The organism is Allosphingosinicella indica, from assembly GCF_900177405.1.
Lineage (GTDB): Bacteria > Pseudomonadota > Alphaproteobacteria > Sphingomonadales > Sphingomonadaceae > Allosphingosinicella > Allosphingosinicella indica.
The window spans coordinates 1,694,702-2,140,097 of record NZ_LT840185.1 but is presented as its reverse complement, the minus strand read 5'-3'; the positions used below and the strand labels follow the sequence as shown (position 1 = coordinate 2,140,097).

Here is a 445,396-nt window from a genome sequence, read left to right as displayed (position 1 = left end):
TCGGCTGTCGCGGCCTCCGCGGCGCGCACGGCAACATCCTCGTCGGGCCCGTAAAAGCGCGGCAGATAGAGCTTTACCGTCGTCCCGGAGCCGGGCTCTGAGTAAATCTTCACATGGCCGCCGGACTGGCGGACGAAGCCGAAGACCTGGCTCAGGCCAAGGCCTGTCCCCTTGCCGATGCCCTTGGTCGTGAAGAAAGGATCAAAGGCTTTTTCGATGACATCGGCCGTCATCCCTTCGCCTGTGTCGGTGACCGCGATCTGTACATATTGGCCAGGCTCAATCGCTGCATCGCGGGCGTAACTGTCGTCGACATGGACGTTGCACGTCTCGATCGTCAGCCTTCCGCCGTCGGGCATCGCGTCGCGAGCATTGACGCACAGGTTGAGAATCGCGCTCTCGGTCTGGCTCGGATCGGCATGCGCGCGCCACAGGCCCGCCGCAAGGACCGTCTCGACACGCGCCTGCTCGCCCAGGGTGCGGACCAATAGCTCGGTCATGTCGGCCACCAAGCGATTGGCATCGACGGGCTTGGGATCAAGCGGCTGCTGCCGCGAGAAGGCGAGCAGCCGTTGGGTCAGCGACGCGGCGCGCTCGGCGCCCTCCATCGCGCCATCGATATAGCGGTCGAGATCGGTCTCGCCGCGCGCCAGCCGTCGCTTCAAAAGGTTCAGTCCGCCGATAACGACGGCCAGCATATTGTTGAAATCATGTGCGATACCGCCGGTCAACTGACCGACCGCTTCCATCTTCTGAGCCTGCCGTAGCTGCTCTTCGGCGCGCAACAGCTCGGCGCTGCGTTCCGCAACCTGCGCCTCGAGCGACGCGGCGAGTGCGCGGAGGTCGCCTTCGGCGCGCCGCCGCTCGGACGCCGATCGGGTACGCTCCGCGAGATCGCGCATGAAGGCGATATCGGCGTCGCGCCACTGCCTGGCCTCTGCATGGTTGACGAACACCAGGGCGACAAACTCGCCTTGCTCGGTAACCGGCATGTTGATGAAGGAATGTGCGCTTATCGCCTTCAGGGCATCGGCCGTCGCACGGGTGCGGGAATCGGTGTCGGCATTCTCGCAGGCCACGGTCTCGCCGCGCTTCAGATCGTCGATATACGTCCCGTAATCGCGAAAATGCAGCGTTCCCGCGATCGACTTTACGCCAGGCGCGTTCCAGTCGCGCTCGATGGTGATCGTCTCGGCTTCTGGGTCGATCGTTCCATAGCCGGCGCGGCTGACCCCCAGGGTGCGGCCGAGGATTTCGGCGGACGTCTCGGCAATATCCACCGGATCGTCGAGGTCGCGCAGCCGCTCGTCGAGTTCGATCAGTGCGCGGCGGCGATCCTCCTCGCGGCGCCGTTCGCTGATATCGAGGACGATGCCGGGAAAGCGCAGCGTCCCGGTGGTGGCGTCGCGCTGGCAGCGCCCCGTCGCCAAGACCCAGGTGATTTCGCCATCGGCACCCACCAGCCGATATTCTTCGGCGAATTCGCTCGCCTCGGCTATCGTAGAGTTGATGGCCGAACTGACGCGATCTACGTCGTCAGGGTGAAAGCGGCCGACATAATCGGCGATCGGCGCGCCGTCTGCGGCGCGATCGGGATCCACGCCGTAAAGCTCCGCGAACCGGCGGTCTGCACGGACACGATCGGCACTCACGTCCCAGTCCCAGGTGCCAACCTTCGACGAGCCTAACGCACGCTGCAGCCGCTCCTCGCTGTCGCGCACTGCCCGTTCCGCGAGAACCGCGTCGGTGGTTTCATTGCCTTGATTGAGAATGCCCACCACCGCGCCGGATTCGTCGACGATCGGCGAGAAACTGTAGTTCCAATAGGTCTCGTGCGGCACGCCGCCGCGCTCCATCGGCAGCATCTGGTTGAACGTGACAAAACCCTCACCGGTCGCCATCACCGCCGCCAATTGCGGCTCGATGACCTCCCAGATGTCGGCCCATACTTCACGTGCCGGGCGGCCGAGCGCCCAAGGATGCCGCTCCGCCGGGATGGGCGCCCAAGCGTCATTGTAGAGAAGCACCAGGTCAGGGCCCCAATAAATGGCGCTCGGAAATTTCGAGTGGAGGCAAAGATCGAGCGCGATGCTTAGCGCGGCGGGCCATTCTTCAACCGAACCGAGAGATGACGCCGCCCAATCGTGATCGCGAATGCGTCCACCCATCTCGCCGCCACCGGCAAATCGCGGAGAGTTCGGACGCTCCTGCAGATTCAACGAAACCCCCGTTTGTTGCCCTGATGGAAGACTGCGCCGGCCGGACGACCCGGCGCTGCCCCCCTCAATTCGTATACACGGCGGGGGTTCCCGCGCACCTCTAGGAAATCGTCGCGGAAATCGCTATGTGGCGCGCCTTCCCATGGCTACCACCCTTCCCTCCCCGCCCAAGGTGGGCATGGTCTCGCTCGGCTGTCCCAAGGCGCTGGTCGATTCCGAACGCATCCTGACCAAGCTCAGGGGCGACGGCTATGCCATGTCGCCCGACTATGCGGGGGCGGATGTGGTGCTGGTCAACACCTGCGGCTTCCTCGACTCCGCCAAGGAGGAGAGCCTGGCCGCAATCGGCGAGGCGATCGCCGAGAACGGCCGTGTGATCGTCACCGGCTGCATGGGCAAAGAAGCCGAGGTGATCCGCGCCCGCTTCCCGGATGTGCTCGCGGTCACCGGGCCGCAGCAATATGAGCAGGTCGTCGGCGCCGTCCACGACGCCGCGCCAATGCCGGCCAACGCCTTCCTCAACCTCGTGCCCGAGGGCGGGCTGAAGCTCACGCCGCGGCACTACAGCTATCTGAAGATTTCGGAAGGCTGCAACCACCGCTGCGCCTTCTGCATCATACCTTCGCTGCGGGGCGATCTCGCCAGCCGCCGTCCCGACGCGATCCTGCGTGAAGCCGAGAAGCTGATCGCGGCGGGCACCAAGGAACTGCTGGTCATCAGCCAGGACACGTCGGCCTACGGGCTCGATCTGAAGCACGCGTCCTGGCCGTGGAAGGGCAGCGAGGTGCGTGCACATATGACCGATCTGGCGCGCGAGCTCGGCAAGCTCGGCGCCTGGGTGCGGCTCCATTACGTTTATCCCTATCCTTACGTGGACCGGATCATCCCGCTGATGGCCGAGGGCTTGATCCTCCCCTATCTCGACATCCCGTTCCAGCATGCGAGCCCGACCGTTCTAAAGGCGATGAAGCGTCCCGCGAACGAAGCGAAGGTGCTGGAGCGCATCCGTGGCTGGCGTGAGATCTGCCCGGACATCGCGATCCGCTCGACCTTCATCGTCGGCTTCCCCGGCGAGACCGATGCCGATTTCGAATATTTGCTTGAATGGCTAGAGGAAGCGCAGCTCGATCGCGTCGGTGCCTTCCGCTTCGAGCCTGTCGCGGGCGCGACCGCCAACGATCTGCCCGGCGCGGTGCCGGAAGAGGTCAAGGAAGAGCGCTACGCCCGATTCATGGAAAAGACCGCAGCGATCAGCGCTGCCAAGCTCGCCGCCAAGGTGGGACGTACGCTCGACGTGATCGTCGATCTTGTCGACCATGAAGGCGGCGCAACGGGCCGCTCGCAAGCCGATGCGCCGGAGATCGACGGCGAAGTCCATCTCCGCGACGCAGGTTGCCTCAAGCAGGGCGACATCGTTCCGGTGCTGATCGAAGACGCTGACGAACATGACCTGTTCGGAGTGCCCGCGACGGCATAAGAGAGCGTCCATGACCGATCTCGCTCCCCTGCTGCAGGCCGACAAGGGCCAGACCGCCACCGCCATCACGCTTGTCGACAAGTCGGGCTTCGACGCCTGGCTGAAAGCCCAGCCGGAGCGGGTGCGGAGCGCCGTGAACGGGCAGGCGTTCAAGGCCGAATGCCACCAGATCGCGATCCTGCCCGGCGACAAGGCGGACTGGTCAGTGGTGGCGGGCGTCGCCGATTGCGGCAAACGCACGCCCTGGTGCCTGGCGCGAGCGGCGGAAGTACTTCCCGAAGGCACATATCGCATCGCGGAAGCATCGCCCGGGCCGGCGGCGCTAGGATGGCTGCTCGGCCAATATGTATTCGACCGCTACAAGGAAAAGCCGTCCACCAAGGGGCCTCGTGTCCTCCTCTCCGACGATCCGGCTCGCATCGCGGAGATGGTGGCGATCGCCGAGGCCACGTTCCTGGTCCGCGATCTCGTCAACACGCCCGCCGGCGATCTCGGCCCTGTCGAGTTGGAAACTGCCGCCCGCGCTGTGGCCGATCGCAGCAAAGCGCAGATCACGGTCACAATGGGCGCTGAACTCGCCGAAGGCTATCCGATGATCGCCGCGGTCGGGGTGGCTGCGAGCGACGATCGCGCGCCGCGGCTGGTTGAAATCGAATGGGGCGATGCGAAGCATCCCCGCATCGCCATCGTCGGCAAGGGCATCACCTTCGACACAGGCGGACTCGATATCAAGGCGGCATCTGGCATGCGGCTTATGAAGAAGGACATGGGCGGCGCCGCGCATGCACTGGCGTTGGCCGATCTCATCATCCGGCAACGCCTGCCGGTTCGCCTCCATCTGCTGCTCGCCATCGCCGAAAATGCCATTTCGGGCGCTGCGCTGCGGCCGGGCGATGTATTGACCAGTCGCAAGGGCCTGACCGTAGAGATCGCCAACACCGACGCCGAAGGGCGCCTCGTCCTCGCCGACGCGCTCGACAAGGCCGCGGAGGGCGAGCCCGAAATGATCCTCGACTTCGCAACGCTCACCGGCGCGGCGCGCGTCGCGCTCGGTCCGGATCTGCCCGCGCTGTTCGCCAATGACGAGACGCTGGCAGCGGCGCTGCTCGACGCCTCCGAAGTCAGCGGCGATCCGGTCTGGCGGCTGCCGCTGTGGACGCCGTACAATGAGCTCTACGCGTCGGACACCGCCGATTTCGGGAATGCATCGGAGGGCGGTTTCGCGGGATCGATCCTCGCCGCTTTGTTCCTACAGCGGTTCGTGCCCGACACAACGCCCTGGGCGCATTTCGACACTTTCGCCTGGCGTCCGGTGGTGAAGCCGGGCCGCCCCCGCGGTGGCGAAGCGCTTGGCCTCCGCGCCGCCTGGGCGATGCTTTCAAAACGCTACGGGCAGAGCTGAAATCTCACTTTTTCGCCGTTTTTGCGTAACCTTAACGAAACGAAACCGGCGCTGGCTGGTTATAGCTCCGAAACGTCAATAGGCGCGAAAACGGAGAACATACGTGGCAGACCGCGCGCTCGTGAACTGGATGCAGACCTTGGTGGGCTATGTCCGCTCGGGTCAGCCCGATCTCACCAACCGGCAGATGGCGCTCATGCTGCTGGTGTACCTTACTCCCGGCCCGCATACCGTGCGCGGTCTCGCCAACATTCTCGGCGTGTCGAAGCCCGTTATCACGCGCGCCTTGAATACGTTGGGGACGCTCGGCTATCTGCGTCGGGTACGCGACGAGGCGGACCGCAGGAACGTGTTCGTCGCCAAAACCAACACCGGGCAGGAATTCCTTGAAGGATTCGAGCAGAATATCGAGCAGGAGGGACACTCCCGCCGCTCCGGCCGCGAGCGCGGGTTCATCCTCCAGCACGGCTGAGCGATTCTCGCTTTCCGGGCCATCGATCCCGCTCGATCCCAAGGTTCACGCTTATCGCAGCGATATCGCCGATATCGCGCTCGCCGGGCAGTTGATCGCGCCGCATTACGCCCGCCCCGTTTGGCGAAAGGCGGGAGCGGATGCGGTTTTGTGGGCTTCGGCGGGCGAGACCGACCGGATCGGCGATCTGGCGGACGGCGAGGAGTTCGCCGTTCTCGACGTTACCGGCCAATGGGCCTGGGGATATCGCCGGGCCGATCATCGCGTCGGCTACGTCGCCGCCGCCAAACTCAAGCCCTAGCTCACATTTCGCCGCGGGCGCGGCGGATGGCATACCATTTGGCGACATTGGCATTGTGCTCGGCGAGTGTGTCGGCGAACACATGCCCGCCGGTCCCGTCCGCGACGAAGAATAGCGCGCTTGTTATTTCCGGATTCAGCACCGCCGCAATCGATTCGCGGCCCGGATTGGCGATCGGCCCGGCTGGGAGGCCAGCGCGGGCGTAGGTGTTGTAGCCATTGTCCGCCTGAAGCTCGGATCGCAGGATGCGCCGTCCCAGCGGCCGCCCCTTCGTGATCGGATAGATCACCGTCGGATCGGCATCGAGCTTCATCCCCTGCTTGAGACGGTTGGTGTAGACGCCAGCGATCATCCGCCGCTCGGACGGCTTGGCGGTCTCCTTCTCCACCACTGCGGCCAGCGTCACCGCTTCCTGCTTGCTGGAAACCGCGATGTCTGGCTTCCGCGCAGCCCACAAGCGATCCAGCTCCTTGGTCATCGCCGTCTGCATCCGCGCCAGCACTGCAGCGCGGGTCTCGCCCCGCAAGTAGCTGTAGCTGTCGGGCAGGACCGATCCCTCTTCAGGCACCGCCGCCGGGCCGGTCAGATAGGGCGCCTTGGCGAGCCGCTCCTGCACCAGCACCGAGGGCAGGCCTTCCGGAATGACTACAAAGCGCTGGACCGTCTTTCCGCTCTGGAGCAGCGCGAGGATATCGGCGGCGCTGGCCCGCGCCGGAACCTCATATTCGCCTGCCTTGATCGATCCGCCGGCTGCTAGCAGTCGCGACTGGAGCCGGAACAGATCGGCGGAACGGAGCGCGCCTTCCTGCTCGAGCAGATCGGCAGCGCGCGTTAGGCTCGCGCCCTGCGGCACGACGACGACGACCGGCTTGTCCGCCGGCCCCGCCCCCGTCCAGCTCCACAGGAAAGCACCGCCCGCGGCAATGGCGGCCAAGACGAGAAGAAGGCCGAAGCCGGCCAGCCAACGCATGATGCGTCAGGCCGCCTTCATCACCAGCGAGGCGTTGGTGCCGCCGAAGCCGAAGCTGTTGTTGAGCACCGCCTTCACCGGTCGCTCCTTGGCCTTGTGCGGCACCAGATCGACGCCTGCGCAATTGTCGCTCGGATTGTCGAGGTTGAGCGTCGGCGGGACGATCTGGTCGCGCATCGCGAGGATGCAGAAAATGCTTTCCACCGCGCCCGCGCCGCCGAGAAGGTGGCCGATTGCCGATTTGGTCGATGACATCGAGAGATCGCCGATCGCATTGCCGAACAGCTTGCGGACCGCGCCCAGCTCCAGCTCGTCGCCGAGCGGGGTCGAGGTGCCGTGCGCATTGATATAGTCGATGTCGGAGAGCTGAAGGCCGGACTTGCGCATCGCCATTTCCATCGAACGATAGGCGCCAGATCCTTCGGGATGCGGCGCGGTGACATGATAGGCATCGCCCGAAAGCCCGTAGCCGATTACTTCCGCATAGATTTTGGCGCCGCGTTTCTTGGCGTGCTCATATTCCTCGAGCACCACCACGCCCGCGCCCTCGCCCATGACGAAACCGTCGCGATCCTTGTCATAGGGGCGGCTCGCCTTCTCGGGCGTGTCGTTAAAATTGGTCGAGAGCGCGCGCGCCTGCGCGAAGCCGGCGATGCCGATCGGGCAGATCGCGCCCTCCGCGCCGCCCGCGAGCATGACGTTGGCGTCGCCGTCGCGGATCATACGCGCCGCATCGCCGATTGAATGCGCGCCGGTCGAGCAGGCGGTGACGACAGCGTGGTTCGGCCCCATCAGGCCATATTTGATCGAGACCTGCCCCGAGATGAGGTTGATGAGGCGGCCGTGGACGAAGTGCGGCGAGACGCGGCGCGGGCCCTTTTCGGCCAGCACCAGCGATTCCTTCTCGATCCCCGGCAGGCCGCCGATGCCCGATCCGATCGAGCAGCCGGCCATCAGCCGCTCTTCCTCGCTCATGTCGGTGAGGCCGGCGTCTTCGAGCGCCTGCCCCGCAGCGTCGATGCCGTAGACGATGAACGGATCGACCTGCCGCTGTACCTTGTGGTCGACGCGCTTGTCGGGATCGAAGCCATATTCGTGATCGGCCGGCTTCACCTCGCAGGCGATCTTGCAGGCATAGTCGCTGGCATCGAACCGCGCGATCCGGGCCGCGCCGCTTTTCGAAGCGAGGATGTTGCGCCACGCGGTCTCCACGTCGGCGCCCAGCGGCGTGACCAGCCCCAATCCGGTGACGACTACGCGGCGCATATAGCTAAACTCCCGTGATACATGACAAAACGGCTCCCCGGCCTAGGACGGGGAGCCGTTTTCAGACAAGCGGCTCGATAACCGTCCCGGCGGCGCCCGTCGGCGCCGGCTGCGGGCCGTCGTATCGCCCGAATGCGTCAGGCCTTGTTGGTCTCGATGTAATCGATCGCGTCCTTCACGGTCGTGATCTTCTCGGCCGCATCGTCGGGGATCTCGACGCCGAATTCCTCTTCGAACGCCATCACCAACTCGACGATGTCGAGGCTGTCGGCACCCAGATCGTCGATGAAGCTCGCTTCCTCGGTGACCTTCTCGGCTTCGACGCCGAGATGCTCGACGACGATCTTCTTAACGCGCTCGGCGGTCTCGCTCATATGCTTCCCTTCCCGTTTTGGGTGTTTGACCGTTGCCCTAACCTTGCCGCTTGATGCTGGCAAGAGGGCGGCAAATGCCGTCAGATCATCGCCATGCCGCCGTTGACGTGGAGCGTCTGCCCGGTGACGTAACCGGCCTCGCGGCTGGCGAGATAGACGGCCGCCGCGCCGATATCCTCGCCCGCGCCGAGTTTGCCCGCCGGAATCTTCGTGAGCAGCGCCTCCTTCTGCGCATCGGGCAGCCCCTCGGTCATCGCCGAGGCGATGAAGCCGGGCGCGATGCAATTGACGGTGATACCGCGGCTCGCAAGCTCCTGCGCCAGCGCCTTGGACATGCCGACGAGCCCTGCCTTGGATGCGGCGTAATTCGCCTGCCCGGGATTGCCCGTGGTGCCGACCACTGAGGTGATCGAAACGATCCGGCCGAACCGTGCCTTCATCATCGGCCGGGTGGCAGCGCGCGCGAGCCGGAACGCAGCCTCCAGATTGACGCGGATCACTTGATCCCACTCCTCGTCCTTCATCCGCATGGCAAGATTGTCGCGCGTCACGCCGGCATTGTTGACGAGGATATCGAGCGTCCCCAGCGCCTCAACCGCCTGCGGCACCAGCGCATCCACCGCGGCACCGTCGGAGAGGTTGCAGGCGAGCGCGACATGATCGCGGCCGAGCTCGGCGCGGAACGCCTCCAGTTTGGCTCCATTGGAGCCGGACACAGCCAGCCGTGCCCCCTGCCCCGCCAACGCCTTCGCGATCGCCGAACCGATCCCGCCAGACGCACCGGTCACGAGGGCGGTCATTCCGCTAAGGTCGAACATTCTTCTCTCCCGTCATTCCAGCAAAGGCTGGGGTCCAAGCGGACTGCGCGCCGCTGATACGGCCGTCGTGACGGCTAGATTTCCTTCACCAGCGCTTCGATGTCGTCCATCGTGACGACGCTGGTGACGGTCGCGTCGGGGGCGATGCGTTTTACCATCGGGCCGAGCACCTTGCCGCCGAACTCGACGAAATCGGTAACGCCCGCATCCCACATCGCGGAAACGCTTTCGCGCCAGCGGACCATGCCGGTGACCTGATCGACCAGCAGGCCGCGGATTTCGGTTGGATCGCGGACCGGCGCGGCGGTGACGTTGGCGTAGAGCGGAACCGCAGGTGCCGCGATCCGAGCATCCGCCAAGGCCTGCGCCATGCGGTCCGCTGCGGGCTGCATCAGCGGGCAGTGGAACGGTGCTGAGACGGGCAGCAGCACGGCGCGCTTGGCGCCCATATCCTTGGCGAGCGCGACCGCGCGGTCGATCGCGCCCTTGTGGCCGGAGATGACGACCTGGCTCGGGTCGTTGTCGTTGGCGACGGTGCAGACCTCGCCCTCCGCCGCCGCATCGGCGATCTTTTGCGCGAGGCCAACGTCGGCGCCAAGCAACGCGGCCATCGCGCCCACGCCCACCGGCACCGCCGCCTGCATCGCCTGCCCACGCAGCTTGAGGAGCCATGCCGTGGTAGCGAGATCGAGCCCGCCCGCCGCGCAGAGCGCCGAATATTCGCCGAGGCTGTGGCCGGCGACGAAATCGGCCTTGGCGGCGAGGTCGATGCCCGAAGCGCGCAGCGTCGCAAGCGCATTGGCCATGATCGCCGGCTGCGCATTTTCGGTCAGCGTCAGTTCGTCCGCCGGGCCTTCCGCCATAAGCTGGGCGAGATGCTGGCCCAGCGCGTCGTCGACCTCGGCGAAAACGTCCCGCGCCGTGCCGCTCGCTTCGGCGAGCGCCTTGCCCATGCCGACCGCCTGGCTGCCCTGCCCCGGAAAGATGAATGCGCGCATCGGACGTCCTCCTGTTCGCGCGGGCTGGTAGGCCAGCGCCGCCCGGATAGGCAAGCCGGGCGGCCTCCGATCGGGCGAAAGGTCCCAATGCACTGACGCGCATGGTTTGCGGCCGTAGGGCGGGAGCAGACAAGCCTCACTGCAGCCGAGTCGCGCGCGAGCCTGACAGAGGCGATCCTACATGTATCCAACAATCCCGCGCGCTTGCGGATTGCGGCACCGGAAGGGTAGCGTCTGTGACGGGGAGAAGACGCGGTGCTCGAAGGATCATGCCTGTGCGGCGCGGTGACGTTCAGCGTCGCGGAGCCGCTGCACGCGCCGGACGGCTGCCATTGCACCGCCTGCCGTAAGCATTCGGGCCATTATTTCGTCTCCGCGGACGTGCCGAAGACGGCGCTGACGGTGCGGGGCGACGACAAGATCACCTGGTTCCAGTCATCGCCCAAGGTGCGACGCGGCTTCTGCGCGGTGTGCGGGTCGTCGCTCTTCTGGGACCCGATCGAGCGGGACTGGATCGGCGTTGCGATGGGCGCCTTCGATACGCCGACGGGCATCAAGATAGCGGTCCACGTCTATACGGACGAGAAAGCCGACTATTACGACATCGGCGACGACGCGCCCAAGTTCGAGACCGTGCCGCCGCGACCAGTGTGATGCCGTTTCGTCGATGACGAGCGGCGCCGAGAGACAGCGCTCTCGACTGCGCTAGGGCTGCGATCCGACAGCCTGAAGATAAGCGTGAACGGCATCGATCTCATCGTCGGTCAAATGATTGTAGCGCCCGCGCGCGACCTCGCTCATCAGCCCGACCTCTCGTCCGCCCGCTGCGACACCGGTGCGCAGCAGATGCCGGAAATCCTCACGTTCGTAGCCCGCAACCATGCGCAGATCGGGCCGCGCCGCCGCGCCGGGATGAGGCTCACCGCCACGCAGGTCCATGCCATGGCATTCGGCGCAGGTCGCTCGCACGATATGACGGCCGAGCGCATGACCTGCCCCGGCGTCTGGCGGGGATAGCGCGCCTTCCTCGCGGACCCGATCGCGCGAGGATTTCCACAGGCCGGCCGCGATTTCGCGGCGGGCGCCTTCATCGAGGCGCGGGGCTGGATGCGCGACACCAGTGGGTGGGCGGCTGCGCAGGAACAGGATCAGCGCGGCCATATCCTCAGGTGCCAACGCGGTGAACAGGTGCGAGGGCATTTCCCACAGCGGGGTGCCGTCCGGGTGCGCCCCGCTGGCGATGACTTTGGCAAGCTGATCGTCGGTATAGCGCGGCACGGCCCGCGTGAGATTCGCGGTCCACAATCGGGCGAAACCCGGCTCGCTCCAATCCTGCCCGGCGAGATCCTCGCCATGACAGCCGATGCAGCCGAGCACATAGGCCAGGCGTTCGCCGTGTTCGAGCGGGGAGGCCTCGGCCTGGGCGAATCGAACCGGCGCGGGTTTGGCAACGAACTGTTCGGCACTCTGCTCCCGGCATCCCGCCAGAAGCAGCGCAAAGACCATGAGATTGCAGATGCCTTTGGTCATTCGCGCCTCCCCAGCCGCGATCGCGCAACCTTACACGCGCCCACCACTTCCGGTGTCTCTCCGCCGCGGTGCCGCTCCGCCGCCCCGCCGAGCGAGCCATTTGTACAGCTTGAACCAAAGAAAACAGAGGCCGCCGAAGATCAGCGCGGCAATGGCGGTCACCGCCAAAGCACTGAAAGTGCGCTCGGCATCGGTGGGGCATGACGCGTTCGTTTCCGGAAAGCAGTCGCCCGCGATCTGCGCGAATGCGATAAACATCGCAAAGCCCAAGTAAGGGATTGCGGCGGCAGCGCCCGCAATGGTGAGGATCACGCGAAACACAATCATCGGCTTGTTAGGCACCTGACCGTGACGAGTGTCTCTGCCGGTGGACATCTTGACCTAACTCTCATGTCTACCCTCGGAACGAACAGTGCGATCAAACTTGACCGCCAGCATAGCGGCCAAAAGGCTGAACAGCATCACAGGCGCCCCGAAAATCACTGGCAGGAAGCCAACGCCCAACGCTGCGGCTGTCCATTTCTCTTCATTCATGGCCTCTTGCGCGCCCCAATATCCGACCGCGTAAAGGCCGGTGAGCGCAAGCATGGCCACAGCGAATATGGCTCTGGCTTGATGGCCCGATGTTATCTCGCCAGTCTTCGCGCAAATCAGAGAAATCGCGAGGAAGGGCGTGAACATATAGGCCATGCCAACCAGTTCGACCGGCTCCCATTCCGATAGCCGGCGCAGAGCTTCGGTCGGAGAATTGGCGCCGATCGCCAATCCAGCAAATGTTTCCGCGCCTATGGTAGCGACGAGAAATGCCAGTAGAGCGATAGCCAGATAGGTTCTCAGCCGCATAATGGCGCTCTAGCCGAAATCCGGGTGACAGCCACTTGCCCATTTCACGGCTGAGGCATCCCTTGCTGTTGCGTATGCGGCTGCTCGCGGGAGGAGGATCGTCAATGACCTTAAAGCCTATTTGAACCCTATTGTGCTGACCAATTTGTGCTCATCAAGCCGACCTTGGTAATTCGACTGCGAAGGTCGACTACCGCCACGAACGCTACATCCTCCACGCCCTCGATGTCGAAAGTCAGGTATCGGTTGCCCTCGCTGTCCGCCCACTCTTCGTAAAAGCTTAGCGAACGCGTCGAACCACTATGCGCGTAGCATTTATCGATTTCGGCGATCAGCCTCGTTTCCACTCGAGGAGCGGAGACCTCACGGAGGTCGGCAAAATGCGTCGACATACCTTTGCCAGCGTCGCTCCAAAAATCAGGACAATCTGAAGATTGAGGCGTGCAGGCCAGCGCGGCGCTGGCTAGCAAGATGACAGCCCAATTTTTTCACAGACCTCATTCAATAATTCACGCATAAAAACCCTCACGACGCAACGGTTTCGGGAATGAATGGGGCGCCGCGACGATATGCGCGGTCGTTGGCCCGGGATGGCTTGGCGGGCTAGCGCCCCTTGCTTTTCGCGCCTCTTTCCGTCAAAGGCACGCGCGTCCGGGGCGAAGGTTCATCCTTTGCGCCTCGGTTTAGCATTTGAGACGACAGCCGGAGGGGCGTTCGCATCGGGCGGCGTCAGCGATCGGCCAACATGAAGGACGCGAACATGCCGCTCTACGAGCATGTGTTTCTCGCGCGTCAGGATCTGGCACAAGCCCAGGTCGACGCGCTGGCGGAAACCGCCACCAAGATCGTCGAAGACCAGGGCGGCAAGGTCGTCCGCACCGAAACCTGGGGTCTTCGCAATCTCGCCTATCGCATCTCGAAGAATCGCAAGGCGCACTATGTCGCGCTCGATTTCGATGCGCCGGCGCCCGTCGTCGCGGAGCTAGAGCGCCAGACCCAGATCAACGAAGACGTCATCCGCTACATGACCATCCGCGTCGACGCCCACGAGCAGGGCCCGTCCGCGATGATGCGCCGTGGCGAACGCGACCGGGACCGTGGTGACCGCGGCGACCGTGGGGATCGCGGCGACCGCCGTGGCCCGCGCGGCGATCGCGGCCGTGACGAGAACGAAGGATAAGGACGAGACATGGCCCGCCCATTTTTCCGCCGCCGCAAGAGCTGCCCTTTCTCCGGCAAGGACGCTCCCCGCATCGACTATAAGGACGTGCGCCTCCTCCAGGGCTTCGTGTCCGAGCGCGGCAAGATCGTGCCGTCGCGCATCACCGCCGTATCGGCCAAGAAGCAGCGCGAGCTGGCGCAGGCGATCAAGCGCGCCCGCCACCTCGGCCTTCTCCCCTACGTCGTGAAGTAAGGAGCAGACGTCATGGAAATCATCCTGCTCGAAAGGATCGAGAAGCTCGGCCACATCGGCGACGTGGTGAAGGTGAAGAACGGCTATGCCCGCAACTTCCTCCTCCCCCGCGGCAAGGCGCTTCGCGCGAACGAATCGAACCGCAAGGTCTTCGAGGCGAATCGCGAGAAGATCGAATCGCAGAATGCCGAGCGCCGCAGCGAAGCCGAAAAGGACGCCAAGAAGGTCGACGGGCTGAAGATTCAGCTCATCCGCCAAGCGTCCAACACCGGCCAGCTCTACGGATCGGTCTCCGCCCGCGACCTCGCCGAGGCGCTGGAAGCCGACGGCCAGAAGATCGCCAAGAACCAGATCGTCCTCGACCGCCCGATCAAGGCGATCGGCGTCCATGACGTGAAGGTCTCGCTGCACCCCGAGGTGTCGGTGACGATCAGCGTCAACATCGCCCGCTCGCCCGAAGAGGCCGAGCTGCAGGCGCAGGGCAAGGACGTGATGGCCGAGATGTTCGAAAAGGACACCGCGAGCTTCACCGAAGACTATGACGCCAACGCCGAGCCCGGCACGATCGCCAGCGATGAGGCTCCGGCCGCCGACGCGGGCGAAGCCGGCGAAGGCGAAGAGGAGAAAGCGGAAGGCTGATCGCCCGACGCTCTTTCCAAGGCCAGAATCAGGCCGCCGGTTTGCGCCGGCGGCCTTTTTCTTGCGCGCACGCCTCGATGGCGCGGAGGATCGTGGCACGATCGGCCGCTTGGGGGCTCGTTGGCGCAAGAAAATGCTCGTCGTCCGAATTGCGCGGGCGAAAATCACCAAATATCGCCCCGCACCGCATCGGCCATTGATGCGGCAGGCCCTCGGCGTATGTCTTGCCCCCTTCGCGCGTCCATTTCCGCGCGCGTCCAACAGGGGATTTGATCGATGAAAACCGCAGCCACCGCCCTCGCCGGCGCCAGCCTTCTCCTCCTCGCCGCGTGCGGCGGCACCGAACCGGCGACCACCAACGAGCTCGATACGCTCAACGCCACCGACGAAGTGCTGGTGCCCGAGGACAATCTCACCGATCCGGCGCTGACCGATCCGGCGCTGACCGACGTCAACGCGACGGTGCCTGATCTCAATGCGGTCGATACCAATGCCGCCGCCGACGCGAACCTCAGCGCCGACGCCAATCTCACCAACTCGCAATAAGCGACCGGACACGCACCGCCTGGAAACTCCCTAGCTCCCTATGCGGTGACACTGAGCCTTGGCCCCCGGGCCAAGGTTCTTTTTCATATCAGCGGATCGCGGCGAGCTCGATCCCCTTGGTCTCTCGCGCCAGCAGAGCGGTGATCCCGCTGATCGCGCAGCTCACGCCGACATAGATGGCGACCGGCAGCGCCGACCCCGTCTCGCGATAGAGCCAGAGCGCGATAATCGGCGCCAGTGATCCGGCGAGGATCGAAGTGAGCTGATAGGCGATCGAGACGCCCGAATAGCGGATGCGCGTCGGAAACAGCTCGGCAATGAATGCCGCCTGCGGGCCGTACATTGCGCCGTGAAGCACCAGCCCGACGACGATGGCGAGGATGACGTAGCCGTCGTTCCCGCTCGCCAGCAGCGGGAAGAAGGCGAAGCTCCACGCGGCGAGACCGAGCCCGCCGAACGCATAGACCGGCTTGCGGCCGATCCTGTCCGACAATGCCGCGAAGGCGGGGATCGCGAAGAACTGCACCGCCGCGCCGATCAGCAGCGCATTGAGCGCCAGGCTTCGGCTCTCCGCCGCGACATCGACGAGGAAGGTCAGCGAGAAGACGGTGAGGATGTAATAGGAGATATTCTCGCCCCAGCGGATGCCGGCGCCGAACAGCACGGCGCGGGGCCGCTCGCGGATCACGTCCATCGCCGGGAGCTTGGGCGGCGCCTCCGCCTCGGCGAGCGCGTCCTCGAAGGTTGCGCTCTCGCTGACGCGGTTGCGGATATACCAGCCGACGACCACCAGCGCGGCCGACAACAGGAACGGTATGCGCCAGCCCCAGGCGAGGAAATCGGCCTCGTCCTGGATCGCCGCCATCAACGCGAGGATGCCGGCGGCGAGCAAGTTGCCCGCGGCGACGCCCGCCTGCGGCCAGCTCGCCCAGAAGCCGCGGCGCGCGGCATCGCCGTGTTCGGCGGCCATCAGCACCGCCCCGCCCCACTCGCCGCCGACCGCGAAGCCTTGGACGAGACGGAGGAGGATCAGCGCGAGGGGCGCCCAAATGCCGATCTGCGCATAGGTCGGCAGCAGGCCGATGAGCACGGTCGCGACGCCCATCAGCACGAGGCTCAGCATCAGCAGCCGCTTGCGGCCGATGCGATCGCCATAATGGCCGAAGACGATGCCGCCGACCGGCCGCGCGACGAAGCCCAGCGCATAAGTGGCGAAGGCGAGCAGAGTGCCGGTCAGCGGATCGTAATCGGGGAAGAACAGCCGGTTGAACACCAGCGCCGCGGCCGAGCCGTAGAGGAAGAAATCATACCATTCGATCGTCGTGCCGATGAGGCTGGCCCCAACCACGCGCGTGATCGGCGTCCGCTCGCCCGTCTTCGTCGCCATTTCCGTCCCCTCGACTCGCCGGCCGAAGACTAGAGCGGCGCGCGGCCCGCGCAAATCGGGATGAACGCGGCATGCGGCGCGACGAAGGCCGCAGCGCGTCGTGACAGCGCCGCCCCGGTCGCCGGCTTCATCGCCTCCGTCTCATCGCGGCTGCTTCCATGCGACGCGGAATTAGAGAGAGGATCACCGCGACGGACACGAAATCCGGCGCGACCCCCGCAAAGGCCGGACAGAAAATCCGGCCGGCGGACCCAAACAAAGGATTTCGAACGATGCGTGTCAGCGCAGCCAAACTTGCGGCCGGTGTCGCTTCCGCGGCTCTCAGCCTCCTCACCGTCGCCACCGTGGCGGCGCCCGTGCCCGCGATCGGCAGCACGCCTGCCGCCGCGATCGTCGAAACGCCGCGCACAAACACGCTCTGGTCGCCCGCAGCGATCGCCGATCTGCAGGCGGAGGCGCTCGCCTCGGCGCGTGAGGGTCTCGACCCCACTGCTTATGATCTTGCATCGCTCTCGATGGCTTCCGCGCGCGGCGACACGGCAGAGATCGACCGCGCCGCGACTGCGCTCGCGCTGACGCTGGCCGGCGACTATCTCCACGGCCGCATCGATGCGCGCGGACGGCAGGATTGGCATATCGAGCGCCCCGACGCCGATCCGGCGCTGCTCGCCAACGGCCTGCGCGCCGCGCTTGCCGCCGGACGCGTCCGCGGCTGGCTGCGCGACCAGCTCCCCACCGACGCGCGCTATGCCGCGCTCCGCGCCGCTTATGCGACGACGCCCGAGGGCGATACCGCGATGCGCGACCGGGTCCGCGTGAACATGGAGCGCTGGCGCTGGATGCCGCGCAACCTTGGCAGCGACCATATCTACGTCAACGTGCCGAGCTACACGCTCGCGGTGGTCGACGATGGGCGGCCGGTCTCCACCTATACGGTGGTGGTCGGTGCGCGATCGACGCCGACGCCGCAGATCGCCGTCGCCGCGCAATCGGTGGTGGTGAACCCGTGGTGGAACGTGCCGCAGAGCATCGCCAGGACGCTGACGCCGAGCGCGGCAAAGGGCTATGTCGTCTCCGGCAAGTCGATCCGCCAGAAGCCGGGGCCGTCCAACGCGCTCGGCAAGGTCAAGATCGACATGCCCAACCCGCACGCGATCTACCTGCATGACACGCCTGCGAAGGCGCTGTTCGCCAAGGAATCGCGCGCGCTCAGCCACGGCTGCATCCGTGTCAAGGATATCGACAAGCTGGCCGAGGAGCTGGTCGCGCTCGACAGTGGCGACGGCCGCGCGCTAGAAAGCGCGCTCGCGGGTGCCACGACGCGCACCGTGGCGCTGGGCCGCGCCCGCCCGGTCTATCTCGTTTATTTTACCGCAGAGGCGGGCGCCGACGGCAAGTTGGTCAGCTACGAAGACCCTTATGGCCGAGATGCCGGGCTGGCCAAGAAGCTCGGCCAGTCCGATCGGGTCGCTTCCCGGGATGTCGCAGCGCGACAGGGAGCGTGATCGCTGCGGGTGCCGGGACCATCACCAACGGCACCGATGCGGGGCCATCAGTAGCCCATCAGCGCCAGTACTTCGCGGCGGCTCCGCTCGTCCTCGCGGAAGACGCCCATCATCCGGCTGGTCGTCATCATCACGCCGGGGGTGCGGACGCCGCGCGCGGTCATGCAGGCGTGGCTCGCCTCGATCACCACCGCGACTCCCTGCGGCTGGAGATGCTCCCAGATGCAATCGGCGACCTGTGCGGTCAGACGCTCCTGCACCTGGAGGCGGCGGGCGAAGCCGTGGAGCACGCGCGCTAGCTTAGAGATGCCCACGACCCGATCGCCCGGCAGATAGGCAATCGCCGCCTTGCCGATGATCGGCGCCAGGTGATGCTCGCAATGTGACTGGAAGGGAATGTCCTTCAGCAGCACGATTTCGTCATAGCCGCCGACCTCGTCGAACGTGCGGCTGAGGTGGATCGCGGGATCCTCGCCATAGCCTTGCGCATATTCACGCCAGGCGCGGGCGACGCGATCGGGGGTATCGAGCAACCCCTCGCGCGCGGGATCGTCGCCCGCCCAACGGATCAGCGTCTGCACGGCCTCGCGGACATGCTCGGGCACCGGCGGCTTGCCGCCCGTCCCTTCGACCAGATCGCCGTCTTCGGGTGTGTCGCTCATATCGCTCCTCGCTCGCGCCCGCGATACACGCGGCGTTGCGTTTGGCGAAGGCCGAAACGAAAAAGGCCCCGGCGTCTCCGCCGGGGCCGATCCAAAATGCTTGTGCAGCCGTATTACGGGCTGGTCGGCAGATCGTCGTCGTTGTCGGCAATCTCGATGATGCCCCAGATCAGCAGGCCAAGCGCGATCGCGCCGACGATGTAGAGGCCGGTGCCTTCAAGATTGTTCTCGTCGCTCACGGTCGCGCCGGCGCGAGCCGACGGGCTCAGCGCCTGAGCGGCACTGGCGTGCGCAACAACCGGCGTGACGGCCATCGCCGCCGCAGTGGCCAGAACGGTCATATTCCGCAGCATATTATTGTCTCCCTTTGTCGCGCTGGGCTTTCGGATATCCAAAGCCGCAACGTCAAAGGCAACCGCATGTTCCACGAAAGGCGCGATTATTGCGGCGAATGTGCGGATTAGCCTGGTGTCGAGGCGCAGACGACACGCTTTATTTGGTGACCCCGACAGGATTCGAACCTGTGGCCTACTGATTAGGAATCAGTTGCTCTATCCTGCTGAGCTACGGGGCCGCCGAAGCGGGGTTACGGCGAGCGCGCGATGCGGTCAATTCTCGCTGCCGGGCGGCGGTACGGGAAAGGGCAGCGGCGCAACCCCGATGCCCTCGGCGCGCAGACTTTCCGCTTCGGCCCGCGTCGCCTGGCCGTGGATCGAGCGCGCCTCCGCGTCGCCCAAATGGATGGCGCGCGCCTCGTCGCTGAAACGGGGACCGACATATTCGGACTTGGCGAGCATCTCGCGCTGCGCGGTGGCAAGGGCCGCCATCAGCGCCTTGGCATCGACCGTATCGGCGCTGCCGCCGATGCGCGGCGCCATGACAGCTTTCTCCACCGTGGCGGAACCGCAAAGCGGGCAATCGACAAGGCCGCGGACACGCTGGCTCTCATAATCCGCGCTCGATCCGAACCACGCCTCGAAGACGTGCCCAGCCGGATCGCAGCGCAGATCGAAGACGATCATATATGGAGCGGCGCAGGGATCGCGCGACGGTGGCGGATCGCGGGGACGCGTGCACGCACTGCTTCGACCGCGGATGGATCCACATCGGCGAAACCGACGCCCGTGTCGTCGCCCATGTCGAGGATCACCTCGCCCCAAGGATCGACGACGAGCGAATGGCCGAAGGTCTCGCGCCCGTCCTCGTGCCGCCCCGACTGAGCGGCTGCTACGACGAACACCCCGGCCTCGATCGCACGTGCGCGGAGCAGGACGTGCCAATGCGCCTTGCCCGTCGGCACGGTGAAAGCCGCGGGTACGGACAGGATCGTCGCGCCGGCATCGGTGAGGGTGCGATAAAGGTCCGGAAAGCGCAGATCGTAGCAGATCGACAGGCCGAGCGGCCCGGCAGGCGTTTCGACCACGACCGGCCCCTCCCCACCCGCATAAACGGCAGATTCGCGCCAACTCTCGCCGGTCGCCAGATCGACGTCGAAGAGATGCATCTTGTCATAGCGTGCACGGATCGCGCCGCTGTCGTCGATCACGAAACCGCGGTTGACCAAACGCCCGTCATCGCGCTCGCCGGCGAGCGCCAGCGATCCAATGTGCACCCAGATCCCGGCATCGGCAGCGGCTTCGCGCACCGCTGCGAGGACCGGATCGTCGGCTTCTCTCCGAAGCTGCGGCGTCGCGCGCTGGCGGTCCTGATCCAGAATGCCGCTCATCTCCGGCGTGAACAGCATCTTGGCGCCACCCGCCGCAGCCTCGCGCACGGCCGCGACCAATGCGGCGGCGTTAGCCTCCGGATCGATGCCGGTGCGCGACTGGTGGATGGCGATGCGCATCAGGCGCCGAGCAATGGATCGAGCCCGCCCTCGCGGTCCAGCGCGGCGAGATCGTCGGATCCGCCGATGTGCCGATCCCCGATGAAAATCTGCGGCACGGTCGTCCGGCCACCGGCACGCTGGATCATCTCCTGGCGCTTCTCACCATCGCCGGTAATCTCATATTCCTCGAAAGCCACGTCCTTGCGGCTGAGCAGCTCCTTGGCCCGCGAGCAATAGGGGCAGAAGAATTTGGTGTAGATTTCGACCTTGGCCACGGATCGGCTCCCTTCCCCGCCGAGGTGATTGCTGGCGATGCCCTTGTCAACGCCGGGCTCAGACGACGCGCGCCCAGCACAGCACCGAGACATGCGCTGCGCCCGCGCGCTTCAACGCCTTGGCGCAGGCGCTCGCCGTCGCACCGGTCGTAGCAACATCGTCGATGAGCATGATCGCGCGGCCTTTGACATCGGCCTTGCGCGCGGGCGGCACGCGGAACACGCCGCGCACCGTATCGGCGCGCTGCCGTCGGCCCATGCCCTGCAGCGGCGGCGTCGCGCGAATGCGTTCGAGGAGGCAGTTGTCGTCATTGCGCCCGGTGCGCCGAGCGAGCGCCGCAGCGATCAGCGCCGACTGGTTGTAGCCGCGCCGCCAGATCCGCCAGCGGTGCAGCGGGACAGGCACGAGCAGCGCTTCCGGGTCCATCGCCGCCAGATGCCGCGCCATGAACTGCGCCATCGTCGCCGCGACGCCCGGACGTCGGCCATATTTCAACTTCAGCGCGACCGCGCGCGCGACATCGCCATAGGCGACGGCGGCGCGCAACCGGTCGAAGCGCGGCGGATGCGCCATGCAGCCCGCACATTCGCCGTCCGATGCATAAGCGAAGGGCAATGCACAGCGATCGCAGCACGGCTCGCCCAGCCATTCGAGCGATTGCCAGCAGCCGAGACAGAAACGGTGATCGTCCTCCACCACCGCGCCGCAGCCCGGGCAGCGTGGCAGCAACGCGAAATCGAGCATTCCGCGCGCAGTGATCCGGACAGGTGCGGCGAGCATGCGCATCCTGCTCTTGTCCGCCGGGCGGGGGATCGGCACAAGCCCCGCAATGTCCGCCGACACGCCTTTTGACCGCCATCTCCGCCGCCTACGCCGCGACCGGGCCGCGCCCTTGTTTGCCGGTGCCGACTATCTCCACCGGCTCGCTGGCGAGGAAATGCTCGGCCGGCTGGAGGACGTGAAGCGCGATTTCACCGACGCGCTGGTGCTGGGCGCCGATCCCCAACTCGTCGCGGCGCTGCGCGCGCAGGGCCTGGCGGTGACGGCCGCAGACCCCGGCTTCCGCTTCGCGAACACGGCGGGGGGCGTGCAGTGCGATGAAGACCGCCTGGCCGTCGCCGACGCCAGCTTCGATTTGGTGATCTCGACCGGGCTGCTCGACACCGTCAACGACCTTCCCGGCGCCCTGGTGCTGATCCGGCGCGCGCTGCGGCCCGGCGGTCTGTTTCTTGGCGCCTTCGCCGGCGCGGGCAGCCTGCCGCGCCTCAAGGCCGCAATGCTGGCGGGCGACGCCGTGATGGGCGGCGCTGTGCCGCGCATTCATCCACAGATCGACGTCCGCGCGGCGGGCGATCTTCTGGCGCGCGCCGGCTTCGTGCTCCCGGTCGCCGACGTGGGCGGCGTCGACGTGCGCTATCCCGGACTCGCGGCGCTCGTTGCGGACCTGCGCGCCATGGGCGGGACGAACCTGCTGCCTGCGGGAGCGCAACGCCCTGTCACCCGCGCGGACTATGCGGCGGCGAACGCCGCGTTCGCGGCCCACGCGGATGCCGACGGAAAGACCGCCGAACGGTTCGAGATCGTCTACCTCTCCGCTTGGTCGCGCGACGCCTGAAGCAAGGCGTCGAGCAAAGGGATGAGCGGGAGATCGGCCGGCGGCATGGCGAGCGCCTGCATTTCGCCGGGGCGCACCCAGTCGAGATCGCTCGCGTGCAGTGCTACGGGTTCGCCCCGCCATTCGCGCAGGATGTAAAGCAGCAGGATCATGTGGCGACCGCCGACGCGCGCGCTTGCGAAAGTGGCAGGTGACAATGCGGCAGGATCGACGGCGATCCCCAATTCCTCGTCGAGTTCGCGGGCTAGCGCGGCTTCCGGAAGCTCGCCCGGATCGACCTTGCCGCCGGGAAATTCCCAGAGCCCGGCCATGGGTTTTCCCTCGGGACGGCGCTGGAGCAGCACCCGATCTTCGGTATCCACCATCGCCGCCGCGACGATCAGCATCGTCGGAATATTTTCCACGTTAACCCCAGTGCGCAGCAAATCGTTAACCCGCCGCCGCTTATTCGAGCAGCGACCGGAAGAATAGCTTCCTTGGCACAGGGGCAGTGATGAAGCGCAGGCTGATCGATCTGATCCGTGACGAGGAAGCGGCCACGGCGATCGAATACGGCCTGATCGCAGCGCTCGTCGTGGTCGCGATGATCGCCGCGCTTCAGAACGTCGCCGACGTGACTACGGGCATGTGGAACAACGTTTCGAACAAGGTGAGCGCCTCTTCCGGAGGCACATGATCGAAGGTCGTTATGAATTTGGAAACTTCCGCCGTTTAACTTCGACGATGGCTCGCTCCAGGCGGAAACTACGGAGCGGCAGGGAAAGTGGACTGAAGACCTTTTTTGAAGGGGAGACCGGTAATGATTCGCAAGCTGTTCAAGAATGAAGAGGGCGCTACCGCCATCGAATACGGCCTGATCGCGGCCCTCATCGCGGTTGCCGCCATCACGGCGATGGGCAACCTCGGCAACACCCTGACCGGCACGTTCAACAACGTATCGAACAAGATGGAGCCGGGCACCGGCAACTAAGCCATCTGAAATGGCGTGGCTTCGGCCACGCCAGCGATCGGGCGGGGGAATTTCGGTTCCGCCGCCCGATTTGCGTTTGGGCTCACGGGAATCGTCGGACCGGTTTACAGTCCGCGCGCAGCGATCAGTGGATCGAAAGAAATTTCGTCCTGCGGTCCGCCTTGATCGCAGCAGGCGACAATGCGGTCAGCGTGTCGAGCTCCGCACCGACTGCCGCGCCGAGCGTCGCGATCGCCGTCGCCGGATCGCGATGCGCGCCGCCGAGCGGTTCTTCGACGATCCGATCGATCACGCCGAGATCCTTGAGATCGCCCGCCGTCACGCGCATTGCCTCCGCTGCGTCGGCCGCCTTTTCCGCGGTGCGCCACAGGATTGATGCGCAGCCTTCGGGTGAGATCACCGCATAGACGCTATGCTCGAGCATCAGCACCCGATTGGCGGCGGCGAGCGCGATCGCGCCGCCCGACCCCCCTTCCCCCACTACCGCTGCGATCAGCGGCACGGAGAGTGACAGGCAGGCCTCGGTAGAGCGCGCGATGGCTTCGGCCTGACCGCGCTCCTCGGCCTGCACGCCGGGGAATGCGCCGGGCGTATCGACCAGGGTCACCACCGGCAGCCCGAAGCGATCGGCCATCTCCATCAGGCGGATTGCCTTGCGATAGCCCTCAGGCTTGGCCATCCCGAAATTGTGCTTGAGGCGGCTCGCGGTGTCGTCGCCCTTCTCGTGGCCGATCAGCATGATGCGCCGCCCGCCGAGCTTGCCGAGACCGCCGACGATCGCATTGTCCTCGCCGAACGTGCGGTCGCCCGCGAGCGGCACGAATTCCTCGATCAGCGCGGCGACATAATCCTTGAAGTGCGGCCGCTCGGGATGACGCGCGACCTGCGTCTTCTGCCACGGCGTCAGCTTCTGGTATGTCTCGCGCAGCAGCTTCTCGGACTTGGCGCGCAGCTTGGCGATCTCGGAGTCGATATTGACCGCTCCGGCTTCCGCGGTGTCGCGCAATTCAGCAACGCGCGCGTCCAGCTCGGCGATCGGCTTTTCGAAATCGAGGAAGGTCGGCATGGCGCGCGGGGTTAGGACGGACGGCGGGGCGCGTCAACGAGCGGGTGGCGGCTGTTGACGAGCTCGACCAGCCGTTTGGTCTCTACATGGGTGTAGATCTGCGTCGTCGCGATGTCGGCGTGGCCGAGCAATGTCTGCACCGCGCGAAGGTCCGCGCCGCCTTCCAGCAGATGCGTCGCGAAGGCATGGCGAAGGACGTGGGGGCTGATCCGCTCCGGTGGGATGCCCGCGCCGGCGGCGAGCTCCTTGACGAGCTGGTACAGGCGGACGCGGCTGAGATGCTTCTTGCCCGACGGAAAGAGCCACAGCTGATCACGCGGCACCAGCGCAGACCATTCGGCGACCGCGGCACGCGCGCGGTCCGAGATAGGAACGAGCCGCTCGCGCCCGCCCTTACCCTTGAGGATCAGGAACGGGCGGTCCGGCGACACCGCATAACGCGGCAGCGAGACGAGCTCGGTCGCGCGTAGCCCCGATCCGTAGAGCAGCTCGATAAGCGCGGCGAGACGAAGCGGCGCCGACCCGCCGTCGTCGCGCTTGCGGCGGTCGATCTCGACGAAGAGCGCATCGACCGCCCGGTGATCAAGGATTTTGGGGAGTGACCGCTCGGCCGCCGGCCGTGGCAGTGCGGCGGACGGGTCGTCGCTGCGCAGGCCTTCGTCAGCGAGAAAGCCGAAGAAGCGGCGGAGCGCGGCGGCCTTGCGCGCCACGGTCGCGCGCTTGAGCGGCAACCAGGCGGCGCCGAGCCTTGCGAGATCGGGCTCCGCAGCCCCGGCGAGATCGCCGCCCAGCAATTCGGACGCGCCTTCGAGATCGCGGGCATAAGCGAGCAAAGTGTTCCGCGCCGCGCCCGCCTCCGCCGCCATCATCTCGAGAAAGGCGCCGATCAGCCGGCGATCCTCGCCCGCCGGACGGGTCACAGCCGCGCCAGCGCCTCGGCTGCGATCATCCGCGCATAGTAATCGAGGCCGACACGGCGGAGCGCGCTGGTGATGCGGAACATATGCTCGGGCGGAACGCCGCCCCAGCCACCGGTCTGCATGCCCACCGCGGCGAGCAGCGCGACGGTGCCCTGCTGGCGCCGCTCGACCGCACGGTCGAGCATCCGCGTCCAAAGATTGTCGCGGCCAAGCGCGATGCCGAGATCGGACGCGCGGCGGTTCGCCTCGCTCTCGTCGATGCGGCCCAGCCCGGCGAGCGCGGCGACCAGCATCTTGGTCGCCGTCTTGGCGTCGCTCTGGTCCGCATCGGCAAAGGCCTGGATCCGCGCGGCGTCGATCGTCCGCACATTCGGCGCCGACACCGCGAGCATGGCCATCGCCCGCGCCGCATCGCCGCCTTCCATCTCCGCGATGACGCCCGACCAGCGCGCCGCGCGCTCGTCGTAACCGGCGGTCAGCATCGAGGCGATCAGATCGTCGATGTCGGTGCCGACCTCAGGATCGGGCTTCAGGCGTGCCGCCGCCGTCGCGGTGAGCACCAGCCGGGCATGACGGGTCGTCGGCGTCGTTCCTTCCCGCCACAGACCCCGCATCGCTTCCATGCGCCGGGTGACGTTCGGCGCGACATAGGCCGTGCGCAGCCGCCCGCCCACGGTATTGCCCAATTCGGTGGGATCGGTGGTGTCGGCGATGAGGCTGTACATGCCGACCAGCGACTGGTTGGAAAAGACGCCGAGCGCAGCAGCCGTGTCCGCCGCGGCGACGCGCTGATCGACCGGCACCATCGGCGCGCGCGCCTGCCAGGCACGGACGTGCGGTCCGGCGGCGTTCATCAGCCTGTCCGGGACCGCGATGCCGGTCGCGCTCGCCATGCCGAAGCGCCAGCTATTGACCTGATCGACCCCGTCCCACTCGATCGTCACCGCGCGCCGCGTATCTGCGCCCGCGCCAACGACCTTCTCGGCAAGCGAGATGTCGAACGGCGTGGCGCCGCGCGCGCGGCGGGCGCGATCGATGAGGCTGCTGGCATTGCCCGCCTCGCCCGAGATCGCGGCGCACATCGCCTCAGCCAGCGGCCAGACAGGTTCGTCGGACAGGGCTTTGCCGCCCGGCACCAATGGGCAGAGCGCTGCCGGATCGGCGGTGGCAAGCGCGGTCTGCACGGCGATAGCGTACATCTTGGGCGTGAACTGGTCGACGTCGACCGCCTCGACGAGCATCCGCGCGCCGTCCGCCTCGCCCATGCGAAGCAACAGCCAGGCGCGTTCCGCCACCCAATCCACCGGATTCACCCGCGCCGGTGCCGGCGCGCCGGTGAGCAGCGCGCGGCGCAGCAGGATAGAGGCCCAGCGCGACGGCAGCGGCGCATTGAGCCGCCGCATCAGAGTCGAGAGATAGCGTCCGCTCGTGCCACTCCAGGCGTCCTGGCCGAGCCCCCAGTTCTGCGGGCCGAGCGGGCCGACGAAATCGCTGGGGCGTCGCGCGAAATCGGGGATTTCGATCGGCCGCGGCATCGCGGCGAGGATGGCGGCGATGTCGTCGTCGTTGAGCGCGGTGAGATCGACGCCTTCGGTGCCGGGCATGCTCGCCGCAGGCGGAGGCGGTGCAAGCGGCGCCGGCGCCGGCGCACCCGAAGCGGGCGGATTGCCTGGCGCTGCGGGCGCGGGCGTCGGAGCGGGCGCCGCCGGAGGCAGCGTCGCCGGATCGCCGAAGCCGGGCGGCAGCAGCGATTCGGGCGCGTCCTGTCCTGAGGCCGGGATCGCCAGCGCCAGCGCCGCGCCGCCGGCAAGAAGGAGAAGCGCCTTACCGCGCGCCGACGGCATTCGTCACGTCCTGCTCGATGCGGCCGGTCGGCACTTCGGTATCGAGCGTCGAAAGCCAGAATGCGCCGCCCACCAGGACGACGAGCAGGATGACCAGCACCATGGGCAAGGGCGAGCGGCGGCGCCGCGGGGAAGCGAAACTGTTTCTGCGCATGGCGCGCCTTTTGCCCTACGATGCGCCCCCCTGTATAGCCCCGCCGCGATGAACAGGCCCGCCTCCCGCCTCGGCTCCCCGCCCGATCGCCCGATCGTGCTCGTCGGGCTGATGGGCGCGGGCAAATCGACGGTCGGGCGGCGGCTCGCGGCGCGGCTGGGCCTGCCCTTCGTCGATTCGGACGAGGAGATCGAAAAGGCCGCGGCGAGCAGCATCACCGACATGTTCGACCGCTTCGGCGAGGACAGCTTCCGCGACGGCGAGCGGCGGGTGATCGCGCGGCTGATCGACGGGCCGCCCAAGGTGATCGCTACCGGCGGCGGCGCCTTCATGAACGACGAGACGCGGGCGCTGATCCTAGAACGCTGCATCGCCATCTGGCTCGACGCCGATATCGAGACATTGGCGATGCGTGTCTCTCGGCGCGACCACCGGCCGCTGCTACAGGGCCGCGATCCGCTGCCGCTGCTTCGCGAGATGGCGGTGCGGCGCAACCCCGTATACGCCGAAGCGCATCATCATATCCGCAGCCAGCCCGCGCCGCACGACCGGACGGTGGAGCGGATATTGGCGGTGCTGGCGGAGCGACCCGCCTAGGCGCTCAGCAAGCGCATTTCTTCTTCACGGGCTTGGGGGCGGTGGTCGCGAACTCGGCGCGGCTGAGCGAGCCCGAGAGATCGGCATCCGCGCCAGCGAATTTCTCCGACGTCTTCACTGCCCATTCCTCGAAGCTCAGCCGGCCGTCGCCGTTCGCGTCGAGCTTGGCAAAGGCCTTGCGCCGCGGCTCCATCAGTTCATCGCGGGTGATGCGGCCATCCTTATTCTTGTCGGCGCGGTCGAAGCGCTTCTCTTCGCGCGATTTGGCGGGGGCTTCCGGCGGCGCGGGCGGGGCCTGGACGCCGAGCGGAGACGGCGCGGCCTGCGCCGCCGGCGCTGGCGGGATCAGATCCTCCTCCGCCTGCCCCTGCCAAATGAAGAAGCCCGCCGCGACCAGCAACAAGGCCGACGCGACGCCCGCAAAGAAGCGCAACATGTTCCCCTCCCCCATGCTTATGAAGAGGTTACGCGATCTCCGCCGCGCCGCAACCCCTCAGCGGCCGGTGAGGCGATGCCGCATCATCCGCAGCATCCGGGCGGGTGTGCCCGGCGGCTCTAGTCGGTCGAGGCCGCGGGCCGCATCGCGCCGGGCCAGCGCATCGAGCATCCCGAGCGGGCGAAGGCGCGCAGGCCAGCGGGCGTCCGGGGTCCGCCGGCCAGCAAGCTTTAGGGCCATCGCCGCCTCCTCCCGTTTGCTGCTGTGGCGCGCGAGATCGGCGAGCGCCCAGGCCGCCCCTGCGCCGGGCGGCAGGCGGTTGTCGCCGATCAGCGTCGCCGCGAGCCAAAATAGCTGCGCGCCACGCTGGTCCGCGAAGGCCTGCAGGGTCGCCTCATCGAGCTGCGCGGGATCGGCGAGCAATGCCCAGCCCTCTGCCAGCGCGCCGAGTTTGGCGCCGGACAGGCCTTTTTCGACGAGTCCAGCAGCCGCCTGCAATTCCGGCTGCGGGGGCGGCGGACGCGTGTCCAACGCTTCCAGCGCATCGCGCCACCACGCCAGCTTGATCCGCGCGATCATCGGCTCACGCCCGCCGCCAAGTGCCGCCGCGAGCGCCGCGTCCAGCGCCCACAAGGCGCCAAGCGCCTCACGCACCGAAACGGATGCATACGTCAGCGCCAATCGCCGATCCTCGTCTAGTGCCGTCACCATCCTGCCGCAGCCATGAAGACCCCGTTAACCGTTCTTCTTCGGAGGCCATTAGGCGTGCGGGGCGCATTAACAGAGCAGCAGTGCGCGCTGATGTGCATGGATGAGGCGCCTCCATGATCTTCCGGTTCCGATCCAAGACCCGTGATACGGCCGTGCCACGCGACGGCAAGCCGCAGCATCGCGGCGTGCTGCGCAGGCTGCTCAAGGATCCGGCAGGCAACACCCTCGTCATCGTCGGCGCGGCGCTCGTACCGCTCACCGCGATGATCGGATCGGGCGTCGATCTCAGCCGCGCCTATATGGCGCGTACCCGCCTGCAGAGCGCCTGCGACGCCGCCAGTCTCGCCGCGCGGCGCGTGATGACCGCAGACACCATGTCTCAAGGCGTGCGCGACGAGGCCAACCGCTTCTTCAACTTCAACTTCCCGCAAGGCCTGTACGATACGGCACCGTTCACGCCCAACATCACCCGTCCCGATCAGGGCCGCATCCATGTAACCGCCGCCACGACGATCCCGACCGTCATCATGCGCATGTTCGGCTTCGAGACGCTGCCCCTGTCGGTGGAGTGCGAGGCCTCGCAGAATTTCGTCAACACCGACATCCTGCTGGTGCTCGACGTGACCGGATCGATGGACGAGACGCTGAGCGGCACGAAGAAGATCGTCTCTCTGCGCGACGCCGTGATGGCGCTCTACGACGAATTGCGGCCGGTGCAGACCGAGCTCGAACTCAATGGGATGCGGTTGCGCTACGGCATCGTGCCTTATTCTAGCGCCGTCAACGTCGGCCGCCTGATCCGCGACGCCAATTCGGGATATTTGGCTAACAGCGCACCTTATCAGTCGCGCACGCCGCTCTACGTGCAATCGACGAGCACGGAGAATGTCACCAACCAGACCAGCAACCAGTGCAACGCCCGCGCGGTGACGCCGTCGGGCAACAATGTAACCCTGCCGTTGACCGAAAAGTCGGTAAGCCGGTCGGGTACCACCTGCACGGTGACCACCCGCACACTCGGCCGTCCGATCACCAGCACCTTCTCGGGCTACTGGCTGCACGAGCAGCGCACGCTCGACGTGTCGTCCTTCAAGACGTTCAGCAACAGCGTGCCGCTGCCGACGCGGACGCCCAACACGACGCAGAATGCCACGGTGTGGAATGGCTGCATCGAGGAACGGCAGAGCGCGAACACGATTACCAGCGCATCGGGCTACGCCGTGCCGCCAAGCGCTTACGATCTCAACGTCGATTACATCCCGAATTCGGACGCGACACGCTGGAAGCCGCACTGGCCCGAGGTCGTCTATAACCGCTCTGCAGGCTCGACCGATTCGCTGAGCGGCACCGCGATCGTGTCCCGCGGCGAGCCTTATTATGCATGCCCCACCGAAGCGCGCAGGCTGCAAGCCTTCACGCGCGCGCAAATGCAGAGCTACGTCAATCTGCTGGCCCCGATCGGCGGCACCTATCATGACATCGGCATGATCTGGGGCGCGCGGCTGATCTCAGCAGGCGGCATATTCGCCGACAGCCCGAACACCTTCAATGGTATGCCGGTCGCCAAGCATCTCATCTTCATGACCGATGGCGCGTTGGCCCCGAATGCCGACACCTACACGTCCTATGGCGTCGAAAACCTCGACAACCGGGTCGGCAGCTATGCCTCGCCGGAGCAGAAGAACCGTCACAACCAGCGCTTCAAGATGATCTGCAACACTGCCAAGGGCATGAACGTGTCGATCTGGGTGATAGCCTTCGACGCGGCGGCCGATGCCAATCTCACCGAATGCGCGAGCGCGCCGAACCAGGTTTCGGTGTCGTCCAACCGCCAGCAGCTCATCGATCGCTTCACCGAGATCGGCAAGAACATCGGCGCGCTGAGGCTGACGCAATGATGCGGCGCCGCACCCTCCGCCGCGATCAGGACGGCGCCACGCTCGTCGAGTTCGGGTTCGTAGCGCCAATCCTGGCGTTCACGGTGATGGGCCTCTTCGACCTCGGCTATCAGATGTACGTAAGCTCCGTCGTCGAAGGCTCGGTCCATCAGGCGGCACGCACCGCGACGGTCGGCGGCGTCACCGGCGGCCAGATCGAGCAGCAAGTGCGCGACCAGCTTTTCGTGTTCTCGAAGAACGCGCAAATCGACGTCACTCAGAAGAGCTATCAGGAATTCACCGACGTCCGGAAGCCCGAAAAGATCGTCACCGACACCGCGCCCTTCGGCGAATATAATGTCGGCGATTGCTACGAGGATGCGAACGGCAACGGCCGCTACGATACTGATCGCGGCCGCGGGGGTTTCGGCAGCGCCGAGGACGTGGTCGATTACGAGGTCAGCATCCGCTACCCGCGGCTCTTCCCGATGGCCGGGCTGCTCGGCTGGTCGCAGGACGCCGAGATCAAGCGCTCGACTTTGCTCCGCAACCAGCCCTTCGCGGCGCGGACGACCGGGGTGGTGGTCAAATGCTGAGCGCGCTCCGCCGCCGCATCACGCCGCTCGGCCGCTGCGACAGCGGGCTCGCGATGGTCGAGTTCGCTATGGCGCTGCCGGCGGTGCTGACGCTCGGGCTGGTCGGTATGGAGACCGCCAATCTCATGCTGGCGCACCTCAAGGTCAGCAACATCGCCATGCTCGCCGCCGACAATGCGTCGCGTGCGCGCGATTCGATCGACGAGGCGGACATCAACGAGCTGTTCGCGGGCGCGCTGAAGGCGGGCGAGTCGATCGATTTCAAGGAAAACGGCCGGATCATCATCTACAGCGTCGAGCCGCACACCAACGGTACCAACCAGTGGATCCGCTGGCAGCGCTGCACGGGCGATCTGAGGGTCGCACCGAGCTACGGCCGGCCGATGGACCAGAACGGCAACATCATCACCAACGGCACCGAGCGGACGCGGCCGAGCAGCCAGGCGCGCTTCACCAGCGTCACCGGCTTCGGTCCGGCCGGGAACCGCATCGCGGCGCAAAGCGGAACGGCGGTGATGATCGCCGAGGTCGTGTACAATTATCAACCGCTGGTCGCCGGATCGACGCTGCTCGGGCAGCAGATCCGCTATACCAGCGCGTTCAATGTCCGGCAGCGCAACGATCAGGTGATCCGCAATGGCGCGACCGTGCCGGTCGCGGCCTGCGGGGGCTGATCACCCCTTGTAGCAGACCGTCTTCGCTGCCTTCACGACATCGGCGGCCTTGATCAGCGCAAGCTTCTCGAGATTCGCGGCATAGGGCAGCGGCACGTCGACATTGGTGACGCGCAGCACCGGCGCGTCGAGATCGTCGAACCCTTCTTCCATCGCGATTGCCATGATCTCCGAGGCGATCGAGCAGACCGGCCAGCCTTCCTCGACGACGACCATGCGGTTGGTCTTGGCGAGGCTCTTGAGGACCGTCTTGCGATCGAGCGGGCGGAGCGTGCGCAGATCGATCACTTCGGCCTCGATCCCCTCCTCCGCCAGCGTGTTGGCCGCATCGAGCGAGACGCCGACGCCGATCGAATAGCTGACGATCGTCACGTCCTTGCCCGCGCGTGCCACCCGCGCCTTGCCGATGGGAAGCACGTAATCGTCGAGCTTGGGGACCTCGAAGCTCTGGCCGTAGAGCAGTTCGTTCTCGAGGAAAACGACCGGATCCTCGCTTCGGATCGCGGCCTTGAGCAGCCCCTTGGCATCGGCCGCGCTGTAGGGCGCGATGACGATGAGGCCCGGCACGCTGGCATACCAGGGCCCGTAATTCTGGCTGTGCTGGGCGGCGACGCGGGCGGCGGCGCCATTGGGGCCGCGGAACACGATCGGGCAGCGCATCTGGCCACCGGACATGTAGTTGGTCTTGGCCGCCGAATTGATGATGTGATCGATCGCCTGCATCGCGAAATTGAAGGTCATGAACTCGATGATGGGCTTGAGGCCGCCCATCGCCGCGCCCGAGCCGACGCCGGCAAAGCCATATTCGGTGATCGGCGTATCGATGACACGGCGCGCGCCGAACTCGTCGAGCAGGCCTTGGGTCACCTTGTAGGCGCCCTGATATTCGGCGACTTCCTCACCCATCACGAAAACGCGGTCGTCGGCGCGCATTTCCTCCGCCATCGCGTCACGCAAAGCCTCGCGCACCGTGGTCTTCACCATCTCGGTGCCTTTGGGGACGTCGGGATCGGCGACTTCGGTCTTCTCGACCGACGCGACGAGATCGCGCGCGCCGGTTTCCATCCGATGCGGCTCGCCCGATTCCGGCGCAGGCGCCTTCGGCTTCTCTCCGTCGTCACGCTGCGCGCCCTCGGCAACCTTCGGCGCTTCTTCGGCCTTGCCCGCGGATGCGGCGCTGGCGTCTTCGCCTTCGGCGGCGAGGATCGCGATGACCTCGCCCACCTTCACTCCGTCACTGCCTTCGGGGATGAGGATCTTCGCGACGGTGCCTTCGTCGACCGCTTCGAACTCCATCGTCGCCTTGTCGGTCTCGATCTCGGCGATCACGTCGCCGGACGCGACGCTGTCGCCTTCCTTGACGAGCCATTTCGCGAGCGTGCCTTCCTCCATGGTCGGGGAAAGCGCGGGCATCTTGAGTTCGATCGGCATCAGTAGTCCTCGACCAGGACGTCGGTGTAGAGCTCGGACGCTTCCGGCTCGGGCGATTGCTCGGCGAAATCGGCAGCCTCGACGACGATGTCGCGGATCTGCTTGTCGAGCGCCTTCAGCGCGTCCTCGCCGACCCCTATCGCTTCCAGCTCGCGCTTGGCATGATCGATCGGATCGGACTTTTCGCGCACCGATTGCACTTCCTCGCGCGATCGGTATTTCGCCGGATCGGACATCGAATGGCCGCGGTAGCGATAGGTCTTGAGCTCGAGCAGCACCGGCCCCTTGCCTGATCGTACCCATTCGATCGCCGTCTCGGCGGCGCCGCGCACCGCGAGCACGTCCATCCCGTCGACCTGAATGCCGGGGATGCGGAAGCTCTCGCCGCGGCGGTAAAGCTGGTCTTCCGCCGACGAGCGGTTGACGCTCGTCCCCATCGCATATTGGTTGTTTTCGATGACGAAGATGATGGGGAGCTTCCACAGCTCCGCCATGTTGAAGCTCTCGTAGACCTGCCCCTGGTTCGCCGCGCCATCGCCGAAATAGGCCATGCAGACGCCACCGTCGCCGCTGTACTTGTGCTTGAAGGCAAGGCCGGTGCCGAGGCTGACCTGCGCACCGACGATGCCGTGGCCGCCGTAGAAACGATGCTCGACGCTGAACATGTGCATCGAGCCGCCCTTGCCCTTGGAGATCCCGGCCTCGCGCCCGGTCAGCTCCGCCATGATGACCTTGGGGTCGATGCCGTAGGCGAGCATGTGGCCGTGATCGCGGTAACCCGTGATGACGCTGTCCTTGCCGACTTCGAGCGCCGACTGGAGGCCGACGGCGACCGCTTCCTGACCGATGTAGAGGTGGCAGAAGCCGCCGATCAGGCCGAGGCCGTAGAGCTGGCCCGCGCGCTCCTCGAAGCGGCGGATGAGCAGCATCTGACGGTAGAATTCGAGCAGTTCGTCCTTCGACGCCTCGTAACGCTTGGGTTCGGGCGGACGTTCGCGATTGGGCTGGGCGGGCGGCGCGGCCGCGGCGGGCTTGGACGCCGGCTTTGCGGCGCGCTTGGCTGCTGGCTTGGCCACGGCGGGGCCTCTCCCTTGTCTGTTCTCAGGCTGCCGCGTCTATGGCGGCAAACGAAAGGAGTGGCAACCGCCGCGCCGTAGCGACGGGGTCAATCCTTGAGGGGGATGATCACTTCGTCGGGACGGACGAGGCCGAGCTGGGTGCGCACCATCTCGTCGGCAAGATCGGGATCGGCGCTCTTGGGATCGAGCAGCTCCGAGCGATGGTGAAGGCGCTTCTGTTCGGCCTGGAGCTGCGCGAGCTCGACCTTCTTCTGCTCTTTGGCGCGGCGATAATCGCCCCACGCCAGCACGCCGTTCGATCCGACCACCGCATAACCCAGGAAATTGGCGATGATCAGCACCGCCAGCGCGGGCAGCGCGGCGCGTTTGATGAGGCCAAGAGTGCGGGCGGCAACCATGAGCCGACAGAATCAGTTAACGCGTGCCGAATCAAGCTCTTTTGCGCCGAAATGCCGACCGTCCGGCATAAACTGCCGATGCGCCCAGCTCCTCCTCGATCCGGATGAGCTGATTGTACTTGGCGAGCCGGTCCGAGCGGGCGAGGCTGCCGGTCTTGATCTGCCCGCAGTTGGTCGCGACCGCGAGGTCCGCGATGGTCGTGTCCTCGGTCTCGCCCGAGCGGTGCGACATGACCGCAGTATAGCCAGCGCGCTGCGCGGTGGTCACCGCCTCCAGCGTCTCGGTGAGCGTGCCGATCTGGTTGACCTTGACGAGCAGCGAGTTGGCGAGGCCCTGCTCGATCCCCATGACGAGCCGCTTGGGGTTGGTGACGAAGAGATCGTCGCCGACGAGCTGGACCTGGTCGCCCACCGCATCGGTCAGCGCCTTCCAACCCTCGAAATCGTCCTCGCCCATGCCGTCCTCGATCGACACGATGGGATAGCGGCGGGTGAGATCGGCGAGATATTCTGCCATTTCGACGGGCGCGAGGGTCTTGCCCTCGCCCTCCATCCGGTAGGCGCCGTCCTTAAAGAACTCGGTCGCGGCGCAGTCGAGCGCGAGCAGCACGTCGTCGCCCGGCGTGTAGCCCGCTTTCTCGATCGACCGCATGATGAAATCGAGCGCATCGCTGGTCGATGCCAGCGCCGGTGCGAAGCCGCCTTCGTCGCCGACCGCGGTCGACAGGCCCGCCTCGCTCAGCCCCTTCTTGAGCGTATGGAAGATTTCCGCGCCGCAGCGCACTGCCTCGGCTATGCTCTCCGCGCCGACCGGCATCACCATGAATTCCTGGAAGTCGATCGGATTGTCGGCATGCTCGCCGCCGTTGATGATGTTCATCATCGGCACCGGCAGCACCTGCGCCGAGACGCCGCCGACATAGCGGTAGAGCGGCAGGCCGCGCGCGTCCGCCGCCGCCTTGGCGACCGCGAGGCTGACGCCGAGGATGGCGTTGGCGCCGAGCCGCGACTTGTTCTCGGTGCCGTCGAGCGCGATCATGTCGGCGTCGATCTCGGCCTGGTCCTCGGCTTCCATGCCGACGATGGCGTCGGCAATTTCGGCGCGGACCGCTTCCACCGCCTTCGACACGCCCTTGCCGAGATAGCGCGCCGTGTCGCCGTCGCGCTTTTCGACCGCTTCGTGCGCGCCGGTCGATGCGCCCGACGGGACTGCGGCGCGGCCGAAGCTGCCATCCTCAAGCAGCACATCGACCTCCACCGTTGGATTGCCGCGGCTATCGAGAATCTCGCGGGCGTGAATGTCGATGATCGCGGTCATTGTTACGGCCTCGTAGCGAATTATATGGGTGTCGTGCGGTCGCGCTTATCGGCGCGTCTTGTGCGGCGCAACTTTCGTCTCGGATCGCCGGAACGGATGCTGCCGGGCAGGTGTTGAACGCGACAAGGACACGAGAGACGGGAGAATACACATGCCCCCACGCAATTCCGAGCTGCCGGAAGGCACCGACCACATCGTGCAGGGCGCGGCGCGTACCCGCTCGACCGATACCGAGACCGGCTTTGTCGGCGGCGCGAGCCGCGGCGACGATACCGGCGGCGCCGCGTCCGGCGATTTCGGCGCGGCGACCCAGCGCCTCAAGGCGCAGGTGCGCGACAGTGCGCAGTTGCTGAAAGGTCAGGCTGGGGAGAAGGTCCGCGAATATGCCGTGGACGGTAAGGGCCGCGCGGTCGGCGCGCTCGATGAATTTTCGCGCGCGGTGAATGATGCCGCCGGTTCGATCGACGAGAAGCTGGGCGCGGAATATGGCAAATATGCCCGCAGCGCAGCCGATGCCGTCTCCGGCTTCGCCGATTCTTTGCGCAACAAGGACGTCGACGAACTCTACGACGATGCGCGCAATCTCGTCCGCAATAGCCCCGCGGTTGCCATCGGCATCGCAGCCGCGGTCGGCTTCGCCGTCGTGCGGCTGGTCAAGGCCGGGCTCGACGATGCCAAGCAGGACGAGGAAGGCGCCCCGCCGCGAGTGACCAGCGCCAAGCGCACCAAGACGCCCGAGGCCTGACGTTGGACCCAGCCGGCCCAAATCCCGACGAGCGCAGCGTAAGCGATCTTGTCGGCAAGCTGATCGACGACGGCAAGGCGGTGGCGCGCGGCGAAGTCGCCTTCTACCGCCAGCTTGCGGCCTATCGTGTTGCCCGCGCGCGGTCTGGCATGGCCGCGCTCGCGGTGGCTGTAGTGCTCGGCAATACGGCGCTGATCGCATTGGCGGTAGGGCTGGTGCTGGGTCTCGCGCCGCTGATCGGGCCGGTGCTGGCCGGTATCGCGCTGCTGGTCGTGCTGGGCGGTATCGCCTTGGCGCTGTTCCGCTTCGGGATGGGGCGCGTCGCGCTTCTGGCCGGTGATCCGGAAGAGCAGGCGCTCTTGGCCGAGGCGGAGCGGACGACATGACGCATGCGCAGGCGCTCGCCGCGGCAAAGGCCAACCAGATCCGCGCGCACCGGGAGCTCGCATCGACGATCGAGGCGCTGCAGGTGCGGCTGACGCCCGATTATATCGTCAGCCATGCGCTGCGCGGCGTCAAAGGCAAGAGTGCCGAGATCGCTGATGGTGCGATCCAGGCGGTCAAGGAGCGGCCTGCCGCCGTGTCGGGCGCCGCCGCCGCGGCGGCGCTGTTCCTGGCGCGCGGGCCGATCATGGCAGCGTTCAACAAATTCAGGAACCGCTCATCCGAAGATGAGCAAGACGCGGACACGGCGTCCGCAGAGCCGATAGCCCCTGCCCCCGGGGCCGAAAGCAAGGAGCAGCATGATGACGACCGAAACCGAAAACCGGCCCGAGGCGCAGGACGAAAGCCGCGCGGCGCACGCGCTGGAAAGCGTGAAGACGAACGCGAACGAGGTGTACGAATCAGCGCGGGAGAAGACCAGCGCAGCCTACCAGGCGGCGCGCCAGCGGGCGCATGAGGCCTATGACAGCACAAAGGAAGGCATCGACAGCAATCCCGGCGCCGCGCTTATCGGCGGTATCGCGGTCGGCGCGTTGATCGCCGCCTTGCTGCCGCGCACCCGCCAGGAGGACAAGACGCTCGGCGCGCTCGGCCAGCGCATCCGCGACACTGCGCGCGACGCGGCCAAGGCCGCCCGCACCGAGGGCACCCGCAAGCTCGACGAGCTCGGCCTCAACAAGGAGACCGCGCGTCAGAAGTTCACCGAACTCGCCGATGGTGCGCGCGCGGCGGCGAAATCCTCCGCCAAGGCCGCCCGCGGTACGGTCGGCGGCACGACTACCCATTGATCTCGACGCATTAATCATGAGGGGCCGCGAGCGTTTTCCGCGCTTGCGGCCCCTCTCTCATCCATCCGGAGTATGCTTGAAATGAACCGTGCTTCCCGTCTCCTCGCCGCTGCCGGCGTCGCCCTCGCGGGCATCGCCGCGCCTGCCGCTTTCGCGCCCGCCGCTGCGCAGGCGATCCCCAACACCGATCCCGGCAAGTTCGTCGATGCCATCGCCGATCGCGGCTTTGGCGCGCTCAAGGGCAACCGCCAGGCGGCGCGCGGCCAGTTCCGTGCCCTCCTCGCCCAGCATTTCGCGGTGGATGCGATCGGCGACCGGCTGATCCAGCAATGGCGCCCCAAGATCAGCCAGGCGCAATATGCTGCCTACAAGGCCGCCTTCCCCAATTTCATCATCGGCACCTATGCCGACCGGCTATACGATTATTCGGGAGCGGACCTGAAGGTGGTGCGTGTGCAGAACCAGGGCAACGGCGCCGCCGTGCTCAGCACAGTCACCAGGCCCGGAGCGCGCCCGGTGAACGTCATCTGGTCGCTCACCAAGGTCGGCAATGCCTATAAGGTCAACAATCTGACCGTGGGCGGCGTCAACCTGGCGATGTCGCAGGCGGCCGATTTCAACAGCTATGCGCAGCGCAACGGCTTCGATGCGCTCGTCGAATTCATGAAGAAGCGCGGCTAGCGGCCGCGGCGGGGTTGAACCGATCGGCGCCCGCGCCTAACCGGGCGCCGATCCTTCCCCCTTCAGCCAAGAAGATATTTTCCATGAGTAAGATGCACCTGGTGTTCGGCGGCCGCGTTCGCGATCCGCGCGGGCTCGATTTCGTCGACCTCGGGGCTCTCGATATCGTCGGCATGTATCCCGATTATGCGAGCGCGGTGGACGCTTGGCGCTCCGCGGCGCAGCGCACGGTCGACGATGCCGAGATGAAATATGTCGTTGTCCACCTCCACCGTCTGCTCGAGCCGGAGCTGGACGCAAAAGGGTAATTCCTTCCGTCATGCTGAACTTGTTTCAGCATCCATGCCGGTGAGGATCGCGACCGTCTCCTCAATGGACCCTGAAACAAGTTCAGGGTGACGAACGCGGGATTAAGCTCCGCGATAGCGCAGCAGGAGCAGCGGTTTCGCGAGCAGCAGGCCGGCAAGAAAGCCGCCGATATGCGCGGCGATGGCGATGCGGGCGCCGCTCGTCTCGAATGTCGCGCCGATGAGAAGCTGGAGCGCGACCCATGCGGCGGCGAGCCAGAGCGCGTTGAGCCAGAGCGCCGCCGTCGGGTTGGCGACCTTCACGCGATTGCGCCCGAACATGATCGCATAAGCGCCGATCACCGCGGAGATCGCGCCGCTGGCGCCGACCATCGGCACCGTCGAATGCGGATCGGAGGCGTAATGCGCCGCGGCGGCAGCATAGGCGCCGATCAGGTACAGCGCGGCATATTGGCGGCTGCCGATGATGCTTTCGACCGCACGGCCGCAGAACAGCAGGATGAGCAGGTTGAAACCCAGGTGGACGATGCCGCCGTGGACCAGCGTCGCGGTGAGCGGGGTCAGCGCCAAGGGTGCAAGCGGAAGTTCACTCGCCACGCCGTCGAACCGCGCCGGGATGAAACCACCCCACACCGCCGCCATCTGATCGAGGCCGAGCGCGGTCGCCAGGATCCACGCCGCCGCGCTCGCGCCGGCGAAGACCAGCGTCAGTCGTGCGTTCTGCCAGCTTTGCGGAGTGCGCACCGGGCCGGGATCAGATGAACTCGAGCTTCTCGATCTCGAAGTAACGATCGCCCGACGGCGCCGAGAATTCCACCTCGTCGCCGACGTTGCGGCCGATGAGCGCGCGGCCGAGCGGGGAATTGTAGGAGATGCGGCCGACCTTGGCGTCCGCCTCCGTCTCGCCGACGATCTGGTATTTCACCTTCTTGTCGTTCTCGTCGAGCAGGTGGACGGTCGCGCCGAACACGACCTTGTCGCCGCTGAGCGTCGTCGGATCGATCACCATCGCGCGGCTCAGCCGGTCGTCGATATCGGCGATCTGCGCCTCGATCTGGCCCTGCCGCTCCTTGGCGGCATGATATTCGGCATTCTCCGAAAGATCGCCGTGCGCGCGCGCTTCCTCGATCGCATCGATGATCGCGGGGCGCTCCACGGTCTTCAGATGGCGCACGTCGGCGTTCAGGCGTTCGTAGCCCTCGGCCAGCATCGGCATCTTTTCCACCGTCGCCATCACACAAGCCTTTCGTAAAAGAAATCCGCGAGGACCGTCCCTTAAAACGAGACGGCCCGATCCATTTTGATTGTGAGGATCTTACGCTCTGGAAGCGGAATAATAGTCCTGGAGGGAGCGGACTTCAAGATGTTCGTCCCGGAGAGCGGCAATCGCCCGCACCACGGCGGCGCTGGACGCGGCGGTGGTGAAGATCGGAACCTTGGCCATCAGCGCCGAGCGGCGGATCGAGGCGCTGTCCTTGTGGCTCTGCCAGCCCTCGGTGGTGTTGAAGACCAGATCAACCGCGCCGTCCTTGATCCGGTCGACGATATGCGGGCGGCCCTGCGCAACCTTGTTGACCCGCTCCACCGGAACATCGTGCGCGGCGAGATAATCAGCGGTGCCCCCCGTCGCGATGACCTTGAAGCCCAATTCGCTGATCGCGCGGATCGCGGGCAGGATCAGCACCTTATCGCTGTCCTTGACCGAGACGAAGACGGTGCCTTCGCGCGGCAGGTCGACATTGCCGCCGAGCTGCGACTTGAGGAAGGCGGGCGCGAAAGTGTCGGCAATCCCCATCACTTCGCCGGTGGACTTCATTTCGGGCGACAGCACGGGATCGACGCCGGGGAAGCGCGCGAAGGGGAAGACCGCCTCCTTCACCGCGATATGCTTGATGTCGCGGTGGATTGGGAGGAAGTGCATCAGCGGCTCGCCCGCCATCACCCGCGCCGCGATCTTGGCGATGGGCGTGCCGAGCGCCTTGGCGACAAACGGCACGGTGCGGCTCGCGCGCGGATTGACCTCGATCAGATAAACCTGGCCGTCTTTCACAGCGAACTGGACGTTCATCAGCCCGACGACGCCCAGCGCCAGCGCCAGCTCGCGCGTCTGGCGCTCGATCTCGGCGATGATCGCGGGTTCGAGGCTGTAGGGCGGCAACGAGCAGGCGCTGTCGCCCGAGTGGACGCCCGCCTCCTCGATATGCTGCATCACGCCCGCGACGGCGACGTCCTTACCGTCCGAAATGGCATCGACGTCGACCTCGATCGCATCGCGCAGATATTGGTCGATCAGCACCGGGCTCTCGCCCGATACCTGGACGGCGGTGTGGATATAATCGTCGAGCTGCGCCGGGCCGTCGACGATCTCCATAGCGCGGCCGCCGAGCACATAGGACGGGCGGGTCAGGACCGGATAGCCGATCCGCTCCGCCACCGCGATCGCCTCGTCGCGGCTGCGCGCAAGGCCGTTGGCGGGCTGCTTGAGGCCGAGCTTGTCGACCAGATTGGCGAAGCGCTCGCGGTCTTCGGCGAGGTCGATCGCGTCGGGCGAGGTGCCGAGGATGGGCACCCCCGCCTTCTCGAGCGCCGCGGCGAGCTTCAGCGGGGTCTGACCGCCGAACTGAACAATGACGCCGACGAGCTCGCCGTTCTGCTGCTCGGCGTGGATGATCTCCAGCACGTCCTCGGCCGTCAGCGGCTCGAAATAGAGACGGTCGGACGTGTCGTAATCGGTGCTCACCGTCTCCGGGTTGCAGTTGATCATGATCGTCTCGTAGCCGGCCTCGTCGAGCGCGAAACAGGCGTGGCAGCAGCAATAATCGAACTCGATCCCCTGCCCGATCCGGTTCGGGCCGCCGCCGAGGATGATGATCTTGCGGCGGTCGGTCGGCGCGCTCTCGTCCTCGGCCTCGCCGAAGCTCGGCGCCTCGTAGGTCGAATACATGTAGGGCGTCTTCGCCTCGAATTCGGCGGCGCAGGTATCGATGCGCTTGAAGACGGGGCGCACGCCGAGCTTGTGGCGGAGCGCGCGCACTTCGTCCTCGGTCGTCGCGCCGACCATCGCGCGCACCGCGTCGTGGAGCAGCCCCGACGAGCGCGTGCGCGTCTTCACCGCATCGCCGCGGACGTTGGCGGCCTTCAGCGCCAGCTCGGCGATGCGCCGGTCGGAAAAACCCATCGCCTTCAGCGCGCGGAGGCCTTCGGCATCCTGCGGCACGCCGTTCGAGCAGATGCTCTCTTCCGCCGCGACGATCTCGGCGAGGCGGTCGAGGAACCAGGGATCGTATTTGGCGACCGCGTGGATCTCGACGACGGTCAGCCCTTCGCGCAGCGCCTGCGCGGCGACCAGCAGCCGGTCCGGCGACGGCACCGCCAGCGCGGCGAGGATCTCGTCCTTGGGCGCGCCGTACAGCTCGCGCACGCCGTCGAGGCCGATCAGCCCCGTCTCCAGGCCCCTCAGCGCCTTCTGGAGGCTCTCGTGGAAGCTGCGGCCGATCGCCATCACCTCGCCCACCGATTTCATCGCGGTGGCGAGCGTCGCTTCGGAGCCCTTGAACTTCTCGAAGGCGAAGCGCGGGATCTTGGTGACGACATAGTCGATCGTCGGCTCGAAGCTCGCCGGCGTCGCGCCGGTGATCTCATTGTCGATCTCGTCGAGCGTATAGCCCACCGCCAGCTTCGCCGCGACCTTGGCGATCGGGAAGCCGGTAGCCTTGGAGGCAAGCGCGGACGAGCGCGACACGCGCGGGTTCATCTCGATGACGACGAGGCGGCCGTCCTTCGGATTGACCGCAAACTGCACGTTGGAACCGCCTGTTTCCACACCGATCTCGCGCAGCACCGCGATGCTGGCGTTGCGCATGATCTGATATTCCTTGTCGGTCAGCGTCAGCGCCGGCGCGACGGTGATCGAGTCCCCCGTGTGGATGCCCATCGGATCGACATTCTCGATCGAGCAGATGATGATGGCATTGCCCGCGCGGTCGCGGACCACCTCCATCTCATATTCCTTCCAGCCGAGCACCGATTCCTCGATCAGCACCTCGGTGGTAGGCGATGCTTCCAACCCGCCGGTGACGATCTGGACGAACTCGTCCTTGTTGTAGGCGATGCCGCCGCCGGTGCCGCCGAGCGTGAAGCTGGGGCGGATGATGGCGGGGAGGCCCACCTGATCGAGCGCGGAGAGCGCATCGTCGAGGCTGTGGGCGATCGCCGAGCGCGGCGATTCGAGCCCGATCCGGTCCATCGCCTCGCGAAACTTGAGGCGGTCCTCCGCCTTCTCGATCGCTTCGGCGTCGGCGCCGATGAGCTGGACGCCCAGCCGATCGAGCGTGCCGTCCTTGGCGAGCGCAAGCGCGGTGTTGAGCGCCGTCTGCCCGCCCATCGTCGGCAGCACCGCGTCCGGCCGCTCCTTCTCGATGATGCGGCGGACGAAATCGGGCGTGATCGGCTCGATATAGGTTGCGTCGGCGAACTCGGGGTCGGTCATGATCGACGCCGGATTGGAATTGACCAGGACGATGCGGAACCCCTCCGCCTTCAGCGCCTTGGCCGCCTGCGTCCCCGAATAATCGAACTCCGCCGCCTGCCCGATAACGATGGGGCCCGCGCCGATGATGAGGATGGAAGAGATGTCGGTGCGTTTAGGCATCAGAAATGGTTACGTCCAAGTGCTACCAGCTTTTCGAAAGCCGCTTTGTCGAGGCGGATGGTCTGCGAAAGTTTGCCAGGCCTTTCACGGGTATCACGTCCATAGGTGTCGATTTGAATGAACTTCTCCCGGCCGCAGTTCACTAGTCGAACGGTGGCTGAAGCTACCTCGTCATGAGGCGTCGCCTTGTCCAAATGCTCAACTTCGAACGTCCGGACAGTTGCCATCATTCCTCTCCGATCATTTCCACAAATTTTCCAAACAGATACACGCTGTCCTGCGGGCCGGGGCTCGCCTCGGGGTGATATTGGACGCTGAATGCGGGGCGGTCGGTGAGTTCGAGGCCGGCGAGGCTGCCATCAAACAACGACACGTGCGTCGGCCTGGCATTGGCGGGCAGGCTTTCCGCCTCCACCGCGAAGCCGTGGTTCATGCTGGTGATCTCGACGCGGCCGTCCGCCAGCCGCTTTACCGGATGGTTCGCGCCGCGGTGGCCCTGGTGCATCTTCACCGTCTTCGCGCCGACCGCAAGCCCGAGGAGCTGGTGGCCGAGGCAGATGCCGAACAGGGGCTTGCCGGTCTCCAGCATCTGCCGGATCACCGGCACCGCATAGGCGCCCGTGGCGGCGGGATCGCCGGGGCCGTTGGAGAGGAAGAAGCCGTCGGGCGCGTGCGTCATCACCTCGTCGAAGGTCGCGGTCGCCGGCAGCACCGTCACCCGCGCGCCGGCATCGGCGAGGTTGCGGAAGATGTTGCGCTTCGAGCCGTAGTCGATCGCGACGATGTGCGGGAGATCACCTCTCCTCCCGTTTGCGGGAGGGGCCGGGGGAGAGCTTGTGGAGGCGTCGGACAGGCCCTCCCCTAGCCCCTCCCGCTCGCGGGAGGGGAATTCCTCATAGCCCTCGCCAAGCTTCCACAGCCCGCCGCTCCAGCGGTACATCTGGCGGCACGACACCTCTTTGGCGAGGTCCATGCCCTCCAGCCCGGGCCAGCTCCGCGCTTTTTCCAGCAGCGCGTCGATGTCGAACTCGCCCCCCGCATTGTGCGCGATCACGCCGGTGGGGGCGCCCGCCAGCCGGATGCGGCGGGTCAGCGCGCGGGTGTCGACGCCGGCGAGGCCGATCCGCCCGTTGGAGCGCATCCATTCGACGAAACCGGTGGCGGCGCGGAAGTTGCTCGGCGCTGTGACGTCCTGCCGGACGATGCAGCCCAGCGCATGCGGATTGTCCGCCTCGACATCCTCATAGTTCGCGCCGACGTTGCCGATATGCGGGAAGGTGAAGGTGATGATCTGCGCCGCATAGGAGGGATCGGTCATCACCTCCTGATAGCCGGTCATCGCAGTGTTGAAGCACACCTCGCCCACCGCATCGCCCTCGGCGCCGAAGCCCTTGCCCCAGACGATTGTGCCGTCGGCCAATACCAATACGCCCGTCGCTCCGTTCGGCGCAGGCGTAGGCTTGGCGTCGGCCATGGTGGCGGGCACTCCTTGTCGGTTTGTCGGCGATGTCGCTAAGCGCCGTCCGCTAGAGACGATGAGGCGCAGCGTCAATCTGTCAAATCCGCTTGGGTCGGGCTATCGTGGCGCTTTCCCGATGAAATCCAGGGCACACAACGCATGATTCGCGACGATATCAAGGCGGCGCTGGTCTCCGCCATGAAGGGCGGCGACAAGAGCCGCACCGCCACCATCCGCCTCATCCAGTCCGCCATCAAGAACCGCGATATCGAGCTGCGCACCGCCTCCGCGAAGCCGGACGACGACGTGCTGGTGACCGAGGTGCTGCAGAAAATGGTCAAGCAGCGCCGCGAATCGATCGAGATGTACGACAAAGGCGGCCGCGCCGAGCTTGCCGAGGCCGAGAGGGCCGAAGTCGCGGTGATCGAGGATTTCCTGCCGCAACAGATGAGCGAGGACGAGGCGAAGGCCGCGATCGCCGCCATCGTCGCCGAGACCGGCGCCGCGTCCGTAAAGGACATGGGCCGCGTGATGGCGCTGGTGAAAGAGCGCCACGCCGGCAGCATGGACATGGGCAAGGCCAGCGGCCTGGTGAAAGCAGCGCTGTCTTGAATCAGACTCCCCTCCCGCTTGCGGGAGGGGTCGGGGGAGGGCGTGTTGGACAAGGGATACAAGCGCCCGACGGCCCGCTCCCGCGAATTGCGCGCCAACGCCACCGAAGCCGAGCGTCTGCTCTGGCGACATCTTTCCGCTCGCCGAATTGAAGGTGTCCGCTTCAATCGCCAGTTCCCGATCGGTCCATTCATTTGCGATTTCGTGTCTCGCTCCGCGCGATTGATTATCGAAGTCGATGGCGGGCAGCATGCGGAGCGATCGGAAGAAGACGCTCGCCGCGCCGCCTATCTCCGAAGCCAGGGCTATCGGGTCATCCGGTTCTGGAACAATGACGTGCTTGCGAATATCGATGGCGTTGTGGTGCGGATCGCAGAGATTTTGACGGACAGACCCTCCCCCAGCCCCTCCCGCGAGCGGGAGGGGAGCGCGATTGCGCGTCCGGCGCGACTGTGACCCTCTCACCCGCCTTTCTCGACGAACTTCGCGCGCGCACTCTGCTATCCGTATTGATCGGCCGGTCGGTGAAGCTCATCCGGGCGGGGCGCGAGTATAAGGCGTGCTGCCCGTTCCATAACGAGAAGACGCCGAGCTTCACGGTCAACGACGAGAAGGGTTTCTACCATTGCTTCGGGTGCGGCGCGCATGGCGATGCGATCCGCTGGATGACCGATCAGCGCGGTCTGCCCTTCATCGATGCGGTGAAGGAACTGGCGGACGCCGCCGGCATGGACGTCCCCGCCGCCGATCCCCGCGCGCAGGCCCGTGCCGAGCGCGCCTCGGGCCTCTATGGCGTGATGGAGGCCGCGGCCAACTGGTTCGAGGAGCAGTTGGGCGGGCTCGATGGTGCGGAAGCGCGGGCCTATCTGGAGCGGCGCGGGATAAGCGATGCGGCGCGGCGCGCCTTCGGCATCGGCTATGCCCCCGATTCGCGCGGGCGTCTCAAGAGCGCGCTACGGGATTTCGGCAATGAGGCGCTGATCGAGGCGGGGCTGCTGATCCAGCCCGACGACGATCGCGAGCCCTATGACCGGTTCCGCGGGCGGCTGATGATCCCGATCCGCGATCCGCGCGGGCGCGTGATCGCGTTCGGCGGGCGGATCCTCGGCGCCGGTGAGCCCAAATATCTCAACTCCCCCGACACGCCGCTCTTCGACAAGGGGCGGACGCTCTACAATCTCGACCGCGCCGCCGCCGCATCGCGCACTGCGGGGCGCGTGATCGTTGTCGAAGGCTATATGGACGTGATCGCGCTCGACCAGGCGGGGATCGGCGAGGCGGTGGCCCCGCTGGGCACCGCGCTGACCGAGGAACAACTCGCGCGGCTGTGGAAGCTCTCCCCTGCCCCTTTGCTCTGCTTCGACGGCGACGCCGCGGGGCAGAAGGCCGCGATCCGCGCCGCGCTTCGGGCGCTTCCGCACGTCGGGCCAGGACGGAGCCTCGCCTTCATCACCCTGCCCGCTGGCCAGGATCCCGACGATCTGGTGCGCGGCGGCGGACGCGACGCGCTGGAGACATTGCTCGCCGCGTCCGAGCATCTCGTCGACCGGCTCTGGCGGCACGAGCGCGACGCCGAGCCGCTCATCACACCCGAGCAGAAGGCGGGCCTTCGCCGCCGCCTGCTCGACCTCAGCGGCACGGTCGGCGACGGCGATGTCCGCGAACGCTACCGCGCCGAACTGCTCGGCCGCTACGACGCGCTGGTCCGCCCTCAGCGGCAATGGTCGCCGGGCGGCCCCGGACGTCGCTTTTCGGCAGGGCCGCGCACTGTCCGCGCCGTGCCGGGGGACTCGCTCGCCGGAGTGAGCGGCCGCGCCGCGCTGGCCGGACTGCTCCGTCATCCAGACCTGATTGCGGCGCACAGCGAAGCCATTGCGGCGCTGCCGCTCGCCGCTCGCGACGACATGCGGCTGCGCGATTCGCTGATCGATGCGGCGATGGCGAACAGCTATCTTGATAGCGAGGCGCTAAATACCATATTGGCGCAAGCTGGCGTGGGTGCTCTTGCGGAGGATCTGCGCCTCAGTGGACTGGCCTTTTCCTTCAACCGCCGAGATGCCGACCCGGAACGCGCGCGACGCGATCTCGTTCTGGTGATCGACAGTCTGGCGGCGCGGCCGGGGATCGACGCGGCGCTCGGTGCCGCCACGGCCCGGCTGAAGGAGACCGGTGAGGAAGCCGCGTTTCTGGAGCAGCAGCGGCTCCGCGCGGCGAAGGATGAGGCGGACAGGCAGCTCGCGACGCTGGTCGAAGGCGACGCGGGCTGAAAATGGATTAAGGCGTCTAGATGGCAAAGAACACCACGGTCGAAGCGAACGAGAAGCCCGAGAACGGCGATGCGCCGCTCATCGATCTCAACGAGGCTTCGATCAAGAAGCTGATCGCGCGCGCCAAGAAGCGCGGCGTGATCACCTATGACGAGCTCAACGACGTCGTCGGCGGGATGTCCACCGATCAGATCGAGGACATCACGTCCGCGCTCTCGGAGATGGGCGTCAACATCGTCGAGAATGAAGAGCAGGACGAGGAAGGCGAGGCCGAGCCCGCCGCCGACGAGACGCCCGAAGAGGGCGGCGACGGCATGTTCGTCGTCGAGAAGAAGAAGGAGACGGTCGATCGCACCGACGATCCCGTCCGCATGTATCTGCGCGAGATGGGCGCCGTCGAGCTGCTGAGCCGCGAGGGCGAGATCGCGATCGCCAAGCGCATCGAGGCTGGCCGCGACACCATGATCTGGGGGCTGTGCGAGAGCCCGATCACCTTCAACGCCATCATCCAATGGTCCGATGCGCTCAACGCGGGCGAGATGCAGCTCCGCGAGATCCTCGACCTGGAAGCCATGCTCTCCAAGGGCCCGACCCCCGAGCAGGTCGCGAGCGCCGAGGATGAGGAAGGCGCCGACATTTCGGAATCGACCGCCGGCCCCTCTTTCAAGGAAGAGGAGGACGTCGAGGAGACCGCCGAGGAGGAAGAGGACGAGGACGGCCTGATCGAGCGCCGCGCCAAGCGCCCCGTCGAGGAAGAGGAAGAGGACAACACGCTCTCCCTCGCGCAGATGGAAGAGACTCTGAAGCCCGCGGCGCTGGAGCGCTTCGCCCGGATCACCGGCCTCTACAAGAAATTCGCCAAGATCCAGGTCTCGCGGATGGTCGCGATGTCGGCGGGCGAGGCTTTCCCGAAGGGCGACGAAGGCAAATATCAGAAGCTGCGCGAAGAGCTCACCGCCGAGGTGGAGAGCATGCAGTTTCACAACGCCAAGATCGAATATCTCGTCGATCAGCTCTACAGCTACAATCGCCGCCTGACCGCGCTGGGCGGACAGATGCTGCGCCTCGCGGAGCGCCACAAGGTGCCGCGCAAGGCGTTTCTCGACGCCTATATGGGCCACGAGCTAGACGAAGGCTGGGTCGAGCGCGTTTGCGGCACCGATAAGAAGTGGGCGGCTTTTTGCGAGGCCGAAGCCGACACGATCGACCGCATTCGCGTCGAGATCAGCGAGATCGCGCTGGCGACGGGCATGAGCCTCGCCGAGTTCCGCCGCATCGTGAATCAGGTGCAGAAGGCCGAGCGCGAGGCGCGCATCGCCAAGAAGGAAATGGTCGAGGCGAACCTGCGCCTCGTCATCTCGATCGCCAAGAAATACACCAACCGCGGCCTGCAGTTCCTGGACCTCATCCAGGAAGGCAATATCGGGCTGATGAAGGCGGTCGATAAATTCGAATATCGCCGCGGTTACAAGTTCAGCACTTATGCAACTTGGTGGATCCGACAGGCGATCACCCGTTCGATCGCCGATCAGGCGCGCACCATCCGCATCCCGGTCCACATGATCGAGACGATCAACAAGCTGGTCCGCACCAGCCGCCAGATCCTCCACGAGATCGGCCGCGAGCCGACCCCGGAGGAACTGGCCGAGCGCCTCTCTATGCCGCTCGAGAAGGTCCGCAAGGTGATGAAGATCGCCAAGGAGCCGATCTCCCTCGAAACGCCGATCGGCGACGAGGAGGATTCGCACCTCGGCGATTTCATCGAGGACAAGAATGCGGTGATCCCGGTCGATGCCGCGATCCAGGCGAATCTCAAGGAGACGGTGACGCGCGTCCTCGCCTCACTGACGCCGCGCGAGGAGCGCGTGCTGCGCATGCGCTTCGGTATCGGCATGAACACCGATCACACGCTAGAGGAAGTCGGCCAGCAGTTCAGCGTCACCCGCGAACGCATCCGCCAGATCGAGGCCAAAGCGCTCCGCAAGCTGAAGCACCCGAGCCGCTCACGGAAGATGCGCAGCTTCCTGGATCAGTGATCGCGAGCCGCTATCGGGCAGGTCAAAGCCCGTTGGCGGACGTGCAATTCTGCTTAGGCGGATAGCCTTCGACCGACAGCACCGGCTTGAAAATCGACCCGCGGCCGCGGAAGGCGGCGGTGCGGGTGATCGTCGTCGGCACGTTGAAGAACTCCACGGCACCGATGTCGAAGATCGGCTCGTAGCGATACGTCACCTGCGCGTGGAACATCGCTTCGTTCAAGATCAGTGCTCTAGCGTGCTGAAGCGTCGCAGACGTCACCGCGGTGTGGCAGCCGAGAATGGGGACGGCGCCGACATATTTGCCGTCGAACCGCTGCCATTTGATGCGGTTGACGTCGACAGTTCCGTCCGCGTTGCTGTCCTCGCCCAGCACGGCGGTGACGATCACCCTTCCCCGCTCGCGCACGTCGAGCGGGTCCGCCGCAATATCGAGCGCCGACAGGACGTCGTAGAGCTGCATCTCCGATATCTGCTTTTCAGACGCGCCGCGCTGCGCGACCATGTCGGCGGTCATCGTCGCGAGACGCTGCACCTTCATGTTGGCGAGCAGCAGATTGGCCATCTCGAGCCCCGCCGCCATCGTTCCGATGAAGAGCGGAAGGATCAGAGCGAACTCCACGAACGAGATGCCCGCGTCGTTCTCCCGCAGGTTACGGCTTCGTTCAAACCTGCCCAGCGTGATGAAAGCGCGCATCAAAGTGTCGCCGCCTTGACGACCGGCTCGTTCCGGACGACGGCGCTCGCGCGGACGGTGAAGCCGCCATCCTTGCCGAATATGCCCGAAAGAAACCCGAAATAGACCCGGGCTGGGAATACGGCGGTGTAAGCCACGACGTCGCCGGGGCCGCCGAGCTTGCCCTCGACCGGCACGGCAAGATCGCGCGTCGCATTGCGGTTGCGATCGTCGAAAGGCTCGCCCGGGAAGCTTTCGGTCGGCGGATCATACTGCCCGTTGCCGTTCAAATCCTGATACGCCTCCGGATACGCGCTGCCGAAGGTGCGGAAGACCTTGGTTTCGATCTCGAGTTCGCCGCCTTCGACCATATTGTAGGGCGACATGCGCTTGCCGATGTAGGCGCGCATCGCGGTATCGCGATCATCGTCGGACAGCGCGAGGTCGGCGATCGCCGCCCTTGCGGCTTCGCCGACCGCGCCCTCCAGGGTGGTGCGGATCATCATGATCTGGCCGGCCTCGACCGTGCTCGCAATCAGCAACGCCATGACCGGCGCGAGGACGGCGAACTCTACTGCGGCGATGCCGTGCTTGTGGGCGAAGAGCCGGTGGAGGCGACGCATCGTCATTGCACCAGGTGGAGGTCGACGAGGTCGACCGCGATTTGCTGGAAGGCGTTCTTGATCGTCTCCGCGGAGTCCGTCTCGAGATAGTTGGAGCCGGCACAGCCGCGGAAATAATCGCGCGTCCCGCCCGGTGCCGGCAGCAGCGACACGATATAGACGGCGATGCCATCACGCTTCGCATTCTCGCAGACCTTTGCGAAGCGGCGCATGATCTGCGTCTTGAAGGTGTTCGCGTCCGTGCTGTTGGTGATGCGCTTCTCGCGGAGTGACCCGTAGGAGCCGTACCACATGGCATCACCATTGGCCTGGGTGTCGCCATCGGTCATGAACACAAGCGCGCGAAGTGGCCGCTCGGACGGCACCGGGTTGACGCGGGTGAAGCGATCGTCGCGCGTGAGCAGCCGGTAGCCCCAGAGCATGCCGATATGATGCAGCGTGCCGCTGGCCGGCATCAGCGGATAATTCTTGTCGCGAATGTAATTGGTATAGTCGGACTTCGGCCGGTTATACTGCACGTCCATCGACGGCTCCGGGCACTGCCAGTTGGGCGTCGTCATCTTGAGCGTGTAGCCGGTGGCGGTCGGATAGCCGTATTTCGGGTTGGCGAAGGACCAGTCGCGCGTGTCGGTTATATACGGGATGCGCGAATATTTTACCTTCCAGCCGGGGCCGGAGCCGGGCGCATAATAGCCGTCGGTCCCGTCATTCTTGACGATGACGTCGTCCGCCGGGTTCGACGCATTTGCGTTGAGCCCGATATACATGTCGTAGAAATGCTGCCGGTAGGCCGGCGCATTGGCGAGCGCCTCGCCCCCGGCCATGTTGCCCGCGGTGTGAAGATAATAGAGGTTGTTGCGGCGCCCGTCGCTTGTATCGGTGTTCGCATGGCTCGCCCGATAATCGGTCGCGACCTTCGCCGTGGTGACGAACGAGCCGTTCGAATTGGTGCTCGGCGGATAATGGTAGGGCCGCGCGTTGTCCCGCACGACGCCCTTCGCGTCAGTCTCGCCTGGAAGATATTTGTCGACGTCCCAAGCGCCGTCCTCGAACACCGTCGCGGTGTTGCCGACGTCGCGCACGGTCTTGTCATTCTCGACACAACCCTTCCAGCCCAGCGGATTGTCCGGGAAGCTGCTGACGCCTCCGGTATAGCTGCCGACGTTGATGAAACCGTCGCGATTTTCGATCGGCACCCCGGCGGACTTTAAAATGCCGCCGACATTGGTCGTCACCGTATAGGTCACCATGCCGAGCGCCAGTTCCTTGCGCTGTTCGGACCCCTGGTGGAGGATGTTGATGAAGTCGTACATCGCGTCCTGGAGCGCGGCCATGCGGCTTCTGCTGCCGAGCTTCGTCTGCATCGATCCGGTGTCGTCGAGGACGACCATGACCTCGAGCGGCTTGGGCTGGAGCTCCGCCACCGCCACCACGCTGATCTTCTTCGGCTTGACGCCGAAGATCTGCATGAAGACCATCTTCAAGTCGGTACTGGCATCGACCCGCGTGACGTTGATCCCGCGCACGGTGTTGAAGGTGGGCTTGGGCTTGATCTCCCCTGAACCCAGGAAATCGTCCGGGAAATTCTCCCGGAAATAGGCATTCACCTGCTGGTCGCGGGAATCGACGCGAGACGCGTCGGTCACGCCGAACGATCGCGCGCCGGCCAAAGCAGCGGCGTCGACGCCCGCCTGCATTTGACTGCGCACGAGAAAGACGCGCCCGAGATCGACCGCGGAGCCGACGGCAGCAATGGCCGGAAACAGGCCCGCGGTCATCATCGCGAGGGTGGTACCGCGCTGATCGCGCAGCAGGCGACGCAATAAGCCCGGCTTGTGCGCCCGAGCGTCGCGCTCGGCACATCCTATCCATCGCATGCTGAGCGCTCCCCCGGATGCCAAAGACACGGCCCGGGAATTTATATGCATTTCGGACGATTAAGATTGCGCTAAGCTGCTTTGAAGATGCCGTTTTAGCATGGGCCGGACATGCGCGGCGGCTATTTGGGCGGCAAAACCGTCGGCAGGGGCGTCGCCCGCTCACCCCGCTTTTTTCGGAGCCGATATCGACTCTGATATTCGCGGCGCTGCTTGGCGACTTCGTAAAGGACGATTCCCGAACTCGTACCGAGGTTGAGGCTTTCGATCATTCCGAACATCGGAATGCAGACGCACATCGCGCTGCGTTCCACCGCACGATCGCTGATGCCGACTGCTTCGCTGCCGAACCATACCGCAAGCTTGGTGTGGGCGGTGTAATCGCCTTCGTGGAGAAAGATGCTAGCCTTGCCTTTCACGTGCGGCGAAGTGACGATCGACGTGAAGCCATTTGTCTCGAGATGGTCGAAGCAATCGTCGGTACTGTCGAAACGCCGTACGAACGTCCATTTGACGGCCGAGACCGAGGTCTTCGATACCGCCCGCTGATCGCGCAATTCCTGCCAGTCGTCAGGTAAAGACCGGCGGGTATCGACGACATAGACCTTCTCGACGCCGAGCGCATTCACGTTGCGGATCACCGTACCGATATTCTTGATGTCGCTCGGATTTTCGATGACGGCGATCAGGTTCTTGCAGCGGAACGGCTTGATCTCGTCGGCGCGCAGCCGCGCAGAACTCTTCACGCTTTTTGCTTCGTCTTTCATGTCGGCTACCGGTTCCATCTTCACTGAATGCCTGCTCCTTGTGCAGTTCGCAACGGGTTCGCTCCGCAATGCGCACGAGCGCGAGGCGGTCAGTTGGCGTAGATTCCCAACATTCGGCCCTTTGTCCGCTATCGGACAGCAGTTCTTACATCTTGAGCGCGCTAACCCCTTGAAAACTTTAGGCCAGAAAAACTGGCACGGTCCGTGCTCAGTGGAGGGCATGAGGCGGTAGGGACCGCCGGTAGCGAAGGACCAGCACGATGCAGAACGAGCGGCGCAACCTTTTCACCCGGCAGGATACGTTGTTCGGCGTGTGCGAGGCGCTGGGGCAGGACTTCGGGTTCAACCCGATCTATCTTCGCATCGCGCTGCCGCTGCTGCTGTTCTTCCAGCCGGTGGCAACCATCGCGGGTTATTTCGGCGCGGGGCTGATCGTTCTCGCCTCCCGCCTGCTCGCGCCCGATCCGCGCCGGCCCGCCGTCGAGGCGGAGGTGGAGGCGGACGCCGCGGTCATCACGCAGCCTGTGGAGGCGCTGCCCCTCGCCGCCTGATCCCCACGGCGCGGGCGTGCCCCATCCGCCCGTGCCGCTTTGCCTTTTTGAGCCGGCCGTTCCTAAAAAAACGGCCGGCCTTCTTGTGCGCCGGGGACTGGGGTGACGGATGCCGCTGCCCGCGCTAGCCTCGCTTGCATAACAGGGAGGCAGCATGTTGAGATCGATTATCGCGCTTGCGCTCGCGGCGGCTTCGCCCGCGCTGGCCGCGGACTATGACATCATCATCCGCGGCGGCAGCGTCTATGACGGGACCGGCGCCGCGCCGGTCGCGGCGGACGTCGCAGTCGAAGGCGACCGGATCGCGGCGATCGGCGATCTCAAGGGCAAGACCGCCGATCGCCTCATCGACGCCAATGGCATGGCCGTCACCCCCGGCTTCATCAACATGCTGAGCTGGGCGAATGTCTCGCTGATCCAGGACGGCCGCTCGATGAGCGACATCAAGCAGGGCGTGACGCTCGAGGTGATGGGCGAAGGCTGGTCGATGGGGCCATGGAACGACGAGATGAAGGCGGTCGAAACCAAGGGCCAGGACGCGTTCAAGTTCGACATCGGCTGGACCAGCCTCGGCGATTATCTGACCTATATGGAGAAGCGCGGCATCTCCACCAACATCGCCTCGTTCGTCGGCGCCGCCACCGTGCGCATCCACGAGGTCGGCCGCGACAACAGGAAGGCGACGCCCGAACAGATGGTGGCGATGCAGGATCTCGTCCGCCAGGCGATGCGCGAGGGCGCAATGGGGGTCGGCTCCTCGCTGATCTACGCGCCGGGCAATTTCGCCGATACCGACGAGCTGGTCGCGCTCACCGCTGCCGCGCACGAGTTCGGAGGCGGCTATATCTCGCATCTCAGGAGCGAATCCGGGCGCTACGAGCAGGCGGTCGACGAACTGCTGGAAATCGGCCGCCGCACCGGCGCGCCCGTCCAGATTTATCATATGAAGCCGGGCGGGCAGGCGAACTGGCACAAGTCCGCGCCGATGCTCGCGAAGCTCAGCAAGGCGCGCGAGGACGGGATCGACGTCACCGCCAACATCTATCCATATATCGCCGGCGCGACCGGCCTTTACGCGACGATGCCCTTGTGGGTGCAGGAGGGCGGACACGACGCCTGGGTCGCGCGGCTCAAGGATCCCGCGACGCGCGCCAAGGTGATCGCCGAGATGCGCGCGGAGCCAGAGGGCTGGGAGAATCTGATGCGCGACGCGGGCGGGCCGGAAAAGGTGCTGCTGCTCGACTTCAAAAACCCGAAGCTGCAACCGCTGACCGGCAAGACGCTGGCCGCCGTCGCCAAGGAGCGGGGCACCAGCCCCGAGGACACGATCATCGACCTCATCATCGAGGACGACAGCCGGGTCGGCGCCGCCTTCTTCCACATGAGCGAGGAGAATATCCGCCGCAACATCGCTTGGCCGTGGACGATGGTGGGTTCGGACGCGGGAAGCGTGGCAACCGAGGGCCTCTTCCTCAACAGCAATCCGCACCCGCGCGCCTACGGCACCTTCGCGCGCTTCCTCGGCAAATATGTCCGCGACGAAAAGGTGATCCCGCTGCCCGAGGCGATCCGGCGGCTGACCGCGCTTCCGGCCGCGCAGCTCAAGATCAAGGAGCGCGGTCAGCTCAAGCCCGGTTTTTATGCCGACATCGTCGTGTTCGATCCGAAGGCGATCGCCGACAAGGCGACCTTCGAGAAGCCGCACCAATATGCGGTGGGCGTGAGGGACGTGCTGGTGAACGGCATCGCGGTGCTGAAGGACGGCGAGCATACCGGCGCCAAGCCCGGCCGCGCGGTTCGTGGACCGGGCTGGACGGGGAAGTGAGCAAGGCCGCGCGTAACTTCTAATTTGTCATTCCCGCGAAAGCGGGAACCCAGTCGTGCCGTGCTATGGATCCCCGCTTTCGCGGGGATGACATGAGACGCTAAACCGCCGCTTCCGCCCGCTCGCGGAGGCGCTCCACGGCGGCGCGGTGGATGCCGGGGGCGGCGACAAGCACGCCGAAGGCCTCGCCCGATGCGGTGTTGAAGGTCAGCGGCTGGCCGAGCGCACCGCTGACGGTGGCGCCCGCTTCACTGGCGATCAGTGCCGCGGCGGCGATGTCCCATTCGAAGCCCCAGCGCAGAGTCGCGACCAGATCGGCCTCGCCCGCGGCCACCATCCCGATGCGCAGCGCAATCGAATTGGGTTTGAACACCGCCTCCAGATCGCGATCGACTTGGGGTAGCGTGTCGGCGGGAACGCGCGCGCCGGGCAGCGCCACGCGATCGCTAGCGCGGAGCGGCACACCGTTCCGAAATGCCCCCTTCCCCCGCTCGGCCCACCAATGCTCGCCGCGCGCCGGCGCATCGAGCACGCCGATCAGCGGCACCCGATCCTCGACCAGCGCGACCGACACGCACCAGCCGGGGCGGCCGCGCAGATAGTCGCGGGTGCCGTCGATCGGATCGACGACCCATATCCGGCGGCGGCCGATGCGCGCATGGCTGTCGTCTAGCGTCTCTTCCGAAAGCCAGCCCGCTTCGGGATCAAGCGCGGACAATTTCTCGCGCAGGAAGGAATCGACTTCGAGATCGATGTCGCAGACCGGATGGCCTGGCACCTTCTCCCAGCGGCGAAACTCGCCGCCGCAGCGCGCCGCCGCCATCGCGCCCGCTTCCGCGGCGATATGAGAGACCGCCTCAAGCACCGGCGATCGTCATCCCGTCGATGCGGAGCGTCGGCACGTTAACCGCGCGGCGATGCTCAAGATCGTCGGCAGGGACGAGCGCGGCGAACATCTCGACGAGGTTGCCGGCGATCGTGATCTCCGCCACCGCAGGGCCGATCGCGCCGTCCTCGATGAGAAAGCCGGATGCGCCGCGGCTGTAATCACCGGTGACCGGATTGACGCCCTGCCCGATCAGTTCGGTGACGTAAATGCCGCGCTTGATATCGGCGAGCAGCGCGTCGCGACCGATGCGGCCAGGCAGCAGATCGACGTTGGTTGCGCTGACGCCCGGCGATCCGCCGACGCCGCGCGCGGCGTGACCGGTGGGCTCGCGGCCGAGCTGGCGCGCCGTGGCGCTGTCCATCAGCCAGCCGGTGAGGCGGCCGTCTGCGACGAGATCGCTGGCGCGGGTCGGCAGTCCCTCGCCATCGAACGGCTTGGAGCGCAGCCCGCGCGGCCGGTGCGGATCGTCGCGGATGGTAATGCCTTCCGCAAAGATGCGATCGCCTTCGCGGTCGAGGAGGAAGCTTGTTCGCCGCGCGATCGCCGCGCCGTTGATGGCGGAAATCAGATGCCCGACGAGCGACCCGCCGACGCGCGGATCGAACACCACCGGCATCGCGCCGCTGGGCACGCGGACGGGGTTGAGCCGTGCGACCGCACGCGTGCCCGCCAAGCGCCCCGTCTCCTCCGCTGGATCTAGGTCTTCCAAGTGTCGCGCGCTGTGCTGGGCATAATCGCGCTGCATCGCCCCGCCCGACCCTGCGACGACACTCGCGCCGCCGCTGTAACCGCTGGTCGAATAGCCACGCGCGAACCCGTCGCTGGTCGCCAGTGCGATGCTGCTCCGCCCCGCGCTCGCACCAGCGCCTTCGCTGTTGGTGATGCCGGCGACGGCGCGCGCCGCTTCCTCGGTCTCCAAAGCGCGCGTCTTGAGATCGGCGGGGGACGGGTCGGCGCCGTCATCACCGTCGACGTCGACGCCATGGCTCTGCATCAGCCGGTCGCGCGGGGCGAGTCCCGCATAGGGGTCCTCCGGCGCCTCGCGTGCCATCGCGACCGCGCGCTCGACCAGCGCGCCCAGGGCGGCGTCCGACAGGTCGGAAGAGGAAACGCTGGCCGATCGGCGGCCAACGAAGAGGCGGAGGCCGATCTCCTCGCCCTCAGACCGGTCGACGCTTTCCAGCGCGCCCAGGCGCACGTTCACACTGGTCGAGGCATCGCCGACGTAAAGCGCATCGGCGGCGTCGGCACCCGCCTGGACCGCGCGCTCGACCAGACCGGCGGCGCGCGCCTCGGCATCCTTCACACTAAGCATCGCGAGCGCTTAGGCCGCGCGCGGCGAAAAGGCAAAGGCGCGAGCCGGCAGGTTCAGCCGCTCGTCCCAACGACCAGGCAGCCGAGAAACACCAGCAGGCCCGCGAAGCGATTGGAGCGGAATTTGGCGAGCGCGTCGGCGCCATCATCGGGCTTCAGCGCGGCGACCTGCCAGAGAAGGTGCATCGCGACGGGCGCCAAAGCCAATTGCGCGAGCCAGTCGTCACGCACCGAGCCGATCGCGACCGACCAGAGCAGCAGCGCACCGGCATAGCAGATGCCAATGCCGAGCCGCGTATGTCGCCCAAGCGCGCGGGCGGAGGATTTGACGCCGACCAGCGCATCGTCCTCGCGGTCCTGCAAGGCGTAGATCGTATCGTAGCCGATCACCCACAGGATGGAGCCGGCGTAGAGCCACAGCGCCGGCGCCTCGATCCTGCCCGTCACCGCCGGCCAGCCGACCAGCGCCGCCCAGGAAAAGACCAGTCCGAGCCACGCCTGCGGCCACCAGGTGATCCGCTTCATAAAAGGATAAGCCGCGACTAGCGCGAGGCTGGCCAGCGCGACGATCCGCGCGGTGCGGTGAAGCTGGAGCAGTACGATCAGGCCGACGAGGCTAAGCCCGATCAGTAGCGCCCAGGCCCCTTTCAGCGACACCCGTCCGTTGGCGAGCGGCCGGAGCCGCGTGCGCTCCACCTTCGCGTCGAGTTCGCGGTCGACGATGTCGTTGTAGACGCAGCCCGCGCTCCGCATCGCGAAGGCGCCGAGCGCGAGCCAGAGGATGAGCGCGATGCCGTTGCCGCCGAGCCCCGCCAGCGCGACGCTCCAGGCTCCGGGCCAGAACAGCAGCCAGGCACCGATCGGGCGATCGAGCCGCATCAGCGAGGCATAGGGACGCAGCGGTGCCGGCAAGGCGCCGATCAATCCGCGCCGCTCGCTGTCAGGAACGATGTCGTCGCTATGGACCATGGCGACCTCTCTACTACGTTCGTCGTGGGCGAAGTCGAGGGCACTCTTACGTCGCGACCAACGCCCCTCGACTTCGCTCGGGACGAGCGGGTAGGTCAGCCGGATGCCCGCAACCCCCGCCTGGCCGCCGCACAGCCTGCCCCGCCTGTTCGTGCAGGATACGCTGGCCCAAGGCCTCTCGATCACGGTCGAAGGTTCCTATCTCGGCGCCGTGCTCCGGCTCGGGCCGGGCGACCAAGTCAAATTGTTCGACGACCGCACCGGCGAATGGCTCGCCGAGATCGTCGAGGTCGGGAAGCGGCGGGCGATTCTGACCGTCACACACAAGCTGCGCGACCGCGAGCCGGTGCCCGACCTGTGGCTGCTGTTCGCGCCGATCAAGCGCGGGCGGATCGACTGGATGATCGAGAAGGCGACCGAGATGGGCGTCGCGCGACTTATGCCGGTGACGACGCGGCGAACGATCGTCGACAAGCTCAACATGGAGCGGCTTGAGGCGCACGTTGTCGAGGCGGCCGAACAGTGTGAACGGACGGCGCTGCCCGAACTCGCACCGCTGCAACCGCTGGAAGCGGCGCTGAAGGGCTGGCCCGAGAATCGCGCGCTCTACTTCGCCGACGAGCGCGGCGGCGTGGCGTTTGCGCCATCCCCCGGCCCGGCAGCGATATTGATCGGTCCCGAAGGCGGCTTCACCGACGAGGAAGGCGCCGCGATCCGCGCGCATCCGGCGGCGCGTGCGGTGAGCCTTGGCCCACGCATCCTGCGCGCCGACACGGCCGCCATCGCTGCGATCGCGGTCTGGATGGCGGCGGCCGGGGACTGGAACGGGTAGCAATGCGAAACCGGCTGGCGCGGCTCAACGGGCGCGGCTAGAGCGCGGCGATGACGACGCGCACCGGCACCCACAGCTTCGATCCGATCATCGAAAGCCGCGACGATCTGCTCGCCGTCTTCGCCAAGGGCGAGAAGCCGCGCGACGCGTGGCGCATCGGCACCGAGCATGAGAAGTTCGTCTACCGCCGCGATGATCATCGTGCGCCCTCCTATGCCGAGCCGGGCGGCATCCGCGACCTCCTCATGGCGATGACCGAGTTCGGCTGGGTGCCGGTCGAGGAGAATGGCAACGTCATCGCGCTCTCGGGGCCTGACGGCACGATCAGCCTGGAGCCCGCGGGGCAGCTCGAACTCTCCGGCGCGCCGCTGCGCCACCTGCACGAGACCTGCGCCGAGGCCGGACGCCATCTGGAACAGGTCAAGGCGATCGGCGATCGGCTCGGCATCAGCTTCCTGGGGCTCGGCATGTGGCCGGACAAGACGCGCGCCGACCTCCCCGTGATGCCCAAGGGCCGCTACAGAATCATGCTCAACTACATGCCCAAGGTCGGCTCGCTCGGCCTCGATATGATGCTGCGCACCTGCACCATCCAGACCAACCTCGACTATGCGAGCGAGGCGGACATGGTGAAGAAGTTCCGCGTCGGCCTTGCGCTGCAGCCGCTCGCGACCGCGCTGTTCGCAAATTCTCCGTTCACCGAGGGCAAGCCCAACGGCTTCCTCTCCTTCCGCAGCCACATCTGGTCCGACACCGATCCCGACCGGACGGGCATGCTACCCTTCGTGTTCGAGGATGGCTTCGGCTACGAGCGCTACGCCGACTATATGCTCGACGTGCCGATGTATTTCGTGTTCCGCGACGGTCGCTACATCGATGTCGCGGGCCGCTCGTTCCGCGATTTCCTTGCAGGCAAGCTTCCGGAGCTCCCCGGCGAAAAGCCGCGCCGCTCCGACTGGCACGACCATCTTTCCACCGCCTTCCCCGAAGTACGGCTGAAGAGCTTTCTCGAGATGCGCGGAGCCGACGGCGGACGCTGGAGCCGGATTTGCGCGCTGCCCGCGCTCTGGGTCGGGCTGCTCTACGACGATGCCGCGCTCGACGCGGCGTGGGACGAAGTGAAGCACTGGACGATCGCCGAGCGCCAGACGCTACGTGATGCGGTGCCAGAGCAGGCGCTGAAGGCGGCGGTTCCGGGCGGCGGTAGGTTGCGGGAATTGGGCGGCCGCATCCTCGCCATCGCAGAGGCCGGACTCAATGCGCGCGCCAAAACCAATGCCGCAGGCGACAATGAAAGCGGCTTTCTCGATCCGCTGCGCGATGTGATCGCGACCGGGAAGACACCGGCGGAGCGGCTTCTCGACCGTTTCCACGGCGAATGGGGCGGCGATATCAGCCGCATCTACGCCGAGCAGAGCTTTTAGATCTCGTCCGACTGCAGAATTCGGCTCCGTTCGTCGCGCGTAACGAACGGAAAGGGTCGTCAGCCGCGCTCAGGCCGCAGTTCCCCGCACGAAGCAAGACAGCCCACATAGTCTCACCCATATTGGGGATCTCGGTACGCGATACCGTTTCGACTGAACTGAAGATCAAGAAACAAAGAGGTTAAAGACCGATGCGCAATATGAACCGGATGCTTTTCCTGACCGCTGCCGGCGCGACGGCTCTCGCCTTCGCTAGCCCGGGCATTTCCCAGGTAGCACCGGTACCGCAGCCGGGGCCGACCGAAGAGCCTGCCCCCACGCCCGATCCGGGGCCCGCCCCCGAGCCTGCTCCGCAGCCGGACCCCACGCCGTCGCCGACCCCGACGCCGGACGATCAGCCCGATCCGGGCATGCTCCGTTAAGCGGCACAACATCGCTGACAAGGGAAAGGCCGCGGTTTTCCGCGGTCTTTTCTATGCGGCAGGCGCCGATGCGCGGCGCGCGATCACACCGCGCAAGGCAGCGAAAGCGCGCGGCACCGGCCCGTGCCGATCCATCCAGCGCGCATAGGCGACATAATCGGGATCTGCGGAGAGGTGCTGCTCCTCGGTTCGCGCGCGCCAGTAGTAGACGCCGCTGACCAGCGCCAGCACCACGGTGTTGCGGATCATGTCGACCGGATTTCCGGATGTCGCGAGGAAGGGCAGCGTCGCCAGCCACCAGAAGATGTTCTTCGAAAGATAGGCAGGGTGCTTTGACCAGGCATAGGGGCCGTGGGTCAGGATGCCCCGATGCGTGAGGTTGGAGAAGCGGATGCCGAACGCCACCGTGGCCCAGGCATAGACCGCGGTGAGCGCCACCAGGACCGCGCCCATCGCCGCCGACGCGAGCGGCATGCCCTCCAGCCAGTGAATCCAGTCGGCGGTGCCGGGATGGTAATCGAGCGGCCCGCCGGGCGACATCATGATGAACGGCGGGTAGCAGATCAGCGCCGCCATCCACGCCGATGCGTAAGGATTGGCGGAGCGGATATGCGCATCGAGCGGCTTCATCGTCAGCGCGTAGCCGACCGTGGCGAAGGCGACGTCGATCAGGAACATCGCGCTGATCAGCCAGCGCGCGAGGCTGATCGGATCCGCGGCGATGTCCTCGCCCGTCGCGCGCACCAGATCGGCCCAGTTGCCGGGAACAATCGAGACCATGAAGGCGAGGAAGAAGGCCTTGATCGCCCAAGAACGGAGGAAATCGTAAACTGCCTCGCGATCCACTCCGTCGGGCCGGCCGATCACCAGCCGGCCGAAGTGCCAGGCGCCGTCGCGCGGTTCCCGCAGCCGCCGGTCGATCCACAGCACGTAAGGCACCGATAGAGCGAGCATCGGCACGGCCGAATAAGCGAACAACTCCATCGCATAGAGATAGGGCGGCGCCCAATACCAGCGCCCGATGCAATAGAGCGCGCCGATCGTCCCCCAGATCGTCCAGATGCCGGTGATCTTGACGAGGGTGACATCGATCGTCTCGCGGACAGCACGCGGTGGCGCGTCCCAGTCGATCCCCGTCGTCGGATTGCGATGAACACGATCGACAAGCAGCGACCAGAGGATCATCGGCACCGCACAAGCCAACAGCGCGACCAGCGACGCGTCTGGCCCCGAAAAGCCGTAAGCGCGCGACAACGCTGCCCACGCCACCAGGCCTGCCAGACCGACGAAGCCCACGGCGCCGCTGACCGCGGAGCGCGGACGCGCGTCGCTGACACCCTTGGCGGGCTCGATCCTGGACTGAACGTTCATCGCCGCCCGCTCTAGCGCGCAACTGGTAAGCAAGCCGTCAACACTCCCGGCGCTCGACCAATCGGCGCTCGACCGACACGCGGGTTGCCCGCGGCGCGCGCGTAAGAGGTTCTTAAAAGTTCTCGCCGCATACCGAACTCCAGGACGGAGTGTGGCCGCCGTACAAGACGAGGATCGGGATCGTGCTCAGCAGCAATGCGGTAGAGGAGACCACTTTCTCCTTCTCGCGGGAGGCACCGCAGCCGCCGGAGCGCCGCGGCGCACGCCGTCATATGACGATTCTGCGCGTCGGCAGCCTGATCATCGACGGCCGCCGTGAGCTTTGCCTGGTCCGCAACATTTCGGCCGGCGGGTTAATGGCGCATGTCTATTCGCTGTTCCACGAGGGCCAGGTGCTCGAGGTCGAGCTCAAGACCAACCAGCGCATTCCCGGCCGCGTGAGCTGGACGAGCGAGGCGAATATCGGCGTCGCCTTCGATACCCCCATCGACGTCGAGGATCTGCTCGCGGCACAAAGCACCGATGACGGCTGGCGCCCGCGTCTGCCGCGCGTCGAAGTCGACCGGCTGGCGACGCTCCGGGTCGGCGCGCGTGTCCTGGGCGTCTCGACCCGCGACATCTCGCAGGGCGGCGTCAAGGTCGAGACCGATCACCCGCTCGAGCCCGACGCACCGGTGGTGCTGACGCTCGACCGCTTCCGCCCGATCCACGGCACCGTCCGCTGGTACGCCGAAGGACTGTGCGGCATCTCGTTCAACGAGCTGGTGCCGTTCCGCGAACTGATGCGCTGGCTGCGCACCGAATAAGCCGCTGATTTCGCGCCAGGGTTCGGCGCGATCACGCCATCGCTGCTGGAACAATTTACCATCTTGCGCGCTAACGCGGCATGGCAAGTCGTGCTCTCATCCCGTTTCCCGAGGACATCCCCACGCTGGCGATGCTGCGGCTCCACGCCGTTGTCCCGGCGTCGTCGGCGAAACCAGCGAGCAGCTTCCGCCCCGGCATGCCGATCCGCATCATCGAGGATGACGGCGAGCAGCACACCTTCGGCCGCTGGCAGGACGTCACCAAGCACTGATCGCAAGTCGCCATGCTGAACTTGTTTCAGCATCCACTTCGATGACGATCACCACCCTCTTCAGCATGGACCCTGAAACGAGTTCAGGGTGACGAAAATGGTCGATGCATGCGGTTGACGGCTTTCCGCGGTCAGGGCAGAGATCGCCCTCGGCGCGGGTATAGCTCAATGGTAGAGCACTAGCCTTCCAAGCTTGTGATACGGGTTCGATCCCCGTTACCCGCTCCAGCCCGCTCCTGCTGGTTGCGCCACATCGCCCGTCCGCTCGATCGCGCCGCCGCCGAGCGCGACGTAGAGCGAGACCAGATTGTCGAGCTCTATCCGGCGGAGTGCGATGAGCGCCTGTTCCGCGGCGAACAGGTTGCGCTCGGCATCCAGCACTTCGAGATAGTTGGCGACACCCTCGCGATAACGAATGCGGGCGATGCGGGCGATCTCGCGCTGTGCCACGGTGGCGCGGGTCTGTGCGGCGACCTGTTCGGCCAGCCAGCGGCGGCCGGCGAGCGCGTCGGCGACTTCGCGGAATGCGCCTTGCACGGTGCGCTCATAGGTCGCGACCTGGATATTTTCGCGGGCTTGAGCGACGGTGAGGTTCGCGCGCGTCCGACCGCCGTCGAAAATCGGCAGGCCCAGGGTCGGGCCGATGCTCCAGTTGAAACTGTCACCATCGAACAGGTTGCCCAGCGCGGTGGACGCGAAGCCGAGCGCACCGGTGAGCGAGATCGTCGGGAAGAATGCCGCGCGGGCGGCGCCGATATTGGCGCGGGCGGCGCGGAGCCGCTCTTCGGCCGCGAGCACGTCCGGCCGTGCGACGAGAAGATCGGACGGCAGCCCTTCGGCGAGCGCCGGGCCGCTCTTCTGGTGCGCGAGCGGCAGCGCCGCCGGCAGAGCATCGGGCACCGTCCCGCCGACTAGCACGGAGAGCAGATTGTCCGACTGTGCCTTGGCAAGGCGGAGCCCGGCGAGATCGGTCTCGGCCTGCGTCAGCAGCGACTCGGCCTGGCGGAAGTCGAGCGCGGAGGTGACGCCCGCGTCGAGCCGCCGCTTGGCGACGCGCACGCCTTCCTGGCGGCTTTTCACCGTCGCTTCGGCGAGCGCGATCCGCTCCTCCGCCTCGCGGCCGGCGAAATAGGCCGAGGCGACGTCGCGGATGAGCGCGAGACGGAAGGCACGCTGCGCCTCGATCGTCGCGAGATATTCCGAGCGCGCAGCTTCGGCGAGATTGCGGACGCGGCCCCAGAAATCGAGTTCGAAGCTGGAGACCGCAACGCCCACCGAATAACGCGTGAAGGTGGTGGCGCCCGCCGTTGGAACCCCGGTGCCATCGACGCCGAAGCCGGAGGTGCGGCTGCGGATCACGTCGGCGCTGGCGCCCAGCGTCGGCAGCCGGTCGGCGGCCTGGATGCGGTAAAGCCCGCGGGCTTCTTCGATCTGCGCGACCGCTACAGCAAGGTCGCGGTTACGCTCCAGCGCGGCGGCGACCAGCTCGGCCAGCCGCGGATCGGCGAAGAAGTCGCGCCAGCCGATGTCCGTCGCACGCTGGCCGATAACCACCGTATCGCCATAGACCGGATAGGCTGGCGCCGTCGGCAGAGCCGGGCGGACGTGATCCGGCGCGAGCTGGCACCCGGCGACCAGCACCGAGAGACCGAGCGCGGCGAGGCTGCGGTTACGCATGGGGCGCCTCCGGGGCCGGCGTGTGCGGATGCGTGCCGTGGCGGATCTCCCCCGGCGCAGGCGGGCGGCGGCGGGTCAGCCAGCGCCGCACCGCGAGGTAGAAGACCGGGATGAAGAAGATACCGAGCAATGTGGCAGTGATCATGCCGCCCATCACGCCCGAACCCACCGCACGGCGGCTGGCGGCGCCGGCGCCGCTCGCGATGACCAACGGCACCATGCCGAGGATGAACGCCATCGAGGTCATGATGATCGGACGAAGGCGCAGCTTCACTGCTTCCATCGTCGCATCGAACGGCGACTTGCCTTCGGCTTCCGCCTCGATCGCGAATTCGACGATGAGGATCGCGTTCTTGGCGGAGAGGCCGATGATGGTGATGAGGCCGACGTTGAAATAGACGTCCGCCTCCAGCCCGCGCGCCATCGAGAACAGCACCGATCCGAGCACGCCGAGCGGCACGACGAGCAGCACCGCGAGCGGCACCGCCCAGCTTTCATAGAGCGCGGCGAGCAGCAGGAAGACGACGACCAGCGAGAGGCCGAGCAGCAGGCCAATCTGCCCCGCTGCCTGCTGTTCCTCATAGGAGACGCCGGTCCATTCGAAGCCGAAGCCCTGGGGAAGCGTCTGTGCGATGCGCTCCATCTCGGCCATCGCCTCGCCGGTCGAATAGCCGGGCGCGGGCGTGCCGGAGATCGTCATCGCCGGATAGCCGTTGTAGCGCTGGAGCTGCGGCGGGCCCGCCGTCCACGACGTGGTCGTGAACGCGCCGAATGGCACCATATCGCCATTCGCGCTGCGAACGCGGAGGTCGAGCACGTCCTGCGGCGTCATTCGATGCGGCGCATCGGCCTGGAGCAGGACGCGCAGGATGCGGCCGTCGCGGCTGAAGTCGTTGGCGTAGGCACTGCCGAAGGCGATCGCGAGCGTCGCGTTGACGTCGCCGATCGAAAGGCCGAGCGCGCGCGCCTTGATCCTGTCTATCTCGACGCGGAGTTGCGGCGCATCCTCCTGCGCCTCGGGGCGGACTCCGGCGAGGATCGGGCTCTGCATCGCCTGGCCAAGCACTTGGCCCTGCGCAGCGACCAGCGACTGATAGCCTTGGCCGGAACGGTCCTGCAGCTTGAACGTCCAGCCGCTGGCAACGCCAAGTTCCGGGATCGACGGCGGATTGAGGCTGAAGATGAAGGCTTCCTTCACTTGCATCAGCACGCCCATCGCCTTGCCGGCGATCGTGTCGGCGCTGTTTTCCTTGCCTTTGCGGTCCTCCCACGGCTTCAGCGAGACGAAGGCGATGGCGTTCGACTGGCCCTGACCGAAGAAGCTGAAGCCGCGGACCATGACGTAGGACGCGACCTGCGGCTGCGCCTTGTAGAATTCCTCGACCTTGGCGATCGCCTCGTTGGTCCGCTCGGTCGTCGAACCGGCCGGCGCCTGGACGACGGTGATGAGAAAGCCCTGATCCTCCTGCGGCAGGAAGCTCCCCGGCAGGCGGAAGAAGAGCAAAGCGGTGAGGCCCACGAGCAGCGCGAAGATGGCGAGGAAACGCAGCGGCACGCCGAGGATGCGGCCGACGACGCCTTGGTAGCGATCCGTGATGCGGCCGAACCAGGCGTTGAAGCGGTGGAAGAAGCGCCCGAGCCCCCGCGCTACGCGGTTATTGCCGGGCACATCGCCCTGCTCGTGCGGCTTCAGGAAGGTCGCGCAGAGCGCCGGCGTCAGTGTCAGCGCGAGCAGTGCCGAGAAGGCGATCGAAATGGCGAGCGTCACCGAGAACTGGCGGTAGATGCCGCCCGTGGTGCCCGGGAAGAAGGCCATCGGGATGAACACCGCGACGAGCACCAGCGTGATGCCGATGATCGCCGAGGTGATCTGCGTCATCGCCTTCACCGTGGCCTCGTAGGGCGGCAGCCCCTCGTCACGCATGATGCGCTCGACATTCTCGATCACGACGATCGCGTCGTCGACGAGGATGCCGATCGCCAGCACCATGCCGAACAGCGTCAGCGTGTTGATCGAGAAGCCGAGCATCCACAGGCCGAGGCACGCGCCCGCAAGCGCGATCGGCACGACGACGGTGGGGATGAGCGTCGCACGGAAATTCTGGAGGAAGAGGAACATCACCAGGAAGACGAGCGCCATCGCCTCGACCAGCGTAATCACCACTTCCTCGACCGAGGTCGAGATGAACGGCGTGGTGTTGAACGGGATCGACCAGGCGATGTCGGGCGGGAAGCCGCCTTCCAGCTCCTTCATCCGGTCTTCGATCGCGCCCGCTGCGGAGAGCGCGTTGGCACCCGGCTGGAGCTGGACGGCGATGCCCGCCATCTGCTTGCCCGAGAGGGTCGAGCTGAAGAGATAGCTCGCGGCGCCGACCTCGACCCGCGCGACATCGCCGAGCCGCACCGACGAGCCGTCGGGATTGGCGCGCAGGATGATCTGCGCGAACTGCTCGGGCGTCGTGAAGCGGCTCTGCGTCAGGATCGAGGCGTTGAGCTCGCTCCCCATCGCCACCGGCTGATCGCCGAGCGCGCCGCCGGGCGACTGGCTGTTCTGCTCCTGCACGGCGAGCAGCGCATCGGCCGGCGAGAGGTTGTAGCTCGCGAGCTTGTCCGGATCGAACCAGATGCGCATCGCATATTCGGGCGAGAAGGACTGGATGTTGCCGACGCCGGGCAGACGGCGCAGCTCGTCGATCACCCGCGTGGTGGCGAAATGGCCGAGATCGAGCGACGAGGTCTCGCCGCTCTTGGAGGTGAGCGCGACGATGAGCAGGAACGAGCTTTGCGCTTCGTCGACGAGGATGCCCTGGCGTCGCACTTCCTCTGGCAGGCGCTGCTCGACGCGGCGCAGGCGGTTCTGCACGTCGACCTTGGCGATATCGATGTTGGTGCCGGGATCGAAGGTGACGGTGATGCTCGCCGTGCCGTTCGCCTGGCTCGACGAATTCATGTAGAGGAAGCCGTCGACGCCGTTGAGCTCCTGCTCGATGACCTGCGTGACGTTCTCCGCCAGCACCTCCGCATCGGCGCCGGGGTAGGTGACGTTCACGGTAAGTGTCGGCGGCGCGACCGTCGGATACTGCTCCACCGGCAGTGCGCGCAGCGCGATGATCCCCGACAGGAGGATGCCGAGCGCAATGACCCAGGCGAAGACCGGGCGATCGATGAAGAAACGCGGCGCCATCGGCGATTATCCCTTGGGCGCCGGCTGGGCCGCGGGCTGGCCACCGGCTGGCGCGGGCGATGCGCCGGGCTTGGCGATCGATACCGGCTGGCCCGGCATCGCCTTCTGGAGGCCGTTGACGATGATCCGGTCGCCGGGCTTGAGACCCGAGCGCACAACCCAATTGCCGCCCATCAGCGGGCCGAGCTGGACGGGGCGCGCCGCGACGACGTTTTTCTCGCCCACCACCATCACGCTCGCGCCCTGCGCAGCCACCTTCACCGCGCGCTGCGGCACGAGAATGCCGTCGGGCCGCGTGCCGAGGAAGATGTGTGCGCGGACGAACTGTCCAGGCAGCAGCAGCTGGCCGGGATTAGGGAATTCGGCGCGGAGCGCGGCGGTGCCGGTCTCGGGATCAATGGCGAGATCGAGAAAGTCGATGCGGCCGACAACGCCATAGGTGCTGCCGTCCTCCAGCTCGAGCTTCACCTCGACATTGTTGATGTTGGGCAGGTTGAGCTTGCCGCTCGCCGCATCGCGGCGGATCTGCAGCAGATCGGAGCTCGACTGGCCGAAATTGACGTAGATGCGGTCGATCTGCTCGATCCGGGTCAGCAGGGTTCCGCTGCCGGCGCTGACCAGCGCCCCTTCGGTCACTTCGGCGCGGCTGGCGCGGCCCGAGATCGGCGCGGTGACGGTGGCATAGCTGAGGTTCAGACGCGCCGCCTCCACCTGCGCGCGGTTCTGCGCGACATCGGCATTGGCGGTACGCAGCCGCGCGACGGCGGCGTCATTCTCCTGCCGGCTGACCGCCTGGTCGGCGAGCAGCGGCTTGTAGCGGTTGACGTCCTGCTGGGCATTGGCGGCGGTAGCCTGCGCGCGCGATAGCGCGGCCTGCGCGCCGCTCAGCGCGGCGCGCAGTTCGCGCGGATCGATCTGGAACAGAGCCTGACCGGCGCGGACGTCCGAACCCTCGTCATAGAGGCGGCGCTGGACGATGCCGTCCACCCGCGCACGCACTTCGGCGGTGCGAATCGCCTGGATGCGGCCGGGCAGAACCACCTCGTTCGGTACCGTCTGGGTGCGGACGACGAAGACTTCCACCTCGGGCGGCGGCGGCGCGGGTGGAGCTTCCTGCGCGCACCCGGCAAGCAGCGCCGCGGCGGCCGCGGCCCCATTCAGCTTCCAGAACAGGCGCATAGAGTAGACTTCCCGAAAATTGCCCCCGCGGTTCGAACGGATCGAACCAAGTGCGGTGGTTGCGCCGATAGTGTAACGTCTATTACAGGTCAACACGGGTTGTCGATGAAAACGGATCAAATGATGGCGTCATGCTACGGCCGGGTGGTCGCCGCGGAGTCGGAAAGGCAGGCCGCACGGCGGCAAGCAATTCTGGACGCCGCGGAAAGTCTGTTCCTCGAACATGGCTTCACCGGCGTCTCCTTGCAGGCGATCGTCCGGCGCTCCGGCGGTTCGCTGGCTACTGTTTATGAGCTTTTCGGCAACAAGCAGGGCCTGCTCCGCGCGGTGGTGGACCGCCACCGGGACCGCGGTCTAGGCGATATTGAAGAGATCGCCTGTTCGGCTTCGCGTCCCGCCGACATCCTACTCACCGTGGCTGAACGCTATCATGGCTTCGCAGCCGACCCGCGCTCAGTGGACTTTCTGCGGCTGGTGATCGGCGAGAGCCTGCGCGATCCCGATTTCGGGCAGGCATTTCACCACGACATGCATGATTGCCATCTCCACGGCGTTGCCGAATGTTTCGAGCGCTGGAATGCGGAAGGCAAAGCCGAGATCGACGATCCGCTTGCCGCCGCCGAACTCTATTTCTCTACCGTCATGTGCGACGCGCCCATGCGCGCTATGCTCGGCGCGCCGCCCGAGCCGACCGAGCGCGCCAAGCTCGCCTGGCGGCTTCAGCCCTTCATCGATCGCTTCCGCATCGCCTGACCCGCAACCGCGCCCAGGCCGCTTCGTTGTCCTGCCGACAGCAGGAGACCTATCCCATGAAGCTCTACTACGCCCCCGGCGCGTGTAGCCTTGCCGACCATATTGCGCTGATCGAGACCGGCGAGCGGTTCGATGTCGAAAAGGTCGATCTCAAGGCCAAGCGCACCGAGAGCGGCGCCGATTTTACCGCGATAAACCCCAAAGGCTATGTCCCCGCGCTGGGGCTGGAGGACGGCACGGTACTGACCGAGAATATCGCGGTGCTGAGCTATCTCGCCGATCGCGCCGGAAGCCTGTTGCCCGACAACGGCATGCGGCGCTGGCGCGTGCTGGAGACGACGGCCTTCGTCTCGACCGAGGTGCACAAGAACTTCAAGCCGTTCTTCTCCCCCGATGCGGACGACAAGCGCAAGGCCGAGGCACGCGACATATTGGACAAGCGCTTCGCTTATCTCAACGAGCGGCTGGGCGACCGCGACTATATCGTCGAGGACGAAATGAGCATTGCCGACTGTTATCTGTTCGTCACTTTGCGCTGGGCGAAGGAGGTCGCCAAGATCTCCCTCCCCGCCCGGCTCGATGCTTATTACGCGCGGCTGAAGGAGCGGCCTTCGATCCGAAAGGCAATGGAAACCGAGGGGATCGCCTGAGGCTCAGCCGATTGCGGCGCGAACCTTGTCCTTCACCGCCGTGATCCGCGTCGCGGCTTCGGTGAAGGTCGCGACATCGGCGCGCGCGCCGTTCGCCCGCGCGTCCTTGGCTGCGTCGTTATAGCCCTCGAAGTCGGTCTCGAGCGCATCGACGATGATCTCGGCCTCATCCTCGCTCAGAACCAGCGTGATTGTCTTGCTCATCGTCGGGCTCCGTACCGGCTGTCTCCGGGCGAATATGGTGGACAGGGCTGGATTCGAACCAGCGTACGCTTGCGCGGGCAGATTTACAGTCTGCTGCCTTTAACCACTCGGCCACCTGTCCTTGGGGCCGCGCCGGGATCGGCGGGAGGCGGCTAAATGACGCTCGCACCCCGCGCTGTCAACAATTGCGCGGAGCGGCGAAGGATTGTCTGCGCACGATCCGATGGTAAGCCACCCACCACCGTCCGAATCCCCCCGGAGACACGTCGCATGCGCTTCCGCCTTGCTGCCGCCATCGCCGCCATCGCCCTCGCGGCGCCGGCAATCGCGCAAAAAGCCCCCGACACGCCGGTCCAGAACCGGATCATCGATCAGGCGCTCAACCACAGTGAAGTGATGCAGACCGCGGCGCATCTCACCGATTCCATCGGCGGCCGGATGACGAACAGCCCGCAGATGCGCGAGGCGGAGCGGTGGACGCAGCAACGATTCCGCGACTGGGGCCTTTCCAACGTCCGCGCCGATCCGTTCGAGTTCGGCCGCGGCTGGTCTATAGTGTCGTCGAGCGCCGTGATGACGGCGCCGCGGAGGATCAATCTGCGCGCCATCCCGGTCGCCTGGACGCCGCCGACCGACGGCACGGTCTCTGCCCAGATCGTCGTGGCGCCGATGAAGGAGGCCGAGGATTTCGCCCAATGGCGCGGCAAGCTCTCCGGCAAGATCGTGCTTGTGTCGCACCCCGGGGCAGGCTCGGAGCCCGAGCGGCCCGCCTTTCGCCGCCTGACCAGCGAAGACCTGGCCAAGCTCGGCGATTATGAGCAGCCTGCATTTTCCGAAACCGAGATCGCCAAGCAATTGAAGCAGGCGGCGTTCGAGGAGCAGCGCGACGCCTTTCTGAAGCAGGAGGGCGCGCTCGCCTGGGTGCGGATCTCTCCGCGCGACGGCGGACTGCTGCACGGCACCGGCTATAGCTATCAGGTTGGCCGTACCCCGGCGCTGTCCGGCATGGAGATGGCGGCGGAGGATTATCGGCGGCTGGCGCGTCTCGCGCTCACCGCGACCCCGCCCACGCTGGCGATCAGCAGCGACGTGCGGTTCCACGACGAAGACACCAAGGCCTACAATATCCTCGCCGATCTGCCGGGCAGCGATCCCCGTGCGGGCTATGTCATGGCCGGCGCGCACCTCGATTCCTGGGTCGCGGGCGACGGCGCGCAGGACAATGCGGCGGGCAGTGCCGTCGTGATGGAAGCCGCGCGCATCCTCGCGACGCTCGGCGTGCACCCCAAGCGCACGATCCGCTTCGCGCTCTGGAACGGCGAGGAGCAGGCGCTGCTCGGATCGATCGCCTATGTCGAAAAATATCTGGCGAGCCGGCCAGAGCTGACCGATCCGGCGCAGGCGGCGCTCAGTCCTTATTACACGTGGCGGCTGCGCTGGCCGGTCACACCGAAGCCGGGCCACCGTGACCTGACCGCTTATTTCAACATCGACAACGGCTCGGGCAAGCTGCGCGGCATCTATGCGGAGGGCAATGTCGCGGCGATGCCGACGCTGCGCGAATGGATTGCGCCCTTCGCGGGCATGGGCGTGACGACGGTCTCACCGCAGCCGACGGAAGGGACCGACCATCTCTTCATGTCGGCGGTCGGCATCCCGGCCTTCCAGTTCATCCAGGATCCGCTCGATTACGGCAGCCGCATCCACCACACCAATCTCGATACGTATGACCATTTGAAGGCCGAGGATCTGCGCCAGGCCGCGCTCGTACTCGCCTCGCTGCTTCTCAAGGCGGCGAACGCCGACGAACCGCTACCGCGGATGCCGGTCCCGGCGCGCCCTGCCCCGGCCGATCCCTTCGAATATGCGAAGCCGGGCGAATGAGGCGGCGTGGACCCAAGCCGCAGAAAGGCACCCCCGGCAAGCCGCGGCTGTGGGGGCGGCACGCCGTCTATGCCGCGCTCGACAATCCCGACCGGCGGCTGCTGCGCCTCTGGGCGACGCACGAGGCGGCATCGAAGATCGTCATCCCCGACGGATTGCAGGTCACCTATGCCGATGTCGCCGATCTCGGGCGGCTGGTGCCGCACGATGCGCCGCATCAGGGGCTGGTGCTCGAAGCCGATCCGCTAGAGGACATCCACCTCGCCGATCTGCTGGATCAGGCCGAAGACGGGCGCCCCTTGCTGGTGCTCGATCAGGTCACGGATCCGCACAATGTCGGCGCGATCCTGCGCTCGGCGGCAGCGTTCAACGCGCTCGGCATCGTCACGCAGGACCGGCACGCGCCGCCCGAATCCGGCGCGCTGGCACGGGCGGCGAGCGGCGCGCTCGAGTTGGTGCCGTGGGTACGCGTGGTGAACCTTGCCCGTGCGCTCGAAGACATCGCTGAGGCCGGTTTCTGGCGGATCGGGCTCGCCGGTGAGGCGGAGATGACGCTCGGCGAGGCCATCGGTCCGCCGCGCGTCGCCCTGGTGCTGGGCGCCGAGGGCGAAGGAATGCGTCAGAACACGGCGCAGCATTGCGACGCCCTGGCGAAGCTGCCGATCTCCGAGCGGATCGAGAGCCTCAATGTTTCCAACGCCGCCGCGATCGCGCTATATGCGGCGGTGACGGGAGCGCGCTGACCGGGGGGATCGGGCTATGCGAATGGGGCGAATGGGACGGTTCGTGCTGGCGCTGGTGGCACCGTGTCTGCTGGCCTCGTGCCTGCTGACACCGGGGCGCTTCACCTCCACGCTCGACATCCGCAAGGACCGCAGCTTCACCTTCACTTATGCCGGCGAGGCGATCCTGCTCGATCCGGCCGCCGAGATGAACTCCTCACCGTCCACCGAGGACGGCGACGCTCCCAAGGCTGCGCCGACGCCCAAGGTCGAGACCGGGGACGAGATCGCCAAGCGCCGCGCGATCGCCGAGGCGCTGGCCAAGGAGGTCGGCTACCGATCGGCCGAATATCTGGGCGGCGGCAAGTTCCGCGTCGATTATGCGCTGTCGGGCACGCTCGACCGCGGCTTCGTCTTTCCGTTCAATGGCGACGCCGGCGCGATCGTCCCCTGGGTGGCGGTCGAGGTGCGGCGCGACGGCACGGCGCGAGTGAAGGCGCCGGCATTCGGCAAGGAGACCAGCCCCAACGATATGGGCGTCTCCCCCGACAAGGACGGCATGAAGGAGCGCGCCGGCAGCTTCACCTTCACCACCGACGCAGAATTGCTGATGCAGAACAATGAATCCGGCACCGCGCCCGGGCCCGGAACCAAGGTCGTCTGGGAGGTGACGCCGACCAGCCAGACCGTTCCCACCGCCGTCGTTCGCTTCGCGAAGTAGCGGCGCTCAATCCTCCGGCGCGATGGTGACGCGAAGGCCGTCGAGGCCGTCGTCGAGTTCGATCTGGCAGGACAGGCGGCTCTCCTCGGTGCGGTGATCGGAAGCGTCGAGCAGATCGTCCTCGTCCTCACTCCGCGGCTTCAGGCGGCCGGTCCATTCGGGATCGACATGGACGTGGCAGGTCGCGCACGAGAGGCAGCCGCCGCACAGCGCCAGCAGTTCGTCGAACCCCGCGTCGCGGATCGCTTCCATCACGCTGTAGCCGGCGCGGGCGTCGATGACATGCTCGTCCCCGGCACGGGTGACGATGGTGAGGCGGGGCATGGCGATCCTTCGCAAGAAACGGGAGTGGGCGGGCGGCGCGGCTATGCTAGGCGGCATGCTCGGGATCAAGGGCAGGACGAAAATCGATGGGGCTGAGCCAGGAAGCGCTGAACGAGTCGCTGGACGCGCTGGCGAAGATCGAGCCGCGCTTCGCGGCGGCGCTGGAGCGCGTCGGCTATCCCGAACCGCGGGTGAGCGAGCGCGGTTATGTCACGTTGCTGCGAACGATCATCGGCCAGCAGGTGAGCGTCCATGCGGCACGGTCGATCTGGACGAAGCTGGAAGCGGCGGTGGGCGACATCGCCGATCCCGCGGCACTGGCGGCGGCGAGCGACGAAGCGTTGCGCGGCGCCGGCCTGTCGCGCCAGAAGATGAGCTATGCGCGCAGCCTAGCCGAGGAAATCGCGTCCGGCCGGCTCGATCTCGACAATCTAGCTGAAGCTGACGAAGCCGCCATCGCCCAGCTCGTCGTCATCCGCGGCATCGGCCGCTGGAGTGCCGAGATCTATCTCCTTTTTGCCGAAGGCAGAGGGGATATCTGGCCGGCCGGGGACCTTGCCGTCCAGCACGAGGTAGGTCGTCTGCTGGGCCTCCCCGAAAAGCCCAGCGAGCGGCGGGTGCGCGAGCTTGCCGAGGCCTGGCGCCCGCACCGGGGTGCTCTCGCGATCTTCACCTGGCATCACTACAAGACTCCCGTACTCTGACAGCCGCAGCGGACATCGGCTGCGATACCGTGGAAATAGCAGGGTGCCGCATAGCGGCGCATACCCTCTTTTGGGGATGTCCCACGATGGGAGCGCCGCGATGCAAAGCTGCAACAGCCTTATAGCGCAATCGGGGATCGGGCGCATCGCCTAAAGCGCATACAAAAGGCCCCGGCCTCCCCCGGCCGGGGCCGGGCGACACGCTGCGGGGTGGGCACCAGGTAGCGAGTCGCCAACGCTTGGTCGTCCTTATAGGGCATTTTGGCCCCGCCGACCATCCGACATGGGTGGCGGCCGGAGCACGAACGCCTCGGCCGCCGGTCATTTCAGCGCGCGTCGACCAGCACGATCTCGGCATCGTCGATCGCACGGATCGCGATCGCCGCCTCGCCGGTAACGGCAATGCCGTCGCGCGGCTCGGCCCGCTGGCCATTGACCTCCACCGCGCCGCCGACCGCAACGAGATAGGTGTGCCGCGCCGGATCGAGGCTGAGTTCGGCGCTCTCGCCTGCCTTCAGCGTCGCGCCCATAACGCGGGCGGCGGCGTTGATTTTGAGCGCATCGCCGTCCTCGTCGAAGCCGCTCGCCAGCGTCACGAAGCTGCCGGCGCGCTCGTCCTTCGGGAAGGGCTTGGCGCCCCAGCTCGGCTTTGCGCCGCGCTCGTCGGTCAGCACCCAGATCTGGAACAACGTCGTCGCCTCGTCCTCCAGATTGTACTCCGCATGGGTAACGCCGGTGCCGGCCGACATCACCTGCACGTCGCCCGCGCCGGTGCGGCCTTCATTGCCCATCGAGTCGCGGTGCGAGATCGCGCCCGAGCGGACATAGGTGATGATCTCCATGTCCGAGTGCGGGTGCGGCGGGAAACCGGACTTGGCGGCGATCGTATCGTCGTTCCAGACGCGGATCGCGCCCCAGCCCATGCGATCATTGTCGTGGTAGCTGGCGAACGAGAAATGATGCCGCGCGTCGAGCCAGCCATGATCGGCGTGGCCGAGCGAAGCGAAGGGGCGAATGTCGATCATGATATTCTCCTCTCTATCCTATTGGCCGCGTCAGGCGGCGAGTGCGAGCGGGGCGCGGACGGCGCGGCCGAGCGCATGCCCGGCATCAGCGATCGCGGTCTCCGCGACTTCGGGTCCGAACGCGAGCTTCTCGGCGCGCACCACCTCAACGTCCGTGATCCCCATGAAGCCGAGCAGGGTGCGCACGTGCGGTTCCTGCGAGTCCATCGCCGCGCCGTCGCCTTCGGCATAGCCGCCGGCGCGGGTGGAAACGATGATCGCGCGTTTGTTCTTGAGCAGGCCCTCTGCTCCGTTGGCGCCATATTGGAAGGTGACCTTGGCGCGCAGCACATGATCGAACCACGCCTTCAGCGTCGAGGGCATGCCGAAATTGTACATCGGCACCGCGACGACGATGACATCGGCATCGAACAATTCGGCGACCAGCGTGTCTGACAGCGCCAGCGCGGCGCGTGCTTCTGCGCTTTCCGCCTCGGCGCCGCGGATCGCGCCGACGGTCGCTTCGGTGAGGTGCGGGATCGGCGTGTGGCCGACATCGCGCCGCGTCACGACGGCACCCTCTTCGCCCGCAAGCGCGGAGACCAGGCCGTCGGTCAGCTTGCGCGACACCGATTGCGCGCCAGTGACCGCGCTGTCGATGACCAGAAACTTCTGCATATTCGCCTCCTGTCCTTGTGGAGAGCGAGATAGGCGGCTAGCAGTGTTGCCGATAGGCAAGCATCCGTCATCATGGTGTTGCATCTTATGGAACGGCAATCGATCGATCTCGTGGATGTGCTCGGCTTCGTCCGGGTCGTGGAAGCGGGCGGCTTCGCGCGGGCCGCGGAACGGATGGGCGTCTCCAAATCGATCCTCAGCCGCCGCGTCGCGCGGCTCGAGGAGCAGCTCGGCGCCCGGCTGCTGACGCGCAGTGCGCAGGGCGCGCAGCCCACCGACATCGGCCAATCCTATTACGAGCGCGCGTCCAACATCCTTGCCGATCTCGATGCGGCGCGCGAGGTGGTGGCCGATGCGGTGACGCAGATCGCGGGGCCGATCCGCATCGCCGCCCCCCTCTCCTTCGGCGTCGAGCATCTCGCCCCCGCGCTGGCCGAATTCGCCGCCGCGCACCCGCGGGTCGAGCTCGACATTTCGCTCGACGACCGCACCGTCGATCTGGTCGGCGGCGGCTTCGATCTCGCCGTGCGGATCGGATCGCTGCCCGATTCCGCGCTCATCGCCCGCAAGATCGCGCCGGTCCGTGCCGTCCTCCTCGCCAGCCCCGCCTATCTCGCGGCGCGCGGCACGCCGAAGCATCCGCGCGAACTCTCAGGCCACGATCTGCTCGTCTACGGCAACAGCGGCCGCGGCAACCAGTGGCGCTTCCGCATCGGCAATGCCTGGGAGACGGTGCGCGGCGCGACGCGGCTGCGCGCCGACAATGGCGAGTTGCTGCGCGAGGCGGCGGTCGCGGGGCTCGGCATCGTCATCCTGCCGACCTTCATCGCCGCCCCCGCCATCGAGGCCAAGACGCTCGTTCCGATCCTGCTCGATTATCCGCTCGAGGAAAACGGCCTCCACGTCGTGATGCCGCCCGGCCGCGCGACGACGGCGCGGGTCCGCGCCTTGGTCGAGTTCCTCGCCGCGCGCTTCGGCCCCGAGCCGTCTTGGGATCCGTGCTGGATGGAAGAGCATCGCGGCTGACGGTGGACGTGCGGGGGTGAGCCGCTACAAAGCCGTGGTCCGAAAAAGGGGAAGTCTCTTGAAGCAGCTTTCGATCGCCGCCCTCCTGCTCGCCACCACCGCCTGCGCGACCGCGCCGCAGGGCGCTTCGGTCGCCGGTGCGCCGCCGTCGGCCACAGCGACGCAGCCCGCCGCCGATCCGGCCGCCGAGGATGCGCGACTGCTCGCCTTCCTCGACAAGGGCTTCGACGAGATGGTCGCGCGCAGCCCGGAATCGCTGACCGCGCTGGGCAGCAAGGAGCGCTACGGCGAACTCGACGACTATACCGATGCCGAAGCGCAGCGGCAGCGGGCGATGGCGGACGCACAGCTCGCGGCGATGAAATCGCAATTCACGCTGGAGGGTCTCAGCCCGGCGGGCCAGCTCAGCTACCGGCTCTACGAGCAGCAGGTGACAAATGGCCGCGAGAATTTCGAGTGGCGGCGCTATGGCTTCCCCGTCTCCACCAACGGCAGCCCTGCGGGCGACATCCCCGTCCTACTCATCAACCAGCACCGCATCGACAGCGTCGCCGATGCCGAAGCCTATGTGTCGCGGCTGAAGGCGGTCGATCGGGTGATGCGCGAGGTGGCGGACGAGATGCGCGGCCAGGCGCGCATGGGGATCGTGCCGCCCAAGCTCAACTTCGCGCCGGTGCGCGCGGATGCGAAGAAGATCGTCACCGGCGCGCCGTTCGACAAAGGCGCGGACAGCGCCCTCTTCGCCGATTTCAAGACGAAGGTCGGCAAGCTCGACGCCCCCGCGGCGGAGAAGGAGCGGCTGATCGGCGAGGCACGCACCGCGCTCACTGGCCCGTTCCGCCAGGGCTACCAAACCTTCTTCTCCGTCCTCGACGAGATCGAGCCGCAGGCGAAAGGCAATGACGGCGTCTGGAGCCTGCCGCGCGGCGACGAATATTACGCCAATCGCCTGCGCATGTTCACCACCACCGACCTCACCGCCGACCAGATCCACCAGATCGGGCTGGACGAGGTGAAGCGCATCCAGGGCGAGATGGAGGCGATCAAGCAGCGGGTCGGCTTCAAGGGCACGCTCCAACAATTCTTCCAGCACATCAAGACCGGCAAGCAGTTCAAATATCCGAACAGTGAAGCGGGCCGGCAGCAATATCTGACCGACGCCAAGGCCTTCATCGCGCAGGTGATGGACAAGGCGCCGCAATGGTTCGAGCGGCTGCCCAAGGCACCGCTTGAGGTGCGCGCGGTGGAGAAGTTCCGCGAGGGCACGGCCTCCGTCGCCTTCTACAACCGCCCGGCGCCGGACGGGTCGCGGCCCGGCATCTATTACGTCAATCTCGCCGACATGACGCAGGTGCTGAAGCCCCAGATCGAGGGCATCAGCTATCATGAGGGTGCGCCCGGCCATCATTTCCAGCTCGCCCGCCAGATGGAACTGACCGGCATTCCCAAGTTCCGGCTGTTCGGCGGCTATGGCGCTTATGTCGAAGGCTGGGGTCTCTACGCCGAGCGGCTCGGCAAGGAGATGGGCTTCTATCAGAATCCTTATTCGGAGTTCGGCCACCTCAGCCTAGAGCTCTGGCGCGCGGTGCGGCTCGTCACCGATACCGGCCTCCACTCGAAGCGATGGAGCCGCGAGCGGGCGATCCAATATTTCCAGCAGAATTCGCTGCTCAGCGAAGCCGACATCGTCCGCGAGGTGGAGCGCTACATCAACTGGCCGGGCCAGGCGACGAGCTACAAGATCGGCCAGCTCAAGATCATCGAGCTGCGGCGGAAGGCCGAAGCGGCTTTGGGCGACCGGTTCGACATCCGCGCCTTCCACGAGGCAGTGCTCGGCCAGGGCGCGCTGCCGCTCGACGTGCTCGAGCAGGAAGTCGACGCCTATATCGCCCGCGCGAAGGGCTGAACCCGCCGCTTCCCTCTTCCGTCGGAACGTCGGGAGAGGGTAAGGGGCGGCGCAAGGGCGGCCGGGCCTGTGCTCGGCCGCCTCGCCTCTTCCGCGATCATCTCAGGAATCTTTCATGTCCGACACGCCTCCCGATCACCTCTCGCTCAATCCCTCGAGCCCGCATTTCGATGCCGAGACGCTTCAGCGCGGCGTCGGCATCCGCTTCCGCGGCGCCGAGCGGCAGGACGTCGAGGAATATTCGGTGAGCGAGGGCTGGATCCGCGTGCAGGTGGGCAAGACCGTCGATCGCAAGGGCCAGCCGCTGACGATCAAGCTCAAGGGCGAGGTCGAGCCTTATTTCACCGACGCAGACGCCAAGGACGCCGACGCGAAGGAAGACTGACGCCTTCGTCGGCTGGCGTGCGCGCTTCGTCGCGCGGACGGTAAACTAATCGCTAACGCGGGTGCGGCGGTCGCGCCGCCGCTGCGCGCTCGGACGCCCTTTCCTACTCCCCGATGACGAGGCCGCAGAGCCTTTTCGCCAAGGGAGTGGGAAACGTGACCGCCAACAGCTTTCGCCTGGTTTCGACCTGGATCGCCGGCGCCTATGTCACCGCCATGCTGATCATCGCCGCCGCCTCCGGCCCGGTGATGATCTGACGTGCTGACGATGCCGCGCGAGACTTCACGAAATCTTCCGAGCCCGCTGCCCGGCCGCGACCGGCCGGCCGCGGGCCTGTTCGGGGCGCCGGCCGAAGCGCGGCGCGAACCCTCAGTCGAAATGCAGCGCGGACTTGACGGTCGCGACGTAATTTGGACCGACCTGTACGTTCGCTCCATCGGCAAGCACTAAGGTCAGCGAGCGGTTCGCCCGCTTCACTTCGGTCACCTTCTCGGGGCGGACGAAGGCGGAGCGGTGGACGCGCAGCAGCGGGCTGCCCGCCAGTTTCTCTTCCAGCGCCGACATGGTGGTGCGCAGCAGATAGCTTCTGAGCTCAGTGTGTAGCAGCACATAGTCGCGCGCCGCCTCGATCCAGTCGATTGCGGAGATCGGCACGCGGCGCTGGCCATGGCGCTCGGGCACCCAGAAGCCGTCGTCGTCGCCGGCCTTGACGCTGCCGCCGGCGCGCAGCGCCTCGACTTCCTCTTCAAGCTGGCCGGCACGCGCCGCCTGATCGCGCATCGCGCGGCGGCGGCGGGCGCGATCGACCGCCTGGCGGAGCCGATCGACCCGCACCGGCTTCAGCAGATAATCCGCCGCGTCGACGTCGAAGGCATCGGGCGCATAATGTTCGTGCGCGGTGACGAAGACGAGCTCGGGCCGCGGCTCGGTCTGCAGCGCCGCAGCGGTGCGCAGGCCATTGCGGCCGGGCATCTGGATATCGAGGATGACGAGATCGGGCTTCAAGGCATCGATCTTTTCCAGCGCCTCGTCGCCATCTTGTGCCTGGCCGATGACTTCGGTGCCCTCGATATTCTCGAAGAAGGTCCGCAGCCGATCGAGCGCCAGGCTCTCATCGTCCACGAGCAGAACACGCATGTCGGAATCTCTCCTCCCCATCCGCGTCGAGACGTAACCCGGACGCGCTTTCAGGAAAAGACCCATCCGGACCAAAGCCGGACGAAGCCCTTGTCGTTCAGTGTCTTTGCTGGATTTCGGGAATGCAGATCGTCGCGCAGAAGCTGTCGGCCCGCCCTTCGATCTTGAGCGTGGCGGAATCGCCATAGACCGCCTGCAGCCGCTGGCGGACGTTGAGCAGGCCGACACCCGCCCGCGCACCCGGCGGCCGGGTGGTGTCGCGGACCCGGTCGTTCTCGACGGTGATGCACAGATCGCCGTGATCGACCGAAGCGCGGATATCGATATCGACCGTCCCTTTGGACCGCGACACGCCATGCTTGATCGCATTCTCGACGAGCGGCTGGACGAGGAAGCCCGGCACCAGCGCCTCGCTCGCATCGGGCTCGCACTCGACGGTGGCGTTGAGCCGGTCGCCGAAGCGCACCGCCTCGATGTCGAGATATTCCTCGATCAGCGACAGCTCCTCGGCGAGCGGCACGAGCGCAGCCGGATCCGTCGCGAGCGAGGAGCGCAGGAAGCTCGACAGCTTGTCGGTCATCTGCTCGGCGTCGTCGTTGCGCTTGGTGACGATCAGCGCCGAGATCGAGTTGAGCGCGTTGAACAGGAAGTGCGGATTGAGCTGATAGCGGAGCGCGGTGAGCTGCGCCTGCTGCGCCGTTGTATGCGCCTCGACGAGCTGGCGCTCGGTGCCGATCGTCCGGCGCATCGAGAAGGCGAGCTGGAACAGCGCCAGGTTGACGACGAACACCATCAGATAGCGGAAGGCGGATTCGTAGCCGCGGTTGAAGTCGAGCGCGAAGCTGGCGAACGTCTCGTCGAAGCTGTCGGCGACGATCGCGGTGTAGACGAGATCGAATATCGCATTGGCGATCGCGGCGGCGAGCGCGGACATCAGGAGGATCGCGACGCGGACGCGGTTGGGTCGATCGATGGTCGCGCGGAACGGGATGAAGAGCGCGATCCCGAGCAACATGGAATAGAAGATGGTTGCGCTGTCGAGCAGGATCGAGCCGAAGCCGCCGGCGTCGTGACGGCGCAGGATCGCGGGCATGAAGATGAGGAGCACGAAGCTCCACAAAGCGACGGTGAGGCGTATCGCCTCGCGCCAGCGGGCGTCCGCCTTGGCCGATGGCCGGGGGATGATCGTATCGGGCCGCATCGCTGCGCCCTTGTGCCGAAGAGCAGCGATACTGTCACCCAGCATAAGCATCAGCCTACGGCGCCCACGATTCCCGATGGATCGCGCCGCGGCTTCGGCCGGAACAGGGCCGCAAGACGAAAGTGCGGGAGCGTGCGACAAATCCGTCATCTTCGCGCCCCCTGGCTCCGTCTCATCCAAGAGTTGGAGGGCCACCCTCGGCGGGCGGCCCTCCGGCCGTCTCAGCGGGCAACCGGCGCGGCTGCGCTTGGGTTGGCGGGGAGACCGCCGAGCTGGCTGACCAATTGCTTATAGGCATCGAGATAGGCGAGCACGATCACCTGGCCGATGTCGGTGTTCTGATAGCCACCGCCGGCGATGCCGCCATAGCCGCCCCAGAAGCTGCCCGCCCCGGCGCCGCCGCCGAAGCTCCAGTCCGACTTGCGGGCATAGCCCTCGGTCAGACGCTCCTGCTCAGTAGTGCGCGAATTGACGAGCGTCAGCATGACGTTCGCTTCCTTCTTGCTGACCGAGATGCCGCCGGCGATCGCGCCGACCGTGCTGCTGCCGAGCAGGCCGCCGAGCGCCGCGCCGAAGCCGCCGCCGCCGCTGTTCGCGTTCTGGCTGACGATGTCGGGGACGATGAAATAGTCGGCGGCTTTCACCTGCGCGCGGCCGATGTTGGAGCCCTGCTGCAATTCGCCATTGTCGGCGAGCGCGCGCTCGATGTTGCGGCTGGCCAGACCCTTGTTGCGATCGACCAGGCCGAAGCAGCCGGACTTCATCACGAACATCTTGATGACCGCTTCGGGGCTACCGAGGCCGAGGCCCTGCCACCAATTGTTGTCGGGCTCGACGATCGCGATGGTGCCGAGCTTCTGGGTGCACACCGGAATTTCGGCGACGCCCCTTTCCTGCGCCTTGCGGCCCGACGACTTGCCTTGGGCGAGCGCCGGCACGGTGGCGGTGAGCATGGTCGCGGCGAGCGCGGCGAGCAAGGTGATCTTGCGCATTGGATAGTTCCCCACTTTGAAATCGGTCCGGGCGAAATGGGGAGGACGCTGCCGTGCGCCCTCCCCGCCCGATGAAGGCTTAGAAGTTCATGCCGACGCCCATCAGGAACTGATGGCGATCGACGCCCGCTTCGTAGTTGGAGTAGCGATACTCGCCCTTGGCGTAGAGATTGCCGCCGAAGCTGTGCTCGTAGCCGGCGCCGATACGGAAACCGTCCAGGTTCTCGCCGTCGCGGATGCGGACGCCGGCCGGGGTCGTGTAGCTCGAAACGAAGCGCGCGTTGGTGTAGCCGGCGAGCGCATAGAGCTTGCCGTTCTCGCTGACCTTCACGCCGCCGCGGATGCCCGCCGCCAGATCGCGGCCGGCGCGGACGCAGAGGCGATCGCCGGCGAGGAGGACGCTGCTGCCGCATTCGCGGGCGCTGCTGTCGTCGATGCTGAAGTCGGGGCCGATGAAGCCGGCCTTGCCGATGTCGAAATCATAGCCGAAGCCGACGCCGTACATGAAGCCGTCCGCATCGGTGTCGCCCGGGCCGTCGGCATTCGTGATGTCGTAGCCGCCGTGGATCTCGGCGCGGAAACCTTCGGCGGCAGCCGGCGAAGCGGCGGCGGCGAGAGCAAGCGAAGCAACAGACGCGACGATATACTTACGCATTTCAAAAATTCCCCTTGGATGTGAGCCGCCCCCCGGCGGCTTTTGATGTGAAGTCGAATGTCCGGTGCGCTTGCTGCGTCCGGTGCGAGGCGGCTGTTAAGCGGGGCGATTTCCGGAGGCGTGTGTCATGCGGCTAAGCCACCTGATCCCGCTACGAAAGCGTCTGCGGCGCGACGAATCCGCGCTTTCAGCCGACGAGCATGTCGCGGCAGCGGCGGAAAAGCGCGCCGAAATCCGTTCGTTACCGGCGTTAACTATTTCCCAACGTCTGAGCGTCAAATTCCCGACGCAACGGGGGTGGCTTTTCGACGCCGCCAAACGGATGGGGTTCAAGACGGCGATGACGATGATGACCGATATCAAGGCGGACGGCATGAGCGCGGACAGCCTGATCGTGGGCGAGAGCCGCGGCATGGACGAACTGCGCCGCCTGGTGCGCCACGTCGCGCCGACCAATGCTTCGGTGATCGTCACCGGCCCGTCGGGCGCCGGCAAGGAAGTGGTGGCTCGCGCCATCCACGCCGAAAGCGTCCGCGCCGCAAAATCCTATGTCGCGGTCAATTGCGGCGCGATCCCGCGCGATCTTCTGGAATCCGAGCTGTTCGGCCACGAAAAGGGCTCGTTTACCGGCGCGGTGACGCAGCGCCGCGGCCGCTTCGAGGATGCCCACGGCGGCACCCTCTTCCTCGACGAGATCGGCGACATGCCGGCCGACATGCAGGTGAAGCTGCTCCGCGTGCTCGAAGAGCGCTCGATCCAGCGCGTCGGCGGGCGCGGCCAGATCGCGGTCGACACGCGCATCGTCTCGGCGACGCACCGCGATCTCGATCAGGCGATCACCGATCAGCGCTTCCGCGAAGACCTCTTCTACCGGCTGTCGGTCTTTCCGATCGACCTGCCGCCGCTCAGTCACCGCCGCGAGGACGTGCCGTTGCTGGTCAAGCATTTCCTGCGCACCATCGCCGACAAGAAGCGCACCGTGCGCTTCACCCAGGCGGCGATGGATAAGCTGGTTGCGCACGACTGGCCGGGCAATGTGCGCGAACTGCGCAACGTCGTCGAGCGTGCGACGATCCTGTTTCCGGGCGACATGGTGGGCGCCGAGCAGATCGACCTCATCCTCCACCGCCGCGGCCGCACCACGGTCGCCGAGCGCGCGGCACTGTGGGAAGCAACCGAGCTTGCCGCGCCGATCATCCTGCCGACCCCCGCCAACGAGCCGCAGCCCGCGGCCGGCGGGGGCCCGCTGCTCGGCGACGGCCCGATCGACCTCAAGTCGATGGTCGCCGAGTTCGAGCGCGACTTCATCGGAGAGGCACTCCGCCTCAGCAGCGGCGTCGTCGCCGATGCCGCCCGCATGCTCACGCTTCAGCGCACCACGCTGATCGAAAAGATGCGGAAGTATGAGCTGAGCGCCAAGGCGGCCTGAGCGCGAATGTTCCCAATGTTCGCACTGACCATGGATTGAATCGAACCTCTATTTTTCAGTGCGATCCTGTGGTCAGCGTGAGCGGACGATAACAAAGAGCCGGACTGGCCGATCATCGCAGACGCTGGTGCTGTAGGACAGCGGCGCTCTCCTTAGCCTATCTGGTCCCAGGCGGTTGCGATCTCGGCAAGCATTTCGCGGGCGCGGACTAGGTGGGCCGGGTCGTTGTCACGGCCCGCTTCCAGCGCCAAGCGGCGCGTCTCGCGATAGATGGCTGCCAGATCGACCGCGATCTCACCGCCCTTTTCGAAATCGAGACTGCCTTCCAGTCCGTGCAGGATGTTGAGCGCGCGCGACTGGCGCACGCCGCGCTGGACATAATCGCCGCGCCGGCACGCCGCCGCCATCGCGTCGATCGACTTGATCAGCTCCTCGAACAGGATGCCGACCAGCCGGTGCGGCGAGGCGCCCTCGACGCGGCTCTGGAAATCGACATTCTGATACTGAGCCCGGGCCGCGCCCAGCCGCGCAGGCTGCATGTACATCTGCACCGTCATTCCTTCCCTTATGTTCTTGGGGCCGCGGCTTACTTGCCCGCGGTCCACATCTTGATCTGCTGCTCGAGATAGCTCTGCGTCGCCTTGAAGGCCGAAACGCGGCTTTCCATCGCGCCGAACTGCTTGACGAGCTGATTGTAATAAGCCTCCGAGCGCATCTCCATTTTCTCACGCGCATCGGCGATCGACTCGGCCTCGGCGTTGAGGCGCTCCTGGCTCGACGTGAACGGGCCGGTGCGCGAACGGAGCGAATCCCGCACCGCCTGCAAGGCGCCGCCGAGGCCGAAATCGACGTTGATCGTCGCGGTCGCGGGCGCGCCTTCGGCGAGCCGGACGGTGAGGCCGAGCGCGGGCGAACCCGCCGGCGCGACCAGGCTGGAGCCCGACCAGATCATCGCGACGCCGTTGACCTTGCCGCTGCCCGGCGTCGAGCCGTTGGGCGGAACGAGATCGGTGAGCTGGTAGGCGCCCGGCTTCACCTTGCCGACCTTGCTGACGATCGACACGAACGGGCTGCTGCTCGACTGGCCGGGGTTGAACAAAGCCTCGACGCCCTCGGCATTGGTCTCGAGCGCGGCCTTGAGGCGGAACGCATCGACGCGCAGCGTGCCGTCACGATTGGTGGCGACGCCGATGTCGGCGAGCGTGCGCGGCCCCTCGCCGCCGTTGTTGAGCACCTTCGAGGTGAGCTGCGAAAGCTGACGCTGCATCTCGCGCACCGAAAGATCGCCGCGCAGCACGCCGCCGTCGCCCTTGCCCGGCGTACCGATCCTGGTCGCCTCGGCGAGCATCGAGTGAAGCTCGTTATAGGCGGCGACGAAATCGTTGACGCCCTGCTCGATCGCGGCGGTCGGGCGGCTGACGCCGACGGTGACCGTCTTGCCGGGCTCGGCGCGCAGCAGGCTGAACTCGACGCCGTCGATGAGATCGTTGATCGTGTTGGACGGGCGCTTCACGTCGACGCCGTCGAGGCTGACAATCGCGTCCTGCGCCGCCTGGGTCAGCGCCATGCCGCCGGTGACCGACGGGCCATAGGCGAAGCGCTCGAGGCCCGAGTCGGTGCCATCGGGCACGGAGAGGGTGAAGGCCTGCGCCTCGCCGACGCCGCCGCGCAGCACCAGCCGCGCGCTGCCCGCCTCGGTGATGACCGAAGCGGTGACGCCCGACTTGGCGGCGTTGATCGCGCGGGCGAGGCCGTCGAGATTGTCGTTGCCGGCGCCGATGACGACGTCGAACGTCTTGGTGCCGACGCCGATGGTGAGCGTCCCCTGCCCCACCGCCGTGGTCGCCGAGGCGAGCGGGGTCGAGACCAGAGACTGCGCCTTGGCGAGCTGCTTGACCTCGACCTCGGCCGAGAGCCCGCCGAGACGCGCGCCGGCAAGCGACTTGGCGGTGAACATCGTCGGATCGGAAACCGCGGGCTGGCTGTAGAGCGTGCCGCCCGAGACGAGGCTCGAGAGCGCGGTGGCGAAGGAATCGATCGCACCGGCGACCTGGCTCAGCGTCGAGAGCTGCGCGGTGTTGCGCTCCTCGCGCTGCTTGATCAGCGCTTCCTTCGGGCCCTTCGCAGCGGCCGTCAGGTCGGCGATGAGCGACTTGGTGTCGATGCCCGATCCGATGCCCAGGCTATATCCGATCGACGAGGCCATGCGCGTTCCTTCCGTTCTCTTGAAAGAACGGCACGAAGCGGCGTTTCTTTAGGCGTTCAGCGGATCAAATTGCGGGCCGATACGGCATCGAGCTGGGCATGCGCGCCGAGCGATCGGCCGCGGTCCGCGAGCATGCGCTGCGCGATCACATCGACCATGTCATCGGGCACCATCGCGCTCCGCCCCGATTGCAGCTCGACCGCGACCGCCTCGAGCCAGGCTTCGAGATGAACGTTGGAGCCGGAATCGCCGGCCAGCGCCTCGCGCGCATTGGCCCGTCGCGCTTCGCCGCGCGCCGACAGCGCCGATCGAAGCGCCGCCTCGATCCGCTCGATCGCTCCGGAAAGCGGGGCCTTCACGTCGCCGTCCTCCTACGCCGGATGGACCGCCACGACATCGGCCGCCCATTCTTCCGGATACAGATAACGGCGGCGGAAACTGAATGTTTAGGCTTCGGGCATCCCGCGTTCGTCGAAACGCGCCCCCTTGGGCACGTTGACGGCCGGCTGCGGCGCTGCTGTCGCCCCCATCGTCGCATCGATATTGAAGACGAAGGCCAGCACGGTGGCGACCGCGAGGTAGAGATCCTCGCGGACCATCTGGCCGGTCTGCGCGGTGAAATAGATGGCGCGTGCGAGCTGCGGATAGCTGAGCAGCGGGACGCCATTCTCCTTTGCCAGCTCGCGGATCGCCTCGGCGGTCGCGCCGCGGCCGCGGGCGACGACGACGGGGGCGGCATCGCGATCGGTGTCGTAGCGCAGCGCCACCGCGAAATGGGTCGGGTTGGTGAGCACCACGGTCGCCTCCGCCACCGCGGCGCGGGCGCCGCCGCGCAGCACCTCCATCTGGCGGCGCTTGATCGCGCCCTTCATCTCGGGCGAGCCGTCGGTCTGCTTCGCCTCGTCTTTCACTTCCTGCTTGCTCATCTTGAGCCGACTGGTGCGCTGGTACATTTGCGCGGGCACGTCGATCAGCGCGATGAGCGCAAGGGCGAAGGCCATGACGATGACGGCGAGCAGGAAGGTGTCGCCGACATGGCCGATCGCGCGCTTCAGATCCTGCGACGTCAGCCCGATGAGCGAGCGCGCCTGGTCGAGCAGCAGCCAGATGCCGACCGAGCCGAGGAGGATGACCTTGGCGAGCGACTTCACCAGCTCGATCAGCCCGCGCACCGAGAAGATGCGCTTCATGCCGCTCAACGGGTTCATCTTCGCAGGCTTGAAGCCGATCGCCTCGCCGCGGAAGCCGAGCGAACCGAGCGCCGCGGGGGTGCCGATCGCCGCCGCCAAGGTCAGCCCGAACAGGATGATCAGCGGGATGGCAACAATGGCGAGCAATTTGCCGAAGGTGCCGAGCGGATCGAAATTGCGGATCGCATCGGCATCGATCGAGAGGCCGGTCTTGAGCATCGTTTCGAGCGCGCCGATCAGCATCGGCCCGGCGAGCGCGATCCACGCGGCACCGGCCATAATGATCATCGCAGTGCCGAGCTCGCGCGACTGGAGAACGTCACCCTTCCGAACCGCCTCGCTCTTGCGTTTCGGGGTGGGGTCTTCTGTTTTCTGGTCTTTCTCCGGTGCGTCCGACATCGGCTACCTCCCGAGCGCGACGTCGCGGGCCTGCTCGAGGCCCTGCTGGATGACGAACAGAATGGCTTCGCTCATCACGGGCGAGGCGATGGCGAGAAGGACGACGCCGGCGAGCGCGGCGGCGGGGAAACCGACCGCGAAGAGGTTGAGCTGCGGCGCAGAGCGCGCAAGCGTACCCATCACGATCTGGACGAGCAGGATCGCGAAGCCGATGGGGAGCGCGATGGACAGGCCCGCAGCGAACAGAACGGCGCCGAACAGCGCCAGGCCGCGGATGCTCTCGAAGCTCATCCACGCATCGCCGGGCGGCAGCGCGCGGTAGCTTTCCACAACCGTCGCGATCAGCGCGAGATGCGCGCCTGAAGCAAGGAACAGGAAGGTCGCGAGGATCGAGAGGAAGCGCGCAAGCGCCGGGGTCGACTGGCCGCTCTGCGGATCGATCATCGATGCAAAGCCGAGGCCCATCGCATTGCCGATCGTCTCGCCCGCGATCATCGCGGCCGAGAAGCCGATCTGCACCGCAAAGCCGATCGCGAGGCCGGCGAGGATTTCGCTCAGCACCAGGAAGAAGCCCGCCATCGAGACGATGCCCTCGGCGGGAAGCTGGAAATTGGTCGCCGCCATCGCGGGGATACCGACGGCGAGCGAGATGATGAGGCGGATCTGCACCGGCACGAACGCGGCGCCGAAGATCGGCGCGGCGATGAACGCGGCGCCCGGCCGGATCATCGCCACCAGCCAGATCCAGAGCTGCGCTTCCAGTCCGGCGAATCCCGCTGGCATCAGCGCGTGATCTCCGGGATGCGCGCGAAGATGTCCTGCGTGAAATCGACCATCAGCATCAGGATCGCGCTGCCGAAGAGCGCGAGACAGATCCCGACGACGATCAGCTTGGGGACGAAGGTGAGCGTCGCCTCGTTGATCGAGGTCGCCGCCTGCACCATGCCGATGACGATGCCGCAGAGCAGCGCCGGGATGAGCACCGGCGCGGCGGCCAGCGCGAGAATCCAGAGCGCCTGCTGCGCGACGCCGATGAAATAATCGGGACCGTCCATCGCTAGCCTCCGCTGAAGGAGGCGGCGAGCGAGCCCATCGTCAGCGCCCAGCCGTCGACCAGGACGAAGAGCAGCAGCTTGAAGGGCATCGACACGATCGTCGGCGAGAGCATCATCATGCCGAGCGCCATCAGCGTCGATGCGACGACGAGATCGATGACGAGGAACGGCAGGAAGATGAGGAAGCCGATCTGGAATGCGGTCTTCAGCTCCGAGGTGACGAAGGCCGGCATCAGGATCGAGAAGGGAATGTCGCGCGACGACGCGAAGGGCGGGGCTTCGGCGAGATCGGAGAAGAGTTTGAGATCCTGCTGCCGCGTCTGGCGGACCATGAAGCCGTGCAGTGCGTCGCCGGTGCGCGACACCGCTTCCTCGATGGTGATCTGGCCGTCGCCATACGGCGTGTAGGCGGTGGCGTTCACCTGCTCGATGACCGGCCGCATCACGAAGATCGACAGGAACAGCGCCAGGCCGACGAGAACCTGATTGGGCGGCGTCTGCTGGAGGCCGAGCGCCTGCCGCAGGATCGACAGCACGATGATGATGCGGGTGAAGCTGGTCATCATGAGGATCAGCGACGGCAGCACCGTCAAAAGGCTCATGAGGACGAGAATCTGGAGCGACAGCGACAGCGGGCGGCCATCGCCGGCGAGCGTGTTCACGGCGCGATCCAGCGCGCCGGGCTGGCCGCCCGCCGTCGGCGTGGCAGGTGTAGGCGCGGCTTGTGCAGTCGGCGCGGCGGGCGACGCCGTCTGCGCGGCGGCGGGCTCGACGAAGGCGAAGGCCAGCGCCGCGAGCATGAGCCCGATCAGCAGCGCCCACGCGAAGCGCAGCCGTGAAAGTGACGTCATGACGTCATTCATGAGCGTTCGCCTTGGCGAGCGCGGCGTTGAACGACGGGCGATTGCCGGCTTCCGCGACCAAGCTGATGCCCGCGCGCGAGACCGCGACGAGCAAGGTCTTGTCGGCGAACTCGACGACGGCGAGACGGCCGCCGGTGCCCATCGGCACCGCATCGACCACCTTCACCATCCGCTCGCGCTGGCCCATCGCCATGCCCGGCTGGGCGCGGCGCCACAGCCAGAGCGCAGCGAACGCCATGCCGCCGACCAGCGGCAGCAGGATCAGCAGCTTGAGAATGTAGGTCGTCATCAGTTGCGGCGCTCCAGCCCGGCTAGGCGCGCATCGGCGTTGACGATCTCGACCACCCGGATGCCGAAGCGGCCGTTGACCGTGACGACTTCGCCTTTGGCGACGAGGGTGCCGTTGACCATGATGTCGAGCAGTTCGTGCGCCTGGCGATCGAGCTCGACCACTCCGCCTTCGCTAAGCTCCATGAGCTCCGACAGGCGGAGCGCGGCGCTGCCGACCTCGACCGACAGCCGCAGCGGAATGTCAGCGAGCAGGCGGAAGTTGCGGCCGCCCTCGGCCACCGGCTCGGCGACCGCCGTTTCCGGGTTCGTGCTCATATATTACCCCCAGTGTGAAGCTTTTCGATGCGGAGCGCAGCGCGTCCGTCCTGATCGCCGATCTGGCCGCGCGCGATGACGCGCCCCTCGACGAGCAGGGGCACGCTGGCCGGCAGCGAAACGGGAATGACATCGCCCTCCGCGAGACGGACGAGTTCGGACACCGAAATCTCGGGCCGGGCGAGAACGCTGCGCGCCTGGACGCGGACGTCGCCGAGCGCGTCGGCAAGCTTGTGCCGCCATTCGCTGGCCGCGAGGCTGCCGTCGTCGGACGCCTTGTTCGAGAGCAGCCCTTCGACGGCGCGGAGCGCGGCGACGGGATAGAGAATGTCGATCGACGCCGGACGCGCGCCGCCGAGCGCGATGCCGAAGCGCACGATGGCGACTGCTTCGTCGCCGCGCACCAGCGGAGCGTAAGCGGTGTTGGTCTCTCGCGCGACGAGTTGCGGCTTGACCGGCAGGATCTCGTTCCACACCTCTGTGAGCGCGGCGACGAGACCTTCGTTGATGCGGACGATCAGCCGCTCTTCGGTCGGCGTGAATTCCTTGGCGCGCGAATCGCGCAGCGCGCCGGTGCCGCCGTAGAAGGCGTCGACCAGGCGACCGACGAGATCGGCGCCCATGGCGACCAGCACGCCGCCCTTCAGCGGCGCGAAGCGATAGAGGCTGAGGCTGATGAATTCCGGATGCTCCGCGCGCCAGCCATCGAAGCTCTGCACCGCGATCGCCTCGGCGTGGATACGCGGCTTCGATCGCGCCAGCGGCTCGACGATGCCGCGCAGACGCCGCTCGAGCCGCTCGTTCATGCGATCGAGCGCCGGCAGCGCCGCCATGGGGCGGACCGCTTCCTTGCCGAACGTGTAGGCGCGCAGCTCCGCGGACGGCTTGCCGGCGGCGGCATCCGCCTCGCCGAGACCGTCCATCAGCGCGCTGACCTCGTCGCCGGAAAGGTTGGCGGCGTCGCTCATTGCAGCACGAAGCTCGTGAAGTAGACGTCGTCGACGACGCCGGCATAGCCTTCCTTCTGCTTCAGCACGTCATTGACCGCGCTGGTCAAATGCTTCTGCAGTTCCGCCTTTCCGCCGGGGCTGGCGATGGCGAGCGGATCCTCGCCCGAGAGCGTCATCAGCACCGCCGAGCGGATCGCCATCTCGTGCCGCTCGACGGCCTGGATGACGCGCTCGTCATAGTAGGTCGAGACGCCGAGCCCGAGCTGGATGAAGGTGCCGCCGTCGTTGAGATTGGCGGTGAAACCGTCCTTGATCGGATAATAGGTCGCCTGGAAGAGTTGCGGATCGGCCTTGTTGGCGTGCGACGCCGCTGCGACCTTGCCCTTGTCGGCGCCTTCGCGCGCGACGAGCTTGGGCTTGTTCGGATCCTCGGCCGGGCCGCCGTGGCCGCCGATCATGCCGGACGCATAAAGCCCGCCGCCGACACCGCCGCCCCCGATCACGAGCGCGGCCACGACGAGCAGCAGGAGCTTCTTCTTGCCGCCCTTCTTTTTCTTAGGCTGCGGCTCGGTTTCCTGGTCGCTCATGTCTCAAAAGTCCTTCTAGGCGAAGCGATCCGCCGTCCTTGGCGTCATGGTTAACGCGGAATTGGTTACCGACTTCTTACCGCGCAGGACCGATTGTCCCGCGGGATGGCCGGGCTGATCCTGGCGGCGCTGGTCCGCCGCCTCCTGCTGCGGGCTGCGGCCGGAGCCGAGATCGACATGCGCCTCGGCGATGCGGACACCCTGCGCACGCGCCTCGGCGATCAGGCGCGGATGCGCATCGGCGAGAATCGCGCGCGCGGCCTCGGTCTCGGCGGTCAGGCGGATCGCGGCGCCCGCGGCCTGCTGCTTGAGTTCGACATGAAGGTTGCCGAGATGCTCGGGCGCCAGACGGAAGCGCATCGTGCCGTCCTTCGCGCCGGCACCGGCGATGTCGCGCGTGAGCCGATCGAGCCACTCGCTTTCATGCGCGAGATCGAGCTGCTGTTCGACAAGCTGCTCGAGCGGCTGCGGCTGGCTGGCCGGCGCCGCGGCGCGCACGTCGATCGCCTGCGGCTGCTGCACCGGCGCGACCATCATCTGGAGCGATTCGGGCAGCGGCTGCGCGACCGGAGCCGCGGTGCCAGGCGTGGTGGCTGCAATGGCGTCGATGGCCTTGGCGAGCTTCGGCGTTTCGGCCGCGCCGATGCGTGAGCCGCGTGCGTCCGGAGCGGCAGCGAGACCGGCCTGAGCGAGAATGGCCTGGAGCGCGGTCTGCGGCGCGTGTGCCGGATCGGGTGCCTGCTGCTGCGGCGGCGTCGCGGGCTGGGCTGCGGCGGGCTGCGCGCCGTCATGGGTGGGGCGCATCACCGGCGGCTCGGCGAGGATGCGCGTCTTGCCGATCGTCGGCGGCGCGACGGCGGTTTCGGTCGCAGCAGGCTTGGGCTGTTCGCCGGTGGGCTGCGGCGCCGCTTTCGGCGTGGCATCAGCGCCTTCGACGGGGCGCATGACCTGCGGGTCGGCAACAGGGCGCGTTCCCGGCGTCGGGGTCGCGCTCGAGTTCTGCGGCTGCGGCTGCGGCGCGATCATGGAAACAGGCGTTTCGACGGTCGGCTTGCCGGACGGCTTGGCAGGTCCGTCGTCGTCGACCGGCAGCGAAACCTGCGGGCCGATGAACGGACGCGTGCGCGACGGCGCCACCGCGGCGGGATCGGCCTCGTCCGTGGGCTTCGGATCGCCCGCTTCGATCTCCGCCGTCGGCTGGGCGATCTTCACCGGCGCGCGATCCGCGTCAGCAGATTGCGACGCCATCGCGGTCTTCGCGGGGGCACCCGGCTCGGCCGCGGACACCTTCGCCGACGCGACTGGGTGGTCGGCGGAAATGGTCGCCAGCGCGATGCCGATCAGCGGATCGACGGGCGCTTCGGTTTCGTCCGACGGGACGGTCTCCAGAGCGGGCTCGCCCTCACCCTCCGGCGCAGCGCCCTCCTCTTCCGGCAGCGTGGCGCCGGTGAGCAGTGCGGAAAACATGTCACCGAGCTCGGCGTCGCCGCTTTTGGCGGGCAGCGCCGCATCGCCCGTGCGGGCGGCAATGCGCGGATGGGTTTCGACTGCCATCACATCGGGTCTCCATTGATTCCAAATCGGTTGCGGCGCGGCGGCAGGCCGGCGATCCGGCGCTCGGCAGCGCGGGTTTCGGCGGCGAGTGCGCGGCCGTGCAGGCGCTCGGCGCCCTCCTGATCGCGGCGCGCGACGAGGCGGCTGCCTTCGCGTGCGTCGGCGGCCTGGCGGGCGAAGCCGATGCTGCGCTTCAGCCCCTCGCGCGCGTCGTCGAGACGCATCGCGAGTTCGCCGAGGCTGGCGATCCGCGCGCCGGGGTTGAGCCCGTCGGCGGGGCGCAGGCTGCTGTGGATGAGGCCGAGCCGCTCGGCGCTGTCCTCGAGCTCGCGCACGCGCGCGGCCGCCTGCGCGGCGGCGGTGGCGGCGATGCCATGCTGGAGCGTGCGGACGCGCGCGATGCGGGCTCTCTGAGCGGATTTGGTCATGATCCGAAATTCTCGATCAGCACGCCGCGGGCTTCGTCGAAGCCGATGCGCTCGCCGGGAGACTGGCGGAGAAAGTCGAGCACTTCGGGACGGCGCACGATCGCCGCGTCGATCGCGGGATCGCTGCCGGCGGCATAAGCGCCCATCAGGATGAGATCGCGATTCTCTTCGTAGGCCGACCACAAACGGCGCATCGCCGCGGCGGCGGCGAGATGTTCGGAATCGACGATGTCGGGCATCACGCGGCTCAAGGACTTGCCGATGTCGATCGCGGGATAGACCCCCTGCTCGCCCAAAGAGCGCGACAGGATGATATGCCCGTCGACGATCGCGCGGGTGGCATCGACGATCGGATCGTCGGTATCGTCGCCGTCGGCGAGCACGGTGTAGAGCGCGGTGATCGAGCCGCCGGACTTGGCGCAGGCGCCGGCGCGCTCGACGAGCCGCGGGATGAGGCCGAGGGCGGAAGGCGGATAGCCCTTCACGGTTGGCGGCTCGCCCAGCGACAGGCCGATCTCGCGCTGCGCGTGGGCGACGCGGGTGAGGCTGTCGAGAAGGAGGAGGACGCGCAGGCCGCGCGCGCGGAAATATTCGGCGATGGCAGTGGCGCGCATCGCGGCGCGAAGGCGCAGCAGCGGCGCATGATCGGCCGGAACCGCGACGACGACCGAACGATCGCGCACCTCGCCGTTGAGCTTGGTGGCGAGGAAGTCGCTGACCTCGCGGCTGCGCTCGCCGACCAGGCCGACGACGATCACGTCGGCGTCCGCGCCGGCGATCATCTGGCCCATCAGCACCGATTTGCCGACGCCCGAGCCCGCGATGATCGCGATGCGCTGCCCGATGCCGGCGGTGAGCATGGCGTTCACCGCACGCACGCCGATGTCGAAGCTTTCGGTCACACGGTCACGATCGAGCGGATTGCCGGGGCGGCCGGCGAGCGGCCAATGTTCGGCGGTCGCGATCGGGCCCTTGCCGTCGAGCGGATTGCCGAGCGCGTCGACGACGCGGCCAAGGAGCGCCGGGCCGACATCGGCCATGCCGCCGCCGTGGTCGGGCTCGACGCGCGACCCGTGGGCGTGCGCGGCTTCGCCGTCGAGCGCCATCAGCAAGGTACGATCGCCGCGGAAGCCGACGACCTCGGCGCGCGCGGCGTGGCCGTCGGCGGCGATGACGCGGGCGCCGGCGCCGATCGGCTGGCCAAAGCCAGTCGCCTCGAGCATCAGCCCGTCATAGGATGACAGCCGGCCGACGCGGCGCGGCCGGTTTTCGGAAACGTCGATGCCGGCGAGCAGCGCGGACGCGCGCGACGCGAGGCCGCTCATTCGCCTGCCCCCATCTTGCCCAGCGCGGTGCGCAGCCGGTCGAGGCGGATGGCGGGGCCATCCTCGATCCAACCGCTGCCCGTCTCCAGCCGCACGGTGCCGCGCGGCAGCGACGGATCGCCGACGATTTCCACCGGAATGGGCGCGCCTTCGAGCAGCGGAACATCGTCCGGATGCACCATCAGGCGCGATGCGTCATTATCCTCGCCGATCATCGCTGCGGCCATCTCGGCACGCTCGCGGAGCAGCGCGGCGTCGATCTCGACGGTGCCGACGATCTGGTGCACCAGCCGCTCGACCGCTTCGGCGAGCAGGGCCGCGAGCGCATCGGTCGGCTCGGGGCGGAGCGCCTCGACCGCCTCGAGCAGCTTCGCCAGCGCTTCCTTGTCGGCCGCGAGCGTCAGTTCGGCGGTGCGATGGCCGGCCTCATAGCCTTCGGCAAAGGCTTCGGCACGGATGGCTTCGACGTCGGTCGAGCGCGGACGCTCGCCCTGCGCGTCGTCGTCTCCGCTGCCTTGCCCCCAAGGCGTGAACATCGGCATGGCGCGATGCACCGCGAAGCTGCCCAGGCTTTCCGCCGAGCGGCTGAACTCGCCGGTCCACAGGTTAGACATAATCGTCGCTCCGACCGCCGAGCATGATGGTGCCGTCGTCGGCGAGGCGGCGCGCGATGGCGAGCATCGCCTTCTGCGCTTCCTGCACTTCGGTGAGGCGCATCGGTCCGCGCTCTTCCATCTCGTCGCGGATCGAGTCGGCGGCGCGCGCCGACATGCAGCCGAACATCTTGTCGCGGAGGCGCCCGTCCGCCCCCTTCAGCGCGACAACCAGCACGTCGTTCTCGACGTTGCGCAGCAGCACGCCGAGGTTCTTCTCGTCGATCTCGAGCAGATCGTCGAAAACGAACATCTCGTCCTCGATCACCTGCGCGATCTTCTTGTCGATCTTGGTGAGAGAGCGGATGATGCGCTGGTCGGTTCCGGGGCGCGTGTTGGTCATGATCTTGGCGGCTTCCGAAGCGCCGCCGCGCGCCGTCGCCGGCGTCGAATTGGTGGTCGCGACCTCGCGGACCAGGATCCGCTCCAGCTCTTCGATGGCTTCCGCGGAGACGGTGTCGAGCGTCGCGACGCGATAGATGACGTCGGGCTGCACGTCCGCCGGAAGGAGCTGCAGAACGTCCGCCGCGATCGGCGACTCGAGATGCGCGAGGACCAGCGCCGCAATCTGCGGATGCTCCTGCTCGATGAGACCGGCGATGGTCTTGGCGTCCATCCAGCGCAGCGAATCCATCGCATGGCTGCGGGTCGGCGGGGTGATGCGGGCGAGGACACCGTCCGCGCGCTCGGCGCCCAGAGCATGCTCCATCACCGCACGGATCCGCGGCGCGGCGCCGAAGCCGATGGTGGTGCGCGCCTTGGCGCGCGACATGAACAGATCGAACACGCCGTCGACCTGCGCCTCGCTGACATCGGCGACGTCGAACATCGCGCTGCCGAGACGCTCGACCTCGGCGGGATCGAGGCGGCTCAGCACTTCGGCGGCCTCCTCGTCACCCAATAGCATCAGCAGGATCGCGGCGGCCTCGCACCCGTCGGGCTGCGTGGCGGACGCTTCAGCGTCGAGCATCTGTTCAGTTTCCTTCCTTGGAGTCGGCGCGGATCAGATCGCGCACGACGAGTGCGGCGCGCGCCGGATCCTGGCGGACGAAATTGCGGACGAGCGCGGCGCGGGCTTCGTAACCGGGCGCCGCCTCGATCATTTCCAGCGTGATCCGCGTGGTGGGATCGGACTGCGCCTGATCGGCGATGGCGGCGGCGATCTGGCTGCCGACGTTGACCTTGCTGTGCTCGGCGCGCTTGGCGAGCGCGGCGGTGCCCTTCTTCATCAGAGGGCGGGCGATGCCGAAGATGACGAGCGCGGCGAGGCCCAGCGCGGTGATGTTGCGGACCAGCAGCGACACCCAGCCGGCTTCCCACCAGCTCGCCTCTTCGGTTTCGATCGGCGCGAAGCTGCGGGCGTTGATCGCCACCACGTCGCCGCGGTTCTGATCGAAGCCGACCGCACCCTTCACCAGCGCCTCGATCGCCGCGATCTCGTCCTTGCCGCGCGGCTTGCCGCCTTCGGGATTCTTGAGCGCGACGGCGACCGACAGACGCTTCACCGAACCGATCTGCTCCTTGGTGACCGACACTTCACGACCCACTGCGAACGTGCGGTTGTAATTCTCGGTGCGCTTGGCGGCCGCTTCGGCGGTCTCGCCCGAGGCACCGGGGACCGGCGGGGTCATCGCGCCGCCCGGAGCGGCAGCGACCTGCGCGGCAGGCGGCGGCTGGTTGGAGAGTGCGCCGGGAATGCCGCCCGCCTCGCCGCCAGCAGCACCGCCGTCGGTGGTGAAGGCGCCCTGCTCGTAGGTGAGCACGGTGGCGTCCTTGGGGAATTGCTCGCGGGTCGCCTGCGTCTCGGAGAAATCGACGTCGGCATGGACCTGCGCGGTGAAATTGTCGGCGCCGACGATCGGCGTCAGCATGCGAACCAGCGCGTCGCGATAGCGATCCTCGATCTTCGCCTGGATCGCGACCTGGCGGTCCGAAGCGCCGCTGCTGCCGTCGCTGTCGCTGGACAGCAGCCGGCCATTCTGATCGACGACCGAGACATTCTCGGGCGCGAGACCCGGAACCGACGAGGCGACGAGGTGGACGATCGCCTGCACCTGCGCATCGCCGAGCTGGCGGCCCGGCGCGAGCGTCAGCATGACGGACGCGGCGGCCTTGGAGCGATCGCGCAGGAACGCGCTCGGCTGCTCGACGGCAAGGTGGATGCGCGCGGACTGCACCGCATCGATCGCCTCGATGGTGCGGGCGAGATCCATCTCGCGCGCACCGCGCAGGCGCTCGCCTTCCACCGCGCGGCTGGCGCCGAGCGGCAGGCTGTCGAGAACCTGCGTCCCGTCTGGCGCGCCTTTGGGCAACCCCTGCGACGCAAGCAGCATCTTCGCCTGATAATAATCATCCTCGCCGACGGTCAGCGCGCCGGTCGAGCGATCGACGTTATATTTGATTCCCGCCGTGGTAAGCGCCGAAGCGACGGCGGCCTTGTCCTCGTCGGGAAGCCCGCGGAAGAGATCGCGGCCCGGCGCCTGGCTGGCATAGGACCAGACGAGCGCGGCGATGCCGATCAGCGCGAGGAACGCGATCGCCGGCAGCGACTTCGCGACCGCGGGCTGCGAAGTGAAGCCGCGCACATTGCTCATGACGCCTTCCAGCTTCATGTTCGAACCGGCGGGACGGGCCGCCGGCGCGCGCACCGGCGCGGCGACGATGTCGTTGGGGTTTGCTGCTATCTCGCTCATATCAGACCGGCATGCTCATGATGTCTTTGTAGGCGGAGAGGAGTTTGTTCCTGACCTGCAGGGTCGCCTCGAAACCGATCGACGCCTGCTGGCGCGCGAGCATCACCGCGGCGATGTCGCTGGTCTCGCCGCGCTCATAGGCCTCCGATGCGGCGGAGGACTGCGCCTGCGCTGCGTTGACGCTCGTGAGCGCGCTCTTGAAGGCGTCGCCGAAATCGCTCTTGGCGGAGTCGGTGCCGCCCATCTGGCCGGCGTTGCCGAGATCGGCATTGGCAGCGCGCTGGAGAGCGCTGTTCTGCTCCAGGATGGAAGCCCGCATGGCGAGCAACCGGTTGGCGTCTATGCTGGTCATCTTCCAGTTCCTCAGGCGGCTTCAGCCCGCATCCCGGCGAGCCGGTAGCGGAGCGTGCGTTCGGAGATGCCGAGACGTTCGGCGGCGCGGACACGGTGTCCGTTGGTGGCGGCAAGGGCTTCACGGATCATCCGCGCCTCGGCGGAGCGGCCCGCGTCGGCGAGACGCGGCGCGGTAAAGATCGTGGTCGCGGCGCCGTCGATCGAGAGATCCTCGGTCTCGATGCGATCACCCTGGCGAAGCATCAGCGCGCGCTGGAGGACGTTGTCCAGCTCGCGGCAGTTGCCGGGCCAGCGATGCGCCATCAGCCGGTCGAGCGCCTGCGCGGTCGGCCAGGGGAAAGCGGCGCCGGCCGGAACGTGGCGGAGCAGCAGCGCGGCGGCGATCGCGCGGATGTCGAGGCGGCGCGCGCCGAGCGGCTGGAGCTGGAGCGGAAGGACGTTGAGGCGCCAGTAAAGATCGGCGCGGAAACGGCCTGCATCGACTTCGGCGGCGAGATCGCGGTTGGCGCAGGCGATGATGCGGACGTCCACCGGCTCGGCCTTCACCGCACCGACCGGCAGCACTTCCTTTTCCTGGATCGCGCGGAGCAGCTTCGCCTGGAGCGCGAGCGGCAGTTCGGCGATTTCGTCGAGGAGCAAGGTGCCGCCGTCCGCGGCGCGGAAGAGCCCCTCCCCGTCCGCGCTGGCGCCGGTGAAGCTCCCGCGGCGGTGGCCGAACAGGATCGCCTCCAGCATCGTATCGGGAAGCGCGGCGCAATTGACCGCGACATAAGCGCCGTTCGCGCGCGGTGAGATCGAATGGATGTAGCGAGCGAGGCCTTCCTTGCCCGTGCCGGTTTCGCCCAGAATGAGGACGGTGGCATCGCTGCCCGCGATGCGATCGGCGAGCCCGAGTAGGCGCGCGCTTTCGGGTTCGCCGCAGGCGGGGCGGAATTCGGGACGGACGAGCTCCGCGACCAGCGCGAAGGCGAAGGCCATGTCGTCATAGCCGAAGCGCACGCACGCGGGGCGGGTGCCATCGGAGATCGTCAGGGACGGATTGCCGTCCACGGCCTCGACGACCACGTCATTGGCGCGCGCGGCACCGGCCTCGCTCGCATCGAGGATGCGCGGACCGTCGCTGCCGATCGTCACGGCAAGGCCTGCCCCACGCAGCCAGCGCGCAAGCGCCGGGTGGGCCGCCATCGCCGTTTCGCTCAGTCCGATCATTCACAAACCCCCATGCGGGCCGTCGCGGCCGCATCGCTCCGGGGTTATCGAAGCAAAGGGTGTGCCAATGGCGGATTTGCGCCATTTGGCGCGCGCCTTACGCGGGGGCGACGCGCGCGCGTCAATTCACCGTCGGGCGATCGGCGGATTTCCGACGCGCCGCGGCGGCGCCCGCCACCGCCTTTTCCGGTCTGGTTGAAATTGATGATTAAAGCCGGGCGGCGTGCGGCCGTTACTGGTCTCGAGGCAGCCGCGGGAACGCATCCGGGCCGCCGGGAATGAGCGGGAAAGGAAGACCCATGACTGTCATCAACACCAACACCTCTGCCCTCCGCGCGCAGAACGGCGGCCGTGTCGCCGAGCAGTCGCTGCGCGTTGCGATGGAGCGCCTGTCGACCGGCAAGCGCATCAACTCGTCGAAGGACGACGCCGCTGGCCTCGCGATCGCGAGCTCGATGACGTCGCAGATCCGCGGCATGAACCAGGCGATCCGTAACTCGAACGACGGCATCTCCCTGGCGCAGACCGCGGAAGGCGCGCTGAACGAAGTCACCAACATGCTGCAGCGCATCCGCGAGCTGGCCGTCCAGTCGGCTTCGGGCACCTACAGCGACGACGACCGCACCAACCTGCAGGAAGAAGTCAAGGCCCTGGGTGCGCAGATCAACGACATCGTTGCCAACACCAAGTTCAACGGCGTGACGCTGTTCGGCTCGGCCGATGGTTCGTTCGCGATCCAGACGGGTGCCAACTCGGGCGATCAGGTGACCATCTCGATCACCGGCCTCGATGTTTCCAGCGCTTCGGGTGCCGACATTTCGAGCGTCTCCGGCGCCGAATCTGCGCTCGACGACGTCGACACCGCGCTGAAGGATGTCGGCACCGTTCGCGCCGGCCTCGGTGCGGCGCAGAGCCGTCTCGAATCGACGGTGAACAACCTCACCAACAACGTGACCAACCTTGCGGATGCACGTTCGCGGATCGAGGACGCCGACTTCTCGGCGGAGACGACCAACCTCGCCAAGGCCCAGATCCTGAGCCAGGCGTCGACGGCGATGCTCGCCCAGGCGAACCAGAGCCAGCAGGGTGTGCTGAGCCTGCTTCGCTAATCGCGAAACAAGCCAGTCGAGGAGCCCCGCCGCGGAAACGCGGCGGGGCTTTTCGTTTGTGCCAAGCGGATGAAGCGGCGGCGCTATCTAATCAGGCGCGTCACCCCGACGGAGGCCGGGCTCCAGCCCTGCCAAAGAAGTCTGGATCCCGGCCTTCGCTGAGATGACGATAAGGTGGAAATGCAAAAGAGGGCGCCCGATGCCGGGCGCCCTCTCGTGTGTCGGTAGGAGGTGAATTGCCTCAGGCGGCCTGCTTCATCTCCGCCACTTCGCGCCAGACGAGCGGGCGGAAGACGATGGAGAGGAGATGCGGCTCGCTCACCTTGGCGGGCGGCGGAGTCAGCATCAATGCGCCGGCGTCGCAGCGGAACAGGCCGGACGCCTGCTCGTGCATGCCGTCGCGTACCACCTCGGCGGGGAGCATCGTCGCGCGCTCGCCTTCCTTCTGCGGGATGAATCCGTCGACCGGGTAGAAACCGACCTCGTCGATCTGCACCCATTCGCACAAAGCGCCGAGCTGGATGCCGACCGCGAAGCGGCCCGCACCGACCGGCACGGTGGCGAGATAATAGCCGTCGTGCGTCGGATGCGCGGAGACGCGGATCGTCGTCTGGCTCTTGTTGTCCGCGACGAAGGCCGGGAAGCTCACCTGCCCCACCTGGAAATCGCTGGTGCGAAGATCGATGCCGAAGCGCTGCACGCTGAACAGCGCCAGGTTGAGCGGCAGGCCGTGCGGCTGGAGCTCGCCCGGCAGATAGATGCGATAGGCATCGTTGAGATAGGACGGGCCACGGCGGCGCAGCCCGGATGTCGATGCGTCGATGTCGAGCATCTGAACGAGATCGCTCGTGCCGAGATTGACGTCGTGATGGAAGCGCTGGAACAGCTCGACCTCCGACGCCGTCGGCAGGAACAGCAGCCGTGCCAGGATTGCGCCGGCCATCGCGCGGCGGCATTCAGCATCGTCCGATTTCGGCGCGGTAAGGAAGCCGGCGCCGACTTCGCCCGCGAAGGCGACGCACGCCTCCTGGATGCGGTCGCGCGTGTCGTTCTGCCCGCCCTTGACGTCGGACGCCTTGCGGCGTGCTTCGCCGTCGGGGGCGTAATCGACGACCGAGCCCTGCTCGATCGTGCAGATCTGCTCGATCACCGCGATCGGCCCCGACAGCGCGTGGAGCACGCGATGATCATAGTGGCGCTGATCGAAGAAGCCCTTCTTGTCGAGACCGGAGAAGCTTTCTTCGCGCAGCAGCAGGTAGCGGCCGGCGACGGTGAGGTTCATGCGCTCTTCGAGCACCGGCTGGATCATGTTCTGGACGGTGCCGTTGTAGCCGAGATCGACAAGCATCACCGCATCGCCATCCTCGACACCGCCGACGTTGCGGACATGCGCGCAAAGGCGCTCCGCGAAAGCCGACGAACGCTCGACCACCTTGGCGACGTTGCGCGGGTGCAGCGCATTCTTGGCGAATAGCCGCTGCCCGGCCTTCCCGCCGCGATTGTCACACAGCTTCATGGCTTCGACATTGGACAGCAGCATCTGCCGGCCGAGGATGTCGAGACGGCCGTGATCGTTCTGGCCGGTCAGAAAATTGGTGATCGCTGCCGGTCCGTCGAAGCTCGCCTTGCGCGCGGTGAAGCGGCTGATCTCCACCGCCGCGCCGGCCGCGCCGAATGCGGCTTCGAACACGCGCTGGGGAAGGTAACCGTCGCGGAGCAGGAACAGCAGCTTCACCGGCTTGCCGGTCCGCTCCGCCATTTCGGCGGCCTCGTCCTTCACCCATGCGGCGAAGGCGTGCATCACCGGGCCGAGCACGTCGTGGCCGAGCGCCCAGACCGGATCGTCATTCTCGCGCAGCGCGATCTGTGCGCGGTGCGGCTGATAGGCCGGAGCGGTCGAGCGGATGCGATCGTCGATCAGCGACGCCGCCGCGGCTTCCATGCGGAGGCGCTGGACGCATTCGGCGTCGAACTGGACGAGGTGCGCGGTGTGGACGCCGAACGGCTCGGGGCCATCCTGGTCCGCCGCCTTGTTGTCGCCGACGTGGAGCACAGCTTCGCCAGGAACGCCGAGCGCGCCGAGGACATGCTCGAACAGGCCGTCATGCTTGTTCACGCCATATTCGCACGAACAGAAGATGCGATCGATCAGCCCGGCGACCTCGTCACCCGCGGCGCGCCCAATGAGGGTGCGGAGCTGCGGCTCGTTGAGATAGGTGTCGCTGACGACGACGATCTGCATGCCCTTCGCCTTGGCGGCGCGGATCAGATCGGCGGTGGGTGCGAAGCCGAAGCAGTGGCGCGCCTCGGCATCGAGTTCGGTATCGATCGCAGCAGTGATCGCCGCCTCATCGGCGGACGGCCACATCTGGCGATAGATATCCTCGATCGTGACCTCGCCCTGCGCGCTCACCCGCGACGCACGACGCGCGCGGTTCTCGGCGCGCATCCGCGGCCAGACGGCGCCGCCTTCCAGCTCGAGATCGGCGAACACGTCGTGCGGCGCATGGGTGTTGCGCCACAGCAAGGTGTCGAAACAGTCGAGCGAAAGCACGCGAACGCCCTCGGGGGCCTGATCGAGCAAGCCGGCGATCTGATGGGCGCGGACGGAGGTCTTCATGTCGTGGCGTCTCCGGTAGAAAATTGGATTGCGCGTCTGCGCTCAGGTCCAGTCGGCGAGATTGGCGCGCAGCTTGTCGAGCGCGGCCTTCTTGATCTGGCAGACGCGCGCGGCGCCGATGCCGAGCGTCTGGCCGATTTCCTCGAGGTTCATTTCCTCAACGAAATAGAGCTGGAGCACCATGCCGTCGCGCTCGGGGAGCGAGCGGATGCCCTCGGCAATCGCCTTGCGCAGCGCGCCCTGCTCCAATTGCTCGTCGGCACGATCCTCGACATCGGCGAACCACATCGAATGATCGGAATAGACTTCGTCGAGCGATTCCTGGTGGACCGACTGCGTTTCATCGACCATCTCGCGATAAGCGACGGCGTCGAGGTTCATCTCGGCCGCCATCTCCGCTTCATCGGGCGATCGGCCGAGCCGCGCTTCGAGGCGCTTGCGGGTCGCTTCCATCTCACGGCGGCGGACCATGGCCGAACGGCAGATCGTCGCCTGGCGGCGCAGATGATCGATCATCGCACCGCGGATGCGCATCGAGGCATAGGTTGCAAAGGCGTGGCCGCGATCATCGTAGCCGTTCGCCGCCTCGACCAGCGCGATCATGCCGATCTGGACGAGATCCTCGACCTCGATCGCGCTCGAAACGCGGCCGTGGACGTGCCAGGCGATCTTGCGGACGAGCGCCATGTGGCCGCGCACCAGGCTTTCCGGCGTCGGTTTGGACGGGCGGCGCTGATAGGTCGCGACCGGCTCGTAGCGGGATTCAGCAAGCGCCACTCAACGCCTCCTCCAGCCCGAAGAAACGATGACCGCCGATCGTCGGCGGCGTGACGCGATCGACGAACCGCCGCGCGAGCTTGTTGAAGGCGACGCTCGCGCGGGCGCCCGGAAAGGCTTCGACCAGGCAGCGTTTGCGGAACACCGCCTCGCGCACGTGATTGTCGCGCGGGACGGAGCCCAGGTGGACGAGATCGACGCGCAGGAAGCGGCGCACCACTTCCTTGAAATGGCGAAACAGCTCGCGCCCGCTATGATCGCTCGCGACCATGTTGGTGACGATCGCGATCTCGGCGCAGCCGTGATCGGAGGCGAGCACCTTCACCATCGCATAGGCGTCCATGAAGGCGGTCGGCTCGTCGTTGAGGACGAGGAGCACGGTATCGGAATCGGCGACCAGCTCGAGCGTCTCGGCATGTATGCCCGATGCGGTATCGACGACGATATGATCGAGCCGGTCGGCATAGGGCCGGAAGGCCTCGGCGAGCCGGCGGCGGTCCGACGCGGGCATCGCAAGGCTGACGCCGCTGCCGCTGTGGCCGGGAACGACGCACAGGCCCGACGGTCCTTCGATCACCACGTCCTTCATGCACGCATTGCGCGTGATGAGATCGGCGATCGTGGTCGGCGCATTGAGGCCGAGGAGGATGTTGGCATTGGCGAGGCCGACATCGCCATCGACCAGCATCGTCTTGCGGCCCATCGCGGCGAGCGCGGTCGCAAGATTGACGCTGACGTTGGTCTTGCCGACGCCTCCCTTGCCGCTCGTCACGCAAATCACGCGGGCATTCCGGTCACGACGAAAGTTCACGCAGTCGCCTCCATAGGCAGCAGGGCCTGGTTCGCATTGCCGCCGACGACGGCGACAACCTCGACGGGCTTGCCGTCGGGAATTTCGAGGAAGGAGAGCACCGGCACATCGGGGATGTGCGGGCCGAGCAGACGGGCGAGCGCGCGGCGCGCGACCGGCGAAGTGACCATCGCGAAGCGGCGCGCCTCGCCGAGCAACGGGCCGGCAGCTTCGCTGACCGCCTGGACGATCTTCTGCGCAAGCCCGGGCTCGATCGGGTGGACCGCGTCCTTGCCGGCGCGCACCGCCTGGTTGAGCAGGCTTTCGAGACCGGTGTCGAGCGTCAGCACGGGGAGCGGCATCTTCACAGGCACGATCGTCTGGATGATGAGCGCGCCGATCCGCTGGCGGACCGCCTCGACGAGCTGCACCGGATCGCTTTCGTCGCGGGCGGCATCGACCATCGCCTCGGCGATGCGGCGGAAATCCTTGAGGGGCACGCGCTCGGCGAGCAGCGAGCGGCAGAGCGCGGCGATCGACGCCAGCGGCAGCGGCTGCGGCGTGAGGCCGGCGACGAGCTGCGGCGAGACTTCCTTCAGCGCGTCGAGCAGTTTCTGCGCCTCGTCCATGCCGAACAGCTCGGCCGCGCAGCACTGGACGATGTGATTGAGATGGGTCGCGACCACGGTCGGCGGATCGACGACGGTGTAGCCCGCCACCACCGCATCGGCACGCTGCGCAGGTGCGATCCAGACGGCATCGAGGCCGAAGGTGGGATCGCGCGCGATACGGCCGTCGATCGTCGAGAGGAGATCGCCCGAATCCAGCGCGAGCAGATCCTCCGGCCAGATCTCGTCCTCGCCGCAGGCCACGCCGGCGACGCTGATGCGATAGCTGTTGGGGCCGAGCGCGAGATTGTCGCGCACGCGGACCATCGGCACCACGAAGCCGAGTTCGCGGCTGAGCTGGCGGCGGATGCCGGTGATGCGGGCCATCAACGGCGCGCCCTTGCGCTCGTCGACGAGGCTGACGAGGCCGTAGCCGAGTTCCAGGCTCAGCGCCGCGCCGTCGGAAACTTCCTCCCAGCCGATGACGCTGGGGTTGACCGCGGGGAGCGCAGGTTCCGCCTCGTCGGCCAAGGCTGCTTCGTCGGCTTTGCCCTTGAGCTTCCACGCGGCAAAGCCGGCGAGCGCCGCGGCGGGCAGGATCACGAAGTGCGGCATGCCTGGAAGCACGCCGAGGAAAGCGAGGATTGCGGCGACCGGGGTCCAGGCGCGCGCCGAGCCGAACTGGCTGGCGATCTGGCCCGAGAGATCGAGCGGCGAGGAGACGCGGGTGACGATCGAGGCGGCGGCGATCGAGAGCAGCAGCGCGGGAACGCAGGCGACCAGCGCATCGCCGATCGCGAGCAGCACATAGGTTTCGGCCGCCTGACCCAGCGACAGGCCGTGGCTGACGGTGCCCAGCACCAGGCCGCCAACGATATTGATCACGAGAATGAGCACGCCCGCGATGGCGTCGCCCTTCACGAACTTCGACGCACCGTCCATCGAGCCGTAGAAGTCCGCTTCGGTGGCGACCTCCTGGCGGCGGAGCTTGGCTTCGTCCGGAGTAAGCAGGCCGGCGTTGAGATCGGCGTCGATCGCCATCTGCTTGCCGGGCATCGCATCGAGGGTGAAGCGCGCGCTGACTTCCGAGACGCGGCCTGCGCCCTTGGTGATGACCACTAGGTTGATGATCATCAGGATCGCGAAGACGAAGATGCCGACGGCATAATCGCCGCCGATGAGGAAATTGCCGAACGCCGCGATCACCTGACCTGCAGCATCGTGGCCGGTGTGCCCGTCGACGAGCACCACGCGCGTCGAGGCGACGTTGAGGCCGAGGCGGAACAGGGTGGCGAACAGCAGCACCGTCGGGAAGGACGAGAAATCGAGCGGCTTGGCGGCGTTCAGCGCCACCATCAGCACCGCGAGGCTGATCATGATGTTGGCGACGAAGCCGACGTCCAGCAGGAACGCCGGGATCGGCACGACCATCAGAGTGATGAGCAGCAGCGCGGCGATGGGCAGGATGGCGCCCTTGGCGGCGCTCACCCAGATCGCACGGTTGACGGGAGCAGTGGCCATCTAGTTACGCTCCGAGCTGCGCGAGCATGAGATAAGCGAGCCGCGCATATTGCGGCGTCGGGGCGGTGCGCTGGCCGGCCATCGCGCCGGTCTCGAGCGCCGCCATGCGGACCTCGGCCGATTGTTCGAGCGCCGGCCCGCGCGAGGGCAGCGGACCGCCCTCCCCGCCCAGCTTGGCGGCGAAGCGATCGCGCACTTCGGCGAAGCTGCGCGCCGAGCCGTCACGGTTGAAAAAGACGCCGCGGTTGGTGCGCGCGGCGGCCGGGAAGATCGATGCGGCCGAGGCTTGCGGGTTGGCGTCATGCGCTTGAAGGAATTTCGCGGCGCCGCCGGCGCCCAGGAAATGGGCGAGATAGAGATCGACCGATTCCACCGGGCGGTCGAGGCGCCGTTCGAGATACTGCTGGTTGTCGGCGGCGAACTCACCCGCCATCGCCGAAGCGGCCTCGGGATCGCGGCGCAGATCGAGGATCGCGCTGCGCAGGCCGGGATCGGCGACGTGATAGCGGCCGTTCGATCCCTGACGGATGCCGTCCGCCGCCCAGCCGAGACCATGCTCCGATCCGTGCTTCTTGACGGTGGCGAGCCAGGTCTGGTCAATGAACTGGAAGAGGCCCGTCGCGCTCGACGTGCGGGCGCGCGCGTTCGGGTTGAGGCTGCTTTCGATCTTCGCTTGATGGAACAGGTAGGAGAAATCGACGCCGGTGCGCTCGGCGGCGCGCGCGATCGCCCCGCCGATGCGCCCATCGGCGCCGGCGAAAGTGTCGCGTGTCGTCGGAAAGCTGACGTAACCAGTGCTCATAAAAAGCGACGTTGCAACGGCCATGCCAAGTCAGCCGCGGCACCGAGACAGGCTCTACAACGCAAAACACCGGCGGGTGCCGGCGCGGATCGAACGCAGGGATTTGAGCCGCCGGAGCAGCGCGCGCGTCAGGCGGCGATGCGGCCTGCGGCAGTATAGGCCGGCACGCGATCGGTGCCGGTGGCGGCGGCAAGCGCCTGGATGCGCCGGGTGTTGCTGTCCGTCAGGAAATTGACGCGCATCGCGGCGGCTTCGATCAGTGCCATCACTGCCTGGGCGCGGTCGCGCACCTGCGGCTGGTCGCGCAGCGTCTCGTCGACGCGGATGTCGGAAAGAGCCGCGCGCGTCTCTTCGGCGGCCGCCTGCAGGGCAGTCAGATCAGAGGTATCGAGCGCGGCGATGAAGGCGTGCTGTGCCGCCTCCAGCCGCGCCAGCGCGTCGAGGATCATGCGCTGAAACGCTCCGGCAGATCGAGCGCGATCATGCGCTCGGCGATCCGGTCGGCATCGACCGGGTAGCGGCCCTCGGCGATCGCAGCGCGGATTGCCGCGACCTTCGCGGAGTCCACCGGCGGGCCCGACTGCGCGAGCGTCGCCGCCGCGGTCGCCGGTGCGCCCGAAGCGCCCTGCGCCAGCGCATCACCGGCCTTTGCCGAAGCCTGCGTCTTGTCGAGCGCAACGCGGGCGGGTTCGACCCGTCCGGCTCCGACCCTGCCCAATCCGTCGATCATCGTCCTGTCCTTCCCAACGCGGTATCCCGCGACTTGAATCCTTTAACGGCGCGTACGGAAATTACTTAAATCCCGGTAACGCGACGCGGCCGTCGGCCAAAACCTGGCCGGAAACGGCGGTCTTGCGATCGGTGCGCAGGCGAATGCGATCGCCCGGCGCGCCGTCCTGTTCGGCGGTGGCGAGCGTGCTGACCTGGAAGCTGCCGGCCAGCGCGACGAGCTCGACCTGATCGCCGCGACGGATGACCGGCTCGGTCTTCGCCGCCATGACGACTGCGGCCTGCGTGTCGCGCATCAGCGGCACGCGGATACGCCAGCCGAGCGCTTCGCAGCGCAAGGTCGCCGCACCGAGCTGCCCCGGATCGATCGATACCATGCCTGGGCAGGCGGCGAGCTTGAGGCGGCGGTCGATCGGGCGGGCGGGACCGCCCGGCTCGCCGATGCCGGCGCCCAGCGTCGCGACCGTCTGGATTTCGAGCGCGTCCAGATCCTGGAAGCCGCCTGCAGCCAGCGCGGGCGCGGCGAGCAGGATGGCGGCCAGCGGCGCGCGTCGGAAAACCGTCGTCATGATAATCTCCAATGGCTTCGCCGCCATTGAAGCAACAGCCGTGCCAGACGTCTTTAGTGCCGGATGGTCAGGCGCTGCCCCGTCTCCGGACCGCGCGAGGGCATAGCGATCTCGACGCGATCCTCGGCGAGACCGCCCGCCTGCAGGCCGCGCACGACGGCAGCAGCACGCGCTGCCGCCAGCTCCCACCCGTCGAAGCGGCGCGTGGTGGCGTCACGGCCGATGCTTTCGACGGTCAGCGTCCAGCCGGACGTGTGCGCCCGAGCGCCTATCGCGCGCAGACGCTCGCGCGCGGGAGCGACAAGGCGCGCCTCGCCCGGCTCGAACATGGCAGCCGCATCGCCGTCGAGAAGCGCCGCGGCCGATGCCTCGCCGCCGAAGGCTGCACGCGTGCTCGCCGCGACATCGCGCATGTTCGCCGTGCTCGCATAGAGCATAACGAAGAAGCAGAGCAGCAGAAGCATCAGATCGGCGAAGCTCAGCGCCCAGCGCGGCACCGCGCGGCCAGTCATCCCGCGACTCGCAGCAATCGGTGTGCGGGATGCGCCGGGTGAATCGCCAGTGCCTCGGCACGCGCAAGGGTGTCGAGCTTGTCGATCACAGCGCGCTGCCAGGCGAGCTCGGCCTCCGACAAACGCTCGAGCCGTGCCGCGATCGGCCCGGCGATCACCGCCGAGAACAGCAGCCCGTAGAGCGTGGTGAGCAAGGCGAGCGCCATCGGCGCGCCCATCCGCGCGGGATCCTCCATCGCCGCGAACATGCCGATGAGACCGATCACCGTGCCGATCATCCCCGCCGAGGGCGCGGCATCGGCGATCGCGCGCCAGAAGGACGCGGCGCCGGCGTGACGCGCGGCGCGGCGCGACAAATCATGATCCGCCCATTCGCGGAAATCATCCGGCGTGTGGGAATTGGCAAGCTGGATGGCGGCACGGCGCACGAAGGCGCCTGCTCCGCGCACGCGGTCTGCGCAGACCGTGCCTTTCAAATCGGCGATGTGGGCGATCTGCCGGACGGCGTGGCGCGCGGCATCGGCATCGCGTTCGGGGTCATCGCGGAACAGCGGCCGGAGGGCGCCGAACGCACGCCACAGATCGTGGCGGCTGTGGCGGACGATCGCGATCATCAGCGCACCGCCCGCGACGAGGAGGAAGGAGAGCGGATCGAACAAACGCACCGCCCACTGGATCACAGCGCTCTCCCTCCTCCCACGACCGGCAAGACCGGCAATTTCTTGCCGTCCATCCGGCAACGCTTTGCCGCCCGCCCGCCTGCGCTCTCTGCGGGGAGCGCGAACGGGCGTGGCCCCGCGCAATTGGCATGGCCATTGCATCGGGCTGCGGCATCACGCCTCACCGTGTCTGAATAACGACACATGAGGCTGGACTTTTAGGGGTTCGAACGATGGCAGACGGAAATTCCCTGTTCGGGGTTCACGGCGCGGCCTTGGCGGTGCGCTCGCAGCGCCTGTCGCTGCTCGCCTCGAACATCGCGAACGCGGCGACGCCCGGCTACAAAGCGCGCGACCTCGATTTCGAGACGGCGATGAAGCAGGTCTCGAACGGGATGGGCGCCAACCAGGCGGCCGAAAATTCCGTCGGCTACCGCATCCCGATCTCGCCTTCGCTCGACGGCAATACGGTCGAGCTGTCCACCGAGCAGACGCTCTTCGCCGAGAATGCCGTGCAGTACCGCACGTCGCTCGCCTTCCTCGAAGGCCGCATCTCGACGCTCAAGCGCGCGCTGAAGGGGGAGTGATCCGATGAAGCCGATGAACGTCTTCGATATCGCAGGCCGCGCGATGAGCGCGCAGCTCCTGCGTTTGAACACCACCGCGTCGAATCTCGCCAACGCCGGATCGATCGCGGGCAGCAAGGATGCCGCGTTCCGTTCACTGAAGCCGGTGTTCCAGTCGGTCACCGACCAGCCGGGCGTCGCCACCGTCAAGGTGGATCGCGTCGTCCAGGCGCAGGTCGAGCCGACGATGCGCCATTCGCCCGGCCACCCGCTCGCCGACAAAGACGGCAACGTGTGGGAAGCCGGCGTCGATACTGCCGCGGAGCTCGTCGAGATGGTCGAGGCCGCGCGCCAGTACCAGAACAATGTGCAGGTCCTCCAGACCGCCAAGTCCCTCACCCTCGATACGCTGAAGCTGGGCCAATGACCGATATCAACCTCCCGACGTCCTGGACGCAGACCGGCAATCCGTCTCCCGCCGTGGAGACGAAGAAGCCGGGCATGCTGGACCAGAACGATTTCCTGAAGCTGATGACGACGCAGCTCACCACCCAGGATCCGTTCAACCCGATCGACAACCAGCAGATGGTCGCCCAGATGGCGCAATTCTCCTCGGTCGCCGGCATCGCGGAAATGAACAAGAGCCTAGCGGCGATCGCCGAGCAGCTCTCGCCCACGCGCCTCACCGACGCGGCGAGCTGGATCGGCCGGTCGATGCTGGTCGATTCCGATACCGCTGCGCCGCTCAGCGACGGTTCCTACGCCGGCGAAATCGCGCTGCCCAAGGATGCCGATCAGGTGTCGGTCAGCTACGTCGACGCCAGCGGCGCCGTGGTCCACAGCCAGACGCTGGGGCCGCAGAAGGCGGGCGTCGTCCAGTTCAACTGGAACGGCAAGAACGCCGACGGCGAAACCGCCGCCGGCGGCCCGCTCAAGATCATGATCAACGCTGCAGGCGGCGGCAAGGCGATCACCGCCGGCACCGCCACCTGGACGCCGATCGGCGGCATCCAGTCCCCGGCCAACGGCGGCACGACGATGCTCGTCACCGGCCTCGGCATCCTTTCACCGGCGGAAGCCATCCGCCTCGCCTGACACCACCCTCTCCTTTCCTCACCAGGAGCTTGTTGCCATGTCCTTCTACACCTCGCTTTCGGGCCTCAAGGCCGCCCAGACCGACCTCGGCGTCGTGTCGAACAACGTCGCCAACGTCGGCTCGGTCGGCTTCAAGAAGAGCCGCGCCCAGTTCGGCGACATCATCGCCTCGTCCAAGACCACGCCGGGCAATGGCACGCGCTTGAAGGGCATCGAGCAGCAATTCAGCCAGGGCGGCTTCGAAACCTCCGCGCGCGAGCTCGATCTCGCGATCAGCGGCAACGGCTTCTTCGTCACCCGCGACGCGCTGACCGGCGGCAACACCAAGTTCACCCGCAACGGCGCCTTCAAGATCGACCAGGAGCGTTACCTGCGCGATTCCAACGCCGGCTACGTCCAGGTTCTGCCCGTCAACGCGCAGGGCAACGTCACCGCGACCGGGCTCAGCGCCGCGCGCAACCTGCAGCTTCCGCTCACCTCGGGCACGCCGCGCGCCACCACCTTGATGAATCTTTCGGTCGGCCTGCCGTCGAACGCCGACATCCCGGAAGACCGTGCGATGTATTCGGGCGGCTACACCTTCGACCGGCTCGATCCGAACAGCTACAACCAGTCGACCCAGACCACCGTCTACGACGCGGCGGGCAATGCGATCCCCGCGACGATCTATTTCGTCCGCACCGAATCGACCGCGGCCGGCGACGCGCAGAACAGCTGGGATGCCTATTTCTTCGTTGGTGATGAGCAGGCGAGTGCGGATTCCGGTTCCGCAACACCCACCCCGCTGCGTCTGGAATTTGACGCCAGCGGCGCGATCACCTCGCCGACCAGCGCGACCGCGTTCAGCACCGTCTCGCCGGCGGCTGCCTCGGCGCCGCTGACCATCTCGCTCGATTTCGGCTCGGCCTCGAACCAGTCGACCGGCACCTTCACGCTCGCCTCGATCGAGCAGGACGGGCTTTCGACCGGCAAGCTGGACGACATCTCGATCGGCGAGGACGGGCTCGTCACCGCCACCTTCTCGAACGGCGAGACGCAGGCGCTCGGCAAGCTGATCATGGCGAACTTCTCGAACCCCGCGGGGCTCAAGCAGCGCGGAGACGCGACCTGGTCGGTGACCGGCGACAGCGGCCCCGCGCAGATCGGCACCGCCGGCGAGGACGGCTTCGGCAAGATTCAGTCGGGCGCGCTGGAGCGTGCGAACGTCGACATCACCGAGGAACTCGTTTCGCTGATCTCGGCGCAGCGCAACTTCCAGGCGAACGCGAAGGCGATCGAAACCGCCAACGCGATGACCCAGGCCATCATGAACCTCAGGAACTGATCGGGACCTAGACGATGGACCGGCTCGCATACACCTCACTGTCCGCGCTTCGCGGCGCGATGGCGCGTCAGGCGACAACGGCGAACAACCTCGCCAACGCCAATACGACGGGCTTTCGCGCCGAGATGTCGGCCGTGCGCCCGCTCTGGCTTCAGGGCGGCGCCGCGCTGCAATCGCGCGCGCCGTCCACCGGAGAGGTGATGGCGGCGGACATGCGCGGCGGCGCGGTGAGCGAGACGGGCCGCGACCTCGACATCGCGCTGGAGGGCGACGCTCTCCTCGCGGTGCAGTCCAACGAAGGCGACGAGGCCTATACGCGCCGCGGCGACCTGCAGCTTTCCGACAGCGGCCTGCTGACGACCGGCGACGGATTTCCGGTGCTGGGCGAAGGCGGGCCGATCACCCTGCCCCCGGCCGATAAGGTGACCATCGACAAGGACGGCCGCATCCTGATCGTGCCCGAGGGCGGCGATCCGGCGCAGCCGCAGGAGATCGAGCGGCTGAAGGTCGTGTCGCCGACCGGCTCGAAGATCGTGAAGGCGCTGGACGGCCTGTTTCGCGTCGAGAATGGCGGCGCCTTGCCGCAGGATCCCGGCGCGCGCGTGATCTCCGGCAGCCTCGAAGGCTCGAACGTCGAAGCCACCAAGGCGCTGGTCGACATGATCGAAGCCAGCCGCGCCTGGGACACGCAGATGAAATTGATTTCCACCGCCCGCGAGATCGACGCTTCGGGCGCCGATCTCATGCGGATGCCTTGAGGCCGAAGGAGCCTGACTGATGACGAACGCCGCTCTCCACGTCGCCCGCACGGGGCTCGACGCGCAGTCGACCAAGATGCGCGTCATCGCCAACAATCTGGCGAACGTGAACACCATCGGATTCAAGCGCGAGCGCGCGCAGTTCGAGACGCTCGCCTATCAGACGATGACCGCGCCGGGCGCACCGTCGGCCGCCGAGAACCGCTACGCCACCGGGCTTTCGCTCGGCAGCGGCGTGCAGATGTCCGGCACCGCGCGGCTCAACACGCAAGGCGCGCTGCAGACCACCGAGAACCCGCTCGACATGGCAATCGAGGGTGACGGCTTCTTCCAGGTGACGCTGCCCGACGGCTCGGTCGGCTATACCCGCGACGGCAATTTCAACCGCTCGCCGGAAGGCCAGCTCGTGACCTCCGCGGGCATGCCGATCCAGCCGGCGATCCAGGTGCCGGAAGGCGCGACCAGCATCACGATCGGCGCCGACGGCACCGTATCAGCGACGTTGCCGGGCCAGACCGAGACCACCAACCTCGGCCAGATCGAGCTTGCGCGCTTCGTCAATCCGGCGGGCCTCGCGGCGATCGGCGACAATCTGCTGCGCGAGACGCAGGCCAGCGGCGCGCCGCAGGTCGGCGGCGCCGGCACCGACGGCCGCGGCACGATCCGTCAGGGCATGCTCGAGGGATCGAACGTCAATGTCGTCCAGGAACTGGTCGACATGATCGAAACGCAGCGCGCTTACGAAGTGAATTCCAAGATGATCTCCGCAACCGACGAGATGCTCCGCAATGCGAACCAGCAGCTTTAAGATGGCCGCGCTCGGCCCCATGCTCCTGCTCGCCGCCTGCATGGGCGGCCATGCCGGGCCGCCGTCGGCGGAATACCGGCCGAGCTTCGCGCCGCCGCCGCCCGTGGCGCCGGTGGTGTCGAACGGCGCCATCTTCCAGGCCTCGCACGGCTATTCGCCGCTCACCAGCGGTACGCGCGCCGCGCAGGTCGGGGACATCCTCACGATCGCGCTCGTCGAGCGGACGCAGGCGACCAAGACCAATTCGGCCAACACCGGCCGCAACGGCGAGATCGGCCTCTCCGCGCCGACGACCGGGCCGCTGTCGCTGTTCAACCCCACCGATGCCAGGATGGGCGGCGACCAGTCGTTCACCGGCAAGGGGTCCGCTGCGCAGGAGAACCGGCTGTCGGGGGAGATCAGCGTGACCGTCGCCCAGGTCTATCCCAACGGAACGATGCTGGTCCGCGGCGAGAAGCTGGTGACGCTCAACCGCGGCGACGAATATGTCCAGGTATCCGGTCTCGTCCGGCCCAACGACATCGGCCCCGACAACCGCATCGCCTCGACCCGCGTCGCCGACGCCAAGATCACCTATTCGGGTCGCGGCGAGATCGCCCGGGCCAGCAAGCAAGGCTGGCTGCAACGCTTCTTCTCCGTCGTGAGTCCGTTCTGATGCGCAACATTCTTCGCCTCATCGCCGCTGCCTTCGCCGGCATCGCGCTCGCCGCCTCCCCGGCCGGGGCCGCGCGGATCAAGGATCTGGGCACGTTCCAGGGCCTGCGCGCCAACCAGCTCACCGGCTACGGCATCGTCGTCGGTCTCGCGGGCACGGGCGACGACAGCCTGGATTACGCCACGCAGGGCATGAAGGGCGTCGCTTCGCGCTTCGGCCTGACGCTGCCGCCGGGCGTGAGCCCCGCGGTCAAGAATGCCGCGGCGGTGATGGTCACCGCCGAGCTTCCTGCCTTCGCCAAGCCCGGCCAGCGGCTCGACGTCACCGTCTCCGCGCTCGGCAAGGCGAAGTCGCTGCGCGGCGGCACGCTGCTGATGGCGCCGCTGCGCGGTGCTGACAATGAAATCTATGCGATGGCGCAGGGCAGCCTCGCCGTCGGCGGCCTCGGTGTTGAGGCGGCGGACGGATCGAAGCTCTCGGTCAACGTGCCGTCAGCGGGACGCATTCCGGGCGGCGCCTCGGTCGAGCGCGCGGTCGATGCGGGCTTCGCCACGGCGCCGAGCCTGATGTTCAACCTCGCCGAAGCGGATCTCACCACCGCCCAGCGCGTCGCGCAGGCGATCAACGGCAATCTCGGCGGCAGCCTCGCCCGCGCGATCGACGCAGTGTCGATCCAGATCGACGCGCCCCCGGGCGCAGAGAGCCGCACGCAGATGATGGCGCGGATCGAGAATCTCAACGTCGATCCGGCCGACGCGCCGGCGCGCGTGATCGTCAACGCCCGCACCGGCACCGTCGTGATCAACGGCGCCGTGCGCATCAGCCCCGCGGCGGTGAGCCACGGCAAGCTGACGGTGGCGGTGAAGGAAGAGCCGCGTGTCATCCAGCCGGCGCCGCTCTCGCGTGGCCGCACGGCGATCGAGGAATCGAGCCAGATCGAGGCCGTGGAAGAAACGCGGCCGATGTTCGCCTTCGCCCCCGGCGCTTCGCTGTCGGAGATCGTCCAGGCGGTGAACGCCATCGGCGCCGCACCGTCGGATCTCGTCGCGATCCTAGAAGCCTTGAAACAGGCAGGCGCGATGAAGGCGGAGCTCGTCGTCCTGTGATCGAGCGAGCCGCATCCCCCGCGAACAAGCCGGCCGCCGGTCCCGACATCGGGGCCGGCGACGCCGCGCGCGTGGCTTCGCTCAAGCAGGCCGCACAGGCCTTCGAGGCGGTGTTCCTGCGCCAGATGATCGGATCGATGCGGCAAGCGAAGCTCACCGAGGACGAGCTTTTCGGCAGCAGCTCTACCGAGCAGTTCCAGTCGATGGCGGACGCCAAGCTCGCCGACAATATGGCTGAGAAAAGCAATTTCGGGATCGCCGATCTGCTGTTGCGGCAGTTCGGCGCGAAGCTGGGCACGCCCCAGACTGCGGACGGGGGAAAGGCTGAATGAGCAGCGATCTTCTCAACATCGGCAAATCGGGGGTGTCGGCCTATCGAACGGCGCTCTCGATCATTGCAGAGAATGTCGCCAATTCGGAGACCAAGGGCTACGCGCGGCGCGAGGTCGTGCTGCGCGAGGCTGGCGTCCGCGGCGGCGCGAACAACCCGATCTATACCGAGATCTTCCGCTTCAACGGGGTGGAAGCCAATTCGGTCAACCGCGCGTGGGATATGTTCCGCGCCGCAGACGCACGCGCCGCCAATTCTTCCGAAGGCCGCGCCAACGCGCGCGCGACCTGGCTCACCGAGATCGAGACGAGCCTCGGCGATGGGCAGAGCTCGGTGGGTAGCCTGATCGGCGCCTTCTACAACACCGCCGTGTCGCTGTCGTCTACCCCCAAGGAACTGGTCGGCCGTCAGGCGATGCTCAACGCGCTCAACGAAGCCGCCGGCACGATCCGCAATACGGCGGCATCGCTTGAGCGGGTGTCACAAGGCATCAGCGCCGCCGCCGAGCTCGAAGCCAACGGTCTCAACGCCGATCTCGCCGCGCTGGCCGAGGTGAACGTCGCGCTGCGCCAGGCGGCGCCCGGCCGCAGCAGCTTCGCCTCGCTGGAGGACGAACGCGACCGGCTGATTGACTCGATATCCAAGCGGATCGACGTCGATGTCAGCATCGGCGACAAGGGCACCGCGACCCTCACGATCGCCGGCTCGGCGGGCCTGACCTTGCTCGACCCTGCCAGCAAGGTGCAGGTGAGCGTGGCCCAGGCCAGCGACGGACGCCTTTCGCTCCGCATGCTGGCCAATGGCGCGACGAGCATTTTGCCCGCCCGCAGCGGCACGCTGGCCGGGCTGGTCGACATGTCCGGCACGACCGCAGATCGCCGCCAGGCGCTTGAGGCGCTGACCACGGATTTCGCCACCGCGCTCAACGCCTGGTCCGCGGCCGGCACCGATCTCGACGGCAATGCCGGTGCGCCGATGCTCGACGCGAGCGGTGGCGCGCGCAACCTTGCCGTCGCCATCACCGATCCGCGCGCGGTCGCCGCGCAATCGGCGGACGGCACCGAGAACGGCAACCTTCTCGCGCTTGATGCACTGCGCGGCACGGGAGGCGCGGAGGCACGCTGGGCATCGATCGTCTCGGGCAATGCGCAGATGCTCGCCTCGGCGCGGTCCGAAGCGGCCGCGGCCGCGACCCGCCGCGACAATGCGCTGGCCGCGCATGACGAGATCATCGGCGTCGACCTCGATCGCGAGGCGGCGGATCTGCTGCGTTACCAGCAGGCCTATGGCGCCTCGGCGCGGATCATCCAGATCGCGCGCGAGACTATGCAGACCATCATCGACCTCTTCTAGGAATTGCAGCCATGATCAGCGGCACCCGCTATCGCCTCACGCTCGAGATCAACCGCCAGACGCGGCTGGCGCAGGAGATCGCACGCGCGCAGGCCGAGATTTCCAGCCAGAAGAAGATCCTCGCCCCCTCCGACGATCCAATCGGCGCCGCGCGCGTCTCGCAGATCGCGCAGGCGCAGGCGAACGAAGAGGCCTGGCTGCGCAATCTTTCGGTGGCCGAAGGGCTGGCCGCGCGCGGCAACAACAATCTGACCTCGATCGCGAGCGCGCTCGACCGCGCCAACGAGCTGATGCTCTCGGCGCGCAACGAAACCTATTCGGCCGCCGACCGTGCAGTCTTCGCGCAGGAGCTGCGGGGCATTGCCGACGACGTCGCCTCGCTGATGGCGGCGCGCGACGATCGCGGCGAGCCGCTCTTCCGGTCGAATGCCGAGCTGCAGATCCCGGTCAGCGCGGGGATCACGTTGTCGCCCGTCGCCGGCTACGCCGCGCTGTTCGAAGGAATTCCCGCCACTACGGGCCCGGCTGCGCTCGGCGATATCCTGCGCGATGCCGCCGATGCGGTGGAGATCGCCGATCCCGCCGCGCGCGCCGCTGCGATCACCGTCTCGCTCGACGATGTCCAGGCGGGGCAGACGCGCATCCGCGCCGCCCGCTCCGATCAGGGCGTCCGCGCCGCGCGCATCGACTCGATCGTCGATCGGCTCGAGGAATCGAAGATCACGCTTGCCGGGCAGCGTATCGACATCGAGGGCGTCGACATGCCCGAGGCGATCGCGCGCATGCAGTCACGCGATCTGTCGCTGAAGGCGGCGCAGGCGATCTTCGCCAATGTCAACCAGAGCACACTGTTCGATCTGCTCCGCTGACCAGGCTCGCGGCGGCTAAAAAACCGCCCGCGGCCTAAAAAAACCGCCTCCCGCGTCGTTATGACGGAAGGGAGCGGGGCCCAACCCGGATCCCCAATAAGCTTCGGGGTCATCCATGTTTGCAGCAGTCGGCGTCGTTGTTCTACTCGTCATGGTGTTTGGCGGGTTCGCGCTGACCGGCGGCGCGCTCGGCCCCGTCATGCATGCCGTCCCGCACGAAATGCTCATCATCGGCGGCGCCGCGGTCGGCGCGGTCATCGCGGGCAATTCGATGAAGGAGCTGAAGGCGCTGGGCAGCGGCTTCATGAAGATCTTCAAGGGTCCGCAATACGGCAAGCAGGATTATCTCGACACCATCTTCCTCGTCTCGAAGCTGATGAAGATGCTGCGCACCGACGGCCCCGTCGCCGTCGAGCCGCATATCGAGGATCCCAAGGCGAGCCCGATCTTCGCCGAATATCCCAAGCTCCTGAAGGACGACACGCTCGTCCACCTCATCGCCGATACGCTACGGCTGGTGGTCGTCTCCTCCGGCACGCTCGATCCGCACGCGGTGGAAGAGGTGATGGACAATGCGCTGAAGACGCACCACCACGACACGATCCGCCCGGCCGACACGCTGCAGGGCCTGGCGGACGCGCTCCCCGCGCTGGGCATCGTCGCGGCGGTGCTCGGCGTCGTGAAGACGATGGGCTCGATCGATCAGCCGCCCGCGATCCTCGGCGGCATGATCGGCTCGGCGCTCGTCGGTACCTTCCTCGGCGTGCTGCTCGCCTACGGCATCGTCGGCCCCTTCGCGCAGCGCGCCAAGCAGGTCATCGAGGGTGACGCGGCCATCTATCACGTCGTCAAGCAGATCATCGTCGCCTCGCTGCACGGCCATCCGCTGCCACTGGTGATCGAAGCCGCCCGCTCGGGTATTACCCATTCGAACCAGCCGGCCTTCGCCGACGTGTTCGACGGCATGCGCGGGCGCTGATACGATGGCGACCGCCGCGAAGAAGGGCCACAACCAGCCCGAAGTCCGCCCGATCATCGTCAAGAAGGTGATCGCGGACGGCCACGGCGGCCATCACGGCGGCGCGTGGAAGGTCGCCTATGCGGACTTCGTGACCGCGATGATGGCCTTCTTCCTGCTGCTCTGGATTCTCGGCGCGACCGATGAGGACAAAAGGCGCGGGATCGCCGATTTCTTCACGCCGACGCTGGTCGAGTTCAAGCAGAAGAGCGCCGGATCGAACGGCCCGCTCGGCGGCGACTCGATCATCGCGGACGACAATTATCCGCACAAGGCGTCGCAAACCGGCGAGCGCGGTATCACTATCCCCAAGTCTGCCGTCGGCGGGCCGCAGGCGGGCGATGCCGGCCGTGCCGAGGACAAGGCGCGCTTCGAGCGGCTGAAGCAGGCGCTGCTCCAGAAGATGGAGCAGAAGCCGGCGCTGCGGGCGCTCAAGAAGAACATCCGCTTCACCGATTCCACCGAGGGGCTGCGCATCGACCTGGTCGACGAGGCTGACTTCTCGATGTTCCGCCTGGCCACCGATCAGATGCTGCCGCAGGCGCGCGCGCTGATCGGCGAGGTCGCGGAGGTGATCGACGACGTGCCCAACCCGGTGATCGTCCGCGGCCACACCGACTCGCTGCCCTATGCGTCGGGCCAGACGATGAACAACTGGATGCTCTCCACCGCCCGCGCCGAGGCGACGCGTGCCGCGCTGTCGCAGGGCGGCGTCCAGGTCGATCGCTTCGTGCGCATCGAAGGCGTCGCCGATCGCGAGCCGTTCGTGGCGGCGGACCGCTACGATCCGCGTAACCGCCGCATGTCTATCACGCTCGCCTGGCGGACGCCGGCCGAGCGGAAGACCGCCGAAAGGGCTCAGCTGAAATGACGCTGCATCAGCATCCTCGCCCCGAGAGCGCCGCGCCCGTCCCGCAATTCGCGCCGACAGCGGACCCATTCCGCATCTTTCGCGAGATCGGCGGGTTCCTGCAGGAGCATCGGCTCGAGCCGACGCCGTCCAATTATCTGCTGGTCCACCAGCTCATCACCCGCACCAATGCCGCCGCCGCGGCGGCAGTCGCGGCGGCGACCGGAGACGGGCTGCGGCTCACTCAGGGCGATGCCGACCGGATCGTCGCCGAGACGGGCGGCGCGGCGCCGGCGGTGGACGACGAGAAACAGAAGGCGGAGCGCGAAGAGGCCGCACGGCAGATGGAAAGCTTCGCCGCGATCGTCGAGAAGACGCGCAGCGATGTCGAAGTCTATCGGCAGGATCTGGCGGAAAGCGCCGCGCAGCTCGAATCCGTCACGGATTCCGCAGTGCTCGACAAGCTGATCGCGATCACCTCGTCGATGATCGAGCGGACGCGTAAGGCCGAGCGCCAGCTCGACGAAGCGACCGAGGAAGCGAACGTGCTGCGCGGCAAATTGGCCTGCGCATCGCACGAGGCGCAGACCGATCCGCTGACGGGCCTCCCCAACCGCCGCGCGTTCGAGGCGCGCTACACCGAGCTGCGCGCGCAGGGGAAGGACGTCAGCCTCGCGCTCTGCGACGTCGATCGATTCAAGGGGATCAACGATGCGCACGGCCATGACGTCGGCGATCGCGTACTCAAGCTCTTCGCCAAGCTGCTCGCCGGCCAGTGTGACAAATATCTCGTCGCACGGTTCGGCGGCGAGGAATTTGTCATCCTGTTCCAGGACATGCTCGCGGCGGAGGCGATGCGCATCGTCGATCAGGCGCGCGAGTCGATCGCCAGCCGGAGTCTGCGCGTACGCGACACGCATGAGGTGATCGGCAACGTCACCTTCTCGGCCGGCGTGACCGAGGCGATGGTCGCCGAATCCGCGGCGCATGTGCTGAAGCGGGCCGACCGCCTCCTCTATCGCGCCAAGCAGCGCGGTCGCGGGCGGACCGAGATCGGCTGATCAGGCGCGCTGGGCGCGGGCGCGACGCTCCGCCATCCGGCGCGCGTTGGCTTTCAGCACACGATAGCCGATCCAGCTGCCGGCCGCGCAGGCGAGCGCGATCACGCCGGCGATGATCGCCCACCGCGCTCCCTCCGAAATACCTAATCCGGCGAGCGCCGTCGTGGTGAGGTAACCGGGCGCGAACAGGCCCGGCACCCAGACGACCGCCGATGCGACGTTCGCGGTCTGAAAGCGGCGCTGATCCATCCGCATCACGCCCGCGACCACCGGTATGGTCGCCCGGATCGGGCCGAGAAAGCGGCCGAAGAAAACCGACACGAGACCGAACCGCCGAAAGAACAACCGCGCGCGGGCGACGAGCTGGCGGTGGCCGGCGAGCGGCCAGCGATAATAGATGCCGGGGCCGATCCTCCGTCCGATCCAGTAGGATACCCAGTCGCCGAGCACCGATCCGAGAATGGCCGCGGCGATGACCGGGATGGGCTCGACGATCCCCGTCCCGATCAGCCCGCCGACGAACATCATCACCGCGATGGCAGGAATGAACAGCCCGATGACGGCGAGCGATTCCCCGAACGCGAGGCCGCCGACGATCAGCGGCGCCCATTGCGCATTGTCGCGGATCAGGACGGTCGCGGTTTGGACGAAGCTCATGGCCTCCTCTCAACGCCCGAAGGAGCCGCGGGATGCGCGGCTCAGCGCGCCGCGCCGGCCTCCGCCGCGCGCAGGATGCGCAGCACGTTGCCGCTCCACATCTTTTCGATATCCGCGTCCGAATAGCCGGCCGCCTTCAGCCGCTCAGTCACCTTGGGCAGCGCGCTGATATCCTCGATGCCCTTGATGCCGCCGCCGCCATCCCAATCGGCGCCGAAGCAGACGTGATCCGGCCCGGCGACCTTGATGACGTGGAGCACGCCCTGCATGAAGCGATCGAAATCGTCCGCCCACATGCTCTCGGTCTTGTCGAGCTCGCGCCAGCGGCGGGTGAGATCGGCCTGCTCCTCAGGGCTTAGCGTGCCGATCGCTTCCAGCTTCCCGAACAATTCGGCCCGCGCCGGGCTGAGGTTCATGTTGGAGAGAAACACGGTGGTGACGCAGATCGCCCCGCCCTTCTCGGCGAGCCTGCGGATCCGGGCGTCATCAAGGTTGCGCGGATTGTCGAAGAAGTCGCGCGAGCCCGAGTGCGAGAGGATCAGCGGCGTCGTCGAAAGCTCCAGCATCTGATCGAACGCCGCGTCGGACGAATGACTCGCGTCGATGACCATGCCGAGCCGGTTCATCTCCGCGACCCACTGGCGGCCGAGCGGACTGAGTCCGTTCCAGCGCGCCTTGTCGGTTGCGGAATCGGCGAGCTGGTTGTTCTTCGAATGGACCGGACCCGCCATCCGCACGCCGCGGCGCTGGAACTCGGCGAGCAGCCCGAGATCCTCGCCCAGCGCGTAGCTGTTCTCCATGCTCTTGAACGCGACGAGCTTGCCCTCGCCCGCGATGCGCACCGCATCCGCCGCGGTGCGTGCGGGGAGGATGCGATCGGGGAAGCGCGCGATCGTGGCGTCGATCAGGTCGGAGCGCTGGAAGGCGTAATCGCGCGCCGCGGCATAGCCTTCCGGCGTCAGCGGCCCTTGCGCGGTGTAGATCGCGAAGAAGCCGCCATCGAGATTGCCGTCGGCCATACGCGGAATGTCGACTTGGACGAGATCATTGGCGAGCGTGTGTCGATCGGCGAAGCTCCAGCCCGCGCGCGCGAAATGCATCGGCGTATCGAGATGGGTGTCGAGCGTAAGGATGCGCTTGTGGCGATCGGCTGGGGGCGCCGGCTCGGGGCTGGGGCCTTGCGCGGTGCAGCCGCCGGCGAGCAGCGCGGCGAGCAGAAGCTTCTTCAAGATAATGTCTCCACGGATGGACAGGGGTGGCGCAGCACGGCGCCCGCGCGCGCGCCGGTGTGGCGGCGCGCGTCGATGGTGAGCTTGCCATTGACGATCACGGTGTCGATGCCGGTTGCGGGCTCGGTGGGTTTCTCCCACGTCGCCGCATCCCGCACCTTCGGCAGATCGATCAGGATGATGTCGGCGCGCATCCCCTCGCGGATCAGTCCGCGATCGGAAAGGCCCATGCGCTGTGCCGGCCAGCCGCTCATCTTGCGCACCGCATCCTCCAGAGTAAGCACCTTGCGCTTGCCGACATATTCGGCGAGCACGCGCGGGAAGGTGCCGTAAGCGCGCGGATGGGGCAAGCCGAGCGCGTCGACGCCGCCAAGCTTGACCGCCGCAGAGGCATCGCTGCCGATGCTGACCCAGGGACGGCGCAGCGCCGCTGCGATATCCTCTTCGCTCATCATGAAGAACAGCGCCATCGCGCGCTTCTTCTGTGCCGCGGCGGCGAGCAAGATGTCCCACGACGCATCGGCCGGATCGCGGCCCAGCGCCTTGCCGATCGCGGCAAGGGTCTGGCCATTGAAGCGATCATATTCGGCGGAATTTGCATTAGCGAGGCGGACATTTTCCCAGCCGCCGGACGCATGGACCAGGTTCGTCCAATCGGGCAGCGGACCCGCCGCCAGTTCGCTCTTCATACGCTCGCGGACCGCTGGATCCTTGAGCCGCGCGAGACCCTTCTCCTCGCCATCGGCCCACAACCAGTTGGGCACGCTGACGTCGAGCCCGGTGCCGCCGGCGACATAGGGATAGACGTCGGCCGCGACATCGACGCCGCGATCGCGCGCCGCGTCGATCTTGGCCAGCGCGGCGGGCATCAGCTTGCCCCAGCCCGGTGCGAATGCCGCCTTCAGATGGAAGATCTCGACCTTGACGCCGCCGCCCTCGCCGATCGCGATCGCTTCCTCGACCGCCTCGACCAGCTTGCCGCTCTCGTCGCGCATGTGGCTGGAATAGAAGCCGCCGCACTTGCCCGCTTCCTTGGCGAGCGCGATGAGGTCCGACGTGCTCTGGAAGCTGCTCGGCGGATAGATGAGCGCGGACGATATGCCGAAGACGCCGGCGCGCATCGCCGTCGCCACCTCCTTGCGCATCGCTTCGAGCTGCGCAGGCGTCGGCGCACCCGCGCCGTCGCCCATCACCTTCACCCGCGCCTGATGCGAGGCGTAATAAGTGCCGAAGTTGACCGAGATGCCCAGCGTTTCGAGCTTGCCGAAATAGGCGGGAATGTCCGCCGCATCGCCGGGCGTGCCGCCCTCCCCAGCGATGACCGTCGTCACGCCCTGCAGGAGCTTGCTTTCGGCGAGGCCGTTTTCCAGCAGTGCCTCGGTCGACTGGTCCATCATGTCGATGAAGCCGGGCGCGACGTAGCGGTCCCCCGCCGCGATCTCGCGCGCCCCACGGCCCGGAACCTGGCCGACACGCACGATGCGGCCATCCTTCACCGCCACGTCCGCGCGCACCCACGGATTGCCCGCGCCGTCGAGAACGCGGCCACCGCGGATGACGAGATCATAATCGGGCGCCGGCGCCGCCGACGCGAGCAGCAGCGCGACCGGCGCGAGCGCCAGCCGCCTCATTTCCCCGCAGCCGCGGGCGTGAACAGCAGATCGTGATAATCGTAGCTGAAGTCCGCGAGCGGCGAGACGGCCTTCATCGTGATCCGGTCCACCTTGCCGTCGGCATCGAGCGCGAAGGTGACATAGGCAGGCTCGATCGTCTTGTCGTCGAAGCGGGTGACGAACGTGTCATATTGCCAATGTTCGAGCCGCCCGCCCATCCGCGGCGTCGATTTGAAATCGATCGCGAGCCCCTTCCCCGCCGGCTTGATCTCGATATTTCCGTACCAGGGATCGGTGAAAGTGCCGGCGTAGCGGCCGCGCGGAAGCGACGGGCCGACCTTGGCGGGCTTCGCCTGCTGCGCCTTCATCGCCGCGACGCCCGCGGCGACGCGCTTCTTGGCGAAGCCTGCCCATTTCTCCGGCCAGCCGTAATCGGGTGCGCCGAGATAATGATCGATCAGCTCGAACATCAGCCCGCGAATGAGATAGCCGTCCTCGGAATTGATGATGATCGAGAAGCCGACGTTCTTCTCGGGGATCAGCACCACGGCGGTCAGGAAGCCGAACACCGCGCCGCCGTGCCAGACGAGCTTCGCGCCGCGATAGTCGCGCACGTCCCAGCCGAGCGCATAGCCGTCGAACATCGGCTCGGCGGGCTTCAGCTCCTCCGGCATCGGGCTGATCGGCTGGAGCACCACCGGCGTCCACATCTCCTTCGCCTGCTCCTCGCTGAACAGGCGCCCGCCTTCCGGCAACGCGCCGTGCGCGAGCTGGATCTTGAGCCAGCGCGTCATGTCCTCCGCGCTGATCGCAAGGCCGCCGGCGGGCGCGGCGTTGCGTCCGAGTTCGTCGCGTTCGTCGAGCCGCTCCTGATCGCCCGCGCCGCGCAGCCCGCCGTTCATCCGCGCGTGCGGAAAGGCGCGGTTGGCGGTGGCGAAGCGCGCATCCTCGTCGGCGGTGGAGACGTTCATGCCCGCGCGCTTCAGCACATGCTCGGCGGTGAAGGCCTCCCAGGTCTGGCCGGTTACCTCCTCGATGAGCTGGCCGGCGACCATGTAGAGGATATTGTCATAGGCATAGCCGTAGCGGAAGCTGGTCGCCGGCTTGATATGGGCGAGGCGCTTGACGCTCTCGCGCCGGGAGAGATTGGTGCGCGGCACGAACAGCAGGTCGCCCGCGCCGAGGCCGAGGCCGCTACGGTGGACGAGCAGATCGCGCACCGTCATCTCGCGCGTGACGTAGGGATCATACATACGGAACCACGGCAGGTGATCGATCACCTTGTCGTCCCACTTGATCCGCCCCTGATCGACGAGGATGGCCAGTCCCGCGACGGTGAACGCCTTGCCGGTCGATCCGGTCGGCAGGATCGTTGCGCCGTCTACCGTCTCGGGTCGGCCGAGCTGCCGCACGCCGAAGCCGCGCGCCATCGTCGTCTGCCCGTTCTCGACGATCGCCAGCGAAAGGCCGGGCACGCCCGCCTGCTTGCGCAAAGCCTCGACGCGTGCCTCGAACCCTTCGGGCGGTGCCGCGTGAAGCGCGGGCGCGATACACAATAGCAGCGTTGCGAAAGCTGCCTTGCGGACGATCCTCATTGGCCTTCCCTTTCCAGTCGATCGGTGTTGGCGCGGACCAGCCGCAGCGTCCCGAGCACGAGCAGGGGCACGACGAACAGCGCCAGCATGATGTAGCCGAACGCGCCATAGCCGCTGGCGATGAGATCGATCAGGCCGATGCGCGCCGCAACGAAGGCCGATCCGAGCAGCAATGCGGCCGAAAGCGTGAGCCGCAGCGCCGGCGCGAAGCCGCCTTTGAGCGCCTCGTCCACGCGCTCGTTCACCGCATTGACGGCACCGACGCCGGTTTCCAGCAGCGCGCAGAAAATCATGAGCTGGAATATCAGATGCAGCCACGGCTGACCGATGCGGCGGAGCAGGAAGTCCGACGGCAAGGTTTCGCTGCCGATCGCAGGATACCAGGCGGTCATGCACAGGAAGAAGATGATCGCGGGCAGCGCTGCGAGCGGCCCGGCGAGCGCGCCCGCGACCAGTGCATCGCGCCGGCTGGTGAGGTGGCGGAGGAACGGCAGCACCGCGACGGCCGCCACCACATTGTAGCTCGCGTAGGTCATCCCGCCGATGACCCAGCCGTCGGTCGGCACGCCCGATGCGAGCGCGGGGCTGATACGGTCGCCGAAGCTGGCCAGCGCCAGGATCAGGAACAATGCATAGACCAGATAGATGAAGGTCGAGGCGTAACGGAACAGGTTCTCCGCGCCGCGATTGCCGAAGGCGGTGATCCCGGCGATCGCCGCGACCAGCGCGAGCGTGCCGGCGATCACCGGCAGGCCGAACAGCGCCCTTCCGATCTCCCCCGCCGCCGCCGCGACCACCGCGAGGATCAGCACCAGGAACAGAAGGTATGTGATCTCGAACGCGATCCAGATCGGACCGAGCAGCGCCTTGAAGAAGCTGCGATAGTCATAGGCCGAGACTAACCGCGCGAAGGCGAAGGCGACGGCGCACACCGCGCTCCAGATCAAGGTCGTCAGCAGCAGACCGAGCAGGCCGCCCGCCGGACCGCTCGGCAGGAAGAATTCGGCCAGCTCGCGGCCGGTGGCATAGCCGCCGCCGATCACTACCGCCTTGAACGCGAAACCGGGCAGCAGGAACCGCTGGAACCAGGTCGACTTCGTTCCGTCCGCCCCCGCGTGCATCAGCTCAGGCCAGACAATGATCGATCAGCGCATCGAAGGCCGCGCCGCCGCGGATCGGATCGGCCGCGGGCAGGCCGAGCCGCGCTTTATGCTCCGCGATCACCTCCGCCGCTTCGGCATCGCCGAGCGACGCGGTATTGAGCGCGATGCCGCCGCAGCGGATGGCCGGATTGGTCAGGCGGCCGAGGCGTGTCGTCATGTCGATCACCTCCTCGATCGAAGGCAGCGCGAAATCGGCGAGCCCCATGATGTGCGTCCGGCCAGGCCGGTGGCAGACCACGAACACGTCCGGCTGGCTGCCGTGGAGCAGGCCGAGCGACACCGCAGCATAAGCCGGGTGGAACAGCGAGCCCTGCCCTTCGACCACATCCCAATGATCGGGTGCGGCGTCCGGGCTGAGTGCCTCGGCGGCGCCCGCTTCGAAATCCGAGATCACCGCGTCCATCGGCATTCCGCCGCCGGCGATCATTATGCCGGTCTGTCCCGTCGCACGGAAATCGGTGTCGACACCGCGATCCGCGAACGCCTTGGCGATGGCCAGCGCCGTATATTTCTTGCCGAGCGCGCAATCGGTGCCGACGGTGAGCAGCCGCTTGCCGCTGCGCTTGCGGCCGGTGCCGACCGAAAGCCGCGCCGGCGGGGTCCGAACATCGATAAGCCGCCGGCCGTTGCGCGCCGCTGCTTCGCGCAGCGCGGGAATGTCGGCGAGCCGCGCGTGCATCCCGCTGACGATGTCTAGCCCCGCGTCGAGCGCTTCGACCAGCGAGGCCACCCAGTGATCGGCGATGATGCCGCCTTCATTGGCGACGCCGATCACCAGCGCGCGCGCGCCTTTCGCTCGCGCTTCCGCAGGAGACAGGCGCGGCAGGCCGGTCGTCACCGTCCGGTCGGAAAGCGCGAGTTCGCCGACGCACCGCTCCCCCGCCCAGTCGCGCAGCCCGAAGGCCGTCTTGGCATAGCTGGCCTCGGCGGTGTCGCCGAGGAACAGCAGGTAAGGCTGCGGCAGCGCCAGCGCGGCGCCCGCCGCGCCCGGATCGAAGGGAGCGTTCATCGAAGGCGCTTTTCCTCAGAAGGCATATTCGGCGGCGATGCCGATCGTCCGCGGCTGCAGCGGCGTTACCGAGAACTGATAGGGCTGGCCAAGGCCGTCGGTGGACAGATCCCGCGTCAAGGCCGCCCTGGTATCGGTCAGGTTGCGGGCATAGACGCGCAGCGTCCAGCGCTCGTCGAACGTCATCTGGGCGTTGACGTCGATCGCCGTATACGCCTTGGCGCGAACCGTGTCCGGATTGCTTTCGACCAGCGACAGCCGGCCGCCGGAGTGACGTATGCCCATGCCGATGCTGGCTTCGTTGCTGCCGACCGGGAAGGCATAATCGGCGGTGAACGAGCCGCTGAACCGGGGAATGCGCGGCAACCGGTCGCCGTCGGCGCCGCCAACGCTCGGCGGCGGCTCGGACGTGAGCTTGGCATCGACATACGCGCCGTTGACGCCGAGCCGTAGCCCCTCGACCGGTTGCCAGATGAGCGAGCCTTCGAGGCCCAGGCTGCGCGCCGAGCCTGCGTTGGAAAGTCCAGTGACTCCGTCGAAGTTCACGCTCAGCTGGATATCCTTCCAGTCGAGGTAGAATGCCGCCAGTTCGAGCGACACGCCGGACGCCGGCAGGTTCGACTTTACGCCGATTTCGTAGCTGGTGAGAGAATCCGAGCTGACCGTGGGCACGACTCCGGGGAAGGTGATGTTCGGCCCGCCGGGGCGATAGCCGCTGGCCACCCGGCCATAGATCATCGTGTCTTCGCTGACGTGGAACTGGGGGCTGATGCTGTACGTGAACACGCTTTCCGCCGAGCGGCCGGGATCGTCCGCCGTGGGTACGATGGCGCCGCTGCTGATCTGACGGAAACGCTGCTTGTTGCGCGCCCAGCGTGCGCCGGCCGTGATGTCGAATTGCTCGCTGAAGCTGTAGGTCGCATTACCGAACAGAGCATATTCGCGGTATTTGCTCGGCAGAGAAGCAATTGCCACCGGATCCAGGCCGACCAACGGGTTACCGTCGAAATCGAGCGCGCGGATCACCTGCAGATTGCCGCTCTTCTCATAGGTGTAAAAGCCGCCGACCATCCATTCGAAAGTGCCCCCGCCGGGGGATGTCAGACGCAGTTCCTGCGTGAATTTCTCCAGGTCGAGAGTGTTTGTGAAGGGCGCCAGCCCTGCATCGAACGCGCCGCCGGTCAACAGCGGATAGAGCGTTCCGAACACGCGGCTGGCATCCTGAACGACGACGGTCTTGGTATCGCTGTAACTCGTCGCGGAGGTCAGCGTTGCGGCGCCGAAATCATAGTCCATCACCGCGGAATAATATTCGAAGTCCTTTTCGAAGGGTTCGTCGATATAATTGTTGTTGGACCAGCGATCGCCAATCCGCCTCCCGGTCGCTAGATCCTGCACGACAGACGCGTTATTTTCGGCATCGATATTTTGCCAGATGCCTGACAACCTCATCGTGAAGGCCTCATCCGGCTGCCACAACAGGCTGACGCGGCCGCCGGTCTGATCATAATCGTTCTGATCTTTGGCGCCGGTCTGGACGTTGTCGATGTAGCCCGGAAATTTGCGGTACGCGAAGCTACCGCTGACGGCGAGTTTCCCGGGCACGAGTGGCACGCTGACGATGCCCTGCCCGGCAAAGCCGAGATCGCCGCCATGGGCGACGTCGAAGCCTTCGACCCCGACGCGTCCGGTGACATTGTTCAAGTCGGGCGAGACCGTGACGTATTTTAGCAGGCCACCAATGGAGCTGGCGCCATAGAGCGTGCCCTGCGGCCCGCGTAAAATCTCGATGCGCTGCACGTCATAGGGCAGAAGATCGAGGGAAAGGCCCACGGCACGCGCATAGAAGCTGGAGGAGCCTACTGGTGAATCGTCCAGATAAATGCCAACGGTCTGACTGGGACCGACTGGCGCGACACCGCGCACCGATATGGTCGACTGGCCCGGCGTGCCGGTGCTGTCGACCTGGAGGCCGGGCACATAGCCGCTGAGATCGACGAGCTGCGTCGCGCCCTGCTTCACGAGCTGGTCACCGCCGACGACGCTGATCGAGATCGGCACGTCCTGCAGGATCTGCTCGCGCTTCTGCGCGGTGACGACGATCGCCTCGCTGTCGAGCACGCCCGCCCCGCTGGCGGGCGCAGTATCCTGCGCGAAAGCGCCGGACGGCGCGAGCGACAGCGTGAGCGCGGTACAGCCGAAGAATGCCGATTTGATCATGAGAGCTCTCCCCAAAGCTTCGCGGCCCCTGTCCGCGGTCATTTCCAGGTGTCGCCGAGCAGACGGCGGAAATTGCCGCCGAGCACGGCCTTGATGTTGGCGTCGGAATATTTGCGGCGAATGAGTTCTTCCGTCAGGTCGAAGACCTTGCGGGGATGGTCGAAGCCGTCGATGTCGATCTTTTCGCGGAAGGCGTAGCTCGCCTTGTAGGCGGCCTTCAACATCTTGTACTGGTCCTCGCGCATGTCGTCATAGCCGTTCAAATCTGCGTCAGAGCCGATGCCGACATGCTCGATCCCCGTCAGCTTCACGACATGGTCGATATGATCGACCATATGGCCGACGTTGGTGGGATCGGTCTTGCTGACGAACATGCGGACGCCGGTGATGCCCATCACACCGCCCTTCTTTCCAAGCGCGACGATCGCCTCGTCGGTCTTGGTGCGCGGATGGCCGGCAATCGCGCGGCAGTTGGAGTGGGTATAGGCGATCGGCACCTTCGACAGCTCGACCGCGTCGAGCGTGGTGCGATCGCCGCTGTGCGACACGTCGACCAGCATCCCCGTCTTGTTCATCGCCTCGATGACCTCGACGCCATAATCGCTGACACCGCCGTCTATGCGGTCGGTGCTGCCTGATCCGATCATGTTCTGGCTGTTGTAGGTGAGCTGCGAGCAGCGCTGGCCGAGATCGTAGAAGGTCTGCACATCCTTGGCGGTGCGGAAATGCTCGGCATTCTGGACACCCATGATCACGCCGGCCTTGCCGTCCGCCTTGGCCTGATCGAGATCCTTGGCGCTGCCGATCAGCGAGAAGACGTGCGGGTTGCGGCCGCAATAGCCCTGCCACGCGGCCATATAGGCGAGCGTCTCGGCATAGACGTCCGGACCGCTCATCCCGAAGGCGCAGTGGAAGCCGGTGATGCCACTAACCTTGAACTCCTCAGCCGCCTTGGCGGTGAGCGGCTTGGCATGGGCGTTGGGATCGAGATCGAGGTTCAGCGGCGCGAGCATGTCGATAACCATCGCGTCGCGCACCAAATCGACCGCGCGGCGCGAATAAGCGCGCGGCGATTGCGCGCCGAGCTCGAAATAGCCGCGATTGACCATCGGCGCGCACACGGCCGCCCCTGCCGCGCCGCCCATGAAGGCGCGACGCGTCCACCGGGATGAAATGCTCACCCCACTCTCCCTGTCATTATTATGTCCTGTTTGGGATGTTATGATCCCGATTGGAAATATGTCAACGGGTCATTGCGGGCTGCGGATCGCCCCAGACACTTTCGGGGCACCACACGTCTCCGCCCCGATATTCGACCGCCGGATCACGGTCCTCCGCAAGGAAGGTGGGTCCGTCCAGATCGACGATGTCGCAGAGCTGGCCGAGCACGAAGGACGGCGCCATTGAGATGCTGGTGCCCATCATGTTGCCGACCATCACCGACAGGCCCATCGCCTTTGCCCGCGCAGCGATCGCGAGGCCTTCGGTCAGCCCCCCGCACTTGTCGAGCTTGATGTTCACGACATCGAAACGGCCGGCGATGCGGTCCATCTCCGCAAGCGAAACGCAGCTCTCGTCCGCCGCGAATGGCAGCGGGCGCGCGACGCCGTCGAGATCCGCTTCGCTGCCGCGCTTGATCGGCTGCTCGAGCAATTCGATGCGGTTGGCGACGAGATGCGCGGCAAGCGCCGGCACTGCCGATGCGTCGTATCCTTGGTTGGCGTCGACGCCGATCCAGCAATCCTCGCGGGCCGCGCGGACTGCCGAGACCCTCGCGGCATCGACGGCAGCCTCGCCGGTCAGCTTGAGCTTGATCGCGGTGACGTCGCCGAGCGCGATGGCCGCTGCCGCCATCTTCGCCGGATCATCGGCGCCCAAGGTGATCGTAGTGCGGAGCGGCCGCGGCTCGCGGACGCCGGCGAGCTGCCAGACCGGCTTTCCCTGCTGGCGCGCCTCCAGCTCCCAATAAGCGCAGTCGAGCGCATTGCGCGCGCCGCCGGGCGGCAGCAGCGCCTGGAGCGTCAGCCGCGTCGCGCCCGCTTCGATCGCCGGGCGGACCCGCTCGATCGCCGCCAGCATCGCGGGCACGTCGTCGCCCAGATAATAGACGCCCGCCGCCTCGCCCCGCCCGACATGCTCACCGTAGGAAAGCTCCACCACCACCAGCTCGGTCCGGTCGAACACATAGCCCGAAATCCGGAACGGCTGTTTGTAGGCGAAGCTCTCCGTACGAACGGTCAGGCGAAGCGGGCTGAGCGACACCGGCTACGGCTCAGTACAGGGTGCCAAAGCCGATCAGGTGGAAGGCCAAAGCCACCCACAGCACGATCACCGCGCCGATCAGCAGCAGCACGCTCCACGTCCTTGAGAACCAGCCGCGCTTGCCGGTCCAGGCGAGCCACAGGTTCCAAGCGGCGATGCCGACCATGCCGAAGAACACCACCGGCGACAGCGCCTGCAGGATGTAGAGAAGCCAGTCGAGCGATCCCGACAGCAGAGTGAAATCGGCCATCGCAACGCTCATGAAGGTCACCCAGCCGACGACCACCAGCACCGTCGCCCAGGCGAAGCCGCGGGTCAGGCGGAAGGCCTTGAGCGCCTGCCCTTCGAACGGCAGCGCGGCTTTGTAGCGGCGCCGTGCGATCCAGCCGGCGGGCCAGGTCAGCGCGGTCAGCAGGATGATGACCAGCGCCGCGAGGAAGGCCGGCATCAGCCACGCGCTGTTGGTGTACCAGGGCACGCGATCGAACATCATGAAGGGCGATACGGCGTCGAAGCTCCAGCGGACGACCTGGCCATTCTCGACCTTCGCGGCGATCCGCTCGCTGCCGTAAGCGTCGCGCCAGACGAACGGCGCGATCTCGACCCATTTGCGCGGCTGCGACGCACTGCCGGTCACCGCGGGCGCATTCAGCGTCCCGTCCGCGTTCACGCCGAGCTTCACCTGCCCCATCAGGTTGAGGAAGCTGAGGAAGCTCTTCTGATGGCCGCGGCTGTTGGTGTAGGTGCCGGCCATCATCTGGGCATGCTGTTTCGCGGTCTCGGCATCCACCTTCGCGGTGCTGAGCGGCGCCGGGAAGTAGCGGTCGGCGAACTGGGTGAAGAGCCCGTCGCGCAGCGGCCCGGTAGCGCCGTCCTTGCCGGCGCTGTTCACCGACATGTAAAGCCCGACATTGTCGTCCGGGAACAGCCACAGATAGGAGTGGAACCACTGCGTATCGCCGCCATGGCCGATGACGCGGTGGCCGTTGATATTCTGCTCGTAGAAGCCGAGCGCCATACGGTTGAGCGGCGGGACGATGTCGAGCGTGGTCTCGTGCATCTGCTTGGCCGTCTCCGGCCGCAACAGCCCCTGCCCCTGATTGAGATGCGCGAGCATGAACTTCGCCATGTCGTTGCCGGTCGCCGCGAGGCTGCCGGCCGGCGCCGGGCCGACCATCTCGAACGGCTTGGGATCGCCCGAACCGAGCGCATAACCCTGCGACATCAGCGGCTTCAAATTCGCCGGCAGCGGCTGGCGGAAGCTGGAGCGCGTCATGTTGAGCGGTCGAAGGATGTGCTGGTCGATATAATCGTCGAACGACTGACCGGAGGCGCGGGCGACGATATAGCCGGCGAGCGCGGTGGCGTAGTTTGAATAGGCCGGCGTCGTCCCTGGCGCGAAGATGCGCCGCGGCACCGTGTCGCGCATGAGCTCTTCGAGCGACATCGGCGGACCCTTGGGGTCGTTGCTCATGATGTAGCGCGCCGATTCCTCGAAGCCCGCGGTGTGCGTCATGATGTTGCGCAGCGTCACCGGCTTGCCGTCATAGGCGGGAATCTTGAAATCGAGATAGGTGTTCACGTCGCGGTCGAGATCGAGCTTCCCCTGCTCGACGAGCTGCATGACCGCCGTCCAGGTCAGCAGCTTGGAGACCGATCCGGGGCGGAACAGCGTCGCGTCCGCGGAGACCGGCTTGCGCTTGGCGACGTCGCTGTAGCCATAGCCCTTCTCGAACAGCACCTGGCCGTCCTTGACGACCACGACGACGCCGCCGGCGATGTCACCGCGCGCCATCGCGTACGGCATGAAGCCGTCGAGCCAGGCTTCGACATTGGCGCGATCGAGCGGAGCGCCGCCGGAGGGAACCGCCGGTGGGGCCGGTGGCACGCTTTCGGGCGCAACGGTGGGGGAAACGGGCGCGACCGGCGCCGGGCCCTGCGTCACGGCCGCCGGCCCCATCAGCACCGCCAGCGCGGCTGCCGCTATCAGCTTCCAAGATCGCATCGTTCCCCTCCTGCCCGCCGCTTTTCATCCGGCGATTGCGCCCCGACCCGCTTGGCCCTATCTTATTATGAGCACAGCAAGTCCTGAATGGGCCATAATGATCCTGAATAGAGAATTGTCAAACGAGTCGTTTCGGGGGTCCAGACCATGAAGGGCGAACGGCCTACGCTCGGTGCCGTGCTCCGCGATTTGCGGTCGCGTTTCGGCTGGACGCTTAAGGAGATGAGCGCAAAGAGCGGCATCCCCGTATCGACCCTGTCGAAGGTCGAGCATGACCGGCTGACGCTGACCTACGACAAGCTCCAGCAGTTAAGCCAGCGGCTCAACATCCGGATGTCCGACCTGTTCGCGGAAGCCGACGGCGACACCGAGCCGCAATTCACCGCGCGCCGCAGCATCGGCCGAATCGAGCAGGCGTTCCGCATCAACACGCCGAATTACGACTATTATTTCCTGTCGACCGAGCTCCGGCGGAAGCGGATGATCCCGATCATCACCCGCATCCGCGCCAAGACGCTGGCCGAATTCGGGGAACTCGTCCGTCACCAGGGCGAAGAGATCATCTACGTGATCCAGGGCCGTATCGAGGTGCACAGCGAATTCTACGATCCGGTGACGCTAGAGGAAGGCGAATCGATCTACATCGATTCCACCATGGGCCACGCCTACATCGCCGCCGAGGGCTGCGACGAGGCGGTGGTGCTGGGCGTCTGCTCCAGCGCCGACGAAGGCCTCATCGATTCGCTGATGAACCTCCACGGCGAGGCGGTGCTTTAGGCGGGCTCCGGGGCCGAGCTAAGAGACACCAAGGCAGCCGAATCGACGCCAACCACCCGTGGACGGAAAGCCGTGGCGAATTTTGCTGCCCATTCAGCAAGCCACTTGAATTCAGCTGCCTCGCCTGTCCCGTCACCAGCTTTCGTCTCGATGGCGATCATGCTGGATTTCTTGCCGTCCATTCGATCCCAACTGAGTATTGTCCCCAGTTCGCGTTCGATCTCGTTCTTGCTGATCGAGAGATGATCGAACATCGCTTTCGCGAACGGCCCCTGTACCCAAAGAACCACCCGGGCTTGAACGTCGTTGTTATGGAGCCAAGTCGCGACGCTAGCGTCGCCACTCCGCAATTGCTCAACGCGGCACCAGCCTTCCTTGGGAGGCACTCTCGCAGCGAGCTTTAACTCGCCGGCCTCGGGAGATTCGATAAAGCGCGTCCAATAATCCACCCATTCTTGCTTGGTCGCCGCAAGTGCGCCTCCCTCCTTTGTTCGTGCAACAAGCCGTTTGGACCAGCCATTCGGCTTGGCGACGACATCGAAGCGAGGCGCGAGCGGACTATCGCCGATGCGATACAGCTCCAGTTGAACGCCGAAGAAATTATATTCCTGCGATGAAACCTCGTTGAGGTAATCAACCGCTGCGCGATGCGGCTCTCGAAACTCCCGGGCTATCCAAACCACCGTTTTTGCGTTGAGGCCGGCAGCATAGGTCAGAATCTGGCCAAGGTGAGAATGGTTCGTTTGCTCGAGCTGATTCTCGATCAGAATCCAGCCGCCTTCGATCGTGTCGCGCGCCAAAATGTCCGCACTGAAGGAGTCGACGGCCTTCTCGACTGCCTCCAACTCCATTTCCAGGCCCAGCGTATCACCCAGCAATCTCAGATTTTCTTCCTGAGCAAGCCAGGGTGTGAAATTATGCGCTTCGTGAGGCCAAGCGTCTCTGAGATCCACCTTCTGTAACCGGCCTAGTTCGGTGATTGAGACCATAATCTGCTCCGCGATTAGGAGAGTTTAGTTAGAACGCCTCCACCGGCAGCGCCATCATGCTTTCCGCGCCGGTCTCGATCTTGCGGCGGAGCGCGCCGGCTTCGGGCATGATCCGCTCGGCGAAGAAGCGCGCGGTGATCTGCTTGGCTTCATGGAAGGCCTTGTCGCCCTCGCCCTGCGCCAGCGCCGCGCCGCTCGCCTTGGCCATGCGCAGCCACATGAGGCCGAGGCAGACGATGCCCATCAGGTGCATGTAGCTGAACGCCGCGGCGCCCGCGTTGTTGGGATTCGCCATCGCATTCTGCATCAGCCACATGGTCGCGGCCTGCAGCTCGCCATTCGCCTTTTCCAGCGCCGCGGCGATTTCCTTGGTGCCCTCGGCATCCTTCCCGGCGGCGGCTTCCTCGCCGACCAGCGCGAAGAAGGCGCGGATCGCGCGGCCGCCGTCCTTGGGCAGCTTGCGGCCGACGAGGTCCATCGCCTGGATGCCGTTGGTGCCCTCGTAAATCTGCGCGATGCGGGCGTCGCGGACATATTGCTCCATCCCCCATTCGCGGATGTAGCCGTGGCCGCCGAACACCTGCTGTGCGGTCACCGCGGTATCGAAGCCCTTGTCGGTGAGATAGCCCTTGATGACCGGGGTGAGCAGCGAGATGAGGTCGTCCGCCGCGAGCCGCTCCTCCTCGGTCTGCGCCTTGCGGCTGAGATCGACCTGCAGCGCGCCCCACAGGATGAAGGCGCGCGCGCCCTCGGTGAAGGCCTTGGCCTCCATCAGCATCCGGCGGACATCGGGGTGGACGAAGAGCGTGTCGGCCTTCTGATCCGGCTCGGCCGGGCCGGTCAGCGCGCGGCCCTGGCGGCGGTCCTTGGCATATTGGACGGCGTTCTGGCGCGCGATCTCGCCCTGCGCGAGACCTTGGAGACCGACGCCGAGCCGCGCCGCGTTCATCATGATGAACATCGCGGCGAGCCCCTTATTCTCCTCGCCGACCAGCCAGCCGGTCGCGCCGTCATAGTTCATGACGCAGGTCGAGTTGCCGTGGATGCCCATCTTCTCCTCGATCGACCCGCAGGTGACCGGATTGCGATCGCCGACCGAACCGTCGGCGTTCACGAGGAACTTCGGGACGACGAAGAGCGAGATGCCCTTCACATTGTCCGGGGCGCCGGTGACCTTGGCGAGGACGAGGTGGATGATGTTCTCGGCCAGATCATGCTCGCCCGAGGAGATGAAAATCTTGGTGCCGGTGATCTTGTAGCTGCCGTCGCCCTGCGGCTCCGCCTTGGTGCGGATGAGGCCGAGGTCCGTGCCGCAATGCGGCTCGGTAAGGTTCATGGTGCCGGTCCATTTGCCGGAGACCATGTTGGGGACGTAGGTCGCCTTGAGTTCGTCCGAGCCCTTGACCAGCAGCGCCGCGATCGCGCCCTGGGTCAGCCCGTTATACATCTCGAACGCGTGATTGGCCGAGCAGAGATATTCGCTGAGCGCGGTCGAGACGACGTGCGGCAGCCCCTGCCCGCCGAACTCTTCGGGCGCACTGAGCGTAGTCCAGCCGCCCGCAACGAACTGCTCCCACGCTTCCTTGAAGCCCTTGGGCGTCGTCACCGATCCGTCTGCGTTGCGGGTGCAGCCTTCCTCGTCGCCCGATCGGTTGAGCGGCAGCAGCACTTCCTCGCACAGCCGTGCGCCCTCGGTCAGCACCGCCTCGATCATGTCGGGCGTCGCATTCTCGAAGCCCGGCAGGTTCGAATAGCGCTCGAGCCCGAGCAGGTGATCGATCACGTAGCGCGTGTCGCGGACGGGTGCGGAATAGACGGGCATGGCTGGCTCCTAGATGCGCCCTTCGGTGTTCCCGTCATTGCGAGGAGCGAAGCGGCGAAGCAATCCAGTGCTGGGCGTGGGTCCTGGATTGCTTCGCTGCGCTCGCAATGACGCTTTAATCAGTTAGTCCGGTCGGGCTTCGGAACCGGGACGGTGGCGCTCGGGTCACCGATCTTGCCGACGAAGCTGCGCAATTCGGCGATCGTCTCGTCGATGTCGTGCTTCTGCTTTTCGAGCAGCGCGATCCGCTCCTCGCACTTGGCGATGGTCACGCGGCGCTGCTCCTCGCGGTTGTCGCCGCGGTCGTAGAGGTCGATCATCGCGCGGATTTCGGCCAGGCTGAACCCCACGCGCTTGCCGCGCAGGATCCAGGCGAGCCGCGCGCGATCGCGCCATGAATAGATGCGAGACAATCCGGCACGCTGCGGCGCGATCAGCCCCTCATCCTCGTAGAAGCGGAGGGCGCGCGCGGTGACGCCGAACTCGTCGCACAGATCGGTGATCGAATAGGTCTGCGTGCTGCTGTCGGACTGATGAAAGTCGCGATGGAGGGCGGTGTGCGGCATGGCCCGAGAACTAGTTTACGTTCACGTCAACGTCAATAGCCGACGCTAGGGCAGCCGCACCGCACGGCGCTCACATGCCCTGGCAGAGCGGATCGCCGACGAGGTCGGTGGCTTTCAGCGCATCGGCCTCGGCGTTGCCGACGCGTGTCAGGGTCGTGCCGTTCATCTTGGCGCGCGCGCCGCAATAATAAGCGCAGCCGTCGGGTATCGCGGCGGGGAAGGTCACCACGCCGTCGGCGAAGCTCGCGTCGATCGTGCATTCCGAATCGCCCGCCATCGCGAGCTTCAGGCCGGCATCGCTTTGCGTCGCGGTGCCCGTGCCGGAGCAGCTATGCGCGTTCGCGCCCCAGATGACGAAGCCGAACTGCGCCTCACCATCGCGCTCGATCACGCACATCTGGCTCTTCGCGGCGCCGGTCGCTGCCGCCTCGTAGAGGCCGGTCAGGCCGCGCCCGGCCACCGCCTTCGGCGCCTCGGCGGGCTGCTTGGCCGGCTCCCCCGCATCGGAACAGGCGGCGAGGAGTGTCAGCGGCAGGAGGGCGACGATCTTCATATAAGCTTCCTGTGCGGCTCGGACGGCTGAATCCTGCCAGCCGGCCGGCGCGGGCGCAACCGCCCTCCCCGCCGTGCGCGCCGCTCAAGATGACAAAAGGGAGACAAAGCGAGACTCGCTTCCTATATGGACGGCGCCGCGCCGAAGCGGCCCGCCAGGGACCGGACATCATGCTGACGACGAACCCCTTCGACCCCGCTTACGGGGACAAGCTGCGCGAGGAATGCGGCATTTTCGGCATCTGGGGCGCAGCCACGGCTTCCGCGCTGGTGGCGCTGGGCCTCCACGCATTGCAGCACCGCGGCCAGGAAGCCGCTGGCATCACGAGCTGGGATGGCAATTCCTTTCACAGCCATCGCGCGATGGGCCATGTCGCGGGCAATTTCGACCGCGACGACATCATCCGGCGCCTCGCCGGCGGCGCCGCGATCGGCCACGTGCGCTATTCGACAACCGGCGAAACGGCGCTGCGCAACGTCCAGCCGCTTTTTGCAGAGCTCGCCTCGGGCGGCTTCGCGGTGGCGCACAACGGCAATATCTCGAACGCGATGAAGCTCCGCCGCGAGCTCAACCGCCGCGGCTCGATCTTTCAGTCGACCAGCGACACCGAAGTCATCATCCACCTCGTCGCGACCTCCACCTACCGCACGCTGCTCGATCGCTTCATCGACGCGCTGAAGCAGGTCGAAGGCGCCTATTCGCTGGTTTGCCTGACGAGCGAGGGCGTTATCGCCTGCCGGGACCCGCTCGGCATCCGGCCGCTGGTGATGGGCCGCCTCGGCGATGCCTATATCTTTGCGTCGGAAACGGTGGCGCTCGACGTCGTCGGCGCGACCTACATCCGCTCGGTCGAGCCGGGCGAGCTGGTTGTCGTTTCGGAAAAAGGGGTCAAATCGCACCGCCCCTTCGCCTCGGTCCGCCCACGCCCCTGCATCTTCGAACATGTCTATTTCTCGCGCCCCGACAGCATCGTCGACGGATCTTCGGTCTATTCGGTCCGCAAGCAGATCGGCGCCGAGCTGGCGCGCGAGAATCCGGTCGATGCGGATTTCGTCGTTCCGGTCCCCGACAGCGGCGTCCCCGCGGCGATCGGCTATGCGCAGGAAAGCGGCATCCCGTTCGAGCTCGGCATCATCCGCTCGCATTATGTCGGCCGCACCTTCATCCAGCCGAGCGATCATGTCCGCCACCTGGGCGTGAAGCTCAAGCACAATGCCAATATCGCGCTGATCCAGGGCAAGAAGCTGGTGCTGATCGACGATTCGATCGTCCGCGGCACCACCAGCCTCAAGATCGTCCAGATGCTGCGAGAGGCCGGCGCACGCGAGGTGCATATGCGCATCGCCTCCCCGCCGACGCGGCATAGCTGCTTCTACGGCGTCGACACGCCCGAGCGCGCGGGCCTGCTCGCCGCGCAGATGAACGTCCCCGAGATGTCCGACTATATCAAGGCGGACAGCCTGGCCTTCCTGTCGATCGACGGCCTCTACCGCGCGCTCGGCGAGGATGCGCGCGACGAGGCGCAGCCGCAGCATTGCGATGCCTGCTTCACCGGCGATTATCCGACCCGGCTCACTGACCATGAAGAGCATGAGCCCGCCGACCAGCTCGCTCTGCTCGCCGAACGCTACGCCTGAACGCTGAAGACATGACGCAAGCATTCGCCAATCGTACGGCGCTCGTTACGGGCGCGAGCCGCGGTATCGGCGCCGCGATCGCCGAGGCGCTGGGCCGGGAAGGCGCGCACGTCGTCCTCACCGCGCGCACCGCCGAAGGTCTCGAGGCGGTGGAGGAGCGGATCCACGCGGCGGGCGGCAGCGCGACGATCGCGCCGCTCGACCTCACCGAGCGCGAGAGCATCGGCCGGCTCGGCATAGCCGTCTCGGAGCGGTGGAAATCGCTCGACATGCTGGTGCTCAACGCCGCGATGCTCGGCACGCTGACGCCGGTGGCGGCGATCGACGGTAAGGAATTCAACAAGGTGCTGACGCTAAACCTGCTCGCGCAGCAGGCGATGATCGCGACCTTCCATCCATTGCTCAAGCAAAGCGAGGCCGGGCGGCTCGTCGCCGTCACCTCCGGTGTCTCACAGCGCCCGCGCGCCTACTGGGGCGCCTATGCAGCGTCCAAGGCGGCGCTCGACGTGTTGGTGCAGAGCTACGCCGACGAGACGATGAACGTTTCGGCGATCAAGTGCCTGCTGCTCAATCCCGGCGCAACCGCGACGACGATGCGCACCCGCGCCTTCCCCGGTGAGGACCCGGCGACGATCAAGCAGCCCGCGGCGGTGGCCGATGCGTTGATCGAGGCGCTGAGGGGCGATTTCGCCAGTGGAACGCGGCTCGACCTCTAGGCCTTCGCCAGGGTCACCTGCGCCACGTCGATCCCGCCGCCGCGAAACCCGCCTTCGCAATACATGAGATAATAGCGCCACAGATCGTGGAAGCCGCGATCGAACTCGGCGAGCCGCCCCTCTCCGATTGCGGCGTCATAGGACGCGCGCCAGCGCTTCAGCGTCTTGGCATAATCGAGGCCGAAGCCGTGCCGGTCCTGCCAGTCGAGCCCATTGTCGCGCGCGATCGCGGCGAAGCGCCGTTCGCTGACCAGCATCCCCCCGGGAAAGACATAGGTCTGGATAAAATCCGCGCTCGCCGCATAGGATTCGAACAATTCCTCGCGGATCGAGATGAGCTGCAGCGCGGCACGGCCGCCGGGCTTCAGCACCTTCGCAATCGCGCCGAGATAGGCCGGCCAATATTCCTGGCCCACCGCCTCGACCATCTCGACGCTGGCGACGGCATCGAACCGCGCGTCGACCGCGCGATAATCGAGCAGGCGGATATCGACGCGATCGGCAAGGCCTGCCGCCGCGATCCGCGCATCCGCCCACGCCTTTTGCTCGGCCGAGAGGGTGAGGCCGGTGACATAGACGCCATAATCGCGCGCCGCGATCTCGGCGAGCGAGCCCCAGCCGCAGCCGATCTCGAGCAACCGCTGGCCAGGCTTAAGCGCCAGCCGGTCGAGCAAGACGCGAATCTTGCGCTCCTGCGCGGCCTCCAGCGGTTCGTCCGCCGCGCCGAACATCGCCGACGAATAGGTCATCCCCGCATCGAGCCAGGCAGCGTAGAAGTCGTTGCCGAGATCGTAGTGGAAGGCGATATTCTCGCGCGCCTTCGCCGGGCTGTTGCGGCGGATACGATGCGCGACGCGGTTGATCAGCCGCCACAACCCCTTCGCCCGCGCGGCATCCCCCAGGCTCGCGCCGTTGCGCATGAAGAGATCGAACAGCGGCACCGGATCGGGGCTCGACCATTCGCCGCGCGCCCACGCCTTGTACCAGCCGACCGAACCGGAAGTCGCGAGCCGCACCAGCGCGCGCCAGCTATGCAGCCGCACCACCGGCATCGGCCCCGGCGCGCGATTGCCGAGGATGCGGTGCGTGCCGTCGGGCAAGGTGGCATCGATGCCGCCTTCCGCCAGCCCCGCGTCGATCCGGTCGAGCAGCCGGTGGAACCCGCCGCCGATCAGCCGCGCGGCGACACCGCCACCGGTGGCAAATCCGCGATCGGCGGTGACGAGATGCTTGCCGCGGCTGGCCATGGGAGGCGCCTTATCGCGCCGATTTGATCTTCGCCACCGCGGAGAGCGCCCGGGCACGGGCTTCCTTGTGACCGATCAGCGGCTCGGGATAACCCTCGGGCGCCGCGCCCACGCCGTGCGGATCGTGGATCGCCGCGTCATCGACCTCGCCCAGCTCGGGCACCCACGCGCGGATGTAGTCGCCCGCATCGAACTTCTCCGATTGCGAGAGCGGCGCCATGATCCGGCCGAACGGGTTGGAATCGAACCCGGACCCCGCGACCCACTGCCAGTTGAGACTGTTGTTGCCCCAATCGGCATCGACCAGAGTGTCCCAGAACCAGGCCGCGCCATCGCGCCAGTCGATCAGCAGATGCTTGATGAGAAACGAAGCGGCGATCATCCGCACGCGGTTGTGCATCCAGCCGGTCGCCCAGAGCTGCCGCATCCCCGCATCGACGATCGGGTAGCCGGTCCGCCCCTGCTGCCATGCGCGAAGATCGCTCGCCGCCGCCTTGCCGCTGCGCCAGGGGAAGCGATCGAACGCCTCGCGTGCATTCGCCTCACCAAGCTCGGGCAGGATGAGCAACTCGTTCTGCGCGAAGTCGCGCCACGCAAGCTCGCGGAGGAACTCGGCGCCCTTCGCGCGCGACAGCCGATGCCACACGGTCGCCGGCGAAATCTCGCCGAAGTGCAGGTGCGGCGACAGCCGGCTCGTCCCCTCCTCCGCCGGCAGATCGCGCCGCGCCTTGTAGCGCGCGACCTCGGCTACGAAATCCTCGAGCCGCTCCGCCGCGCCCGCTTCTCCGGGCGTCCATTCCGTATCGAACGCCTCCGCCCAGTCAGGCTTTTCGGGAAGCAGCGCCCACTCCTCCAGCCGTTCGCTCTTCGGCCAGCGCGATGGCGCGGAGAGGCTCGGCACCTCGGCGGGTGCGGGCGGCGGCATATGTTCCTGCAGCGCGCGCCAGAAAGGCGTGAAAATCTTGAATATGCCGCCCGATCCCGTGCGCACCGCACCCGGCGGCGCGAGCTGGTTGCCGTCGTGGAGACAGAGATCGACCGCCTTGCCGAGCGCATCCTCGGCCTCGCGCCACCAGGGCTCGTAATGGCGGATCGCGTGGACTCGCGTCGCGCCCACCTCCTTCGCGACGGCCGCGACGACCTCCGCCGCTTTGCCGCTGCGCAGGATCAGCCGCGACCGATGCCGACCCAGCGACGCATCGAGCGCCTGCAAGCTGTGGTACAGCCACCAGCGCTGCGCGCCGCCGATCCGCCATTTGCCGGGCGTTTCGTCGTCCAGCACATAGAACGGGATAACCGGCCCTTCCGCCGCCGCGGCGGCGAGCGCGGCTTGGTCGGCAAGCCTCAGATCCTGCCGGAACCAGACGATGACGGGCGGCGCGGTCATTCCAGCGGCACGCTGAACGGATCATAGCCGAAGCGACGCCCGCGTCCGCCGCCGCTGAGGTCTGCGAAGCGCTGATCGGTCAGCACCGCAACGCCGCCGCGCTCCACCACCACCGGCATCCGCGCCCAGAAGAGCAGCGCCGCGACATCCGGCCGGTCGCGCACCCGCGCCAGCCGCGGATCGCCGAGGTTGGCGGGATGCGGCGCACCGCCGAGCGTGACGCCGTTCGCGAGGTCGAATGCGCCTTCGCCCCACAGGCGGCCCGCGCGCCATTCCATCCGCCGCGCCCAGAAGCGCAGCGGCACCGGATTGGCGACCACTAGCGAAGGGGTGAGCGCCAGATCGCGCTCCACCGCATGATGCGTCGTCGCCTCGGCGCGGCCGGTGATCAATCCATTGGCGAAGATGTAGGCGCAGATCGCCGCGAAACTGGCGATCGCAGGTGCGCGCCAGTTGCCGCCGCGCTTCTCGCGCCGGCGCGACAGCCACACTCCCGCGATCAGCGCCGCCCAGATCCAGATATCGATGATGAAGAGGGTATCGCCGTAGAACCAGCGGCTGCTGAACGGCTCGAGCAGACGGATGCCGTAGCTGTTGAGCCAATCGAGCGCCGGATGGCTGAGCGCGCCGACATAAGCGAGCAGCAATAGCGCGCGGGAATTGACCGGCTCCTTCGCCGGCCGCCACCGGTTCCAGGCGAGCATCAATCCGGTCAGCACCAGCGGCAGCAACAGAAGCGCGATCGGCCCGTGCGTGATCCCGCGGCGGATGGTGAGCGACTGCGTGCCGAGCACCGATGCGACCGCGTCGATATCGGGCAGGTTGGCGGCAATGATCAGCGTCGGCATCGCCCGGCCCGACAGCCGCTTCAGCCCCATCTGTCCCAGCACCGCACCCGCCAGGCTATGCGTCAGATTGTCCAAATTGCCTCCGCCGCTCGTCCCTCTCCCCTTGCGGGAGAGGGTTGCGAAGACTTGGCAGCGCGCTGCCTAGTCGTAGCTGGGTGAGGGGTGAGCGCTCGCAAGATGCGAGCGCGCGGCGCCGTGGCGCCGCCCGCCCTCATCCAACCTCCGCTACGGCGGCTTTGCCGCCAAGCTGTGGTATCCTTCTCCCCCGCCGGGGAGAAGGTGTCACTGGTCACGCGGTTCCTTTTCGACCTGCCAGCTCTGACCCTTGGCGACGAGCGCCTGGAGGTCGGCCTTCTTGCCGGCGGCGGCCTGTTCCTGCTGGGTGCGGACGGCGCTGTCGAAGGTCGGCGCAGGATCCTCGTAGATAACGCCGAGCGCCATCGGATAGGCGCCGAACGGCATGTCGATCAGCATGTGCGCCACCGCCTTGTTCGCCGGATCGTGGACGATCACGCCCGCGGCTTCCCAGTCGCCGTCCGCGACGTCGACGACCTTGAGGTTGAGCGCCTGGCGGTCGAGCGTCAGCCCCTTGGCGCCGCCCGCGAACAGGATCGGCTTGCCCGCCTCCAGCCAGAGCTGGTTGCCGGCATTCTCCTTGGCGGTGAAGGGCGCAAACACGTCGTCGTTGTAGACGATGCAATTCTGGAAGATCTCGACGAACGCCGCGCCGCGATGGCCGTGTGCGGCCTTCAGCACGTCGGGCAGATATTTGCTGACGTCGATCCCGCGCGCGACGAACCGCGCGCCCGATCCCAGCGCGAAGGCGCAGGGGCTGACCGGCCGGTCGACCGACCCGAACGGGGTGGACGGGCTGCGCGTGCCGACGCGCGAGGTCGGCGAATATTGGCCCTTGGTCAGCCCGTAGATTTCGTTGTTGAACAGCAGGATCTGGCAATCGAGGTTGCGGCGCAGGATGTGCATCGTGTGGTTGCCGCCGATCGACAGCGCATCGCCGTCGCCGGTGATGATCCACACGTCCAGCTCCGGATTGGCGAGCTTCACGCCCGTCGCCACCGCCGGCGCGCGGCCGTGGATGGTATGGAAGCCGTAGGTCTCCATATAATAAGGGAAGCGCGACGAGCAGCCGATGCCCGAGACGAACACCGTCTTCGAAGGATCGGCGCCGAGATCAGGCATCGTGCGCTGCACCGCCTTCAGCACCGCATAGTCGCCGCAACCCGGGCACCAGCGCACCTCTTGATCGGTGGCGAAATCCTTGGCGGTAAGTTTGGTCATTTCGTTCATCGAACTTGCTTTCCAGATTCCCAAACGCGGCGGGCCTCATTCAGAGACAGGTTATTGGCACCACCTGATAAATCGGCGTTCTGACCCTGAGTCGGATCATGTTCCCAGCCGCAAACGACGCAAATCTCATAACTGCCTTCGTCCGAAAATACGCTTTGCGCGCAAACGGGACAGGCATGATCCATCAGATCCAGCCCCAGAGATAAGCGATCAGCACGCACACCAGCGCGAGCATGACGATGAGCGGCAGCGGGCGCGGGTTCATCGTGCCAGCGCCTCCGCGATGGCCGCTTCGATCTCGGCGATCTTGAAGGGCTGACCGGAGACTTTGTTCACCGGCCGCGCGTCGATCAGATACTGATCGCGCAGCAGCGTCTTGAGCTGGCCCGTGTTCATCTCCGGCACGATCACGCGGTCATAGCTGCGCAGCAGATCGCCGAGGTTCTTGGGCAATGGCCAGATGTGGCGGATGTGGACGTGGCTGACGTCGGTGCCGCGCGCGCGCGCGCGGCGGACGGCCTGATGGATGGGCCCGAAGGTCGATCCCCAGCCGACCACCGCCAGCGCGCCGCCCTCGGTGCCGAGGCACACGTCCTGCGGCGCGATCGAATTGGCGATGCCAAGCACTTTGTCGGCGCGGATGTCGGTCATCGCCTGGTGGTTGGCGGGGGTATAGTCGATATGCCCAGACCCGACATTCTTCTCGATACCGCCGATGCGGTGCATCAGGCCGGGCGTGCCGGGCTTGATCCAGACGCGCTTCAGCTTTTCGTCGCGCGCATAGGGATTGACGCTTTCCCCGTCCGCCAGCGGCGCATCGTGGAACGCGGCGGGGAACGGCGCATAGGTTGCCATGTCCGGCACCTTCCACGGCTCGGCCGCATTGGCGATATAGCCGTCGGTCAGCAGCATCACCGGCGTCATATATTGGGTCGCGATGCGCACCGCTTCTATTGCGCAATCGAAGGCGTCGGCGGGCGAGCGCGCGGCGATCACCGGCAGCGGCGCATCGCCATTGCGGCCGTAGACCGCCTGATAGAGATCGGACTGCTCGGTCTTGGTGGGCAGCCCCGTCGACGGCCCGCCCCGCTGCGAATTGACGATCACCAGCGGCAGCTCGGTCATGATCGCGAGCCCGATCGCCTCGCCCTTCAGCGCGATGCCCGGCCCCGACGAGGAAGTGACGCCGAGCGATCCGGCGAAGCTCGCGCCGATCGCAGCCGCGACCGCCGCAATCTCGTCCTCCGCCTGGAAGGTGGTGACGCCATATTCCTTGAGCCGCGACAGATGATGCAGGATCGCCGACGCAGGCGTGATCGGATAGCCGCCGAAGAACATCGGCAGCTCGGCCAGCTGCGCACCCGCGACGAGGCCGACCGAGATCGCTTCGGCGCCGGTGACCGTGCGGTAGAGGCCGGGTTCGGCGGGTGCCGGATCGATATGGTGGCGGCCGATCTCGCCGCCGATCTCCGCCGTTTCGCCATAGGCATGGCCGGCGTTGAGCGCCGCGATATTGGCTTCGGCGAGCTCGGGCGCTTTGGCGAACTTGGTCTTGAGCCATTGCTCGATCGGCCCGCGATCGCGGTCGAACATCCAGAGCGCGAGCCCCAGCGTCCACATATTCTTGCAGCGCAGCGCCTCCTTGTTGCCGAGGCCGAAGGGCTTCACCGCATCGAGCGTGAGCTGCGAGATGTTGAACGCCATCACCCGCCAGTCGGCGAGGCTTTCGTCCTCGAGCGGGCTGACCTCGTAACCCGCCTTGGCGAGGTTACGCGCGCCGAACTCGCCGCTGTCCGCGATCACCAGCCCGCCACGCTTCAAATCGCCGACATTGGTCTTGAGCGCCGCCGGGTTCATCGCCACCAGCACGTCGGGCGCGTCGCCCGCGGTCTCGATCGCCGAGGAACCGAAATTGATCTGGAACGCGGAGACGCCGAAGGTCGTGCCCTGCGGCGCGCGGATCTCGGCCGGAAAATCGGGGAACGTCGCGAGATCGTTGCCGGCGAGTGCGGTCGAGAGCGTGAACTGCCCGCCGGTCAACTGCATCCCGTCGCCGGAATCGCCGGCGAAGCGGACGACGACGGATTCGAGCGGAGCGTCGGCCGCGGCTTCCTCAGGGGTCACGAAATGGGTGGCGGTCGCCATCTGGGCACTCTCTGCACTGTCGGGCTTTGCGCCGTCTCTACGCGCCGCGCCGCGCCAACCCAAGGGGCTATTTGCCGCAGCATCTGCCGCCTCACCCCTGCCCGAAGACGCTGGCAACGGTGAGGATGGAACGCACGTGCCGCCGCGCCGGCTCCATCAGATCGTCGCCATAGCCGCCGCCCAGCGTGGTCGCGAGCGCGATGCCCGAGCCGCGCGCCAGCCCCGCGACGAACCGGTCGCGCCCGTCGAGCCCCTCGCTGCTGAGCGCGAGGCGGCCGAGCCTGTCGTCGGCGTGCGGATCGACCCCGGCCTGATAGAGGATGATGTCGGGCGCGAGCTGCAGCACCATCGGCGCGAGCGTCGCCGCAAGCGCTTCCAGATAGGCGATGTCCCCCGTCCCGTCGGCGAGCGGCACGTCGAGGGTGGAACGCGCTTTGCGGGCGGGGAAGTTCTTCTCGGCGTGGATCGAATAGGTTGCGATGCCGGGCCGCCCGGCGAGCAGCGCCGCGGTGCCGTCGCCCTGGTGGACGTCGCAATCGACCACCAGCACGCTCTTCGCCCGGCCCTCCTCCACCAGACGGACGGCGGCGATCGCGAGATCGTTGAACACGCAATAGCCTGCGCCGGTATCGGCCAGCGCATGATGGCTGCCGCCCGCGCTGTTCGCCGCATGGCCGCGCTCCAGCGCGAGCAGCGACGCCGCATAGGTCCCGCCCGGCACGCGCTCGGACCGGCGCGCGACCGTCTCGCTGACCGCAAAGCCGATCCGCCGCTCCTTCTCGGTCGGCACCCGCGCTTCCACCACTTCGGCGACATAGGCAGGATCGTGTACTGCCTCCAGCCACGCGCGCGGCATCGGATCGGGCTCGATCCAGTCGATCGCGGCGCCGCTTTCCAGCAGGAGATCGCGCACCAGCCCGTTCTTGCCCCACCGATAGGCGCTGCCCGGCGGCGCGACGGCGACATAGTCGGCATGATGGACGATGGGGATCATCGCCCCTAGTTAGGCGCGATCCCGATGGCCGCCTAGCGATGGAGCCGATTCTGGCCGATCCTTTCGTCCGCCCCGATGTGCGGCGCTTCCTCGATTATCTCAACGCCCTGCCCGGCCCGCGCAATTATGAGGTCGGCGCAGTCGAGGCGCGCAACATGATGCGCACCGCGCGCGACGTGTCGGATGCGCCGGTCGGCGAGGTCGCCTTCGTCCGCGATGCGGTTGCCCCGGGCCCGGCCGGCGACATTCCGCTGCGCGTCTATGATGCCCGCGCGGACCGCGGGCCGGGGCCGGTGGTGCTGTTTCTCCACGGCGGCGGCTTCGTCTTCGGCGACATCTTCACCCACGAACCCTTCTGCGCCGAGATTGCGCGGCTGCTCGATCTGCCCGTCGTCTCGGTCGATTATCGCCTCGCGCCCGAAGCCCCCTGGCCCGCCGCGCCCGAGGATTGCATCGCCGCGGCACGCTTCGTCGCGGCGAACCCGGCAACGCTCGGCCGCGACGTCACGGGTCTGATTCCCGCCGGCGACAGCGCCGGCGGCAATCTCACGATCATCGTCAGCCTCGCATTGCGCGACGATCCCGCCAATGCGCCGGTGATCGCGCAATGGCCGATCTATCCCGCCGCCGATCCGACCAAGGGCTATCCCTCCTTCAGCGATTTCGGCGAAGGCTATCTGCTCAGCCGGGCGAGCATGAAATGGTTTGACGATTGCTACCGGCCCGACGGGAAGGATTGGCGCTACGCCCCCTTGCTCAAGAGCCAGAAGGGCATGCCGCCAACCCTTGTCGTTACCGCCGGTCTCGATCCGATCCGCGATCAGGGCCGCGCCTATGCCGCCGCCTGCATCGAGGCCGGCGTCTCCACCGTCTTTCGCGAGGCGGAGGGCAATATCCACGGTTTCATCAACCTGCGCCGCGCGATCCCGTCGTCGCAAGCGGATATCGAAGGCTGCACGACGGTGCTGAAACATATGATCGCCGAACACCTCCCCACCCACCGCCCGGGCTGAGCTTGTCGAAGCCCTGCCTTTGCTTATGCCCGGAAGAAGGACAGTCCTTCGACAAGCTCAGGACAAGCGGAAGAGCGAGATTATGACCCAAAACCTTCCCTATCGCCCGGCCGTCGGCGTGATGCTGCTGGATCGCGAAGGCCGCGTGTTCGTCGGGCAGCGGATGGATAGCACGCTCGAAGCCTGGCAGATGCCGCAGGGCGGCCTCGACGAGGGCGAGGATGCCGAGACGGGCGCGCTCCGCGAGCTGGAGGAGGAAACCGGCATCCCCGCCGCGCTGGTCGAGATCATTGCCCGCTCCGAGGGCGAGCTGCTCTACGATCTTCCCGAAGACCTGATCGGCAAGCTCTGGAAGGGCCGCTGGCGGGGACAGCGCCAGATCTGGTTCCTGATGCGCTTCACCGGCACCGACGCCGACGTGAAGCTCGACGCCCACGACCAGGAGTTCCGCGCCTGGAAGTGGGCTGAGCCCGCCGAACTCCCCGCGATGATCGTCCCGTTCAAGAAGCTGCTGTACGAGGAAGTGCTCACCACCTTCGCACGGTGGCTTTGAGGCATGGTTGCCAAAAATTGCCAATCGAGGTAATCTGACGACATGCCCACGATGAACATCTCGCTTCCCGATGTGCTCAAATCCTTCGTCGATCGGCAGGTCGAGGATCGCGGCTTCGGCACGAGCAGCGCGTATATGCAGGAACTCATCCGCCGGGAGCAGGAGCGGCAAGCGTTACGAGACGTGATGCTCGCGGGCGCATCGTCTCCGGCGACCGAAGCGATCGGTCCTGCCTATTTTCGCGAGTTGCGGGCCAAGGTCGGCAAAGGCGCTTGAGCGGAAAACCCGTCATTCCCCGCGCCATCGCGCGCGCCGACATTGACCAGACCATTGCCTTCTATACTGCCGACGCAGGCCCAGACGTGGCGCTTCGCTTCATCGATGCTTTGGAAAAGGGCCTCGATCGCATTTCGGCAGCGCCGGCGCAGGGCTCGCCCCACTATGGGCTGGCGCTGGATCTGCCGGGATTGCGAAGCCGCAAGCTGGCGCGCTTCCCCTATCTCTTATTCTATGTCGAGCGCGGCGATCACATCGATCTGTGGCGCGTGCTCCATGCAAGCCGCGACATTCCGGCTTGGCTTGCTGCCGAGTAAGCCTGTTCGGGCTACTGGCCTTGCCCCGCAATCCCGCATAGAGACGTGGCCATGCCGTCCTTGACCAGTTCCGAAGCCGCCGCCGTCGAGCGGGCGGGTGCCGAGCCGATGCTGGCTGAGGTCGAGGCATGGTCGGCGGTCAACAGCGGATCGCGCAATCTTGCGGGGCTCGAGACGGTCGCGGGCATGCTGGCCGACGCTTTCTCCGCGCTGCCCGGCGAGATCGCGCTGCGCGATCCGGCGCCGGTCGATGCGATGGCTGCGGACGGATCGCTCGTTCCGCTTCTCCATGGGCGCCACCTGCACCTGAAGGTGCGCGCCGACGCGCCGGTCCAGATTGTCCTCACCGGCCATATGGACACCGTCTACGGCGCCGATCACCCGTTCCAGGCGCTGCACTGGATCAAGCCCGGCGTGCTCGGCGGCCCCGGCGTCGCCGACATGAAGGGCGGGCTCGCGGTGATGCTCGCGGCGCTGAAGGGCGTCGAGGCCTCGCCCGTGGCGGCGCGCATCGGCTATGAGGTCGTCATCAACAGCGACGAGGAAGTGGGCTCGCCCGCCTCCGCCGCGTTGCTTGCCGAGGCCGCGCGCGGCAAGATCGCGGCGCTGACATACGAGCCCGCGGCACTACCCGACGGCACGCTCGCCGGCGCGCGGCCTGGCAGCGGCAATTTCTCGCTATTCGTGCAGGGGCGCAGCGCGCACGCGGGGCGCAACCCCGAGGACGGGCGCAACGCGGTGGTCGCCGCCGCCGATCTCGCGCTCCGGCTCGTCAAGGCGCGGGGGCCGCGACTCTCGGTCAATCCGGCCAAGATCGACGGCGGCGGGCCGAACAATGTCGTGCCCGACAGCGCGGTGCTGCGCGTCAACATGCGCCCCGCGACGATCGAGGACCAGGCGCGCGCGCAGGCGCATCTCGACGGCGCCGTCGCGATGGTCTCCGCCGAGCATGACGTGACGATCCACGTTCATGGCGGCTTCGCGCGTCCGCCCAAGCCGCTCGATCCGAAGGCGGAGGCGCTGTTCCGCCTCGTCCGCCGCTGCGGCGCCGATCTCGGCCAGAGCATCGACTGGCGCCCGAGCGGCGGGGTGTGCGACGGCAACAATATCGCCGCCTGCGGCGTCCCCGTCGTCGACACGATGGGGGTGCGCGGCGGCGCGATCCACAGCATGGACGAGTATATGATCGTCGACAGCCTTGCTGAGCGCGCGGGGCTATCGGCGCTCACCATCATGAGACTGGCGACGGGGGAGGAATTGTGAGCTTCAGGGTGCGGCCCGCGCGGATGGACGATCTGCAGGCGATCTACGAGATGGCGAAATTGACCGGCGGCGGGTTCACCAACCTGCCGCCCGAGCGCAAGGCGTTGCAGGCCAAGCTCGAACGCTCGCAGGCCGCGCTGTCCTCGTCCAGCGATGCACAGAGCGACGATCTGTTCGTGATGGTGCTGGAGAATGTCGACACCGGCCAGATCCGCGGCACCTGCCAGATTTTCGGCCAGGTCGGCGTGGAATGGCCCTTTTATTCCTATCGGATAAGCACGCTGACCCAGACGTCCAAAGCACTCGGCAAGACCTTCCGCGCCGAAATGCTGACCCTGGTTACCGATTTCGATGGCTGCTCGGAAGTCGGCGGGCTCTTCCTCCATCCCGGCGAACGCGCCGGCGGGCTCGGCCTCCTCATCGCGCGCAGCCGTTATCTCTTCATCAAGACGCACCGCCACCGCTTCGGCTCGCGCATCCTGGCCGAGCTGCGCGGCGTGATCGACGAAGCCGGCGGTTCGCCCTTCTGGGATGCCGTCGCCGGCCGCTTCTTCGGGATGAGCTTCCAGGAGGCCGATGAGTTCAACGGCGCGCACGGCAACCAGTTCATCGCCGATCTGATGCCCAAGACGCCGATCTACACCGCGATGCTGCCCGAGAGCGCACGCACCGTGATGGGCGTCCCCCACCCTTCCGGCCGCGCCGCGATGAAGATGCTGGAGCGCGAAGGCTTTAAGTTCGACGGCTATATCGACATCTTCGACGGCGGCCCCACCATGTCCGCCGAGGTCGACAATGTCCGCACCATCCGCGAATCCAACGAATATGTCGTCGCAGAGATCGCCGACGACATCGACGAGGAACGGATGCTGCTCGCCGCCGGCGGCCTCGGTGATTTCGCCGCCTGCTACGGCGAGGTCGGACTCCACGTGGACGGCAGCGCGATGTTGAGCGCCGCCGCGGCCGAACTGCTCGGCATCGGCGTCGGCGACAGGTTCGTCGCGATGGGGCGCTGAGCGTGACGCTTACCGAAATCAATTTCGACGGCATCATCGGGCCGAGCCACAATTATGCCGGGCTCAGCCTCGGCAATATCGCATCCGCCAGCCATGCCGGCCAGACATCGCGACCGCGCGAGGCGGCGCTGCAGGGCATCGCCAAGATGCGCCACAACCTCCGTATCGGCCTGCCGCAGGGCGCCTTCGCGCCGTTGCCGCGCCCCGACCGGCCGTGGCTCGCCGAGCTGGGCGTGGGCAGCAAGGACGCGGTGCCCGAATCGCTCCGCTACGCCGCCTTCTCCGCCTCGGCGATGTGGGCCGCGAATGCCGCCACCGTCTCGCCGGCGCCGGACACGGCCGACGGCCGCTGCCACCTCACCGTCGCCAATCTGAAGACGATGGCGCACCGCAGCCACGAATGGCCTGACACGCTGCGCCAGCTCCGCCTCGCTTTCTCGGACGAGCGGCACTTCCGCATCCACGATCCCGTCCCCCCGGCTTACGGCGACGAGGGCGCCGCCAACCACATGCGGCTCTGCCGCGCGCATGACGCGGCGGGCGTCGAGGTCTTCGTCTATGGCGTCTCGGGCGGGCCCTTTCCCGCCCGCCAGCATGTCGAGGCGAGCCGGGCGATCGCGCGGCTGCACGGGCTGGACGAGCGCCGGACGATCTTCGCCGCGCAGGCCGAGGAAGCGATCGCCGCTGGCGCCTTCCACAACGACGTCGTCGCGGTCGCCAACGAGAATGTGCTCTTCGCGCACGAACAGGCCTTTGCCGACAAGCAGGCGCTCTACGCCGATCTCCGCCGGATGCTGCCCGAGGTCGAGATCGTCGAAGTGCCTGCCGCGCGCGTCAGCCTCGCCGATGCGGTCGCCTCCTATCTCTTCAACGCGCAGCTCGTGACCTTGCCCGAAGGCGGCATGGGACTGGTGCTGCCCGAGGAGGCGCGCGGAACCCAGGCGGTGTGGACCTGGCTGCAGGAGATGGCGGCGGGAAACGGGCCGATCCGCAAGCTGTTCGTAGTCGATGTCCGCCAGTCGATGGCCAATGGTGGCGGCCCGGCGTGCCTCCGCCTCCGCGTCGTCGCCGATCCCGCGACGGTCGATCCGCGCGTCCTGATGGACGAGGCGAAGCTCGATCGCATCGCATCGGCCATCGAAGACCATTGGCCCGAGACGATCGCCCCCGGCGATCTCGCCGATCCCGCCCTCGTCGCCCGCATCGAATCCGCCCGCACCGCCCTGCTCGACGCGATGGACCTGCGCGAGCTGCTATAGCGGATAGCCCATCCGCCGGGCCCACGGCTCCAGCAGCGGCAGGACCGGCGCGAGCTGGTCGCGATAGCGCTCCCACCGCCCGGCCGCGCGGCGGTAGATCGGTTCAGTAACCTGCGCGTAGCTTGCCGAGCGGATATAGCCGCGCCCCTCGGCCGTGCGCTGATGATCGAGCACCGCATCGTCCCAGCCGAGCCCGAGGAAATCGAACAGCGGCCGCACTTCGGCCTCCATGTCCGCTACCAGCGCCTCATAGCGCACCGGCCGCTGGTCTAGCGCGAACACCGCCTTCGCCTGCTCCCAATAGCCGAGAACCGCATCGTAGAGCGCCGCCGCATCGCCGAGATCGAGGAAGTTCGCCATCGCATAGTTGAGGCGGAAATTGGTCATATAGCAGCTCAGCACGACGTCGCAGGGGTGCCGCTCGGCGAACAGCCAGCGCGCCTCCGGGAACAAGCGGTGCAACAGCGGCGCCTGGCGGATGTTGAGCGGCATCTTGTCGATCAGCAGCATGCCCGCCGCCTCCGGCGCGATCCGGTCTACTTCCGCGAAATAGAGCGATCGCAGATGCGCGATCTCGCCGGCCGGCAGAGTAGCCAGCTTCTCGTCGCCACCCAGCGCCGCGGTCACCGGATGGAGCACCGGCTGCTCCTCGAGCACATGCAAATGCGGATGCCCCATCAGCACGGTGTCGAGCAACGTCGTTCCGGAGCGCGGGAAGCCGACGAGAAACACCGGCGCGGGACGGACGCTCGGCGGCGCGGGCGGCGTCCAGCCGGCATACCAGTCGCTCGTGGTCAACGCCGCAACCGCAGCCACTTCGTCGCGGTAGATGCGTGCGCCCGCGCGCGGATCGGAAGGCTCGGCCGCCAGCCGGTCGTTCATTGCGCCGAAGGAGGCGAAGGCGCGCGCGCTGTCACCCATCCGGTCGGCGATCTCGCCGATCACCTGCGCCTTGCGCACCGGATCCTCCTCGTCCGGCGCGGCTTCGGCCAGCGCGAGCGCCTCCTCGAGCTTCCCCTCGCGACGCAACAATTGCGCTCTCAGCAACATCAACGGCGCGTCCGGAATGCCATTCGCCGCCGCATTGTCGAGCAAGGCTGCGAGATCGGAGAGGCGGTTCTCGCTCTCCAGGAAATTGCCATAGCGGGCGACGGCATCCGCATCGCCGGGCTCAAGCGCGAGCGCAGCGCGGAACGCCTCTCCCGCCCGCACTCGATCGCCGAGCAGCGCGGCGGTGACACCCGTCTGCACATGCAATTCGGCGCGGCGCGGATCTATGGCGAGCGCCCGGTCGAGCGCGTTCATCGCCTCGCGGCTGCGATCGAGGCGGTTGAGCACGCGGCTGAGTTCGAGCAGCGGCCCCGCATCGCCCGGCATCGCAGTCGCGGCGGCGTGCAGCGTCTCGCGCGCCGGCTCCAGATCGCCCGCCGCGGCCAGCGCGATGCCGAGGTTGAAGGTGATCGGCGGCATATCGGGCCGCAGCCCTCGCGCCTTCTGCAACGCAGCAACTGCACCGGCGGCATCACCGGCATCGCGGAGGGCATTGCCGAGATTGTTCCAGCCTTCGGCATCCTGCGGCACCAACGTCACGAGGCGGCGGTAAACCTCCGCCGCTTCCTGTGCGCGTCCCAGCCCGTGCAGCGCATAGCCGTGCATGCGCAGCAGGTCCGCCGAACCAGGCGCCGCGCTCGCAGCGCAGACGCCCTCCGCGCCCGCCAGATCGCCGACCATCAGGAGGGCCGAAGCCAGCTTCATTCGGAGATCTTCCCGGCCGGGCGCCGCCTCGAGCGCGGCGCGAAGATGCACCGCGCCCTCGCCCGCGCGACCGGTCCTGCAGAGAACGTCGCCCAGCATCTCGCGCGCTGCCGGATCGCCCGGCTGCGCCGCGACCGCGGCCTCCGCAGCCGCACGCGCACCCGCAAGGTCTCCCCGCCGCACCGCATCAGCGGCGCGCGCCATATGCTGCCCATTCGTCATCGCGCGGCGTCATGCCCGCAAAGCGGCGATCGGTGCAACGATGGAAGAGGATGCTGGCGCGCCCGGAAGGATTCGAACCTCCGGCCCCCAGATTCGTAGTCTGGTGCTCTATCCAGCTGAGCTACGGGCGCGCTGCGGGGCGGGACATAGGGGGAAGATTGGGGGGTGGCAACCCCGCAACGGCGGTTTCGAAGCATTCCGCAGCGTTCACCGGCGACGGCGCGTCGAGATCGATTTGCCGCGCCGCCGAAAGGCTCTAGGAGAGTGGCGATGCCGCTTCGCCCGATCCTCCTCGCCGCGCCGATCCTCCTTGCCGGCTGCACCTCGCAGGAGGGCTTCCCTTCGCTCGGGCCGCGGCCGATCGAATATCGGCTGGGCGACCTGCCTGCGCCTACGGGCGACTGCGCAGAATCGCCTGGCGCCTGCGTGTCGCCGCCGGCGAGTGAGCCGGCGCCCGCCCCGATCGCCGACGATCCCGCGCTCGCCGCGCGGATCAGCGCGCTGCTGGACGCCGCGCGCAAGGGCGGCGCCGATTTCGACGTGGAAGTGGGCGCCGCGCAGGCTGCCGCGGACCGCGCCGGTGCGCCGGAGAGCGAATCGTGGATCGTCGCGCAGCAGGCGCTGTCGCGGCTCGAGGCCGCGCGTGCGCCGACCGTGGATGCGATCGCGTCGCTCGACGCGCTGGCGCTGGAGCGCAGCCGCGTCGCGACTAGCGAGGGCGATGCCGAGCGGCTGCGCAGTGCCGAGGCCGAGGCGCAGAAGATCGCCGACGCGCAGCAGCAGGCATTGAACCGCATCCGCAGCCGCATCAACGGCGGCTGACCGCCTCCGCATGCTGCTTCGCCAGCGCGACATAATGCGCGACACCGGCGCGCATCCCGGCGATATCGTCCTCAGCAAGGTCGCGGATCGGCTTGGCGGGGCGCCCTGCCCATAATTGGCCGGCCGCCACGCGCTTGCCCGGCGTCAGCATCGCGCCCGCCGCCAGCATCGCGTCGCCCTCCACCACGCAGCCGTCCATGACGATCGATCCCAGCCCGACGAAGGCGCGATCGTGCAGGATGCAGCCGTGCACCATCGCCATGTGGCCGATCAGCACGTCCTCGCCGATGATCGTGGGAAAGCCCGCCTCATGCCCGGGCTTGGGCGGATCGCAGTGGATGACGGTGCCGTCCTGGATGTTGCTGCGCGCGCCGATGTGGACTTTGTTCACGTCCGCGCGGATCACGCAATTGTACCAAACGCTCGCCTCGGCGCCGATCTCGACGTCGCCGATCAGCCTGACGCCGGGCGCCACGAAGGCGGTGGGGTGGATGCGCGGGCTCCTGCCGCCGAAGGGGATCAGCTCCGCCATTGATCCCTCGTGATGTCCCAGGCGATCACCGGATTGTGCGCCGCTACCCAAGGCTGGGTGCTGTGGAAATCGAGCGCCTCGGCGCGGCGCATGCCGAGCCGCTCCATCAGCCCCCATGATCCCTCATTCTCGATCACCGTGAAGGCACACACCCGATCGGCGCCATAACGGTCGAAGGCGAGATCGAGCGAGGCGACCGCGCCGTCGCGGGCGTAGCCCTGCCCCCAGACATCCTCGCGCAGCCGCCAGCCGATCTCGAACGCGCCCGGATTGGTCGCATCGGGATCGTTGACGCGCTTGATGCCGCAGAAGCCGAGCAGCGCATCGTCCGCCTTGCGCTCGACCGCCCAGAAGCAATGGCCATGTTCGACGTGGCAGGCCATGATCCGCGCGATCACCGCTGCGGTCTGCTCACGGTCGATCGGCCCGCCGAGCCATTGCATCACCGCAGCGGAGGCGCACATTTCGGCGAACGTATCGACGTCATCGTCGCGCCATGTGCGCAGCCGCATCCGATCGTCCTCGAAGACTGTCTCTACCACGGTCTCACATCCTTCAGCAGCGGCAGGATCGATGCGAAATCGTCGCTCCAGCCGGTGAAGCCGGGGCGCCGTTCCAGTTCCCGCCAGTCGAACCGGTCATTGGGGTCATTACCATCGACGAGCGTTTCGGTAATCGCCGGATCGCGCGACAGCGCCACCCAGATCGAGGTGGTGAGATGATCGGTCTGTTCCGCAGGCGTCGGCGAGTTGTGGATCAGCCACGCGTCCCAGCCCTCCGCGTCCGCGGCCTGCGCCAGCACCGGCTCGAGATTGAGGTAGCGGTTGGAAATATGGATGAGCAGCAGCCCGTTGGGCGCCAGCGCGCGGCCGTAGCTGCGGATCGCCTCGCGGGTCAGCAAGTGCATCGGCACCGCATCGGACGAAAAGGCGTCGACCGCGAGCAGATCATAAGAGGCGGGCGGCGCACGCTCCAGCATCAGCCGCGCATCGCCCAGCTCGATACGCGCCTCGGGCGCGCAGCGGCGCAGGAAGGTGAAGCGCGCCGGGTCGGTCGCGATGCGCACCATCGCCGGGTCGATCTCGAAGAAGGTCCAGCGCTCGGCGGGCTGCGCGTAGCAGGCGAGCGTGCCGGTGCCGAGGCCGACGACGCCGATCCGCGCGCCGGGGCCGTACAGCGCGGGAGCCGCGAGCATCGCACGGCCGACGCCTGAATTGGGGCCGTAATAGCTCGTCGGGCTGCGCTCCTTGCCAGGCGCGAGATTTTGCACGCCGTGGAGCGTCGTGCCGTGCATCAGCGTGCGGATCGCCTCGTCGTGGCGCTCGATCACCTGGTAGATGCCGAAATAGCTGCGCGTGCGCGTGTCCTCGGCAGAGAGGCGCAGCGTCAGCCACCCGCCATAGCTCAGCATCAGCGCGCCGAGGCAGATGGCAAACACCGGCTTGCGACCGATCGAAACGACGCCGAGGATCGCGATGAGGATGCTGCCGCCGATCGCGACCCATTCGGGCAGCGGATAGATGATTGCGCCGTCGGCCAGCGCGGAGAGCGGAAGGACGATCACGGGGATCGCGATGGTCAGCGCGCGCCGCCAGAACGGATCGGACCAGAGCCTGCGGAGCGGTGGGATCAGCGGCCATTGCGGAAGCAGGAAGGCCGCGGCGACGATCAGCAGCGGATGCTCATACGCCCAATCGAACACCACCGGCGCAAGGATCGCGCAGAAGGCGCCGCCGATGACACCGCCCAGCGACATGGCGAGATAGAAAGCGGTGAGATGATCGGCTGCGGGGCGGCGGCGGTACATCTCGGCATGGAGCGTCACCGCGACGACGAAGAGCAAGCTCAGCCCAAGCGTCGCCGAGAAGACCGGGCTACGCGATCCCGAGGCGAAGGCGAGCCCGCCGGCGATCAGCATGAGCAGCGGTGCAAGCTGGGTGATGAAATCGGCGACGCCGCGGCGCGTGGCGAAGGCGACGACGAAGCTCAGCAGATAGAGGCCGAGCGGCAGCGCCCATAGCAGCGGCATCGCGACGATGTCGGTGGTGAGATGCGTGGTCGTCGAGAGCATCAGCCCCGACGGCACCGCGGCGAGCGCGACCCAGTAAGCGACCTCCTTCGGCCGCGGCCTGGGCGTTTCCGCTTCCGGCTTTGTCTCGACGAGATGCGACGGCGTGGTCAGCGCGCAGCCGACGACGAGCAGCACGAGGACGCCGTATCCCGCCGTCCACAACAGGCTCTGCTGGTCGAGCGTCAGGAAGGGCTCGACGAGCAAGGGATAGGAGAACAGCCCCGCGAAGCTCCCGAGGTTGGACGCGGCGTAGAGCGCGTAGGGCTCGCCGCGGCTGCTCTCCAGCGCATACCAGCGCTGCATCAGCGGCGCCTGCGCGGAGACGATGAAGAAGAGCGGGCCGATCGAGCTCAGCAGGAACCAGGGCACCCACAGAATTGGGTTGCCGTCGGCGGGCGGCAGCGCGCTGCTGATCCCGATCGGCAGCCACAGAGCGGCGAGCCCGAACAGCGCGAGGTGGAGCCCCGCCTGCCGCCGCGGTTTCAGCCGCGAAAGCCAGTGCGCATAAGCATAGCCCGCGAGCAGCAGCGCCTGATAGACCAGCATCGCGCTGTTCCAGACCGCGGGCGCGCCGCCGAGCCGGGGCAGCGCCATCCGCGCGATCATCGGCTGCATCAGGAACAGCAGGAACGACCCCGCAACGATGGTCGCGACGAACAAAGGCTTGGCGAGCCGCTCGCGGCGGTCGCTGCGGGGCAAGGCCTGTTCGATGTCGCTCATTCCAGTCCCAGTTCGCCGGCGGTGCGCGCCAGCACGTCTATCGTTTCGTCGATCGCATCGAGATGCGTACGGAACGAGAGGATCGCGCAGCGCAGCCACGGCGCGCCGCCGATCCGCGTGCCGCTGAGGAATATCCTTCCGTCCTGCTGGATGCGGCGGAGAAGATCGTCGTTGAAGCGATCGACATCTCCCGACGCCGGACGGGCGCGGAAGGCGACGACCGAGAGATCGGGCGCGCTCGCCACCTCCCAGCCTGGCATCTCGGACAGCCGCGCATGGAAATAGCGCGCGAGCTTGATCTTCTCCGACTGCGCCGCGCGGAAAGCGGCAACGCCGGCGATCTGCAGCGGCAGCCAGAGGCGGAGCGCGCGAAAATGGCGGGTCAGTTCGGGTGAGAGATCGCCGGGCGACGGGCCGACGCCGCTCTCGCCTAGTGGCTGGATATAATCGGCGCTGGCGCTGAACGCGTCGAACAGCATCTGCCCGTCGCGCGCGACGACCGCGCCGGTGCCGTAGGGCAGGAACAGGGTCTTGTGCGGATCGAGCGCGACGGTGTCGGCCCGCTCGATCCCGCCGAGCGCCGCGCGCCCTTCGTCGCACAGCATGAACAGCCCGCCATAGGCACCGTCGACATGGAACCAGGCGCCGTGGCGCTGGGCGAGATCGGCGATGTCGGCGAGCGGATCGACCGCGCCGGTATCGACCGTTCCGGCAGAGGCGATGACCAGCCAGGGGCGGATGCCGTCGGCGCGGTCGCGCTCCAGCGCCTCGGCGAGCGCATCGGCGCGCATCTGGTGGCGCGCATCGGTCGGGATCAGCCGCCGCGGTGCCTTGCCGCGGCCCGCGATCTTCAGCGCCTTGTCGATGCAGTGATGCGCCGTCGCGGACATATAGACCGCGCCGCCGCCGTCTTCGTCGCGCGCCTCGCGGGCGGTGACGATGGCGGTGAGATTGGCCATGCTGCCGCCCGAGGTGAGCGTGCCCGCCGCGCCCTCGGGAAAGCCGATGACCTTGGCGAGCCAGGCGGCGGTTGCATTCTCCAGCCGGACGGCGCCGGGCGCGGCGGAGGCGAAGCCCGCATATTTGTTGGCGGACGCCGCAAGAAAGTCCCCGACCGCGGAATGGAACAGCCCGCCGCCGGGGATATAGCCCATGAAGCGCGGTGATGCGGTGGTGATGCCGGGACGGTCGATCGCGCGGCCGATGTAGGCGAGCAGCTCCGCCGGATCGCGCCCGTCTTCCGCGAAATCGAGCGGATCGGCGAGCGCATCGTCCCAGCCGCGGTTGGCGGGACCGTCGGCGAGATCACCGAGGAAATCCTGCGCATGGGCGACGGCGAGGTCCATCAGCCGGGCGCGGGCATCGGCGTCGGGCTCGAGCGGCGCCGCCGCCTGCCGAAGTGCCACCAGTTCGGACCGCAGCGCTTCGATCATCCGTTCCCGAGCAGCCGCGCGGCGACCGGCGCGTGATAGGTGAGGACGCCCGCGCAGCCGGCGCGCTTGAACGCGGTCAGCGTCTCGAGCACCAGCGCGTCGCGATCCCCTGCCCCGGCCGTGGCCGCCGCCTCGATCATCGCATATTCGCCAGACACCGCGTAGGCGAAGACGGGCACTTCGAACCGCCGCTTCACCCGGGCGACGATGTCGAGATAGGGCAGCCCCGGTTTCACCATCACATGATCGGCGCCCTCGGCGAGATCGAGCGCGACTTCGCGGAGCGCCTCCTCGGCATTGGCCGGGTCCATCTGGTAGCTCTTCTTGTCGCCCTTCAAGAGGCCGCCCGAGCCGACCGCATCGCGGAACGGGCCGTAGAAGGCGGAGGCATATTTGGCGGCATAGGCCATGATCTGGACGTTGACGCGGCCCTCGCGCTCCAACGCGGTGCGGATCGCGCCGACGCGGCCGTCCATCATGTCCGACGGCGCGACGATGTCCGCCCCCGCCGCCGCCTGGACCAGCGCCTGATCGACGAGGATATTCGACGTCGCGTCGTTGAGCACATAGCCCGCGCCGTCGACGATGCCGTCATGGCCGTGCGCGGTATAGGGATCGAGCGCGACGTCGGTGAGGATGCCGACCTCGGGCGCGGCGTCCTTGGCGGCGCGGATCGCGCGGCACATGAGGTTGTCCGGATTGAGCGCCTCGCGGCCGTCCTCGGTCCTGAGATCCCTGGGCGTATTGGGGAAGAGCGCGACGCAGGGAATGCCGAGATCGCGCGCCTCGCGCACCCGGGCGGCGATGCCGTCCACCGACCAGCGCGACACGCCGGGGAGGCTGGCGATCGGCTCCTCGACGCCCTTCCCCTCGGTCACGAACAGCGGCCAGATGAGATCGGCGGGCGACACGCGCGTCTCCGAAACCAGCGCGCGGCTCCATGCGGCGGCGCGGGTGCGGCGCAGGCGGAGCGCGGGAAAAGCGGCGTGCGTCATGCGCCCCCGGCTTAGCGGCCCGCACATCTTTCGCAAGGCTTGGCACAAGCGCCGATCTCGGATGTTGTGCCGCCATGGAAACGAACCGCCCGCTGCCCAAGACGGCCGCGCTGATCGTCAACGCGCAGTCCCGCAAGGGGCAGGCGCTGTTCCGCGACGCGCGCGCCAAGCTGGAGGCGCGCGGCATCGAGCTGGTCGCCGCCCATGCGATCACCGACCCCAAGACATTGATCCCGACGATGCGCGAGACGGTGAAGAGCGGCGTGCCGATGATCATCGTCGGCGGCGGCGACGGATCGCTGTCCTGCACCGTCGACGAGGCGGTGAAGGAGCCGGTGGTGTTCGCTTTGCTGCCGCTCGGCACCGCCAACAGCTTCGCGCGGACGCTCGGCATCCCGCTCGACCTCGACGGGGCGATCGAGGTGATCGCGACGGGGCGGCGGCGGCGGATCGACCTCGGCATGATCGACGGCGACTATTTCGCCAATTGCGCTGCGCTCGGCCTGTCGCCCATGATCGGCGACAGCGTGCCGCACAAGCTGAAGCGCTACTTGGGCCGCGTCGGTTACCTGATTTGGGCGATCTGGTGCCTGATCCGCTTCCGCAGCTTTAAGGTGATCGTCACCGACGGCGAGACCGAGCACCGCGTCCGCGCGACCGAACTGCGCATCGCCAACGGCCGCTTCCACGGCGGCGTCGAGCTGATCGAGGAGGCCGGCGTCGACAGCGGCGAGATCGTCATCCAGGCGGTGACCGGCCATGCCAAGATGCGGCTCGTGTGGAACTGGTTCGCGAGCTATTTCCGCCTGCCCTCGCGCAGCGACAAGGTGGTGAGCTTCTCCGGGCGGCAGCTCGAGGTGCGGACGATCCCGCCGCTCAAGGTCTCGATCGACGGCGAGGTGCTGGCGCGCACGCCGGTGACCGCGCGGGTGGCCGAGCGCGCGATCGAAGTGGCGGTGCCGCGGGCGGGTGCGCTGCCGGCTTAGTTGAATTGGTCTTCAACTTGCCGAGTCGTGCGGGTGTTCGGCCGCTAGATTCCGACTTTTGCCGGAAAACAGGGCGAAAAACGCCTGTTATCCGCCGCGCCGAACCCCGCATTTCTGCGGGTTTGCGCGGGTTTGATTCCTTTGGTTCGCAGGGTCGTGCATTTCTCCCCTGCCTTTCAAAGAGCCCGGACCTGACGATCCGGACGCGAATCTAGCAGCGCGGCGACGTGTAGGACATCACCCTAGCCGCTTGAGCGCCGCCTCCAGACGCTCGGCCTCCGCGGCGCGCTCGGCATGATCCTCGCGCGCCTTGGCGACCGCCTCGGGCTTGGCGCGCTCGACGAAGCTGGCATTGCCGAGCCGGCCGGCGAGCGCATCGCGCTCCTTGGCGGCGGCCTCCAGCGCCTTGCCGAGCCGCGCTTTCTCCGCCGCGACGTCGATCACGCCTTCGAGCGGCAGCACGAAGGTCGCTTCGTCGACGACGATCTGCGCGGCGCCGCCATCGGGCGCTGGGGTATCGCTGATGGCCTCGATCCGCGCGAGACGGCGCAGCGCGGCGCCGTTGCGCTGGAGGCGCCCGGCGGTCCGCTCGCCCGCATCGCGGACGTGGAGCGGCAGCTTGGCGCCGGGCGGCACGTTAAGCTCCGACCGCGCCGCGCGGATCGCGGTGACGAGGCGGATCAGCCAATCGACCTCCGGCCCGGCCTCGGGATCGAGCGCGCGGGCGTCGGGCATCGGCCATTTGGCGAGGATGAGATCGTATGGGCGGGCTCCCATCGCGTGCCACAGCTCTTCGGTGATGAAGGGCATGAACGGGTGGAGCATGACGAGGATCTGATCGAGCGCCCACGCGGCGACCGCGCGGGTCTCGGCGGCGTCGCTCCCCTCGCTCCCCTCCCGCCCGCGGGAGGGGTTGGGGGAGGGACTGTCCGCGGTTTGCGCGCCGTCGACTGACAGGCCCTCCCCTTGATCCCCTCCCGCTTGCGGGAGGGGAGACAGGACAGGCTTGATCAGCTCGAGATACCAGTCGCAGAAGGTCGACCAGGTGAAGTGGTAGATGGTGTTGGCGCTCTCGTCGAAGCGGAAGTCCGCCATCGCAAGGTCGAGCGCCTGGACGGTCTTCACCGTCTCGCCGACGATCCAGCGGTTGACGGGGAGGCTCGCCGCGGGCGGCTCGATCGTAGCGGAGGCGCCGATGCCGTTGGATTGGCAGAAGCGCGCGGCATTCCACAGCTTGGTCGCGAAATTGCGATAGCCTTCGACGCGCTTTTCATCGAGCTTGATGTCGCGGCCCTGGCTTTCCATCGCCGCGAGCGTGAAGCGCAGGGCATCGGCGCCATAGCGATCGATGAGGCCGAGCGGATCGACCGTATTGCCCTTCGACTTGGACATCTTCGCGCCCTTGGCGTCGCGGACAAGGCCGTGGAGATACAAGGTCTTCCACGGCCTTTCGCCCATAAACTCGAAGCCCTGCATCGCCATGCGGGCATCCCAGAAGAAGATGATGTCGAAGCCCGAGATGAGCACGTCATTGGGATAATGGCGGCGCAGCATCTGCGTATCCTCGGGCCAGCCGAGCGTCGCGAACGGCCAGAGCGCAGAGGAGAACCAGGTGTCGAGGACGTCGGGATCGCGCGTCAGCTTCGCATTGCCGGCGAGGCGCTGCGCTTCCTCCTCGGTCTCGGCGACGTGGACGTTGCCGTTCTCGTCATACCAGGCCGGAATCTGGTGACCCCACCAGAGCTGGCGCGAGACGCACCAGGGCTGGATGTTTTCCAGCCAGTTGAACCAGGTCTTCTCCCACGTCTTGGGAACGACGCGGATGTCGCCCGAGCGGACGGCGTCGATCGGGCGCCTGGCCAGCGTCTCGGCATCAACATACCATTGATCGGTGAGCCACGGCTCGATCACCACGCCCGAGCGATCGCCGTACGGCGTCTGGATGACGCGATCCTCGACGCGTTCCAGTAGCCCGTCCGCTTCCAGCCGCTCGACCACCTTGGCGCGCGCGTCGAAGCGGTCTAGGCCAACGAGATCGGCGGGGATCAGACCGTCGGCGGTCTGCACCACCTTCGCCTCGGCATCGAGCATGTTGAGCATGTCCGCCGCCTTGATGCCGGCGCGGCGGCCGACCTCGAAATCGTTGAAGTCATGGCCCGGCGTGATCTTCACCGCGCCCGAGCCGAGCTCCGGATCGGCATGTTCGTCGGCGATGATGGGGATGGCACGGCCGGTGATCGGATGGTCGATGGTCTTGCCGACCCAGCCCTTGTAGCGATCGTCGTCCGGATGGACCGCGACTGCCATGTCGGCGAGCATCGTCTCGGGCCGCGTCGTCGCGACGTGGATGAAGCCCGAGCCGTCCGACAGCGGATATTTGAGGTGCCAGAACTTGCCCTGCACCTCGCGCGTCTCGACCTCCAGATCGGAGATGGCGGTCTGGAAACGCGGATCCCAATTGACCAAGCGCTTGTCGCGATAGAGCAATTTGCGATCGTAGAGATCGACGAAGACCTTGCGGACGGCGCGGCTGAAGCCCTCGTCCATCGTGAAGCGCTCGTTCGCCCAGTCGCAGCTCGCGCCCAGGCGCCGGAGCTGGCGGGTGATCTGGCCGCCGCTCTCCGCCTTCCACTGCCAGACCTTGTCGACGAACGCATCGCGGCCGAGATCGCGGCGGTCGACGCCCTCGGCAGCGAGGTTGCGCTCGACCACCATCTGCGTCGCGATGCCGGCATGGTCCATGCCGACCACCCAGAGCGCATCCTTGCCCTGCAGCCGCGCGTGGCGGATCAATATGTCCTGCAGCGTATTATCGAGCGCGTGGCCGATGTGGAGGCTGCCGGTGACGTTGGGCGGCGGGATGACGATGGTGAAGGGATCGGCCTCCGGGCGCGCGGGCCGGAAGCTCCCCTCGCCTTCCCAATGCGCATACCAGCGCGCCTCGATCGCGGCGGGGTCGAATGTCTTGGCAAGCTCGGTCATGGCCGCGCCTATGCTGTTTCGGCGGCGCGATGACAAGCGAGCGGATCGCCGCGGGCGAGCGGCCTACTTTCCCGTGATGCGGGCGATTTCGCGGGCGACGAGATTCTCGACGATCTCGGGGAGATGCTGGTCGAGCCAGTCCTTGAGCATGGGCTTCAGCATCTCGCGCACCACCGCTTCGAGCGGCGCGGCGGCACCTGCGGGGACGGCGGCCTCGGGTGCGGCGGCGGCGGGCTGCTGGCGAATCGCGGCGAGCGCGGCGAGCGCGCCGCGGCTGGCGGTCGCGGCGTCGCCCGACATGATCCCCTCCGCCTCGACCACAGGATCGCTGAGTTCCAGCACATCGTCTTCCTCGACGTCCGCCGTGGGCGGCGCCGTGTCTACGATGCGTGGCGTGCCGCGCGGCGGACGTGGCGACGTGCGCCCGTCCTCTGCGATCACGCGCTTGATCGACGCGAGGATGTCTTCCATCGAAGGATCTTGGTTAATGCCGCCCATGGGCGGGTTTATTGCCTATTGCTGCGGCGGTGTCACGGGGGTCTGTGCAGGGTCCGTGGCGGGGGCCGGCGGACCGACCACGGTGCGCGTCGCGACCGCCTCCGGGGCCGGATCGTCCGACCAGTCGCCGGCGCGGCGGCTCACCCGATCATAATTGGCGACCGGATCGTAGATATAGCCGCCGTCGAGGTTGAGATCGTCCATCTCCGCCTGGCCGGTGGCGTTCAGGAGGTTGAAGCCCGCGACATAGGCGTCGCGGCGCGCGGTGACGAGCAGCACCTGGCTGTTCAAAAGCTCCTGCTCGGCATTCAGCACGTCGAGCACGTTGCGGGTGCCGACGCCCTGCTCGGCGCGGGTGCCTTCGAGCGCGAGCGTGTTGGCGGCGACCGCGACCTCGTTCGATTTGATCGCGTCGAGCGAGGCTGTGTAGCTGGCGAAGGCGGCGCGGGCGTTGGCGATGACAAGCCGCTCGACCGCGACGCCCTGTTCCAGAAGCGCGCTCTGGCGGGCCTGGGTCTGGCGGACGCGGGCGCCGACGATGCCGCCCTGATAGAGCGGGATCGACGCCTGCACGCCGATGCCGGTGCTGGTCTGCGTGTTCGCGATGGTGCCGGTGGGCGATCCAAACTGCTCGTCCGCGCTACCGAGATAATTGGTGTAGCGGCCGTTGCCGATCGCCGAGACGGTGGGCAGGCGATCGGCGCGGGCGACCGAGACGTCGAGCCCCGCGGCGCGGATCTGCGCGGCGATCGAGACGAGATCGGCATTGTTGGCGAGCGCGGTCTCGACCGCCTGCTCGGGCGTGCCGGGGAGCGGCGGCAACGGCGGCGGCGGCGCAAGCTCGCCCGGAGGCGCGCCGATGACGCGCTGATAATTCTCCTCGCTCGCGGTGAGCTGGCCCTCGGCGGTGGCGAGCGTGCTGCGCGCCAGCGACAGCCGCGCCTCGGACTGGGCGACGTCGGTACGGGTGACGTCGCCGACCTCGAACCGGTCCTGCGTGGCGCGGAGGTTGGTTTCGAGGACGCGGACCTGATTGCTGTTGAGCGTGACGATCGAGCGATCGCGAATCACGTCCATGTAGGCGGCGACCGCCTCGGTGAAGACATCACCCTCGGTGGCGCGGAGATCGGCGCGGCTGGCATCGACCCGCGCATCGGCGGCGCGGATGCCGTTGCGGACGCGGCCGCCCTGGAAGATCGGCAGGCTGAGATCGATGCCGGCGCTCAGGTTACGTCCGTTGCCGCCGCCGGTGCGCGTCAAATCCTGATTGACGCCGGCGGTGCCCGAAATCTGCGGCCGTCCGCCGGCGCGGGCGATGGCGACGCCTTCGTCGGCGACGCGGACCTGCGCGCGCTGGCCGGTCAGCGTCGGGTTGCTGCGATAGGTCTGCACCAGCGCCTCACGCAGCGTATCCGCCTGCGCACTGCCGCCCGCCGTCAGCGCCACCAGCGCCGCGGCCGCCATCAAACGTCCCCGCATCAGCCTCATTCCACCCCTTCGAATTGAAAGCCCGCGGGCAGCGAAAAGCCCGGAAGCAGCGCCGCCTCGACATCGGCGAACGGCAGCAATGCGAAGCCCGAGCCGCCGCGCCGCCCGATCGCGAGCCGGGTGACGCCGCGATCGACGATCGCCGCGGCCATGCGGCCATCACGCGCGAGCTGCTCGACCAGCGCCTGCGGCACGCTTTCCACCGCGCCGTCGATCAGGATTACGTCATAAGGCGCGCCGGCGGCGTAACCGTCGCGGAGCGGCGCCTCGACCAGTTCGACGCCGGTGCCTTCCAGCGCATCGCGCGCCTGAGCAGCCAGGCCCGCATCCTCCTCGACCGCGACGACATGGCCGGTGAGCGCATGCATCACCGCGGCGGCATAGCCGGTGGCGGCGCCGATCACGAGCGCACGCTCGCCGGCGCGCGGGCGCACCTCGGCGAGCAGGCGGCCGAGCGCCATCGGCGGGCCCATCGCGCGGCCGTCGCCCAGCGGCGTCGGGATCTCGGCATAAGCGGTGGCGACGCGGTCGGCGGGCACGAAGCGCTCGCGCGCGACGCTGCCGATGGCGGCGAGCACCTGGGGATCGTTGACCCCGGTGGTCCGAAGCTGGCTCGCGATCATCGCGCGGCGCATCTCGTCGAAATTCTGCTGGTTCATCCCGGAAGACCTATTCGCACAACTGTCTTACACATGCAATACACTAACGTCCGTCTGGGTTCTTATCGGGCGCGAGGCACGAGGCCAAGCGGACATTCGAGGACGCGGGGACGGCACCCCAGCATGGCCGCCCCCGCTGCCCCTGACGGAGCAAGGCGCGTGCCAAGCGCGGGTGCCGCGCGATCGCGGGAATAGCATGGCCAAAGGCACAGCAGAATGTCCGCATCCGGACAGAGGAATGTCCGGATGCGGACAGATGGGCACGCGAATCCGGATCAGTCGGCGAGCAGTGCGCCCTGCTTGATGCGGAGCGCGGGCGTCTTGAGGACGGCGAGCCCGGCGAGCGGATCGGACTCATAGGCGACGAGGCTGGCTTCGGCCCCCTCCTCAAACGCGCCGATGCGGCGGTTGGGGAACATCAGCCGCGCGCTGTCCTGCGTCGCGCGGCGGAGCAACTCGGCGCGGGGCATGACGCCGAGGGTGTCGAGATAGAGGATCTCGCCGATGACATTGCCCATCACATCGTCGCTGCCGATGACGATCAGCACGTTCGCGGCGCGGAGGCGGGTGAGATTCTCGATCTGCATCGCGCGGATCGGCGCCGCGTGGTGCGGTCGCTTGGCGATGTCGTGCTTCGCGATGCCGGCAGTGGTGACGAAGACGGTGCCGCGCCGCGCGGCCTCCGCGATCACATCGTCGGCGATGCGATAATCCTCGACCTTCATGTTGGCGGCGATGCGGTAGCCGGGGAGGTGCGCGATCATGTCGGCGCCGGCGCGGACCGCGATGGCGATGTCCGCCGCGCTGTCGCCATGGGCGATGACGCGGATGCCGGCGGCGTGGGCGCGATCGACGATCGGCTGGACGAGCGCGGGATCGAGCCCGAGCCAGCCGAACATCGCGGGATCCCTGGCGTCGGCGGCGCGCCGTTCCGAATTGATGAGGATGAGCTTGACGAAATCGGGCTTGTTCGCGGCGATGCGCGGCCATTCGCGATCGAGATCGGCGAGACTGTCGATCGGATCGTAGCCCTTGCGCATCTCCGCGACCGAAGGCTCCATGCCCGCCTGTTTCATCGAGGCGAGCGCGATGCCGAGCGGGTGGCCGTCCGACGAGGAGAAGCACGCCTCGCTATAGGCGACGTCGAGCGTGGTCGGCCGATTGAAGAAGCCGGAGAAGGGCTGGTGCGCCTCGCGCTTGGCGCACATCTGCACCGAATAGAAGATGCCCTGCGCGAGATGCGAGCGGTTGGTGCCGGGTGCCATGAAGGCATTCTGGGCATTGTGATTGTGCGCCTCGACCAACGGCGGGAGGACGTAGCGGGCGCCGAGATCGACGGTAACGTCGATACGGCTGGGGCGCCGTGCCGTGAGCCGGCCATCGACCGCATACCAGCGCGCGGGACGGAAGGCGGCGCCGTCGAACCAGCGGCCGCCCTTGAAGGCGATGGTGGGCTGGGCGGCCTTGGGCGCGGCGGCCGGGGGCGTGTCGGAGTGGGCGACTGCCGGAACCGTGAGGCAAAGGGCGAGCGAGGCGGCGAAGGCGCGCATGATCGATCTCCATCGAAGTGATGGGCGATGCGTTTGCCGGCGCGGGCCGTGCGGGCAATGCGGGCCTGCCGGATTTGGCGGGAACCGGGCCGGGGTTGGCGCGGGCCGGGCGGATCACCGCTTCGCGGCGGCGAGCGCAGCTTCGAGCGCGGGGCGGTAGGTGCGGCTCAGCGGCACGACGGCGCCGCTCGCCAGCGTCAGATCGGCATCGCCATTGCGGCGATCGACCAGCGCGACGATCGCGCCGGTGCGGACCAGCGCCGAGCGGTGACAGCGGAGGAACCCGGCAGGCGCCAGCCGATCGGCGAGCGCGGCGATCGGCTCGCGGATCAGATGCACGTCGCGCCCGGCGTGCAGGCAGAGATAATGGCCGGCGACATCGACATAATCGATCTCGGCGAGCGGAACGAGATCGGTGCGGCGCCCGTCCCGGACGGCGATGTGGGTTTCGGCCGGATCGGGCTCCGGCGCGTCCGGCCGGATGCGCGCGCGGACCCGATCGAGCGCGCGGGCCAGCTCCGTCTCGCCCGCGGGCTTGAGCAGATAATCGACCGCCTCGAGATCGAAGGCGGGGAGCGCGTAATCGGCGCGCGCGGTGAGGAAGATGATGAGCGGGCGCGCCGCGGGCGGCATCGGGTAGAGCAGCTCCGGCCCCTCCCCGTCCGGCAGTTGCACGTCGAGGAAGACGAGATCGGGCTCGGCGGAGCGCAACATGTCGCGCGCGGCGGCGAGGCTGGGCGCGGCGCCGACGATGCGGATGTCCCGATGCGCGGCGAGCATCCGCCGCAGCCGATCGCGCGCCAGCGGCACGTCCTCGACGATCGCGGCGCGGATCATCGCGCGGGCTCGAATGGCAGGCGGAGCGTCGCGGTGGCCGAAGTTGCGGCCCGGTCGAAGGCGAGCGCGGCGGCGCCCGCGAAGCTCGCGGCGAGGCGCTGGCGGACATTGGCGAGGCCGATGCCGCCGCTGCCGGTTGGAACGTCGGCGGGGGCGTCGTTGGCGATGACGATGCGGAGATCGGCGCCGTCGCGCGCGGCGCGGAGGGTGACCGCGCCACCCTCCGGCAGGCGCGAGATGCCGTGGACCAGCGCATTCTCGACCAGCGGCTGGAGCAGCATCGCGGGAAGCCGCGCCTCCCACGCATCGGGATCGACCGTGACCGAGAAAGCGAGGCGGTCGTCGAGCAGCATGCGGTGGAGCGCGACATGGTCGGCGATCATCGCCACCTCCTCGCGCACGCTCGTCCAGTCGGGCCGGTCGAGCGTGTCGCGGAGCAAGGAGGCGAGCTGGACGATCGCGGCGTCCGCCTTGGCCGCGTCGCTGTAGCCGAGCTCGCTGATCGCATTCAGCGCATTGAACAGGAAATGCGGGGCGATCTGGGCGCGCAAGGCCTGCGCGCGGGCGAGCGAGAGCAGCCGCTCGCGCTCGCGGTAGCGGGCGAAATAAGCGGTGATCTGGCCGATCGCGACCATCGCGACATAGGTGGGGAGCGAGAACAGGCTGGTGATCGTCGCGGCGCGGCCGAAGCCGGCGAACAGCCCGTCCGACTGCCACGCGCCGAGGCCGATCATCACGACCCGCGACGCGGCGACGCCGACCGCGGTGAGCAGCGGCGTGACGACGACTGCGAGGAGGAGGAGCAGCGCAACATGCGGCGCCGTGCGCCCGAGGCCGAGCGGCAGGAGCCGGCCGAGCGCGAGGAACAGCGGCGTCGCCAGCGCCCAGGGCGCGAAATGGAGCAGCATCCCGCCGAAGGTGGTGAGGATGTGGACCGGGGCGGTCTCGCCGCCGGTGGTGAGATAGACCGCCGGCGTCCAGGCGAGCGCGGCGACCAGCCAGATGGCCGCCACCGTCCGCCAGTGGCGGAGCGCGAGGCGCACGGTCGATTCGGCAGGTTCAAGATCCGGGGCTGGCGTTGCGTCCATCGCCGCGAGACTAGCCGCGCGCGGCGCCACCGCCACAAAAAGATACCGGGAAAATTGGAGGCCCGACCGGGAATCGAACCCGGGTGCAAGGATTTGCAGTCCTCTGCGTCACCACTCCGCCATCGGGCCGGCGAGGCGCATCTGCGGGCGGAGCGCGGACAAGTCAACCGTCATGGCCGCGAGCGCTGAAGCGCCCTGCCCCGCGCCGGTTGCGCAGGCCCGCATGACTTGTATAAACGAACTCAATCCTTTCGGGAGACGGCGATGGTCTATGTTCTGGGCGGCTGGCAGAGCGATTTCGCGCGCAACTGGGCGCGCGAGGGCACCGACCTTGCCGGCGCCTTCGCCGAGACGGTGAACGAGGGACTCGCCGCGGCGAAGCTCGACGCCGCCGATATCGAGACCGGCCATGTCGGCAATTTCGTATCCGACCTGTTCGCGGGGCAAGCGCTGCTCGGCGGTTTCTTCGGGCTGGTGCATCCCGATTTCGACGGACTGCCGACCGCGCGGCACGAAGCGGCCTGCGCCTCGGGCAGCGTCGCCATCCTCTCCGCGATGGCCGAGATCGAGGCCGGGCGCTACGACCTCGCCGCGGTGATCGGCATCGAGCAGATGCGCAACGTGCCGGGGCAGCAGGCGGCCGACCATCTGGGCGCGGCCTGCTGGCGGGGCCACGAATTCGCCGATGCGGACTATATTTGGCCGCGCGCCTTTTCGGAGCTCGCCGACGAATATGACCGGCGCCACGGCCTCAAATACGCGCATCTGATGCGGATCGCCGAGACCAATTTCGGCAATGCGCGGCGCAACCCCAACGCGCAGACGCGCGGCTGGCAGTTCGGCCCCGACAGCTTCAGCGAGGACGATGCCGCCAATCCGGTGGTGGAAGGCCGCACCCGCAAGATGGATTGCGGCCAGATCACCGACGGCGCGGCAATAATCTTCCTCGCCTCGCGCCGCGCGGCGGCGGATTATGCGGCGAAGCGCGGGGTCGCGATCGACAGCCTGCCGCGGATCAGCGGCTGGGGGCACCGCTCCGCGCCGATCGCCTATCGCGACAAGGTCCGCGCGAGCGAGGGGCAGGACTATGTCTTCCCGCAGGTCCGCCGCGCGATCGAGGATGCGCGGAAGCGCGCGGGGGTGAGCGCGGTCGACCAGATCGACGCGGTGGAGACCCACGACTGCTTCACGACCACCGAATATATGGCGATCGACCATCTCGGCATCACCGCGCCGGGCGAATCCTGGAAGGCGATCGAGGACGGCAGCATCGCGATGGGCGGGCGGATCCCGATCAACCCCTCGGGCGGGCTAATCGGGCTCGGCCATCCGGTCGGCGCGACGGGGGTGCGCATGGTGCTCGACGGCGCGAAGCAGGTGACGGGGACGGCGGGCGATTATCAGGTGGAGGGCGCGCGGCGGATGCAGACGCTCAATATCGGCGGATCGACCACCACCACCGTCAGCTTCGTGGTGGAGCGCGAGGCTGCGTAGGAAAAACATGAGGGCGACGGGGCAAGGCCCGCGCCGGGACGAGGAGCTGAAATGGCGCGCCGCTTCGAGCAGTTCAAAGCCGTGATCGACGCATGGGAGCGCAAGGATGGCGCCTTCGTGCTCGACGCGATGACCGACGATGTGGTCTGGCATTACGCCGCCGCGATCGCGCCGCCCGCGCGCGGCAAGGCGGAAGCGGCCGCGCTGATCGAGCGGTTCGCCGCCGACATGCACGCGGTCGAGTGGACGATCGTCGCGCATGCCGAGACGGCGGACCGGCTCTTCGTCGAAGGCACCGACGCCTATGACACCAGTGAGGGGCAGCGCGTCGCTTATCCCTATGCGGGGGTGATCGACTTCCGCGGCGAGCAGATCTGCGGCTGGCGCGACTATGTCGACGCGCGCACCATCGAGCGGCTGCGCGCCGGCAAGCCGCGTCCGGACCATATCGAAGACCTGATCGCACGGGAGGCGGCATGACCGACACGAGGAACCGCACCGACTATCGCAACGCGCCCTTCCGCGAGGTCGATTTCATGCCGGTGGACCTGGCGATCGAGCGGCGCGACGACGGCACGCTCGTCATCGGCACCAACATCCCCATGCCCGACGTCGACGCCAACATCCCCCGCGACTTCGCGCGGAGCGCGGCGGCTAAGGGCGATGCGACCGCGATCGCGGTGCGCGGCGCGGACGGCGCCTGGCACAACACCTCCTATGCCGAACTGAAGCGCCAGATCGACGGCGCCACGCAATGGCTGATCGATCATGTTCCCGCCGGCCGATCGGTGATCGTGATGGGCGAAAACTCGGTGGCGAGCGCGGTGATGCAGCTCGCCTGCTATGCCGCGCGGGTGATCCACACCCCGGTGAGCCCCGCCTACGGTCTGTCGGGCGGCGATCATGCGCGGCTGCGCCACGTCATCGCCAAGGTGAAGCCGGCCGCGATCTACGCCGACCCGCTCGCCCCCTTCGCCAAGGCGATCGCCGAGACCAAGACTGACGAGATGATCGTCATCTCGACCGATCCCGCCCCGTTCGGCGCGGATGCGGTGGCGCTGGAGGAATTGACCGGGACTGCGCCGACCGATGCGGTGGCGGAATCGATCGAGAAGATCGACGTCGAGGATGTCGCCTCGCACATGATGACCTCGGGCTCGACCGGATTGCCCAAGGTCGTACAACTGAGCCTCGCCGCGATCACCGCCAACACCAGCCAAGCGAAGGGCTTCCTGGGCCGCATCGCGGGCTGGGGCGACGTGATGCTCGACTGGCTGCCCTGGCACCATGCCGCCGGCGCCTCAGTGCTGCGCACCACGCTGCTGGAAGGCGGCGCGCTGCATGTCGATCACGGCAAGCCGGTGCCGGGGCTGTTCGACGCCTCGATCCGCAACCTCTCGGAGATCGCGGTCTCCTATTATAACAATGTCCCCTCCGGCTACGCGCTGCTCGTCGATGCGCTGGAGACGAATGCGGAGCTGCGCCGCACCTTCTTCAGCAAGATGCTGCTGATGCTCTATGGCGGCGCCGGGTTGCCGCAGCATGTCTATGACCGGCTGCAGACGCTGGCGGTGGAGGAGACCGGCCACCGCATCCACATGACCACCGGCTATGGCATGACCGAGATGGTGTCGGGCTGTATGGCGATCCACTTCCCCACCGACCGCGTCGGCATCGGGCTGCCCGGGCCGGGGCTGGAGGTGAAGCTGGTCCCCTATGACGAGCGCTACGAGGTGCGGCTGCGCGGCGGCAACCGGATGAAGGGCTATCTCGACGAACCCGAACGCACCGCCGCAGCCTTCGACGAGGAGGGTTTCTACAAGACCGGCGATCTCGCGCGCTTCCACGATGAAGCGCGGCCGGAGGAAGGCCTCGCCTTCGCCGGGCGGCTGGCGGAGGAGTTCAAGCTCGCCAACGGCACCTGGGTCTATGGCGGGCAGCTCCGCGAGGGGCTGCTGAAGGCGCTCACCGGGCTCGCGGCAGAGCTGGTGCTGTGCGACGACAACCGCCCCTATCTCGCGCTGCTCGTCTGGCCGCGGCCCGACGCGCCCGCCGACGTGCTCGACCAGATCGCGGCGCGGCTCAAGGCGTTCAACAAGGGCCAGCAGGGCGGATCGGCTACGATCCGGCGGGTCGCGCTGCTCACCACGCCGCCGAGCGTGGACGCGCACGAGATTTCGGACAAGGCGACGATCAACCGCCGCGCGGTGCTCGACCACCGGCAGGCGGATGTCGAGCGGCTGTTCGCCGATCCGCCGGGCGACGGCGTCCGCCAAGTCTGACGCCGTCTTAGCATTCGGACGGCTCGACGCCGCCCGCCCCTCCCCCTAGACGCTGCGCCCGACATGACCGCACCCACCCTCATCCGCACCTGCTCGATCTGGCGCGCGCTGGAGATCGTCGGCGACACGCCGACCTTGCTCATCCTCGAGGCGAGCTGGCTGGGCGCGCGCCGGTTCGACGATTTCCGTCGCCGCACGGGACTGCTGAAGGCGCTGCTCTCGGACCGGCTCAAGCGGCTGGTCGAGGCGGGGGTGTTCGAGAAAAGGCTCTATTGCGAGGCGCCGCCGCGGCACGTCTATGCGATGACGGCGAAGGGGCGCGACGTATACTGGACCGCGCTGATGCTGCTGCGCTGGGAGCATCGCTGGGGGACGCCGGGCAAGATCGATGTCGCGCTGACCCACAAGAGCTGTGGCAAGGCGTTCGAGCCGACGCCCGCCTGCGGCCATTGCGGCGGCGAGGTGGATGCGACGCGGGTCGACTGGCAGGAAGGGCCGGGGCTCGGCTGGATGGTGCCGCAATACAGTCGCCGCCGGCAGCAGCGCGACAGCAGCACCGACGCGACATCGCTGATGGACCAGGCGGCGCAACTGATGGGCGACCGCTGGGCGAGCCTCATCATGCGATCGATCTTCACCGGCGTGCGCCGCTTCGACGAGATCCGCCGCGACACCGCGATCGCCACCAACATCCTGTCCGAACGGCTCGCCTGGCTGACCAGCATCGGCGTGATCCGGCAGGAGCAATATGCGTCGAGCCCGCCGCGCTACGAATACAAGCTCCGCCGCAAAGGCGTGGATTATTATCCCGCGCTGCTGATGCTGATGCAGTGGGGCGACACTTATTATGTCGCGCCCGAAGGCCCGCCGCTGCTGCTGAAGCACAAGGATTGCGGCAAGGAGCTCATCGCCAAGGTGGTCTGCTCCGAATGCCGCGCGCCGATCGAGCCCGAGGACGTCGAGTTCCGGGTGCGCGAGGAAAGGACGACGCCGGTCTTCTGACCCGCGCCGCGCCAAAGGCTCAGGCGCGTTCCTTGATCGCGGTGAAGCGGATCGCGTCGTTGCGGCCTTCGTGGAAGCTCAGCTCCCACGCATCCTTGGCCATGAACACCGGTGCGCCGTCGCGGTCGGTCGCGATCTGGCTCTTGTGCGTATCGACGAAGCGCTCGACGTCCTTCTCGGCGCCCGAAATCCAGCGCGCGGTGTTCCACGGCGAATCCTCGAACCGGGCATCGACCTTATATTCGACCTGGAGGCGCGAGATGAGCACGTCGAGCTGAAGCTGGCCGACGACGCCGACGATCCAGTTGGCGCCGATCGCGGGGTAGAAGACCTGCGTCACCCCCTCTTCCGCCATGTCGTCGAGCGCTTTCCTGAGCTGCTTGGTCTTGGTCGGATCGGCGAGGACGACGCGGCGGAGGATCTCCGGCGCGAAATTGGGGAGGCCGGTGAACTGGATGGCCGCATCCTCGGTCAGCGTATCGCCGACCCGCAAAGTGCCGTGGTTGGGGATGCCGATGATGTCGCCGGGCCAGGCCTCGTCCGCCAGCTCGCGGTTCTGCGCGAAGAAGAGGATCGGGCTGTGCACGGCGATCGCCTTGCCGGTGGAGGGTTGCATCAGCTTCATGCCGCGCTTGAAGCGCCCCGAGCAGAGCCGCATGAAGGCGACGCGATCGCGGTGCTGCGGGTTCATGTTCGCCTGCACCTTGAAGATGAAGCCGCTGACCGCGGGCGCGTCGGGATCGACCGATCCGTCCGCGGTCGGCTGCGGCTTGGGCGAGGGCGCGAAATCGCTGAGCGCGGCGATCAGCTCGGCGACGCCGAACTCCTTGAGCGCCGATCCGAAATAGACCGGGGTGAGATCGCCCGCGAGATAGGCGTCGGCATCGAATTCGGGATAAGCGGCGAGCGCCAGACCCGCCTCCTCGCGCAGATGCTCCAGCGCCGCATCGGAGAGGCGCTGCGCCAGCGCGTCGTCCTCGACGCCTTCCGCCTTCAGAACGTCGCCGTCGAACGATCCGTTGTCGTTGTCGCCCGGCAGCGTTACCTGCCCGCGCGCGAAATCGTAGATGCCTTCGAACGTGCCGCCCATGCCGACCGGCCAGCTCATCGGCACGACGTCGAGCGCCAGCGCATCGGCGATCTCGTCGAGCAGGGCGAAGGGCTCGCGGCCCTCGCGATCGACCTTGTTGACGAAGGTGATGATGGGGACGTTGCGGGTGCGGCAGACCTCGAACAGCTTGCGCGTCTGCGGCTCGATGCCCTTGGCGGCGTCGATGACCATCACCGCCGAATCGACCGCGGTGAGCGTGCGATAGGTGTCCTCGCTGAAATCCTCGTGGCCCGGCGTGTCGAGCAGGTTGAAGGTGACGCCGCCATGTTCGAAGGTCATCACCGACGAGGTGACCGAGATGCCGCGCTGCTGCTCGATCTTCATCCAGTCCGATCGCGCGCGCCGGTTCTGCCCCCGCGCCTTCACCTCGCCGGCAAGATGGATCGCGCCGCCGAACAGCAGCAGCTTTTCGGTCAGCGTGGTCTTGCCCGCATCGGGGTGGGAAATGATCGCGAAGGTGCGCCGGTCGGGGCGGCCGGTTGGGCGGGTGGGCATGGCGGGTGTCCGGGAAATGAGTCCGGCGCGCGATAGCGCCACGCCGCCGCGGTTTCCACCCGCAATGCGCTGGGCGGCGGGTCAGGCCGCTGCGGCGACCTCGGGCACGGCAGGCGGCGTCACCGCGGGAAGATGCTCGAAGCCGGGGCGTCCGAGCAGATAGCCCTGGGCATAGCCGATGCCGAGCGCGCGGAGGGCGGCGAGCTCGCTTTCGGTCTCCACCCCTTCGGCGACGACGGCGATGCCGAGCTTGCGGCACATATCGACAATGCCGCCGACGATGACGCGGCGCGGCAGGCTGGCGTCGATGCCGCGCACCAGCTCCATGTCGAGCTTCACCGTATCCGGCTGGAAGCGTGCGAGCAGCCCGAGCCCCGCATGCCCGGCTCCGAAATCGTCGAGCGCGATGCCGAAGCCCATCTTGTGATAGGCGGCAGCGATGGAAGCGACGTGATCGGGATCGAGCATCTGCTCGTTCTCGGTGAATTCGAACACCAGCCGGTCGGTCGGGAAATCGAGTTCGCGCGCGGTCTTGAGCGTGAGCTGGATGCAGGCGACCGGCGAATAGACGGCGTTCGGCAAGAAGTTGATCGAGAGGCGCGCGCCGGTCTCGAGGATGCCGGCGCGCGCGGCGAGCTCGATGGCGCGGACGCGGCAGCGCTGATCGAAGGCATAGAGATTGTCGGGCGTGACGCGGGCCAGCACCTCGGCCGCGCCCTCGCCGTTCAGGCCGCGGATCAGCGCTTCATAGGCATAGGGCCGCATGGTCGCGAGATCGACGATCGGCTGGAAGGCCATCGAGAAATCGAAATCGAGCGCGCGCCCGTCGCGGCATCCTGTGCAGGCCATGTCATTCTCCAAGCCGAAGCCTGCCTCTTAGGTCGCAAGAGGTTAATAGCGCGCTGTAAAGGCGGCGGAAATCGTGCTGATCCATGTGAAGATGTCACGGCCGCGCGCGGGCGTTGCGGGTGGGGGCGCATTCCCGCATAGGTCGGGGTAGAACGGCACGCGGGGGCAGACTTCATGCAGCGATACGAAGCGGTGGCGGGGATCGAGGTCGATGGCGTGCTGCGCCGCTTTATCGAGGACGAGGCGCTGCCGGGCACGGGGATCGCGCCGGACACCTTCTGGTCCGGCCTTGCATCGCTGCTGCGCGATCTGACGCCGGAGAACGAACGGCTGCTGGCGGTGCGCGAGGAACTGCAGAGGAAGATCGATGCGCGCAACGCGGGGCTTGGCGGCCGGGCGCCCGATCCGGCGGAGGAAGAGGCCTTCCTGCGCGACATCGGCTATCTGGTCGATGCGCCGTCGCCGTTCGCAATCGAGACCGGCGATGTCGATCCCGAGATCGCGGCGATCGCCGGGCCGCAGCTCGTCGTCCCCGTCAACAATGCGCGCTACGCGCTCAACGCCGCCAACGCGCGCTGGGGGAGCCTCTACGACGCGCTCTACGGCACCGATGCGATGGGCGGTTCGCCGCAGGGCGGCGGTTACGACGACGCGCGCGGCGCGCGGGTGATCGCATGGGGCCGCGCGCTGCTCGACGAAATTGCGCCGCTCGACAGCGGCAGCCATGCCGACGTTTCGGACTATGCCATCGTCGAGGGGCGGCTGAGCACCGACCGCGGCGGGCTCAGGAATCCCGCGCAGCTCGCCGGCTGGCGCGAGGGCGGCATCCTGCTCCGCCACCACAACCTCCTCCTCGAAATCCGCATCGACCCGACCGACCGGATCGGCGCGAGCGACAAGGCGGGTGTCGCCGACATCCTCCTGGAAAGCGCGATCACCGCGATCATGGATTGCGAGGATTCGGTCGCGGCGGTGGATGGCGCGGAGAAGGTCGGCGTCTATCGCAACTGGCTGGGGCTGATGCGCGGCGATCTTTCCGCGCGCTTTGCCAAGGGCGGCGCGGAGGTGGAGCGCAGGCTGGAGCCCGACCGGACCTTCGAGAGCGCCGACGGGCCGGTGACGCTGAAGGGCCGCGCACTGCTGTTCGTGCGCAACGTCGGCCATCTGATGACCAATCCGATGATCCGGGTGGACGGCAAGGATGCGCCCGAAGGGATCGCCGATGCCGCGATCACGGCGCTGATCGCGCTGCACGACATCAACGGCGCGCGGGCGAACAGCGCGGCGGGATCACTCTATATCGTCAAGCCCAAGATGCACGGGCCGGAGGAAGCCGCTTTCGCCAACATCCTGTTCGACCGGGTGGAGGACATGCTCGGCCTGCCGCGCAACGCGATGAAGATCGGCGTGATGGACGAGGAGCGGCGGACCACGCTCAACCTCGCGGCGTGCATCCATGCGGTGCGGCAACGGATCGTCTTCATCAACACCGGCTTCCTCGACCGCACCGGCGACGAAATCCACACCGCGATGAAGCTCGGCCCGATGATCCGCAAGGGCGAGATGAAGGGCGCGGCGTGGCTGAAGGCCTATGAGGACAATAATGTCGACACCGGCCTCGCCTGCGGCTTCGCGGGGCGGGCGCAGATCGGCAAGGGCATGTGGGCGATGCCCGACCGGATGGCGGACATGCTGGGGCAGAAGATCGCGCACCCCGAGGCGGGCGCGAACACCGCCTGGGTGCCCTCCCCCACCGCCGCGACGCTGCACGCGATCCATTATCACCGCGTCGACTTGCGCGCGCGGCAGCAGGAGATTGCCGGGCGCGCGCCCGCGAAGCTGCACGAGATGCTGCGCGTGCCGGTGGCTGAGGGGCGCAACTGGAGCCGGGAGGAAATCGCCGAGGAACTGGACAACAATTGCCAGGGCATCCTCGGCTATGTCGTGCGCTGGATCGACCAGGGGGTGGGCTGTTCCAAGGTGCCCGACATCCACGACGTGGGCCTGATGGAGGACCGCGCGACCTGCCGCATCTCCAGCCAGCATATCGCCAACTGGCTGGCGCATGATGTGGTGGACGAGGATGCGGTGAAGGCGGCGCTGCTGCGGATGGCGGCGGTAGTCGACCGGCAGAATGCAGGCGACCCACTCTACCGGCCGATGGCGGACGATCCGGCGGCGAGCATCGCTTTCCAAGCGGCGTCGGCGCTGATCTTCGAGGGCGAAGCGCAGCCCTCGGGCTATACCGAGCCGCTGCTCCACGCCTATCGGCTGAAACTGAAAGGCGCCTAGGCGGCGGCGGTCCGGGGCCGCTCGATCCAGTCGCGGTTGGCCTCGATCCGCTCCACCTCGCGCGCGGCGATGGCGCTGACGAACGGATTGCCGGTCCGCGCCGCGCGCTCGTAATGCGCGATCCGATCGTCCACCGACGCGAAGGCCGACGCCTGCGCGCGCACCGCCTGCGCGCGGACGCGGTCGCTGGGGTGGCCGGCGGCGAAGGTGTCGATCAGCTCGCGCCCCTTGTCGCCACCGAAATGTGCGGAGAGCGCGAGCAATTGCTCGAGCGCGAGCGAGGTGATGATCCGCTTCACGAAGCCGCCGCGCACGTCGAACTCATATTGATCGCGGAACATGATCGAGTGCGAACCCTCGAGGATGTTGAGCGAGACCGACATCGCATCGGCGGGGAGCTGGAGGTGGATGTCCTGATGGGCGCGGTAGAGCATCACCTTGCCCTCATCGAGTTTTGCCTTCTCGACGAAGCGCAGCGGCACCGCCTCGCCCGGCACGCCGAGCACCGCGCCATAATCATATTCGTAATATTCGCTCCAATAGCCCGGGCCGAGATAGCCGACGGTGAGGAACGAGAAATTGTGATCGTGCGCGAGGCCGTAGAAGAAATGCTCCGGCCCCGACGACTGGATGACGCTGTCGGTGACCGCCGGCCAGAAATTCGCGCGCAGCATGAAGCGCTTCGAGCGGTTGTAGAGCATCACGACCTGCGGGCCGTATTGATTGCCGCGAAGCTGGCTGCGGCAATGATCCTTCAATTCGTCGATGACGAGATCGGCGAGGAAGCTGCGGTTGTTGGCGAGCTTGCGAAGCTCCGGCGCCCAGGATGCGAACCCCTCTTCGTCGCGGCCATCGAAATCGCTCGTCTCCAGCCTCTCGATGAGGTCGCCGAGTTCGATGCTGTCCTCGTCGGCTGTCGGGATCACGCGGGGCAAGGTTCGTCCTCCGGGGCGAAAAAGGCTTCGAGCGTCTGGCGCGCAGCGTTGCGCACCTCTGGATGCGGATCGGCGACCGCCATGCGGAGCAGGTGCGGATGGGCGAGATCGGCATCGAGCGCGAGCAGCTCGCGCATCACATGCCAGCGGATGTGGAAATGTGGGCTGTCGAGCGCCTCGGCGATCAGCGGCGCGGCATCGGTACGATCAAGGATGCGCAGCATGGAGACCATCATCTGGAGGCGCGACGCCGCTTCATCGGTGCTGCTCGCGCCAATGAGCTCCAGGGTGGCAGCATCATATTCGACCGCGAAGGGCGCCGTGCCGGTGCGCACCGCCGCCTGGATGTGGACGATGTCCGACGACGCATGCTCGATCGCGAAGCTCTGGCGGCGGCCGTCGAGGATAAGCCGGTCGCCATCGCGCACATGGCGGGTGCCGGCGGGACGGCAGCGCACGCCGGGATCGCGGCGAAAGCCCGCGGCGACGGCGGGTGCCTCCCACAGCGATAGCGTCGCGCCGCCGCCCTTGACGAACTGATAGGCGGTGGTGTGGCCAGTGAAGCTGATCGATGCGCCGCCGCGCCGGCCGCTGCGCTTGGCGGCGAGCGCGTCCACCGAGATGACGCCGATCGAAATCTGGAGAAGCGGATTCTCGAACAGCAGGAGGCCGAAATTGACGTCGGTGCGGACCTCCATGAACGGGAGGCGGAGGAAGGGATCAGCCGCCGCAGAGGCGATAAGATCCTCAATCAGCGCTTCGATCGTCGCGGTGCGGTCGAGAAAGGATTCAGCGACCGCGAGCACCGCCGCGGGCGCGGGATCGTCAAGCGCGGCGAGATCGGCCTTGAGGCCCGCGATCAAAGGGTGGCGGCCCATCGCGAGCGTATAAGCATCCCAGCGATCCGCCACGGCCTGGTGCTTGCCGGGATCGGCCAGCCAGCGTTCGAGTTCCGGCCCGGGCCTCATGCGCGCACCTTCGTATGTGAGCAAAAAAGGCGGACGGAGGCCTCCCCGCCTCCGCCCGCCAGAATCGCGTCAGTAGTTCAAGATGAACAAACCGATCGCGGCACCGACGCAGATGGGTCCGCCGGTTTCCTTTTGACGCCGTGAGCCATGAATTCCGATGCTGGTCTTGAGTTCAGGCAGCTGCGCAATGTCGATCTTCTTTTTCATGTCCCGCTTCCTCCAAGGATGCTTTCAGCCTGGAGGAGGGAGACGGCGTGGTGGCCCGGCCAGGGACCTCCCGTTCGGATTGCATCGCCCGGCCCCCATCCGGCCGCATGACGCGGCGCCCGATTTGCCGGAGCGATGCTGTCCTTGCGGGACGCAGCACTCCTTCCCCCGGATGCTTAAGTCCCCGGGGTTCGCGAAACCTGTCTTATGGTTACGAAAAAATTTTCGGGCGGCGCGAAATCGCGCGATTGCCGGGACACGCGATGGTTAAAGTTCGTCGCGGTCCAGCCGCTCCTCCTCGCGATATTCGGCAAGCAAATCTTCGAGCCGGCGGAGGCTGGTGCGGAGCTGGCGGTTCGAGCGGATCAGCCAGGCGATCACTGCGCCGAGCACGACATAACCGGCGAGCGGCGGGCCACCGCGCAGCATCGAGGCGATCAGCGCCTCGCCGAAGCCGGCGATGCCGCCGGACTTGGCGATATGCTGGAGCAGCGCGCCGAGCATAAAGCCGGGCAGGATGAGCCCGACGCCGAGGTTGGAGCGCCTGAGATCGGCGCGCGCTGCGCGGATCGCGGTCTCCAGCATCGACGGGCGATCGCCGAAGGCGAGATCGCGCGCGACTTGGCGCAGCTTGTGCCGCCGCCACGACGACCAGAGGATCGCGCCGGCGAGGCAGGCGCCGACGATCAGCGCGGCGGGCCTGCCCTCGACGAGGATGGCGGCGGCGATCGCGATCATGAGAAGCGCGGCGAGACCCCATTCGAGATATTCGACCGCGCTGGCGCGCCAGCTCGTCCGAGCGGCGAGCCGCTCGACGATCGCGCGGTCTTCCGCGCCGGACTGCTCGTCGTCCGTCCAGAGCGCGGCGAATTCGTCGAAATCCCCGGCGGTCATCCGCGACGCTCCATCATGGATTTGAGCGCCATCTTGGCGCGTTGGCAGCGCAAGGTGGCGGCGTTGATCGAGATGCCGAGCACCTCCGCCACCTCGGCATAGCTGAAGCCTTCCAGGCAAAGCACGATCGCCTCCCGCTGCGGAATCGGCAGGAGCTGAATGGCGTCCACCAATTGCTTACGCTGATCGTTGCGCAGCGCGATCTCGTCCGGCGCCAGCGCGGCGGACGGAAGATCGGGCGGCAACGCGACCTGCCTTGGCTCGCGCGCCCGGCGTGTCACGTGGGAAATGCTCCGTTTCTGAGCGATGCTGGCGACGAAGGTCTTGAGCGACGCCTCGCCCCGGAAGGCGGGAAGCGCGAGCCAGATGGCGAGTAATATGTCCTGGATCAGCTCGCGCCGCAGCGACGGATCATTCTCGAACGACAGAGCGACGCGCGAAATGAGACCCGTGCACGTGCTCGTGACTTCGGCGAACAGCCGCTTCTGGCCGGCGTCACCGGCCATCGATATCGAAGAAAAGGGCGACGCGCCCGTTGCCATCGAACTCCCCTGCGGATTTAGATAGGCTCATTCCGATCCGCCCGAAAAGGACAAAGATTCCAGATGGACAGAAGCGCCCAGAACAGCGGCACGACCGAAGTCCGCGATGCCCACCGGTTCGACGACGCCATTCTGGACCAATGGTTGAAGAACCATGTCGCGGACTATGCGGGCCCGCTGACGGTACGGCAGTTCAAGGGCGGCCAGTCCAACCCGACCTACCGGCTCGACACGCCGGGCCGATCCTATGTGATGCGGCGCAAGCCGCCAGGCAAGCTGCTGCCCGGCGCGCACGCCATCGACCGCGAATATCGGGTGATCGACGCGCTGGGTCGGCAGGACTTTCCGGTCGCGCGCGCGCTGGGGCTTTGCGAAGACCCGTCGATCATCGGCACCGCCTTCTACGTGATGGAGATGGTCGAGGGGCGGATCTTCTGGGAAGCGCATTTCCCCGAAGTGCCGGCCGCCGAGCGCGCCGCCTATTTCGATGCGATGAACGCGACGATCGCCGCGTTGCACCGGATCGACCCCGAAGCCGCGGGCCTCGGCGACTATGGCAAGCCCGGCAATTATTTCGAGCGGCAGATCGGCCGCTGGTCGAAACAATATCTGGGTGACGCCGAGGCCGGGCGGGTGGCGCCGATGGACCGGCTGGTCGAATGGCTGCCCGCCAACATCCCGCACGAGGACGACGAGGAGGTGCGCGTCATCCACGGCGATTTCCGCTGCGACAACATGATCTTCCACGCCACCGAACCGAAGGTGCTGGCGGTGCTCGACTGGGAGCTGTCGACGCTCGGCCATCCGCTGTCCGACTTCGCCTATCATCTGATGATGTACCGGATGCCGGTCGGCTTCCTCGCCGGGCTCGAAGGGCGCGATCTCGCCGCGCTCGGCATTCCGAGCGAGGCGGACTATGTCGCGGCCTATTGCGCGCGGACCGGGCGGACGGGCATCCCCGATCTCGACTTCTACATCGCCTTCAACATGTTCCGGCTGGCGGCGATCGTCCACGGCATCAAGGGGCGGCTGGTGCGCGGCACCGCCGCTTCGGCGCATGCCGCGGCGATGGCCGAAGGGCTCGAGCCGCTCGCCGAACTGGCCTGGCGGCAGGCCGAGCGCGCCGCGGCGCGATGAGCCGCCCCGCTATCCTGTTGGACTTGCAGCGCGGATCGGCATAGTCTGGCGACGGTGAGTCGAGCCGGCGGCCGGTGTGGCTGGGGAGCCCCCGTCCGGCGTTGATGCATTTAGACGACATGGGGTGGGGAGGTCGCAGGTGCGGTTCGGTACGATATTGGCTGTGGCGCTGGCCGGAACGGCGGCGCCCGCTCTCGCGCAATCTTCGGTGCGCCCTTCGCTCGACAACAGCTTCCGGCTCGGCACGGGCGGCGATGCGCTCTGCCAGGTGCAGTCGGTGAGCGTCGATCCCGCGATCGCGACGATGTTCGACCGCGTCTATTCGATCGTCTGCCGCGACGCGGTGAAGCCGGTCGGGCGGATCTATGCGCTGCGCAAATCGGGCGGCGATCCGCTCGCTCGGCTGACGCAGATCCGCGCCGCGACCGCACAATGCGGCGGCGGCGGCACTACCACCGCCTTTGACGAACTGCGCAACGTCACCAGCGAGCAGTGCAAGCTCACCGACGCCGAAGTCGGCTATCGTGTCTATACGCATGACGCCGGGCGCACCGTCTATGTCGCCGAGGGTCTCGCCGGCTATGACAGCGCGCTGACGCTGGGCCTGCGCACCGTCGTCGCCGACCGGATTGTCCCCGGCGAGATCAGCATCGCTGCGACCGACGTGGGCGACCCCGCGGCCTTTGCGCGCGTCCAGGCCGGGACGCTCGACGTCGATCAGGCGCGCGACGAAGGCTATCGCCGCAACAACAGCGGCAATTATGCCGAAGCGGCGGAGTTCTTCGACACGCTGCTGGAGCGCAGCCAGGAGGGCGACAACCAGCGCTATATCGGCGAATTCCTGATCAACCGCGCGCTGCAGCGCTCCAACCTCGGCAATTTCCAGGAAGCCGACGCGCTGTTCCGCGAGGCCGAGCGCTATGCGACGTCGGACCCGGTGCAGCTTCGCCTGCGCCGCAACTTCCGCGCGCTGCACCTGATGAACCAGCGCAAGTTCGGCGAGGCGGATACGCTGCTGCAGCAGCCGCTGCCGGCGATGACCGCGACGGCGGGACCCGCGACGCGCGACGCGGTGATCACACCCGCCGCGGCCGACATCATCAACAGTTCGCTGCCGCTCGCGCAGCAGCTTTCGGGCGCGCGGACGGCGAGCCTGACGCCCGAGGAGCGCGCGGCGATCCTCGACGCGCAGGCCGAGCTGCTGCGCGGCACGATCGACCGGATCGAAGGCAATGCCGCCGCGGCGGACACCACGGTCAACGCCGCGCTCGCCAGCCTGATGGCGATCCGCGAAGGCCGCGTCACCTCGATCGCGCGGCTGCGCTCGCAGGGGCTGAACGAACTTTCGCTGCTCGCCGAGGCACGCAACGATTATGCCGAGGCCGAGACGCTGCTGCGCGAGGCGGTGGCGGTGCTGGCGATCGAATATCCCAATTCGATCGCGGTCGCCGCCGCCAATGCCCGGCTTGCTGCCTATCTCGCGCGGCGCGGGCAGACCGAGGCGGCGATCGCGCTCTATCGCGAGATCGTGTCGCGGGCGGGCGACGGCGCGCTTTCGACCAACGTTTCGGGCGACATGCTGGCGCCTTATTTCGCGCTGCTTGCGCGCGAGGTGCCGCGGCGTCCCGAGCTGGCGGACGACTTCTTCCTCGCCGGCGAGACGCTGGTGCGCCCCGGCGTCGCCAGCACGCAGGCGGTGCTCGCGCGCGAGCTGAGCGCGGGCGACGACGAGGCGGCGCGCCTCTTCCGCCAATCGGTCAACCTCACCCGCGAGGTCGAGCAGGCACGCGTCGAGCTGGCGCGGCTCAACGCCGACGATGCGACCGCGGGCGCGGTCGATCCGCAGCAGGTGCTGAGCCTCGCCGACCAGCTCAAGACGCTGGAGGAAGCACAGGCCGTCACCCAGGCCAAGCTCTCCGAATTCCCGCGCTTCCGGGCGCTCTCAACACAGGCGCTGACGCTGGCGGACCTGCGCGCGGTGATGCGGCCCGACGAAGCCTATGTGAAGATGTCGACGGTGGGCCAGACGGTCTACACGATGGTGGTGACGCCTTCCGACGCCGCGGTCTATCGCGCGCCGATCTCCGCCGCGCAGCTCGAGACGGCGGTGGACACAATCCGCGGCACGATCGCGCTCGACCGCGACGGGCAGACCTACACCTACCCGTTCGACCTCGCCGCATCGCGTAAGCTCTATGTCGATCTGTTCGGCCCGCTGGCGCCCAAACTGACCAGTGCCAAGCACATCATCTTCGAGCCCGCGGGCGCGATGCTGAAGCTGCCGCCGAACCTGCTCGTCACCGACGATGCGAGCCTTGCGACCTATGCCAAGGCCGCGCCGCGCGACGATTTCGATTTCCGCGGCGTCGCCTGGCTGGGCCGCGATCACGACATCTCGACCGCGGTGTCGGCGCGCGCCTTCCGTGACGTGCGCGGCGTCCCCGCCTCGTCGGCCAAGCTCGAATATCTGGGGCTCGGCCAGAACACGCCGGTGCCGCCGGTCGTGCGGCTGACCTCCGCGCCGGCGCGCGGCAGCAATGCGCTGGTCGATTGCTCGTGGCCGCTCGCGGGCTGGAACAACCCGATCTCGGCGCGCGAGCTGCGCACCGCGCAGGGCATCATCGGCGCGAACGAGGCGCAGCTCATCACCGGCGATCAGTTTACCGACGAGGCGATCCGCAAGCAGCGCGATTTCTCGCAATATCGCATCCTCCACTTCGCGACCCACGGGCTGGTCACCGCGCCGCGGCCCGAATGCCCGGCGCAGCCGGCGCTGCTGACCTCGTTCGAACGCGACGCGGCGGGCGACCTCACTTCGGACGGCCTCCTCACCTTCAAGGAGATCTTCGACCTGAGGCTCGACGCCGATCTCGTCATCCTCTCCGCCTGCGACACCGCGGGCGCGGCGGATGCGGCGGCGACGCGCGAGGCGGGCCTCGGCAGCGGCGGCAATTTCGCGCTCGATGGCCTCGTCCGCGCCTTCGTCGGCGCAGGCGGCCGCTCGGTCGTCGCCAGCCACTGGCCGGCGCCGGACGATTATGGCGCGACCGAGGAACTGATCAGCGGCCTGTTCAAGGCACCCGCGGGCACGCCCACGGTGGAGGCGCTGCGCATCGCCCAGCGCGAGCTGATGGACAAGGCGGCAACCTCGCACCCTTATTACTGGTCGGGCTTCGCGATCGTGGGTGACGGCGCCCGGCCCGTGCTCCGCACGCAATAAGCGTGCACGGGGTGGGGGGACCAGCGCTGAAGACCGGGCGGCTCAAAATGCCGCGATGGCAGTCGCGCACCCTCCGCACCGCCGGGCAGATCGGGCCCGTCCGCCTCATCGCCTGCGTCATCGTCCTTGCGCTCGCGCTGATCGTCGCGCGGCAGGGCTGGACGCTGCCGCTGACCGTCGATGCCGAGCGCGCGCTCTACGACTGGCGCGTGGACCGCGCGGCGCCGCGCGTCGCGCAGGACGAGCGGATGGTGATGGTCGTCTATACCGACGAGACGCTGGAAGCGGTTGCCAAGCGATCGCCGCTCGACCGCAAGATGCTGGCCGACGCGCTGCGCGCGATCGACGCGATGAATCCCAAGGCGATCGGCATCGACATCTTGATCGACCAGCCGCAGGAGGAAGACTCGCTGCTGCTGGAGACCTTCCGCCAGCTCAAGACGCCGACTTACCTTGCCTTCGCCTCGAACGCGACCAACCCCGATTACATGCGCGTGTGGCAGGAGGAATTCCTGACCGGCTTCCTGAAACAGTCGGCGCCGGGACCGGTGCGGCCGACGAGCATCATGCTGCAGCCGGACGGCGACAATGTCATCCGCCGCTGGCCCGACCAGCCGGCATCGCTGCCGCCGCTCTTCGCCAATGCGCTGGCGCCGGGGCACGAGGCATTCCGCGCCTATCGCGGCGCGATCCATTTCCCGCAGCCCAAGAGCCCCGAATATCCGGTGATCTCGCGGCTGCCGATCGACCTCTTCGCGAGCGAACTGGCGCCGGCGATGCGCGCTCAGATCGAAGGGCGCTACGTGCTGATCGGCGGCGATATCCAGGACCTCGACGATTATCAGACCCCCCTCACCCGCCAGACCGGCGAATTCATGAAGGGGCTGGAGGTGCACGCGCGGCTGCTCGCGCAGATGCTCGACGGGCGGATGCCGCAGCCGATCCCCGGCTGGGCTCTGTGGATCGCGGCGCTGGGCGTGGTCGCGGCGGGCGCGCTCACCAGCCTCCTCGAAATGCGCGGGTGGAAACTCGGCGTCGCCTTTGTCGGCCAATTGGCTTTTTTCGTCGCGCTGCCCTTTTATCTCGCGACCACCAACGTCGATACGCTGGACCTGCCCGCATTCGGCTGGGGCGTCGGCTGGATCCTCGCCTTCCTGGCGGTCGGAACCGCCGCCCGCGCCGTCGGATCGGAGCAGAAGCGTTTCGCGCAGTCGGCGCTCGGCAAATATCTGCCGGCCGACATCGCGGCCCAGATCCTGAAGGATCCGGAGCTGCTGGCGCTACGAGGAGAGAAGAAGCAGATCTATGCGTTGTTCACCGATCTGGAAGGCTTCACCAAGCTCAGCCACGCGATCACGCCTGAGCAGCTTTCCGACCTTCTCAACCGGTATCTCGACGTGATGAGCGACACCGTCCTCAAGCACGGCGGGACGATCGACAAGTTCGTCGGCGACGCGGTGGTAGCCTTCTGGGGCGCGCCGATCGAGCGGCCCGACGATGCCGACCGCGCCTGCCGCGCGGCGGTGGAGATGTTCGAGGCCGGCGAAGCCTTCGCGCGATCGGCCGGGCCGGAGCTGCCCAAGATCGGCTGCACCCGCGTCGGGCTGCACCGCGGCGAAGCGGTGGTCGGCAATTTCGGCGGCGAGGGACGCATCCAATATACCGCGCTGGGCGATGGTATGAACACCGCAGCGCGGCTGGAATCGGCCAACAAATATCTGAAGACCACCGTGCTGGTCAGCGATGAGGCGAAGCGCGAGTCGGGTGCGGACATCTTCCGCCCGATGGGCCGCATCGTCCTTTCGGGCCGCGCGACGCCGGTGGCGGTGTGGGAACCTGTCCCGCAAATGGACAGCGCGCTCCGCGAGAAGATCAACGCGCTGTGGCAGCGCTATGACGGCGGCGACGCCGCCGCGCTTTCCGAGCTGGAAAGCCTTTCCGCCAGCCAGCCCGATGATGCGGCGCTGGCCAATTTCGTGTATCGTGTCCGGGAAGCCGGACCGGGAGGTCACTTTGTCTTGGGGTCCAAATGATATGAAGATGCGTCATCTCATAATCGCCGCCCTCATCGGGTCCGGCGCAACCGCAGCCACCGCCGAGGTTCTCGTCGTGCGCGCCACCGGCCCGTCCGCGAAGAATTTCCCGGCCGGGCGCCAGCTTGCCGACAATGCCAAGATCACGCTGGCGGCGAACGACCAATTGGTCGTGCTCGACCAGCGCGGCACGCGCACGCTGCGCGGACCGGGCACGTTCACGCCCGCCGGCGCGCCTTCGCAGGCCGTGGTGATGGCGAGCAGCACGCCGAAGCCCCGCGCGCGCATCGGCGCCGTCCGGAGCGTCGGATCGGCAAGCGCCACCGCGCTTGCGCCGTCGCTCTGGCACATCGACGTCACCAAGAGCAGCAACGTGTGCATGCAGGATCCGGCGCGGATCATGCTGTGGCGCGCCAATGCCGCGACGCCGACCCGCCTGACCGTGGCGAGCGGCGGCAAATCGAAGACGCTCGACTGGGCGGCGGGCCAGTCCGCGATCGCGTGGCCGGCCGACGTCGCGCCGCGCGACGGCGCGACCTACAAGCTGAGCTGGCCCGGCGCCGCGCAGGCGACCACCGTCACCTTCAAGACGGTGCCGCCGACCAAGCCGGCCGAGCTCGACCGCATCGCCGAGTCGCTGATCCGCAACGAGTGCAAAGGGCAACTCGACACGCTGATCGAGACGGCGCGCGTCCCCGGGGACGCTGCCACGCCGAGCGGGTGAACAGGGTTAAGGGCCTATTAGCGATTGTCCGCAGGGCAAGGCGCTGATAGGTCCGGCAATACTTCGGCGGCCCTGCGATTCCATGGGTTTGCCTTGGGTGGGATTACCGGGATGACGGCCTAAGGTCCGCATCCTCATGCAATGATGGAAGGGCGGCGCGGTCGCCCGGCGTGGTGGTTTTGGCTCGCGAGCGCGTTCGATTGCCTGGACGGCAAGGACGGGTGCCGGGCGCCTGACGGCGTTCCCGTACCCTCCGCCCCTTCCGGTGCCGCGGACCCTCCGGCCGGGGAGGTGGGGATGAAGTTTGTGCGCCGGCCGAAGGCCTTGGTTCTTGCCGCCGCGATGGCCTCCGTCGCGTCGCCGCTGATGGCGCAGGCCGTCCCCGGGAATCTCGCGCCGACGCGCGAAGAGGTCGAGCGCACCGAGTTCCGTCCGACCGAAGCACCGCGCACGCGGCTGACGGTGGAAGGCGATGTCGAACGCGCGCCCTGCCCGCTCGCCGCGCCCGACTATCAGAACATCAGCTTCACCGTGCGCGACGTGAGCTTCAACCAGCTCGCCGGCGTCCCGCCCGAGCTGCTGCGCCCGGCCTATGCCGAATATGTCGGCCAGACGGTGCCGATCGCGACAGTTTGCGAAATCCGCGACCGCGCCGCGACCATCCTCCGCCGCGAGGGCTATCTCGCCGCGGTGCAGGTGCCGCCGCAGGAGATCGAGAACGGCAACGTCCGCTTCGATGTGCTGATGGCGAAGATCGTGCAGGTGCAGGTGCGCGGCGACGCGGGCCGGTCGGAAGGGCGGATCGCCGGTTTCCTCGATGCGATCAAGGACATGCCGGTGTTCAACGAGCGCGAGGCGGAGCGCTACCTGCTGCTCGCCCGCGACATGCCGGGATACGACATCCGCATGACGCTGCGCCCGGCGGGCACCCAGCCCGGCGAAGTCGTCGCCGAAGTCGCGGTCGCCTACACGCCGGTGGAAGTGGACTTCAACGTCCAGAATTACGGATCGCGCGACGTCGGCCGTTTCGGCGGGCTGCTGCGTGCCCAGTTCAACGGCCTCACGGGGCTTGGCGACCGCACCACGATCGGCTTCTTCTCGACCGCCGATTTCGAGGAGCAGCAGGTGCTCCAGCTCGCCCACGAATTCGGCATCGGGCCGGACGGGCTGCGGCTGGCCGGGCGCTTCACCTATGCGTGGACCGACCCGAGCGGCAATCCGGCGCTCGACATCAAATCGCGCACCCTGCTCGCCACCGCGGAGATGAGCTATCCGTTCGTCCGCTCGCAGCAGGGCAATCTGATCGGCGCGGCGGGGCTCGACTTCATCAACCAGGAAATCGACATCCTGGGTACGACGCTGAACCGCGACAAATTGCGCGTCGCCTTCGTCCGGCTCGATTTCGACGCGACCGACCCGGGCAGCATCGGGCGCACCGGCAACTTCTCGATCGCCGCGCCGCGCTGGCGCGCCGGCGGCTCGCTGGAGCTGCGCCAGGGCCTCGACATCTTCGACGCGACGCGCTTCGTGCCCGGCGCGATCATCCAGCCGAGCCGCGTGCCGGGCGATTCGACCAGCACCACGATCCGCGGCAGCGCCTATGCCGAATATCGCGTGTCGCCCGAAATCTCCTTCTGGCTTTCGCCGCGCGCACAGTTTAGCGGCGATCCGCTCTATGCGTTCGAGGAATTCTCGGCGGGCAACTACACCGTCGGCCGCGGCTATGATCCGGGCACGATCGTCGGCGACAGCGGCGTCGGGCTGCAGGCGGAAATCCGCGGCGGCGCGATCGTGCCGCAGGGTGCCAACAGCCTCGCCTTCCAACCCTACGCCTTCTTCGACGCCGCGCGCGTCTGGAACAACGACGACGGCATCCCGGGCTCCGAAAGTCTCTATTCCGCCGGCGCGGGCGTCCGCGCTTCCTGGGGCGACCGCGCGCGGCTCGATCTTTCGCTGGCCGTGCCGCTGAAGCGCGCCGGCCTCCAGACCGACCGCGGCGACGCCCGCGTGCTGCTTTCCTTCACGACACGCCTCGTGCCGTGGAGCCGTTGAGGACGATGACCATGTCGAGCCGAGCCCTCCCGATGATCCGCCGCAAATCGCTGCTGTCGTCCTGCGCCGTCGCCGCGATCGCGACACTGGCGTGGACGCCGCCGGCCGCGGCGCAATTGCTCGGCACGCCGACGGTGGTCCGCGGCAGCGCGGACGTGGATACGGATCCCAGCAACATCACCGGCATCGCGCCGCGCACGATCATCAACTGGAACGATGCGCCGACGACCGCCCTCCCTTCGGGCAACACGGTCAATTACAGCGGCACCAACGACTATATCGTCCTCAACCGCATTCTGCCGACCGACAACAGTCTGGCCGTCCGGCTGGACGGCACCGTCAACAGCACCGTCAATGGCGTCCGCGGCGGCCAGGTGTGGTTCTACAGCCCGACGGGCGTGATCGCCGGCAACGGATCGCAGTTCAACGTCGGCAGCCTGTTGCTGACGGCGAACGACCTCACCGACTTTGCAGCGTTTGAAGCGGGCAGCGACACTTTCACCTTCGCGCGTGGCAATAGCAACGCGGCTGTGGTGATCGAGCCCGGCGCGGAGATCAATGCCGGCCTCGGCACGAACGGAAACAATTACGTCGCACTGGTCGCGCCACGGGTCCGCCAGGGGGGGAGTGTCCGGGTCGAGGGATCTGCGGCCTATGTCGCCGCCGAGCAGGTCGATATCCGCATTTCGGGCAGCCTGTTCGACATCAGCTTCTCGAACGCGCTGGGCGGCACCGCCGCTACGGGCACGACGACCGAAGACGCCGCCGTCGTGCACGAGGGCACCACTATCCTCGAGACGGGCTACGGCACACCGGTGGGCTCGACGCGCGACGCGATCATGGTCGCGGTGCCGAAGAACGACGCGGTGACGATGCTCGTTACCGGTGCGGTCACCTATAACGCCGCCAGCGGAGCGTCGCTCGACAGCACGGGCCGCATCATCCTGTCCGGCGGATACGACTTCACCGAGAACAATGTGCGCGTGGGCACAGGCGCCGTCAACATTGACGTCAACGGTGGCAGCTACGGCACCGGCAATCGGAGCGGCGTCGCATATGACACGACCATCCGGGCGACCGGCGATGTCTCGGTCGTAACTTCGAGTTCGGTGGCTTTCGGCCGCGCCCTCACCGTCGACAGCCTCGGTGCAGCGAGCCTGACCGCATCGGGCCTCGGCAACAGCATCACCGCCGGCGGCACGATGACCGTGACCGGCCTGAGCGACGCCAGCGTGACGGCGTTCAGCGGCGGCCAGGTCAACGCGAGCGGCGCGATACGGCTGCGCAGCCCCGTCAGCGCCAGTCTTGCCGCACGCGACGGCAGCGTGATCAACGCCAATGGCGGCATTGAGCTCGACGCGACAGCCAACGGCACGACCGACAATCCCAACGCGACCGGCGGCACGGCAAGTGTGATCGCCGAGAACGGCTCGTCGATCAGTGCCAGCTATATCGAGGTCAATGCCTCGGCCAGCGGCGGCGTGGATGCGGACGGAAACGGCGGATCGGGCACCGGCGGCACCGCCAGCATCATCGCCGATCAGGGTGGTGAGATCTTCGCCAATTACACCGATGCGATCGCCAACGGCTTCGGCGGCAGCTCGCTTGGCGGCCGCGGCGGGGACGGCACCGGCGGCAGCGCGACGCTCAGGGCCGCAAACGGTGGCAGCATCAACGCCAGCATCGAAACCTATGTCTATGCCTATGGCGAAGGCGGCAATGGCTCGACCGGGCCTGGCGGCGGCTTCGGCGGATCGGTGACGCTGGCGGCGGACGGAGGATATCTCAGCGCACCGGGCTATCGCCTCGACGCATCGGGCACCGGCGGCGAAATGCAGACCGAGTCGGGCTATGGCCCCTCGACGCTCGGTCTTGGCGAAGGCGGTATCGTCACAGTCCGGACCACCGCCGACGAGGATGGCTATGGCGGGCTGATCGACGTCTTTTCCGGCGGCGAAGGCGGCGGCAGCGGCGAAGGCGGATTTCTCACAATCGACGCCAGCGGCAATGGCAACAGCTTCGGCGGTGAAGGCGGGTCGAGCAGCTTCTTTGCGCTGGCGGCGGCGGCCGGGGGCACCGGCGGCACCATCAACATGGACATCGGCGGCGCAGGCCTCGTCGCCGGCGACCTCTCGCTGGACGTCAGCGGATCGGGCGGCAACGGCCTTCCCGGTGACGATCCCGATATGCCGACCGCGGGCGGCTCCGGCCAAGGCGGCACGATCAACCTCAATTTCGTCGGCGGCGACAGTTCGATCGGCACGCTCAATCTGACCGCCAACGGCACCGGCGGCAGCGCGAGCACGGACCTGGGTGGCAGCGGCAGCGGCGGGCTCGTCAATCTCGGGTTCCAGGGCGGCACGGTCGAGATCGGCACCGCGACGTTGACAGCGAACGGACGCGGCGGCGCGAGCGGTGTCGGTATCGACGGCTACGGCCTCGGCGGCGCGGATGGCAACGGCGGCACGATCAACGTGGCGCTGACGGGCGGGACGGGCGCGGTCGGATCGCTGTTTGCGGATGCTTCCGGCACGGGCGGCCGCGGCGGAGATGGCGTCAGCAGCGAAGGCCGCGCCGACGGCGGCTTTGGCGGAACGGGCCGCGGCGGCTTCGTCACGCTTAGCAGCAGCACGCCTATCGATATCGCTTCGATCAATCTCAGTGCCGCCGGCCAAGGCGGCCGGGGCGGCGATGCGGCTGTGGGCGACGACCGCATCGGCGGGTTCGGCGGCAGCGGCGGCACGGGCTCGGGTGGCACCGTGTTCGTCGACCTGTTGCGCGACGACCTCATCTCCTCCAACCTGACAGCGAGCGCCACTGGTACCGGCGGCCGCGGAGGCGCGGGGGACAATTTCTTCACCGACGATCACAGTTATTTCGTGATCACATCGTCGCGGAGTTGGGACGAAGCGCTGGCGGAAGCACAGCAATATGGGAACGGCCAATCGACCGGCTATCTCGCGGCGATCAATTCGCCCGAAGAGAATGCTCTGCTCGCGCTTTATCTCTCCTATTACGAAAATCTCGACGGCATGTGGCTCGGCGGCAGCGATGCCGGAAGCGAAGGCACTTTCACCTGGCGCGGCGGATCGGAAGCCGGCAATCCGCTCGGCTTCACCAACTGGGCGCCTGGCCAGCCGGACAATCTCGGTGGCGCCGAAAATTACATCGTCTTCGACAAGAGTGGCCAGTGGGGCGACGCCACTGGCGGCGCGGTCGCGCGCCGCGGCTATTTTGTCGAGTTTGACACGAGCGACTTCAGCTTCAACGACGGCACCGGCGGTTTCGGCCAAGGCGGCACGGTCTTCTTCAACGCCACCGGCAACAATGTCGCGATCGACACGATAGCCTTGTCGGCCAACGGAATCGGCGGCGAAGGCGGGGCGAATTTCGATTCTCCCAACGGCTACGGCGGAACTGGTGCGGGTGGGTTCGTCAATTTCAGTGCCGGTGATTTGGGGCTGACGACAGAGCGATTGACCATTGCTGCCAGCGGGATCGGCGGTAATTCCCTAGATGGCGCTGGATCGGGCAGCGGCGGCACGGCGTTGTTTAGCGTATTCAACAGCAATATCGCGATTACCGGCGCATCGGACGAGACCAACCTGCTGATCGAAGCGAACGGATCGTCGGGGTTTGGCCGATTTTCCGGCGTCGGCTCCGGCGGGACGGCGCAATTCGATATGACTGGTGGCACGTTCGCCGTTGCCGGATCGGCAGCCGTTCGTGCCTCTCAGCCGATCGATCCAGACGGGATCGTGACTGGCGGCGCCACTGGCGGCTACGCAAATATCGTCGTCAGCGCCGGTGGCACGCTGACGGTGGAACAGCAGCTGCTCGCGGATGCGAGTGCTGTAAGTGAAGTCGTTTACGCGGCGCAGGGTGGAATTGCAGGGATCCGCTCCAACGGCGGCGCAATCAGTGCGTTGCGCATCGACGTCGACGCCTCCGCTACCTCGGAAAGTAACCCAGATTTCTCTTATGGTGGCAATGCCACCGGTGGATTGGCGACGCTCGATGCATTTGATGGCGGGTTCATCACCTCGACCGAAGAAACGGTCGTTAGCGCCTACGGACGCGCCGGTGACATGCGCGTGGATGGGCGTGGAATCGGCGGGACGATCGACGTCAATGCACTGGGCGGCACCATTCAAGCCTCAAACCTCGCCCTCGATGCAACCGGTCGTGGCTCCGGTTATACATTCAGCGGCAGTGACATCTCGGGCGGGATGGCACAGGGCGGCAGGATCAACATCACCGTCAGCGACAGCTTGATCGGTACGGGTCAAATCACCGCGACAAATGGCGTTGTAGCGAACGCATCAGCAACGGCGTCCGAGTCCGGCTACGGGATTGGCAGCGGCGGCGACGCGCAGGGCGGCGACATTAATATTGCCGCCGGGAGCGGCGGCGTCACGACCAGCTTTCTCGGCCTCTACGCATCTGGCAGCGGCGGCAACGACGGCGTCGGAACGCTCGCCGGCGGCAATGGGACCGGCGGCAACGTCACCCTCGACTTTACGGGCGGCACACAATCGCTAAGCGCGGTCGAGATCAACGTCCGCGGTTCCGGCGGCGACGGCAATGACAATGGCGAGCAGGGCGGCGACGGCGGGGCAGGAACCGGCGGCAACGTCATCATCCGCGCCAGCGGCGGCACCGGCACGATCGGCAGCCTCGACATCGGCGCCGACGGCTTCGGCGGTCAGGGCGCATCGAGCTTCACCGGCGGAGAAGGCAGCGCGGGCCCGCTTGCAGGCGGACGCGGCGGCGACGGCACCGGCGGCACAATCACGCTGACCGCGACCGGCGGGGCGACGCTCACCCTTCCCTCCTACGATGGCTCCGTGAACGGCTTCGGCGGATCGGGCGGCAGCGGCAATGATGCGGGCTACGGCACCGGCACGATCGGCGGCGCGGGCGGCGCCGGCGGCAACGGCACCGGCGGCGGCATCATCCTGTCGGTCAACGACGGCACGCTGATCCTCGGCGATGGCGATTCGATCTCGTTCGCCGCGGAAGGCGGCGGCGGTGGCGGCGGTAGTGGCGGCGACGGCGACCCGAACAGCGGCGGCCTTGCCGGCGGCATCGGCGGCGCGGGCGGCAACGGCCTCGGCGGAGCAATCACCGTCAGCGTGGTCGGCGGTGCGATCCTCGGCGGCAATGGCAATCCGGCCGACCTCAACCTGCGCAGCATCGGCTTCTCGGGCTTCGGCGGCGAAGGCGGGTTCAGCAATCTCGGCATCTATGCCGGCGACGGTGCGGGCGGCAACGCGGCAGGCGGCGATATTCTGATCTCAGCCTTCAATAACGGCACCACGCGCAGCAATGTGACCTTTGGCAATGCCAGTCTTGTAAGCGGCGGGGAGTCCGGCGGCACCGAGACCACAGGAAGTATCCGCATCGACGTGATTGATTCCGACATCGCGTTCGGCGCGATCGACATCAATTTGTTCGGATCAGATACGACGACGCCGGTCGCGCCCTCAGGCTTCACCACCGACGGCGGCACGATTTCCGCCAGTGGCCCGGTCTCCGTGCAGACACCGCGCGATTTCTACGTCGATGCGGCCAATGGCGGCACGACGAGCATGTTGAGCACCTTCAGTGCCATCGTCGGGGGGCTGTTCTCGTCTAACAGCTTTGAATCGGGCGGTGTTCCGACGCTCCAAGCGGACGGGCTGTTTGTCAATGCGGGCGACATCCGGACAACCGGAGATTCGCTGCTGTCGAGCACCGAGGATCTCGAGCTGCTCACCGGCAATAGCATCGCGGTCAACGCGCTCAGCGCCGGCGGCAGCATCTTCCTGGCAGGCAACGACGGGGCGGTGCCCGGCACTGTCACAGTGGCAAGCGCCGATGCGGGCGAGGACGTCGACATCGACTCCACCGGCAACATCACCGCCGGGAGCCTGACTGCGGGCCGCGACGTGCTGCTACGATCGGGCGGCGGCATCCAGGTCACCACGGCACAAGCCGGCGACGATATCGAGGCGAACGCCACGGGAGCCATCTCCTTCGCCAGCGCGACCACCACCGGGCTCGGCGAGGATTCCAGCGAATCCGGCTATGGCGCAGGTGACGGCAGCAACATCCGCCTGACAGGCACGACGGTACGCCTCGACAATGGCGATGCGGTCGACGGCATCTTCCTCACCGCCAACAGCGGCGATGTGAACAGCGCCGGCCTGCTCCGCGCGGATACGCTGACCGTGAATGCAGTGACCAACATCGCGCTGAACGACCTCGACATCGTCAATGCGATCGATCTCACCACCACGGGCGGTTCGATCACCGGCGGCGATTTCCAGACTGGCAGCTTCATCTCGCTCAACGCGCGCGACGACGTGCGGATCGGATCGGCAAGTGCGGGCAGCTTCATCGGCCTGTTCGCTGGCGGCACCGCGTCCGCCGACTCGCTGACCGGCGGCAGCATCTTCGTCGACGCGGGCACGGTTGATATCGGCACTGCGCGTGCCGACTTCGGCCTCACCCTGCTGGCGGACGGGCTGCTGACGCTGGACGACGGCGAGGCAGAGAGCTTCTTCGGCCGCGGCGCTGACGTGAACATCGGCAGCATCACCACCTTCGGCACGTCGCTCAGCGGTGAGGGCTTCGGCGGCCTTGCGATCGAGGCGACGGGCAATACCAATGTGCAGAACGCCAGTTCGGCGACCTTCGTGTCGATCGACACGGGCACGCTTGACGCCGGCACGCTCACCGCTGCCGACGATGTCATCGTCAATGCCGCGGGCAACATCGTCATCCAGAGCGCAACCGCCGGACGCGACGTGCTGCTCGACAGCGGCGGAGCCATCAACGTCGTAGCCGCGCGCGCGGGCGATGACATCGAGGCCAATGCGGCCGGCGCGATCAGCTTCGGCACGGCGACCACGACGGGCCTTGGCGAAGATGCGAGCGAGTCCGGCTATGGCGCGGGCGACGGCAGCAACATCCGCCTCGCCGGCTCGACCGTGCGGCTCGACACCGGCACGGCGATCGACGGCATCTACCTCACCGCCGAGACCGGCGCGGTGAACAGCGCTGGCCTGTTGACGGCCGACACGCTGGATGTTTCCGCGGCGACCGACATCGCGCTCAACGACGCGGCGATCCGTCAGGCGATCAACCTGACGACGACCGGCGGCTCGATCAGCGGCCGCGATTTCTCGACGAGCGGGTCGTTGAACCTCGACAGTTCGGCAGGCATCACCCTCGCCTCCGCATCGGTCGGCGGCGACGCGTCGTTCACTGCCGCGGGCGACATCGCGCTTGGCTCCGTCAACAGTGGCGGCGGCATCACCGCGACCGGTGCCAACATCGGCCTCCAGCAGGCCGACGCTGGCAACACGATCCGGCTGAACGCGGTGCAGAATATCAACGTCGGCACGATCGTCGTGCGCGGTGATTTCCTGGCCGATGCCGGGGGCAATTTCACCGGCACGAGCGTCACGACGCTGGCCGCCGAAGGCGGCGGGCAGAACAGCGACGGCCGGCGCATCGGCACGCTCGCCATCGACCCCGACGGCAACGGTATCTCGATCGCGACGGGCGGCAACATCGTGCTGAACGAAGGCAATTCGGCGGGCGCGATCCTGCTCGACGCTGGCGGCACGGTGAGCGCGGGCACGCTCGTCTCCAACGGCAACCTCGGCGCCAGCGGCGCGACGGGCGTTACGATCGGCGTGATCGACGCGGCGGGCGATGTGGACCTCCGCGCCGAACGCGGCGCGATCATCGTCACAGACGATCTCCGCGCCACGGGTAATGTCGACGCGGCAGGACAGGCGGTCACGCTGAATGCGGTCGAGAACCTCGCCGTCCGGTCCGTCATCGCGACGGCGGGCGACATACGGCTGAACGCCGGCAACGATCTGTCGGTGGCGAGCGCGGATGCGAGCGGCACCTTCGCTGCCAATGCGGGCAACGTGCTGTCGTTCAGCGGCACCACCAATGCGGCTCGGATCACGCTGGCCTCGCGCGACATCGCGATCGGCGAGAATGGGCGGATCGGCACTTCGGGCCGCACGCAGAGCATTGCGATCACCGCCAACGGTGCGGGCACGCCCGTCGTAATCGGCGGCAGCGGCACCGGCGAAGGCTACCGGCTCGACAATGCCGAGTTCGGACGGCTGGCCGCGCGCGACATCAGCTTCACCGGCGACGGCAGCGGCCTCAGCATCGAAGCGCTCGACATCCGCGGCGCCAACGCGGACAACCCCAACGTCACCGGCCGTCTGTCGATCGCGGATGCGGGCGATGTCGAACTGGTCGGCGCCGTGCGCTTCAACAATGCCTCTGCCGACAATGTGCTTTCGATCGGCAGCGGCCAGCGCTTCTTCCTCGACGTGGGCTCGGGCAGCGTCTGGATGACCAACGGCAATGCGCTCGCCGGGACCTTCCAGGTGCAGGCGCGCTCGATCCTGATGTCGTCGCGTGCCGCCGCGGCAGACCTTGCGGGGCTCAACACGATCGCGGCGCGCAACGAGCGGCTCGGCCGCAACGACGGCCCGGTGAACCTCGACGGCTATGTCCGCGCGGGCGCGATCCGGCTCGCTGCGGTGGACGGCATCTACACCCAGAACAGCGGCGCCAATTCGGCCAACCCGGACGACCGCGCCGGCCTTACCGCCGGCGAGGGCGGGTTCACGATCATCAATCTCGGCCAGCGGCCGCTGGACCTGATCCTCAACGGGCGGCAGGTGACCTCTGGCGGCACGGTCACCGGCGCGGCACTGATCGCGCGGCTGCAGGCGCAAGGCGGATCGCCGGGCGCTCCGTTCTACGCAGCCGGCTCGACGGTGAACGGTTGCATCATCGGCGGAAGCAACTGCGGCACTGTGATCGAGCCGGAGCCGCAATTCCCGCCGATCATCATCCCGGTGCAGGACGTGATCGACCGCGTGCTCGACGACGAGGACGATTCGGACGACGCGCTGACCCGTCCACCGGCGCCGAACAACGAGCTGATCCGCATCGTCGGCTATCCGTTCGCGCCGGTGATCGACGAGCCGGTCACGGGCGCGGGCAATGACGATCTGTGGAGCATGTCGCTGCCCGGCGGGTTCGATCCCAACCTGCCGCCATCGACGATCGATACGCAGGTGACGGGCAGCGGCAACGACACGTTGATCAACGATCAGACGCGCGGATCGCAGAACCAGTCGCTGGTCGATACGCCGGTGACGGGCGCAGGCAACGAAGGACCGGTGACGCAGCCGTGAGCGTGACGCTTCCCATCCGCCGCCGTCCGGCGCATGATACGCGCGCGGGCATCGGGGGGAATGCATGACGGACGGTTCGGTCTTTTCGGGCGCGGCGCTGCTCGGCCAATTGCCGTTCGCGCTGCTGGTCGGCGCCGCGGTGGTGCGGATGCAGGACCGCTCGCGCCAGCTCATCGCGGCGGCCGGCGCGGTCGGGCTCGTCCATGCGCTGGCCGTGTCCGGCAGCGGGTTGCTCGCCTTCTGGTGGGGACTGCTGCTGGCGGCGAGCATGCTGCTGATGGCGATGCGCTTCATCGAGAGCAGCCGCGTCCGCTTCACGCCCGAAGAGGAGGCGATGGCCAAGGGCGTCTTCTCGCCCCTGCCCCGCCCGCGGGCGCGCCATCTGCTTGATCAGGGCTTCTGGCTCACCGGCCGCGACGGCGAAGTTCTGACCCGCGAGGGCGAGGACGTCACCCACCTCTTCTACCTCAGCGACGGCAACGCCAAGGTGCTGAGCCAGGGCAAGCAGGTCGGATCGATCCGCCCCGGCGATCTGATCGGCGAAGTAACGATCCTGACCGGCGACCGCGCGACGGCGACGGTGGTGCTCGACGGCCCGGCGCGCTTCTGGTGCGCCCCCGCCTCGGTGCTGCGGCCCTATGTCGAAACGCACAGCGACGTGCGCCATGCGCTGGAGCGCGGCGTCACAGATGCACTGCGGGCGAAGCTCCGCGCATCGAACGAGCGTGCGGCGGAAGCGGGCGGCGTCGCGGCCTGAACCGGAAGCCCGTCATGCTGAACTTGGTTCAGCATCCTTGTCGATGACGATCGCGACCGTCTCCAAGATGGACCCTGAAACGAATTCAGGGTGACGGTTGGGCCTTGCGTGTCCTCCCCTCAGCCTTCGCGGCGGCGGATCACCAGGTTGCGGATTTCGGTCATGTCTTCCATGGCGAAGCGGATGCCTTCGCGGCCGAGACCCGAATCCTTGACGCCGCCATAGGGCATGTTGTCGACGCGGTAGGACGGGACATCGTTGATCACCACGCCGCCGACATCGAGCCGGTCCCAGGCGTTGAGCACCTGGAAGATGTCGCGGGTGAAGATGCCGGCCTGGAGGCCGAACTTGCTGTCGTTCACCTCGTCCAGCGCGGCGGCGAAATCGTCGAACTTGGAGAGGATCGCGACCGGGCCGAACGCTTCTTCGCGATAGACAGTCGCCGAACGATCGACGCCTTCGAGCAGAGTTGCCTCCAGCATCGCGCCGTCGCGCTTGCCGCCGACGAGTAGCTTGGCGCCGCCTTCGACCGCTTCCTGGATCCAATTGTCGAGCCGGGTCGCTTCCTTGAGATCGATCATCGGGCCGACGAAGGTCTTGCGATCGTGCGGATCGCCGGCGACCAGCGTCTTCGTCTTGGCGGCCAGTTTCTCCTTCAGCGCATCGTAGATGTCGGCGTGGATGATGATCCGCTGGACGCCGATGCAGCTCTGGCCGGACTGGTAGAAGGCGCCGAAGATGATGCGTGCGACCGCGTCCTCGAGATCGGCATCCTTGTCGACGATCACCGCCGCATTGCCGCCGAGTTCGAGCACGACCTTCTTCTTGCCCGCCTTGGCCTTCAGATCCCAGCCGACGCCCGGCGATCCCGTGAAGGAGAGCAGCTTCAGCCGTTCGTCCTCGGTGAACATGTCGGCACCTTCGCGGTGCGCGGGCAGGATCGAGAAAGCGCCCTTAGGCAGATCGGTCTCGGCGAGCACCTCGCCCATGATGATCGCGCCCAGCGGCGTGCGGCTCGCGGGCTTCATCACGAACGGGCAGCCGACCGCGATCGCGGGCGCGATTTTGTGCGCGGCAAGGTTGAGCGGGAAGTTGAACGGCGAGATGAAGCTGCACGGCCCGATCGGCACGCGCTTCCAGATGCCCATATAGCCGCGCGCGCGCTTGGAGATGTCGAGCGGCTGCACCTCGCCCGTCATCCGCACCGATTCCTCGGCGGCGATGCGGAAAGTGTCGATGAGGCGGGTGACCTCGCCTTCGGCATCGTTGATCGGCTTTCCGGCCTCGACGCAAAGCGCATAAGCGAGCTCGTCGAACCGTTCGGTGAAGCGATCGACGCAATGCTGGAGCACCGCCTGCCGCTCGTAGGACGCCATCCGCGCCATCGGCTCTGCAGCCTTCACCGCCGCGGCGATGCCCGCGTCGATCGTCTTCGCATCCGCCTGCGCGACCCGGAACGCCACCTTGCCGGTATATTTGTCGGTGACCTCGAGATCGGCGTTCGGCTGCTTCGCCTCGTTGGCTAGATAAAGCGGATAGGTGTCCTTGAGCTTGGTCATGCTTCCAACTTCCTCAATGTCATTCCCGCGAAAGCGGGAACCCAGCCGGCGGCGATCAGATCACTTGGTCATACAGATCGCGCCAGCCGGGATTTTCCTTCTCGATCAGTTCCAGCTTCCAAGCACACCGCCATTTCTTGACGGCCTTTTCACGTGCCAGGGCTTCGTCGACATTCTCGAACCCTTCCGCGTGGACGAGCTGGGTAACACAGTAGCGCTGTGTGAAGCCGGCCGTTGCGCCATTCTTATGCTCCATGACACGACGCGCGATGTCACTTGTCACGCCGGTATAGAGCGTGCCGTTGCGGCGGCTTGCCATGATGTACACCCAATAGGTTCGGGCCATCGGCGACGCCCTTCTGGGTTCCCGCTTTCGCGGGAATGACATGCAAAGCGAAGGCGGCTCAAACCTTCGCGCTCAGTTCCTTGATCTCCTTGTTCAATATGCGGTCGTTTTCGGAATAGTCGACCGGGCAATCGATCAGGTGGACGCCGTCGGTGTTGAGGCATTCATTGAGGATGCGCGGCAGATCTTCGGCGCTTTCGACGCGGTGGCCGTGGGCGCCATAGGCCTCGGCATATTTGACGAAATCGGGGTTGCCGTAAGTGAGGCCCCAATCGGCGAAGCCCATGTTCGCCTGCTTCCAGCGGATCATGCCGTAGCTGTTGTCGTTGAGGATCAGCACGGTGATGTTGAGTTTCAGGCGGACCGCGGTCTCCATCTCCTGGCTATTCATCATGAAGCCGCCGTCGCCGCAGATCGCCATCACCTTGCGGCCCGGATAGACCATCGCCGAGGCCATCGCCGACGGCAGGCCCGCACCCATCGTCGCCAGCGCATTGTCGAGCAGCACGGTGTTGGGCGCGCGCGCCGGATAATTGCGCGCGAACCAGATCTTGTAGACGCCGTTGTCGAGGCAGATGATGCCGTCCGCCGGCATCGCCTCGCGCACCTGCTTCACCAAGCACGGCGGGAAGATCGGGAAGCGCTGATCGTCGCACATGCCGTTCGTGTGCTCGACCTCGGCGGCGCGCGCCTTCAGCATCCGGTCGAAATTCCAGGAGCCCGAGGGGACGATGTCCTCCTTGATCTGCCAGATGGCGTTGGCGATGTCGCCGATCACCTCGACCTGCGGGAAATAGACAGGATCGACCTCGGCCGAGCGGGTCGAGACGTGGATCACCTCGGTGCCGCCATTCTTCATGAAGAAGGGCGGCTTCTCGATCACGTCATGGCCGACGTTGATGATGAGATCCGCCGCTTCGATCGCGCGGTGTACGTAATCGCCCGACGACAGCGCGGCGCAGCCCAGGAATTTGGGGTGCGTCTCGTCGATCACGCCCTTGCCGAGCTGGGTGGTGAGGAAGGGGATATTGGTCTTCTCGACGAACTGGAGCAGCATCCGGCTGGTCATCTTGCGGTTCGCGCCCGCGCCGATCACCAGCACCGGCGCCTTCGCCGATTCGATCTTCTTGACCGCGGCGCGCACGGCCTTCTCGTCCGCGGTCGGCCGGCGCGCGAGGCTCGGCTTCAGCGGCTTCGAATCGGTCTGCTCCTCGGCGATGTCCTCGGGAAATTCGAGATGCGTGGCGCCGGGCTTTTCCTCTTCCGCGAGACGGAAGGATTCGCGCACGCGACTCGGGATGTTGTCGGCCGAGGCGAGCTGGTGCGTATATTTCGTGATCGGCCCCATCATGTCGACGACGTCGAGTATCTGGAAGCGGCCCTGCTTGGACTTCTTGATCGGTTTCTGCCCAGTAATCATCAAGATAGGCATGCCACCGAGCTGCGCATAAGCGGCGGCGGTGACGAAGTTGGTGGCGCCCGGACCCAAGGTCGCGAGGCAGACGCCGGTCTTGCCGGTATGACGGCCGTAAGTCGCCGCCATGAAGCCGGCGCCTTGCTCGTGCCGGGTCAGGATCAGCTTGATCTTGTCGGAGCGCGAAAGACTGTCGAGGAAATCGAGATTCTCCTCGCCGGGTACGCCGAAGATATATTCGACACCCTCCTCTTCGAGGCACTGGATGAATAGATCGGACGCCTTCGTCATGGTCGCGGTCTCCGCTGACAATTGCTGTTGCCGGACCGGCGAAGAGCGCGCGCACCGACTGCTGCGGCACGGCGCCCGATCCCCCAATCCCCTCGCCGAATAGCTGTATCCGCCTTTGCGCGGGCTGTCATCACGCACAAAACGCGAGTTGTCGCTTGAAAGCGCGGCCCAAGTTGAACATAGTTGCCGCGGGAGCTGCAGCCGCATTGCGTCTGTCAAAGCGGCTTTCGGGGGGCATCATGAATCGCAGTCGCAATCTCGCGATGGTGGTCGGAGGGGCTGGCGTGCTGCTCGCCTTCCTGGCTGCGCTCGTCTGGCGTCCTGACGGCGCGGCGGCGATCGCGCAGCCGACGACCAGCGGCAGTTTCGTCGGCGTCGCGACGTGCGGCGGCACCACCTGCCACGGCCGTTCCGAAGCCGACGGCCCGATCGTCCGGCAGGACGAGCTCATGATCTGGCAGGACGAATCATCGCCTTCCGGCGCGCACAGCCGCGCGTGGCGCGTGCTCGCCGAACCGCGGTCGCGCGCGATCGCGCAGCGGCTCGGCATCGGCGAGGCGACGACGGCGCCGATGTGCCTGGGCTGCCATGCGACCCCCGCGCCATCTGGCGCTCGCGGCGGGCGCTTCCAGCTTTCCGACGGCGTCGGCTGCGAAAGCTGCCACGGCCCGGCATCGGGCTGGCTTTCCAGCCATTATGCGGTCGGCGCTACGCATGCGAACAACGTGTCGCGCGGCCTCGTCCCGCTCGACCAGCCGAAGGCTCGCGCCGCCGCGTGCCTCGACTGCCACTTCGGCAGCGCAGACCAGGGCCAGTTCGTGACCCACCGGATCATGGCAGCGGGCCATCCGCGCATCGCCTTCGAGCTCGATCTGTTCACGACGCTCCAGCAGCATCACAACACCGACAAGGACTATCTGCAGCGCAAGCGCCGACCGAATGGCGTCGAGACCTGGGCGGTCGGCCAGGCGATGGCGCTGGAGCGGTCGCTGGGCCTGTTCGTCAATCCGGCGCGCGGCACCGAGGGCATCTATCCCGAATTCTATTTCTTCGATTGCCACACCTGCCACCGGCGCATCTCGGACAATCCGAATTTCGAGCCGACCGCAGTGCCGAACCCCGGCCGCCCGATCCCGATCGGCATGCCCGCCTATAACGACGAGAATATGATCATGCTTTCGGCCGCGGCGCGGGTGGTGGCGCCCCAGCTTGCGCAGCGCTTCGATCGCGACAGCCGCAATTTCCACGCCGCGCTCGCCAAGGACCGCGCATCGGCGGTGGCGGCAGCCGGCACTTTGCGCGATACGGTGCGTGCGCTCGGCAATGCGTTTGACGGCGGCGCCTTCAGCCGCGAGGCGACCTTTGCGATCGTCGACAGCATCACCAGCGAGGCGATCAGCCCGCGCTTCACCGATTATGCGGGCAGCGTGCAGGCGGTGATGGCGACCGACACTTTGCTCTCGGCGCTCGTCGCGTCGGGCTACATCAACGATCGCACCGCCGATTCCATCCGCGCCGACGTAAACGGCGCCTACCGCGCGGTGCGCGATCCCAACACCTATCAGCCGCGCGAATTCCGCGCGAGCCTGGGCCGCGCCGCCGCGGCCATCCGGAGGCTTCGTTAATCATGCGTAATGCGGCCAGTTTCGTCGCGATCGCTTCGCTCCTGCTCGCGTCGTGCGGGGGTGGCGGCGGCGGTTCCCCGTCTCCCGCCCCCACCCCCGCACCAACCCCGGCCCCGACGCCTGGACCGTCGACCGTTTTCCAGGTGCCCGCATTCACCAATCTTACGGTCAGTGATATCGAGAAGGTGATCTCGCAAGGCGTGGCGGAAGCGCAGGCGCAGGGCCAGCCCTCGGGCTTCGTCGTCATCGACCGCGTCGGCAACGTACTCGCCGTGTTCGTGATGAACGGCGCTAACCTGACGCTGCGCATCCCGCCCGCGCCGAACGGGCAGAACACAGATCTCCAGAACCTCCAGCTTCCGGCACCGGCGGCGCTGGCGGGCGGCATCTCCAAGGCGCTGACCTCTTCCTACTTCTCGTCGGTGGGCGGCGCCTTCTCGAGCCGCACCGCCAACGACATCGTGCAGGAGACCTTCCCGCCCTCTCGCCTGACGCGCGGGCTGGAGAGCGGGCCGCTGTTCAGCGTGCAGTTCAGCCAGCTTCCCTGCTCGGACGTGTCGCGCCGGTTCATCGGCTACGGCCAGCCCGACAGCTTCATCGGCACCAAGCGCGGTCCGTTGGGCGTCGGCGCCGATCCGGGCGCCTTCCCGCTCTACAAGAACGGCGCGGTGGTCGGCTCGGTCGCGGTGGTGGGCGACGGCGTCTACGGCCTCGACACCGAATATGGCGACAACGACAACAGCAAAGAAGAGATCATCGCGCTGGCGGCGACGCGGGGGTTCGAGCCGAACCCGATCATCCGCGCCGACCGGATCAGCATCGACGGCACGCTGCTGCGCTGGTCCGACGCGACGCCGAACGACTTCAAGAGCAGCGGCACCGCGCCCGCCTTCGCGTCGATCAACGGCAGCGTCGGCAATCTCGTATCGGTCCGCGGCTATTATGACGCCGCGTTCGGCATCCAGCCGGGCACGGTCTACGGATCGGAAGCGTCGGGCATCCGCCCGTCCAAGACCAGCGAATATAGCGATTCCGATATCTGGGTGGTGAGCGACGGCTTCGGCAACAACCGCTACCCGCCGCGCGCCGGCACCGACGCCGCGGCGGTTAGCCAACCGCTCAGCGAAACCGAAGTCCGCACGATCCTGGTCGAGGCGTTCGACATCCAGCGCCGCGCGCGCGCGCAGGTCCGCCGCCCGGTCGACAATCGCGCGCAGAACACGATCGTCGTCGTCGATACGTTCGGCGAGATCCTCGGCCTCGTCCGCGGGCCGGACGCGCTGGTCGACGCGATCGACGCAGTGCCGCAGAAGGCGCGCACCACCGTCTTCTTCTCCAACCCGGCCGCGGCCGGCGATCTGCAGGCGAACCCCAATCCGGCGGTGCAGCAATATGTCGGCGCGTTCCGCAACTTCCTGGGCGATCCGACGGCGCTGACCGGCAAGACCGCCTTTTCCGTCCGCGCGGTCGGCAATCTCGCGCGGCCCTTCTATCCGGACGGCCAAGTCGGCACCGAGCCGGGGCCGCTGTCGATCCCGGCCGAACGGTTCAACATCTTCTCGACGGGGCTGCAGTCGACTTTGATCACGCCCGACATCGTGGCGCACGTCGGCTTCGTGCTCGGCGCGAGCCCGACCGACGTGCCGCAGACCTGCACCCGGTCACCCGAAGTGCGCCCCGGCTTCAACCGCATCAACAACGGTCTGACGCTCTTCGCCGGCGGCGTGCCCATCTATCGCGGCGGCCAGCTCATCGGCGCGGTCGCCTCGTCCGGCGATGGCGACGACCAGAGCGACATGATCGCCTTCCTCGGCCTCGACAATGCGTCGAAGAAACTGGGCGGAATCGGCAACGCCGCGCTCAACATCCGCTCGGATCAGCTCAAGCCCAAGGGCCAGCAGCTCACCTTCATCGCCTGCCCCTTCGCGCCGTTCATCGGCACGAACGACCAGAATGTCTGCCAGGGCAAATAGCCAGCGATGATGCAGCTCTCCGCGCCTCTCCTCCAGCTTGCCGCCGCCTCGCTTGGCGGCGTGCACATGGATACGGCGACGCTGGTGACCACCGAGGCGCCGGTGGCACCGGCGGACGCGCAGGTTGCCGAGACGCCGCCACCCGTGGGGAGCGCCGCGCCGGAAGCGGTTGCGCCAGAGCAGCTCGAGCTGTTCGCGCCGGTGCAGCTTGCCCAGGCCGAAGTGCCGCCAGTTACCGAGCCGACGGCGGTAGAGGCCGGACCGCCCGCGCCCGATTGGACCAAGCAGCCCGAATATAATCCGACGCCGGGCGGCCCGAATGCCGACGATCCGCTGCTCGAAGGGCGCCGCGTCCCGGGCTATCAGGAAGTGCTGCCCGACGCGCAGACGCAGAACAATATCGGGGCGGTGCGCGCGCCGCCGCCCGAGGCGTTCCCGACCGACCATATCCCGATCCCCGACCGCTGGCGGCTCATCCAGACGCTGGGCGTGGTGAAGGAGAAGTGGTGGGACCCGTATAACCAGAACACGTTGAAGGGCGACCGCCCGCTCTGCCTTCCGACCGACGAGGAGCAGGCCAAGCGCCGCGCCGAAGGCATCAAGCCCTGCGCCACGCCCAAATTCCTCGGCCTCAAGACCGACGAGTGGTTCTTTGTGGCGAGCGCCGTGTCGGACTCGGTGTTCGAGCCGCGCAGCTTCCCGATTCCCGTCGGCATCCAATTCCCCAACCGGCCGGGCAGCAACGACGTGTTCGGCCGCAACGACAGCATCGTGCTGGCGCAGACCTTCATCGCCAGCGCGGCGCTGATCAAGGGATCGACCGCCTACAAGCCGCCCGACGTCGAGTGGCGCCTGACGCTCGCCTACAACATGAACTATGTCGACGTGCCCGAGAAACGCGTGCTCTTCATCGAGCCGACGAAGGGGACGACGCGCTTCGATTCCTTCCTGGGCGTGCAGGAGGCATTTCTCGACTATCACTTCAAGAATACGTCGGATCGCTTTGATTTCTATTCGGGTCGCGTCGGCATTCAGCCGTTGCAGCTCGATTTCCGCGGTTTCCTGTTCAACGATCAGCAGCTCGCGTGGCGCCTGTTCGGCAACCGCGACAACAACCGCTTCCAGTATAATCTGATCGGTATCTGGCGGCTGGAGAAGGACACCAACTCCGGCCTCAACGACATTACGCAGACGCCGCGCCAGGATTGGGTGCTGCACGCCAACGTCTATCGCCAGGATTTCCCGATCGTCGGCCTCACCAGCGAGGCGAGCGTCACCTGGAACATCAACCGCGAGCGCGGCGACGTGCAGGTCGACGACAACGGCTTCCCGGTCCGCCCGGCGCTGATCGGCAACCTCAGGGCGCGCAACTACGACATCGTGTACCTCGGCTATGGCGTCGACGGGCGCGTCGGCCGGGTCAACCTTTCCGCGCAGGCCTATGCCGCGCTGGGATCGGACCGGAACAACGTCTTCACCGGCCGCAAGGCGGAGGTCCGCTCGTTCTTCTTCGCCGCCGAGCCGTCCTACGACGTCAACTGGGCGCGCTTCCGCGGATCGTTCCTGTTCGCGAGCGGCGACGGCGATCCGTTCGACGATACCGAGCGCGGCTTCGACGCGATCTTCGAGAATCCGATCTTCGCGGGCGCGGACACCAGCTACTGGATCCGCCAGACCATTCCGTTCATCGGCGGCGGCCGCGCGATCTCGATCAACGGGCGCAACGGCGTGCTCAACACGCTGCGCTCCTCCAAGGAGGAAGGCCAGTCGAACTTCGCCAACCCCGGCACTATCCTCGCCGGCGTCGGCGCCGATTTCGACATCACGCCCGAGTTCCGCGTCTCCGCGAACCTCAACCATCTGTGGTTCCACAAGACGCAGGTGCTGCAGACGCTGCGCTCCGAAGGGTCGATCCCCAAGGACATCGGCTGGGACGCGTCGGTGGCGACCATCTACCGGCCGAGCTTCATCCAGAACGTGGTCTTCCGCGCCTCGGCGGCGGTGCTCCAGCCGGGCAGCGGCTTCCGCGACCTGTTCGAGAACCGCGACCGCGACAAGCGCTATTATTCCGTCCTCTTCAACGCGATCCTGACCTACTGATGCGCCTCCGCAATCCCATGCCCCCGCGGTCCTGGATCGCGATCGCCGCTTCGGCGCTGATGACGCTCGCCGTCGCGCCGGTGGGCGCCGCGGAGAAGGAAGTCGCGGTCTCGCGCGACTACAGCCTGGTCCGCGCCGAGCCCGCGCCGCGCACGCAGGATTGGGCCGACGCGGACGCCAAGAGCAAGGGCTGCGTCTCGTGCCACACCGCGAGCGACGCGCCGACGATGCACAAATCGCCCGCGGTGGTGCTGGGCTGCGTCGACTGCCACGGCGGCAACCCGTCGATCGTGGCCGCGGATGTGTCCGATCACGCCGCGCCGGCCTATGTCGCGGCGCGCGACCAGGCGCACGTGCTGCCCAAATATCCGGATAGCTGGCACTTCCCGTCCAGCGCCAACCCGAAGCGCAGCTATACGCTGCTCAACCGGGAATCGGCCGAATTCATCCGCTTCAACAACCCGTCCGACTATCGCGTCGCGCGCGATGCCTGCGGCGCCTGCCATATCGAGGTGATCGAGGCGGCCGAGCGTTCGCTGATGGCGTCCGGCGCGATGCTGTGGGGCGGCGCCGCCTACAACAACGGCATCGCGCCGTTCAAGAATTACATCTTCGGCGAGGCCTATACCCGCGACGGCAAAGCCGCGAAGATCGTGACGCCCGTCGGCCCGGCCGGCAAGATCACGCCCGAGCAGAAGGCACGCGGCGTGCTCGCCGAGCTTTATCCGTTGCCGAGCTGGCACGTCGTGCCACCGGGCGACATCTTCCGCGTATTCGAGCGCGGCGGACGCAACATCAACACCCAGTTCGCCGAAGTCGGCCTTCCCAACCCCACGGGCTCGATCCAGCGGCTGGAGGAGGCCGGTCGGCCCGACATCCGCCAGTCCAACCGCGGACCCGGCACCGGCCTGCGCGTCGCGATCCCGATCCTCAACGTCCACAAAACGCGCCTCAACGATCCGTTCATGTGGATGATGGGCACAAACGACCAGCCGGGCGACTATCGCCATTCGGGCTGCGCGGGCTGTCACGTCGTCTATGCCAACGACCGCGAGCCGCGACACAGCCTGACCTATTCCAAATATGGCCGCGACGGACAGACCGCGACGGTCGATCCCACCATCGCCAACAAGATGGAGCCGGCGAAGGGCGACGCGCACGGCGGGCTGAAGGGCGGCAAGGGCTATCCCCCGGCCCCCGGTGCGCATGGCGAGGACGGCGACGCGCTCGCGGGTGCGCCGAAGGATGCCAATCACGAGATGGTGAAGGAGAAGGGCCACCCGATCCGCCACGTCTTCACCCGCGCGATCACGACGGCGCAGTGCATGAACTGCCACATGCACCAGCCGAACATCTTCCTGAACTCCTACCTCGGCTACACGATGTGGGATTATGAATCCGATGCGGATCTGATGTGGCCGGGGCCGGAGAACCGGCTGCCCGCGAACACGCCGGAGGAAGAGAAGAAATTCCGCAGCCAGAAATATCCGACGGCGGCGGAGGTCCACAAGGTGCTCGACCGCAACCCCGAGGCCGCCGCGCCGCGGGGGCTGTGGGGCGACGTCGATTTCCTGCGCAACGTCTATGACCGGGTGAACCCCAACGCCAAGGACACGCAGTTCGCCGACTATCACGGCCACGGCTGGAACTTCCGCGCCATCTTCAAGCGGGACCGCGAGGGCAATCTGCTCGACGCGGACGGCAATATGGCGACCTATGGCACCGAGGGCGCGCGGATCGTCGACCCCAACGATCCCGACAAGTTCCGCAAGGAAGGCGAAGGCCTGTTCGTCCCCGCTGGGGTCAACCCGGGCAAATCGGTCCACATGATGGACATCCATGCCGAAAAGGGCCTGCAGTGCGCCGACTGCCACTTCGCGCAGGACAGCCACGGCAACGGCTTCATCTACGGTGAGGTCGCCAATGCGATCGAGATCGGCTGCAAGGACTGTCACGGCACCGCGACCGCCTATCCAAACCTGCTGACCTCCGGCCCGGCCGCGCCGCCCAAGGGCAACAACCTCGCACTGCTGCGCAACGAAGACGGCCGCCGCCGCTTCGAATGGGTGGAGAAGGACGACGGCACCCGCGCGCTCATCCAGCGCTCGATCGTCGATCCCGATCTCGAATGGGAGGTGAGCCTCGTCAAGGACAGCGTCGATCGCGGCAGCCCGCACTTCAATATGAAGTCGGCGCGCGCCAAACTCATGTCCAAGACCGGCGCGGATACCGGCAAGTTCGAATTCGGCACCGGCGTCGCCAAGGAGAATCTGGCGCACGATCCGGACGAGATGGCCTGCTTCACCTGCCACCTTTCCTGGACGACCTCATGCGCGGGCTGCCACCTGCCGATCGAGGCGAACTGGAAGACCAAGACGCACAAATATGACGAGCAGGAGACGCGCAACTTCGCGACCTACAACCCGCAGGTCGCGCGCGACGAGATGTTCCAGCTCGGCCGGCACCAGACGACCAAGGGCAATATCATCGCCCCGATCCGCTCGACCTCGGCGCTGATCCTTTCGTCGACCAACGTCAATCGCGAGCGCATCTACGTGCAGCAGCCGCCGATCAGCGCGGCGGGCTTCTCGAGCCAGGCGTTCGCGCCGCACTTCCCGCACACGGTGCGCAAGAACGAGACCAAGACCTGCACCGATTGCCACCTGTCGGAAGCCAACGACAACAATGCGATCATGGCACAGCTCATGCTCCACGGGACGAACTTCGTGAACTTCGTCGGGATGCACGCCTTCACCGGGCTCGAGCAGGGTTTCCAGGCGACGCGCGTGACCGAATGGGACGAGCCGCAGTCGGTGATCGGTTCCAACCTCCACCGCTACGCCTATCCCGATTACTGGCGCATGCACGTCAGCGACAACGGGCGCGAGCTCAAGAACTGGATCCGCGGCAAGACCTTCGACAAGAAACTGAGCGGCGAGACCAAGGCGCTGGAGCAGTTCGTCAACACCGTCCAGGGCACGGCGGGCGCGGTCCGCTGCCTGCAGATGCGCGGCGAATATATGTATGTCGCCGAGGGCAAGGGCGGCTTCCGCGTCTATGACATCGCGAGCGTGGGCAACAAGGGCACGTCGGAGCGGATGATCACCGCGCCCTTCTCGCCGCTGGGCCACAACCCGCAGGTGAAGACGACCAACGCGACCTGCATGGCGCTGCCGACCAACCAGTCGATCAGCGTCGCGCGCAACGACAATATCCGGAAGAACTTCCCCGAGAATGAGGAACAGGCCTTCCACCCGCTCTATCGCTACGCCGTCGTCACCGACAGCGTGGAGGGCTTGATCCTGGTCGACGTCGACACGTTCGCCGACGGCGAGCCGCGCAACAATTTCGTCAAGCGCGCGGTGACCTGGAACGAGGGCGGCGTGCTGACCGGCGCACGGCACATCACGCTCGCCGGCCATTACGCCTATATCACCACCGCGACCGGACTTGCCGTCGTTGATCTCAACGATCCGCTGCAGCCGCGGCTGACGGCGAACCTGCCGCTGACCGATGCGCGCGCCTCGGCCATCCAGTTCCGCTACCTCTGGGTCACCGATGGCGAGGGCCTCAAGGTCTTCGACGTGACGAAGATGGACAGCCCCCGCCCCATCCCCGAGGCCACCGTGCCGCTGGCCGATGCGCGCAAGATCTACCTTGCCCGCACCTACGCCTATGTCGCGGGCAAGCAGGACGGGCTGGTGATCGTCAACATCACCAATCCGGAGCGCCCCGCGATTTACGAGAAGGTGACGTTCGACGGGCGGATGAACGATGTCGAGGACGTGATCGTCGGCTCCACCAACGCCTCGCTCTTCGCCTATGTCGCCGACGGGCGGAACGGGATGAAGGTGGTGCAGCTCACCTCCTTCGCCAGCACCCCCAACGTCTACGGCTTCTCGCCCGCGCCCAAGCCCGAGCTGATCGCCTGGGCGAAGACGCCGCGCCCGGCGCTGTCGCTCTCCAAGGGCCTCGACCGCGATCGCGGCGTCGACGAGACCGGCGGCCAGATCGCGATCTTCGGGCGCCTCGGGTCGCGGCCGTTCACCCGCACCGAGCAGGAGCGGCTGTTCCTCAACCGCAAGGGCTTCCCCTACAAGGTGCGCGACATCGGCACCTTCGCCGATTGGGTCGGGCCGAGCGGCAACACGGCGCGCGGCGGCAACTGAGCTCCACATCACAGGTCGTCATTCCGGCGAACGCCGGAATCTTGAACCTGCTCGACGTTCAGCTTGTGAAGAAGAGGTGAGATCCCGGCTTTTGCCGGGATGACGGTAGCCGGAGCGACGCGCGCTCAGTCGATCGCGCGTTCGGCGGCGAGCATCTGAACGAGCGGCTGCAGCGCCGGCTCGTAGCGCGCGAGCACGGTATGTTCCTCCGCGCTGTCGAAATGCGAGACGAGCGAGGCACCGTTCCAGAGATGGAGCGCATAGCCCGGCGCATCGGCGACGATCATGGCGCGACCGTCGGGCTTGTCCGGATCGATCGCGGCGAGATCGAGCGCCACCTGCGGCGCGGTCGACGGGCAGACCATCAGCCGCGTCCCCGCCCATTGCGTCATCACCGGCCGATGCAGATGGCCGGCGACCATCGCGACGATATTGTCCTGCGCCTCTAGGATCGTGCGCAGCCGGAGCACCCACTCGGCTTCCGGATTCTCGGTCATCCAGCTCAGCCCGCTGTCGATCGGCGGGTGGTGGAGGACGATGAGCGTCGGCTTGTCCGGCGCCTCCGCCAGCCGCGCGCGCAGCCAGGCGGCGCGCGTTTCGCAGAAATTGCCGCTGTGCCGCCCCTCCTCCAGCGTATCGAGGACGAGGATGCGGAGCGGCCAATCATCGACCGCATATTGGACGAAGCCGTCGGCGGTCGGGATGTGCGGGAAGTAGCGGGTGAAGGCGCCGCGGCTGTCGTGATTGCCCATGCAGAAATAGGTCGGCACCGGGAATTGCGACAGCGCCGAGCGCAGCCTTTTGTAGGACGCGCTGTCGTCGCCGGTGTCGGCCATGTCGCCGCTGACGATCAGCATGTCGGGTCGCGGGTTGGTCGCGACCAGGCGCGCGAGCACCTTGTCCAGCCGCTTGCGATTGAACTCGGCAGGATTGTTGGGCTCGAAGCCCAGGTGGATGTCGGTAATCTGCGCGATCAGCATCGCGTTTTCATGATCCTATCGCGATGCCGCCTTGGCCGGCTCCACCTTAGCCGTCGTGTCCTGGCGCTTGCCGCGCACCTGCTGGCGGATCAGCATCGAGGGCACGCCGGTGTCCATATGATAATCGTGACACATCGCGCAGGAGGACGGCACGTCCGCCTTCGAGTTTTCGCCGCCGTGGCACGTCCGGCAGCTCGCCAGATCGGGCAGCATCAGATCGGTCGCGCTCGCCGAGCTTTCCGCCTTGTGGCAGCTCGTGCAGGTTTCGTTGGCATGCGCCTTATGGTCGAACCAGCCATGGTTCATGAAGCGGATCGGGAAGGCGACCGGACGGATTTCGTAATTGAGGGAGCCCGGCGGCGGCGGCTGGACGACGTGGCAATCGTAGCAGGCCCCGCCCGGCGAGAAGACCGCGCGGATGGCGCGCTCGGCCCGGCCCGGCGCCGCATTGGCGATCTGGAACTGCCGCTGGTTGCGGACATCGATATTCTCGCCCGGCAGGCGGCGCGACATGCCGCCCAGCGTCGCCGGCGGATTGGGGACGCGGGCGCGGTAGAAGTCGCGCATGTCCGCAACCACCTGCGCCGGATCGCCATGACGCAGCGTCCGCAGCGTGCTGCCCTGCCGATCGAAGGCTAGGCTGTGGCACATCTGGCAATCGGTCTCCATGTCGACCGGCTGGAAGCGCACCCCGTCCGGCGTCGCGACGTGGCAATCCTTGCACTCCATCGCCTGGCCGAAGCCGAAGCGCGAGCCCAGCCGCCGCGCCATCTGCGCCACCCCGTTGGTCTTGGAGAGGTGGAGATCGTGCGGGAATTTGAGGTTGCTCATTTCTTTCGGCTTGGCGGCCAGCGACATGCGCTGCAGCACTGGCTGATCGCCGTTCCAGCGGGTGATGACCGCGGGCTGGAACTCGGGATGGGTCTTTCCGAAATCATCGGCATTGCCGAGCTTGGTGTCGGGCAGCTTCTTGTCGAGCCCCCCGTGGCAATCGCTGCAGAAACGCTGCTCGGTCACCGGCATCACCTGATTGCCCTCATGCTCCTTGTGGCAATCGACGCAGCGGCCCGGCGGCAGGTTGAACGTCTCCTTCACCGCAAGCTGGACACGGCCCCAGGTCGAAAGGTCTGGCTGCGCGCGCGCCATGCGGAACGGATCGGCGTGATCGTGGATCGAGACGTGGCAATCGCGGCAGGATTCGTCGCGCACGGCGACGAACGGCGTGGCGTGGCACGCGACGCAATTGTTCTCGAGCGAGGCGTGCGCCTGCGAGAGCTTGCCGCTGCTCCACATCGAATCGGCGTGGAATTTCTGCGCCGCGGCGGGGATCGCCGCCGGCGGGCTCGCCGCCTGCGCGGCCTGCGCCTGACGCTGGTCGAACGCGCTCTTGATCGGCCACGCCAGGAAGGCGAGCAGCACCGCCACCACCACCGCCCAGGCGGCGATGCGCTTGGTGGGCATGACCGAGACGAGCGAGAAGCGCGCATCGTCGGCGGCGTCCAGCTTGCCCTCGCCCTCCGCGACGCGCTCCAGCACCAGCTCGACATCGTCGGCGCCGGCGGGCGTTGGCATGACGCGGATGAGGTGGCTGGCGATGCGGATCTCACCGCCCTGCGCAAGATCGATGCGGCCGAACGGCACGCTCGATCCGTTGAGCTCGACGCGAAGGCCGGTGCTGGCGGAAACGCCGAGCTGGCCGCCCGAGATACGCTCGATGACGGCGTGCTGCAGCGCGACCGCGAGATCAGTGAGCTTGATGTCGCACGAGGGATCGCGGCCGATGCGGATCAGATCATCGTCGATCCGCGCGCTGCGAACGATCTCGCGCCCTTCGGCGCTGTGCGAGATTTGGCGGGTCAGGAAAGCCATCGTTTCGCTCCCCTTACCAGTAGAAGAAGACGGAGATGATGTGCGCCAGCAACGCCGCGATCAGCGCGAAGGTGACGGGCACATGGACGTAGAGCCACACCTCCAGCATCGCGCGGATGCGCAAATGCCGGCGGATGCGCGACAGCGCGAGTTCCTTGCGCTCCAGCAGGCCGACGATCGTTTCCAGATTGTCGGCTTCCTCGCCGGTCGCGGTGGTGAGGCGGCGGCGCATCTCGCGCAGCGCGCGGCGGTTGCCGCAATTGGGATAATGGCCGGAAAGGCGCCGGAAGAGCCCCGCCTTGAACGGATCGGTATCGACCGAGGCGAGCACCAGCTCCGAATCCTCGATCGCCAGCGGCTGCGCGGAAATCTGGAGCTGCTGATCGACCTTGCGCACCGCCTCGATCATCTGCGGCTTGGTCATCTCGACGCGATTGTCGGAAAGCTCGCCGGGCAGCAGCGCATAGACGCTGATTCCGTAGATGCCCGAGATGATGACCAGCATCATCAGCGCATAAGCGAGCGTGTGGACGTTCCAGCCGAACTGGAAGCCGGTGTGCAGCGTCGCGACGATGATGAGCGAAAGGCCGAGATAGACGTGCGCCGAGGTCCACGCCTTGAGTGACCAGCGCCCCGGCGTCATCGCGCGCTTGCGGACGCCGAGCAAGGTCAGCCAGAGGATCAGCAGCGCGCCGATGGTGCCGAGCGTATAGCCGAGCCAGCTTCCGCCATTCGGCCGCGGCTGCACGTCCGCGAATATATAGGCGACGAGCGACACCAAGCACAGCAAGGTCGCGATCTTCAGCCAGCGGTAGCTCTTGTGGCGCAGGAAGCTCTCATGGCTCACTGCGGCCGACCCCGCGCCGATCTGTCCTAACCCCCTGCTCGCCATCAGGTCAGCGCCCCCGCACCCCAAGCCGTTCCCATGCCCCGGATACCGGCCGGGCTCCCCTTACGCATCGGTGCGATCCCGCCGGCTTCATTCGCCAAGGCGGGCCACCGTCAAGAATTCCTCCGGCGCGACGCGGATCGCCGCGCCCGTCGGGCAGGCACGCACGCAGGCCGGGCCGCCGTCGATGCCGGCGCACATGTCGCACTTGATCGCCTTCTTCGGCTTTTCCGGATCGCTGCGTTTGTACGACCAGGCCTTGGACGGTTCGCCCGGCCCCGGCCCCGCGCCGAAGAACAGCCATTGCAGCAGCCCCGGCTTCTTCGGCGGCACCTTGTCCATCCGGATCACCCCGTAGGGGCAGTTGCGCTGGCAGTTGCCGCAGCCGATGCAGGTCTCGTCAATGAAGACTTCGCCGTCCGGGCCGCGATGGATCGCGTTCGGCGGGCAATCGGACATGCAATGTGGGTGCTCGCAATGCCGGCACGAGGTCGGCACATGGAGATGCGCGAAGGTCTTACCTGCCTCGCGATTGAGCCGCGACAGGCCCTCGTGGCTGTCAGCACACGCTTTCTCGCAATTGTCGCAGCCGACGCAGAGCTTCTCGTCGATCAGCAGCACGTCGGTCGCTTCGCCGATGCCGTTTTCGAGCAGGAAGGTCGCGACGGAGGAATACATGTCGACGACGCCGCCGAACCCATCCTTCTTCGCCTCGACGAAGCTGGTGAGCGACTGGCGCGACGACATCTCGCTCTTGAAGCGGTTCATCAGCTCCGGCTTGCTTTCCAGCAACTTGCGCATCGCCGTGCCGTCGAGGCGGATGACCTCCGACTTGATCGCCGCGCGGACGGTCGCGGTGCGGCGGCCGCCGTCGATTAGCGCCATCTCGCCGACGTAGGAGCCGGCGGGCAGATAGGAGAGGAATACCGACTTGCCGCCGATCGCCTTCTCGACGACCATCGAGCCCGAGCGGATGACGAAGATGTCATAGCCTTCCTCGCCCTCGTTGATGATCGACTCGCCGGCACGCACGCTCTTGATCTCGGAGGTTTCGAGCACCTCGTGCAGATCCTCCGGCGACAGCGCCGATCCGAACATCTGGAGAAGCTGGCGCTCGGTCGAGATGCGGGTGATCGCGCGCTTCGCCGCCGGCACCGTCGCCATCAGCTTCAGCGCCGACATGCGCGGAATCTCGATCACGATCGCGCCGGTGGCGGTGCGCACCGTCGCGCCGCGGCGGCGGCCCGAAATCAGGCCGACCTCGCCGAAGATCGAGCCCTGCTCGATCGGCACGGTGACGTCAGGGTTGGTGGGATCGATCTCGACCATCACCGATCCGTCGGCGATCGCGAAGAGCGAGGAGCCGGGCTCGTTGCGCTCCACCAGCACGTCGCCCGCGCGATACATGGCAGGCTCCGAATCGAGCATGAACTCGCGCATCTGCAACATCGACAGATCGTTGAGGATCGTCACGCGGCGGCGGAAGAAGGCGAGCCACTCCTCGACGCTGCGGGTGCCGGGAAGCGCCTTGAACTTCTGCTCCAGGATCGGCTCGTCGGCGGGCTTGAGATCGGCATTGCCGTTGATGAACTCGACGACGTCATAGCCCTGGTTCATGCAATGCTTGATGAGCGGATAGCCCGCCAGCGCGCCGATGACGTAGATGCCGGGCACCGTCGTCTCGAACTGCGGCGAAAGCTGCGGATAGGATTCGCGCTCCGGACTGCTGAACTGGACGCCGCAGGCCTCGACGAACTGGCGCGGCGGCGCGGAGCCGAGGCGGGCGATGATCCGGTCGCAGCGGATACGCTGCTCGCCATCGCGCGTCTCCAGCGTCAGCCAGCCCTTCTCCACCTTCGCGGGCGAAGTCTCGGTATAGACGCTGACGCGGCCGTTATCGCGCGCCTCCATCAGCAGCTTGACGTTGGCACCTTTCGCGCGCGCGAAATCGGCGCTGCGGTTGAGGATGCTGACGGTGTTGTTCTGCTCGAGATCGGCGGCGAGGCCGAGCGCATTCTCGATGCCCGCATCGCCCGACCCGACGATCGTGATATGCTCGTCGATATATTCACCCGGATCGTCGAGCTGATATTGGATGTGCGGCAGATCGCCGCCCTCGCAGCGCATCTTGTTCGGGTTGCCCTGCGTCCCGATCGCAAGCACGACATATTCGGCCTTGACGGTATCGCCGCTCGTCATCGTCAGGGTAAAATCGCCCTTGGCGCCGCTGATCGCCTTGACGTCGGAATTCTTGCGGACGTTGATCTTGCGCTCTTCCGCCTGCCGATCCCAGACGCCGAGAATCCCCTCGCGCTTGCCCGCCTCGAAATCGAGGTCCGAGCGCAGCACGAGCTGGCTCGGCGTCGCCATGACGTGCTTGCCCTTCTGATATTTGTAGATCGTGTCCGACAGATGGTCGGTCTTTTCGAGCAGCACGTGGCTGATGCCGAGCTGCGCGGCACGCCCAGCGGCGCTGAGCCCCGCGGGCCCCGATCCCACGATCGCGATCCGGAACGATTCCGCCACCTTTTTCCCACCCCCATTCAACGCGAAACCGACTTACGGCCGACGCGATAATGGGCAACAAGCCAGGCTAGCAGGGCCTGTCGCCATCCTCACTCTATCACGTTGTCCGCGCTGCGCCAGACTTGACGTTCATTATTTTGCAGGAAAGATCGCAGTCATGAGCGAGGGCAATACTTCCGCGCGGCGCCTGCCGTCCGCATCCACCATGGCGCTGATCGCCGCAGGCGTGGTCCTGGCCGCGTCCGCCGGAGTCGCGCTGCTGCGATCGGACGATGCCGACAATACGGTCGCGAGTCCGCACGGCGCGGTGAAGTCGGATCAGCCGGTCGGCACGCTGGAGGATTCGATCGCCAAGGTCGCCGAGAGGCTGAAGCGCGATCCCGACAATGCGGCCGACTGGCGGATGCTCGGCTGGTCCTATTTCGAGACCGGCGATCTCGGCGCCGCGGCCGGCGCCTACCGTCGCGCCGCCGAGGTCGAGCCCAACAATGCGGAGAACTGGTCGTCGCTCGGCGAGGCGATCCAGCGCAACAGCACCAAGGTGGAGCCCGAAGCGGCCTCCGCCTTCGGGCGGGCGCTGAAGATCGATCCCAAGGATCCCCGCGCGCGCTACTTCACCGCGGTGCAGAAGGATCTGAACGGCGACCACAAGGGCGCGATCGACGATTGGATCGCGATGCTGCGCGATGCGCCGGCGGGCGCGGTCTATGAGGCGGACGTGCGCCGGACGATCAATCAGGTCGCCGAGAAGGAAGGCATCGACGTTGCCGGACGGATGCCCGCGCCGTCGGCGGGATCGGTCGCCACCGCGGCGATCCCCGGCCCGACCGCCGAGCAACTCGCCTCCGCCTCCTCGATCCCGCCGGGCGAGCAGGACGAGATGGTGAAGGGCATGGTCTCGCGGCTCGAGGCGCGGCTGAAGGCCAACCCCAAGGACGCCGACGGCTGGATCCGCCTGATGCGATCGCGCATGGTGCTCAACGATCCGACGGCGGCGCGCGCCGCCCTCGCCTCCGGCCTCGCCGCCTTCCAGGGCGACAGCGCGACGCAAGGCCGGCTCCGCCAGGCTGCGCAGGAGCTGAGCGTGCCGGGCGGTGGCGGTTAGCCGCCGCACGACGACCTCCCCCGTCCTATCGATCATCGGAACCAGACCTGAAGCCATCAAGATGGCGCCGGTCCTCCGCGCGCTTGCGGCGCGGGGCTTTGCACAGCATATCGTCCTGACCGGCCAACATGGCGGACTGCGTCCGCACATCCCACCCGCGCTGCAGGCCGACACTGCCGAAATCGGATTCGATCCCGCCCATCTTTCCGCGGGCGAGATACGGGAGCACCTTCGCGATCGCCTTCGCCCGGCGATGCTGGCTGCATCACCCGCAATCGTGCTCGTGCAGGGCGATACGTCCAGCGCCCTGGCAGGAGCGCTCGCCGCGCACGACAGCCGGCTTCCCATCGGTCACGTCGAAGCGGGGCTACGCTCGCACCACCCCACCGATCCGTGGCCCGAAGAGATCCATCGTATAGTGATCGACCGGATCGCGACGCTGCTGTTCGCGCCGAGCGAGACGGCGCTGCGCAACCTCCGGTCGGAGCGCGTCCGCGGCCAAGCGATCGTAACCGGCAACAGCGGCATCGATGCACTGCTCGCCACCACGGATGCGATGGGCACGGTGGAGCGTGACAGCGGCGCGCGGCGCCTGATCCTCGTTACCTGCCATCGGCGCGAAAATCGCGGCGATCGGCTGACGGGCATCGCGGCGGCGCTCCGCCGTCTGGTCGACGAACTGCCGGTGCGCGTGCTGCTGCCGCTCCACGCCAACCCGCATGTTGCGGGGCCGATCCGCGACCTGTTGGGGGGATCGAAGCATATCGAACTTGTCCCGCCACTCGATTATGAAGCGACCGTCCGGTTGCTCCGGCAATGCTGGCTGGTGCTGACCGACAGCGGCGGACTGCAGGAGGAGGCGCCCGCGTTCGGCACGCCGGTGCTGGTGCTGCGCGACGCAACCGAACGGACGGAGCCGTGTCCCTGCCTCAAGCTCGTCGGTGCCGACCCGGCGCGCATCTATCGCGAGGTCCGCGCCCTGGTGGACCAGCCGCACCTTTACGAAACCATGGCCACGCCCGCCTTTCCGTTCGGCGACGGTGCGGCGGGACCGCGGATCGCCGAGGCGATCGCCCGATGGCTGGAACGAGCCTGACGCTTGCACGCCGATCCCCGATCCGCGATGGGCGGCGGGTGGCGCATGGATGGACACCCTTAAGCTGGCGAGACCGCGACGTGCGGCAGCAGCCGGCCTATCCCGACCCGGACGCACTGGCTGCGGCGACGCGGGAGCTGGCTGCCTACCCCGGCCTGGTGAGCCTCTCCGAAATGGATGCGCTGCACCAGGCGCTCGGCGAGGCGCAGATGAGGCGGGCGTTCCTGTTGCAAGGCGGCGATTGCGCGGAGAGCTTTGCCGAATTCTCGCCCGAGACGATCCGCGCCGGCCATACGCTGATGGATGCGATGGCGTCGCTACTCGCGCGGGCGACGGGCGTGCCGGTGATCCGGCTCGCGCGGCTGGCGGGTCAGTTCGCCAAGCCGCGATCGACCGATCCGGAAGTGCGCGGCGATGCGCGCCTCCCCGCCTATCGCGGCGATATCGTAAACGGCATCGCGTTCGATCGCGCGGCGCGCACCCCCGATCCCGAGCGTATGTTCCGCGCCTATGGCCAGGCGACCGCGACGCTCAGCCATTTGCGCAGCCTGTCGCGCGCGAGTGGGAAACCGATATATACCAGCCATGAGGCGCTGCTCCTTGATTACGAGGCCGCGCTCGTTCGAATCGAGAATGGCCGCGCCTTCTCCTCGGCCGCGCACTTCCTGTGGATCGGGGATCGCACGCGCTTTCCTGGCTCCGCGCATGTCGAATTTGCGCGCGGGCTCGCCAATCCGGTCGGCATCAAATGCGGTCCGTCGCTGGAACCTGAGGCGTTGATCGCGATGCTCGAGGCGCTCGATCCGGAACGCGAACCGGGCCGTGTCACGCTCATCATCCGCATGGGGGCAGACCTGATCGACCATCGGCTGCCGCCGCTGATCCGTGCGGTGCGCGCACTGGGACGGCCGGTGCTCTGGTCGTGCGACCCCATGCACGGCAACACGATCAAATCGGCGAGCGGCTACAAGACACGCGCGCTGGAGCGGATCATGGCGGAGACGCGCCGCTTCTTCGAAATCTGCACCGCCGAGGGCGCGATCCCCGGCGGGATGCATCTCGAAATGACCGGCCAGGACGTCACCGAATGCACCGGCGGGCTGGTGCCGGTGATGGAAGAGAATCTGGGCGATCGCTATCACACGCATTGCGACCCGCGGCTCAATGCCGGACAGGCGCTCGAGCTGGCGGCGCTCGTCGGCGGGCTAGCGCGACAGACCGTTCAGGAAGCGTAGCCGCAGGTCGTCCGCCAGAAAGGCGGCGCCGAAATTATTCTCGATCCGCCAGCGGACCTGGCTGCGCACGAGGCCGAGGCCGGGCAGCTCGATCCAGACGATATCGTCGCGCGCCAGATCGCCCGCGCCTTCGCCGCAGAAACCGCCGGATGAAAGGTTGAGCAGGCGGATGCTGCCGCCGCGCAGGAAACGATCGAGGAAGCCGACCGGCGTGCTGAGCGCGACCCGCCGCGCACGGCGATCCGCCAGTACGGGCACGATCCGCGCCGATCCCGCAAACGCATACATGGCCGGGCTCTCCGCCAAGGACAGCCCGGCCATTACGACAACCGGGTAAAAACCGGCTTAAGCGCCGCCGTTACGAGAGGCGGACGGCCTCGACACGGCGATTGGCCGCATCCGCGGGTCGGTGACCGCCGAGCGGTTTGTCGAAGCCAAAGCCGCGGATTTCGAGCCGCGCGCGATCGACGCCGATCGAACCGAGATAATCGGCGACCGCCTCCGCGCGGCGGCGCGAGAGATCGAGGTTATATTCGCGGCCGCCCTGCGCGTCGGTATGACCCTCGATCGCGAAGCGCATGTTCTTGAGCTCGGGCCGCATCAGCGATTCCGCGAACACCTTCGCTTCGGCGCGCGCCACCGGCGTCAGCGTCGCCGACGCCAGCTCGAAGCTGAGGCGGAGATCGGCGCGCTGGCCCTGCGCGGCAACTGGCTTAGGGTTGCGCTTCACCGCGGCCACCGACGTGCCCTTGGACTTGAGCGCGGTGCCGGCCTTGCGCGGCGCATTGGTCGCCGCCGGCTTGGCCTCGCCCGGACGCGAAAGCGCGAAGCCGCGGGTCGAGGACGTGCGCGGCGTGCCGCGCGCATTCGCCGGAGCCGCTTCTTCCTCGTCCGCCTGGTCGTTGCACTGGCCTGCGAAGGCGCAAACATAATCGTCCGTCGTGCGACTCGCCTGCTGCGCGCCGAGCGCCGTCGGAAGCGTAAATGCGGCGCCAACCATCATAGTGATTGCAATCTTGCGCATTTTGAAAATTCCCCACCTTCAAAGACGGCAATAGCCGCCAATAATGCCCGCAGATCATAGCTTCCGGGCGGGGAAACGACAAGGTGAGCGGTGGCTATCCTGCGACGAAGCCCGCAAATCCTGCGAGCAAGCCGCCCGGTTGTCGGCCCGAGAGGCCGTTGCTAAGAGGTGCGTCCGGCGACGCGGGTGGGAAGGAGTGTCACGAGACCGATGGCTTTGACCTTGAGCGTTGCAGACCCCAAGCCGGAGGGGGCACCGGCCGATTTCACGCTTGAGGGCGAGAGCGCGATCATCGGTCGCTCCGCCAACTGCGATTGGACCCTCCCCGACGCCAAGAACTACATTTCCTCGCGCCATGCCGAGCTGCGGCGCGACGGCGACGGCTACATATTCAAGGACATCAGCACCAACGGCACCTTCCTCAACGGCGCCGCCGAGCGGATGACCGAGGAGCGCCGCATCGCCGACGGCGATAGCTTCAAGATCGGCCCCTATGCGGTGACCGCGAAGGTCGCTGCGGACGTAGTGGCCCCTCCCCCGCCGCCCGAGCCGGTTCCGGCCGCACCCGCGGAGCCCGAGCGCACCGTGTTCGCTCCGGCCGCGGATGCCGCGCCGGCACCCGCACCTGCCGCCGACCCGCAGCACACCGTGTTCGCGCCGGGCCCGGATGCCGGTGGCGCAGCCGGCGAGGAAGAAGTCGCCCTCGCGCCCGAGCAGGAAGCGCTGTGGGAGAAGGTCGCCGGCGCCAACAGCATCGATTGGGACCGCGGCGGCTTCGGCGCCGACGATCGCGCCGCGGCGACGCAGGCGATGGTCGCGGCGACGGCGGACGAACTAGCCAATGCCTATCTCACGGCAGCCGGCATCGAACGCAGCAAGATCACGGCCGAGGCGTCAGAAGCGATCGTCAAGGGCGGCTCGCTGCTCCGGCGGCTCGTCGCGGGCCTCGTGATCATGGTGGAATCGCGTGCCCGCGCGAAATCGCAGATGGGCGCCGAGGCGACGCAGCTTCAGCTCGACGGCAACAACCCGATCAAGTTCGCGCGCACGCCCGAGGCGGCGCTCGCGCAGCTCGTCAATCCTACTCAGCAGGGCTTCCTCGACGCCGAGAAGGCCATCGAGGATGCGTTCGTCGATATCCAGTCGCACCAGGTGGCGACGATGGCCGCGATCCCGGGAGCGCTTCGCCAGACGCTGGAGCGCTTCTCGCCCGGATCGATCAAGCGCCGCGCCGACAATATCGGCCTGCTCGCCCGCATCCTGCCCGCCGCGCGCGATGCGGCGCTGTGGAACAATTACGAGAAGGAATTCAACACCGTCGCCAGCCAGTCGGACGAGGCGTTCATGGAGGTGTTCGCCAAGGAATTCCGCAAGGCCTATGCCAAGCAGATAGTCAAGGGCCGACCCTAAGGCGCGGCCCCGCCGCGGTCGGCGATCAGTCCGGCTTGTCGTTCACCGTCTCGAACCAGACCATCTCCGCCTTCCAGCCGCGTTGCGCGGCGGCGGCCAGGAAGCTCGATTGCCAGCTCGGCCCGCGCGCGCCGATCGGCGGCTGGACGAGATTTGTGTCGAACGGCCCCTTGCCGGTCACCAGCATGATCCCCGACCAGCCGGTGTGGTCGAGATCGATGTTGAGCTTGTACTTGCCCTGCCCTTCGTCCTGGATCGGGCGGCCATTCTGCGAATTGGCCAGTTCGCGGTTGAACGCGGCGCGATCGGGGATGAGGACGGTAATTGCGCCCGAAGGCTCGATCCCGGCAATCGCGAAATCTGCGTCCGTTGCCGGGGTGATCTCGATCGGCGCCGTTACCGCTTCCTTGCCGGCGAACGGACCTGCTGCCTGGCGCGTCATCTCGAACCGCGGCGCGGCGATCGACAGGCTGTCATTCTCGGTCGCGCGAACCTGGCGGAAGGTATCGAGCGCAGCGCAGCCCGCTGCCGTGATCGGCGCGACATCGCCCATATCGATCGTCGCGTTGGCGACGCCCGCGGCGGTCAGCGCCTGGCCGAGCTCGGTCTGCGCCGCGGCGCCGTTGCCGGCGACCCCGCGCATCGCGACGCGCACCGCGCCCGCTTTCTCCTCGACGGCGCCGACTTCGAGCCAGGTGCAGCTCACCGAGGGGATGGTCGCATCGATCGCGGCGCGGGCGACATCGGCCGGCGCGCGCGAGGCGGGCTGGATGCCGGGGCCGGCCGGCGTGTCGCCGCGGCCGAGCGTGAACCAGGCCGCGGCCGCAATCGCCGCTGCGGCCGCGATGCCGCCGCCGATCAGCAGCGGCTTGGGGACGCCGCCCGAGGGCGTCGCTGAAAGGCCGCCGATCGCGCCCGTTTCCTCGCCCGGCTGCGGCTTGACGCCGGTCTGGTCGAGCGCGGCAAGCACTTCGTCCATCGAGCGCAGGCGCTGCGCCGGATCGGGCTTCAGCATCGCTTCCAGCACCGGCAGCATCAGCGGCGCGACCTTCGCCATGTCCGGGCCCTTGCGGCGCTTGTCGATCGCATCGACGAGCGATCCGCTCATATCGACATTCTTGCCGTTGGCGACGGCGAGCATGACGAGGCCGAGGCTGTAGATGTCGGTCCACGGGCCGATCTCGCGCCCGTAATCGCCGAGTTGCTCGGGCGCGACATAGTTGAGCTTGCCGGCGAAGCCGTCGCCGACGATCGTCGCCGATCCCGCCTCCATGTCCTTGGCGATGCCGAAATCGATGATCTTGGCGCGCGACAGCTTGCCGTCGGGCAGCAGCACGTTGTCGGGCGAGAGATCGCGGTGGACGGCGCCCAGCGAATGCGCGGCGCGCAGGCCCGAGGCAAGGCGGCGCAGCAGTTGCGCCTGCTCCTCCGGCGTCGGCGTGATCTTGCCGAGCGCGTCGGCGAGGTTCACGCCCTCGATGAACTCGGTGACGATATAGAGGACGCCGAGGTTCGGCTCCTGCGCCAGCACGCGATACTGGACCAGCGCCTCGTGGTGCAGGCGGGTCAGCGTGCGCGCTTCGCGCCGGAAGAGTCCCACCACCTTCTCGTCCGCAGCGAGCTGCGGCAGCATCACCTTGATCGCGACCTTCTCGTCCGAATTGACGTTGCAGCCCTCGAACACCTCGCCCATCCCGCCGCGGGCGAGAAAGCGCTTCACTTCGAAGATGTGGTTGAGGACGTCGCCCACCTTGATGCCGCGCGTGTCGGTACGCGCCTCGAAGGCGGTGCCGACTTCCTTCTGCTCGGGCGTCGGCTCGGCGGCGACGGCGGGCGTCTCGCCCGCCGCAGGCGCATCCGCCTTGGGCTTTTCGGCCTTGGCCTTCTTCGGCTTGGGCGGCGGCGCGGGCGGCAGATTCTCGGACGGCATGAAGACCGTCTTGGCTTCCTCCGCGTCGGGCTTCTTATCGTTCTTGTCACTCATGCGTCGCCTCCGGGAGGTAGCGATAGGAGGGTCGGCTCGGAAACCGATACGGTCACGACAGTCACATTATCTGGGGCGCCGCGCTCCAGCGTGCGCACCACCAGCTGCTCGGACGCCTCGCCGGGCGAGCCGCGCCCCAATAGCCGCAAGATCTCCGCCTCGTCGACATAGCCGTGGAGGCCATCGCTGCAGAGCAGATAGGTATCGCCGGGCTCGACCTCGCCGATCGCGCGATCGACCTCAATCTCGGGCCGGACGCCGACCGCGCGGGTCAGCACGTGGCCCATCGGGTGGCCGACGGCATCCTTGGCCTCCATCAGCCCGCGGTCGACCATTTCCTGCACCTGGCTATGATCGCGGCTCAATTGCTCGAGCTTGCCGCCACGCAGCCGGTAGGCGCGGCTGTCCCCCACCCAGAAGACCGCATAATGGCGATCTCGCATGTAGAGTGCGACGATGGTCGATCCCATCTGCAGCTTGCGCTGGGTCGCCTCGGCATAGACGCAGCGGTTGGCGGTCACCACCGCCGCGACGATGCGGTCGGCCGCTTCCTCGAACGATTCCGGAAATTCGATCTTCTCGAACTCGGCAACGACGCAGGCGCTCGCCCACTCGCCCTTCTCATGCCCACCCATCCCGTCGGCGACGGCCCAGAAGCCGTTGCCTTCCAGGGCGATGAAGCTGTCCTCGTTCATCGGGCGGACGCGGCCCTCATGGGTCTTCGCGTCGCTCTCGATCCTCAATGTCGATTGCATCATGCGCCACCGCCGCCCGAAGCGCTCATCCCTGCCGTATCCGCCATGCCACGTCCCCCCGGAGGCGTTTTTCAGATCACACCGCCACCTTGCACGAAGCCGGCGCGATGGACAATGGCGCAGCGACCCGCGCCGGCCGCCGGACGCCGCACCTCGCTTGACAGGCAGGCCACGCGCCCCATATGCGCGCCCTCAGCCGGCAACGGCCCCTTCGTCTAGCGGTCTAGGACGTCGCCCTCTCACGGCGAAAACACGGGTTCGAGTCCCGTAGGGGTCACCAGCTTGAAATTGCTCGGCTTTTTCTGCGGCGTTGCTCGCAGTTCCCCATAGATCAGGGATTTTTTCCCACGAGGCCGCCGATGCGGCCGGTGACGACGCGGCGGGCGGCGCTCTTCGCGACCATCAGGACGCGAGCGCGTTTGGCGTAGTGGCGGACGGTTTCGGGCGTCTTGCCGGTGATCGCGCTGATCTGGCCGTCGGACAGACCGAGCTCCGTCAGATAGCAGCAGGCGTTCTTGCCGAGGCCGTGGAAGGTGTAGAGCAACTGGCCGGCATCATCGACATAGCCGAGGCCGTGCATCAGCCGCCGGATGCTCGCCTGCAGGCGATCGGTATCGGCGAAGGGCTTGCCGCTCCTGTCATAGAGCAAGGTGACCGACTTTTTGGGGAGCTTCGCGATTTCGGCCAGCCACAGCGGATGCATCGGCACCGCCGCATAGGCCGCGGTCTTGCGGTGGCGCAGCTCCATGATCGCACCGTCGTGCCAGCCGTGCTGCATCCTGATGACGTCGCTCAGGCGCTGGCCGGAACAGAGGCCGGTGACGATGGCGAGGCGGAGCATGGGCGATGCCGCATCGAGCGCAGCCTCCAGCACGTCGGCCGGCCAGGGTTCATATTCGCCGAGCGCGAGACGCGGGATGCCGTCGGCCGGATTGACGGCGATCCAATCCCGCTCGACCGCGATATCGAGCAGCGCGCGCAACTTAGAAACATAAGCGTTGGCCTTGCCCGGTGTCTCCGCCATGCGATCGCGCAGCCGGAAGATGTGCGACTTGCGCAGATCCGCGACCAAGCGGCTGCCATGCTCCGCTTCGAACAGGCCGAGATAGTAATGCCAGTCCCGCCGAGTGCTGTCGGCCATCTTGCGCGCGGCGATGATCGGCCGCGCCTCGACGACCAAAGCACCCATCGTTCCCGGCAGCGCCGCCTGGCGCGGCTCACGCGTCGCGTTGACCCGCGCGAGAGCCTCGGCGAATCGCGGGTCAGACGGATCGGGCAAGCGGACGTAGTGATCGCCCCAGCGGCCATCGGGCAGCTTCACGCGGAAGCGCCGATAGGTGATGCCCTTCTTCTGGCAGACGCCGGGAATGTCGCTCACACATCGTCCCATGAGCTGGAGGATGGGCCGATCCCAGAGAGCTCGTCAACATAACGATCGAGCAACCGCCGATCCCACAGGAGGCGACTGCCGTCCTTGTGCGGCTGGGGCAGGCTCTTGGCCTGCCACCGCTTGCGGAAATGGGTCTTGCCGATGCCGAGATAGCCGGCGGCCGTCTCCTCGTTGAGCAGCCGCGGCACGGGCAAGGGCAATTCGGCCCGGTTCATGCGGCGACCACCCTCCCCTGCTGCCGGCGCGCATCGGCTTCGGCGCGGAGCTGGCGGTTCAGATCGTCACGCCAGGCGCGCTCGTGCGCCACGCGGCTGTGAATGGCGGATATGGCATCGCTACGCTCTACGACGGCGGCATTGCCGGGATCGGCATCGGCCTTAGCGGAATTGCGCTGCAGGGCACGCGCGGTGGCAAGCTCCAGCTCGGCGAAGCCGATATCCTGGCCGAGCGATTTCCCGGCGAGCCAGCGCTCGATCGCGCGCCATGCGCGCCAATCGGCCTCCAGTTCTTCCCGGCTCATCGTCCCGGCCGCGACCAGCTGTGCGCCGACGCGCTCGCGCACCTCACGCTCGCGGCCTGCCATGTCGACGAGATGCGGCATCACGCGCATGCGGCCCTCACCTTCCCGCCGCGACTATGGCGATGCATTCCGGGAGGACGATTGCGGCGAGGCCGAACAGGGCGGCGCCGATCGCGGCGTTGCGGGACAGGGTGTCGGCGGCGGCGCGGCATGCGTCGCACGCGCACGGCGCCTGACCGCGGAGCGCCTGGAGGATCGCGCTCATGCCGCCTCCCCCGCCTGCGCCGGATCGGCGGCGTTGAGCATGGCGGCGAGGCGGCAGGCGCGGTGATCGCGATCCATCAGTTCTTCGCGCCGTGCGCCGTCGGCGCTGTTGCAGCCCCGCCCCATCAGCGCGTTCATCTCGGCGCGCTCGGCATCGGTGAGCGGGGTGCCGTCGATCAGCGTGGACAGCGCGACGCGGGTGTTGCCGGACGATCCGGCGGTGCCGACGATCGCGACGGTGACCTCACCCTTGGCGTCGGGCGCGTTGAGGATGCGGACGGCATCCCAGCCATCGGCCTTCTCGCGCAGCGCATAGCTGCCAGCGTGGGGGAAACTCGCAGGGGAATTGAGCATGGTCGCCTCCGGTTTGAACCGGGGCGCTTATCTGTCAGCGGATGCTGACACGTCAAGCCCTATTTCAGCGTGCGCTTACATAGCAAGCTGATAGTGACGCGTGCCTTCGCTCTCCTCATAATGTCCGGGGGGAGAAAATATGCCTAATGCCGTGGAGTCGTGGCGGTCGCTCAAGGAAATTGTCGACCAAGCATGGGCCGACAAGAGAGTTGTTCCGCCGGTGCCACCCTCACGCCGATCGACGAGACCGAGAAGCGACGAAGCAGCGCTGAAGGACCTTTCGCGAAGCAAGGCCTCGAGCTGGTCGGCATTCATTCAATATACTGACCGCACGGGACAAGAGAGCTGCCGCCGGATCACCGCAACGAAGATCTGGCGACAGGTTGGCGGCAACTTGGTCATCGGTGCCTTCTGCCACGAGGCCGGAGCGTATCGCGAGTTTCGCCCCGATCGAATGCGTGAGATGGTCGATTGCCAAACTGGCGAATGCTTGGACCCGATTGCCACCACGGAGGGTCTGAAACGAAGTGGTCTGCCCTTCACCGATCGCGGCATGGAGGCCTTGGCTAAGATACTTGTATTCATGACACGGTGCGATGGCCACGCGCATCCCCTGGAATACGAGTCTATCGACCGAGCCCTTACTAGCTATGCTCTGCGCTGCGACGGCGAGACCGAAGACGTAGAGTTGGCGCTTGCCACGTCGCACCGCCTTGCGCCCGACGGCACCGACTTCGCCTTAGCGCTGAAGATGGTCCTGCGGTCTCCGCCTGAACGACGGAAGATGGTCGCGGACATATGCGGACGGGCATGCGGTGACGTCGTGCACGCCGATGGGCATCTCCATGACGCCGAACTCCATTGGGGCAATGCCGTCGATGAATGCCTGCGGATCATCCGCGGCTAAAACAATCGCCCGCTGACGCGATGCATGTGCTTCACGCGGTTCGCTTCGATGCGGAAGGTAACGTCGGGATTATACTGACGCAGCTCGATGAACGCGGCGGAACGTCGCACCAGTTCCTTGACCAGCACCATCTTCACGCGCTCGTCCTCGCCATCTGCTGCGCGTAGCTGGACGATCACGTCGTCTCCGATGTGGACGGCCTGGCGCGGGCTGACCGCGGCGCGCTCGCCGGGCTTGAAGCGCGGAAACATCGAATCGCCGATGATGGTCAGCGCATAGGCGTTCTGATCCTCGCGCAGCGTGGCCGGCCGCGCGAGATAGTCCAGTACTTCGCCAACGTGAAGCTCGGTCATCTCGATATGTGCATCGATATCTCCGAACTCGCTGCCCATCGCCGAGCCGAGCAGCGGCAGCGGCGCGCTCGGCCCCTCCCCCAGAAACTCGCGGCGCACATCCTGAATGCCGGTGCCGGCAACCTCGGTGCGCACCGTGGCGCGGCCCGCATCGAACTGCGCGAAGCTGACGCCGATCGCGTCGAGCAGCTTGTCCAGCGTGTCGTGCTTCGCGTTGCCGCGCGACTTGATATCGGCGAACACCGATCGATTGACGCCCGCCTTCATCGCCCAGGCATTGCGCGTCAACTCTGGCGGCTTGACGGCCATGAGCGCATCGTAAAGCGCGGAGTTCTGCGGCTCTGCCATCGTGTCAGCGATATTGCACACGCCCTCGGGCGCGTCTATTTTAGCGTCCGCTGACATTTCCTCTTGCCTATTCAGCGTTCGCTGACTTATTTCAGCGCGCATGGACATTCCGAGCGATGACGAGTTGCTGGCGAAGATCGAGGCGTTCCTCGATCGTCACGCGATGCCGCCGACCCGCTTTGGGCGTGATGCGACGGGCGAGCCGCAGCTGATCAAGAGCATCCGCGAAGGGCGTTCGCCCTCCCTCAAGGTTCTGCAGCGCCTTGCCGCCTTCATGGCGGAAAAGGATGCGGAGCTGGCGGCGGCGGATCATGACGAGAGGGATAGCGCCGCAGTGGCGGATGCCGCTGCAACTATCGCCGCCGAAAATATCACCCTCACCCCGGCCCTCTCCCGCGCGCGGGAGAGGGGGGAGGTGGCGGCATGACCGGGCGCACCGCGCAGGACCGGCGCATGGTGCAGCTGCCGCCCGAGCTGCAGGCCGGGAAGGCACGATCGAAGTCGCTGATCCGCGCCGCGGGCGGGCAGGAAGCCGCGGCCGAGGTGACGGGCAAGAGCCAGGCGCGGATGTCTAGCTGCGGCGTGCCGAACACCGCCGACTTCCTTTCCATCGCCGACGTCCGCTCGCTGGAAGCGGTGACGCACGGCACGGCCGGGCATCCGCTGGTGACGCGCTGGCTGGCGAGCGAGGCCGGATATGCGCTGGTTCGGCTGCCCGGTGCGGGCCAGCCCGAGACGGCGTGGAGCCAGCGCGCGGCGAAGCTGCTGCGCGAGGGCGGCGACATTATCTCCGGCATCGGCGCCGCGCTGGAGAATGACAATGACGTCTGCGGCAAGGAAGCGGCGGCGCTGCTGAACGAAGCCGACGAGCTGGTGGCGATCGCCGTCGAGATCCAGAGCGCGCTCAAGGCGCGGGCGCGGGGGACCGACTGATGCGCCGGGGGGAGCGGCGCAAGGCGCCGAGCGAAATCATCCGCGCGGACGGGCCGCCGATCGGCATCCGCCAGTCCGAGATGGATGCGATCCGCCTTTCGACCCGCGACCTGCTGGGTGCGCTGCTGCGCTATGGCACGCGGCACGGGCTACCGAACATCGGCGCCGCCGAATGCGCCGAACGGCTGGCCACTCTCCATCCGCAAAGGGCCGCGGCATGACGGCCTCCGTCTCCAGCCCGCCCGAGATGGACGCCTGGCTGGCCGGAGCGCGGCCGGGCGAGCGGTTCGTCTATTGCTCGGCACCCGCGTTGATCCGCGGGCCGGCGGCGGAACATGCGCGGCTGCTCTACGAGCGTGGGCGGGTCGACCTGCTGCAGCCGCGCCGCGCGGACGGCCGGGGCTTCGACTATCAGATCGTGAAGCGCGCGCTGGCCACTGCGCCGGCGGGCGACATGCGCGAGGACGTGCTGCCGGGCGAGGATGCGGTGCTTTCCGCGCTGCGCCGGGCGGCGAACTTCCAGCGACGCTGCCCGACGAACACCGAGCTGGCGCGCGCGGCGGGGCTTGCCACCGCGCAGCAGGCGGCGTGGCGGATCGCGCGGCTGGAAGAGCGCGGGCTGATCCGCGTGGCGACGATCAAGGACGGGCCGGAAGCGGGCTGGCGGACGGTGACCATCGTCCGATCCGGCAAGCAGACCAAGCGCCCGCCGAGCGCGCGCGACTATGCCGCGTCCCTCGACACGCTCGGGATGAGCGGATCATGAGTTTCACCCCACAGCATCGCACGGCGGCTGCACCCCCCACCCCGCGCCCGCCGTGCGACCATCCCGCCGCCGCTTCCTCTCTGGCGGCGGCGGGATGCAGGGATGCCGCACCCGGCTGGGTCGAGCGCTATCAGGCGCGCGTGCAGGCGGCGAAGGCGCATCTGACGCGGATCGGCCTCAAGCCGTGGCGCGAGGATGCCGCGGCCAAGGGGCAGCAGACCGCGATCGACGCGCAGGGCGATCTGCCCAAGTGGCGCGTGCCGGGGATCGGCGGGCCGCTCGGCAATGACGATCTGATCGCGGTCGCGCAGCATTATGGGTTCGAGGCGGAGGCGGCGCATGGCTGAGCTAAATCAGCTTCATCTCGCGCATGACCCGATCGCACTCAAATGCCATCAGGTAAGCCGCCGACGAAACGTTCTCTTGGTTGATATCGAACACACTCTGGTGGTTCGAGACTGTCGACATGATGTGAAGCTCTTTCTCGAGCAGCGGCTTGCTGGCATCGATCTGCATGTCCAAGGCTCGGACCGCGTCCCATACGTCCAGATCGTAGGTCTTGTAGAGAGATCTGGCGAAATCATAACGCTGCAATATCTGCATCAAGACCTGCTGGTTGATGATAACCTCGTTCACCGCTTCACTTCCACAGTCGGCCCAAATGCGTGGCTCGATTACGCGCTTCAGGGCAACGCTCAGTTCCACTACGGCCCGTCTGAACGGCTTTTTAATCTGCGCGCCTTTTCGGCGTTCGATCCACAGTGTTGCGATCACCGTGAGTATTACGCCGATTATTCCGCCAGCGGCGGCGAGCCAATCACCCGCCGGGATGCCCAGCAAGGTCGGCTCTACAGCCGCCATCGCCTAGAAGTCCGTCAGCGTGGTGAAGCGCGGATCGCGCGCGCGGGCCGCTTCGGCGGCGGCGCGGATCGCGGGCAAGTGGTTGCGCACGAAGCCTTCGCGGAGGCGCCGCGTCATGCGCTGCGGCAGCTCGTCCAGGGTGAAGCCCATCCGATCGGCGATAGCGGACGCGGCGACGTACAAACGCGGGCCGCCGCGCCAGATGACCAGCACGTCCTCATTGTCATCGGCGGCGACGATGGTCGGCTCGGTGTCGGGCAAGGCGGGCATTCAGTCGTCCCTTGGCCATGCCGGTATGTTGCGGGTCGGCGACAGGATTCTAGCGATGATGGTCAAAAGCTGGCCCAGTCCGCTCATCGCATCCCGATTGCCGATATCGTCGGGGTAAAGCTGCCTCGTCGCAACGAAAGTGCGCGCGCTGGTGACCAAACCCTCGGGTATCCGTCCGATCTCGTAATAGGCGTGGCGCATCGCCGCATCGATGGGCGGGGCTGCCACGGGGAGTTCCATCACCCAAAGGATGACGCGATCGAAGTCATCCGGGGTGATGACCTCCCCTTCGATCCTGCTTCCTTCAAACAGTGCTCGAACGATCCGAAGAGCCTCGTCAACAGCATCGACGGCGATTTGCTTCGTTTCTCGTCGCTTTCGATCAACGACGGCATCTGCCACGGCGAAGCTGCCCACTACCGTTATGCCAGCGCCGAGCATCGCGCCCGCAAGCGCAAACCAGTCATCAGCGACAGCGGTCGAAAAGCCTGCGCCAACGATGAACGCACCGCCGATAATGCCGCCGATCAGCAGCCCTGTCCGAAGGCCGAGCGTGACAGTCCATTTGTCCCCCCAGGTCGGCATCTAGCCTCTCGGTGGCCCGAGCGCGGCGCGAAGGAAATCCGATCCGACCACGATTTCGCCTTCGACGGCGCGACCATCGGCACGGTTGACGATTTCAGTGGCAATGCGGCCAAAGTATCGATCGACGAAGCAGACTTGTTCTTCGCGCGTCATCTCCGACGCGCGGTAGTCGTCGATCCCTTCTTCGCTGACCGCGACGCGGAAAGTTCGCGGACCTTCGCGAAACGTGAAACGCACCGATCCATCGGCGTGAATAGGCGGGCCGTACTTGGTGATCATCGGCGAAGAATGGGTCACTATTGGCGGCTTGGCAAGGCGGGCATGCGAAGAGCGGACTATCCAGCCCGCCAAAGCCACCGCTGCGAGGATTATCGACCCGATCTCTACTTCGATTTGCATCACCTAAACCTCGTCGCACGTCGAGCGCCGCTGTGCGGGGCGTCCGCTGGCGGACGGGGTGTAACGGGCCGAAAATTCGTTTGTCATGCTACCGGCCTGAAAACCCGCCTCCCCCGCAAAATAGATCGAGATGCAGGTCGGCTTTACCGCCGTCAGCGCCCCGAAATGGTAAGCGAATCTACGTCGGCCCGGTGGCCGCTGTCGCTAGAACCTTTTGTCCGCGGAGCGCGGGCATGACCGCGCCAGTGGTGGTGATCCACTTCCTCGCTGACGGCGACACGACCTATCGCGTGTTCGGCGATGGGCCGGTGCGCGTGCTGTTCGTGGACGAGAAGGCGCCGCACGATCGCGTCTACGAGTGGCTGTCGCGCGAGCCGATGGAGGATCTGGCGGCTATAGTCCCGGAGGGGGGGGCAGTCGGGTCCAAATCGGACGCGCGCCACCCGGCAATCGCGAACGCCATCGAAGCCGCTTTGGAAGGCCGCCCGCACCTGAGGCCCGTCGAATGACGGCCGCGCCTCCCCCGGCGCGAAGTAATACTTCGCGACGACGCACATTCGCCCAGGTCGCGGCCGAGGCCGCCGCTGATGCCGTCTCGGCCGAGCGGGCGGCGATGGCGGCGCATATCGAGCGGCAGTGCGGCGAGATCGAGGGGCTGATCGGCAAACAACGGATGAGCGCCGAGGAAGGATCGACGCTCAAGCGGCGGCTGCGCGAGTTCGCGCGCGGCATTGCGCAAGGCCTGCACGTCGATGGCTAGGCGGCGGCACCAGCTCTGCGCCGTGCGCGGGTGCGGCACCGCCGTCGAGGCGTGGCAGCATCTGTGCGGCCGGTGCTGGCGGCTGCTGCCCGCCGACCAGCGCGCCGCGATCGTCGCCGCACGTCAGGAGCGCGCCTTCCACATCGTTAGCCGCCTCGCGATCCGCGCCGCGGACTGGCTCAACGCGCATTCGCCGCAGGCCGAAGCCGCGCGGCGGCAGGGAGAGGCATGATGGCCGACGTTGCGACGCTAATCGGTCGCTTAGAGTTGCTGCGCGATGGCGAGCCTCTGCCCGGCGACAATGATCATATTCCTGTGTTCGGCACGAAGGCCGTCATCCGGTATAACGAAGCGCATATCCGCTTCAGCGCACTAGCGGGCTACTACCACCGCGACGTGCAAAGGATTTGCCCGCGCCTCGCCAGCGAGTTGGCGGATAACCTCGAAACGATCCTGACCGCGCTCCGCTTCTGGCAGTCCCGCCATGACTAGCTCCCACACACCCGAGCAAGTGGCGGAGCGGTCCAATCGGGCCGAAGTCCGCAATCCCGTTCTGGCGCTGCCGAGCGGGCGGCGGCTTGCGATGCTTAGCCCGCTGGCGCGTGCCGAACTGCGCGGCGTCGTCATCGATATTCGCGCCGACGCGCTGACCAGGGCGGAACAGTGCTGGCGGAAGCACAAGGCACCGATGGCTGCATATTGGAAGGCGGTCGCGGTCTACTCGGGACACATCGCGAGGATACTGAAATGACCGAACAACACAGGGATAGCGCGCCGATCGACCACGTTCAGAGCGCGCGCGACAACCTCGCCGCCCGCCGCGCGCTCGGCAGCGAAACGGTCTGGTTGTCCTGCGACACGGTGGATGCGTTGCTGCGCCGGATCGAAGCAGCCCCGTCCAGCGATAGCGCGTCAACGGTGGAAAAGTATGAGGAGTTGATCCTCGTCTCGCCGGAGCCGGACGCTGAGGCGGACGCCTTTATGCGTGGCTTCGCATATGGTCGTTTCTCGACGATGGACAGCGAGCTTGCTCTCCATTGGGGCATCTTGCGCCGGTTTCAGCTCGATCACTGCCCGATCGTTTATGAAACGCCCAATATCCTCGCACTCAACCGCAATCCTGACCCGGAAGTGGAGAGGCTGGCAGATCAGCTCGACTACATCGTTTCAGCATGGGCGACGGCGCACGACATCTACGGTGTCGCTCGCAACGCTTTGATGAAGTCGCTTCGTGCCGCCCTATCGTCTCAAGCCCTGGTGCCCTCCGCCGTATGAGCGACGCGCCCGCCTCGATCCGCGATACGATTGCGCTCGGCGTCTACGACGCGCGGCCGTTCGTGCTCTACGAGCCGACGGGCGTGATGGAGCGCGGCGTCCGGCCGGCGCGGCGCTTCACGATGGACGAGGCCCCTGCCTTCTACCGCGACGAGGTCTATGAACTGGCCGACGCGATCCACGCGCGGCTGTTGCTGACATTGCCCGCCGCGGCGCCCGACGAGGCTGCGGCGGCATGATCAAGCCCATCCCCGGTGCGGCGAAGAACGAAGGCGTCCTCCGCGCCAAGATACGGCGGCGGCTCAGCACGCGCGGGCGCATGAAGCGCGTCGCCCACGAGCTGGGCACCAGCCCGTCCGTTCTGTGCCAGATCGTCAACGGTAAGCGCCGGATATCGGCGCGCGTGGCGGCGGGGCTGGGCTACCAGAAGGTGATCGTCTGGGAGCGCATCCCGACCCCCGAACCGACGCCGCCGCTGCTCGCGCTGCTCCTTCGAGACGACGCTGGCGCGTCTCCTCAGGATGAGCGGGGAGCAAAATAGTGCCTGCCGGGGGTGGATCATCGGGCGGCGTCGGCTTGCCGTCGCCGATGCTGGTCGCGGCGCTTGGCTATGCGCGGCGCGGCTGGCCGGTGTTCCCGTGCAGCCCGGAGACCAAGCGGCCGCTGCTTCCGCGCGACAAGGACCCGGTCAGCGGCAAGCCGATCCCCAAGAGCGGCGGCGTCACCAAGGCGACGACGGACGAGGACCAGATCACCGCCTGGTGGAAGCGCTGGCCCGACGCGATGATCGGCGTGGCGATGGGGCGCAACGGGTGCCTGGCGCTCGATTTCGATCCTCGCACCGAAGAGATCGTCGATCAAACGACCGGCGAGGTGACGACGCGCGAATGGACGCTGGAGCAGCTCAAGGCCGACACCGAGGCGCAGATCGGCTGCGCGCTGCCGGTGACGCTGGCGGCGATGACGCCCAGCGGCGGCGTCCACCTCTACCTCCGCCAGCCTTCCGGCGGCGATCCGATCAACAATCGCGGCAACCTGCCCGAGCACGTCGACGTGCGCGGCGTCGGCGGATATGTCATCGCGCCGCCGAGCGTGATGGCCGACGGGCGCCGCTACCGCTGGCTGCGCGGCGACTGGAATGCCGAAATCGCCGATGCCCCGGCCGCGCTGGTCAAGGTGCTGCGCGAACGGAAGGGCGCACCCCAGAACGACGCCGCGGCCGACCAGGCCGCGTCCGCATCCCCTCCCCCGCGCGCCTCGGCCAGACGATCGGGTGATCCTTCCGAACCGGAAGACGACGTCCGCAAATATGCGCTGACGGCGCTCGACGGCGAGTGCGCCGAGATCCGGCGCGCGCCCAGCGGGCAGCGCAACGCGCAGCTCAACGCCAGCGCCGTCAAGGTCGCCTCGCTCGTCGCGGCCGGGGCGCTCGACTCGACGCTCGCGCGCCAGTGCATCGAGGCGGCCGCGCGCGACAATCCCGGCCGCGACGATGCCGCCCAGCTCGCCGCGACGATCGACAGCGGGTGGAGCTTCGGCCTCGCCAACCCGCGCGACCTGACCGACATCCGCGCCGTCGCCCGCGAGCGAGCCGCCCGCCGCGGCGGCGGCCGATCCGCGCGGCCCTCGGCCGGGGCGCGCCTGCGCGATGCCAATCGCTCCTTCCGCCCTTCCGCGCCCGCTCCGCCCGCGCGCGGCGGCGATGATCCCCAATCCTTCCAAAACGGAAGGCTGGAAGGCCAATCACCGGGGGGTGAGGGCACGGGCGGCGCGGCGCTCAGCGTGGCCGAGAAAGCGCGCTATGCCCGCATCGCCGAGCATTGGCTCGAACGGCGGCTGGAGCATGCCGACGGCACAAAGAAAGCGCTCACCGCCATCGCGTGGGGGATCGGCCGGCGCGTCGCGGCCGGGCTGCTCGACGAATATGAGGCAAAGGAGGCGATCTGGCCGCATTGCGAGGACGTCGCCGGGCTGCTCCACAGCGATATCGACCGCGCGATCGACGACGGGTTCAACCGCGGTTTCGACGTCGAGGCCTTGCGCGCGATCGAGAAGCGCGCCGGATATCCGCTCACCGACTTCGGCATCGCCGAGCGCTTCCGCGACCAGCATGGCGACACTTACCGCTTCACGACCGCGAAGGGCTGGCTGGGCTGGGACGAGCGGCGGTGGAAGGTGCTCGACCAGGAGAAGGACGTTCCGCCCTCCGAAGTGATCGCGGCGGTGTTCGCGACGGTGCGGGCGATACAGGACGAAGCGCGATTCATCGCCGACACCGGGGTTAGCTTCGCACGGCCTGTGAAGAAGAAGCGCAAGGCGGCCGACGAGGATGCCGATCGCGAGCTGGACCTCGACGAGCCGACGCCCCACGGCCTCGACCGATGGGTGCCGAAGGGACGCGATTTCCAGCTCTATTCGACGATCGTCCGCGCCTTCGGCCGATCTTCGGAGACGGCGGGCAAGCCGAACGCAATCGCCAATCTGGCGCGGCAATGGCTGACGGTGCCGATCGAGCAATTCGATGTCGATCCGCTCGCGCTGAACGTGATGAACGGAACGCTGCGCTGCCGGCGCGAGACGCGCGGCGACGGGGCGATCGAGGCGGTGATGGAGCTGGGCGCGCATAGCCGCGAGGATCTGATCACCCGCCTTGCGCCGGTTGCCTATGATCCCGAGGCGCAGGCGCCGCTCTATGACGCGATGCTGGAATGGGCGCAGCCGGACGCGGCGATGCGGCGCTATCTCCACCAGGTCGGCGGCCTGTCGAGCACCGGCATCACCGGCGAGCACAAGCTGTGGTTCAACTATGGGCGCGGCCGCAACGGCAAGTCGACGACGATCGATAGCTGGTGCTCGGCGCTCGGCGACTATTCCGGCACGATCGGCATCGAGACGTTCCTCGACCAGGGCATCAAGAAGCGTGGCGAGGCGGCATCGCCCGATCTGGCGCGGCTCGGCGGCGTGCGCATGCTGCGCGCATCGGAGCCCGAACGCGGCGCCAAGCTCAACGCCGCGCTGATCAAGGCGGCGACGGGCGGCGAGCCGATGGCGGTGCGCGCGCTGCACCGCGGCTTCTTCGACCTGCTGCCGCAGTTCAAGCTCATCATGTCGGGCAATTCCAAGCCGGAAATCCCCGATACCGACGACGGCATCTGGTCCCGCCTCAAGCTGATCGGCTGGGCGAAGAATATCGATCTGGAGTTCAACGAGGACGGGACGCCGAAGAAGGACCCGCAGCTCCTCAACAAGATCAAGGCGGCCGAGCTGGCGGGCGTGCTCAAGCGGCTCGTCGACGGGCTGATGGACTATCTCGCCCACGGACTGGTCGAACCGGCCGACGTGACCAGGGCGACGCAGGCCTATCGCGATGCGAGCGACCCGCTCTCCCGCTTCCTGCGCCTCTGCACCGCGCCGGATGCCGACAGCCGCGTCCAGTCCTCGCATCTCCACGAGGTGTTCGTGGCGTGGTGCAAGGCGGCGGGCGAACGCGAGTGGAGCAACAAGGGCTTCAGCAAGGCGATGGAGGAGAAGGGCTACACCAAGAAGGCCAGCGACGGGATGCAGTGGCTTGGCCTCAAGCTGATCCGCCAAGCGACGGACTTCATCGACCATGAGGGCAAGGTCGTCGTGCTGCCCGACGACATGGATCGCGAGCCGCCGAACGAGACAGGCCCGCCCGAGCAACCCCCGCTCCCCCGCGACGGGTGGCGCGATATCTAAGCTTCCGTTCGGAAGGGTGGCGGAAGGTTTGCCGGAAGGGACAAAGCGCGGATTTCTGCGGGTTCGGAAGGGTTGGAAGGGTTCGGCGATGTTGCCCGGTATGTGCGCAGGCAGGCGGGCGCGCACGAAAGATTTTAGACACGAACCCTTCCAACCCTTCCATGACTTCCGAGTTTATTGAAAAAGATAGGTGCCTCAATGAATTACGCTGACACGAATGCCGGAAGGATTGCTGGTGAAGCTTCCAGCGGCGGAAGCTTCTGGACGTTCGATCTGGTCGAGGAGCGGATGGTGGAGGCGATGCGTCTGTGGCGGCGCGCGCCGGATCGGGAGCGTGGCTGGCACCATGTCAAAGCGATGTGGCCGGAGATCATGCGGCACGGCTTCTTCGGCGACGGCGACGGTGAGGTGAACCACGCCGATCCCGACGCGCGGCCCCGCCCGCTCCCGCTCACCCGCGACCAGGTGGCAGAGATGGAGGCCGTGGGCGAATGGCTCGGCCGCCACGTCGACGAGCGCGACCGGCGGCTGGTGACGCTGGCGCTGGCGGAGCTCGCGGCGGGGCGGCGGCGCATCCGCTGGTCCGCGCTCAAGCCGAAGCTCGGCGACGGCATCTCCACGCGCGGGCTCGGCATGCGCTACCGGCGGGCGATTTCGGGGGTGGCGAAGGTGCTGAACGGTCATTCCCGTGCAGGCCACTTGGGTTAAGTGGTTGATCGGCAAGGCGGAAGGGGTGTCAAGGCGGACGCGACATGGCCCTGAAAATAAAGGGTGTTCCGCATCCGCCTCCTGGGGCGTAAATCTTCGACAAGATCGGCGGAGCTGCGATGGCGCGGCGCCGCCGCTTTCATTTTGGGATCAGGCGATGGGCCGGCTGCGGATGCTGAAGCCGGAGCGCGCGGTGCTGCGGCCGACGCGCGCTGCCGTCGGCGGCGGGCGGGTCGAGGTGGACCGGGTGCGCAACCGGCAGGCGTGGCGGCGGTGGTACTCGACCGCGCGGTGGAAGGCGCTGCGGTGGAAGACGCTGCTGCGCGATGCCTTCACCTGCCAGATGTGCGGGCGGGTCGAGCCGGAAACGTCGAAGCTGGTTGCGGATCACAAGCGTCGGCACGGCGGCGACGAGGCGGCGTTCTTCGACGCGGCGAACCTCTGGACATTGTGCAAGCCGTGTCACGACGGGGCGAAGCAGCGCGAGGAGCGGCGGGCGGAGGCCTGTCGGTAGGGGGGGTATCGAAAGTTCAGAACCCCTGAACCGGCCACACCGCCGCCCCTCCCATTTGGAGATTTTTTTCGTGGTGGATGAGAATTTGGGGACCGACCTGTTCGGCGACCCGATCCATATGCCGCAGGAAGGCCGTGGGCGGCCCGAGCATGCGTGGACCCGCGAAAATTCAAACAAGGTGCTGCTCGCGTTCGCGCGCGGGCTGGGGCCGAAGGACGCGGCAACGGCGATCGGAGTCTCGGTCCCGACACTGCGCAAACATTATTTTGCCGAGGTGGCCAAGCGCCGGGAGGCGCGCCTCAGGATGGAGATGACGCAGCTCGCCCGGCTCAACGCGCAGGCCGAGGCCGGCAACGTCGCCGCGGAGAAGGAGCTGCTGAAGCAGCTCGAGAAGATGCACATGCGCGAGGCAGGCCGCGCGATGACGAAGACGCCCAAGGCGCCGAAGCTCGGCAAGAAGGAAGAGCGCCACGCTGCGGCCGCCGAGGCGCACCGCGGCAGCGGCTGGGACGATCTGGTCGGCAAGCCGGGCGCGCGGCCGCACTGACGGATAGCCGATGGCGGCGGCGAAGGACGGCTGGGACTTCGCGTGCCCAGGCTGGGAGGCACGGCTGCGCAGCGGATCATCGCTGGTGCCGGAGCTTCCGCTGGACGAAAAGCAGGCGGCCAAAGCGGTGGCGGTGTTCAACCGGCTGCGGTTGCCCGATGTCAAAGGACAGCCGCCGCTGGCGGAAGCGGCCGGCGACTGGTTCCGCGATATCGTCGCGGCGCTGTTCGGATCGGTCGATGCGGATCACGTCCGCCACGTCGCCGAGCTGTTCGCGCTCGTCGGCAAGAAGAATTCGAAGACGACTGGCGGCGCGGCGATCATGCTGACGGCGCTGATCCTGGAAGAGGACTTCAACCAGGAATATCACCTCTACGGCCCGACGCAGCCGATCGCCGAGCTGGCCTTCTACCAGGCGGTCGGCATGATCCGCGCCGATCCCGAAGGGTATCTGCAGCAGCGTTATCACGTGAAGGACCACGTCAAGACGATCGTGGACCTGGTGACCAACAGCCAGCTGAAGGTGAAGACCTTCGACATGAAGGTTGCGACGGGCACGATCCCCAAGGGCGTGCTGCTCGACGAAGTGCATATCATGTCGAGCTACAGCTTCGCGGCGCGCGTGATCGGGCAGATCCGCGGCGGCATGATCACGCGCACGGACAGCTTCCTGGCGATGATCACGACGCAGAGCGACGAGCCGCCGGCAGGCGTGTTCCGATCAGAGCTGCAACTGGCGCGGGCGGTGCGCGATGGACGGGTGACCGGCAAGGCGGCGCGCGTGCTGCCGGTGCTCTACGAATTCCCGGAGGCGATGCAGATCGACCCGGAGCGGCCGTGGGCAGACCCGGCGAACTGGCCGATGGTGGTGCCGAACCTCGGCCTGTCGATCAACATGGAGCGGCTCGAGGCCGAGTTCGCACAGGCCGAAGCGAAGGGCGAGGACGAGTTGCGGCGCTGGGCGTCGCAGCATCTCAACGTCGAGATCGGGCTGGCGCTACACAGCGACCGCTGGATCGGCGCGGACTATTGGGAGGATGCGAGCGAGGACGGGCTGACGCTCGACGCGCTCATGGAGCGATCGGACGTCGCCGTCGTCGGCATCGACGGCGGCGGTCTGGACGATCTGCTGGGCGTCGCGGTGATCGGCCGCGACCGGGTGACGCGCAAATGGCTGTTGTGGTGCCACGCCTGGGCGCAGCCGGACGTGCTGGAGCGGCGCAAGGAAATCGCCGCGCGGCTCCGCGATTTCGCGGACGACGGCGAGCTGACGATCTGCGCCGGGCCGACCGAGGATATCGAGGGCGTCGTCTCGCTTCTGGTGAAGCTGAAGGGCGCCGGATTGCTGCCGGAGAAGGATGCGATCGGCCTCGACCCTTATGGGGTGGCGGCGCTGATCGACGAAGCGGCCGCGCAAGGAATCGAGGACGAGCAGATGATGGGCATCGCACAAGGCTGGCGGCTCAATTCGGCCGTGCTCGGCACCGAGCGCAAGCTGAAGGACGGCACACTGCGCCACGCGGCTCAGCGGCTAATGGCCTGGTGCGTCGGCAATGCGAAGGCCGAGCAGCGCGGCAACAATGTCGTCATCACCAAGCAGGCCGCCGGAAAGGCGAAGATCGACCCGCTGGTGGCGGTGTTCAACGCGGTGATGCTGATGAGCCGAAACCCGGAAGGCGGCGGGACGGGCGTCGCGGACTGGCTCGAAAGTCTGAGGCGCTGACGTGGAGCAGACAGTCAAAGCCGGATGGCTGCGTAAATCGGTGATCCTGCTGGGCAATGCGTTCGGCCTGGCAAGCACCGAGGATCGCGACAATTTCACACGAGGGCGGGTCACGACGACCGAGGATATCGGGCATCGGGCGATGGGGGAGCAAGGCGTGCTCGGGCTCTCGGCCGCGTGGGCGTGCGTGAACCTGCTGGCGGGCACGATCGCGAGCCTGCCGTTGATGGTCTATCGCACCGATCGGGACGGGCGCCGAACGGTGGCGAGCGATCATCCGCTCTACGATTTGCTGCACGACGGCCCGAACTACGACCAGACCGCGGTGGATTTCTGGGAGTTTATGTGCGCGTGCATCGAGCTTCGGGGCAATGGCTTCGCCCAGATCAAGCGCGGTGCGGACGGGCGGATCATCGCACTGGACGTGCCGGTGCCGCCCCAGATCGTGGCGGTGAAGCGCCTTCGCGACGGATCGCTTGAGTATCGCTGGACGGTCGGTGGCCGCGAAGAAGTTCTGCCACAGGAAGAGGTGCTCCACGTTCGCGGCTTCGGCGGCTCGCCGCTCGGCGGGCTCTCGACGCTGAGTTTCGGCGCGAGCGTCTTTTCCGGGGCGCAGGCGATCGATATCGCCGCGGCGGCGACTTTCCGCAACGGCATTCGCCCATCCGGTATCCTTGAAGCCAAGGACAGCTTCACGGCCGAACAGCGGGAGGAAGCAGAAGAGCTGCTGCAAGATAAATATCGCGGGACGTTGAACGCCGGCGTGCCGATGCTGCTCGACCGCGGAGTGACGTTCAAGGCGATCACAATCAACCCCGAGGATGCGCAGATGCTGCAGAGCCGCGCATTCAGCGTGGAGGAAATATGCCGCCTCTTCGGCGTGCCGCCCTTCATGGTCGGCCATACCGAAAAGGCAACGAGCTGGGGGACCGGCATCGAGCAGCAGACGATCGGCTTCGTGCAGTTCACGCTGCGGCGACGGCTCAAGCGGATCGAGCAGGCGCTGGAGAAGCAGCTGCTGACCGCAGCCGACAGGGCGAACGGCGTCCGCATAGAGTTCAGCCTGGAAGGGCTGCTGCGCGGCGACAGCAAGACGCGCGCCGATTTCTACGCGTCCGGCCTGCAGAACGGCTGGCGGACGATCAACGAAGTGCGAGCGCTGGAAAATCTCCCGCCGGTGCCCGGCGGCGACGTGCCGCGAATGCAATTGCAGAACGTGCCGATCACCGAGGGCCGGAAGCTCAATGCCGGAGGGCAGTGAAGAGCTGGGCAATCGTCACCGCGACAGAAGCAGCAAAAAATGACATAGGAACAAGAGTGTCGTAATACTGTAGCATAATCCGTTGGTCACTATGTATTGCTTTGCTGAGACCGCGAAATTGGGATTCCAGAATTGATATGTCTTTTGCGGCTTTCGAAATTTCGTCCATAACTGCGATGAATCGAGTGTTTCGAAATTCAACAGCACCAACCATATTCTCCCAGTGATTTAGCATGACGGAAAGTTGCTGAACGTTTGGACCGAGATACTGGCTAGATCGTCGCAGAATGTGTATTTTCTCCAACACAGACGCGACATCAACAGGTCCATAGGAAACTAAATCTAGGTTTTGTGTCAGAAGTTCAGTTTCATCTAGCAATTGTTCCAAGTCGCTCGGTATGTTCCTTAGCTCTCAAGTATCGGCCTGCTCACAGACCGCGATCCAACAACTTCTATGTCATCAAGGATTGCTTTCTTGGCTTCAAGGAGCGTCTGGGTCTCTTTGAACCGCACGCCCACTTGCTCAAGTTTTTGCTGAATACCTTTCCCGGACTGGCCATAAATCCCCGGTGTGTGCAGACGCTCCACCTCGAGCAGCCTAAAATAGTAACCTACAAACGCGTACACGATCGCGATAAGAGAAACCGATTGAAGCCACGGCTTCGATATCAGACCGCCGGCTCCGATCAACGGTATCGCCAGCCCATCGCCGGCTGGCTCGATAAGGCAGAGAAGAAAACCGAACGAGCAGAACCACAAAAGATTTCGCTTAGCTTTCAGGAACTCCTCGTTCGAGTTCAGCTCCCCTATCGTTGTCATACGTCCCCCGTGCAGCAGCGCGATATATACCCATGGAGGTTGAGATGCCATTCGAAGTGAAGCGATCACTAAAGGTCCGCGACTTCGCGTTGAGCATCAAGGCCGATGGCGTCGCCGACGATGGGACGTTCGAAGGCTATGGCTCGGTGTTTGGCGTCGAGGACAGCTATGGCGAGATCGTCGCTGCCGGCGCCTTCGCGGAAAGCCTGGCCGAGCTGGAGGGCAAGGGCCGTTCGGTCCCGGTGCTTTGGCAGCATCGCAGCGATCAGCCGATCGGCGTCTATGACGCGATCGAGGAGGACAGCCGCGGGCTGAAAGTGCGCGGCCGGTTACTGATCGACCGCGTCGGCCAGGCCAGCGAGGCGCATGCGCTGCTCAAGGCGGGCGCCGTCTCCGGCCTCTCGATCGGCTATTGGGTGCGCGAAAGCAGCTTCGACGAGAAGACGAAGGTGCGGACGCTGGAGAAGCTCGACCTTGTCGAGGTCAGCCTCGTCACCTTCCCGGCCTGCGATGACGCGCGCGTCGAGGCGGTCAAGTTCAAGCTGGCGCATGGCGAAATGCCCAGCCTTCCCGAATTCGAGAAGCTCCTGCGCGAGGCAGGCTTTTCGAAGAGCCAGTCCGCGGTGATCGCCAACCGTGGGCTCAAGCATCTGCTCCGGAGCGAGTCCGAGGGCGAGGCGGCGATGAAATCAGCGGCCGATAACCTTCGCGCCGCAGTGACCGGCTTCTCGATGCCGGTGCTGTAACCAGGAGACATGAGATGAAGCATATGGTGGGTGCGAGCGCGCTGGCGCTCGCGGCAGCCGACCTGCGTCCGGAATATGGGCGCAAGGACGCGGCCGGCAACGATGTCGTCGAGCTCGACGGTCGAGACCTCGCGAAGCTGACCGAGGAGGTGAAGTCCGCCCTTGGCCAGGTTCAGGACTTCGGCGTCAAGGCGGCCGAGGCGCTGCGCAAGGGCGAGGAGCTGTCGGCAGCCTCGAAGAAGGAGATCGACGAAGCGCTGACGAAGCTCAACACGATCGAGGAGCTGAAGAAGCGCTTCGACGCGATGGAGCAGAAAGCGGCGCGCGGCGGCGGCGAGCCGCAGGGTCCGCGCAGCGCGGGCCATCGCGTGATCGAATCGGACGCGTTCAAGAGCTTCGCCGAAAACCGCTCCGGCCCCGGAAAGGTGGTGATCGACGTCAAGGACATTTCGTCGCTGACGACCGATGCCGCCGGCTCGGTCGGCACGCTGGTGCAGCCGACGCGCGTCGCGGCGCCGATCATGCTGCCGCAGCGCCGTATGACGATCCGTTCGCTTCTCGCGCAGGGCCGTACGGCGAGCAATCTCGTCGAGTTCGATCGCGAGAAGATGTTCACCAACAACGCCGCGATGGTGGCCGAGGGCGCCGCGAAGCCGCAGTCCGAACTGCAGTTCGAGGAGGCATCGGCCCCGGTGCGCAAGATCGCGCACTGGTTCCGCATGTCGGCCGAGATCCTCGCCGATGCGCCGGCTCTGCGATCGGTGGTGGACAACCGCCTGCGCTACGGCCTTGCCTTCCGCGAGGAAGTGCAGCTGCTGAACGGTTCGGGCTCCGGCCAGAACATCAGCGGCCTGGTGACCAATGCCACGGCCTACAGCGCGCCGAGCGGGCTTTCGCCCGACACGCTGGTCGACACGATCCGGCTGGCCATCCTGCAGGTCGCGCTCGCCGAATATCCGGCGAACGGCATCGTGCTGAACCCGATCGACTGGGCGGTGATCGAACTGCTCAAGGACGATCTGGGCCGCTACCTGATCGGCAACCCGCAGGGCACGATCACCCCGACGCTCTGGGGCCTCCCCGTCATCGCCACCACGGCGATGACCGAGGACAAGTTTCTTGTCGGTGCCTTCGACTTGGCGGCGCAGATTTTCGACCGCGAGGATGCGTCGATCATGCTCTCGACCGAGGACCAGGATAATTTCATCAAGAACAAGGTGACGATCATGGCGGAGGAGCGGCTCGCGCTCGCCATCTATCGCACCCAGTCCCTGGTCTATGGCGACCTCGGCCGCGTCACCTGATGGCGGGGACGGAGGCCGGACACGGCCTCCGTCTTTCCGAGCGCCGCGCGAGCGACGTTCTGAAAGACGGAGGAGAGACATCATGACGAAGGTGAAGGCGATCCTGCTGCGCCCGCTCGATGGCAACGAGATCGGCAGCGTGATGCAATTCGACCGCGACGATTTCGAGCGGCTGAAGGAACGCGGCGCGGTGCGCGCTGCACCGCCCGCGAAGCCGAAGGCCGATGGCAAGAGGGCGGGCGGCTCCAAACAGGCAGCCAAGCCGAGCAACAAGAAGGCAGCCGCGCCCGCCAACAAGGGCGCCTGAGCCGCAACCGGGGTGACGAGGATGGGTTATGTGATCCGAGCCGTCACCCCGGCGCCGCTGGTGATCGGCGTGGCGGAGGCGAAGCAGCAGCTGCGCATCGACCATGACGATGAGGACGCGCTGTTGGAAGGGCAGCTGGCCGCGGCGCAGGAATGGGTGGAGATGTTCACCAGCCAAGTGCTGACGCCGCGGACGCTGCTCTTTTCGGCTGCGGGCTTCCCTCAACTGCCCGAGATGATCGTGCTGGCGCGCGCGCCGGTGACGGGGGTGACCGCAATTTCGTTCACCACGGCGGAGGGCGAGGAGATCGACCTGCTGCCCGGCAACTGGCGGTGGAGCGAGGACGCGCCAGAGCTGGTGCGGCCAGCGTTCGGATCGCCCTGGCCGTCGGCCGCGGCGGAGGCGGGCAGCGTGCGGCTGCGCGTGTCGGCCGGCTATGACGAAGGGCTCGCGCCGCGTGGACTGGTGACGGCGGTGCTGATGCTGGCCGGCCATTTCTTCGCGAACCGGGAAGGCTCCGGCGCGGTGCCCGAGCAGGTCAAGGATCTGTGCCGCCCGTTCCGCCGGTTCAGCCTGGGGCTTTGAGATGGGTATCAAGGCGGGGAAACTGCGCGACCGTATCCGCATCGAGCGGATGGGGCCGCCGGTGGACGACGGCTATACCGAGAAGCCCGGTACCTTCGCGCCGATCGGCGACCGGTGGACCGAGGTGAATTACGGGAAGGGCAGCGAGCGGCGCGAGGCGGCGCAGGTGCGCGCCAGCATGACCGCGACGTTCCGCGTGCGGCGGTGCCGGATGACGGCATCGATCACGCCGGCGGACCGGCTGCGCTTCGATCCTTCGCGGGTCAGCACGCTCGACGCGGCGCCGGTGTGGGAGATCACAAGCGCGGTGCCGGCAGAGGCGGACGGGATCGACGTCACGGCAGTGCGAGCGGGCTGATGCCGAAAGCGAAGCGGACGCACGTCACCGGGTTTCGCGAAGCCCGGCTGGCGCTGGAGACGCTGAGCAAGGCGACGCAGAAGAATGTGGGCAAGCGGGCGCTGATGGCGCCGGCGCGCGTGCTGGCGGGCGCGGTGGCGGCGAAGACGCCGGTGAAGACGGGCACGCTCAAGTCTTCGGTGAAGGCCGTGCCGTCCAAGATGGAAAAGGGCCGCCCGCGCGCCGCTGTGCTGGCCGACGACGTCGCGGCGGTGCCGATCGAATTCGGCACCAGCAAGATGACGGCGCGGCCGTTCTTCCGCCCCGCCGTGGAGGCGGCGCGGGACATGGCGGGGCGCGCCTTCGCGGCGGCGCTGAAGCCCGAGATAGACGCCGCGGTGGAGCGCGCGGCGAAGCGTGGAGCGAAGAAATGAAAATGGCGCTGCGCGCACGGCTGCGGGCGGACAGCGGCGTCGCGGCGATCGCGGGGATGCGCGTCGACTGGGGGCTGCGCCCGCAATGGGCGAAGCTGCCGGCGGTGACGCTGACGATGGTGGCCGGCGGGCGGGACAGGCTGCTGGGCGGCGCGCCGGACCTGGCCGCGCAGACCGTGCAGGCGGACTGCTGGGCGCAGACATATGCCGAAGCGGATGCGCTGGGCGAGGCGGTGATCGCGGCGATCGCCGTGCCCGCAACGCAGGGTGGCATCCGCTTCGGCAATGCGAGCGTCTCGGGCGATCGCGATCTGCCTGAGGTGGTGAGCGATGGTGTGCTGCATCGACGGTCGATCGACCTGATCGTCCGCTGGGCGGCGGAATAGGACGAAGGGAGCAGAAAGATGACCGAAGCGCGCACTGGCTATGGCGGCGAGTTCTGGCTCGGCGACGAGGATGACGAACTGGTCGAGCTGGTGGAGGTGGTGAGCTTCACCCTACCCAATGCACAGACCGAGACGGTGGAAGCGACGCATCTGAAGTCGCCGGGCCGCCGCCGCGAATATATCCCCGGCATGATCGAGGACGGCGAGCTGGAGGTGGTGATCAACTACGTCCCTGGCTCGGCGACCGATGCGCTGATCCGCGCGGCACAGACGGCCGGCGACACGCGCGCCTTCAAGGCCGTGCTTCCGCGCTCGACGACGGACTGGGAAGTCGAAGGCTTCGTCATCGTCACCGGCTTCGACCGCGGCGAAATCGCCGGCGGTGAGAAGATGGAAGGCACGATCACGCTTCGGCTGACCGGTGCCACCACTGAAGCCGCGGCGGCGTAAGCCCTCCCCTCTCCCCCGGCCCCTTTCCCGCATGGGGAGAGGGGTGAAGAGCAAGGAACGATGATGAACGCGATTCGAGGCGAGGCAAAGGTCACGCTGGCCGACGGGCGGGTGCTGCACCTGGTGCGCGACTTCAACGCGCTGGCGGTGGCAGAAGAAGCATGCGGATCGAACATGCAGGCGATCGGCGCGTCGATCGCCAAGGGCGGGCCGGTGATGCGGTTCACGCGCGCATTGTTCTTCGGCGCGCTGCAGCGGCATCATTCCGAGATCAGCCTGGACGAGGCCGGTGACCTTCTCATCAGCGACGGCGCGGCAATCGGCGCCGCGATGGAGCGTGTCGCCGAAGCCTCGGCCGTGCAGGATGCGGGAGGCGGCCGGAAGGGCAGCGCGCGCCCTCGGACGGCGAAGACGCAGAAGACTGGGGCGCCGAAAGCTGGGATTGGGACGCGCTCCTCGCTGCGTGGTGCGAAGAAGGGCTGAGCCCGGACCTCTTCTGGCGGCAGACGCCGCGGACCTATCATGCCGCGCTTAAGGGTGCGGCGAAGGGTAACCGGGAACGGATAATCATCGCTGCCCACCAGGGCGAGGTGTTCGCGCGGCAACAACGGCTGAAGCCGTTGAGCGCCTATCTCGGCCGCGGCACGCGGCGGGGGCAAGAAGGCGCGGTGCTGGCGATGTTCGAGCAAGCCGCCGCGAAGGGCATGGTGACAATGCGCGAGATCAAGCGGTAGGCTGGGACCATGTTCGCAACACCCGTGATCGCCGCCGGAATCGCCTTTGCCTGCACGCCCACGCATGTCTGGGACGGCGACGGGCCGATCTGGTGCGCGGAGGGGCCGAAGATCCGGCTATCCGGCATCGCGGCGCGCGAGATCGACGAGAGTTGCAAGCCGAACCATCCCTGCCCTGCCACATCGGGTGTCGCAGCCCGAGATCAGCTGGTGAGTCTGATTGGCAAACGGACAGGCACAGCGCCGACGGGACACATCCTCGTCCGCGGACCGACGATGCGATGCGAAAGCGTGGGCAACGGAAGGGGTAGTCGCACGGCGGCTTGGTGCTGGAGCGCAAAAGTACTTGTGAACTGCGCGATGGTGCATAGCGGGGCAGCGTTGGCCTGGAAGCGTTACGGAGGCGACCGATGCCTAGCCGCAGGTTTTGTCCGCTAGGAACAGGTTAAGATCCCGCAGCCTGCCATCTGCGCTAACCACCATCTTGATTGCTTCCGAAGCGCTCGCCGTCCAGATTTTCACTTCTGGCACGAGCGCAATGGTTTCAACAGAAAAACGCGTAATCCGGCTGTAAGGCACCGTCGTAACTTCCGTCGTGCGGCCAGTGACACCTTTCTGATCGATCATCACCAACCGCCTGTCGGTGAATAGGTTGAGATCACGCACAGCCTTGAGAGCGAATGCGACCTTCTCGCTGGGCATCAGATGTTGCGCGGCATCACGTTCGACATCCGCGATATCGACGAAATTTAGTGCGGTGATACCCATCAATTTTCCCCCTCAGCGAAGGGGATAATTCTCAACAGTCGGAGACACAAGCATGGCTGGCGTCACGCTGGGATTTCTGCGCTACGTCCTAGGGTTCGATAGCGTGTCGTTCCTCTCGGGCATCGACGACGCCGAGAAAAAGCTGAAGCTCGTGCAGAAGAAATTCGAGCAGAGCGCACGAAAGATCGCAAACATCGGCGGTGCGCTGAGCGTCGGCATAACGGCACCGGTGACGGCGATCGTGGCGGCCTCAATGAAAGGTGCGCAGGATCAGGCGCAGGCGATGGCGCAGGTGGACGCGGCGTTGGCGAGTATGGGGAACCGCGCGGGCAAGACGCGCGAGGAGCTGCTGGCGGCATCGGACGCAATGGAGATGAAATCGCTGTTCGACGGCGACGTCATCCTGAAACAGGTGACCGCGCAACTGCTGACCTTCGGCAATGTCGCGGGCCAGCAGTTCGACCGCGCGCAACAGGCGGCGATCGACATGGCGGCACGTCTGGGCGGGGAACCGCAGGCGGCTGCGATCATGCTGGGCAAGGCGCTGAACGACCCGGTGAAGGGCATCACCGCGCTGACGCGCGTGGGCGTGAGCTTCAGCGAAGCGCAGAAGAAGCAGATCGTCGACATGGCCAAGGCCGGGGAGACGGCCAAGGCGCAGGCGCTGATACTGGCCGAGGTGGAAAAGCAATATGGGGGCGCGGCGGCGGCCGCGGCGGACACGCAGCCGTGGCGGCAGGCGCAGGTGGCAATGGACCAGGCCGGCGATGCGATCGGCGAGAAGCTGTTGCCGCTGATCCCGCCGCTGGCGAATGCGGTGCGCGACCTGCTCGGCTGGTTTGGCAAGCTCAGCCCCGAGACGCAGAAGTGGATCATGATCGTGGCCGGCGCCGGAGCGGTGCTCGGCCCGACTCTATTGGGCGTCGCAGGGATCGTCTCGGCGCTCGGCACGATGCTGCCGCTGCTGATGAAGATCGGCCCGGCATGGACGATCATCACGACGGCGATCGCCGCGATGCGCGTCGCGGCGCTGGCGGCATTGCCCGCACTGGCGCCGTTCCTGGTGCCGCTCGGCGCGATCGCGCTGGCGGCGGGCGGCGTTTATTTGGCGATCAAGAATTGGGACACGATCGAGCCGATCCTGCGGCGGCTCTATGCCGCGGTGAAGACGTGGCTGATCGACAAGCTCAATGCCGTCTGGGGCTGGGTGAAGGGCAAGATAGACGCGGTGACCGGCTGGTTCCGCGATATGTACGTCGCCGTCGTCGGCAACAGTTACGTGCCCGACATGGTGAGCGAGATCGGCCAGCATATGCGGCGGCTGGAAGGCGAGCTGGTGGCGCCGGCACGCGAGGCGACGAGCAAGGCGACGGAAGCGTTCCGCGCGATGCAGCAGCAGGTGAGCGGATTGCTCGAGCGGCTGTTCCCGCAGGCGGCGCGGCACAACCAGTTCCTGGAAGAGCTGAAGCTGCTGCAGGATTATGCGAAGGCGGCCGGCTGGGAAGTCGCGCAGCTGGAAGCGGCGATAAAGGCGCTGAAGGCCGAATATGCCGATGCGGCGATCGGCGAGCGCGAGAGGCCGCAGATCCTAGACACGCCGCCGGTGGTGGTGCTGGACGAGGACGTGGGCGTGCTGCTGAAGCGCGACCTGGAAGACCCGGTGGCGAACAGCACCGCGCAGGTGGTGGAGAGCTTCGCCAACATGGCGCGCGACGTGCTGGGATCGCTGCGCGGCATGGTCTCCAGCTTCAAGAAGGGCGATATCCTGGGCGGGCTGATGGGCCTGCTGGACGTGATCGGCCAGGTGGCATCGGCCTTCGGCGGCGGGCGTGGCGGGGCAGCGCCGGTGTTCAACCGCGGCTTCGACTTCGGCGGCTTCCGCGCGAACGGCGGGCCGGTGGTGCCGGGCAAGACCTATGTGGTGGGCGAGAATGGGCCGGAGTTCCTGACAGCGGGATCGCGCGGCTTTGTATCGCCGGGGCGCGACGCCGCGCCGACGCGGGTGCAGATCGTCCCCTCGCCCTATTTCGACGCGGTGGTGGATAGCCGCGCCGCGAAGGTGGCCGAGCCGATCAGCGCCGGGCATGCGGTGGCGGGGAGCGCGGTGACCCAGGCCAATTTCTATCGCCGCAACCGGCAGATGATCCCCGGAGGAGCAGGATGATCGCACTGCCGGACTGGCCGGGGCCGGCGGATGCGCAGCCCGGCTATGTCGATTTCGGCGGGTGGCAGGGATCGCCGCTGGGCGCGCGGGTGCAGCGGATCGACCGGCCGGGCAACCGCTTCAAGCTGGCGGTGCAGATGCCGCCGATGCCGTCTGCCGCGCTGGGCCGCATCTGGGTGAGCCGCCTGATCACGGGGATGACCGAGGGCGTCAGGATGGAATTCCCGCTGCTGGGCTTCGACCCCGGCGCGCCGGGTGCGCCGGTGGCGGACGGCGACGGACAGGCGGGGCGCGTGCTGGCGGTGCGCGGCTTCACGCCGCACTATGTGATGCGCGAGGGGCAGTTCTTTCACCACGCCTCGGCGGCGGGCCTGTTGCTCTACAAGGTGGACGCCGAGACGATCGCCGACGGCGCGGGCAAGGCGGAGGTGCCGATCAGCCCGATGCTGCGCGAGGAACCGGCGGACGGCGAGGCGATGGAGTTCGGCAAGCCGATGATCGAGGGCCGCGTGCTGGGCGAAGAATGGCGCTGGCAGATGCAGCTGGGCAATAACATCGGGCTGAGCTTCGAGATCGAGGAACTGGCGTGAGCTTCGACGCGCCGAAGCTGATGCTGGCGCAGCTCATCCGCTTCGACCTGCCGGGCCGTGCGTTGACGCTGTGCGACGGCGGGTTCGTGTGGTTCGGCGGCGAAAAGTACGTCTCGGCCGATGCCGAATATGGCGCGGTGGCGGGCGCGGATGCCGCGGAGGAACGTGCGGGCGACGAAGCGCCGGGCGGATCGATCGTCATCGCACCGCCGAGCGCGACGGCGGCGGCGGACCTGAGCCGCCCGGAGCGGCAGGGCGTGGGCGTAAGAAGCTGGCTGGTGCGGATCGACGAAGCGACGGGCATCGCGGACGAAGCAAGCGCCGAAATGACGGCGGACCTGATGATCGACACGACGGCGCTGAAGGGCGGACGCGGATACCGGCGGCTGGAAATCGGGCTGATGGCGGTGGCGGAGCGACTGTTCCTGATCAACCAGGGCAACGTACTTTCGGCGACGCATCACAAGAGCGTGTGGGCGGGCGAAGGCGGGTTCGACCATGCCGGATCGAGCTTCACGGTGGCGTGGGGTGCGCCCTCGCCCCCGCGGGGGACAGTGGCGGGCGGCAGCGGATCGCGCGGTGGCGGAGGATTTGGCAATGGCATCGCCGACCGCTTCTAGGCGCGCGGCGGCGCTGGCGGCGACGCAGGCGCGGTTCGCGGGCAAGCCGTTCGCCTGGGGCCGGGCCGATTGCGTGGTGATGGCGCGGGCGCATCTGAAGGCGATGGGACACAAGGTGCCGACGCTGCCGCGCTATCGCAGCGCGCTGACGGCGCGGCGCGCGCTGGCGGCGGCAGGGTATGCGGATCTGGAAGCGCTGTTCGACAGCCTGCTGCCGCGCATCGAGGCAGCGCAGATGTGGCCGGGAGATATCGCGCTTATGGAGGGTGATGATGCTTTCGGCGCCGTCGCTGTCTGCATCAACGACAAGGTGATGGGCTGGCATGAGGATGCGGCATGCCCGGTCATCGTACGAGTGGACAGCTTAAGCGCGGTTTGGCGCGCCTAGAAGCACGTCTCTGCGTTGCCTTTGCCCGACGTCAGAGAGGACATGCGGCGTAGTTCGGTGATCGAGCCCGTCTCGGCGTCTTTGATGAGGAAGACCATAACTGGATTGCCCAAAGGACCATCGACAACGACGCTATCAGACCTTTCGGCCCGCTCGATCCGTACCCTGCTCATCGATCCACTCATTCGATTGAGCAGACATTCTCCGATTTCGGCGCGAGATTTTGCGCTGGGATACGTCGCGGTCGCCTGGTTCTCGCTCAATTGCGCCGTCGAACAGCCGGCCAACAGAACCGTCATCGCCAAGTAACGCATCGCCCTCTCCATCAGGATTTTGGCATGAGTAAGATATCTCGGGTCGTCGGTGCAATCGCCGGCGTCGTGGCCATCGTCGGGTATGCCACCGGCAATCCGGGTTTGGCAGGTGCGGCCACGGCCGTCGCTGCGCTATCTTCGACCGCCGCGCAGATCGCGCAGAAGAAGCCGCCGATGCGCGGATCGACGTCGACCATTTTGATCGGCGCGAACCTGCCGATGCCCTATGCGATGGGGCGGACCTATGCATCGGCCTCGCTGATCTATGACGTCGGCTATGGCGGGACCGACAACCCGTATCGATCGATGGTGTTCGTGTGGAGCGGCGCCGGGCCGATCAAGGGGATAGAGGCGTTCCAGTCCGACTTTGCGACGGTGGCCTTCGACGGCGGTACGGCTGGCAAGCCGGCGGGGAATGCGACGGGCTATTATCGGGATTTCCTGCGCCTCTCGACCCAGCTCGGCGCGACGCCCGAGGCGGCGGCGCTGGCGGGACCGTTCGGCGCGATACCGGCGTGGGGCGCGGGCCAGAAGCTGAGCGGCTATGCCGCAGGGCTGGTGACCGCGACCTTCGACAAGAAGGGCAAGCGCTTCGCGAGCGGGCTGCCGCAGCTTGGCGCGATCGTGAACGGCGTGCTGGTCTACGATCCGCGGCAGGACGGCACCTATCCCGGCGGCAGCGGCGCGTGCCGGCCGCGGCAGGAAGCGACCTATGTGTGGGACGGGCCGCCGCTGGCGATGGCGGCGGGGGAAAACCCCGGCTGCCACGGCGTGACCTATGCGATGGGCCGCCACCAGGGACCGGCCGGCAAGATGGTATTCGGCTGCGGCTTCGCGCCCGAAGCGATCGACTGGCCCGCCTGGGTGCGGTTCATGAACCTGTGCGACATGAACGGGTGGAAGATCGGGGGCACGATCTTCGAGCCCGGAAGCAAGTGGGACAATCTGAAGCGGATCTGCGCGGCGGGCGGCGGCGAGCCGGTGTTCGCCGGGGGCAAGCTCAGCGTGAAGTTCAACGAGCCGCGCATCGCGCTCGACACGATCACGCGCGACGACCTGGCCGACGGCGAGGTGCAGGTGCAAGCGATGAAGGGCTGGCGCGACCGCGTGAATGCGGTGGTGCCGCGCTATCGCAGCGAGGCGCACCGCTGGGACATGGTGCAGGCCGCGGCGGTGAAATCGAGCGCCTATATCGCCGAGGACGGCGAGGAGAAGGTGATCGAGCGGCCGTTCGATCTAGTGCAGGACAAGGACCAGGCCGCACGGCTTGCCGCCTATGAGCTGGTGAACGGCCGCGAGATCGGGCCGATCATCCTGCCCTGCAAGCTGCGGCTGATCGAATATCGGATCGGCGACGCGCTGACGGTGGACCTGCCCGACGAAGGGCTGGACGGGCAGCCTTGCGTGATCGTCGGGCGGCGGATCGACCCGGTGGCGGGGATGATCGAGCTGACGCTGGAAAGCGAGACGGCGGCGAAACATGCCTTCGCACTGGGCCAGACCGGAATCGCGCCGCCGACGCCGAGCCTGCTGAGCGCCGAGCAGCTCGACGCGGCGGCGGAACAGGCTGCGCTGATCGCGCTGCAGGCGGCGCTGCGCACCAGCACGGCGCGCAACCTGACGGTGGAGGGGCGCAACGGCCCGCCGGCGCAGATCGAGCTGAGCGGCTTCCAGATCGACTATACCGGCTTCGGGGTGGTGAGCGTGGCGGGGCCGACGGTGCTGAACGTCAGCGGCGCGGGCACCTATTATCTCTACGCCGATGCCGACGCGCTGGGCGATGCCGCGCCGGTGATCGGCGCGACGACGAACTATCCGAGCGCGTTCAACAGCGCCGCCGCGCCGCGGCGGGTGTTCTTGGGCCAGTCCGTGGTGGTGCCGGGCAGCGGATCGCCGCCGACCGGGGGCACCGGATCGGGCGGCGGCTACGGCGGCGGATCGAACCCCTAACCCAAGCGAGAGGACAGCGGCCATGATGCGTGCCGGGACGATGACGATCGACGCGAACCGATGGGAGCCGTTCACGACGATCATCGAATTCCTGGGCGTGGCCTTCACCGGCGCGACATTGCAGGCGCAGGTCCGCCAGAAGAAGGACAATCCCGGCGCCGCGCTGGTGGACCTCACCACCGTGACAAACCCGAACACGGAGGGCCTGCGGCTGATCTACGCGGGCAGCGCGACGGTGGCGGATCATATCGCGGCGGGACGCCTCAGCGGCGTGCCCGACGGGATGGGCGCCGGCGACACGACGGCGCTGTCGCTGGTGGGCATGCGGATCAACGAAGCGACGATGGAGGCGCTGCCGCCGGCGAAGGAGATCGGCGCCGACCTCACCCTCTTTTGGGACATGCAGATCACGCAGGGCGGCGCCAAGCGCCGCTGGCTTGAAGGTCCGTTCAACGTGCTGGCGGGAGTGACGCACTGATGACGCAGGTTCGCGTAGACGAGAAGATCGTGCAGGTGCAGTTGCGCGGCGCACCCGGCCCGTCGAACTACGAGCTGTGGCTCGCGGCCGGGAACACTGGATCGCTCAACGACTATCTCGCTTATGCCGAGAATGGCCTGCAGGTGATCGCGAACCAGGCCGTCGTCGCGGCGCAGGCGCTCAACCGCTACGCCGACCCGGAGCGGGCGAAGATCATCGCCGAGGTCAATCTCACGTCGTTCGGCGCGATGTGGGAGACCGAGAAGTGGAACCTGTTTCAGGATGCGGCGGGGACCGTGCCGGTGGCGTCGACCGGGCAGCCGGTGGGCTGCATCAAGGCGGTGGCGGGATCGAGCAATTACGATTTCATCATGGCGGACAACGCCAAGCGCGGCACCTATTTCGAAAGCTATGGCCGCGGCTTCGTGCGGATGAACGCGGGCCAAGGCTATTACAGTCGCGCGAACGTCACCTTCCGCGATCCCTCCTTCATGGCGCTGGGCGGGCGCTTCGGCGGGACCGTCGGCCGCACGCTGATGGGTTTCGCCAAGAATACGGGCAGCCTGTTCCAGCTCAATTCGGCGACCCTGGGCCGGACCAATGCGTCGCTGCGCGGAAGCTCGCCCGATCTGGTGCGCGCGCTCGCCAATGCCTATTGCCCCGACTTTCTCGCCCCGGCGGGGCCAGTCGGCGTCTATCATGCGCAACTGGGTGCGGGCGGCCTGCTCGACAGCTTCGCGGAGGACACGCGCGTGCTGAGCGGCGCGGGTCCGGCGCAGGTGGCGACGCCCTGGGTGGAGGCCGACCAGGTGACGGGCATGTCGCTGGTGCTGAACGGCGGCGGGCAATCGCTCGGCATCGGCGTCATCAACACTGACGCGAGCCTCGATTTCCACGGCGGGGTGGTGCTCGGCCGCGAGCCGGGCAATCGCGACGCGATCGTGCAATGGCTGCAGAGCCGCACCCGCCCGCCGGTGACCGAGAATGACGAGGTGATCGTCGTGATCGGCGACAGCACCGGCGACAACATCTCGTCCGATGGCCCGGCGAGCATCCAGGAAGTGTTCTACCGGCTGGCGGCGGAAGATCTTGTTGCGCGCCGCCCGTCCAATTGCGTGCTGCTGCGCGACTGGTCGCGCGTCGGCGACACGTTCCAGGGGCCGCAGCGCTTCTCTGACGGGAACCGCACGAAGCGAACCTTCCTCATCAACTGCTCGTCGGCCGGATCGCAGCCTGGCTATTTCTTCGGCGAGCGGTTCGCGCGCGCGATCGGCTGGCTGCCGAAGATCGACCTGGTGATCTGGCACCACGGGCACAATCTGCCGGTGGGCGATGCGACCATTCAGGCCGATCCGAACCGTGGGCTGCTGAAGGCCGGGCAGTTCATCGACACGATGGACCAGATGCGGGCGCAGTTTCCGCGCGCACGGCACGCGATCGTCACCCCCTACCCCTATGGCGCGGCCGGGGATGCGCGGATCGAGCCGGTCAAGAAGGCCATCGAGTTCGTCGCCGCCAAATATCCCGACATGCTGACGGCCAGCTATTATGCGCCCTTCGAGGCGGCGGGCCGACCGGCGAGCTGGTATCTCAATGATCTGGTCCACCCCTCGGTGCCGCTGGGCGTGTCGCAGATGTATGCGGTGATCCAGGGGCTGATGACGGCCTATGACGCGCTGCCGGCTGACCATTACGTCACGCCGGCGCTGCTTTCGCACCGCCGCGTCGCCCCGGCTGAAAACCTGCTCGGCAATGGCAGTTTCGACGCATGGTCGGGCGGCGTGCCCACGGGTTGGACGCTGACCGGGGACGCCACGGCTACGAAGGTCGGCACGCTGGCGGAGGTAACGGCGAGCAACGGCGGGCTGGCGCAGACGATCAATGCCGTGCCGCTGCAAGGCAAGACGATCGCGCTGACGGTGACGCAGCGGATCGAGCCGGACTCGAACATCTCGGCCGGCGGCGTGCGCTTCGCGACGGACGTTGGCGCGGTGGGCGACGGCCGCTGGGTCGATGCGCCTTACCGGACGTGGGGCGCCGAACGCGCCTTCGTCTATCTCTTCCGCGTGCCCGCCGCGGCGACGACGCTGACCATTACACTGCTTGCCGGGCTGACGGGCGCGGGCACCGTCCAGCTCAGCCGCGCCGTGCTCGTCGAAAGCGACGATCCGCGCGACCTGCTGGTCTGAAGGGAATTCGATCGTGAACGATCCTTTGTCCGCCGGTGAGGCGGGCGGCATCTTTGCCGGTGTCGTCGCCCTTCTGGCCCTGCTGGGCAAAGGCGCGCAGTGGCTACTCAACTGGAACGATGCGCGCGTGTCGTCGCGATCGGCGAAGCTGGACGCATGGCATGCCGAGCTGGAGCGGCGCGAAGAGCGGCTCGATGCCGAACAGAAGGCCTATCAGGACCGGCTCGAATCGCGCCTGAAGAAGCTGGAGGGCGAAAACCAGGCGCTGCGGCTGGCCTTCGAACTCGTGGCGGTGCCGCTTCGCGCGATCGACCCCGGCAATCCGAAACTGGCGCAGGCGGAAGAGCTGCTGCGATCGGCCTTCCCCCTCGTCCCACAGGTGCCCGCCGAGATGCGCGCAGCGCTCGGCGCGATCGACTGACTTAAGCAGGAGAGACGACATGGGTTACACCCTTGGCGCGCGGTCGCGCGCCGAGTTCGCTGGCGTGCGCTACGACCTTGGCTCGGTCGTGCACGAGGCGATCAAGATCACCGCGCAGGACTTCTCTGTGCATGACGGGCTGCGCACCGAAGCGGAGCAGCGCGCGCTGATGAAGAGCGGCGCGAGCAAGACGATGAACAGCAAGCATCTGCCGCAGGCCGACGGCTTCGGCCACGCGGTGGACCTGGTGCCCTTCATCAACGGCAAGCTGCGCTGGGAATGGAAACCGATCTTCCACATCGCCGCCGCGGTGCGCAAGGCGCTCGACATCGTGAATGCCGAGCGGAAGACGCGTAACCTCGACCCGCTCAAGCTGATCTGGGGCGGTGTGTGGGACCGCGACTTCGCCGCGTTGCCCGCCGATGCCGCAGGGATGGAGCAGGCCGTGAACGCCTATGTCGCGCGCCGCCGCGGCGCGGGCAAGACGGCCTTCATCGACGGCCCGCACTTCGAGATCGCGTGATGGCGCGCAGCACGACCGTGAAGGCGGCGCGGCCGGTGCCGGCGTCGATCCCGATGCCGGACAGCGCGATCCGGCTGCACTGGGCCTATCAGCTCTTCGTGCGCCTGCCGCGCCCGGCGCTCGACTGGATCGGCGTCGCGGCGGCGGCCTGGGCGCTGTTCGTCGGGGACTGGCTCGGGCGGCCGATGGACGATGCGGCGCGCATCATCGCGCTCGGCTTCGTCGCCGCGCTCTACGGCATCCGCACGGTCGAGAAAACGAAAGGCGTGGCATGACGAAGCCCTATGTCTTCCAGCGCGGCGAGACGATCAGCCTGGCGCTCGACGCGATCGAGGGGGACGCAGGCAGCGTCTCCGCCATCGCCGCGGATCTGCGCCCGCTCAGCAACGGGCGGGTGGAAGCGACAGAGGACGCGCCGATCGCGGCGAGCTTCACGATTAGCGATCGCGCGGCCGAGGGCGACGATCCGGGTGGGTTCAACCTTGTCATCACGGCCGCGTTCAGCGCGGACCTGTCGCCCGGCCTCTACATCGCCGATGCGCGCGTAACGGTGGCGGGCGGGGTGATCGTCACGGACCCGGTGACGCTGCGCATCGCCGAGCCGGTGACGCGGCCGTGAGCCTGACACTGCGCTGGCGGCGGCTGCCGCCGACGATCGTGCTGCGCTGGGCGGTGCCGGTGGACGCGATCGCGCCGCTGCCCTCCCCGAACTGGCCGCAGCCAATCGCGATGCGGATCGGGCCGCCCGGCCGCGACGCCGATCAGATCGGCAACATCGACGGCGGAACATTCAACTGACGAAAGGACGGACATGCCCCGTATCCAGCTCAAGCGCGGCCTGAAGGCGAACCTCCCCACATCCGGGATGCTCGCGGGCGAGGCGCATTTCACGACCGATCGCGGCTCGCTGCACATTGCGACCGATGCGACGACGAAGCTGCCCATTGTCCCTGCGATCGACGATCTCGGGTCGATGGGCGCGGTGGACGGCTCCGCCGATCTACTGATCCTGCACGACGCTTCGGCGACCGGGCAGAAGGAGAAGAAGATCACCTTCGACGCCTTCAAGACCGCGCTCAACATCCCCGCCGGATCGGCCGACGAGAAGGCGGCGGTCGTTGCGGGCGGCACGTCGGGCTACCTCTGGGGCACCGACGGCACCGACGGCGTGGTCCGCATGAACGCGTCGATGAGCTGGACCAAGGATGCCGGCAACGGCTTCGTCACGCTGGCCGTCGGCGTCGTCGACTGCGGCACCTTCTAAGCCGCGCCCATGCCCGACGTTCAGCACAAGCGCGGCACGCGCGCCGCGCTCGACGCGCTCGCCGCCGCCAATGGTCTCAAGACCGGCCAGATTTATCTCATCACCGACGAGGGGCGGATCGCCGTGGCGACGGGCATGGGCGCCTATGTCGCCTATGCCAAGCAGAGCGAAGCCGGAGGTGGCGGGTCCGATCCGTGGACGACGCTGAAGCAAGGCTCGGACCTCTCGAACAGCGCCGTCACCACGATCGAAAGTGGCGATCTCGTCTTCAACCCCTCGCCGAACAAGACCTACGAGATCGAGGCGAAGCTGATGTTCACCAGCGCGGCCAACGCGACGGGTGTTCAGATGGGGCTGACTTTTCCGACAGCGTCGGGTGCAACGGGCGCCTGCCGCGTTCAAATCGGATCGGGCGGCGCGGCCGACACGCTTGTCCACAACGCCTCCAGCTTGTCGAACACCACCGTGAAGGTGGGCGCCATCAACGCGGTCGGCAATTCAGCGCCGTTTTTCGGCCGGATCGACTGCATCTACAAGGCGCCCGCCGCGATCGGATCGGGCGGCATCCGCCTGGTGTTCAACAGCGAGGTTGCGGGCTCGGCGGTGACGCTGATCGCAGGCTCGATCCTTCGCCACAGGGAGCTTTGATCATGGCCCGGAACGCCTGGCGGCTGATCCTTGCCGCCGCAGCCGGAATCATTCTGCTCGCCGCGGTGCTGCACTATCGCGGCAGGGCGCGCGAGGAAGCCGCGGCTGCAAAGTTGGGCAGCGACCGGGCCGCGGCCGCACAGGCGAGCGCGGGCGATGCGGTCAACAGCGTCGCCGGAGCCGCGCAGCGCGAGGCCGCGTCCGATGCGCTCACCCGATCGAACGAAAAGGAGATACGCGATGCCAAAGGTGCGGACGTGGCGGTCGATCCTGCCGTGCGCGATGCTGGCCTTGACGGCCTGTGCCGGCGCGCCGCCTATCGTGACAGCGAGCGGTGCCGGATGCGCGAGCCTGATCCCCGCTGAATGGGCCGTCGGCGTCCCCGGCGCGCCGCTGCCGGAAGGCAATCAGGTCGGCGACTGGATCGCCTTCGCCGACGCGCAGACCGGCCAGCTAGACAAGGCCAACGGCCGGACAGCCGACACGATCGGCATCATCGAGCGCTGCGAGAAGCGCGACGCTGCGGCGGTGGCGGCGCAGCGGCGCGGATGGTGGCCGTTCGGCTAAATCGGGCACTTACCCGCCCGCGCGCCTGCGACGTACCGCGTCGGGCGGGGAAGCACGTTGCAAGCGCCGAGCGCAGCAGCCCAGCGAAAGGCATGATCGCGGCGGCGGAAGATGCCATACATCATCGTCGCCATGTTGGTGCGCTGGGACGTCTCCCGCTCGATCGTGCGGCGCGCGACGGCGTAGCGACCATCAATCGTCCGGCCGGTGACAAAGAACACGTCCTGCACGATCTGGCGCGCTGCGAGCTGGGTGCGCAGCTCGATCGGCTTCGCACCACGCTCCATCATGCCGATGAACGTTTCGGTCAGCCCGAGCCGCTTCGCCAGTTCTCCTTGGGTGAGACCGGCCGCCTTGCGGAGCTGGCGGAGTTCGTCACCTTGCATTTTTGCGCCTTTCGCGTATCTTGTGGGCCGGACCCCGTCCCGCTTCTCTTGGCGGTTCCGAGGCCCGGTCACTTTAGAAGCGGATTTCGATCTCGATGATCACGATCCGTTTCCAGATGAACCGGAGGATGAGAGCAATCATCTCTCTTCTCCGATTGTCTCCGGGGCCTATTCCCCGGCGACAAAGAAACAATAACCCAGTTACGGTTCGCCGCCAAGCGAAATCGTAACTGGGTTTCTTTTTTTTGCAGTCGGTATGGCGAGCGCCCGATTGGCGCGTTAAATGGCAAGGCAGGAGGGAGTATGCCGTCAGCAACCGGTATGTTATCCGACGCGGAGATCGCCACCGTTAACGAGCACCTGCAAAGGTATTGGACACATCGGGGCGGCTACATTTGCCCCTCATGCGGCAATCGACATTACTTTGTCATGCCACATTTGGTCAGCAATCGATCCGATACGCTTAGCCCAGTTTCCGACCATCGTAGAATGCCTGCCGTGGTAACTATGTGTCAAAACTGCGGTTATCTAGAGCAGTACTTCGCTAAGAATGTCGGAGTGATGTGGCTTGAAGTTGCAACCAGTCCGCCTTCCCCGCCCGCCCAGCCGAATGCTCTTGGCGGCCTCTTTGGGTTGAAATCCAACTCTGAAAACGGGGGCAACCATCATGGTTGAGCGTGTGCCTCCCCTGAGCCCTTCGGGCAGCACAGTATCGGTTGTCCACACTCAGCGCGAGATGAACTGCTATGCGCTCTTCGACAGCGATCTTGAATCTCTGGGTACTTTGAACACCGTTCAAAGTACATGCGTCGGCATAGCCTCATTCACAGCGGCGTTGTGGCTCGATCTTTTTAAAGATTCTCAGTTAGCCGGCTCTGTGCCTCCAATTGCCCAGGAGATGTTGACAGTCGTGCAACCGATATTGGGTGTGGCAACGGTAATAGCCATCATGGTCGCCCTTGTGTTCGGCCTCAAAAAGCGCTCAAAATTGCAGCAAATCAAAAGCCAGTCAAAGGTCGTCACGTCGCAGGGGGTCTAATGGCGCAGAGGCGAAAGCACAGCGTGCGCCGGTTTTGCTGCTATCTCGACCGTTCTGCGCCGCCCCTCAATCCTCGGCCTATCCTCTTCGGTGAAGGCTTTCATCACTGCGCCCTACGGGCGTACCAATCTGCATAGGGCGACTTCGTCACCATCGTTCTATTGATGTCGGGCGCATCATCCTCCCACCAGACCGGCCCGCGTTCGCCCAGCGCGATCTTCGCTGCATTCACCGCTTCTCGCGCTTCGGACAGAGCATCAGCGTCTTTCGCGTGGAGCGCCGTTTTCACCGCTCGGCGCGCATCCATGAGCGCAGAGACTAGCTGCTCACGCTCGTCATCAGGGATATTGGGGTTGGTCGCCCGCCAGAGCCGACCCTTTACAATTGGCGTCGTCTCAAGCCGCCGCGCCGAACGGCAGCTGCGCTACTGCAATTCCATCATCTGCGAGGGGAATGGCGCGGCGAGCGCGCAGGCTTCTTCGACGCTCCCCAACAGCCACCGATCGTAATCCTCTCGATGCAGGATCACCGGCATGGCCTTCGGATGCAAAGGCGCGACGAGCGGGTTGGGCTCGCAGGTCAGAAAGGCATAGACATTGCCGACGTCGCTTGGCCGCCAGATGCCGGCGAACGCCATCATCGGCCGATCGCGCACGGTGAACCAATATTCCGCCGGGCGGCCGGTCTCCGGATCCTTGCCCGGCTTCGGCTCGGCGAAGCGGCTGAACGGCACCAGGCACCGCCGCGCCGGCTCTTTGAGCATCGACATCCAGAAGCGGCTCGAGAGATTACGGACGTTGGTGACATTCTTGGTGATGGTTGTGCCTGGCCGCTTGCCCGGCATGGTCAGCGGCACGCCCCAGATCATCGGCTCGATAACACGCTCGCCGTCGGCGATGCGGGCAACCAGGCCGGGCCGTTTCGGCCACACGTCGGCCCTGAGGTCCATATCCTCTTGAACGCTGGGCAAATTAAACCCTGCCCACTCGCGCCAGTCTTCGATGTCTTCGGGGTGTGCCCGATAATGATTGCACATCAGACGCTCCCTTCGTCAGGATCGATAGCGCGAAACGAGGCGACGCCAAATCGTCTTGTCGGGATAGGGAGGTTGCGCGGGATCGGGCCTCTCGCGGGTGATCGTCAGCCGCGGCCGTATCTTCTTCCCGTCCTGCTTTCGACAGCGCGCGCAAAACAGCCGCCTTGCGACCATCGTTAATCGATCATCCCACCGCTTCTTCTCGAACAACCACCATAGCGGGACGGCGTCATACCCGTGAGCGTGACCGCATCGCGGGCAGTCGGCTCGGATCGTCCGGCGATAAAGCGCACAATGCTCGAGACTGGTGAGCTTTCGATTAACGTGATCTCGTTCGTCGTCGCCAGACACGTCAATCGACGATCTGCGTCGACTCTCCGATCGAAGCGATCAGATCGCCCGTGCTCACGCTCCAGGCGATGGCAAGTGCGTCGAGCTCAGCCCTGGAAATCCGGTCGCCGGCGTCGAGAGCGCTGATCCGTGCCAACGGTATGCCGGTGCGCTTCGCCAGCATTGCATAAGGCGTGGCTTTCTGTCGCTGCCATGCTCCGAACCAGCGATCGCCGTCTCGGATCGCCCTCGCCACCCCATGCTCCGGACCGTAGGTGTCGAGTAGAATCGGTCGAAGTCTCTCGCCCTTGCGCCGCATCAGACGAACAGCTCGGGTTGGATCGGCGACGTGAGGATCGCTTTGGCATTCTGAGCGGCATCGACGGCTTGTCGATAATGGATCGTCGCGCCCTTCTCGGCATCGTCGAACGCGAGCGGCGCAAAATCATCTGTGGGATAGCAGGCATCGTAAATGGCGCGGGCAGCCGCCCGCAGCGTCGGATCGTGGTGCATATCGGTCTCCTGGGATGCGAATCGCGTCGCGCCGTCCGGATGCCTGATTATGCGAACGAAAGCGGAACATCTGCAAGGCCCCGACGACCAGATTTTTCCCACGAGGCCACTAACGCATTGGAATTGCATGGCTGGTTGTGCGCGCCAAATGTGGGAACAGGCGTTGATCTCGCAGCAAAAATCTATTCCACGGCGAAAACACGGGTTCGAGTCCCGTAGGGGTCACCAGCTTGAATTGCTGGCTTTCTGCCCGGTCCCTTGCTGCCGCTGCCGGCAGCCGCGTGATTGCATCGCCCGCGCAAAGGGGATTAGCCTCGCTGCCAGCCGATCTTGCCGCGAGTGCGCCAATGAACCCGTTCCCGCAGGACATCTTCACCGAGCCGACCGACGTCGATCCCGACACGTTGTCCAACCTCGGCCCGCTGACGCCCTTGGCGGGCACATGGCGGGCGGAGAAGGGCGTCGACCTCAACCCGAAGGCCGCAGGGCCGGAGCGGCGAACCTTCATCGAGCATATAAGGTTCGATGCGATCGACCCGCAGACCAACGGCCCGCAGCTCCTTTATGGTCTGCGCTACCATATCCATATCACCACCGCGGAAGAGGCCATCACCTTCCACGATCAGGTCGGTTATTGGCTGTGGGAGCCGGCGACGGGACTGATCCTCCAGACGCTCGCGATCCCCCGCGGACAGGTCGCGCTGGCGTCGGGCCAGGGAAAGGCCGGCGACAAGCGCATATCGGTATCGGCCAGCCGCGGCGAGACCCAATATGGAATCTGCTCCACCGCGTTCCTCGAATATGGCTTCCGTACCGACAGCTACGGCATCGATATCGTCTACAATGCGGACGGCAGCTGGACCTACGACATCAAGACCATGCTTATGGTGCGCGGGAAGGCCGAGCCCTTCGAGCATCACGATTGCAACACGCTGCACCGGATCGCCCCGGCAAAACCCAATCCGTTGAAGCTGATCCTCGACGCCAAAGCGAAAAATGCGTCGCCGGCCGTGTCTGCGTGAGACCGGTCGTTTAGAACTTCACGCCCTGCGCCAGCGGGAGCGTGGCGCCATAGTTGGTCGTCTGGGTCTGGCGGCGCATGTAGCCGCGCCAGGCGTCGGAGCCGGATTCTCGGCCGCCGCCCGTCGCTTTCTCGCCACCGAACGCGCCGCCGATCTCGGCGCCGCTGGTGCCGAGATTGACGTTGGCGATGCCGCAATCGCTGCCCACTGCCGCGGTGAACAGCTCCGCCTCGCGCACGTCGTTGGTGAAGATCGACGAAGACAGGCCCTGCGGCACCGCATTGTTGCGCGCGATCGCGTCGGCGAGGTCGGTGTAGCGGAACACGGAGAGGATCGGCGCGAACGTCTCTTCCTGGACGTTGCTGATGTCGTCGCCGAACTCGACGATCGCCGGGCGGACGTAAAAGGCCTCGCCCACCTCCCCGTACATCCGCTCGCCGCCAACGACGCGCACCGCCTTACCGCGCGCGTCGTCAAGTACCGACTGCATGATGCGATAGGCACCGCCATCGATCAGCGGGCCGACGAGCGTGCCCTCCTCCCGCGGATCACCGATTGCGAGCGTGGCGTAGCTGCGGTGGAGACGGTCGATCACCTCGTCATAGATGTCGCCGTGGACGAACAGGCGGCGGGTGGAGGTGCAGCGCTGGCCGCAGGTGCCGACCGCGCCGAACAGGATCGCGGGAATGGCGAGCGACAGGTCCGCCGAGGGCGCGACGATCATCGCATTGTTGCCGCCGAGCTCTAGGATCGCACGGCCGAAGCGATCGGCGACGCGCGCGCCGACGATGCGGCCCATCGCGCTGCTACCGGTGGCGCTGATGATGGGGACGCGTGGGTCGGCGACGAGTTGCTCGCCCGCGGCCCGATCGCCGATCAGCACTTCGAGCAAGCCATCGGGGACGCCGCCGAACGCCGCGGCGGCCTGGGCGAAGAGGCGCGCGCAGGCGAACGCGACGAGCGGCGTCTTCTCCGACGGCTTCCAGATCACGCTGTCGCCGCAGACCAGCGCCAGCGCCGCATTCCACGCCCAGACCGCGACCGGGAAATTGAACGCCGAGATGACGCCGACCGGCCCCATCGGGTGCCAGACCTCTGCCATCTTGTGCTCGGGCCGCTCGGATTGAATGGTGAGCCCGTGGAGCTGGCGCGAGAGGCCGACCGCGAAATCGCAAATGTCGATCATCTCCTGGACTTCGCCGAGCGCCTCAGTGGTGATCTTTCCCGCCTCCAGGGTCACCAGCGCCGCGAGATCTGCCTTCGCAGAGCGGAGTGCCTCACCGAGCAAGCGCACGAATTCGCCGCGACGCGGCGCGGGCAGCGTGCGCCATTCCGCGAAGGCGGCAGCGGACCGAGCGATCTTGGCATCGATGCTTGCGGGCGTGTCGGTCGCGACGGTTGCTAGCAGCGATCCGTCGATGGGTGAATGGACAGCCAGCCCCGACGGCGCGGTACATGCTTCGGAGATTCCTAAAGCCTTCAGGGCCGCATCGCGATCATCGGCTTTGACGGCAATGGACGATGCGGCGCGGTCGAGCATAAGATTCCAATTCGTGTTTTGCTAGCGGCCGCGTTGTTGAACGTGATGCCGGGATTATCAAGCCTGGACCGCCTCCAAAACGCGCGACTTCCATTGAGGGGAACGCTATGCGCGGGGCATGACTTACCTCCGCCCCACCGCCTTCGTCGACGCGCCGTTCGGGCATGACGGCAAGGTCGCGCGGCTGGCGGGAGGACTGTGCTTCTTCTCCGCTGTCGAGGTGCTGGATGGCGAAGGCGGGGCCGAGCTGGTGCCCGTCTCGGCGATCGACGCGATGCTCGACCGGTTGGGTGAAGAGGCGCGCGCCGCCTGGGCGAACATTACCGCGCCGCGCCCGCCGCTGACGCTCGGCGCGCGCACCGTGCGGCTCGATCAGCCACAGGTGATGGGCATCTTGAACGTGACGCCGGACAGCTTCTCCGACGGCGGCGTGCATCTCGACGATCCGGCCGCGGCGGGACATGCGATGGCGGCGGCGGGCGCCGCGATCATCGATGTCGGGGGCGAATCCACCCGGCCCGGCGCGCGCGCGATGTGGGAGGGCGACGAGATCGAGCGCGTGCTCCCCGCGATCGCCCCGCTCGCCGCCGCCGGCACCGCGATCTCGATCGACACGCGCAAGGCCGCGGTGATGGAGGCGGCGCTGGCCAAGGGCGCGGCGATCGTCAACGATGTCTCGGCGCTCACCTTCGATCCGCGCGCCGCTCAGGTTGTCGCCGCCGCCGGCTGCCCGGTCGTGCTGATGCACCACCAGGGATCGCCCGATACGATGCAGGACGCGCCGCATTACGACCGGCCGGTCGCGATCGAAGTCTACGACCGGCTGAAAGCACGGATCGACGCTGCGGTCGCCGCAGGGATCGACCGGGCGAAGATCATCGTCGATCCCGGCATCGGCTTCGGCAAGACGGTGCAGCACAATCTCGATCTGATGAACGGCCTCGCGCTGCTCCACGGCCTCGGCTGCCCGATCCTGCTCGGCGCCAGCCGCAAGCGGACGATCGGCGCGCTGGCTGGCGAAGTACCGCCGCAAGAACGCCTGCCCGGCTCCCTGGCGCTGGCACTGAAGGGTGTCGAACAGGGCGTGCAGCTCCTCCGTGTCCACGACGTGCCCGAGACGGTGCAGGCGCTGAAGATCTGGCGTGGCCTGCGCGACGCCGCGCTAACGCCGCGCCGCCCTTGAGCCGCACATGAACTGGGACGACCTGCGCTTCTTTGCCGAGCTGGCGCGGACCGGCAGCCTCTCCGCCGCGGCGCGGGCGATGAAGGTCGATCATTCCACCGTCGCCCGCCACGTCGACTCGCTCGAACATTCGCTCGGCGTTCGGCTGTTCGACCGGCTGCCGCGCGGCTGGAAGCTCACCCACGACGGCACCGCGATGGCGGAGCGCGTGCGGCCGCTGGAGGAGGAAATCTACGGCCTCAGCAGCTTCGCGCGCGGGCGGAGCGACGCGATCGGTGGGACGGTGCGCTTGAGCGCGCCGCCCGGCTTCGCGTCGCTGTTCCTGATGCCGCGGATGGGGCTGCTGCGCGAGCGGCATCCGGGGATCGAGCTGGAGGTGGTCGGCGAAGCACGCATCGCAAACCTCACGCGGCGCGAGGCCGATATCGCCCTACGGCTCGGCCGTCCCGAGGGCGCGTCGATGGTAATGCGGCGGATGCCCGATTTCGCTTATGCGCTTTTCGCCCATCCCGATTATCTCGGCCGCGTTGCGCCCGCCGAGTGGAGCTTCGTCGGCCATGACGAAAGCCTCGCCCACGCCGGCCCCCAACAATGGCTGCGGCGCTACGCCGCCGGTCGGCCGATCGCGCTGCGCGGCAACGACGTCGCGGGGCTGCTCGGCGCGGTACGCGCGGGCGTCGGCGTCGGCGTGCTCTCCGCGCACCTCCTCGAACTTGCCCCCGATCTCGTCTGCCTCGCCGAGGGCGATCCGCTGCTGGCGCGCGATTTCTGGCTCGTGGTCCAGTCGGACGTCCGCCGCTCCCCGGCGGTGCGCGCCGTGATGGACATGTTGGTCGAGATCATCGAGCGGGACCGGCGACTGATCGAAGGACCGGTGCGAAATTCCCCGGATGATCCGGAATAATGGGGAGTGGCGCCCCGTGCGCCGCGGTTCCAAATCTCGCTCCCGATCCGAGGAGCGCATCGTGACCGCTTATTCCGCCATCACCCCTGCCCCGATCGCGCCGCCGCCCTCGGCCGAACGCGATGCTGCACGGACCGGGCTGACGCTCGGCGTCGGCGCCTATCTCACCTGGGGTTTCCTGCCGGTCTACATGAAGGCGCTCGGCTCCGTCCCCGCGCCGGAAATCCTCGCCCACCGCATTCTCTGGTCGCTGGCGCTCATCACCATCGTGGTCGCCGCGATGCGCCGGTGGCAGCCGGTCGTCGCGCTGCTGAAGGCGCCGAAGGTGCTGGGCGTGCTGGCGATCACCGCGACGCTGATCGCGGTCAACTGGCTGATCTACATCTGGGCGGTGAATTCGGACCACGTGCTCGAAACGAGCCTCGGCTATTTCATCAACCCGCTGGTCAATGTCGCGATGGGCGTGCTGATCCTGCGCGAGCGGCTGCGGCGGGTGCAGGCGGGCGCGGTCGGCCTTGCCGCCGTCGGTGTCGCGGTGCTCGCGATCGCGCAGGGCGGGATCCCGTGGATCGCGCTCGTCCTCGCCTTCAGCTTCGCCACCTATGGGCTGCTGCGCAAGATGGCGCCGGTCGATCCGCTCACCGGCCTGCTCGGCGAAACGGCGCTGCTGGCGCCCATCTCGCTCGGTTTTCTCCTCTGGATCGGCGCCGCGGGAGCCGGCAGCTTCGGCCAGACCGGGCATATCGACTTGCTGCTGATCGTCAGCGGGCTGGTCACCGCCGCGCCGCTGCTGATGTTCGCGGCGGCGGGCAAGCGCCTCCCTTACGCGACGATCGGGCTCCTCCAGTTCATCGCGCCGACCATCCAGTTCCTGCTCGCGGTACTGGTCTATGGCGAGCCGCTGACCGACGCGCACCTCATCACCTTCACCTGCATCTGGACGGGGCTCATCGCCTTTGCGATCGATACCTGGCGCGCGTCGCGTATTCCGCTTTCGGTGGCGCCGGTTCAGGGCTAGCGTCCGCGCCGAACAGGGAGGCACGAATGGGGAAATGGCTTATCGGCGCGGCGCTGGCGGCGCTCGCGGTTCCGGCGGCGGCGCAACAGGCGCCCTATCAGCGCGACGCGCGCGAGATGCTGGAAAAGACGGTCGCGATCCGCACCGCGCTCGGCCGTTCCGAGACGCAGAAGGTCGCCGACTATCTCGCCGCACGCTTCAAGGCGGCGGGCGTGCCCGATGGCGACATCGCGATGCTGCCGACGGGCGGCGAGACCGGCATGGTCGTGCGAATCCCCGGCAGTGACGCGAAGGCGCGGCCGATCCTCTTCTCCTCCCACATGGATGTCGTCGATGCGAACCCCGAGGATTGGGAGCGCGACCCGTTCAAGCTGGTCGAGGAAAACGGCTATTTCTTCGGACGCGGCGTGGTCGACAACAAGGCCGGCGTCGTCGCGCTCGCCTCGACGATGGAGCGGATCAAGAAGGAGGGTTTCAAGCCGCGCCGGACGCTCGTCTTCGCCTTCGTCGGCGATGAGGAGACGCGCTTCGACACGACCAAGCTGATCGCCGCGCATCCGTGGGTGAAGAACGCCGAGTTCGCGATCAACACCGACGCCGGCGGCGGCGACTTGGGTCCCGACGGCAAGCCGATCATCTATCTCGTCCAGGGCGCCGAGAAGACCTACGCGGATTATGACGTGACGGTCACCAACCCCGGCGGCCACAGCTCGCGTCCACGGTCAGACAATGCGATCTACGATCTGGCGGCGGCGCTGGAGAAAATCGGCGCGCACCGCTTCCCCGTCCAGTCCAATGCGCTGACCGTCCGCTATCTGGGCGCGGTCGGCAAGGCGATGCCGGGGCCGACGGGCGATGCGCTGAAGCGTTTCTCGGCCAACCCCCAGGACGCGGCGGCCGCAGAGGTGCTGCGGGCCGATCCCTCTTTCGTCGGCACGCTGGGCACGACGTGCGTCGCGACGATGCTGAGCGGCGGCCATGCGCCCAACGCGCTTCCGCAGAAGGCGAGCGCCAACGTCAACTGCCGCATCTTCCCCGGCACCACCGGCGAGGAGGTGCGCGCCAAGCTTTCCGAAGTGATCGGCAATCCGAAGGTGAAGGTCACGCTGAAGGGCGAGGCGGTGGAGAGCCCGGTCTCGGAGACGACACCGCAGATCGACGCCGCGATCGCCAAGGCGATCCACAGCCAGCACAAGGGTGTGCCGATCGCGCCCTATCTGGAATCGGGCGGCACCGACGGCCGCATCTATCGCGCCGCGGGCATCCCGACGTTCGCGACGTCCGGCATCTTCATGAAGTCCGACGACATGTTCGCGCACGGCCTCAACGAGCGCGTGCCGGTGAAGGCCTTCTACGAAGCGATCGACCATATCCACATGCTGGCGGTCGATTTGTCGAAATGAGAGCGGCGGTCAGCGTCCGGCGCTGAACCGTTCCATCGCTGCGAGCGTTTCTTCGCTGAGGTGGTGTTCCAGTCCTTCGGCGTCGATCTCGGCCGTATCTTCCGACACGCCGAGCGCGAGGAGGAAGCGGACCACCAGCTTGTGCCGTTCGCGCGCCGTCCGCGCCATTTCCGCGCCCGCGTTCGTCAGGAAGATCGAGCGATAGGGCCGCGTCTCGATAAGCCCCGCACGCTTGAGCCGTGCCAGCGTGTTGGTGACGGTGGCGGCGGTGACGCCGAAGCGTTCAGCGAGGTCAGTCGCGCGCGCCTCGCCGGTCGCGGCGATGAGATCGCCGATTAGCTCGACATAATCTTCCTGCATCTCGGTGCGATGCGCCTCGCGCACGCGTTCGAAACGGCGGACCTGATCCTTGGCATCGGGCAGCGACATTTCGCCTCCTTACACGGCGCACCGTGAGGAACAAATTTAGCTTTGACTAATTTGTTGCGTCGAGGCTTAAGACGCGCATGAGCGATCCGATCGACGATGTTCTGGGCCGCAACGGCTGGCGGATCGACCGCGCGGGGCCGAGCCTTCCCGAATCATATCGCTCGGTCAGTATCCCCAAGGACGCGCGCTTCTGGACCAAGCTCGGCGCCTTCGCCGGGCCCGGCTATCTCGTCGCGGTCGGCTATATGGATCCGGGCAATTGGGCGACCAGCATCGCCGGTGGATCGGCGTTCGGCTACACTTTGCTGTCGGTCATCCTCCTCTCCAACATCATGGCGATCCTGCTGCAGGCGCTCGCCGCCAAGCTCGGCATCGTCACCGGGCGCGATCTCGCGCAGGCGTGCCGCGATCATTACAGCCGCCCGGTCGGCTTCATGCTCTGGATCCTGTGCGAACTGGCGATCGTCGCCTGCGATCTCGCCGAGGTGATCGGCACCGCGATCGCCTTGCAACTGCTGTTCGGCATACCACTCGTCTGGGGTGTGTGCATCACCGCGCTCGACGTGCTGCTGATCCTGATGCTCCAGCAGCGCGGCTTCCGGCGGCTCGAGGCGTTCGTCGTCGCGCTGCTCATCATCATCGCTTTGTGCTTCGCCTACGAGCTTTTCCTGTCCCAGCCCGCGATCCGCGAGGTGCTCGGCGGGTTCGTGCCGAGCAAGGAGATCGTCACCGATCCGACGATGCTCTACATCGCGATCGGCATCCTCGGCGCGACGGTGATGCCGCACAATCTCTACCTGCACTCATCGGTGGTGCAGACGCGCGACTTCGACCCCTCGCCCGAAGGCAAGCGCGAGGCGGTGAAGTTCGCGACCATCGACAGCACGGTAGCGCTCATGCTGGCGCTGTTCGTCAACGCCTCGATCCTCATCCTCGCCGCCTCCGCCTTCCATGCCGCCGGACATACCGACATCGCCGAGATCCAGGACGCGCACGAGCTGCTCGCTCCCGCGCTCGGCGCGGCGGCGGCGAGCACGCTCTTCGCGGTGGCGCTGCTCGCCTCCGGCCAGAACAGCACGATCACGGCGACACTGGCGGGCCAGATCGTGATGGAAGGCTTCCTTTCGATCCGCCTGCCGCCGTGGCTGCGGCGGCTGGTGACGCGGATGCTGGCGATCGTCCCCGCGGTGATCGTCGCGGCAATCTATGGCGAGAGCGGCACCGCCAAGCTGCTCGTGCTGAGCCAGGTGATCCTCAGCATGCAGCTTCCCTTCGCGGTGATTCCCCTCGTCCAGTTCACCAGCGACCGGACCAAGATGGGCCAGTTCGTCAACCCGCTGTGGGTGAAGCTCGCGGCCTGGACGATCGCGTCGGTGATCGTCGCGCTCAACCTCAAGCTGCTGTGGGACGTGGTGCTATCAGGCGAACCAATTCTGCACTGATGCGCTAGCCGTCGAGCGCGGCGCGAAGTGTTTCCCGGAGTGCGCGGAGTTCCTGTGCGGGAAATGCCGGGCCCGCTGCGGCCGCGGAGGCCGTTGGGGTTGCTGGCGACGGTGTCGGCGCGTCATCCGCCGCGCCGCCGGCAAGCAACTGCTGCACGCCGCGGATGGTGTAGCCGTCAGCGTTGAGCAGGCGGTGGATGCGGTGCGCCAGCGCGACATCGGCGGTGCGATAGTAGCGGCGGTTGCCGGCGCGCTGCAGCGGCTTCAATTGGGGGAAGCGCGTTTCCCAATAGCGCAGGATATGCTGCGGAACCCCCAGTTCGTTCGCAAGCTCGCCGATCGTGCGGAAAGCCTGGTCGCTCTTTCGGGTGGGTTCCGCCACCGCGCGATCAGCCGCCGTCGACGATGCGCTCGCGCATGATCTGGCTTGCGCGGAAGGTGAGCACCCGGCGCGGTGCGATCGGCACTTCGACGCCGGTCTTGGGATTGCGGCCGATCCGCTGGCCCTTGTCGCGGAGAATGAAGCTGCCGAAGCCGGATATCTTCACATTCTGCCCGTTCGCGAGCGACGAGCACATGTGATGAAGCACGCGCTCGACGATGCCGGCCGAGTCGGCGCGCGACAGGCCGATCTCCGAATGCACCACTTCCGCAAGGTCGGCCCGCGTCAGCGTGCCTGCGTCAGTCTTACGGATGGTCCCCGCATCGGCCATTCTTCACTCCGCCCCCAATAGCTAAAGAGGCAAAAAGCTTAGTGCAGCTTGGGACTTGGCGCAATTGCCGTTTGCCGACGGGGCGAGGCGGGCCGTCCGACCAATGAAGTCGTTGCGGATCAGTAACGTATGACCGACGCGCCCCAGGTGAAGCCGCCGCCCATCGCCTCCAGCACGATGAGATCGCCCTTCTTGACGCGCCCGTCGCGCACCGCGGTGTCGAGCGCGAGCGGCACCGAGGCGGCGGAAGTGTTGGCGTGCTGATCGACCGTGACCACCACTTTGTCCGGCGAAAGGCCGAGCTTCTTGGCGGTCGCGTCAAGGATTCGCTTGTTGGCTTGATGCGGGATCAGCCAGTCGATCTCGTCCGGCGCATGCCCCGCCGCGGCCATCACCTCGTTCATCACCTCGGCAAGGTTGACGACGGCGTGGCGGAACACCTCGCGCCCCTTCATGCGGAGCTTGCCGACGGTGCCGGTGGTCGAGGGACCGCCATCGACGTAGAGCAGATCGTTGTGACGCCCGTCGGCGTGGAGCCGGCTGGCGAGGATGCCGACATCGCCGCCCTCCTGCGCCTCCAGCACCAGTGCGCCGGCACCGTCGCCGAAGAGGACGCAGGTGCCGCGATCCTCCCAGTCGAGGATGCGGCTGAACGTCTCCGACCCGATGACGAGCGCACGGTCGGCCATGCCGCCCTTCACCATATTGTCGGCGACGGCGAGCGCGTAGAGGAAGCCGGTGCACACCGCCGCGACGTCGAAGGCGATGCAGTCGTCGATGCCGAGCATGGTCTGTACGCGCGTCGCGCTGGCCGGGAAGGTCTGGTCGGGGGTCGCGGTGGCAAGGACGATGAGGCCGATGTCGGACGCGGCGATGCCGGCCGCCTCCAGCGCCTTGCGCGCCGCGTCGGCGGCGAGCGTCGCGGTCGTCTCGCCGTCCGCGGCGATGTGGCGCGCACGAATGCCGGTGCGCTCGACGATCCATTCGTCGCTGGTGTCGATCTCGCGTGCCAGTTCCGCGTTGCTCACGCGGCGCGGCGGAAGCGCCGAGCCGGTGCCAGTGATAACCGAACGGCGGGTCATTGCGCGGCCGCCGCGGCTGCTGCGGCGGCCGCCTTCTTGGCGGAGACCAGCTCGAGATCCTCGGCGATCTTGCGGGTCAGATCCTCGCGCACGAGCCGCGCGGCGACGCGGATCGCGTTGGCGACCCCCGCCTCATTCGCATTGCCGTGGCTCTTCACCACCAGCCCGTTGAGGCCGAGAAACACCGCGCCGTTGTGATTGTTGGGATCGAGATGGTGGCGCAGCAGCTCGGTCGCTGGGCGCGAAATCAGGAAGCCGATCTTCGAGCGGACCGAGCTGGTAAAGGCGCGCTTCAGCAGATCGGTGACGAAGCGCGCGGTGCCCTCCGCCGTCTTGAGCGCGATATTGCCGGAGAAGCCGTCCGAGACGACCACGTCGACATCGCCGCGCGCGATCTTGTCGCCCTCGGTGAAGCCTTCGAAGCTGAGGTGGAGGTGGGTCGATGCGCGCAGCGTCGCGGCCGCTTCCTTGAGCTCGCCGGTGCCCTTCAATTCCTCGGTGCCGATGTTGAGCAGGCGGACGCGCGGGCGATCGAGCTCCAGCACCACGCGGGCGAAGGCCGATCCCATCACCGCGAATTCGACGAGGTTGCGCGCATCGCACTCGGTATTGGCGCCGAGATCGAGCATGACGAGATCATTGTCGCCCAGCGTCGGCAGCAGCGCCGCGAGCGCCGGCCGGTCGATGCCCGGCATCGTGCGCAGCGCTAGCTTGGACATCGCCATCAGCGCGCCGGTGTTGCCGGCGGAGAGCGCGGCGTGTGCGTCCTGTGCCTTCACCGCGGCGATCGCGCGGCCCATCGATGTCGTCTTGGCGCGGCGGATCGCCTGGCTCGGCTTATCGCTCGCGCCGATCACATCCTCGCAATGGACGATTTCGCTCGCCGTCGCGAGCGCAGGATGTTTGGCCAGCTCGCCCTTAAGCGTGGCTTCGTCCCCGAACAGCAGGAAGCTAAGATCGCCGCGCCGCTCGTGCGCACGCGCAGCACCGGCGAGCATGACGGCAGGCCCGGCGTCGCCGCCCATCGCGTCAAGTGCGATTCGCGGCGCGCTGCCCACCGGATTGCTCTCCCGATTGTTCGGCGTGGACGTGCGGATCAGGCCTCGGCCGAGGTGACTTCACGCCCGTTGTAATGGCCGCAGGCCGCGCACAGATTGTGCGGCAGCTTCAGTTCGCCGCAGTTCGGGCATTCCTGGAAATTGACCGCCTTCAGGCTGTCATGGCTGCGGCGCATGTTGCGCTTGGAGGGCGAAGTTTTTCTCTTGGGGACGGCCATCTTGGCACCTGTTCCAACTGGTCAAAAGTTCAGGGTCGGGCGAGCGGAAGCCGATGACCAACGGCCGTGAGGGCCGCGGGCCTGGGCGGCCGGATGCTCGCTGAGCGAGTGCCGCCTATAGCGAATTCGGCCCCGGTTGCAAGCGCATCGCTCACAGGTCCGGCCGCAGCCAGCCGATCGGCGAGAAGAGCGGCGCGTGCCAATAGGTGACCGCCAGCCAGAAGGCGAGCCCGCCGAGCAGCGCCACCGCGCCGGGCCAGCAATCGCGCAAGCGCGCACGGCCGGATGCGAGCGCGGCGAATGGCAGGAACGACGTTCGCGCCTCCCAATCGCGCCAGGCATCGCCGAGCAAGCGCTCCTTCTTGCGGTCCTGCCCGATCGAGCCGGCGAGCGCGAGAATGAGGATGCCACCCGCGACGATCAGGTTGCGCGGGCTGCCCCAGATCGAGAGGTGGATCAGCGCCCAGAGGATGAAGCTGACGTTCATCGGGTGGCGCGTGATCGCGAAGACGCCGCGCGCCGGGCCAATCGCGGCGCTGGCGGCTCCGGGCTTTGGAAACGCTGGGTTGGAGCGCAGTGATCCGATCAGCAGGATCGAGGCGAGCAGCAGGATCCAGGAGGCGGCGTTCAGCCACCAGAGCGGCGCGATCCACAAGGGCTGGCTGTCCTCGATCGCCCGCCACCCCCAGACCATGCCGCCGAGCGTGACGAAGGACACCAGCGAATAGACGCCGAGGAAGCCTTTTTCGCCCAGCCGCGCGACCAGCCCCGCGCGCCACGGATGCGACATCAGCAGGTGCGTGCCGACGAACAGCGCGGTAAACACGGCAAGAGCGTCGAGCGGAGTCACTGCGCCACACTAGCCGTGTTTATTGCTGTAGCGAAGCCCGTTCCCCGGCGACCACCGGGGTCCAGCTCAACGGTCGTAGGCCTTGGGCAATTGCGCCTCGTCGAGATCGCGGTAGCGATCGCGCAGGCGCGTCTGGCGGTTCTGCAGTGGCTGCTGGACACCGTCGATCATCACCCAATCAACGTTGCTGGTAAGCTCGAGCGGATCGCCGTCCCAGATCACCACGTCGGCGCGGCGGCCGGAGCGGAGCGAGCCGATCTCGCCGCCCATGCCCATCGCTTCGGCCGGCGCGGAGCTGATCGTCGCCAGCGCCTGACCCCAGGTCAGCCCGGTCGCGCCGGGCACCTTGCCAAGCGCCACCAGGTTGCCGGCATATTGCGTCAGCAGGCGGATCTGCCGCGTCTCGTCGTCGTTGATCATGCCGAGCGCGACATCCACGCCCGCAGCGCGCATCCGCCCGACGTTGGACTGGGTCGCCGCCGTCATTTCGAAGCTGCCGGGCAGATCGACCAACGCATTGGCGATCACCGGCACGCGTGCGGCGGCGATGCGATCCGCGACGGTCCATCCTTCGGCAGCGCCGACGAGGACGATTCGAAGCGCCGGAAACTCCTCCTTCAGCTTCAGCATCTGGAGAATGTCGCTCGCCCGCTCGACATGGATGAGGAGAAGCTGACGCCCCTGCAGAACCGGCACCAGCGCCGCCGCGTCGAAGCGGGTCAGCAGCACATCGTCCGGCCGGCTGAGACCCGGATTGAGCAGACTGTTGTCGGGCGCATCCTCGAGCGGGATCGTCTCGCGCGTCGTGCCGCGTCCGGCGATCGGCAGGCGATCGCCACGGCCACCCCGCGCCAGGTCGCGCGCCTCGCGCAGCGCGTTGCGGAAGAGAGTATGCGCCGCCGCGCGGCTGCCGCCGGCGTCCTCCGCACCCTGCTCGCCGAACTCGACGAACTGGAAGGCGCGCGCACGCATCACCGCATCCATGTCGTCGCCGAGGTCGATCACCGCCCCCTGCCCCGCGAAGATGCTCTTCGCGGTGACCGGCGCGACCACCGCACGGGTCATGCCCGCGGCGCGACTGACCGAGATCGACGTCGTGCGCGGATTGACCGCGGGCGCGACGCTGATCGCGGCGCTGAACGGCGATCCGTTGGCCCGTGTGTCGTTGGTGCCCGAGACCGCATCGACCTCGACGATGCCTATCCGCGAGAAGCCCGCGACAAGCCCCGGCGTCACCCATTTGCCGGTCGCATCGACGACCTGCGCGCCCGAGGGCACGGCGACGCCCGCGCCGGCCGCGACGACACGGCCATTGCGGACGACCACGGTGCCGCCCGGGATCGGCTCGGATCCGTCGCCGATCGCGACTGTGCCGCCGGTGATCGCCACGGTCTGCGCCAGTGCGGGCTGGGCAAGTGCGGATGCGAGGAGCAGCGCCGCGGCGCTCAACAGGCGGCGGCTCATTTCACGTCTCCTTCGCCCGGCTGGCCAAGCTCGAAATCGCTCACCGGGCGCAGCTTCGGATTGTCCGCATCGTACATCAGCGCGCCGTCGATCCAGACCTTCTCGGGCCGCGTGTAGACGCTGAACGGATTGCCGTTCCACAGCACCATGTCCGCCATCTTGCCGGGCTTCAGGCTGCCAGTGCGGTCGGCGATGCCCATCGCCTTGGCCGGATTGTAGCTGAGCCACGTCCAGGCGATCTCGTCGGAGATGTTGATTCCCATGCGCCGGCCGTCGGAAAGTGCCTTCGCCGCTTCCTGGTTCAACCGCTGGATGCCGTTGGGATCGTCGGAATGGACGATGGTGCAGGCGCCCGCATTATGGACCAGCGGGATATTCTCGTTGATCGCGTCATAGGCTTCCATCTTGAAGCCCCACCAGTCGGCCCACAAAGCGCCGCAGGTGCCGTTCTCGCGCAGCATGTCGGCGATCTTGTAGGCTTCGACGGCGTGGTGGAACGCGGCGATCTTATAGCCGAACTCCTTGGCGATATCGAGCATGATGGCCATTTCGTCGGCGCGGTAGCAGTGGTTCTGCACGCTGATCTCGCCGGCGAGGACGCCGCGCAGCGTGTCCATACCGATATCGCGCGCGGGCTGCTCGCCGCCGTCGCGCTCGTAGCGGTCCCACTTGCGCTTATACTCGGCCGCCTTCGCCCAGGTCGCGCGGGTTAGCGCGATATTGGCCATGCGGCTGCCCGGCATCTGGTTGCGGCTGCCATAGACGCGCTTGGGGTTCTCGCCGCACGCCATCTTGAGGCCGTAGGGCGCTCCCGGGAACTTCATCCCCTGCATGGTGCGCGCAGGCACGTTCTTCAGCGTCACCGAGCGACCGCCGAACAGATTGGCCGAGCCCGGCAGCACCTGCAGCGTCGTGATGCCGCCATTGGCGAGCGCGCGGCTGAACCCCGGATCCTGCGGCCACACCGAATGTTCGGCCCAGACGTCGGGATGAACCGGGCCGGTGATCTCGTTGCCGTCCGAATGCGCCTGCACGCCGGGCGAGGGATAATCGCCCAGGTGGCTATGAATATCGATGATGCCGGGCGTGACCCACTTGCCCGCGCCATCGATCACCGTCGCATTGCCCGGATTGGCGATCTGCTGGCCGACCTCGACGACCTTGCCGTCGGCGATCAGCACCGATCCGCCCTCGATCCGCCCGCCCTCGCCGTCGAAGATGGTGACGTTGGTTACCAGCGTCGGCACGCCCGGATAGGGACGATAGGTGGAAGGATAAGGATCGCGCGAATAGGCTTGCGGGGCGGCCTTGGCGGAGGCCGGGCGGCTGTTGTCGGCCTGCGCAGCGCAGCCGGCGAGAAGCGAGGCTGCGAGCAGCCCCGCCATCACTTTGGGTTTCATCAGTTGTGGGCCTCTCCGGGCTTGAGTTCGCCGTTGGTGTTGACGCCGGCCGCCTGCGGCTCGGCCAGTTCGCCCTCACCCGCCATCGCGTGATCGACGTCCTTGAGCGTATCGAGGTGCATCAGCTTCTTGATCAGCGGCGAAATCACGATGACGGCAACCCCGACCGCGACCGCGGTCCAGCCGACGGTGGAATAGACTTCGGTCACCCGCTCCGGCCCCGCGCCTTCCGCGCCGGTCGCCGCCGCGATCAGGCCCGCCGCGAAATTGCCGGTGGCCGACGCGAAGAACCAGGTGCCCATGATGAGGCTCGCCATATGCGCGGGCGCCAGGCGGTTCATAGCCGAGAGGCCGACCGGCGACAGGCAGAGTTCGCCAGTCGTGTGCAGCAGGTAGATGAGGAAGATGAAAATCACCGGCGTGAGGTTGCCCGTGCCCGCAGCGGCGGCGCCGGCGACCAGCACGAGGAAGCCCGCACCGAGCTGGACGAGCGCGAGGCCGAATTTGGCGGGCGCGGAAGGCTCCAGCCCGCGGCGCGCGAGCCACAGCCAGAGACCCGCGAAGATCGGGCCGAGCAGCACGATGTAGATGGCATTGACCGACTGGAAGACCGAGGCCGGGACCTCCATGCCGAAGATGTTCCGATCGACCGCGCGGTCGGTGTAGAGGTTGAGCGACGAGCCCGCCTGCTCGAACAGAGCCCAGAACAGGATCGACCCGAAGATCAGGAACATCGCGGCCATGATGCGGTCGCGATCCTCCTTCGGCAGTTTGAAGACCGCGGTGTAGAGGACGTAGGCGACGAGGATCAGGCCCGCGACCATCAGCAAGGTGCCGACCAGCGCCTGATATTGGATCAGCACCCAGACCACGCCGACAGCGCCGAAGCTCGCGATATAGAGCATCCATTCGAACGGAATGCCGGCGACCGGACGGCGCAGCCGCTCGGGATCGCTCGATTCCCCGCGGCCCATCAGCAGCGGCTTGCCCCACATGAAGACGATGAGGCCGAGGAGCATGCCGATGCCGGCCGCGCCGAAGCCGTAGGACCAGCCGTAGGTCTGGCCGAGATAGCCGGCGATGATCGCGCCTAGCGCCGCGCCGAGGTTAATCCCCATGTAGAAGATAGTGTATGCGGGATCGCGGCGCGGATCGGTGCGCGGATAGAGCTGGCCGACGATCACCGAGATGTTCGCCTTCAGGAAGCCCGAGCCGACGATGATGAAGGCGAGCGCCAGCCAGAAGATGTTTAGTGCCGCGCTCCCTTGGCCGCCGTCGCCCTCGAACGCCATCAGGAAGTGGCCGAAGGTCAGTAGTACGGCGCCGAACAGCACCGCCTTCCGCTGCCCGAGATAGCGATCGGCGAGATAGCCGCCGATCACCGGCGTGATGTACACCAGTGCGGTGTACGCGCCGTAAATGACCGACGCCTCGCTGTCCGAATAGAGCCAGTGCTGAACGAGATAGAAAATGAGGAGGGCGCGCATCCCGTAATAGGAAAAGCGCTCCCACATTTCGGCGAAGAACAGGACGAAAAGGCCACGCGGATGGCCGAGGAAGGTACGCCCTTCCTCGGCGGTGTACGGTTGGGTCGCCACTGGCTCGCTACTCCCTATACGCGGATCGCCCGTTCTATCGACGGGCCGTGCGGGCCGGGAGACTAGCGCCTCAGCCGCGCATGTGAAGCCGTTTGTTGCACGGTCGTGACGCTGCTAGCGGGTGCCGCCATGCTCAATGACCTCAGCTCGCCGCTCTCCCTTCTCGAAACGCGGCGCTCGTCGCGCCCGCGCGATCTCGTCGCCCCCGGCCCGTCTCCGACGGAACTGGAGCGCATCCTGACGATCGCCGCGCGCACGCCGGATCACGGCAAGCTCGCGCCATGGCGCTTCGTCGAGGTCACCGACCGCGCGGCCTTCGCAGCGCTGCTCGAGCGCGCCTATCGCGCCGCCAATCCCGATGCGGGCCGGCTGGAGATCGAAGCCGCGCACACTTTCGCGCATCAAGCGCCGACGCTGATCGTTGTGCTGTCGGCACCCGTCGTCCCGCACAAGATACCGGTCTGGGAGCAGGAGCTTTCGTGCGGCGCGGCGGCGATGAACCTGCTGCTCGCCGCCCACGCGCTCGGCTATGCGGGGGGCTGGGTGACGGGCTGGGCCGCCTTCTCCGACATCGTTCGCGACGCATTCGGCAGCGCCAACGATCGCATAGCGGGATTTTTCTTTCTGGGGACGCGGTCGGTCGAACCTGAAGAGCGGTTGCGACCGGCGCTCGGCGACATCCTGTCGCGCTGGCCGGGCACGTGAACCCCAAGTGAACACTTTCTCCTTGACCGCGCTGGTGTATTAGGACAGCATATCGGCATGAGTCAGGAAGAACGTCCGGTATATCTGCGTCTGCGCGACACGATCGCCGCGATGATCTTGGAGGGGCGCGTCCGCGACGGAGACGCCCTCCCGTCGGTGCGCAGCCTCGCCGCCGAACATGGCGCCAACCCGCTCACCGTCGCCAAGGCCTACCAGACCTTTCAGGACGAAGGGCTGGTGACCGTGAAACGCGGTGTTGGCATGTTCGTCGCGGAAGGCGCGACCCAGCGACTGCGGACGAGCGAGCGCGAAGAATTTCTCCAGCATCGCTGGCCCGGAATCGCCGCGCATATCCGCCGGCTGGGCCTCGACGTCGACGATCTCGTGGAGCGGACGCGGGCCTAAGCCGCTCGCTTCATTCAGACTCTCATTACGATACTGTTACATTTCCGCCACTAGCGCGCGGATTTGCTGCCACACGCCGTTTGCCCGCTTGGCAAAACCACGGTTTTCCGGGAATTTCGCATCGTCACTCTTAGGGGAGAGTCCGATGCGCGCCCACCACGATCGCCCGTTCGCTATAGCTCGTCTTGCCACTGCCGTCTCACTGATGGCGATCGCCGCGCCCGCATGGGCCCAGACCGGAACCGGCGCGGCGGGTGCCGGGCCCGGGGTGATCGACAATCAGGACATCATCGTCACCGCTACCAAGCGCGCCAGCACGATCCAGGACGTGCCCTTTTCGATCAACGCGCAGACGCAGGAAGACATCCAGAAATCCGGATCGAACACGATCGAGGATCTCTCGCGCAACGTCGCCGGCCTGGCGATCCAGAACCTCGGCCCGGGCCAGAGCCAGGTGTCGATCCGCGGCGTGTCCGCCGGCCAGGTCGTCCGCGACCAGCCGGGCGTGAAGGAGCAGGTCGGCGTCTATCTCGACGAATCCGTCGTCTCGCTGTCGCTGTTCACGCCCGATCTCGACCTCTTCGATCTCAACCGCGTCGAGACGCTGCGCGGCCCGCAAGGCACGCTGTTCGGCTCCGGCTCGGTCGGCGGCACGATCCGCTACATCACCAACCAGCCGACCACCGAGCGCGTCGAAGGGACGATCGAGGGCAACCTCAACCTCGTCAACGGCGACGATCTCGGCGGCTACATCAAGGGCGCGATCAACGCCCCGCTGAACGACAGCGCGGCTGTGCGCGTCGTCGGCTACCACACCGAATATGGCGGCTTCGTCAACGCGCTGAAGAACGACGGGACGATCGACACCGACGTCAACGGCGGCCGCCGCACCGGCGGGCGCATCGCCTTCATGCTGCAGCCGGCCGAGAACGTCACGATCACGCCGCGCCTCGTCTATCAGGAAATCCGCGCGAACGGCTACAACCGGCAGGAGGTCTACAACCTCTTCGCCAACCCCTTCACCACCACCCGCCCGCCGGTGACGTTTCGCGAGCGGCAGCAGTTCCTGCTTACCGACGAGAGCTTCCAGGACAATTTCCTGCTCGCCGATCTCACCGCCGACGTGGATTTCGGAGCGGTCGGCCTGACCTCGGTCACCAGTTATATCGACCGCCGCATCCGCACCCGCCGCGATGCCAGCGCGCTGACCGGATCGGTTTCGGTCGATCTCGGCTTCCCCGATGCGGCGGTGCTGCTGCCCTCCGGCCTCGTCGATGCCACCGCGCTGGAGACCTTCACCCAGGAACTCCGCCTCGCCTCGACCGGGCCGGGGCCGTTCCAGTGGCTGGTCGGCGGCTTCTATTCGAAGATCGACCGCTTCTACAAACAGCGCCTGCCCACTCCGGGCTATGATGCCTTCACGGATGCGACGCTCGGCGCCGGCACCGCCGCCGCGGTCTCCAACGGCTTCGGCCCGGATTCGCCCTACAATTCCGATTTGCCCTACGACATCGAGCAGAAGGCAGTGTTCGGCGAGGCGAGCTATTCCTTCGGGCAGTTCACCCTCACCGCCGGCGCGCGTTACTATGACTTCGAGGAGGAGCGCAGCTTCACCTCGGGCGGCCTGTTCTCGAACGGAGACCGGCGGACGGACACCACCGGGTCCAATGGCGTCACGCCGCGCTTCCTCGCCAGCTACAAGGCGTCGGAGAACATCACCCTCAACCTGCAGGCCTCGAAGGGCTTCCGGCTGGGCGGCGTCAACGATCCGCTCAACCTGCCGCTCTGTTCGCCGGGCGACGCCGCCATCTTCGGCGGCTTCCAGTCCTATGACGACGAGAGCCTGTGGAACTACGAGGGCGGCGTGAAGTCGCAGTTCGGCGGCATCACCTTCAACACGGCGGCCTTCTACACCGACATCAAGAATTTGCAGGTCACGCTCGACGCGGGCACCTGCTCGTCGCGCATCGTCTTCAACGTGCCCAAGGCGCATACCGCTGGCGTCGAGGTCGAGTTCGCGGCGCGGCTGCTCGAAGGCTTCGATGTCTCGGTCAACGGCAGCTACGTGAGCTCCAAGTTCGATTCGACCGTGGCCGACGCCACCGGCGCGGTGATCGGCGGCATCCGCGATGGCAACCGCCTTCCGTCGGTGCCGAAGTTCCAGATGGCGGCGAACGCGAGCTACACCTTCCCGATCGGACCGGGCAGCGATGCCTTCATCGCAGCGTCGTTCCAGCATGTCGGCAGCCGCTACACGCAGCCGAGCGACCAGGAGAATCCGATCCGCAGCTTCGTCTCCGGCCTGCCCTTCGGCGGCGCGACCGGGCTCGAGGCGACGGTCATCGATCTGAAGCTTCCCGACTATCAGCTGGTCAATTTCAGCGTCGGCGTGGAGATGGAAAGCGGGCTCGACATCACCGCCTACGTCAACAACGTGTTCGACGAAAACCCGCTGCTTTCGTTCGACCGCGAGCGCGGCGGCCGCGCACGGCTTGGCTTCAACATCGGCCAGCCGCGCACCTACGGCGTGACCGTCCGGAAGTCCTTCTAGGGGCTTTCGCGACGGCCGGAACTGCGGTTAGCTTGGGCCGGCGGGGCAACTCGCCGGCCCTTCTTTTTTCAGGGAGATGCGCATGGCAGGTTTCACCCGGCGCGCCGCGCTTGCCGCCGCAGGGGCCGGTGCGCTCGCCACACCCGCCATCCTTCGCGCTGCTAGGCCGGGCAGCGCACGCCGCATCGTGGTGATCGGCGCCGGCGTGTTCGGTGCCTGGACCGCACACCACCTCCTGAAGCGCGGCCACGATGTGTTACTGCTCGACGCCTGGGGCCCGTCGCACGCGCGTGCTTCCTCGGGCGGAGAATCGCGGATGACGCGCGCGGGCTACGGCGCGGACGAAGTCTATTCGCGGATGGCGCGGGATTCGCTGCCCGAATGGAAATCGCTATCGGCACGCGCAGGCCTGCCGATCTTCCACCAGATCGGCGTGCTGTTCTTCGGCCCCCCGACCGAACGTTACCTGACCGATAGCGCGACGGTGCTCGACCGCCTCGCCATCCGACACGAGCTCATTCAGACGCCCACGCTCCGCAAGCGCTTCCCGATGATCGCGTTCGAGGATGAGACGCTCGGCCTCTACGAGCCCGAGTTTGGCGCGCTGATGGCCCGCCGCGCGGTGCAGACTTTGGTGGCGGAGTTCGTCGCCGCGGGCGGGCGTTACGCGCAGAAGGCGGTGGCGCCGCCCGACATCCGGGGACAGCGGCTTGATCATATCGTCACCACTGGCGGCGAGCGGATCGAGGGCGACGTCTTCGTGTTCGCCTGCGGCCCGTGGCTGCCCAAACTCTTCCCTGCGATGCTCGGAAAACGCATCTTCCCGACGCGGCAGGAGATCTTCTTCTTCGCTGCCGAGGCCGGTGACACGCAATATCTGCCCGGCAGCCTTCCCGGCTGGGCGGACTTCAACGGCGGCGACATCTATTACGGCTTTCCCGACCTCGAAAACCGAGGCTTCAAGATCGCGCATGACGCGCACGGCCCGCCGATCGATCCGGACGCCGGCGATCGCACGCCGCGTGCCGAAGCACTCGCCGACGTCCGCGCCTTCATGAAGAAGCGCTTCCCCGCCCTTGCCGATCGTCCGCTGAGCGAGGCGCGCGTCTGCCAATATGAGAATAGCGCCAACGGCGATCTGCTGATCGACCGCCACCCGGCGCTCTCCGACGTCGTGCTGGTCGGCGCCGGCAGCGGCCACGGCTTCAAGCACGGCCCCGCCGTCGGCGCCTATGCCGCAGCGCTGGTGGACGGCACACTGGCCAAGCCCGAACCGCGCTTCTCCTTCGCCAGCAAAGGCGAAACGCAGGCGCGGGCGGTGCACTAGGCCAGCCGCCGCCCTCACCCGCCCGTCACCAGACTGACGATCGGGAGGCGGCTGGCCGGCGATCTTACGCCAGTGCCTTCGCGCGGGCTTCCACCCTTTCCTGCAGCATCGTCAGCGGCATCGCGCCGTCGCGTAGCACCTCGTGGAACTGTTTGAGATCGAAGCGGTCGCCGAGCATCGCCTGCGCTTTCTTGCGCGCCTCCACCCAGGCGATATGGCCGATCTTGTAGCTGCAAGCCTGGCCCGGCGAGCAGGTGTAGCGTTCAACCTCGCGCTGCGAGCGCGGCTGCGGGAAGCCGGTGGTCTCGACCAGATATTTGGTCGCCTGGTCCGCCGTCCAGCGCTTGGTGTGGATGCCGGTATCGACCACCAGCCGTGCCGCGCGGAACAGATAGGATTGCAGAAAGCCCGCACGTTCGACCTCGGTCTTGTAGCCGCCAAGCTCGTCGGCGACGCTCTCGGCATAGAGCGCCCAGCCTTCGCCATAGGCGCCGAACCAGCTCAGCTTGCGCAGCAGATGCGAGTCGCTCGCCTGCGTCGCGACGCTGTTCTGGAGATGATGCCCCGGATCGGCCTCGTGATAGGTCAGCGCCGGCAGCGTGTATTTCGGCCAGTCGCCCACGTTCTTGAGGTTGATCCAGTAAATCGCCGCCCGCGATCCATCGAGCGCGGCGGGCGTGTAATAGCCGTTTGGCGCGCCGTCCTGGATATCGACCGGCACTGCGCGGATTTCGATCGGCACGCCGGGCAGCGTCGCGAACATCTTGGGAAGCCGGCCTTCCATGTCCTTCACGCCGGCGTTGAGATCGGCGATGAGCTGCTTCCGGCCTTCAGCAGTGTCCGGATAGAGTTGTGCCGGACTCTTGTTGAGCTGGGTCAGGCGCGCACCGACCGAGCCTTGGCTCAGCCCTTCCTTCTTGAGGATCGCATCGAGCCGCGCGCTGATCTCCGCGACCTGATCGAGACCAACCTTGTGGACCTCATCGGGGGTCATCCGCGTCGTGGTCGAGCTGGCAAGAGCGGCAGCATACAGCGCCTCGCCTTGCGGAATGTCCCACACGCCCGCGGTCTTGCGGCCTTTCGCGTGAAGCTGCTTCACCAGCGCCATCTGCCGGTCGAGCGCAGGATAGACCTTGTCGGCGACAATCTTGGCCGCGCGCCCGTTCCAGTCGCCCGCGATATTCTTGGTCTTGGCGCGCCCGGACAGCGACGTGGCGAGGCCGCTCTCGGCCGGCGCCGGCTTACGCAGCGCCTCCATCTGCCCAAGCGTGAGCGCGAAGGAGACGTCGGGCGGCACGATTCCGCGCGCAGCGTCGCCTTTCAGCGTCTCGGTATCGCCGTCGAGCGAGCCGGCGAACGCCTCAAGGCGGGCCAGATAGGCGTCCGCATCCGCAGCATTATTCACCGGATGCTGCGAATTGAGGAAATCGGGGATCGAGAAATAGGCGCCGTCCTGCTGGGTGATGCGGAACGGATAGACCGGGGAATCGACCTGGAAGCGGGTCGGGCCGACCGCATAGTCGCTCAGCACCGCCTCGATAACGTCGCGATCCAGCGCCATCTGCGGCGAGAGCTGACTTTTGTCGACCTGGATCGACGCGATGGCCTGCTTGAGCGCCGCCGCATCCTCGGCGCGTGATACGGGCGAGGTATCGGAAAGCTTGCTGCGCAGCGCCGCATTCGGCCCGGTGTCGAGACCGAACATGGTGGCGATGCCGGGATTGCGCTTCATCATCTCCTGGACGATCGCGTCGAATTTGCCTTTCAGCGCCGCATCGCCGGGGCCGGCCGTAACGGGCGCCTGCGCAAAGGCCGTGCGCGCGAGCAGCGTTGCCGAGAGCGCAGCCGCGCCGCTCGACGCGAGAAAAGTCCGCCGGTCCATATGATCCATCCCGTTTCGATTACTGTCGATGCGCGAATGCGCGGGCCGCACCATCGGACGGCCCGCGCACCCGCGTCAACAGCATAGATCGAACCGGACGATGTCTCGCGCCGGTATAGCGCCCTCAGCCTAGCGGCCGGGCTCCGCCATCTTGCGATGCCGCTCGGCGAGAACTGTCTCTGGCAGCACGCCCGCGGCGGCGACGGTGAGCTTGTTGGCTAGCCCGCTTACGATACCGGGCTTGCCGGACTTCATCGCCTCGTACCCGTCCTTGGCGACCTTCGCAGCATCGGCCTTGTTGTCGTCCTTGCCGACCGGCGTGTCCTCCATATGCGCGCGATCGAAGAACTCGGTCTCGGTCGCGCCCGGCATCAGGCAGGTGACGGTGATCTCGGTATCCTTGAGCTCATTGCCGAGCGCGTAGGAGAAGCTGTCGAGAAACGCCTTGGTACCGTTGTACACCGCCTGGAAGCTCCCCGGCAGATAGCCGGCGATCGATCCGGTGATGAGGATGCGGCCCTTGTTGCGGTCGCGCATGCCGCGGCCGACCTGCTGCACGAGCGCGACCGTGCCGGTGACGTTGACGCCGATCACCGCGGCGATCTCGTCGAAGTCCTGATCGAGAAAGGCGTGGCCGAGGCCGCGGCCCGCGTTGGCAAGCAGCGCATCGACCGGACGGTCGCCGATCTCGGCGATCAGCTTGTCGACGCCGTCGGGCGTTCCGAGATCGGCCTGGACGGGCTGCACCCAGACGCCGGTGGCGCGCAGCGTCTCGGCCGCGCTTTCGATCTCGGCTTCGTCGGCGGCGATGATGAGATCATAGCCGTCGGCGGCGCAGCATTTGGCCAGTTCGAAACCGATGCCGGTCGAGGCGCCGGTGACAATCGCGAGGGGGCGGAATGCCATGTCAGTCTCTCCTTATCCGAACGGCTTGAGGACGACCTTCGTCCACTCGTTCTGGTTTTCCTTGAAGTTCTTGTAGCCCTCGGCCGCTTGTTCGAGCGGCAGGCGATGGCTGATGAGGAAGGTCGTATCGATCTCGCCATTGGCGATCCGGCCCAGCAGCTCCTTGGTGTATTTCTGGACGTGGGTCTGGCCGGTTTTGAGGGTCAGCCCCTTTTCCATCACCGCGCCGAGGGGGAATTTATCGGTCATCCCGCCATATACCCCGGGGATCGAAACGCGCCCGCCCTTGCGGACAGCGAGGATCGCCTGCTTGAGCGCCGACGCGCGATCGGCGCCTATGCCGAACTTCTGCTTGGCGACATCCAGCATGTTGTCGATCGCGAAGCCGTGCGCCTCCATGCCGACTGCGTCGATCACCGCATCGGGACCGATCCCGCCGGACATCTCCATCAGCGCCTCGCGGACGTCGGTCTGGCGGAAATCGATGACTTCGGCGCCGAGCTTGCGGGCGAGCTCCAGCCGGCCCGGCCAATGGTCGATGCCGATCACGCGCTTGGCGCCCATGATGAGCGCGCTCTGGATCGCGAACAGGCCGACCGGGCCGCAACCCCAGACGGCAACCGTGTCGCCCTCCTCGATCTCGGCATTTTCCGCCGCCATCCAGCCGGTGGGCAGGATGTCCGAGAGGAATAGCACCTTGTCGTCTTCGAGCTCGTCGGGGACGACGATCGGGCCGACGTCGGAGAATGGCACGCGGACATATTCCGCTTGGCCGCCCGAATAGCCGCCGGTGAGGTGCGAATAACCGAACGCACCGGTCATCGGATGGCCATAGAGCTTCTCCGACATGTCCTGCTTTTCGGCCGGATTGCTGTTGTCGCAACCGGCATATTGTTGCTTTTCGCAGAAGAAGCAGCTTCCGCAGGCGATGACGAAGGGGACGACGACGCGCTGGCCTTTTTGCAGGCTGCTCTTCGGCCCCGTTTCCACCACCTCGCCCATGAATTCGTGGCCGAGGATGTCGCCCGGAAGAAGGCCTGGGATGACGCCGTCGTACAGGTGGAGGTCGGAGCCGCAGATCGCGGTCGAGGTGATCTTGATGATCGCGTCGCGCGGATTGACGAGTTCGGGATCGGGCACGGTGTCGACGCGGACGTCCTGGGTGCCGTGAAAGGTGAGAGCGCGCATGTTCGTATCTCCTCAGGCGTCTTCGCGCCGGTTGGCGGAGGTGGCGATCTCGCCCGACTCCATCAGCATCCGGAAGCGCCGCAGCTCGCGGCGGGTCTGTATCTCGGGCTCGCGCTGGAACAGCTTGGCGAACAGCCGGCCGATCTCGCCGCCGGGCGGCTTGTAGGCGATGATCGCCTCCACCTGGGTGCCGCGATCGCCGGGCGCGTCGCGAAAGGCGACGCGGCCTTCGGCCTCGATCTGCGAACCTTCGACCGACCGCCAGGCAATCAGCTCATTTTCGCGTTCCTCGACGATCGTGCTCTCGACATGGACCGTCTTGCCCAGCGGCCCGGCGATCGCCCAGTCATACTGATCCTGCCCCGTCGGCTGCACCGCCTCTACATTCTCCATGAACTTGGGAAGGTTGGTGAAATCGCGCCAGAAGGCGAACAGCTCGGCGCGCGGACGATTGATCGTCACCGTTCGCCCGACAACCGAGAAATCGCCGAACTTGCGCTGGCGAGCGGTGCGGCCGGGGGCGCTGTCACCGGGGCGGTCCAGATTGTCGCGTCGCACCGCGATCGCCGCTGCGGCGGCGCCAATCGCCAGCGCGCCGATGCCGATCGCGGCGGCAGCCTTCTGGTTGCGCGTGAGCTTGGTCTCGTCCGCCTTGGGACGGGATTTTGATTTGGTGGTCATAGGGCTCTCCTCGCTCGGAGGAACGAGGCAGCCTCGGGTTCGATCCGGCGGCTTTCGCTTAAATTCCAGTTGGTTACGGAAGCGGATCGAACGCCAAAAGGCCAAGTGGTTGATCGTGAAGCGAAATCACTGTTTCGCGTCTGTCGATCTTAACCCATGTTGCATATGTACTTGGATTTATTTGGTTTTTTGTTCCGCCCCGGAAACCTTTCCGCATTCCTAGCGTTCTCGTTCATCTTCTCCGGTGGAAAAAGCCATGACCCGATATTTTCCTGCCCGTGTCACCCGTTCCGGCGCAGGCTATGTCATCGCTTTCCCCGATTTGCCCGGTTGCGAAAGCCAGGGTGTGTCCTTCCACGATCTCAGCCATCGCGCCGGCGCCCTGCTGGCCGCCCACCTCGACGCCCTGCGCGATGCGGGCGGCCTGGTGCCGGAGCCGTCCTCCATTAAGGCGCTTGAAGACGCGATCGATCGCGAAGGGACGAGCTATCTGCTTGTCGCCGCGCAGCAGGCGGGGCAGTCGTCGCGCGTCGAGGTGAGCCTTCCCGATGATCTGCTCCGTGCGATCGACGCGCTGGGGACCGACCGCGCCTCCTTCATCGCCGTCGCTACCCGTCGCGCGATCGATGCGATCGCCCGCCCCCGCGCCAACGTCGTTCGTCGCCGGCGCTCGACCCGCGTGGTCGCCGCCGCCGCGATGCACTGATCAGGCGGCGAGCATGTCCTCGTCCATCGCGTAGAGCATCTCCGCCCCGGCGCGGGCCGACGCCGCAAGGCCGATCGCTTCCGGCACCACCTGCTCCAGATAGAAACGCGTAGCGGCTTTCTTCATCGCGAGATAGGCAGGGTCGCCATCCAATTCGTCCGCTACCGCAGCCTGCCGCGCCATCAGCCAGCCGGCCACCGCGACCGACAGCATCGTCAGGAACGGATAGGACGCCGCCAGCCGATCGTCGGGCGATGCGGCCTGCAGTTCCCCGCCGATCGCTTCGCAGAGATCGATGAGCGCGCTTAGCGCTGCCTGGCCGCCAGCTTCGCCGCGCATGTCGGCGATCAGCCCCGCAAAGGTGCTCCCGCCCGCTAAACCGAGCTTGCGGCCGACCAGATCGGCGGCCTGGATGCCGTTGGTGCCCTCGTAGATCGGCGCGATGCGCGCGTCGCGATAATGCTGCGCGGCGCCGGTCTCCTCTACGAAGCCCATGCCGCCGTGGACCTGCACGCCGATGCTCGCGACTTCGCAGCCGATGTCGGTGCCGTAGGCCTTGACCAGCGGCGTCAGCAGATCGAGCCGCGCCTTCGCCGCCTCGTCGCCCAGCGTCGCGCGATCGACCTGCCCCGCGGCATAATAGGTCAGCGCGCGCGCCGCCTGCGTCAGCGCCTTCATGCGCAGTAGCATCCGCCGGACATCGGGATGCTCGACGATCCGCACCGGATCGCGGCCGTGGCCCGCGCGCGCCGATTGCACCCGCTCGCGCGCATAGGCGACCGCCTGCTGCGTCGCCCGTTCGGCGATCGAGACGCCCTGCAGGCCGACGTTGAGCCGCGCGTTGTTCATCATCGTGAACATGGCGCGCATTCCGCCATTCTCCTCGCCGATCAGCCAGCCGGTGCACTGCCCCTCGTCGCCGTAGGACATGACGCAGGTTGGCGACGCGTGGATGCCGAGCTTGTGCTCGATCGACACGCATTTGAGATCGTTGCGCCGCCCATCCGGCAGGATCTTAGGCACGAGAAACAGCGAAATGCCGCGTGTGCCTTCTGGCGCATCGGGGGTGCGGGCCAGCACCAGGTGGACAATGTTGTCGGCAAGGTCGTGCTCGCCGAAGGTGATGAAGATCTTGGTTCCGCTGATCGCATAAGTGCCATCGCCGTTCGGCACGGCGCGCGACTTCAACGCGCCGACGTCCGATCCGGCCTGCGGCTCGGTGAGGTTCATTGTGCCGGTCCACTCGCCGGTGACGAGCTTGGGGAGCCAGGTTTTCTGCAGCTCTGGCGATCCGTGATGCTTCAGCGCCTCGACTGCGCCCGGCGTCAGCATCATCGCCAGCGAGAAGCCCATGTTGGCGGAACCCAGATCCTCCATCACGACCATCGCCAACGTGTGCGGCAGCCCCTGCCCGCCATGCTCGGCCGGCCCCGCGAGCGTGCCCCAGCCGCCCTCGACATAGGCCTTGTATGCCTCGCGAAAGCCCGCCGGCATCGTCACGCCTTCCGGCGACCATTTCGCGCCGAGCTCGTCACCGATCCGGTTGAGCGGCGCAAATTCACCGGCGGCGAATTGACCTGCGCCCTCCAGGATCGCATCGACGAGATCGGGGGTCGCGTCGGCAAAGCCGTTCGGCCCCGCCACCTCCGCCAGCCGCACGACATGATCGATGAGGAAACGCTGTTCGGCGATGGGCGGCGTATAGGTCATCGGGCTCCCCGGCTTGCACGGCTGTCGGCGCGGCTATAGCGCGGCGACATGAGCGCGCCAAACCCGCCCGGCACGGCCCCGATCCGCCCGTATGGCGAAGCGGCGATCGCCGAAGCGGCGGCGTTGGTGGCGGCGGGCCAGCCGGTCGCGATCCCGACCGAGACGGTCTACGGCCTCGCCGCTGATGCCACCAACGGCGCGGCGGTGGCGCGGGTCTATGCCGCCAAGCGCCGTCCGAGCTTCAACCCGCTGATCGTCCACGTCGGCGATCTCGAGGCGGCGGGCCGCATCGCGAAGCTGGACGATGCGGCGCGGGCGCTCGGTGCGCGCTTCTGGCCGGGGCCGCTGACGATGGTGCTGCCGACGCTGGCCTCCTCCGGCATCGCGCCGCTGGTCACGGCGGGTCTCGACACCGTGGCGATCCGCGTGCCCCAGGCGCGGGCGATCCGCGCGTTGATCGCGGCAACCGGCAAGCCGCTCGCAGCGCCCTCAGCCAACGCCAGCGGCAGCATCAGCCCGACCCGCGCCGAGCATGTCGCAGCGAGCCTTGGCGAACGGATCGCGCTGATCCTCGACGACGGACCGTCGGCGCACGGTATCGAATCCACCATCGTCGCGGTCGAGGCGGGGCAGCTCCGGCTACTGCGGCCCGGCCCGATCGGGATCGACGCGCTAGAAGAAGCAGGCGGGCTGCCGGTGGTGCTCGCCGGCGGCGGGCGGATCGAAGCGCCCGGGCAGCTCGCCAGTCATTATGCGCCGTCGAAGCCGCTGCGGCTCGACGCGGTGCAGGGCGAAAGCGGCGAATGGCTGATCGGCTTCGGCGCGGTCGCCGGCCGGGCGAATCTCAGCCCGTCGGGCGATCTGGTCGAGGCTGCCGCCAACCTCTTCGCCGCGCTGCACGAGGCGGACGCATCGCGTGCGCCGGCGATCGCGGTCGCGCCGATACCGGACGAGGGACTTGGCGCCGCGATCAACGATCGCCTGCGCCGCGCCGCCGCGCCGCGCCTCTAGTCGAGGAACAGTTCCGCCGCCGCCTCGACGATTGCATCGACGTCGAGCCGGTAGTGGCGATAGAGATCGGGCAGCGATCCGGTCTGGCCGAAGCGGTCGAGCCCCAGCGGGCTGACGCGGTGCCCCATCACGCCGCCCAGCCACGACAGCGCAGCGGGCGCGCCGTCGAGCAAGGTCACGAGCCCTGCATCGCGCGACAAGGGCGCGAGGAGCTTTTCGACATGGCTCGGCGCGCTCCCCTGCCCGGTCCAGCGCCCGCCGCGCCGCGCGCTCCAGCCTCGGTGGAGCAGATCGGGCGAGGTGACGGCGAGGAGGCCGAGTCCGGGCACATCGTCCTTCAGCGCTTCCCACGCGGCCAGCGCCTCGGGCGCGATCGCGCCGGAATAGACGATCGCCGCTTCCGCACCTTCCGCCGGGCGCCGCAGCCAATAGCCGCCCGCAAGCGCGTCGGCCTTCCAGCCGTCGCTGTCGCGCTCGACCTGCGCGATGCTACGGGTGGTGAGGCGGAGGTAGACGCTCTCGCCGTCCTCGGCCTGCATCAGCCGGAACGCTTCCTCCATCATCGCGGCAAGCTCGTCGACGAAGGCGGGCTCGTAATGGCGGAGCCCCGGCTGGCCGAGCGCTATCAGCGGCGGGTTGATCGACTGGTGCGCGCCGCCCTCTGGCCCCAGCGTCACGCCCGATGGTGTCGCGACAAGCAGGAAGCGCGCATCCTGGTAACAAGCGTAGTTGAGCGCATCGAGGCCGCGGGCGATAAACGGATCGTAGACGGTGCCGATCGGGAACAGCCGCGCGCCGAAGATGTCGCCCGCCAGCCCCATCGCAGCGAGCATCAGGAACAGGTTGTTCTCCGCGATGCCGAGCTCGACATGCTGGCCGGCGGCATGGCCCGCCCATTTCTGCGCGGACGGGATCTTGGCGGCGGCGAAGATGTCGGCCAGCTCCTGCCGGCGGAAGAGGCCGCGCTGGTTCACCCATGCGCCGAGGTTGGTCGAGACGGTGACGTCGGGCGAGGTGGTGACGATGCGGTCGGCGAGCGCTCCACCGGCGCGCGACAGATCGAGAAGGATGCGGCCGAACGCGGCCTGGGTGGATTGCTCGGCGCCTTCGGGCGGAGCAATAGCGGGCACCGGTGCAACATTCCAGGGCCGCTCGCGCTTGGCCTGCGCGATGCGGCTGCGCTGCACCAGCGCCTCCACGCCCGCCGCGCTGTTACCGCCTAGCCCCGCATAAGGCGCCCACTCCTCGCCCTCGGCGATCCCCATCGCACTCCGCAGCGCCGCGATCTGGCCGGGGTTCATCAGCCCGGCATGATTATCCTTATGCCCCGCGAAGGGCAGGCCGAAGCCCTTGATCGTGTAGGCGATGAACAGGGTCGGCACATCATCCTGGCACGCGTCGAACGCCTCGGTCAGCGCTTCCAGATCATGGCCGCCGAGGTTGGTCATCAGCGCCGCGAGCGCATCGTCGTCGCGCGCATCGAGGATTGGCTTCGTCGCTGGCGCTTCCTTCATCAGCCGCTCACGCCAGGCCGCGCCGCCGAGATAGGTGAGCGCGGCATAATCGGCATTGCCCGCCGCATCGATCCACGCCTTGAGCGCGTCGCCGCCCTTTTCGCGGAACGCCGCCTCCATCGCCTTGCCATATTTCAGCGTGACGACGCGCCAGCCGCAGCTCGCGAAAATCTCATCGAAGCGGTTGAACATGCGGTCCGCCGTCGTCGCATCGAGCGACTGGCGGTTGTAATCGATGATCCACCAGCAATTGCGGATGTCGTGCTTGGCCGCCTCGATCAGGCATTCGTAGATATTGCCCTCGTCGAGTTCGGCGTCGCCCATCAGCGCGACCATCCGCCCGGCTTCCTCCGCCGGCATCAGCCCGTGCGCGAGGAGATAATCCTGGATGAGGCTGGCGAAGGCGGTGATCGCGACGCCGAGGCCCACCGATCCGGTCGAGAAATCGACCGGAATGCGGTCCTTGGTGCGGCTGGGATAGCTCTGCATCCCGCGGAAGCCGCGGAAATTCTCCATCTGCTCGCGGTTCTGGCTGCCGAGCAGATAGTGGATCGCGTGGAGCACCGGCCCCGCGTGCGGCTTCACCGCCACCTTGTCGTTGGGGCCGAGCGCATGAAAATAGAGCGCCGCCATGATCGCAGTCATCGACGCGCACGACGCTTGGTGCCCGCCGACCTTCAGGCCGTCCGCACTGTCGCGAAGATGGTTCGCGTTGTGGATCGTCCACGCAGACAGCCAGCGCAGCCGATCGTCGAGCAGCCGCAGGGAATCGATATCGGGCGAAGCGGTCTTGAGCATGGCCCCGCCCTTAGCGCCAGAATCGACCGGCGTCATTCGGGCGGATGCCGGAATACGCTTAGGCCGACAACAGCTTCAGCGGGCTTTCGATCAGCTTCTTCAGGTCCTGCATGAAGCTCGCGGCGTCCCAGCCGTCGACGACGCGGTGGTCGCAGGAGATGGAGAGGTTCATCCGTTTGCGGATCTCCAGCTCGCCATCGACCACCACGACGCGGTCCTCGACCTTGTTGACGGCGATGATCGCTACCTCCGGCCGGTTGATGACGGGCGTCGAGACAACGCCGCCCATCGGGCCGAGGCTGGAGATGGTGATCGTCGATCCGGACAGCTCGTCGCGGCTCGCCTTACCGGCGCGGGCGGCGTCGGCGAGGCGCTTGATCTCGCGCGAGAGGCCCCACAGGTCGCGGCCGTCGGCATCGCGGATGACGGCGACCGAGAGGCCGTTGTCGGTTTGCGTCGCCATGCCCATGTGCACCGCGCCGGAGCGGTGGATGACGTTCGCCTCGTCGTCGTAGCGCGCGTTGATCTGCGGATAGTCGCGCAGCGCCTTGCACATCGCGGTGATGAGGAAGGGCAGCATCGTCAGCTTCGGATTGTCGCCGCGATCGCGATTCATCATCGCGCGCGTCGCTTCCAGATCGGTGACGTCATATTCTTCGACATAGGTGAAATGCGGGATGCGGCGCTTCGCCTCCTGCATATTCTCCGCGATCTTGCGGCGCAGGCCGACGACCTTGACGTCTTCGTCCGCCCGGCGCGCGGCGCCGCGCGGCGAGACCGAACCGCCCGAATAGAGCAGATAGGCGTCGAGATCGGCGTGACGGACGCGATCGGACGCGGTCTTCACCTGCGCTAGATCGATCCCGAGATCGCGCGCGCGGGCACGCACCGCGGGGGATGCGAGAGCACCTCCCCTCCCGCCTGCGGGAGGGGTCGGGGGAGGGGCTGCTTGACCCTCGGGAGCCGCCTTAACAGACCCTCCCCTGTCGCCGCTGCGCGGCTCATCCCCTCCCGCATGCGGGAGAGGCGCTTTCTCTTCCAGGCTCGGGATCGCCTCTTCCTGCGCGGGGGTCGGTGCGACCAGGCCGTCGCCGATCGCGACTTCGTCGGTGCGCTCGCCCTTTGCGTCGGTCTCGCTGCCTTCGCCGGCGGGGGCTTCCTCGCCTTCGGTCTCGATCACCACCAGCACCGAACCGATCGGGATCTGGTCGCCGACTTCGCCGGCCAGCTCGAGCACTTTGCCGGCGACCGGTGATTCCATCTCCACCGTCGCCTTGTCGGTCATCATGTCGGCGAGCTGCTGGTCCTCGGCGATGACGTCGCCGACCTTGACGTGCCACGCGACGATCTCTGCCTCGGCGATGCCTTCGCCGATGTCCGGCAGCCGGAAATTGAAGCGCGCCATCAGTCCTCCAGAACCTTCTTAAGGGCGTTGCCGAGCCGGATCGGGCCCGGGAAATAGGCCCATTCCAGCGAGTGCGGATAGGGGGTGTCGAAGCCGGTGACGCGAACCACCGGCGCCTCGAGATGATAGAAGCAGCGCTCCTGCACCAACGCCGAAAGCTCGGCGCCGAAGCCGGCGGTGCGCGTCGCCTCGTGCAGCACGATGCAGCGACCGGTCTTCTTGACCGATTCCTCGATCGTCTCGATATCGACGGGGACGATCGTGCGCAGGTCGATCACTTCGGCGTCGATGCCGAGCTCCGCGACCACGCCGAGCGCGAGATGGACCATCGTGCCGTAGGCGAGGATCGTCACCGCCTCGCCCGCGCGCGCAATCGCGGCCTTGCCGATCGGCACCGTGTAATGGCCATCGGGCACTTCGGCGGCCGGGTGCTTGGCCCAGGGCGTCACCGGCCGGTCGAAATGGCCGTCGAACGGGCCGTTGTAGATGCGCTTGGGCTCGAAGAAGACGACCGGATCATCGTCCTCGATCGCGGCGATCAGCAGGCCCTTGGCGTCATAGGGGTTTGACGGGATTACCGTCTTGATGCCGCAGGCGTGCGCGAACAGCGCCTCGGGCGATTGGCTGTGCGTCTGGCCGCCGAAGATGCCGCCGCCGTAGGGCGAGCGGATCACCATCGGCAGATACCATTCGCCCGCGGTGCGATAGCGCATGCGGCCGGCTTCGGAGACGATCTGGTCGAACCCCGGATAGATGTAATCGGCGAACTGGATCTCGACGACGGGGCGGAGGCCATAAGCCGCCATGCCGATGCCGACCGCGACGATACCGCCCTCGGCGATCGGCGCGTCGAACACGCGGCGCGTGCCGTATTTCTTCTGCAACCCTTCGGTGGCGCGGAAGACGCCGCCGAAATAGCCGATGTCCTCGCCGGTCACGACGATATTATCGTCGCGCTCCATCATCACGTCGTGCGCGTTGTTGATCGCCTGGATCATGTTCATGACGGTCATTTGCGCGCGGCCTCCAGCTCGGCGGTCATCTCGGCGGCCTGCTCCTGGAGATGCCACGGGCGATCGGCGAAGACGTCGTCGAACATCGTGGAAACGTCCTGCGGGAAATCGATGCTGGCGGCGGAGAGCGTGCCGCGGGTCTCGGCTTCCTTCTGCGCGGCGCGGACCTCGGCGCTCAGCTCCTCGATCAGCGCCGCATGGCGCTCGTCATCCCACTCGCCGAGCTTGACGAGATGCTGCTTCAGCCGCTCGACCGGATCGCCGAACGGCCAGGTCGCACCCTCCGCCTTCGGCCGGTAGCCGGTCGGATCATCGGAGGTGGAATGGCCCTCGACGCGGTAGGTGAAGAATTCGATCAGCGTCGGCCCGAGATTGGAACGGGCACGATCCGCCGCCCAGCGCGTCGCGGCATAGACTGCGAGCGCGTCGTTGCCGTCGACGCGGAGGCCCGGGATGCCATAGGCCAGCGCGCGCGCCGCGAATGTCGTGTTCTCGCCGCCCGCGATGCCTTGGAAGGTCGAGATCGCCCACTGGTTGTTGACGATGTTGAGCACCACCGGCGCGCGATAAACGGCAGCGAAGGTCAGCGCGTTGTGGAAATCGCCCTCTGCGGTCGCGCCCTCGCCGATCCAGGCGGCGGCAATGCGGCTGTCGCCCTTGATCGCCGACGCCATCGCCCAGCCGACGGCCTGCGGATATTGCGTGCCGAGATTGCCCGAGATGGAGAAGAAGCCGTGCGCACGATCCGAATACATGATCGGAAGCTGCCGGCCCTTCAGCTTGTCGCCGCGGTTGGAATAGACCTGGCACATCATCTCGGTGAGCGGATAATCGCGCGCGACGAGGATGCCCTGCTGGCGATAGGTGGGGAAGCACATGTCCTCCCGATCGAGCGCATGCGCGCCGGCGACGGCGATCGCCTCTTCGCCCGTGCATTTCATGTAGAAGCTGGTCTTGCCCTGCCGCTGGGCGCGATACATCCGGTCGTCATAGGCGCGGACCATCAGCATATCGCGCAGCATCCGGCGCAGCTTGTCGACGTCGAGGCGCGGGTCCCACGGGCCAACGGCCGATCCGTCCGCATCGAGCACGCGGATCAACTCATAGACATGGCCGCGCATCGCATCGGGGCGTTCGGAAACGTCGGGCCGCGCGACCCTGCCCGCCGGCGGCACGTCTATGTGGCTGAAATCGGGCTCGTCGCCGGGACGGCCCACGGGTTCCGGCACGTGCAGCGCGAGCGCCGGGCGGTTCCGGCGCTCCATTGGGTCGGTCATCCTCATCCTCTTCGGTGCAGCCCTTGATCCGAGCCGTTGGCCGATGGCACTCCCCCGCCCAACGGGCGGACACGGTGCCGGTGCCGCCTCTAGAGCATTTTTTTCGGCGGTGCATCCCCCGCGCAAAGTCGTTGCGAAGATCGCGCCGCTGGCCCAGCAAGAGCGCGAAAAAACGGGAGCTTCGCCGATGCGTATGGGATTGCTGATCGTGCCGCTGCTGGCGCTCGCCGCTTGCGCGACGCCCGCGCCAGAGGCCACCGAGCCGGTCTATTACGTCACCCGCCACCTCAACACGCCCGAGGGGGAGCGCGATCCCGATCTGACCGCTGAGGGTCGCGCCAATGCCGATCGGCTGGCGGCGCGGCTGGCGGGCGAGCCACCTCGCGTCATCTATGTATCCGATTACAAGCGCACCCGGCAGACGGCGGCGCCGATCGCGGCGCGCGCCGGCGTGACGCCCAAGGTCTACGATCCGGCAGATACGCCTGCCTTGGTCGCGAAAGTGAAGGCTGAAGGCGCCGGGCCGGTGCTGATCGTTGGCCACAGCAACACCGTGCCGGACATCGTCGAAGCGCTTGGCGGGGCGCGGCCCGAGCCGTTGGTGCATGAAGATTTCGGCGATCTCTGGACGATCCGCGGCGGGCGGAGCGTGCGCGAGAAATACAGCGAATAGCCCCTCGCCGGGTGGCAGAGGGGCTTTGGCTTTACAGATCGACGCCGGAGGCGATCGCCTCGAGCTTGCGGATACGCTCTTTGAGATCGGCCATCTCGATGCGCTCGCCCGCAACGCTGCGCGGTTCGCCGCGGATGCCGGTTAGCTCGAACCGCTTGAGTTCCAGCCAGCCCTGCCAGCCCCTGAGACCCGCGAACACCGCGATTGCGGTTGCCGTGAGCCCCGATCCGGCGAGGGCGATGAGGGTGATGGGATCGGCCATAGTCTCCTCCCTGAAGCTTCGCCTGTCTTTCCCTGTGCTAGCGAAGCTGTTCGATTTCCCGCGAAAGGCGGCTGTTGCTGCTGGTGACGTAGGTCTCGACATCGGCAAGCCGGCGATCGAGCGCCCGGAAGCGGGCATGAACGTCGCGGACCGACCGGCCGGGCGCGGCGCGGACACCCTGCCAGAATTTCTTCTGGTCCGGGCTGTCCTCCTGCAGCTCGCGCGGCTTGGGCGGCGCGATCCAGCCGGTGGCGAGATAGACGAGGATGAGCAGCCCCGAGCCGAGGATGGTGCCGACGACCATGCCGATCCGCACCAGCGTCACGTCGACGCCGGTATAGTCGGCGATGCCGGCGCACACGCCCATCAGCTTGCCATTCTCCTTGTCGAGGTAGAATTTGGTGTGGCGGGCGGTCATTGCACGTTCCTCCGGTCCTGGATGCGGTTCTCGATGCCGATGTCGGCGGGATCGGCGGTGAGCTGCCGCCAGCCGGGGTTCTCGGCGTCCATGATGCGTTCGATGGTGGCGACCCGGTCGTCGAGACGGCGGCCCAGGACATGGAGATCCTCGAGCAGCCGCTCGTCGTCCCCGGTCAGCGTCGCCGCGGTCTTCCAGCGCGTAACGTAGTGGAAGATGATCCACGGCAGCGCGACAAACAGCATCCCGCAGACCACGACGGCGATCAGCACGTCTTCCACGTCACTTCTCCTCGTGCTTGCCGGCCACCCGCGCTTTCAGTGCGGCGAGTTCGGCGTCGACTTTCTCGGAGGAGCGCAGTTCGGCGATCTCCTCTTCGAGCGTCTTGCCCGGCGCGGCGAGGCTCAGTGCCTCGGCATGGCCTTCCGCCATGTCGGCGCGGCGCTCCAGCAGATCGAAGCGCGAGAAAGCGTCCTCGACCTTCGGGCCGGCATACATCTCGCGCATCCGGGCGCGCTGGTGCGCGCTCTCCAGGCGGCTCATGATCGCATTCTGGCGCGCGCGGGCCTCGCGCAGCTTGCCCTGGAGCTTGGCGATGTCGCCTTCCGAGGCGCGCAGCGCATCGTCGAGCACCGCGATCTCGGCATTGAGCTGGTCGGCAAGGTCGGAGGCCTTCTGCTTCTCGACCAGCGCCGCCTTCGCCAGATCCTCGCGGTCCTTCGATAGCGCAAGCTCGGCCTTCTCGGTCCAGTTGCCCGCCAGCGCATCGAGCTTCGCGATCTGGCGGCGCATCTCCTTCTGGTCCGCGATCGTCCGCGCCGCAGATGCGCGCACCTCGACCAGCGTCTCCTCCATCTCCAAAATGATCATCCGGATCATCTTGGCGGGGTCCTCCGCCTTGTCCAAAAGGTCCGTCACATTCGCCGCGATGATGTCGCGCGTGCGGCTGAAAATTCCCATGCTCCAAAACTCCCTGCGAGGCGCCTGATGGGCCGGGCGATGCGGCCGTTGCGGCGGAGCATAGCGGCTCAGCTCGGCGCGCCCAACCACAACGACCTCAGACATCGGCATTCACCAAAGCCGTGGCGGCAACCTGCATCGGCGCGACGCTGCCGGCCTGCGCCGGGCCGACCGCCGCGCCGACGCTGACCGTGGCGAGCAGGAAGGCGGCGACCGCGGAAACGGCGTTGCTCTGGAAGCGGTTGAAGTCGAACATCTCGTATCTCCCTTGCGTTTCGGTGCCGCCCGCGGCGGCTTGCCAGGAGATTTACAAGAGCCGTGCCAATTTCAGATTTGGCGGATTTCCGAGACTTTCTCGACGTGTCATGCGATCGGCGGCCAAGTCCCGCACCAACAATTGGGATGAGATGCCAACTATCGGTTTCGGGCAGTCCGTTCGCCGTCGAGATCGGAGCGGCGGCGGCGCGCGCCGGTGTCGGGCCGCGTCATCTCGAGCAGTCGCGCACCCGCCATGAACACCGCGCCAGTGCAGGCGGCAGCGAGCAGCCAGCCGCCGGTGCCGGGATAATCGTGGAGGAAATGATAGCCCCGCGTGACCGCGCCGACCGCGAGCGCGTAGATCACGGCGAGCGCCTCGAAGCGCGTCTTGATCACGAACAGACGGGCGAATTTCCGCATCGCCGGACATGCAGCAAGAAGCGGGCCACCAACGCAAATCCGCGTTAAGAAAGGTTAATGGGTTACCGGACTGTAAACCATACCGACGATCAGGCGGTCCGCAGCGGCATCAGGATGGCGGCGCGATAGCCGTCGGGCAGCGGCTCGGTCTCCAGCCGAGCGGCGTCGCCATAGGATACCGCGAGACGCTGACGGAGGTTGTCGATGCCGATGCCGCGGCGCGGCGCCCAGTCCGGCTCCTCCTCACGCGGCTCGGGCGTAGCGCCCGAGCGGGAGTGGTTCGCCACGCTGAGACGCAGCGCCTCCCCTTCGCGCTCGGCACAAATCTTGATGGTCGCGCCGCCGCGGGAAACGGACACTCCGTGCTTGATTGCATTCTCGACGAGCGGTTGGAGGATGAAATTGGGCACCGCCGCGGCCAGCAGCTCGTCGGGCACGTCGATGTCCACCGCCAGCCGATCCCCGAAGCGCGCGCTCTCCACCGCCAGATAGGCATCCACGGTAGCAAGCTCTTCCCCGAGCGGAACGTCGGCCATCGGATCGGAATTGAGCGAGGCGCGGAGGAAATCGGCGAGCTGGCCGATCATCTCCTCGGCATCCTGCTTGCGATCGAGCGTGACGAGGCTGGAGATCGAGTTGAGCGCGTTGAACAGGAAGTGCGGATTGAGCTGGAGGCGGAGCGCCGCCGCCTCGGCGCGATGGCTCGCCGCCTCGAACTCCACCGCGCGTTTCTCGCTCGCCCGCGCAGCGCTGCCCACACCCGCCGCCCAGAGCAGGGTGAGCGCGAGGCAGAAGGTCCAGAGATAGAGCAGGATGATGGTGAAGAGTCGCTGGAGCCCGAGGTTGAGCGCCCATTCCTGCCATTCAGGAAAGGCGTGGAGAGCCAGCCAGCGGAGCCAGTAGACGTCGGTCAGCGCATGCACGACGGTGACGACCGCCACCGCGGCGAGGAGCGCCGGCCAGCGCAACAGGCGCGGCAGTGCGCCGAGGTTGCGGCGGAGCCGATCGAGCAGCAGCGTGTAGAGCACGCCCAGCGCGAACAGCGGCACCGACGACACGAGCATGACGCCGGGGGTCGAGGCGCGGCCCTGCAGCGTCGCGAAAATCTCGACGAGCAGATAGCCGAATGCCCAGATGACGAGCGCCGGGCGCAGCGCCTCGCTCATCGGCAGCCTTCGTATCCGCGATTCGCGCACCCGCTCCATCCCTTCCCCCCGAAGCGGTTAGCGCGCCGGGGCGGAAAGGATAAGCGCTTTCACGCGCGGAGCGCGAAGCGCTGCAGCTTGCCGTTGGCGGTCTTGGGAAGGACTTCGACGAAGGTGATCTCGCGCGGATATTTGTACGGCGCGATCATCGCCTTGGTGTGATCCTGGAGCGTTCGGGCCTGATCATCGCCGGCGGCGTGGCCGGGTGCGAGCACCACAAACGCCTTCACCTTCTGGCCACGCTCGGCGCAGGCGACGCCGATCACCGCGCATTCCTGCACCGCGGGATGCGAGAGCAAGGCATTCTCCACTTCGGGCGCCCCGATATTGTAGCCCGACGAGATGATCATATCGTCGGAGCGGGCGACGTAGCGGAAATAGCCATCCTCGGTCTGCTCATAGGTGTCGCCGGTGACATTCCAGCCCGCGATCACGTACTTCGCCTGTCGGTCGTCATCGAAATAGCGACAGCCGGTGGGGCCTTTCACCGCGAGGCGGCCGGTGTTGCCGGCCGGTAGCGGCCGATCGTCCTCACCGAGCACGCAGGCGCGGTAGCCGGGCACGGCCTTGCCGGTAAACCCCGGACGGATGTCCCCGCCGCTCGCCGAGATGAAGATGTGCATCAGCTCGGTCGATCCGATGCCGTCGATGATCTCCAGCCCGGTGGCGCGCTGCCACGCTTCCCACGTCGCCTTGGGAAGATGCTCGCCCGCGGAAACGCAGGTGCGCAGCGACGAGATGTCGCGGCCGCCGAGCTGGCCGATAATTGTCTTGTAGGCGGTCGGCGCGGTGAAGAGGCTCGTGACCTTATGGGTCTCGATCGCGTCGAGCATCGCCGGCGGTGTCGCCTGCTCCAGCGTCGCCGCGCAACCGCGGAAGCGGAACGGAAAGAGCAGGGTCGCGCCGAGACCGAAGGTGAAGGCGATCGGCGCCGAGGTCAGCCAGACATCGCCCGGCCGCGGATCGAGCAGGTGCGCAGCGAAAGCATCGCACGGTGCCAGGATATCGCGGTGGAAATGGACGCAGCCCTTGGGGATACCCGTCGTGCCCGAGGTAAAGGCGATCAGCGCCGGGTCCTCGCCGCCGGTATCGACCGGCGTGAAACCGGGTTCCACGGTTGCGATCCGCGTCTCCAGCTCACCCTTGCCGTGATCGCCATCGTAGCGGAGCAGCGAGCGAACCGTCCCCGCCTCATCCGCGCCCAGCCGGAAATCGCCGATGAACCGGCTGTCGACGATCGCATGACTGATCTCGGCGCGTTTCAGGATGGTCGCGATCTCGCCGGGGCGGAGGATCGGCATGGTGGCGACGACGATGCCGCCGGCCTTCAAGATCCCGAGCCATGCGGCGAACAGCGTCGCGCCGTTGGGGCCGCGCAGGAAGACGCGATTGCCCGGGAGCAGCCCTTCTTCCTCGACGAGCAGCCGCGCGATGCGATCGGACATGTCCTTGAGGTCGGCGTAGGTCCAACGGCCCTGCGCGTTGACCACCGCCGGCCGGTCGCCGTCACCCTCCGCGACCGCGCGGTCGATCAGCTCCACCGCCGCGTTCAGGCGATCGGGATAGCGAAGCTCCGGAAGGTCGAAGAGGAATTCGGGCTGCGCATCAGCGGGCGGCAGGCGATCGGCGACGAAACTGTCGTACATGGCTGGCGGATCATCTCCCGTCTTTTGCCGGGAGGCTAGGCGATGCGCAGCCGTCAGTCGAGCAGATCGCGCAGCCGCGCCACCAGCGCCGCCTCACGGGTGACGCCGGTCTTGTGGAAGATGCTCTTGAGCTGCGCCATTACGGTCGCGCTGGAGACGCGGCGCTCGGCGGCGATCTCGGCGCGCGACTTCCCTTCCGCAACGAGCAGCGCGACGGCAGATTCGGCGGGCGTGAGCTGGAACAGATCGGTGAGCAGCACCGCGCCGCGTCCGCGCGGACGCGGGCGCTTCGCCACCGCGATGACGCGCGGCCGGAAGTTGAACGACCAAGGCTGGCCGGGCAGTGTGATGAGGCTGACCAGCAGGGTTTCCGACCCCGCCGCCCCCGCCCGCAGCATGACGCCCGCGTGGCTATGCCGCTCCTCGCAGGCGAGCGCGCGGGCGATCGCCATGTCGAGCCGCACGCGATCCGAAGGCCAGGCAGCGCAGAGATGCCCGTCAACGACGCGGAGCCCGTCCCCGCCCCGCACCAGCACTTCGCCGTGCGGCGTCATCGCGCTGACCGCGCCGGTGCCGTCGATGACGAAGGCGGCGATGTCCATCGCCTCCAGCGTCCCGGCCACGAGCCGCCCGGCCTGCCGCTCGAGCGCGAACTGGATCCGCACTGCAGCGCCGGCATAGCCTGCCGCTTCGCCGAATGCGGCAAGCGCCTTCTCGTCCGCCGCGCCTTCGCTGCGCGTGCGGAGGACGGCGAGGCCGATCAGCCCATCGTCCTCGACCAACTTGGTCTGGATGCCGAAGGGAATATCGTAGGTGTCGCAATAATCGAGATAGATGTCGGTGCCGAGCTTGGGAATGGCGCGCTGATAGTGGGGATCGTGGGCGACCTCCCCCACCGCCGATTCGAGGCTGGCGGCGACGCGATAGTTCACGTCGGGCGATCCGCCGCCGATGGCGACGAAATCCGCAAGCGCGTCCGTCATCATGTCGGTGACCCAGTTGAACGGGATATGCTGCGGACCGCCGATGCCGATCAATTGGCCTCGCAGCGAGCCCGTCGCATCCGCCATCGCCTGCAGCGCATTCAGCCAGCTATCGGGATCGACCGCAGCGGTCTCAAAGGCGCGTTGCAGCACGGCGTCGGGCGATCGCTGCCCCATCATCCAAGCTCCACGCGACCCACCATGGCAATCCCCCGATTCGCCACTCGACTGTCCAATCGTTAGCATGAAGCACCGCGAAACCCATTATCGGGGGCGGCCTGGCGCAATTCCCTGCACCGCAAGATAATTCCGGACGGGCGCGCGATGCGATTGCGCGGACGCGTCGCGTTGGTATTTTCGTGACCATGTGGCTTCTCGAAAAAGCGCTGCGGCGCGCGATCCGCAAGGGCGAACTGACCGTCATCGATGCGGGTGGGAATACCTACCGCTTCGGCGCGCCGGAAGCGGGCATGAACCCGGTCGTCATCCGCTTCACCGATACGAAGGTGCCGCGCGAGATCGTCCGGGATCCCGCGCTCGGCGCAGCCGAGGCGTGGATGGACGGGCGCCTGCTGATGATCGAGGGCGAGATCCTCGATCTGGTCCAGGTCATCCGGCGCAATGGCCGCTGGGAGGAACGTGGCGCGAAGGGCGGTTTCCGCGCCAAGAGCAAGGGCGTCGCCGCGCGGCTGGACCGGCTCAATTGGCGGCGGCGATCGCAGCGTAACGTCGCGCATCATTACGACATCGGCAACGCGCTCTACCGCCTCTTCCTCGATGAAGACCTTCAATATAGCTGCGCCTATTTCCGCGATCCTTCCGACACGCTTGAGCAGGCGCAGGAGGCGAAGAAGGCGCATATCGCCGCCAAGCTGGCGCTTGAGCAGGGGCAGCGCGTGCTTGACATCGGCTGCGGCTGGGGTGGGATGGCGCTCTATCTGCACAAGCATTTCGATGTCGACGTGCTCGGTATCACTCTGTCGAAGGAGCAGCTCGCGCTGGCCCGCGAACGTGCCGAGGCGGCGGGCGTCGCAGCCCACGTCCGCTTCGAACTCATCGACTATCGCGACATCGAGGGACGGTTCGACCGGATCGTCTCGGTCGGCATGTTCGAGCATGTCGGCCCGCCGCACTATCGCACCTTCTTCCGCAAATGCCGGTCGTTGCTGGCCGAGGACGGCGCGATGCTGCTGCACACGATCGGCCGGATGGGCGGGCCCTCGACCACCGACCGCTTCACCGCCAAATGGATCTTCCCCGGCGGCTACATCCCGGCGCTGTCGGAGGTCGCCGCGGCGAGCGAGAAGGAGCGGCTGATCCTCTCGGACTGCGAGACGCTGCGGCTCCATTATTACCACACCATCCGCCACTGGTACGAACGGACCAAGGCACATGAGGCGGAGATCGTCGCGCTTCACGACGCGCGCTTCTACCGGCTGTGGCTGTTCTATCTCGCCGGCGCGATGACCGCGTTCAGCGAAGGCGCGATGGTCAACTACCAGCTCCAGTATATCCGCAATCGCCACGCGCTGCCGTTCACCCGGGACTATATGGCCGACGCGGAGGCGGCGCTGGCGAATCGTCGCTAATTGCGGCCAGCGCGGCGACGGACGGGTTGCGCCCGTGCGCTTCGGGACGTTAGGGCGGACCCATGTTTCCGCCGTTGCTGATGATGCTTTCGACCGGCACCGAGCCACTCCCGTGGATAGCGCCGCCGCCGCCCTATCCGGTCGAGATCGCGCTTGCGCCGCCGCCGGTGGCGATCGCGGCGCCGCCGCCGACGTTCCTGACGCGTCAGGTCCGCGCGATGATCGATACGGCGCTGAAGAAGAAGGACACGCAGGCGGTCGAGACCATCCTGGCGCTTGCCAAGACGACCAACCCCAATGCGACCCCCGAGCTCGATGCGATCGGCAATGCGTTTCGCGCCGGCGTTGCGGCCGAGAAAGCGGCGGCGGAGCAGGCGCGGCGCGAGGCGCTGCTGGCGGCGAGCCCGCTCGAATATTGGAAGGGCAGCGTCGAGCTCGGCGGATCGCGGTCGACCGGCAACAACGACATCCTCGGCCTTTATGGCGCGGTGAATCTCGAACGCACCGGCCTAGATTGGCGCCACAAGCTCAACGGCCGCGCCGATTTCCAGCGCAACAATGGGGTGACGACCGCCGAGCGCTTCCTCGCATCTTACCAGCCTAACTATCGGCTCGATCCCAGGCTCTATGCCTACGGGCTGGCGCAATATGAGCATGACCCCTTCCTGGGGTTCGACAATCGCTACACGCTCGGTGCAGGCATGGGCTATAGCGTGATCGCCAAGCCCAACATCAAGCTCGACCTCGAAGGCGGCCCGACGCTCCGCCTCACCGATCCGGTGTTGGAGCCGTCGACCACCACCGTCGCCGGCCGCGCCTCGCTCGATTTCGCGTGGAAGGTCTCGCCAACGCTGCAGCTGAAACAGGTCGGCGCGATCTATGTCGAAGGCGGCGACAGCAGCGCGACGTCGACGACCTCGCTGGACGCGGCGCTGATCGGCAACCTTAAGGCGCGCCTATCCTACAACGTGCAATATGAAGCGGGACCGCCGCCCGGCACCAAATCGGTCGATACCGTGAGCCGCGCGACCCTGGTCTACAGCTTCTGACCGCTCAGGCGGCGCGCGGCCTGCCCATATTCTGCATCTGCATCACGCGCGAGAAAGAGGCGCGGTTTCGGCCGGCGTTCTTGGCGGCGTAGAGCGCCTGATCCGCGCAGCGATAGACGAGCTGGAAGGCGCAGACGGTGGTGGTTTCGGCCACACCGATACTGACCGTGAGCCGCCTGCCCGCGCCCAGCACGTCAGTCAGCGACAGGTCCGCCATCGCAGAGCGCGCGCGCTCGGCGAACAGCCGCAGCCCCTGGTCGGAGAGGTTGGTCACGCCGATCGCGAACTCCTCGCCGCCCAGGCGGCCGGCGAAGGACGATGGGCCGACGAGGGCCTCAAGCCGTGCACCGATGCGGCGCAGCACTTCATCCCCTGCGTCATGGCCGAAGGTGTCGTTGATCGACTTGAAATGATCGACGTCGATCAGCAGCAGCGCGAAGCTGCCATCGACTTCGTCCACCCCGGCGAGCGCGGCATCGGCATGGCCGACGAAGCCGCGCCGGTTGAGGAGACCAGTGAGCGAATCGCGCTGGGCCAGATCGCGCAATTCCACCTGCGCGGCCCGCGCGGCGTCTCGCTCGTTGCGAAATCGCGAAAGACGGAAGGTGGTGGCGACCGAGAGCCACAAGGTCTGCAGCGCCGAAGATACCAGCACCACGAGCTGCGACCCGCCGCCAAGGAATTGCCCGTCGAGATTGAAGAGCTCACTCGCGGCGAGCGCCAGCATCGGCACCGCCCAGGCGAGCGCAAAGGCGCGCACCTCCTCGCTGCCGCGCCGCCATGCCACCACGAACAGCATTGCGACGGCGGCAAGAACGGTCAGGACCATCACGCCGAGGATCGGGCCCAGAATCTCGATCGCGATCGGCGGGCCAAAGGCCGTCGGCAGGCCAAGCACCGCGATTGCGAGGGCGAGCGCGATGACGCCCTGCTTGAGCCAGCGTGGCACCTTGCCTTCTTCGGGACAAGTCGCAGCGCAGATCGCGGCAAAGGTGATCGCGAGCGTCGCGAGGCAGGTGCCGATCCGCGCCGCCGATGTGCCGGCGAGCCCGGGAATGACGAGCAAAGCGAGCTGCGACCAGATGAGGCCCCACAACAACATCGTGCCGACCCAAGCGGCGTGCCACACCACGAAGGCGCGGCGCGACGCACCAGCCAGCAATGCATTGTAGATCGCGCTCAGCAGCAGCAGGGTCAGCGCCCCGCCGATCAGCGTCGCGGCGAGCGAAGCCTCGCGCGAGGCGTCGACGGCGGCGCGGATGCGGCTGCGGAAATGCGCGAAGGAGGCCAGCCGATCGACGGCCACCAGGATTTCAACGGGCGCGGCATCGCCATGCGGCGCGGCCATGAAGGCGAGCTGGCCACCGACCCGCCAGCGATCGCCATAATCGCCGGCGCGAACCTCCTGCTCCAGCGCGAAACCGTTGGGATAAAGGAAGCGCACCTCGATCTTGTCGAAGCGGCTTTGATGTACCATCAGCGCGACGGCGCCGCGATCGCGAATGTGCTCGGGCACTGCCGTGCGCAGCCATAGCCGCTGACCCGAATAATCCTCCGGCGTCGCGCCGCAGCGGAAGGCCGACGGCGGCGGCAAGGCCTGTGTGCCCGCTGGCGTGAGCGCATAGCAATAGGTCGGCCGCACGAATTCCGCAGCCGCAGCCGGCGCGGCGAAGAAGCCGAGCAGACAGGCGCAGGCAAAGAGCAACCGAACGATCAACGAAGTCCCCCCGGACCCTTTCGTCCCAGATGGCGGCAATCTAGCCCCCGGGAGGAAACGAAGCCTTAATTTCGCGCCGCGCGCGTTGTTGCAAGCGCCTTTTTCACGGTGCGAAACGCATCACCTTCGCATCTTCGTCGCGCGGCGCGGCACGCCCGTCGTGCAAATCTGTCGTTTGCAATGCCCCTGCATCATCCGCGCGCGCCTGGAAGCGGTACGTGCGACTGTGGGACGGGGGCAAACCGGACCGCTTCCGAAACGGGGCGCGGCTTGCTAAGATCGGGCCGGGTGATTGGGGGATCGAAGGATGGACTGGACGGTCGAGCAACGCGGCTCCGCGCTGGTTGGGCGACCCGTCGGCCGTGTCGATGAAGGCACCTGGGAAGCGTTCGGCGCGCGGCTGACCGAAGCGGTCGGCACCGCAGCTGCGGACGGCCGCAAGCTGATCGTCGATTTCTCGGCACTGGATTACATGTCGTCGCGCGGCCTGCGTGCCATCACCCTGGCCCGGCGCGCGGCGGACGATCAGGGCGTCACCATCGTCCTTGCCGCGCCCAACGACATCATGCGCGAGATTCTGGCGATCAGCCGCTACGATAAAATCTTCACCGTCGCCGATAACGTCGAGGCGGCGCTATGAGACGCCGGCGATGAAGGTCCGCTTCTGGGGAACGCGCGGATCGCTGCCGGTCGCGCAGACCGCGGCCGGCGTGCGCGAAAAAGTCGCGCAGGCGCTTCTCGCCGCATCCGGGCGAAGGTTTAGCGGCATTGAAGATGCCCGGCGGTTCGCATCAGCCGAGCTCGATTTCGCGACCGGCGGCACCTTCGGCGGGGCAACGACCTGCGTCGAGATGGAAAGCGGAGACGGAAGCTTCCTGGTCTGCGACATGGGAAGCGGCTTTCGCGAATTCGGCATCGATGCCGCGCGCCGCATCGCCGCAGGCCACGCCAAGACGTTCCACATCTTTCTGTCCCACCTGCACTGGGACCATATCATGGGCTTCCCCTTCTTCGGCCATGCCTTCGATCCCGAGGCGCGGATCGTAATCCACGCGGGGCACGAGGATGCGGAAGTCGCGATGCGGCGGCAGCAGGAGGAGATTTCCTTCCCCGTCGCGTTCGACTGGCTGAAGGCCAGCATTGAGTTCCATCGGATGGTGCCGGGCGAGGTGTACGACATCGCGGGTTGCCAGGTCGAAACCATTGGCCAGAACCACAGCTACGGCTCGTTCGGCTATCGCTTCACCCGCGACGGCAAGGCCGCCGTGTTCAGCACCGACAGCGAACACAAGATCGACGACATGGAGGCGGAGCGCGCGGTGATCCGCTTCTTCGGCGGCGCCGATCTCGTCATCTGCGACACGATGTATTCGCTCGCCGACAGCGTGACGATGAAGGAGGATTGGGGCCACAGCAGCAACATCGTCGCGGTCGATCTGTGCCACGCGGCGGATGCGAAGCGGCTGGCGCTGTTCCACCACGAGCCGACGTTCAGCGACGCCGACATCCAGCGGATGCACGAAGAGACGATCCGCTACGAAGAACTGACCCGGGGCGACACGCCGCTCGAAGTGCTGTGCGCCTATGACGGGCTCGAAGTCCAACTCTGATCCCCCGCGCGCGGCGCGCATTCGGATCGCCGGGCTGGCGGCGGCGCTGGCGATGGCGGCGCTGCTGGCGCTCATCGGCGGCGAGCGCACCGGGCGGCCGCTGTTCGATCTCTACCAGCGGCTTTCGCCGCGCGACTTGTCAGGCAGCCAGGTCGAAGTGGTGTGGATCGATCCGCCGAGCCTCGCAGCAGTCGGCCCGTGGCCTTGGCCGCGCTATCATGTCGCGCGGCTGATCGAGGAGATCGCAGGCCGCGGCGCGACGGTGATCGGGCTCGACGCGCTCTTCCCCGAGCGCGACCGGATGAGCCCGGACCAGTTCGCGGCGCTCTACCCCGAACTGACGCCCGGCGCGGCAGAGGAAATCCGCGGTCTTCAATCCTTCGATACCGCGCTCGCCGAGGCAATCGGCCGCTATCCGGTGGTGCTCGGCCGCGCCGGGACGATGGAGCCAGCGGCGGGCGACGGGGCGAACCTCCCGGTCGAAGCGCTCTTCACCTCCCGACTGCCCGGCGGCGCGGCCTCTTACCCCCACGCGCTCGCCAACATCCCGGATCTCGACGAGGTGGCGATCGGCCACGGCATCCTCAACGGAGCTCCCGATGCCGACGGCATCGTCCGCCGCATCCCGCTCGCCGCGACCGTCGCCGGACAGCCGACGCCCGGCTTCGCGCTGGAGATAGCGCGGCTCGCAACCGAGAATGAAAGCGTGGCGCCCGATGTATCAGGTGGCGCACTCCGCAGCGTCACCCTGGGCACGCAGAGGATCGCGACCGATCCGGATGGGCGAATGCGGCTTCATTTCGGCCGGTTTCCCGCCAACCACATCGTCTCCGCCGCCGATGTGCTGCGGCAAGGATTTCCTGCCGATGCCTTCGTCGACAAGATCGTCCTCATCGGCCTCGCGGCGGAAGGCACGCAGGATGTTGTCGCGACGCCGATCGCGGCGGAAACCTTCGGCGTGCTGTTGCAGGCGCAGGGGGTCGATACAATCCTGCGCGGCGGCTGGCTGTCGCGCCCGCATTGGGCGCCGATCGCCGAATGGATGACGGCCTTGGCCTTCGTGCTGCTCGTGCTGGCGCTCTCCCCGATGCGCAGGCGGCGCATCCTGGCCATCCCCGCCGCAGCCGCCGTCGCCATCCTCGCCGCGAGCTTCGCCGCCTTCGCAGGGTGGGGCCTGTTGCTCGACCCTGCTCCGCCGTTGCTGGTCGGTGGCGCGGCTGCCGCAGGGATCCTCATTTCCGCTTTCCGCAACGCGCGCAGCGAGCGCGAACGGCTCCGCGATGCGCTGCTCAGCGAGCGCCTCGATGCGGCCGAGGCGGCGGGCGAGTTGCAGGCGGCGCGTGACATCCAGATCGGCATGCTGCCGCCCCGCGCCAAGCTGGCCGCGCTCGATCCGCGGCTGGACGTCGATGCGCTGCTCGAGCCCGCACGGTCGGTCGGCGGCGATTTCTACGATGCGATGCGGCTGGGCAAGGACCAGATCGGCTTCGTCATCGGCGACGTGACCGGCAAGGGGGTGCCGGCATCGCTGTTCATGGCGGTGTCCAAGGCGCTCACCAAAAGCATCCTGCTGCGCGAGGACGGCGATCTGTCGAGCGCCGCCGGCATGATCGATCGCGAGCTGACCCGCGACAACGACGCCGGCATGGGCGTGACCATGATCGTCGGCATCATCGATCTCGCCACCGGCGCTGCCACCTTGTGCAACGCGGGTCACGAGAACCCGCTGCTGATCATGGCCGACGGCGAGGTTGCCGACCTGCCGATGGAAGGCGGACCGCCCTTCTGCGTGGTCGATGGCTATCGCTACCCGGTCGAGCGCATCCGGCTGGCGCCCGGCGAGACGCTGGTGCTGGTCACCGACGGCGTCACCGAGGCGCAGGACGCGGGCGGAACTCTGTTCGGCCACGCCCGTGCCGTCGAGAAGCTGCGCGGCGCCACCGACGCCAGATCAGCCACCGAGGCGTTGATGTCCGCGGTCAGGATTTTCGAGGAAGGCACCGTCCCAAGCGACGATCTCACCGTGCTGGCGATCGGCTATCGCGGGCCTGCCGGCTAGAATCTCACCGCACGATCACTTCGACGCGGCGGTTGTCGGCATTGCGGATGCCGTCGGCGGTTTTGACTAGGAGGTCGCGCTCGCCGCGGCCTACCGCGCTGACGATGTCCGGCGCCATGCCGCGCTCGATCAGGAGCCCGCGGATTTCTTCGGCGCGCTTCTGCGAGAGCGCGTCATTGTCATCGCCGCTGCCGAGCGTGTCGGTATGGCCGGTGACCTGCACGTCGGCGCCCGGCCGCCGCGCGACCTCGGCGAACAGCGCCTGGAGCTCTGGCTCGGAGGCCGGCACCAGCCGGGTCGAGCCCTCGATGAAATTGAGCGTGAAGCTGCGCGGCGGCTCGGGCAGATCGGCGAGCACCTGCCGGTCGCGGTCCGATAGTCGCGCCGGATCGACCGCGCGGGTCGTGGGGCGTGCGCCACCGAGCCGGGTGCGGCTGTTGCCAGCGCCGACGACCGTCTCTTGGGCCCGCCCGCCCGATTCGAGCACCGCGACCTGCCCCTGTCCTCCCCCTTCGTCGGGCAGCAGGAGCAGCGACTGGCTTGCGCAGCCGCCCGCGAGCAGCGCAGCAAGCGCCACCGCCACGCGCATCACTTGACCTCGACGACGAACCGCGTGCCCCGCACGCCCAGCAGCGACGTCGGCGTCCGGACCTTCATCGCGTCGCGCTTCGACTTGGCGATCTGGCCCGAGACGACGGCAAGCGAGCCGCGATCGACCTGGGTGACGAACGAGCCGCGCTGCGCAGTCCGGTCATAGCGGAACTCGTTGACCGCGATCCGGCTGTTGGGGCCGGCGGAAAAGCGCGTGTCGTCGATAAAGGTCATGCTGATCCGGCCGTCGCGGCCGGTGACGAGCACGTCGCCTTCCTCGACCTTCAGCCCAGGTACTGCGGGCAGGCGCGCCTTGCCGCGCTCGACCGCGGCGGTGCCGGCGGCGCGTTTGATGCGGCCGACCTCGGCCAGGGCCGGCTGGACGGCGAGAATCGCGACGGCGGCGAAGGTGACGAAACGTGTGATCATGGCGGGCTCCCCCCAGAACCGATGTCGTGACAATATCGCATGCGATGGCGGACGGCGAATCGAAATCGATCAGCATCGCTTGGAATTTGCCGGCCCCTTCGGCGGTGAGCGCGGCGGTGCGTGCTGCGGAGGTGTTCGCGGGCGCCGCAGGGCTCGGCGCGGGCGACGCCGCGCGGCTCGCGATCATCATCGAGGAGCTGGTCACCAACGTGATGGAACATGGCGGCGTGCGGTCCGACCAGTGCATCGAGCTCAGCCTCGCGACGCTGGGCGACGACATCGCGCTGACGCTGGAGGACCCCGGCGCGCATTTCGATCCACGTGGCGCGCCGGCGCCCGATCCGGCAGCCAGCGACCGCGGCGGCGGCGCGGGCATCGCGATGGTGCAGGCCTGGTCGCGCGTCCTGAGCTATGCCGCCACGGGGGGCGTCAACCGGCTGGAACTCGTCATCCCGAGGCTGGGCAAGTAGCGCAGTCTCGTCATTGCGAGCCGCACAGCGGCGCGGCAATCCACGGGCGTCTGGATTGCTTCGCTTGCGCTCGCAATGACGGACTTTATTCGACGTTTCCCAACACATCACCTAGTGCATCAAGCGCCTGATCGGCCGCAGCCCGAGCACGCGGGGTTCCGGGACAGGTAACCGGGCGGCCCTGCGCCATCACCGCGCTCCAGTCGTTGCCGCCAAGCCAGATCGCGCGATCGCGGCCGATGGGCATCGCGAGACGGGTCAGCTCCAGTAAGCGTGTCTCGGCAGAGCGCAATTCGTCCTTGTCGTCGCAGGCCTTGAGCCGCGCGAGGGCGAGATGCACCTGATAGGCGGCGCGGCGAACGGGATCGGCCGCAGTGTCTTCGGGTGGCCGCTCGCAACCGGCGAGCAGCAGGGCCGCGCCGATCGCGGGCGCGATCAGCCGCGCCAATGGTCTTTGGGATAGAAACGCAATTCGAGCTGTTTCAGCAGCCGTTCGTAGCTGCGGCGCCACGGCTGCTCGATCGCCAGCGTCTCGCAGCGCGGGCGGCCAGTCCTGCCGCCCTCGGCACGGCGCACCGCCTCCGCGCCATAACGCTGGGCGAGCGCCGCGGCGATCCAGTCCCGCCGCGCGCCGAAGTCGCGCTGCCACCGTTCGTCCACGCCGCCGGGATCACGGCCGAGGCACAGCACTTCCTGCTCGCGCGCGAGATCGCCCGCGGTGTCCATCGCGGCGTAGACCGCGAGATCGGGCGCGCGGCTCCAGCCGGTCCGCGGCGACGTCGAGGCACAGCCGGCAAGCGCCAGTGCACCCATCGCCACGATCCATCCGCCGCCACGCATAACCATCTCCGTCAGGCGGCCAGCAGCCGCTCGTGCACGATCTTGCCGCCGCGCGTCAGCGTGATGCCCTTCACGATCTCGTCGTCCTCGGGCAGCACCGGCGCGGCTTTCTCCTTGTCCCAGAAAGCGCTCAGGAAATTGTAGAGGTTCCGCGAGAACAGCGCCGACGCGTCGTAGGCCAGCCGCGACGGCACGTTGCGGTGGCCGACGATCTTGACGCCGTGCCTCTCGACCACCTGCCCCGCGACCGCGCCCTCGACGTTGCCGCCCTGCTCCACCGCCAGATCGACGATGACGCTGCCCGGCCGCATCGAGGCGATCTGCGCGTCCGAGATCAGCCGCGGCGCCGGGCGGCCGGGGATCAGCGCGGTGGTGATGACGATATCCTGCTTGGCGATGTGGCTGGAGACGAGCGCGGCCTGCGCCGCCTTATACTCGTCCGACATCTCGGTGGCGTAGCCGCCCGCGCCCTCGCCCTCGATGCCTTTCACGTCCTGGACGAAGATTGCCTTGGCGCCGAGGCTCTCGATCTGCTCCTTGGTCGCGGAGCGGACGTCGGTGGCGGAGACCTGCGCGCCGAGGCGCCGCGCGGTCGCGATCGCCTGGAGACCGGCCACGCCGACGCCCATCACGAACACGCGCGCGGCGGAGACGGTGCCCGCCGCCGTCATCATCATCGGAAAGGCGCGGCCATATTCGGCGGCGCCGTCGAGCACCGCCTTGTAGCCTGAGAGGTTCGACTGCGAGGAAAGGATATCCATTGACTGCGCGCGGGTTATGCGGGGCATGAACTCCATCGCCAGCGCCGACAGGCCCGCGGAGGCATAGCCGTCAATCCGCTCGCGCTGACGAAAGGGATCGAGCGCGGCGATCACATAAGCGCCGGGCTTGGCCCCGGCGATCGAGGCGGCATCCGGGCCCTGCACCGCGAGGATCGCGTCGGCGTCCTTGAGCGCATCGGCGCGCGGGCCAACGGTGGCGCCCATCGCCGCATAATCGGCGTCGGCGATCGCGGCGGCATCGCCTGCACCCGTCTCGACAGACACGGTGGCGCCCAGCGCGATATATTTCTTGACCGTCTCGGGGGTCGCGGCGACGCGGCGCTCCCCTTCGGACGTTTCCTTCAGGACCGCGATCTTCATCCCCCCAACCCCCTCTGCTACGCGATCAGGACGAACACCACGAACATCGCCACCACGAAGCTGATGATCGTCCCCCATTTCATCAGCACATAGAACAGCTCGTAGCTGCGCTCATGCGCCGGCATGTCCATGCCGTGATCGCCCTCGTTCGCCATCTTTTCCTCTTTGCGGTGTTCCGATGCCGGGCATCCTTATCAAGCCCCGCCCCGCGCCCCAAGCCCGAAAGTGCCGCAAGCTTAAGTCCGCCTTTACCGCCGCTGCGTACATAGCTTCGAGAACACCGACGGAAGGAATGCGATGCGCCCCGACGCCACCCGTTGCCTGCTGCTGATCGACGACGAGCCCGCCCAGCGCCGGCTCGTGACCGCGATTTGCGCCCGCGCCGGCTGGTGGGTGATGGGCGCGCCCGACATCGAGGCGGCGACCCTCCTCCTCCAGTCGGAAGAAGGCCGCGAAATCGAGGCGATTCTTCTCGACCATTTCCTGGAGGGCGAGGAAGGCGACGAAGCGATCCGGAGCCTGCGCGTGCTCCGCCCCGAACTGCCGCTCCTCGTGATGACCGCGCAGACCTCGGTCGCCGTCGCGGTCGATGCGATGCGCGCCGGGGCAAACGATTTCCTGGTGAAGCCGATCGCGCCTGACCGGTTGATCAGCGCGCTCAACATCGCGACCGACCGGCGGCGGACGGGCCGCGAACTGCGCCCGCTTTCCGAAAAGATCTCCAAGCCGCTCGCCTTCGACGAGATCATCGGCTCTGCCCCCAAGTTCCGCGCCGCGCTCGCGGTCGCGGCGAAAGCGGCGCGCGCGCGCGTCTCGGTGCTGGTCGAGGGCGAAAGCGGATCGGGCAAGGAAGTCATCGCGCAAGCGATCCACACGGCATCGCCGCGCGGCCGCAAGCCGATGATCACCGTCAATTGTGGCGCGATCCCCGCCAATCTCGTCGAATCGGTGCTGTTCGGGCACGAGAAAGGCGCCTTCACCGGCGCGTTCGACCGCCATATCGGCCGGTTCGAGGATGCCGACGGATCGACGCTGTTCCTCGACGAGATCGGCGAGCTGCCGCTCGACACCCAGGTCAAGCTGCTCCGCGTGCTCGAAACCGGTGAGGTCCAGCGGCTCGGCAGCCGGATCGTCCACATCGTCGACGTCCGCATCATCGCCGCCACCAACCGCAAGCTGAAGGAAGAGGTCGCCGCGGGCCGTTTCCGCGAGGATCTCTACTACCGGCTCAACGTCGTCCATTGCGACATCCCGCCGCTCCGCGACCGGGCGAGCGACATCCCGATGCTGGCCCGCCACCTGCTCGCGCGGATCGCCGAGCAGCCGGGGATGCGCCACCTCTCGATCACCGACGACGCGCTGGAAGTGCTGCTCAAATACGGCTGGCCGGGGAACGTCCGGCAGCTCCAGAACGCGCTCTTCCGCGCCGCCGTGCTGTGCGAGGGCAATGCGCTCACCTCAGCCGATTTCCCGCAAATCGCGCAGGAATCTCAGTTCAAACGCCGCGCGAGCGATTTCCATTCGGCAGGCCTCGCCGGCGCATCGCAGAATGCCGCGCTCGAGCATGCGCCGGGCATCACCCTTTACAGCGCCGATGGGCATATGCGTCCGCTGGAGGAGATCGAGGCGGACGTCATCCGCCTCGCGATCGGCCATTATCGCGGCCGGATGACCGAAGTCGCGCGACGGCTGGGGATCGGCCGCTCGACGCTCTACCGCAAGCTCGGCGAGCTCGGCATCAGCGACGCCGCCTGACGCTCAGGCGCCCTCGCCGGCCGACGCGTCGACCGGCGGCAGCCGCGTGTTCTGGTCGTGCACCAGCCGCCAGCTTCCGTCCTGCAGCGCAAAGACGAGCAGCAGATAATAGCGTGACGGATCGGGTTGGCCCTCGTTCATCTGCGTAACGTCGAGCAGCGCATAGCCCATGTCGGCGCCTGCCTGTTTGCGGACAAGCCGGTACTGGAAATCGAAGCCGCCGCCGTCCAAGAACTCCTTCAGTGTCTTCATATAAGCGTCGCGGCCCTGGACGAGCGTGCCATCGGGGAAGATGAGGTCCACCTCTTGCCGATCGGTGATGGTCGGCGCGAAGGCGGCGAAATCGTGCTTCTGGATGGCGCGGATGTGGCGGTTTAGCGTGCAATCGAAATCGCACGCCGTCGCCTTTGTTTCCGCCGTCTTGCCCGTCGGCGCGCCGGGATCCTGGTTGCAGGCGGCGAGCAACGCCAGCCCCGTCAATGCGATCGCGATATGCTTCATGGCCGACCTCCGAGCTTGACCGGCGGCGCCGCTTTCGGCGAACGGGCGGAATGAGTGATTCCCCGTCTCCCAAGCGCCGCGGCCTGCTGTTCGTCCTGTCTTCGCCCAGCGGCGCGGGCAAGTCCACCATCGCCCGGATGCTGCTTGCCGCCGACACGCAGATCGCCATGTCGGTGAGCGCGACGACGCGCCCTGCGCGGGAGGGCGAAGTGTCGGGCCGCGACTATCATTTCGTGACGGACGAAGAGTTTGACCGGATGCTGGAGACCGACTCGTTCCTCGAATGGGCGCACGTCTTCGGCCGCCGCTACGGGACGTTGCGCAACGAGGTGGTGCGATCGATCGAGAACGGCTGCGACGTGCTGCTCGACATCGACTGGCAGGGCACGCAGCAGTTGAAGCAGATCGACCCCGACATCGTCCGCGTCTTCCTGTTGCCGCCATCGATGGCCGAGCTCGAACGGCGCCTGACTAGCCGGGGGACCGACAGCGAGGATGTGATCCGTGGGCGCATGGAGCGCGCGGCGGCGGAGATCAGCCACTGGGCCGAATATGATTATGTGCTGGTCAACGACAATGCAGACGCGTGCCTCCGCCGCGTGCATACGATATTGGAGGCGGAGCGGCTCAAGGCGTCGCGGCGGATTGGCCTCACCGATTTCGTGCGAGGGCTGATCGGCTGAACCGAATGCCTCCCGCCGCGTTCAGCGGCTGACAGAGTGGGAGGCTAACATGGGTAAGCAGATCGGCAAGGTCATCTTCGGAGCTGCTGCGGCGGCAATCGTGGTCTTCGTCGTCGGGTTCATCTTCTTTGCAACGCCGCTCAAGGGCCTGCACGTCAAATCGCTTGCCGATCCCAACGCCGCGGCGCTCCAACAGTCGCTTGCGGCGAACCTGCCTGAAACCGGGACCTACCGGATTCCTTCCGACAACACACAGGCCCAGACCGTAATGTACGGCCAGGGGCCGATCGCGACTGTACATTATAATAGCGGCGGCTTCCCAACAGCAGACACCGGCGCGATGATCGGTGGGCTGGTCCTCGATTATGTCGCGATGCTGCTGATCGGTCTGGCGCTAGCCGCAGCCGGCGAGCGGATCGGCGATTTCGGGACGCGAGCGCGGATCGTAATTCTATTTGCACTCGGCGCTTCCGCCTACATGCATCTCGGCGAGCCCATCTGGTATCACCACGACTGGGGCCATTTCACCTATCTGTTCATCGCCGATGCCGCGGCGCTGATCGCGGGCGGGCTGGTGCTGGCGCGCTGGTTCCTGCCGCGCCCGGCGGTCGTTACGCCTTAGGGGCGGTCGACCTTCAGCGCCGGCACATCGCGGGCGGCGTCCCTGGGATCGACGCCCGGTGGCGGCGCGGCAGTGGTCGCTTCCTCGCCGCGCTGCATCCGGCCGGCGCGGCGGATCGCCTCGCGCACGCGGGAATAGGTGCCGCAACGGCAGATGTTGGTCATCGCCCGCTCGATATCCGCGTCGGTCGGCCGCTCGTTCTTCTCGAGCAGCGCGGCAGCGGCCATGATCATGCCGGACTGGCAGAAACCGCATTGCGGCACGCTCTCCGCCACCCACGCCTGCTGGACGGGATGCGAGCGATCGCGTGACAGGCCCTCGATGGTGGTGACGAAGCTGCCCTCCAGCTCCTCGATCGTCACCATGCAGCTCCGCACTGCGCGGCCGTCTACATGCACCGTGCACGCGCCACAATGGCCGGTACCGCAGCCATATTTGGTGCCCGTGAGGTTGGATGCGTCGCGCAGCGCCCAGAGGAGCGGCGTCTTTGCATCCATGCGATAGTGGACCGGCTGGCCGTTCACGGTAAAGCGCGACATGCACCTATCTAGCGGGAAGGACGCGGCGATGGAAAGCGGCAGGATCGCACTGACGGTCGAGGATGGCGTGGCGCATGTCGAGCTGGCGCGGCCCGACAAGATGAACGCAATGGACGGCGCCATGTTCGGCGCGATCGGCGAGATGTTCCGTACGCTCGGCACCGACGGGAAGGTCCGCGCGATCCTCCTTTCCGGCCAGGGCAAGCATTTCACCGCGGGGATCGACCTGCACTATGCCGCTTCGCAGTTCACCCCGAGTGAGGATCATGCCCGCGCGGGAGAAGCGCGGCTGCGGCATATCCGCTGGCTACAGGATTGCTTCACCGCGCTGGAGGAGGCGCGCGCGCCTGTGATCGCGGCGATCCACGGCGGCTGCGTCGGCGCCGGCGTCGATCTCGCGACCGCCTGCGACATCCGGATCTGCAGTGCCGACGCCTATTTCCAGGTCGCCGAGGTCGATGTCGCGATCACCGCCGATCTCGGCACGCTCCAGCGCCTCATCCACCTGCTGCCCGACGGACTGGTACGCGAGCTGGTCTTTACTGGACGCAGGATGGACGCCGAGGAGGCGGCAAGCACTGGCCTCGTCAACCGAATCGCTGCGGATCGCGACGCGGCGATCGCCGCAGGACTGGAAATGGCGCGCGCCATCGCCGCCAAATCCCCGGTCGCGGTGACGGGCGCCAAGCTGTCGCTCAACTACAGCCGCGGCCGCACGGTGGCGGAGGGCCTCGGCCATGTCGCCCTCTGGAATGCCAGCGCGCTCGCCGCCCCCGATCTGATGGCCGCGGTGCAAGCGCGCCTCGCCAAACAGGATGCGCACTTCGCCCCGCTAGAGGACTGAAACGCCGCCTTCGCGCTTGAAACGCAGGCTTCCCGCTGCTAACGGGCCGGCAACGTGGCGGGGCATTGCCTCGCGGCGAAATCTCTTTTGTGGTATCGAAAGCCCGTCGGGCGCATCCGCATCTGGGGTGCGGGATCGGCTTTTTCGATGCCTGTTGGTTTAGACGGCCGGGACGGCCAGACGGAGAGTGACGACCGCTTATGCAGATCATCGTTCGCGACAATAATGTCGATCAGGCGCTGCGCGCGCTCAAGAAGAAGCTCCAGCGCGAAGGCGTCTACCGCGAGATGAAGCTGCGGCGTCATTACGAGAAGCCGTCGGAAAAGCGCGCCCGTGAGCGCGCCGCCGCGATCCGCCGCGCTCGCAAGCTCGAGCGCAAGCGCGCCGAGCGCGACGGCGTGCGCTGAGCGCAAAAATCCGTCATTGCAATGACCCGAGGGGGCGGCGATATCTTCGCCGCCCTTCTTGTTTGACCTTCGCGCCAATGCGCGCGCCTGCGAGGTAGCCATGTCCGTCACCGCCGTTCCGATCCGCCCGCTTCGCAAGGGCTCCGTCGCCAAGCTCTGGATCGCAGTCGGCGCGCTGAGCCTGGGTGCGGCGGCGCTCGCTTATGTCGGCACCGAGGCACAGGTGAACACCGATCCCGCCACCTTCTTCGCCAAGAACGGCAAGCGCAGCGGCGTCGTCACCACGCCGACCGGCGTCCAGATCGAGACGATCGAGGAAGGCACCGGCCCTTCCCCCGGCCCCAACGACATCGTGATGGTCGAATATGAAGGCCGCCTGCTCGACGGCACCGTGTTCGACGCCAGTAAGCAGCACGGCAACCAGCCCGCGGTCTTCCCGGTCTCGGGTATCATCCCCGGCTGGACCGAGGCGCTGCAGCTCATGAAGAAGGGCGGAAAATACCGCATCTGGGTGCCGTCCGACCTCGCCTATGGCCCGACCGGCACGCCGGGTGGCCCGATCCCGCCCAACGCGCCGCTCGATTTTGACGTGACGCTGGTCGATGTCGCCCCGGCTTCCGCGCTCGGCATGCCCGGCGCACCGACGGGGATGTAAGTGCAGCATCGCTGGTCCCCGGCGAACGCCGGGGCCCAGTCTCGTCGTTCAACACTATTGCGGCTGGACCCCGGCATTCGCCGGGGAACAGGTCCAGGATTAAGGCTCGGCGACGCCGGCCTTGCCCTGCTCTTCCTCGCTCTTCTGCTGGAGCGCGGCCTTCACCATCGCCACGATCGGATCGGCGAGCGCGAGGCCGAGGATGCCGAACAACGCGCCGAAGAAGAGCTGCGCCGCCAGCACCAGCGCAGGCGCGAGATCGACTGTCTTGCGCGCGACATAAGGCACTATGAGATAGCCGTCGATCACCTGGACGAAGACGTAGACGCCGATCGCCCACAGCCCGGTCTCGACTCCCATCGAGAAGCCGACGAGGATGATCAGCACGCCGGAGATGATCGCGCCTATGTTGGGCAGGAAGGCGAGCAGGCCGGTGAGGATGCCGAGTAGCGCTGCGAGCGGCACACCGCCGAGGGCCAGCAGCAGCCAGGTGCCGATCCCTTCCACCGCCATGCCGAGCAGGCGCCCAGCCATCAGCCGACGCAGGGTGAAAGCCATGCGATCGATCGTGCGGTAGAGCCGCTCGCGACTGCGTATCGGTACCATCCAGCCCATGCCACGCTCGTAAAGGCGCGGCTCGGCGGCGACGAACAGGCCGATAACGATGATCATCACCAGGCTGGTGAGCGCGCCGAGCAGGCTGCCCACCGCCGACGTCAGGCGGCCGAGCGAGCCCATAAGCTGCTCGGCGACCTGATCCACCTGGATGTTCCCGGGCACGAAGCCGAACGATCCCGCCCATTGCAGCCAGCGGTTCGCCTGTTCGGTGACGACGCGCTGGAACATCTCGGCCTGCGCCGCGATCTGATAGCCCGCGAAATAGACCACCCACACAAGCGCCGCGACTGCGGACAACGATACGATCAGCAATCGCCAACCGCGCGCGATCGGCAGCACCCGGCCAAGCAGCCGGACGCCGCCGTCGAGCAATGCGGCGAAGACGAGCCCGCCGATCACCAGCAGCAGCGGCTGGGCGAGGAAGATCACCGCCGCGACGGCGAGCGCCAGCCCGATCCAGACGGAGGCGCGCTTCAGCTCCTCCCGAATGACGGGATCGCGCATCTCCGTCGGCCCCCGCTTTTCGACATGGAGGCCGGGATCGTCGGTCATTCGGCGGGCGCCGTTTGTTGCGGATGGAGCGACCCGCCGGCGCGGCCGCCGCGGAGCGCCGTGAACCAGCTGATCGGGTTCAGATATTGCGAGGAGCCATCGAGCGAGAAGGTGATGAACTCAGCGCGGCCGCCGATATTCTCGATCGGCACCGGACCGCCAAGCCCCTGCCGCTCCGACGCGACGCGGCTGTCGGCGGACTTGTCGCGATTGTCGCCCATCAGGAAGAGCTGGCCTGCTGGAATGCGGATCGGCGCGAAATCGTCAACCTGCGAATAGCCCATGTCGATCGTGTCGTAGGATTTGCCGTTAGGCAGCGTCTCACGGAAACGTGGAAGGCGGCAGAAGATCTGCCCGTTAGGCCCCGCGACGCGCTGATCACCGAACTCGTCGGGAAGGCAGGGCACGTTGCCGTCCACCGGAATCATGATCGGCTCTTCCTCCTGGCGCTGCACCGGCACGCCGTTGAGGATGATCTGGCCGTCTATCATCTCCAGCCGGTCCCCCGGCAGGCCGATCACGCGCTTGATATAATCCGCCTTCTGGCCGCGCGGCGTGACGATCACGATGTCGCCGCGCTCGGGTACCGAACCGAAAACCCGGCCCGGCATCGGCGGCATGACGTGGAACGAGGGCGAGACCCAGGACCAGCCGTAGGGATATTTGCTGACCACCAGCCGATCGCCCTTGATCAGCGTCGGCATCATCGATTCGCTTGGGATATAGAAAGGCTTGGCGACGAAGCTGTGGAAGGCGAGCACCGCCAGCACCAGCCAGAAGATGCCTTTGATCTCGCCCCACCAGTCGGTGCCCTGCTTGTTAGCGGGCATGGCGGCGGCAGGCGCGGAATCGACGTCGGTGGGAGCGGCGGGCGCTACGGGCTTGTCGCTGGCTTCGTTCATGGCGATGCCGGGGTCGCTTGCGCTCACCCTGATGCTCCTTCGATCGGATGGGATGTAATGATGACAAACGCCTGCGCGAAGGGGAAATCGTCCGTCATTGTCAAATGAACCGTCGCGGCGTGGCCCGGCGGGGTCATCGCGTCAAGCCTCTCCTTCGCGCCGCCGGTCAGCGCCAGCGTCGGCGCGCCGGACCTCTGGTTGACGACGCCTATATCGCGCATGAACACGCCGCGCTTGAAGCCGGTGCCGACCGCCTTGGAAAAGGCCTCCTTGGCGGCGAAGCGCTTGGCGTAGGTGCCGGCCCGCGTGAACGGCCGCGATTCCGCCTTGGCGCGTTCGACTTCGGTGAAGACGCGATTGGTGAACCGCTCGCCGAACCGGTCGAGCGAATTCTGGATCCGCTCGATGTTGCAGAGATCGGAGCCGATGCCGATGATCATCCGATCACCGCGCCTCGTCCATCAGCGCGCGCATCCGTCTCACGCTCGCTTCCAGCCCGGTGAAGATCGCCTCGCCGATCAGGAAATGGCCGATGTTGAGCTCGGCAAGCTGCGGGATCGCGGCGACGGGGACGACATTGTCGAAGGTGAGGCCGTGGCCGGCGTGCGGCTCGATGCCGTTCTTGGCAGCGAGCGCGGCGGCATCGGCGAGGCGGCGGAGCTCGGCCTGCTGCGCCTCCCCTTCGAGATGCGCGTAACGGCCGGTGTGGAACTCTACCACCGGCGCGCCGAGCAGCACCGCCGCCTCGATCTGCCGCGGATCGGGTTCGATGAACAGGCTGACGCGGATGCCCGCATCGCCCAGCCGCGCGATCAGCGGCTTTAGATGATTGTGCTGGCCCGCCGCGTTCAGTCCGCCTTCCGTCGTCACCTCCTCGCGCCGCTCGGGCACGATGCAGGCGGCGTGGGGGCGGTGCTTGAGCGCCAGCGCGACCATCTCCTCGGTCGCCGCCATCTCCATGTTGAGCGGCAGCGCGATCGCGCCGATCAGATGCGCGATATCCTCGTCGATGATGTGGCGCCGATCTTCACGGAGATGCGCGGTGATGCCGTCGGCACCCGCCTCCTGCGCCACGATCGCGGCGCGGATCGGATCGGGGTAGGCGCCGCCGCGCGCGTTCCGGATCGTCGCGACATGGTCGATATTGACCCCGAGGCGAAGGCGGCCGGTCACTTAAGCCTTGCGGCTCCCCGGCTTTTCGGCGGGCAGCGCCGCGAGTTCCGAAGGCAGCGCATCAGCCTCGTAGGTCGGCACGACGAGCCGGATGAGCGGGAAGAAGGGCACGCCGAGATCGGCCTCGCCACCCGACCGGTCGACCAGCGCCGCTGCCGCTATCACCTCGCCCCCGGCCTTTTCGACCGACGCGATCGCTTCGCGCGAGGAAAGGCCGGTGGTGACGACATCTTCCATCAGCAGCACCTTCTGGCCAGGCTTCAGCCGAAAACCGCGGCGCAGCTCGAACGTGCCGGTCGGCCGCTCGACAAAGATCGCCTCGACGCCAAGCGCGCGGCCCATCTCATGCCCCGCAATGATGCCGCCCATCGCCGGCGAGACGACGATCTCGATCGCGCCGCGGATGTCGCGCGGCATCGAGGCGACGAGCGCGGAGGCGAGGCGGGCGGCGCGCATCGGATCGGCCAGCACCCGCGCGCATTGCAGATAGCGCGGACTGTGGAGGCCCGACGATAGAATGAAATGCCCCTCCAGCAGCGCATCCGCAGCGCGGAATTCCGCCAGAATCTCGTCTTCGTCCATTGTCTTTCCAAGGGTGTTCCGGTGCGCCCGCCGCATAGAGCCGCACGGGACTTCCCGCAAGCGCTCCGCAAAATGCGTCCCGAGCCTTGAGACACGGGGATGTGCTGCCTATAAGGCGCGCCAGATCGCCGCCCGGGCGGCCGAATCCACCCGCTTTGCAGGAAAGCGGTTCGAGGGGTCTAGATGAACAATCTGCTGAAGATATTCGCCGTCGCTGCTGCGTTCGGCCTTACGCCCGCCGCGGGCCTGGCGCAGGAAGCGCTGCCCGCGCAGCCGAAGCAGGCGCTGCCCGCGGAACCGAAGATGCCCGCCGCGACCGACGCGATCAGCGCGCAATCGCAGGCGAATCCCGCGCAGCCGCAGGACGTTTCCGGCCCGAACGCCGGCGAAGCCGCCGCGACGCCTGCCGCCGAGGCCGCGCCGCCGCTCGTTTCCTCCAACCGTCCGGTCGAAGGCATCGGCCAGCCCGACGGCCGCATGGGCCTGCAGGATCAGTTCACGCCGATCGGTGAGGAAGCCGCCTGGTTCCATGACGTGATCCTGATGCCGGTGATCACGATCATCTCGCTGTTCGTGCTCGCGCTGATGGGTTGGGTGGCGATCCGCTATCGCCGTGCCGCAAATCCGGTGCCTTCGCGCACCACGCACAACACGCTGATCGAAGTGATCTGGACGCTGGTGCCGGTCATCATCCTGGTGGTGATCGCGGTCCCCTCGATCAAGCTGCTCGCCAACCAATATGATCCGCCCAAAGCCGATCTCACCGTCAAGGTGATGGGCAACCAGTGGTATTGGACCTACCAATATCCCGACAACGGCGACTTCGAGGTCGTCTCCAACATGCTGTCCGAAGAGGATGCCAAGGCGCGCGGCGAGCCCCGCCTTCTCGGCGTCGACGAGCGGATGGTCGTCCCCGCGGGCGCAGTCGTGAAGCTGATCGTAACCTCCAACGACGTCATCCACGCCTTCGCCGTCCCGGCCTTCTGGTCGAAGATCGACGCGGTGCCCGGCCGCCTCAACGAGACTTGGTTCAAGGTGGATCGCCCGGGCGTCTATTACGGCCAGTGCTCCGAGCTCTGCGGCGCGCGCCACGCCTACATGCCCATCGCCGTCGATGTCGTCCCGCCAGCGGAGTTCGCCGCCTGGGTCGCTTCGAAGGGCGGCACGATGCCGGGCGCCGCGCCCGCGCCGACCGCGGGCGAGACCGGCGGCGCGCCGGCCACCGTCGGTGCCGCCGAAGCCAGCGAAGCCGCCCCTGCCCCCACCACCGTTTCCAACGTTGCCGCTGCCGGCGAGACCGTCGACCAGGCCGCCACCGCGAATCCGAGGGTTTCCGAATGACCGACACCACTGCCAACGCCGGCGCCGTCCACTTCGAGCACGGCCACGCGCATGACCACCATCATGACGCGGACCACAAGCCCGGCTTCTTCGCGCGCTGGTTCATGTCCACGAACCACAAGGACATCGGCACGCTCTATCTGATCTTCGCGATCGTCGCGGGCATCATCGGCGGCGGCATCTCCGGCCTGATGCGCGCCGAGCTGGCCGCGCCCGGCATCCAGTATCTGGGCGCCTGGACGAGCATGCTGGGCGGCGACGGTGCGAATTTCGACACCTCGCTCCACCTCTGGAACGTGCTGATCACCGCGCACGGCCTCATCATGGTCTTCTTCATGGTGATGCCGGCGATGATCGGCGGGTTCGGCAACTGGTTCGTGCCGATCATGATCGGCGCGCCGGACATGGCCTTCCCGCGGATGAACAACATCTCCTTCTGGCTGCTGATCCCGGCTTTCCTGCTGCTCCTGGGCTCATCCTTCGTGCCCGGAGGCGTCGGCAATGGCGCGGGCACCGGCTGGACGGTCTATGCGCCGCTCTCGACCTCGGGCTCGACCGGCCCGGCGGTGGACATGGCGATCCTCTCGCTCCACTTGGCGGGCGCTTCGTCGATCCTAGGTGCGATCAACTTCATCACCACCATCTTCAACATGCGCGCGCCGGGTATGACGCTGCACAAGATGCCGCTGTTCGTGTGGTCCGTGTTGGTCACCGCCTTCCTGCTGTTGCTGGCGCTGCCGGTGCTCGCGGGTGCGATCACCATGCTGCTCACCGACCGCAACTTCGGCACGCACTTCTTTGATGCGGCAGGCGGCGGCGATCCGATCCTCTACCAACACCTCTTCTGGTTCTTCGGCCATCCGGAGGTGTACATCATGATCCTGCCGGGCTTCGGCATCGTCAGCCAGATCGTGGCGACGTTCAGCCGCAAGCCGGTGTTCGGCTATCTCGGCATGGCCTACGCCATGGTCGCGATCGGCGTGGTCGGCTTCATCGTGTGGGCGCACCACATGTTCACCGTCGGCATGGACGTGAACACCAAGATGTACTTCACCGCGGCGACGATGGTGATTGCGGTGCCCACAGGCATCAAGATCTTCTCGTGGATCGCCACCATGTGGGGCGGGTCGATGACCTTCCAGACGCCGATGATGTGGTCGCTGGGCTTCATCTTCATGTTCACCGTGGGCGGCGTGACGGGCGTCGTGCTCGCCAACGGCGGCGTCGATAACTACATGCACGACACCTACTATGTCGTCGCGCACTTCCACTATGTGCTCTCGCTCGGTGCCGTGTTCGGCCTCTTCGCCGGCTGGTATTACTGGTTCGGCAAGATCACCGGCAAGATGTACAACGAGGTGCTCGGCCAGCTTCATTTCTGGATATTCTTCATCGGCGTGAACGTGCTGTTCTTCCCGATGCACTTCCTTGGGCTGGACGGTATGCCGCGGCGCTATCCGGATTATCCGGACGCCTTCGCGGCCTACAACCACCTCGCCACCATGGGCTACGGCATCATGGCGCTCGGCATGCTGTTCTTCTTCGTCAACGTCATCTGGTCGCTGATGGCCGGCAAGAAGGCGCCGGACAATTATTGGGGCGAAGGCGCGACGACGCTCGAATGGACCCTGTCGAGCCCGCCGCCCTTCCACCAGTTCGAGAAGCTGCCGCGCATCGATTGAGGCAGATAGAGGAGTTCCGCTTGGGGCCGGGCGCCGTCCGGCAACCCGGCCCCGGCGGTGGTTGATATGAATAGCACGGTGCTCAAGACCGATCTTGCGCTGCCTGCCGACTGGCGGGATTTCGTCGCGCTCACCAAGCCGCGGGTGATGTCGCTGGTGGTCTTCACCGGCCTCTGCGGCCTGCTCGCCGCGCCGGTGACGCTGCCGCCCGTGCTCGGCTTTACCGCGATCCTCTGCATCGCGCTTGCAGCGGGCGCCGCCGCGGCGCTCAACCAATGGTATGAGGCCGATCTCGATGCGCTGATGAAGCGGACCGCAAAGCGCCCCCTGCCCGACGGCCGTATGGATCGCACCGCTGCGCTTCACTTCGGCGTCGGCCTTGGCGCATTCTCGGTGCTGCTGATGGGTCTCGCGCTTAACTGGCTCGCCGGTGCGGTGCTTGCGGGCTCGATCCTCTTCTACGTCGTCATCTACACGATTTGGCTGAAACGCCGGACGCCGCAGAATATCGTCATCGGTGGCGCCGCAGGCGCCTTTCCGCCGCTGATCGGCTGGGCTGCGGCCACCGGCGACGTGACGCTGCTGCCCCTGCTGCTCTTCACGCTCATCTTCCTGTGGACGCCGCCCCATTTCTGGGCGTTGTCGCTGTTCGTCCGCTCGGACTATGCCGCGGCCGGCGTGCCGATGCTGCCGGTCGTCTCGGGCCATCGCGTCACCCGGCAGCAGATCGCGCTCTACACGCTGCCGATGGGCGTCGCCGCGGTCGCGCCCTGGCCGCTTGGCCTCACCGGCTGGCTCTACGGCATCACCGCGAGCGCGCTCAGCATCATCTTCTTGGCGCTTTCGCTCCGCGTCCTCGCCAACCGAGCGACCGAACCTGCGGAGATGGGGCCGGAGAAGAAGCTGTTCGCTTTCTCGATCGTCTATCTGTTCGCAGTCTTCGGCGCGCTGGTCGCCGACCACTGGCTGCTCGCATGAAGCCGCTCGATCCGCGCCTCGATCCGCCCGAAGCGGACCCCGAAATCGCCGACACCGACGTGCGTCGCCGCCAGCGCAGCCGCGCCTTGGTGATGGCGCTGCTGCTCGGCGCGTTCGTGATCCTCCTCTATTTCATCAGCATAGCGAAGATGGCGATCACCGGATGACGACCCTTGCCCAGAAGAACGGCCGCACGGCGCGGATCATGGCGCTGGTTGCGATCGGCATGGTCGGCCTCGCCTTCGCGAGCGTGCCGCTCTACCGCCTGTTCTGCCAGGTGACGGGCTTCGGCGGCACCACGCAGATGCGTGTCGGCACGGATGCGCCGGGCGAGGTGGTCGGCAAGATCATCAACGTCCGCTTCGATGCCAACACCAACAGCGCGCTACCGTGGAGCTTCCTGCCCGAGCAGCATATCGAGCGCGCGGCGATTGGCGCCCGCAAGATGGCCTTCTACGAGGCCAAGAATCTGTCCGACAAGCCGTTCACCGGCACCGCGACCTTCAACGTGACGCCGGTCCAAGCCGGGCAATATTTCGCCAAGATCCAATGCTTCTGCTTCACCGAGCAGACGCTGCAGCCGGGCCAGTCGATCCGAATGCCGGTGGTCTATTACGTCGATCCCAAAATCCTCGACGATCCGGACGCCAGCAAGATCAGCGAGATCACGCTTTCCTACACATTTTACCCCGTGGATTCGGCGGACAAGCAAAGCTAAGGCAGCTACCAACACCGTCCGCGGCGCGGGCGTAAACAGGACCAGAGGGACGCCATCATGGCCGGAGCCAAAGACCACGATTATCATATCCTGCCGCCGAGCCCCTGGCCGCTGATAGGCAGCTTCGCCGCACTGGCGATGGCGGTTGGCGCCATCATGTGGATGCACAGCATGGCCGGGGGCGGCTATGTGTTCTTCGCCGGTCTCGCGGGTGTCCTCTTCGTCATGTGGTCGTGGTGGGTCGATGTGATCCGCGAAGCGAATGCCGGCGATCATACGCCGGTGGTGCAGCTTCACCTGCGCTACGGCATGATCCTGTTCATCGCGTCCGAAGTGATGTTCTTCGTCGCCTGGTTCTGGGCCTATTTCGATGCCTCGCTCTTTCCCAAGGCGGCGGAATCGGTGGGCGGCGTCTGGCCACCGAAGGGGATGAAGGTCCTCGATCCGATGACCTTCCCGCTGCTCAACACGCTCATTCTGCTCTGCTCGGGCACCACCGTTACCTGGGCGCACCATGCGCTGATCAACGGCGATCGCGACGGACTGAAGAAGGGTCTGTGGGCGACGATCGCGCTCGGCCTGCTGTTCTCGGCCATCCAGGCGTACGAGTACATGCACGCGCCGTTCGGCTTTAAGGAAAACATCTACGCGTCGACCTTCTACATGGCGACCGGCTTCCACGGCTTCCACGTCATCGTCGGCACCATCTTCCTGATGGTGTGCTTGGGCCGCGTCTACAAAGGCGATTTCACACCCAAGCAGCATTTCGGCTTCGAAGCGGCCGCCTGGTACTGGCACTTCGTCGACGTGGTCTGGCTGTTCCTCTTCATCGCCATCTACGTATGGGGCGGATGGGGCGCGCAATATCATTGATCCTTACAGGGGCGGCCTTCAGGGGCCGCCCTTCTTGCTTATGACCGACCCGCAAGCCCCTGCCCCACCGCCGCCCGCGATGGCCGCGCTGGCGGGTCTCTGTCCGCGCTGCGGGACCAGAGGCCTGTTCGCGGGGATAACCGCCTTTGCGCCGCGCTGCCGCGCCTGCGGGCTCGATTTCGCAGCATTCAACGTCGACGACGGCCCCGCCGCCTTTCTGATCCTGATCGTCGGCGCCGTCATTGTCGCGGCGGCGGTGACGGTGGAGCTGGTCTTCTCCCCTCCCTGGTGGACACATGTGCTGTTGTGGGGGCCGCTGACCCTCGGCCTCGTGATCGGATCGTTGCGTATCGCCAAGGGGCTGCTCATCGCGCTCGAATATCGTCACCAGGCGCGCGAAGGCCGCATCAAGGACGGCCGCTGATGCGCATCCCCTTCCTCGCCACGCTAATCGTCGGCGCGGCGATCGCGACCATGATCGGCCTCGGCATCTGGCAGCTCCAGCGCGCCCAATGGAAGGATGCGCTGATCGCCGAGATGCAGTCCGAAGGCGCACTCGATCCTGTGACGGTGAATTGCCGGATCGACGCGGCGCCCGAGGTTCGCGCCGGGCACAATCGCGCGGGCGAGACCGGCTATCGCTATCTCGTCCCCTGCAACGCCGGGCAGCCGCAGCTAGTCGATGCCGGTTGGTCGAAGCGCCCCAACGCCCTCGCCCGCGTTGCGCTCTCAGGGCGGCTGACTGGCGTCCGCGAGCCTGGCGGGCGGGAGATCGTCGTGCTCGATGCACCCGCCCCGCCGCTGGAGCGCAGCGCGCCGCCGACGCTGGACGACATCCCCAACAACCACCTGGCCTATGCCGTACAGTGGTTCCTGTTCGCGCTGGCTGCGGCCGTCATTTACGTACTCGCGTTGCGCCGCCGATCGGCGCGCTGAGGCCGCGCAAACTTGCCCCTCCCGGGCGCAAGCCCTAAATCGCCGCCTTCATGATGAAGCTCACCACCCTTCCCAACGGCCTCCGGGTCGCGACGCGGATGATGCCGAGCGTAGAGACCGCAGCGGTCGGCCTTTACGCCGACACTGGTTCGCGCTTCGAGCCCGCCCCGATCAACGGCATCGCCCACCTCTTCGAGCATATGCTGTTCAAGGGTGCCGGAAACCGCACCGCGCGTGAGATCAGCGAGGCCATCGAGGAAGTCGGCGGCGATCTCAACGCTTGCACCGAGCGCGACGGCACCAGCTTCACCGCGTCGCTGCTCGCTGAGCATGTCCCGCTCGGCATCGAGATATTGAGCGACATGATCCTGAAGCCCCACTTCAACGCCGCCGAACTGGCGCGCGAGAAGGAGGTCGTACTGCAGGAGCTGGGCGAGGCGCGCGACACGCCCTCCGACATCATCTTCGACGACCTCTGGAGCATCGCCTACCCCGATCAACCGCTCGGTCGGTCGATCCTGGGCGACGAAGCCAGCATCGCGGCGATCACCGTGGCGGACCTCGCCGACTGGCGGGACCGGCAATATCGCGCCGGCAGCCTCTATCTGGTCGCTGCCGGCAAAGTCGATCACGAGGCGATCGTCGCGCAGGCCGCGACATGCTTTGCGGACCTTCCAACCGGCATCCTTGACCTTCCCGAGCCCGGCTGCTTCACCGGGGGTCGCCGCGCCGGCCGCGCCAAGGCCGATCAGGCGCATCTCACCTTCGCGCACGCCGCCCCCGCCGCCACGCACCCGGACTATTATCCCGCCCGACTGTTTGCTGACATCGTCGGCGGCGGTGCGTCGTCGCGGCTGTTCCAGGCGGTGCGCGAGGAGCGCGGGCTCGCCTACAGCGTCTGGGCGGCGATCCAGCCCTATCGCGACTGCGGCCTCTTCCACGTCTATGCCGCAACCGCGCGCCGCGAGGCGGAAGCCGCCGCCGCGCTGATCGCCGAGGTCGTCGCCGATGCGACACGCACCGCCACCCAGCGCGAACTCGATCGCGTGCGTATGCAAGCGAAGGCCGGCCTCCTCATGTCGCTCGAAAGCCCGTGGGGCCAGGCCGCCTACGTCGCGCGCCAGCTTTCGGTCCATGGCCGACTGGTCGAGCCCGCCGAGGTGGTCGCCGAGCTGGAGGCGGTGACGCTGGAGCAGGTCCGCACCGTCGGCGCGACGATGCTGGCGGGCGATGCCGCGCACGCCACGATCGGCGTCCCCGCGCTCCGCGCCGCATGAGCCTTTCGACGCTGATCGCCGAGCCCTGGGCGGATTACGGGCTGCTCGACTCGGGCGACGGCCGCAAGCTCGAGCGCTACGGCCGCTATCGCTTCATCCGGCCCGAGCCGCAGGCGATGTGGACGCCGGCCGCCGCTGATTGGGACGCCGACGGCGAGTTCGTCCCCGGCTCCGACGAGGATGGCGGCGGCCGCTGGACCTTCGCTCGCGCCGTGCCGCGCGAAGGCTGGGATCTGGCATGGGAAGACGTCCGCTTCCGCGCGCAATGCACCCCCTTCCGCCACCTCGCCTTCTTCCCGGACATGGCGCCGCAATGGGCCTGGATGCGCGATCGGCTGGGGAGCGGCAGCGAAGCGCTCAACCTCTTCGGGTATACCGGCGTCGGCACGCTTGCCATGGCCGCGGCGGGGGCGAACCTCGTCCATGTCGATGCCTCCAAGAAGTCGGTCGAGGCGGGCAAAGCGAACGCGGCGCTCTCCGGCATGGCCGACCGCCCGATCCGCTGGATGGTCGACGACGCCGCCAAGTTCACCGCGCGCGAGGTGCGCCGCGGGCGCCGGTACGATGGCATCATCCTCGATCCGCCCAAATATGGCCGTGGCCCCGCCGGCGAGGTGTGGCGGCTGGAGGAAGACCTGCCCGGACTGATCGCCGACTGCCGCAAGCTGCTCGATGCCGACAGCCGCTTCCTAGTGCTCACCGTCTATGCTGTCCGCATGTCCGCGCTGGCGATCGGCGAATTGCTCCGGCAGGCAACCGCGGACCTTGGAGGGCGGATCGAGATGGGCGACATGGCAGTGCGCGAGGAAGCGCGCGGCCTGCTCCTCCCCACCGCCATCTTCGCGCGCTGGTCGAAAGACTGAGCTAGTCGCGCGCCGCCCGCATCGCCGCGCCCGCGGCGAAGGGCGCGGCGGCGACCAGCAGCAGCGACACCGCCGCGAGCAGCTTCAGCGCCCCCGCATCACCCCCGCGCTCGACATAGCCGGCGCCGAAGATCAACAGCGGCACCGTCAGCGGCAGGGTCAGCAGCCCGGCGAGCGCGCCGCTGCCGCGCAACCCTGCGGTCAGCGCCGCGACGATCAGGCTGAGCGCAGCAAGACCGGGCGTTCCCGCGAGCAGCCCCAGCTCGAGACGCCACAGCACATCGCTAGGCAGCTTCATCAGCGCCGCGCCCGGGACGGCGGCGAGCATCAGCGGCGGCCCGAAGCTCAGCCAATGGCCGATGAGCTTGGCGACCGCTACCCCCTCCTCGCTCGTCCCGCGCACCGCAAACTGGTCGAGCACGCCCGAAGCGCGATCGGGCTCGACCAGCCGGTCGATCGGCAGCAGCGCGGCGAGCAGCGCCGCCATCCACAGCGCGCCGCCGCCCGTCCGCGCGAGCAGCGGCCGGTCTGGCCCCACGGCGAACGGGAAGAGCGTCGCAACCAGCAGGAAGAAGATCAGCGGCAGCGCGGCATTGCCGCCCGTCGCCGCCAGCCTGAGCTCGCGCAGGATCAGCGCCCTCATGCCAGCGCCAGCTCCGCCGCGCCGTCGAGCCCGATCGGCTGGTGCGTCGCCGCCAGGATCGCGCCGCCGCTTGCGCGATGCGCTGCCATCGCCGCCGCCAGCCGCTCCAGCCCGTCGCCGTCGAGGCCATTGGCGGGCTCGTCGAGCAGCCACAGCGGCGCTCCGCTCGCGATCACCCGCGCCAGCGCCGCGCGCTTGCGCTGGCCGGTCGAGAGCATCCGCACCGGCACCGCGGTGAGCCGCGCGATCCCCATCGCCTCCATCGCCGCGCCCGCCTCGCGGCCGTCGAGCGCCGCCCAGAAGCCGAGCGCGCGGCCCAGCGTCCGCTTCGCATCGAGCGCAAGATTTTCGTCCGCAAGCGCGATAGCGCCGCCGCGCTCGACCCGTCCGTCCGCCGCGCGCAACAGCCCTGCCGCGATCCGGAGCAGACTCGATTTACCGGTGCCGTTGGGGCCGCGCACCACCAGCGCCTCGCCTTCGCCGAGCGCGAAATCCACGCCCTCGAACAGCAGGCGCCCGCCGCGGATGCAGGCGACCCGCTCGAACCGGAGCAGCCCCCCCGCCCCGGTCACCCCGCGGCGTCCTCGATCGCGTGCATTTCGTCGTCGGAAAAGCCGAAATGGTGGCCGACCTCATGGACGATGACGTGCGTGATGAGATCCTCCAGCGCGACCCCGGTCTCCACCCATTCGTCGAGCAGCGGCCGGCGGAACAGGTGGATCATCGCCGGCAGCTCGCCCGACAGCATCGAGGATTGCTGGCCGATCGGGCGGCCGCTGTAGAGGCCAGTCAGCTCGAAAGGATCCTCCATGCCGAACTCGGCGAGCATCTCGTCGTCGGGGAAATCCTGAACGCGCAGCACCACGCCCTTCAGATGCACGCGAAATTCCGCCGGCAGCCGCTCGATCGCCGCGTCGGCCAGCCGCTCCAGCGCGGCGAGATCGGGGGCCAGGGTTTGACGCTCGCTCATCGAGCCGCGACATAGAGCAGGAGAGGAAGGAGAGCCAGCGATGGCGAAGACACTGGACGATGACGCGCGCACGGCTGCGTTGGCAGAACTCGACGGCTGGGCGTGGGATGCAGGGCGCAAGGCGATCACCCGCACCTTGCTTTTCGCCGATTTCAACGCCGCCTTCGGCTTCATGACGCGCGTCGCGCTCGCCGCCGAACGCGCCGACCACCATCCCGATTGGTCCAACGTCTGGAACCGGGTGGAGATCGCGCTCACCACGCACGATGCCGGGGGCCTGACGAACAAGGACATCGCGCTGGCGGAGGCGATCGACGGCTACGCACGCCTTGCGGGATGCCGCGCGCCCGACTAGAGCGCATCGCTTCCAGTGCGATGAAATTGCGCACCCCGATTCACGGGCTGCGATGCGGAGCGGTGGCCGAGTGGTCGAAGGCGCTCGCCTGGAAAGTGAGTATACGGCAAAACCGTATCGAGGGTTCGAATCCCTCCCGCTCCGCCATCTTCTCTACGAAGACCTGCCGAGCCGTCCTGTGGCCGACGGTCCCAACTTTCGTGCCGATTAGGATCTTTGTCCGTGATAGGGGATCGTCCGAGGGCTGATGCTAATTGTTTCCCCTCCTTTGAGGGAACACGAGTATGAGCGGTTCATATGAAATTGGTCGACGACCTTTTTTAGCGGGTCTGCTCGGTGCCGGCACGCTAGCGTTGCCGGGCTGCATGTCCGAAGGCGCGCTGCATTCTGCTCCAGCGCCACAAGGCGATGACCCGCCGAGTGCGGCGGCGATCACGGAACTGCTCCGCGCGCGGGTGGAGGTTCAGCGGCGTGGGACAGGCGCGGTTGCGGCGATGATCGATGCTCGTGGACCGGCGTTTTCATCGTTTGGCGTGTCGCGGCTCGGGGGACCGGACAAGGTCGGTCCTGCTTCCATCTTCCAGATCGCGTCGTTGACGAAGGTCTTTACGTCCTATCTGCTCGCGGACGCGGTCGAGCGGGGTGAGGTCGCCCTGCTCGATCCCCTGTCCCGGCATGTGCCCGGCCCCGCGCCGTCCTTCGAAGGGCGCGCCATCACGCTTCTGGATCTCGCAACCCACAGCAGCGGGCTTCCGCTGCGCCCGCCAAGCCGTGTCGATCGCGGCCAGGATGATCCCTATGCCGGATACAGCGCGGCGGATCTGCAGGCCGACATGGCGGCGGTGCGGCTGACGCGCGCGCCGGGTTCCGCCTTCGACTATTCCAACTTTGGCTACGCGCTTCTCGGCGCAGCACTCTCGCACCGCACCGGCAAGAGCTACCAGGAGCTGCTTCAGAAGCGCATTCTGGACCCGCTGGAACTGGGAGACACAAATCTGCAAGCGCCGTCGCGCCAATCCCCGCAATGGGTGCAGGGATATGACGCGCAGTTCGAACCGATGGAGCCTTGGGACTTTGGCGCGCTGGCGCCGGCGGGCGGCCTCTTTTCCAGCCTGTCCGATCTCGGCAAGTTCCTCTCGCTCTGGAGCGGCGATCGTGGCGCCATGTCGCGGATAGCGCGTCGGATGCTCGTCCCGCACCGGCCCGGGGACGATGCTCAAACCTCCATGGCGCTGGGCTGGCGCATCACCTCCCGCAACGGCAAATCCATCGCCTGGAGCAACGGAACGGGCGGGGGCGTGCGCAGCTTCATGGGGCTTGATGTGGCCGCACGGCGCGGCGCCCTGGCATTCATCAACATGGCGACCGGCACCGGTGTCGACGATATCGGCTTTCGCATGCTCGATCCGGCGTCGACCGTCGACACGGCGGCCACGCCGCAGCGCGAGGCGATCGCCGTCGCCGCCGAAGTCCTCAATCGCTATCCGGGCCAGTATCAGTTCGCGCCGGGCGACACCATCGAGATCGTCCGCACCGATAGCGGCATCGCGTTGGTCCAGGGCGCCCAGCGGCTTCAGCTTTTCGCGGAAACACCCACACGCTTCTTCATCCGCGAGGACAACGTCACCGTTGAATTTTCAGGTCGCGGCTCGGATGACCGGGCTCAGCAATTTATCCTCGCCCAAGGCGGAGAGACATTCATTTACAGGCGGAACGAGTAGTCTCGCCTCAATGAAAATCCCGCGACGGCGGCACGATGCGGACGTTGCGGGGGTGGCCGCCTAGCGAGGCTGCTGAGCGGGGATCGGGGCTGCCGGGGGGCGGCGGCTTCAGCGTATTCTCCAGCATCAGACCGTTGAGCTCGCTCGTGCGGTCGACGATGCGGCGGGCCATCAGGTGGACGACACCTTCCTCGCTGCGCTGCACTTCGCCTTCGACCAGCATCAGCCGCGCCGCCATCACCTCGCGGCGGAAGCTCTCGAACAGCCGTGCCCAGATCAGCACGTTGGCGATGCCGCTTTCGTCCTCCAGCGTGACGAAGATCGCATTGCCCTTGCCCGGCCGCTGTCGCACCAGCACCACGCCGGCGGTGCGCACGATCCGGCCGTTGCGGGCGCCGCCGATTTCCTGGCAGCTTAGCACCCCTTCCGCACGGAAGAGCGGCCGCAGGAACTGCATCGGATGGCCATTCAGCGACAGCCGAGTGGTCTGATAATCGGTCGTCACCTCTTCCCAGGCCTCGAGCGCGGGGAGATGCGCGTCGGGCTCCTCGCCCAGTTCGCGCGCATCGGCATGGTCGAACAGCGGCAGGCTGCCCTTCGGCGTCCGCCGCACCTCCCACAAGGCGTCGCGGCGGCCCATGCCGAACGATTGCAGTGCGTCGGCATCGGCAAGCAGGCGAAGCGCGCGCGACGGCAGGCGCGCGGCGCGGGCGAGTTGCTCGATCGATGCGAAGGGCTTCGCTTCCCGCGCAGCCGCTATCGAGGCGGCCCATTCCTCGCGAAAGCCGCCGATCAGGCGAAAGCCCAGACGCAGCGCCAGGACGCCGTCGTCCGCTCGCTCGATCGAATGGTCCCAGCCGGAGCAGTTCACGTCGATCGGCCGCACGTCCACATCATGCTCGCGCGCATCGCGGACGAGCTGCGCGGGCGCGTAGAAGCCCATCGGCTGTGAATTGAGGATCGCGCAGGCGAAGATCGCCGGATGGTGGCATTTTATCCAGCTCGACGCATAGACCAGGATCGCGAAGGACTGGGCATGGCTTTCGGGAAAGCCGTAGCTGCCGAACCCCTCGATCTGCTTGAAGCAACGCTCGGCGAAATCGCGCGCATAGCCGCGCCGCACCATGCCTTCGACCAGCTTCTCCTCGAACCGCTCCATCTTGCCGACATTGCGGAAGGTGGCCATCGAATGGCGCAGGCGGTTGGCGTCCGCGTTGGAAAATTCGGCGGCGGTGATCGCCAGGTTCATCGCCTGCTCCTGGAACAGCGGTACGCCCAGCGTCTTGCCCAGCACCTCCCGCAATTCATTGGGATCGTGCGGCGGATTGGGTGAGGGCCATTCCACCTTCTCCTTCCCCGCACGGCGGCGCAGATAGGGATGGACCATGTCCCCCTCGATCGGCCCGGGGCGGACGATGGCGACCTGGATCACCAGATCGTACAATTCCTTAGGCTTCAGCCGCGGCAGCATGTTGATCTGGGCGCGGCTCTCGACCTGGAACACGCCGATGCTGTCGCCCTTCTGCAGCATGGCATAGGTGTCGGGATCATCCTGCGGGATGGTGTGCAGCGCATAATCGCCCGCGCCCCATTCGCGCAGCAGCGAGAAGGCCTTGCGGATGCAGGTCAGCATCCCGAGCGCCAATATGTCGACCTTCATCAGCCCCAGCGCGTCGATGTCGTCCTTGTCCCATTCGATGAAGGTGCGGTCCGGCATGGCGGCATTGTGGATCGGCACCATCTCGTCCAGCCGGCCCTCGGTCAGCACGAAGCCGCCGACATGCTGCGACAGGTGACGCGGGAAGTTGAGCAGCCGGTCGACCAGCGCCCTCAGCCGCACGATCTCGCTGTTGCCGGGATCGATCCCGGCTTGCTGGTAGCGCTCCGGCTCCATCGATCCGGAAAAGCTGCCCCAGACGGTCCCGGTCAGCCGCTGGACGACATCCTCGGAAATGCCGAGCGCCTTGGCGACCTCGCGCACTGCGCTGCGCGGTCGGTAATGGATGACGGTGGCAGCGATCCCGGCGCGATCGCGGCCGTAGCGATCGTAGATATATTGCATGACGATCTCGCGCCGCTCATGCTCGAAATCCACGTCGATATCGGGGGGTTCGTCGCGCTCTTCCGAAAGGAAGCGCGTGAACAGCAGCTTCTCCTTGATCGGATCGATCGCGGTGACGCCCAGCACATAACAGACGATCGAATTGGCCGCCGATCCGCGGCCCTGGCACAAGATGCCTTCCTTGCACGCATGGGCCACCACGTCGTGTACGGTCAGGAAATAATAAGCGTAGTTCTTCGCCCGGATCAGATCGAACTCGGTCTGGAGCTTGTGCTCTCCTGCCGCGGTCAGCCCGTCAGGATAGCGTTCGGGCAGCTTGGTGCGGACCAGATGCTCCAGCCACTCCTGCGGTTCCCACCCTTCCGGCACCGGCTCGTGCGGATATTCATATTGGAGCTGGGACAGATCGAACTCGACGCGCGCGAGGAAAGCGAGCGTCTCGGCAATCGCCGCGGGCGCATCGCGGAACAACCGCGCCATCTCATCAGGCGATTTCAGATGGCGTTCTGCATTGGCAAGCAGCCTGCGTCCCGCCTGCCGCACGGTCACCCCTGCGCGGATGCAGGTGACGACATCCTGCAGCGGGCGATCTCCGGCCTCGGCATAGAGCGCATCGTTGGTGGCGATCAGCGGGATTCCCAGCCGGTCCGCGAGAGCCTCTTGGCGCTTCAGGCGCCGGCGATCATCGCCGTTGCACGGCATCGTCGCACCCAGCCAAAGCGATCCCCGCGCACGCCACAACAGGCGGCGCAACACATCCTCATCCGCATCATCCGCCATCGCGATCAGCAGCAGATCATCGCCATATTCGACGAGGTCGGCGAGGGTGAGCAGGCAATCCCCCTTCGCCGCCCGCCTGTTTCCTTGGGTCAGCATACGGCAGAGGTGGCCCCAGCCGCGCCGGTTGGCGGGATAGGCGACGATGTCCGGCGTGCCGTCGCTGAACACCAGCCGCGCACCCACGATCAGCTTCAGATCGACGCCATGGCCGAAGAGGTGCCGCGCCTCTTCGTTCTTCTCGCGCAGCGCCGCCCACGCGCGCACCACGCCTGCTACCGTATTGCGATCTGCAATCCCGATGCCGGCATAGCCAAGGTCGATCGCCTGCCCGACCATGTCGGATGGGTGGGAGGCGCCGCGCAGGAACGAATAATTGGTCGCGGCGACCAGCTCGGCGAAGCCCGTCATGCGAACAGCCCATGGAGATACCAGCCGGGGTGCTGCTCCCCGCCGCCGTAAAAGCCGTGCCGGAAAATCCAGAAACGCCGGCCGTTGCGATCCTCCACCCGGTAATAATCGCGCGTCGGGGCGCCATGCGCGGGATTGCCGTCCTTGGCCCGCCACCATTCGGAAGCGATGCGCTCCGGCCCTTCGAAGCGGCTGACCTCATGCAGCACCTTGCGCCAACGGAAGCGATGCGGCGGCCCGTCGGGCACTTCGGCGACGACCTGGATCGGCTGCGGCGGATCGAACAGGTGCAGCGGGCGGAGCGGCGGATTGCCCGGCGGCGATATGTTCCATTCCGCTGACTTGAAGCCTGCCTCCACAGCGGGGAGCGCGCGCTGTGCCTGTTCGGGGATATGACCATCGCGCGGGCGAAAGCGTTGTACGCGCTCCGGCCCCAGCCGCGTGCTGAGCCTGTCGATCAGCGCTTCCACCTGCTGCGATCTGCTCGTCTCGCCGCCTTCCAGCCGGAGCTGGCCAGCCGCCAGCGGCTCGCTGAGGGGCACCGTAAACCGCACCATATCGTAGCCGAAACCGGGATCGAGCGGGTCGTCGAGCGTCTCGATCCGCTCCCGGAACAGACGCATCACGGCCTCGACGTCGCGCGTGGCGGAGCCGGTCTGCACGGCCAGCCGTCGGGTGAGCCCGTCGGAACGGAAGAACAGCGCCTCGAACTGCCGCCCGCCCTGCCCGCGTTCCCCCAGTTCCGCCATGGCCTCAGCAGCGAGCTCTGCCAGTCGTTCCAGCGCATAATCGGTGCGGGCGACGGGCTCGGCGAAGCGCCTGTCGAAAACCAGCGGTGCTTCCACCGTCCGGAATATGAGCGGGCTCGCCTCTTCGCCCAGGATCCGTCGGATCGCCTGCACCGCACCCTCGCCAAATCGCGCGGCGATCGCCGCGAGAGGGCGCCGCGCGGCATCGCCGACCGTCTTCAGCCCTGCGCGGCACAAAGCCGTTTCGCATTCGCGATCCAGCCGCAGTGCGGCGACGGGGAGGTCCATCACCGCCGCGCGCGCCTCCCCGGCCACGGACGCACGCCGAAACCGGGCCAAAGCGAGCGCGGCATCGGGGGCATAAGCGAAGGCGGCCCGCACCTTCAGACCTAGCCGCCCAAGCCGAGCCTTCACATCGGCAAGAAGTGCCGCTTCGCTGTCGAACAGATGCGTGCATCCGCTGATATCCAGCACCAGCGCATCGCTACCGTCGATCGCGACATGCGGCGTGTACCGCGTGCAACCGTCGGCCAGCCGGTCGAGCAACAGCGCGTCGGCGCGCGGGTCATGGTCGAAAACCTGCAGTTTCGGCACCGCCACTCGGGCATCGGCAAGCGCCAGGCCTGTCCTAAGGCCCAGCGCAGCGGCCGCCCGATCAACCGCCGCCAGACGCAGCACGCCCCGCGCCTTCTCGATCAGCGCCACCGGCGCGTCAGGCGAAGCGGCGCCGCTCTCCCGGCTGTGCTTCAGCCGCTCGACGCTCAGCCACGGCAGCCACAGCGCCAGATAGCGCCGGTTTCCGGAAAGCACGTTCGTCACGATTCCACTCCATCTGCCACCGCATCCCCGCCGGCCCCGAGCGCTGCCGCAGCAATTCCACCGCGATCATGCTGTGCCCCGGCGCATTGGCGGCCATCGCGGCGGAAGGCGCGGCGGATATGCTCCACCGCGTGGCTGCGGCACTTGGGACGGGCTGGGCATCGATGCGGAGCAGGAACAAGGTCACCGCCGATCGCTCCGCAGCGAGCGCCAGCCGCCGGCTCGCGGTCAGCGTCAGCAGAGGGGCCTTTCCCCAGCATTCCACTATCAAGGCGCCCAGCCCGGGACAGGCCGCAGCGTCGGCGGCCGCCCGCAGCAGCGTTGTGTCGTCGGGCAGCAGGGTCAGGATCACGGCATCCGGATCGCCGCCAAGTTCGACAAAGCCCGGCATATAAAGCCGCCCCATCCCCCGCTGCGCCGCCTCGGTGCGCAGCCATGCCAATGGCCTCGACCCCTTCACTCGCAGCGCCAGCATCGCAGCAAAGCCAGCGGAGGCAGCCGCGTCATTCAGGCTGGATGCGTAAAGCTCGTGCAGCCGCCCCTCGCCAAGTCCGCTCTCCAGCGTAAAATCCAGATCGGCATTACCGGTGGCGAATTTGGTCTGCGCGCAGAGGGCGGCGCCCGGCCCGATTGCGGCAAGACGGCTCCTCAATACGCAAAGGTTCCGCGAATCGCTCATTTTGTTCTATATATGTTCCACCTCTCCTAAAGCCAAATGCCAAGCAAAGGCCCGGCGCCGCGATCGCGCCAGACATTGGGGGATGCAAAATGAGAGAGTGGTGCCCAGAAGAGGACTCGAACCTCCACGCCCTTGCGAGCGCCAGCACCTGAAGCTGGTGCGTCTACCAATTCCGCCATCTGGGCACGGGGTAGGCGGCGCGCTTAGCGGGGCGCCGGCGCGCTTGTCAACGCCGATACGAGCGGGCAAGGGGTGGCCACGCAAAGAAGGCGGATGATGGTTCAGAAGATCGACAGGCTGGTTACCTTGTTCGGCGGCGGCGGCTTTCTCGGCCGTTATGCGGCGCAGGCGCTCTATCGTTCCGGCGCGCGCGTCCGCATTGCCCAGACCAATCCGCGCCAAGCCTTTTTCCTGAAGCCGCTGGGCGGGCTCGGCCAGACGCAGTTCGTGCGCGCCGACATCCGCGATGCCGATCAGGTCCGCGCCGCGGTGCGCGGTAGCGATGCGGTGGTGAACTTGGTCGGCGTGCTCAAGGGCGATTTCTACGGCCTCCACGTCGATGGCGCCGAGAATGTCGCCAGGGCGGCGGCGGACGAGGGCGCCGCGGCGCTGGTCCATGTCTCGGCGATCGGCGCCGATCCCGACAGCGCGTCGCGCTATGGCAAGACCAAGGGCAAGGGCGAGGCGCTCGCCCGCGCCGCCTTTCCCGGCGCGACCATCCTCCGCCCCTCGATCCTGTTCGGGCGCGAGGATGATTTTATCAACCGCTTCGCGCGGATGGCGCAGATCGCGCCGGCGATGCCGGTGATCCGCGGTGACGTAAAGTTCCAGCCGGTCTCGGTCTCGGATGTCGGCCGCGCGGTGGCCGCGGCGGCGCTCGATCCGGGCCAGTTTGGCGGCAAGATCTACGAGCTCGGCGGGCCCGAGGTGCTGACCATGCGCCAGCTCGTTGCCTGGATTCTTCGCGCTACGGCGCGGCCCGAGCGCATCATCGACATCCCCGATCCCGTCGCCGCGGCAATGGCGCGGTTCGGCGGCTGGGCGCCCGGCGCGCCGATCACCTGGGACCAGTGGCTGATGCTCGCCAAGGACAATGTCCCGGCCGCGGGCAGCGCGGGGCTGGACGCGTTCGGCATCGCCCCTACCCCCCTCGAGGCGGTGGCGGAGAGCTGGCTCACCACTTACCGTCGCAGCGGCCGTTTCGCGATCAAATCGCCCGCCTGATCGGCGCGCCCTCCCCTTAGCGGACACGCATTTCCATGGAATCCTCGATCATTACCATCATCCTGCTCGGCATCGTCGAGGGGCTGACCGAATTCATCCCCGTCTCGTCGACCGGGCATCTCATCCTCGCCGGAACGCTGCTCGGCTTCGACAGCGAAGCTTCTGGCACGTTCGAGATCATCATCCAGCTCGGCGCGATCCTCGCGGTGCTGGTCGCCTATCACAAGCGCTTCACCGACGTGCTGACCGGGCTGATGCGGCGCGAGGCGGGGGCGATCGCCTTCACCCGCAACATCCTGCTCGGCGTCATCCCGTCGATGGCGATCGGCTTTGTCGCTTACCCCTATGTGAAGGCGATGCTGGGTTCGCCGCTGATCGTCGCCTGGGCGCTGCTGATCGGCGGCATCGCGATCCTGGTCATCGAGCGGCTGGTGAAGGAGCCGACGTCGCACAGCGTCGAAGCGATCAGCTGGAAGACTGCGCTCGGCATCGGCTTTGTCCAGTGCCTGTCGATGATCCCCGGCGTCAGCCGCTCGGGCGCGACCATCATGGGCGCGCTGAGCTTTGGCGTCGAGCGCAAGACCGCGGCCGAGTACAGCTTCTTCCTGGCGATCCCGACGATGCTCGCTGCGTCGGCTTACGATCTTCTGAAGAGCGGCGCCGATCTCGGCCGCGGCGAGTGGATCGACATCGCGATCGGCTTCGTCGTCTCATTCATCGTCGCGCTGATCGTCATTCGCTGGTTCATCAACATCGTCTCGCGCTACGGCTTCGCGCCTTTCGCCTGGTATCGCATCGTCATCGGCAGCGTCGCGCTGGTGTGGCTCTATTCGCTCTGAGCGCGTTCAGCGCGGACTCATCACCGCGCGCGTAGAAACGGAGCCGACTCGCCGGGAAAGCGTTATATTCCCGAATGTGCGAACCCTGTGCCTTCAGGAGACGGTTCCATGCGTAAGATGCTCTTTTCTGCGGCCATTGCCGCGTCCGCGATCGGCGCGCCCGCCTTGGCGCAGCCTTATTATGCCGACCCCGTCGACGCGCGGGTGGCGGCCTCGATCCCCTCGCCACGCGAAGCGGAAGCCATGGGCCACACCGTAGGCCGCGCCGCCGATGCCCTAATGGACATGCCGGTTGGCGATGTCGTCAACGCGATCAGCCCGCACCGCCGCGTTCACCCCGGCACCACATTGGGTGACGTCGCCGGCCGCGGCGATCCCTATGCGCGCGCCCGGATGCACGATCAGATCGGCGCGCTGAGCTACGGCATGGGCGAGATGGCGGCGCGGGTCGGCGCGCTGGCGCCTGTCCTCCACCGCTCGATGATCGATCTGGAGCAGCGCATGGCCTATGCGATGCGCGGATATCCTTCAGGCGGCAGTTATTATGACGAGGGCTACGACCCTTACGATGCCCCCTATTACGGCGATTATTACGACTACGACGACTGATCGGCGCCGATAGCCGGTGGACGCCGCGCCCCCGCGCGTTAATAGCTCGCGGGCATGTGGCAACTCTATCAATTCCCGCTCTGTCCCTTCTCCCGCAAGATCCGGCTCTTGCTGGCGGAGAAGGGCGAGCCGTTCGAATTGGTGCGCGAATCGCCGTGGCAGCGGCGTGACGAGTTCATCGACCTCAACCCCGCCGGGCAGACGCCCGTACTGGTCGAGCCGCAGAAGGGCGTCACGCTGATCGATTCCGGCGCGATGGCGGAATATTTCGAAGAGACAATCGACAAAGCGCCGATGATCCAGGGCACCGCCGCCAACCGTGCGGAGATTCGCCGGCTGGTCGCCTGGTTCGATGACGGTCTTTACCGCGATGTGGTGGCGCCGCTGATCGAGGAGCGGATGCGCAAGCGGCTGGTCAGCCGCGACGCGCCCGACACCCGCGTGCTGCGCGATGCGATGCGCGTCGCCAACAGCCACCTCGACTATCTCGATTATCTGCTCGATCACCGGCGCTGGCTCGCCGGCCCCGCGCTCAGCCTCGCCGATCTGGCCGCCGCCGCGCATCTTTCGGTCGCCGATTATCTCGGCGGGCTCGACTGGCGTGGCCACAAGCAGACCAAGGATTGGTATGCGGTGATGAAGTCGCGGCCGAGCTTCCGTCCGCTGCTCGGCGAGCGGATGGAGGTGATCAGCCCTCCGGCACATTATGACAAGGTCGACTTCTAAGGCTGCTCTGAGGGCTGTTTAGGAACCCTACTCTCCCTGACGCATTGTTTTGGCAGCGGTACGATGTGCCGAAACCAATCAAAAAGGGGGAAGCGATGTACGAAACCCAGAACCCGAACGAGGTCTATTGGCGGATGGAGCTGATGGAATGGCTGCCGCGCGTACTGAGCGCCGTCGTCATTCTGCTCGTTGCATGGCTGCTCGCGCGTGCCGCCAAATGGGCGATCGCCCGCCTGGTCGACAAGGTTCCGGCGCTCAAGCGGCATAACGACGCCGAGCCCGGCCAGACCGTCGGTAGTCTCATCGGTGACATCGCGTTCTGGCTGATCCTGCTGGTCGGCATTCTTCTCGCGCTCCAGCCGCTCGGGCTTTCGCAGGTGCTGGAGCCGGTGCGCGAGCTGACGATCATCACTTTCGCCGCCATCCCCAACGTCATCAAGGCGGGGCTGATCTTCTTCCTCGGCCTCGTCGCCGCGAAGATCGTCCGCCGCATCGTCGAGGGGGCGCTGCTTGCCGCCAATGCCGACGGCTGGCTGCGCAAGAGCGGCCTAGTCGAGCCGTCCGCATCGCCCGCTGCCGCGCCGCAGCCGGCCGACGTGCCGGTCGCACCGACGGTCCGCCAGGTGTCGATCAGCCGCTCGCTCGGCACCGTTTCCTTCTTTCTGATCATGATCCCGGTGACGATCGCGGCGCTGGAGGCGCTCTCCATCCAGTCGATCTCGGGACCCGCGACAGAGATGCTGCGCACGATTCTCGATGCGATCCCCAACGTGCTCGGCGCCGCGGCGCTGATCGCGATCGGCTATTTCGTCGGGCGGCTCGCCAAGGGCTTCGTCGAGCAGGTGCTGCCCTCGATGGGTTTCGACCGGGCGGTGAGCGCGCTGGGCTTCTCACCCACCTCGACCACGCCGTCGCGCACCGTCGGCACCGTCGTGATGGTGGCGATTCTGCTGTTCTGCGCGATCAAGGCCGCGGAACTGCTCAACTCGCCGATCATCGCGGTAATGCTGGCTCAGGTGCTCGAACTCGGCAGCCGCATTCTCTTCGGCACCGGCATCATCCTTGGCGGCGTCGTGATCGCGCGGATCGTCTCCAGTCTCGTCTCGGGCGCGGATACCGAGGGCTGGCTCCCGGCGATCCTCAAATGGTCGATCATCGCGCTCGCGGTGGCGATGGGGCTCCGGTTCATGGGCCTCGCCAACGAGATCGTGATCATTGCCTTCGCGGCGATCATCGGATCGGCGGCGGTAGCGTGCGCGCTGGCCTTCGGGCTCGGCGGGCGCCCCACCGCGCACAAGCTGTTGGAGCGTTGGGCGGAGGGCAACCGCCCGCCGTCGGCGCCGCGCCGTCCGCGTAACCCGACGCCGGACGACAGCCAGCCGCCGCTGGTGTGACGCGCTTCGCCCGCTTCGCCGCGATCGACTGGTCGGGCGCGAAGGGACGCAAGCACAAAGGTATCGCCGTCGCTTGCGCAGACGCAGGCGGCGGCGCTCCCTATCTGGTCGAAGCGGATGGCGTCTGGTCGCGCCAAGCGGTGCTCGATTGGCTGCTCAGCGCGGCTGAAGCGACCCCCACGCTATTCGGCTTCGATTTCAGTTTCGCACCACCGATCCTGCGCCGCGGCGCCTACCTCCCTGGTGAGCCGGGCGTACCGGACGAGGCCAAGGCCTTCTGGGCTTATGTCGATCATCGCGCGGCCGACGATATCGATCTTGGCGCGGCGAGCTTCCTCGAGGAGCACCACCGCCCGCATTTCTACTTCGGCGCGGCGGACGGTCCCAAGGCCGCCTTCCTCCATCACCGCGCCTGCGAGGATGCGTTCAACGCCACCGGCGGCGGCAAGGCCTCGACGCTCTACGATGCGATCGGCGCAGCGCAAGTCGCCAAGGCGAGCTTCGCGGGCATGCGCCTCCTGCACAGGCTCGACGGCCGTGTCCCAGTTTGGCCTTTCGATCCGCTGCCGTCCGGCGGCAGTGTCGTCGTCGAGATATACACGCGCGTTTTCATCCGCCTTGCCGGACTCAGCGGCCGCAAGGTGCGGACCGAGCCGGACCTTGCCGCGGCGCTCGCCGCGCTCGGCAGCACGTCTCCCATTCTCTCGACACCCCCCAACGATCATCAGACCGACGTGCTGATTGCCGCCGCGGGCCTGCGCGCCATCGCGGGCGATCCGAAATACTGGTCCCCGTCTGGCCTGACTCCTAAAATCGCCCGCACCGAAGGCTGGACGTTCGGCGTCGCTTGACGCAATTGGGGAGCCGCGCCGGGTTAGCTCAGCTGGTAGAGCAACCGCCTTGTAAGCGGTAGGTCGTCGGTTCGAGTCCGACACCCGGCACCAGTCCTCTCACCCGAGTTTTCCGCGATGACCGCCAAGATCGACATGGGCACCGGCGACGGCGGCACGGTGACGCTCGATCTGGAGGAGCTGCTGTCGACGCGGCTGCTCGTCCAGGGCAACAGCGGATCGGGCAAGTCGCACCTGCTCCGCCGCCTGCTCGAAGGCAGCGCCGAGCTGGTCCAGCAGATCGTGATCGATCCCGAAGGCGATTTCGTCTCGCTGGGCAATGCGTTCAGCCATGTTGCGCTGGAGGCCGCGAGCTACAGCCCGGCCGAGATCGCACGCATGGCGGAGCGGGTGCGCGAGCATCGCGCGTCGGTGGTGCTGAGCCTGGAAGGACTGGAGCTGGAAGCGCAGATGCGCTGCGCCGCGACCTTCCTGTCGGCGCTGTTCGACGCGCCGCGCGATCACTGGTTTCCGGCACTGGTGGTGGTCGACGAGGCGCAGGTCTTCGCCCCTGCCGCCGCCGGCGAGGTGAGCGACGAGGCACGCCGCGCATCGCTCGGCGCAATGACCAACCTCATGTGCCGGGGCCGCAAACGCGGCCTCGCCGGGGTCATCGCTACGCAGCGGCTCGCCAAGCTCGCCAAGAATGTCGCTGCCGAAGCGTCCAACTTCCTGATGGGCCGCACCTTTCTCGACATCGACATGGCGCGCGCCGCCGATCTGCTCGGCATGGAACGGCGGCAGGCGGAGGCGATCCGCGATCTCGAGCGTGGCCAGTTTCTCGCGCTTGGCCCGGCGATCACCAAGCGGCCGCTCAAGATCCGCATCGGCCCGGTCCGCACGGCGGCGCGGAGCGTCAGCCCGACGCTGATGCCATTGCCGGCCGCGAGCGACGTCGAAAGCCTGGTGCGCGCGCCGATTGAAGCCGCGCCGCCACCGCCGCAACCACCCCCTCCGCCGCCGCCCAGCGCCGCCGAGGTGATCGGCCGCATCGACACCGCGCAGGCCGCGCTGCCGGCCGCGCCGCAGCCGGATGCCCACGAGAGCGCGTCGATCGTCCGCCGCGCGCTCGCCGATCTCGTCGCCGACGCGGCATCGGCGCAGCAGACGGTGACGACGCTCTACCAGGATTTCCTGACGCGCTGCCGAATGCTCGGCCTCGCCAGCGCGGCGGTGACGCTGCCAGATTTCCGCCGCAAGCTCGCGATGGCGCGCGCTGGGATGGAGGATGAGGCGGAGTGGGGCGAGGTCCTGGGGATCGGCGCGGCGCTGCCCGACGATGTGCTGGCGCCCTTCCTGCTGATCGCCCGCGCCGCGCGTGACGGCGAGGAATGCCCGCCCGACGAAGCGCTGGCGCGCGCCTATGGCACGAGTTCGATGGGCCGTGTCCGCCGTCTCCTCTCCTACATGGAGGAGCAGGGCGTAATCGTCACGCGGATCGATCTTTCGGGCCGGCGTGCGATCAGCCTGCCGCATCTCGGCTGGACAACCGCGGCATCGGAGCCGGGCGCAGACGCACCGCGGCGCGCGGCGCGGCGCTAGATCAGCAGCTTACCGCTTTCGGATCTTCGCCCGGCGTGGTGCCCCAGCGCTTGACGCCTTCGAGGCAGACAGGCTGCTTCGACGTCTCGGCTTTGGCGTCCGCCGCTGCGGCCGGCGCACGGCCGAGCGGAGCGCCGGCCGTGCCATCCCCCGCCATCGCCCAGCGGTGGCTGGCGCTCGCCTTGGCGTCGGGCTGGGTGTCCGCCGCCTGCTCGGCGAGCAGCGAAGCGACCGCGGCGCCCGGAACCGGCTCGTAACGGCGCAGCACCGCGCGCTGGAAGCTGTCGAGGCTCGCCGATCCGGTCGGCTCTTCCTGACCAGCCTTCTTCGCCGCGGCGGCAGCGGCGGCGGCCAGCGCATCGGGATCGTTGGGCGACGGCATCGTCGGCACCCGCGCGCGCAGCCGTGCGAGATCGATGGTCGGCTCGCTGCCGGTGGCGCCTGTGCCGAACGAGGCCGGTTTCCCCCAGCCGCCGCTCCAGCGGTAGAAGATGTGCGTGCCGACATTGGCGAGCTTCACCAGGCTAGAGCTCCAATAGGGCACCACCCAGTTGGTGTGATAATGGGTGGAATAGCCGACCGGCGCATAGACCTCGCCGGCCAGCGCCGCGGCGGCGACCTTGCGCGCACGATCCCAATAGCTCGCCATCGGCAGGCGGCGGAGCGAACCATCGCAGGTGAAGGTGAACTGGCAGCCCGTCGAGCGCTCGGCGCCCTGATAGACGACGCCGCACACCGTCTTCGGGAAGGCCGGGTGGCGGACGCGGTTGAGCACCACCTGCGCCACTGCGCGCTGGCCGTCGGTCGGCTCGGTCGCCGCTTCATAATAGATGGCGGAGGTCAGGCAATCGAGCGCGCGGGTGCGATCGCCGTCGCTCTTCGCCGGAAACACGAAGGCACGCGCAGCCGGGTTGGGGCCGGTCGCAAGCGGCACCGCGGCGTTGATCGCCACCGCATCCTGCGGCGCGACGGTGCGGAAGTTCATCGGCTCGGGCTGCGGCGGCAGTGTGGGATCGGCGACGATCGTGCGCGTCTTGGCCGATGCGCGGCTGATCTCGTTGCCGCCGAGCAAGCTGATGCCTGCAAACACGTTCAGGCCAAGAATACCGGCCAGAACGACCGACGCCGCCCAATGGCGGCGTTCGAGCGCAGGCAGGCGGAAACGGGGCTTCGCTACGTCCATCGACGACTCCGCATGGCGAAAGCGCCCTTGGGCAGCGATCGCGGTTGGACGTCCACGGCCCGCAGCCGAACGTCAGACATTCAATGGGCTAAAAGCTGCCCTCACCCCCTAAGCCGGCGGCCCATAGCATGATTCGCCGCGGCTTGCCAAAGCGGCACCGAAGCGCCGCCGCGAACAGAGATGGAAATGCGAAGAGCGATTTCAAGCGCTAAGGCGCGGTCGCTCCGACGATGTCGCGAGGGCAATGGCGAGTCGTGCCGCGCGTTTCGGCTCGCGCAGCTTCATCAGCCGCGCAGTCGTCCGCCAGAGGCCATCGCGCGCGCCGCCGTCGGCGATATGGCGCAGCAGCAGGTCGAATCCGTCGCTGCGCAGCGCCTCGCCGCTGTGGAGCAGATTGGGCGCGACGCGGGCGCGCACCGCCTGTGCGACGCCGGGCCGCCCGAACAGATCGTCGAGAGCATCGATCGGCGGCAGCTTGTCGAGACCCTCGGTCGGGTCCGGCCGCCCCGCGATCCGCTCCTGATGCGCGAAGAAGGCCACTGCGGCGCCGATCTGCTGCTGGACGTTGAACGCGGTGCTGACCTGCGTCCACGAGCGGCGATATTGGAACAGCCGGTCCTTGATGCTGCAGATCCGCGTATGCTGCGAAAGCCGCAGCCAGAGATCGTAATCCTCGCAATGGACGAAGGCGCGGCGATAGCCGCCGACCGCGACCAGCACGTCGCGATGCATGATCACCGACGGGTGGCAGATCAGCGGCCGCCCATCGAGCGCCTCGAGGAAAGATTCGTGGTCGAGCGGATGGTAATCGAGGTTGCGGGTGATCCGGCCCTGTTCGTCGATATCGTCGGTCGCGGTGCCGACGACGCCGTAATCCGGATTTGCCGCCATGAAGGCGAGCTGCTTCTCGAACCGGTCGGGCAGCGAGATGTCGTCGGCGTCCATCCGCGCGATGAGCGGTGCGCGCGCCTCGTCGATTGCGCGGTTGAGGCTGGCGACCAGCCCGGCGTTCGGCTGGTGGAGCGCGCGGACGCGCGGATCGCGCGCCGCATAGGCATCGATCACATCGCCCGATCCGTCGGTCGAGCCGTCGTTGACGATCAGGAATTCGAAGTCACCGAACGTCTGGCTAAGGATGCTTTCGATCGCTTCCGCCAGATAGGGCTGGGCGTTGTAGGCACCCATCGCGACCGAGATGCGCGGTTCAGGCCGCATAACGCCCTCCCCTCCGCTCGCCGCGCTCCGCCAGCGCCGCCGCTTCGCGCGCGTAAACCGCGTCGAAGGTGGTGAAGACGCCGCCCAGCGCGTCGCGGAAATAGGTCAGCACCTCCTCGATCGTATCGAGGAAACGGACGAGATCGGGGCCGGATTTCACATAAGGCGTGTTGCCGGGCGCGAGGCTGGGGCTGTGATAGCTCATGCTGAATATCTTGCGGTTGCTGCGGACGAGGGTTTCGAGCAATTGGCACTGCTCCTTGGCGGATACGCCTTCGGGCGAGAGGCGCGACCGGGCGACGAGCCCGCTCTTGGCGAGAAATCCGGGCAGATGGAGCTTGGCGGCGCGGCGGCTGTCGAACAGCGGCTGGATATTGGCGCCGAGACGGGCGAGCGTGCCGACATAGCCGGTGGTGACGGGCACTTCGAGCAGCCTCCGATCCGCGTCCAGCCACACCGGGCGATCGGCCGCGCCATAATAATTGGGGCCGCCGTCGCGCGCGAGGCTGGTGAAGGGCAGCACCGAGCAATCGACCTTGTAGCCGAGATCGACCAGAGTATCGCGCGTCGCCGCGCCGAAGCCGTAGCGGCCCGCCTTGAACACCGTCGGCCGCGCGCCGAAGCTGCGCTCGATCGCGGCCGTGATCGTCTCGATCTTGGCGCGCTCCAGGTCCGGCGGCAGGTTGCACTGGTAGGAGTTGAGCGCGCTCACCTCCTCGTCATGCGGCGGCGTCACCCAGGGATGGAGATGCGCACCGATGATCGCCCGGCCGTCGCGCGCCAGCCCGCCGAGTATCTCGACAGCCTGCGGATCGTTGGCGACCGGATAGTCGACCACATAGGTTGGCACGACGCCGAGCCGGTCATATATCCGGTGCGCGGCGAGCTGCGCCGGGATCGAGCGCGTCGCGACGGAATCGCGCGAAAAGGGCGCGCGCCAGTCGAACTCCTCCTCGGTATCGACAACAATGAGCAGGCGGGGCGGATCGTGCGTCATCGGCCGATCAGCCTCCCCGCTTTCAGTGCGGCCCGATACGCGAGCGATTTGGCGCGGTTCTGGTGCGGGAAGCGCCCCGGCATCGCCGGATCGGCACCCGCACGGCGCAGCATCCGGTTGAAGCCGTGCGCATATTCCTCGCGATAGCTCCATTCCGACCGCCAGGTGATCGAGAAGGAGATCGAAGTCTCCGGCCCGTTCTTGACCCAATGCGGCGCCTTTACCGGCACATAGACGGCACGCCCAGGCTCCAGCGGAAAGCCCTCCCCGAACGCCGCCAGCTTGTTGTCCCATGGGAGATTGCGGTGGCCGCCCGCGTGGAAGGCTTCGTGCGCGGTTCCTTCGACCACCCGCGGATCGCCGGCGGGGAAGATCGTCATCACCTTGCTGCCCCGGATCTGCGCCAGAATGTTGTGCTCGGGATCGAAATGGAACGGCGTCACCGCATCCGGCGAGGAGATGAAGACGAAGCCTTCGAGCTTCAGCATCTCGCCGGTCGCCGGCCGGACGATCTCCGCGAGACCGGCCAGCGTTTCATGCAGCAGCGCGCGATAGGCCGCGTCCTGCTCGATGAACTTCAGCACCATCCACGAGCCATTGTCCTCGATCGACCGGATCGTCTCGGCGATCGAGAGGCCGTTGGCGGGCGTCTCGGCGGGGTCGATGCCGATCGGCAAATCGGCGCGGTTATATTCGACATCGACCGGCCGCATCCGGCCCGCGAGCGCCGCCAGCGAGTCCAGCGTCAGCAGCGGATGATCGCACAGATCGTGCGCCAGCAGCACGGGCTGCTCGGGATAGGCTGCGCGAAATTCGCCCAGCGCGGAAGGCGCGAAGGCGGTCATGCCAGCGCCTCCTTCACCTGCGACAGGAAGGCACGGCGCGCGGCGGAGGCCTGCTCCAGCGTGCGGCACAGCCGGTAGGTCGCGGCGCGCTGGAGCCCGCTCAGCGGCACGCTGACCCGCACAATCGCGCGGCGGCCGCCCCACAGGCTGTCGATCATATTATGCTTCTCGGCCGCGCAGCTATCCATCCAGGCGATGTCGGGCCGGTCGAGGATGCGGAGATTCTCCAGCTCGATCAGCACGCCGGGCGAGAAGCGCGCGAATTCCTCGTCGAAGGCAATCTTGAACGAGAAGGCGCCGGGCGCGGCGAGGAAGTTGACCAGCATCGCGATCGGCCGTTCGCCGAGATCGAGCCGCAGCATCTCCAGCCGCCCCGCCGCCCGCGCGCCGGCCAGCGCATCGCGGAAAAAGGCTGCAGTTTCGGGCCGCGAGGCGAGCGCGGAATGCGCGCGCCCCTTCCAGCCGCGCTTCTCCAGCGACAGGAAGGCGTCGCACCAGGGCTCCAGCGCCTCGCGCGGCCCGAGCGCGTGCAGTGCGACCGGACCCAGCTCCTCCAGCCGGTTGCGCAGGCGTTTCAGCTCCTTGCGCTTCTTCTTGCGGACCTGTGTTTCGTAATAGGCGTCTGCGCCGAGGTCGCTCTGCAGCAAGGCGCGCTCAATCCGGTGGACGACCGCCGCCTCGCGATCGTGCGCCCCCGCAGCGAGCTCAAGCCCGTGATGCACCGGGCCGCCCTCGACCAGGCCGTTGACGTGGAAAAAGCCCGGCGCCCAGTCGGCCGCGTCGAGATGCCGCAGGACCGCGCACCAAAAGGCGCCTTCGTAGCCGTGGCGGATCAGCGGCGTCGCGAGAAAATCGTGATGATGCTTCCAGTTGCGGACATGGCTGACCCGCATCCGCCCGTAATCGGCGCCGATATGGACGGGCAGCACGCCGATCAGCGGCTCGCCCGGCATCGCCGATCGTACCTCAATCAGCCGCACGCCGTCGCCCGAGAGATGCTTGAGCCCCGCCGCGACGAACCACGGCTCGTTGAAGCAATTGGGTTCCGCCGCATCGGCGGCCAGCGCCTGCCATTCGGCACGTAGCGAGAAAGGCACGTCGCGCACCGGCGCCGAGCGCACGGCGAGCAGCCCGTCGCCGCCGGTATGCGGGACGCTGCTGAAAGGCCGGTGTCCGGCCGCCGCAATCGCCGTCTCTGCTCCCATCGCCATTCCGTTCCGCGACGCAACAAAACGACCTAGCGCCGGAGGGGTAAATTATGTGCTGATGCCGGAGGGGCGCCCAACAAAAACCCCGCGGCCAGTGAGGCCGCGGGGTCAGTCGATCGCGCCTGGGGGATGGCGCTTATTTGAGCTGGTTCGGGTCCAGCGCGGTGAACTTCGCCGCGACGTCGGTCGCCGCGGTGCGCTGCGCGTCGGGCGAGGCGATGAGGCCGCGCTTCACCAGCAAGCCGTCGGGGTTCCACGACTTGGCATATTCGGCGACGAATTCGCGCAGGCCCGGGATCGCGTCGAGATGCTGGCCCTTCACATAGACGTAGAGCGGACGCGCGCCGGGATAGGCGAAGGTCGAGATCGTCTCGTAGGTCGGCGTCACGTCGTTCAAGGGCACACCGTGCACCTTGTCGGAATTGCGCTCGAGGAAACTGTAGCCGAGGACGCCGATCGCGGTCGGGTTGGCCTCCACCTTCTGGATCAGCAGATTGTCGTTCTCCCCCGCCTCGACATAGACGCCGTCCTCGCGGATCGTCGTGCAGACGGTCTTGTGCTGATCGCTGTCCTTCTCCTTCAGCGCCTTCATCTCGGCATTGGCGTCGCAGCCCTTTTCGAGGATCAGCTCGGCGAGCGCGTCGCGGGTGCCGCTGGTAGGCGGCGGGCCGTAGACCTGGATCTTGATCTTGGGCAGCGCGGGATCGACGTCGGACCAGTTCACCGCGGTCTGCGGCTTGCCGTAGGGCGTCTTGGCGAGCGCCTGATAGACCTGCGCCGGGGTCAGCTTGAAACGCGGGCCATTGTTCGATTCGACGAAGGCGATGCCATCGATGCCGATCTGCAGCTCGATCACCTGATCGACGCCGTTGTTGGCGCAATCGGCATATTCGGAGCGCTTCATCCGGCGCGACGCGTTGACCACGTCGGGCTGGTTGATGCCGACACCCGCGCAGAACAGCTTCATGCCGCCGCCGGTGCCGGTCGATTCCACTGTCGGCGCGCCGAACTGAGGGTTGGCACGTGCGAACTGCTCGGCGACCGCGGTGGTGAACGGATAGACGGTGGAGGATCCCACCGCGCGGATCGGACGGACCGCGCTCTGCTGCCCCCCGCCGGCGCCGTCGCCGCACCCCGCGAGCAGCACCGCCGCCGCGCCAAGCCCCAACAATATGCGCATGGATTTAACCTTCCTCTTCAGATGTGCCGGCCGCCTATCAGGCGCGGCGGGCGGTTCGGTTACAGTCGTGCGACAGTTCGATGACAGCGCAGTCTGGACGCTTAGAAATCGATCTCGGCGCGCACGCCGAACGAATCGACCGAATAGTCGCGGCGGCCGTCGGGCAATGCGCGCGCCTGGTCGTAGACGAGATGGCCGTAGTTGAGGCCAAGCCGCATGTAGGCGATCGGCGTCCAGATCAGCGAGGCGAGGTAGCCGTTCTGCTTGCCGCCGACGATGCCGGCGTCGATCAGATCGAGATAGTCGTAGCGCAGGTTCACCTGCAGCGCGCCCATGCCGCCGTCGGCGACGCTGCGCAGGGGCTTGGTCCGGTCCCACGCGCCATTCTTGAAGCCGCGGCTCTCGCCGGTGATGAACCAGCCCGCCTCCGCATAACCGCCGAAGAACGTGGGATCGGCCGCTCCCGGCAGCTCGGATTGCAGCCAGTGCGTTTCGCCTGCGAAGTGGAACGGGCCGTGGACCGCGGCGAGCTCGAGCCCATAATCCTTCTCGCCCGTGGCGCCGAGCGCGCCGGTGTCGATGAAGCGGACGTCGGTCGAATGGATGAAGGGCCGCTGGCGATAGCGCGCACCGGGAAGATCGCCGAAATCGCGCAGGTGCCCTGAAGCGCCGAAGTGGAGCTGGGTGTCGCCGAACTTGGGCATCCAGACGGCGCGCGCGTCGATGCTGCGGCTGTTGTTGCCGTCATCGGTCAGCGCGCTGATGTCGTCGGTGAAGACGCCGACATTGGCCATGAATGCGCCTTGCCGGTAGCCCGCCGAGAGGCCGACGCGGCGCTCGAAATTGAACGCGTCGGTGAAGGCGGCGCGCTCCATGAAGCTGGTGAAGAGATCGCTGGTCAGCTCGTCGAGCGACTGGAAGTTGTTGTGCTGGCCGAGCGTGACGCCAAACGGGCCCTTGCCGTAAGTCAGATACGCGTCGGTCATCTCGACTTCATTGTCGGCGAACTCCGCCTCGACGCGATAGCCGAAGCCGCCCGGGATATCGCCTTCCGCGCCGAGCCGCACACGGCGGATCTCGTTCGAGAAACCGAGGCCGGTGTCCGAGAAGCTGCGCGGGCTGGAGACCGTGCCGGCGTCGATCTGCAGCCGGCCACGCACCTTGAACCGCCAACCATCGGGATGGGTGAGCTCAGGCCCACCCTTCCAGGTGACTTCGGTCGCCTTCTCGGCCTTGGTGGGCGTTGGCGCGGCTGCCGCGACTTCGGTCGGGGCGGGTGCTGGCGCCGCGGCCTGCTGCTGGGCGACGCTGTCGAGCCGGGCTTCGAGCGCGCGGAGCTGCGCCTTCAGCGCGTCGATCTCGGCGCGCATCGCCTCGGGCGATGCGGCTTCCTGAGCATGGGCGGGAGTCGCCATCGCGAGCAGCGATGCGGAGAGCAGGAGAACGGGTCGTATCGTCATGTTCAACCTCGATGACATTTCATCGCCGCGACTATGACGCGTTTGTTGCAGCAGCCTGACATGATTGTTTCATATTTGTGGCGGCTGGCACCGGCGGCGATCAGGCGTTAGGTCTGGCCGCCGATGCGACACCGGCCGATCCCGCAATGAGCGAAACCATTCCCCCGCCGCCTTCCGCCACCACGGGCGCGCATATGGATGCGGAGGGCTATGCCGCGGCCTACGCCCGCTCGCTCGACGATCCGGACGGTTTCTGGCGCGAGGAGGCCAGGCGACTCGACTGGGTGACGCCGCCGGCCACGATCGCCAACTGGTCGTTCGATCCGGTCGATATCCGCTGGTTCGAGGACGGGGTGCTCAACCTCTGCCACAATTGCGTCGACCGCCACCTGCCCGCACGCGCGGATCAGACCGCAATTCTCTGGGAAGGCGACGAGCCGGGCGTGGTTCGCCGGATCAGCTATGCCGAGCTGCACGTGGCCGTGGTCGCGATGGCGTTGAAGCTCAAGACGCTCGGCGTCGTGAAGGGCGATCGCGTTACGCTCTATCTGCCGATGATTCCCGAAGCAGCCATCGCCATGCTCGCCTGCGCACGGATCGGCGTAGTCCATTCGGTGGTGTTCGGCGGCTTCTCGCCCGAAGCGCTGCACGGGCGGATCGAGGATTGCGGCAGCCGCGTCGTGATCACCGCCGACGGCGGGATGCGCGGCGGGCGGCTGGTGCCCCTCAAAGCCAATGTCGACGCAGCGCTGGAGCGCGGCTGCGGCGTCACCTCGGTCATCGTCGTCCGCCATCTCGGCAACGACGTGCCGATGGCGGAGGGCCGCGATCACTGGGCGGACGAAATGGCGGTCTCCGGCGATTGCCCCTGCGAGCCGATGGGCGCGGAAGACCCGCTGTTCATCCTCTACACCTCGGGATCGACCGGCAAGCCCAAGGGCGTGCTCCACACCACCGGCGGCTATGGCGTCTGGACGGCGAGCACCTTCCACCACGTCTTCGACTATCGCGAGGGCGAGATCTTCTGGTGCACCGCCGATGTCGGCTGGGTCACCGGCCATTCCTATGTCGTCTACGGCCCGCTCGCCAACGGCGCGACCAGCCTGATGTTCGAGGGCGTGCCCAACCATCCGAACGTCGAGCGCTTCTGGGAAATGGTGGAGCGCCACGAGGTCAACATCTTCTACACTGCGCCCACCGCGATCCGCGCGCTGATGCGCGAAGGCGACGATCCGGTGACGAAGCACGACCGCTCCTCGCTCCGCCTGCTGGGATCGGTGGGCGAGCCGATCAATCCGGAAGCCTGGAAATGGTATTGGCGGACGGTGGGCGACGAGCGCTGTGCGGTGATCGACACCTGGTGGCAGACCGAGACCGGCGGGGTGATGATCACCACGCTGCCCGGCGCGCACGGCATGAAGCCCGGCTCCGCGGGCCGCCCCTTCTTCGGGGTCGAGCCGCTACTGGTGGACGGCGACGGCAAGCTGCTGGAGGGTGCGACCTCCGGAAACCTCTGCATCGCGCGGAGCTGGCCGGGGCAGATGCGCACCGTCTACGGCGATCACGAGCGGTTCGTGCAGACCTATTTCTCGACCTACAAGGGCCTCTATTTCACCGGTGACGGCTGTCGCCGCGACGAGGATGATTATTACTGGATCACCGGCCGGGTGGACGACGTGCTCAACGTTTCCGGACATCGCATGGGGACGGCGGAGGTGGAATCGGCGCTCGTTGCGCACCCGCTCGTCGCCGAGGCCGCGGTGGTCGGCTACCCGCACGACATCAAGGGCACCGGCATCTACGCTTATGTAACGCTCAACGCCGGCGAGGAAAACTCGGAGGCGCTGGAGACGGAGCTGCGCCAGCAGGTGCGCAAGGAAATCGGCCCGATCGCGTCGCCCGACATCATCCACGTCACCCCCGCGCTTCCCAAGACGCGATCGGGCAAGATCATGCGCCGCATCCTCCGCAAGATCGCCGAGAATGATTTCGGGTCGCTCGGCGATACTTCCACGCTCGCCGATCCGTCGCTGGTCGACAGCCTGATCGAAGGTCGCCGCAATCGCTAATGGCGAACAGATCGTCGTCGGCGACATCGGCGGGACGCACGCGCGCTTCGCCCTGGCGACGCTGAAGCCCGGCGCGCGGCCCGGGATCGGGCCGATGAAGCGCTATCGCACGCGCGAATATCCGGGGCTCGGCGCTGCGTGGGATCGGTTCGCGCGCGAGTGCGGCGCGGAGCTTCCAAAAAGCGCGTCGCTCGCCGTCGCCGCGCCGATCGAGGGCGACGTGCTGCGCTTCATGAACAGCGATTGGCGGATAGACCGCCGGACGGTCGCGGACGAACTCGGCCTAGACCGCCTCGTCCTGCTCAACGATTTCGGCGCGGTCGCCCATGCGGTGTCGGTGATGACGGCGGAGGAACTGCAACCGATCGTCGGCGACGGCGCGCTGCCCGATGAGGGAGTCGTTAGTATTCTCGGCCCCGGCACCGGGCTCGGCGTCTCGATCCTGTCGCGGAAGGGCGGCACGGTCCGGGTGATCGAGACCGAAGCGGCGCATATCGGCTTCGCGCCGCTCAATACCGAGGAAGAGGATCTCGCCGACTATATCGCCGCCCGCTACAGCCGCGCCTCGCTGGAGCGCGTCGTCTCCGGCCCCGGCCTGGTCGACATCTACAATTTCCTCGGCGGCGCCGGCGAGTGGGACGCCAACAATGCCGGCGATCTCTGGACGATCGCGCTCGACCGCAGCGACCCGACCGCGGCGCGGGCACTGGAGATATTGGTGCGCTGCTTCGGATCGGCGGCCGGCGACATCAGCCTCGCGCACGGCGCGATGGGCGTCGTCGTCACCGGCGGCCTCGCCAACCGGATGCCCGACCGGCTGCGCGGCCCCGCCTTCGAGGCGCGCTTCACCGCCAAGGGCCGCTATCGCGAGCGGATGCAGCGCGTGCCGGTCAAGCTCGCCACCTATGCCGAGCCGGGGTTGCTAGGGGCTGCCGTCGCCTTCGAGCGGGAGGAGCGGCACTAACCCTTCATTGTCATCCCCGCGAAAGCGGCGATCCATAGGACGGGTGCGACTGGGTTCCCGCTTTCGCGGGAATGACAAACGAGAGTGGCGCCTAAAGCCCGCGGCCGATCACTTCCTTCATGATCTCGTTGGTGCCCCCGAAGATGCGGGTGACGCGCGCGTCGCGCCAGAGGCGCGCGATCAGATATTCGTTCATATAGCCCGCGCCGCCGTGGAGCTGGAGCGCGGTGTCGCACGCCTCCCCCTGCAATTCGGTGTGCCAAAGCTTCGCCGCGCTCGCCTCCGTGGCGGTCAGCTCGCCCGCGACATGACGCGTGATCGCCCAGTCGAGATGCGCCCAGCCGACCTGCAGCTTCGTCGCGAGATCGGCGAGCGTGAAGCGGGTGTTCTGAAAATCGAGCACGCTCTTGCCGAACGCCTTGCGATCGCGGGTAAAGGCCAGCGCCTCATCGAACGCGCGCTGTGCCGCGCCTTGCGCCGAGCAGGCGATCGACAGCCGCTCCTGCGGGAGCTGGTTCATCAGATAGGCGAAGCCCGCACCCTCCTGCCCCAGCAGATTGTCCGCCGGCACGCGAACGTCGTTGAAGAACATCTCCGACGTGTCCTGCGAATGGAGGCCGATCTTGTCGAGGTTGCGCCCGCGCGCGAATCCCTCGCGGTCCGCCTCGACCAGGATCAGCGAAGTGCCCTTCGCGCCCTGGCTCGGATCGGTCTTGGCGACGACGATCACCAGATCGGCATGCTGGCCGTTGGTGATGTAGGTTTTCGACCCGTTGATGACATAGGAATCGCCATCGCGGATCGCGGTCGTGCGCACGCCCTGCAGATCCGATCCCGCGCCCGGCTCGGTCATCGCGATCGCGGTCGGCGTTTCGCCCGAGATCATCCGGGGCAGCCAATGCTGCTTCTGCGCCTCCGATCCGTAGACCACGATATAGTCGGCGACGATGTCCGAATGGAGCGTGATGCCCGCAGTGGAGCCCGCATAGGCCAGCTCCTCGTCGATCACCGCATTATAGCGGAAGTCGAGGCCCAGCCCGCCATATTCCTCCGGCACCGTCGGGCAGAGCAGTCCCGTCTCGCCGCATTGCGTCCAGAGGTCGCGATCGACGATGCCTTCTTCCTCCCAGCGGTCGAGGTGCGGGATCAGCGCCTTGTCGAAGAAGCGGCGGACCTGATCGCGGAACAGGCCATGCTCCGCGTCGAATGCGGTGCGGCGGGCGGTGTCGAGCATCAATCCTCCGGAAATGAGAAACGGGGTGCCGGCGCGGGCTGGTCAATGCCGTCCGCCGTGATGAAGGTGCCGCGCGCCGCATTGTGCGGATGGCGCGGTGCATCGGCCATCGACAGCACCGGCGCGGCGCAGGCATCGGCGCCGTCGAGCAGCGCCAGCCACGCATCGCGCGGGCGGGTGCGGAACAGCACAGTCAACTCGTCACGCAGCGCGGGATCGAATTGCGCGGATTTCAACGCCAGCCTGTCCGACAGCGCGGCAAAGAAATGCGGCTCGATCGCGCCGATCGCGATCCACTGGCCATCGGCGCATTCGTAGCTGTCGTAGCAGGCCGCGCCGCCGTCGAGCAGGTTGGCACCGCGGGCGTCGCGCCACATGCCGGCGGCGAGCAGCGACCAGGTCTGCGCCGACAGCAGCGCCGCGCCGTCGACCATCGCGCAATCGACCACAGATCCCTTGCCGGTTGCCCGCGCCGAGAGGATGCCGGCGAGCATCCCGAACGCGAGCATCATCCCCCCGCCGCCGAAATCGCCGACGGCGTTTGCGGGTGGTGTCGGCGGCCCGTCGGCGCGGCCGTAGCCGTGCAGATTGCCCGCCAGCGCGATGTAGTTGATGTCGTGGCCGACGGTATCTGCGAGCGGCCCAGTCTGCCCCCAACCGGTCATCCGCCCGTAGACGAGGCGCGGATTGTCCACCTGCAGCACATCGGGGCCGAGCCCGAGCCGCTCCATCACCCCCGGCCGGAACCCCTCGATCAGCCCGTCCGCTTCGCGCACCAACTCCCGCACCGTCGCGACCGCGTCGGGCTGCTTCAAATCGAGGCTGAGGATTTCCGCGCGGCCGCGGCGCAAGATGTCCTTCTCCGGCGGGATCGGCGGGTTCCAGCCGGCGCGCTCGATTCGGACGACGTGCGCGCCGTGGTCCGACAGCATCATCGCGGCGAAAGGCGCAGGCGCGAGCCCGGCGAACTCAACGATGCGGATGCCAGCGAGCGGCTTCACCCGATCCTCCCCTGCGTTTCGCAGGGGAGGGGGACCGCGCGCAGCGCGGTGGAGGGGCCTACGGGCTCAGAATACCCCTCCACCATGCTGCGAATGGTCCCCCTCCCCCGGCCATGCCGGGGGAGGATATTCATCAGCGCGGCGCCATGCGGATGCCGCCGTCCAGGCGGACATATTCGGCGTTGAGATAGACGTTCTCCGCCATGAACACCGCGAGGCGGGCATATTCCTCCGCCTGGCCGAGCCGCTTGGGGAACGGCACCTGCGCGCCCAGTGCGTCCTGCACGTTCTGCGGCATCATCGCGACCATCGGCGTCTTGAATACGCCGGGAAGGATCGTGTTGACGCGGATGCCCTCGCCCATCAGGTCGCGCGCCACGGGGAGCGCCATGCCGAGCACACCCGCCTTGGAGGCGGCATAAGCGGCCTGGCCGATCTGCCCGTCCTGCGCGGCGACCGAGGCGGTGTTGATGACGAGGCCCTTCTCGCCATCGTCGAGCGGATCGAGATCGACCATGCCGAGCGCGGACTTGGAAAGGCAGCGGAACGATCCGATCAGGTTGATCTGGATCGCCAGCTCGAACTGGTGGATCGGATAGGCTCTCTTCTCGCCCGTGGTCTTGTCGCGGCCGACGGTCTTCACCGCGTTGGCGACGCCCGCGCAATTGACGAGGATGCGCTCCTGCCCGTTGGCTGCGCGCGCCTTCTCGAACCCCGCATCAACCGACTCGTCGGACGTCACATCGACCTGGCAGAACACCCCGCCGATCTCGGCCGCGACCTTCTCGCCTTTGTCGGCGTCGCGATCGAACAGGGCGACCTTCACGCCCTTCGCGGCGAGCGCGCGCGCTGTCGCTTCGCCGAGGCCGGAGGCGCCGCCGGTGACGACCGCCGAAATGCTGGAATCGAGTTTCATCGCTTTCTCCCTTTGATCCCGGCCCTAGAGCGAAGCGCCCGGTTTCGACAAGGCCGCGAGCGCCTCCGCCAGCCGCGCAGCGTCGCCGGCCTTCAATCCCGCGATGTTGATCCGGCCTGACGGCGCCATGTGGATGGCATGATCGCGTGCCAGCGCCGCGATCTGATCAGGCGAGAGCGGCAACATCCGGAAAATGCCGCGCTGGCGCGATATGCCGGCAAGCATCGGCGCGACGTTGCTGAGCGCTTCCAGCTCGCCACGCAGCCCGAAGATCCGCGCGCGCATTTCTTCCAGCTCTACCATCCAGTCTTTGCGGAGAGCGGAATCGACGAGGATGTCCACGACCACCGCGGCGCCATGCGCGGGCGGCATCGAGACGAGCGTGCGGCTGATCGTCTCCAGCCGCCCCTGCACCCGCGCCGCCTCCGCTTCGCTCTCCGCCACAGCGATCAGCAGGCCGGTGCGCTCGCGATAGAGGCCGAACGCCTTAGAGCAGGCGACGGAGATCAGCGCACGCGGCTCGGCGGCGACGGTGCGGACGAAGGCGAGATCGGCCTCCAGTCCGTCTCCCAGCCCGTAATAAGCGACATCGACCAGCGGCACCGCGCCATTCTCGCGCAAGATCGCGAGCAGGCCGGCACGGTCGCTGTCGTCGAGATCGGACCCGGTCGGGTTGTGGCAGAGGCCGTGGAACAGGAACAGGTCGCCGGCGCGTGTCCCCTCGGCGGCGGCGCGCACCGCTTCGCGGTCGATGCGCTGCGCCTCGACGTCGAAATAGCGGTGCGTGACCAGCGCGATCCCAGTCGCGGCGGCTAGATTGGCGTGATTGGGCCAGCTCGGCAGGCCGAGATGCAGCCGGACCTCCGGATTCGCCGCTTTGGCAAGCTCCAGCGCGAGCCGCAGGCAGCCGGTGCCGCCGGAGCCCTGGATCGCCGCGGCGCGCGGCGGCAGCGGCACGCCGAGCGCCAGCGCGCCCAACCCGGCGACGAACGCCTCGTCGCCTTTCAGCGCCTGATAGGCCTTGCTGTCCTGATCCGCGACCAGCCGCGCCTCCGCCGCCTTCACCGCCGCCATCACCGGCGAGGCGCCGCTGTCGTCGCGGTAGACGCCGACGCCGAGGTCGATCTTGTGCGGGCGCGGGTCGGCGCGGAACGCCGCCATCACGCCGTGGAGCGCGTCGGGAACGGGATCGGGGATGGTCTGGAACATGGCCGCTCTCTGGCGCTTGGCGCGCGAAAGGTCTATCGTGCGGCGATGGGCGTCAATCTTTTTGCAGAGCCGCGGCAATGAGCGGAAATCCCTTTACCAGCCATCCGCACGACGTGGGCGAGAGCTATGGCCAGCACTGTACGCACGCCGGACGCGTCGGCTTCCAGTTGATCGGCGCGGGCATCGCCTGCGTGATCCACGCGGTGCTGCCGTTCGTGTTCGTCAACACCGCCAGCGATCTGATCCGCAAGCTCAACCGCGGGATCGAGAAGCGCGTCGATGCGCCCAATTGGGAACGCCATCCGATCATCTGATCGCGCGACCTTCGCAGGCACAAAAAAAGGGGAGGCCGAGGCCTCCCCTTCTCGTTTCTGCCGTGGTGCCGGTCGCGCCTCAGCGCGGCTCGTCGACACCCGGGATGTGCGGCGCGATCTCGTCGATCTCGCTCTCGTGCACCTCGACGATACCGCGGCCGAGATGGCTCTTCCGGTAACCGTAGAGATAATAGATCACCATGCCGATCGCGCCCCAGGCGGGAAGGACAATCATCGCCTCGAACGGCAGGTTGAGGAACAGGAACAGGCAGCCCGCGATCGTCAGCGGCCCGACCAGCCACAGCGCCGGCGTCTTGAACTTGCGCGGCCGATTGGGCTCGGTCTTGCGCAGCATCATCACCGCGATGGCGACCATGAAGAACGCATAAAGCGTGCCGGCGTTGGCGATGTCCGCAAGCTGGCCGACCGGAAGGAAGGCGGCCGCGAAAGCGACGACGCCGCCGGTAATCGCGGTGACGACATAAGGCGTCTTCCACTTCGGGTGGATCTTCGACAGCCCTTCCGGCAGCAGGCCGTCACGCGACATCACGAAGAAGATGCGCGTCTGGCCGAACAGCAGGATGAGGATCACCGACGGCAGCGCCACGAAGGCGGCGATGCCGAGCATGTTGCCGATGCCCGAGAAGCCAATCTGGCGCAGAACGTGGGCGAGCGCCTCGTTCGAGCAGACCAGCATTTCCGCATATTCCGGCATCGCACACTGGCGCGCGAGCTCGGCGGAACCGGCCGGGAAGGGAATGCCGTTCGGGCCCATGATCGGCTGGCCGCCGATGGTGCCGATCGCGCCGGCGGCGACCAGAATGTAGAAAACGGTGCAGAAGAGCAGCGAGCCGATCAGTCCGATCGGCACATTCTTTTGCGGATCGCGGGTTTCTTCCGCTGCCGTCGAAACTGCGTCAAAGCCCACATAGGCGAAGAAGATCGTCGCCGCGGCGCCGACCGCGCCGACGCCCGAGCCCAGGCCGCCGAAAACGCCGGCCGGCAGGAAGGGATTGAACATCTCCGCCTCTGCGCGCGGCAGCGTCAGGATGATGAAGGCGGTAAGCGCGGTGACCTTGATGGCGACCAGCACGGCGTTGACGCGCGCCGATTCGGTTGTGCCGATCATCAACAGCCAGGTGATGAGCAGCGCGATTACGACGGCCGGCAGGTTGATGAACCCGCCCGGCGCGCCGCCCAGCGCGAGCGGCCCCGCCGCCAGGAACGCCGGCAATTGGATGCCCAGGAACTGATTCAATATCGTTCCTGTGAAATAGCCGGACCACCCGACCGACACCGCGGACGCCGCGACCGCATATTCGAGGACTAGGGCCCAGCCGACCGTCCAGGCGAGCAGCTCGCCCATGACCGAATAGGTGTAGGTGTATGCGGAGCCCGCGACCGGGATCATCGCCGCGATTTCCGCATAGCAGAGCGCTGCGACGACGCAGATCAGCCCGGCGATCGCGAAGGCGAGCATAAGGCCGGGGCCGGCCTTCTGCGCGCCGGCCGACGTCAGCACGAAGATGCCGGTGCCGATGACGCAGCCGATGCCGAAGAGCGTCAACTGGAGGGCACCGAGCGAACGATGCAGCGACTTCTTCTCGGCCGTCGCCAGAATGGCGTCGAGTGGCTTGACCCGCTCGAATTTCATGAGTTTCCCCTTATCGCGAACAAGGGCCAGCTTTGCGCCATGCCCGGAAATTGCGCGGAGCCTAGCGGCTGACGGCGGAGGCGCAATAGCGAAAGCGCGGCGCCGCGTACCGGCCTAGCGCGCGAGCATCGGCCCGAGCGGCCTCCCGGCGAAGATGTGGACGTGGAGATGGGGCACCTCCTGCCCGCTCTCGCGGCCGATGTTGGCGAGGAGGCGATAGCCGTCCGTCACCAGCCCGGCCTCCCGCGCGACATGGCCGACGGCGCGAACGAACCCCGCGATTTCCGCGTCCTCCGCGCGGGCCGAGAAATCGTCCCACGAGACATAGGCGCCCTTTGGGATCACCAGAATATGCTGCGGCGCCTGCGGATTGATGTCGTGGAAGGCGAGCGCGTGATCGTCCTCATAGACCTTCTTGCAGGGCAGCTCGCCGCGCAGGATGCGGGCAAAGATGTTGCTCTCGTCATAAGGCAGCGTCGCATCGATCGGCATGGCGGTCTCCTTTGGACGACGGCATAATCGCTGGCCCCGATGCGGCGCAACGCGCTTGACCGGCTTCCGCCCCGCGCTAGGAGTCGGCGCATGAGCGACGACGCGCCCGACAGCCTGATTCCCTATGACGAGATCGTGCAGGAGGCGCTGCGCGCGGTGGTCGGCCGTGTGCTCGGCGAGGTCGAGACGACTGGCGCGCTGCCCGGCAACCACCATTTCTACATCACCTTCAAGACCGCGGCGCCCGGCGTCGACATCCCCAAGCACCTCAAGGAACGTTTCCCGGACGAGATGACGATCGTCATCCAGAACCGCTTCTGGGAATTGAAGGTGACCGAGGAGGGCTTCGAGGTGGGTCTCAGCTTCAACCAGCTTCCCGCCAAGCTGGTGATCCCCTTCGCCGCGATCACCGGCTTCCACGATCCCGCGGTCAATTTCGCGCTCCAGTTCCATGTCCAGGGCGACGACAGCGAACCGGAAGAGCATGACGAGGCCGAGAACGACCATCCCGTCGCGGCGCCGGTAGAAGACGGATCGAACGTCGTCTCGGTGGATTTCAGCCGGAAGAAGTAGCGCGCTTCCTCTCCGCCGCTCGGGCTGAGCCTGTCGAAGCCCTGCTTTTCCCTGAAGGACAGCCCTTCGACAGGCTCAGGGCAAGCGGAGCGACAGATGACCGAAACCCGCACCGAAACCGACAGCATCGGGCCGATCGCGGTCCCTGCCGACGCCTATTGGGGCGCGCAGACGCAGCGTTCGATCGAGAATTTCCCTTTCCCGCACACCGAGCGAATGCCGATCGGCATCGTCCACGCGCTGGCGGTGGTGAAGCAGGCGGCGGCGCGGGTGAACCGCAGCCACGGCCTCGTCGCGAAGATCGCCGATGCGATCGAAGCGGCGGCAGCGGAAGTCACGGACGGCAAGCTCGACGACCAGTTCCCGCTCGTCATCTGGCAGACGGGAAGCGGCACCCAGACCAACATGAACGTCAACGAGGTGATTGCCGGCCGCGCCAACGAGGTGCTGACGGGCACGCGCGGCGGCAAGGCGCCCGTCCACCCCAACGATCACGTCAACATGTCGCAATCGTCAAACGACAGCTTCCCAACGGCGCTGCACATCGCCGCCGCGCTGGCGGGGACGCGCCGCCTGCTTCCAGCGCTCGACCGGCTCCACGATGCGCTGGCCGCCAAAGCCGAGGCGTGGGACGGGATCGTCAAGATCGGCCGCACCCATCTGCAGGATGCCACGCCGCTGACGCTGGGGCAGGAGTTCTCCGGCTATGCCAACCAGCTCTATCGCTGCCGCAAGCGGATCGAGCCGGCGCTGGAGCATGGCATGGCGCAGCTCGCGCAGGGTGGCACCGCAGTCGGCACCGGGCTCAACGCGCCGGCGGGCTTCGGCCAGGCGGTCGCGAAGGCCATAGCCGACATCACCGGCTACCGCTTCTTCACCGCCGAGAACAAGTTCGAGGCGCTGGCGTCGAACGACCCCCTCGTCCACCTCTCGGGCACGCTCAACACGCTCGCCGCCGCGCTCACCAAGATCGCCAACGACATCCGCCTGCTCGGCTCCGGCCCGCGGTCGGGGATCGGCGAGCTGGTGCTTCCGGCCAACGAGCCGGGCAGCTCGATCATGCCCGGAAAGGTCAATCCCACCCAGTGCGAGATGCTGACGATGGTCGCGGCGCAGGTGATCGGCAATCACACCGCCATCACTGTGGGCGGCTTGCAGGGGCATCTGGAGCTCAACGTGTTCAAGCCGATGATCGGCGCCGCGGTGCTGCGCTCGATCGATCTGCTCGCGGTCGGCATGGAGTGTTTCGCCACCCGCTGCGTGGACGGGCTGGAAGCGGACGAGCGGCGGATCGCCGAGCTGGTCGATCGGTCGCTGATGCTGGTGACGGCGCTGGCGCCCGAGATCGGCTACGACAATGCCGCGAAGATCGCCAAGCACGCCCACGAACAGGGGCTGACACTCAAGGAGGCAGGACTGGCGCTGGGGCTGGTCGATGCCGAGACGTTCGACCGCGTGGTGCGGCCGGAGGACATGCTGGGGCGCTAGGCCCCGCTCTGCCAGACCCGGATCGCGTCGATCGGCCAGACCAGCATCAGCACGTTGAGCGTCAGATTGTCGCGGATCACGTAGAGCGTGAGCAGCTCCAGCCCCACGCCGATCGCAGCCGTCACCCGCCACGGCAGCCGCGACGCGATGAGATAGCCAAGCGCCATCCAGCCGATGTCGGCGACCGAGTTGATGACGCTGTCGCCGGTATAACCCAGCGCCATCGTCGCGTCGCGATAGCGGTCGATCACCCAGCGGGTGTTCTCCGCCACCTCCCACGCCGCCTCAAGCGCAACCGCGGCGACGAAGCGCGGCCCGCGCGGGCCGCCCCGCCAGAGCAGCCAGAACAGGGCGTAGAACAGGAAGCCGTGGACGATGTGGCTCGGAGTGTACCAGTCGGCGAGATGCTGGCTGTTGTCGGCGCTGTGCGCCGCGCCCGCCCACAGCTTGATCGTGCCGCAAGTGCAGATCGGCGGACGGCCCATCCAGACCAGCGCGATGGCCGCTGCGAGCGTGATGCCGATCGCCATCAGCCAGTAGCGCGCCGCGATCCCGCCGCCTTTCCTCGTCCGCGCCATGCCTCTAAAGCCCCTTCATGGCCGAATTCGACAATGCGATCATCCTCGTCACCGGCGCCGCGTCCGGCATCGGGGCCGCCACCGCCCGGCTATTGGCGGAGCGCGGCGCGCGCAAGCTGATCCTCGCCGATCGAGACGAGAACCGGCTCGCCGATTTCGCCTTCTCGCTGCCGTGCGAGCGGATGCTGCTGATCGGCGACGTCGCCGACGAGGCCTTGTGGGGCAATGCCGATCTCACCGGCCTCACCCACGCCGTCGTCAATGCAGGCATCGCAGATGGCCGGACGATCGCCGACATGGAGCTTGCCGACTGGCGCCGCGTGATGAAGGTCAATCTCGACGGCGCGTTCCTGACGCTGAAGGCAGCGATGCGCGAGATGCAGGGCCGCGGCGGCGCGATCGCGCTGACCGCCTCGGCATCCGGCCTGAAAGCGGAGCCCGGCACCGGCGCCTATGGCGCTTCGAAGGCGGCGGTAATCCACCTCGCCAGGGTCGCGGCCAAGGATGGCGCGCCGCAGCGCATCCGCGTAAACGCAATCGCGCCGGGCGGGGTAGAGACGCCGATCTGGGATGGCCTCCCCTTCTTCGAGGATTTGAAGGCCAGCACCGGCGGGCGCGAACAGGCCTTCGCCGCGATGGCGGGCATGGCGACGCCGCTCGGCCGCTACGCCCAGCCGGAGGAGATCGCGGGACAGATCGCCTTTCTGCTGTCGGATGCGGCGGCGAACGTCACCGGCCAGACGCTGGTGAGCGATGGCGGTTATACGCTTTAGGGCGCTGATCGCTGCTGCGCTCGGCGGCATGGCGCTGCTGGCGGCATGGCTGGCGCTTCGCCCGGCGCCACAGCCGGACGTCGCCCCGCGCCTCCCCGATTTCGTCACTGCGCCGCCGGCCTGCGAAACGCAGGCGTTCGAGGGGTCGCACTTCACCGTCTGCCGCTACAACGCGCGGCGCGACGAGTTCCGCCTCATCCTGGCAGGGGAGGACGGACAGCCATTGCGCAGTCTCAAGGCGCTGGAACAGGCGCTCGGCCCCGATGCGGCAAGTGTTCGCTTCGCGATGAACGGCGGGATGTTCGACGATTTCGGCCAGCCGATCGGCCTATATGTCGAGGACGGCACTGAGGGGCGCGCGCTCAACCTCAAGAACGGCGCCGGCAACTTCCACCTGATGCCCAATGGCGTCTTCGCGATCGACAGTCGCGGCGCGATTTCGATCACGCCGTCGGAGCGCTTCCGCACCGCCGTTAAATCGCCGCGCTGGGCAACGCAGTCCGGGCCGATGTTGGTGATCGACGATGCCGTCCATCCGCGCTTCGAGAAGAACGGCCGCTCGCTTTACGTCCGCAATGGCGTCGGCGTGCGAGATGCCGCCACCGCTTTCTTCGTCATCAGCGAGGAAGGCGTTTCGTTCGGCCGCTTCGCCCGCTTCTTCCGCGATGCGCTGGGCTGCCCCAATGCGCTCTACCTCGACGGCAGTGTATCGAGCCTGTGGAATCCTGCTGCGGGCCGCCGCGACGCCTATTCGCGGCTCGGCCCGATGATCGTCGTCAGCCGCAAGCCTTAGAGCGGCGTAGCGTCGGCGCTGACTTCGACCACGCCCGCGGCGCTACCGTCCGGCGTCTGCGCTGCCGCGGCATTGGCCATCGACTGGTAGACCATCGACAGGCACTTCGCGAGCGCGCCCATCGCGGTGCGATTGTCCTTCAGCGCCATCGTCTCGAGCCGCTTGCCGTCCTGGCTGATGTGCATCCCATCGGCGGCGGCGAAGGAATCGAGAAAGTTGACGCCTTCCTTCTCGGCGGCGGGACTCACCGCAAAGGTCAGGCCCGGCCCGTCCTGGTCGAGGTTTTGCCGCGCGACTGCCTCCAGCGGGAACTGCGACTTGCCGTCGAAACCGACCTGCAGATCATATTTGCCGCCATCCTGCAGCGAGTTCCACGTCGGATTCTGGACGAGGAAGCGCAGGCTGTCCTCGCCGGCGCGGCCCCAGACAGAAACCGTAGTCCCGGTCGGCGTCGCAGCATGCACGAGGCAGCCATTGGGCGCGATTTCGAGCACCCACTCTCCCGGCGCCTGAACCGAGCTATTTTCTACCTGCGCCTGGGCGACCGCGATGGGCGCCGCAAGGGCAATACATGCAACCAAGTGCCTGAACATGAAGGGCTCCTGTCAGCCCCCCGCTCATGTCCGTTTCCAATTCAAACCACCGGACTCGGCTTTGGTTGCAGACCTCGCGCACCTCGCGCCGAAGCGAGCTTTTCCGGGCGACGGGTGGACAGCGCGCGCCGCAGCGCAGATAGGCGCGCTTCCGATGCGATATTTCCTAGACACCGAGTTCAACGGCTGGGGCGGCGCGCTCATCAGCCTCGCGCTGGTCCCCGAGTTCGGCGACCATGAATTTTACGCCACGCTGGATCTTCCCGATGCGCTGCATCCCTGGGTTGCGCGCAATGTCGTGCCCTTCCTGGGCCAAGTGCCGCCGGGTCATTCGCCCGCTCCGCTGTCGCGCATCGCCGCGGCCGAAGCGGTGGCCGATTATCTCGCGGCCGACCGCGACGCGACCATCGTCGCCGACTGGCCCGACGACATCGCCTATTTCTGCTCGCTGCTGGTGATCGGCGAAGGTGACATCGTGCCCATCGGCAGCTTGAAGTTCGAATTCGTCGCCAGCCCCGGCTTCAGCACCGCCAACAACAGCCGCGTCCCCCACAACGCGCTGCACGATGCGCGCGCGCTGCGCGATTTCGTGCTCGGCTGGGAGGACGACTAATCCGGCACGGCGCGCGAACTTGCCATGCGGCCATAAGACATTATTCCTGCCCCTCCCCGCCAAAACGCCAGGACCATAGCCGATGCGCGCCGCAGCCCTTCTTCCCCTCGCCGCGCTCGCCACCACGGCCTTCGCCCAGTCCGATGTCAGCCCGGTCGATCGGCTGTTCCACGAGCAGATGCTGGTGCTCGATACCCATCTCGACACGCCCGTCCTGTTCGAGCGGCCCGGCTGGCGGTTCGAGGACTGGCACGATTATGATTTCGACATGAGCCAGGTCGATCTGCCGCGCATGGAGGCGGGCGGGCTCGATGGCGGCTTCTTCGTCATCTACACGCCGCAGGGCGAAGTCTCCCCCGCCGGCTATGCCAAGGCGCGCGACGCGGCGCTCGGCCGCGCGATGGCGATCCAGCGCGTCGTCGCGGAAAACGAGGGCAAGCTCGCCCTCGCCACTACCGCCGACGATGCCGAGCGGCTCCACCGCGCCGGTAAGCGTATCGTCTACCAGAGCATCGAGAACAGCTATCCGCTGGGCGAGGATCTCGGGCTGCTCAAGACCTTCTACGACATGGGCGTGCGCATGGCCGGCCCGGTCCATTCGAAGAACAATCAGTTCGCCGATTCCACCACCGACAAGCCGCGCTGGAAGGGGCTCAGCCCGCTCGGCCGCAAATGGGTAGTGGAGATGAACCGGCTCGGCATGGTGATCGACGGCAGCCATTCCTCCGATGCGACCTTCGACGATCTTCTTGCGCTGTCCAAGACTCCGATCATCCTCTCGCACAGCGGCCCGCGCGCGATCTACGACCATCCCCGCAACCTCGACGACGCGCGGATGCGCAAGCTCGCCGCCAAGGGCGGGGTGATGCAGATCAACAGCGTGTTCCTGGGCGCCATGGACAATAGCGACGAGCGGAGCGCCATCGAGACGCGGCAGGAACGCTGGGGCCAGCTTTCGGCCGAGGAGCGCCGCGCGCTGATCGCCGACAAGGCCGCGCAGGACGCGAAGACGCCGTACACCACGGCCGATTTCGAAATGTTCATGAAATCGCTGCTTCATGCCATTTCGGTGATGGGCGTCGATCACGTCGGGCTCGGCGCCGATTGGGACGGCGGCGGAGGTGTAAAGGGCATGACCGATATCGCAGCGCTCCCGCAGGTTACCGCGCGGCTGCGGGAGGCGGGCATCGCCGATGCCGACATCGCGAAGATCATGGGGGGCAATACGCTCCGGCTGCTGCGGCAGGCCGAAGCGGCACGGGAGGCGCGCTGACCATGCCGCGCAGCCGGCCCTCTGCTTCCGCGATCGCCGCTGCCCTGCCGGATGCCGGGCAGTTGGAAGAGCTGTTTGCCAAGGTCGACGGCTTCGTCGCGGTGCTGCGCGGGCCTGATCATGTCTTCGCGATGGCCAACCGCGATTATCGCGATCTCACCGGCGGCCGCGATCTCATCGGGCGCACGGTCCGCGACGCCTTCCCGGAACTGGCCGATGCCCCTTTCTTCGAGCTGCTCGACGAAGTGCGCGACAGCGGCCGGGCCTATGTCGGCCATTCTCTCCACGTCCAGCTCAAGACCGGCGAGGGCGACGCGCTGGCGGACCGCATCCTCGATTTCGTCTACCAACCGGTATTCGACGACACCGGCGCGGTGAGCGGCATCCTGGTCGAAGGGCATGACGTTACCGAGCAGCACCACGCACTCGATGCGCTGCGCGAGAGCGAGGAGCGTTTCCGCCTGATCGCCGACAGCGCGCCGGTGCCGATGTGGGTGACGCGGATCGACCGCAAGCGCAGCTTCGTCAACCGCGCCTATGTCGATTTCCTCGGTCTGTCCTACGCCAAGGCGCGCGATCTCGACTGGCGGACCATCCTTCATCCCGACGATCACGACCGCATCGTCGCGGAGTCGATCGCTGGCGAGGCGTCGCTCAAGCCGTTCGTCCTGGAGGCGCGCTATCGGACGACGCTGGGCTGGCGCTGGATGCGGTCGATGTCGCAGCCACGCTGGGGAGCGGACGGCGCGCATGAAGGCTTCATCGGCGTCGCCCACGACGTGACCGAGGCCAAGGACGCCGAGGCAGCGCTGCGCGAAATCAATGACACGCTCGAGAAGAAGGTCGCCGAGCGGACGGCCGATCTCGTCGCGGCGCTCAACCGCGTCCAGGCCGAGATGGCGGATCGGATGCGCGCCGAGGACCAGCTTCGCCAGGCGCAGAAGATGGAGGCCGTCGGGCAGCTCACCGGCGGCATCGCGCATGATTTCAACAATCTCCTCACCCCCATCATCGGCGGGCTGGAGATGCTGCGTTCGCGCGTGGAGGATGCCCGCATGCGGCGCATGGCGGAGACCGCGCTGGAAAGCGCGCGCCGCGGCGCCAAGCTCGCCGGCCAGCTTCTCGCCTTCTCTCGCGTGCAGCGGATCAGCATGGCGCCGGTCGGGGTCAATCCGCTGGTCGCCAATATGGAAGACCTTCTCCGCCACGCGCTGGGGAGCGGCATTGCGGTCGGCATGGAGCTGGATCCGGAGGCGGGCCACGCTACTTGCGACGCCAACCAGCTCGAAAATGCGCTGCTCAACCTCGCCATCAACGCGCGCGATGCCATGCCCGAGGGCGGCCGGCTGACGATCCGGACGCGCCGCGACCGCGTCGATCATGCGATGGAGGTCGAACCCGGCGATTATGTCGCGATCGAGGTGGTCGATACCGGCGAAGGCATGAGCTCCGACGTGCTCGCCCGCGCCGTGGAGCCCTTCTTCTCGACCAAGCCGATGGGCAAGGGCACCGGCCTCGGCCTGGCGCAAGTCTACGGCATCGCGCGGCAGGCGGGCGGCACGCTGGCAATCGAGTCGGAGCCCGGCAAGGGCACGACCGTCCGGCTGCTGCTGCCGGCGGCGGAGGCGGCCGAGGCGGCGGCGGGCGGCGAGAATGCCGACGCGGGCACCCGGCGCGTCCGCGATGCCGGCACGGTGCTGGTGATCGACGACGATCCGGCGGTGCGCACCTTCCTGTCCGATTCGCTGCAGGAAATCGGCTATCGCGTCGTCTCGGCCGAAGGCGGCGCGGAAGGCCTTGAGCTGATCGAGACCGCGGAGCCGCAACTGGTCCTGCTCGATTACGCCATGCCGCAGATGCACGGCGCCGACGTCGCGCGCGAGGTGCGCAAGACGCATCCTGAACTGCCGATCGTCTTCGTGACGGGCTTTGCGGAAACCCGCCAGATCGAGGCGGTGATGGGCGCCGGCTGCGCGATCCTCAAGAAGCCCTTCACGATCGCCGATCTCGCCGCGACCGTCGAAGAGAATATCGCCGCCTGACGCCATTTCCGGTCTGCGATTGGTCCCCGAAATCGGTCCTGTCGACCGAATCGCTACTCTTGTCGCGCCGACATCGCGGCCGGTTCACGCGCCGTTTAGGGGCCGTGCTGCACAAAAGCCGCGTCAAGTGAGGCGTAAACCGATGCATATTCTGAAGAAGCTCGAGAACCCATTCGTCCTTGCCGTCAACGGCTTCGTCCTTGGCGCGGCCCTGGTGTGGACCACCGGCCTGATGCGCGACGAGCCCGCGCAGGTCGTGCCGGCGAGCGCCTCGTCCTACCAGATCCCGCAGGCCTGATTCCGCCAACGCCGGCAGCCGCTTGCGCGGCTCCGCCCCCGCGCTATAGCGGGCCGATGGTTCGCTTTTCGTTCTGCGATGTCGAATTGATGGCGTTGCCGGAGGGTGCGCTGTTCTGGCCCGGCCGCCGCGCGCTGCTGGTCGCCGATCTGCATCTCGAGAAAGCGAGCTGGTTCGCGCGGCTGGGGCAGATGCTACCCCCCTATGATTCGATCGCGACGCTGCATGCGCTGGCCGCGCTGGTTGCAGCAACGGGCGCACGCGAAATCTGGTGCCTGGGCGACAGCTTTCATGACCGGCATGGCTGCGACCGGCTTCCCGCCGAGGCGCGCGGGCTGCTGACCGGCCTCACTGCCGACACGCGTTGGACATGGATCACCGGCAATCACGATCCGGGCTTCGCCGATCATTGCGGCGGTGCGATCGTCGACGAGGCGGTGGTCGACGGGCTGGTGCTGCGGCACGAGGCCGATCCCGCCGATCCGCGGCCCGAGCTCAGCGGCCATTTCCACCCCAAGCTACGCATCAGTCTGCGCGGCCGCCGCGTCTCGCGCCGCTGTTTCGTCGCGACGCCGCGCAAGCTCATACTGCCCGCTTTCGGCGCGCTTACCGGCGGGCTCGACGCGCATCATCCCGAGATCTTGCGCGCGGTCGGCGGGGAGGCAAAGGCGCTGGTGCCGGTCGCCGACCGGCTGCTGCAATTCCCGATCGCAGCCTGAGCGGCGCTCAGGCCACATGCTCAGGCGCGGTAAAGCGCCGGAAACGCCTTCTTCAACGCCGCGACCTTCGGTCTGTCATTGACGACGATGTACGGGTGCAGCGGGTTCCGGCGCATGAAATCCTGATGATAGGCTTCGGCCGGATAGAAGGTCCCGGTCTCGATCCGGGTGACGACCGGCCTCTTATAGGCGCCTGACTTGTCCAGCTTTGCGATCCACGCCACCGCCGCCTGCTTCTGCGCTGCCGACTGCGGGAAGATCGCCGAGCGATAGCTCGGACCGACGTCCGGCCCCTGCCGGTTGAGCTCGGTTGGGTCGTGCGCCACGCGGAAATAGACTTGAAGCAGCTGATCGTAGCTGACGAGCGCGGGATCGAATACGATCTTCACCGCCTCGGCATGACGGGTCCGCTCGCTGCTGACCTTGGCATAAGTCGCATCCTCGGCGCTGCCGCCGGCATAGCCCGACACCGCCGATTTGACACCTCTCACATGCTCGAACACCGCCTCGACACCCCAGAAGCAGCCGCCGGCGAGCACCGCGGTCTGCAGCGGCGCGGCCGATGCCGGGGCCGCGGCGGCGAGCACCAGCAGGGCGATCAGCCGCTTCATGCCGCGCGGAACGTCATGGCGACGCCGTTCATGCAATAGCGGAGCCCGGTCGGCTTGGGACCATCGGGGAAGACATGGCCGAGATGCCCGCCGCACCGCGCGCAATGCACCTCGGTGCGCGCCATCATCAGGCTGCCGTCCTTGCGCGTGCCGACCGCTCCTTTGAGCGGCGCGTAGAAGCTCGGCCAGCCGGTGCGGCTGTCGAACTTGGTGGCGGAGGCGAACAGCGGCTGCGCGCACCCAGCGCACAGGAACGTCCCCTTGCGTTTCTCCTTGTCGAGCGGCGACGAGAAGGGCCGTTCGGTCGCTTCCTTCCGCAACACGGCATATTGCTGCGGGCTGAGGCGCTTGCGCCATTCGGCGTCGCTCAGCGTCACCGCATAGCCCTTCGCCCATGCGCCGGCCGGCCACGCCGCCAGCGCCGCTGTCGCTATCCCCGCCAATATCATCTCGCGCCGATCGAGCATCGAAAGCTCCTTGTCCGGCCCCCGCCAAAAAACACTTTGCGCCGCGCAGCATAGCATCGCGCCGCTTCGTCCCGAAGATACGCGCGGATGCGCCGGGCGGTTTCGGCTCAGCGCCTTGCGGACGGCCGCGCGAGCTTGGCGCGAAGCAACCCGCGCAGCATGTTGCCGATCAGGAACCCGCCGGAAAGATCTGCGCGGGTCAGTTCGGCCTCCTCCGCCTTGCCCGTTTCGATCAGTTCGGCGCGCAGCGTGCCGGGCAGCATCCCGCGGACCAGCGGCGGAGTCAGCAGCACGCCGCCGCGCTCCACGAACAGGTGAGTGAAGCTCCCCTCGGTCAGGAAGCCCTCGCCATCCTCGAAGACCGCCTCGAACGCCCCCGATGCGGCGCGGGCATCGTCGTAGAAGGCGCGATTGCTGGTCTTGTGGCGCAGGCGGAAGTCGGCGGCGTCGACAGGCAGCGGCGCGATCGCCACTGGCACGGGCTGGAACGGCGCTTCCGGCAGCGGCCGCACTTCCACCGCGATCGCGCCGCTGGGCGAAAGCCGCAGCCGCACCTTGCGCGCCTCGCGCAGCCGGAAGGTCGCGGCCTGCAATTCGTTGCGCGCGTCGTGCCGGTCGAACGCGAAGCCGAGTGTGCCCGCGCTGTCCTTCATCCGCTGCAAATGCCGGTCGAGCGCGACGATGCCTGCGACGGGATCGAACCGCATCGTCTCGAAAAGGTCGAACTTCGCCGCTTCCCCCACAAACGCTCCCTTCGCCAGGCACTCGCGCCATTCATCCTCGACGCGGCTGTCGGCGACGATCCCCGATCCCAGCCCGATCGTCGCCATCGTCTCTCCCGCTTTCATCGCCAGCGTCCGGATCGCGACGTTGAACGCGGCATCGCCGCCCGGCCCGATCGTGCCGATGGCGCCCGTGTAGACGCCGCGGGTGCGCGCTTCCAACCCCGCGATGATCTCCATCGCGCGGATCTTGGGCGCGCCGGTGATCGATCCGCATGGGAAAATCGCTTCGATGAGGTCGACCGGGCCGACGCCCGCGGCAAGATCGGCGGTGACCGTCGAGGTCATCTGGTGGACCGTCGGATAGGTCTCGATCGCATAGAGCGCCGGCACCTGCACGCTGTGCGGCCGCGCGACGCGCGACAGATCGTTGCGCAGCAAATCGACGATCATCAGATTCTCGGCGCGCTGCTTGGGATCGGCGTGGAGCGCCGCGGCGGCAGCGCGATCGGCAGCGACGCCGGGCGCGCGGACCGCGGTGCCCTTCATCGGCCGGGTGACGACATGGCCGTCCGCGAGCGTGAAGAACAGCTCCGGCGAAAAGGACAGCAGCCAGTGATCGCCGGTGTGGACCAGCGCGCCGTGCCCGCCCCCCGCACGGCGGCGGATCGCGGCATAGACTGCGCGGAGATCGCCCGCGGTCCGCACCGAAGCCGGAAAGCTGAGGTTCGCCTGATAGATGTCGCCCGCGAAGATATGCTCGATCACTTGCGCCGCGCGCGCCTCGTAATCGTCGCGCGCGACCAGCGGTTCGATGGCGCCCGCCCATCCCGCTGCCGGATCAGGCAGGAAAGCATCCGCATCGACCGGCTCGGCGCGGTCGAACAACCCGAACCAGAGCAACGGCTGCTCACCCTCGCCCGCCAGCGGAGCGAGCTTCGGCTCCAGCGCATAGCCAGCTTCGTAGGACAGAAACCCCGCAGCATGACGACCGCCGAGATCGCGCAGCCGCTCCAGCGCCGGCCGCACCTCGTCCGGCCGGTGCGCCACGACGATCTCCGCCGGATCGCGATACAGCGTCGCCCGCCCGCCCGGCCGCGCATCGTCGATCAGCACGAAGGCCATGTCAGCCCCCTCCCCCTCGGCCCGCGCGGCTGCTAGAGCGGCGCGCAAAGAGAGGATATTCCTGCATGGTCGCCAGCACGTTCGATCTGTTCAAGATCGGGGTGGGTCCGTCGAGTTCGCACACCATGGGGCCGATGACGGCCGCAGCCGACTTTGTCGAGACGCTTGAAGGGCTGGACGTCGCCCGCGTCCGCGCCGAGCTCTATGGATCGCTCGCGTTGACCGGCAAGGGCCACGCCACGGATCGCGCCGTCCTGCTCGGTCTTTCCGGCGAGCGGCCGGCGGAGATGGACCCGGACGCCGCCGAGCGCACCGTCGTCCGTATTCGTGAGACGGGGCGGCTGATACTCGGCGGCCGGCGCGATATAGGCTTCGACGAACCGAGCGATCTGCTCTTCCATCAGCGCGAGCGGCTGCCGCACCATTCCAACGGCATGCGCTTCACCGCGCTCGACCGCGCGGGCACGCCGATTGCGGAGAATGCCTATTATTCGGTCGGCGGCGGCGCGATCCTCAGCGAGGACGAGGTCGGCCGCAACGCGCCGGCCGAGGGTGGCTGGGACGTGCCCTTCCCCTACAGCAGCGCCGAGCAACTCCTCGCCATCGCCGCGCGCGAGCATATGTGCATCGCCAGCATCGCCCGCGCCAACGAGCGCGTGTCGCTCGACGATGCCGAGATCGACGCGCGGCTCGATGCGATCGCCGCCGCGATGTCGGCCTGCATCGATCGCGGCATCGGCCAGTCGGGCGAGCTTCCCGGGGGGTTGCGCGTCAAGCGCCGCGCCCCCGCGCTCCACCGACTGCTCACCGAGCGCGCCGAGCGCGCGCTTTCCGATCCGCTCACCGTCATCGACTGGGTAAATCTCTGGGCGCTCGCGGTGAACGAGGAGAATGCGGCGGGCGGCAAGGTCGTCACCGCGCCGACCAACGGCGCCGCCGGCATCGTCCCGGCCGTGCTGCGCTTCTATCAGCGCTTCACCCCGCGCGCGGACGAGGCGGGGGTGCGCATCTTCCTGCTCACCGCCGCGGCGATCGGATCCTTGTTCAAGGAAAATGCCTCGATCTCGGGCGCAGAAGTGGGTTGCCAGGGCGAGGTCGGCGTCGCCTGCTCGATGGCGGCGGCGGGCCTGACCGCGGCGCTGGGCGGCACCGCGGCGCAGATCGAAAATGCGGCCGAGATCGGCATGGAGCACAATCTCGGCCTCACCTGCGATCCCGTCGGCGGGCTGGTGCAGGTGCCGTGCATCGAGCGCAACGCGGTCGGCGCAGTGAAGGCGATCGAGGCCTCGCGCCTCGCGATGGTGGGCGATGGATCGCACCGCGTCAGCCTCGATCAGGTGATCGAGACGATGCGCCGCACCGGCCTCGACATGAACGAGCGCTACAAGGAAACCAGCCTCGGCGGCCTCGCCGTCAACGTGGTTGAGTGCTGACTCCGTTTCCTTCGGGAAATGCGCTATTATCGCGGCGAAGAGAGCGAGTCGCTCGGGCGAGGGCCGCGATGTCCTATTACCGGCTGTTCTTCATGCGCGACACCGGCGGGCCGATCCTCGGCAGCGAGGAGATATTGGCCCGCGACGACGTCGAGGCCGTCCACATCGCCAGCCAGCGTGTCGGCGCCGAAGCGGTCGAGGTTTGGTGCGACAAGCGCAAGGTCAAGCATTTCGACGCCATTCCCGCGCCCGGCGGCATCGCCCACGCTTGAATCCGCGCCGCCGGTTGCCCGGCTCCGAAGCACGCGCTAGCGCTCCCGCACGTAAACGGAGAGAGTGAGATGCGCCGCCTGCCGTTCCTGATCGCCGCCAAGTGACCGCGCTCACCGATCTACCAACGCCCGCGCTGCTGCTCGATCGGCCGCGCTTCGAGGCGAATTGCGCGCGGATGCGGGATCGCGTGTCGGCGCGTGGGACGCGGCTCCGCCCGCACATGAAGACGCTGAAGGCAATCGACGCGGCACGCATCGCGATCGACCCCGATCATGGCGGCATCGCCGTCTCGACGCTGCGCGAAGCGGACTATTTCGCCGGCCACGGCATCGCCGACATCCAACTCGCCGTCTGCCTGCCGCCGGGCAAGCTCGCCGCGGCGGCGGAAATCACGCGTAAGGCGCCGCACTTTTCCTTCTTCCTCGACACGGTCGAGGCGGCGGTCGCGGCCGCTGCCTTCGCCCACGCGCAGGGCATTACGCTTTCCGCCTGGATCGAGGTGGACTGCGGAGAGCATCGCACCGGCGTCGATCCCGACGGCGATGCGCTGATCGCGATCGCCCAGGTGCTGGCGGAGTCGCCCGTGGCGCTGGCAGGCGTCGCCACTCATGGCGGCCACAGCTATCGCGAGCGGCAGCCGAGCGAGATCGCCGCTATCGCCGAGCTGGAGCGCCGCGCCGTCGTCCACGCCGCCGATCGTCTCCGGGCGGAGGGCCATGACGTGCCGGGGGTCAGCGCCGGATCGACGCCGACCGCGATCCACGGCCGCTCGGCGGACGGGCTGACCGAGCTTCGCCCCGGCGTGTACATGGCGGGCGATCTCTTCCAGGCGGCGATCGGTTCGCACGAGCCGGACGACATGGCCGTCTCCGTCCTCGCCAGCGTCATCAGCCATCACAAGGGCCGCATCATGCTCGACGCGGGCGGGCTGGCCCTCTCCAAGGACCGCTCGACCGCCGCGCTCGGCCGCGACGACATGGGCTACGGCCTCGTCGCCGATCTGCACGGCCGCCCGAGCTTCGGCCGCCTCATCGTGGAGACCGTCCACCAGGAACATGGCGCGGTGCCGATCGCCGACGAAGGCCTCGCTGCCCTGCTTCCGGTCGGCGCGAAAGTGCGAGTCTTCCCCAACCACGTCTGCATGACCACCGCGATGTACGAGAGCTACCACCTCACCGACGGTGATCGGCTGACGGGGGAATGGGAAAAGACTGGGGGTTGGTAACCAGGCCTGATCGTCACCCTGAACTCGTTTCAGGGTCCATGCTGGAGAAGGTCGCGATCGGCACCAAGATGGATGCTGAAACAAGTTCAGCATGACGGCGTGTGGGTGCGATTTCAGCCCAGCAGATCCAGCATCCGCTTGCCCGCCGCGAACTCCGCCTCGCGCGCAGCCAGCGCGGCGGCCGCCTCGGCGTCGGCGCCCCATTGTTCGGCCTGATATTGCTCGTCGAGCGCCGCCGCCGCCCACGCGGTGTCGAGGTCGATCGCCCCTTCCGCCAGCGCCAGCGCGATCAGCAGCGATCCCGACACCGTGACCAGCGGCGACAGCGTGGCGAGCGCGAAGGCGTCGCGGGCCGCCACCGCCTTCGCGAGCCGCGCAACCGTCTCCGGCGGCTGCGCGCGATGCACCACGCCGGCCGTCACCGCGAGATCGACGTCGTAGCGGCGGCGCGCCCAATCGAGAATCGGATCCCACGCATCCGCCTGGCGCCGGACGAGCGTCTCCGGACCGTCCGCGCGATAGCAGAGCAGGTCGCTCTCGCCGTAGCGCGCAAGACCGGCCGCGAATGCCTGCCGGTCGGGCGCGACGCGGTCGATCGCGGCATTGGCAAGGCCGGTGAGCGGCATGCTGCGCGGATCGACCGTCTCGCCCTGCGCCTGCCATTCGCCCGCCACCGCATCGCCCAGCGCGCGCGTCGGCAGCAGCAACGGTGCGCGCGCCGGCGTCCGGACGGGGCGGCCGTCGAGATGGATCGCGTGCGCGCCGTCCGAAGGCACGGCTTCGGCGCGTTCGTAGAAGCGCTTCATGCGTCGGGCGGGGTGCGCCAGCGCCGAACCAGCCACTGCGGCCCGGCGAAGCTGATCGCGAGGCCGATCAGCGCCATCGGAAAGCCGAATTTGGCCGAGCCGCCCTGCACGAAGACGTCGCTCTGCCACAGCAGCAGCCCGATGATCACGATCGCTGTGCCGCCGATCCGCACCAGATTGATCGCGATGAAGCGGTTGCGCCAGACGCGCGGATCGAGCGGTTCGTTCATGCCATTGCCTTCATGCGAACGAGGAGGTCGGCGGGCCGGTCCGCCACAAAATGCGCGCCGGCCGCCAGCAACGCGTCCGCGCCATGATAGCCCCAGGCGACCCCCGCGGCGGTCGCCCCCGCGGCACGCGCCATCGCCATGTCGTAGCTGGTGTCACCGATCATCACCGTCGTCTCCGGCGCGGCGCCCGCGTCGGCCATCGCCTGTTCGATCATCGACGGATGCGGCTTGGACGGATGGCGGTCGGCGGTCTGGAGCGTGACGAAGCGATGACGGAGGCCATGATGGCCGAGGCAGAGATCGAGCCCGCGATCGGACTTGCCGGTCGCAACGCCGAGCAGCCAGCCGTCCGCGTCCAGCGCGTCGATCAGTTCGGCGATGCCCTCGTAGAGCGGTTCGTCCACTAGCCCCTTTCCGCGCAGGCCGTGGAAGGCGCGCTTGTAGCCTTCCGCAATCTTGACATGCGTACCGCCGTCCGCATCCGGCAGCATCACCCGCATCGCCTCGACGAGGCTCAGCCCCACCACGCTCCGCGTCCGTTCACGGCTCGGCGCAGGAAGCCCCGCCGCATCGAAGCACACCTCCATCGCCAGGCAGATGTTCGCCTGACTGTCGACCAATGTCCCGTCACAATCGAAAAGCGCGAGGCGGTTCACGGCATCCTCAACGAACATTTGGGAACATCGAACTCCACCTTCACCCAAAGGTCACGGCTTCCGTCGCCGAAGAAGTTGGTGGCATCGGAATATAATCCGCACGGCACCTTGACCGCCAAACTCCGGGCATCCGTCCAGCGAAAATCGAGCCCCTCTAGACGGGCCCCCGAAATGAGAGTGCGACCGTCGCCATGCCCTTGCCCGGCGGGAGTTAAGACGACCACGTAGACGTACGAGCTCATGGCGCCCGGGTTCTTCTGCAACAGATAGGCCGTCAGCGCACCGTCGGGAGACGGCAATCGTTTGAGTACTCCGGTCGAAGCCGAAACGCCGATCAACCAGAAAAGCGCGTATTGAGCCACCGTGAAGAGACCGACCAGAAAGAGCGCCGCTTTGATCGCCGTGCCCGCAATCGGCAGTACGCGTCGCTTCATGACCGATTGAGCATTGGGCGGCGTTGGGCTCACTTCTTCCCTCGTCCGCGCCGTTCGCCGCGGCGCTCCTTGCGGCGGTCCTTGGCGGCGTGGGCGGCGGCGCGGCGCTTGCCTTCGGGGGTCTCGGACGCCTTGATCTCGTCGATCGGCAGATCGCCGTCGGCCAAGTCGAAGCCTAGCCCCGCGAGCGTCTCGGCGAAATGCTGCGGCGGCTCGGCCGTCACGTCGATCCGGCCGCCGTCGGGATGGTCGATCCTGAGGCGCCGCGCGTGGAGGTGGAGCTTGCGGCTGATGCTGCCGGTGAGGAACGCGTCCTGCCCGCCATATTTGCCGTCGCCGACGATCGGGTGCCCGATCGCCGCCATATGGACGCGGAGCTGATGGGTGCGGCCGGTGAACGGTTGCAGCTCGACCCAGGCGGCGCGATTGCCCGCGCGTTCGATTAGCCGGAAGCGCGTGCGCGAGGGCAGGCCCTCCGCCTCGTCGACATACATCTTTTCGCCGCCGGTGCCCGGCTGCTTGCCGATCGGCAGATCGATCATCCCGTCCTTGAGATCGGGTATGCCGACGACCAGCGCCCAATAAACCTTGCGCGCGGTGCGGCTGGAAAAGCTCTTCGAGAAAGCCGCGGCGGCGCGCGGCGTGCGCGCGACGAGAAGCGCGCCGGAGGTGTCCTTGTCGAGCCGGTGGACCAGCTTTGGCCGCGCATCGTCCTCGCCCGCCAATCCGTCGAGCAGGCCATCGAGGTGGACGTTGGTCTTGGTGCCGCCCTGCGTCGCAAGGCCCGGCGGCTTGTTGACGACGATCGCAGCGGTGTCGCGGTGAATCACCATCTCGTTGACGAAGGCGATTTCATCCTCACTGAGCCGCTTGCGCTCGGGCTTCTTGGGGCGCGTCTCGGGCGCGGGCGGTTCGGCGGGGGGAACGCGGATGATCTGGCCCGCCTCGATCCGGTCGCCCGGCGCGGCGCGCTTGCCGTCGACGCGAAGCTGCCCGGTCCGCGCCCAACGCGACACGACGTTGAAGCTGGCATCGGCGAGGTTGCGCTTGAACCAGCGGTCGAGCCGGATGCCATCATCCTCGCTCGACACGGTGAACTGGCGCACCGCATCGCTGGCGGCCGGCGGAGCGAACTTGGGCATGACGGCGATGTAGGGCCGCGCGGCGCGGCGCGCTAGCCCGATCGCGGTGCGTGAAAGCTCAGCGTGCGATCAGCGCGACTTCCGAGCCGGCCTGCTTGGGCGTCACGATCAGGAAATAGACCGCATCGCCGTTGACGCCGGCGAGGATCTGATCGCCCTCGCGCTGCTGCTGCTCGGCGCTGTAACCGGCCTTGACCGCGCGGTCGCGATACCAATCGATCACCGGCTGCGCCGCCGCGGCGACCGTATAGGTGACGACGCGCATGCCGCAGCCCGGCGCATCGCTGCCCGCCGCCTCGGTGATCTTTCCGCCATTGTAGACGCCCGCGAAGGCCGGCGGGAGTTTGCCCGCCCAGTCATTGTTGTAATCGAGCTTCTCGCACGCGCCGCCCGGGCCGACGAGCGCGTTCATCCCCGACGCGCCCGGCGGATATTGCGCCTGCACCGGCCCCGGCGTCCGCCGCACCGCATTGCGGTTCGACTGCTGGGTGAGCGCCGGATCGACCGTGATCTGGTCCTCCAGGGCGCTGGTGAGCGCAGGATCGGCGTCGTTGCCAACGATGCTGTTGTCGAGCGCGGACAGATCGTCCGCCGGCGTCTTCGAGCAGGCGCCGAGCGCGAGCGCGGCGGCGAACAGGGCGAGAGTGGGCTTCTTCATGCCGCCATCATGCCCGAAAATCCGCGCCCATGCGTGAGCGGAGATGGTTAACGGATCAGCTTTCGGCGACTGTCCCGTCCGGGGACTGCCAGTAAGCGAAGGTTGCCGACTGGATAGTGGCGACGAACGCGGCCGCCTCCGGCCCTTCCCACGGCCCGTCGTAGCCATGCGCACGCGCGCCGCCCGCCACCCACCAGCCTTGCCCCGGAATGCCGTCGCTCTGCCGGACGACGAGCACGGCAAGCTCCGGCTCGCCGCGCGCCCCGGCATCGCGATCGACCTCGCCCAGCACGGCGCACAGCGCGCGCATCTTGGGGCGCGAGAAACTGTAACCGAGCCGTTCCAGAATCTCGGAATAGGTGAGCGCGACGCCCGCGCTCGCCGCCCCGATCAGATGCGCGCGCACCTCCTCCGGATCGGCCAGCGCGTTCACGTCGCCGCGCTTCAGCCCTTGTCGCGGATGTGGATCGCGCCGTCGGTGCCGCCCGAGGGGCGCGGCGTGAGGCGGATGGTGTAGAGGTCGTTGCCGGCCTTTTCCGCGGCTTCGATCACCGTCGATCCGCCCTCGCTCCTGTCCGAGACGATCGCATATTTGTCGCGCGCAGGATCGCGATACCAGGCGTTCACTGCCTCCGGCCCGTCCGAGGTCGAAAAGTTGATCTGCACGCCCTTGTTCGCATCGACGCGCGCCTGGATGTTGACGCCCTTCACCGCGGCGCCCGGGTAGAGCAGGCCGCCATCGTCGCTGAACGTCGTATTGTTGCGGATATTCTCCGGGATGGCGACCTTCATCTGGAAGCCCGGCACGTCGACCGAGAAGCTGCCCTCGCCAGCTTCCGCCGATGCGTCCGCCTTCGCGTTCTCGGCATCCTTGCCGATCTTCGCCTCGCAACCCGCCAGCAGCAATGCCGCCGCGACCAGCCCCAATCCCACCTTCATCGTTCCGACTCCCGATCAGCCCGCGGCCGGTCTAGCCGATTCGGTGACGGGGACCAATTCGAACACGTCGAGCGTGGATTCGCGGCGTGGAAATGGGATGACGAGCCGCCAGCGGAACGGCGCGACCCGCTCGACGACGCCCGCCATGTCGCGATCCTGATCCTCGCCATAAGGCAAGGGCGCGTCCTCATTGCCGAGCGCGAGCGTGCCGAGGAAGACCAGGCGGTTTTCGTCGCTGTCGGGATAGAGGCGGCCGGCGGGGCGCTGCGATCCGGTTTGCTTGACGATGGTGAGCAGCGGTCCTTCCGCCTCGACGTAGCAGAAGAAGGGTTTGTAGGCGACGAACGGCGGGCCGCTCCGCCCGGCGGTGCCGAGCTTGATGACGCGGCATTGATAAGGGCCCGGCGGCGGCGCCGGACGCGGCAGCGCGGCGCCGGGATCGAGCAGCGCGCCTTCCGCCGCGATCAGCCCACGGAAGCCGCGCGTTCGGCTCGCCTCGTCGAGGCCGCGGCGCCATGCGTCCGCGATGCCGTCGATCCGCGTTTCGTCATTCGCGCGCGCCACGACGCGCCATTCGGGCGCCGCCTCGGTATCTTCGACCTCGACGACCGGCGCCGGCGCATCCGCCCTCGGCCGATGCGCGCAGCCGGACACGATCGCCGCGAGGCCGATCATGGCCAACCAACGGGTGATGCGGGGGGCCATTTCTGTTCCTCTGATGGCGGTGCGACTTGCGGTTTTTACTGGGATAGCGCGCACGTTCCGCCCACAAGGTTAATAATTCGTTTACCAGTCCAGCGGTTCGAAAAGCAGGCCGAACATCGCTTGTTCGCGCGCTCTCTTGCGCGGCGAGAACAATCCCACCATCTTGGCGGCATGTTGAACATCGCCTCGATCATCGTCGGCCTCATCGCGCTGCTGCTCGCGATTCCGGCCTTCATTCCGTTTCTTGGCTTGGTGAACTGGCTGGTGCTTCCGATTGCTGCCGTCGGGGTGGCGCTTGGAGCTATGTCGTCGCGCAACACCGGCCGTAACCTCAACCTAGTTGTGTTTCTGATCGGTGCGGTCAGACTGTCGCTGGGCGGCGGTATTATCTGATCGCAGTTGTCAGAGCGGGTTGATGTCGCGCGGCTGCTTGCCGTGCCACACCCGATCTTCGACGCCGCCGTCCGCACCTTCCAGAAACGCTTCACCCTCGCACTCCGCTGCGCGCTCGTTGGCGATCCGCCATGCGTCCTCACGGCTGTCGTGGCGGGTCGTCTTGTCGGGCAGGCCTTCTTCCCGCACCACCCAGCCGTCGCCGTCCTGCGCCGCCCAGAAATTGCGTCCGCTCATTCTCCCGTCTCCTCCGCATCGCGCGCGTAGCGCAAGGTCTCGCCGCGCCATTCCAGCTCCAGCGCGTCGCCGGACCTCTGAACGGGCAAAGCCTCGAAAGTCTCCGTGCCGAGATCGTTGGGGTGAAGCCGGATCGTGATCACCTCGCCCGCCACCGGCACTTCGGCGAATTCGCGCGGCGCCAAGCCGAACATACCGATGGTCACCGCGATTCCCGTCGGCGTCCGCCCCGCCTCGGGTGTGAAGCGCGCGACGCCGCCGTCGTTGGTGTAGCCGATGTCGGGATCGCCCGACGCATAGCGGATCGCGACATCGACCCCGTCGATCGGTTCGCCGTCGGTGTGGACTACGCGCACTGCGATGATGCCTGACTCCCCCGGCGCGCGGCCTTCGATCTCGAAGCGCGGCGGGATGGGCTTCGGATCGCTGTCGAGCACGATCCGATCGCCATCGGCGCGCCACCGTCCCACCGCATCGAGATCGAGCGCGCCCTGCGTGAACATCCAGCGGAACCGGCCGTCGGCGCGAAGCTCGATCGCCGACGCGGTTTCCGGTTTCGACAGCAGATACAGACCCTCCGGCCCCGTCGCGGCGATCATCCAGCCGAGCAATGCCGCGATCATGCCGCGTCCCTCCCATCCGCGGCCACTCTATGCGTGCCTGTGTCGTCCGCAAGGGGTGGCGTGACCGGTGGCCTGCGCTAAACGCACGGCATGAGCGAACAATCGGTACGCGACTATCTGGCGGCCCACGCGCCGGACATCGAGATTATCGACCAGGGCAAGAGCACCGCGACGGTGGCGGAGGCGGCGGAGGCGCTGGGCGTCGAGCCCGGCCGCATCGCCAAGACGCTGTCGCTGCGGGTCGACGGCCGCGTGCTGCTCGTCGTTGCACGCGGCGATGCACGGCTCGACAACCGCAAGACCAAGGATGCGCTCGGCGGGCGGCCGCGGATGCTGGCGGCGGAGGAAGTCGCCGCGCTCACCGGCCACCCCGTCGGCGGCGTTTGCCCGTTCGGCCTCGCCGCGCCGCTGCCAATCTATTGCGACGTGTCGCTGATGGCATTCGACACGGTCTATCCGGCAGCAGGATCGCGGACGAGTTCGGTCCGTATCGCGCCCGATCGGCTCGCCGAGCTGGTCGGCGCCGAATGGGTGGACGTCTGCCAATAGGCGGCGCCGGTCAGGCCGCGGCGCGCATCCGGCCGGGGCGGGGCAGTGCGGGCACGCCCTCCTCGCCCACCGATTTCAACATCGCCTCGATTTCCGCGCGCGCAGCCCCGCGCGTCGCCCCGGCGGCAAGCGCGAGATAGCCCATCACGGATCGGGGAACGAGCGCATCGCTGGTCAGCCGGTAATTCGCCCAGTCGCTCAGCGTCGCGAACTCGAACCGCACGATATCGCCGACCAGATCGTCGAGATCGATCCAGGGCTGCAGATCGCCCTCCGCCTCGACCGTCTTCAGCCACGTCCGGTTCGCCCGCATCGCGACAGTGTGCATCGTCGAGGCGATATCCGAATCCGCGCCGCCGCTGAAATAGGAGGCCATGATCGCGCGGACATAGTTGCGGATCTTGAGATTGTGCTGGTTGAACGAGATGATCCGCTCGAGATTGTACATCAGGGTGCCCGGCGCCGCCCGGAACGGGATGCGCGCGACATAATCGTCGAAATATTCCTCGATCGCCGCGGCGATCATCCGCTCGCGCGTCTGGAAGGCATTGTAGAGCGTGCGCTTGGCGACGCCCGCACGCCGGCCGATTTCGTTCATGCTGAGCGCATCGACGCCGCCCTCGGCGATCATCTTGCGCGTTTCATCCAAAATCCGGTCGCGCCGGGCGCGAATTGCGGGACTCGAATAGGTCTGCGGGCGCTCGGCGCCTTCCTTGGTCAATCCTCTTCCCCGTTGACGCCGCTTTTACGGCTTGTCCGAAAAATCATGCATTATGGGGACGATAGGGTCAACTCGGCGGGCTCTTGCCCTCTCCGCCCGTCATGCTGAACTCGTTTCAGCATCCATGTCCATGACGATCGCGACCGTCTCCAACATGGACCCTGAAACAAGTTCAGGGTGACGGCTAAGAGTCGGCGCGAGGCATCCAAGCAGCTACGACAGAGGACAGCCGTCCGTAGCCGCGCCTTGACAACGCCCCTCCCATCCCCGATGATATTTCAAACTTAAAGTTTATGAGGCTGTGGATATGCGCATTGCATGCGTCGGCGGTGGACCGGCCGGACTCTATTTCGCGATCGCGATGAAGCTCAAGGATCCGAGCCACGAGATCTTCGTGCTCGAGCGCAATCAGCCCGACGACACGTTCGGCTGGGGCGTCGTCTTCTCCGATCAGACGATGGAGAATCTCCAGGCGGTCGATCCGCAGAGCGCGCAGGCGATGACCGACGAGCTGGCGCATTGGGACGATATCGACGTCGAGATCGACGACGGCATCAGCCGCAGCAAGAATACGTCCGGCGGCCACGGCTTCATCGGCATCGGCCGCAAACGGCTGCTCAACATCCTGCAGGAGCGTGCACGCGAACTGGGCGTCGAGCTGCGCTACGGCGTCGAGGTCGATCCCGATCCGGAATCCGAGCTGCTCGCGCCCTTCGATCTCGTCATCGCATCCGACGGCCTCAACAGCCGCTTCCGCCAGCGCTATGCGGAAGAGTTTCAGGCCGATGTCGAGCTGCGCCGCAACCGCTTCATCTGGCTCGGCACCAACCAGCGGTTCGACGCCTTCAAATTCCTGTTCCGCAAGACCGAGCACGGTTGGATCTGGGCGCACGCCTATCAATTCTCGCCAGATTGCTCGACCTTCATCGTCGAATGTGCGCCCGAGACCTACGAGCGGTTCGGGTTCGCCGAGATGAGCCAGGACGAGACTTGCCGCGTGTGCGAGGACATCTTTGCCGAATGGCTCGGCGGCCATGCGCTGATGAGCAATGCGAAGCATATCCGCGGCTCGGCATGGATCAGCTTCCCGCGCGTCATCTGCCACCAATGGCATTACCGCAACATCATCCTGCTCGGCGACGCCGCGCACACCGCGCATTTCTCGATCGGCTCGGGCACCAAGCTGGCGCTCGAGGATGCGATCAAGCTGGCCGAAGTGTTGAGCGACGGCAGCCGCCCGCTCGCCGAGGGCCTCGCCCAGTATCGCGAGGTCCGCCAGGTCGAAGTGCTCAAGCTCCAGAGCGCGGCGCGCAACTCGACCGACTGGTTCGAGACGATGGAACGCTATTTGCCGTTCGAGCCGATCCAGTTCGCTTATTCGCTGCTCACTCGCAGCCAGCGCGTCAGCCACGAGAATCTGCGGCTGCGAGATCCCGAATGGCTGGCGGGACTCGAACGCTGGTTCGCGGAGCGCGCAGGCGTGGAGGGCGACACGCCGGTCCCGCCGATGTTCACCCCGTTCACCCTGCGCAACGTGACGCTGCGCAACCGCATCGTCGTCTCGCCGATGGCGACCTATTCGGCGAAGGACGGGATGCCGGACAATTTCCACATGGTCCATTACGGCGCACGCGCGCTGGGCGGGGCGGGGCTCGTCTATACCGAGATGACCTGCGTCTCGCCCGAGGGCCGGATCACCCCGGGCTGCCCCGGCCTGTGGAACGACGCGCAGACCGCGGCCTGGAAGCCGATCGTCGATTTCGTCCAGGGCCAGGCCGGCGCGGCGATGTGCCTGCAGCTCGGCCATTCGGGCACCAAGGGCTCCACCCGCATCGGCTGGGAGGGCATGGACGAGCCGCTGGAAGCCGGGAATTGGGATCTCATCGCCCCGTCCGACGTCGCATGGAGCGGCGGCAACGCGACGCCACGGCCGATGACGCGCGCCGACATGGACGCGGTGCGCGACCAGTTCGTCGCCGCTACGCGCCGCGCGGTCGATGCCGGTTTCGCGATGATCGAGCTGCATTGCGCACACGGCTATCTGCTCTCCGGCTTCATCAGCCCGGTGCAGAACAAGCGCACCGACGAATATGGCGGCAGCCTCGAAAATCGCCTCCGCTATCCGCTCGAAGTTTTCCGCGCGATGCGCGACGCCTGGCCGGCGGACAGGCCGATGTCCGTGCGCATTTCGGCGCACGACTGGGTGGGCGAGGAAGGCGTGACCCCGGACGAAGCCGTCGAGATCAGCCGGGCCTTCATCGACGCAGGCGTCGACCTGATCGACGTCTCCGCCGGGCAGGTGTCGAGCGAGCAGAAGCCGGTCTACGGCCGCATGTTCCAGACGCCCTTCTCCGATCTCATCCGCAACACATTGGGCTGCGCGACGATGGCGGTGGGCAACATCTACGAGGTCGACCACGTCAACTCGATCCTCGCCGCGGGCCGCGCGGATCTCTGCGCCATCGCCCGGCCGCACCTCATCGATCCGCAATGGACGCTGCGCGCTGCCGCGGAGCAGAAGTTCGACGGCGCCCCCGTGCCGCCACCTTATGATGCCGGCTTCCGCCAGCTCACGACGAACCTTGAGCGCGCCGCACAAATGGCGATGCTGGTCTGATGGCGGACAGGCTTCATGCGGTGGTGACGGGGGGCGGCAGCGGCATCGGCCTCGCCATCGCCCGCGCGCTCGTTGCGGCCGGCCATCCTGTCACGATCATGGGCCGCAACGCGGAGCGCCTGGCATCGGCGGCGGACGAGATCGGCGCCAAGGCGGTGCCGTGCGACATTGCGGATGCCGCGGACGTCGCCCGCGGCTTCGCCGAAGTCGCCGACGCCTCCGGCCCGGTCGGCATCCTCGTCAACAATGCCGGCATCGCCCCCGCCGCGCCGTTCGCAAAGTCCAGCGATGCCGACTGGCGCCAGGTGATCGACGTCAATCTGATGGGCGCGGTCCATGCGATCCGCGCTACGCTCGATCCGATGAAGGCGATGCCGTCGGCGCGCATCGTCAACGTCGCCAGCACTGCCGCGCTCAAGGGCTATGCCTATGTCAGCGCCTATGCCGCCAGCAAGCACGCGCTGCTCGGCCTCACCCGCTCGCTCGCGCTGGAGCTGGCCGGAACCGGCATTACCGTCAATGCGGTCTGCCCCGGCTATGCCGACACCGAGATCGTCCGCGAATCCATCGCGCGGATCGTCGAAAAGACCGGCCGCAGCGAAGCCGATGCGCGCGCCAGCCTCACCGCCTCCAACCCGCAGAAGCGTCTGATCGACCCGGAGGAAGTCGCCGCCGCCGTCCTCTATCTCGTCTCGGATGCCGCGCGCTCGGTCACCGGCCAGGCGATCGCGGTCGCGGGCGGGGAAGTGATGTGAGCACCTCCGCGGCGATCGAGAAGCACGGCGGCGCGCCCGATGCCAAGCGCCCGCTGCGGCTGTGGCTCCGCCTCCTCTCCTGCGCGACGGTGATCGAGAAGCGCGTTCGCCAGCGGCTGATCGACGAATATGAGACCACCCTCCCCCGCTTCGACGCGCTCGCGACGCTCGACCGGGCGCCGGACGGGCTGACGATGGGCGAACTGACCCGGCTGCTGCTCGTCTCCGGCGGCAACGTCACCACCATCGTCGCGCGGCTGATCGAGGACGGGCTGGTCGAGCGCACCGCGAGCGAGACCGATCGGCGCAGCGCCACCGTCCGCCTCACCCCCGCCGGCCGCGCCGCGTTCCGCGAGATGGCGGCGGCGCACGAAGCGTGGATCGAAACCTATCTCGCCGATCTCAGCGACGCCGATACCGATGCGCTGCTGGACGGCCTTCACCGCCTGCGCGCATCCGTCGAGAGGAACAGGGCATGACATTCGATCCGGCGGGCTTCGCGCCCGTCCATTTCCGCTGGGCGTTCGAGGCCGGCGTCGCCATCGTCACCATCGACAAGCCGTCGCAGAAGAACCCGCTGACCTTCGAAAGCTATGCCGAGCTGCGCGATACCTTCCGCGCATTGGTCTATGCGTCGGACGTGAAGGCGGTGGTGATTACCGGTGCCGAGGGCAATTTCTGTTCGGGCGGCAACGTCCACGACATCATCGGCCCGCTGACCCGGATGACGATGCCCGAGCTGCTCGATTTCACGCGGATGACGGGCGATCTGGTGAAGGCGATCCGCGGCTGCCCGCAGCCGGTGATCGCGGCGATCGACGGGGTGTGTGCGGGCGCCGGCGCGATCATCGCGATGTGCGCCGATTATCGCATCGCGACGCCGCGCGCCAAGACCGCATTCCTCTTCACCCGCGTCGGCCTCGCCGGCTGCGACATGGGTGCCTGCGCGATCCTGCCGCGCATCATCGGCCAGGGCCGCGCGTCGGACCTGCTGTTCTCCGGCCGCGCACTCGGCGCCGAGGAAGGCGAGCGCTGGGGTTTCCACAACCGCATCGTCGAGCCCGATACCCTGCTCGATGAGGCGCAGGCCTTCGCCCGTTCGCTCGTCGAAGGGCCGACCTTCGCGCACGGCATCACCAAGACGCAGCTCAACATGGAATGGAACGTCAGCCTCGAGACCGCGATCGAGATGGAGGCACAGGCGCAGGCGATCTGCATGAAGACCGAGGATTTCCGCCGCGCCTACGACGCCTTCGTCGCCAAGCAGCAGCCCGTGTTCGAGGGGAATTGAGACGTGGCGGACACGAGCTTCCTCGCCTGGCCGTTCCTCGACGATGCGCATCGCGATCTCCACGCGCGGCTATCGCAATGGGCGGCCGACCATGATGCCGATCTCCACCACGAAAGCGGCGATGTCGATGCCGATTGCCGCGCGCTCGTGCGGCTGCTCGGCGATGCCGGCTGGCTGCGGCTCGCCGTCCCGGCGGCCTATGGCGGCACCAGCGAGACTCTCGACGTGCGTTCGCTGTGCCTGGCGCGGCAGACGCTCGGCTATCATTCCGGTCTCGCCGATTTCGCCTTCGCGATGCAGGGGCTCGGCACCGGCGCGATCACGCTCTTCGCCGACGAGGCGGTGAAGCAGCGCTATCTGCCCGAAGTCGCGCGCGGCGCGATGATCGCCGGCTTCGCGCTGTCCGAGCTCGAGGCCGGATCGGACGTCGCCCGCACCAGCACTCGCGCCGAGAAGGTCGCGGGCGGCTACAAGATCAACGGCGAGAAGACCTGGATCTCCAACGGCAGCATCGCCGACATCCTGACCCTCTTCGCCCGCACCGGCGAGGGCGAAGGCGCGAAGGGCCTCACCGCTTTCGCCTTCCCCACCGCCACCGAGGGCTTCGAAATCGTCGAGCGGATCGACGTGATCGCGCCGCACCCGCTGGCGACCTTGCGCTTCACCGACTGCTTCGTGCCCGATGATCATCTCATCGGCGCCCCGGGCGAAGGATTCCGCATCGCGATGGCGACACTCGACGTGTTCCGTTCGACCGTCGGCGCCGCGGCGCTCGGCTTCGCGCGCCGCGCCGCTGACGAGGCGCTGGCACGCGCCTCCTCGCGCCAGCTTTTCGGCAAGCCGCTCGCCGATCTCCAGATGACGCAGGCCGCGCTTGCCGACATGGCGCTGGGCATCGATGCGAGCCAGCTCCTCATCTTCCGTGCTGCCTGGGCCAAGGACCGGGGCCAGCCCCGCGTCACCCGCGAGGCGGCGATGGCCAAGCTCCACGCGACCGAGACGGCGCAGCAGACCATCGATCAGGCGGTGCAGCTCTTCGGCGGCATGGGCGTCAAGAGCGGCACGATGGTCGAGCGGCTCTATCGCGAGATCCGCGCGCTCCGCATCTACGAGGGCGCGAGCGAAGTGCAAAAAGTGGTGATCGCGCGCGCCGCATTGCAGGCGCATCAGGCGGAGAGCGGACAATGAAGATGCTGCAACCGGCCGGCTGGCCGCGCCCCAAGGGCTATTCCAACGGTGTGTCGGCAAGCGGGCGGATGATATTCGTCGCCGGCCAGATCGGCTGGGACGAAACCGAGAGCTTTCCCGCCAAGGATTTCGCCGGCCAGTTCGGTCAGGCGCTCAAGAATATCGTCGCGGTGCTCGCCGAGGATGGCGCCGGGCCGGAGCATATCGTCCGCCTCACCTGGTTCGTCACCGACAAGCAAGCCTATCTCAAGGACGCGCGCCGGGTCGGCGAGATCTACCGGGAGATCCTGGGCCGGAACTGGCCCGCGATGTCGGTGGTTGAGGTCAGCGCGCTGATGGAGGATGAAGCGCTGGTCGAGATCGAGGCGACTGCGGTGGTGCCCTAAGGGGCTGAGCGTCGAACAAGATCACACAAGCTCCTCCCCTCCCTGCCAAGGGAGGGGCCAGGGGTGGGTCCGGCGACCGCGCGGGCTCAATGCCCGCAAGGGCGCTCCCGACACAGTAGCGCTCGCTGTCGCTCGCGACCCACCCCCAACCCCTCCCTTGCGGGGAGGGGCGATAGCCCCGCAACCGCCTGCGCCGTTTCGGGAAGTCGCCGCGGCGCCATCTTGCCGCTGATCCGCGACCGCCGTATCCTGGCGGCCGCTCTTTCCGGTGGTGCCCGATGCTGACGGCCGCTCCTTCCCCGCCCTTGCTCGACGGCACCGTGCAGCGGAAGGCGGAGTTCGCCGCCGCCGTCCGGCTGGCGCTGCTCTTCTATTCCTGCACCCTCGCGATCTTCACCGTCTCCGGCGTGCTGCGCGGGCAGACCTCCCTGATCGAGACGTTCGGCATCGGCGTCCCGATGATGATCGTCGACGGCGCGATGGGTTTCTCGCTCTTCTTCCTGCTGCGTTGGGCGTCGCGCTACCGCGCGGAAAAGCGCTGGACGCTGGTCGCGATCGGCGTGTTCGCGGTCGCGATCCTGCAGTCGCTGTGGGACACCCAGCTCCGCACCTGGGCCGGCATCGTGATGACCGAATTCGGCACCGCCTATTTCGCTTTCATCCGCTCGGCGACGCTCAACACTTACAACACCGGCATGTTCGTCGCGCTGCTCGCGTTTCAATCCTCTAACCTCAAGCTCCGCGAACATCGTCGTCTGCTCGTCGCATCGCGCGCCAGCGAGCGCGACGCGCACATGCTGGCGCTCCGCTTCCAGCTCAATCCGCACTTCCTGTTCAACACGCTCAACGCCATCTCCAGCCTCGTCATCGTCGGCCGCGCGGACGAGGCGGAATCTATGATCGACCGGCTCTCATCCTTCCTCCGCGCCAGCCTCACCGCCGATCCGCACAGCCTCTCGCGCGTCGACGAGGAGTTCGACATGCTCGATTCCTATCTGGAGATCGAGAGCGTGCGCTTCGGCGATCGGCTGGCCGTGGACATGGATCTGCCGCCCGATCTCGCCGACGCGCTGATGCCGCCCTTCCTGCTCCAGCCGCTGGTCGAGAATGCGATCAAATATGCGGTCGCGCCTTCGACGCGGACCACCCATGTCGCGATTGCCGCGGCGCGTGAGGGCGATATGCTGGTGCTGACGGTCAGCGACGACGGCGATGGCTGCGGCGATGTCGCGCCCGGCACCGGCGTCGGCCTCTCCAACGTGCGCGAGCGGCTGCTGCTCAACTATGGCCCGGAGGCGAATCTCGAAAAAAGCGGCGGCGATGCGGGTTGCCGCGTCCGCATCCAGCTCCCGCTCCAGATGAGCGAAACCGCGGCCGAGATTCCGGAGCGATCCGAACTGGTTGTCTGAACGACGGCGAAAGCTGATCCATGTCAGTAATGCCGCGATATTCTGGCCATCGAACGCCCATTTTGCCTGCGCGGATCGGCCGCCAAGGGTTGAAACCACGGCCTTGGACCCTAGTGTCTAGGCCATGCCTTACGGAATTCATGCCGAGAAGGCCGCGTCCTCATGTGCGGGATAGCGGGCGAAATCAGATTTGACGGTGAAGCCGCGGATGCCGCGGCGATCGCCCGGATGATGGAAAGCGAAGTGCCCCGCGGGCCCGATGCCGGCGGGATGCTGCTGCGCGGTCCGGTCGGCCTCGGCCACCGGCGCCTGAAGATCATCGACCTGTCCAACAAGTCGGACCAGCCAATCACCGATCCCGATCTCGGGCTGTCGCTGGTCTTCAACGGCTGCATCTACAATTATCGCGAACTCCGCCAGGAGCTCGAGGACGCGGGCTATCGGTTCTTCTCGGGCGGCGACACCGAGGTGATCCTCAAGGCCTGGCACGCCTGGGGGCCGAAATCGGTCGAGCGGCTCCATGGCATGTTCGCCTTTGCGATCCACGAGCGCGACAGCGGGCGCGTATCGCTGGTCCGCGATCGCTTCGGCATCAAGCCGCTCTACTATGCGGAAACCTCCGGCCGTTTCCGCTTCGCCTCGACCCTGCCGGCGCTCGTCGCAGCAGGCGACCTCGATACGTCGGTCGATCCCGAGGCGCTTGCCTTCTACATGAGCTGGCATGCGGTGGTGCCGCCGCCCTGGACGATCCTCAAGGGCGTCCGCAAGCTCGCCCCCGCGACGATCCGCACCATCGAGCCGGACGGCAGCTCCAGCGAGAAGAGCTACTGGACGCTGGGCTTCGGCACCGACCGGCCGCGCGACGCCGGCGAATGGCGCGAAGCACTGCTCGCGTCGCTGCGCACCGCCGTCGCGCGCCGCATGGTCGCCGACGTGCCGGTCGGCGTGCTGCTTTCCGGCGGCGTCGATTCCAGCCTGATCGTCGGGCTGCTCGCCGAGATGGGCCAGCACGGCCTTGCCACCTTCTCGATCGGCTTCGAGGAAGCGCATGGCGAGAAGGGCGACGAATTCCATTATTCCGATCTCATCGCGCGCCATTATGCGACCGATCACCACCAGCTCTTCGTCCCCTCGGGCGATCTGCTGCGCGAGCTGCCCGGCGCGATCGGCGCGATGTCCGAGCCGATGGTGAGCTACGACAATATCGGCTTCTACCTGCTCTCGCGCGAGGTCGCGAAGCACATCAAAGTGGTCCAGTCGGGCCAGGGCGCGGACGAGATATTCGGCGGCTATCACTGGTATCCGCCGCTCGCCGGCGCCAGCGATCCGCTCGCGGCTTACTCCGGTGCCTTCTTCGATCGCGATGCCGAGACGCTCCGCGCGCAGCTCGGCGGCGACTGGCGCGAGGCGGCGCTGATGCCGCGCGCCTTCGCCCGCGATCATTTCGCGATGGCAGGCGCCGGCGATCCGGTCGACAAGGCGCTCCGGCTCGACAGTTTGGTGATGCTGGTCGACGATCCGGTGAAACGCGTCGACAATATGACGATGGCCTGGGGGCTGGAGGCGCGCGTCCCCTTTCTCGACCACGAACTCGCCGAGCTTGCCGCGCAGATCCCGTCCGCACTCAAGCTCGCCGACGGCGGCAAGGGCATCTTGAAGGACGTCGCGCGCACGGTGATCCCGTCCGAAGTGATCGACCGGCCCAAAGGCTATTTCCCGGTCCCCGCGCTCAAATATATCGACGGCCCCTATCTCGATCTGGTCCGCGACGCGCTGACGAGCCGCGCCGCCAAGGACCGCGGCCTGTTCGAGACCGAATGGCTCGACACGCTGTTCGCCGATCCCACCGGCCACATCACGCCGCTGCGCGGATCGGAACTGTGGCAGGTCGGCCTTCTCGAACTCTGGCTCCAGCAGCAGGGCGTCGGCTGATGCGCCGCAACCAGGGGCGGAGCGAGGCGCGGCTCGAACGTGCGCACAACCGCGACCGCTACCTGCGCGGCGACGCGCCCGAGCCCAACGCCGTGGTCGATTGCGGCTGGGGCCGGCTGCTCTTCGCCAACAGCTTTGCCGATACCGACGCGCTCGTCTCCGAGATCCGCGCCGAGGGGCCGGACCAGCGCGACATCGCCATCTATGTTGGCGATCCGCACGTCGTCATCGCGCGCGCGCCGACCGAGCTGTTCCTCGATCCCTCGCACACCTACCGGCTCGATCTATCGACCTATCGCCCCGCGCGGCGGCGGCCCTCGGGCTTCCTCATCCGGCGGATGGCGGGCGAAGCGGATGCCGACGCGGTCAACCGCATCTACGCGCTTAACAACATGGTCCAGGTGCGCCCCGACTTTTTCGACCGCCGCGGCGGCGACGAGCGGCGCGCGCTCACCTATTTCGTCGCCGAGGACAGTGAGACCGGCGCGGTGATCGGCACCGTCACCGGCGTCGATCATCGCCGCGCCGCGGGCGATCCGCTGGGCGGCTCATCGCTCTGGTGCCTCGCGGTCGATCCGCAAACCGCGCAGGCGGGCGTCGGCGAGGCGCTGGTCCGCTGGCTGGCCGAGCATTTCCAGGCGCGCGGCGCGGCATTCATGGATCTCTCCGTCCTCCACGACAATGACGGCGCGATTGCGCTTTACGAGAAGCTCGGCTTCGTCCGGCTGCAGACCTTCACGGTCAAGCGCCGCAACCCGATCAACGAGCGGCTGTTCGTCGGCGAGGATCCGGCCGAGGCGATGAACCCCTATGCGCGGATCATTGTAAACGAGGCGCGGCGCCGCGGCATCGGCGTCGAGGTACTCGACGCGCCGGGTGGGCTCTTCCGGCTCTCCTCCGGCGGGCGCAGCGTCCGCTGTCGCGAGAGCCTGTCCGAACTGACCAGCGCGGTCGCGCTCTCCGTCTGCGACGACAAGGCGCTGACCCGCCGCATTGTCGCCGAAGCCGGCGTCGCGGTGCCGGAGCAGGTCGAGGCCGCGGACACAGATGCCGTGAAGGCGCTGCTCGACACCCACGGATCGCTCGTGGTGAAGCCGGCACGCGGCGAGCAGGGGCGCGGCGTCGCCGTCGATCTCGAGACGGTTGAGGATGCCGAAGCCGCGATTGACCGCGCCGCCGCATTGTCGGACCGCGTGATCGTCGAAAGCTATCATCCGGGAGACGATCTACGCCTCGTTGTGATCGGCCATAAGCTCGTTGCCGCCGCGGTCCGCCGCCCAGCCGAGGTGGTCGGCAACGGCCGCGATACGGTGCGCGATCTCATCGCCCGCCAGAGCCGCCGCCGCGAGGCCGCGACCGGCGGCGAATCCACCATCCCGCTTGACGGCGAGACCGAGCGCTGCGTCGGCAAGGCCGGCTATGCCCTCGGCGACATCCCTCCCGAAGGCGCGAACTTCGCGGTGCGCAAGGCCGCGAACCTCCACACCGGCGGCACGATTCACGACGTCACCGCGATCGTCCATCCGCAACTGGTCGACGCTGCGATCCGCGCCACCCGCGCGATCGACATCCCGGTGTGCGGCATCGACTTCGTCGTCCCCGATCCGACGCGGCCCGATTATGTCTTCATCGAAGCCAACGAGCGCCCCGGCCTTGCCAACCATGAACCCCAACCCACCGCGCAGGCGTTCATCGACTTGCTGTTCCCCATGACCATGCCCGCATCCGCCCGGGCCGCCCGCCGACGGAAGACCGCATGACCTTTCCCGAGATCGATCCCGAATATCTCAAGGCCCAGCTCGCCGCGCTGCTCGCGATCCCGAGCCCCACCGGTTACACCGACAACGTCGTCCGCCACGTGACGGAGGAGCTGGCGCGGATCGGCATGGGCCATCAGGTGACGCGCCGCGGGGCGATCCTCGCCTGCTACAAGGGCAAACAGACCGAAGGCGCGCGCGCCATCGTCGCGCATCTCGACACGCTCGGCGCGACGGTGAAGCGGATTAAGGAGACCGGCCGGCTGGAGCTGGTGCCGATCGGCACCTGGGCGGCGCGCGCGGCCGAATACTGCCGCTGTACCATCTACACCGACGACGGGTCGCTGCGCGGCACGATCCTGCCGCTGAAGGCCTCCGGTCACACCTTCAACGACGAGGTGGACACCCAGCCCGCCGGCTGGCCGCATGTCGAAGTCCGCGTCGATGCGGAAAGCTTCAACCAAGCCGAGGCTGCTGCGCTTGGCCTGCGCATCGGCGATTTCGTGGCGATCGATACCGGCACCGAATTTCTCGACAATGGCTTCATCGTCTCGCGCCAGCTCGACGACAAGGCGGGCTGCGCCGCGATGATGGCGGCGATGAAGGCGATGCAGGACGCGGGCGTCGAGACACCCGTCGACATCCACTTCATCTTCACTATTGCCGAGGAAGTCGGCTCGGGCGCCTCGTCGGTGCTGCTCGACGATGTCGCGGCGATGGTCTCGATCGACAACGGCACCACCGCCGAGGGGCAGAACAGCAGCGAGTTCGGCGTGACCATCTGCATGGCCGATCAGGTCGGTCCGTTCGACTATCACCTCACCCGCAAGCTCATCCGGCTGTGCGAGGAGGGCGGCATTCGCCACCAGCGCGACGTGTTCCGCTACTACCGCTCCGACAGCGCCTCCGCGCTGGAGGGCGGCGCGGACGTGCGCACTGCGCTCATCACCTTCGGCGTCGATGCGAGCCACGGCTACGAGCGCATCCACCTCCACGCGCTCACCTCGATCGCGGAGCTCACCGTCCGCTATGCGATGAGCGCAGTCGAGATCGGCCGCGACGCGGCGGAGCTTGCGGACATGCACGGCTTTACCAGCCAGCCGAGCGACCCCGCGCCGATGGCCGACGCGGTGCCGCAGGGCGACTAGATCTTCGCCGGATATTCCGGCTGGATGTCGACCGGTATGTCGCCGGTCCGCGCCAGCACCGTGCGGGCGTTCGGATCGAGCTTGGCGAGCCGGTCGAAGAAGGTCTTCGTCCCGGCATAATCGCCATTGCCCTGCAGCCGCACGAGATCGGCGACGAGATCGCGGATGCCCGCCTCCATCCGGTCGAAGTTGACGCGGAAGCGCTCGTCCTCGGGCACCCATTCGAATGCGCCCTTGCCGCGCAGATACTCATATTGCATCGCCGCGCCGCGCCCATGCGCCTCGTCGATGCCGAAACGGACGGCGCGGAAGATGCCCGCGAAATAGGTGGCGAGCGCCGCCTCGCGCTCCGCCGCGGGAAGTTGGCCCTGCCGCATCATGAAGAGGATGTTGTAGACCCCCATCACGTCCGCCTTGGCCTCCTCGATGGCGGAATATTGATCCTTCAGCTCGGCGTTGACCGTCGTCTTTCGGCCGTCGAGCGTGATCGTCCCCGGCCCCAGACTGTGCGACAGCTCGTGGAACAGCGTCTCCTCGGTCATATATTTCTTGGAGACGAGCTTGGCCTGATCGGCGACCAGCACCTGCCCCGCCATCGGCGCCAGGATGCGGTCGTATTTCGCGCCCAGCACGTTGGCGAGGATCACCTTCTTGGCGCCCTTCGCCTCGCGCACCCGCTCGTCGTTGGGGAGGTTGAAGGCGACCGTCTGGACGCCCGGCACATTGTCGCCGCCGCCGCGGACCTGATCCGCCACCACGATCGGCGAGTCGAACGGCCGGTTGAAATTCTTGTATTTCTCCTCGACCGGAAGGTTGCGCTCCATGTCCGGCAGCAGCGCCTTCCACCTGTCGAGCTCGCGGCTCGCCGACGGGTCCATCACCGTCACGAAGGCCTCATAGGCGGTCTTCGTGCCGAAAAGATTGTCGGTGTAGACCTCGTAGGGGCCGATCACGACCTCGATCGGCGTGCCCTTGACGTCCATCCAGGCCAGCTCCGAAGGATAATAATCGTTACTGCGGAAGGCCGCGGCGCGCAGCGTCAGGAATTTCTTGAGGCTGGCGTTGCTCGTCGTCTGCGCGGCCTGTTCGAGCAGCTTCGCCGCCGGCTCGAGCCATTCGCGATAGGCCTCGCTATACGGCACCGCGACCAGCCGGTCGCCGTCGCGCGTCACCACCGTATAGGGGCTGGTGAGCGCCTCCTTCTCGCCCGGATGCGCCGCGAGATAGGTGTCGAACGCTTCCTTGGTGAGATCGGCCGGATAGAAGCCCGCCCCCGCCGGCATCGCCGTGGTGCCCGAGAAGGGATGGTTCTCCTCCAGCGTGTCCCACGGGCCGTAATGCAGGTCGAACATGTCGAGTAGAGCGTCGCGGTTCGGCGCGTTGCCGGACGCGATCGCCGCGCGCAGCCGCGGATTGTCGGCGTAGCGCTGGCGGAGATAAATCTGGTCCATATAGCCCGCCGCCTGGATCAGCAGGTTCACCACCTGCTTCTCCTCTGCGTTCAGGAACGACGTGTTGGGCACCATCGCGATCCGCGCGATCTTGGCGCGCTGCGCGTCGAGATCGTAGCTGTCGGCCTTCGCCGCCGGCGCCTCGTCCTTAGCAGGGCTCGTGTTGCACGCCGCGACGCCCGCCAGCATCACCGCCAGCACCAGCTTACGCATACATCCTCTCCTCGATTCCGCGTGGTGCGAAACGGTGTAGCGCCGCAGAGAGCGGATGCAATGCGGGTGGGGATGTAGGGAGGTCTGGATGCCCGACGAGGATTCGAACCTCGATTGACGGAGTCAGAGTCCGTAGTCTTACCATTAGACGATCGGGCAGCGGTGCGGGCCAATTAGGCGGGCGGCCTTGGGCGGTCAAGGGGGCCGTCCTTGCTCTCTTAACACATTGCCTATACCTTCGGCGGCAAGTCACTGGGCGGCTCCGGCCGTCCGAAACGAAAATATAAGAGTAGTTCGGGCTATGGCGCAGACGGCCGCCACGGCACCGCAGACGCCGCTGAACGGAGCGGCCGGTGCGGTCCCCTCCCGCCCCCCGGTGCGGACGAGTCCTCGTCACACCTATGGGGCGATCGATCTCGGCACCAACAATTGCCGGCTGCTGGTGGCGCGTCCCGCCGAGCAGGGCTTCGTCGTGGTCGATGCCTTCTCGCGCGTCGTGCGGCTGGGCGAAGGCCTCGCCGCGAGCGGGCGGATCAGCGATGCGGCGATGGACCGGGCGCTGAGCGCGCTCTCGGTCTGCGCCGACAAGCTGCGGCGCCGCAAGGTCTCGATCGCTCGCTCGGTCGCCACCGAAGCGTGCCGCCGCGCGGTCAACGGCCGCAAGTTCATCGAGCGCGTCCACAACGAGACCGGCATCCGGCTCGACATCATCGCGCCCGAAGAGGAAGCGCGGCTCGCCATGCTCGGCTGCCACCGGCTGCTGGAGCCCGGCGACGGCCCGGCGCTGATCTTCGACATCGGCGGCGGATCGACCGAGGTAGTGCTGGTCGACACAGACGGCGTCGCGACGCCGCGGATCAAGAGCTGGTGGAGCGCGCCGTGGGGCGTCGTCTCGCTGACCGAGAGCGAGACGCACAGCAAGGATCTTCCCGGCCCCGAGGAGCGGCTCGCCGCCTACGGCCGGATGCGCGAGCGCGCGCGCCACGCCTTTCGCCGCTTCGCCGAGCTGCTGCCGCAGGACAAGACTGACATCAGGCTGATGGGCACCAGCGGCACCGTCACCACGCTCGCCAGCGTCCACCTCGCGCTACCGAGTTATGACCGGAAAGCGATCGACGGGCTGATGGTGCCGACGGCGGCGATGCGCGACATCTCCGAGCGGATGTCGCGGATGAGCCATGCCGAGCGGTCCGAACTGCCGTGCATCGGTTCCGATCGCGCCGACCTCGTCGTCGCGGGTTGCGCCATCCTCGAGGCGATCATGGACATCTGGCCCGCCAAGACGCTGGGCGTTGCCGATCGCGGCATCCGCGAGGGCATCCTCCGCTCGCTGATGGCGCGCGACGGGCACCGGATATGAGCCGTGCCGGGAGCGGGCCACGCACGCGGGTCCGCACGGCCAAGGGCCGCAAGATCGCATCGACGCGCTGGCTGGAGCGCCAGCTCAACGACCCCTACGTCAAGCGCGCGAAGGCGGAAGGCTATCGCAGCCGCGCCGCCTACAAGCTCATCGAGCTCGACGAGAAATTCGCCTTCCTGAAGGGCGCGAAGCGCGTCGTCGATCTCGGCATCGCGCCCGGCGGGTGGAGCCAGGTGGTGCGCAAGCGGCTGCCGCAGGCGTCGGTCGTCGGCATCGATCTCCTCCCCACCGATCCGATCGACGGCGTCGCGATCCTCCAGATGGATTTCATGGACGATGCCGCGCCCGACTTGCTCAAGGAGGCGCTCGGCGGCCCTGCCGATCTCGTCCTCTCCGACATGGCGGCCAACACCGTCGGCCATCAGCAGACCGATCACCTCCGCACCATGGCGCTGGTCGAGGCGGGGCTGCTGTTCGCTACCGAAATCCTGCGGCCGGGCGGCGCCTATGTCGCCAAGGTGCTGGCGGGCGGCGCCGACCACGGGCTCGTCGCCGATCTCAAGCGCGCCTTCACCACCGTGAAGCACGCCAAGCCCCCCGCCAGCCGCAAGGGATCGAGCGAATGGTATGTCGTGGCGCAGGGGTTCAAGGGTAGCGAAGAGCAACAAACCTAGCCCCTCTCCCCTTGAGGGGAGAGGGTTGCGCAGCCTTGGCGACGCAGGAGCTTAGGCGGAGCTGGGTGAGGGGTGACAGCGGTGGCGAGTAACCTCGAACGCTGTCACCCCTCACCCAACTGCGACTAGGCAGCGAGCTGCCAAGTCTCCGTATCCCTCTCCCCTCGAGGGGGGGGGGATTTCTACCATCACTTCTTCGCCCGCGCTTCGGCGACCGCGGCCTTCAGCGCATCATACCCCACCGCGCCCTGCAGCACCTTGTCGCCGACAACGAACGTCGGCGTGCCGCTGGCGTTGATCGCGCGTGCGAGCTCGTAATTCTTGTCGATTTCGGCCTGATGGCTGACCCGCGCCGCGGGCGCCGTCACGCCAGACGCCTTGCGCGCCGCGGCGATATTCTCGGTGGTCGGGCGCCCCGCATTATACATCGCCTTGTAGAAAGCGCGGAACTTGCCGCCCTGCGCCGCCGACAGGCTCGCCTGCGCCGCGGTCACGCTGTCCGGCCCCAGCACCGGCAGTTCGCGCCACACCACCTTCAGCCTCTTGTCCTCGGCGAGCAGCCGGTCGACGTCGGCGACGCTCTTGCGGCAATAGCCGCAGGCATAATCGAAGAATTCGACCAGCACGACATCGCCATTGGCATCGCCCGCCCAGGCGCTGGCGAACGGCGTCTCGATCAGCGCGCGGTTCGCTTCCACCGTCTTGGCCAGCTCACGCTCGTGCAGCTTGCTCGCGGCTTCCTGGATGATCTCGGGATTCTCGAGGATGTAATCGCGTACGATCTTCTCGATCGCCGCCTTGTCGCCCGTCGCGACGCCCCCCGGCGCGAGCGCCATCGCGGCGGCGCCCAGCAGCACCCCGCCCAATCCTGCGGCCAAACCCATTCTCCAATTGTTCGAAATGCCGCCACGGCGCTCCGCCGCGGCCTCCTGCCCCTGCTCCGGTGCCATCAGCGCCGCTTCTTCTCGGTCGCGGTCTTGGAAACCATCGCGATGTCCTGCGCGCGGATCCAGTCGGGCGTGCCCTGCGGGATGCCGCGCATCGCCATCTCCGCGCTCGACATCGCAAGCCGCGGCTGGCCGGTGAGATTGTAGCGCTCCGCCGTCGCCAGCGCCGCGCGCGCCTGATCGCCCTCGCGGTCGTAGACGATGCCGAGCTGATACCAGGCGAAGGGATTGTCGTTGTCGCGATCCACCGCGAGGCGCAGCACGCGCTTGGCCTCCGCGAAATTGGCTTCGTCCTCGGTGGCGATCAGCGCGTGGCCGAGCAAGGCGCCGATCATCGGCGCATTGCCGGAGCGCTGCACCGCTTCGCGCAGCGGCGGGATCGCCTCCCTGGGCTTGCCGCCTTCCAAGAGGATCTGGCCCTTCAGCTCGAGGAAATAGGGGTCGTGCGGCGCATTGGCGAGCAGCGCGTCGATCTCCGCCCCGGCTTTGTCCGGATAGGCGCGCTTGTGCCAGGCATAGGCACGGGCATAGCGCGCTGGCACGCTCGTATCGCTTTCCGGGAACTGCGTCATCGTCCGCTGCGGATCGTCGATATAGCCGGCGAGCTTGGCGCGGACGCGCTGGAAGCGCGCCTCCAGCGCGGGATCGGTCGGCTTGTCCCACGCGGGATCGTTTTTGTAGAGATTTTCCAGCGCCTGCAGCCGCTCGCCGGTCAGCGGGTGGGTGCGGTTGTAGCTGTCTGTCTGCGGGATCGCGAGACGGAACTCCTCGTTCTGGATGCGCTTGAAGAAGCTGATCGATCCCCTGCCGCTCTCGCCCGCGGCGGACAGATATTTGGCGCCCGCCTGGTCGGCCGAGGATTCCTGCGTACGCGTGAAGGCGAGGAACTTGCCCATCGCCGCCTGCTGGCCTGCGGCCATCACCCCGGTCGCCGCCTCGCCCGCGCCCGCCGCCATCGCCGCCGCGGCGAGGATCAGCGAGAGAATGGCGATGCTCGTCGCCTGCTGCATCCCCTGCCCCATGCGCGCGATATGGCCGCCGGTGATATGGCCGAGCTCGTGCGCGATGACGCCCTGCACCTCGTTGGCATTGTCGGCGCGGGTGATGGTGCCCGAATTGATGTAGACGATCTGCCCGCCCGCGACGAAGGCGTTGAGCGAAGGATCGCCGATGAGGACGATGCGCACGTCTTCCGGCCGCAGCCCCGCCGCCTCGATCAGCGGGCGCGATATCTCGTTGAGCATCGCCTCCGTCTCGGAATCGCGGAGGATCTGCTGCTGCGCCAACGCCGGCTGCGCGGCGACCGCGAAGCTCAGCGTGACGATCGCCAGCAGCCGCGCGAACCAGCCCGGGCCGCGTCGATCGGTCTCGGAAACTGCGCGACGGGAAAAGAACATCCAGGGAGCGATCCGTCTTGCGCCCGCTCGGGGCCGGACCCGATTTCTAGACCCGCTGCGCCTGAACCTCAAATGAAAGCGACGAGCGCCACCCCGGCAGCGACCGGGATGGCACTATCGTCGTGTCAGCCGCCGAAGGTGCGCTGCCACCAGCCGCGACGCGGCGGGCTGTCGCTTGCCGCATCGGCTGCGTCGGGCGAATCGGATTGCTGGCGCTCCAGCACCGGCGCCTCGGGCGCATCGGCGGCAACCGCCTTGGTCGCGCGGCGGCGGCGGGCCGGCTTGGCCGGCGCGTCGCTGTCGTTCGCGGCCGCAGGTGCAGCCGGCTCGGCCTCCGCCGGCGCAGGCGCCGCGGCCTCCGCTTCGGGCTCCGCCTTCTTGCGGCTGCGGCGCGCGCGCTTGGGCTTCTCCTCGGCCTGCGCTTCCTCGACCGCCTCGGGCTCCGGCGCGGCTTCGGGAACTGCCTCGACCGCAGTTTCGGCCGGGTTGTCCTCGCCCTTCCGTGCACGCGGGCGGCGGCGGGCGCGCTTCGGCTTCTCTTCTGCCGCTGCCTCGTCGGCTACCGGCTCGAGAGGCGCTTCGGCTTCGGCAGGCTCGGCGGCGGGCGCATCCTCGGCCCCCCGCTCCGCGCCGCCCTCTTCCTCGCCGTTCCTGCGGCGTCCGCCGCGGCGGCCGCGACGGCGGCGGCGCTTGCGTCCGCCCTCGTCCTCGTCGGAGCGCGGCTGGCGGTCGCGACGCGGACGCTCTTCGGCCTCCTCGGCCTCGGCTTCCTCTTCCTCGATCTCGTCCGCCTCGTCCTCGATATAATCGTCGTCATCATCCTCGATGACCGGAGCGGGGGCGATACGCGGACGGTGCGCGGGCGGAGGCCCAAGCGCTTCCACCGTCATCTTGGCGCCTTCGAAACTGTCGTCGATCAGCACCTCGACGATCACGCCGTAACGTGCCTCGACCTCGTCGATTTCGTGGCGCTTCTTGTTGAGCACGTAGATCGCCGCCTCGCGGCCCGCGCGCAGTACGATACGGCTGCCGCGGCCGCGGCCCGCCTCGTCCTCAAGCATGCGGAGCGCCGACAGGCCCGCCGAGGAGGCAGTGCGCATCAGGCCCGAGCCTTCGCAATGCGGGCACGGCTTGGTCGAGGCTTCAAGCACACCCGTGCGCAGACGCTGGCGGCTCATCTCCATCAGGCCGAAGCCCGAAATGCGGCCGACCTGGATGCGCGCGCGATCGTTCTTCAGCGCGTCCTTCATCGCCTTCTCGACCTTGCGGATATGACCGTTCGATTCCATGTCGATGAAGTCGATGACGACCAGCCCGGCCATGTCGCGGAGGCGAAGCTGGCGCGCGATCTCGTGCGCCGCCTCGATGTTAGTGGCGTAAGCGGTCTGCTCGATATTGTGCTCGCGCGTTGAGCGGCCCGAGTTGATGTCGATCGAGACCAGAGCCTCGGTCGGGTTGATGACCAGATAGCCGCCCGATTTGAGCTGCACGAGCGGCTGGTACATGCCCGAAAGCTGATCCTCGACGCCGTTGCGCTGGAACAGCGGCACCGAATCCGAATAGGGCTGCACGCGCTTGACGTGGCTCGGCATGAGCAATTTCATATAGGCGCGGGCGGACTTGTAGCCTTCCTCGCCTTCCACCCACACTTCGTCGATGTCGCGGTTGTAGATGTCGCGGATCGCGCGCTTCACGAGGTTCGAATCCTCGTAGACCAGCGACGGTGCCGACGAGTGCAGCGTCTTGTCGCGGATCTCGTCCCACAGCCGGGCGAGATAGTCGAAGTCGCGCTTGATCTCGGTCTTGGTGCGCTGGAGGCCGGCAGTGCGGACGATGAGGCCCATCGTCGTCGGCAGCGACAGATCGGCCATGATCTGCTTCAGCCGCTTGCGATCGGCGCCGTTGGAAATCTTCCGGCTGATGCCACCGCCGTGCGACGTGTTGGGCATCAGCACGCAATAGCGGCCGGCGAGGCTGAGATAGGTGGTGAGCGCCGCGCCCTTGTTGCCGCGCTCCTCCTTGACGACCTGGACGAGCAGCACCTGGCGGCGGCGGATCACGTCCTGGATCTTGTAGCGGCGGCGCAGCGCCTGACGGCGGCGACGAAGGTTCTCCGCGGCGCTCTCGTCGCTACCGCTCTCGGCTTCTTCGGCCTCGCGCGGCTGGGCTTCTTCTTCGTCCTCGTCGCCTACTGGAGCGGGCGCCTCCATCTCCTCGACGCCGCCGTCATCCTCGTCGCCCTCGTCGGCACGCAGCGCGGCTTCCTCGGCGGCGTGTTCGGCCTCCTCGCGCAGCAGCGCCTCGCGATCCTCCTTAGGGATCTGGTAATAGTCGGGGTGGATTTCGCTGAAGGCCAGGAAGCCGTGGCGGTTGCCGCCGTAATCGACAAACGCTGCCTGGAGCGACGGCTCGACCCGCGTGACCTTGGCTAGATAGATATTGCCTTTGAGCTGCCGGTGCTCGGCGCTCTCGAAATCAAATTCCTCGATCCGGTTTCCCTTGACGACCGCCACCCGGGTTTCTTCCCGGTGGCGCGCGTCGATCAGCATGCGCATTGTCATTATGGATACTCCACGCGCGTGCCGCCGCCGTCAGGGCACCGTCGTCGTCATCCGACGAAAGACAGCCGCTGGGGGAAAGGCGCCACACGCGCTCGAAATAGGACGAAGGCGCGGCCATGCCGGCACGCGCCTCGATTGTCCGGGTTGATAGGAAAATTGCGTCTGCTGGCAGGGCCGATCCCGTCGCAAACGAGCGTGCGCGCCGGCGGGTGGCCGTGCGTCGTCTCGGGATTGCGGGGAGCCTCATGCAGCGTCAACCTAGCGAATTCATCCGGTCCGGACGGCGCGGGCAAGTCATCTGCCGCGCTGCGAACCGCCTGAGGTTGCTAGCATCCGCCGAACCCACCGGCAACCGATAAGGCGGCGCCAATGCGGGATTTTCGCTGGACCGTTACGCTGCCGGTGCGTCACTATGATGACGATGACCTATGTCGGTTTCGCCTTCGCCGCGCTGCTCGCGCTTGCCGCCGCGGTGTGGCCGGCAAGCGATGCGCCGCGCGACGCGTCCGGCGGCGTAGAGATAGCGCTCGACGACATCGCGGCCCCGCTCGGCGTGCCGCTGCCCCCGGTCGAGGGTTCGCGCAACCCGGCGCGGCCACTGGTGGTGATCGACGCCGGCCACGGCGGGCGCGATCCCGGCTCGACCTCGCCCCACGACGGCACCCGCGAGAAGGACGTCACGCTCGCCCTCGCCCGCGCGATCCGCGACGATCTGGTCGCCTCGGGCCGCGTCCGTGTCGCACTCACCCGCGCCGACGATCGCTTCCTCGTGCTGCGTGATCGCTACGAGATCGCGCGGCGGCTGGGGGCGGACCTGTTCGTGTCGGTCCATGCCGATGCGGCGCCGTCCAACGATCAGGCGCATGGCGCGACGATCTACACTTTGTCCGAAGTCGCCTCGGACCGCGAGGCGGCGCTGCTCGCTTCTCGAGAGAACCAGGCCGACGTGATCGGCGGCGCGAAGATGAGCGACACGCCCGAGGTCAATCACATCCTCATCGATCTGGCGCAGCGCGAGAGCATGAACGTCGCCGCCGATTTCGCCCGGCTGCTCCATCGCGAGGGGCAGGCCTATTTTCCCTTCCGCCCGCAATATCACCGCTTCGCCTCGCTGATCGTCCTGAAGGCGCCCGACATCCCCTCGATCCTGTTCGAGAGCGGCTATCTCACCAACCGCCAGGACGCCGCCTACATCACCTCCGAAGACGGCCGCCGCGGCATCGCCCAAGGCATGCGCCGCGCCATCGAAGCCCATTTCGCGCGGCGGATGGCGAGCCGCGCCAACCGTTCTTGAACTGCGGCACCGGCACCACCGTCTGGTATCAAAGCGGCCGAGCAGCGCCTAAGCCGCGGCCAATCCGCTTCACCCCGGCGTCGGCATCGGCTAGACGGCTGGGCAGATGACTGCCGAAACCGCTTCCCCCACCCGTTTCACCATCAATCGCGAGCGTGCCGGGGCGCTGCGCCAGCGCGCGGGCGATTATTGGTCGCGGCGCTGGGTGAAGATCGCGGCTTTGCTGCTCGTCCTGCCGCTGCTCGGCTATCTGCTGCTCTGGCTGCTGTTCGCGCGCGGGCTGCCGTCTGCCGAATCGCTGCTGACCTACCAGCCGCCGCTGCCGACCAGCGTGCGCGACATCGACGGAATGCCGGTGGAAACCTACGCCCGCGAGCGGCGCGTCCAGCTTTCCTACGACGAATATCCGCGCCGGATGATCCAGGCCTTCCTCGCCGCCGAGGACCGCACTTTCTTCCAGCATGGTGGCATCGATTATCCGGGCCTGCTCGGCGCGGTCTATGATTATGCCTCCAAGGTCGGGTCGGGCGAACGCGCGCGCGGCGGCTCCACCATCACCCAGCAGGTTGCCAAGAACCTCCTCCTCACCAACGAATATTCGGTGACGCGCAAGGTGAAAGAAGCCTTCCTCGCGCGGCGCATCGAGGATGTGCTCACCAAGCAGCAGATCCTGGAACTGTACCTCAACCAGATCTTCCTCGGCCGCAACGCCTATGGCGTGCAGGCGGCGGCGCGCGCCTATTTCGACAAGGACGTCGAGAATCTCGAGCTGCACGAGATGGCCTATCTCGCGACACTGCCCAAGGCGCCGAGCAACTACAGCCCCGAGCGCCATCCCGAGCGCGCGCTCGCCCGCCGCAACTGGATTCTGGGCGAAATGGAGCGCAACGGCTTCATCACTTCGGCGGAGCGCGCCGCAGCCCAAGCGCAGCCGCTCGGCACCGTCCGCGGCGCGCGCAATACTGTGAAGAATGTCGGCGGCTATTTCATGGAAGAGCTCCGCCGTGAGCTGATCGAGAAATATGGCGAGGAGACCGAGAAGGGGCCCAATGGCGTCTATGCCGGGGGCCTGTGGGTGCGCAGCTCCTACGATCCGGTGATGCAGAAGGCGGCCGAGAGCGCTTTTCGCGATGGTCTCATGCGCTTCGACGGCGGCCGCTCGTGGCGCGATCCGGGGCTCGAGATCGACATGGCGAAGGATTGGCGCAGCCAGCTCGCAGCCGCCGATTACGGCGTCGGCTATGAAGACTGGCGCCCCGCGGTGGTGATCGAAAAAGCGGATTCCGCCGCGACAATCGGCTTCACCGACGGCACGACGAGCACGCTCCCAAGCTACGCCGCGCAGATGCCCAAGCGCGGCACCTCCTCCGCCGCCTTCGGCTTCCTCCAGCCCGGCATGATCATCGCGGTGAAGCGCGACGGCGATCATTATGCGCTGCGCTCGGTGCCCGAGATTTCGGGTGGCATGGTGGTCGAGCAGGTGTCGACCGGCCGCGTGCTCGCGATGCAGGGCGGGTTCGACGTGCGCGGATCCTCGTTCAATCGCACCACCCAGGCGATGCGCCAGCCCGGATCGACCTTCAAGCCGATCGTCTATTCCGCCGCGCTCGACAACGGCATGACGCCGGCGTCGATCATCGTCGACGGGCCGTTCTGCACCAATCTCGGCACGCCGCAGCAGAAATGCTTCCGCAACTTCGGCGGATCGAGCGCCGGGCCGCAGACGATGCGCTGGGGGCTCGAGCAGTCGCGCAACCTGATGACGGTGCGCGCCGCCAACCAGATCGGCATGGACAAGGTGACGCGCCTCGCCCGCCAGCTCGAAGTCGGCGATTTCCCCAATTATCTCTCGATCGCGCTCGGCGCCGGCGACACCACGTTGATGAAGATGACCAACGCCTTCGCGATCCTCGCCAACCAGGGCAAGGCGCTGAAACCGAGCCTCATCGATTATGTGCAGGATCGCAACGGCAAGGTCGTCTTCCGGCTCGACGGCCGCTGCGACGCGATGGACGGCTGCAACGCGCCCGATTGGGACGGCAAGCCGATGCCGCGCCCGCCGCTCCGCACCAAGCAGCTCATGGATCCGATGACCGCCTATCAGATGGTCCACATCCTCGAAGGCGTCGTCACCCGCGGCACCGCGACCCGGCTGCGCGATCTCAATCGCCCGCTGTTCGGCAAGACCGGCACCACGTCGGGCCCGCGCGACGTGTGGTTCATCGGCGGCACCCCCGACATCGTTGCCGGCATCTATCTGGGCTACGACAAGCCGCGCAGCCTCGGCGGTGCCGCACAGGGCGGCCGCATCGCCGCGCCGATCTTCAAGGCCTTTGCCGAGCAGGCGCTGAAGGACGAGCCGGTGGTGCCGTTCCGCGCGCCCGAAGGCATCCGCATGGTCCGCATCGACCGGCGTTCCGGCAAGAAGGTGTTCGGCGCCTGGCCGAGCGGCAACGACGCCAAGGCCGCGGTGATCTGGGAAGCATTCAAGCCCGAGAGCGAGCCGCGCCGCACCATCCGCCAGGATCAAGTCGCCGATGCCGATCTCCTCGCCCGCGCCATCGCCCAAGCCCGCGCCAAGCGCGCCGCGGCGACCGACCGGCGCGACAGCGACTTCTTGCAAAGAGAGGGCGGCATCTACTAGCTCTGCGGCCGGATCGGCCGCAGAGCGTGTCCCCGCGAAAGCGGGGATCCAGCCCGATGAATATTCTGTCCTCGCCCCTTTGCAGGGACAGCCAATGGAGTGACCCATGCGCGCCGAAGCGCAAGCCCATGTCGATCAGATCAACGCCGCGCTCGCGCTGCTGCGCCGCTTCCTCGATTGGGATCGCGCGCTGCGCCGGCTCGACGAGCTCAACAACCGCGTCGAGGATCCCAACCTCTGGAACGATGCCAAGCAGGCGCAGGAGGTGATGCGCGAGCGGCGGCGTCTCGACGAGGCGATCACGGCGACGCGCACGATCGAGCGCGACCTCGCCGACAATATCGAGCTGATCGAGATGGCCGAGGCGGAGGGCGATGCGGCAATGGCGGACGATGCCGCCGCCGCGCTCGCCCAGCTCGCCGACCGCGCCGAGCAGGACAAGGTGAAGGCACTGCTCGCCGGTGAGGCCGACGCCAACGACACCTATATCGAGATCAACTCGGGCGCCGGCGGCACCGAGAGCAACGACTGGGCGTCGATGCTGCAGCGCATGTACCAGCGCTGGGCCGAGCGGCACGGGCTGAAGGTCGAGCTGATCGACCAGCATTCGGGCGAGCAGGCGGGGATCAAGTCCGCGACGCTGCTGCTCAAGGGCGAGAATGCCTATGGCTATGCCAAGACCGAGAGCGGCGTCCACCGCCTCGTCCGCATCAGCCCCTATGACAGCTCGGCGCGGCGCCACACCAGCTTCGCCTCGGTCTGGGTCTATCCGGTGGTCGACGAGAATATCGACATCGAGATCAACGAGAGCGAGCTTCGCATCGACACCTATCGCGCGAGCGGCGCGGGCGGGCAGCATATCAACACCACCGACAGCGCGGTGCGCATCACCCATCTGCCCACCGGCATCGTCGTCCAGTGCCAGAACCAGCGGTCGCAGCACAAGAACCGCGCCGAGGCGTTCAACCAACTCCGCGCGCGTCTCTACGAAGCCGAGCTGCAGAAGCGCGAGGCGGAGGCCAACGCCACCGCGGCGGCCAAGACCGACATCGGCTGGGGCCATCAGATCCGCTCCTACGTGCTCCAGCCCTATCAGCTCGTGAAGGACCTGCGCACCGGCGTCACTTCGACAGCGCCATCGGACGTGCTCGACGGCGATCTCGACCGCTTCATGGCCGCCGCCCTGTCGCAGCGCGTGACCGGCGAGACGGTCGAGGTGGAAGATGTGGACTAGGGGGCTCCTCCTCCCCCTGCTCCTCGTCGCGGGGTGCAAGGAGCAGACCAAGGCCTCCGCCTTCCCCGAACCCGCGCGCCCCGTCGCGCCGATCGTCTCGGCCCGCTATTCCAACGAGGATGCGCGCGACAGCGTGCGTGAGTTCGACACCGTGGTTCATCTCGCCGACATCGGCCAGGGCATGACGGTCGCCGACATCGGCGCGGGCGAAGGCTATTATACCGTCCGCCTCGCGCCGCTGGTCGGCGAGGACGGCCGCGTCCTGGCGCAGGACATCATCCCCGAGACGCGCGACACGCTGGCCGAGCGCGTCCAGCGCGAGCGGCTCGACAATGTCGCAGTGAAGCTGGGCGAGCCCAACGATCCCAAGCTGCCGCCCGCATCGTTCGACCGGATCCTGATGATCCACATGTATCACGAGATCGCGCAGCCGAGCGAGTTCCTCTGGCACATGCGCGGCGCGCTCAAGCGCGGCGGGCGCGTCATCGTCGTTGATGCCGACCGGCCGACCGAGCGCCACGGCACCCCGCCGCGGCTGCTGCTCTGCGAGTTCCTCGCGCTCGGCTATCAGCTCACCCGCTTCGAGCGGCTCGCCGATTCCGAAAGCTATTTCGCCCAGTTCGAAGGCAAGAGCCCGCGCCCCGAGCCCAAGGACATCCCGAGCTGCCCGGCGTAAGAGTCGGCCTCTCCACCCCTTTCCGTCATTGCGAGCGCAGCGAAGCAATCCAGCCCGCGAGATGGATTGCCGCGTCGCTCCGCTCCTCGCAATGACGGAGTAGGATCAAAGCAGCCCCATCTCCCGAAAGCTCCGGCAATCGCCGCCCGCGAAAATCAGGTGATCGCGCAACTCCACCTCCAGCGCGCGTGCCGTCTCGGCCAGCAGCCGCGTCGCCGCGCAATCCTCCTTGCTGGGCCACGCATTCCCGCTCGGATGGTTGTGCGCAATGATTATTGCATCGGCTTTAATCTGCATTGCCTCGAACAGGATGGCGCGGATAGGCAAATTAACATGCTGTTTGTAGCCGTTTTCCGTGGAGACTTTCAATACTGCGCCGCTGTGATCCAGATGGACTATTACGATCTTCTCGTGAAGCACGCCCACGAACATCTTATTAAGAAAGTCAGCCGCGCCCTGCGCAGTTTCAATGCATTTTACAAACATTTCTCTTGATGAGATGCCCGTTGAACGAGTTCACGTGCGTACTGATCCAGCTTTATAGCAAGTTATATCCATTTTGGACTAGTGCTTTCTACGGCACGCCAGCCGCTTGGATTCGCCGCAGCGCCGCGCCATAGACGAAAGCCATGCAGCCCTATCTTGAACTCATGGCCCGCATCCTCGATGAGGGTGTCGAGCAGCACGACCGCACCGGCGTCGGCACATTGAGCGTCTTCGGCGCGCAGATGCGGTTCGATCTCGCCAAGGGCTTTCCCCTCCTCACTACCAAGAAGCTGCACCTCCGCTCGATCATCATCGAGCTACTGTGGTTCCTGAAGGGCGACACCAACGTCCGCTGGCTGCAGGACAACAAGGTCAGCATCTGGGACGAATGGGCCGACGAGGCGGGCGATCTCGGCCCCGTCTACGGCAAGCAGTGGCGCGACTGGGAATCGCCCGACGGCCGCCACATCGACCAGATCGCGAACCTGATCGACCTCATCCGCCGCGATCCCGCATCGCGCCGCCAGATCGTCAGCGCGTGGAACCCCGGCGAGCAGCACCGCATGGCGCTCGCCCCCTGCCACTGCCTGTTCCAGACGCAGGTCGCCGCGGGCCGACTCAACCTCCAGCTCTATCAGCGCAGCGCCGACGTGTTCCTGGGCGTGCCGTTCAACATCGCAAGCTATGCTTTGCTCACCCACATGCTCGCGCAGCAGTGCGGGCTGGAGCCGGGGACGTTCGTGTGGACCGGTGGCGACTGCCACCTCTATTCGAACCATCTCGATCAGGCGCGCGAGCAGCTTTCGCGCGACACTCGCCCGCTCCCGAAGCTCGAGATCCTCCGCAAGCCCGACGCGATCGACGGCTATGCCTTTGAGGATTTCGTGATCCGCGATTACGATCCGCACCCGCATATCAAGGCGCCGGTCGCGATCTAGGCGGGGCTGGAGACCTTCATCAGCACGATCCCGCCGACGATCATCAGCGCGGCGGCGATGCGCATCGGGTTCGACGGCTCGCCGAGCACCAGCCCGCCGACCGCGAAAGCGCCCACCGCGCCGATCCCGGTCCACACGGTATAAGCGGTGCCGAGCGGCAGCGACCGCATCGCGACCGCAAGCAGCGCGAAGCTGAACAGCATCGCGACTATGGTGACGACGCTCGGCGTCAGCCGGGTGAACCCCGCCGAAGCCTTCATCGAAAACGCCCAGACGATCTCGAGCAGACCGGCGGCGAACAGCATGATCCAGGCCACGACGGCCTCCTTTCCCAAGAGCCGCCGGGCCGTCCCGGACTTGAAACCCTGAAAGGGGGAGGACGTGGCCTCGCGCTAGGCGAATTAGGAAGCAGGCGCGCGGGGGTCAAGCGTGCCGGTGGCAGAACAGCCGTGGCGGCGCTACGGAGCGAAGATGGAAGACGTCCGCCCCGATATCCAGATCGTCATCGCCCGCGCCGACAATGGCGTCATCGGCCGCGACGGCGCGCTGCCCTGGCATCTCCCGGCGGACCTCAGGCGCTTCAAGCGGCTGACGATGGCGAAGCCGATGATCATGGGCCGCAAGACCTTCGAGGGGCTGCCCGGCCTGCTCCCCGGACGGCGCCATATCGTCGTCACGCGCGATGCCGCCTGGCGCGCGGCGGGCGCCGAGCCGGTCGCCGACGTCGCCGTGGCGCTCGCCGCCATCGCCGGCCAGCCCGCCTCGGTGATCGGCGGCGCCGAGATCGCTGCTCTGTTCGATCCCGTCGCGACCCGCTGGGAGCTGACCGAGGTGCATATCCAGGCGGAGGGCGACACCAGCCTTCCCTACCCCGATCCCGCGCGCTGGACGCCGGTCGCGCGCGAGGATCATCAGGCCGAGGGCGAGCACCCCGCCTTCAGCTTCGTCACGCTCGAGCGGCTATGAGAAGCGATAGGGGCTGAAGCAGTCCGCGTCCGGGTCGGGCGCTCCGGCAAGCTCCGCCGCCACGATCTCCGCCGCCAGCGCCGCGAAGCTCACGCCATTGCCGCCGAAGCCGTTGGCGAGGATCACGCGCGCGTGGTTCGCCGCACGGCCGATCGCGGGCAGCCCGTCGGGTGAGGAACCGAACGCCGCCGCCCAGGCGCAGTCCACCGCGACATTCTCCACGCCGATCATCGCCGCCAGCTTGGCCGCGATCACGCCCGATTTGGCTTCGATCAGCGCGTCGCGCTGCGCCGCATCGGCGAAATCCTCGTCCTCGCCACCGGCGATCACGCGCCCGTCCGCGGTCGCACGGGCGTAGAGATAGGGATCGGACGCCTCCCAGATCATCGCATTCTCGCGCCACAGCGGCGCGGTGCCGGGCGCGGTGGCGATGGCGTAGCTCGACACGATCTCGAACGGCGGCGGCAGGAGCAAAGGCGCGCGCTCATAGCCGCCCGCGATGATCGCGGTATCCGCGTCGATCGTGCCGCCATCCTCCAGCCGCAACGTCACAGCATCGGCGCCCTCCTCAAGCGCGACGACGTCGACCGGGTGATGGATGCTCGCCCCCCGCGCCTGCGCCTTGCGCAGCAGCGCCTCGGTCAGCGCGACCGGATTGACCTCCCACGCATCGCCCGAGAGAATCGCATCGCGCGGCGCTATGTCGAACCGCGCGGCGACCGCCTCCGCCGCCAGGATCTCGGATGGCAGACCCGCCTCCGCGCGCGCCCGCGATTCGGCCGCCAGCGCTTCGGGATCGAGCAACGTCCCGGCACGATAGAGGATCGGCCGCGCGATCCAGCCGCAGTCCGCGTCGAGCGTGGCGACCGTCGCGTCGATCCCGCGCACCGCCTTATGCACCCGCCGCCAGCGCCGCGCCGCCTCGGCCATGCCGATCTCGCCCGCGAGATGAGTGAGCGGCACGTCCATTTCCCACATCACCAGCGCGGTCGATGCGGCGGTGCTGCCGTGCGCGGGCGGACGGCGATCGACCAGCGCGACGCGCACACCGTCGCGGCTCAGCCGTTCGGCGATCGACGCGCCCATGATCCCCGCGCCTACGATCGCGACATCGACCCGTGCCTCCGGCAACGGATCGGACTTTATGGGAGGCTTTTCCGCCCCCCGCCAGCACGGCCGTCCGCCGCGCAAATCCCTGTTCTCGGTCAACATCGCGCCTGAACGCGCGTGCGGGCAAGAAGTGGCCATGAAGGCCGAGCCCTTTTAGCCCCTCCCCATGATGGGGAGGGGTTGGGGTGGGGTGGCGCCTCCGAAGGAGGCGCCTTCATCTCCGCCGCCACCCCCTCCCAACCCTCCCCCATCAAGGGGGAGGGCTTTTCGAACCCGATGTCCTACACCCGTCCTTTCTGCGATTGTCGGGCCTATCGGCTCTTTCCCATCGTCCGCCTATCTTCCCGCCCGCCCCACTCCCCATGGCCAGTGCGAACATTGGGAACATTCGCGCCCGCACCGCCTTGCGTTGCCGACGGCGCCCGCCCCTCCTATACCCCGGCGCATGGAGCGGCTGGACGGCGGCTCGGCGGTTCCGGATGCGTATCGCGGGGGCATCGTCGCGCTCGGCAATTTCGATGGTTTCCATTCCGGCCACCAGGCGGTGGTCGGCGCCGCCATCGCGCGCGCCCGCGCCGAGGGGCGGCCCGCGCTGGTCGCGACTTTCGATCCGCACCCGGTGCGCTTCTTCAAACCCGACGCGCCGCCCTTCCGCCTGACCACGCTCGATCAGCGCCAGCGCCTCTTTGCCGAGGCGGGGGCAGACGCGATGATCGTCTTCCACTTCGATGCCGCGCTTGCCGCGCTCAGCCCGGAGGCATTCGTCGCCGAGCGGCTGGTCGGCGCGATCGGCGCGGCGGGCGTCACCACCGGCGAGGATTTCACCTTCGGCAGGAGCCGCGCCGGCGATGTCGGCGTGCTGAAGGCGCTCGGCGCCGCGCACGGCCTGTCGGTCGATGCGGTCGCGCCGGTCGCCGACGGCGCCGAGCCGGTCTCCTCCAGCCGCATCCGCGAGGCGCTGCAGGCCGGCGATCCCGGCGCCGCGGCGAAGCTCCTCACCCGCCCCTTCGCGATCGAAGGCGTCGTCGAGCATGGCGACAAGCGCGGGCGCGAGATCGGCTATCCCACCGCCAACATCGCGCTCGGCGCCTATCTCCGCCCGCGCTTCGGCATCTACGCCGTGCGCGGACGTCTTCCCGACGGCCGGACGCTCGACGGCGCCGCCAACCTCGGCATCCGCCCGACCTTCGATCCGCCCAAGGAATTGCTCGAACCCTATTTCTTCGACTTCGCCGGCGATCTTTACGGCCAGACCATCGAAGTCGAGCTCATCGCCTTTCTCCGCGACGAAGCGAAGTTCGACAGCCTCGATGCCCTCACCGCGCAGATGAAACAGGATGTCGAGCAGGCGAGGCACCTCCTCGCATCGTCACCCTGAACTTGTTTCAGGGTCCAGTCCGCCACCGCACCGCAGCTCCTCGCTGGATGCTGAAACAAGTTCAGCATGACGGGAGTGTTTCCTTGCCCCATCTTCCCCGCTAAGGCCGCGCGCGATGTCCGATGAGTCCCCCACCCAGGATTGGCGCGATACGGTCTTCCTGCCGAAGACCGATTTTCCCATGAAGGCCGGCCTCGCCCAGAAGGAGCCGGCGATCCTCGCGCGCTGGGAGCAGGAGAAGCTATACGAGCAGCTCCGCGCCGCGCGCGCCGGGCGCACCCGCTTCATCCTCCACGACGGCCCGCCCTACGCCAATGGCGATCTCCACATGGGGCACGCCATGAACAAGGTGCTGAAGGACATCATCGTCCGCAGCCGCAGCCTGATGGGCAAGGATGCGCCCTACATCCCCGGCTGGGACTGCCACGGCCTTCCGATCGAATGGAAGGTGGAGGAGCAATATCGCAAGAAGAAGCTCGACAAGGACGAGGTGCCCAAGGCGCAGTTCCGCGCCGAATGCCGCGCCTATGCGGACAAGTGGGTCGGCGTGCAGCGCGAGCAGTTCCAGCGCCTCGGCGTGATGGGCGAGTGGGACGATCCCTATCTCACCATGGCCTATGAGGCCGAGGCGACGATCGCCGCCGAGCTCTTGAAGTTCGCGGAGAGCGGCCAGCTCTACCGCGGCGCCAAGCCGGTGATGTGGAGCCCGGTCGAAAAGACCGCCCTCGCCGACGCCGAGGTGGAATATGAGGACATCACCTCCACCCAGATCGACGTGGCGTTCGAGATCGTCGAAAGCCCGATCCCCGAGCTGATCGGCGCCCACGCGGTGGTGTGGACCACTACGCCCTGGACCATCCCGGTCAACCAGGCTTTAGCTTACGGGCCAGAGATCGCTTACGTTTTGGCATCAATGCGTCCGATCCCGTTCTCGGACGATGAACCTCCTGCGCCGGATCGAAAGGTGCTTGTAGCTAAGCACCTGATCGATGCGATCGAAGACCGACTGCTTGTTACCTTGACGCAGATCAAAAGGATTGAAGGCTCCGACCTCGCTGGCACCGTCGCCCGCCACCCGATGCATCATCTCGGCGGTTTCTTCGCCAAGCCACGCCCGTTCCTGCCCGGCGAGTTCGTCACCACCGATGCGGGCACCGGCCTCGTCCACATGGCGCCCGATCATGGCGAGGACGATTTCGATCTGTGCAAGGCGCACGGCATCGGCCCCGTCTTCGCGGTCACCGACGACGGCAAGTATCGACCGGACTGGGCGTGGCTCGGCGGCCAAGGCAGCGTCATCAACCCCAAGTTCAACGCCCCCGACGGCCCGATCTGCACCGACCTCCGCGAAGCCGGCGCCCTCCTCGCCGCGAGCGCGGACTTCAAACATTCCTATCCGCATAGCTGGCGGTCGAAGGCCAAGGTCATCTTCCGCTGCACACCGCAGTGGTTCATCCCGATGGATCTCTCGACTGCGGGTCTCGACAGGCTCGACCCTGCGCTCGAGACGAGCGGAGTGAAAAATGCAAAACCGCTCATCTCGAGCAGCGTCGAGCGCAGTCGAGACGCGACCGTCGAGAGATCGCCCTCCAACCATCCCACCCTCCGCGGCATCGCGCTTGATGCGATCGAGAATACCCGCTGGGTGCCCGAGCGCTCGAAGAACCGCATCCGCGCGATGGTCGAGGGGCGGCCGGACTGGGTGATCAGCCGTCAGCGCGCCTGGG

At 67.1% G+C, this 445,396-nt stretch carries 454 protein-coding genes, 10 tRNA genes and 1 pseudogene (2 of these 465 cut by a window edge); 222 read left to right on the top strand and 243 right to left on the bottom strand.

The window, feature by feature from the left end:
* A protein-coding gene (locus B9N75_RS10620; protein ID WP_342039329.1) for an ATP-binding protein crosses the window boundary here: on the bottom strand, window positions 1-2,027 show its 5' portion. The gene continues 373 nt to the left of window position 1, outside the view; the window shows 2,027 of its 2,400 coding nt (coding positions 1-2,027); its start codon is at window positions 2,025-2,027; its stop codon lies beyond the left edge, outside the window.
* A 334-nt stretch (window positions 2,028-2,361) separates the two neighbouring features.
* Here B9N75_RS10620 and rimO point away from each other — a divergent pair, with 334 nt between their 5' ends.
* The 4 genes from rimO to B9N75_RS10600 all read left to right on the top strand — a co-directional run bounded on the left by rimO (window position 2,362) and on the right by B9N75_RS10600 (window position 5,871).
* Window positions 2,362-3,696: a 30S ribosomal protein S12 methylthiotransferase RimO gene (gene rimO, locus B9N75_RS10615; RefSeq protein ID WP_085218776.1), complete on the top strand. Its 1,335-nt coding sequence runs from the start codon at window positions 2,362-2,364 to the stop codon at window positions 3,694-3,696.
* A 10-nt stretch (window positions 3,697-3,706) separates the two neighbouring features.
* Complete coding sequence (locus tag B9N75_RS10610) at window positions 3,707-5,098, top strand: leucyl aminopeptidase family protein (RefSeq protein WP_085218775.1); 1,392 nt, start codon at window positions 3,707-3,709, stop codon at window positions 5,096-5,098.
* A 130-nt stretch (window positions 5,099-5,228) separates the two neighbouring features.
* Window positions 5,229-5,570, top strand: coding sequence for a MarR family transcriptional regulator (locus B9N75_RS10605; RefSeq protein WP_085219569.1), 342 nt, complete (start codon window positions 5,229-5,231; stop codon window positions 5,568-5,570).
* A 148-nt stretch (window positions 5,571-5,718) separates the two neighbouring features.
* On the top strand, window positions 5,719-5,871 hold the full coding sequence (locus B9N75_RS10600; protein WP_157123798.1) for a hypothetical protein: 153 nt from the start codon (window positions 5,719-5,721) through the stop codon (window positions 5,869-5,871).
* A 1-nt stretch (window position 5,872) separates the two neighbouring features.
* Here B9N75_RS10600 and mltG read toward each other — a convergent pair whose 3' ends face one another.
* The 5 genes from mltG to fabD form a co-directional block, all read right to left on the bottom strand.
* Complete coding sequence (gene mltG, locus B9N75_RS10595) at window positions 5,873-6,841, bottom strand: endolytic transglycosylase MltG (protein ID WP_085218773.1); 969 nt, start codon at window positions 6,839-6,841, stop codon at window positions 5,873-5,875.
* Window positions 6,842-6,847: 6 nt separating this feature from the next.
* A complete protein-coding gene (gene fabF, locus B9N75_RS10590; protein ID WP_085218772.1) occupies window positions 6,848-8,107 on the bottom strand; it encodes a beta-ketoacyl-ACP synthase II in 1,260 nt (419 codons plus the stop codon).
* A gap of 137 nt (window positions 8,108-8,244) precedes the next feature.
* A complete protein-coding gene (locus tag B9N75_RS10585; RefSeq protein WP_085218771.1) occupies window positions 8,245-8,481 on the bottom strand; it encodes an acyl carrier protein in 237 nt (78 codons plus the stop codon).
* 80 nt (window positions 8,482-8,561) lie between these two features.
* Window positions 8,562-9,299 (bottom strand): 3-oxoacyl-[acyl-carrier-protein] reductase, encoded by a 738-nt coding sequence (gene fabG, locus B9N75_RS10580; RefSeq protein ID WP_085218770.1) that lies wholly within the window; start codon window positions 9,297-9,299, stop codon window positions 8,562-8,564.
* Between the two features lie 74 nt (window positions 9,300-9,373).
* On the bottom strand, window positions 9,374-10,297 hold the full coding sequence (gene fabD, locus B9N75_RS10575) for an ACP S-malonyltransferase (protein WP_085218769.1): 924 nt from the start codon (window positions 10,295-10,297) through the stop codon (window positions 9,374-9,376).
* Window positions 10,298-10,552: 255 nt separating this feature from the next.
* On the opposite strand from fabD, the gene B9N75_RS10570 reads away from it, so the two are divergent.
* Window positions 10,553-10,951, top strand: a complete 399-nt coding sequence (locus B9N75_RS10570; RefSeq protein WP_085218768.1) for a GFA family protein — start codon at window positions 10,553-10,555, stop codon at window positions 10,949-10,951.
* A gap of 51 nt (window positions 10,952-11,002) precedes the next feature.
* On the opposite strand, the gene B9N75_RS10565 is transcribed toward B9N75_RS10570, so the two are convergent.
* Genes B9N75_RS10565 through B9N75_RS10555 form a run of 3 tightly spaced genes read right to left on the bottom strand, consistent with a single transcriptional unit; the run spans window position 11,003 to window position 12,670 of the window.
* Window positions 11,003-11,827 carry a c-type cytochrome gene (locus B9N75_RS10565; RefSeq protein ID WP_085218767.1) on the bottom strand — a complete coding sequence of 275 codons (825 nt, stop codon included), beginning with the start codon at window positions 11,825-11,827 and terminating at the stop codon, window positions 11,003-11,005.
* Window positions 11,828-11,857: 30 nt separating this feature from the next.
* Window positions 11,858-12,202, bottom strand: a complete 345-nt coding sequence (locus B9N75_RS10560) for a hypothetical protein (RefSeq protein ID WP_172840871.1) — start codon at window positions 12,200-12,202, stop codon at window positions 11,858-11,860.
* Between the two features lie 6 nt (window positions 12,203-12,208).
* Entirely contained in the window at window positions 12,209-12,670 is a 462-nt protein-coding gene (locus tag B9N75_RS10555) for a hypothetical protein (RefSeq protein WP_085218765.1), read from the bottom strand.
* Window positions 12,671-13,430: 760 nt separating this feature from the next.
* On the opposite strand from B9N75_RS10555, the gene rpsF reads away from it, so the two are divergent.
* The 4 genes from rpsF (at window position 13,431) to B9N75_RS10530 (ending at window position 15,269) form a co-directional block, all read left to right on the top strand.
* Entirely contained in the window at window positions 13,431-13,850 is a 420-nt protein-coding gene (rpsF, locus tag B9N75_RS10545) for a 30S ribosomal protein S6 (RefSeq protein ID WP_085219566.1), read from the top strand.
* Between the two features lie 9 nt (window positions 13,851-13,859).
* Window positions 13,860-14,084: a 30S ribosomal protein S18 gene (gene rpsR / locus B9N75_RS10540; protein WP_085218763.1), complete on the top strand. Its 225-nt coding sequence runs from the start codon at window positions 13,860-13,862 to the stop codon at window positions 14,082-14,084.
* Between the two features lie 12 nt (window positions 14,085-14,096).
* Window positions 14,097-14,723, top strand: coding sequence for a 50S ribosomal protein L9 (gene rplI / locus B9N75_RS10535; RefSeq protein WP_085218762.1), 627 nt, complete (start codon window positions 14,097-14,099; stop codon window positions 14,721-14,723).
* Between the two features lie 276 nt (window positions 14,724-14,999).
* Window positions 15,000-15,269 carry a hypothetical protein gene (locus B9N75_RS10530; protein WP_085218761.1) on the top strand — a complete coding sequence of 90 codons (270 nt, stop codon included), beginning with the start codon at window positions 15,000-15,002 and terminating at the stop codon, window positions 15,267-15,269.
* Window positions 15,270-15,357: 88 nt separating this feature from the next.
* Here the strand turns inward: B9N75_RS10530 and B9N75_RS10525 are convergent, their stop codons facing one another.
* A complete protein-coding gene (locus B9N75_RS10525; RefSeq protein ID WP_085218760.1) occupies window positions 15,358-16,656 on the bottom strand; it encodes an MFS transporter in 1,299 nt (432 codons plus the stop codon).
* A 272-nt stretch (window positions 16,657-16,928) separates the two neighbouring features.
* On the opposite strand from B9N75_RS10525, the gene B9N75_RS10520 reads away from it, so the two are divergent.
* Window positions 16,929-18,161: a L,D-transpeptidase family protein gene (locus B9N75_RS10520; protein ID WP_172840870.1), complete on the top strand. Its 1,233-nt coding sequence runs from the start codon at window positions 16,929-16,931 to the stop codon at window positions 18,159-18,161.
* A gap of 47 nt (window positions 18,162-18,208) precedes the next feature.
* Here B9N75_RS10520 and folE read toward each other — a convergent pair whose 3' ends face one another.
* The 7 genes from folE to B9N75_RS10485 form a co-directional block, all read right to left on the bottom strand.
* The gene (folE, locus tag B9N75_RS10515) at window positions 18,209-18,823 is read right to left on the bottom strand and encodes a GTP cyclohydrolase I FolE (RefSeq protein ID WP_085218758.1); all 615 of its coding nucleotides are present in this window, start codon (window positions 18,821-18,823) and stop codon (window positions 18,209-18,211) included.
* Window positions 18,824-18,936: 113 nt separating this feature from the next.
* Window positions 18,937-19,164 (bottom strand): hypothetical protein, encoded by a 228-nt coding sequence (locus B9N75_RS10510; protein WP_157123796.1) that lies wholly within the window; start codon window positions 19,162-19,164, stop codon window positions 18,937-18,939.
* Window positions 19,165-19,320: 156 nt separating this feature from the next.
* Window positions 19,321-19,397 (bottom strand) — tRNA-Arg (locus B9N75_RS10505).
* Window positions 19,398-19,431: 34 nt separating this feature from the next.
* Complete coding sequence (locus B9N75_RS10500; RefSeq protein WP_085218756.1) at window positions 19,432-19,845, bottom strand: DUF1178 family protein; 414 nt, start codon at window positions 19,843-19,845, stop codon at window positions 19,432-19,434.
* Window positions 19,842-20,669 (bottom strand): carbon-nitrogen hydrolase family protein, encoded by an 828-nt coding sequence (locus B9N75_RS10495; RefSeq protein WP_085218755.1) that lies wholly within the window; start codon window positions 20,667-20,669, stop codon window positions 19,842-19,844. The genes B9N75_RS10500 and B9N75_RS10495 overlap by 4 nt, the downstream gene beginning before the upstream one ends.
* The gene (gene grxC / locus B9N75_RS10490) at window positions 20,669-20,926 is read right to left on the bottom strand and encodes a glutaredoxin 3 (protein WP_085218754.1); all 258 of its coding nucleotides are present in this window, start codon (window positions 20,924-20,926) and stop codon (window positions 20,669-20,671) included. Before grxC ends, B9N75_RS10495 begins: the two co-directional genes overlap by 1 nt.
* A 58-nt stretch (window positions 20,927-20,984) precedes the next feature.
* Window positions 20,985-21,713: a ComF family protein gene (locus tag B9N75_RS10485; RefSeq protein WP_085218753.1), complete on the bottom strand. Its 729-nt coding sequence runs from the start codon at window positions 21,711-21,713 to the stop codon at window positions 20,985-20,987.
* Here B9N75_RS10485 and B9N75_RS10480 point away from each other — a divergent pair.
* Entirely contained in the window at window positions 21,706-22,542 is an 837-nt protein-coding gene (locus tag B9N75_RS10480) for a methyltransferase domain-containing protein (RefSeq protein ID WP_085218752.1), read from the top strand. The two genes, B9N75_RS10485 and B9N75_RS10480, sit on opposite strands and share 8 nt — an antisense overlap.
* Here the strand turns inward: B9N75_RS10480 and B9N75_RS10475 are convergent.
* A complete protein-coding gene (locus tag B9N75_RS10475; protein ID WP_085219564.1) occupies window positions 22,512-22,928 on the bottom strand; it encodes a (deoxy)nucleoside triphosphate pyrophosphohydrolase in 417 nt (138 codons plus the stop codon). The genes B9N75_RS10480 and B9N75_RS10475 overlap by 31 nt on opposite strands.
* A 107-nt stretch (window positions 22,929-23,035) precedes the next feature.
* Between B9N75_RS10475 and B9N75_RS10470 the strand changes: the two genes are divergently transcribed.
* Together B9N75_RS10470 and B9N75_RS10465 are read left to right on the top strand one after the other, a co-directional pair.
* Entirely contained in the window at window positions 23,036-23,218 is a 183-nt protein-coding gene (locus tag B9N75_RS10470; protein ID WP_085218751.1) for a Flp family type IVb pilin, read from the top strand.
* Between the two features lie 123 nt (window positions 23,219-23,341).
* Window positions 23,342-23,512: a Flp family type IVb pilin gene (locus B9N75_RS10465; RefSeq protein WP_085218750.1), complete on the top strand. Its 171-nt coding sequence runs from the start codon at window positions 23,342-23,344 to the stop codon at window positions 23,510-23,512.
* Window positions 23,513-23,636: 124 nt separating this feature from the next.
* On the opposite strand, the gene B9N75_RS10460 is transcribed toward B9N75_RS10465, so the two are convergent.
* From B9N75_RS10460 to B9N75_RS14415, 4 genes are read right to left on the bottom strand one after another with little or no spacing between them, the layout of a single operon-like run.
* On the bottom strand, window positions 23,637-24,578 hold the full coding sequence (locus B9N75_RS10460) for an acetyl-CoA carboxylase carboxyltransferase subunit alpha (RefSeq protein ID WP_085218749.1): 942 nt from the start codon (window positions 24,576-24,578) through the stop codon (window positions 23,637-23,639).
* 11 nt (window positions 24,579-24,589) lie between these two features.
* Window positions 24,590-25,447 (bottom strand): tyrosine-type recombinase/integrase, encoded by an 858-nt coding sequence (locus tag B9N75_RS10455; protein ID WP_085219562.1) that lies wholly within the window; start codon window positions 25,445-25,447, stop codon window positions 24,590-24,592.
* A gap of 47 nt (window positions 25,448-25,494) precedes the next feature.
* The gene (locus B9N75_RS10450; RefSeq protein WP_085218748.1) at window positions 25,495-27,342 is read right to left on the bottom strand and encodes a hypothetical protein; all 1,848 of its coding nucleotides are present in this window, start codon (window positions 27,340-27,342) and stop codon (window positions 25,495-25,497) included.
* Window positions 27,323-27,445 (bottom strand): hypothetical protein, encoded by a 123-nt coding sequence (locus B9N75_RS14415; protein ID WP_280173568.1) that lies wholly within the window; start codon window positions 27,443-27,445, stop codon window positions 27,323-27,325. Before B9N75_RS14415 ends, B9N75_RS10450 begins: the two co-directional genes overlap by 20 nt.
* A 99-nt stretch (window positions 27,446-27,544) precedes the next feature.
* Here B9N75_RS14415 and B9N75_RS10445 point away from each other — a divergent pair, with 99 nt between their 5' ends.
* Window positions 27,545-28,093, top strand: a complete 549-nt coding sequence (locus tag B9N75_RS10445; protein WP_085218747.1) for a shikimate kinase — start codon at window positions 27,545-27,547, stop codon at window positions 28,091-28,093.
* A 4-nt stretch (window positions 28,094-28,097) separates the two neighbouring features.
* Here B9N75_RS10445 and B9N75_RS10440 read toward each other — a convergent pair whose 3' ends face one another.
* Entirely contained in the window at window positions 28,098-28,529 is a 432-nt protein-coding gene (locus tag B9N75_RS10440; protein ID WP_085218746.1) for an EF-hand domain-containing protein, read from the bottom strand.
* Between the two features lie 57 nt (window positions 28,530-28,586).
* Window positions 28,587-29,240, bottom strand: a complete 654-nt coding sequence (locus B9N75_RS10435; protein WP_342039328.1) for a squalene/phytoene synthase family protein — start codon at window positions 29,238-29,240, stop codon at window positions 28,587-28,589.
* A gap of 113 nt (window positions 29,241-29,353) precedes the next feature.
* Between B9N75_RS10435 and B9N75_RS10430 the strand changes: the two genes are divergently transcribed.
* From B9N75_RS10430 to B9N75_RS10420, 3 genes are read left to right on the top strand one after another with little or no spacing between them, the layout of a single operon-like run.
* Window positions 29,354-31,138: a pilus assembly protein gene (locus B9N75_RS10430; RefSeq protein ID WP_085218744.1), complete on the top strand. Its 1,785-nt coding sequence runs from the start codon at window positions 29,354-29,356 to the stop codon at window positions 31,136-31,138.
* Window positions 31,135-31,713 carry a TadE/TadG family type IV pilus assembly protein gene (locus B9N75_RS10425; RefSeq protein ID WP_085218743.1) on the top strand — a complete coding sequence of 193 codons (579 nt, stop codon included), beginning with the start codon at window positions 31,135-31,137 and terminating at the stop codon, window positions 31,711-31,713. The genes B9N75_RS10430 and B9N75_RS10425 overlap by 4 nt, the downstream gene beginning before the upstream one ends.
* On the top strand, window positions 31,707-32,387 hold the full coding sequence (locus B9N75_RS10420) for a TadE/TadG family type IV pilus assembly protein (RefSeq protein WP_085218742.1): 681 nt from the start codon (window positions 31,707-31,709) through the stop codon (window positions 32,385-32,387). Before B9N75_RS10425 ends, B9N75_RS10420 begins: the two co-directional genes overlap by 7 nt.
* Here the strand turns inward: B9N75_RS10420 and B9N75_RS10415 are convergent, their stop codons facing one another.
* The 4 genes from B9N75_RS10415 to eno form a co-directional block, all read right to left on the bottom strand.
* On the bottom strand, window positions 32,388-33,818 hold the full coding sequence (locus B9N75_RS10415) for a pyruvate dehydrogenase complex E1 component subunit beta (protein WP_085218741.1): 1,431 nt from the start codon (window positions 33,816-33,818) through the stop codon (window positions 32,388-32,390).
* Window positions 33,818-34,894 carry a pyruvate dehydrogenase (acetyl-transferring) E1 component subunit alpha gene (gene pdhA, locus B9N75_RS10410; RefSeq protein ID WP_085218740.1) on the bottom strand — a complete coding sequence of 359 codons (1,077 nt, stop codon included), beginning with the start codon at window positions 34,892-34,894 and terminating at the stop codon, window positions 33,818-33,820. Before pdhA ends, B9N75_RS10415 begins: the two co-directional genes overlap by 1 nt.
* Window positions 34,895-34,983: 89 nt before the next feature.
* Window positions 34,984-35,295, bottom strand: a complete 312-nt coding sequence (locus tag B9N75_RS10405) for an FtsB family cell division protein (RefSeq protein ID WP_085218739.1) — start codon at window positions 35,293-35,295, stop codon at window positions 34,984-34,986.
* 31 nt (window positions 35,296-35,326) lie between these two features.
* On the bottom strand, window positions 35,327-36,613 hold the full coding sequence (gene eno / locus B9N75_RS10400) for a phosphopyruvate hydratase (protein WP_085218738.1): 1,287 nt from the start codon (window positions 36,611-36,613) through the stop codon (window positions 35,327-35,329).
* Between the two features lie 151 nt (window positions 36,614-36,764).
* Between eno and B9N75_RS10395 the strand changes: the two genes are divergently transcribed.
* The 6 genes from B9N75_RS10395 (at window position 36,765) to B9N75_RS10375 (ending at window position 39,579) form a co-directional block, all read left to right on the top strand.
* Window positions 36,765-37,358, top strand: coding sequence for a hypothetical protein (locus tag B9N75_RS10395; protein ID WP_085218737.1), 594 nt, complete (start codon window positions 36,765-36,767; stop codon window positions 37,356-37,358).
* A gap of 2 nt (window positions 37,359-37,360) precedes the next feature.
* Window positions 37,361-37,744: a phage holin family protein gene (locus B9N75_RS10390; RefSeq protein ID WP_085218736.1), complete on the top strand. Its 384-nt coding sequence runs from the start codon at window positions 37,361-37,363 to the stop codon at window positions 37,742-37,744.
* Entirely contained in the window at window positions 37,741-38,259 is a 519-nt protein-coding gene (locus tag B9N75_RS14220; protein ID WP_172840869.1) for a hypothetical protein, read from the top strand. Before B9N75_RS10390 ends, B9N75_RS14220 begins: the two co-directional genes overlap by 4 nt.
* Window positions 38,195-38,590 carry a hypothetical protein gene (locus B9N75_RS10385; protein WP_172840868.1) on the top strand — a complete coding sequence of 132 codons (396 nt, stop codon included), beginning with the start codon at window positions 38,195-38,197 and terminating at the stop codon, window positions 38,588-38,590. The genes B9N75_RS14220 and B9N75_RS10385 overlap by 65 nt, the downstream gene beginning before the upstream one ends.
* An 81-nt stretch (window positions 38,591-38,671) precedes the next feature.
* On the top strand, window positions 38,672-39,271 hold the full coding sequence (locus B9N75_RS10380) for an MlaC/ttg2D family ABC transporter substrate-binding protein (protein WP_085219559.1): 600 nt from the start codon (window positions 38,672-38,674) through the stop codon (window positions 39,269-39,271).
* Window positions 39,272-39,354: 83 nt separating this feature from the next.
* Window positions 39,355-39,579 carry a DUF4170 domain-containing protein gene (locus tag B9N75_RS10375; RefSeq protein WP_085218734.1) on the top strand — a complete coding sequence of 75 codons (225 nt, stop codon included), beginning with the start codon at window positions 39,355-39,357 and terminating at the stop codon, window positions 39,577-39,579.
* 102 nt (window positions 39,580-39,681) lie between these two features.
* Here the strand turns inward: B9N75_RS10375 and B9N75_RS10370 are convergent, their stop codons facing one another.
* From B9N75_RS10370 to carA, 5 genes are all read right to left on the bottom strand, one after another.
* Complete coding sequence (locus tag B9N75_RS10370; protein WP_244552328.1) at window positions 39,682-40,323, bottom strand: rhomboid family intramembrane serine protease; 642 nt, start codon at window positions 40,321-40,323, stop codon at window positions 39,682-39,684.
* Window positions 40,324-40,333: 10 nt separating this feature from the next.
* Complete coding sequence (gene greA / locus B9N75_RS10365; RefSeq protein WP_085218733.1) at window positions 40,334-40,813, bottom strand: transcription elongation factor GreA; 480 nt, start codon at window positions 40,811-40,813, stop codon at window positions 40,334-40,336.
* Between the two features lie 81 nt (window positions 40,814-40,894).
* Window positions 40,895-44,230, bottom strand: a complete 3,336-nt coding sequence (carB, locus tag B9N75_RS10360; RefSeq protein WP_085218732.1) for a carbamoyl-phosphate synthase large subunit — start codon at window positions 44,228-44,230, stop codon at window positions 40,895-40,897.
* On the bottom strand, window positions 44,230-44,460 hold the full coding sequence (locus tag B9N75_RS14060) for a methionyl-tRNA formyltransferase (RefSeq protein ID WP_157123792.1): 231 nt from the start codon (window positions 44,458-44,460) through the stop codon (window positions 44,230-44,232). Before B9N75_RS14060 ends, carB begins: the two co-directional genes overlap by 1 nt.
* A complete protein-coding gene (gene carA / locus B9N75_RS10355; RefSeq protein ID WP_085218731.1) occupies window positions 44,457-45,704 on the bottom strand; it encodes a glutamine-hydrolyzing carbamoyl-phosphate synthase small subunit in 1,248 nt (415 codons plus the stop codon). Before carA ends, B9N75_RS14060 begins: the two co-directional genes overlap by 4 nt.
* A 144-nt stretch (window positions 45,705-45,848) precedes the next feature.
* On the opposite strand from carA, the gene B9N75_RS10350 reads away from it, so the two are divergent.
* The 4 genes from B9N75_RS10350 to rpoD are packed head-to-tail and all read left to right on the top strand — an operon-like array spanning window position 45,849 to window position 50,604.
* The gene (locus B9N75_RS10350; RefSeq protein ID WP_085218730.1) at window positions 45,849-46,301 is read left to right on the top strand and encodes a GatB/YqeY domain-containing protein; all 453 of its coding nucleotides are present in this window, start codon (window positions 45,849-45,851) and stop codon (window positions 46,299-46,301) included.
* Window positions 46,302-46,343: 42 nt separating this feature from the next.
* On the top strand, window positions 46,344-46,757 hold the full coding sequence (locus B9N75_RS10345) for an endonuclease domain-containing protein (RefSeq protein ID WP_425292391.1): 414 nt from the start codon (window positions 46,344-46,346) through the stop codon (window positions 46,755-46,757).
* Entirely contained in the window at window positions 46,754-48,568 is a 1,815-nt protein-coding gene (dnaG, locus tag B9N75_RS10340) for a DNA primase (RefSeq protein WP_085218728.1), read from the top strand. The genes B9N75_RS10345 and dnaG overlap by 4 nt, the downstream gene beginning before the upstream one ends.
* A 20-nt stretch (window positions 48,569-48,588) precedes the next feature.
* Complete coding sequence (gene rpoD / locus B9N75_RS10335) at window positions 48,589-50,604, top strand: RNA polymerase sigma factor RpoD (RefSeq protein WP_085218727.1); 2,016 nt, start codon at window positions 48,589-48,591, stop codon at window positions 50,602-50,604.
* A 22-nt stretch (window positions 50,605-50,626) separates the two neighbouring features.
* Here the strand turns inward: rpoD and B9N75_RS10330 are convergent, their stop codons facing one another.
* From B9N75_RS10330 to B9N75_RS10315, 4 genes are all read right to left on the bottom strand, one after another.
* The gene (locus tag B9N75_RS10330; RefSeq protein ID WP_085218726.1) at window positions 50,627-51,301 is read right to left on the bottom strand and encodes a TadE/TadG family type IV pilus assembly protein; all 675 of its coding nucleotides are present in this window, start codon (window positions 51,299-51,301) and stop codon (window positions 50,627-50,629) included.
* Window positions 51,301-51,909: a TadE/TadG family type IV pilus assembly protein gene (locus B9N75_RS10325; protein WP_085218725.1), complete on the bottom strand. Its 609-nt coding sequence runs from the start codon at window positions 51,907-51,909 to the stop codon at window positions 51,301-51,303. Before B9N75_RS10325 ends, B9N75_RS10330 begins: the two co-directional genes overlap by 1 nt.
* Window positions 51,906-53,726 carry a TadE/TadG family type IV pilus assembly protein gene (locus B9N75_RS10320; protein ID WP_172840867.1) on the bottom strand — a complete coding sequence of 607 codons (1,821 nt, stop codon included), beginning with the start codon at window positions 53,724-53,726 and terminating at the stop codon, window positions 51,906-51,908. Before B9N75_RS10320 ends, B9N75_RS10325 begins: the two co-directional genes overlap by 4 nt.
* Before the next feature lie 176 nt (window positions 53,727-53,902).
* Window positions 53,903-54,616 carry a TrmH family RNA methyltransferase gene (locus tag B9N75_RS10315; RefSeq protein WP_244552327.1) on the bottom strand — a complete coding sequence of 238 codons (714 nt, stop codon included), beginning with the start codon at window positions 54,614-54,616 and terminating at the stop codon, window positions 53,903-53,905.
* Window positions 54,617-54,807: 191 nt separating this feature from the next.
* Here B9N75_RS10315 and B9N75_RS10310 point away from each other — a divergent pair, with 191 nt between their 5' ends.
* Together B9N75_RS10310 and B9N75_RS10305 are read left to right on the top strand one after the other, a co-directional pair.
* A complete protein-coding gene (locus B9N75_RS10310; protein ID WP_085218722.1) occupies window positions 54,808-55,098 on the top strand; it encodes a PspC domain-containing protein in 291 nt (96 codons plus the stop codon).
* A gap of 154 nt (window positions 55,099-55,252) precedes the next feature.
* On the top strand, window positions 55,253-56,923 hold the full coding sequence (locus B9N75_RS10305; RefSeq protein WP_085218721.1) for an N-acyl-D-amino-acid deacylase family protein: 1,671 nt from the start codon (window positions 55,253-55,255) through the stop codon (window positions 56,921-56,923).
* A 100-nt stretch (window positions 56,924-57,023) separates the two neighbouring features.
* Here B9N75_RS10305 and B9N75_RS10300 read toward each other — a convergent pair whose 3' ends face one another.
* From B9N75_RS10300 to ubiA, 3 genes are read right to left on the bottom strand one after another with little or no spacing between them, the layout of a single operon-like run.
* Complete coding sequence (locus tag B9N75_RS10300) at window positions 57,024-57,746, bottom strand: inositol monophosphatase family protein (protein ID WP_085219555.1); 723 nt, start codon at window positions 57,744-57,746, stop codon at window positions 57,024-57,026.
* A gap of 34 nt (window positions 57,747-57,780) precedes the next feature.
* On the bottom strand, window positions 57,781-59,127 hold the full coding sequence (locus tag B9N75_RS10295) for a TldD/PmbA family protein (protein WP_085218720.1): 1,347 nt from the start codon (window positions 59,125-59,127) through the stop codon (window positions 57,781-57,783).
* 53 nt (window positions 59,128-59,180) lie between these two features.
* Entirely contained in the window at window positions 59,181-60,095 is a 915-nt protein-coding gene (ubiA, locus tag B9N75_RS10290) for a 4-hydroxybenzoate octaprenyltransferase (RefSeq protein ID WP_085218719.1), read from the bottom strand.
* 103 nt (window positions 60,096-60,198) lie between these two features.
* Between ubiA and B9N75_RS10285 the strand changes: the two genes are divergently transcribed.
* From B9N75_RS10285 to B9N75_RS14250, 3 genes are all read left to right on the top strand, one after another.
* Window positions 60,199-60,927, top strand: a complete 729-nt coding sequence (locus tag B9N75_RS10285) for a 16S rRNA (uracil(1498)-N(3))-methyltransferase (protein ID WP_085218718.1) — start codon at window positions 60,199-60,201, stop codon at window positions 60,925-60,927.
* A 50-nt stretch (window positions 60,928-60,977) separates the two neighbouring features.
* Window positions 60,978-62,351, top strand: coding sequence for a glutamate--cysteine ligase (locus B9N75_RS10280; protein ID WP_085218717.1), 1,374 nt, complete (start codon window positions 60,978-60,980; stop codon window positions 62,349-62,351).
* Window positions 62,352-62,551: 200 nt separating this feature from the next.
* A complete protein-coding gene (locus B9N75_RS14250; RefSeq protein WP_085218716.1) occupies window positions 62,552-62,773 on the top strand; it encodes a hypothetical protein in 222 nt (73 codons plus the stop codon).
* 51 nt (window positions 62,774-62,824) lie between these two features.
* Here the strand turns inward: B9N75_RS14250 and B9N75_RS10270 are convergent, their stop codons facing one another.
* Window positions 62,825-64,144: a methyltransferase family protein gene (locus B9N75_RS10270; protein ID WP_085218715.1), complete on the bottom strand. Its 1,320-nt coding sequence runs from the start codon at window positions 64,142-64,144 to the stop codon at window positions 62,825-62,827.
* Window positions 64,145-64,326: 182 nt separating this feature from the next.
* On the opposite strand from B9N75_RS10270, the gene B9N75_RS10265 reads away from it, so the two are divergent.
* From B9N75_RS10265 to B9N75_RS10255, 3 genes are all read left to right on the top strand, one after another.
* Complete coding sequence (locus B9N75_RS10265) at window positions 64,327-64,950, top strand: PilZ domain-containing protein (RefSeq protein ID WP_157123791.1); 624 nt, start codon at window positions 64,327-64,329, stop codon at window positions 64,948-64,950.
* An 80-nt stretch (window positions 64,951-65,030) separates the two neighbouring features.
* Window positions 65,031-65,222, top strand: a complete 192-nt coding sequence (locus B9N75_RS10260; RefSeq protein WP_085218713.1) for a hypothetical protein — start codon at window positions 65,031-65,033, stop codon at window positions 65,220-65,222.
* Between the two features lie 154 nt (window positions 65,223-65,376).
* Window positions 65,377-65,450, top strand: a tRNA-Gly gene (locus B9N75_RS10255).
* On the opposite strand, the gene B9N75_RS10250 is transcribed toward B9N75_RS10255, so the two are convergent.
* Genes B9N75_RS10250 through B9N75_RS10240 form a run of 3 tightly spaced genes read right to left on the bottom strand, consistent with a single transcriptional unit; the run spans window position 65,439 to window position 71,262 of the window.
* Entirely contained in the window at window positions 65,439-66,899 is a 1,461-nt protein-coding gene (locus B9N75_RS10250; RefSeq protein WP_085218712.1) for an efflux transporter outer membrane subunit, read from the bottom strand. The two genes, B9N75_RS10255 and B9N75_RS10250, sit on opposite strands and share 12 nt — an antisense overlap.
* The gene (locus tag B9N75_RS10245; RefSeq protein ID WP_085218711.1) at window positions 66,892-70,083 is read right to left on the bottom strand and encodes a multidrug efflux RND transporter permease subunit; all 3,192 of its coding nucleotides are present in this window, start codon (window positions 70,081-70,083) and stop codon (window positions 66,892-66,894) included. Before B9N75_RS10245 ends, B9N75_RS10250 begins: the two co-directional genes overlap by 8 nt.
* A gap of 6 nt (window positions 70,084-70,089) precedes the next feature.
* Window positions 70,090-71,262 (bottom strand): efflux RND transporter periplasmic adaptor subunit, encoded by a 1,173-nt coding sequence (locus tag B9N75_RS10240; protein ID WP_085218710.1) that lies wholly within the window; start codon window positions 71,260-71,262, stop codon window positions 70,090-70,092.
* 105 nt (window positions 71,263-71,367) lie between these two features.
* Here B9N75_RS10240 and B9N75_RS10235 point away from each other — a divergent pair, with 105 nt between their 5' ends.
* Window positions 71,368-72,015: a TetR/AcrR family transcriptional regulator gene (locus B9N75_RS10235; RefSeq protein ID WP_085218709.1), complete on the top strand. Its 648-nt coding sequence runs from the start codon at window positions 71,368-71,370 to the stop codon at window positions 72,013-72,015.
* A gap of 56 nt (window positions 72,016-72,071) precedes the next feature.
* Window positions 72,072-72,665, top strand: coding sequence for a glutathione transferase GstA (gene gstA / locus B9N75_RS10230; protein WP_085218708.1), 594 nt, complete (start codon window positions 72,072-72,074; stop codon window positions 72,663-72,665).
* Window positions 72,666-72,668: 3 nt separating this feature from the next.
* Here the strand turns inward: gstA and B9N75_RS10225 are convergent, their stop codons facing one another.
* The gene (locus tag B9N75_RS10225; protein WP_085218707.1) at window positions 72,669-72,869 is read right to left on the bottom strand and encodes a hypothetical protein; all 201 of its coding nucleotides are present in this window, start codon (window positions 72,867-72,869) and stop codon (window positions 72,669-72,671) included.
* Window positions 72,870-72,904: 35 nt separating this feature from the next.
* Window positions 72,905-72,990, bottom strand: a tRNA-Tyr gene (locus B9N75_RS10220).
* 149 nt (window positions 72,991-73,139) lie between these two features.
* On the opposite strand from B9N75_RS10220, the gene B9N75_RS10215 reads away from it, so the two are divergent.
* From B9N75_RS10215 to B9N75_RS10205, 3 genes are read left to right on the top strand one after another with little or no spacing between them, the layout of a single operon-like run.
* The gene (locus tag B9N75_RS10215; protein ID WP_085218706.1) at window positions 73,140-74,753 is read left to right on the top strand and encodes a M20/M25/M40 family metallo-hydrolase; all 1,614 of its coding nucleotides are present in this window, start codon (window positions 73,140-73,142) and stop codon (window positions 74,751-74,753) included.
* Window positions 74,750-75,496 (top strand): 23S rRNA (guanosine(2251)-2'-O)-methyltransferase RlmB, encoded by a 747-nt coding sequence (gene rlmB, locus B9N75_RS10210; protein WP_085218705.1) that lies wholly within the window; start codon window positions 74,750-74,752, stop codon window positions 75,494-75,496. The genes B9N75_RS10215 and rlmB overlap by 4 nt, the downstream gene beginning before the upstream one ends.
* A gap of 16 nt (window positions 75,497-75,512) precedes the next feature.
* Window positions 75,513-76,196, top strand: a complete 684-nt coding sequence (locus B9N75_RS10205; RefSeq protein ID WP_244552326.1) for a hypothetical protein — start codon at window positions 75,513-75,515, stop codon at window positions 76,194-76,196.
* Window positions 76,197-76,202: 6 nt separating this feature from the next.
* Here the strand turns inward: B9N75_RS10205 and B9N75_RS10200 are convergent, their stop codons facing one another.
* Window positions 76,203-76,520, bottom strand: a complete 318-nt coding sequence (locus tag B9N75_RS10200; RefSeq protein WP_085218703.1) for a 2Fe-2S iron-sulfur cluster-binding protein — start codon at window positions 76,518-76,520, stop codon at window positions 76,203-76,205.
* An 86-nt stretch (window positions 76,521-76,606) separates the two neighbouring features.
* Between B9N75_RS10200 and B9N75_RS10195 the strand changes: the two genes are divergently transcribed.
* Complete coding sequence (locus B9N75_RS10195) at window positions 76,607-77,224, top strand: DNA-3-methyladenine glycosylase family protein (protein ID WP_085218702.1); 618 nt, start codon at window positions 76,607-76,609, stop codon at window positions 77,222-77,224.
* A 326-nt stretch (window positions 77,225-77,550) separates the two neighbouring features.
* Here B9N75_RS10195 and B9N75_RS10190 read toward each other — a convergent pair whose 3' ends face one another.
* A complete protein-coding gene (locus B9N75_RS10190; RefSeq protein WP_085218701.1) occupies window positions 77,551-78,249 on the bottom strand; it encodes a pirin family protein in 699 nt (232 codons plus the stop codon).
* A gap of 30 nt (window positions 78,250-78,279) precedes the next feature.
* Entirely contained in the window at window positions 78,280-78,906 is a 627-nt protein-coding gene (locus tag B9N75_RS10185; RefSeq protein WP_085218700.1) for an FMN-dependent NADH-azoreductase, read from the bottom strand.
* A 72-nt stretch (window positions 78,907-78,978) separates the two neighbouring features.
* On the opposite strand from B9N75_RS10185, the gene B9N75_RS10180 reads away from it, so the two are divergent.
* From B9N75_RS10180 to B9N75_RS10170, 3 genes are all read left to right on the top strand, one after another.
* On the top strand, window positions 78,979-79,932 hold the full coding sequence (locus tag B9N75_RS10180; protein WP_197685110.1) for a LysR family transcriptional regulator: 954 nt from the start codon (window positions 78,979-78,981) through the stop codon (window positions 79,930-79,932).
* Between the two features lie 58 nt (window positions 79,933-79,990).
* Entirely contained in the window at window positions 79,991-81,838 is a 1,848-nt protein-coding gene (locus B9N75_RS10175) for a DUF885 domain-containing protein (protein ID WP_085218698.1), read from the top strand.
* A gap of 115 nt (window positions 81,839-81,953) precedes the next feature.
* A complete protein-coding gene (locus B9N75_RS10170; RefSeq protein ID WP_085218697.1) occupies window positions 81,954-82,223 on the top strand; it encodes a DUF3297 family protein in 270 nt (89 codons plus the stop codon).
* A 369-nt stretch (window positions 82,224-82,592) separates the two neighbouring features.
* Here B9N75_RS10170 and B9N75_RS10165 read toward each other — a convergent pair whose 3' ends face one another.
* From B9N75_RS10165 to B9N75_RS10150, 4 genes are all read right to left on the bottom strand, one after another.
* A complete protein-coding gene (locus B9N75_RS10165; protein ID WP_085218696.1) occupies window positions 82,593-83,360 on the bottom strand; it encodes a LytR/AlgR family response regulator transcription factor in 768 nt (255 codons plus the stop codon).
* A 97-nt stretch (window positions 83,361-83,457) separates the two neighbouring features.
* Entirely contained in the window at window positions 83,458-84,606 is a 1,149-nt protein-coding gene (locus B9N75_RS10160; protein ID WP_172840866.1) for a sensor histidine kinase, read from the bottom strand.
* Between the two features lie 176 nt (window positions 84,607-84,782).
* Entirely contained in the window at window positions 84,783-85,553 is a 771-nt protein-coding gene (locus B9N75_RS10155; protein ID WP_085218694.1) for a CsgG/HfaB family protein, read from the bottom strand.
* A 79-nt stretch (window positions 85,554-85,632) separates the two neighbouring features.
* Window positions 85,633-86,208 (bottom strand): outer membrane protein, encoded by a 576-nt coding sequence (locus tag B9N75_RS10150; protein ID WP_085218693.1) that lies wholly within the window; start codon window positions 86,206-86,208, stop codon window positions 85,633-85,635.
* A 127-nt stretch (window positions 86,209-86,335) separates the two neighbouring features.
* Here B9N75_RS10150 and B9N75_RS10145 point away from each other — a divergent pair, with 127 nt between their 5' ends.
* Entirely contained in the window at window positions 86,336-87,637 is a 1,302-nt protein-coding gene (locus B9N75_RS10145) for a sigma-54 interaction domain-containing protein (RefSeq protein ID WP_244552325.1), read from the top strand.
* A gap of 152 nt (window positions 87,638-87,789) precedes the next feature.
* On the opposite strand, the gene fliS is transcribed toward B9N75_RS10145, so the two are convergent.
* The 19 genes from fliS to B9N75_RS10050 all read right to left on the bottom strand — a co-directional run bounded on the left by fliS (window position 87,790) and on the right by B9N75_RS10050 (window position 103,709).
* Window positions 87,790-88,194 (bottom strand): flagellar export chaperone FliS, encoded by a 405-nt coding sequence (gene fliS, locus B9N75_RS10140; protein WP_244552324.1) that lies wholly within the window; start codon window positions 88,192-88,194, stop codon window positions 87,790-87,792.
* 29 nt (window positions 88,195-88,223) lie between these two features.
* Window positions 88,224-89,843: a flagellar filament capping protein FliD gene (fliD, locus tag B9N75_RS10135; RefSeq protein WP_244552323.1), complete on the bottom strand. Its 1,620-nt coding sequence runs from the start codon at window positions 89,841-89,843 to the stop codon at window positions 88,224-88,226.
* Window positions 89,844-89,899: 56 nt separating this feature from the next.
* Window positions 89,900-90,202: a hypothetical protein gene (locus B9N75_RS10130; RefSeq protein WP_085218691.1), complete on the bottom strand. Its 303-nt coding sequence runs from the start codon at window positions 90,200-90,202 to the stop codon at window positions 89,900-89,902.
* A gap of 87 nt (window positions 90,203-90,289) precedes the next feature.
* Window positions 90,290-91,432 carry a flagellar type III secretion system protein FlhB gene (gene flhB / locus B9N75_RS10125; protein WP_085218690.1) on the bottom strand — a complete coding sequence of 381 codons (1,143 nt, stop codon included), beginning with the start codon at window positions 91,430-91,432 and terminating at the stop codon, window positions 90,290-90,292.
* A 3-nt stretch (window positions 91,433-91,435) separates the two neighbouring features.
* Window positions 91,436-92,218 (bottom strand): flagellar biosynthetic protein FliR, encoded by a 783-nt coding sequence (gene fliR / locus B9N75_RS10120; protein ID WP_085218689.1) that lies wholly within the window; start codon window positions 92,216-92,218, stop codon window positions 91,436-91,438.
* Window positions 92,215-92,487: a flagellar biosynthesis protein FliQ gene (gene fliQ / locus B9N75_RS10115; RefSeq protein ID WP_085218688.1), complete on the bottom strand. Its 273-nt coding sequence runs from the start codon at window positions 92,485-92,487 to the stop codon at window positions 92,215-92,217. Before fliQ ends, fliR begins: the two co-directional genes overlap by 4 nt.
* A gap of 2 nt (window positions 92,488-92,489) precedes the next feature.
* Window positions 92,490-93,338 carry a flagellar type III secretion system pore protein FliP gene (gene fliP, locus B9N75_RS10110; RefSeq protein ID WP_085219549.1) on the bottom strand — a complete coding sequence of 283 codons (849 nt, stop codon included), beginning with the start codon at window positions 93,336-93,338 and terminating at the stop codon, window positions 92,490-92,492.
* Between the two features lie 4 nt (window positions 93,339-93,342).
* Window positions 93,343-93,639 (bottom strand): flagellar biosynthetic protein FliO, encoded by a 297-nt coding sequence (locus tag B9N75_RS10105; RefSeq protein WP_085218687.1) that lies wholly within the window; start codon window positions 93,637-93,639, stop codon window positions 93,343-93,345.
* Window positions 93,639-93,956 carry a flagellar motor switch protein FliN gene (gene fliN, locus B9N75_RS10100; protein ID WP_085218686.1) on the bottom strand — a complete coding sequence of 106 codons (318 nt, stop codon included), beginning with the start codon at window positions 93,954-93,956 and terminating at the stop codon, window positions 93,639-93,641. Before fliN ends, B9N75_RS10105 begins: the two co-directional genes overlap by 1 nt.
* Window positions 93,953-94,924: a flagellar motor switch protein FliM gene (locus B9N75_RS10095; protein ID WP_085218685.1), complete on the bottom strand. Its 972-nt coding sequence runs from the start codon at window positions 94,922-94,924 to the stop codon at window positions 93,953-93,955. Before B9N75_RS10095 ends, fliN begins: the two co-directional genes overlap by 4 nt.
* Window positions 94,921-95,493 (bottom strand): flagellar basal body-associated FliL family protein, encoded by a 573-nt coding sequence (locus tag B9N75_RS10090; RefSeq protein ID WP_085218684.1) that lies wholly within the window; start codon window positions 95,491-95,493, stop codon window positions 94,921-94,923. The genes B9N75_RS10095 and B9N75_RS10090 overlap by 4 nt, the downstream gene beginning before the upstream one ends.
* Window positions 95,494-95,508: 15 nt before the next feature.
* On the bottom strand, window positions 95,509-97,047 hold the full coding sequence (locus B9N75_RS10085) for a flagellar hook-length control protein FliK (protein ID WP_085218683.1): 1,539 nt from the start codon (window positions 97,045-97,047) through the stop codon (window positions 95,509-95,511).
* Entirely contained in the window at window positions 97,047-97,475 is a 429-nt protein-coding gene (locus B9N75_RS10080; protein ID WP_085218682.1) for a hypothetical protein, read from the bottom strand. The genes B9N75_RS10085 and B9N75_RS10080 overlap by 1 nt, the downstream gene beginning before the upstream one ends.
* A complete protein-coding gene (locus tag B9N75_RS10075) occupies window positions 97,472-98,800 on the bottom strand; it encodes a FliI/YscN family ATPase (protein WP_085218681.1) in 1,329 nt (442 codons plus the stop codon). The genes B9N75_RS10080 and B9N75_RS10075 overlap by 4 nt, the downstream gene beginning before the upstream one ends.
* Window positions 98,797-99,414 (bottom strand): FliH/SctL family protein, encoded by a 618-nt coding sequence (locus tag B9N75_RS10070; RefSeq protein WP_085218680.1) that lies wholly within the window; start codon window positions 99,412-99,414, stop codon window positions 98,797-98,799. Before B9N75_RS10070 ends, B9N75_RS10075 begins: the two co-directional genes overlap by 4 nt.
* Window positions 99,407-100,423, bottom strand: a complete 1,017-nt coding sequence (gene fliG / locus B9N75_RS10065; RefSeq protein WP_085218679.1) for a flagellar motor switch protein FliG — start codon at window positions 100,421-100,423, stop codon at window positions 99,407-99,409. Before fliG ends, B9N75_RS10070 begins: the two co-directional genes overlap by 8 nt.
* Window positions 100,424-100,427: 4 nt before the next feature.
* Window positions 100,428-102,146: a flagellar basal-body MS-ring/collar protein FliF gene (gene fliF, locus B9N75_RS10060; protein ID WP_085218678.1), complete on the bottom strand. Its 1,719-nt coding sequence runs from the start codon at window positions 102,144-102,146 to the stop codon at window positions 100,428-100,430.
* Window position 102,147: 1 nt separating this feature from the next.
* Window positions 102,148-102,498 (bottom strand): flagellar hook-basal body complex protein FliE, encoded by a 351-nt coding sequence (gene fliE / locus B9N75_RS10055; RefSeq protein WP_085218677.1) that lies wholly within the window; start codon window positions 102,496-102,498, stop codon window positions 102,148-102,150.
* An 11-nt stretch (window positions 102,499-102,509) separates the two neighbouring features.
* Complete coding sequence (locus B9N75_RS10050) at window positions 102,510-103,709, bottom strand: sigma-54 interaction domain-containing protein (RefSeq protein ID WP_085218676.1); 1,200 nt, start codon at window positions 103,707-103,709, stop codon at window positions 102,510-102,512.
* A gap of 299 nt (window positions 103,710-104,008) precedes the next feature.
* Here B9N75_RS10050 and B9N75_RS10045 point away from each other — a divergent pair, with 299 nt between their 5' ends.
* The gene (locus B9N75_RS10045; protein ID WP_085218675.1) at window positions 104,009-104,818 is read left to right on the top strand and encodes a flagellin N-terminal helical domain-containing protein; all 810 of its coding nucleotides are present in this window, start codon (window positions 104,009-104,011) and stop codon (window positions 104,816-104,818) included.
* A gap of 241 nt (window positions 104,819-105,059) precedes the next feature.
* On the opposite strand, the gene B9N75_RS10040 is transcribed toward B9N75_RS10045, so the two are convergent.
* The 10 genes from B9N75_RS10040 to B9N75_RS09995 form a co-directional block, all read right to left on the bottom strand.
* Window positions 105,060-107,438 carry an HAD family hydrolase gene (locus tag B9N75_RS10040; RefSeq protein ID WP_085218674.1) on the bottom strand — a complete coding sequence of 793 codons (2,379 nt, stop codon included), beginning with the start codon at window positions 107,436-107,438 and terminating at the stop codon, window positions 105,060-105,062.
* Between the two features lie 42 nt (window positions 107,439-107,480).
* Window positions 107,481-108,215, bottom strand: a complete 735-nt coding sequence (locus B9N75_RS10035) for a sigma-70 family RNA polymerase sigma factor (RefSeq protein WP_085218673.1) — start codon at window positions 108,213-108,215, stop codon at window positions 107,481-107,483.
* Window positions 108,202-109,026 (bottom strand): MinD/ParA family protein, encoded by an 825-nt coding sequence (locus B9N75_RS10030; protein WP_085218672.1) that lies wholly within the window; start codon window positions 109,024-109,026, stop codon window positions 108,202-108,204. The genes B9N75_RS10035 and B9N75_RS10030 overlap by 14 nt, the downstream gene beginning before the upstream one ends.
* Window positions 109,023-111,134 (bottom strand): flagellar biosynthesis protein FlhA, encoded by a 2,112-nt coding sequence (flhA, locus tag B9N75_RS10025; protein ID WP_085218671.1) that lies wholly within the window; start codon window positions 111,132-111,134, stop codon window positions 109,023-109,025. Before flhA ends, B9N75_RS10030 begins: the two co-directional genes overlap by 4 nt.
* Before the next feature lie 4 nt (window positions 111,135-111,138).
* A complete protein-coding gene (locus tag B9N75_RS10020) occupies window positions 111,139-111,936 on the bottom strand; it encodes a transglycosylase SLT domain-containing protein (RefSeq protein WP_085218670.1) in 798 nt (265 codons plus the stop codon).
* A gap of 128 nt (window positions 111,937-112,064) precedes the next feature.
* The gene (locus tag B9N75_RS10015) at window positions 112,065-112,385 is read right to left on the bottom strand and encodes a hypothetical protein (RefSeq protein ID WP_085218669.1); all 321 of its coding nucleotides are present in this window, start codon (window positions 112,383-112,385) and stop codon (window positions 112,065-112,067) included.
* Complete coding sequence (gene flgM / locus B9N75_RS10010; protein ID WP_085218668.1) at window positions 112,382-112,666, bottom strand: flagellar biosynthesis anti-sigma factor FlgM; 285 nt, start codon at window positions 112,664-112,666, stop codon at window positions 112,382-112,384. Before flgM ends, B9N75_RS10015 begins: the two co-directional genes overlap by 4 nt.
* Window positions 112,667-112,727: 61 nt before the next feature.
* Window positions 112,728-113,234: a flagella basal body P-ring formation protein FlgA gene (locus B9N75_RS10005; protein ID WP_085219547.1), complete on the bottom strand. Its 507-nt coding sequence runs from the start codon at window positions 113,232-113,234 to the stop codon at window positions 112,728-112,730.
* A 53-nt stretch (window positions 113,235-113,287) separates the two neighbouring features.
* Window positions 113,288-113,746 carry a flagellar motor protein MotB gene (locus B9N75_RS10000; RefSeq protein ID WP_085218667.1) on the bottom strand — a complete coding sequence of 153 codons (459 nt, stop codon included), beginning with the start codon at window positions 113,744-113,746 and terminating at the stop codon, window positions 113,288-113,290.
* On the bottom strand, window positions 113,743-114,426 hold the full coding sequence (locus B9N75_RS09995; RefSeq protein ID WP_244552322.1) for a motility protein A: 684 nt from the start codon (window positions 114,424-114,426) through the stop codon (window positions 113,743-113,745). The genes B9N75_RS10000 and B9N75_RS09995 overlap by 4 nt, the downstream gene beginning before the upstream one ends.
* A gap of 212 nt (window positions 114,427-114,638) precedes the next feature.
* On the opposite strand from B9N75_RS09995, the gene flgB reads away from it, so the two are divergent.
* The 14 genes from flgB (at window position 114,639) to B9N75_RS09925 (ending at window position 126,199) form a co-directional block, all read left to right on the top strand.
* Entirely contained in the window at window positions 114,639-114,992 is a 354-nt protein-coding gene (flgB, locus tag B9N75_RS09990) for a flagellar basal body rod protein FlgB (protein ID WP_085218666.1), read from the top strand.
* A gap of 13 nt (window positions 114,993-115,005) precedes the next feature.
* The gene (gene flgC, locus B9N75_RS09985; protein WP_085219543.1) at window positions 115,006-115,398 is read left to right on the top strand and encodes a flagellar basal body rod protein FlgC; all 393 of its coding nucleotides are present in this window, start codon (window positions 115,006-115,008) and stop codon (window positions 115,396-115,398) included.
* On the top strand, window positions 115,395-116,066 hold the full coding sequence (locus tag B9N75_RS09980; RefSeq protein WP_085218665.1) for a flagellar hook assembly protein FlgD: 672 nt from the start codon (window positions 115,395-115,397) through the stop codon (window positions 116,064-116,066). Before flgC ends, B9N75_RS09980 begins: the two co-directional genes overlap by 4 nt.
* 37 nt (window positions 116,067-116,103) lie before the next feature.
* Window positions 116,104-117,390 carry a flagellar hook protein FlgE gene (locus B9N75_RS09975; RefSeq protein ID WP_085218664.1) on the top strand — a complete coding sequence of 429 codons (1,287 nt, stop codon included), beginning with the start codon at window positions 116,104-116,106 and terminating at the stop codon, window positions 117,388-117,390.
* A gap of 14 nt (window positions 117,391-117,404) precedes the next feature.
* Window positions 117,405-118,148 carry a flagellar basal-body rod protein FlgF gene (gene flgF / locus B9N75_RS09970; protein WP_085218663.1) on the top strand — a complete coding sequence of 248 codons (744 nt, stop codon included), beginning with the start codon at window positions 117,405-117,407 and terminating at the stop codon, window positions 118,146-118,148.
* 19 nt (window positions 118,149-118,167) lie between these two features.
* On the top strand, window positions 118,168-118,956 hold the full coding sequence (gene flgG / locus B9N75_RS09965) for a flagellar basal-body rod protein FlgG (RefSeq protein ID WP_072047231.1): 789 nt from the start codon (window positions 118,168-118,170) through the stop codon (window positions 118,954-118,956).
* A complete protein-coding gene (locus B9N75_RS09960) occupies window positions 118,937-119,611 on the top strand; it encodes a flagellar basal body L-ring protein FlgH (RefSeq protein WP_085218662.1) in 675 nt (224 codons plus the stop codon). Before flgG ends, B9N75_RS09960 begins: the two co-directional genes overlap by 20 nt.
* The gene (locus tag B9N75_RS09955) at window positions 119,611-120,717 is read left to right on the top strand and encodes a flagellar basal body P-ring protein FlgI (RefSeq protein ID WP_085218661.1); all 1,107 of its coding nucleotides are present in this window, start codon (window positions 119,611-119,613) and stop codon (window positions 120,715-120,717) included. The genes B9N75_RS09960 and B9N75_RS09955 overlap by 1 nt, the downstream gene beginning before the upstream one ends.
* A complete protein-coding gene (locus B9N75_RS14360; RefSeq protein ID WP_244552321.1) occupies window positions 120,714-121,049 on the top strand; it encodes a rod-binding protein in 336 nt (111 codons plus the stop codon). The genes B9N75_RS09955 and B9N75_RS14360 overlap by 4 nt, the downstream gene beginning before the upstream one ends.
* On the top strand, window positions 121,046-122,401 hold the full coding sequence (flgK, locus tag B9N75_RS09945; RefSeq protein ID WP_085218660.1) for a flagellar hook-associated protein FlgK: 1,356 nt from the start codon (window positions 121,046-121,048) through the stop codon (window positions 122,399-122,401). The genes B9N75_RS14360 and flgK overlap by 4 nt, the downstream gene beginning before the upstream one ends.
* 11 nt (window positions 122,402-122,412) lie before the next feature.
* Window positions 122,413-123,270, top strand: a complete 858-nt coding sequence (locus B9N75_RS09940; RefSeq protein WP_085218659.1) for a flagellin — start codon at window positions 122,413-122,415, stop codon at window positions 123,268-123,270.
* 115 nt (window positions 123,271-123,385) lie between these two features.
* Window positions 123,386-124,249 (top strand): flagellar motor stator protein MotA, encoded by an 864-nt coding sequence (gene motA, locus B9N75_RS09935; RefSeq protein WP_085218658.1) that lies wholly within the window; start codon window positions 123,386-123,388, stop codon window positions 124,247-124,249.
* 4 nt (window positions 124,250-124,253) lie between these two features.
* Window positions 124,254-125,159 carry a flagellar motor protein MotB gene (locus B9N75_RS09930; RefSeq protein WP_085218657.1) on the top strand — a complete coding sequence of 302 codons (906 nt, stop codon included), beginning with the start codon at window positions 124,254-124,256 and terminating at the stop codon, window positions 125,157-125,159.
* Complete coding sequence (locus B9N75_RS09925) at window positions 125,156-126,199, top strand: GGDEF domain-containing protein (RefSeq protein WP_085218656.1); 1,044 nt, start codon at window positions 125,156-125,158, stop codon at window positions 126,197-126,199. Before B9N75_RS09930 ends, B9N75_RS09925 begins: the two co-directional genes overlap by 4 nt.
* Here B9N75_RS09925 and B9N75_RS09920 read toward each other — a convergent pair whose 3' ends face one another.
* The 10 genes from B9N75_RS09920 to B9N75_RS09875 form a co-directional block, all read right to left on the bottom strand.
* A complete protein-coding gene (locus B9N75_RS09920) occupies window positions 126,200-126,856 on the bottom strand; it encodes a DedA family protein (protein WP_085218655.1) in 657 nt (218 codons plus the stop codon).
* Window positions 126,857-126,897: 41 nt separating this feature from the next.
* Window positions 126,898-128,085, bottom strand: coding sequence for a dipeptidase (locus B9N75_RS09915; protein ID WP_085218654.1), 1,188 nt, complete (start codon window positions 128,083-128,085; stop codon window positions 126,898-126,900).
* Window positions 128,082-129,716, bottom strand: coding sequence for an N-acyl-D-amino-acid deacylase family protein (locus B9N75_RS09910; protein WP_085218653.1), 1,635 nt, complete (start codon window positions 129,714-129,716; stop codon window positions 128,082-128,084). The genes B9N75_RS09915 and B9N75_RS09910 overlap by 4 nt, the downstream gene beginning before the upstream one ends.
* Window positions 129,713-131,293: a serine hydrolase gene (locus B9N75_RS09905; RefSeq protein ID WP_085218652.1), complete on the bottom strand. Its 1,581-nt coding sequence runs from the start codon at window positions 131,291-131,293 to the stop codon at window positions 129,713-129,715. The genes B9N75_RS09910 and B9N75_RS09905 overlap by 4 nt, the downstream gene beginning before the upstream one ends.
* Window positions 131,290-132,414 carry a YkvI family membrane protein gene (locus B9N75_RS09900; protein ID WP_085218651.1) on the bottom strand — a complete coding sequence of 375 codons (1,125 nt, stop codon included), beginning with the start codon at window positions 132,412-132,414 and terminating at the stop codon, window positions 131,290-131,292. The genes B9N75_RS09905 and B9N75_RS09900 overlap by 4 nt, the downstream gene beginning before the upstream one ends.
* A 4-nt stretch (window positions 132,415-132,418) precedes the next feature.
* Entirely contained in the window at window positions 132,419-133,465 is a 1,047-nt protein-coding gene (locus B9N75_RS09895) for an N-acetyltransferase DgcN family protein (RefSeq protein ID WP_085218650.1), read from the bottom strand.
* A 15-nt stretch (window positions 133,466-133,480) separates the two neighbouring features.
* Window positions 133,481-135,685, bottom strand: coding sequence for a TonB-dependent receptor (locus B9N75_RS09890; RefSeq protein WP_172840865.1), 2,205 nt, complete (start codon window positions 135,683-135,685; stop codon window positions 133,481-133,483).
* A gap of 38 nt (window positions 135,686-135,723) precedes the next feature.
* On the bottom strand, window positions 135,724-136,866 hold the full coding sequence (locus B9N75_RS09885; RefSeq protein WP_244552320.1) for a dipeptidase: 1,143 nt from the start codon (window positions 136,864-136,866) through the stop codon (window positions 135,724-135,726).
* A gap of 61 nt (window positions 136,867-136,927) precedes the next feature.
* Complete coding sequence (locus tag B9N75_RS09880) at window positions 136,928-137,947, bottom strand: dipeptide epimerase (protein ID WP_085218647.1); 1,020 nt, start codon at window positions 137,945-137,947, stop codon at window positions 136,928-136,930.
* 10 nt (window positions 137,948-137,957) lie between these two features.
* The gene (locus tag B9N75_RS09875) at window positions 137,958-139,952 is read right to left on the bottom strand and encodes a serine hydrolase domain-containing protein (RefSeq protein ID WP_085218646.1); all 1,995 of its coding nucleotides are present in this window, start codon (window positions 139,950-139,952) and stop codon (window positions 137,958-137,960) included.
* Window positions 139,953-140,174: 222 nt separating this feature from the next.
* Between B9N75_RS09875 and B9N75_RS09870 the strand changes: the two genes are divergently transcribed.
* A complete protein-coding gene (locus B9N75_RS09870; protein WP_244552319.1) occupies window positions 140,175-140,729 on the top strand; it encodes a helix-turn-helix domain-containing protein in 555 nt (184 codons plus the stop codon).
* Here the strand turns inward: B9N75_RS09870 and B9N75_RS09865 are convergent.
* The 4 genes from B9N75_RS09865 to B9N75_RS09850 all read right to left on the bottom strand — a co-directional run bounded on the left by B9N75_RS09865 (window position 140,726) and on the right by B9N75_RS09850 (window position 144,659).
* The gene (locus B9N75_RS09865) at window positions 140,726-141,718 is read right to left on the bottom strand and encodes a DUF4268 domain-containing protein (RefSeq protein WP_085218644.1); all 993 of its coding nucleotides are present in this window, start codon (window positions 141,716-141,718) and stop codon (window positions 140,726-140,728) included. The two genes, B9N75_RS09870 and B9N75_RS09865, sit on opposite strands and share 4 nt — an antisense overlap.
* Before the next feature lie 28 nt (window positions 141,719-141,746).
* Window positions 141,747-143,540: an acyl-CoA dehydrogenase C-terminal domain-containing protein gene (locus B9N75_RS09860; RefSeq protein WP_085218643.1), complete on the bottom strand. Its 1,794-nt coding sequence runs from the start codon at window positions 143,538-143,540 to the stop codon at window positions 141,747-141,749.
* 119 nt (window positions 143,541-143,659) lie between these two features.
* Window positions 143,660-144,106 (bottom strand): MerR family transcriptional regulator, encoded by a 447-nt coding sequence (locus B9N75_RS09855; RefSeq protein WP_085218642.1) that lies wholly within the window; start codon window positions 144,104-144,106, stop codon window positions 143,660-143,662.
* Window positions 144,107-144,176: 70 nt separating this feature from the next.
* A complete protein-coding gene (locus B9N75_RS09850) occupies window positions 144,177-144,659 on the bottom strand; it encodes a hypothetical protein (RefSeq protein WP_085218641.1) in 483 nt (160 codons plus the stop codon).
* A 170-nt stretch (window positions 144,660-144,829) separates the two neighbouring features.
* On the opposite strand from B9N75_RS09850, the gene purF reads away from it, so the two are divergent.
* Complete coding sequence (purF, locus tag B9N75_RS09845; protein WP_085218640.1) at window positions 144,830-146,296, top strand: amidophosphoribosyltransferase; 1,467 nt, start codon at window positions 144,830-144,832, stop codon at window positions 146,294-146,296.
* 11 nt (window positions 146,297-146,307) lie between these two features.
* A complete protein-coding gene (locus tag B9N75_RS09840; protein ID WP_085218639.1) occupies window positions 146,308-147,012 on the top strand; it encodes an SDR family NAD(P)-dependent oxidoreductase in 705 nt (234 codons plus the stop codon).
* Here B9N75_RS09840 and B9N75_RS09835 read toward each other — a convergent pair.
* From B9N75_RS09835 to B9N75_RS09805, 7 genes are all read right to left on the bottom strand, one after another.
* Complete coding sequence (locus B9N75_RS09835; protein ID WP_085218638.1) at window positions 147,009-148,259, bottom strand: SAM-dependent methyltransferase; 1,251 nt, start codon at window positions 148,257-148,259, stop codon at window positions 147,009-147,011. The two genes, B9N75_RS09840 and B9N75_RS09835, sit on opposite strands and share 4 nt — an antisense overlap.
* Before the next feature lie 10 nt (window positions 148,260-148,269).
* Window positions 148,270-149,646, bottom strand: coding sequence for a cryptochrome/photolyase family protein (locus B9N75_RS09830; protein ID WP_085218637.1), 1,377 nt, complete (start codon window positions 149,644-149,646; stop codon window positions 148,270-148,272).
* On the bottom strand, window positions 149,643-150,569 hold the full coding sequence (locus B9N75_RS09825) for a metal-dependent hydrolase (RefSeq protein WP_085218636.1): 927 nt from the start codon (window positions 150,567-150,569) through the stop codon (window positions 149,643-149,645). Before B9N75_RS09825 ends, B9N75_RS09830 begins: the two co-directional genes overlap by 4 nt.
* A 207-nt stretch (window positions 150,570-150,776) precedes the next feature.
* Entirely contained in the window at window positions 150,777-151,799 is a 1,023-nt protein-coding gene (locus B9N75_RS09820) for a 2-oxoacid:ferredoxin oxidoreductase subunit beta (RefSeq protein ID WP_085218635.1), read from the bottom strand.
* A complete protein-coding gene (locus B9N75_RS14465; RefSeq protein WP_085218634.1) occupies window positions 151,796-151,984 on the bottom strand; it encodes a CPCC family cysteine-rich protein in 189 nt (62 codons plus the stop codon). The genes B9N75_RS09820 and B9N75_RS14465 overlap by 4 nt, the downstream gene beginning before the upstream one ends.
* 76 nt (window positions 151,985-152,060) lie before the next feature.
* The gene (locus B9N75_RS09810) at window positions 152,061-153,944 is read right to left on the bottom strand and encodes a 2-oxoacid:acceptor oxidoreductase subunit alpha (protein WP_085218633.1); all 1,884 of its coding nucleotides are present in this window, start codon (window positions 153,942-153,944) and stop codon (window positions 152,061-152,063) included.
* A gap of 91 nt (window positions 153,945-154,035) precedes the next feature.
* Window positions 154,036-154,938, bottom strand: coding sequence for a histone deacetylase family protein (locus B9N75_RS09805; protein ID WP_085218632.1), 903 nt, complete (start codon window positions 154,936-154,938; stop codon window positions 154,036-154,038).
* Between the two features lie 38 nt (window positions 154,939-154,976).
* On the opposite strand from B9N75_RS09805, the gene B9N75_RS09800 reads away from it, so the two are divergent.
* The 7 genes from B9N75_RS09800 (at window position 154,977) to B9N75_RS09770 (ending at window position 160,635) form a co-directional block, all read left to right on the top strand.
* Entirely contained in the window at window positions 154,977-155,951 is a 975-nt protein-coding gene (locus B9N75_RS09800) for an alpha/beta hydrolase (protein WP_085218631.1), read from the top strand.
* Window positions 155,952-156,033: 82 nt separating this feature from the next.
* Window positions 156,034-156,504 carry an RNA pyrophosphohydrolase gene (locus B9N75_RS09795; protein ID WP_085218630.1) on the top strand — a complete coding sequence of 157 codons (471 nt, stop codon included), beginning with the start codon at window positions 156,034-156,036 and terminating at the stop codon, window positions 156,502-156,504.
* Between the two features lie 51 nt (window positions 156,505-156,555).
* Window positions 156,556-156,780, top strand: coding sequence for a ribbon-helix-helix domain-containing protein (locus B9N75_RS09790; protein ID WP_244552318.1), 225 nt, complete (start codon window positions 156,556-156,558; stop codon window positions 156,778-156,780).
* Window positions 156,777-157,097, top strand: coding sequence for a type II toxin-antitoxin system RelE/ParE family toxin (locus tag B9N75_RS09785; RefSeq protein ID WP_085218628.1), 321 nt, complete (start codon window positions 156,777-156,779; stop codon window positions 157,095-157,097). Before B9N75_RS09790 ends, B9N75_RS09785 begins: the two co-directional genes overlap by 4 nt.
* 51 nt (window positions 157,098-157,148) lie before the next feature.
* Complete coding sequence (locus B9N75_RS09780) at window positions 157,149-158,360, top strand: hydrolase (RefSeq protein ID WP_085218627.1); 1,212 nt, start codon at window positions 157,149-157,151, stop codon at window positions 158,358-158,360.
* On the top strand, window positions 158,357-159,376 hold the full coding sequence (locus B9N75_RS09775; RefSeq protein WP_085218626.1) for an arginine N-succinyltransferase: 1,020 nt from the start codon (window positions 158,357-158,359) through the stop codon (window positions 159,374-159,376). The genes B9N75_RS09780 and B9N75_RS09775 overlap by 4 nt, the downstream gene beginning before the upstream one ends.
* Before the next feature lie 2 nt (window positions 159,377-159,378).
* On the top strand, window positions 159,379-160,635 hold the full coding sequence (locus tag B9N75_RS09770; RefSeq protein WP_085218625.1) for an N-succinylarginine dihydrolase: 1,257 nt from the start codon (window positions 159,379-159,381) through the stop codon (window positions 160,633-160,635).
* On the opposite strand, the gene B9N75_RS09765 is transcribed toward B9N75_RS09770, so the two are convergent.
* Together B9N75_RS09765 and B9N75_RS09760 are read right to left on the bottom strand one after the other, a co-directional pair.
* Window positions 160,630-162,594 (bottom strand): tetratricopeptide repeat-containing sulfotransferase family protein, encoded by a 1,965-nt coding sequence (locus tag B9N75_RS09765; protein ID WP_172840864.1) that lies wholly within the window; start codon window positions 162,592-162,594, stop codon window positions 160,630-160,632. The two genes, B9N75_RS09770 and B9N75_RS09765, sit on opposite strands and share 6 nt — an antisense overlap.
* A 72-nt stretch (window positions 162,595-162,666) precedes the next feature.
* Window positions 162,667-162,743, bottom strand: a tRNA-Arg gene (locus B9N75_RS09760).
* A gap of 133 nt (window positions 162,744-162,876) precedes the next feature.
* Between B9N75_RS09760 and B9N75_RS09755 the strand changes: the two genes are divergently transcribed.
* Window positions 162,877-163,434, top strand: a complete 558-nt coding sequence (locus B9N75_RS09755; protein ID WP_210189341.1) for a hypothetical protein — start codon at window positions 162,877-162,879, stop codon at window positions 163,432-163,434.
* On the opposite strand, the gene B9N75_RS09750 is transcribed toward B9N75_RS09755, so the two are convergent.
* The 5 genes from B9N75_RS09750 to hemB are packed head-to-tail and all read right to left on the bottom strand — an operon-like array spanning window position 163,421 to window position 169,185.
* Window positions 163,421-163,966 (bottom strand): gamma carbonic anhydrase family protein, encoded by a 546-nt coding sequence (locus B9N75_RS09750; RefSeq protein WP_085218622.1) that lies wholly within the window; start codon window positions 163,964-163,966, stop codon window positions 163,421-163,423. The genes B9N75_RS09755 and B9N75_RS09750 overlap by 14 nt on opposite strands.
* Complete coding sequence (locus B9N75_RS09745) at window positions 163,954-164,508, bottom strand: GNAT family N-acetyltransferase (protein ID WP_157123790.1); 555 nt, start codon at window positions 164,506-164,508, stop codon at window positions 163,954-163,956. Before B9N75_RS09745 ends, B9N75_RS09750 begins: the two co-directional genes overlap by 13 nt.
* Window positions 164,502-166,757: a fused MFS/spermidine synthase gene (locus tag B9N75_RS09740; RefSeq protein ID WP_085218621.1), complete on the bottom strand. Its 2,256-nt coding sequence runs from the start codon at window positions 166,755-166,757 to the stop codon at window positions 164,502-164,504. The genes B9N75_RS09745 and B9N75_RS09740 overlap by 7 nt, the downstream gene beginning before the upstream one ends.
* The gene (locus B9N75_RS09735) at window positions 166,754-168,190 is read right to left on the bottom strand and encodes a pyridoxal phosphate-dependent decarboxylase family protein (protein WP_085218620.1); all 1,437 of its coding nucleotides are present in this window, start codon (window positions 168,188-168,190) and stop codon (window positions 166,754-166,756) included. Before B9N75_RS09735 ends, B9N75_RS09740 begins: the two co-directional genes overlap by 4 nt.
* Entirely contained in the window at window positions 168,187-169,185 is a 999-nt protein-coding gene (gene hemB / locus B9N75_RS09730; RefSeq protein WP_085218619.1) for a porphobilinogen synthase, read from the bottom strand. Before hemB ends, B9N75_RS09735 begins: the two co-directional genes overlap by 4 nt.
* Before the next feature lie 74 nt (window positions 169,186-169,259).
* Between hemB and B9N75_RS09725 the strand changes: the two genes are divergently transcribed.
* Window positions 169,260-170,171 (top strand): diacylglycerol/lipid kinase family protein, encoded by a 912-nt coding sequence (locus tag B9N75_RS09725; RefSeq protein WP_085218618.1) that lies wholly within the window; start codon window positions 169,260-169,262, stop codon window positions 170,169-170,171.
* Between the two features lie 237 nt (window positions 170,172-170,408).
* On the opposite strand, the gene B9N75_RS09720 is transcribed toward B9N75_RS09725, so the two are convergent.
* From B9N75_RS09720 to B9N75_RS09685, 8 genes are all read right to left on the bottom strand, one after another.
* Window positions 170,409-173,153, bottom strand: coding sequence for a valine--tRNA ligase (locus B9N75_RS09720; protein WP_085218617.1), 2,745 nt, complete (start codon window positions 173,151-173,153; stop codon window positions 170,409-170,411).
* A 63-nt stretch (window positions 173,154-173,216) separates the two neighbouring features.
* Window positions 173,217-173,624, bottom strand: coding sequence for a PopZ family protein (locus B9N75_RS09715; RefSeq protein WP_244552317.1), 408 nt, complete (start codon window positions 173,622-173,624; stop codon window positions 173,217-173,219).
* Window positions 173,625-173,666: 42 nt separating this feature from the next.
* The gene (locus tag B9N75_RS09710) at window positions 173,667-175,130 is read right to left on the bottom strand and encodes a TolC family outer membrane protein (RefSeq protein ID WP_085219536.1); all 1,464 of its coding nucleotides are present in this window, start codon (window positions 175,128-175,130) and stop codon (window positions 173,667-173,669) included.
* A gap of 5 nt (window positions 175,131-175,135) precedes the next feature.
* Window positions 175,136-175,798 (bottom strand): protein-L-isoaspartate O-methyltransferase family protein, encoded by a 663-nt coding sequence (locus B9N75_RS09705; protein ID WP_085218615.1) that lies wholly within the window; start codon window positions 175,796-175,798, stop codon window positions 175,136-175,138.
* A 275-nt stretch (window positions 175,799-176,073) separates the two neighbouring features.
* The gene (locus tag B9N75_RS09700) at window positions 176,074-177,348 is read right to left on the bottom strand and encodes an amidohydrolase family protein (protein WP_085218614.1); all 1,275 of its coding nucleotides are present in this window, start codon (window positions 177,346-177,348) and stop codon (window positions 176,074-176,076) included.
* 114 nt (window positions 177,349-177,462) lie between these two features.
* Window positions 177,463-178,185, bottom strand: coding sequence for a LytR/AlgR family response regulator transcription factor (locus tag B9N75_RS09695; RefSeq protein WP_085218613.1), 723 nt, complete (start codon window positions 178,183-178,185; stop codon window positions 177,463-177,465).
* On the bottom strand, window positions 178,182-179,273 hold the full coding sequence (locus B9N75_RS09690) for a sensor histidine kinase (RefSeq protein WP_157123789.1): 1,092 nt from the start codon (window positions 179,271-179,273) through the stop codon (window positions 178,182-178,184). Before B9N75_RS09690 ends, B9N75_RS09695 begins: the two co-directional genes overlap by 4 nt.
* 55 nt (window positions 179,274-179,328) lie before the next feature.
* Window positions 179,329-179,402, bottom strand: a tRNA-Cys gene (locus tag B9N75_RS09685).
* Window positions 179,403-179,537: 135 nt separating this feature from the next.
* Between B9N75_RS09685 and B9N75_RS09680 the strand changes: the two genes are divergently transcribed.
* From B9N75_RS09680 to B9N75_RS09665, 4 genes are all read left to right on the top strand, one after another.
* Window positions 179,538-180,767: an acetyl-CoA acetyltransferase gene (locus tag B9N75_RS09680; RefSeq protein WP_085218611.1), complete on the top strand. Its 1,230-nt coding sequence runs from the start codon at window positions 179,538-179,540 to the stop codon at window positions 180,765-180,767.
* A 51-nt stretch (window positions 180,768-180,818) separates the two neighbouring features.
* Window positions 180,819-181,247, top strand: coding sequence for a nuclear transport factor 2 family protein (locus B9N75_RS09675; RefSeq protein WP_085218610.1), 429 nt, complete (start codon window positions 180,819-180,821; stop codon window positions 181,245-181,247).
* Window positions 181,244-183,049, top strand: coding sequence for an AMP-binding protein (locus tag B9N75_RS09670; protein WP_085218609.1), 1,806 nt, complete (start codon window positions 181,244-181,246; stop codon window positions 183,047-183,049). Before B9N75_RS09675 ends, B9N75_RS09670 begins: the two co-directional genes overlap by 4 nt.
* 63 nt (window positions 183,050-183,112) lie before the next feature.
* The gene (locus tag B9N75_RS09665; protein WP_085218608.1) at window positions 183,113-184,051 is read left to right on the top strand and encodes a winged helix-turn-helix transcriptional regulator; all 939 of its coding nucleotides are present in this window, start codon (window positions 183,113-183,115) and stop codon (window positions 184,049-184,051) included.
* A gap of 19 nt (window positions 184,052-184,070) precedes the next feature.
* Here B9N75_RS09665 and B9N75_RS09660 read toward each other — a convergent pair whose 3' ends face one another.
* Window positions 184,071-185,657, bottom strand: a complete 1,587-nt coding sequence (locus B9N75_RS09660) for a peptide chain release factor 3 (protein ID WP_085218607.1) — start codon at window positions 185,655-185,657, stop codon at window positions 184,071-184,073.
* Between the two features lie 81 nt (window positions 185,658-185,738).
* A complete protein-coding gene (locus B9N75_RS09655) occupies window positions 185,739-186,506 on the bottom strand; it encodes an EAL domain-containing protein (RefSeq protein ID WP_244552316.1) in 768 nt (255 codons plus the stop codon).
* Window positions 186,507-186,680: 174 nt separating this feature from the next.
* Here B9N75_RS09655 and B9N75_RS09650 point away from each other — a divergent pair, with 174 nt between their 5' ends.
* Window positions 186,681-188,798: a malate synthase G gene (locus B9N75_RS09650; RefSeq protein WP_085218606.1), complete on the top strand. Its 2,118-nt coding sequence runs from the start codon at window positions 186,681-186,683 to the stop codon at window positions 188,796-188,798.
* On the opposite strand, the gene B9N75_RS09645 is transcribed toward B9N75_RS09650, so the two are convergent.
* The 5 genes from B9N75_RS09645 to B9N75_RS09630 form a co-directional block, all read right to left on the bottom strand.
* Window positions 188,795-189,724, bottom strand: coding sequence for a hypothetical protein (locus B9N75_RS09645; protein WP_085218605.1), 930 nt, complete (start codon window positions 189,722-189,724; stop codon window positions 188,795-188,797). The two genes, B9N75_RS09650 and B9N75_RS09645, sit on opposite strands and share 4 nt — an antisense overlap.
* A complete protein-coding gene (locus B9N75_RS09640) occupies window positions 189,721-190,701 on the bottom strand; it encodes a HEAT repeat domain-containing protein (protein WP_085218604.1) in 981 nt (326 codons plus the stop codon). The genes B9N75_RS09645 and B9N75_RS09640 overlap by 4 nt, the downstream gene beginning before the upstream one ends.
* Window positions 190,702-190,770: 69 nt before the next feature.
* Window positions 190,771-190,908 carry a hypothetical protein gene (locus tag B9N75_RS14050; RefSeq protein WP_157123788.1) on the bottom strand — a complete coding sequence of 46 codons (138 nt, stop codon included), beginning with the start codon at window positions 190,906-190,908 and terminating at the stop codon, window positions 190,771-190,773.
* A gap of 267 nt (window positions 190,909-191,175) precedes the next feature.
* Window positions 191,176-191,802 (bottom strand): hypothetical protein, encoded by a 627-nt coding sequence (locus B9N75_RS09635; protein WP_085218603.1) that lies wholly within the window; start codon window positions 191,800-191,802, stop codon window positions 191,176-191,178.
* The gene (locus tag B9N75_RS09630) at window positions 191,799-192,308 is read right to left on the bottom strand and encodes an RNA polymerase sigma factor (RefSeq protein WP_157123787.1); all 510 of its coding nucleotides are present in this window, start codon (window positions 192,306-192,308) and stop codon (window positions 191,799-191,801) included. The genes B9N75_RS09635 and B9N75_RS09630 overlap by 4 nt, the downstream gene beginning before the upstream one ends.
* A 99-nt stretch (window positions 192,309-192,407) precedes the next feature.
* On the opposite strand from B9N75_RS09630, the gene B9N75_RS09625 reads away from it, so the two are divergent.
* From B9N75_RS09625 to B9N75_RS09595, 7 genes are all read left to right on the top strand, one after another.
* Complete coding sequence (locus B9N75_RS09625) at window positions 192,408-193,481, top strand: phosphotransferase (protein ID WP_085218601.1); 1,074 nt, start codon at window positions 192,408-192,410, stop codon at window positions 193,479-193,481.
* 139 nt (window positions 193,482-193,620) lie between these two features.
* The gene (locus B9N75_RS09620; RefSeq protein ID WP_157123786.1) at window positions 193,621-196,701 is read left to right on the top strand and encodes a CHAT domain-containing protein; all 3,081 of its coding nucleotides are present in this window, start codon (window positions 193,621-193,623) and stop codon (window positions 196,699-196,701) included.
* 47 nt (window positions 196,702-196,748) lie between these two features.
* A complete protein-coding gene (locus tag B9N75_RS09615; RefSeq protein ID WP_085218600.1) occupies window positions 196,749-198,734 on the top strand; it encodes an adenylate/guanylate cyclase domain-containing protein in 1,986 nt (661 codons plus the stop codon).
* 7 nt (window positions 198,735-198,741) lie between these two features.
* Entirely contained in the window at window positions 198,742-199,458 is a 717-nt protein-coding gene (locus B9N75_RS09610) for a hypothetical protein (protein WP_244552315.1), read from the top strand.
* Between the two features lie 297 nt (window positions 199,459-199,755).
* Window positions 199,756-201,510 carry a ShlB/FhaC/HecB family hemolysin secretion/activation protein gene (locus tag B9N75_RS09605; protein WP_085218598.1) on the top strand — a complete coding sequence of 585 codons (1,755 nt, stop codon included), beginning with the start codon at window positions 199,756-199,758 and terminating at the stop codon, window positions 201,508-201,510.
* 11 nt (window positions 201,511-201,521) lie between these two features.
* Complete coding sequence (locus B9N75_RS09600) at window positions 201,522-210,734, top strand: beta strand repeat-containing protein (protein ID WP_157123785.1); 9,213 nt, start codon at window positions 201,522-201,524, stop codon at window positions 210,732-210,734.
* 64 nt (window positions 210,735-210,798) lie between these two features.
* The gene (locus B9N75_RS09595; protein ID WP_085218596.1) at window positions 210,799-211,491 is read left to right on the top strand and encodes a cyclic nucleotide-binding domain-containing protein; all 693 of its coding nucleotides are present in this window, start codon (window positions 210,799-210,801) and stop codon (window positions 211,489-211,491) included.
* Between the two features lie 119 nt (window positions 211,492-211,610).
* On the opposite strand, the gene B9N75_RS09590 is transcribed toward B9N75_RS09595, so the two are convergent.
* Genes B9N75_RS09590 through B9N75_RS09580 form a run of 3 tightly spaced genes read right to left on the bottom strand, consistent with a single transcriptional unit; the run spans window position 211,611 to window position 215,101 of the window.
* Complete coding sequence (locus B9N75_RS09590) at window positions 211,611-213,050, bottom strand: aldehyde dehydrogenase family protein (RefSeq protein ID WP_085218595.1); 1,440 nt, start codon at window positions 213,048-213,050, stop codon at window positions 211,611-211,613.
* 55 nt (window positions 213,051-213,105) lie between these two features.
* A complete protein-coding gene (locus B9N75_RS09585; RefSeq protein ID WP_085218594.1) occupies window positions 213,106-213,396 on the bottom strand; it encodes a GIY-YIG nuclease family protein in 291 nt (96 codons plus the stop codon).
* 58 nt (window positions 213,397-213,454) lie between these two features.
* Window positions 213,455-215,101, bottom strand: a complete 1,647-nt coding sequence (locus tag B9N75_RS09580; protein WP_085218593.1) for an acetolactate synthase large subunit — start codon at window positions 215,099-215,101, stop codon at window positions 213,455-213,457.
* Between the two features lie 239 nt (window positions 215,102-215,340).
* Between B9N75_RS09580 and B9N75_RS09575 the strand changes: the two genes are divergently transcribed.
* The 4 genes from B9N75_RS09575 to B9N75_RS09560 all read left to right on the top strand — a co-directional run bounded on the left by B9N75_RS09575 (window position 215,341) and on the right by B9N75_RS09560 (window position 224,968).
* Window positions 215,341-216,726, top strand: coding sequence for a multiheme c-type cytochrome (locus tag B9N75_RS09575; protein WP_085218592.1), 1,386 nt, complete (start codon window positions 215,341-215,343; stop codon window positions 216,724-216,726).
* Window positions 216,727-216,869: 143 nt separating this feature from the next.
* The gene (locus B9N75_RS09570; protein ID WP_342039327.1) at window positions 216,870-218,699 is read left to right on the top strand and encodes a heme-binding protein; all 1,830 of its coding nucleotides are present in this window, start codon (window positions 216,870-216,872) and stop codon (window positions 218,697-218,699) included.
* A gap of 9 nt (window positions 218,700-218,708) precedes the next feature.
* A complete protein-coding gene (locus B9N75_RS09565) occupies window positions 218,709-220,799 on the top strand; it encodes a hypothetical protein (RefSeq protein WP_425292419.1) in 2,091 nt (696 codons plus the stop codon).
* 17 nt (window positions 220,800-220,816) lie between these two features.
* Window positions 220,817-224,968: a hypothetical protein gene (locus B9N75_RS09560; RefSeq protein ID WP_085219528.1), complete on the top strand. Its 4,152-nt coding sequence runs from the start codon at window positions 220,817-220,819 to the stop codon at window positions 224,966-224,968.
* 125 nt (window positions 224,969-225,093) lie between these two features.
* On the opposite strand, the gene B9N75_RS09555 is transcribed toward B9N75_RS09560, so the two are convergent.
* From B9N75_RS09555 to B9N75_RS09540, 4 genes are all read right to left on the bottom strand, one after another.
* Window positions 225,094-225,948: a phosphodiesterase gene (locus tag B9N75_RS09555; protein WP_085218590.1), complete on the bottom strand. Its 855-nt coding sequence runs from the start codon at window positions 225,946-225,948 to the stop codon at window positions 225,094-225,096.
* Window positions 225,949-225,963: 15 nt separating this feature from the next.
* Complete coding sequence (locus tag B9N75_RS09550) at window positions 225,964-227,817, bottom strand: cytochrome c3 family protein (RefSeq protein ID WP_085218589.1); 1,854 nt, start codon at window positions 227,815-227,817, stop codon at window positions 225,964-225,966.
* Window positions 227,818-227,830: 13 nt separating this feature from the next.
* Complete coding sequence (locus B9N75_RS09545) at window positions 227,831-228,709, bottom strand: hypothetical protein (protein WP_085218588.1); 879 nt, start codon at window positions 228,707-228,709, stop codon at window positions 227,831-227,833.
* 87 nt (window positions 228,710-228,796) lie between these two features.
* Complete coding sequence (locus B9N75_RS09540) at window positions 228,797-231,232, bottom strand: NAD(P)-binding domain-containing protein (RefSeq protein ID WP_085218587.1); 2,436 nt, start codon at window positions 231,230-231,232, stop codon at window positions 228,797-228,799.
* 157 nt (window positions 231,233-231,389) lie between these two features.
* Between B9N75_RS09540 and B9N75_RS14045 the strand changes: the two genes are divergently transcribed.
* Genes B9N75_RS14045 through B9N75_RS09520 form a run of 3 tightly spaced genes read left to right on the top strand, consistent with a single transcriptional unit; the run spans window position 231,390 to window position 234,668 of the window.
* A complete protein-coding gene (locus B9N75_RS14045) occupies window positions 231,390-232,337 on the top strand; it encodes a tetratricopeptide repeat protein (protein ID WP_157123784.1) in 948 nt (315 codons plus the stop codon).
* Window positions 232,327-233,433 (top strand): non-hydrolyzing UDP-N-acetylglucosamine 2-epimerase, encoded by a 1,107-nt coding sequence (wecB, locus tag B9N75_RS09525; protein ID WP_280173567.1) that lies wholly within the window; start codon window positions 232,327-232,329, stop codon window positions 233,431-233,433. The genes B9N75_RS14045 and wecB overlap by 11 nt, the downstream gene beginning before the upstream one ends.
* Window positions 233,415-234,668 carry a 3-deoxy-7-phosphoheptulonate synthase gene (locus B9N75_RS09520; RefSeq protein WP_342039326.1) on the top strand — a complete coding sequence of 418 codons (1,254 nt, stop codon included), beginning with the start codon at window positions 233,415-233,417 and terminating at the stop codon, window positions 234,666-234,668. Before wecB ends, B9N75_RS09520 begins: the two co-directional genes overlap by 19 nt.
* Here B9N75_RS09520 and B9N75_RS09515 read toward each other — a convergent pair.
* Both B9N75_RS09515 and B9N75_RS09510 read right to left on the bottom strand, forming a co-directional pair.
* Window positions 234,639-234,956 carry a hypothetical protein gene (locus tag B9N75_RS09515; protein ID WP_157123783.1) on the bottom strand — a complete coding sequence of 106 codons (318 nt, stop codon included), beginning with the start codon at window positions 234,954-234,956 and terminating at the stop codon, window positions 234,639-234,641. The two genes, B9N75_RS09520 and B9N75_RS09515, sit on opposite strands and share 30 nt — an antisense overlap.
* A 70-nt stretch (window positions 234,957-235,026) precedes the next feature.
* Complete coding sequence (locus tag B9N75_RS09510) at window positions 235,027-235,692, bottom strand: OmpA family protein (protein WP_085218582.1); 666 nt, start codon at window positions 235,690-235,692, stop codon at window positions 235,027-235,029.
* A gap of 210 nt (window positions 235,693-235,902) precedes the next feature.
* Between B9N75_RS09510 and tagH the strand changes: the two genes are divergently transcribed.
* Window positions 235,903-237,102, top strand: a complete 1,200-nt coding sequence (gene tagH, locus B9N75_RS09505; protein WP_085218581.1) for a type VI secretion system-associated FHA domain protein TagH — start codon at window positions 235,903-235,905, stop codon at window positions 237,100-237,102.
* Window positions 237,103-237,127: 25 nt separating this feature from the next.
* Here tagH and B9N75_RS09500 read toward each other — a convergent pair whose 3' ends face one another.
* Both B9N75_RS09500 and B9N75_RS09495 read right to left on the bottom strand, forming a co-directional pair.
* Window positions 237,128-239,086, bottom strand: coding sequence for a serine/threonine-protein kinase (locus B9N75_RS09500; RefSeq protein ID WP_085218580.1), 1,959 nt, complete (start codon window positions 239,084-239,086; stop codon window positions 237,128-237,130).
* Complete coding sequence (locus tag B9N75_RS09495; RefSeq protein WP_244552313.1) at window positions 239,083-239,844, bottom strand: PP2C family protein-serine/threonine phosphatase; 762 nt, start codon at window positions 239,842-239,844, stop codon at window positions 239,083-239,085. Before B9N75_RS09495 ends, B9N75_RS09500 begins: the two co-directional genes overlap by 4 nt.
* Window positions 239,845-240,045: 201 nt before the next feature.
* Between B9N75_RS09495 and B9N75_RS09490 the strand changes: the two genes are divergently transcribed.
* Window positions 240,046-240,121, top strand: a tRNA-Glu gene (locus tag B9N75_RS09490).
* Window positions 240,122-240,172: 51 nt separating this feature from the next.
* On the opposite strand, the gene B9N75_RS09485 is transcribed toward B9N75_RS09490, so the two are convergent.
* From B9N75_RS09485 to B9N75_RS09470, 5 genes are read right to left on the bottom strand one after another with little or no spacing between them, the layout of a single operon-like run.
* Entirely contained in the window at window positions 240,173-241,219 is a 1,047-nt protein-coding gene (locus B9N75_RS09485; RefSeq protein WP_244552312.1) for a site-specific integrase, read from the bottom strand.
* Window positions 241,216-241,446, bottom strand: coding sequence for a helix-turn-helix transcriptional regulator (locus B9N75_RS09480; RefSeq protein ID WP_157123782.1), 231 nt, complete (start codon window positions 241,444-241,446; stop codon window positions 241,216-241,218). The genes B9N75_RS09485 and B9N75_RS09480 overlap by 4 nt, the downstream gene beginning before the upstream one ends.
* Window positions 241,443-241,841, bottom strand: coding sequence for a hypothetical protein (locus B9N75_RS09475; RefSeq protein WP_085218577.1), 399 nt, complete (start codon window positions 241,839-241,841; stop codon window positions 241,443-241,445). The genes B9N75_RS09480 and B9N75_RS09475 overlap by 4 nt, the downstream gene beginning before the upstream one ends.
* Window positions 241,842-241,848: 7 nt before the next feature.
* Window positions 241,849-242,016 (bottom strand): hypothetical protein, encoded by a 168-nt coding sequence (locus B9N75_RS14040; protein WP_157123781.1) that lies wholly within the window; start codon window positions 242,014-242,016, stop codon window positions 241,849-241,851.
* The gene (locus B9N75_RS09470; protein WP_085218576.1) at window positions 242,013-242,369 is read right to left on the bottom strand and encodes a hypothetical protein; all 357 of its coding nucleotides are present in this window, start codon (window positions 242,367-242,369) and stop codon (window positions 242,013-242,015) included. The genes B9N75_RS14040 and B9N75_RS09470 overlap by 4 nt, the downstream gene beginning before the upstream one ends.
* Before the next feature lie 139 nt (window positions 242,370-242,508).
* Between B9N75_RS09470 and B9N75_RS14035 the strand changes: the two genes are divergently transcribed.
* Window positions 242,509-243,276 (top strand): tellurite resistance TerB family protein, encoded by a 768-nt coding sequence (locus B9N75_RS14035; RefSeq protein WP_157123780.1) that lies wholly within the window; start codon window positions 242,509-242,511, stop codon window positions 243,274-243,276.
* On the opposite strand, the gene B9N75_RS09460 is transcribed toward B9N75_RS14035, so the two are convergent.
* Window positions 243,273-243,977, bottom strand: a complete 705-nt coding sequence (locus B9N75_RS09460) for a S24 family peptidase (RefSeq protein WP_172840863.1) — start codon at window positions 243,975-243,977, stop codon at window positions 243,273-243,275. The genes B9N75_RS14035 and B9N75_RS09460 overlap by 4 nt on opposite strands.
* 100 nt (window positions 243,978-244,077) lie before the next feature.
* Between B9N75_RS09460 and B9N75_RS09455 the strand changes: the two genes are divergently transcribed.
* Genes B9N75_RS09455 through B9N75_RS14030 form a run of 5 tightly spaced genes read left to right on the top strand, consistent with a single transcriptional unit; the run spans window position 244,078 to window position 246,023 of the window.
* The gene (locus B9N75_RS09455; RefSeq protein WP_157123779.1) at window positions 244,078-244,404 is read left to right on the top strand and encodes a hypothetical protein; all 327 of its coding nucleotides are present in this window, start codon (window positions 244,078-244,080) and stop codon (window positions 244,402-244,404) included.
* Window positions 244,401-244,910, top strand: a complete 510-nt coding sequence (locus tag B9N75_RS09450) for a phage regulatory CII family protein (protein WP_085218572.1) — start codon at window positions 244,401-244,403, stop codon at window positions 244,908-244,910. The genes B9N75_RS09455 and B9N75_RS09450 overlap by 4 nt, the downstream gene beginning before the upstream one ends.
* On the top strand, window positions 244,910-245,131 hold the full coding sequence (locus tag B9N75_RS09445; RefSeq protein WP_085218571.1) for a hypothetical protein: 222 nt from the start codon (window positions 244,910-244,912) through the stop codon (window positions 245,129-245,131). Before B9N75_RS09450 ends, B9N75_RS09445 begins: the two co-directional genes overlap by 1 nt.
* Entirely contained in the window at window positions 245,128-245,676 is a 549-nt protein-coding gene (locus B9N75_RS09440) for a hypothetical protein (protein ID WP_085218570.1), read from the top strand. The genes B9N75_RS09445 and B9N75_RS09440 overlap by 4 nt, the downstream gene beginning before the upstream one ends.
* Window positions 245,673-246,023, top strand: coding sequence for a hypothetical protein (locus B9N75_RS14030; RefSeq protein WP_157123778.1), 351 nt, complete (start codon window positions 245,673-245,675; stop codon window positions 246,021-246,023). The genes B9N75_RS09440 and B9N75_RS14030 overlap by 4 nt, the downstream gene beginning before the upstream one ends.
* Window position 246,024: 1 nt before the next feature.
* On the opposite strand, the gene B9N75_RS09430 is transcribed toward B9N75_RS14030, so the two are convergent.
* Genes B9N75_RS09430 through B9N75_RS09415 form a run of 4 tightly spaced genes read right to left on the bottom strand, consistent with a single transcriptional unit; the run spans window position 246,025 to window position 247,794 of the window.
* Window positions 246,025-246,537, bottom strand: a complete 513-nt coding sequence (locus tag B9N75_RS09430) for a hypothetical protein (protein WP_085218568.1) — start codon at window positions 246,535-246,537, stop codon at window positions 246,025-246,027.
* A gap of 3 nt (window positions 246,538-246,540) precedes the next feature.
* Window positions 246,541-246,807 (bottom strand): hypothetical protein, encoded by a 267-nt coding sequence (locus B9N75_RS09425; protein WP_085218567.1) that lies wholly within the window; start codon window positions 246,805-246,807, stop codon window positions 246,541-246,543.
* A complete protein-coding gene (locus B9N75_RS09420; protein WP_085218566.1) occupies window positions 246,808-247,392 on the bottom strand; it encodes a hypothetical protein in 585 nt (194 codons plus the stop codon).
* Window positions 247,393-247,794, bottom strand: a complete 402-nt coding sequence (locus tag B9N75_RS09415) for a hypothetical protein (RefSeq protein ID WP_157123777.1) — start codon at window positions 247,792-247,794, stop codon at window positions 247,393-247,395. It abuts the gene before it with no gap.
* Between the two features lie 230 nt (window positions 247,795-248,024).
* On the opposite strand from B9N75_RS09415, the gene B9N75_RS09410 reads away from it, so the two are divergent.
* From B9N75_RS09410 to B9N75_RS09350, 14 genes are all read left to right on the top strand, one after another.
* A complete protein-coding gene (locus B9N75_RS09410; RefSeq protein ID WP_085218564.1) occupies window positions 248,025-248,300 on the top strand; it encodes a hypothetical protein in 276 nt (91 codons plus the stop codon).
* Window positions 248,297-248,551, top strand: coding sequence for a hypothetical protein (locus tag B9N75_RS14025; RefSeq protein WP_157123776.1), 255 nt, complete (start codon window positions 248,297-248,299; stop codon window positions 248,549-248,551). Before B9N75_RS09410 ends, B9N75_RS14025 begins: the two co-directional genes overlap by 4 nt.
* Entirely contained in the window at window positions 248,544-248,783 is a 240-nt protein-coding gene (locus tag B9N75_RS09405) for a hypothetical protein (RefSeq protein WP_085218563.1), read from the top strand. The genes B9N75_RS14025 and B9N75_RS09405 overlap by 8 nt, the downstream gene beginning before the upstream one ends.
* A complete protein-coding gene (locus B9N75_RS09400; RefSeq protein WP_085218562.1) occupies window positions 248,780-249,043 on the top strand; it encodes a hypothetical protein in 264 nt (87 codons plus the stop codon). Before B9N75_RS09405 ends, B9N75_RS09400 begins: the two co-directional genes overlap by 4 nt.
* On the top strand, window positions 249,036-249,302 hold the full coding sequence (locus B9N75_RS09395) for a hypothetical protein (RefSeq protein WP_085218561.1): 267 nt from the start codon (window positions 249,036-249,038) through the stop codon (window positions 249,300-249,302). Before B9N75_RS09400 ends, B9N75_RS09395 begins: the two co-directional genes overlap by 8 nt.
* The gene (locus B9N75_RS09390; protein ID WP_085218560.1) at window positions 249,299-249,826 is read left to right on the top strand and encodes a hypothetical protein; all 528 of its coding nucleotides are present in this window, start codon (window positions 249,299-249,301) and stop codon (window positions 249,824-249,826) included. The genes B9N75_RS09395 and B9N75_RS09390 overlap by 4 nt, the downstream gene beginning before the upstream one ends.
* Entirely contained in the window at window positions 249,823-250,065 is a 243-nt protein-coding gene (locus tag B9N75_RS09385) for a hypothetical protein (RefSeq protein ID WP_085218559.1), read from the top strand. The genes B9N75_RS09390 and B9N75_RS09385 overlap by 4 nt, the downstream gene beginning before the upstream one ends.
* Window positions 250,062-250,367, top strand: a complete 306-nt coding sequence (locus tag B9N75_RS09380; protein ID WP_085218558.1) for a hypothetical protein — start codon at window positions 250,062-250,064, stop codon at window positions 250,365-250,367. Before B9N75_RS09385 ends, B9N75_RS09380 begins: the two co-directional genes overlap by 4 nt.
* Window positions 250,367-253,546, top strand: a complete 3,180-nt coding sequence (locus B9N75_RS09375; RefSeq protein ID WP_157123775.1) for a phage/plasmid primase, P4 family — start codon at window positions 250,367-250,369, stop codon at window positions 253,544-253,546. Before B9N75_RS09380 ends, B9N75_RS09375 begins: the two co-directional genes overlap by 1 nt.
* A 198-nt stretch (window positions 253,547-253,744) precedes the next feature.
* Entirely contained in the window at window positions 253,745-254,254 is a 510-nt protein-coding gene (locus B9N75_RS09370; RefSeq protein ID WP_085218556.1) for a hypothetical protein, read from the top strand.
* A gap of 157 nt (window positions 254,255-254,411) precedes the next feature.
* On the top strand, window positions 254,412-254,768 hold the full coding sequence (locus tag B9N75_RS09365; protein ID WP_085218555.1) for an HNH endonuclease: 357 nt from the start codon (window positions 254,412-254,414) through the stop codon (window positions 254,766-254,768).
* Window positions 254,769-254,841: 73 nt separating this feature from the next.
* Complete coding sequence (locus B9N75_RS09360) at window positions 254,842-255,315, top strand: hypothetical protein (protein WP_244552311.1); 474 nt, start codon at window positions 254,842-254,844, stop codon at window positions 255,313-255,315.
* Window positions 255,316-255,325: 10 nt separating this feature from the next.
* Entirely contained in the window at window positions 255,326-257,038 is a 1,713-nt protein-coding gene (locus tag B9N75_RS09355) for a terminase large subunit (RefSeq protein ID WP_085218554.1), read from the top strand.
* A gap of 1 nt (window position 257,039) precedes the next feature.
* The gene (locus tag B9N75_RS09350) at window positions 257,040-258,299 is read left to right on the top strand and encodes a phage portal protein (protein WP_244552310.1); all 1,260 of its coding nucleotides are present in this window, start codon (window positions 257,040-257,042) and stop codon (window positions 258,297-258,299) included.
* Here B9N75_RS09350 and B9N75_RS14020 read toward each other — a convergent pair.
* The gene (locus B9N75_RS14020) at window positions 258,280-258,687 is read right to left on the bottom strand and encodes a hypothetical protein (RefSeq protein WP_157123774.1); all 408 of its coding nucleotides are present in this window, start codon (window positions 258,685-258,687) and stop codon (window positions 258,280-258,282) included. The two genes, B9N75_RS09350 and B9N75_RS14020, sit on opposite strands and share 20 nt — an antisense overlap.
* Window positions 258,688-258,704: 17 nt before the next feature.
* On the bottom strand, window positions 258,705-259,169 hold the full coding sequence (locus B9N75_RS09345; protein ID WP_157123773.1) for a hypothetical protein: 465 nt from the start codon (window positions 259,167-259,169) through the stop codon (window positions 258,705-258,707).
* On the opposite strand from B9N75_RS09345, the gene B9N75_RS09340 reads away from it, so the two are divergent.
* The 9 genes from B9N75_RS09340 (at window position 259,163) to B9N75_RS09300 (ending at window position 264,150) form a co-directional block, all read left to right on the top strand.
* The gene (locus tag B9N75_RS09340; protein WP_085219520.1) at window positions 259,163-259,864 is read left to right on the top strand and encodes an HK97 family phage prohead protease; all 702 of its coding nucleotides are present in this window, start codon (window positions 259,163-259,165) and stop codon (window positions 259,862-259,864) included. The two genes, B9N75_RS09345 and B9N75_RS09340, sit on opposite strands and share 7 nt — an antisense overlap.
* A 14-nt stretch (window positions 259,865-259,878) precedes the next feature.
* Window positions 259,879-261,168 carry a phage major capsid protein gene (locus B9N75_RS09335; RefSeq protein ID WP_085218552.1) on the top strand — a complete coding sequence of 430 codons (1,290 nt, stop codon included), beginning with the start codon at window positions 259,879-259,881 and terminating at the stop codon, window positions 261,166-261,168.
* An 82-nt stretch (window positions 261,169-261,250) separates the two neighbouring features.
* Window positions 261,251-261,475, top strand: a complete 225-nt coding sequence (locus tag B9N75_RS09330) for a hypothetical protein (protein ID WP_085218551.1) — start codon at window positions 261,251-261,253, stop codon at window positions 261,473-261,475.
* Window positions 261,476-261,505: 30 nt separating this feature from the next.
* Window positions 261,506-262,060, top strand: coding sequence for a head-tail connector protein (locus tag B9N75_RS09325; protein WP_172840862.1), 555 nt, complete (start codon window positions 261,506-261,508; stop codon window positions 262,058-262,060).
* Between the two features lies 1 nt (window position 262,061).
* Window positions 262,062-262,418 carry a phage head completion protein gene (locus B9N75_RS09320; RefSeq protein ID WP_085218549.1) on the top strand — a complete coding sequence of 119 codons (357 nt, stop codon included), beginning with the start codon at window positions 262,062-262,064 and terminating at the stop codon, window positions 262,416-262,418.
* Window positions 262,418-262,831, top strand: coding sequence for an HK97-gp10 family putative phage morphogenesis protein (locus B9N75_RS09315; RefSeq protein WP_085218548.1), 414 nt, complete (start codon window positions 262,418-262,420; stop codon window positions 262,829-262,831). The genes B9N75_RS09320 and B9N75_RS09315 overlap by 1 nt, the downstream gene beginning before the upstream one ends.
* Window positions 262,828-263,217 carry a tail completion protein gp17 gene (gene gp17, locus B9N75_RS09310; protein WP_085218547.1) on the top strand — a complete coding sequence of 130 codons (390 nt, stop codon included), beginning with the start codon at window positions 262,828-262,830 and terminating at the stop codon, window positions 263,215-263,217. The genes B9N75_RS09315 and gp17 overlap by 4 nt, the downstream gene beginning before the upstream one ends.
* 18 nt (window positions 263,218-263,235) lie before the next feature.
* The gene (locus B9N75_RS09305) at window positions 263,236-263,667 is read left to right on the top strand and encodes a phage tail tube protein (protein WP_085218546.1); all 432 of its coding nucleotides are present in this window, start codon (window positions 263,236-263,238) and stop codon (window positions 263,665-263,667) included.
* Between the two features lie 60 nt (window positions 263,668-263,727).
* Complete coding sequence (locus tag B9N75_RS09300) at window positions 263,728-264,150, top strand: hypothetical protein (protein WP_085218545.1); 423 nt, start codon at window positions 263,728-263,730, stop codon at window positions 264,148-264,150.
* Window positions 264,151-264,815: 665 nt separating this feature from the next.
* Here the strand turns inward: B9N75_RS09300 and B9N75_RS09290 are convergent.
* Complete coding sequence (locus B9N75_RS09290; protein WP_085218543.1) at window positions 264,816-265,169, bottom strand: PH domain-containing protein; 354 nt, start codon at window positions 265,167-265,169, stop codon at window positions 264,816-264,818.
* Between the two features lie 52 nt (window positions 265,170-265,221).
* Between B9N75_RS09290 and B9N75_RS09285 the strand changes: the two genes are divergently transcribed.
* From B9N75_RS09285 to B9N75_RS09270, 4 genes are read left to right on the top strand one after another with little or no spacing between them, the layout of a single operon-like run.
* Window positions 265,222-267,333 (top strand): phage tail length tape measure family protein, encoded by a 2,112-nt coding sequence (locus B9N75_RS09285; protein WP_085218542.1) that lies wholly within the window; start codon window positions 265,222-265,224, stop codon window positions 267,331-267,333.
* Window positions 267,330-267,923: a hypothetical protein gene (locus tag B9N75_RS09280; protein WP_085218541.1), complete on the top strand. Its 594-nt coding sequence runs from the start codon at window positions 267,330-267,332 to the stop codon at window positions 267,921-267,923. Before B9N75_RS09285 ends, B9N75_RS09280 begins: the two co-directional genes overlap by 4 nt.
* Window positions 267,920-268,543: a hypothetical protein gene (locus tag B9N75_RS09275; RefSeq protein ID WP_085218540.1), complete on the top strand. Its 624-nt coding sequence runs from the start codon at window positions 267,920-267,922 to the stop codon at window positions 268,541-268,543. Before B9N75_RS09280 ends, B9N75_RS09275 begins: the two co-directional genes overlap by 4 nt.
* Complete coding sequence (locus B9N75_RS09270; protein ID WP_085218539.1) at window positions 268,521-268,931, top strand: DUF6950 family protein; 411 nt, start codon at window positions 268,521-268,523, stop codon at window positions 268,929-268,931. The genes B9N75_RS09275 and B9N75_RS09270 overlap by 23 nt, the downstream gene beginning before the upstream one ends.
* Here the strand turns inward: B9N75_RS09270 and B9N75_RS09265 are convergent.
* A complete protein-coding gene (locus B9N75_RS09265) occupies window positions 268,928-269,245 on the bottom strand; it encodes a hypothetical protein (protein WP_157123771.1) in 318 nt (105 codons plus the stop codon). The genes B9N75_RS09270 and B9N75_RS09265 overlap by 4 nt on opposite strands.
* Window positions 269,246-269,269: 24 nt before the next feature.
* Here B9N75_RS09265 and B9N75_RS09260 point away from each other — a divergent pair, with 24 nt between their 5' ends.
* Genes B9N75_RS09260 through B9N75_RS09205 form a run of 12 tightly spaced genes read left to right on the top strand, consistent with a single transcriptional unit; the run spans window position 269,270 to window position 277,285 of the window.
* Window positions 269,270-271,195 (top strand): phage tail protein, encoded by a 1,926-nt coding sequence (locus tag B9N75_RS09260; protein WP_085218537.1) that lies wholly within the window; start codon window positions 269,270-269,272, stop codon window positions 271,193-271,195.
* 22 nt (window positions 271,196-271,217) lie between these two features.
* Window positions 271,218-271,673, top strand: a complete 456-nt coding sequence (locus B9N75_RS09255; RefSeq protein WP_085218536.1) for a hypothetical protein — start codon at window positions 271,218-271,220, stop codon at window positions 271,671-271,673.
* Window positions 271,673-273,862, top strand: coding sequence for an SGNH/GDSL hydrolase family protein (locus B9N75_RS09250; RefSeq protein WP_085218535.1), 2,190 nt, complete (start codon window positions 271,673-271,675; stop codon window positions 273,860-273,862). The genes B9N75_RS09255 and B9N75_RS09250 overlap by 1 nt, the downstream gene beginning before the upstream one ends.
* Window positions 273,863-273,875: 13 nt before the next feature.
* Window positions 273,876-274,283 (top strand): hypothetical protein, encoded by a 408-nt coding sequence (locus tag B9N75_RS09245; protein WP_085218534.1) that lies wholly within the window; start codon window positions 273,876-273,878, stop codon window positions 274,281-274,283.
* A 19-nt stretch (window positions 274,284-274,302) separates the two neighbouring features.
* Window positions 274,303-274,806, top strand: a complete 504-nt coding sequence (locus B9N75_RS09240) for a M15 family metallopeptidase domain-containing protein (RefSeq protein ID WP_085218533.1) — start codon at window positions 274,303-274,305, stop codon at window positions 274,804-274,806.
* Window positions 274,806-275,081, top strand: a complete 276-nt coding sequence (locus B9N75_RS09235; RefSeq protein ID WP_085218532.1) for a hypothetical protein — start codon at window positions 274,806-274,808, stop codon at window positions 275,079-275,081. Before B9N75_RS09240 ends, B9N75_RS09235 begins: the two co-directional genes overlap by 1 nt.
* The gene (locus B9N75_RS09230; protein ID WP_085218531.1) at window positions 275,078-275,425 is read left to right on the top strand and encodes a hypothetical protein; all 348 of its coding nucleotides are present in this window, start codon (window positions 275,078-275,080) and stop codon (window positions 275,423-275,425) included. Before B9N75_RS09235 ends, B9N75_RS09230 begins: the two co-directional genes overlap by 4 nt.
* On the top strand, window positions 275,422-275,604 hold the full coding sequence (locus tag B9N75_RS09225) for a hypothetical protein (protein WP_085218530.1): 183 nt from the start codon (window positions 275,422-275,424) through the stop codon (window positions 275,602-275,604). Before B9N75_RS09230 ends, B9N75_RS09225 begins: the two co-directional genes overlap by 4 nt.
* A gap of 13 nt (window positions 275,605-275,617) precedes the next feature.
* Window positions 275,618-276,070, top strand: a complete 453-nt coding sequence (locus tag B9N75_RS09220; protein WP_085218529.1) for a hypothetical protein — start codon at window positions 275,618-275,620, stop codon at window positions 276,068-276,070.
* A gap of 9 nt (window positions 276,071-276,079) precedes the next feature.
* Window positions 276,080-276,718: a hypothetical protein gene (locus tag B9N75_RS09215; RefSeq protein ID WP_085218528.1), complete on the top strand. Its 639-nt coding sequence runs from the start codon at window positions 276,080-276,082 to the stop codon at window positions 276,716-276,718.
* 2 nt (window positions 276,719-276,720) lie between these two features.
* Window positions 276,721-277,083: a hypothetical protein gene (locus B9N75_RS09210; RefSeq protein ID WP_085218527.1), complete on the top strand. Its 363-nt coding sequence runs from the start codon at window positions 276,721-276,723 to the stop codon at window positions 277,081-277,083.
* Window positions 277,040-277,285, top strand: coding sequence for a hypothetical protein (locus tag B9N75_RS09205; RefSeq protein ID WP_085218526.1), 246 nt, complete (start codon window positions 277,040-277,042; stop codon window positions 277,283-277,285). The genes B9N75_RS09210 and B9N75_RS09205 overlap by 44 nt, the downstream gene beginning before the upstream one ends.
* On the opposite strand, the gene B9N75_RS09200 is transcribed toward B9N75_RS09205, so the two are convergent.
* Window positions 277,282-277,671 (bottom strand): helix-turn-helix domain-containing protein, encoded by a 390-nt coding sequence (locus B9N75_RS09200; RefSeq protein WP_085218525.1) that lies wholly within the window; start codon window positions 277,669-277,671, stop codon window positions 277,282-277,284. The genes B9N75_RS09205 and B9N75_RS09200 overlap by 4 nt on opposite strands.
* A 667-nt stretch (window positions 277,672-278,338) precedes the next feature.
* On the opposite strand from B9N75_RS09200, the gene B9N75_RS14015 reads away from it, so the two are divergent.
* Entirely contained in the window at window positions 278,339-278,710 is a 372-nt protein-coding gene (locus tag B9N75_RS14015; RefSeq protein ID WP_157123770.1) for a hypothetical protein, read from the top strand.
* A 103-nt stretch (window positions 278,711-278,813) separates the two neighbouring features.
* On the opposite strand, the gene B9N75_RS09195 is transcribed toward B9N75_RS14015, so the two are convergent.
* From B9N75_RS09195 to B9N75_RS09185, 4 genes are all read right to left on the bottom strand, one after another.
* Window positions 278,814-279,017, bottom strand: coding sequence for a hypothetical protein (locus B9N75_RS09195; protein WP_244552309.1), 204 nt, complete (start codon window positions 279,015-279,017; stop codon window positions 278,814-278,816).
* Window positions 279,018-279,134: 117 nt separating this feature from the next.
* The gene (locus tag B9N75_RS09190) at window positions 279,135-279,746 is read right to left on the bottom strand and encodes an SOS response-associated peptidase family protein (RefSeq protein ID WP_085218523.1); all 612 of its coding nucleotides are present in this window, start codon (window positions 279,744-279,746) and stop codon (window positions 279,135-279,137) included.
* Window positions 279,747-280,098: 352 nt separating this feature from the next.
* Window positions 280,099-280,395: a hypothetical protein gene (locus B9N75_RS14010; RefSeq protein ID WP_157123769.1), complete on the bottom strand. Its 297-nt coding sequence runs from the start codon at window positions 280,393-280,395 to the stop codon at window positions 280,099-280,101.
* Entirely contained in the window at window positions 280,395-280,589 is a 195-nt protein-coding gene (locus B9N75_RS09185; protein WP_085218522.1) for a hypothetical protein, read from the bottom strand. Before B9N75_RS09185 ends, B9N75_RS14010 begins: the two co-directional genes overlap by 1 nt.
* A gap of 347 nt (window positions 280,590-280,936) precedes the next feature.
* On the opposite strand from B9N75_RS09185, the gene B9N75_RS09180 reads away from it, so the two are divergent.
* Window positions 280,937-281,611, top strand: a complete 675-nt coding sequence (locus B9N75_RS09180) for an FABP family protein (RefSeq protein WP_085218521.1) — start codon at window positions 280,937-280,939, stop codon at window positions 281,609-281,611.
* Window positions 281,612-281,621: 10 nt separating this feature from the next.
* Here the strand turns inward: B9N75_RS09180 and amaB are convergent, their stop codons facing one another.
* Entirely contained in the window at window positions 281,622-283,151 is a 1,530-nt protein-coding gene (amaB, locus tag B9N75_RS09175; RefSeq protein WP_085218520.1) for an L-piperidine-6-carboxylate dehydrogenase, read from the bottom strand.
* A 118-nt stretch (window positions 283,152-283,269) separates the two neighbouring features.
* Between amaB and folP the strand changes: the two genes are divergently transcribed.
* From folP to B9N75_RS09155, 4 genes are all read left to right on the top strand, one after another.
* Complete coding sequence (gene folP, locus B9N75_RS09170; RefSeq protein ID WP_085218519.1) at window positions 283,270-284,334, top strand: dihydropteroate synthase; 1,065 nt, start codon at window positions 283,270-283,272, stop codon at window positions 284,332-284,334.
* A gap of 7 nt (window positions 284,335-284,341) precedes the next feature.
* Window positions 284,342-285,238: a LysR family transcriptional regulator gene (locus tag B9N75_RS09165; RefSeq protein WP_085218518.1), complete on the top strand. Its 897-nt coding sequence runs from the start codon at window positions 284,342-284,344 to the stop codon at window positions 285,236-285,238.
* A 61-nt stretch (window positions 285,239-285,299) separates the two neighbouring features.
* Window positions 285,300-286,256 carry an EamA family transporter RarD gene (gene rarD / locus B9N75_RS09160; protein WP_244552308.1) on the top strand — a complete coding sequence of 319 codons (957 nt, stop codon included), beginning with the start codon at window positions 285,300-285,302 and terminating at the stop codon, window positions 286,254-286,256.
* A 26-nt stretch (window positions 286,257-286,282) separates the two neighbouring features.
* The gene (locus tag B9N75_RS09155) at window positions 286,283-287,659 is read left to right on the top strand and encodes a M20/M25/M40 family metallo-hydrolase (RefSeq protein ID WP_085218516.1); all 1,377 of its coding nucleotides are present in this window, start codon (window positions 286,283-286,285) and stop codon (window positions 287,657-287,659) included.
* A 9-nt stretch (window positions 287,660-287,668) separates the two neighbouring features.
* Here B9N75_RS09155 and mntR read toward each other — a convergent pair whose 3' ends face one another.
* Complete coding sequence (gene mntR / locus B9N75_RS09150) at window positions 287,669-288,088, bottom strand: manganese-binding transcriptional regulator MntR (protein ID WP_157123768.1); 420 nt, start codon at window positions 288,086-288,088, stop codon at window positions 287,669-287,671.
* A 77-nt stretch (window positions 288,089-288,165) separates the two neighbouring features.
* On the opposite strand from mntR, the gene B9N75_RS09145 reads away from it, so the two are divergent.
* On the top strand, window positions 288,166-289,530 hold the full coding sequence (locus B9N75_RS09145) for an Nramp family divalent metal transporter (RefSeq protein WP_085218515.1): 1,365 nt from the start codon (window positions 288,166-288,168) through the stop codon (window positions 289,528-289,530).
* A gap of 4 nt (window positions 289,531-289,534) precedes the next feature.
* Here B9N75_RS09145 and B9N75_RS09140 read toward each other — a convergent pair whose 3' ends face one another.
* From B9N75_RS09140 to B9N75_RS09100, 9 genes are all read right to left on the bottom strand, one after another.
* Complete coding sequence (locus tag B9N75_RS09140) at window positions 289,535-289,912, bottom strand: MerR family transcriptional regulator (RefSeq protein WP_085218514.1); 378 nt, start codon at window positions 289,910-289,912, stop codon at window positions 289,535-289,537.
* Between the two features lie 7 nt (window positions 289,913-289,919).
* A complete protein-coding gene (locus B9N75_RS09135; RefSeq protein WP_085218513.1) occupies window positions 289,920-290,243 on the bottom strand; it encodes an integration host factor subunit alpha in 324 nt (107 codons plus the stop codon).
* A 119-nt stretch (window positions 290,244-290,362) separates the two neighbouring features.
* Complete coding sequence (locus B9N75_RS09130) at window positions 290,363-291,325, bottom strand: beta-ketoacyl-ACP synthase III (protein WP_085218512.1); 963 nt, start codon at window positions 291,323-291,325, stop codon at window positions 290,363-290,365.
* Window positions 291,322-292,383: a phosphate acyltransferase PlsX gene (gene plsX, locus B9N75_RS09125; protein ID WP_085218511.1), complete on the bottom strand. Its 1,062-nt coding sequence runs from the start codon at window positions 292,381-292,383 to the stop codon at window positions 291,322-291,324. Before plsX ends, B9N75_RS09130 begins: the two co-directional genes overlap by 4 nt.
* Before the next feature lie 38 nt (window positions 292,384-292,421).
* Window positions 292,422-292,601 carry a 50S ribosomal protein L32 gene (gene rpmF, locus B9N75_RS09120; RefSeq protein WP_085218510.1) on the bottom strand — a complete coding sequence of 60 codons (180 nt, stop codon included), beginning with the start codon at window positions 292,599-292,601 and terminating at the stop codon, window positions 292,422-292,424.
* Window positions 292,602-292,752: 151 nt separating this feature from the next.
* A complete protein-coding gene (locus B9N75_RS09115; RefSeq protein ID WP_157123767.1) occupies window positions 292,753-293,451 on the bottom strand; it encodes an NnrU family protein in 699 nt (232 codons plus the stop codon).
* Between the two features lie 66 nt (window positions 293,452-293,517).
* A complete protein-coding gene (locus tag B9N75_RS09110) occupies window positions 293,518-294,915 on the bottom strand; it encodes an amidohydrolase family protein (RefSeq protein WP_085218509.1) in 1,398 nt (465 codons plus the stop codon).
* Window positions 294,912-296,315 carry an amidohydrolase gene (locus B9N75_RS09105; protein WP_085218508.1) on the bottom strand — a complete coding sequence of 468 codons (1,404 nt, stop codon included), beginning with the start codon at window positions 296,313-296,315 and terminating at the stop codon, window positions 294,912-294,914. Before B9N75_RS09105 ends, B9N75_RS09110 begins: the two co-directional genes overlap by 4 nt.
* Entirely contained in the window at window positions 296,315-297,913 is a 1,599-nt protein-coding gene (locus B9N75_RS09100) for a peptide MFS transporter (protein ID WP_085218507.1), read from the bottom strand. The genes B9N75_RS09105 and B9N75_RS09100 overlap by 1 nt, the downstream gene beginning before the upstream one ends.
* A 129-nt stretch (window positions 297,914-298,042) precedes the next feature.
* On the opposite strand from B9N75_RS09100, the gene B9N75_RS09095 reads away from it, so the two are divergent.
* The 4 genes from B9N75_RS09095 (at window position 298,043) to B9N75_RS09080 (ending at window position 302,901) form a co-directional block, all read left to right on the top strand.
* The gene (locus B9N75_RS09095; RefSeq protein WP_085218506.1) at window positions 298,043-298,618 is read left to right on the top strand and encodes a nitroreductase family protein; all 576 of its coding nucleotides are present in this window, start codon (window positions 298,043-298,045) and stop codon (window positions 298,616-298,618) included.
* Between the two features lie 57 nt (window positions 298,619-298,675).
* Complete coding sequence (locus B9N75_RS09090; protein WP_085218505.1) at window positions 298,676-299,023, top strand: GntR family transcriptional regulator; 348 nt, start codon at window positions 298,676-298,678, stop codon at window positions 299,021-299,023.
* Between the two features lie 145 nt (window positions 299,024-299,168).
* Window positions 299,169-301,574 (top strand): TonB-dependent receptor, encoded by a 2,406-nt coding sequence (locus B9N75_RS09085; RefSeq protein WP_085218504.1) that lies wholly within the window; start codon window positions 299,169-299,171, stop codon window positions 301,572-301,574.
* An 82-nt stretch (window positions 301,575-301,656) separates the two neighbouring features.
* A complete protein-coding gene (locus B9N75_RS09080) occupies window positions 301,657-302,901 on the top strand; it encodes an FAD-dependent oxidoreductase (RefSeq protein WP_172840861.1) in 1,245 nt (414 codons plus the stop codon).
* 64 nt (window positions 302,902-302,965) lie between these two features.
* Here B9N75_RS09080 and B9N75_RS09075 read toward each other — a convergent pair whose 3' ends face one another.
* From B9N75_RS09075 to B9N75_RS09060, 4 genes are all read right to left on the bottom strand, one after another.
* Complete coding sequence (locus tag B9N75_RS09075) at window positions 302,966-304,783, bottom strand: DUF885 domain-containing protein (RefSeq protein WP_085219516.1); 1,818 nt, start codon at window positions 304,781-304,783, stop codon at window positions 302,966-302,968.
* 129 nt (window positions 304,784-304,912) lie between these two features.
* Window positions 304,913-305,689 (bottom strand): SDR family NAD(P)-dependent oxidoreductase, encoded by a 777-nt coding sequence (locus B9N75_RS09070; protein ID WP_085218502.1) that lies wholly within the window; start codon window positions 305,687-305,689, stop codon window positions 304,913-304,915.
* Between the two features lie 12 nt (window positions 305,690-305,701).
* Window positions 305,702-306,877: a zinc-dependent alcohol dehydrogenase gene (locus B9N75_RS09065; protein WP_085218501.1), complete on the bottom strand. Its 1,176-nt coding sequence runs from the start codon at window positions 306,875-306,877 to the stop codon at window positions 305,702-305,704.
* Between the two features lie 12 nt (window positions 306,878-306,889).
* Window positions 306,890-307,558, bottom strand: a complete 669-nt coding sequence (locus B9N75_RS09060; RefSeq protein ID WP_085218500.1) for an SRPBCC family protein — start codon at window positions 307,556-307,558, stop codon at window positions 306,890-306,892.
* A 256-nt stretch (window positions 307,559-307,814) separates the two neighbouring features.
* On the opposite strand from B9N75_RS09060, the gene B9N75_RS09055 reads away from it, so the two are divergent.
* Entirely contained in the window at window positions 307,815-308,264 is a 450-nt protein-coding gene (locus B9N75_RS09055; protein WP_157123764.1) for a type II toxin-antitoxin system HicB family antitoxin, read from the top strand.
* Here B9N75_RS09055 and B9N75_RS09050 read toward each other — a convergent pair whose 3' ends face one another.
* On the bottom strand, window positions 308,265-309,974 hold the full coding sequence (locus tag B9N75_RS09050; protein WP_085218498.1) for an acyl-CoA dehydrogenase family protein: 1,710 nt from the start codon (window positions 309,972-309,974) through the stop codon (window positions 308,265-308,267).
* A 48-nt stretch (window positions 309,975-310,022) separates the two neighbouring features.
* On the opposite strand from B9N75_RS09050, the gene B9N75_RS09045 reads away from it, so the two are divergent.
* Window positions 310,023-310,985: an L-threonylcarbamoyladenylate synthase gene (locus B9N75_RS09045; RefSeq protein WP_085218497.1), complete on the top strand. Its 963-nt coding sequence runs from the start codon at window positions 310,023-310,025 to the stop codon at window positions 310,983-310,985.
* On the opposite strand, the gene B9N75_RS09040 is transcribed toward B9N75_RS09045, so the two are convergent.
* Genes B9N75_RS09040 through B9N75_RS09025 form a run of 4 tightly spaced genes read right to left on the bottom strand, consistent with a single transcriptional unit; the run spans window position 310,982 to window position 316,992 of the window.
* A complete protein-coding gene (locus B9N75_RS09040; protein ID WP_085218496.1) occupies window positions 310,982-313,297 on the bottom strand; it encodes a transketolase in 2,316 nt (771 codons plus the stop codon). The genes B9N75_RS09045 and B9N75_RS09040 overlap by 4 nt on opposite strands.
* 58 nt (window positions 313,298-313,355) lie before the next feature.
* Window positions 313,356-314,702, bottom strand: coding sequence for a dihydrolipoamide acetyltransferase family protein (locus B9N75_RS09035; protein ID WP_085218495.1), 1,347 nt, complete (start codon window positions 314,700-314,702; stop codon window positions 313,356-313,358).
* Window positions 314,702-315,706, bottom strand: coding sequence for an alpha-ketoacid dehydrogenase subunit beta (locus B9N75_RS09030; RefSeq protein ID WP_085219514.1), 1,005 nt, complete (start codon window positions 315,704-315,706; stop codon window positions 314,702-314,704). The genes B9N75_RS09035 and B9N75_RS09030 overlap by 1 nt, the downstream gene beginning before the upstream one ends.
* A gap of 5 nt (window positions 315,707-315,711) precedes the next feature.
* Entirely contained in the window at window positions 315,712-316,992 is a 1,281-nt protein-coding gene (locus B9N75_RS09025) for a 3-methyl-2-oxobutanoate dehydrogenase (2-methylpropanoyl-transferring) subunit alpha (protein WP_085218494.1), read from the bottom strand.
* Between the two features lie 187 nt (window positions 316,993-317,179).
* Here B9N75_RS09025 and B9N75_RS14215 point away from each other — a divergent pair, with 187 nt between their 5' ends.
* Entirely contained in the window at window positions 317,180-317,665 is a 486-nt protein-coding gene (locus B9N75_RS14215; protein WP_172840860.1) for a phosphoglycerate mutase family protein, read from the top strand.
* 31 nt (window positions 317,666-317,696) lie between these two features.
* Here the strand turns inward: B9N75_RS14215 and B9N75_RS09015 are convergent, their stop codons facing one another.
* From B9N75_RS09015 to B9N75_RS08980, 9 genes are all read right to left on the bottom strand, one after another.
* A complete protein-coding gene (locus B9N75_RS09015) occupies window positions 317,697-317,927 on the bottom strand; it encodes a glutathione S-transferase family protein (RefSeq protein WP_085218492.1) in 231 nt (76 codons plus the stop codon).
* 37 nt (window positions 317,928-317,964) lie between these two features.
* Entirely contained in the window at window positions 317,965-318,345 is a 381-nt protein-coding gene (pspC, locus tag B9N75_RS09010; protein ID WP_085218491.1) for an envelope stress response membrane protein PspC, read from the bottom strand.
* Window positions 318,342-318,626: an envelope stress response membrane protein PspB gene (gene pspB, locus B9N75_RS09005; RefSeq protein WP_085218490.1), complete on the bottom strand. Its 285-nt coding sequence runs from the start codon at window positions 318,624-318,626 to the stop codon at window positions 318,342-318,344. Before pspB ends, pspC begins: the two co-directional genes overlap by 4 nt.
* Window position 318,627: 1 nt before the next feature.
* Window positions 318,628-319,305, bottom strand: coding sequence for a phage shock protein PspA (gene pspA / locus B9N75_RS09000; protein ID WP_085218489.1), 678 nt, complete (start codon window positions 319,303-319,305; stop codon window positions 318,628-318,630).
* A 97-nt stretch (window positions 319,306-319,402) separates the two neighbouring features.
* Window positions 319,403-319,561, bottom strand: a complete 159-nt coding sequence (locus B9N75_RS14005; protein ID WP_157123762.1) for a hypothetical protein — start codon at window positions 319,559-319,561, stop codon at window positions 319,403-319,405.
* A gap of 158 nt (window positions 319,562-319,719) precedes the next feature.
* Window positions 319,720-319,983 (bottom strand): hypothetical protein, encoded by a 264-nt coding sequence (locus B9N75_RS08995; protein WP_085218488.1) that lies wholly within the window; start codon window positions 319,981-319,983, stop codon window positions 319,720-319,722.
* Window positions 319,984-320,072: 89 nt separating this feature from the next.
* Window positions 320,073-321,149, bottom strand: coding sequence for a sensor histidine kinase (locus tag B9N75_RS08990; protein ID WP_172840859.1), 1,077 nt, complete (start codon window positions 321,147-321,149; stop codon window positions 320,073-320,075).
* A gap of 89 nt (window positions 321,150-321,238) precedes the next feature.
* Window positions 321,239-322,834: an AMP-binding protein gene (locus B9N75_RS08985; protein ID WP_085218486.1), complete on the bottom strand. Its 1,596-nt coding sequence runs from the start codon at window positions 322,832-322,834 to the stop codon at window positions 321,239-321,241.
* Window positions 322,835-322,887: 53 nt separating this feature from the next.
* A complete protein-coding gene (locus B9N75_RS08980) occupies window positions 322,888-323,997 on the bottom strand; it encodes a helix-turn-helix transcriptional regulator (RefSeq protein WP_172840858.1) in 1,110 nt (369 codons plus the stop codon).
* Between the two features lie 185 nt (window positions 323,998-324,182).
* Here B9N75_RS08980 and B9N75_RS08975 point away from each other — a divergent pair, with 185 nt between their 5' ends.
* Together B9N75_RS08975 and B9N75_RS08970 are read left to right on the top strand one after the other, a co-directional pair.
* Window positions 324,183-325,406 (top strand): SAM-dependent methyltransferase, encoded by a 1,224-nt coding sequence (locus tag B9N75_RS08975; RefSeq protein ID WP_085218484.1) that lies wholly within the window; start codon window positions 324,183-324,185, stop codon window positions 325,404-325,406.
* Between the two features lie 62 nt (window positions 325,407-325,468).
* On the top strand, window positions 325,469-326,455 hold the full coding sequence (locus B9N75_RS08970; protein WP_085218483.1) for a DUF481 domain-containing protein: 987 nt from the start codon (window positions 325,469-325,471) through the stop codon (window positions 326,453-326,455).
* A 4-nt stretch (window positions 326,456-326,459) separates the two neighbouring features.
* On the opposite strand, the gene B9N75_RS08965 is transcribed toward B9N75_RS08970, so the two are convergent.
* Complete coding sequence (locus B9N75_RS08965) at window positions 326,460-328,172, bottom strand: sensor domain-containing diguanylate cyclase (RefSeq protein ID WP_157123761.1); 1,713 nt, start codon at window positions 328,170-328,172, stop codon at window positions 326,460-326,462.
* 307 nt (window positions 328,173-328,479) lie between these two features.
* Here B9N75_RS08965 and B9N75_RS08960 point away from each other — a divergent pair, with 307 nt between their 5' ends.
* The 3 genes from B9N75_RS08960 to B9N75_RS08950 are packed head-to-tail and all read left to right on the top strand — an operon-like array spanning window position 328,480 to window position 331,841.
* Window positions 328,480-328,812, top strand: coding sequence for an STAS domain-containing protein (locus tag B9N75_RS08960; RefSeq protein WP_085218481.1), 333 nt, complete (start codon window positions 328,480-328,482; stop codon window positions 328,810-328,812).
* A 10-nt stretch (window positions 328,813-328,822) separates the two neighbouring features.
* Window positions 328,823-329,782: an MBL fold metallo-hydrolase gene (locus tag B9N75_RS08955; protein WP_085218480.1), complete on the top strand. Its 960-nt coding sequence runs from the start codon at window positions 328,823-328,825 to the stop codon at window positions 329,780-329,782.
* Window positions 329,757-331,841: a CHASE2 domain-containing protein gene (locus B9N75_RS08950; protein ID WP_085218479.1), complete on the top strand. Its 2,085-nt coding sequence runs from the start codon at window positions 329,757-329,759 to the stop codon at window positions 331,839-331,841. The genes B9N75_RS08955 and B9N75_RS08950 overlap by 26 nt, the downstream gene beginning before the upstream one ends.
* A gap of 4 nt (window positions 331,842-331,845) precedes the next feature.
* On the opposite strand, the gene B9N75_RS08945 is transcribed toward B9N75_RS08950, so the two are convergent.
* Window positions 331,846-332,430 (bottom strand): OmpA family protein, encoded by a 585-nt coding sequence (locus tag B9N75_RS08945; protein ID WP_244552307.1) that lies wholly within the window; start codon window positions 332,428-332,430, stop codon window positions 331,846-331,848.
* Window positions 332,430-332,861, bottom strand: a complete 432-nt coding sequence (locus B9N75_RS08940) for a FecR family protein (RefSeq protein WP_085218477.1) — start codon at window positions 332,859-332,861, stop codon at window positions 332,430-332,432. Before B9N75_RS08940 ends, B9N75_RS08945 begins: the two co-directional genes overlap by 1 nt.
* Window positions 332,862-332,905: 44 nt before the next feature.
* Between B9N75_RS08940 and B9N75_RS08935 the strand changes: the two genes are divergently transcribed.
* Complete coding sequence (locus B9N75_RS08935; protein ID WP_085218476.1) at window positions 332,906-333,331, top strand: ATP-binding protein; 426 nt, start codon at window positions 332,906-332,908, stop codon at window positions 333,329-333,331.
* 85 nt (window positions 333,332-333,416) lie between these two features.
* Here B9N75_RS08935 and B9N75_RS08930 read toward each other — a convergent pair whose 3' ends face one another.
* Genes B9N75_RS08930 through B9N75_RS08915 form a run of 4 tightly spaced genes read right to left on the bottom strand, consistent with a single transcriptional unit; the run spans window position 333,417 to window position 335,468 of the window.
* Complete coding sequence (locus B9N75_RS08930) at window positions 333,417-333,779, bottom strand: hypothetical protein (protein WP_085218475.1); 363 nt, start codon at window positions 333,777-333,779, stop codon at window positions 333,417-333,419.
* Entirely contained in the window at window positions 333,767-334,171 is a 405-nt protein-coding gene (locus B9N75_RS08925) for a hypothetical protein (RefSeq protein WP_157123760.1), read from the bottom strand. Before B9N75_RS08925 ends, B9N75_RS08930 begins: the two co-directional genes overlap by 13 nt.
* An 11-nt stretch (window positions 334,172-334,182) precedes the next feature.
* Complete coding sequence (locus B9N75_RS08920) at window positions 334,183-335,313, bottom strand: Re/Si-specific NAD(P)(+) transhydrogenase subunit alpha (protein WP_085218473.1); 1,131 nt, start codon at window positions 335,311-335,313, stop codon at window positions 334,183-334,185.
* 17 nt (window positions 335,314-335,330) lie between these two features.
* Complete coding sequence (locus tag B9N75_RS08915) at window positions 335,331-335,468, bottom strand: aa3-type cytochrome c oxidase subunit IV (protein ID WP_082068401.1); 138 nt, start codon at window positions 335,466-335,468, stop codon at window positions 335,331-335,333.
* Between the two features lie 142 nt (window positions 335,469-335,610).
* Between B9N75_RS08915 and B9N75_RS08910 the strand changes: the two genes are divergently transcribed.
* Window positions 335,611-337,068, top strand: a complete 1,458-nt coding sequence (locus tag B9N75_RS08910) for a sigma-54-dependent transcriptional regulator (protein WP_085218472.1) — start codon at window positions 335,611-335,613, stop codon at window positions 337,066-337,068.
* A gap of 3 nt (window positions 337,069-337,071) precedes the next feature.
* Here B9N75_RS08910 and B9N75_RS08905 read toward each other — a convergent pair whose 3' ends face one another.
* The gene (locus B9N75_RS08905) at window positions 337,072-337,569 is read right to left on the bottom strand and encodes a YybH family protein (protein WP_085218471.1); all 498 of its coding nucleotides are present in this window, start codon (window positions 337,567-337,569) and stop codon (window positions 337,072-337,074) included.
* Between the two features lie 50 nt (window positions 337,570-337,619).
* Between B9N75_RS08905 and gmk the strand changes: the two genes are divergently transcribed.
* Together gmk and B9N75_RS08895 are read left to right on the top strand one after the other, a co-directional pair.
* A complete protein-coding gene (gene gmk, locus B9N75_RS08900) occupies window positions 337,620-338,252 on the top strand; it encodes a guanylate kinase (RefSeq protein ID WP_085218470.1) in 633 nt (210 codons plus the stop codon).
* A 49-nt stretch (window positions 338,253-338,301) separates the two neighbouring features.
* A complete protein-coding gene (locus B9N75_RS08895) occupies window positions 338,302-338,874 on the top strand; it encodes a hypothetical protein (protein WP_085218469.1) in 573 nt (190 codons plus the stop codon).
* Here the strand turns inward: B9N75_RS08895 and B9N75_RS08890 are convergent.
* Complete coding sequence (locus B9N75_RS08890; RefSeq protein ID WP_085218468.1) at window positions 338,871-339,413, bottom strand: (2Fe-2S)-binding protein; 543 nt, start codon at window positions 339,411-339,413, stop codon at window positions 338,871-338,873. The genes B9N75_RS08895 and B9N75_RS08890 overlap by 4 nt on opposite strands.
* A 28-nt stretch (window positions 339,414-339,441) precedes the next feature.
* Here B9N75_RS08890 and B9N75_RS08885 point away from each other — a divergent pair, with 28 nt between their 5' ends.
* The 3 genes from B9N75_RS08885 (at window position 339,442) to B9N75_RS08875 (ending at window position 341,319) form a co-directional block, all read left to right on the top strand.
* Complete coding sequence (locus B9N75_RS08885; protein WP_085218467.1) at window positions 339,442-340,257, top strand: enoyl-CoA hydratase-related protein; 816 nt, start codon at window positions 339,442-339,444, stop codon at window positions 340,255-340,257.
* Window positions 340,258-340,457: 200 nt separating this feature from the next.
* Window positions 340,458-340,664 (top strand): 30S ribosomal protein S21, encoded by a 207-nt coding sequence (gene rpsU / locus B9N75_RS08880; RefSeq protein ID WP_010126124.1) that lies wholly within the window; start codon window positions 340,458-340,460, stop codon window positions 340,662-340,664.
* Window positions 340,665-340,764: 100 nt separating this feature from the next.
* Window positions 340,765-341,319, top strand: a complete 555-nt coding sequence (locus B9N75_RS08875; protein WP_072046777.1) for an FKBP-type peptidyl-prolyl cis-trans isomerase — start codon at window positions 340,765-340,767, stop codon at window positions 341,317-341,319.
* 99 nt (window positions 341,320-341,418) lie between these two features.
* Here the strand turns inward: B9N75_RS08875 and B9N75_RS08870 are convergent, their stop codons facing one another.
* The 5 genes from B9N75_RS08870 to pyrE are packed head-to-tail and all read right to left on the bottom strand — an operon-like array spanning window position 341,419 to window position 345,146.
* Window positions 341,419-342,489, bottom strand: a complete 1,071-nt coding sequence (locus B9N75_RS08870; RefSeq protein WP_085218466.1) for an AI-2E family transporter — start codon at window positions 342,487-342,489, stop codon at window positions 341,419-341,421.
* Window positions 342,486-343,391 carry a signal peptidase I gene (lepB, locus tag B9N75_RS08865; RefSeq protein ID WP_085219512.1) on the bottom strand — a complete coding sequence of 302 codons (906 nt, stop codon included), beginning with the start codon at window positions 343,389-343,391 and terminating at the stop codon, window positions 342,486-342,488. The genes B9N75_RS08870 and lepB overlap by 4 nt, the downstream gene beginning before the upstream one ends.
* Before the next feature lie 23 nt (window positions 343,392-343,414).
* On the bottom strand, window positions 343,415-343,831 hold the full coding sequence (acpS, locus tag B9N75_RS08860; protein ID WP_085218465.1) for a holo-ACP synthase: 417 nt from the start codon (window positions 343,829-343,831) through the stop codon (window positions 343,415-343,417).
* A gap of 4 nt (window positions 343,832-343,835) precedes the next feature.
* On the bottom strand, window positions 343,836-344,564 hold the full coding sequence (locus B9N75_RS08855) for a pyridoxine 5'-phosphate synthase (protein ID WP_085218464.1): 729 nt from the start codon (window positions 344,562-344,564) through the stop codon (window positions 343,836-343,838).
* Window positions 344,565-345,146, bottom strand: coding sequence for an orotate phosphoribosyltransferase (gene pyrE, locus B9N75_RS08850; protein WP_085218463.1), 582 nt, complete (start codon window positions 345,144-345,146; stop codon window positions 344,565-344,567). It abuts the gene before it with no gap.
* Window positions 345,147-345,329: 183 nt separating this feature from the next.
* Here pyrE and coxB point away from each other — a divergent pair, with 183 nt between their 5' ends.
* The 10 genes from coxB (at window position 345,330) to B9N75_RS08805 (ending at window position 353,814) form a co-directional block, all read left to right on the top strand.
* Window positions 345,330-346,487, top strand: coding sequence for a cytochrome c oxidase subunit II (coxB, locus tag B9N75_RS08845; protein WP_085218462.1), 1,158 nt, complete (start codon window positions 345,330-345,332; stop codon window positions 346,485-346,487).
* A complete protein-coding gene (gene ctaD / locus B9N75_RS08840; RefSeq protein WP_085218461.1) occupies window positions 346,484-348,169 on the top strand; it encodes a cytochrome c oxidase subunit I in 1,686 nt (561 codons plus the stop codon). Before coxB ends, ctaD begins: the two co-directional genes overlap by 4 nt.
* A gap of 66 nt (window positions 348,170-348,235) precedes the next feature.
* Entirely contained in the window at window positions 348,236-349,147 is a 912-nt protein-coding gene (locus B9N75_RS08835) for a heme o synthase (RefSeq protein ID WP_085218460.1), read from the top strand.
* Window positions 349,144-349,314: a hypothetical protein gene (locus tag B9N75_RS14000; protein WP_157123759.1), complete on the top strand. Its 171-nt coding sequence runs from the start codon at window positions 349,144-349,146 to the stop codon at window positions 349,312-349,314. Before B9N75_RS08835 ends, B9N75_RS14000 begins: the two co-directional genes overlap by 4 nt.
* Window positions 349,311-349,865, top strand: coding sequence for a cytochrome c oxidase assembly protein (locus B9N75_RS08830; protein WP_085218459.1), 555 nt, complete (start codon window positions 349,311-349,313; stop codon window positions 349,863-349,865). The genes B9N75_RS14000 and B9N75_RS08830 overlap by 4 nt, the downstream gene beginning before the upstream one ends.
* Window positions 349,866-349,922: 57 nt before the next feature.
* Entirely contained in the window at window positions 349,923-350,738 is an 816-nt protein-coding gene (locus B9N75_RS08825) for a cytochrome c oxidase subunit 3 (protein WP_085218458.1), read from the top strand.
* 40 nt (window positions 350,739-350,778) lie between these two features.
* Window positions 350,779-351,162: a DUF983 domain-containing protein gene (locus B9N75_RS08820; RefSeq protein WP_085218457.1), complete on the top strand. Its 384-nt coding sequence runs from the start codon at window positions 350,779-350,781 to the stop codon at window positions 351,160-351,162.
* A complete protein-coding gene (locus B9N75_RS08815) occupies window positions 351,162-351,674 on the top strand; it encodes an SURF1 family protein (RefSeq protein ID WP_085218456.1) in 513 nt (170 codons plus the stop codon). Before B9N75_RS08820 ends, B9N75_RS08815 begins: the two co-directional genes overlap by 1 nt.
* 50 nt (window positions 351,675-351,724) lie before the next feature.
* Complete coding sequence (locus B9N75_RS08810; RefSeq protein WP_085218455.1) at window positions 351,725-352,951, top strand: M16 family metallopeptidase; 1,227 nt, start codon at window positions 351,725-351,727, stop codon at window positions 352,949-352,951.
* Window positions 352,948-353,814: a class I SAM-dependent methyltransferase gene (locus B9N75_RS08805; protein WP_085218454.1), complete on the top strand. Its 867-nt coding sequence runs from the start codon at window positions 352,948-352,950 to the stop codon at window positions 353,812-353,814. The genes B9N75_RS08810 and B9N75_RS08805 overlap by 4 nt, the downstream gene beginning before the upstream one ends.
* 1 nt (window position 353,815) lies before the next feature.
* Here B9N75_RS08805 and ccmB read toward each other — a convergent pair whose 3' ends face one another.
* From ccmB to B9N75_RS08790, 3 genes are read right to left on the bottom strand one after another with little or no spacing between them, the layout of a single operon-like run.
* Window positions 353,816-354,457, bottom strand: a complete 642-nt coding sequence (gene ccmB, locus B9N75_RS08800; RefSeq protein ID WP_085218453.1) for a heme exporter protein CcmB — start codon at window positions 354,455-354,457, stop codon at window positions 353,816-353,818.
* The gene (gene ccmA / locus B9N75_RS08795) at window positions 354,454-355,029 is read right to left on the bottom strand and encodes a heme ABC exporter ATP-binding protein CcmA (RefSeq protein WP_085218452.1); all 576 of its coding nucleotides are present in this window, start codon (window positions 355,027-355,029) and stop codon (window positions 354,454-354,456) included. The genes ccmB and ccmA overlap by 4 nt, the downstream gene beginning before the upstream one ends.
* Window positions 355,026-355,427 (bottom strand): metallopeptidase family protein, encoded by a 402-nt coding sequence (locus tag B9N75_RS08790; protein WP_085218451.1) that lies wholly within the window; start codon window positions 355,425-355,427, stop codon window positions 355,026-355,028. The genes ccmA and B9N75_RS08790 overlap by 4 nt, the downstream gene beginning before the upstream one ends.
* Before the next feature lie 40 nt (window positions 355,428-355,467).
* Between B9N75_RS08790 and B9N75_RS08785 the strand changes: the two genes are divergently transcribed.
* The 3 genes from B9N75_RS08785 (at window position 355,468) to B9N75_RS08775 (ending at window position 357,503) form a co-directional block, all read left to right on the top strand.
* On the top strand, window positions 355,468-355,782 hold the full coding sequence (locus B9N75_RS08785) for a 4a-hydroxytetrahydrobiopterin dehydratase (RefSeq protein WP_085218450.1): 315 nt from the start codon (window positions 355,468-355,470) through the stop codon (window positions 355,780-355,782).
* Between the two features lie 56 nt (window positions 355,783-355,838).
* Window positions 355,839-355,929, top strand: a tRNA-Ser gene (locus B9N75_RS08780).
* Window positions 355,930-356,066: 137 nt separating this feature from the next.
* A complete protein-coding gene (locus B9N75_RS08775; RefSeq protein ID WP_085218449.1) occupies window positions 356,067-357,503 on the top strand; it encodes a serine hydrolase in 1,437 nt (478 codons plus the stop codon).
* Between the two features lie 7 nt (window positions 357,504-357,510).
* On the opposite strand, the gene B9N75_RS08770 is transcribed toward B9N75_RS08775, so the two are convergent.
* From B9N75_RS08770 to B9N75_RS08755, 4 genes are all read right to left on the bottom strand, one after another.
* Window positions 357,511-360,753 (bottom strand): error-prone DNA polymerase, encoded by a 3,243-nt coding sequence (locus B9N75_RS08770; RefSeq protein WP_085218448.1) that lies wholly within the window; start codon window positions 360,751-360,753, stop codon window positions 357,511-357,513.
* Window positions 360,750-362,321 (bottom strand): Y-family DNA polymerase, encoded by a 1,572-nt coding sequence (locus tag B9N75_RS08765; RefSeq protein ID WP_157123758.1) that lies wholly within the window; start codon window positions 362,319-362,321, stop codon window positions 360,750-360,752. The genes B9N75_RS08770 and B9N75_RS08765 overlap by 4 nt, the downstream gene beginning before the upstream one ends.
* Window positions 362,215-363,000, bottom strand: coding sequence for an ImuA family protein (locus B9N75_RS08760; protein ID WP_085218447.1), 786 nt, complete (start codon window positions 362,998-363,000; stop codon window positions 362,215-362,217). The genes B9N75_RS08765 and B9N75_RS08760 overlap by 107 nt, the downstream gene beginning before the upstream one ends.
* Window positions 363,001-363,098: 98 nt before the next feature.
* Window positions 363,099-363,185: transfer RNA gene (locus B9N75_RS08755), tRNA-Leu, on the bottom strand.
* Between the two features lie 88 nt (window positions 363,186-363,273).
* Between B9N75_RS08755 and B9N75_RS08750 the strand changes: the two genes are divergently transcribed.
* The 8 genes from B9N75_RS08750 (at window position 363,274) to B9N75_RS08715 (ending at window position 370,224) form a co-directional block, all read left to right on the top strand.
* Window positions 363,274-364,224 (top strand): complex I NDUFA9 subunit family protein, encoded by a 951-nt coding sequence (locus B9N75_RS08750; RefSeq protein ID WP_244552306.1) that lies wholly within the window; start codon window positions 363,274-363,276, stop codon window positions 364,222-364,224.
* A gap of 35 nt (window positions 364,225-364,259) precedes the next feature.
* Window positions 364,260-365,063 carry an undecaprenyl-diphosphate phosphatase gene (locus tag B9N75_RS08745; protein ID WP_085218446.1) on the top strand — a complete coding sequence of 268 codons (804 nt, stop codon included), beginning with the start codon at window positions 364,260-364,262 and terminating at the stop codon, window positions 365,061-365,063.
* A gap of 108 nt (window positions 365,064-365,171) precedes the next feature.
* Window positions 365,172-365,672, top strand: coding sequence for a hypothetical protein (locus B9N75_RS08740; RefSeq protein ID WP_085218445.1), 501 nt, complete (start codon window positions 365,172-365,174; stop codon window positions 365,670-365,672).
* A 54-nt stretch (window positions 365,673-365,726) separates the two neighbouring features.
* Window positions 365,727-366,398 (top strand): glutathione S-transferase family protein, encoded by a 672-nt coding sequence (locus B9N75_RS08735; RefSeq protein ID WP_085218444.1) that lies wholly within the window; start codon window positions 365,727-365,729, stop codon window positions 366,396-366,398.
* A gap of 95 nt (window positions 366,399-366,493) precedes the next feature.
* Window positions 366,494-367,792 carry a mechanosensitive ion channel gene (locus tag B9N75_RS08730; protein ID WP_085218443.1) on the top strand — a complete coding sequence of 433 codons (1,299 nt, stop codon included), beginning with the start codon at window positions 366,494-366,496 and terminating at the stop codon, window positions 367,790-367,792.
* Window positions 367,789-368,643 carry a hypothetical protein gene (locus tag B9N75_RS08725; RefSeq protein ID WP_085218442.1) on the top strand — a complete coding sequence of 285 codons (855 nt, stop codon included), beginning with the start codon at window positions 367,789-367,791 and terminating at the stop codon, window positions 368,641-368,643. Before B9N75_RS08730 ends, B9N75_RS08725 begins: the two co-directional genes overlap by 4 nt.
* A gap of 17 nt (window positions 368,644-368,660) precedes the next feature.
* Window positions 368,661-368,736, top strand: a tRNA-Thr gene (locus B9N75_RS08720).
* Window positions 368,737-368,760: 24 nt separating this feature from the next.
* Window positions 368,761-370,224 (top strand): helicase HerA domain-containing protein, encoded by a 1,464-nt coding sequence (locus B9N75_RS08715; RefSeq protein ID WP_085218441.1) that lies wholly within the window; start codon window positions 368,761-368,763, stop codon window positions 370,222-370,224.
* A gap of 1 nt (window position 370,225) precedes the next feature.
* Here B9N75_RS08715 and B9N75_RS08710 read toward each other — a convergent pair whose 3' ends face one another.
* The 7 genes from B9N75_RS08710 to B9N75_RS08680 form a co-directional block, all read right to left on the bottom strand.
* Window positions 370,226-371,407, bottom strand: a complete 1,182-nt coding sequence (locus B9N75_RS08710; protein WP_085218440.1) for a cell wall hydrolase — start codon at window positions 371,405-371,407, stop codon at window positions 370,226-370,228.
* A gap of 201 nt (window positions 371,408-371,608) precedes the next feature.
* Window positions 371,609-372,622: a glycosyltransferase family 2 protein gene (locus B9N75_RS08705; protein ID WP_085218439.1), complete on the bottom strand. Its 1,014-nt coding sequence runs from the start codon at window positions 372,620-372,622 to the stop codon at window positions 371,609-371,611.
* Window positions 372,612-373,619 carry a polysaccharide deacetylase family protein gene (locus B9N75_RS08700; protein ID WP_085218438.1) on the bottom strand — a complete coding sequence of 336 codons (1,008 nt, stop codon included), beginning with the start codon at window positions 373,617-373,619 and terminating at the stop codon, window positions 372,612-372,614. The genes B9N75_RS08705 and B9N75_RS08700 overlap by 11 nt, the downstream gene beginning before the upstream one ends.
* On the bottom strand, window positions 373,616-374,464 hold the full coding sequence (locus B9N75_RS08695; RefSeq protein WP_085218437.1) for a cupin domain-containing protein: 849 nt from the start codon (window positions 374,462-374,464) through the stop codon (window positions 373,616-373,618). The genes B9N75_RS08700 and B9N75_RS08695 overlap by 4 nt, the downstream gene beginning before the upstream one ends.
* Window positions 374,461-375,675, bottom strand: coding sequence for a GNAT family N-acetyltransferase (locus tag B9N75_RS08690; protein ID WP_244552305.1), 1,215 nt, complete (start codon window positions 375,673-375,675; stop codon window positions 374,461-374,463). The genes B9N75_RS08695 and B9N75_RS08690 overlap by 4 nt, the downstream gene beginning before the upstream one ends.
* A gap of 133 nt (window positions 375,676-375,808) precedes the next feature.
* Complete coding sequence (locus tag B9N75_RS08685) at window positions 375,809-376,852, bottom strand: substrate-binding domain-containing protein (RefSeq protein WP_085218436.1); 1,044 nt, start codon at window positions 376,850-376,852, stop codon at window positions 375,809-375,811.
* Window positions 376,853-376,953: 101 nt separating this feature from the next.
* A complete protein-coding gene (locus B9N75_RS08680; protein ID WP_085218435.1) occupies window positions 376,954-378,312 on the bottom strand; it encodes an OprO/OprP family phosphate-selective porin in 1,359 nt (452 codons plus the stop codon).
* Between the two features lie 146 nt (window positions 378,313-378,458).
* Between B9N75_RS08680 and acs the strand changes: the two genes are divergently transcribed.
* Together acs and B9N75_RS08670 are read left to right on the top strand one after the other, a co-directional pair.
* The gene (gene acs / locus B9N75_RS08675) at window positions 378,459-380,381 is read left to right on the top strand and encodes an acetate--CoA ligase (RefSeq protein ID WP_085219504.1); all 1,923 of its coding nucleotides are present in this window, start codon (window positions 378,459-378,461) and stop codon (window positions 380,379-380,381) included.
* Window positions 380,374-381,345 carry a glucokinase gene (locus tag B9N75_RS08670; RefSeq protein ID WP_085218434.1) on the top strand — a complete coding sequence of 324 codons (972 nt, stop codon included), beginning with the start codon at window positions 380,374-380,376 and terminating at the stop codon, window positions 381,343-381,345. The genes acs and B9N75_RS08670 overlap by 8 nt, the downstream gene beginning before the upstream one ends.
* A 91-nt stretch (window positions 381,346-381,436) precedes the next feature.
* Here the strand turns inward: B9N75_RS08670 and B9N75_RS08665 are convergent, their stop codons facing one another.
* The 4 genes from B9N75_RS08665 to B9N75_RS08650 all read right to left on the bottom strand — a co-directional run bounded on the left by B9N75_RS08665 (window position 381,437) and on the right by B9N75_RS08650 (window position 385,705).
* Complete coding sequence (locus B9N75_RS08665; protein WP_085218433.1) at window positions 381,437-382,579, bottom strand: acyl-CoA dehydrogenase family protein; 1,143 nt, start codon at window positions 382,577-382,579, stop codon at window positions 381,437-381,439.
* Window positions 382,579-383,580 carry a CaiB/BaiF CoA transferase family protein gene (locus B9N75_RS08660; RefSeq protein ID WP_085218432.1) on the bottom strand — a complete coding sequence of 334 codons (1,002 nt, stop codon included), beginning with the start codon at window positions 383,578-383,580 and terminating at the stop codon, window positions 382,579-382,581. The genes B9N75_RS08665 and B9N75_RS08660 overlap by 1 nt, the downstream gene beginning before the upstream one ends.
* Window positions 383,581-383,713: 133 nt before the next feature.
* A complete protein-coding gene (locus B9N75_RS08655) occupies window positions 383,714-384,496 on the bottom strand; it encodes an SDR family NAD(P)-dependent oxidoreductase (protein WP_085218431.1) in 783 nt (260 codons plus the stop codon).
* A 24-nt stretch (window positions 384,497-384,520) separates the two neighbouring features.
* Complete coding sequence (locus B9N75_RS08650) at window positions 384,521-385,705, bottom strand: aromatic amino acid transaminase (protein WP_085218430.1); 1,185 nt, start codon at window positions 385,703-385,705, stop codon at window positions 384,521-384,523.
* Between the two features lie 77 nt (window positions 385,706-385,782).
* Between B9N75_RS08650 and B9N75_RS08645 the strand changes: the two genes are divergently transcribed.
* A complete protein-coding gene (locus B9N75_RS08645) occupies window positions 385,783-386,019 on the top strand; it encodes a DUF6356 family protein (protein ID WP_085218429.1) in 237 nt (78 codons plus the stop codon).
* Window positions 386,020-386,098: 79 nt separating this feature from the next.
* Here the strand turns inward: B9N75_RS08645 and B9N75_RS08640 are convergent, their stop codons facing one another.
* Complete coding sequence (locus B9N75_RS08640; protein WP_085218428.1) at window positions 386,099-387,673, bottom strand: amino acid permease; 1,575 nt, start codon at window positions 387,671-387,673, stop codon at window positions 386,099-386,101.
* Between the two features lie 114 nt (window positions 387,674-387,787).
* A complete protein-coding gene (locus B9N75_RS08635) occupies window positions 387,788-388,165 on the bottom strand; it encodes a histidine triad nucleotide-binding protein (RefSeq protein WP_085218427.1) in 378 nt (125 codons plus the stop codon).
* 90 nt (window positions 388,166-388,255) lie between these two features.
* On the opposite strand from B9N75_RS08635, the gene B9N75_RS08630 reads away from it, so the two are divergent.
* The gene (locus B9N75_RS08630) at window positions 388,256-388,738 is read left to right on the top strand and encodes an SspB family protein (RefSeq protein ID WP_085218426.1); all 483 of its coding nucleotides are present in this window, start codon (window positions 388,256-388,258) and stop codon (window positions 388,736-388,738) included.
* Between the two features lie 96 nt (window positions 388,739-388,834).
* Window positions 388,835-390,226 carry a class II fumarate hydratase gene (gene fumC, locus B9N75_RS08625; protein WP_085218425.1) on the top strand — a complete coding sequence of 464 codons (1,392 nt, stop codon included), beginning with the start codon at window positions 388,835-388,837 and terminating at the stop codon, window positions 390,224-390,226.
* On the opposite strand, the gene B9N75_RS08620 is transcribed toward fumC, so the two are convergent.
* On the bottom strand, window positions 390,223-390,804 hold the full coding sequence (locus B9N75_RS08620; protein ID WP_085218424.1) for a DUF2585 domain-containing protein: 582 nt from the start codon (window positions 390,802-390,804) through the stop codon (window positions 390,223-390,225). The genes fumC and B9N75_RS08620 overlap by 4 nt on opposite strands.
* Window positions 390,805-390,821: 17 nt before the next feature.
* On the opposite strand from B9N75_RS08620, the gene B9N75_RS08615 reads away from it, so the two are divergent.
* On the top strand, window positions 390,822-391,577 hold the full coding sequence (locus B9N75_RS08615) for an SDR family NAD(P)-dependent oxidoreductase (protein WP_085218423.1): 756 nt from the start codon (window positions 390,822-390,824) through the stop codon (window positions 391,575-391,577).
* Window positions 391,558-392,370 (top strand): phosphodiester glycosidase family protein, encoded by an 813-nt coding sequence (locus B9N75_RS08610; protein ID WP_085218422.1) that lies wholly within the window; start codon window positions 391,558-391,560, stop codon window positions 392,368-392,370. Before B9N75_RS08615 ends, B9N75_RS08610 begins: the two co-directional genes overlap by 20 nt.
* On the opposite strand, the gene B9N75_RS08605 is transcribed toward B9N75_RS08610, so the two are convergent.
* Window positions 392,367-392,864, bottom strand: a complete 498-nt coding sequence (locus tag B9N75_RS08605; protein WP_085218421.1) for a hypothetical protein — start codon at window positions 392,862-392,864, stop codon at window positions 392,367-392,369. The genes B9N75_RS08610 and B9N75_RS08605 overlap by 4 nt on opposite strands.
* 253 nt (window positions 392,865-393,117) lie before the next feature.
* Between B9N75_RS08605 and B9N75_RS08600 the strand changes: the two genes are divergently transcribed.
* The 5 genes from B9N75_RS08600 to pdeM all read left to right on the top strand — a co-directional run bounded on the left by B9N75_RS08600 (window position 393,118) and on the right by pdeM (window position 397,908).
* On the top strand, window positions 393,118-393,576 hold the full coding sequence (locus B9N75_RS08600; protein WP_085218420.1) for a hypothetical protein: 459 nt from the start codon (window positions 393,118-393,120) through the stop codon (window positions 393,574-393,576).
* A gap of 82 nt (window positions 393,577-393,658) precedes the next feature.
* Window positions 393,659-394,849, top strand: coding sequence for a dipeptidase (locus tag B9N75_RS08595; RefSeq protein ID WP_085218419.1), 1,191 nt, complete (start codon window positions 393,659-393,661; stop codon window positions 394,847-394,849).
* 2 nt (window positions 394,850-394,851) lie between these two features.
* Entirely contained in the window at window positions 394,852-396,891 is a 2,040-nt protein-coding gene (locus tag B9N75_RS08590; protein ID WP_085218418.1) for a hybrid sensor histidine kinase/response regulator, read from the top strand.
* Window positions 396,892-397,033: 142 nt separating this feature from the next.
* On the top strand, window positions 397,034-397,189 hold the full coding sequence (locus B9N75_RS13995) for a hypothetical protein (RefSeq protein ID WP_157123757.1): 156 nt from the start codon (window positions 397,034-397,036) through the stop codon (window positions 397,187-397,189).
* A 56-nt stretch (window positions 397,190-397,245) separates the two neighbouring features.
* Complete coding sequence (pdeM, locus tag B9N75_RS08585) at window positions 397,246-397,908, top strand: ligase-associated DNA damage response endonuclease PdeM (RefSeq protein WP_085218417.1); 663 nt, start codon at window positions 397,246-397,248, stop codon at window positions 397,906-397,908.
* A gap of 20 nt (window positions 397,909-397,928) precedes the next feature.
* Here the strand turns inward: pdeM and msrA are convergent, their stop codons facing one another.
* From msrA to pabB, 3 genes are all read right to left on the bottom strand, one after another.
* Window positions 397,929-398,519 carry a peptide-methionine (S)-S-oxide reductase MsrA gene (gene msrA / locus B9N75_RS08580; protein WP_085218416.1) on the bottom strand — a complete coding sequence of 197 codons (591 nt, stop codon included), beginning with the start codon at window positions 398,517-398,519 and terminating at the stop codon, window positions 397,929-397,931.
* Window positions 398,516-398,986 (bottom strand): peptide-methionine (R)-S-oxide reductase MsrB, encoded by a 471-nt coding sequence (gene msrB / locus B9N75_RS08575; protein WP_085218415.1) that lies wholly within the window; start codon window positions 398,984-398,986, stop codon window positions 398,516-398,518. Before msrB ends, msrA begins: the two co-directional genes overlap by 4 nt.
* A gap of 107 nt (window positions 398,987-399,093) precedes the next feature.
* Window positions 399,094-400,833, bottom strand: coding sequence for an aminodeoxychorismate synthase component I (pabB, locus tag B9N75_RS08570; protein ID WP_172840857.1), 1,740 nt, complete (start codon window positions 400,831-400,833; stop codon window positions 399,094-399,096).
* A gap of 65 nt (window positions 400,834-400,898) precedes the next feature.
* Between pabB and B9N75_RS08565 the strand changes: the two genes are divergently transcribed.
* From B9N75_RS08565 to B9N75_RS08555, 3 genes are all read left to right on the top strand, one after another.
* Window positions 400,899-402,266: an L-serine ammonia-lyase gene (locus B9N75_RS08565; RefSeq protein WP_085218414.1), complete on the top strand. Its 1,368-nt coding sequence runs from the start codon at window positions 400,899-400,901 to the stop codon at window positions 402,264-402,266.
* A 68-nt stretch (window positions 402,267-402,334) separates the two neighbouring features.
* Window positions 402,335-402,538 (top strand): hypothetical protein, encoded by a 204-nt coding sequence (locus B9N75_RS08560; protein ID WP_085218413.1) that lies wholly within the window; start codon window positions 402,335-402,337, stop codon window positions 402,536-402,538.
* A gap of 101 nt (window positions 402,539-402,639) precedes the next feature.
* The gene (locus tag B9N75_RS08555) at window positions 402,640-403,764 is read left to right on the top strand and encodes an alanine racemase (RefSeq protein ID WP_085218412.1); all 1,125 of its coding nucleotides are present in this window, start codon (window positions 402,640-402,642) and stop codon (window positions 403,762-403,764) included.
* Window positions 403,765-403,877: 113 nt separating this feature from the next.
* On the opposite strand, the gene B9N75_RS08550 is transcribed toward B9N75_RS08555, so the two are convergent.
* The 9 genes from B9N75_RS08550 to B9N75_RS08515 are packed head-to-tail and all read right to left on the bottom strand — an operon-like array spanning window position 403,878 to window position 409,304.
* The gene (locus tag B9N75_RS08550) at window positions 403,878-404,570 is read right to left on the bottom strand and encodes an ATP12 family chaperone protein (protein ID WP_085218411.1); all 693 of its coding nucleotides are present in this window, start codon (window positions 404,568-404,570) and stop codon (window positions 403,878-403,880) included.
* Window positions 404,567-404,800: a hypothetical protein gene (locus B9N75_RS08545; RefSeq protein ID WP_085218410.1), complete on the bottom strand. Its 234-nt coding sequence runs from the start codon at window positions 404,798-404,800 to the stop codon at window positions 404,567-404,569. Before B9N75_RS08545 ends, B9N75_RS08550 begins: the two co-directional genes overlap by 4 nt.
* On the bottom strand, window positions 404,797-405,456 hold the full coding sequence (locus B9N75_RS08540) for an HAD-IA family hydrolase (RefSeq protein WP_085219501.1): 660 nt from the start codon (window positions 405,454-405,456) through the stop codon (window positions 404,797-404,799). The genes B9N75_RS08545 and B9N75_RS08540 overlap by 4 nt, the downstream gene beginning before the upstream one ends.
* Window positions 405,453-405,923, bottom strand: a complete 471-nt coding sequence (locus tag B9N75_RS08535; RefSeq protein WP_157123756.1) for a hypothetical protein — start codon at window positions 405,921-405,923, stop codon at window positions 405,453-405,455. Before B9N75_RS08535 ends, B9N75_RS08540 begins: the two co-directional genes overlap by 4 nt.
* The gene (locus B9N75_RS08530) at window positions 405,920-407,032 is read right to left on the bottom strand and encodes an RluA family pseudouridine synthase (protein ID WP_085218408.1); all 1,113 of its coding nucleotides are present in this window, start codon (window positions 407,030-407,032) and stop codon (window positions 405,920-405,922) included. Before B9N75_RS08530 ends, B9N75_RS08535 begins: the two co-directional genes overlap by 4 nt.
* A 58-nt stretch (window positions 407,033-407,090) precedes the next feature.
* Window positions 407,091-407,690: a hypothetical protein gene (locus B9N75_RS08525; RefSeq protein WP_085218407.1), complete on the bottom strand. Its 600-nt coding sequence runs from the start codon at window positions 407,688-407,690 to the stop codon at window positions 407,091-407,093.
* Between the two features lie 55 nt (window positions 407,691-407,745).
* Entirely contained in the window at window positions 407,746-408,123 is a 378-nt protein-coding gene (locus B9N75_RS08520; RefSeq protein ID WP_244552304.1) for a ribose-phosphate pyrophosphokinase, read from the bottom strand.
* A gap of 11 nt (window positions 408,124-408,134) precedes the next feature.
* Entirely contained in the window at window positions 408,135-408,629 is a 495-nt protein-coding gene (locus B9N75_RS13990; protein WP_157123755.1) for a hypothetical protein, read from the bottom strand.
* Between the two features lie 15 nt (window positions 408,630-408,644).
* Complete coding sequence (locus tag B9N75_RS08515) at window positions 408,645-409,304, bottom strand: DUF4893 domain-containing protein (protein WP_172840855.1); 660 nt, start codon at window positions 409,302-409,304, stop codon at window positions 408,645-408,647.
* Between the two features lie 201 nt (window positions 409,305-409,505).
* On the opposite strand from B9N75_RS08515, the gene B9N75_RS08510 reads away from it, so the two are divergent.
* A complete protein-coding gene (locus B9N75_RS08510) occupies window positions 409,506-409,727 on the top strand; it encodes a hypothetical protein (RefSeq protein WP_085218405.1) in 222 nt (73 codons plus the stop codon).
* Window positions 409,728-409,736: 9 nt separating this feature from the next.
* Here B9N75_RS08510 and B9N75_RS14210 read toward each other — a convergent pair whose 3' ends face one another.
* Entirely contained in the window at window positions 409,737-409,964 is a 228-nt protein-coding gene (locus B9N75_RS14210; RefSeq protein WP_172840854.1) for a DUF2188 domain-containing protein, read from the bottom strand.
* On the bottom strand, window positions 409,961-410,587 hold the full coding sequence (locus B9N75_RS08505; RefSeq protein WP_172840853.1) for a hypothetical protein: 627 nt from the start codon (window positions 410,585-410,587) through the stop codon (window positions 409,961-409,963). The genes B9N75_RS14210 and B9N75_RS08505 overlap by 4 nt, the downstream gene beginning before the upstream one ends.
* A 90-nt stretch (window positions 410,588-410,677) precedes the next feature.
* On the opposite strand from B9N75_RS08505, the gene B9N75_RS08500 reads away from it, so the two are divergent.
* Window positions 410,678-411,136 (top strand): YbaK/EbsC family protein, encoded by a 459-nt coding sequence (locus B9N75_RS08500; RefSeq protein WP_085218404.1) that lies wholly within the window; start codon window positions 410,678-410,680, stop codon window positions 411,134-411,136.
* Between the two features lie 10 nt (window positions 411,137-411,146).
* On the opposite strand, the gene B9N75_RS08495 is transcribed toward B9N75_RS08500, so the two are convergent.
* Window positions 411,147-411,857, bottom strand: a complete 711-nt coding sequence (locus B9N75_RS08495) for a TetR/AcrR family transcriptional regulator (RefSeq protein ID WP_244552303.1) — start codon at window positions 411,855-411,857, stop codon at window positions 411,147-411,149.
* 307 nt (window positions 411,858-412,164) lie between these two features.
* On the opposite strand from B9N75_RS08495, the gene B9N75_RS08490 reads away from it, so the two are divergent.
* The 10 genes from B9N75_RS08490 to B9N75_RS08445 all read left to right on the top strand — a co-directional run bounded on the left by B9N75_RS08490 (window position 412,165) and on the right by B9N75_RS08445 (window position 424,340).
* Window positions 412,165-414,474: a bifunctional salicylyl-CoA 5-hydroxylase/oxidoreductase gene (locus tag B9N75_RS08490; protein WP_085218403.1), complete on the top strand. Its 2,310-nt coding sequence runs from the start codon at window positions 412,165-412,167 to the stop codon at window positions 414,472-414,474.
* Entirely contained in the window at window positions 414,474-415,229 is a 756-nt protein-coding gene (locus B9N75_RS08485; RefSeq protein ID WP_085218402.1) for an SDR family NAD(P)-dependent oxidoreductase, read from the top strand. The genes B9N75_RS08490 and B9N75_RS08485 overlap by 1 nt, the downstream gene beginning before the upstream one ends.
* Window positions 415,226-415,708, top strand: coding sequence for a MarR family winged helix-turn-helix transcriptional regulator (locus B9N75_RS08480; RefSeq protein WP_085218401.1), 483 nt, complete (start codon window positions 415,226-415,228; stop codon window positions 415,706-415,708). Before B9N75_RS08485 ends, B9N75_RS08480 begins: the two co-directional genes overlap by 4 nt.
* Window positions 415,705-416,520, top strand: a complete 816-nt coding sequence (locus B9N75_RS08475; protein WP_085218400.1) for an enoyl-CoA hydratase family protein — start codon at window positions 415,705-415,707, stop codon at window positions 416,518-416,520. Before B9N75_RS08480 ends, B9N75_RS08475 begins: the two co-directional genes overlap by 4 nt.
* Before the next feature lie 3 nt (window positions 416,521-416,523).
* Complete coding sequence (locus tag B9N75_RS08470; protein WP_085218399.1) at window positions 416,524-417,708, top strand: acyl-CoA dehydrogenase family protein; 1,185 nt, start codon at window positions 416,524-416,526, stop codon at window positions 417,706-417,708.
* Window positions 417,705-418,094 (top strand): RidA family protein, encoded by a 390-nt coding sequence (locus B9N75_RS08465; protein WP_085218398.1) that lies wholly within the window; start codon window positions 417,705-417,707, stop codon window positions 418,092-418,094. Before B9N75_RS08470 ends, B9N75_RS08465 begins: the two co-directional genes overlap by 4 nt.
* Before the next feature lie 278 nt (window positions 418,095-418,372).
* Window positions 418,373-419,503 carry a sensor histidine kinase gene (locus B9N75_RS08460; protein ID WP_085218397.1) on the top strand — a complete coding sequence of 377 codons (1,131 nt, stop codon included), beginning with the start codon at window positions 418,373-418,375 and terminating at the stop codon, window positions 419,501-419,503.
* Window positions 419,504-419,665: 162 nt separating this feature from the next.
* On the top strand, window positions 419,666-421,435 hold the full coding sequence (locus B9N75_RS08455; RefSeq protein ID WP_085218396.1) for an N-acetylglutaminylglutamine amidotransferase: 1,770 nt from the start codon (window positions 419,666-419,668) through the stop codon (window positions 421,433-421,435).
* On the top strand, window positions 421,435-423,195 hold the full coding sequence (gene ngg, locus B9N75_RS08450) for an N-acetylglutaminylglutamine synthetase (protein ID WP_085218395.1): 1,761 nt from the start codon (window positions 421,435-421,437) through the stop codon (window positions 423,193-423,195). Before B9N75_RS08455 ends, ngg begins: the two co-directional genes overlap by 1 nt.
* Window positions 423,192-424,340 carry an osmoprotectant NAGGN system M42 family peptidase gene (locus tag B9N75_RS08445; protein WP_085218394.1) on the top strand — a complete coding sequence of 383 codons (1,149 nt, stop codon included), beginning with the start codon at window positions 423,192-423,194 and terminating at the stop codon, window positions 424,338-424,340. The genes ngg and B9N75_RS08445 overlap by 4 nt, the downstream gene beginning before the upstream one ends.
* On the opposite strand, the gene B9N75_RS08440 is transcribed toward B9N75_RS08445, so the two are convergent.
* Together B9N75_RS08440 and B9N75_RS08435 are read right to left on the bottom strand one after the other, a co-directional pair.
* Window positions 424,337-426,004: a dipeptidyl-peptidase 3 family protein gene (locus tag B9N75_RS08440; RefSeq protein WP_085218393.1), complete on the bottom strand. Its 1,668-nt coding sequence runs from the start codon at window positions 426,002-426,004 to the stop codon at window positions 424,337-424,339. The genes B9N75_RS08445 and B9N75_RS08440 overlap by 4 nt on opposite strands.
* Before the next feature lie 85 nt (window positions 426,005-426,089).
* Window positions 426,090-426,163, bottom strand: a tRNA-Gln gene (locus tag B9N75_RS08435).
* A 142-nt stretch (window positions 426,164-426,305) separates the two neighbouring features.
* Here B9N75_RS08435 and B9N75_RS08430 point away from each other — a divergent pair.
* A complete protein-coding gene (locus B9N75_RS08430) occupies window positions 426,306-427,364 on the top strand; it encodes a Ppx/GppA phosphatase family protein (RefSeq protein WP_085218392.1) in 1,059 nt (352 codons plus the stop codon).
* Window positions 427,361-428,038, top strand: a complete 678-nt coding sequence (locus B9N75_RS08425; protein ID WP_085218391.1) for an RlmE family RNA methyltransferase — start codon at window positions 427,361-427,363, stop codon at window positions 428,036-428,038. Before B9N75_RS08430 ends, B9N75_RS08425 begins: the two co-directional genes overlap by 4 nt.
* A gap of 188 nt (window positions 428,039-428,226) precedes the next feature.
* Here B9N75_RS08425 and B9N75_RS08420 read toward each other — a convergent pair whose 3' ends face one another.
* The 3 genes from B9N75_RS08420 to B9N75_RS08410 all read right to left on the bottom strand — a co-directional run bounded on the left by B9N75_RS08420 (window position 428,227) and on the right by B9N75_RS08410 (window position 432,943).
* Window positions 428,227-428,922 (bottom strand): DsbA family protein, encoded by a 696-nt coding sequence (locus B9N75_RS08420; RefSeq protein ID WP_085219493.1) that lies wholly within the window; start codon window positions 428,920-428,922, stop codon window positions 428,227-428,229.
* A 65-nt stretch (window positions 428,923-428,987) separates the two neighbouring features.
* Complete coding sequence (locus B9N75_RS08415; RefSeq protein WP_085218390.1) at window positions 428,988-430,382, bottom strand: M48 family metalloprotease; 1,395 nt, start codon at window positions 430,380-430,382, stop codon at window positions 428,988-428,990.
* Window positions 430,383-430,507: 125 nt separating this feature from the next.
* Window positions 430,508-432,943, bottom strand: a complete 2,436-nt coding sequence (locus tag B9N75_RS08410; protein ID WP_085218389.1) for an Rne/Rng family ribonuclease — start codon at window positions 432,941-432,943, stop codon at window positions 430,508-430,510.
* A 487-nt stretch (window positions 432,944-433,430) separates the two neighbouring features.
* Between B9N75_RS08410 and B9N75_RS08405 the strand changes: the two are divergent.
* The 4 genes and pseudogenes from B9N75_RS08405 to B9N75_RS08390 all read left to right on the top strand — a co-directional run.
* Window positions 433,431-434,237: pseudogene (locus tag B9N75_RS08405) on the top strand (N-acetylmuramoyl-L-alanine amidase family protein); the annotation flags it as partial.
* 106 nt (window positions 434,238-434,343) lie between these two features.
* On the top strand, window positions 434,344-436,881 hold the full coding sequence (locus B9N75_RS08400; RefSeq protein ID WP_085218387.1) for a penicillin-binding protein 1A: 2,538 nt from the start codon (window positions 434,344-434,346) through the stop codon (window positions 436,879-436,881).
* 106 nt (window positions 436,882-436,987) lie between these two features.
* Window positions 436,988-438,115 carry a peptide chain release factor 2 gene (gene prfB, locus B9N75_RS08395; protein WP_085218386.1) on the top strand — a complete coding sequence of 376 codons (1,128 nt, stop codon included), beginning with the start codon at window positions 436,988-436,990 and terminating at the stop codon, window positions 438,113-438,115.
* The gene (locus B9N75_RS08390) at window positions 438,105-438,791 is read left to right on the top strand and encodes a class I SAM-dependent methyltransferase (RefSeq protein ID WP_085218385.1); all 687 of its coding nucleotides are present in this window, start codon (window positions 438,105-438,107) and stop codon (window positions 438,789-438,791) included. The genes prfB and B9N75_RS08390 overlap by 11 nt, the downstream gene beginning before the upstream one ends.
* 105 nt (window positions 438,792-438,896) lie before the next feature.
* On the opposite strand, the gene B9N75_RS08385 is transcribed toward B9N75_RS08390, so the two are convergent.
* Complete coding sequence (locus tag B9N75_RS08385) at window positions 438,897-439,277, bottom strand: JAB domain-containing protein (protein ID WP_085218384.1); 381 nt, start codon at window positions 439,275-439,277, stop codon at window positions 438,897-438,899.
* A 143-nt stretch (window positions 439,278-439,420) separates the two neighbouring features.
* On the opposite strand from B9N75_RS08385, the gene B9N75_RS08380 reads away from it, so the two are divergent.
* Complete coding sequence (locus tag B9N75_RS08380) at window positions 439,421-440,215, top strand: thymidylate synthase (RefSeq protein ID WP_085218383.1); 795 nt, start codon at window positions 439,421-439,423, stop codon at window positions 440,213-440,215.
* On the opposite strand, the gene B9N75_RS08375 is transcribed toward B9N75_RS08380, so the two are convergent.
* The gene (locus B9N75_RS08375) at window positions 440,212-440,532 is read right to left on the bottom strand and encodes a DMT family transporter (protein WP_085219490.1); all 321 of its coding nucleotides are present in this window, start codon (window positions 440,530-440,532) and stop codon (window positions 440,212-440,214) included. The two genes, B9N75_RS08380 and B9N75_RS08375, sit on opposite strands and share 4 nt — an antisense overlap.
* Before the next feature lie 154 nt (window positions 440,533-440,686).
* On the opposite strand from B9N75_RS08375, the gene B9N75_RS08370 reads away from it, so the two are divergent.
* Window positions 440,687-441,181: a dihydrofolate reductase gene (locus B9N75_RS08370; protein ID WP_085218382.1), complete on the top strand. Its 495-nt coding sequence runs from the start codon at window positions 440,687-440,689 to the stop codon at window positions 441,179-441,181.
* On the opposite strand, the gene B9N75_RS08365 is transcribed toward B9N75_RS08370, so the two are convergent.
* The gene (locus B9N75_RS08365; RefSeq protein WP_172840851.1) at window positions 441,176-442,312 is read right to left on the bottom strand and encodes an NAD(P)/FAD-dependent oxidoreductase; all 1,137 of its coding nucleotides are present in this window, start codon (window positions 442,310-442,312) and stop codon (window positions 441,176-441,178) included. The two genes, B9N75_RS08370 and B9N75_RS08365, sit on opposite strands and share 6 nt — an antisense overlap.
* Window positions 442,313-442,736: 424 nt before the next feature.
* Between B9N75_RS08365 and B9N75_RS08360 the strand changes: the two genes are divergently transcribed.
* A complete protein-coding gene (locus tag B9N75_RS08360; RefSeq protein WP_085218380.1) occupies window positions 442,737-443,669 on the top strand; it encodes a bifunctional riboflavin kinase/FAD synthetase in 933 nt (310 codons plus the stop codon).
* Window positions 443,670-443,784: 115 nt separating this feature from the next.
* A protein-coding gene (gene ileS / locus B9N75_RS08355) for an isoleucine--tRNA ligase (protein WP_085218379.1) crosses the window boundary here: on the top strand, window positions 443,785-445,396 show its 5' portion. The gene runs 1,319 nt beyond the window's last position; only the first 1,612 of its 2,931 coding nucleotides appear in the window; it begins with the start codon at window positions 443,785-443,787; the stop codon falls past the right edge of the window.

Bases quoted from the DNA above. Each gene is read 5' to 3' on its own strand.
- rimO (WP_085218776.1), top strand. From the start codon at position 2,362: ATGGCTACCACCCTTCCCTCCCCGCCCAAGGTGGGCATGGTCTCGCTC.
- B9N75_RS10610 (WP_085218775.1), top strand. From the start codon at position 3,707: ATGACCGATCTCGCTCCCCTGCTGCAGGCCGACAAGGGCCAGACCGCC.
- B9N75_RS10605 (WP_085219569.1), top strand. From the start codon at position 5,229: ATGCAGACCTTGGTGGGCTATGTCCGCTCGGGTCAGCCCGATCTCACC.
- mltG (WP_085218773.1), bottom strand. From the start codon at position 6,841: ATGCGTTGGCTGGCCGGCTTCGGCCTTCTTCTCGTCTTGGCCGCCATT.
- fabF (WP_085218772.1), bottom strand. From the start codon at position 8,107: ATGCGCCGCGTAGTCGTCACCGGATTGGGGCTGGTCACGCCGCTGGGC.
- B9N75_RS10585 (WP_085218771.1), bottom strand. From the start codon at position 8,481: ATGAGCGAGACCGCCGAGCGCGTTAAGAAGATCGTCGTCGAGCATCTC.
- fabG (WP_085218770.1), bottom strand. From the start codon at position 9,299: ATGTTCGACCTTAGCGGAATGACCGCCCTCGTGACCGGTGCGTCTGGC.
- fabD (WP_085218769.1), bottom strand. From the start codon at position 10,297: ATGCGCGCATTCATCTTTCCGGGGCAGGGCAGCCAGGCGGTCGGCATG.
- B9N75_RS10565 (WP_085218767.1), bottom strand. From the start codon at position 11,827: ATGACCAAAGGCATCTGCAATCTCATGGTCTTTGCGCTGCTTCTGGCG.
- B9N75_RS10560 (WP_172840871.1), bottom strand. From the start codon at position 12,202: ATGTCCACCGGCAGAGACACTCGTCACGGTCAGGTGCCTAACAAGCCG.
- B9N75_RS10555 (WP_085218765.1), bottom strand. From the start codon at position 12,670: ATGCGGCTGAGAACCTATCTGGCTATCGCTCTACTGGCATTTCTCGTC.
- rpsF (WP_085219566.1), top strand. From the start codon at position 13,431: ATGCCGCTCTACGAGCATGTGTTTCTCGCGCGTCAGGATCTGGCACAA.
- rpsR (WP_085218763.1), top strand. From the start codon at position 13,860: ATGGCCCGCCCATTTTTCCGCCGCCGCAAGAGCTGCCCTTTCTCCGGC.
- rplI (WP_085218762.1), top strand. From the start codon at position 14,097: ATGGAAATCATCCTGCTCGAAAGGATCGAGAAGCTCGGCCACATCGGC.
- B9N75_RS10530 (WP_085218761.1), top strand. From the start codon at position 15,000: ATGAAAACCGCAGCCACCGCCCTCGCCGGCGCCAGCCTTCTCCTCCTC.
- B9N75_RS10525 (WP_085218760.1), bottom strand. From the start codon at position 16,656: ATGGCGACGAAGACGGGCGAGCGGACGCCGATCACGCGCGTGGTTGGG.
- B9N75_RS10520 (WP_172840870.1), top strand. From the start codon at position 16,929: ATGCGTGTCAGCGCAGCCAAACTTGCGGCCGGTGTCGCTTCCGCGGCT.
- folE (WP_085218758.1), bottom strand. From the start codon at position 18,823: ATGAGCGACACACCCGAAGACGGCGATCTGGTCGAAGGGACGGGCGGC.
- B9N75_RS10510 (WP_157123796.1), bottom strand. From the start codon at position 19,164: ATGACCGTTCTGGCCACTGCGGCGGCGATGGCCGTCACGCCGGTTGTT.
- B9N75_RS10500 (WP_085218756.1), bottom strand. From the start codon at position 19,845: ATGATCGTCTTCGATCTGCGCTGCGATCCGGCTGGGCACGTCTTCGAG.
- B9N75_RS10495 (WP_085218755.1), bottom strand. From the start codon at position 20,669: ATGCGCATCGCCATCCACCAGTCGCGCACCGGCATCGATCCGGAGGCT.
- B9N75_RS10480 (WP_085218752.1), top strand. From the start codon at position 21,706: ATGCGCATCCTGCTCTTGTCCGCCGGGCGGGGGATCGGCACAAGCCCC.
- B9N75_RS10485 (WP_085218753.1), bottom strand. From the start codon at position 21,713: ATGCGCATGCTCGCCGCACCTGTCCGGATCACTGCGCGCGGAATGCTC.
- B9N75_RS10475 (WP_085219564.1), bottom strand. From the start codon at position 22,928: ATGCTGATCGTCGCGGCGGCGATGGTGGATACCGAAGATCGGGTGCTG.
- B9N75_RS10470 (WP_085218751.1), top strand. From the start codon at position 23,036: ATGAAGCGCAGGCTGATCGATCTGATCCGTGACGAGGAAGCGGCCACG.
- B9N75_RS10465 (WP_085218750.1), top strand. From the start codon at position 23,342: ATGATTCGCAAGCTGTTCAAGAATGAAGAGGGCGCTACCGCCATCGAA.
- B9N75_RS10460 (WP_085218749.1), bottom strand. From the start codon at position 24,578: ATGCCGACCTTCCTCGATTTCGAAAAGCCGATCGCCGAGCTGGACGCG.
- B9N75_RS10455 (WP_085219562.1), bottom strand. From the start codon at position 25,447: ATGATGGCGGCGGAGGCGGGCGCGGCGCGGAACACTTTGCTCGCTTAT.
- B9N75_RS10450 (WP_085218748.1), bottom strand. From the start codon at position 27,342: ATGCCGTCGGCGCGCGGTAAGGCGCTTCTCCTTCTTGCCGGCGGCGCG.
- B9N75_RS14415 (WP_280173568.1), bottom strand. From the start codon at position 27,445: ATGGTGCTGGTCATCCTGCTCGTCGTCCTGGTGGGCGGCGCATTCTGG.
- B9N75_RS10445 (WP_085218747.1), top strand. From the start codon at position 27,545: ATGAACAGGCCCGCCTCCCGCCTCGGCTCCCCGCCCGATCGCCCGATC.
- B9N75_RS10440 (WP_085218746.1), bottom strand. From the start codon at position 28,529: ATGTTGCGCTTCTTTGCGGGCGTCGCGTCGGCCTTGTTGCTGGTCGCG.
- B9N75_RS10435 (WP_342039328.1), bottom strand. From the start codon at position 29,240: ATGGTGACGGCACTAGACGAGGATCGGCGATTGGCGCTGACGTATGCA.
- B9N75_RS10430 (WP_085218744.1), top strand. From the start codon at position 29,354: ATGATCTTCCGGTTCCGATCCAAGACCCGTGATACGGCCGTGCCACGC.
- B9N75_RS10425 (WP_085218743.1), top strand. From the start codon at position 31,135: ATGATGCGGCGCCGCACCCTCCGCCGCGATCAGGACGGCGCCACGCTC.
- B9N75_RS10420 (WP_085218742.1), top strand. From the start codon at position 31,707: ATGCTGAGCGCGCTCCGCCGCCGCATCACGCCGCTCGGCCGCTGCGAC.
- B9N75_RS10415 (WP_085218741.1), bottom strand. From the start codon at position 33,818: ATGCCGATCGAACTCAAGATGCCCGCGCTTTCCCCGACCATGGAGGAA.
- B9N75_RS10405 (WP_085218739.1), bottom strand. From the start codon at position 35,295: ATGGTTGCCGCCCGCACTCTTGGCCTCATCAAACGCGCCGCGCTGCCC.
- eno (WP_085218738.1), bottom strand. From the start codon at position 36,613: ATGACCGCGATCATCGACATTCACGCCCGCGAGATTCTCGATAGCCGC.
- B9N75_RS10395 (WP_085218737.1), top strand. From the start codon at position 36,765: ATGCCCCCACGCAATTCCGAGCTGCCGGAAGGCACCGACCACATCGTG.
- B9N75_RS14220 (WP_172840869.1), top strand. From the start codon at position 37,741: ATGACGCATGCGCAGGCGCTCGCCGCGGCAAAGGCCAACCAGATCCGC.
- B9N75_RS10380 (WP_085219559.1), top strand. From the start codon at position 38,672: ATGAACCGTGCTTCCCGTCTCCTCGCCGCTGCCGGCGTCGCCCTCGCG.
- B9N75_RS10375 (WP_085218734.1), top strand. From the start codon at position 39,355: ATGAGTAAGATGCACCTGGTGTTCGGCGGCCGCGTTCGCGATCCGCGC.
- greA (WP_085218733.1), bottom strand. From the start codon at position 40,813: ATGGCGACGGTGGAAAAGATGCCGATGCTGGCCGAGGGCTACGAACGC.
- carB (WP_085218732.1), bottom strand. From the start codon at position 44,230: ATGCCTAAACGCACCGACATCTCTTCCATCCTCATCATCGGCGCGGGC.
- B9N75_RS14060 (WP_157123792.1), bottom strand. From the start codon at position 44,460: ATGATGGCAACTGTCCGGACGTTCGAAGTTGAGCATTTGGACAAGGCG.
- carA (WP_085218731.1), bottom strand. From the start codon at position 45,704: ATGGCCGACGCCAAGCCTACGCCTGCGCCGAACGGAGCGACGGGCGTA.
- B9N75_RS10350 (WP_085218730.1), top strand. From the start codon at position 45,849: ATGATTCGCGACGATATCAAGGCGGCGCTGGTCTCCGCCATGAAGGGC.
- rpoD (WP_085218727.1), top strand. From the start codon at position 48,589: ATGGCAAAGAACACCACGGTCGAAGCGAACGAGAAGCCCGAGAACGGC.
- B9N75_RS10330 (WP_085218726.1), bottom strand. From the start codon at position 51,301: ATGCGCGCTTTCATCACGCTGGGCAGGTTTGAACGAAGCCGTAACCTG.
- B9N75_RS10325 (WP_085218725.1), bottom strand. From the start codon at position 51,909: ATGACGATGCGTCGCCTCCACCGGCTCTTCGCCCACAAGCACGGCATC.
- B9N75_RS10310 (WP_085218722.1), top strand. From the start codon at position 54,808: ATGCAGAACGAGCGGCGCAACCTTTTCACCCGGCAGGATACGTTGTTC.
- B9N75_RS10305 (WP_085218721.1), top strand. From the start codon at position 55,253: ATGTTGAGATCGATTATCGCGCTTGCGCTCGCGGCGGCTTCGCCCGCG.
- B9N75_RS10300 (WP_085219555.1), bottom strand. From the start codon at position 57,746: ATGGCGGCGGCGCGCTGCGGCGGCGAGTTTCGCCGCTGGGAGAAGGTG.
- B9N75_RS10295 (WP_085218720.1), bottom strand. From the start codon at position 59,127: ATGCTTAGTGTGAAGGATGCCGAGGCGCGCGCCGCCGGTCTGGTCGAG.
- ubiA (WP_085218719.1), bottom strand. From the start codon at position 60,095: ATGGTCCATAGCGACGACATCGTTCCTGACAGCGAGCGGCGCGGATTG.
- B9N75_RS10285 (WP_085218718.1), top strand. From the start codon at position 60,199: ATGCCCGCAACCCCCGCCTGGCCGCCGCACAGCCTGCCCCGCCTGTTC.
- B9N75_RS10280 (WP_085218717.1), top strand. From the start codon at position 60,978: ATGACGACGCGCACCGGCACCCACAGCTTCGATCCGATCATCGAAAGC.
- B9N75_RS14250 (WP_085218716.1), top strand. From the start codon at position 62,552: ATGAACCGGATGCTTTTCCTGACCGCTGCCGGCGCGACGGCTCTCGCC.
- B9N75_RS10270 (WP_085218715.1), bottom strand. From the start codon at position 64,144: ATGAACGTTCAGTCCAGGATCGAGCCCGCCAAGGGTGTCAGCGACGCG.
- B9N75_RS10260 (WP_085218713.1), top strand. From the start codon at position 65,031: ATGGCAAGTCGTGCTCTCATCCCGTTTCCCGAGGACATCCCCACGCTG.
- B9N75_RS10250 (WP_085218712.1), bottom strand. From the start codon at position 66,899: ATGCGTAACCGCAGCCTCGCCGCGCTCGGTCTCTCGGTGCTGGTCGCC.
- B9N75_RS10245 (WP_085218711.1), bottom strand. From the start codon at position 70,083: ATGGCGCCGCGTTTCTTCATCGATCGCCCGGTCTTCGCCTGGGTCATT.
- B9N75_RS10240 (WP_085218710.1), bottom strand. From the start codon at position 71,262: ATGCGCCTGTTCTGGAAGCTGAATGGGGCCGCGGCCGCCGCGGCGCTG.
- B9N75_RS10235 (WP_085218709.1), top strand. From the start codon at position 71,368: ATGAAAACGGATCAAATGATGGCGTCATGCTACGGCCGGGTGGTCGCC.
- gstA (WP_085218708.1), top strand. From the start codon at position 72,072: ATGAAGCTCTACTACGCCCCCGGCGCGTGTAGCCTTGCCGACCATATT.
- B9N75_RS10225 (WP_085218707.1), bottom strand. From the start codon at position 72,869: ATGAGCAAGACAATCACGCTGGTTCTGAGCGAGGATGAGGCCGAGATC.
- B9N75_RS10215 (WP_085218706.1), top strand. From the start codon at position 73,140: ATGCGCTTCCGCCTTGCTGCCGCCATCGCCGCCATCGCCCTCGCGGCG.
- rlmB (WP_085218705.1), top strand. From the start codon at position 74,750: ATGAGGCGGCGTGGACCCAAGCCGCAGAAAGGCACCCCCGGCAAGCCG.
- B9N75_RS10205 (WP_244552326.1), top strand. From the start codon at position 75,513: ATGCGAATGGGGCGAATGGGACGGTTCGTGCTGGCGCTGGTGGCACCG.
- B9N75_RS10200 (WP_085218703.1), bottom strand. From the start codon at position 76,520: ATGCCCCGCCTCACCATCGTCACCCGTGCCGGGGACGAGCATGTCATC.
- B9N75_RS10195 (WP_085218702.1), top strand. From the start codon at position 76,607: ATGGGGCTGAGCCAGGAAGCGCTGAACGAGTCGCTGGACGCGCTGGCG.
- B9N75_RS10190 (WP_085218701.1), bottom strand. From the start codon at position 78,249: ATGATCGACATTCGCCCCTTCGCTTCGCTCGGCCACGCCGATCATGGC.
- B9N75_RS10185 (WP_085218700.1), bottom strand. From the start codon at position 78,906: ATGCAGAAGTTTCTGGTCATCGACAGCGCGGTCACTGGCGCGCAATCG.
- B9N75_RS10180 (WP_197685110.1), top strand. From the start codon at position 78,979: ATGGTGTTGCATCTTATGGAACGGCAATCGATCGATCTCGTGGATGTG.
- B9N75_RS10170 (WP_085218697.1), top strand. From the start codon at position 81,954: ATGTCCGACACGCCTCCCGATCACCTCTCGCTCAATCCCTCGAGCCCG.
- B9N75_RS10165 (WP_085218696.1), bottom strand. From the start codon at position 83,360: ATGCGTGTTCTGCTCGTGGACGATGAGAGCCTGGCGCTCGATCGGCTG.
- B9N75_RS10160 (WP_172840866.1), bottom strand. From the start codon at position 84,606: ATGCTGGGTGACAGTATCGCTGCTCTTCGGCACAAGGGCGCAGCGATG.
- B9N75_RS10155 (WP_085218694.1), bottom strand. From the start codon at position 85,553: ATGCGCAAGATCACCTTGCTCGCCGCGCTCGCCGCGACCATGCTCACC.
- B9N75_RS10150 (WP_085218693.1), bottom strand. From the start codon at position 86,208: ATGCGTAAGTATATCGTCGCGTCTGTTGCTTCGCTTGCTCTCGCCGCC.
- B9N75_RS10145 (WP_244552325.1), top strand. From the start codon at position 86,336: ATGCGGCTAAGCCACCTGATCCCGCTACGAAAGCGTCTGCGGCGCGAC.
- fliS (WP_244552324.1), bottom strand. From the start codon at position 88,194: ATGACGGTGCAGATGTACATGCAGCCTGCGCGGCTGGGCGCGGCCCGG.
- fliD (WP_244552323.1), bottom strand. From the start codon at position 89,843: ATGGCCTCGTCGATCGGATATAGCCTGGGCATCGGATCGGGCATCGAC.
- flhB (WP_085218690.1), bottom strand. From the start codon at position 91,432: ATGTCGGACGCACCGGAGAAAGACCAGAAAACAGAAGACCCCACCCCG.
- fliQ (WP_085218688.1), bottom strand. From the start codon at position 92,487: ATGGACGGTCCCGATTATTTCATCGGCGTCGCGCAGCAGGCGCTCTGG.
- fliP (WP_085219549.1), bottom strand. From the start codon at position 93,338: ATGACGTCACTTTCACGGCTGCGCTTCGCGTGGGCGCTGCTGATCGGG.
- B9N75_RS10105 (WP_085218687.1), bottom strand. From the start codon at position 93,639: ATGACGACCTACATTCTCAAGCTGCTGATCCTGCTGCCGCTGGTCGGC.
- fliN (WP_085218686.1), bottom strand. From the start codon at position 93,956: ATGAGCACGAACCCGGAAACGGCGGTCGCCGAGCCGGTGGCCGAGGGC.
- B9N75_RS10095 (WP_085218685.1), bottom strand. From the start codon at position 94,924: ATGAGCGACGCCGCCAACCTTTCCGGCGACGAGGTCAGCGCGCTGATG.
- B9N75_RS10090 (WP_085218684.1), bottom strand. From the start codon at position 95,493: ATGAGCGACCAGGAAACCGAGCCGCAGCCTAAGAAAAAGAAGGGCGGC.
- B9N75_RS10085 (WP_085218683.1), bottom strand. From the start codon at position 97,047: ATGGCAGTCGAAACCCATCCGCGCATTGCCGCCCGCACGGGCGATGCG.
- B9N75_RS10080 (WP_085218682.1), bottom strand. From the start codon at position 97,475: ATGACCAAATCCGCTCAGAGAGCCCGCATCGCGCGCGTCCGCACGCTC.
- B9N75_RS10075 (WP_085218681.1), bottom strand. From the start codon at position 98,800: ATGAGCGGCCTCGCGTCGCGCGCGTCCGCGCTGCTCGCCGGCATCGAC.
- B9N75_RS10070 (WP_085218680.1), bottom strand. From the start codon at position 99,414: ATGTCTAACCTGTGGACCGGCGAGTTCAGCCGCTCGGCGGAAAGCCTG.
- fliG (WP_085218679.1), bottom strand. From the start codon at position 100,423: ATGCTCGACGCTGAAGCGTCCGCCACGCAGCCCGACGGGTGCGAGGCC.
- fliF (WP_085218678.1), bottom strand. From the start codon at position 102,146: ATGAGCGAGATAGCAGCAAACCCCAACGACATCGTCGCCGCGCCGGTG.
- fliE (WP_085218677.1), bottom strand. From the start codon at position 102,498: ATGACCAGCATAGACGCCAACCGGTTGCTCGCCATGCGGGCTTCCATC.
- B9N75_RS10050 (WP_085218676.1), bottom strand. From the start codon at position 103,709: ATGATCGGACTGAGCGAAACGGCGATGGCGGCCCACCCGGCGCTTGCG.
- B9N75_RS10045 (WP_085218675.1), top strand. From the start codon at position 104,009: ATGACTGTCATCAACACCAACACCTCTGCCCTCCGCGCGCAGAACGGC.
- B9N75_RS10040 (WP_085218674.1), bottom strand. From the start codon at position 107,438: ATGAAGACCTCCGTCCGCGCCCATCAGATCGCCGGCTTGCTCGATCAG.
- flhA (WP_085218671.1), bottom strand. From the start codon at position 111,134: ATGGCCACTGCTCCCGTCAACCGTGCGATCTGGGTGAGCGCCGCCAAG.
- B9N75_RS10020 (WP_085218670.1), bottom strand. From the start codon at position 111,936: ATGAGCACTGGTTACGTCAGCTTTCCGACGACACGCGACACTTTCGCC.
- B9N75_RS10015 (WP_085218669.1), bottom strand. From the start codon at position 112,385: ATGATCCTCGACGCGCTGGCGCGGCTGGAGGCGGCACAGCACGCCTTC.
- flgM (WP_085218668.1), bottom strand. From the start codon at position 112,666: ATGATCGACGGATTGGGCAGGGTCGGAGCCGGACGGGTCGAACCCGCC.
- B9N75_RS10005 (WP_085219547.1), bottom strand. From the start codon at position 113,234: ATGACGACGGTTTTCCGACGCGCGCCGCTGGCCGCCATCCTGCTCGCC.
- B9N75_RS10000 (WP_085218667.1), bottom strand. From the start codon at position 113,746: ATGACTGGCCGCGCGGTGCCGCGCTGGGCGCTGAGCTTCGCCGATCTG.
- flgB (WP_085218666.1), top strand. From the start codon at position 114,639: ATGGCAGACGGAAATTCCCTGTTCGGGGTTCACGGCGCGGCCTTGGCG.
- flgC (WP_085219543.1), top strand. From the start codon at position 115,006: ATGAACGTCTTCGATATCGCAGGCCGCGCGATGAGCGCGCAGCTCCTG.
- B9N75_RS09980 (WP_085218665.1), top strand. From the start codon at position 115,395: ATGACCGATATCAACCTCCCGACGTCCTGGACGCAGACCGGCAATCCG.
- B9N75_RS09975 (WP_085218664.1), top strand. From the start codon at position 116,104: ATGTCCTTCTACACCTCGCTTTCGGGCCTCAAGGCCGCCCAGACCGAC.
- flgF (WP_085218663.1), top strand. From the start codon at position 117,405: ATGGACCGGCTCGCATACACCTCACTGTCCGCGCTTCGCGGCGCGATG.
- flgG (WP_072047231.1), top strand. From the start codon at position 118,168: ATGACGAACGCCGCTCTCCACGTCGCCCGCACGGGGCTCGACGCGCAG.
- B9N75_RS09960 (WP_085218662.1), top strand. From the start codon at position 118,937: ATGCGAACCAGCAGCTTTAAGATGGCCGCGCTCGGCCCCATGCTCCTG.
- B9N75_RS09955 (WP_085218661.1), top strand. From the start codon at position 119,611: ATGCGCAACATTCTTCGCCTCATCGCCGCTGCCTTCGCCGGCATCGCG.
- flgK (WP_085218660.1), top strand. From the start codon at position 121,046: ATGAGCAGCGATCTTCTCAACATCGGCAAATCGGGGGTGTCGGCCTAT.
- B9N75_RS09940 (WP_085218659.1), top strand. From the start codon at position 122,413: ATGATCAGCGGCACCCGCTATCGCCTCACGCTCGAGATCAACCGCCAG.
- motA (WP_085218658.1), top strand. From the start codon at position 123,386: ATGTTTGCAGCAGTCGGCGTCGTTGTTCTACTCGTCATGGTGTTTGGC.
- B9N75_RS09930 (WP_085218657.1), top strand. From the start codon at position 124,254: ATGGCGACCGCCGCGAAGAAGGGCCACAACCAGCCCGAAGTCCGCCCG.
- B9N75_RS09925 (WP_085218656.1), top strand. From the start codon at position 125,156: ATGACGCTGCATCAGCATCCTCGCCCCGAGAGCGCCGCGCCCGTCCCG.
- B9N75_RS09920 (WP_085218655.1), bottom strand. From the start codon at position 126,856: ATGAGCTTCGTCCAAACCGCGACCGTCCTGATCCGCGACAATGCGCAA.
- B9N75_RS09910 (WP_085218653.1), bottom strand. From the start codon at position 129,716: ATGAGGCGGCTGGCGCTCGCGCCGGTCGCGCTGCTGCTCGCGTCGGCG.
- B9N75_RS09905 (WP_085218652.1), bottom strand. From the start codon at position 131,293: ATGAGGATCGTCCGCAAGGCAGCTTTCGCAACGCTGCTATTGTGTATC.
- B9N75_RS09900 (WP_085218651.1), bottom strand. From the start codon at position 132,414: ATGCACGCGGGGGCGGACGGAACGAAGTCGACCTGGTTCCAGCGGTTC.
- B9N75_RS09895 (WP_085218650.1), bottom strand. From the start codon at position 133,465: ATGAACGCTCCCTTCGATCCGGGCGCGGCGGGCGCCGCGCTGGCGCTG.
- B9N75_RS09890 (WP_172840865.1), bottom strand. From the start codon at position 135,685: ATGATCAAATCGGCATTCTTCGGCTGTACCGCGCTCACGCTGTCGCTC.
- B9N75_RS09875 (WP_085218646.1), bottom strand. From the start codon at position 139,952: ATGCGATCTTGGAAGCTGATAGCGGCAGCCGCGCTGGCGGTGCTGATG.
- B9N75_RS09870 (WP_244552319.1), top strand. From the start codon at position 140,175: ATGAGCGCAAAGAGCGGCATCCCCGTATCGACCCTGTCGAAGGTCGAG.
- B9N75_RS09865 (WP_085218644.1), bottom strand. From the start codon at position 141,718: ATGGTCTCAATCACCGAACTAGGCCGGTTACAGAAGGTGGATCTCAGA.
- B9N75_RS09860 (WP_085218643.1), bottom strand. From the start codon at position 143,540: ATGCCCGTCTATTCCGCACCCGTCCGCGACACGCGCTACGTGATCGAT.
- B9N75_RS09855 (WP_085218642.1), bottom strand. From the start codon at position 144,106: ATGCCGCACACCGCCCTCCATCGCGACTTTCATCAGTCCGACAGCAGC.
- B9N75_RS09850 (WP_085218641.1), bottom strand. From the start codon at position 144,659: ATGAAGATCGTCGCCCTCCTGCCGCTGACACTCCTCGCCGCCTGTTCC.
- purF (WP_085218640.1), top strand. From the start codon at position 144,830: ATGCTGACGACGAACCCCTTCGACCCCGCTTACGGGGACAAGCTGCGC.
- B9N75_RS09840 (WP_085218639.1), top strand. From the start codon at position 146,308: ATGACGCAAGCATTCGCCAATCGTACGGCGCTCGTTACGGGCGCGAGC.
- B9N75_RS09835 (WP_085218638.1), bottom strand. From the start codon at position 148,259: ATGGCCAGCCGCGGCAAGCATCTCGTCACCGCCGATCGCGGATTTGCC.
- B9N75_RS09830 (WP_085218637.1), bottom strand. From the start codon at position 149,646: ATGACCGCGCCGCCCGTCATCGTCTGGTTCCGGCAGGATCTGAGGCTT.
- B9N75_RS09820 (WP_085218635.1), bottom strand. From the start codon at position 151,799: ATGAACGAAATGACCAAACTTACCGCCAAGGATTTCGCCACCGATCAA.
- B9N75_RS14465 (WP_085218634.1), bottom strand. From the start codon at position 151,984: ATGGATCATGCCTGTCCCGTTTGCGCGCAAAGCGTATTTTCGGACGAA.
- B9N75_RS09810 (WP_085218633.1), bottom strand. From the start codon at position 153,944: ATGGCGACCGCCACCCATTTCGTGACCCCTGAGGAAGCCGCGGCCGAC.
- B9N75_RS09805 (WP_085218632.1), bottom strand. From the start codon at position 154,938: ATGATCCCCATCGTCCATCATGCCGACTATGTCGCCGTCGCGCCGCCG.
- B9N75_RS09800 (WP_085218631.1), top strand. From the start codon at position 154,977: ATGGAGCCGATTCTGGCCGATCCTTTCGTCCGCCCCGATGTGCGGCGC.
- B9N75_RS09795 (WP_085218630.1), top strand. From the start codon at position 156,034: ATGACCCAAAACCTTCCCTATCGCCCGGCCGTCGGCGTGATGCTGCTG.
- B9N75_RS09790 (WP_244552318.1), top strand. From the start codon at position 156,556: ATGAACATCTCGCTTCCCGATGTGCTCAAATCCTTCGTCGATCGGCAG.
- B9N75_RS09780 (WP_085218627.1), top strand. From the start codon at position 157,149: ATGCCGTCCTTGACCAGTTCCGAAGCCGCCGCCGTCGAGCGGGCGGGT.
- B9N75_RS09765 (WP_172840864.1), bottom strand. From the start codon at position 162,594: ATGGCGCGCGCCGCTGATGCGGTGCGGCGGGGAGACCTTGCGGGTGCG.
- B9N75_RS09750 (WP_085218622.1), bottom strand. From the start codon at position 163,966: ATGGCGGAGCTGATCCCCTTCGGCGGCAGGAGCCCGCGCATCCACCCC.
- B9N75_RS09740 (WP_085218621.1), bottom strand. From the start codon at position 166,757: ATGAGCGACATCGAACAGGCCTTGCCCCGCAGCGACCGCCGCGAGCGG.
- B9N75_RS09735 (WP_085218620.1), bottom strand. From the start codon at position 168,190: ATGATCGAAGCGCTGCGGTCCGAACTGGTGGCACTTCGGCAGGCGGCG.
- hemB (WP_085218619.1), bottom strand. From the start codon at position 169,185: ATGACGCACGCCGCTTTTCCCGCGCTCCGCCTGCGCCGCACCCGCGCC.
- B9N75_RS09725 (WP_085218618.1), top strand. From the start codon at position 169,260: ATGGAAACGAACCGCCCGCTGCCCAAGACGGCCGCGCTGATCGTCAAC.
- B9N75_RS09720 (WP_085218617.1), bottom strand. From the start codon at position 173,153: ATGACCGAGCTTGCCAAGACATTCGACCCCGCCGCGATCGAGGCGCGC.
- B9N75_RS09715 (WP_244552317.1), bottom strand. From the start codon at position 173,624: ATGGAAGACATCCTCGCGTCGATCAAGCGCGTGATCGCAGAGGACGGG.
- B9N75_RS09710 (WP_085219536.1), bottom strand. From the start codon at position 175,130: ATGCGGGGACGTTTGATGGCGGCCGCGGCGCTGGTGGCGCTGACGGCG.
- B9N75_RS09705 (WP_085218615.1), bottom strand. From the start codon at position 175,798: ATGAACCAGCAGAATTTCGACGAGATGCGCCGCGCGATGATCGCGAGC.
- B9N75_RS09700 (WP_085218614.1), bottom strand. From the start codon at position 177,348: ATGCGCGCCTTCGCCGCCTCGCTCGCCCTTTGCCTCACGGTTCCGGCA.
- B9N75_RS09695 (WP_085218613.1), bottom strand. From the start codon at position 178,185: ATGATCCGCGCCGCGATCGTCGAGGACGTGCCGCTGGCGCGCGATCGG.
- B9N75_RS09690 (WP_157123789.1), bottom strand. From the start codon at position 179,273: ATGGACGCAACGCCAGCCCCGGATCTTGAACCTGCCGAATCGACCGTG.
- B9N75_RS09680 (WP_085218611.1), top strand. From the start codon at position 179,538: ATGGTCTATGTTCTGGGCGGCTGGCAGAGCGATTTCGCGCGCAACTGG.
- B9N75_RS09675 (WP_085218610.1), top strand. From the start codon at position 180,819: ATGGCGCGCCGCTTCGAGCAGTTCAAAGCCGTGATCGACGCATGGGAG.
- B9N75_RS09670 (WP_085218609.1), top strand. From the start codon at position 181,244: ATGACCGACACGAGGAACCGCACCGACTATCGCAACGCGCCCTTCCGC.
- B9N75_RS09665 (WP_085218608.1), top strand. From the start codon at position 183,113: ATGACCGCACCCACCCTCATCCGCACCTGCTCGATCTGGCGCGCGCTG.
- B9N75_RS09660 (WP_085218607.1), bottom strand. From the start codon at position 185,657: ATGCCCACCCGCCCAACCGGCCGCCCCGACCGGCGCACCTTCGCGATC.
- B9N75_RS09655 (WP_244552316.1), bottom strand. From the start codon at position 186,506: ATGGCCTGCACAGGATGCCGCGACGGGCGCGCGCTCGATTTCGATTTC.
- B9N75_RS09650 (WP_085218606.1), top strand. From the start codon at position 186,681: ATGCAGCGATACGAAGCGGTGGCGGGGATCGAGGTCGATGGCGTGCTG.
- B9N75_RS09640 (WP_085218604.1), bottom strand. From the start codon at position 190,701: ATGAGGCCCGGGCCGGAACTCGAACGCTGGCTGGCCGATCCCGGCAAG.
- B9N75_RS14050 (WP_157123788.1), bottom strand. From the start codon at position 190,908: ATGAAAAAGAAGATCGACATTGCGCAGCTGCCTGAACTCAAGACCAGC.
- B9N75_RS09635 (WP_085218603.1), bottom strand. From the start codon at position 191,802: ATGACCGCCGGGGATTTCGACGAATTCGCCGCGCTCTGGACGGACGAC.
- B9N75_RS09630 (WP_157123787.1), bottom strand. From the start codon at position 192,308: ATGGCCGGTGACGCCGGCCAGAAGCGGCTGTTCGCCGAAGTCACGAGC.
- B9N75_RS09625 (WP_085218601.1), top strand. From the start codon at position 192,408: ATGGACAGAAGCGCCCAGAACAGCGGCACGACCGAAGTCCGCGATGCC.
- B9N75_RS09615 (WP_085218600.1), top strand. From the start codon at position 196,749: ATGCCGCGATGGCAGTCGCGCACCCTCCGCACCGCCGGGCAGATCGGG.
- B9N75_RS09610 (WP_244552315.1), top strand. From the start codon at position 198,742: ATGCGTCATCTCATAATCGCCGCCCTCATCGGGTCCGGCGCAACCGCA.
- B9N75_RS09605 (WP_085218598.1), top strand. From the start codon at position 199,756: ATGAAGTTTGTGCGCCGGCCGAAGGCCTTGGTTCTTGCCGCCGCGATG.
- B9N75_RS09600 (WP_157123785.1), top strand. From the start codon at position 201,522: ATGTCGAGCCGAGCCCTCCCGATGATCCGCCGCAAATCGCTGCTGTCG.
- B9N75_RS09595 (WP_085218596.1), top strand. From the start codon at position 210,799: ATGACGGACGGTTCGGTCTTTTCGGGCGCGGCGCTGCTCGGCCAATTG.
- B9N75_RS09590 (WP_085218595.1), bottom strand. From the start codon at position 213,050: ATGACCAAGCTCAAGGACACCTATCCGCTTTATCTAGCCAACGAGGCG.
- B9N75_RS09585 (WP_085218594.1), bottom strand. From the start codon at position 213,396: ATGGCCCGAACCTATTGGGTGTACATCATGGCAAGCCGCCGCAACGGC.
- B9N75_RS09580 (WP_085218593.1), bottom strand. From the start codon at position 215,101: ATGACGAAGGCGTCCGATCTATTCATCCAGTGCCTCGAAGAGGAGGGT.
- B9N75_RS09575 (WP_085218592.1), top strand. From the start codon at position 215,341: ATGAATCGCAGTCGCAATCTCGCGATGGTGGTCGGAGGGGCTGGCGTG.
- B9N75_RS09565 (WP_425292419.1), top strand. From the start codon at position 218,709: ATGCAGCTCTCCGCGCCTCTCCTCCAGCTTGCCGCCGCCTCGCTTGGC.
- B9N75_RS09560 (WP_085219528.1), top strand. From the start codon at position 220,817: ATGCCCCCGCGGTCCTGGATCGCGATCGCCGCTTCGGCGCTGATGACG.
- B9N75_RS09555 (WP_085218590.1), bottom strand. From the start codon at position 225,948: ATGCTGATCGCGCAGATTACCGACATCCACCTGGGCTTCGAGCCCAAC.
- B9N75_RS09550 (WP_085218589.1), bottom strand. From the start codon at position 227,817: ATGGCTTTCCTGACCCGCCAAATCTCGCACAGCGCCGAAGGGCGCGAG.
- B9N75_RS09545 (WP_085218588.1), bottom strand. From the start codon at position 228,709: ATGGCGAGCAGGGGGTTAGGACAGATCGGCGCGGGGTCGGCCGCAGTG.
- B9N75_RS14045 (WP_157123784.1), top strand. From the start codon at position 231,390: ATGAGCGAGGGCAATACTTCCGCGCGGCGCCTGCCGTCCGCATCCACC.
- B9N75_RS09520 (WP_342039326.1), top strand. From the start codon at position 233,415: ATGGCTGGAACGAGCCTGACGCTTGCACGCCGATCCCCGATCCGCGAT.
- B9N75_RS09515 (WP_157123783.1), bottom strand. From the start codon at position 234,956: ATGTATGCGTTTGCGGGATCGGCGCGGATCGTGCCCGTACTGGCGGAT.
- B9N75_RS09510 (WP_085218582.1), bottom strand. From the start codon at position 235,692: ATGCGCAAGATTGCAATCACTATGATGGTTGGCGCCGCATTTACGCTT.
- tagH (WP_085218581.1), top strand. From the start codon at position 235,903: ATGGCTTTGACCTTGAGCGTTGCAGACCCCAAGCCGGAGGGGGCACCG.
- B9N75_RS09500 (WP_085218580.1), bottom strand. From the start codon at position 239,086: ATGAGTGACAAGAACGATAAGAAGCCCGACGCGGAGGAAGCCAAGACG.
- B9N75_RS09495 (WP_244552313.1), bottom strand. From the start codon at position 239,844: ATGATGCAATCGACATTGAGGATCGAGAGCGACGCGAAGACCCATGAG.
- B9N75_RS09480 (WP_157123782.1), bottom strand. From the start codon at position 241,446: ATGAACCGGGCCGAATTGCCCTTGCCCGTGCCGCGGCTGCTCAACGAG.
- B9N75_RS09475 (WP_085218577.1), bottom strand. From the start codon at position 241,841: ATGCGCGTGATGCCGCATCTCGTCGACATGGCAGGCCGCGAGCGTGAG.
- B9N75_RS14040 (WP_157123781.1), bottom strand. From the start codon at position 242,016: ATGAGCGCGATCCTCCAGGCGCTCCGCGGTCAGGCGCCGTGCGCGTGC.
- B9N75_RS09470 (WP_085218576.1), bottom strand. From the start codon at position 242,369: ATGCTCAATTCCCCTGCGAGTTTCCCCCACGCTGGCAGCTATGCGCTG.
- B9N75_RS14035 (WP_157123780.1), top strand. From the start codon at position 242,509: ATGCCTAATGCCGTGGAGTCGTGGCGGTCGCTCAAGGAAATTGTCGAC.
- B9N75_RS09460 (WP_172840863.1), bottom strand. From the start codon at position 243,977: ATGGCAGAGCCGCAGAACTCCGCGCTTTACGATGCGCTCATGGCCGTC.
- B9N75_RS09455 (WP_157123779.1), top strand. From the start codon at position 244,078: ATGGACATTCCGAGCGATGACGAGTTGCTGGCGAAGATCGAGGCGTTC.
- B9N75_RS09450 (WP_085218572.1), top strand. From the start codon at position 244,401: ATGACCGGGCGCACCGCGCAGGACCGGCGCATGGTGCAGCTGCCGCCC.
- B9N75_RS09445 (WP_085218571.1), top strand. From the start codon at position 244,910: ATGCGCCGGGGGGAGCGGCGCAAGGCGCCGAGCGAAATCATCCGCGCG.
- B9N75_RS09440 (WP_085218570.1), top strand. From the start codon at position 245,128: ATGACGGCCTCCGTCTCCAGCCCGCCCGAGATGGACGCCTGGCTGGCC.
- B9N75_RS14030 (WP_157123778.1), top strand. From the start codon at position 245,673: ATGAGTTTCACCCCACAGCATCGCACGGCGGCTGCACCCCCCACCCCG.
- B9N75_RS09430 (WP_085218568.1), bottom strand. From the start codon at position 246,537: ATGGCGGCTGTAGAGCCGACCTTGCTGGGCATCCCGGCGGGTGATTGG.
- B9N75_RS09425 (WP_085218567.1), bottom strand. From the start codon at position 246,807: ATGCCCGCCTTGCCCGACACCGAGCCGACCATCGTCGCCGCCGATGAC.
- B9N75_RS09420 (WP_085218566.1), bottom strand. From the start codon at position 247,392: ATGCCGACCTGGGGGGACAAATGGACTGTCACGCTCGGCCTTCGGACA.
- B9N75_RS09410 (WP_085218564.1), top strand. From the start codon at position 248,025: ATGACCGCGCCAGTGGTGGTGATCCACTTCCTCGCTGACGGCGACACG.
- B9N75_RS14025 (WP_157123776.1), top strand. From the start codon at position 248,297: ATGACGGCCGCGCCTCCCCCGGCGCGAAGTAATACTTCGCGACGACGC.
- B9N75_RS09405 (WP_085218563.1), top strand. From the start codon at position 248,544: ATGGCTAGGCGGCGGCACCAGCTCTGCGCCGTGCGCGGGTGCGGCACC.
- B9N75_RS09400 (WP_085218562.1), top strand. From the start codon at position 248,780: ATGATGGCCGACGTTGCGACGCTAATCGGTCGCTTAGAGTTGCTGCGC.
- B9N75_RS09395 (WP_085218561.1), top strand. From the start codon at position 249,036: ATGACTAGCTCCCACACACCCGAGCAAGTGGCGGAGCGGTCCAATCGG.
- B9N75_RS09390 (WP_085218560.1), top strand. From the start codon at position 249,299: ATGACCGAACAACACAGGGATAGCGCGCCGATCGACCACGTTCAGAGC.
- B9N75_RS09385 (WP_085218559.1), top strand. From the start codon at position 249,823: ATGAGCGACGCGCCCGCCTCGATCCGCGATACGATTGCGCTCGGCGTC.
- B9N75_RS09380 (WP_085218558.1), top strand. From the start codon at position 250,062: ATGATCAAGCCCATCCCCGGTGCGGCGAAGAACGAAGGCGTCCTCCGC.
- B9N75_RS09370 (WP_085218556.1), top strand. From the start codon at position 253,745: ATGAATTACGCTGACACGAATGCCGGAAGGATTGCTGGTGAAGCTTCC.
- B9N75_RS09365 (WP_085218555.1), top strand. From the start codon at position 254,412: ATGGGCCGGCTGCGGATGCTGAAGCCGGAGCGCGCGGTGCTGCGGCCG.
- B9N75_RS09355 (WP_085218554.1), top strand. From the start codon at position 255,326: ATGGCGGCGGCGAAGGACGGCTGGGACTTCGCGTGCCCAGGCTGGGAG.
- B9N75_RS09340 (WP_085219520.1), top strand. From the start codon at position 259,163: ATGCCATTCGAAGTGAAGCGATCACTAAAGGTCCGCGACTTCGCGTTG.
- B9N75_RS09345 (WP_157123773.1), bottom strand. From the start codon at position 259,169: ATGGCATCTCAACCTCCATGGGTATATATCGCGCTGCTGCACGGGGGA.
- B9N75_RS09335 (WP_085218552.1), top strand. From the start codon at position 259,879: ATGAAGCATATGGTGGGTGCGAGCGCGCTGGCGCTCGCGGCAGCCGAC.
- B9N75_RS09330 (WP_085218551.1), top strand. From the start codon at position 261,251: ATGACGAAGGTGAAGGCGATCCTGCTGCGCCCGCTCGATGGCAACGAG.
- B9N75_RS09320 (WP_085218549.1), top strand. From the start codon at position 262,062: ATGGGTATCAAGGCGGGGAAACTGCGCGACCGTATCCGCATCGAGCGG.
- B9N75_RS09315 (WP_085218548.1), top strand. From the start codon at position 262,418: ATGCCGAAAGCGAAGCGGACGCACGTCACCGGGTTTCGCGAAGCCCGG.
- gp17 (WP_085218547.1), top strand. From the start codon at position 262,828: ATGAAAATGGCGCTGCGCGCACGGCTGCGGGCGGACAGCGGCGTCGCG.
- B9N75_RS09305 (WP_085218546.1), top strand. From the start codon at position 263,236: ATGACCGAAGCGCGCACTGGCTATGGCGGCGAGTTCTGGCTCGGCGAC.
- B9N75_RS09300 (WP_085218545.1), top strand. From the start codon at position 263,728: ATGATGAACGCGATTCGAGGCGAGGCAAAGGTCACGCTGGCCGACGGG.
- B9N75_RS09290 (WP_085218543.1), bottom strand. From the start codon at position 265,169: ATGGGTATCACCGCACTAAATTTCGTCGATATCGCGGATGTCGAACGT.
- B9N75_RS09285 (WP_085218542.1), top strand. From the start codon at position 265,222: ATGGCTGGCGTCACGCTGGGATTTCTGCGCTACGTCCTAGGGTTCGAT.
- B9N75_RS09280 (WP_085218541.1), top strand. From the start codon at position 267,330: ATGATCGCACTGCCGGACTGGCCGGGGCCGGCGGATGCGCAGCCCGGC.
- B9N75_RS09270 (WP_085218539.1), top strand. From the start codon at position 268,521: ATGGCATCGCCGACCGCTTCTAGGCGCGCGGCGGCGCTGGCGGCGACG.
- B9N75_RS09265 (WP_157123771.1), bottom strand. From the start codon at position 269,245: ATGCGTTACTTGGCGATGACGGTTCTGTTGGCCGGCTGTTCGACGGCG.
- B9N75_RS09260 (WP_085218537.1), top strand. From the start codon at position 269,270: ATGAGTAAGATATCTCGGGTCGTCGGTGCAATCGCCGGCGTCGTGGCC.
- B9N75_RS09255 (WP_085218536.1), top strand. From the start codon at position 271,218: ATGATGCGTGCCGGGACGATGACGATCGACGCGAACCGATGGGAGCCG.
- B9N75_RS09250 (WP_085218535.1), top strand. From the start codon at position 271,673: ATGACGCAGGTTCGCGTAGACGAGAAGATCGTGCAGGTGCAGTTGCGC.
- B9N75_RS09240 (WP_085218533.1), top strand. From the start codon at position 274,303: ATGGGTTACACCCTTGGCGCGCGGTCGCGCGCCGAGTTCGCTGGCGTG.
- B9N75_RS09235 (WP_085218532.1), top strand. From the start codon at position 274,806: ATGGCGCGCAGCACGACCGTGAAGGCGGCGCGGCCGGTGCCGGCGTCG.
- B9N75_RS09230 (WP_085218531.1), top strand. From the start codon at position 275,078: ATGACGAAGCCCTATGTCTTCCAGCGCGGCGAGACGATCAGCCTGGCG.
- B9N75_RS09220 (WP_085218529.1), top strand. From the start codon at position 275,618: ATGCCCCGTATCCAGCTCAAGCGCGGCCTGAAGGCGAACCTCCCCACA.
- B9N75_RS09215 (WP_085218528.1), top strand. From the start codon at position 276,080: ATGCCCGACGTTCAGCACAAGCGCGGCACGCGCGCCGCGCTCGACGCG.
- B9N75_RS09210 (WP_085218527.1), top strand. From the start codon at position 276,721: ATGGCCCGGAACGCCTGGCGGCTGATCCTTGCCGCCGCAGCCGGAATC.
- B9N75_RS09200 (WP_085218525.1), bottom strand. From the start codon at position 277,671: ATGCAAGGTGACGAACTCCGCCAGCTCCGCAAGGCGGCCGGTCTCACC.
- B9N75_RS14015 (WP_157123770.1), top strand. From the start codon at position 278,339: ATGGTTGAGCGTGTGCCTCCCCTGAGCCCTTCGGGCAGCACAGTATCG.
- B9N75_RS09195 (WP_244552309.1), bottom strand. From the start codon at position 279,017: ATGGATGCGCGCCGAGCGGTGAAAACGGCGCTCCACGCGAAAGACGCT.
- B9N75_RS09190 (WP_085218523.1), bottom strand. From the start codon at position 279,746: ATGTGCAATCATTATCGGGCACACCCCGAAGACATCGAAGACTGGCGC.
- B9N75_RS14010 (WP_157123769.1), bottom strand. From the start codon at position 280,395: ATGCGGCGCAAGGGCGAGAGACTTCGACCGATTCTACTCGACACCTAC.
- B9N75_RS09185 (WP_085218522.1), bottom strand. From the start codon at position 280,589: ATGCACCACGATCCGACGCTGCGGGCGGCTGCCCGCGCCATTTACGAT.
- B9N75_RS09180 (WP_085218521.1), top strand. From the start codon at position 280,937: ATGAACCCGTTCCCGCAGGACATCTTCACCGAGCCGACCGACGTCGAT.
- amaB (WP_085218520.1), bottom strand. From the start codon at position 283,151: ATGCTCGACCGCGCCGCATCGTCCATTGCCGTCAAAGCCGATGATCGC.
- folP (WP_085218519.1), top strand. From the start codon at position 283,270: ATGACTTACCTCCGCCCCACCGCCTTCGTCGACGCGCCGTTCGGGCAT.
- B9N75_RS09165 (WP_085218518.1), top strand. From the start codon at position 284,342: ATGAACTGGGACGACCTGCGCTTCTTTGCCGAGCTGGCGCGGACCGGC.
- B9N75_RS09155 (WP_085218516.1), top strand. From the start codon at position 286,283: ATGGGGAAATGGCTTATCGGCGCGGCGCTGGCGGCGCTCGCGGTTCCG.
- mntR (WP_157123768.1), bottom strand. From the start codon at position 288,088: ATGTCGCTGCCCGATGCCAAGGATCAGGTCCGCCGTTTCGAACGCGTG.
- B9N75_RS09145 (WP_085218515.1), top strand. From the start codon at position 288,166: ATGAGCGATCCGATCGACGATGTTCTGGGCCGCAACGGCTGGCGGATC.
- B9N75_RS09135 (WP_085218513.1), bottom strand. From the start codon at position 290,243: ATGGCCGATGCGGGGACCATCCGTAAGACTGACGCAGGCACGCTGACG.
- B9N75_RS09130 (WP_085218512.1), bottom strand. From the start codon at position 291,325: ATGACCCGCCGTTCGGTTATCACTGGCACCGGCTCGGCGCTTCCGCCG.
- rpmF (WP_085218510.1), bottom strand. From the start codon at position 292,601: ATGGCCGTCCCCAAGAGAAAAACTTCGCCCTCCAAGCGCAACATGCGC.
- B9N75_RS09110 (WP_085218509.1), bottom strand. From the start codon at position 294,915: ATGAGCCGCCGCCTGTTGAGCGCCGCGGCGCTGCTCCTCGCATCCGCA.
- B9N75_RS09105 (WP_085218508.1), bottom strand. From the start codon at position 296,315: ATGAAACCCAAAGTGATGGCGGGGCTGCTCGCAGCCTCGCTTCTCGCC.
- B9N75_RS09095 (WP_085218506.1), top strand. From the start codon at position 298,043: ATGCTCAATGACCTCAGCTCGCCGCTCTCCCTTCTCGAAACGCGGCGC.
- B9N75_RS09090 (WP_085218505.1), top strand. From the start codon at position 298,676: ATGAGTCAGGAAGAACGTCCGGTATATCTGCGTCTGCGCGACACGATC.
- B9N75_RS09085 (WP_085218504.1), top strand. From the start codon at position 299,169: ATGCGCGCCCACCACGATCGCCCGTTCGCTATAGCTCGTCTTGCCACT.
- B9N75_RS09080 (WP_172840861.1), top strand. From the start codon at position 301,657: ATGGCAGGTTTCACCCGGCGCGCCGCGCTTGCCGCCGCAGGGGCCGGT.
- B9N75_RS09075 (WP_085219516.1), bottom strand. From the start codon at position 304,783: ATGGACCGGCGGACTTTTCTCGCGTCGAGCGGCGCGGCTGCGCTCTCG.
- B9N75_RS09070 (WP_085218502.1), bottom strand. From the start codon at position 305,689: ATGGCATTCCGCCCCCTCGCGATTGTCACCGGCGCCTCGACCGGCATC.
- B9N75_RS09065 (WP_085218501.1), bottom strand. From the start codon at position 306,877: ATGCGCGCTCTCACCTTTCACGGCACCCAGGACGTCCGCGTCGACACC.
- B9N75_RS09060 (WP_085218500.1), bottom strand. From the start codon at position 307,558: ATGACCACCAAATCAAAATCCCGTCCCAAGGCGGACGAGACCAAGCTC.
- B9N75_RS09055 (WP_157123764.1), top strand. From the start codon at position 307,815: ATGACCCGATATTTTCCTGCCCGTGTCACCCGTTCCGGCGCAGGCTAT.
- B9N75_RS09050 (WP_085218498.1), bottom strand. From the start codon at position 309,974: ATGACCTATACGCCGCCCATCGCCGAACAGCGTTTCCTCATCGATCAT.
- B9N75_RS09045 (WP_085218497.1), top strand. From the start codon at position 310,023: ATGAGCGCGCCAAACCCGCCCGGCACGGCCCCGATCCGCCCGTATGGC.
- B9N75_RS09040 (WP_085218496.1), bottom strand. From the start codon at position 313,297: ATGCTCAAGACCGCTTCGCCCGATATCGATTCCCTGCGGCTGCTCGAC.
- B9N75_RS09035 (WP_085218495.1), bottom strand. From the start codon at position 314,702: ATGGCGCGCTTCAATTTCCGGCTGCCGGACATCGGCGAAGGCATCGCC.
- B9N75_RS09030 (WP_085219514.1), bottom strand. From the start codon at position 315,706: ATGAACATGATCCAGGCGATCAACAACGCGCACGACGTGATGATGGAG.
- B9N75_RS09025 (WP_085218494.1), bottom strand. From the start codon at position 316,992: ATGACCGACCCAATGGAGCGCCGGAACCGCCCGGCGCTCGCGCTGCAC.
- B9N75_RS14215 (WP_172840860.1), top strand. From the start codon at position 317,180: ATGCGTATGGGATTGCTGATCGTGCCGCTGCTGGCGCTCGCCGCTTGC.
- B9N75_RS09015 (WP_085218492.1), bottom strand. From the start codon at position 317,927: ATGGCCGATCCCATCACCCTCATCGCCCTCGCCGGATCGGGGCTCACG.
- pspC (WP_085218491.1), bottom strand. From the start codon at position 318,345: ATGACCGCCCGCCACACCAAATTCTACCTCGACAAGGAGAATGGCAAG.
- pspA (WP_085218489.1), bottom strand. From the start codon at position 319,305: ATGGGAATTTTCAGCCGCACGCGCGACATCATCGCGGCGAATGTGACG.
- B9N75_RS14005 (WP_157123762.1), bottom strand. From the start codon at position 319,561: ATGTTCGACTTCAACCGCTTCCAGAGCAACGCCGTTTCCGCGGTCGCC.
- B9N75_RS08995 (WP_085218488.1), bottom strand. From the start codon at position 319,983: ATGCGGAAATTCGCCCGTCTGTTCGTGATCAAGACGCGCTTCGAGGCG.
- B9N75_RS08990 (WP_172840859.1), bottom strand. From the start codon at position 321,149: ATGAGCGAGGCGCTGCGCCCGGCGCTCGTCATCTGGGCATTCGGCTAT.
- B9N75_RS08985 (WP_085218486.1), bottom strand. From the start codon at position 322,834: ATGTACGACAGTTTCGTCGCCGATCGCCTGCCGCCCGCTGATGCGCAG.
- B9N75_RS08980 (WP_172840858.1), bottom strand. From the start codon at position 323,997: ATGATGGGGCAGCGATCGCCCGACGCCGTGCTGCAACGCGCCTTTGAG.
- B9N75_RS08975 (WP_085218484.1), top strand. From the start codon at position 324,183: ATGTGGCTTCTCGAAAAAGCGCTGCGGCGCGCGATCCGCAAGGGCGAA.
- B9N75_RS08970 (WP_085218483.1), top strand. From the start codon at position 325,469: ATGTTTCCGCCGTTGCTGATGATGCTTTCGACCGGCACCGAGCCACTC.
- B9N75_RS08960 (WP_085218481.1), top strand. From the start codon at position 328,480: ATGGACTGGACGGTCGAGCAACGCGGCTCCGCGCTGGTTGGGCGACCC.
- B9N75_RS08955 (WP_085218480.1), top strand. From the start codon at position 328,823: ATGAAGGTCCGCTTCTGGGGAACGCGCGGATCGCTGCCGGTCGCGCAG.
- B9N75_RS08950 (WP_085218479.1), top strand. From the start codon at position 329,757: ATGACGGGCTCGAAGTCCAACTCTGATCCCCCGCGCGCGGCGCGCATT.
- B9N75_RS08945 (WP_244552307.1), bottom strand. From the start codon at position 332,430: ATGCGCGTGGCGGTGGCGCTTGCTGCGCTGCTCGCGGGCGGCTGCGCA.
- B9N75_RS08940 (WP_085218477.1), bottom strand. From the start codon at position 332,861: ATGATCACACGTTTCGTCACCTTCGCCGCCGTCGCGATTCTCGCCGTC.
- B9N75_RS08935 (WP_085218476.1), top strand. From the start codon at position 332,906: ATGGCGGACGGCGAATCGAAATCGATCAGCATCGCTTGGAATTTGCCG.
- B9N75_RS08925 (WP_157123760.1), bottom strand. From the start codon at position 334,171: ATGCGTGGCGGCGGATGGATCGTGGCGATGGGTGCACTGGCGCTTGCC.
- B9N75_RS08920 (WP_085218473.1), bottom strand. From the start codon at position 335,313: ATGAAGATCGCGGTCCTGAAGGAAACGTCCGAAGGGGAGCGCCGCGTC.
- B9N75_RS08915 (WP_082068401.1), bottom strand. From the start codon at position 335,468: ATGGCGAACGAGGGCGATCACGGCATGGACATGCCGGCGCATGAGCGC.
- B9N75_RS08910 (WP_085218472.1), top strand. From the start codon at position 335,611: ATGCGCCCCGACGCCACCCGTTGCCTGCTGCTGATCGACGACGAGCCC.
- B9N75_RS08905 (WP_085218471.1), bottom strand. From the start codon at position 337,569: ATGAAGCATATCGCGATCGCATTGACGGGGCTGGCGTTGCTCGCCGCC.
- gmk (WP_085218470.1), top strand. From the start codon at position 337,620: ATGAGTGATTCCCCGTCTCCCAAGCGCCGCGGCCTGCTGTTCGTCCTG.
- B9N75_RS08895 (WP_085218469.1), top strand. From the start codon at position 338,302: ATGGGTAAGCAGATCGGCAAGGTCATCTTCGGAGCTGCTGCGGCGGCA.
- B9N75_RS08890 (WP_085218468.1), bottom strand. From the start codon at position 339,413: ATGTCGCGCTTTACCGTGAACGGCCAGCCGGTCCACTATCGCATGGAT.
- B9N75_RS08885 (WP_085218467.1), top strand. From the start codon at position 339,442: ATGGAAAGCGGCAGGATCGCACTGACGGTCGAGGATGGCGTGGCGCAT.
- rpsU (WP_010126124.1), top strand. From the start codon at position 340,458: ATGCAGATCATCGTTCGCGACAATAATGTCGATCAGGCGCTGCGCGCG.
- B9N75_RS08875 (WP_072046777.1), top strand. From the start codon at position 340,765: ATGTCCGTCACCGCCGTTCCGATCCGCCCGCTTCGCAAGGGCTCCGTC.
- B9N75_RS08870 (WP_085218466.1), bottom strand. From the start codon at position 342,489: ATGACCGACGATCCCGGCCTCCATGTCGAAAAGCGGGGGCCGACGGAG.
- lepB (WP_085219512.1), bottom strand. From the start codon at position 343,391: ATGAACGAAGCCAGCGACAAGCCCGTAGCGCCCGCCGCTCCCACCGAC.
- acpS (WP_085218465.1), bottom strand. From the start codon at position 343,831: ATGATCATCGGCATCGGCTCCGATCTCTGCAACATCGAGCGGATCCAG.
- pyrE (WP_085218463.1), bottom strand. From the start codon at position 345,146: ATGGACGAAGACGAGATTCTGGCGGAATTCCGCGCTGCGGATGCGCTG.
- coxB (WP_085218462.1), top strand. From the start codon at position 345,330: ATGAACAATCTGCTGAAGATATTCGCCGTCGCTGCTGCGTTCGGCCTT.
- ctaD (WP_085218461.1), top strand. From the start codon at position 346,484: ATGACCGACACCACTGCCAACGCCGGCGCCGTCCACTTCGAGCACGGC.
- B9N75_RS08835 (WP_085218460.1), top strand. From the start codon at position 348,236: ATGAATAGCACGGTGCTCAAGACCGATCTTGCGCTGCCTGCCGACTGG.
- B9N75_RS14000 (WP_157123759.1), top strand. From the start codon at position 349,144: ATGAAGCCGCTCGATCCGCGCCTCGATCCGCCCGAAGCGGACCCCGAA.
- B9N75_RS08830 (WP_085218459.1), top strand. From the start codon at position 349,311: ATGACGACCCTTGCCCAGAAGAACGGCCGCACGGCGCGGATCATGGCG.
- B9N75_RS08825 (WP_085218458.1), top strand. From the start codon at position 349,923: ATGGCCGGAGCCAAAGACCACGATTATCATATCCTGCCGCCGAGCCCC.
- B9N75_RS08820 (WP_085218457.1), top strand. From the start codon at position 350,779: ATGACCGACCCGCAAGCCCCTGCCCCACCGCCGCCCGCGATGGCCGCG.
- B9N75_RS08815 (WP_085218456.1), top strand. From the start codon at position 351,162: ATGCGCATCCCCTTCCTCGCCACGCTAATCGTCGGCGCGGCGATCGCG.
- B9N75_RS08810 (WP_085218455.1), top strand. From the start codon at position 351,725: ATGATGAAGCTCACCACCCTTCCCAACGGCCTCCGGGTCGCGACGCGG.
- B9N75_RS08805 (WP_085218454.1), top strand. From the start codon at position 352,948: ATGAGCCTTTCGACGCTGATCGCCGAGCCCTGGGCGGATTACGGGCTG.
- ccmB (WP_085218453.1), bottom strand. From the start codon at position 354,457: ATGAGGGCGCTGATCCTGCGCGAGCTCAGGCTGGCGGCGACGGGCGGC.
- B9N75_RS08790 (WP_085218451.1), bottom strand. From the start codon at position 355,427: ATGAGCGAGCGTCAAACCCTGGCCCCCGATCTCGCCGCGCTGGAGCGG.
- B9N75_RS08785 (WP_085218450.1), top strand. From the start codon at position 355,468: ATGGCGAAGACACTGGACGATGACGCGCGCACGGCTGCGTTGGCAGAA.
- B9N75_RS08775 (WP_085218449.1), top strand. From the start codon at position 356,067: ATGAGCGGTTCATATGAAATTGGTCGACGACCTTTTTTAGCGGGTCTG.
- B9N75_RS08770 (WP_085218448.1), bottom strand. From the start codon at position 360,753: ATGACGGGCTTCGCCGAGCTGGTCGCCGCGACCAATTATTCGTTCCTG.
- B9N75_RS08760 (WP_085218447.1), bottom strand. From the start codon at position 363,000: ATGAGCGATTCGCGGAACCTTTGCGTATTGAGGAGCCGTCTTGCCGCA.
- B9N75_RS08750 (WP_244552306.1), top strand. From the start codon at position 363,274: ATGATGGTTCAGAAGATCGACAGGCTGGTTACCTTGTTCGGCGGCGGC.
- B9N75_RS08745 (WP_085218446.1), top strand. From the start codon at position 364,260: ATGGAATCCTCGATCATTACCATCATCCTGCTCGGCATCGTCGAGGGG.
- B9N75_RS08740 (WP_085218445.1), top strand. From the start codon at position 365,172: ATGCGTAAGATGCTCTTTTCTGCGGCCATTGCCGCGTCCGCGATCGGC.
- B9N75_RS08735 (WP_085218444.1), top strand. From the start codon at position 365,727: ATGTGGCAACTCTATCAATTCCCGCTCTGTCCCTTCTCCCGCAAGATC.
- B9N75_RS08730 (WP_085218443.1), top strand. From the start codon at position 366,494: ATGTACGAAACCCAGAACCCGAACGAGGTCTATTGGCGGATGGAGCTG.
- B9N75_RS08715 (WP_085218441.1), top strand. From the start codon at position 368,761: ATGACCGCCAAGATCGACATGGGCACCGGCGACGGCGGCACGGTGACG.
- B9N75_RS08710 (WP_085218440.1), bottom strand. From the start codon at position 371,407: ATGGACGTAGCGAAGCCCCGTTTCCGCCTGCCTGCGCTCGAACGCCGC.
- B9N75_RS08705 (WP_085218439.1), bottom strand. From the start codon at position 372,622: ATGCGGCCTGAACCGCGCATCTCGGTCGCGATGGGTGCCTACAACGCC.
- B9N75_RS08700 (WP_085218438.1), bottom strand. From the start codon at position 373,619: ATGACGCACGATCCGCCCCGCCTGCTCATTGTTGTCGATACCGAGGAG.
- B9N75_RS08695 (WP_085218437.1), bottom strand. From the start codon at position 374,464: ATGACCGCCTTCGCGCCTTCCGCGCTGGGCGAATTTCGCGCAGCCTAT.
- B9N75_RS08690 (WP_244552305.1), bottom strand. From the start codon at position 375,675: ATGGCGATGGGAGCAGAGACGGCGATTGCGGCGGCCGGACACCGGCCT.
- B9N75_RS08685 (WP_085218436.1), bottom strand. From the start codon at position 376,852: ATGCGCATATTGTTGGGGCTTGGCGCGGCGGCGGTGCTGCTCGCGGGG.
- B9N75_RS08680 (WP_085218435.1), bottom strand. From the start codon at position 378,312: ATGACGATACGACCCGTTCTCCTGCTCTCCGCATCGCTGCTCGCGATG.
- acs (WP_085219504.1), top strand. From the start codon at position 378,459: ATGAGCGAAACCATTCCCCCGCCGCCTTCCGCCACCACGGGCGCGCAT.
- B9N75_RS08665 (WP_085218433.1), bottom strand. From the start codon at position 382,579: ATGCTCGACACCGCCCGCCGCACCGCATTCGACGCGGAGCATGGCCTG.
- B9N75_RS08655 (WP_085218431.1), bottom strand. From the start codon at position 384,496: ATGAAACTCGATTCCAGCATTTCGGCGGTCGTCACCGGCGGCGCCTCC.
- B9N75_RS08650 (WP_085218430.1), bottom strand. From the start codon at position 385,705: ATGTTCCAGACCATCCCCGATCCCGTTCCCGACGCGCTCCACGGCGTG.
- B9N75_RS08645 (WP_085218429.1), top strand. From the start codon at position 385,783: ATGAGCGGAAATCCCTTTACCAGCCATCCGCACGACGTGGGCGAGAGC.
- B9N75_RS08640 (WP_085218428.1), bottom strand. From the start codon at position 387,673: ATGAAATTCGAGCGGGTCAAGCCACTCGACGCCATTCTGGCGACGGCC.
- B9N75_RS08635 (WP_085218427.1), bottom strand. From the start codon at position 388,165: ATGCCGATCGATGCGACGCTGCCTTATGACGAGAGCAACATCTTTGCC.
- B9N75_RS08630 (WP_085218426.1), top strand. From the start codon at position 388,256: ATGAGCGACGACGCGCCCGACAGCCTGATTCCCTATGACGAGATCGTG.
- fumC (WP_085218425.1), top strand. From the start codon at position 388,835: ATGACCGAAACCCGCACCGAAACCGACAGCATCGGGCCGATCGCGGTC.
- B9N75_RS08620 (WP_085218424.1), bottom strand. From the start codon at position 390,804: ATGGCGCGGACGAGGAAAGGCGGCGGGATCGCGGCGCGCTACTGGCTG.
- B9N75_RS08615 (WP_085218423.1), top strand. From the start codon at position 390,822: ATGGCCGAATTCGACAATGCGATCATCCTCGTCACCGGCGCCGCGTCC.
- B9N75_RS08610 (WP_085218422.1), top strand. From the start codon at position 391,558: ATGGCGGTTATACGCTTTAGGGCGCTGATCGCTGCTGCGCTCGGCGGC.
- B9N75_RS08600 (WP_085218420.1), top strand. From the start codon at position 393,118: ATGCGATATTTCCTAGACACCGAGTTCAACGGCTGGGGCGGCGCGCTC.
- B9N75_RS08595 (WP_085218419.1), top strand. From the start codon at position 393,659: ATGCGCGCCGCAGCCCTTCTTCCCCTCGCCGCGCTCGCCACCACGGCC.
- B9N75_RS08590 (WP_085218418.1), top strand. From the start codon at position 394,852: ATGCCGCGCAGCCGGCCCTCTGCTTCCGCGATCGCCGCTGCCCTGCCG.
- B9N75_RS13995 (WP_157123757.1), top strand. From the start codon at position 397,034: ATGCATATTCTGAAGAAGCTCGAGAACCCATTCGTCCTTGCCGTCAAC.
- pdeM (WP_085218417.1), top strand. From the start codon at position 397,246: ATGGTTCGCTTTTCGTTCTGCGATGTCGAATTGATGGCGTTGCCGGAG.
- msrA (WP_085218416.1), bottom strand. From the start codon at position 398,519: ATGAAGCGGCTGATCGCCCTGCTGGTGCTCGCCGCCGCGGCCCCGGCA.
- msrB (WP_085218415.1), bottom strand. From the start codon at position 398,986: ATGCTCGATCGGCGCGAGATGATATTGGCGGGGATAGCGACAGCGGCG.
- pabB (WP_172840857.1), bottom strand. From the start codon at position 400,833: ATGGCCTTCGTGCTGATCGACGATGCGCGGCCGGGCGGGCGGGCGACG.
- B9N75_RS08565 (WP_085218414.1), top strand. From the start codon at position 400,899: ATGGTCGCCAGCACGTTCGATCTGTTCAAGATCGGGGTGGGTCCGTCG.
- B9N75_RS08560 (WP_085218413.1), top strand. From the start codon at position 402,335: ATGTCCTATTACCGGCTGTTCTTCATGCGCGACACCGGCGGGCCGATC.
- B9N75_RS08550 (WP_085218411.1), bottom strand. From the start codon at position 404,570: ATGAAGCGCTTCTACGAACGCGCCGAAGCCGTGCCTTCGGACGGCGCG.
- B9N75_RS08545 (WP_085218410.1), bottom strand. From the start codon at position 404,800: ATGAACGAACCGCTCGATCCGCGCGTCTGGCGCAACCGCTTCATCGCG.
- B9N75_RS08530 (WP_085218408.1), bottom strand. From the start codon at position 407,032: ATGCCCAAGTTCGCTCCGCCGGCCGCCAGCGATGCGGTGCGCCAGTTC.
- B9N75_RS08525 (WP_085218407.1), bottom strand. From the start codon at position 407,690: ATGAAGAAGCCCACTCTCGCCCTGTTCGCCGCCGCGCTCGCGCTCGGC.
- B9N75_RS13990 (WP_157123755.1), bottom strand. From the start codon at position 408,629: ATGAAGGTGGGATTGGGGCTGGTCGCGGCGGCATTGCTGCTGGCGGGT.
- B9N75_RS08515 (WP_172840855.1), bottom strand. From the start codon at position 409,304: ATGATCGGCCTCGCGGCGATCGTGTCCGGCTGCGCGCATCGGCCGAGG.
- B9N75_RS08510 (WP_085218405.1), top strand. From the start codon at position 409,506: ATGTTGAACATCGCCTCGATCATCGTCGGCCTCATCGCGCTGCTGCTC.
- B9N75_RS14210 (WP_172840854.1), bottom strand. From the start codon at position 409,964: ATGAGCGGACGCAATTTCTGGGCGGCGCAGGACGGCGACGGCTGGGTG.
- B9N75_RS08505 (WP_172840853.1), bottom strand. From the start codon at position 410,587: ATGATCGCGGCATTGCTCGGCTGGATGATCGCCGCGACGGGGCCGGAG.
- B9N75_RS08500 (WP_085218404.1), top strand. From the start codon at position 410,678: ATGAGCGAACAATCGGTACGCGACTATCTGGCGGCCCACGCGCCGGAC.
- B9N75_RS08490 (WP_085218403.1), top strand. From the start codon at position 412,165: ATGCGCATTGCATGCGTCGGCGGTGGACCGGCCGGACTCTATTTCGCG.
- B9N75_RS08485 (WP_085218402.1), top strand. From the start codon at position 414,474: ATGGCGGACAGGCTTCATGCGGTGGTGACGGGGGGCGGCAGCGGCATC.
- B9N75_RS08475 (WP_085218400.1), top strand. From the start codon at position 415,705: ATGACATTCGATCCGGCGGGCTTCGCGCCCGTCCATTTCCGCTGGGCG.
- B9N75_RS08465 (WP_085218398.1), top strand. From the start codon at position 417,705: ATGAAGATGCTGCAACCGGCCGGCTGGCCGCGCCCCAAGGGCTATTCC.
- B9N75_RS08460 (WP_085218397.1), top strand. From the start codon at position 418,373: ATGCTGACGGCCGCTCCTTCCCCGCCCTTGCTCGACGGCACCGTGCAG.
- B9N75_RS08455 (WP_085218396.1), top strand. From the start codon at position 419,666: ATGTGCGGGATAGCGGGCGAAATCAGATTTGACGGTGAAGCCGCGGAT.
- ngg (WP_085218395.1), top strand. From the start codon at position 421,435: ATGCGCCGCAACCAGGGGCGGAGCGAGGCGCGGCTCGAACGTGCGCAC.
- B9N75_RS08445 (WP_085218394.1), top strand. From the start codon at position 423,192: ATGACCTTTCCCGAGATCGATCCCGAATATCTCAAGGCCCAGCTCGCC.
- B9N75_RS08440 (WP_085218393.1), bottom strand. From the start codon at position 426,004: ATGCGTAAGCTGGTGCTGGCGGTGATGCTGGCGGGCGTCGCGGCGTGC.
- B9N75_RS08430 (WP_085218392.1), top strand. From the start codon at position 426,306: ATGGCGCAGACGGCCGCCACGGCACCGCAGACGCCGCTGAACGGAGCG.
- B9N75_RS08425 (WP_085218391.1), top strand. From the start codon at position 427,361: ATGAGCCGTGCCGGGAGCGGGCCACGCACGCGGGTCCGCACGGCCAAG.
- B9N75_RS08420 (WP_085219493.1), bottom strand. From the start codon at position 428,922: ATGGGTTTGGCCGCAGGATTGGGCGGGGTGCTGCTGGGCGCCGCCGCG.
- B9N75_RS08415 (WP_085218390.1), bottom strand. From the start codon at position 430,382: ATGTTCTTTTCCCGTCGCGCAGTTTCCGAGACCGATCGACGCGGCCCG.
- B9N75_RS08410 (WP_085218389.1), bottom strand. From the start codon at position 432,943: ATGACAATGCGCATGCTGATCGACGCGCGCCACCGGGAAGAAACCCGG.
- B9N75_RS08400 (WP_085218387.1), top strand. From the start codon at position 434,344: ATGACTGCCGAAACCGCTTCCCCCACCCGTTTCACCATCAATCGCGAG.
- prfB (WP_085218386.1), top strand. From the start codon at position 436,988: ATGCGCGCCGAAGCGCAAGCCCATGTCGATCAGATCAACGCCGCGCTC.
- B9N75_RS08390 (WP_085218385.1), top strand. From the start codon at position 438,105: ATGTGGACTAGGGGGCTCCTCCTCCCCCTGCTCCTCGTCGCGGGGTGC.
- B9N75_RS08385 (WP_085218384.1), bottom strand. From the start codon at position 439,277: ATGTTTGTAAAATGCATTGAAACTGCGCAGGGCGCGGCTGACTTTCTT.
- B9N75_RS08380 (WP_085218383.1), top strand. From the start codon at position 439,421: ATGCAGCCCTATCTTGAACTCATGGCCCGCATCCTCGATGAGGGTGTC.
- B9N75_RS08370 (WP_085218382.1), top strand. From the start codon at position 440,687: ATGGAAGACGTCCGCCCCGATATCCAGATCGTCATCGCCCGCGCCGAC.
- B9N75_RS08360 (WP_085218380.1), top strand. From the start codon at position 442,737: ATGGAGCGGCTGGACGGCGGCTCGGCGGTTCCGGATGCGTATCGCGGG.